Raw genomic sequence first — 461,373 nt, 5'->3', positions numbered from 1 at the left:
ATCGAGGAGCTGGGAGGCGAGGCGTTTCAGGGGCTCGACTTCGGCCTGGGCCTTGAGGGTTTCGATTTCGACGGCCCGCTGAGACTGGACGATCTTCTGGTCTGCACTGGCCTGGGCAAGGCTGATGTCCGAGGAGACTTGGTTGTAGGCGGTGTTGATGGCGGCGAGGGCGGACTCGACTTCATGCGGCGGGTCGATGCCGGTGATGAGGGAGGCATCGAGCTGAATGCCGTAGCGAGCGGAGGAGCTCTGGCATTCACGGTCCATGTGCTCGTTGAGGTCGCGCAGGTTTTTGCGGATGTCGTTGATGGAGATGCCGATGGTGGAGGCGGCACCGGAGCCGGAGTCTGCGGCAGCGGTGCCGGCAGGCGCCTCAAAGGTGGCGATGCGCTCGCGCAGGACGCTGACGAAGTAGCCCATGACATGGGCGTAGGCGTTCTTCACGCCAAAGATAAAGGCGTAGAGATTGCGCTCGGAGACGCGGAAGCGGAGCTGGCCGTTGAGGCCGACATTGAGCTGGTCCTTGGTGACGGCTTCAAGAATGCTGCCGGAGCTGTTGGCGGAGGGATCATCCGGATCCCAGGCCATGTTGACGGTGCTGGTGGCGATGTCCACCTTGTAGACCTTTTCCCAGGGCCATTTGAAATAGGGGCCGCCTGGGGGGATGACGCGCACCTGGGGGTAGTCGTAGCGGACTTTTTGCTCCGGGGTAAGGGCGTCGGAAATGGCGTCGTCATTGGTGCTAAGGTCATGCACGCGCTGAGCACGTCCGAAGCTGGTCTTCACGGCCCGCTCGTTTTGATTCACCGTGTAGAAGCCAGCGATGAGGTAACGCATCAGAAACCACACAAGGAACCCAACGAAACAGCCAAAGGCAGTGGACATAGGACAAGGATGTTGCTGCGGGGAGACTCAGGGGGAATGGCGCGGATGCCAACTACAAAGGCGGGGAGGGCTTTGGAATGGATGCCGGGGTGCGTGGGGCTCTTTCGTGCTTGACCCCGGCAGGGGTGAGCGGCTACTGCGGAGGCCTGCCATGAACAAAGCCTGCCTGACCCTCCTGCTTACCGGCGCCCTGTCCCTGATGAGCTGCGCCACGTCCTCGAAGCCGCAACGCCAGCCTGCGGCGGGTGGCGAGATGATCTCATTTCCGAGCCAGCGCATCTCGTTCTTCCTGCCGGACGGATGGAAGACGATGCCGAAAACCAAAGGGCCCGGCCGCCTGATGGGGGCTGCGCGTGAGAACGACGGAGGCCAGGCGGGAGGCATGGTCTTTGGCCTGATCTCGGTGCCTGAGACGAGCTTTCAGAGCGTGACGGACAAGCGGCTTTTCAAGACGCTGCAAAACTCGTGGAGCCGGAAGGGCTTTACCAAATTCGGCAAGCCGCAGGTGGTCAGGGTGGGCGGGCGCGAGGCGCTGCGGTTTGAGGCGCAGAAGCCTGAGGCCAGCCAATCGCTGCTGAACTACACCTTCATCCACCAGGGGCAGATGACCGGGCTGCTGTTTTCCTACTACGGCATGCCGGTGACGAAGGGGCCAGCGGTGCAGCGCATCGTGGACTCCTTTTCGATCGCTCAGTGAGGCTGAAATAGCCGCAGAGGCACCGGCGGGACATGTCATGCGTCATGCCTGGTGCCCGCCGACCCAATGCCGGGTGACGCGGCGAGCCTGATCTGCGGAAGTGAATTTTGCGACTGGCTGGAAACAAAAAGGCACTGAGATTTTGGTCTCAGTGCCGAATTTGTCAGGGCGATGTGCAGGAGGTCAGACGGTCCTGCGCTTGCGCTTGATATTGAGGTGGATGGTGGCGCGCTGGATGGCGGCCATGGCTGCAGCCACTTCTTCCTGATGCTCGCCGGGCTTGAGGTCTTCGAGGGTTTTCTTGGCGCGTGCGATGGCTTCTTCTGCCGCCTTTTCATCGATTTTTTCGGAATCGATGGCTGAGTCGGTGAGGATGCGGGTGACGGAGCCTGTGACTTCGACGAGACCGTCGCCGACGGCCAGTTCGGTGGTTTTGCCACCTTTGGTGATGCGCAGCTCACCGGGGACCAGGGTGGTCACGAGGTTGCTGTGCGCAGGGAGGACACCCATTTCACCCTCGTAACCCGGCAGCACGACGGTATCGACCTCATCAGAGAAGATGCGGGCTTCGGGGGTGACGATTTCCAATTTGAGAGGCATGGGCGAGTGCGGGGGAGATTTATGATTTACGATTTATGATTTACGATTTGCCAGTGGCACCGCGATTTATGGTTTGGAAATCATAAATCAAAAATCGTAAATCATAAATGAAGCGCAGCGATTAGTCCTTCTTCACGCTGTCGATGCCGCCCTTCATGTAGAAGTTGGCCTCGGGGACGCTGTCGTGCTTGCCGTCAAGAATTTCGGCGAAGCCCTTGATGGTGTCTGCGACCTTGACGTATTCGCCCTTGGTGCCGGTGAAGATTTCTGCGACGTGGAAGGGCTGGGAGAGGAAGCGCTGAAGCTTACGTGCACGGAACACGGTGAGCTTGTCTTCTTCGCTGAGCTCGTCCATGCCCAGGATGGCGATGATGTCCTGAAGGTCTTTGTAGCGCTGAAGGACGCGCTGCACGCCGCGGGCGACACGGTAGTGCTCTTCGCCGACGATTTCGGGGGCGAGGGCCTTGGAAACGGAGGCGAGAGGATCCACAGCGGGATAGATGCCCAGCTCGGCGAGTGAACGCTCAAGCACGACGGTGGAGTCAAGGTGGGCGAAGGTGTTGGCCGGGGCAGGGTCGGTCAAGTCGTCAGCAGGGACGTAAACGGCCTGGAAGGAGGTGATGGAACCGGTCTTGGTGGAGGTGATTCGCTCCTGCATCTGACCCATTTCAGCGGCGAGGGTGGGCTGATAACCCACGGCGGAAGGCGTACGTCCAAGGAGAGCGGACACTTCGGAACCGGCCTGGGAGAAACGGAAGACGTTGTCCACGAAGAAGAGCACGTCCTGGTTCTTTTCATCGCGGAAATACTCGGCCATGGAGAGGGCGGAGAGAGCGACGCGGAGACGGGCTCCTGGGGGCTCGTTCATCTGGCCGTAAACAAGGGCCACCTTGGAACCGGGCTCGCTGATGTAGCCGCCCTGGTCGTTCTTGACGATGTCGTGGCCGTTCTTCTTCACCTTGATAACGTCGGACTCGATCATTTCATGGTAAAGGTCGTTACCTTCACGGGTACGCTCACCCACGCCGGCGAACACGGAGTAACCACCGTGGCCTTTGGCGATGTTGTTGATGAGCTCCATGATGACGACGGTCTTGCCGACGCCAGCACCACCGAAGGCGCCGACTTTACCACCCTTGGTGAAGGGGCAGATAAGGTCGATGACCTTGATGCCTGTTTCGAGGATCTGAGCGGAAGGATTCTGGTCGACGAGGGCAGGGGCGGCGCGGTGAATGGCGTAGCGCTTTGCTGTCGCAGGGGAGGGCTGGTCATCGCAAGCGTCGCCGGTGACATTGAAGATACGGCCGAGAACTTCTTCGCCGACGGGGACGGTGATGGGGCCGCCGGTGTCGGTGACGTCCATGCCGCGCTTGAGGCCTTCGGTGGAAATCATCGCAATGGAGCGCACCCAGCCATCACCGAGATGCTGCTGCACTTCGCAGGTGAGGCGTGCGGCCTTGCCACCCTGCTCGAAGTTGATTTCGAGGGCGTTGTAGATGGCGGGCAGCTTGCCGGAGGCGGAGAAATCCACGTCCACCACGGGACCGATGACTTGAACGATTTTGCCGATGTTGCTCATATGAAGTGAAAAGGGGTAAGTAAAAAGTTAAAAGGGCCTGCTTTATTCAAGAGCCATCTTGGCGGTGGTGATTTCGAGGAGTTCGTTGGTGATCGCGGCCTGGCGGAGCTTGTTGTATTCAAGGCTGAGGTCCTTGATCATCTGCTTGGCGTTGTCGGTGGCGTTCTTCATGGCGACCATCCGGCTGGAGTGCTCGGAGGCGCGGGATTCGAGCACCATCTGGTAGATGGTGTCGTTGACATACTGCGGGAGAACGGTCTCAAAGACGACTGCGGCGCTGGGCTCAAACTTGTACTCAAGGGAGTCAGCGGCAGCCGGGGTGATCTCATGACCGAAGTCACGCTTGCCACCAAGAGTCACCGGATTGACGGGCAGAAGCTGCTCGACCGAGGGAAGAACGGTGACGGTGTTGATGAAGTTGTTGAAGACCACGAGCACTTTCTTGTACTCACCCGTGCGGTACTTTTCCTGGATGAAGCGGCTGACGGAGCGGACTTCGGCGAACTTGGCGGGGTCTTTGATGGGGAAGTCAGCGACGAGGGTGCGGCGCAGGCGGTTGATGGCCTGGACTGCCTTCTTGCCGACGGTGACGTATTCGACTTCGCCTTCGATCTGAGTGGTGACGAGCTTCTTGAACAGGTTGGTGTTCAAGGCGCCGCAGAGGCCTTTGTCCGAAGCGATGAGGAGGACGAGGGTCTTGTCTCCCTTGCCTTCGGAGAAGAAGGGGTGGATGCCCTCTTCAGCGTGCTCCTTGAGGTTCACCAGGATCTTGTTGAGCATCTCGGCGTAGGCACGGCCATGGCTGGCCTGGTCCTGCGCCTTTTTCATCTTCGCAGCCGCGACGAGCTGCATGGCCTTGGTGATCTGGGCCGTGTTTTTGACCGATTTGATTCGGCGTCTGATGTCGCGGGTGGAGGGCATCTTTTAAAGGATGAAGGATGAAAAACTAGAAACTAAAACAGCTTACTTCCAGGAGGCTTTGAAGTCGTCGAGGGCGGATTTGAGGCCGGCTTCGACATTGTCGAGGGTCTTCTCGTTGGCGAGCTGGTCCATGAGCTCGCTCTTGCGGGTGCTGAGGTACTCCTCGAGCTTGGCCTGGAATTCCTTCACGCGGTCCACGGCGACGGAGTCAAAGTAGCCCTTCTGCATGGCGTAGAGAGTGCTGACCATGATGGGCAGGCTCTTCGGCTGATACTGCTGCTGCTTGAAGAGTTCCACGATGCGAGCACCGCGATCGAGCTTGGCCTTGGTGCTGGCGTCGAGGTCGGAACCGAACTGGGCGAAAGCGGCGAGTTCGCGGAACTGGGCGAGGTCGAGCTTGGTGGTGCCGGAGACCTTCTTGATGGCCTTGGTCTGAGCGGCGGAACCCACGCGGGACACGGAGAGACCGACGGAGATGGCAGGACGGATGCCCTGGTAGAAGAGGTCGGTTTCGAGGAAGATCTGACCGTCGGTGATGGAGATCACGTTGGTCGGAATGTAAGCGGACACGTCGCCAGCCTGGGTCTCGATGATGGGCAGGGCGGTCATGGAACCACCGCCGTAGTTTTCGGACACGCGGCAGGAGCGCTCAAGCAGACGGGAGTGGAGATAGAACACGTCACCCGGATAAGCTTCACGGCCGGAAGGACGCTTCAGGATGAGGGAAACCTGACGGTAGGCGACGGCCTGCTTGGAAAGGTCATCATAGACGATGAGGACGTCCTGGCCCTGGTCCATGAACCACTCGCCGATGGCGGCGCCGGCGTAGGGGGCGAGGTACTGGTTCACCGCAGAGTCAGAAGCGGAAGCGCTGACGATGGTGGTGTATTCCATGGCACCGGCGTCTTCGAGGGTCTTGACGACGCGGGCAATGTTGGACTGCTTCTGGCCGATGGCGACGTAGATGCAGTAGAGGGGCTTGTGGCCCTTAAGCTTGCCCTGTTCGGCAGCCTTGTTCTGCTGAGCCTGGGAGATGATGGCGTCAACGGCGATGGTGGTCTTGCCGGTTGAGCGGTCACCGATGATCAGCTCGCGCTGACCGCGGCCGATGGGGATCATGGCGTCGATGCTCATGATGCCGGTCTGCACAGGGACGGACACGGACTTACGGGCAATGATGCCAGGAGCAAGCTTTTCGACGGGGTACTGGGTTTCGCCCTTGATGTCGCCTTTGCCGTCGATGGCCTGACCGAGGGCGTTCACGACGCGACCAAGGAGGCTCTTGCCGACCGGCACGGAGAGGAGACGGCCAGTGGTCTTGACTTCATCGCCAGCCTTGATGTTTTCGCCAGAGCCGAGAAGCACGCAACCGACTTCGGTTTCTTCGAGGTTGAGGGCCAGACCGTAAACGCCGCCGGGGAACTCGATCATTTCGTTGAGCATGACATCGCTCAAGCCTTCAATCTTGGCTGCGCCGTCACCGATTTCACGTACGATGCCCACATTGGACTTCGTGACGGCGGTCTTGAGGCCGGCGATTTGGGATTCGATCTCCTGGAGGATGTTGCTCATGGTATTGCGGGTTTGAAAAAGCTGAGAGAGGGGCGGGAAGAATTAGGCGGAAAGGGAGTCTGAGAGGGCTTTGAGACGGGCTTTGACACTGCCATCCCAAACGTCGGAACCGACTTTCACGCGGATGCCGCCGAGCAGTTCTGGATTGACACTGAACTCGAGGGTGAGCGGGCGGCCATACTTCTTGGAGAGGCTGGCCTGGAGCTCTGACTGAGTGGCAGGGGCGAGGGCGGTGGCGCTTTCCACTGCGGCGCGCTGACGGTCCACTTCGTTGGCCACGAGGCGGGCAAAGGCGTCGAGGATGCCGATGTAGCCACGGGGCTTGCTGCTGGCGACGGTGCTGACCACCTTGCGCACACTGGCGTCATCAAGCTTTCCGTTGGCGATGCAGGCGCGGAAAAGCTGGCGAGAGGTGCGGCGGGCTTCCTTGGTGATCTTCATGGTGGCGCGGCGGCGGGAAAATTAAGCGGAGACCTGGGCAGCGGTTTCCTGGTTGATGCGGGTCTGGTCGTCGGTGTTGAGGACCTTGCCGGTGACGCGGCTGGTGGCGTCGGAGACCATGCGGCCGAATTCGCGCTTCAGCTGGGACATGAGCTGCTCCTGCTCAAGCTGGGCGGCTTCACGGGCCTTGGCAATGATGGTGTTGGCGGAAGAGACGGCCTCCTGCTGGCGGCGCTCCTGGATGAGCTTGGCGGCGTCGTCGGCTTCTTTCACGAGGCGGGCTGCGTCAGCCTCCGCCTTGTCGAGAATGGCCTGGGAATTCTGCTTGGCCTCAGCGGCGTCGCGGGCGATTTTTTCGAGCTTGGCTTCACCGTCGGCGATGCGCTGGCGGCGCTGCTCAAGCATGGCCAGAATAGGACCGAAAGCGTACTTCTTCAGGATGCTATAGACCGCGATGAAAATGATGACTTGGGCGAAGAACTTGCCCCAGGCGAGTCCGAAGTCGCCTGCGATTTGATATGCGATGCCTTTGATCTGGTCCATAGCCGAGTTTGAAGAGAAAAGGAGAGGAAGAGTTGACTAGCTGCGGCGGGCTGGGACACAGCCCGCCGCGAAATTCAGGGCTTACTTGCCAAGAATGAAGGACAGAATGCCGAGACCTTCTGCGAGGGCCATGGCGATAATGCCGAGGGTCAGGATGTTGCCGAAAGCGCCGGGGTTGCGACCGACGGCTTCCACAGCCTTGGAGCCGATGAGGCCCACGCCGATGGCGGCGCTGCCTGCACCGATACCGGTGGCGATAGAGCCGGAGACGCCAGCGGCGACTGCGGGTCCGTGAGCGGCGGCCTGCTCGGCCATAGAGATGAGTTCCATTGTCATAGTGTTATGCGAGTATGTGGTTTGTTGTGTCGCCAGCGTCCACGCGTTGCGCATGGTCCCGCGGGCAAAGTCAGAGATTAGTGGTGCGCCTCCTCATGACCGTGTTCTTCGTCATGAGCGGTGGAGAGCTGGATGTAAACGGTGCTCAGGAGGGTGAACACGATGGCCTGAAGCAGGCCGACCAGCAGCTCCATGAAATAGAAGGGGAAGGGGGCGAGGACGCTGCCGATGAAGCCGCCCATGCCGCTCATGGTGTGAAGCACGTTTTCACCGGCGATGATGTTGCCGTAGAGACGGAAGGAGAGGGTGATGGGGCGGAAGACGATCGAGAAGATTTCGATGACGCCGACGAAGAGGAACACTGCAGCCACTGCCATGCCCATGATGCCTTTGAGGCCGCCCTTGGGGCCGAAGGTGTGGACGATGAAGCCCCAGACGCCGACTTCCTTGATGGTGATGTAGAGCCAGACGATGAACATGGCTGCTGCAAGGCCGAAGGCGGCATTGAGGTCAGTCGTTGGCGGACGAAGCAGTGCGAAATGGACTTCCTTGACGCTGAGGGTGCCGGTGCCTTCGCCCCAGCCGATGGTGCCGACGCCTGGAAGGAGGCCGAACCAGTTGGAGACCAAGATGTAGATGAAAACGGTGGCGAGGAGGGGGAAGACCTTGGGGGCAAGCTTTGCGCCTACGATGCCTTCGACCTGGCCGTAAAGAAACTCGACGATGAATTCGAAGAGGTTCTGAGTCTTGTGCGGGATCAGGGTCATGTTCGTGGTGGCCTTGCGGGCGAACCAGAGGAGCAGGACGGTGATGATGGCCGCTACAAAAAGAGAAGTGGTGATGAAGCTGAGGTTACTCTCTTGGAAGAACTCCGACGCATAGCTGGGCACATTCGCGAGCAGCGGCGAGAAGGAGGTTGAAGGGAGAAACGTGGGCAACATGGGGGTAGGGGCTACCGGGGAGGGTCGGTGTAGGGTCTCGCCGGGATGGCGGGCAGTTTTTTTAGCCACATGAAAGGTGGGTGGCAAGCCCTATTTGTGAAAAATTTCACAAAGTCGGCGTTTGAGGCCTTGGGATGCGGCTGGATTTGCTGCTTTGAAAGGGGGAGATCTTGAAATTTGCGGAGGAGAGAGTGTGTTTTTGCAGGGATTGCAGGTGCTGAAGGCGTGGCTGTGGGCCGATGGGGGCCCCAGGGCTGGAGTCGCAAAATCTGGTTTTCTTGCGGTGGGGGAGAATGGCTTATTTGCCTATGTGTAGCCTGGGGTGAGACGGTAGGGACCAATGCTGCGGTGCAGGGTGTTTTTTGCCCGCTCATGCGCTTCCGGGCCGAATATCTGAGGGCAAGATCTCGACAGCGCTTCTGGCTCGTGCAAGCTTTTCGCCGATGTCTTCCCACTCATTCGCTGTGTTGTTTGTCCTTTCGCTTTTGGCTGTGCCTGCAGGTGCGGCGGGGAAGTCCAGGCCCAAGATGATTTCAGCAGAGGGCAAGCCGAACGTCCTTTTCATCATTGCAGATGATCTGCGTGACTACGCAGCCTGGATGGGCGGGCACCCGCAGTCGGTGACTCCGAACATGGACCGGCTGGCGAAAATGGGCATGCGCTTTACGAATGCACACTGCAACTACGCGCTGTGCAATCCCTCGCGCACGGCATTGCTCACGGGCATGCTGCCGTCATCGAGCGGGGTGTACGGGAATGAGCAGGACTGGAGGCGCAGTGTGAAGATCTCTGGCAAGCCGACGCTGCCGGAGCATTTCAAGGCGCAGGGATACACGACGGCTGCGGCGGGGAAAATTTTCCATGCGAACCATGGCGGGCCGGAGGGGCGACTGGCTGGCTGGCACGGAGGGCGGCGCGGCTTTGAGCAGGACTCGGCGTGGGATTTGCGCTTTCCACAGCCGGGGGTGCAGATTCCGGACCTGCCGGTGCATACAGGGCAGAATTTCAACGGGCTGAACATCTGGCACTGGGACTGGGGTGGCATCTCAGTGCCTGAGGAGAAGACGGATGACGGTCAGGTGGCGGCGTTTGCGGCAGAGTTTCTGCTGCAGAAGCAGAAGAAGCCGTTTTTTCTGGCGCTGGGGCTCTACCGGCCGCACTCGCCCTGGTATGTGCCGCAGAAGTACTTTGATGCGCTGCCGCTGGAGTCGATCAAGCTGCCGGAGGTGAAGGCGGATGATCTGGATGATGTGCCTGCGAGTGCGAAAACGCAGCTCAAGGAGGGGTATCACCAGCGAATCCTGGAAAAGAACCTCTGGAAGGATGCGGTGCGTGCCTACCTGGCCAATGTGGCGTTTTGCGACGCCATGCTGGGGCGCATTCTGGAGGCGGTGGAACAAGGGCCGAATGCGAAGAACACGATCATCGTTTTCACGTCTGACCACGGCTGGTATCTCGGGGAAAAGCAGATGTGGCACAAGGGCAAGCTGTGGGAGGAGGCGACGCGAGTGCCGCTTTCAATTTATGCGCCGGGTGTGACGCAGGCGGACAGCCTTTCGGGGCAGCCGGCGTCGCTGACAGACCTCTATCCCACGCTGTGTGAACTGGCCGGGCTGCCACGGCCCGAGCACCTGGACGGCAGCAGCCTGAAACCTCTGCTGCTGGACCCGGCTGCCAAAAGCAAGGGGCCCGCCATCACCTGCATGGGCGGCGGCAAAAATGCCGGGTATGCCGCGCGTGACGAGCGGTGGCGCTACATCCGCTACGCGGACGGCAGCGAGGAGCTGTATGATCACGAGAGCGACCCGAAAGAGTGGACGAACCTGGCGGCGAGGCCGGAGCATGCGGCGGTGAAGACCCGGCTGGCGGAATTTTTCCCGCAGGACTTCAAGAGCGCGGTGCGGCCTGCTGCTGAAATGAGCGGTGCAGCGAGCCCCTCGGGCTCGGTCGATCTGAAGCTGAACATCGGGGATGAGCTGAGTGCTGGCGAGGCACCGAAGCTGAAGGGCAGGGGTGTTTTTATCGACGCTGTGGTGGAGTTTGATCCGCTGGCGGACCAGGACAGCACGCTGCTGGCGCAGGGGGATGAAGAGTCCGGGTATGTGCTGCATCTGGTGGCTTCGCAGCCGACATTGACTGTGTTTGCGAACGGCAAGAGCACTGCGATCAGCAGTGCGGCGCTGGAGAAAGGCCGTGTGAACATCCGGGCGCAGATCGACACTGGGGGCGTTATCACGCTGGCTGTGCCGGGACACAGCGAGGTGCTGGGGGTGGCGCCGTTTGAGCAGGGATTTCCGCAGGAACCGAAGACGGGCCTGTGCGCCGGGCAGAGTTTTGGGATTTTGAAGCCTGCGAAATACCCGAACAGCACGCCGTTTGACGGTGTGGTGCACCGTCTGAAGCTGACCGTGCTGCCGCCGCATGCGGTGCCAGCGCCCACGGCGGCGGCTGAGAAGAAGCCCTGAGCGGGCGAAGGGCCACATTCACAGATTCCGCGCATCTTTCGTGCTGGCCAGAGAGAATAAGTGGATTAAAGCTACCCATTCCTCCCAACCACCCCCTTCATGCGAGCACGCATCATCAAAGACTTCCGCTTCGAGGCCGCCCAGACGCTGCCTAACCTCCCTGGCGACCACAAGTGCACCAAGATGCACGGTCATTCCTTCAAGCTGGAAATCGCAATCGAGGGCGAGGTGGATCCGAAGATCGGCTGGGTGTATGACCATGCGGAAATCTCCAGAGCGATGAAGCCGCTCATGGACCAGCTGGACCACTCCTACCTCAACGAGATCGAAGGGCTGGAGAATCCCACGATTGAGTACATGGCGGCGTGGCTGTGGAAGAAGCTGGCTCCGCAGCTGCCGGGCCTGTGTGAGATCGTGATCCACGAAACACCCAACGCACGCTGCGTGTTTCGTGGCGAGTTTTGAGCCGGCCGGGCTCAGGCCGCCGCGTGGACACGGCGACGGCGGAGTGCCAGCAATGCGAGGCCGAGACCGCCCAGCAGGGTGCGTGAAGGCTCTGGCACGGCATCCACATGCAGCGAGAGAGAAGTGGCGCCGATGGTGAACTGCCCGGCAAAACCGAGCGGTGTGGAGCCGAAGGCGAGGTTTGAGAGCGAAAGACCGGAGACGGAGCTGTAGTTCATCAGGGTGTAGTCTGAGCCGCTGGCAAGGCTGCCGGTGTTCAGGATGTCAAAGATGGTGGTGCCGCCGCCGGTGAAGCTCAGGGCACCGCCGATGTTGAGGAGGTCTGAGGTGGTGCCGAGCTCGAAGGCGAAGCGGGAGCCGTCCACGATGCTGAGGTTTCCATCAATGTTCAAGGTGCCGGGACTGAGGCCGGGGGCGATGGTGCCGCCGCTGGCGACAGAGACATTGCCTGCGATGTCGCCGGTTCCTTTCAAGGTGCCGGTGGAGTTGACGATGACGTTGCCGGAGCCGGTGGCGCTGCCCGTGGTGTTGGTGACGCTGAGTGTGCCGCTGACAGTGGTGGTGCCGCTGTAGGTGCTGGCTCCTGAAAGGATGACGTTGCCGGTGGAGATGGAGACGCTGCTGAAATTGGAGAGGGAGCCTGCGTAGCTGAAAGTGTTGCCTGTGCCTGGATTGAATGTGGCGGTGTTGGTGCCGGTGCCGCCGTCGATGTCGCCTGTGATGGAGCCGCCGGTGACTGTGAGGGTGTCGTTGCCAGCGCCAAGATCGACCGCCTGACCGTTGTCTCCGATGACTGAACCTGCATTGTTGAGGGTGTCGTCGCCATCGCCGGTCTGGATGGCTGCGCCAGCGGTTGCTCCTGCTCCACGAATGGTTCCCGTGGCGTTGTTGGTGATGATGTCAGCAAAAGTGCCGATAAACTTGATGCCAAATCCCGCCTTGCCCTGAATGAGGCCGCTGTTGGTCACGGTGGTTGCCGCGATGGCATTGCCGCCATTGCTGTCATCGATCAGAATGCCGTTGCCACCTTTGGTGGGATCACCATTCGGCGCGTCGGCCGACAACGAGCTGCCGATGATCCTGCCGGTGACAGTGTTGGTAATGCTGCCACCGCCGGCAGCGACGCCCTCGGCATTGTTTGTGCCCCGTGCACCGAGGCCCAGAATGTCGCCTGAGTTATTCAGAGTGAGTGTGCCGTCCACATCCACACCGTCACCATCGCCATCCGTCGCGGTGGACAACACGCCGCCCTTGATGGTTGCGCCAAGGGCATTGGTCACGCTGGCTGAAGAGCCAAGATCATCGATGTTGACGCCGGAGCCGTTCACTGCGGAAATGGTGCCCGCATTGTTGTTCACGGTGATGGTGAATCCGGCAAAACCTCCGGTGATGCCATGCCGACCCGAGATGGAGCCGGTGTTGGTCACGGTGACACCCGTGCCGTTTGCCTGGATGCCATCGCTGCCGGAGGGCGTTGCGGTTCCGGTGGGAGTGGCAGAGATGGTTCCTGCATTGATCACCGTGCCATTGGTGCCGGGACGCACGGCATCTTCACCGACAGTGGAAATGATGCCGCCGAGCTGATTGGTCAAACTGTTGGCGGCAGTGGTGATTGCAGCCCAGTCAATCGCCTGACCGCCGGCGCTGACACTGATGGTGCCGCTGTTTGTCAATGTGACAGCGGTGTTGGCCGAATTAACGCGAACTGCATCGGTGCTTACTGAAGTGATGGTTCCCGTGTTTGAGATCGTGAGCACGGAATTGTTCACCGTACTGTCAATGGTGCGGCCAGATCCCGTCTGCTGAATCGTGCCATTGTTGGTCAGTGAGGTTGTGGCACTCATCGTCACCGCCACCGTGCTGCCCCCGAGGGTCAGGGATTTGCCGGAGTCCACTGTGCCGGTCTGCCCGTCAGCGTTCAGTGTTTGCGCGGTGGTGGTGTTTGTGCTGATGACAAAGGTGGCGGCCTGAAGCGCGGGTGCCGAAAAGATGGCGAGTGCTGCCAAGGCTGAGGCGGTGATGTGGCGATGCTGGGGAGTCATGTCTTGAAAGGGGGTAGGGCGGGCGCTTATGCGTGCGCCGGGGGCGGCTGTCGAAAGACGCGGCGTTACGATTTTGCCTTGTGGCAGTCCTGCCACATTTGGGTGGTGAACCCCTGGTGTTTGCCCTCTTCAATCTGGAAAAAATGTAACATGACTTGTCGCCTTGCGACCATGGCTATAGTCCGGGCATGCCTGTCCTCACCGAACGCAAAACGCAGCCGCAGTATGATGTCATTGTCGTGGGTTCCGGGGCCGGTGGGGGCATGGCGGCGATGATCCTGGCGCTCAGCGGAGTGAAGGTGCTCATGATTGAGGCCGGGCGGAATTATGAGCCGGTGAAAGAGACGCCGATGTTTAACACGCCGGAGATGGCACCGCTGCGCGGGACCGCCACGCCGGACCGGCCCTTCGGATTTTATGACGCCACGGTGAACGGTGGCTGGCAGGTGCCGGGAGAGCCCTACACCAACAAGCAGGGGACCGAGGGAGACTTCTGGTGGTGGCGTGCGCGCATGCTGGGCGGGCGCACGAACCACTGGGGGCGCATCTCGCTGCGGTTTGGTGAGTTTGATTTCAAGCCGAAGTCGCGCGACGGGCTGGGTGTGGACTGGCCCATGAGCTATGAGGACATGGCGCCGTGGTATGACCGAGTGGAGCAGCTCATCGGTGTGTATGGAGAGAATGACGGCATCGCGAATGCGCCGAACTCTTCCCCTGGCGTGCTGATGCCGCCGCCGAAACCGCGTGTGGGCGAGCTGCTGGCGAAGAAGGCGGGCAGGAAGCTCGGGGTGCCTGTGGTGGCTGCGCATCGTGCGGTGCTGAGCCAGCCGATGGACTGGAAGAACCTGCCGAAGGTGCTTTTCCCCAACAATCCGAAGGCGCAGGAAATCATCGGCAAGGACATGATGTCGCGCGCGGCGTGCTTCTGGGCGACGAACTGCATCCGTGGCTGCAGCATCCGCGCCAATTTCCAAAGCACGACGGTGCTGCTGCCGCCTGCGCTGGCGACGGGAAACCTGGACATCATCACGGATGCGATGGTTCGCGAAGTGGTGATGGGTGCGGATGGCAAGGCCACGGGGGTGCACTACATCGACAAGGTGACGCGGCGAGATGCGGTGGTGAAGGCGCGCGTGGTCATCCTGGCGGCGAGCACCTGCGAGACCTCGCGCATTTTGCTGAACTCAAAATCGCGCGACAAGGCGGGGCTGGCCAACTCGTCGGGGCAGGTGGGGCGCAATCTGATGGACAGCGTGGGTACGCGCCTGGGGGCGCACATTCCCGCGATGGAGGATCTGCCGCCGATGAACGAGGATGGCGCAGGCGGGCTGCACACCTACGTGCCGTGGTGGCTGGTGCATGAGCATGCCAAGCTGGGCTTTGCACGCGGCTACCACATCGAGATGGGCGGCGGCCGGCAGATGCCGGAGGTGAAGAGCTTTGGCTACCTGGACTCCACGTCGCCCGGAGTCTATGGTCGCAAGCTGAAGGAGGAGGCGCGGCGCTACTACGGGGCGCAGTTTGGCTTCTCGGGACGCGGCGAGATGATTCCGAACAAGGACTGCTACTGCGAGCTGGACCCGAAGGTGGTGGACCAGTGGGGCATCCCTGTGCTGCGCTTTCACTGGAAGTGGAGCGACCATGAGATCAAGCAGGCGGAGCACATGCAGCAGACTTTTGCGGAACTGCTGGAGGGCATGGGTGGGAAGGCGAAGCCGCAGAGCGGGGCTGATGCCATCCAGCGGCCCGGGGAGATCATCCACGAGGTGGGCACGGCCCGCATGGGGGCAAAGGGCGCTGAGAGCGTGACGAACCAGTACTGCCAGACGTGGGATGTGAAGAACCTCTTTCTCATGGACGGCGCCGTGCTGCCCAGCAATCCTGACAAAAACCCGACGCTCACCATCCTTGCCCTGGCCTGGCGCTCCTGCGAGTGGCTGATGGAGGAGATGAAGAGGGGGAACATTTAACCGATTTGCATTATGTCTGAAAGCTCCTCCATTTCCCGCCGCCATGCTCTCAAGGGCCTCCTCGGCGGCGCCGCCGGCGTGGCTGCGGCGCCTGCCATGGCCGCGCCCAACCATACGGAGGCGGCACCGCCCGTGCATGCCTCGCGCTTTGTCTTTCATGACCCGGACTTCATGGCGGGGGTGAAGTTTCCGTGGGAAAAGCTGCTGACTGCCGAGGAACTGGCCACCACGCAGGCGCTGGCGGATTTGATTTTGCCCAAGGACGAAACCTCGCCTGCGGCCTCGGAGGTGGGGGTGCCGGATTTCATCAACGAATGGGTCAGCGCGGAGTATCCGGCGCACCAGGAGGACCGCGAGACGATCCGGGGCGGTCTGAGCTGGCTGAACACGGAGAGCTTCAAGCGGTTTGAGAAAGGCTTTGAGGCGCTGGCTGAGGCGCAGCAGACCCAGATCGTGGATGACATCTGCGGGGCGGCGGAGGTGAAGCCGGAGCACCGGGTGGGGGCGGCCTTTTTCAAGCGGTTCCGGCAGCTGTGCGTGGGCGGGTACTACAGCCACAGCCAGACCTGGAAAAGCCTCGGATACGTGGGGAATATGAGCATCGGCGGCCCCTATCCCGGGGTGCTGCCGGAGGTCGTCGAGAAGCTGGGGCTGCAGGACGTGGTTTGACGGCGGGTTTTGACCCCGAAAAAGACTGCTTTTTGGAGCAAAAAACCCCTTGGCTAGCCCCCTCAGCTTGCTAGGCTTAAACCACCTTCATCGAGCACGTTTCCGGAGCGGTTTTTGAGGACGGACTCAGGCGATGGAACTCACCGCAAAGCAAAGCTATGTCTGACGACAACAACGACCTCCACAGCACCACCCACGTAGCCGCCACCCAAGCCTACGGCGCAGAGCAAATCCAGCATCTCGAAGGACTCAAGGCTGTCCGCCTCCGTCCGGGCATGTACATCGGCGATCCCGATGAGCGCGGCCTCCACCACTGCGTGTTTGAGGTGGTGGACAACTCCATCGACGAGCATCTGGCGGGCAACTGCAAAAACGTTAGCGTCACCATTCACAGCGACGGCTCTCTCAGTGTGGAGGATGACGGCCGCGGCATTCCTGTGGAAATGCATGCCAAAGGCATTCCCACCGTGGAGCTGGTGCTTACCAATCTGCACGCCGGTGGCAAATTTGGCGACGGTGCGTATGAGTTTTCCGGCGGTCTGCACGGCGTCGGTGCGAAGTGCGTGAACGCGCTTTCGGACTGGTTCAAGTGCGAGGTGTTCCGTGACGGCAAGATCTACGCCATCGGTTTTGAACGCGGCATCACGACCGAGCCGCTCACGGTCCTTGGCGAGCAGGAGGAGCCGAAGCGCACGGGCACGAAGATCACCTTCTTCCCGGATGCGACGATCTTCACCATCACCACCACGTTTAATTTTGACCGCCTTCTGGTGCGCCTGCGTGAGCTGGCCTTCCTGAATCCTGGAATCAACATCACTGTCACCGATGAGCGTGTGTCGCCACCGCGGCAGGAGGTGCTGCTCTACACGGAAGGTGTGAAGCAGTTTGTGCGGGAGATGGGTGCGGACAAGGACAAGGTGCATCCGGAGCCGATCGCGCTGGCCGGGCGGCGTGAGATCATGATCGATGACAAGCCGAAGTTCATCCTCGTGGATTGTGTGCTGCAATACAACAAGGGGCTCAGCGAGCAGACGCTGTGCTTTGCCAATGCGATCCCCAATCCGGACGGGGGAACGCATTACAGCGGCCTCAAGAGCGCGCTGACGAAGGCGGTGAAGCAGTACATCAATTCCAACCCCAAGTCCTTCAAAGACAAGCTGCCCGACATCGAGGGCGATGACTGCCGCGAAGGTTTGATCTGCGTGCTCAGTGTCAAGCTGCCGAATCCGCGGTTCAACTCGCAGACGAAAGTAAAGCTGGTGAACGGTGAGGTCGAAGGCGTGGTGAGCTCCGTCGTGTATGAGGGTCTGCTGCGTCACTTTGACGAGAACCCGGACACCGCTGTCGAGGTGATCAAGAACATCATCATCGCCGCGAAGTCCCGCGAGGCGGCGCGCAAGGCGCGTGAGGCCATACGCAAGGATGCGATGAGCAGCGGCGGTCTGCCGGGCAAGCTGGCGGACTGCTCTGAGCGTGATCCGGCGAAGACGGAGCTGTTCATTGTCGAGGGTGACTCCGCCGGCGGCTCCGCCAAGATGGGCCGCAACCGCCACAACCAGGCGATCCTCCCGCTGCGTGGAAAACTCATCAACACGGAGAAGGCGCGACTGGAGAAGGTGCTGCAGAACAAGGAAGTGCAGACCATGATCACCGCCATCGGCACCGGCATCGGTGGTGACAGCGAGGTGGAGGGCTCCTTCAACATCGACAAGCTGCGCTACCACAAAATCGTCATCATGACCGATGCTGACGTGGACGGCAGCCACATCCGCACGCTGCTGCTGACCTTCTTCTTCCGCCAGATGCCGGAGCTGGTGAAGCGAGGCCACATCTATGTGGCGCAGCCGCCGCTCTACCAGGTGACGCGTAAAAAGCGCGAGGAGTATGTGCAGAGCGACGCGGAGATGGACGCCATCCTTCTCGAGCTCGGCTCAGGTGAGATCAGCCTGCGCAACATCTCCGATGGCAGCAAGCTGGCCGCGGACAGGCTCAAGTCGATCCTGGACCTGCTGGTGCCGGTGGCCAAGTTTGCGGACATCATCCGCCGGCATGGAGCTGACTTTGAGCAGTACCTCCAGGCACGTGATGAAGCCACGGGCAACCTGCCGCACCACCTGGTGGTCATCCGTGAGGGCAACGAGGTGAACATCCACTACTTCCACAGCAACGAACAGCTGGCCGCGTTTGCGCGGGAGAACAACGACTTGCACCTGTTCAGCAATGCGGCCTCGGTGGAGGCAAACGGCGGCGGTGTGGCACCCAAGTCCCACCGGCGTGCGCGCCTGATTGAGATCCATGAGGCGCATGGCATGAAAAAACGCTTTCAGCAGCTCGATGAACTGGGCCTGCACGTGGACCACTTCAGCAGCCAGGACAAGCCGCTCTTCGAGGTCATCGAAGGCGAGGGTGAAAACGCCAGGGTGCACCCGGTTTTCAGCATTCCAGGCATCCTTGACAAGGTGATGGAGATCGGAAAGCGCGGGATGGAGATCAAGCGCTTCAAAGGTCTGGGCGAAATGAACGCCAAGCAGCTTTTTGAGACCACCATGGACCCGAACAAGCGCACGCTGCTGCAGGTGAAGCTGGACGAAACCAACTCCCACGAGGCCGAACGCATGTTCACCATCCTGATGGGAGACGTGGTGGAGCCGCGCAAGCACTTCATCGAGGAGAACGCACTCAACGTACGCAACCTCGACGTGTAGCCGAGAGGGCACGTCAAGGTGGCGGGCAACTGCCAAAAATCTGAATGGCCACGGCCGAAGTACATGATCTGAAAGTCTATCAGCTCGCGATGCGTGCTGGGGAGGCGGTATGGTCATTGACGGCAGGCTGGGACTGGCTGGCAAAACAGACGGTGGGACTGCAGTGGATCCGTTCTGCAGACTCCATCGCCACCAGCATTTCCGAAGGCCATGCGCGCTGCTCTGCCAAAGAGGGTGCCAGATTTTATGCGGATGCCCTGGGTCACCTGAGCCAGACGCAGACGTGGCTGGAGAAAGTGGTGGCTCGGAAGCTAGTACCCGATGCTGCGGCACGGGAGCTCTCCCAGAACCTCGACACCCTCCGCCGCCTGCTCAGCAACCACACCGAGACATTCGATCCCCCATCATTCAACAACCCTGCCAGCAAAACCTCCAGGGGCGGCTCCATCCACCTGCTGCCGCTTGAGGAGTTTTTCCACCCGCAATCCTCCGACTGGAACGCCTGAACCTAGGACGGCAACCCGCAATCAGCCCCGATTTTTTCAATCTCATGCAAGACCCCAACATCCGCCCCATCTCTGTCGCTGAAGAAGTGAAGAATTCCTTCCTCGACTACTCGATGTCCGTCATCATTGCCCGTGCGCTGCCGGATGTGCGCGACGGTCTGAAGCCCTCCCAGCGCCGCATTCTCTACGCGATGCATGAGCTCTCGCTCTACCCGCCGAAGAAGCACATGAAGTGTGCGAAGATCTGCGGTGACACCTCCGGTAACTACCATCCGCACGGCGAGGCGGTCATCTACCCGACGCTCGTCCACATGGGCCAGCCATGGGCCATCCGTGAGCCGCTGATCGACCCGCAGGGGAACTTTGGCTCTGTGGAAGGCGACCCTCCGGCAGCCATGCGTTATACGGAAGCGCGCATGACGCAGCTGGGAGGCACGCTGATGTCTGACATGGAGAAGGAGACGGTGGATTTCGTGCCGAACTACGATGAGCGTCTCACCGAGCCGACGGTGTTTCCGGCGGCGTTTCCCAACCTGATCGTCAATGGAGGCACGGGCATCGCCGTGGGCATGGCCACCAACATGCCGCCGCACAACCTCGGCGAGGTGGTGGACGCCGTGTGTGCGCAGATCGACAATCCGCAGATCACCTGCAGCGAGCTGCAGGCACACATCAAAGGGCCTGACTTCCCCACGGGCTGCGTGATCCTGGGCACCAACGGCATCCGTGAGTACATGGAAACGGGGCATGGGAGCGTGCGCATCCGCGGACAGGCGGAGATTGTCGAAAACGGCAACCGCGAGCAGATCGTCATCACCGAGATCCCGTTCAACGTGAACCGAGCCGAGCTGGTGAAACGCATCGCCGAGCTGGCGAATGAAAAGGTGATCACCGAGATCAGCGGGGTACGTGATGAGTCAGATGAAAACACCCGGGTCGTGATCGACCTCAAGCGCGATGCACGCGGCCAGGTGGTGCTGAACAACCTGTACAAGCACACGGCTCTGGAGTCGAGCTTCTCGATCCACATGCTGGCCATCGACGGCGGCAAGCCGCGGGTGCTGAGCATGAAGGACGCGATCGCGTGCTATGTGGAGCATCGCCGGGAGGTGATCATCCGCCGCACGCGCTTCCTGCTGAAGCAGGCGGAGTTCCGTGCGGAGAAGCTGGAGGCCCAGCTGCTCGCGCTCGGCCACCTGGATGACTTCATCAAGATCATCCGTGACAGCAAGAGCCGTGATGAAGCGCGTGAGCGCCTCAAGGCCTACAACTTTGCCGTCAGCACTGCGGAGCAGCTCGGCATCCTGATCCGCGGCCAGGCCAGCGTGATCGGAGACAGGTACATCTTTACCGACAAGCAGGTGGAGGACATTCTGGAACTCCGCCTGTACCAACTTGTCGGGCTTGAGCGTGACAAGATCAAGGCAGACTATGACGAGGTACTCGTCAGCATCCGCGACTTTATGGACATCCTGGCGCGTGAAGCCCGCGTGCTGCAGATCATCAAGGACGAGCTGCAGGCCATCCGCCTGAAGCACGCCACGCCGCGTCTGACACGGATCGAGGCCGCCGAAGGCGAGATCGAAAACATCGACCTGATCCCGAACGACCCGACGGTGGTCACGATGACGCATCTGGGCAGCATCAAGCGCACCGCCACCGCCGAGTACCGCGTGCAGGGGCGTGGAGGCAAGGGGCTCAAAGGCATGGAGACCCGGGAGGCGCAGGGCGAGGACGAGGCCAGCGACTTTGTGGAGCGTCTCTTCAGCGCGCACCTGCATGACTTCCTGCTCTTCTTTACCAACACGGGCCGCATGTATGTGGAGCGTGTGCACCAGATTCCGGAGGCATCCCGCACGGGCAAGGGGCGCAGCATCAAGAACATGCTGAATCTGCGTGCCGAAGAAAAGATCGCCGCGGTGCTGATCCTGGAAGCCCAGGGGCAGGAGGACGAGGCCATGTGGGCGGCGGACAAGTATGTCTTGTTTGCCACGAAGGACGGCACGGTGAAGAAAACCGCGCTCGAAGAATTCAAGAACTACCGCAAAGACGGCATCATCGCCATCAAGCTGGATGAAGGCAACGACTTGGTGGACGTGGTGCTCACCGACGGCAACAAGGAGGTGTGCCTCGTGACCCATGAGGGCATGTGTGCCCGCTTCCATGAGACGGGGGATGATCCTGAGACGCCGAATCTGCGCGCCATTGGCCGAAACACGGCCGGTGTGCGTGGCATCACGCTGGACGATGGCGACTTCATTGTAAGCTGCATCACCAACGAGCCTGACACGATGGTGCTGGTGGTTTCCGAGAACGGCCTTGGCAAGCGCACGGCCTTTGACGAGTACCGTCTGCTGGCCAACCGAGGCGGCAAAGGCGTGACGACGATGAACGTGACGGAGAAGACTGGCAAGGTGGTGGCCGCCAAGGCGGTGCACGACAAGGATGAACTCATGCTCATGACCACCAAAGGGCAGAGCGTGCGCATCCGCGTGTGTGACATCCGCGAAACCGGTCGCAACGCCCAGGGCGTGAAGCTCATGGGGCTCAACGAGGGTGAAACCATCCAGGACGTGGCCACCGTGGTGACGGATGAGGCAGACTCCGGCGAGGAGGCTGCCCCAGCTGCGGCGGAGGCTGGCGCCGAGCCGGCTCAGGAGAGCCCACCTGCGGAAGACGCGCCTGCAGCGGAATAAACGCCCGCCGCCGGCTGGAGGAATTTGAGGTAGGAAGTGAGCATGCCCATCGTTTGGATGGTGCATGATCCGCCTGCCTCTTTTCTTTCTGCTGCTGCTGCTGTGTGCCACGCTCGAAGCTGCGCCATCAAAGCCTAACTTCGTCATCTTCCTTGCCGATGATCTGGGCTACTCGGATCTGGGCTGCTATGGCAGTGAGATCGCGACGCCGAATCTGGACAAGCTGGCGGCGGGCGGGCTGAAGTTCACGCAGTTTTACAACACGGCGCGCTGCTGGCCAACGCGCAGCGTGCTGATGACGGGGCACTATGCGCAGCAGATCGGCATGGACCCTCCGTATGGCAAATTTCCGGCCTGGGTGCGCACGCTGCCGCAGCGACTGGCTCCGCTGGGGTACTGCAGCTACCATTCGGGCAAGTGGCATGTGAACAATGCGCCGCGCGTGGTGGCAGACGGGGGATTCACGCGCTCCTACCATGTGGCGAAGCAGGACAACCACTTTCATCCGCAAAGGCATGAACTGGATGACAAGCCGCTGCCGGAGCCGGAGGGGACCTGGTATTCGAGCATTGCGATAGCGGATCACGCGATCGACTTTCTGAAGGAGCATGCGCAGCAGCGTGCAGGGACGCCGTTCTTTGCGTATGTGGCTTTCACAGCGCCGCATTTCCCGATCCAGGCGCTGCCGGAGGACATTGCCAAATACCAGGACACCTACAAGCAGGGCTGGCCGACAACGCGCGCTGCGCGCTTTGAACGGCAGAAGAAACTGGGGCTGGTGGACACCCGCCTGTCCGACCCTGAGCCGCAGATCACGGCGCCGAGCGGCAAGGAGAGCGATCTGGAGATCCTGGGACCGGGCGAGACGCGCCATGCAGTGCCGTGGGAGAGTCTGAGCGGTGAGCAGAAGCAGTTTCAGGCCACGAAGGAGGCGATCCATGCGGCGATGGTCGACCGGCTGGACCAGGAGGTGGGACGTGTGCTGGAGCAGCTCAAGGCCATGAATGCGTTTGAGGACACGCTGATCCTTTTTCTCTCTGACAATGGCGCGAGCGCGGAGATCATGGTGAGGGGGCTGGGGCATGACAAAAACGCGCCGATGGGGGCGGCGGCCTCCTATCTGTGCCTCGGGCCGGGAGGCTCCACGGTTTCCAACACGCCGTTCAGGCGGCACAAGATCTGGGTGCATGAGGGCGGCATCAGCACGCCGTTCATTGCGCACTGGCCGCGGGGGATCAGTGCGAGGGGAGAACTGCGCCAGACGCCGGGGCATGTGATCGACATCGTGCCGACGATCCTCACGCTTGCCGGGGGGGATGTCACCGCCATGCCGGAAAAAGCGCCATCTTTTCCCGGGCGCAGCCTGGTGCCCGCGTTTGCCAAGGATGACGCGATCAGCCGCGATTTTCTTTTCTGGCACCACTCCGGCAACCGTGCGCTGCGTGAGGGCAACTGGAAGCTCGTCAGCGCTGCCGACAACGGCGATGCCTGGAAGCTCTATGATCTGGACACGGACCGCGCCGAGTCGAACGACCTCGCTGCCAAACAGCCGGAGCGCGTGAAGGCGATGTCCGAGCGATGGGAGAAGCTTGAGAGGGAGTACGTCGCACAGGCAGGGCCGAAGCCTGCAGGCAAGGCCAAGAAGGGCCGAGGTGTGAAAGAATAGAGAGAGCAGGGGGCGTGCTACCCTTTGAAGGGAACATTCTGCTCCACCTTGCCGGTGCGCGGGTCGGCCTCCAGGTGCTGAACGAACTTCACCTGATAGCTAACTTTGGAGCAGCCGCCTTCATTCAGGCACTGACGTATGGATGCCTCCAGGCCTGGCTGCACAGCGGAGGCCTCTGCGCCCGGCTGCAGGACGAAACGCCCCTCAAGGGTGCTGGGGCCTGTCTGGCAAAACTGGTAGAGGGCCACCAAGGGCTGGTATTCCATGACGCTGAGCAACTGGGTGCCGACAAAGACGAGCTTTTCCGGGACACTGAAAAGGTAGGTCATATTGCCGCGTCCGCTGAGCTCCAGTATGGCCTTGAAGGGCCAGCCCTCCTGAGGTGGCCCGAAGCGGACGCGGTCGTCGATGCGGTAGCGCAAAAGCGGCAGAGCTGTGTCCATTAGTGGTGTGGCCAGGGCGTGGTCTGAGAGCGTTCCGGAGGGGGACTCACTTTCGTCCCGCTCCACGGCTTCAAAGACCACCATGTCTTCAAACACAGCCATGTGCTCCATGCCCTGCCACTGGCGTGCGATGCCCAGTGTCTCTCCGCAGCCATAGCCGTTCAGAGGCTCGATGCCAAAAGCCTGCCGACAGAGCGAACGGATGCCGGGCGTGAGGCTGTCCCCGCCGGTGACGATGGCGCCGCCCTGAGCTGGCAGCTCCAGCCTGAGCGTGCCGTCGAGCTTTGCCTGGGCCAGACGTCCGACCAGTGACGCGTACCCGGCAATCACCGTGGGCCGGATCTGATGGAGGTGATCTATGATCTCATGCCAGGGGGAGGTGACGTTGATGGGACGGTAGTCGCACATGAGCGAACCGATCAACGGGCGGGTTGCCACCATGCTGGCTGACACGGTGGGCGCCGAAGAGCAGACGAGAGCGGCGACCACGGGACGCCTATTAAAAAAGAGCGAAGGGCTGGCAGCCTGCTTTCCGGCCTCGGGGTGCTGGCGCACAGCATAGACTGCGTTGTTCCAGTCCACGGCCGTGATTTCATGAGGGATGGGAATGGCGGCTCCGGAAGTGCCGGAGGTCATGCTGACCATCCAGCGGCCATGATAAAGACGGCCCCAGTTGCGGGGATCATGCAGATACTCGTGCAGTGCGTCCCATTTCAGCCGGGGATCAGAAACGATCTCATCCCAGTGCGCCAGGAGCTCTGCCTTGGTGAGGACGGGGATGTCTGAAAGGGCGCAACAGTCCAGATCCAGGCCTGCCAGCCTGCGGCGGTAAAACGGGCTGGTGGCAAAGACACGGTGAGCCAGTGCGCGCCATCGGCGCTCCTGCAGCGCGAGCATCTCCGGGCGGCTGAGACGCTGGGCATGGCGAACGGCCTTTGCGGCCCGGTAAAGATTCCATGTTCTAAACATGCGGTGTTGGTGCAACAGGAAGACGTGGGTGCAACAACAAACGAATGAAGAGAATGCTGGCGCCAACCGAACCAACGCATACGTATTCCTGCAAGAAAAACCATGGTCAAAGAAATTGATTTCCAATCCAACCGTGAACTCATTGAGTCTTTCCGCCGAGCCTCGTACGGAGCATCAATAACGCATGTGCTTGATGAGTTTGATGAGAAGGCGCACCACTTTGCGCTTTTTGACAAGAAGGGCAAGGCGCTGGGGGTGACGCGGGTTTTGCGCAGCGATGAGGTGGACAGGTTTGAAATGATGCATGAGTCGCAGCTGAAGGATCTCGTGCTGCCGCCGGCCAAGCTGAGCCTGGAGCTTTCTCGAGCATGCACCATCAAAGGCAGCGGCGGAATGCACCTGCTGAAGCTATGCATGGGCATCAACGAGTATGCCGTCAAAAACGAGGCTGAATACCTGATCACCAAAACAGGCAAGCACCTGCTGCCTCTCTACCAGCACTTTGGCTTTACGATGTTTGGGCCGCCGTTTGTTTCGGACTTCTTTGAGGACAAGCGTCCCATCTATCCCATCATGTACCGCTGGACGGTGGTGAAAAAGGAGGAGCCGGAGGAGGAAGAGGTGCTGGTCTGGTAGTGCTGAGCCTAGCTGTGCGCCAGACTACTTTATGCCGCCGATCTTGCAGCCCTGCGCGGGCTCCTGCGGAGAGGGGACGGTCTTTTGAGAAAGGATGGCGTCCAGCGCATCGCGCAGATCCTTGGTGGTCGCGGCGCGCTGGCGCTTGGTGGGGCCGAGATAGAGGTCGTTGATACGGCCTTGATATAGCGTCTTTCCATCCGTGCCGGTCACCACGGCCTCAGGTGTGATCTTTGCCTGCACTTGCTTTGCCAGCACCTGCTCCTTGTCGAGAAGCACAGTGGCCTTCACCTCGGAAAGGATGGCATGCTCCATGGCGACCTCGCGGGTGATCTCGGGATCAGAATGCACGAGGTAAACATTCACGCGGTCGCCGTAGTCGGCGGTGATCTGGTTGATCTCCTTGATGAAGGACTTCGTGGTGGAGCAGAAGGGGGAGACGAAGAAGAGGACGCATGCCTTCTTGGAGCCTGTCGCAGCAGGGTCGTAGTTCTTGCCATCCGTTGCGGGCAGCTCCAGCGCGGAGGCAGGACTGCACAGCAGCAGGAAAAGCAGGGCGAAGGAATGAAGAACGGAGCGCATCATGGTGAAACGTCTTGTCCAGAGACGACCCTTCAGTGCGGCCGATGTTTCAATGCGAAACATCGGCTGCGGCATCACGGGGCAAGCATTTTTCAGCCTGCCGTCAGCGCCGTCACCGCTGCATCCAGGGAGGCTGCGTCCTTGATGCTGATGACTTTCACGGACTTGTCGATCTTGCCCATGAGCCCGGCAAGGGTGGCATCAGGGCCCAGCTCGATGAAAGTGGTGTGGCCTGCGGCGATGAGGTGCTGCATGCTTTCCACCCAGCGGACGCTGCCGGTCACCTGACTGGTGAGGGTGGTGCGGATCTCCTCGGGAGTGGAGACGGTGCGGGCTTCAAAGTTGCAGACGACGGGAACGCGCGGGCTCTGGATGGGGGCGGAGGCGAGCACGGCGGCCAGCTTGTCCTGGGCGGACTTCATGAGGCGGCTGTGGTAGGCACCAGCGACGGGGAGGGGGATGGCGCGCTTGATGCCTTTGTCCTTGTCCTTGGCCTTGGCAGCGGCATCGGCGATGCCTTCGGCGCTGCCGCTGAGGACGATCTGGCCTGGGGCGTTCAGATTGGCCACGTCCACATCGCATTCCTTGGCGAGTTCGCGGATGGCGGATTCTTCCCCACCTAGCAGGGCGAGCATGGCGCCCTTGGTGTTTTCGCAGGCCTCCTCCATGAAGCTGCCGCGCTGGAAGACGAGGTTGAGGCCGGTGGCAAAGTCAAAGGTGCCGGCGGCGGCGTGCGCGGTGAATTCGCCGAGGGAAAGTCCTGCGGTGGCGGTGATGTTCAGTGCAGGGACTTTGCTTTTGAGCACTTCCAGAATGGCCAGGCCGTGGGCGTAGAGTGCGGGCTGGCAGCGGGAGGTCTTGGTCAGCTCCTCCATCGGGCCCTCGAACATGATGCTGGAAAGCGAATAGCCGAGGGTGGCATCTGCCTGGTCAAAGAGGGCGCGGACGGTGGGGTAGCTTTCGGCAAGATCTTTGCCCATGCCGACTTTCTGGGCGCCTTGACCGGCAAAGAGGAGGACTGCGTTCATTCGGGGATGCTGGATAGGTGGTAGGTGGTTCGAGACGAGTGGGAGGATGCACTGAGCACGGGCCAGGGGACCGGTCAAGGGGTGGTCAAAAGCCGCAGTAGCGCGTGGCTTTGATCGAGTACCGCCGTTGTCAGCAGCTCGGGGCCGCGCTGCATGGCCTCGGTCAGGGGCATTTCCCGGGGCTTGATGGCGCAGAGGAGGTCGAAGCGGGTGCGAAGCTGCTCCTCGGCCTCGATGGCTCCGGCAAAGGCGGCGATGGGTTTGCCGAGTTCGCGTGCCATTTCGGCGACGCCCATGGGGCCTTTGCCGTGGAGGGTCTGGGCATCCAGCCGCCCCTCTCCGGTGATGATGAGGTCGGCGGCGGCGATGCGTTCACGCAGATGCACAAGATCAGCGATGAGATCAAAACCGCTGGTGAGCCTGGCCTTGCAGAAGGTCATGAGCCCAAAGCCGAGGCCCCCGGCTGCGCCTGCGCCCGGAACATCGCGGTGGTCGACGCCGAGATCGCGGCTGGCGACAGAGGCCAGGTGCTGCAGACGGCTCTCGAAGAACTCGAAATCTGCCACGCCTTTCTGAGGCCCATAGACGCGGGTGCAGCCGTGGGGGCCGAGGAGGGGATTGTTCACGTCGCAGGCCACCAAAATTTCCGGGAAGGAGGTTTGCGGAGGCTCAATGGCGGCGAGGCGGTCCAAGCTGGCGATGACGGGCTCCAGAGGTGCACCGGAGGCATCCAGGAAGCGAAATCCGAGCGTGGCTGCCATGCCGATGCCTGCATCGTTGGTGGCGCTGCCGCCGATGCCGATGACGATGCGCTGCGCTCCGCGTGAGATGGCGTCCTGCAGCATCAGGCCTGTTCCGCACGTGGTGGCGGCTGCCGGGTCCAGGGGCAGATCGCTGACCATGGCGAGGCCGGAGGCGGCGCTCATTTCCATGACGGCCTCCAGGTGGCCGGCGGCCGTGCGCACGAGGCCGTAGCTGGCGGTGACCGGGCGTTTTTGGGCGTCCGATGTGGCTGCCTGGCACCACTCTCCGTGGAGAGCTGTGACGACGGCCTCGGCGGTGCCTTCCCCTCCGTCTGCGATGGGGCAGAGATCGCAGTCAGCCTCAGGCAAAACTTGATTCAAAGCCGAGGCGATGGCCTGTGCGGCTGTGGTGGCGGGGATGGAGCCTTTGAACTTGTCGATCGCGATAAGGATGCGCATGTGCCGCGCATGATGGCGAGGTGAGCCAGACTGCCAAGGGGAAGAGGCGCAAGGAGGTTTCGAAACGCGTCAGCAAAGGGGGGGCATGAGACTGGCGGGAATGAATGAGCGAAAAATTTCGCTCATTAAGCTTGTGTCCATGCGCCTTTTTTGCGTAGGCTTCGACAAATGAGCGAAAAATTTCGCTTTTGAAATCATGAGCTCTGAAAAACAACTCAGCCGCCGCGAGCGTGAAATCATGGATATTGTCTATGCGCAGGGGGAGGCTACAGCCGCTGCCATACGTGAGGCCATGCACGATGCACCAGGAGCCGCCACCGTGCGCAAGCTGGTGCAAATCCTCGAAAACAAAGGGCACCTCACCCATGCGAAAACGGGGCGTGAGCACGTGTATCGTCCCACCAAGCCCAAGCGCTCTGCCGCGCGCCGGGCGCTGCAGGGGCTGCTGGACACCTTTTTCGGCGGCAGCCTGCGTGAGGCCATCGCCTCCCACCTGACGGGGGCAGACGCGCGGCTGCCTGAGGAGGAGCTGAAACAGATAGCGCAAATGATACGCGAGGCCCAAAAGCAAACCCGCAACACGCCTGAAAAGTCATGAACACGGCCACCACACTGCTGTACTCCACATGCCTGCGGGGACTTCTCCTGGCCTTGATAGCGCTGCTGCTTTACCAGACGGTGCGGTCGCGGCTCTCTGCCGCCATGCGACACCGGTTTTTGATGTGCGCACTGGCGGCTCTGGGCTTGGCGCCTTTGCTGATCGGCCTGTGTGAAGGCTGGAAAGTGCTGCCCGCCATGCCGGTGAGGCAAACGTCTGCTTCAGTGCAGGCCATCCCACCTGTACGGCCGCTGAATCCAGTCCTGGCTCCAAAGCCGGTCAGCGCACCGTTCTCGGGCGCGGCCAGTTCCGCACCGTCGCCGATGGCACCGCGTGTGGAAGCGCCTCCGGCAGGAAAGGAAACCTGGATAAGCTGGAAAGATTTTGAGCCCAAGCTGTTCTGGATCTGGGCTGCCGGGGTGTGTGCAGGGCTGGCCGCGCTGCTGCGAGAGCTGAGACGACTCAGCAAGCTGTGGTCCGGCTCAAGTGCCTGGCGGGGCGCTGCCTCGACGGATCTCGCTGGTCGGTGTGCGGAACGGGCGGGATTGAAGCGTGTGCCTGCCATGCGTGTGGCAGCTGATGATTCGGGCCCGTTTGTTTTTGGTTTTGGCTCTGCCAAGGTGCTGCTGCCTGCCAGCTTTGACTCCTGGCCGGAGGGCCGCCAGCAGGCGGTGCTGATGCATGAGTTTGCCCATGCCCGGCGCAGAGATGCGCAGAGTCACTTTCTGGCGGCTTGCGTCTGTGTCATGCACTGGTTCAATCCGTTCGCATGGCTGCTTCTCAGGGCGGCGCTGCTGGAGGCCGAATGCGCCTGCGATGATGCCGTGCTGCGCTCCGACATGCGGGCAGACATTTATGCGGATCATTTGCTCACGGTGGCCTCCGGAGGTCGCAGTGTATCCGCCTTGGTACCTTCGATGTCCCGCCCCTCCAGCCTGCGTCAGCGCGTGAGGGCGGTGCTGGACGTTCATGCCAGACGCGGCGCGCTGCGGTGGTCTGCCGCTGTGGTCATCGCCGCTGTGATGGCTGTCATCGGCCTGCCTGTCATGCTGGCCCAGACGGCGGTGCCTGAAAAAGCGAAGCCTGTGCCTGCCAAAACTGCCTCTCCCAAAGTGGCGCTGGCGGTGAAATTTCGCGATGCGGCCGGCAAGCCTGTTCCGTCAGTTCAGTTTCGTCTGTTTCGAGTGACCAAGCCCGAACCCATGAGTCCCTTTGCTCCTGAGGTATCGGTGACGGGCGATGCCACGGGGGCCTGGCAGGGCGAGATCGAGCCTGGAGAGTACATAGCACTGGCCAGCCAAGGAAATCTTGTGGCAGGTGGTCCCGACAACCCAACTTACCTGGAGATTCTGAAGAAGGACAAAAAGCGCGATTTTGAATTCAAGCTCATTCCCGGTGGCACGCTGCATGTCTCGGCAGCGGATGCGGCGACAGGCAGACCGCTGGCCAATGCCCGGGTGGTTGTGGACACGGGGCACTGTGGCATCACCAATGCCCACGGGGAGCTGGCCCTGCAAGGCGTGCCCATGGGAGAGCGGGAGCTGGTGGTGATCTCGCCTCCGCTGGCGGACACGCGGGTGAACTTCAACTCGACCGAGCAGCCCGAGAGCAGGGTTGCGGTCAGGTTGGAGCCCGGATTTGAGATCCGCGGGCGCGTGACGGATGCGAGTGGAAAACCGGTCAAGGGAGCCGCGGTGCGCGATCATTACTCGGGGCCCTACCTCATCGTCTGGCTGCACAAAAGCGTCACCGATGCGGACGGAAACTATCAGCTGGGCTGGTACTCAAAAGCCAAGCCCATGTGGAGCATGGAGGTGGCTCACAAGGACTATGCCGAGCAGAACCGCTCTGAGATAGCCCCGCCAGTGGAAGGACTGACTGCGCGCTGTGACATTACCCTGGATGCAGGGCTCAAGATTGGCGGCACGGTGAAGGATACCGATGGCAAGGGAATCCAAGGGGCCACGGTGCGCTATGGCGGCTCATGGTCGCTGGTGGGCCTGCGGTGGGCGCGCACCGACGCGGAGGGAAAATTCACGATCACGAAGATCGGGCGCACGGAGCAGCGTGCCATCGTGGCTGAGGCAGAGGGATTTGCGCCGGCATGGCTGGAGGCGGCACCTTTGAAGGATCCTGCCCAAAGCTCTCTGAGCTTCGTCATGCAAAAAGGACTGGTGGTCAAAGGGCAGGTCGTGGACCGCAAGGGGAACCCTGTGCCCAAGGCTTCTGTATCCCCGCAAATGATCATTCGGGGACATTCCGAGTATGTCGGCAACAGTGTCTCAAGCGATCAAGACGGGCGCTTTGAGCTGCGGAATCTGGCTGCAAAGGATATGACCTATGACGTCTGGGGCAGGACGGTGTCATCCATCCGGCGCGCCGCGCTGGACCCCAGCCAGCCGCTGCTCATCACTGTGGACCGGCCGGGTGCCATCGTCGGAAGACTCATAGATGCAGAGACCAGGAAGCCGGTGACGTCTGCCAACATCCGGCTGGGCTTTCCCAAAGGAGAGAAAGCGGCTGACGAGCCATCGCCGAGCTACTCGGCGCACCTTAGCCGCCGTGGGCAGGACTGTCAGAGCGAAGACGGGAAGTTCATCATTGATGACCTCATCACCCGGGCCCGCCATGACCTCTGGATCACGGCGCCCGGGTATGCGATGAAACACGTGGAGCGACTGGCTGCGCTGCCGGCAGATGATCCCGCATGGCCGGTGGAGATCGCCCTGGAGCGTGGCCAGACGGTCACGGGAATGCTGCGGGACGCCCGGACCCAGAAACCCGTGTCCGGAGCACGCCTGTTCTGCGTGGGTAAGCCCGAATGGTATTCTGCACGGGTCAACAGCCAGCATCTGGCGGACATCCAGGGCTACGGCAGCTATGATGATGTCGAAATCCTGAAGAGCGACGATCAAGGGCGGGTCGAGATTCATTTTCCGTCTTCCGTTTCCGCCTATACCGCCGTCGTTCTAGCCAGCGGCTATGCGCCTGTTCTGCTAAAGAACCAGTCTGTGACCCATGTAGAACTCCAGCTGTCCGACCTGCAGCCTGAGGCGAAGGTGAGGGGTACGCTGGCGGGGCTGCCAGACTTTGATCCGGTGCGTGACCGGCTGAGCCTCAGCACCAAGGCTTTTGATTTTCAGGACATCCAGGTGCAGCCTGACGGCAGCTTTGAAGTGGGAGGGCTGTCTGCGGGACCTGCCAGCGTCTTGTGCACCGACAAAATCGACGGCAGCTTGGGCATGAGCCAGACGGTGACACTGACAGCGGGAGAGACCAGCCGAGTGGACTTTCAGCAGGCTCCAACGGTCACCATCCTCGTGGAGGTCACGCGCGACGGCAAGCCTGTGCCTGGCGCCCAGATTGCTATCAAAGATCAGGTGTCCGAACTCTTTTACCGCCACAAGAACACCGATCAAAGCGGGAAGGTGACGCTCTCCCGCCTGCCCGAGGGCAAGGCTGAAATCATGTGCATCATTGAGAGCAGGGCTGACACCAAGAATGTGGTTCTTACCCAGAAAGGCGCGCCAGCCACCGTGAAATTTGAACTTCAGACGTCAAAGCCTGCGAGATGACGTGCGGTGCGGGGTGAGCTTCTAGACCGCTTTTTATGGGAGTGGAGGGAAGGTGGGTTGGGGGCTGATTATCAATGGCTTAGGGATGCTCCTTCTGGATGTCAGGGAATTGTAAAAAACCTTGAATAAGCCTTGCTTTAATAACCTAATTATTATTAATTTTATAGTAATTATGTCAATAGCAGCCCTGGCAGAGATTGGTTCACCGCTGATCGCATCCAGCACAGATCATTCCCGAAGGAATGGTGCAGAAACGATTGTGCCCGCCCCCAACCGTTTTGAAAAGGAGCAGATGGAGCTCAATCTACGGAATGCCAAAATGGGCGCGTGGTTTGTGATGGTCCTTGTGCCACTTTGCAGCTTTCTTGACTGGATGGCTTATCCGACAGACTACTGGCAGTTTTTGGTGTTGCGCCTGGCCTGTGCGGCCAGCTGCGTGCCGCTGCTGCTGGCGCTGAATGGATCGCTGGGACGGAGGTACTGCCGCGCCTACCCGATCATCCTGCCGCTGCTGCCTGCGCTGATGATCTGCTTCATGATCTACCTGAGCGGGGACCCTGGCTCAGGCTACTACGCGGGGCTGCTGCTGTGCATCGTGGCCACAGCCTTTGTCTTTCACTGGACGTTTCGGGAGATCGGCATCACGCTCGGTCTGGTGGTTGCGGCCTACTTTGCCGCGACGCTGCCAAATCTTTTCACGACGGATGATCCCCGGGCGCTGGGCATCTTTGTGAACAACACCGGCTTTTTGCTGCTGCACTGCGTGGTGCTGTATGTGGGCAGCCGGCAGCATCATGCGATCCGAGTGCGCGAATTTGCCAACCGCTGCAAGGTGGAAGACCAGCGCGAGGAGCTGGCCGCGCGCAATGAAGAGCTCACAGCCACACTGAAGCGGCTGCGTGAGACGGAGGCACAGCTGGACCAGAGCGAAAAGCTGGCCTCCATCGGCCGACTGAGCGCGGGGATCGTGCATGAGATCAACAATCCGCTGAACTATGTTAAGTCGGCGATCTATCTGCTGAAGAAGAAGGGCAAGACGCTGCCTCCGGAGCTGGCGGAGACTTTCAACAGCATCGCGGAGGACATTGGCGAGGGCATCGACCGAGTGAGCGCTATCGTGTCTGACCTGCGCACCTTTGCGCACCCGGAAAACCGAGGGTCGAGGCCGGTGGATCTGCAGGAGGCCGCACGCAAGGCCCTGCGCCTGCTGGCAAAAGAGATCGGGGACCGTGGGGTGCTGCTGGTGGATGAGATGCCGGCGGGAGTCATCGCGCAGGGGGATGAAAACTACATCATCCAGATCTTGCTCAATCTGGTGCAGAACAGCCTGGATGCGCTGGCGGGCCGCCCGTCTCCGACGATCCTGCTGAAGGCCTGCGAAACAGCCAACGGGGTGGACCTGATCGTGCGTGACAACGGCGCGGGCATCCCGAAGGAGAACCTCTCGAAGATCTTTGACCCATTTTTCACCACCAAGCAGGTGGGGCAGGGTATGGGCCTGGGGCTGAGCATCTGCTTCCGCATGATCCAGAACATGGGCGGAGAAGTGAAGATAGATACCATGGCAGGCAGCCACACTCAGTTTACCTTGAGCCTGAAGAAACCTGAGCATACCTGAGTCAGCAATGCCCGCACCGCTGCTATCGCCCTACCACATCTTGTACGTCGATGACGAGGAGAAGGCGCTGCACTATTTCAAGGAGATCTTTGGCGACGAGTACACCATCCACATCGCGAACAACGCGATGGACGGCTACCGCATGCTGCAGCAGTACGGGGCGCAGATCGGGCTGCTGCTGACGGACCAGCGGATGCCGGGCCCGAGCGGGGTGGAACTGATGGAGCATGCACGGAAGCTGAACCCCAATCTCGTACGCATTCTCGTCACGGCGTACACGGACTACCAGGCGGCGGTGGACGCGGTGAACTCCGGGCGCTGCTTTCGCTACCTGCACAAGCCCTGGGACCCGGATGAACTGGGCATGATCATCAGGCATGCGCTGGACTACTACCACGCCCTGATCGAACGCGAGCGCCTGCTGGCGGAAAAGGCGGAGACAGTGCGTAACATGCTCTCTGCGGACAAGGTGTCCGGACTGGGCATCCTGGCGGAGGGCCTGAACCATCATCTGCGCAACGCGCTCACGGTCGTGCGTGCCTTCATCGACCTGGCGCCGATGAAGCTGATGGAGGAAATCGGGGGGGCGCATCCGCGAGATCCGTCCTTCTGGATCGATGTGCAGAACCAGGCGCAGTCGCAGCTCGAGCGCATCCAGTCCATGCTGGCCCGGCTGGCCGAAGCGTCGCATTCCAAGCGCCTGGACCGCACGGACCCGTGCCACCTCAGCAGCGTGATCAACGAGATGCTTGAGATGTTTTCAGCGCAGATGAAGGAGAAAAACCTGAAGGTGGAGGTCTCGGTGGATCCCGGGCTGCCGCCTGTCATGGTGAATGGGGCGCGCTTCCGCCAGATGTGGCGTTTGATTTTCATGGAGGAGCTCACGCACCTCAGCCCCGGCGACAGCATACACATCAGCGCCAAAGTGCGGCAGGACGGGAAAGGGCAGAACCACCTGGTGATGTATGTGCGCGACACCGGGATGTGGGAGAGCGCGGACAAGCCGGTGAATCTATTTGACCCGTTCTACACCCGGAGCCGCAAGCCGGATGATTTTGGTGTGAACATGATGGCCTGCTATGTCACGATGCATCTGCATGGCGGCACTGCAGAGGCCCGGCATCTGGAGCCGCGAGGTCTGGAGCTCGAGTTCAGCCTGCCGGTGGAAACAAACCCGGAGCCCAAGAAGGAGGAAGATTTTTTCCGTAGCCTGCTCAGCCACGAGCAGCGCTGGAAGATGCGAGATGAGATGGTGGCGGCCTAGCGGGTGCCTGAATGCCTCAAAGCGGTGTCAGGCCGCAGATCCACGACAGCGTTTTAGAAGCCAGACGAAGCGAGTCAAAGCTCTGGCGCGCGGCAACTCTGCTCATGGCGTGCTGCAACGCAAAGCGCCGGAGCAGCGATGCGTTGCGTGTGATGCCACCCAGAGATCTGGATGAGATTGAGCTTACTTGTCGAAGAAGGAGGCCTCTTCGCGGTCGCCGACTTTGAGGTAGCGGTAGTAAACTTCAAGCTGGAGGGTGCAGAGGCACTGGCGGTAGATGGGGTCTGCGGCATCACCTGCGGGCCAGTTGGGGCGGCCGGCCTTGAAGGAGCCGTCTGCCTGCTGGGCGCTGAGGATCTGGGGAAGGAACTGCTGGTTGTAGAACTTCCAGTCTTCACCGCCCTGCTGGAAGAAGGCCTGGGTGTAGTAGTACCAGCAGTAGAGGTTGCAGTTTTTGTTCCAGTCGAGGGGCTCGGCGGTGAGGAATTCGGTGAGGAACTTGATGCCTTTCTTGATCGCGGTGGTCTTGCCCTTGGCCATGGTCTGGAGGCCGAGGATGCCGACGCCGGAGAGGGACCACTGGTTGTAGTGGGCATCGCGGTTCGGGCCGCCGAAGCCGCCATCCTTGGTCTGCATGGTTTCGAGGTAGTCGGTCATCTTGCCGATACAGCTATGCAGGCCGTCGATCTTGAGGCCAGTGTTCTTGGCGGCCTTGAGGGCCTGGAACTGCCAGCCGACGACGGAGAGGTCAGCGCCGGCGTCTTTGTTGTAAACGATCTGGTCCTTGCCACCGTAGGCCCACGCACCTTTGGGGGTCTGGTTTTCGATTATGGTCTTCACGCCTTTTTCAAAGGCTTCACGCATGCCGGGGAGGGATTTGCTGCCGAGGCGGGCGAGGGTGTACATTTCACCGAGGGCGTAGGTGGCGATGCCGTGCTCGTAGGTGCCTGCGCCGCCTTTGCCACCATTGGCCTCGCCTTTCCAGCCAGTCTCGGAAAAGATGCCATAGGGGTTCTTTTTGCCGACTTCGATGAGGAACATGATGCCTTTCATGACGTTGTCGCCGTAGAAGGGGGATTCGGGGGTCTCGCAGCGGCCGAGGAAGCAGAGGAGGGCGAGGCCGGTCATGGCGCACTTGTTGCCACGACCCCAGGAGCCGTCTGCGTTTTGCTTGCCTTTGAGCCATTCGAGGGAGGCGGAGACTGCGGCCTCGCACTCGGGGGTGCCGCCGTTTTGACGGAGCTTTTCAAGGCGCTCCTGAGTGGAGCAGCGGCTGCGCATGGAGGGTGGCAGGGTGACGAAGCCGCCTGCGGCTCCCATGCCGCCCATGCCTTTGCCAAAGCCGCCGCCGGCTCCGGCCATGCCGAAGCCTCCGGCTCCGCCGAGGGCGCCACCGCCCATCATGGCGCTGACGTCTGGCATGTCGAGCGAGTCTGGCGGTGCCTCGGGCAGCGAGATGGCTGCGTTGACGCTGGTGCTCACCAGCTTCTTCATGGGCATGTTTTTGTTGATGGAGCTGCGCTTCTTCTGCTGCACTTTGTGCTGCAGGTCGGCGCTGGCCGCAGCGCCCTGGGCGGTGCCGCCACCGGGGAGGAAGTCGACCTGCTTGTCCATGACGCCGGACTGGAAGACGATGAAGAGGGCGAGGACGCCGAGGCCGGCGTGGATGAGGATGCTGAGCAGGAGGGAGCTGGCACCGGCTTTGCGCCAGAGCTGCACGAACTTGTTCGGCGGCTTGGCGATCTCGATGTGGGTGAGTGCGGGCGGGTGGTAGATCTCGCCGACGTGATGCTCGGCCACCACGGCTGCTGTCCCGGCGTCTTCGTCGTCCGTGGGGGCGACTGCCGAGACAACAGGAGCACTGGGCGCGGGCATGGCCGGGGCTGCGCTGGCCGAAGATGGAGGGGGCATGGCCGGAGCTACTGCAGCAGGCACTGGCATGGCTGCGACGGGCACGGCAGCGCTGACGGGCCTAGGGGCTGGAGCAGGGGCGGCAGTGGGCACAGCGCCAGTGGAAGGTGCCGGCGGGGGAGGCATGGCCGGCATGGGCATCTGCGGCATGTAGCCTGGAGGGTAGCCGGGCATCTGCGGCGGGTAGCCCTGGGGCATGGGGTAACCGGGAGGATAGCCCGGAGGCATCTGGGGCGGGTAGCCCTGGGGCATGGGGTAGCCCTGGGGATAGCCAGGCATCTGCGGCGGGTAGCCCTGGGGCATGGGGTAGCCGGGGGGATAGCCGGGCATCTGCGGAGGATAACCCTGTGGAGGCGGATAGCCCTGGGGATACCCCTGGGGCGGCAAGGGCTGCGTGGCTCCTGGATTTGGAGGCTGCGGCGGGTTTTGCGGTGCTCCTGGCTGCGATGGGTTCATTTCAGTAAAAGCTGTGGATCTGCATTTATATACACGGTGGCCTGCCCTTGCGACAAGATGAATTTACAGGCCCCCGAAGGATGGCCATGAGTCTGAGCGAAAACGGACAGGCTGACCGAACCTTAGAGGCGGGGGCTGATAGGGGCAGTCCGGACCCGTGAATGTAACGCTGCTGAGGCAGGTTTTTGAAGCAAATTTCTGCATGGCTTGCTTAAAAGCTGCGAGATCCCCATGAGCGGTGACGCTTTTTTCATGCTGAGGGCAGCAGGGGGGAAGGGGCCTCTACATCAGGCGCCGAAAGAGATGCATATGAGCTGAGAATTGTCATTTGCACGACAGGCTGCTCCCGATAGGATGGAGAACCCCAATCTCACATGAAAACCGCCTTGTTCCTTCTCTGCGCCACTGCCCTTGTCCTCACCTCCGCCTCCTGCGGGAAGCATTCCTGGGAGGAAACCCAGGTGCTGCATGAAGGCATGCACAAGGCGCACGCTGAAGGCCATGGCGACGCCCATGCCAAGCCTGCCGAACACGGCGAGAAGAAGGAGCACCACTAAGAGACTCCGCGCTCATGCGTCGCTACGCGGTCATCGGGCTGCTCGCGCTGGTGATTCTGGCGACCAGCTGCGTGATGCTGCGCACCTGCTGGGCGCGCATGGTCCCGGCCATTGCCTCCACCGGGGGCCGGGAGTTGCACATCCGCCTGCCGGATGAGGGGCGTACGCACCTGCAAAAGGACCAACGCTGGGCCGCGGACCAGCTGGGCCCCTCCACCGGGACGCTGGGCAGCCACGGCTGCCTCGTCTCCAGTGTGGCCATGGCCTGCTCCGACCTGGGCGTGAAGCTCACCCCGAAGGAGCTCAATGAGCGGCTCAAGAAAAACGACGGCTTCCTGCCGCAGGGCTGGGTGGTGTGGAACGCCATCCCTCGCGTGACGGACCAGAAGCTCACGGCGGAATATCACCCCGCTTCCAGCCACAAGGTGATGGACAAGGCGCTGGAACAGGGCGCCTACCCCGTGGTGAAATATTTCCTGATCGGCGGCATCCAGCACTGGTGCGTCATCGTCGGCAAAGACGGCCTGGAATACCTGGCGCGTGATCCGCTGCGGGATGACAAGGAGCCGGTGAAGCTGTCTGAGCTGACCGCGAAGATCTATGCGGTGCGGGTGATCCGGAGGGTGGAGTGAGGGGGCTGTCTCAGCGCGTGTGCCACGAGCACACGTTGTCCTGCCACGTCTTGGAATCGCGATCCGGGCCGGAGGAGTAGATGGCCGTCGTCAGTGGCAGCATTTTGGGTTGGGGATGTTTCAGGTCAAACTCAGCCTGCTTGGGATCTGAAGCTCTCGCTCCGAACTCGGGGTTGGCGATTTCGAGATCGTCGTTCGTGTCGAGAATGAGGTAATAGGGCTCACCCCAGGGATCGCTGAGCACCCACTCGTTACCTTCCTGCCAGAGGCCGTTTTTGTGGTCCCTTGCCATTGGGAGGTCGATGAATTTGATCTCCTTGGGATTGAGCGCCTTGGCTTCCTTTCTGCCGAGGAGGATTGGCAGAATGAGGCCGCGTGTGCGGAGCGAAACATCGGGACCATGCCAGTCGGACTCCGGCACGGGAAAGTGGGCGGAATCAATTTCATAGGCGGTGATCGCCGCCTGGAGGTGTTTGATGGCCGCTCTGGAGCGCAGTCTCGGTGCGTCAGGTATGCCCGGACAGACAATTACCATTGGCAGGTAAAGCAGGATGAGGACAATGATGACTCCCAAAAAGATCAGAAACCACAGGCAGCCCTTTTTCTTCCGAGAGCGCGGATCATGGCCGGGCGTGGTGGGTTCGCTCATGGGGTTGTTTTATCTGAAAGAAGTTTGGTTTGTCGAGCGCATCTTTGGCAGTCCTAAATCTCCCAGCCGAGCATGATGTGCGGCGTCAGCTGGCTTTCGCGGTCTGCTGCCTTCGGATAGGATGTGGTATGCGTGAACCTTTGGCCCTGCGGAAAGCGGTGGCTGCGTTCGTCCCTCACTCCGCAACCGCACTCCAAATTCGCTGCGCGTGCTGCGGCGTGAATTTGGAACCGGAGCGAAGCGGAGATAGACAGCCGTAGGCTGCCCCGAAGGGGTGAGCGATAGCGAATCAATGCGGCTGCGCAACGATGCACGAGTGAAGCTGCCGCTTTCGGGCGTCTCGTGGCGCAGATGGGCAGGGTGCCGGCAAACGTCCCATGGAGAGCGTCGCCGTTCTCTGTCGAGCCCCCGATGAATGCACTCACTCTGCGGAATCCTGGCCCACTGCCATCCCTCGAACCCCGGCGGCTGATTGTCCTCCCATGTCGCCGGGTCACTGTCAGGTTCGGCGGAGAAGAGGGCGATGCGCACATTGAGTGCTTTCTGCACGGCTCCGGGCTTGGGCGGCACGGTTATGAGTTCGGGATTGGGGACTTTGCCCTCGTTGTTGAAGCCGAAGATGATGTGCTGGCGCCTGCATCCTTGATTTCCAGTATGGCAAGCTGGCTCAAAGTTTCTCAAAAATCGTGGCCATTGAAAAAAGGCAGTATTTCCTCAAACCGAACTGTCACTCTCCCAAGTTCTTTTCCGCCTGAATCCAGTTCGAAACAGGTCAGGCTGGCTTGGCACTTGGTTAGATCGCGTATCTCTTGCACGATGAAATAAGTTCCAAGCATTGAAATCACTCCTTCACGGGTGATGGGCCTAGGGTCTCCTACGGCTGGTGAGGTCAACTCCAGGATGATTTCAGAAGTGAGCCCATTTCGATAGCACTTAATTTTTCCGTCCTTAGGGACGCCCTTCGGAATCGATTCGAAAAAACGAGTCACCTTTTCGATCGCTGCAGTTCGTTCAGCTTCGGCCTTCGGATCGGGGCGGTGGCAGCCACAGAGAGTCAGGCAAAGCATGCTCCACAGAATACATCTCAGGAGGTGTTTTACAGATGCTGGAGTCATGCTCGCGATGCTGCGCTCAACACTCATGCCAGCTTTCTACCCGACAGAGTCATTCTCTGTCGAGTTTGGATTTGCGATTAATTCGCCAGAGAATTCAACTCAGCCAACCAGTCCCGCAGCCGCCACCAGCGTCTCTTCATTGACGATCTTGCCGGTGAGGTCGGGTTTGCAGTCGGATTTGAGCTCGTCGCGGAACTTTTTGATGAAGCTCTGGGTGGGCCAGGAGGCGGCTTCGCCGAAGGCGCAGATGGTCTTGCCTTCGATCTGGTTGGCCACGGTCTCCAGGGTGTCCACGTCGTCGGGGCTGGCGTCGCCGCCTACGATGCGGTCGCTGATCTTCTTCATCCACAGGCTGCCTTCGCGGCAGGGGGTGCACTGGCCGCAGGACTCGTGCGCGTAGAAGGCGTTCAGGTTGTTGATGACCCAGGTCATGCTGCGGCTGTCGTCCATGATGATGACGCCGCCGGAGCCGGCCATGGTGCCGCACTGGGCCATGGTGTCGAAGTCCATCGGGATGTCCATGATGCCGATCTCGCGGCCGTCGCGGAGCTTGTACTTTTCATCCGCACGCAGCACCTTGGAGGAGCTGCCGCCGGGGATGATGGCTTTCAGTTTGCGCCCGGGCTTGAGCCCGCCGCAGAGATCGTTGATGACCTCGCCCATGGTGACCTTGCCGACTTCGACTTCGTAGTAGCCGGGCTTTTGCACATCGCCGCTGACGCAGAGGATGCGGGTGCCGGTGTTGTTCGGCGTGCCGAGCTTGGCGTATTCCGCGCCGCCCATTTCGATGATGTGCTTCACGTGGCAGAGTGACTCCACGTTGTTCACGATGGTGGGGCTCATGTAGAGGCCCAGCGCCGCTGGGAAGTAGGGGGGCTTGATGCGCGGGTAGGGGCGCTTGCCTTCGAGGGATTCGATGAGACCGGTCTCCTCGCCGCAGATGTAGGCGCCCGCACCGCGGTGCACGTAGATCTCGCAGTCAAAGCCGGAGCCGAGGATGTTCTTGCCGAGGAAGCCTTTTTCGTGCGCTTCAGCGATGGCCTTTTCGAGGATCTTGGCGGCGTAGGGGAACTCCTCGCGCACGTAGATGTAGGACAATTTGGCGCCCACGGCGAAGCAGGCGATGGTCATGCCCTCGATCAGCTGATGCGGATCCTGATGCATGATGTAGCGGTCCTTGAAGGTGCCGGGTTCGGATTCGTCGGCGTTGCAGATGAGGTACACCGGCTTGGTGTTCGTGGGCGGGATGAAGCCCCACTTCACGCCGGTGGGGAAGCCCGCACCGCCACGGCCGCGCAGGCCGCTGGCTTTGACCTCGTTGGTGATGGCGCTGCGCTCCATGGTGAACGCCTTTTTCAGCTGCTCGTAGCCGCCGTTTTCCAGGTAGCACTCGATGGACGGATTGTATCCGACGCGGTCGATGTTCTTGAAGATCAGGCGCTTTTCACGCGCGTGGGGTTCTTTTCCGGGAAGATACTGGACGGGGGAGGCCATGATGCGCAGTATCCGAGTGTGAATAAGGTGGGCAACTGGGATTTGTGAAAAATTTCACAAGGGGGCTCGGACTTGCCAAAGGGCGAACGCCAATTGGGTCATGAAAAAAGCGCCATGGAGCGGGCTAGGGGAAGAAATTGACTGCGAGCAGGAAGGGCTCAACATGTTGTGCTCAATGAAAGAAAAAGTCGCTTTGTTTTTGCTCCTGATCGGCGTGGCATGCAGTTCGCTGGCGCAGGATGCCCTGGTGGAGGAGATCACGGCCGTCAATGTGGGGAAGGCCCACATAGAAGAGGTGGAGGGGCTCGCCCGGCGCATTTTCAAGGAATCTGAACTGGTTTTAAAAGACAAGGCTGTGGCTCAGCGGTGGATGCTGCTTCTGGACGAAGCCCAAGTGGTCGAAGCTTTACGGTGCTTGTGTGAGACGAGTGCGCGAAAAGTTAAAATTTCCAGAGCGCTGGATGCCGTGGAACTGCAGGAAAGTTATCACGGAATCAAGGTTCAAACCGCCGTGGCAGAACTTGTCACCCGCACCTTGCGGCAGAATCCGCAGGAAATCGACCAAGCGAAGGTGGAGGGCAAGCTTCAAATGGTGCTGCCGATCTTGAAGAGTCTGGTGCAGCAGGGGGTGGAGCTTCGGGGCCTTCTCGGAGCTGGTTCGAGACCGGTGCTTTTCGACACTTCGCCTCCGCCGTCTGCTGCCGAGGTGGCCGCCAACAACGCCAGATCTCTACTCCCGCACATCCAAAAAGCGCAGGAGACACTCATGGATGCGGTCTGGCCTGTGTATGTGATGCGCCTGAGGTTGTCTCGTGAAGAGGCGATTGCCCGGCTCGTCCGTTCCGGACTGACCAGGGAATGTTTGGATGGCCTCCTCAAGACAACTTATCATGAATGAGCCCCTGACGCTGTGGTGAACCAGCGTGAATTTGGAAGAACTGGTTCTCGGTGAGGCTGTGAACAGGAAACTCCAAACGTCGGCTTTGCGCTAACGCACGACTACCACTTCTTTTTGAAGCCGCCGCCACCGCCGAAGCGGTTGCCGCCAAAGGGGCGCTTGGGACCGCCGCCGAAGCCGCCGCCTCCATAGCCACCACCGCTGCCGCCGCCTGCGTCTTCGCGGCGCGGGCCTTCATCGCCGCCACCGTAGCCGGGGCTGGGGCCTTCGCCTTCACGCTGCTGCCAGGGCTTGCTGCCAAAGCCGCCCTTCTTGAAGCCACCGCCGAAGCCGGGCTTTTTGAAGCCGCCGCCCTGGTGGCCGCCGCCGTAGCCTTTGAAGCCACCACCGCCGCCACCACCGAAACCGCCTTTGTTAAAGCCGCCGCCGAAGCCGGGCTTTTTGAAACCGCCACCTGCACCGCCGCCGAAGCGCTTGGGGCGGATGCCGCTGATGTTGTCCGGGCGGTCTGCATGGTCCATGCGGATGTCGCGACCGCGGATCTGGGCACCGCGCACGCCTTCGAGCACGGCTTCCACGGAGTCGCCAGGGACTTCCACAAAGCTACATTTCTCCAGCACGTCGATGGCGCCGATGCTGCCGGGGGTGAGGTCCTGAATGGTGTTGTAGAGCATGCCGGCGATGTCCTGCGGGCGCACCTGGTCCATACCGCCTACATTGATGAAGAGGCGAACCATGCCGGAGCGCGGGCCTTTCTGCACCCAGCTGCTCTGCTTCTTGGGCAGCGGGCGCTCTTCCTCTTCGGAGGAGTCATACTCGTTGTCAAATTTGGCCGGGGCCGGGCGCGGGGCTGCGGCTTGGTGATTTGTGGGGCCGGCGTCCTCTTCTTCAGCCGGGCGGGCCTCGGTTGCGGCTGCTGGAGCTTCTGCGGCTGGGGCGCCATCGGCTGCCGGGGCGGCCGCTTCGGCGGGGGCAGGGGATTCCGTGCTTTCAGCTGCTGCGGCAGCGGGTGCTGTTTCAGAGGCCGGTGCGGGTGCGGGTGCAGGCTTGGGAGCAGGGGCGGCGGCCTGCGGGCGCGGCTTGGGCTCGAATTTCTTGCCGGTGCGGTCTTCGACGATCTGCTCGGTCTCGCGCACCTGGTCTTTCATGAGCAGGTCCATCAGCGCGCTGGCGATCTCCGTGGGGGAGAAGCCGATGTCCAGCAGGCGCTGGATGCTGTGCTCGTGGTTGGTGTAGCTGGCGCCTTCCAGCACGGCCTTGACCTTCTCGAAGGTCTTGTCCACGCGGGTGGCTTCCAGCTCCTCCTGCGAGGGCACGCGGGCGCGCTCCACGCGGATGTTGATGAAGCGCTGGATGCGCTGCATGAGGTAGATTTCACGGCCTGCGACGAGGCTCACGGCCTTGCCGCTGCGCCCGGCACGGCCGGTGCGGCCAATGCGGTGCACGTAGTCTTCGGCGTCGTAGGGCAGCTCCAGATTGACGATGAGGTCGATGTCGTTCACGTCCAGGCCACGGGCGGCCACGTCGGTGGCCACGAGGACTTCCACGTTGCCGCTGCGGAAGTTGCGCATCACGCGCTCACGCATGGTCTGGTTGATGTCGCCGTGCAGGCGGTCGGCGGCATAGCCACGGGCCACGAGGGCGTCGGTGGCGTCGTCCACGGCGCGTTTGGTATTGGCGAAAACGATGGTCAGGCGCGGGGCCTCGATGTCGATCACGCGGCAGAGCACCTCCAGCTTGGAGCGGCCCTGCACTTCGTAGTAGCGCTGCTCGATGGTCGGGGTGGTGAGCGCCTTCTGCTGGATGGTGATGGTGGCGGCGTTGCGCGTGTAGTTTTCCACCAGACGGCGGATGCGCGGCTCAAAGGTGGCGGAGAAGAAAATCGTCTGGCGCTCCGCAGGCACGGCCGCCATGAGGCGGTCGATGTCGTCGCTGAAGCCCATGTCCAGCATCTCGTCAGCCTCGTCAAAAACGAGTGTTTTCAGACCGTCGAACTTGATGAGTCCGCGCTCCATGAAGTCCAAGATACGGCCCGGGGTGCCGACGACGATCTGGGAGCCGCTCTGCAGTGCACGGATCTGCCGGTCATAGGAGGCGCCGCCGTAAACCGGGGTGGCGCGCACGCCTTCCTTGAAGGAGGCCAGCTTGTGGATCTCCGCGCAGACCTGCATGGCCAGCTCGCGGGTGGGGCAGAGGATGAGGGCCTGCACGTGGCGCTGGGAGCCGTCCACGCCCTGCACCACGGGAATGCCAAAGGCCATGGTCTTGCCTGAACCGGTCTGGCTCTGGCCCACCACATCGCGGCCGGTCAGCGCCACGGGAATGGCCTGGGCCTGGATGGGGGAGGGCTGCTCAAAGCCAAGGGATTTAACGGCTTCAAGAAGCTCGGGGGCGATTCCCAGTTCAGGGAAGGTGTGTGTACTCATAAAACGAAACTAACGGACGGTCGAATTCGACAGATAACAATGCATGCCCTCAGAATTTGAGGGGTGTCATACTGTCACCGATGAGGGGAGATAGCAAGGGCTTTGATCTTGGGGCCCCAGGGAAGGGGAGGGGGCGAGCCATCCTGGCGCTTGTGCAATTGCCAAAGAGTCGCTGAAATCCCCCCCCCACCTCGGCTGACAATCGGCCTGTCGGCCGCCTGGGTGGAGACGTATGAGGGGTGAGTCAGCGCCGATATGTGTGAAACAAGCGAATCCCCCCAACTGTGGAGGGTGAATGAAAAGAATGCTGTGTGATGTTTGACCTAAATATCCGCTGATTTACTCAAGCCCAGCCTTTTCCCACCATGTACGGACTCGTTAACAAAGCCATAGAAGAACTCGTCACATCCAGCTACGGGGAGGATAAATGGCGAGCGATCAAAGAAAAGGCAGGGGTGGATGTGGAGGTTTTCATCAGCAATGAGGGCTACTCGGACGAGATCACCTACCAGCTCGTGGGTGCCGCCTCGGAGGTGCTGTGCATCACGGTACGGGAGGTGCTCATCGCCTTTGGCGAGCACTGGGTGCTCAAGACGGCGCTGCACGGCTACGGGGCGATGATGCGCTCCGGCGGTTCCTCGCTGAAGGAGTTTCTCATCAACCTGCCCAACCTGCACACGCGTGTGCAGATGATCTATCCGGCTCTGCAACCGCCGCGCTTTGAGTGTCAGGACTTGACGGACTCCTCCATGAGCCTGCACTACTTCACCCACCGTCCGGGGCTCACTGACTTTGTGGTGGGGCTGGTTCAGGGGCTGGGAAAGCTGTACAACACGCCTGTAATGATCACTGTGGCTGCGCTGAAGACGGAGGGGGCGGATCACGATGTTTTTGACATACACTGGACTCTTCCCACTGCATGAGCACCAGCATTATTGGAAGGATTCCCAATGAGGAGTTTCTCAGAGCATTTCCTTTCTACTTTGCGTGGGATGAGCGCGACTGCATCGTGGAAACCGGGCCGTCCCTGGTCAAGGTGTGCCCGTTGGCGGCGCCGGGCGTACGGGTGCAGGATCTCTTCCTAGCGGTGCGACCGGAGGGGGAATTCAGCGATGCGATGGCGAGATCCCTGCCGGACCACCTGATGCTGCTCATGAGCCGGCAGACGCAGTGCATGCTGCGCGGGCAGGTCATCTCGATGGATGAGCCGCGCTTGGGCATCATGCTGGCCACGCCGTGGATCACGGACCCGGACCAGGTGGAGACGCTGGGGCTTTCGATGCGAGACTTTGCGGTGCATGACCAGACGCTGGACCTGCTGCAGGTGCTGCAGGCGCAGCGCATGGCTTCCGAGGATTTGATCAAGCTGAACAGTCGGCTGACGGAGCAACGCACGCGGCTGCACAAGCAAGAGGCGGACGCGCGCAAGCTGGCGCTGGTGGCTGCGCGCACGGACAATGCTGTCATCGTCACAGATGCGCAGGGGCGCATCGAGTGGGCGAATGAGGGCTTCACACGCATGACGGGCTGGCGTGTTTCAGAGGTGATCGGGCGGAAGCCGGGCTCCTTTCTGCAGGGGCCGTGCACGGATGCCGCAACGGTGAAGAGCATCAGCAACGCGCTCAAGGATCAGCAGGGCATCCGCACGGAAATCCTGAATTACCACCGCTCTGGGCGCAGCTACTGGAGCGCGCTGGAGATCCAGCCCATTCTCAACGAGGACGGGGAGGTGGTGAACTACATGGCGATCGAGAGCGATGTGACGCAGCGCCGGCAGGATGAAAAGAGGCGCAGGCTGGAGTACTCCGCCAGCCGCATCCTCGCCGAATCGGGCTCCATGCGGCAGGTTTGCGCGAGGGTCATTCAGAAGATGTGCCAGCAGCTGGGCTGGCCGGCGGGATTTCTTTGGATGCTGGATGAGAATGAAAAAGCACTGCGCCTGGCGGAGCTGTGGCACTACCCCGGGCGGGACATCTCCACGCTGGTTGCGCTAAAGCAGCAGGCGGCCTTTGCCGCTGGGGAGGGTACACCGGGCCTGGTGCTGCAAACGGCGCAAAGCCAGTGGACGAGGGATCTGGCGCTGATCACAGACACACCGCGCGCCGTGTGCGCGCTGAGTTGCGGGCTGCGCGGATGCATCGGTTTTCCAATCATCTCCGGCGGTGAGGTGCTGGGCGTGGTGGAGCTCTTTGCCAGTGAGGTGGTGGACCCGGACGAGGCGCTGCTGCAGGCGCTCAGCAGCATCGGCAACCAGATGGGCCAGTTCATCGTGCGCAAGAGCTCGGAGGATCAGCTGGCGCGCTCCATTGCGATGATGAAGGCTGTGCTGGACGGCGCGGCGCACACCATCATCTCCACCACGCCGGAAGGCATCATCGTCACTTTCAATCAGGCGGCGGAAAGGCAGCTCGGGTATGCGGCGGAGGAGATCATCGGCTGCACCACGCCCTCCATCTTTCATCTGCCTGAAGAAGTGGCCGCGCGTGCGGCGGTGCTCACGAAGGAGCTGGGGCAGACCGTGGAGCCGGGCTTTGACGCCTTTGTGGCGAAGTCCCGCCTGGGCACGCCGGATGAGTGCGAGTGGACTTACGTGCGCAAGGACGGCACGCGCTACCCCGTGCTGCTGAGCGTCACCACCTTATTTGATCCGCATGGGAAGATCATCGGTTACCTGGGCATCGGCTCGGACATTACCGCCAAGAAGCGCGTCGCGCAGGAGCTGCTGGAGGCCAAGGAAAGCGCCGAGGCGGCGAACCAGGCGAAGAGCGACTTCCTCGCGACCATGAGTCACGAGATCCGCACGCCCATGAACGGCATCATCGGCATGTCATCGCTGCTGCTGGACACCGAGCTGTCGCCCAAGCAGCGGGAGATGGTGGACTCCGTGCGCCTCAGCGGAGATGCGCTGATGACCATCATCGAGGACATTCTGGACTTCTCCAAGATCGAGGCGCGGAAGCTGGATCTAGTGGAGGAAGCCTTCCGGCTGGACTCCGTGATCGCCGGCGTGGTGGACCTGCTGCAGCACAAAGCGGCGTCACGCTCCATCGAACTCATCGTGCGCGTGGCGCCGGACGTGCCGGAGTCTTTCCTGGGAGATCCGGGCCGCCTGCGGCAGATCCTCATGAATCTGGTGGGAAATGGCATCAAGTTCACGGACGAAGGCAGCATCCGCATCCAGGTGAGCCGCCTGGGCACCACGGCGGAGGGCGAGGCGGAGCTGGAGATCAGCGTCACGGACACGGGCATCGGCATGACAGAGGCGCAGCAGCGGCAGCTCTTCCAGGCCTTCACGCAGGTGGACAGCTCCAGCAAGCGGCGCTTTGGCGGCACGGGGCTGGGGCTGACGATCAGCAAGCGGCTGGTGGAGCTGATGGGCGGAAGCATCGGCGTGGAGAGCCGGCGCGGCGAAGGCTCGCGCTTCTGGGTGCGGCTGCCACTGCATGCCATTGAAGGACAGAAGCTGCCATCCCGCGAAATGCCGGAGGCTCCTGAAGACACCGTCCTGCAGCCCGCCGCAGACGGCAGCCGGCCGCACCTGCTGCTGGTGGAGGACAACGAGGTGAACGCCCGAATGGCCATGATGATGCTGGAGAAAAACGGCTGCCCCGCCGAGGTGGCGCGGGATGGAGAGGAGGCCGTGGAGCGCTTCGCCAGCGGGGTGTATGACGGCATTCTCATGGACTGCCACATGCCCGGCATGGACGGCTACGAGGCCACACGTGCCATCCGCGAGCTGGAGGCCAGCCCGGAGTGGCGGCGGCCGCGCTGCCGCATCATCGCCATGACGGCGAATGTGCAGGCCGGGGAGCGGGAGCGCTGCCTGGATGCCGGCATGGACGACTACCTCTCCAAACCGCTGCGCGCCAGGTCGCTGCAGGAGGCGCTGGGCCGCGTGCATGTGCTCTCTGAAAGCGGGGCATGCGCCCCGCCCACGCCGTGGTGCGCGGAGGACTCCGGCTCCGCGCGGGATGCGCTCCAGCAACTGGCGGCGGAGCTGAGTACGGAGGACGCTGTGGAGCTGATGGAGAACTGGTTTGCCGATGCGCCCAAGCGCATCCTGGAGCTGGAAAAACTCGACGGTGGCGAGGATCAGGCCGCGCTGCGCCGCACCGCACACGCACTGAAAGGAAGCAGTTCGCTCTTTGGCCTCACGGCCTTCCACTCCTTGTGCCGTGAGCTGGAGCTGAGCGCGGAGCAGAACCAACGTGCCGTGCAGACAGGGCTCATCACGCAACTGAAGCAGTGCTATGAAACTGCGAGGCCGGAGCTGCAAAAGCTTATGAGCGCGCTGAAGTAGGGGGGACCCCCCACAACTGCGGATGATGATGGATGGGCGTCTGCGAACAAGAATGAACGCGTGCTCCTTTGCGGGCAGTTCATTCCACGAAACCACAATCCTTAAACATCTCATTCCTATGCTGGACATCGAATCCACCGCCCTCATCCTTGTGGGCTACCAGAACGACTACTTCGCCCAGAACGGCATTCTTCGCGGCGTCATCGAGGAGGCGGACCGTGTGGACCGCACCCTGGCGCACACGATGGACCTGCTGGAACAATACGCCTTCTCCCGGCTGACGATCATCTCCACGCCCATCATCCTGAAACCGGACTACCGCGCGCTGGCCAACTCCGTGGGCATCCTGGACACGATCAAGCAGGTGGGTGCCTTCAAGGAGGGCTCCCCGGGTGCGGACACGATCCCCGAGCTGAAGGCCTATGGCGACCGCATCATCTATGTGTCCGGCAAGGTGGGGTTCAACGCCTTTGCCGGGACCAATCTGGACGACGTACTGCGGGAGAGGAAGATCAAAAACCTGCTGGTGGCCGGCATGGTGACGTCCCTCTGCATCGATTCCACCGGGCGCGCCGGCTATGAGCGCGGGTACAAGGTGACCATCCTCTCCGACTGCACCTCCGCACGCACGCCGGTAGAGCAGGACTTTTTCTGCAACCACGTCTTCCCGCTGTACGGCGAGGTGGCGAACAACACGAAGCTGAAGGCGCAGATGCCCATGGCCGGACTGATGGCTTCGGCTCTGGCCGCGTAGGATGCTTCATGGCATTCCGTGGTTTTCAAACCATGAATCCGCATGATCGGCGACACGCCCATGAACGAACATTCCACACTGCTGACGGACATCCACGTGGAGGCGACCTACCGCCTCACCGAGGCTCTGATCGAGTCTGAGAAGCGGATGCGCCGGCGTGTGGAGTGTCTTTCGGAGGTGGTGTTTGAGACGGATGCGGAGGGCAGGCTGGTCTTTCTGAACAAGGCCTGGGCGCACACCCTGGGCCATGATGTCTCCGTCTCGCTGGGGACGCTCCTTTGCGACTACGTGGTGCAGGAGGACTGCGCATTGCTGGCACGGATCGTGGAAGCTGGCGCCACTTCCGTGGCCGCGCGGCCAGCCATCCGCATGCGGCGTGCGGACGGCGGCATCCTGTGCATGGAGATCTCCATCTCCGCACCGGACGGGCCCGGGATCGTGGGGTCCATGCGCGATGTGACCACGCAACGGCGCAACCAGCAGGAACTGGAGAAGCTCTCCCTGGTGGCGAGCTTTACGGACAACCTGGTGGTGATCACCGACGGTGCGGGCCGCTTTGAGTGGGTGAACGACGCCTTCGTCAAACGCACGGGCTACACGCTGCAAGAGGTGCTGGGGCTGAAGCCGGGGAAGGTGCTGCAGGGGCCGGGCACGGACACGAAGGTGGTCGCCAGCATCGGGCAAAAGCTGCGGCTGGGGGAGTCCTTTCAGGCGGAACTGCTGAACTACACCAAGGCGGGCGTGGCGTACTGGGTGGAGATGCATGTGACGCCGATCAAGAACAAGACGGGCGTGATCGAGCGCTTCGTCGCCGTGCAGTCGGACATCACCGAACTCAAGCGCACGCAGCGCGAGCTGAAGGTGGCAAAGGAAAAGGCCGAGGCCGCCAGCCAGGCGAAGAGCGATTTCCTCGCGACGATGAGCCATGAGATACGCACGCCGATGAACGGCATCATAGGCATGTCATCGCTGCTGCTGGACACCGCGCTGGAGCCGAAGCAGCGGGAGATGGTGGACGCGGTGCGCCACAGCGGCGATGCGCTGATGACCATCATCGAGGATATCCTGGACTTCTCCAAGATCGAGGCGCGGAAGCTGGATCTGGTGGAGGAGGCCTTTCGGCTTGATTCCGTCATCGGCGGTGTGGTGGATGTGCTGCGGCACAAGGCGGCGTCACGCTCACTCGGTCTAAATGTGCGGATCTCTCCAGAGGTCCCGGACTCCTTTCTTGGAGATCCGGGGCGGCTGCGGCAGATCCTCATGAATCTGGTCGGAAATGGCATCAAGTTTACGGACGAGGGAAACATCTGCATCCAGGCGGCCTGTACCAAGGGCGTGACTCCGGGCATCGTGAATCTGGAGCTCAGCGTTGCTGATACAGGTATCGGCATGTCAGAGGAGCAGCAGGGACTGCTCTTCCAGCCCTTCATGCAGGTGGACAGCTCCACGAAGCGGCGCTTTGGCGGCACAGGGCTGGGACTGGCCATCTGCAAACGGCTGGTGGAGCTGATGGGTGGCAACATCGGCGTGGAGAGCCGGCGGGGCGCAGGCTCGCGCTTCTGGGTGCGGCTGCCACTGCATGTCATGGAAGGCCATAAACGATCAGCCGTTCCGGAGCCTGAAAAAGTTGTCTCCACTGTGCCGCTGATGAAGCCTGGCGGCATCAAGCCCCGCCTGCTGCTGGTGGAGGACAACGAGGTCAATGCGCGCATGGCCATGATGCTGCTGGAAAAGAATGGCTACCCCGGGGAAGTGGCGCGTGATGGTGAGGAGGCCGTGGAGCGCTTTGCCAGCGGGGTGTATGACGGCATCCTCATGGACTGCCACATGCCCAACATGGACGGCTACGAGGCCACCTGCGCCATCCGTCAGATGGAAGCCGGTGCCGGGTGGCGGCGGCCGCGCTGCCGCATCATCGCCATGACGGCGAACGTGCAGGCCGGGGAGCGAGAGCGCTGTCTTGCCGCCGGGATGGACGACTACGTCTCCAAACCGCTGCGCACCAAGCCTTTGCTGGAGGCGCTGGGCCAGATAGGCGTGCTGGCGCTGGAGGCGGAGCCTGCCCTAGTCGCTGCATGACCTGCAGTAATTTTCGCGGGTCCATGGCAAAAGATTGGATAAAAAGCCGTCTTGCCAGCCAGCCGTCTCGTGCTGTTAATTAAGTGCATGTCCGAGTCCGCCCCTGCGCCTTCCGAACTGAAAACGCTCCGAGTGGCCGTCGTGGAGGATGATGCCACGTTGCGGCTCTTCCTGAAAAAGCTCATCGAGAAGAATGGCCACGGCTTTGAACTGGCCGGAGCTTGGGAGACGGCGGAGGAGGCGGTGAAGCCGTTGGTGGAGAGCAGGCCGCACGTGGTGGTGGTGGATCTGGAGCTGCCGAAGACCTCGGGGATCGAGTTCATCCGTCAGCTCGCGCCGCGCATGATCGAGACGGCCTTTGTGGTGCTGACCATTCACGATGATCCGGACAAGGTCTTTGAGGCGCTGCGTGCCGGGGCGCATGGCTACCTGCTGAAATCCGCCAAGCCCGGGGAGATCGCCGCAGGCATACGGCAGGCGAGCGAAGGCGGCGCGCCGCTGAGCCAGGGCATCGCGCGGCTGCTCATCAAATCATTCCAGGCTCAGCCGGAGAGAAAGAAGTCGGGCATCCCCAGTCTGACGCCGCGGGAGAGCCAGATCATCGAGCGCCTGGCGCAGGGCATGGTGCCCAAGGAACTGGCGCATGATCTGGGTATCAGCTACGAGACGGTGCGCGAGTATATCAAGTCCGTTTACGCCAAGCTGCACGTGAGATCCCGCACCGAGGCGGTGATCAAATATCTCGGGCATCAGGGGTAGTGCTGTGGATGGATGTTTGTTAAGCTGCCTTTCCCAACGGTTTATGGACATGGAGGAGGATTGAAGAGGGCGGACGCTGAGAGCTCCAGTTCGAATCTCCACAGGACAGGGAACTGCGCGCCTCCGCCGCCATGCATCCTCAACGAACCTCCTCCTTTTTTAGAGGCTCCCATTTTAGCTCACCTTTTACCAAGCCGGATTTGGCCTTTATCTCGACGCACGCCGTTCCTTTGTAATATCCCCACACCTCTGGTGATGTCTCGACTTTTGGCACCACTTTCGGCACCAGATTGCCGCTGAACTCGATCTCCAGATGGTCGTCATCAATCCAACGCCGCAGGGAGATGTAGTAAAAGCGCCCCATCTTGAACGCGTTACCGTAGCGTTCCTCTATGGCCTTTTCTAATACGTGCAGGTCCAGTTTCACCTCCGCCGCAGGCTGTGTGGTCAGCGTGAAAACCACTATATCGCTCCCGCGTTTGTACCCTCGTAGCAGACAGACTTGCGCGCCGCTCGGCGACCAGTGCACGCCCTCCGCCAGCTCCTTCGCCTTCTCTGCCCAGCGCTCCTCTTCTACGTCATCTACAGGCGTGTCCAGCAGCTGAAGCGGTCCGTCTGGCCGTCGCTGGAGGGAGCTTCCCCGGGCCGTCACTAGCACTCGCGCCTGTCCGTCTGGTCCCAGCACCACCACCTGAGGCCCACCGCGCGTCTCGCCAGGAGGAGCCTCAAGGCGGGGCTCCTGCGTTGGTGCAGCTTCTGTGTCGGGTACAGGCTTCGTCGAACAGGCAGCCAACAGGCAGGCCCAGAGCATCAGCGTCCACTTCGCGGGTATCTTCATAGGCTGCCAACGAGGCGCAGACCTCAACCTGTCATTAACCGACTTTTGCGGCAGGAAAGAGCATAAAAAAGCCACTCTCCAGCATGGACGGCGGCAAAACATCCCCTAGAATGCGCGTTTTCACCCAGCCAACCAACCTGCGGGCGATACCTCGCCTGCGTACCCGTCATGTCTTCAGTCTCAGCTCCTTCGTCGTCCGCCCCCACCTCACTTCGCAACGCCGTCATCCGCTTTGCCGGAAACTCCCAGGACGGCATCCAGTCCATCGGCGGCTTCCTGGCCCGTCTGGCAGGCCGCACGGCCCAGGAGGTGATGACCTACATGACCATCCCGTCCACGATCTCCGGCGGTCCGTCCATTTTCCAGGTGCATCTGGGCTCCGGCGAGGTGCTGCATGAGGGCGACGAGGCAGACGTGCTGGTGGCTTTCTACAAGCACAGCTACCAAAACCACATCGGCTCCCTGCGCAAAGGCGGCATCTGCTTCTACGATACGGCGGACATGACCGCCGAGGACATCAAGCAGGACAGCGGCATCATCCACATCGGCGTGCCCTTCACCTCCGCCACTGTGGAGGCCGTGGGCGGCTCCACGCGTGATCGCGGCAAGAACATGTTCGTGCTGGGCATGGTCTGCGCCGTCTTCAATCTCGACAAAGAAAAGCTCGTGGGCATCGTCAGCCGCCAGTTTGGCCGCAAGGACGAAAGCGTGCTGCGCAATGCGCTGCTGGCCTTTGACGCCGGATTTGCCTACCAGGTGGGGGACGTGGAAAAGTTTGCCTTCGTCCCCGGCGAGGCCCCAGGAAGCCACCGCATCAGCGCGGACGGCAACCAGATGATGACGCTCGGCCTCATCGCCGCCGGTGTGCGTTATGGCTCCGCGTACCCCATCACTCCGTGGTCCTCCATCATGGAAACACTGCGCGTCGAGCTGCCCAAGTATGGCGGCATCTACGTGCAGGCCGAGGATGAGCTGGCCGCTGTGGCCATGACCATCGGTGCCGCTTTTGCGGGCCATCTCGCCATCACCGGCAGTGCAGGCCCCGGCCTGAGTCTGAAGATGGAAGCCCTCGGCTACGCCAGCATGGCGGAGATCCCGCTCATCGTGGTAAACGTGCAGCGCGGCGGCCCCTCCACCGGTCTGCCCACCAGCGTGGAGCAGTCTGACCTCATGCAGGCCATCTACGGCAGTCACGGTGACAGCCCGCGCATCGTGCTGGCACCGAAGGACGTGGAAGACTGCTTCTACATCGCTCTGGAAGCCGGCAAGCTGGCCAAGAAATACTCCTGCCCGGTCATCATTCTGAGCGATCAGGCCCTGAGCAGCCGCATTGAGGCCTTTGAAGAGCCTGATCTGGACAAGCACTGGGTCGAGCCCGAGCTCGATCTGGCCACCCGCCCGGCCGACTTCAAGCCCTATCCGCTGGACGCCATCACCCGCCACGCGCCTCCGGGAGCCAAGATGGCAGGCGGCAAGTACCCCATCGCTACCGGTCTGGAGCATGACGAAATGGGCCACCCCAGCGGCAGCCCCAAGATGCACACGCTCATGACTGCCAAGCGCCGCAACAAGCTGGTGCAGCTTTCCAAAGAGCTGCCGCTTCCGGAGATCCATGGCGACACCACCGGCGACGCTCTCGTGGTCGGCTGGGGCAGCACCTTTGGGCCTATTAAGGAAAGTGTGACCCGCATGCGCAGCGAAGGGCACAAGGTGGGCGCCATTCACCTGCGCCACCTGCACCCCATGCCCGCAGGTCTGGGAGACCTCTTCAAGCAGTACAAGCACGTCGTCTGCGTGGAGATGAACGACTCCGGCCTCTACGGCTACGGCCAGCTGGCCACCCTGCTGCGCGCCAGCCTGGCAGATCCGCGCATCCAGTCCGTGTGCAAGACCGACGGCCTGGCCTTCCGCATCCGCGAGATCGTCACCGGCGTGGAGAAAGTCATGAGCGCCCAGGCCTGATCCGAACCCGCAGCATTCACCAACCTTTCTCTTCTTTAAATCATCATGTCCACTGCCATCGACACTCCTGCAGCTCCCGCCACGGAAAAGCTCACGAAAAAAGCCCTCACCGCCGATCATCCCACGTGGTGCCCCGGCTGCGGCGACTTCGCCGTGCTGAACATCTTTTACCGCGTGCTGGAAAAGCTGCAGTACCCCCATGAAAACATCGTCTGCGTGGCCGGCATCGGCTGCTCCAGCCGCTTCCCGTATTTCATGAACACGCACGGCATCCACTTCATCCATGGCCGTGCGCTGCCCCTGGCCACCGGCATCTCCCTGAGCCGCCCTGACGTGCACGTCTTCGTCTTTGGCGGTGACGGCGACGGCTTCTCCATCGGCGGCAACCATCTCAACCACGCCGCGCGCAAAAACATCAAGCTGACCTACGTCATCATGGACAACTTCGTCTATGGACTGACCAAGAAGCAGACCAGCCCCACGAGCCCCATCGGCTTCAAGAGCAAGACCGACCCCACCGGCAGCATCGACCGCCCCATCAACCCCATGCGCCAGCTTCTGGCCAGCGGCGCCACCTTCATCGCCCGTACGCATGCCGCGCAGGTGAAGCACATGGAGGCCATGTTTGAGCGCGCCATCCTGCATGATGGCTTCAGCGTGGTGGAGTGCCTGAGCGAGTGCGTCATGTTCTACTCCGGTGCCTTTGACGACAGCACCCCGCGCAAAGGCGGCACCTACGACCTCATCGACGAAACGCAGCACGACGTCACCGACGAAACCGCCGCGTTCAAGCTGGCCGAAAACCTCGCCCCGGGGAAATTTGGCGTCTATTACCAGGTGAACCGCCCCACCAAGAACGCGCTGGAGCAGAAGTGGATCGACGAGACGCAGTCGAAGCTCGGCGGTGTGTCGCAGAAGGAGATCCTCAAGAAGCGCTTTGAGGCCATGAGGTAGTGAGCGGCTGCGCCATCAAGGCGTGGTCAAGACTTCAAGCCCCGCCATGACAGGCGGGGCTTTTTGCTGTAGGGGTGGCGATGAAGAAGGCTCTTCTGTCTTTGCTGCTGGCTGGTTCCATGGTGGGCTGCCAGTGCAATAACTCACCAATTCCTGTCTTTGAAGCGAGGCAGGACAGGCTCATTTCAGTCTCGCTCAAAGCCCGCGACAACGCGGATCAAAAGGCATGGGAAGGCTGTCACAGGCGGAACGTGTGGTTTGATGTCAAAGATTCCCGTGGGCAGTCGATGCCTCACATTCTTATCTGCATTTTGTGGGCTGACACACCTGAGCCGGCCCCAAAAAAACACGATGCCACTGAGATCAAGGTTCTGGTGCGAAAGGATAAAAACGCCTTTCTGATTGGGCAGCATGACGCGCTTATGCTGGGACGTCGAATTGAAAAGCCTGGAACATACCTGCTGGAGTATCACGTCGACTGCTATGACCAAAAGCATCGTCTGCTTTATTCCGGCAAGACAGATGGAATTTGCATACACATTGCAAACCGCACTTTTTTGGACAAGCGACCAAGAACGGATGCTTCGGAAATAACCTTGTGGGTTCGCCGGGAGAAGTAGCCGTGCCGAAGCGAATGACTGCGATGCCTTGACCTCCCGGCAGGCTCCGCCTACTTGACGTCTGTTACCCCCATGCGCATCCATACCCTCGATCTCCGCTTCATCGGCATCCCTGGCCTCATCGCTTCCTTTTTAGTCGAGAGCGCGGGCGAATATGCGCTGATCGAGACGGGGCCGGGCTCTTCGCTGGAGACGCTGCGTGCGGCCATCCGTGATGTGGGTGTGGATGAAGCGGCCATCAAGAAGGTCTTCGTCACTCACATCCATCTGGATCACGCGGGGGCGGCGGGCTGGTTTGCACAGCAGGGGGCGGTGATCTACTGCCACCCGAATGCGGCGCGGCATCTCGTCGATCCTTCCAAGCTTATCGAAAGTGCCCGCATGGTCTATGGCGCGAAGATGGATACCCTTTGGGGCGATATGCTGCCTGCGCCTGCAGACAAGGTCGTCGCGCTGCAGGACAACGAGCGTGTGCCGCTCGGGCAGGTTGAGGTGATCGCATGGGACACTCCGGGGCATGCGCGGCATCATCACGCCTTTGTCATCGGCGATGTGTGCTTTGCGGGAGACGTGGCTGGCATGCGCCTGGAGCACAGCCGCTACCTTTCCGTCACCTCCGCACCGCCGCAGTTTGATCCTGTGGCCTATGTGCAGTCCATTGACCGTCTGGCGGCTGCGGGTTTCACGACGCTCTACCTGACGCATTTTGGTGCGGTGAGTGATGTGGCATGGCATTTGAAAGCCTACCGTCAGCGCGTTCAGGAGGTGTACGAGCGCGTGGCTGCAGATTTCAAGGCGGGTTTGAGCGCCGAGGAGATCCGCCGTCACTACACCGCTGCCGAACATGCTGCCGCCAAGGAGGCAGGGGTCGATGGGGTGCTGTGGTGTAAAGGAGAAGACGCCAATGTCACCTCCATGTGCGCAGACGGGGTGCGCATGTACTGCGAGAAATGCTGCTGAGCAGGGGGGAGTGCGGCAGTTGAGGTCGCGTCACTTTTGGTAAAACCCTGTCAAATTCGAGCGTTTTCTTATCGCCGCTACGAAACAGGGGCGGGCAGTTTATTCTGGAGACTGTGTGTTTTTTTGTAAAATTGGACGTTCTTTATGAGGGATTTCAAAAAAACTGCTTAACCAAAGCAAAATATTGATGTAAATTGAGAAACTGCCGCAACGCACTCACCTATGAGCAACATCGCATTTGAAACAGATGGTGGTCGGGAGACCAGAGCCCCCAAGACTTCAGGCATGCCTGTCGGAAGGTTGGTCGATCTAAACGCCGCTGCTGCTGATGCCCAGGCAAGCTGCGAACGCTGGCACTCCGAGCTGCAGTCTGTCCAGGAACAACACCGTGCGCTGACGCATGAGCTGCGGCAGATGGCGCGGCTGCACGAGCAGAAAACCTCCGAGGTGAACCGGCTGCTCAGTCTCGAAGCGAGCCTGAATGAACAGCTTGGCAAGCTCAACGGCCACCGTGAGCTACTGCAAAGCCGCGTGCAGGAGATCAACGCCCGTTACCTGCAGGATCAGGGCCGTTTGGAGCAGACCCAGCAGCAGCTCAGCGAATGGCAGGGGCACAAACAGAATGTGGAGGCCCAGGTGGGCGCTGCGGCACGTCAGCTCGCCGGGCTGAAGGCGGAGTCTGCCCTGCTCGAAGAGCGCAGTTCCGAACTTTCCGACCTGCTGCAAAAAGCGATCGACGAAGTGACCCGCCAGCAGGCACGAATCGTCGAGGCGCGTGGACTCGTCGTCCGGCAGGAGACGCGGCAGCAGGAGCTTACCATCAACATTGCACGGCTGGAGGTGAGCTACCAGCAGGCGGAAGCCAACATCAAGCTCAAGCAGGAGAGGCTCAACTATCTGGAAGAAGCCGGAAGCCGGGCCACCGGCCATGTGGTGGACCTGACTTCGCGCTACCAGGCATTGGAGCAAAATTTCGCCCAGCTCACGGCGCAGTGCCGGGAGAGCGAGACCTCTCTCAAGATCACCCGCGGCGCCATCGCCGAAGAGCGGGCACGCCTGCAGGAGCAGCGGCAGGCCATTCAGGAGACCAGCCAGCACCATGCTGATTTGCAGAACAAGGTGAACGAGCTGGCCCAGCAGCGTGTGGCGGCGGCGGCGGCGCTCGGCGAGCTCAAGGCAGAAGCCGTGCAGCACGACCAGACGCTGATCATGCTGCGGCAGCAGCGTGAGGAGAGCCAGGCTGAAATGGATGAGCTGCGCGCCTGTGAGCAGACCATCGCACAGGCCCTGCTGAACCGACGCAGCGAACTTGCCCGCATGGAGGAAAAGCTGGGCACCACCTTGAACGAATGCACGGAGGCCACCACGCAGCTGGCAGATCTCGGCCGGGCAGTGGCCCAGCTGCAGACGCAAGAGGCGGCCTCAGTGCAGCACGCTCAGCAGCTTTCGCAGGAGATTGTGGATCTCGGTGTCAGACGCCAGCAAGTGAAGGACCAGATCGCGGACACAGAGGCTCAGATGCTGGCCTTGGGCACGCAGCATGCCGCACTGGGGGCGGAGATCGCTGCCCTCAGCAGCACGAAGCAGTCCACCGCCGACGCATTGCAGGAATGCCGGGCCGAACTCGCCAGTACGCAAGAGCGGCTGCAAGCCACCCAGGAGGACTGCCAGGCCGCTGAGGCGCGCCTGGCCACCGTCAACAAAACTCTTCAGGAGCGACACGAGCAGGAGGCCATTCTGAGAGACCAAATTCATGCCTTGGAGCTGCAATCCAAGCAGCTGGAGACTCAGACGCAGGAGCAGACCAGCAAGCTGGAAGCCGTGCGTCAGGAACGCATTGGGGCAGAGATCGCCCTGCAGCGTCTCAGCCAGCAGCATGAGGAGGCCGGTGTCCGGCTGGAAACCCGACATGCAGAGATCGACGCCGCCGCAGTGCGCCTGCAGCAGGGACTGCATGAATGCCAGCAGGCGGAAGAGCGCCGCATGGCCCTGACTCATGAGGTCGAAAACCTGGTGATGAAGCAGCGGAATCAGGAGATGATCCTGCACGAGATCGAAGCCCAGATCGCCCGGCGTGAGCAGGAGCGCGAAGCCTCCACCACAGGGGCCCGGCAGGCTCAGCAGGAACACGAGACCGCCGCCGCAGCCGTCCTGGCCGCCCGCAGGGAGCTGGCCGAGCAGCAGGCCGGCATCACCGCAGCCACCGCCAGGCTGTCAGAGCTTCAGTCGGCCGTGCAGGCTGCCGAGCAAAACCTCAACACCACCGGGGCGAGCCTGGCTGGGGAAGAGCAAAAGCTGGTGGAAACCCGCACCGCGCTCGATGCCCTGACGCAGGAGCTTTCCATCGCGCACGACCTGAAGGTCACGATCGAGGCGCTGACCTCCCGCCAGGCAAACGTGGCGGCCGCCGAGCAGCATCTGACAACCCTGGGCCGCCAGGTGGAGGAGGCCTCCCAGCGCCGTGCTCAGCTCGACACCTCACTCAAGGACATCACCGAACAGCTCGCCACCGCAACCGAGCGGTGCGATGCCGTCAGCCTGCAGGAAACCGAGACCCGTCAGCGGCTGGATCAGATGATCGCGGAGGAAAAAGAACTGCGGCAGGAAATCGCCACACTCACAAGCTCCGCCCAGCAGGAGCGCGTGATGTACGATGAACTGCGCTCTCTCACCAAGGACGCCCGCCAGCTGCATGAGCAGGAGAGCTCAGCGCTGGCAGTGCAGATCCGCGAAGCACGCCAGCAGCTCAGCGGCTGGGAGACGCAGATCGCGGCCCTGCTGGACTGGAAGGAGCGCATGGATCAGTCCCTCAACCGCGTGCAGCAGGCTGCTGCCGACTCTCCCGAAGCCCGCAGCGCCAACAATGAAATCCAAATGGCCCTTGGCGCGCTGCGCCACATCATGGAGCGGCTGCAGGCCAGCAAGTCGGAGACGCCATCCTTGCCCCTGAGGCCTGCCGCTGCCGAGGGAGCACCAGTCTCCAAGACGGTCAATTCATCGGACGACCAGTCCTCCGCCGACCAGAAAACCGGCGGCATGATCAGCGAGATCAGGCCCAACAGCCGGCTCAGCCGTCTGCGCGAAGAACTCCAGCGCGAGGAGACGCGCCTGCATTTCCTGCGTCAAAACTCCCGCTCTCTTGAGCTCCGCGCCCGCACCCGGTCGCATCTTCCAGCGATTCAGGAAAATCAGAACGGCGGCGCGCTGGACGGAGCCTCACACTGGGAGGAGCGCATCAAGCGTGCTGCGATTGATGAAAGCAATCTCCTGGAAAAAATCGCCAGCCTCAAAGGGCAGATTGCCGAACTTCGTGGGGAGTCGCAGAGTTCATCCGCCTCCGCCATGGAAACGTGTGGCTGAGCCACGTGGGCAAACATGCGGCGCTACCTGGGGCGGGAGCGCCTGCGGGGGCGGGCAGCCTGGTTGCGGGCGTTGAGCTGAATTTTCCTTCCGACAACGAGGAGAATAATGAGCACGACGGCCCGCACGAACCACCAGCGTTCCGTGCTTGAGGCTGCAGGTGCCACCTGGGGCGTGATGGGGGCCGCCAGTTTCACCGCCAAATTTCCAGCAGGAGCACCCGCAGCGACGCTCGCCACCGGCATGCCGCCTCCCAGCGTCGCCGCTGTGCCGGTGGGTGCAGCGGTCCCCGCCTCGGCATACGGAGACGCACCCGCCAGCATCGCCGCAGGGCGTGCGGGCGGCTCCTCGTCCGCCATGGCGGGCTTGCCGCCCTTCGCTTTCTTCTCCGCCTCCTGCACAAAGGGGTCCTCCCCAAAGCCTGTGTCGTAGAGATACTCCGGCTGCTGCACGCTGAAGGGCACCTCCTCGATCCGCCCGTCCTGCTCATACACCCCGCGGATCGTCTGCATGGGGCCGGTCTGCTCAAAGATCTCAAACCCCAGCCAGAAGTCCTCCAGCACCTGGCCGTCGATGGTTTGCACAAAGGTCACGTCCATGTTGCGCGCCGCGTATTCCGGCTCCGTCATCGGCGCCGTCTGCTCTGCATCCGGCCACAGCGGCTTGAACTGCACGCCCGTGCCCAGCAGCGCCTTCTTGCGGTTGATCTCCACATGGATGTGCTGGTTCAAATACGTCGCGATCCCCGCCTGCGCCGCCTTCAGCTCCTCCAGGCTGATCTTCATGTCCCCATCCGTGTCGATCCCCACAAACCGCGAGAGCGTGAGGATGTTGAACGTCAGCCGGATCTCCAGCTTGTGCGGCGTGGGCCGTACACGCATCTCGCTCTGGTCCGCAGGGTGGGCGGAGGCGGAGTGAGCCATGACGAAGGCCGCCAGAAAGCGGAGGCTTTTCATGCCTGAGGATGTGAAAGGCGACGGCATCGGGTGATGCCATAGACGAGCACACTCAGGGCGAGGGCAACAAAAAGTACCTCGTCCGAAGTATGCCCGTCGGGGCCGCCGCTTAGATTTTTGAATGCGGCCATCGCCGGCAATGAGAGGCCAAAGAGGACTGTCAGGACACATATGACGGCCCAACGAAACAAACGGCTGGTTGGTGCTTCGTTCGAGGTCAGACTGATCAGTGCAAAGCCGAAGCTGAACGCCAGGATGCCGGACACCATTGACCATGCTTCATCTGGTAAAATGAAATTCACCCAGATCGTCAGAGGAGGCTGCAGATTTTCAGGTCTTGAGGACCAGACCCACTCGGAAATCTGGATCAGATTCAAGGCCGCGTGCAAGGCAATGAACAAGAACCAGCCGAAGAAAGCGCCGTCCACGACAGCCAGCAGCCATCGTTTCCAGCCTATGTTTGTCTCATTCGTCATTCAAGAGTGATCCACATCGGCGACACCCACACCAGCTCCCCGTTCGTCTGCTCGCCGCGGAAGTAGTAGTAGCTCGTCTTGCCTTTCTCCGGCTTCGGATCGGTCCAGGTCAGATCAATGGTCTTCTCCTTGGCGATCGTCATCGGGATCTCCACGTTGTCCTTGATCAGCGTGACCTTTTCAAACGGCATCGTGCCGATGAGCTTCAGCGAGATCGTGGGCGCGCCCTTCACGCCGAATTCATCTCCCATCATGCGCTCCTTGCCATCAGCCGCCTTGCAGCGGCTTTCGGCGATGATGTTGTCCGTGGCGCCATACGTGTGGCGCTGGCGCATCGCCTTGATGATGCCCTCGCGGCTGTAATCCTCCGCATAGATCATCGCGTAGCTGATGTGCGTGCTGCCGTGGTCGCTGCTGCTTTGAAAGCTGAACTTGTAGCCTTTGGCAAAGGCATCGCACACCCAGCCGCCGGGCTCCCAGCCGCCGATGGCGTCGTTCTCCGTGGGGCAGCGCGGGCAGCCGGGGTACTCGTAGTTTTGGCGCGCGCCCTGGTAGATCTCCACCATCGGCTCGTACTCGCCGCCCCAGTTCCGCCAGTCGGTGCCCATGCTGCCCACGCTCGTGTGGCTGGCGCAGACGCCGTTGAAGAGCTTCAGGTACTTGTAGAGCATGTTTGTGTCCGGCGCGGGCTCATGCACGCGCACATCGCTCAGCGGCAGGCGGGGCAGGGTGCGCACACCGCGCTGGGCAAAGACCACATTCCTGTGCCCCTCGGGATACACCACGCTGCGCTCGTAGCTGAACATCGGCGTGAAGGCCTTCGGCAGGAAAAAGGCGTCCGTCGTCTTCTGCGTCAGCCACCAGGAGTACTCGCGGCCGTTGCCGTTGTCATGGTCCCCGTTGCCGATCCAGTCCATCGACGCCGCATCGATGGCATAGCGCCACATGTCCTCCAGCGGGCCGTCATTTGCGCCGTCTCCGCTGATCTCCGTGTGGCGGTGAAATTCACCACGCAGGATGCGCCGCTCCGTACCGGCGATGCTGCTGCGGAAGCCGCGTATCGCAGCCACTTCAGCGCGCTCCGCCTCCGTGCGCTTGCTCGGCGCGGGATTGTCCAGCGGCGGCTCCGCGCGGGGCTGGAGCACCGCAGGCTTCACCGGACCGCTGGCGATCAGCCGGCTGAAATACACATCGTTGTCAAAGGGGTCCTTGCTCGCATCCAGCGCCGCATTGCCACCCTTGCCACCGGGAGTTTTGGAGCGGTTAAACTCCGCCATGCGGTCCATCCGGTGGTCGCTGCTGTGCGCCACAAACAGCATCTTGGGCCCGGTGGCGATGGCGGGCAGGTTGTACATGAGGTTGTCGCTGTGCGGGATGCTGATGGGCCCCACCCACTCGCCGCCGTCCAGATAAGCCGCCACGCTGCCCCAGGTGCTGCCCAGCGGGCCACGAAAGCTGTTCAGCCGCGTGCGCGCGATCAGCCACACGCGCCCCTCCGAATCGCAGCAGATGCGGCCCAGGTTGTTGTAAGTCTGCGGGCCGCTCACCGCCACATGCGCTCCCGGCGCACCGCCGCGCACGGCGGGCTTTTCAAACGCCAGCCCATCCGGCACTTCCGGCGAAGCCGGCGGGGCAGGGGTGCTCACATCCGCGCCACGGCCTTTCCCTTTGCCCTTGCCTTTGCCGCCACGCGCCTGCGGCGTGATGGCTCCCGGCAGCGCGTCGGCGATGCTCCCCTGCGGCTCCGCCCAGGCCTTGCCATCCCACACGCTCACGCCGATCTCACGATTCCGATACAGCCCGATGCCATCGCCGCTGTCATACGCGCCCCAGTCCTTGCCCCAGGTGGCGCCGCTCTTTTCATAGGCCACCCACACGCGCCCCTCGCGATCGTGCGTCACCGCCGCACGCGCCTCATACTGCGGCGTGTTTGCCACCGGCATCGGCGCTCCCGCAGGCCTGCCGCTGGCATCCAGCACGCACATCCAGATGTCGTAATCACCCTTCTCATAGGTGTCCCACGCCAGCGCAAATTGCCCGCTGCCCTCCGCGCGTGCATCCGCGCTGAGGGCCGGGTTCCAGCAGTTCCCGCTGTTCTTGGAAACCGTCTGCGCCGCCGCCCAGGCGCCGCCTTCATGCGTGCGCGTGCGGATCTCAAACTTCCCCTCCTGCGCCGCCATCCACGCCAGCACCAGCGTGCCCTTCGCCGAGCGCGCGATCACCGGATTCAGATCATTCCCCGCCGACTTAGACAGGTTCTCCACCTCCCCGAGCTTCCCCTCGGCAAAGTGACGCGCCAGGATTTCAAAGTTGCCCTCCACGCGCTCGCTCCACACGATCCACGCGCCGCCCTTGCCATCCGCCGCCACCGCAGACTTGTAAATGTCGCGCCCCGTCTCAGTCACGGCCATGCGTTGCTCCTCCCACTGCTTCCCCGGGCGCACATGCAGCCAGAGCTGATCGCCGCCTGCGGGCTTGTTCAGAAAGGACAGATCCTCCGGCTCCGTGTCCCAGCGCTTCGCCCGCTCATCGCGGTCGATGCCCGGCGTGAAGCTCTGGTAAACGAGGAATCCATGCCCCTCCGCATCAAACGCCAGGGCAGGGAAGTCATCGTCCGTGCGTTCCTTGGTAAACACGCGCAGATTGAACGCTGTCTGCTGCACCGCCACGCGGCCCTCCATCAGGTCCAGCGCCTCGCCCGGCTTCACATCCGCCAGCTTGAAGCTCACCTTTCCCTGCGCCGTCGTCACCTCCACGCTGCTCTCCGGCGTCACATCGCGCAGCTTCACATACACCCCGTTTTCAAAGATGGGCCCCAGCTGCCTCGCCATCTGGCCGATCTTCTTCGGATTGTTTCCGCGAGCCTTCGCATTCGCGCCCACAGGCGTGCGGCTGCTCGCCTTCCACGAGTTCTTGCCCGTCATCGCGTCCTTCTGCTCAAAGCGGTAGCCGTTCACCTCCAGCACCTCCCCCGGCGTCACCGTCACCGACCCGTCCCACACCGTGGACTCCTTGTCATGAAGCCCTAACTGGATGAGCAGCGCGGAGTCTGCCGCGGAGGCGATGCCGGTGAGCAGGAGAAGAGGAAGAATGAATCTTTTCATGGGGTGGTCGCCTGAAACGTCGTCCAACGCCCGATCTCGCTTAGAGTTTTGCAGAAGTCTTCAGTGTGGTGGATTCCTGTATTGACGCAAAGCGCGTGGACGAATTAAAAACGTCTAATTGGAAATAATGCCTTCCATTCTTGGTAAAAGAACTGCTTGAAGTGCGTTTTTCCAAGGCCGTGCGCGCTGCGGCTCCTTACCTAAATAACATCACATCATAACACCTGTCCGTCACCCCATGAAGAAAATCGCACTCTCCCTCCTCTGCCTTGCCTTCGGCCTCAGCACCGCTTCTGCGGACGACGTCATCAAAGGTGCCATGAAGAAGAATTTCAAGCCTGAAGACGCCATCGCCAAGAAGGTTGGCAAAGGCGAGGCCACGGACGCCGAACTCGACACTCTGATCAAGTGCGTGCAGGCTATCTGCGCAGCCACCCCTCCGAAGGGTGACAAGGCCGCCTGGGTGGAAAAGTGCAAGGGCATGGTCGCTGCACTGCAGAAAGTGAAGGCCAAGGACGCCAGCGGCATCAGCGAATTCAAGAAGGCCAACAACTGCAAGGCCTGCCACGACGTCTTCAAGGGCGCCGCCAAGTAAGGCTGTCTCAGATGCGGCTTCATCGCCGAGACTTCCGGAGGGCTCCGCTCGCAAGAGCGGAGCCTTCTTTGTTTCTGCTTCTTGCGTGTCCGGGCAGATGCTCCAATATCCCGGGCAAACCATGCCCACCACCTACCACATCGTCCCCACCGAAGCCCACAACGCACTCGTCCGCGCCGCCTACCAGCACCGCGGCTACACCCAGGCCGAGGCCGAGGACGGAGCACGGTTTTGCGAGATGGCCTCCGCGCATGGCATCCGCACCCACAACGCCATCAAGGCCCTCCACCTCGACCACCTCTTTGGCAGCGCCACCGGCGGCTGCAAACCGGGTGCCGAGATCGAGGTCATCAAAAAACCCTTCGCCGCCAGCGAAGCCTGGGACGGCAAATTGAAGCTCGGCCAGAGCGTCGCCTTCCGCGCCATGGAGCGCTGCATGGAGCTGGCGGACAAATACGGCATCGGCCAGGTCAGCGTGGACAATGCCTTCCACTACCTCTGGGGCGGCGGCTACGTCATGGACGCCGCCAAGAAAGGCTACATCGCCTACACGAATTGCACCTCCACCCTCGGCGAGGTCGTCCCCTTCGGCGGCAAATTCCCCGTGCTGGGCACCAATCCCCACTCCTGGGGCCTCCCCACGCAGGATGCCTGCGGCTTCCCCATCGTCATCGACTGGGCCACCTCCACCGTCGCCATGGGCCGAGTCCAGCAGCTCAAGCGCGAAGGCAAGCCCCTCCCTCCCGGCGCCGCCGTGGACAAGGACGGCAAGCCCACCACCGACGCCAATGAAGCCGCCTGGCTCATGCCCTTCGGCGCGCACAAAGGCTACGGCCTCTCCCTCCTCATCGAGGTCATGGGCGGCATGATCGGCGGCGGCCTGCCCACCCTGCGCGGCGGCGGCGCCCACCCCGACATCAAGAGCAAGCCTTTCCCCGCCGGTGAAAAGCGCACCAGCAGCTTCTACTTCCAGGTCATCCACCCCGATGCCATCAGCACCGGCCTCTTCTCCAATGGCCGCAACTTCAATGAGAACATCAAAGCCGTGATCGACGACATCCTCGGACACGGCAACGAAAACTGCATGCTCCCCGGCCAGCCCGAAGCCCAAAACGCCGCCCACACCGCCAAAGCCGGCGGCCTCCTCTTCAGCACCGCCGAAGTCGAAGCCCTCAACGAGATCGCCGTCGAAGCTGGCGTGGCCCGCTTCGATGTCGCCGCGCTGGGCACCTACGACGTGCCGTGAGACAGCCCACTCGATCGATTAGGTCAGCTTTTGGTCAGCTTTTTTGGTTCACCGGCGGCGGTAGAGCCTATCAAGTTCGTAAACGCGATCCCTGAGCTTTTGCGCTTCGTCGTAGTGCTTCTGCTCAAACTCCCATAGCTGTGTCTGCTCCACGATCGCAATGATTTCCGGGGCCACCGCCAGGACTTCGTGCAAGTAGCGCCCGTACTCGGCTGAGTGGCCGAGCTGCTGCTCGAATTGGGCCAGGTTCATGAGCGGAACCGGGTAGTCTTTGGGACAGACGTCCAATGCCTGCTTGATCACGCTGACGGCCCCGGTGTAATCCTTGCCAGAATCGATGAGATCCCTGGCCCGTGCCACCGACTGCACGACCTTCTCAACGGCCGAAATTGGGGAGGCAGGGCTGGCCGCATCAGCCGTCTTTGCTGCAGCATCTGATGCCGGCGGTCGCTTCAGATGCTCGTGGGCCATTCTTTGAATCCGGGCGCTGTTCGGGTAGCGCTTCGCCAGTTCTTCCAGGTGGGCCATGGCCGCAGCGTTGTCCCCCATCGTATGCGCCATTTCATAGCGGCTGTAGTCTTCATCCAGCAGGGCAAGGTCTATGGGATTGCTGGCAGCGGGCAAGGGGTGAGGAATGCTCTGGCCGCTACGCGCCAGGCGGCTGATCTCCTCCCTCAGCGTGTTGATCGGCGAGAGCAGGATAAGCATCTGCCGGCCCATCATCTCGATGCCTTGTTTGATGGCCACGAGCTCTCCCTGTTTGTTGATCGCAAAACTGCCGGGGCCTAGGCATGGCTGCTGCTTGAACATCAGGCCTGATCCCAGACTGAGGACCCGCGTAAACTGTTGCTTGCTGAGATTGCTCGTCATGCTGGTGCGCTTGGCAAGGACCGGCCCCATGACGGGCGGGATGTCCGTTTTGAGAAAATCGAACGCCTTGAGTGCGATGAACGCAATCGTCTCCCCCATCTCAGGCTCCTGGGCGGCAATCGGCAGCCAGACCTTGGGGCTATAGTCAAACTTAATCAGCGCCACCTCCTGCTCCGGAAAGATCCCGAGGATGGTCCCAAACGGCAGTTCGCTGCCATCTTCGGCAAAGACCATCGGCCGCTGGGGCAGCGCGACCATGCTCAAGTCCACCAGCGCCAGGCCGTCTGCCGTGATGAAGACACCCCTGCCTTCCAATCTGCGGCCATTGATCGCGAACCCCAGTTCGATCGCCGCAGCCCTCTTGCTGGCCGCCATTTCCTTCAGCCCATCCGCATCTGAGGCCTGCACGGGCGGCATAAACAGTGCAAAAACGAAAAGCAGCACGATGTGTTTCATATGCATTTTGAATGGATTATTTAAGCATTTATCAGATTGCTCTATTTTAATCGATTCAAAACTGCTCCGCTGGCAACCGCTGCATTGCATCCAATGCCGCACTCTCACTGCTCAGCGCACCCCGCAGGCTATATCCGCCACATCGCACCCGCCTGTTCGCTAGGGTCCAGCTGCGTCGAGGCCGAAGCTCCGGGGCTATGGCCGCCGCAGGCATCCTAAAAAAGGTCCGCTGTCCTTAAGGCATGGAAAGCCGGGGCTGCAGGGTGACGAGTCTGCGGTGGGCCGAGGGCTTTTGAAAAGAAGGAAAACGATGAGACAACCGCCCAATCTGGGACGAGGGACACGCACAGCGCATCCCTGCCGTCTGGCGCGGCGGATGCCCGGCTTCAGTAAATCATCGCATTGTCCGGCGCGGTCGTCTCCTCCACCTTGGTGGCTTCGATGATGGGCACGGTCTGGGTTCCTTCTTTTTTGTAGCCCATTTTGCCGACGACTTTGACCCAGGTCATGTCTTTAAACTCGGGGGCCTTCTTGCCGAAGTCGATCGGCACGGAGTACGGGCGGGCGTCGGCGGCGCAGCACTGCACCAGCATGCGGAAAATGCGGAGGCGGTGGCCATCGGCATTGTTCACCTTCTCTGGCAGCACCTGCGCCACGGTCTCCACCATCTGGCCGGTCAGCACCTTCTGTACCTCCACATCGCCGCCGGTGTAGTAAAGTTCAGGCACTTCGAGGATGAAGTTCCCCTCCTTGCTCTGCGGCACCTGTTTTTTGAGGTCTTCCAGGGTGAAGGTGCCATAGCTCTTGGAGGTCTGCGCGGGCGGCGGCACGTTTTTCGGCGGCTCCTTGGTCTCCGCAGCAGCGGCGGCGGCGGCGGCGACTCCGGGCGGAGGCATGCTGGCGGGCTTTTCAGTCGTCACAGTGGCCTTGGTGGCCGGGGTTGATTCCACCACTTTCGCCGCGGCGGCTGCCTCTGCGGCAGGTTTGGCAGGGGCCTTGACCTTGTTTTGCAGAGAGAACTGCTCCGCGCGCGAGGTGTCATTGTAGTTCGGATCGTACAAGCCCTTGTTCACGATGGCGTTCGGGCTGTAGCGGTCTGGTGTGGAAATCGCTGCCCAGGAGAGGGGGGCGGCTAGAATGAGCAGCACGGCGATGCGGCCCGGCCAGGAGCTTTCTTCGAGAATGCCGTGCGCATGGCCTTCATGGCCGTGATCATGCCCGCAGCAGCCGTGTTCGTGCTTGTTCTCAGCTGCGTGATCATGGCCACAACAGCCATGTTCATGCTTGTGCTCATGCGCATGCCCGTGGTCGTGTCCGCAGCAGCCTACCTTGTGCGCGTGATCATGGGAGTGATCATGGCCGCATCCGGCATGCTCATGCTTGTGAGCGTGGTCATGCCCGCAGTCCTTGTGATCATGATCGTGCCCGTCGTGCGAGTGACCGTGGTCATGGCCTTCGCAGCCCGCGTCCTCGGCACCCATGGTCAGCAAGTTGAAGAGACCCAGCACAGCCAGGCCGATGCCGGACACCAGCACCATCGGGCGGAAGATGCCATCCGGCGGGAGGTAGTTTGTCAGACGGCCGCTGATGTAAAAATAAAGCAGCACGCCGCTCCAAAGCAGCAGCATGGAGACACTGAGAAGATGAACGAGGGTGCGGGTTCCACTCATGGTGATTTAAGGTTTGATGTAAAGATGTTGTACCAGGTTCATCCACGGCCCCGAGAGCAGGCCGACGAGAATGAAGAGGCCGACCAGAAGATATACGACCACCTTGCGCTGGAAGACACTGGAGTACATGAACAGAAGCTTGATGTCCATCATGGGGCCAAAGACCAGGAAGGCCAGCTTGGCCGCCATGGAGAAGGCCGTCATCGGTGCGGCGATGAAGGCGTCCGAGGTGCTGCACAGGGAAAGCACGACCGCCAGCCCCATCAGGGACGGCACGGCCAGCCAGTCATTGCCGGCCACGGTGTTCAGCAGCCCCTGGTTGATCTGCGTGTTGAAGACGGAAGTGATCACCACGCCGATGGCGAAGTACATCGCTGTGTCCAGAAAGTCGCGCATGGAGCTGCGCATGGCGTGCACCAGCTTGCCGTTGAAATTCGCCGCCGGGGCATGCACATGACCATGGTCATCTTCAGCCTCCGCCTCAGATGCGGCGATTTTGTTGGCGATGCTGGCCCGCAGCACCTGGCCCGGCTTGAACCGCAGCACGACCAGGCCGATGATCACCGCCACCAGGTAGCCCAGCGACAGGCGTGCGATCGTCATCGTCGCATTTCCCGCCGTGGCCCAGCTCAGGCCTTGGAATTCCTTAAACGCCGTCAGCGTGCTGATCGCCACGATGGGGTTCATGATGGGGGCGGAAAGCATGTACGTCACCGCGCAGGAGAGCGGCAGCCCCTTCTGCACCAGCCGGCGGATCACCGGCACCACAGCGCACTCGCACACCGGAAACACGAGGCCGAGGAAGCCCGCGATCAGCGTCGCCAGCACCTTGCTCTTCGGCAGCACCCGGTCCAGCAGCTTGGCCGGCAGAAAGGCGTCGATGATCCCTGAAAAGACCGTGCCGATGAGGATGTAGGGGGCGCCTTCGAAGACAATGCTCAGGAAAGCCATGAGGATGTCCCCCATGCGGCTGGGTGCGGGCAGATCGGCGAGAAAAATCATGTGGTTGAGTAGGAGAGTGTTAAACGCGCCGGGACGGCAGGTTCAAGCGGGAAAGAATGGGGGAAATGCGGAATGTTTAACGCCAAATGAGGAAAGGCGGGCAAGATAAGTCAAAAGGGCAAGATTCGCCGTCAGGCGAAATCGCCCTTGTCCGCGATCACCGCGTGTGGAATTCCACTCCGGAGACTCAGGTGGGATGCGCAAAGGCGATTGCGATTGCTTCGGAGTTGCTGTTTTGCTGGAATATGCCCATGAGCGAGTCTTCGATTCAGCGCTGGGGGTGCCTGCAAAGGGGGATTGTGCTGGTCGTTGTAATCCTTGGGGGCATGCTGACCTGGTCAGCAATGCCCTGGACTACTAAAAACATGTCGCAGATGAAAGGCGTGAACAACTGCAGACAGATCATTGTCGCTCTCAAGCTATATGCCGCGGACAACGGTTCTGTCTATCCAGACGCAGGACTGGAAACGAGCGGTGTGACATCAGCGAATCAGGTTTTTCGCAGGCTGTTTGAAGAGGCCATTGTAACGGATGAACGCATCTTTGGCTGCCCTCCCCGAAGCATGTACGTCCCTGATGGTGACATTGGGACGGCACCGGACTTTTCCCAAGCCCTGACTCCCGGTGAGTGCCACTGGATGCTGCTCAAATCGCAAACGGATTTTTCCCTCGGAGATATGCCCGTCGTCGTGGAAAATGCACTCAATGCCTCATGGCCGCCCAAATGGGATGTCTCGGACCAATCCGGCGGCAAGCGTGGCCGAGTGTGGAAAGGGAATAATATCATCGTGGGACGCAATGATGGCTCTGTCGCCGTGGAGAAATTAAATCCTGAGGGAACCATTGACTGGCGTCGCATGTACAATTCAAGATACGGCAAAAGCTGGATCGACACCCTGACTCCGGAGCAGCTTTCCAAGCTTTCCTACTGGGACATCGAGGAGAAATAACCCCGCCGATGTGCCTGCCTTGCGCATCCATGGGCGGGATTTGCGATGGCCTATGAGAACCGGCGGGCCGTGCGTTCATGGGGCATAACGCGCGCCAACTCCAACTCGACTCCTCCTCCATGAAATCGCTTCTTGCCCCTCTGCTGCTGACCCTGGCCATGACCGCCACCGTGTTTGCCGCCTGGCCCATCAATGACGAATGCCCGGTGGACCATAAGGCCTCCCGCCCCATCTACCGTGTGAAAACGGAGGAGGGCTTTGTCTCCTTCTGCTGCACAGAATGCATGCAAAAATTTGTCAAAAACCCCGGCGCCTATCCGGTGAAGAAGAAAGAAGTGGCCAAGTAACACTGCGGCTGAAGGGGTGACTCTGGCGCGCTGGTCTGGCATGGACAACAGACCAGCAATGCAGCCTTGAGCCAGGTGGCATGGGCTGCCCATGTTATGCCTTATGTCTCCTTCTCATCCGTTCGATCTCAATGAGCGTTCCATCTGGGTCTTCGGCGGCGCTGGCTATCTCGGCGCGGCGGTGGTGGCCCAGCTGGCGCAGCTGCGGGCACGCGTGCTCTGTGTGGACCTGCCTGGGCGGGCGGAGGAAATGGTGGCTGCCAAAAGCTTGCCGTCGGAGGTGGCAGCCGCATCTCTGAATGTGGCGGACACTGCCGCAGTGGAGGCTTTTGTGGATGCCCGCATCGCCGCCTGCGGCGTGCCGCAGGGCCTGGTGGTGATGACCTACGCCTCGACAGCCAAACGCTTTGACGATCTCACCGCCGAGGATTTTGACACGGCCAATCACGGCAACCTCACCGCCACCTTCACCCTCGCGCGGGCCGTGGGCCGGCGCATGGCGGAGCAGGGCAGGGGCAGCGTCGTCCTCTTTTCCAGCATGTATGGCAGCGTCTCGCCAGATCCCGCCGTCTATGCCGTGCCGATGAATCCCAACCCCGTGGAGTATGGTGTGGGAAAGGCCGGCGTGCAGCAGTTGGCGCGTTACCTGGCCGTGCACTGGGGGCGCCAGGGTGTCCGCTGCAACAGCATTTCTCCAGGTCCTTTCCCCAATCCTTCCATCCAGGTGCAGCAGCCGGACTTCGTGCAGCGCCTTGCCCAAAAAGTCCCGCTGGGCCGTGTGGGGCAGGCGGCGGAGATCGCCGGCGCCGTGACTTTTCTCCTTAGCGATGCCTCCTCATTCATCACGGGTCAGAATCTGGCCGTGGATGGCGGCTGGACCTCGTGGTGACCCATGTGCTGTGTCGTGCCCATTGCGCGCCGGTCATTCTGCATCGCCTTCTTTCTCACAGCGTCTCGCCGCGTATCAGCTTCGGCATCAGCCGCATGGCTTTCGGCGGCAGTGAGCCGGCTTCGGCAAGCTGGCGTGCGGCTTTGCACACACTGCGGGCAAACTGCCCGGTGTTTGAGGCATAGCGGGTGATGGGCGGCACGGTGTGCTGGAGGAAGGTTTCGTCATCGCGCGAGATCACCGCCACATCCTGCGGGATGCGCTTGCCGTGCTGCATGAGAAACATCAGCACCGTGAGCACATGCATCGCCCGTGCGACCACGTAGGCCGTGGGGGGGCGGGGTGAGCGCAGCGCCTTGTCCAGAAGGGAGCAGAGATGGGCTGCCGTGCCGTCATGGGATATCACCTGAAGCGTCGGCACATGGCTGCCGCCCAAGGCCTCTCGCAGCCCTTGCTCGCTTTGCACGTCACCGCCGTAGTCTCCCAGGGGGCGCACAAAGGCGATATGACGGTGGCCTTTGCCGCACAGCATGCCGCCTGCATGGCGGCACAGCGCACGGTAGTCGGTGTCTATGGACGGCAGCCGGATCTCCGGCGCGCATGAGCCCACCACGAGGCAGGGAAGCTGGCGGCGCATAAACCAGCTCTGCACCGGCTCCAGCGAGCCAAAGACCAGCCAAGCCGCCGCAGGGGACCGAGTGGTCAGGGACTCGAGCGCGCGCGCCGGTTTGGAGGTGAAGCACGCGGTGCTCACGTGAATCTCAAAGCTGAACCCCACCCGGGACAGCTGGTCTCGGAGATCATCCACCATCACCACGGTGGAGGGGGACATCTCCAGCAGCGGGCGCGGAGAGATGAGCGCGATCACGCGCGATGCCGTCTTCTTCTGCGGTTTTACGGCGGTCTTGATCCGCCGTCGTTGCCTGTCAGACACTTCAAGAAAGCCGTCGCGCTCCAGTTCATGCAGCGCTGCGCGCAGGGTGTGTCGGCTCACCTGCAGGCGTGCACAGAGCTCGCGCTCACCGGGCAGATATCCATGCCAGTGCCCGGCCTGCATGGATTCACGCAGGCTCTGCGCTGTCAGGCTGACCAGCGAGATGCGCTGCGGCAGTCGGGGGCTGGAGGAGGTCGTCGGCTTCATCTGGTTTGGACAACAGACCAGAAGCAAGCCGTTGTGACAAATCGTTTCAACAGCCTGTTTTATTCCCATGTCCTCAAGCTCGCGCCACCTTACACACAGCGACCTGCTTCAGCTCAAACGCTGGAACACGCCCACCATTTACAACGGGTGGGAGCAGATCACCCGGCATAATGCGGGCGCAGACGCCTTCAACATCGAGGAAACCCGTGACTTCATGCCGCAGATGGGGCCCATGGTGGGCTACGCCGTCACTTTGGTGATCGAGCCCTCCAATGCCGCGCATCGTCAGACGAACCCAAACGCCGGGGCGGAGTTTCGTCGCTACATCGCCAGTGTGCCGGGACCGAAAATCATCGTCGTGCAGGATCTCGACAAGCCCCGCGTGCTCGGCTCCGCCTGGGGGGAGGTGAGCGCCAACATGTTCCGCGCACTCGGCTGCGTGGGCACCATCACAGATGGTGCCATTCGTGATCTGGATGAAATGACCAATGCGGGATTCAAGGCCCTCGCCCGTCGTCTTTGTGTGGGGCATGCCTTTGTGCACCCCGTGCGCTGGGGCTGTGAAGTCGAGGTCTTTGGTCGCACGGTGAAGCCGGATGATCTGATCCATGCTGACAAGCACGGCTTCATGGCCATCCCGCCGGAGGATCAGCCAAAGCTGCTCGAAGCCGCCCGCTTCATGGATGCCAATGAATGCGCCACCGTCATCCCCGCAGCCCGCAATGGAGCAGGTCAAAGCACAGACGAACTCGTCGCCAATCTCGAAGCCAGCATCACCCAGTTCAGCGCCAATGTGAAAAGCCAGTTCTCCCGCCAGGGCGAGTGGTAAACCCAAGCACGCATCATGAAACTCATTGCCCTCTGCCTTCTCGTCATGGCCTGCATGGCGCATGCGGAAAGCACCATCACGCTCAATCTCGATCCCACCAAGGAGAACCCGCGCAACTCGGAAGGCTCCTTTGCCACGCTGGCCTCGGGCCGCATCATCTTCTGCTATTCGCACTTCTACGGCGGCGCTGGAGATGAGAGCCCCGCCCGCATCGTGCGCATTCATTCAGACGACCAGGGCCGCACCTGGAGCCAGCCTGTGACCGTGGTGGAAAACACCGGCGGCGACAACGTGATGAGCGTCTCCCTGCTGCGCCTCGCCAGCGGCAAGCTGGCCATGTTTTACTGCATCAAAAACAGCTGGATCGACTGCCGCCCGCACATGCGCATCTCCACCGATGAAGGCGAGACCTGGAGCGAGCCCAAGCTCGTGCTGCAGGCACCGGGTTATTTCGTGATGAACAACGACCGCGTCATCCAGACCAGCAAGGGCCGCATTGTCATTCCGCTGGCGTTTCACCGCTCACGCGGCACGGACCCGGAGAGCAGCAAGTCCTGGGACTCACGCGCCATCGCCATGTGGATCTATTCCGATGATGAAGGCAGCACCTGGACGGAGTCTTCAAGCTGGTGGGCCATGCCGGTGCGCAGCGGCAGCGGCCTGCAGGAGCCCGGTGTCGTGGAGCTGGCAGACGGCGGCCTCTTCTCATGGTGCCGCACGGATCAGGGCGCGCAGTACGGCTTCTACTCCACCGATGCGGGCAAGACCTTCTCCCCGCCCTTGCCCACCGAGATGAAATCTCCCAACGGCCCCGCCAGCATCAAGCGCCTGCCTGGCAGCAGCGATCTGCTCGCCATTTACAACGATCACTCCGGCATGTTCCCGTTCCCGCCCAAGAAGCGCAATCCCTACGTCGCGGCCATCTCAAGCGACGGCGGCAAGACCTGGCCCAAGCGCAAGCTCATCGAGAATGATCCCGACGGTCTCTACCACTACACCGCCATCCACTTCGTGGGCGATGCCATGCTTATCGGCTACTGCGCAGGCGACAGCAAGGTGGGTGCTCTGAATCGCCTGCGCATCCGCCGCATCACGCGCGACTGGCTCAAGCAACCCTGACACGCCCATGCGCACGCTTATTCTCCTCCTGTGCTTCTGCGCCAGTCTGCTGACGGCGGCACCGCTGAAAACGGCGGCGCTCCTCGCCGCAGGAGAGGAGCCCGTGCGTATCGTCTGCATCGGCGACAGCATCACCGGGGTCTATTATCACAGCGGTGGCCGCCGCGCGTATCCTGAAATGCTCCAGCTCGCGCTGCACCAGCTCTACCCGCAGGCAAAGCTCAGCGTGCACAATGCCGGCATCAGCGGAGACACCACCACCGGCGGCCTCAAGCGCCTTGACCGCGATGTCCTTTCCCGCAAGCCGCACCTCGTGACGATCATGTTTGGCATGAACGATCTGGTGGGCACGCCGGTGGACGTATTTAAAAAGAACCTGCGCGAGATGATCGCGCGCTGCCGAGCAGGCGGTGCCGAGGTGCTTCTTTGCACGCAGAACTCTGTCGTCGAGACTCCGCAGCGTCCGCGCGCCCGCCTCGCCGAGTTTACCCAGGCCATCCGCGATGTGGCCAAAGACGTGGCGCTGCCCGTGGCCGACTGCTTCGCCGCCTTTGAGTCGGTGCATGCAGCCGATGCCGCCGAATGGAATCTGCTCCTCAGCGACACGATTCATCCCAACATGGCCGGTCACAAGCTGTTTGCCGAAACTCTCGCGCAGGCCATCGTCGGAAAGACGGTTTCACTGCGTGAGGTTGGCCCGCCCACGCCTGTGCTCCCGCACATCTTCGCAAAGCTCAAGGCTGGACAGCCCGTGAATGTGTTCGCCATGCCGCCTTATTACGAGGTCATCGCACCGGCGTTGCAGCGCCTCTATTCCGCAGCCGTGGTCACAGTCACGCCCTGGCCCGTCGCAGGCCAGACGCTCGCGCAGCTTGAGGTCTCTGCGCGCAAGGTGCGCAGCATGAAGCCGGATCTGGTGCTCATCGCCCTGCCCGCTGAGCTTCCGCTGAAGGATCAGCAGCAGTTTCATCACGATTACTCCTGGGTCATGAACTGGTCGCTCAGCTTTGGCCCGCAGCAGTGGGACGTGATGGTGGCGCTGCCTTCGGCGGCAAAGCCGGTGCTCAGCAAGGAGGAAAGCCGCCACGAGGCATTCGCTCAGCGCCTCATCAAGGCGCAGGATCTTTCGATGATCACACGCTGCAGCGGTGATGCCTCGCCACTTCTCGACCTTCTCTCCACCTGGCTCGCACAGCAAAAACCCTGATTTCCCATTTTATGAGACGCTCCAAAGTCCTCGCCAAAATCCGCTCCGGCCAGGTGGCCCGCATCTGCTGCACCGGTTCGCCCATCGCCTTCTTTCCGGCCATCGCCGCCCATTTCAAATACGACGGCATCTGGCTGGACGCCGAGCACCGCGTCTGGGACCCGCGCGAGGCCGAAACCATGCTGGGCCGCCATCACGCGGCGGACATCGACTGCGTCTGGCGTGCGCAGACCAAGGAGAAAAACGGCCTCTACCGCCTGCTGGAAGACGGCGCCTCCGGCCTCATGATCCCCCACGTGGGCAGCGCGGCCGAGGCTCGCGCGCTCGTCACCGCCATGAAGTTTCCACCGCTGGGAGATCGCGGCTTCTGCGGCGGCGGTCGCGATGCCAGCTACTGGATCGGCAAGCCCGACGACTATACCGACGCCGCCAACCGCGAGACCTTCCTCGTCGCGCAGATCGAAACCCCCGATGCCCTCGCTCAGGTGGATGAGATCGCCGCCGTGCCCGGTGTCGAGGTCCTCTTCCTCGGCCCTGGCGACATGTCCCTGCGCCTCGGCTGCACGCCCGCCGTGAGCGATCCCGTGATGATGGACGTGCAGAGGAAAATCTCCGCCGCCTGCCGCAAGCATGGCAAAACCTGGGGCCGCCCCGTAGGCAGTGCGGCCGATGCCAAAACCATCATCGAGCTGGGCGCGCAGTTTGTCGTGCTGGGCAGCGAGTTCGGCGCACTGCATGCGCACCTGAGCGACTGCGCCGCACAATTTGACAGCGTGCTCAGCGAGATCTCCGGCCACTCCGCTATTCCCGCTGGAAAGACCTACTGATGCCATGAAAGGCCATCTTCTGCTCCTCGCCCTGGCCGCCCCGCTGCTCTTTGCCGCCGAGCCGCCCAGGCCACACCACGGCACCAAGCTACTCGTGGTGAATGACGATGGCTTCAGCGCCTTTCACAGCGGCCGCTACAAGACGGCGGAGGATCTGAAAAAAACCATGCTCGCCTACAAGGACACGCAGGTGGCCGTGATGGAGTGGTGCATCATCGCGGGCAGCCGCGCCAACTACCCCAGCAAGGTTACGGAGCTGATCGGCGCCGGCATGACGGACTTTCCACGCCGGGGCGACAAGCTGGCGCATGAAACCCTCAAGCGCATGGCCGATGGCGGCGAAAACACGCTCAAGATCGTGACAGACGCCTGCCACGAGGCCGGGCTGGCCTGCTATGCCTCGCTCCGCATGAATGGCGACTACCCCGAAAACATGTGGCAGGGCAGCTTTCCCAAATACGCCAACAGCACTTTCTGGTGGCAGCACCCCGAGCTGCGCATCATCGATGCCAAGGGCAAGACCGGCTACCGCTTCTCCTTTGCCTTTCCCGAGGTGCGCGAGTTCAAGCTGGGCATCCTCCACGAGGCCGTGCAGCAGGACATCGACGGCATCAATCTCGACTTCCAGCGCCATCCCGTTTTCTTCGGCTTTGAGAAGCCCATGGCCGATGCCTTCAAGGCCAGATACGGCGTCGAAGCCGCCACCGTGGGCCAGGATGATCCGCGCTGGGTGCCGCTGCGCTACGAGGTCATGACGCAGTTTGTGCGCGAGGTGCGCCGGATTCTCGATGAGGCAGGCAGGGCGAAGAATAAACACCTCGGCCTCTCCGTGCGCATCGACTGGCAGAAATACCCCACCTGGGGCTGCGACGTCAGCACCTGGCTCAAGGACGGGCTGCTCGACTACCTCGTGGTCGGTCAGTATGGCCTCGGTGGTTACGACTTTGACATCGCCCCCTTTGTGCAGATGGCGAAAGGCAGCGGCTGCGCGGTGCTGTTTGGAGAAGAGGCCATCACCAAAGGCCACGACCGCACAGCCGAGGAGGATCGCCTCATCGCCGCAGGCAAGCTCAAGCCGCCGCCCAGCGAGCACCTTACCCGCGAGCAGTACGAGTCCCGTGCCGCCAAAGTGTATGCTGCGGGTGCGGACGGCCTGCATCTTTTCAATGAGACACGGAAAGAAATGTTCACCGGTCTCGGTGATGTAAAGGCCGCCACGCCACGCTGAGCTCACATTTCACCTCTCATCTTCCGCTCATGAAAGCCCTGCTCCTTCTCGCATTGTTCCTTTCACCCCTCTGCCTGGGGCTGTCCGCACGCGCCGCCGAGACGGTGCGTGTGGCTACCTTTGACGTGGACGCCACGCCGCCGCTCGGCTCCGCCATGGCCTACGATCCGGTCAAGCGCGTGGACGAGCTCACGCTGCGCTGCCGTGGCATCGTCATCCTCGGCTCCGCGCAACCCGTCGTGCTCTGCGCGGTGGACTGGATCGGCATCGCCAATGAAGGGCACGATGCCTTTCGCACCGCGCTGGCCGAGGCTGCTGGCACCGTGCCGGGCCGCGTGGCCGTGCATGCCCTGCATCAGCACGATGCCCCCGGCTGCGACTTCACGGCGGAGAAGATCATCCAGGAACTCGGCGTGCAGGGCTACACTCGCTTTGACGGCGCCTTTCACCGTCAGGTCATCCAGCGCGCGGCAGATGCCATCCGCGCGGCATTGCCCAATGCCCAGCCCATCAGCCACTACGGCTACGGCGAGGCCGTGGTGAAGGAGGTCGCCTCCAACCGCCGCGTCGAGCGTCTTGCCGATGGACGCGTGGGTCGCATGCGTGGCAGCGCCTGCAAAATCGAAGGCCTCATCTCCCTGCCGGAAGGACTCATCGATCCCCTCGTCTCCGTGCTCAGCTTTTGGAATGGAGACAAACCCGTGGCGGTGCTCACCAGCTACGCCTGCCATCCGCAGAGCTACTACCGCCTCGGCATTCCCAGCCCGGATTTCCCCGGCATTGCACGCTTCATTCGCGGCCAGGATGTGAATGCCGCACTGCACGTTCACTTCAATGGCGCTGGTGGCAACGTGGCTGCGGGCAAGTACAACGACGGCGCTCAGGCTAATCGCGTCATCCTCGCCACACGCCTCGCAGCAGGCATGCGCGAGGCCTACGACAAGACTGTGAAGCAGCCGCTCACCAGCGCGGAAATCGGCTGGGGCAGTGTGCCGGTGAAACTGCCGCTCTCCCCACGCCTGAACGAGGAGGACCTCGTCACCCAGCTCAAATCCACCGCCGCCAAGGGCTACATCTCCTTTGCCGACCAGCTCGCCTTTGTGCGCCGCAGCAAGGCCGGTCATCAGATCGACATCACCTGCCTCCAGGTCGGAGACACGCGCATGCTTCATCTGCCCGGCGAGCTCTTTGTCGAATACCAGCTCGCCGCCAAGGCCATGCGCCCGGACCTCCACGTCATGATGGCCGCCTACGGCGACTACGGCCCCGGCTACATCGGCACTGCCGCCGCCTATCCCGAGGGTGGCTACGAAACCGGTCCCACTTCCTCCAATGTCGCCCCCGAGGTCGAGCAGGTGCTCACCGGCGCCATGCAGCAGCTGCTTGGCAAAAAACAGTAAGGCAGTGAAACAAGCGCACATCTTGATCACATGAACGTCAGCAGCAAAATCCTCGGCGACTACGAACGCGATGGCGTCGTGCTGATCCATGAGTTTCTCAATGCCGCTGAAGTCGCCGCCGTGCGTGCCGAGCTGGAGCGCTACCTCCGCGATGACCTCGCCTCGCTTCCGGTGGATGCACGCACCTTCGAGAAAGACGAAAAGACCGTGCGCAACCTCTGGCGTCTGGAAAAATACAACGATTGGTTCCGCCATCTCGGCGAGCGCGCAGACATCCTCGCGCTCGTAGGCCCTTTGCTGCATGGGCAGCCCGTGCTCGTCGGAGTGGAGACTTTCAACAAGCCTGCGCGCATCGGCTCCGGCGTGCCCTATCACCAGGACAACGCCTATTTCTGCCAGAGTCCGCCGGACATGCTCACCGTGTGGATCGCCATCGATGCGGTGACGGAGGCCAATGGCCCCGTCTTCTTTGTCAAAGGCTCGCATCACGGCGGCATGCAGCCCACCCGGCCCAGCGGTGTGCGTGGAAACAGCATCGGCATGGCGCAGCCATCCGAGGTGCCGCTCAGCGAGCAATTCTGCGGCCTCCTCGCTCCCGGAGACGCCACCATCCATCACTGCGAGACCATCCACCACTCCGCGCCAAACACGACCGACCACTCACGCCTCGGGCTCCTGCTCGTCTATCGCGGCAGCCACACGCAGACCGACCCCCATCTCAAAACAGCCTACGCAGCCGCTGTGGCCGCAACGCCTCCTGCATGAAGCACCTCCTCGCTCTTTTCTGCCTGCTCGCAGCGTTGGTGCCGCTCGGCGCTCAGGAAAGCTACGCACCCATGCACCGGCTCACCTGGGAGGAGTATGTCGGCACGCTGACCCACTGGCGGCAGAAGTTTCCCAAGATCATGTCGCTCGAATCACGCGGCATGAGCGGGCAGACCATGCCCGTGTATCTCCTCAAGATCACCGACACCACCGTGCCTGCCACCGACAAGCAGGTGTGCCTCATCACCACCCTGCACAGTGGGCCGGAGCGCACTGGCACCACCGGGGCCATGGCCTTCGCGGAGTGGTGCCTCGGCGATGATCCGCTCGCGGTCGAGACGCGAAAGAAGCAGATCATTCTCATTATGCCCTGCGTGAATCCGCTGGCCATGTTTTACACCGACCGCTTCCGCAATGAGCATGGCGTGGACCCCTACACAGGCGGCGGTCGTCTCCGCAAGCTGTGGGATGTGAAGACCCTCACACTCACCCAGCAGGAGGACGCACCGGAGCTCACCGCCGTGCTTTCCGTCATCGATGAATACCAGCCCGAGGTGCATGCCGATCTGCACGGCACCGGCCTTCAGGAATACGCGCCCTCCCAACTCGGCTCACGCCGCATGTATCACGGTCAGATCATGACGGAGGTCACCGGCGGCGCGTATTCCAATTATGCGCTGCGCCCCTGGGACTGGCGCGTGACAGAGGCGATGATCGATGCCGGGCGCGCAGCCGGTTTCCCCTCAGATCGCTTTGAGGCCGATGCCCAGCGCACCTTCTGGGGCCCGGAGCTCGCCCCGCTCGGGCGCAAGCTCTGGCACGGCATGCCCATGTTTTACTCCGCGCACTACGGCTACGCCAGATACCACACCATGCTGCTCACGCAGGAGGTGGCCTGGGAGCAGAGCCTCGTGGCCCGCATGCAGGGCCTCATGCGCATCGGCAATGGTGTATGGCTCGATGAGCGCACTCCCGGCTATCCCGTGAACCGCATGCGCCACTTCGTCGGCCACTACGTCACCGCTTATGGCAGCACCGCCGCAGAGCGCCGCGCCAGCCGCGTGGAGCTGTGGAATCAGCAAAGCGACTTCGCCCTCGGCTTTCTCTATCCGCAGACCGTGGGCCGCGAGACCCTCGTCGTCGCCACCACCGCAGCCGCCAAGCACGCCATCGCTCGCAATGACTTCCGCCCTCTGCTGGGAGATTCCGCCGCCGGGATCGAGCGCTTCATCAAAGCAGGCCCCGAGCTCAAGATCGCCATGGAGCAGACGCCCGAGCAACTGCTCGCCGCCACGACCGACGCCTCCTTCTCCCACGGCATCGGCTTCCGCCTGCGCCTGCCCTATCGCGAGCCCCGGCAGATCGAAGTCCGCCTCAATGGCAGCGTGTTAAAGACAGACGCCACTGACGGCTACGAGAGCTGGCATGCCGATGGCTTCACCCAGGTGCAGGTAAACGTGCCACCACAGAAGCTTCCCGCGCATGGTCTTTACTTCATCACCTGCGCCTACACTCCCGACGAGCAGCGCCCCACCGGCTGGATGCCGCCTGCGGAGGTGCGGGAAAAATACGCCACGGACAAGCTCGACGCCACACCCGCCACCTTCACCGATCTTCCCTACGGCACTCACTTTCGCCAGAGCATGGACGTGTGGCTAGCGCAGTCTCCCAAACCCACCCCGGTCGTGTTTTACATCCACGGCGGTGGCTGGAATGCGCAGGACAAGACCGACATCCACCAGCATCTCGACGTCCGCGCCTTTCTCGCTGCCGGCATCTCCGTCGCTTCCATCAATTACCGCTTCCTCGCCGATGCCAATGCCGCCAAGGTCAGCCCGCCTCTGCAATGGCCCTTGCAGGATGCCGCGCGTGCTTTGCAGTTTCTCCGCTCCAAGGCGGACGCATGGCACCTCGACAAAATACGCATCGCTGCCAGCGGTGTGAGCGCAGGCGGCTGCTCCTCTCTCTGGCTGGCTATGCACGATGACATGGCCGAGCCGCAGAGCGCCGACCCCGTCGCACGTGAATCCACCCGTCTCCTCTTCACCGCCACCAAAGCCCCGCAGGCCTCCTTCGATCCTCAGCAACTCGTCGAGTGGATCCCCAACAGCGAATACGGTGCGCACGCCTTTGGCTACCCGCTGTCAAAGTCACGCAAGGAAACCTTCCCGCTCTTCCTCGCCGATCGAGAAAAGCACCTCGCAGACATCCGCCGCTGGTCGCCCATCGCTCACGCCAGCGCGGATGACCCGCCTGCATACGTCATTTACACCAAGGACGACAAGCCACCCGTCAAAGGCCAGCCGCAGTCAGACCCCAGCCACAGCGTGCTGCATGCGCTCATGCTCCAGGCCACGCTGCAGACTCTCGGCGTGTCATGCGAGGTCCACCATTCGCAGGATGGCCGGCCCGCCACCACCATGCAGGAAGTCCTCTCTCACCATTTGAAACCAGCTCAACCATGAAACCACAGCTCCTTTTCACCCTCCTGCTGGCTAGTTCTCTGGCCGCTGCCGATGCCCCCACTCAGATCGGCGGCCGCCGCGAGCTCTTCGCAGACTCCTTTTTGATCGAGAGCTTCAGCGGCACGCACCTGCAGCTCCAGACTCCGCGCGATGAAGGCGTGGCCTTCAAGTTCGATCTTCCGTGGGAAGGCCTCTTCAGCGGCTACGCCACCCTCGTCACACTCGACGATGGCCGCCTCCGCGCCTACTACCGCGGCAAGGCCGTGGCCAACAAGGACGGCAGCGAGGAGGAGCTGACCTGCGTCGCGGAGTCAGCCGATGGCCGCACCTGGACAAAGCCCGAGCTCGGCATCTATGAGGTGATGGGCACTCGTAAAAACAACGTCGTGCTCATGAAGGCGCACACCGCCACGCACAACTTCAGCCCCTTCCGCGACCAGCGCCCCGGCGTGCCGGAAGGCGAGCGCTTCAAGGCCTTCGGCGGCACCATGGAGGGCGGCGGCCTCACCGCCTGGAAATCTCCCGACGGCCTGCGCTGGGAAAAGATCACCGCCGAGCCCGTGATCACCAAGGCCATGGTGCCCTACAAGTACATGTTCGATTCGCAGAACGTCCCTTTCTGGTCCGCAGCCGAGGGCAGATACGTCGCCTACTACCGCGTCTTTGAGGGCGGCATCCGCCGCATCGTCCGCAGCGAGAGCAGCGACTTCCGCACCTGGTCCGCGCCCGTGCTCATGGAGTATCGCCATCCCTCCATGCAGGCGCCCATCGAGCATCTCTACACCAATCAAACGCACCCCTATTTCCGCGCACCGCATCTGTATGTCTCCATCGCCGCGCGCTTCATGCCGGGCCGCCGCGTGCTCACAGACGAGCAGGCCGCCGCCATCAAGGTGAACCCCAATTACTTCAAAGACACCTCCGACGCCATCTTCATGACCACCCGTCCGGTGGAGGGCACCGCGCATGCCGGTATCTATGACCGCACCTTTTTGGAAGGCTTCATCCGTGGCGGCATCGGCGCGCAAAACTGGGTCTCACGCACCAATTATCCCGCCCTCAATGTGGTCCCCACCGGGCCGCATGAGATGTCCGTCTTTGTAAATCAGGACTACGCCCAGCCCACCGCGCACATGCGCCGCTACTCGCTGCGCACGGACGGCTTTGCCTCGCTGCATTGCGGCTACGCAGGCGGCCACGCCATCACCCGGCCCGTGGTCTTTGCCGGACGCGAGCTCTCCCTGAATTTCTCCACCTCTGCCGCTGGTGGTGTGAAGGTCGGCCTCGAAGATGTGGACGGCAAACCCGTGCCCGGTTTCGGCCTGGAGGACTGCGTCATGCAGATCGGCAATGAGCTCGACCGCAAAGTTGCGTGGAAATCCGGCGCCGATGTCAGCAAGCTCGCTGGAAAGCCGCTGCGCCTGCGCATCTCCATGAAGGACGCCGACGTCTTCTCCTTCCAGTTCACGCCGTGACACTCCGCATCCTCCTCCTCCTCGCACTCACCGGGCTTGCGGGCGCCGTGGATTCCACGCCCGCCATCTCCGGCATCTGGATGATGGGCCAGTCCTTGTGCGATGGCTCGGAGTCCCTTCCCATCGTCACCAGCGCAGACACCGGCTGGGGAAATCGAGCCTTTCAGCGCGGCGTGCGCACCTGGCTCGCGTCAGATCATCCTGCCGCTCCCGATCAGCGTGCGCCAGAGTCATTCCAGCTCGTGCCACTGCTCGCGCAGAAGAATGGCGGCCTCGGCGAAACCATCGCCAATGGCATGGCCGACCACTGGCAGTCGCTGCGATTTGAAAACAACAAGGCGCGTGCCGTGCAGTCAGCCTCACGCTTCCTCGTCGCCTGTGCAGGGCAGGGGGGCAGGCAGATTCAGGAACTATCCAGCACAGACCTTTCCACCGATGCCCGCACGCCTGAGTCCCGCCGTCACGGCGGTGGCTACTACCGCACCAGTTTGGACGACGCACGCCGCGCCGTCGCGCAGGCCAAAGCTGCGGGCGCAGACTTCCGCATCGCCGCACTCTACTGGATGCAGGGAGAGGGAAACGGCGGCCCCACCGGCGGCATCGTCCCCACCCGCTGGGATGCCGAACTGCCACGCGCGCAGGGCCTCGTCTGGTATCGCGATCAACTCATCGTCTACCGCAGGCAGTGGTCGGCTGATCTCTGCGCTATCACCGGACAGAAAACGGAACTCCCCCTCTTTACCTACCAGACCCTCGGCCCCGCAGGCGAGGCGCAGCTCATGGCCGCGGATGCCGATAAAAACATCATCATGGTCGGCCCCCACTACGCCGTGCCCAGCGCCATCAACAGCCGCACCAAACCCGGCCGCCATGGCGATCCCATCCATCTCTCCGCCGATGGCGAACGCTGGTGGGGCGAGCAGGTGGGCAAGGTCATGCACCGCGTGCTGGATCGCGGCGAGGACTGGCAGCCGCTGCGCCCGCGAAAGGCATTTCTCGAAGCCACGCGCGACACCATCCTCGTCAGCTTCACCGTACCCCGTCCTCCTCTGGTATTAGATACCACTTTCCTCCCACGGCAGGAGATCGCCGCAAACGGCACCTTCACCTCGCTGGCCGGCTTCCGTGCGCACGACAGCACCGGCGCCGCCCTTGCCCTCGCCTCAGTTGAGGTCGTTGCCCCCGCTCAGGTCCGCATCCGTCTGGCCGCACCCTTGTCCGAAGGTGAAACCGGCCGCCTCAGCTACGGCCACCCGTATGCCGGTTCGCTTGGCAAAGTAGCCTCAGTGCGTGCGGGCGAGCTCCTGATCTCCGTCGGTCTCACAGAGCCCATCAAGCAGCTCATGAACGAAGGCGCTTTCCTCGCCGTCACCACCACCGGTCCCGTCGCCCGCGTCCCGGTGCGCTCCGTGCGCGAAGAAAACGGCGCCGCCGTTCTCAGCTACGACCCCGCAGAACTCCGCGACGGCAGACCCTTCGAGCCCGGCCAGGACCTCGTGGCCATGCGCTCCTTCAGCTACGGCAACCTCCGCGACTCCGATGACGAACGCTCCGTCTTCACCTTTACCGACCCAGCCTACGGCACCCGCGCAGGCCAGCCCTACCCACTGTGGAACTGGTGCGTTCTCTTCTCCGATCTCAGCGTGGAATAAGACCAGTAGCACGGTCAATCCTGCCCGTGAGCAGCGCTCTCTTCACGGGCAGGATTGACCGTGCTGCTTTTCGCTTCGACGCGCTCCGGCGTTTTGCACTTATACCACCATCCTATCCCCCTCACTGGTCCGCTCACCGAACCAGCGATTACCGCTCGCAACACCATCGCTGGGATTCACAATTCGCCCATGAAACTCACCCTTTGCATCTTGGGCGTTCTCGCTTTCCAGCTCCATGCAGCCGAGCAGGTCTTCTTTGCTTTTGACGATCACAACATCGCCTGGCAGCACAATCTGAAGCTCACGCTGCAGGAGGCTCAGAAGCACCCCGGCAATCCCGTGCTGACCAACGGCCCCGAGGGCGCGCCGGACCACGGCCACGCCGTGCTCTACGGCACCGTCATCAAACAGGGCGACACCTTCCGCATGTGGTACCTCGGCATGCATGAGGCGGCCGTGCAGAAAGGCCAGGCCCCCGGCTGGTGGCGGCCCATGTGCTACGCCGAGAGCAAGGACGGCATCACCTGGACCAAGCCCGCGCTCGGCCTCGTTGAGTTCAACGGCAACACCCGGAACAACATCTGCCGCATCGAGGGCGAGCCCTATTCAATGACCCGCGTGAACGACTTCCTCTCCGTGCTCTACGAGCCGGACGAGCCCGATCCCTCAAAGCGCTACAAGTGCGCCTACATCGCCCACATGCCCTTCGAGGACGTCAAAGGCGGGCGCACCAAGATCGGACCGAATGAGAAACGCTGGGGTGCCTTTGTCACCGCCACCAGCGCGGACGGCCTGAGCTGGAAATGCGTGGGCGACCGCCCCGCCAATGCCGGCGGCGAGCGCTTTGAAGTCAGCAGCCTCTACCGCTTCGGAGATTTCTATTATGCCACCGGCCAGCTTCTCAGCCCCTGGTCCTGGCGCGCGGATGGCCGCGACATCGGCCGCGTCATGCTGGCCTACCGCTCTCCCGATTTCGTCACCTGGTCCCGCGCCAAAGCCTTCTCTTATGCACGCCCCGGCCAGCTCTCCGATCCTCCGGTCAAAGGCCAGCAGATGCACATGGGCGCAGGCCTGTGGAATCGTGGAAACGTCATGGTCGGCCTCCACGGCATGTGGCAGGACGCCGACCAGCCGCCCCCCAAGGGCAAAAGCTGGAACTACGGCGTGCGCGTGGACCTCGGCCTCATGATCAGCAATGACGGCGTGCACTACCGTGAGCCTGTGCCCGGCTTCAAAATCATCCCCCGTGGCAAAGAGGGCGAGTGGGACGACATCGCCATCCTCCAGGGGCATGCCTTTGTGAACGAGGGAGACAAGACCATGATCTGGTATTCCCACTGGAACACCGGCGGCGATCTCGAGCACATGGACATCGGCCTCGCCACCCTGCGCCGCGACGGCTTTGGCTCGCTCTCGACCAAGGTCGCCGAGGAGGAGGGCCACTTCATCACCAGCCCCTTCATCGCAAAAGACATCGCCCTCAATGTGGACGGCCTTACTGCGGAGGCCCCGCTCATCGTGCAGCTTCTCGATCACCTCGACCACCCGCTCGACGGCTACGAAATCAAGCTCAGCACCAGCGGCGTCCGCGTGCCCCTCCAGTGGTCCAAACCTCTGCCCGCAGGCCAGAAGACCGCCCTGCGTGTGAACTTCCCCTCTGGCAGCGCCGCAAAGGTGTATGCCATCTACCTCAACGACTGATCCCCATGTCCCTCTCCCTTGTCACGGAACTCAACGACACCGACCGCTGCCTGCTGCATCGCGCCATCGATGGCTTTGTGCCGGAGTGCGTCTTTGATGTGCACACCCATCTCTTCCACTCGCGCCATTTCGCCGAGGGAAAGCGGCCGGTGTTTCTGGATGAAAATCGCGGCTACGGCATGGCAGACTTTCAGGCCGCCATGCGCCTCTGGCTTCCAGGTCGTCAGGTTGAGGGCCTGTTCTTTGGCTACCCCAGCGCAGGAAACGACAGGGCAGGGGAGAATGCCTGGCTGCAGTCGCAGGTGGATGGCTCGGGAAACTCGCGCGCACTCGTCCTCGCTGCACCCACCGACGATCCCGCCGAAGTCCGCCGCCTCCTGGGCACCGGCGTCTTTGTCGGCATCAAGCCCTACCGCCTCTACGCCGATGTGCCGGACACCAAGGAGGCGGAGATCGAATCCTTCGCGCCCGGGTGGATGTGGGAGCTCTGCCACGAGCACGACGGTGTCCTGATGTTGCACATCATGCTGGCAGATGGCATCACCGATCCGCGCAATGTGGAGGCCATCCGCCGCCTGTGCCGCCGTTATCCACGCTGCAAGCTGGTGCTGGCCCATGTGGCCCGTTCGTTCAATTACCGCCACGCCCGCGAGGGGCTGCATCATCTCGTGGACCTCGACAATGTCGTCGTGGACACCTCCGCCGTCACCCAGGCCGGGGCCTTCCGCGCCGCGCTGGAGATCCTGGGTCCCCGCCGCGTCCTCTGGGGCAGCGACTACATGGTCAGCGAGCTGCGCGGCTCCTGCATCACGCAGGGCGATGGCTTCACCTGGATCCACCCCGAGATCACCGCGGACAAGCTCACCATCTTCGGCCAGTACACCACCGTCGGCATCGAGTCTCTCCTCTGCCTGCGCGAGGCCTGCGAAGACACCGGCATGACTCAGGGAGATCTGGAGGACATCTTCCGCGAGAACGCCCTGCGTCTCCTCAGGCCCAAGCCCGCCGCCCCCTCCGGCCCGCAGCTCTGGGAGCAGGCAAAAGAGAAAATCTCCTGCGGCACCGGCCTCCTCTCCAAGCGAGCCCACCTCTTCGATCCCCAGTCCTGGCCCTCCTATTTCTCCCGCGCCAAAGGGGCCTATGTGTGGGACCTCGATGACCGCCGCTACACCGACTTCACCGGCGGCGTCGGCGCCATCTTGCTCGGTCATGCCGATGATGAAGTGAATGCCGCTGTGAAGCGCCGCGTGAATCTCGGCAGCTACGCCACGCTAGCTTCTCCCGATGAAGTGAAGCTCGCCGAGGCGCTGCTCGCTCTCCACCCATGGGCTGGAAAGGTGCGCTACGCACGCGGCGGTGGCGAGGCCCTCGGTCTCGCCGTGCGCATCGCACGCGCAGCCACCGGAAAAAGCGGCGTCGCCTTCTGCGGCTACCATGGCTGGAGCGACTGGTATCTCGCGGCCAATTTGAGCGACGACGCCGCGCTCGACGGCCACCTCCTCCCCGGCCTGCAGCCCCTCGGCGTGCCGCGCGAGCTCGCAGGCACCGCCGTGCCCTTCCGCTACAATGACATCGCCTCCTTCCGCGCCGCCCTGCAAAAGCTGGAGGGAAAACTCGCCGCCGTCGTCATGGAGCCCATGCGCTCCGAGCTGCCGCGCGACTCCTTTCTCCAGCAGGTTATCTCTGAATGCCACGCCGCAGGCGCGGTCTATGTGCTCGATGAAGTCACCAGCGGCTGGCGCTTCGGCTTTCCCGGTGCAGCCCCCGGCCTCGGCATCCAGCCCGACATCGCCGTCTATGCCAAGGCCATCTCCAATGGCTACCCCGCAGGGGCCATCATCGGCACCGACTCCGTCATGGACGCGGCCAATAGCAGCTTCATCTCCAGCAGCTACTGGACCGATGGCGTGGGCACCGCCGCCTCGCTGGCCTGCATCGGCAAAATGCAGCGCGAGGGCGTGCAGCAGCAGCTGTGGAAAATGGGCGAGAGCCTCCAGTCCCGCCTGCGCGAGGTGGCAGCACGGCATCCGTCCCTTCAGCTCAAGATCGGCGGCATGCCTTGTGCTCCCTCGCTCGCCTTTGCCAATCCCGCCGCCAAGCCGCTCATGATCCGCCACATGCTTCAGCGCGGCTTCCTGATGTCCAGCCAGCTCTACGTCACCTGGTCCCATTCCGAGGAGCATCTCTCCTCCATGCTCTCAGCCTTGGACGACTCCCTCGCCATCGTCTCCCAGGCTCCGCTGGACGAGGCACCGGCACCGCAGCAGGGCTTTGCACGGCTGGTATGATCCACGGAATATTCACTGGCAATCGAGTGCCCGCGTCCGAGTGTCCTTGCGACCTCTCCTGCTTATGAACTGCCGTGTGATTCTCTGCACCATCACCTCACTGCTTGCAGCCAGTCTGGCGCACACGGCGGTGTATGAGGTCGGCCCCTCGCAGCCACTGCCGGACATCGGCTCCGTGCCTTGGGAAAAACTCGCCGCCGGAGACACCGTGCGCATCCACTGGCGCGAGCAGCCCTATCGTGAAAAGTGGGTCCTCAGTTGCCGTGGCACTGCGGAAAAGCCCGTCACCGTCAGCGGCGTTCCCGGGCCTGCCGGGCAGCTCCCCGTCATCGACGGTGAAGACGCCACCACGCGCCCGCAGCTCAAGTACTGGGGCCAGGAGCGCAGCGTGGTCAAAATCGGCGGCGCCAGCGTCCCCGACGAGTCTGCGCCCTCGCACATCGTGCTGGAAAATCTGGACATTCGCGGCGGACTCGATCCCCGCACCTTCATCGGCAGGCGCGGTGCCGTCCGCTATCGCAAGGACGCCGCCAGCCTGCACGTGGAGATCGTCGATCATCTGACCCTGCGAAACCTCGCGCTGCATGGCAGCGGCAACGGTCTTGTCATCAGCGCCTCTTCCAAAAGCGTGATCGTCGAGCGCTGCCACTTTTATGACAATGGCAATCCCGGCAGCGTCACTGAGCACAATGCCTACACCGAGTGCGACGGCCTCGTGTTTGAGGGCTGCCACTTCGGCCCCCTGCGCGCAGGCTGCAGCGGCAACAATCTCAAGGACCGCTCCGCAGGACTCGTGGTGCGCTATTGCTGGATCGAAGGCGGAAACCGCCAGCTCGATCTCGTGGACGCCACGGGCAATCCGGCCCTCAATGCCTCGCCCGCCTACCGCCAGACCCATGTGCATGGCAATGTGCTCATCGAGCGCGAAGGCGACGGCAACAACCAGTTTGTCCACTACGGCGGGGACAGCGGCAGCACCCCAGGCTACCGCAAAGGAACCTTGCATTTTTATCACAACACCGTCGTCTCCACCTCCCTGCATGCCGTTGTGCTGTTCCGCCTCTCCTCCCCGGAGGAGACCGTGGAATGCCATGGAAACATACTTCATACCACCGCTTCGGGAAAGAGGCTCTCGCTCATGAGCACCCAGGGCCTGCTCAGGCTCGGTAAAAACTGGCTCACCCAGGGCTGGGTGCCAAGTGTGGATGACTTCTCCGGAAAGATCGAAACCCTCGCGCCCTCGCTCGTCGGCACGGCTCCCGGCTTTGTTTCTTTGCAGGATCAGGATTTCAGCCTCGCCCCCGGTTCCCCATGCCTCGGTGCCGCCTCAGAGCTGCCCGCCGGTCTGACACCCATGTTACGCCGCTATGTGCGCCATCAGCAGGTGCAGGACCTGCCTGCGCAGGCCCCGCAAAACCTCGGCGCCCAGTGATAGAACTTTCCCCATTCAGCCTCACCCCACCATGATCATCGACTGCCACAACCACGTCGGCTCAGACCTTCTCTTCTACCTCCACGGCGACTTCCCCTACGCCCAGCATCTCGTCACCATGCATGACGAAGGACTCGCCCTCGGCGTGGACCGCTGGATCGTCTTTCCCTTTGTCAGCCATCTCGCGCTCGATGTCACCGCCTTCATGGACAACGAGATCAAGGACGAGAAAGGCCGCCTCCACGACATCCCCTACGCCTTTGAAAACCGCCGACTCATGAAGGAGTGCTACGAGCTCTTCCCCGAGGAGGGAAAGCGCATGCTCCCCTTTGTCATGGGCGACCCCATGCGCAACACCGCCGCTCAGGAGAAGGAACTGCGCAAGCTCCGTGCCGAGTACCGCTTTCACGGCATCAAGATGCAGACCACCATCCTCCAGGCCGACATCAAGCACCTGCGCGACCGCGGCAAGGTCTTCGTCGAACTCGCCGCCGAGTGGGATGTGCCCTTCCTCATTCACTCCAGCGTGGCCGAGAGCGATCTCTGGGCCCAGGCTCATGACATTCTCGACATCGCCGAGGAAAACCCCGGCGTGCGCTTCTGCCTCGCGCACTCCTGCCGCTTTGACAAAGAATGCCTCGACCGCGTGCGGGCGCTGCCAAACACCTGGTTCGACAACTCCGCCCACTGCATCCACTGCGTCGGCGCCGTGCAGGATCTCCCCTACGTCGCCCCCAGGGCCCGTCGCTTTGACTCAGACTACACCGACCCCGCGCGCGTCATCATGGACCTCGCCGCCGCCTACCCGAAAAAGTTCATGTGGGGCAGCGACTCCCCGTTCTACAGCTACGCCGCCGAGATCAACGGCCAAGTCGTGCGCCTCATCAGCACCTACAAAGCCGAAGTGGACGCCCTCACCGCAGGCGGCGCAGAGATAGTTGGCCGCATCGCCCACACCAACACCCTCGCCTATCTCGGCCACCCCATTTGATCCTGGCAATATCCGTGTATTGACCAGCCTCCTGCCGACGTTATAAGAAACCTAGGCATGATAAAAGCATTCTCTCTTGAAGGTCGGGCGGCATTGGTCACAGGATCATCCCAGGGCATTGGATTCGCGATGGCAGACGGCCTGCATGAGGCCGGGGCGCGCGTCGTCTGTCATGGGCTGAACGAGCGCCCCGCCGACTTTCCCGCCTGGGCCTCCTACGTGGCCTGCGATCTCTCGGCGGACGATGCTCCTGCAATGCTCGTGCAGCGCGCCTTTGAGGCGGAGCCCGGCCTCGACACCCTGCTGTGCAATGCGGGCAGCTTCTTTGACGTCGGATTTCTCGAAATGACCCGCGAGCGGTGGAACAAAACCGTGCAGCTCAACATGGCCTCCGCCTTTTTCACCGCGCAGGCCTTTGCCCGCCGTCTGGTCGCGGAAAAGCGCGGCGGCTGCATCCTCATCACCTCCTCCACCAACGGCTTCCAGGCCGAGGCCGACTCCGCCGCTTATGACGCCAGCAAGGGTGCTCTCGTCATGCTCACCAAATCCCTCGCCGTCTCTCTGGCAGACCATGGTATCCGCGTCAATGGCGTGGCCCCCGGCCTCATCAAGACCCCGCTCACCGCGGGCCTCGTGCATTCCAGCGACACCGCCATGGTGGAGCACTACGAAAAGAAAATCCTCCTCCGCCGCCTCGGCACCCCGGACGACGTGGCCGGTGCCGCCGTCTTCCTCTGCTCAGACGCCGCCCGCTACATCACCGGGGAGACCATCATCATTGATGGCGGCCTGACGACGGGCCAGATCGGCCGGAAGTGAGCAGCCCCACACCCAGCGTGATCAGCGTGCCCAGCAGGCTGAACCAGATGAAGGACACCAGCAGCGGCGGCTTCACGCTGGTAAGCATGCCGTTTTGATAAAGGTAGAGCGCCAGCAGACCGATGAAGCCCGCCAGGCAGCCCAGCAGCGCACCGCGTGTGGTCGCCCGCTTTGTAAACATGCCCAGAAAAAACAGCCCCAGCAGCGGTCCGCCCACCAGTCCAATCACGGTATTGACCGACTCCACCAGATTTCCTGGCATGAGTGACACCGCAAAGGCCAGCCCGATGACGATGAAGCCATAGACCACCGTGATCAGCCGCGCGCGGCCCACCTGCTGCTCCTGCGTGCCTGCAGCCTCTTTGGAGAGCCGCTGCTTGAAGTCCACAAAAGTGGCCGATGCCAGAGAATTGAGGCCCGCAGAGATGGTGGACATGCTGGCCGCATAGATCGCCGCGATCAGCAGCCCCGGCAGCCCGGCTGGCAACTGTGTGACCACAAAGTAGGGCAGGATCTGGTCCTCCTTCGCGATCAGCCCCGCCGCCATGGGATCGCCATGTGTTTTGTAAAAGGCGTAGAGCACCAGCCCCGTCCCGTAGAAAAGCACGAGCACCGGCAGGATCATCCAGAGCTTGATCCATAGGGAGCGCTGCGCCTCCTTCAGGCTGCCTGCCGTGAGGTAGCGCTGCACGGACACCTGGTCTGTGGCCATCTGCACCAGATGCAGAAACGCCGCCGCCAGCAGCACGGCCCAGAGGTTCACACGCTCGGACAGGCTGAAGGAAAGGCTCAGGTCCAGCCGGTGGTCCGCCACCGCTGTGTCCCACACACCGCCCAGCCCGCCAGGGATCTTGCCCACGGCCACCAGCACGATCACCAGCTGCCCGCCAAAGAGCACGATGAGCTGCATCACATCCGTCCAGATCACCGCGCGCATGCCACCCAGCGCCGTGTAGAGAGTGGTCAGAATACCGGACGCCAGGATGGTCAGCCACAGCGGCATGCCCGTCACTTTTTCCAGCGCCAGCGCAGGTGCATACGTGGCCGCCGCCAGCCACAGCGCCACGCGGAAGATGAAGAGCCCCGAGGCCAGCAGCCGCACGGAGAGCGAAAAACGCTCCTCCAGAAACTGATACGCCGTGAAGAAGCGCGACTGGTAAAATTTGGGCAGCATGTACATCGCCGTGAACGGCGTGGCGATGAAGAAGGCCAGGATCACGTAGGCAAAGGCGAAGCCGTTTTTGTACACATCCGCCGGACCCGCGAGATAGCTGATCCCGGAGAAGAGCGCCGCCAGGATGGACATCGCCACCAGGATGCTGTTCATGCCACGTCCTGCCAGAAAGTAGTCGCCTAGCGATCTGGACCCGCGCGCGGAGAACAGGCCCACGCCCACAGACGCCGTCAGGTAGCCGCCAAAGATGAGGTAGTCGATCCAGGAAAAGTGAGTCATGCTCGGTCTGCTTTTATACCCCATGAAAACGGACGCATGCCAGGCTGTTTTCTGGTCAGTTTTTTAGACCAGACAAATCTTCGGACAATACCCGGCACGGGTGCTATTCATGGAGTCAGCCGCCATGTCAGACGCCGCGCCCGCCACCACGTCTCTGCCTTACACCGACACCAAGCCGGCGGGCCATGCCGACTTTTACTTCGCCATCAATGCCACCTTCCGCTTCATCCTGCGCCATCGTGGCGAGCAGGCGCTGCGCAGCTACTGGCGCGATCTCGGCGGCAGCTACTACCGCCCAGTGTCGCAAAACTGGGCGCAGCACGGCCTGCCCGCCGTCGCGGACTACTGGCGCGCCTTTTTCAAAGCCGAGCCCGGTGCCGGGGTGGAGGTGGTCGAGTCCGCCGACGAAGTTCGCCTCGAGGTCACCCGCTGCCCCGCCATCCACCACCTGCGCGAGCATGCACGCGAGATCGTTCCGCAGTTCTGCCAGCACTGCCATTTTGTGAGCGAAGCCATCGCCGCGCCTGCGGGCCTGACCGCGCGCGTCTGCGGCGGCAATGGCGCCTGCACCCAGCGCTTTTTCAAACGCACGGCGCACACCGCCCCGCAAAACCTGGAGGACATCGCCACCGCCTCATGATCGGCTGCTACGACTTCTGCGGACACTACGAGTGGACCTTTGAATGGCTGCGCCAGCAGGGCGGCCATGAACTCGTGCGCGCCTACTGGGACGAGGCCATCCATCAGGACTCGCAGTCGCATGCGGTGGAGCTAATCGTCGGGAAGGGGATCGAAGGCATGAAGGAATACTGGGGCCCCACCCTCGCAGACGAGGGCGCGGTGTATGAGCGCACCGTCACGGAGGACGTCTTCCGCATCGACATGCACGAATGCCCCTCCAAAGGCTTCCTCATTCGCAACGACCTGCATCAATACGCCGACTACTGCGACCACTGCATGGGCTGGATCGGCCCGCTCATGCAACAGGCCGGCTTCGTCATCGACCACGAGCACAACCACTGCGGCCAGTGCTGGTGGGAGATGCGCCGCAAAGACGACCCTTCTCCGCCCAGCGCCCCCGGCGCCCTCAGCGGCACCGCCGACGTGCGCCTCCGTCCCGGCTGGAAATCACCCCACACCGACCACTATGCACGTGCCACGGACCCCGATGCCAAGACAAGCTCCTAGGCCCTGTCGCACACCCAGCGCCCCAGGAGCGCGGACTTCAGTCCGCAGCACTCCGCAGCATGCCACACTCCGCGCTGCTCGCTGGCTCCTCGTACTGGCAGTGGGTGTTCTCGCGGCTTCCACCCAAGCCGCCGACTGGCAGCCGCTCCCTCCGCTGCCGGAGCCGAATGGCGGCTTCATGTGTGGGACACAGGGCCAGTCCATTGTCATCATCGGCGGGACCAATTGGGAGGGTGGCCGTAAGAACTGGCTGAATTCGGTCCGATACTTCGACACACGCACCATGGCATGGAGATCCGACCTGGGAACCAAGCTGCCCGGCGGACCTCTAGCCTATGGACTCGCATGTCAGGGCAGCGATGTGAGCCTCTCGGTTCTCGGAGGCAGCGATGGCGAAAAGCCTCGTCCTGAGACGCTGGTCATCGACAGCGTCAAAACCTCCCATGGTATGGGAATCCGGGACTTGGGCGTAGCGGTCGTGCTGTCCGCCGGTGGAGAGGTCTTGAACCGCAGGCTGATCGTGGGCGGGACCAAAGACGCTGCCGACTTGTCCGGTCTGGTGAGGTCGGCTCATGAAATCGTTTTCATCGACAAGCCCGGGCAGGACCGCCACTACAAAGCCCTTCCGCTCGCCGACTACCCCGGCAAACCCTTCGCCGTCGCCGCCTCCGCCGTCCTGGGAGACGAGCTCTTCCTCTTCGGCGGCATGAACTACGACGCCGCAGCCAAGGCCCCCGTCAATTCCACCGAGGCCTACGCCTTTTCCCCAGCCAAAAACACCTGGCGCAAACTCCGGCCCCTCGCCGTGGCCGCTCGCGGTCTCTGTGCCGTCGCGCTCGACGACCACCGCATCTACATCGCCGGAGGCTACACCACCGACTTCACCGCAGACGCCGTCATCTACGACACCAAGACCGACACCTACACCCCAGCCAAGCCGCTCCCCTACGCCGCCATGGTCAGCCTCGTCCGCCTCGGCGACTACATCTACTGCCTTGGCGGCGAAGACAAAAAACAATCCCGCACCGACAAATGCTTCCGCATCCCCGTGGCAGACCTCAAGTAATTCGATAAGCCATTGAAAACAGCTCTGTTTTCTCGCTGAAAGGGTGTGGGCCGCTCTGGAACGTAGGTCGGTCGTGTTTGGCGTCGAACACACGCCCATTCACCACCGCCTCCCTCCGCCAAACCGCCCGAACACGAGCGCGTCCGCAAACCTCCACCGCTCGTGATTCTCTCACGACTTGCCAGAGCACTCGTACTCTCAAGCCCCTGCCACACGCTCATGGACGGACGGGCTGTCGCCACGTCCATCCTACGTTCCTGCATGAAGCGCCGGGCCATCATGCGACAGACCTGTCCGCTCGCAAAGCTCTCAGCTACTTCGCCGTATACCCTCCATCCACCGGCAGATTCACCCCCGTGATATACCGCGAGGCGTCACTCAGCAGAAAGATCACCGCACCGCCCAGGTCCGTCTCATCCGCCATGCGGCCCAGCATGGTGTGCTCGCAGTAGCGCTGCAAAAACGGCTCCGGTTGGTGATTGAAAAAGCCGCCCGGCGCGAGGTTGTTCACGCGCACCCCTTTCGGGCCGTAATACGCCGCGTAAAAGCGCGTGAGGTTTTCCATCCCGCCTTTGTGGAAGAAGTAATCCGGCGGCATGTCGCCCATGTTTGTGCCGGTGTAGAGTTCGTAGCTCGGGCCGATCATCCCCTGGATGCTCCCGATGTTCACAATGCTCCCGCGTCCGGCCTCCGCCATGGTCTTGCCAAAGTGCCGGTGCATCAGCATCAGGCCCGTGGCGTTCACACGCATGGATTCCGCAAACTGCTCCGTCGCTCCATTCGTGCCTTTCATGGGCCGCAGTACCGCGTTGTTCACCAGCCCGTGCAGCGCACCATGCTGTGCCGTGACTCGTTCATGCAGCGCCACCACCGAGCCTTCATCTCCCTGATCCAGCGACTCCGCAAACACGCGGTGCCCCTGGGCCGTCTCCTCCTCCGCCACCGCCTGCAGCTTCGCCACATCCCGCGAGGCCAGGATCAGCGTGGCGCCCGTCTCCGCCAGCATCGCCGCCAGCCCGCGGCCATACAGCCCCGCGCCTCCGGTGAGCAGGATCGTTTTGCCTTCGAGAGAGAATAAGTTTGAGGACATGGCGCTTACTTGGATTGGTAAATCGAATCACTTCCGCTGGCCGCCGCACCGCCGCCGAAATCCCCCACCAGCTTCTTGAAGGCATTCCCCAGCTCCAGTACATCCGCGCCCAGCGTAAAAACGCGCGTACCCTCCGCCAGCACCTCCTCCTTCTGCCCATACAGCGATGCCACCGCCGGGTATTTGCCATGTTTGAGCGCCGCTGTCGCCACACGCTTGCGCGCGGCCACCACTTCAGGATGCGTGGCCTGTCCCAGCTTGCCGATGCGGTGGCTGAAATCTCCCGCGCCAAACAGCAGCATGTCAAAGCCCGGCACCGCCGCGATCTCCTCCACCACCTCCAGCGCCTCTGGGCTTTCGATCTGCAGGATGATGAACTTCTCCGTGTTGCAGTGGTGGGCATACTCCGCCAGCGGCACCTGGCAGAAAAGCCCGTCCATGTTGCCAGCATCCAGCGCCTTGTGCCCCAGCGGCTGGCAGCGCACCATGTCCACCACGTTTCGCGCCTCGTCCGCGCTCGTCACATGCGGCACCATGATGCCCGTGGCATCGCACTCGAAAGGCTTCACATATTCGCTGTAGCCGCCCTTGTTCACGCGCACGATCGTGTCCATGTCATACAGCTTCGCCGCGCGCACCTGGTGCTCCAGATTCAGCCAGTCATTCGGCACATGCTCATTGCACAGCCACACAGCGCTGGCACCAGCAAGTCCTGCCAGCTCCACGATGCGGGGGTCTCCCATATTCAGCTTGAGCACAGTGCTGTTCTGGCCGGAGCGCAGCTCGCGGAGGATGCGTGAGGGACGGAGTTTCATGAATGGAAAATTAAAATCTTGAGGCGAGTTCTTCCCGCAAGAAGCTGAAGAGCTGCATCAGCAAAAGAACACTCATAAGCACCACGAGCAGGGCAATGCAGCATTTTCGGACTCTCGCGGATCTATAACAGACAAGGCCGATGGCGATGGAGCCGACCGCCAAAACGTACGGTTCAAACAGAACATGAAAGACCGCCGCATCACTTGCATCCTTGGTGATGACCATGCGTGCAACACAGGCCAAAGCCGATAATGCCAAAGTGGTGAGAAACCCCAGGGCAGCATTGTCCGCCATTCTTGGCACGCGTTGAAGGTGGTGCTCAGGATTCATCGTCATCTAAGCACGCACTTCTTGGATAATGTCTTCCACTTGAATCATGGCCCCATTCTGCTCACGACTGCGCCGGCCTGCAATGATCACCGCCATCAGTTCCACGGTTTCCGCAAAGGGCAGGGGACGCGCGCCCGTGCGCAGCATCTCGATGAAAGCCACCAGCTGCCCGCGAAACGCGCTGTAGGTGTCCGTCAGCCGCAGCGGCAGCTGCCCCTTGGTGCCATACAGATGCACCGCGCCAAAGCTGCCATACGCATCATGCAGCGCGCCAATGGTGACACGCACGCCGCCACGATGCGTCAGGTGCATCACATCGCCCCCGGCATCGCTGTGCGCCTGCACGGTAATAAAACCCGTGCCCAGCAGCGGCTCCACAGCCTCCAGCGCATGAATGCCATAGCGCTCCCACGTCTTGCAGGTGAAGCTCGTGATCCACCGCAGATCTCCCACCAGCGCCTGCTGCTCCTCATTCAGCCGCATCTCCGGCGCATAGCGCATCCCGCTCGTGGAGAGGATCGTGGCCCCCGCCTCGTGCCACTGCACAAACTGCCGCAGGTCCGCCATGTTCGTCGCCATCGGCTTGTCCACAAACACCGGCAGCCCCGCCTCGATGAACGGCCTCACCCGCCGGATGTGGTCGTCGCCATCATCCGTCGAAATGATCACCGCATCCACCTGGCCGATCACATCCTCAGGCTTTGAGACAAGGTTCGGGATCAGGCTCGCCGCCGCCACCTTGGTCGCATCGGCGGGATCATCCGTCCACAGGTGCGTCACCCGCGCGCCCGGCACGCGCACATCCTCCACGCGCTGCTTTCCCAGATAGCTCAAAATGGCAGAGTAGGGGCAGGCCGCCATCGCCTCCGGATTGAAGCCGTTGATGATCGCGCTCCACGAGTACGGGTGCCCGTTTCCCTCGATCATCCCCAGCATCGCCAGGCGCAGTTCTTTGCCTTCGGTGTTCATGAAATCGTGATCGGCATGCCGCTGGCGGCGGACTCCAGCGCGGCCCGGTTAAAGCGCAGCGTCTGCGCCGCCTCCTCAAAGGTGCTCAGCGCGCAGGCCTTGCCCTCCATCCCATCCAGAAAGGCGTTCGCTTGCGCGATGAAAAGGTCATCCCGCTCCAGCGGCTGCGTCTTGTGCCAGGTCCATTCTGTCTCGCCCAGTTTCATGCTTCCCCAGCGCTGCGCGTGAGATTCGATCTTCACGCTGCCATGCTCGCAGTGAATTTCAAAGACCGCCTCGTTCGCCGCCTGAAACTGCGTCATCGCGTAGCTCGCCAGCACAGCGCCATGCCGTGCGGAGACGTTCACCGTATCCTCCACGCTCACGCCCTCCAGTTGCTGATGCGCCGCATCGCAATACACCCGCGTCATCGGCCCGATCATCCACTCCATCGCGTTCACGATGTGCGTCAGCGCATCCTGGATCGCGCCTCCGCCCGTCTCATGCCGCGCATAATAAATGTCCCGGTAGGCCGGGCGAAAGGTTGGAAAATGCTGCCCCGCCACCACGCTGGCATGCAGCGGTCTGCCCAGCGTCCCGCTTTGCAGAAACTCACGCGCCGCCACGATCCACGGGAAGCAGTGGTACACATACGCCACCGCCACAAAGCGCCCGCTCGCAGCCAGCGCCGCGCGCGTCTCCTCCAGCCCCTCCAGCGTCACGGACAGCGGCTTCTCGATCAGCAGCGCCGCGCCCTGCGCCGCCCCTTCACGGGCTATGGCCAGATGCGTGTGCGCAGGCGTGCAGATCACCCACGCGTCAAAGCGCCGCGCCTTCGCCGCCTCCGCCAGCGTGCCGTAGGCCGTCACGCCATAGCGCCGGCTCACCGTCTCCAGCAGCGCGGCATTCGCATCGCACACGCTCACCTCGCAGCGCCCTGTCTGCTGAAAGCAGCGCAGATGCCGCTCGCCGATGCTGCCGCAGCCGATGATGAGAATGGAATGCATGACCTCTGAGTAAACCCGGGCCTGCGCCCCGTCCTAGAAAAATGATCTGGTCTGGTCAATGAACCACATGCCGAGCCTCTTCACTTCGTCCGCCCCGCACGCCGGGCCACGCGCTGCTCCTCCACCAGTTTTCGCGATCCCTCGGACAGCTTTTCCAGCGGCAGGTCAAAGCTCTCCCCATCCTCCCGGCGGATCACGATGCTCTCCTTAGTGAAGGCCGTGATGCGCGCCTTGATGGTCCTCCCATCCGTGCTTTCCAGAGACACCATCTCATTCACCACCTTCGGCGGCGCTGGCGGCGGGGGAACTGTTCCGGGCGACGCGGAGGCTTCAGGCACGGCACCCTTCTTGTTGGAATACGCCACATACTGGTCCATGGCATAAAACACCACCGCCACTCCCGCCAGCACCACCATGATCTTGGTAAAGAGGCTCGTCGGCTTTGGCTGCGGCAGCTTCTTGGCAGGCTCCGGGTACAGGTCCGGGTGCAGCTCATGCTTGGAGGCGTTCCACAGGTTCTGGTGCGCGTAGCCTCCCGGCCCTTCAAACACCGCCTTGATCAGGTTGCTCGCGCCCCCGCGTGTAGGCGGCACCGGCATTTTCAGAAACTCCAGCACCGCCTTCTGCTTGGGCTGGATCGGCTCGTCACGCCAGCTTTCGCCTGGCGGATCTTCGTGGTCGTTGATCTGCTTGCTCATGGATTGCGCTGGATGCTCGCTGCGTGCGGGTGCGCGGTAAACCCCGAAATCCCCCGCCGGTTACGGCGTTGCCCGCATCTTCTGAAACGGCACGCTCTCGCACACCGCCAGGATGATGTCCTGCATGCGGTTGCCGGAGGCCTTCGCCTTCTTCAGAATCTCCTCCGTTGTCGGCTTGTCGGAGTATTCCAGGCCGCGCCCCAGTGCAAAAATAAGCAGGTTGTCGGCGAGGTTTTTGACGAACTGGTCGCTCATGTCCCGCACCAGGATCGTTCGCAGTTCCGCCAGATTCGCAAAGGTCTGTCCACGCACCAGCGAGCCCGAGGCGTCGATGGGCTGCTTCTTCTCCTCGTCACGCCAGTGCCCGATGGCGTCGTAGTTCTCAAATGCAAAGCCCATCGGGTCCAGGAAGGCATGGCATCCTGCGCAGGAGGCATTGCTGCGGTGCTCGGCAAACTGCTGCCTCAGCGTCATCTTGCCAAACTGCTGCTTTCGCTCATCCAGCGGCGGCACGCCACCCGGTGCGGGCGGCGGCGGTGTGCCCAGGATGTTTTCCAGCAGGTACTTGCCACGCTTCACCGGAGACGTGCGCGTCGGCGTCGAAGTCAGCGTCAGGATGCTCCCCTGCGTCAGGATGCCCCCACGCGGAGTGCCCTGCAGCGACACCTTCTGGTACTTGTCCCCCTTCACTCCCTGGATGCCATAGAAGCGCGCCAGCTTCTCATTCATGAAGCTGTAATCGGCATTCAGGAATGTGATCACGTCCAGATTGTTCCGCAGAATGTTGTCAAAAAACATCTGGGATTCCTTCTTCATCGCGTAGGCCATGCCGCCCTTCCAGTCTGGGAAGCGCCTTTCATCCACATCCACAATGTCCATGTCGCGCAGTTGCAGCCACTGGCCGGCAAAATCCTCCGTCAGGCTCCACGCACGGTAGTCGCCGATCATCCTCTTCACCTCTGCCGCGAGGTTTTTGCGCAGCTCGCCTTTCGCCGCCAGCTGCAGCAGCCTCTCATCCGGCGGCGCAGACCACAGGAAATATGAAAGCCGCGAGGCAAGGCTGTATTCGTCGATCAATGCCACACCGTCCTTCACCTCGCCAACCGGTGTGGGCGACCCTCGGTAAAGAAATCCCGGAGACATGAGCATGCCGCGCAGCACGTAGCCCATGGCCTCCATCGGCGGCAGGTTCTCTTTGAGTCCGAGATCTGCGATGCCATGCCACTTCGTCTTTTCTGCCTCGCGCATCGGGCGGCGGAAAAGGCGCTGTCCCAGCTTGTCCACAAGGCTGTGCACATCAGCAGCAGAGATCCCCCCCGGCTGGTCCAGCGGCCCCTCCACCTTGAGCTGGTGCAGCCAGAAGTTCCGGTCCTCGTGCTTTTTCTCGTCGTAGTAGTCATTTAGAAACCACACCTGGATTTCATGCTTGCCCGCAGGGAGTTCCACTTCCGCGTCAAACTTCTGCGGCGTCTGGTCCTTGGCCGTGATGGCAAAGGAGCCGGCATTTTTACCGCCGATGCGCACGTCAAACTTCGCAGGCTCACCGCCTGCCTGCTGTGCTCCCGCCTTGATGGCGAGCCGGTACTTGCCAGCAATCGCGAGATCCAGGTGATGCTTCACATAGCCGTTCGAGGGCAGTTCGATGGTTCCCGTGTCGCGGCTCGCATTTCCCTGGCCGTTTTCAAAGTCTTCACCGCTCAGGTTGATGGCCGGCAGCCCCGCAGGCTTGCCATCCAGCAGCCATTGCACCAGTCGCGTGCCGCGTGGTGGCAGCAGTCCGTCTGGACCTTCGATCTCGATCTTCTCCAGCGCAAGGTTGCGGTCCCGCTTGCTCGCGTCCGGATTCTGCGGGTCCGCGAAATCATTGATGAAACGCACCACGATCTTATGCTCCCCGCCTTTGAGCTGCACCTGCTGCTGAATCATTTGCCAGGGGCCTTTGTCGCCGTTGTAGCGTGCCGTCACGTCAAAGGTGCCGAGCTCCTTGTCATCCACTCTCAGCGCCACCTTTGCCGCGTCCGGCCCTGCCTGCGTGGCGGAGAGGTGAAATTTCAGCAGGTAGTTGCCGCTGGCGGGCGCTGTGAATTTCGTCGCCGCATCCGCATTGCTGTGGAACCACCGCACGCCGTCCCACTCCTTCGTTTCGCCTTTCTGATTCCAGAACTTTTTGGCCCCCAGTTCCATGTCCAGCCGTTCCACATTGGAGGTGTCCAGCGCTTTGGCCGCCACTGCATTGGCCGCACGGATGTACTTCTCCATCAGCATCGGCGAAATGCTCAGCACATCCCCGATGTTGTCGAAGCCGTAGCCCGTGTCATCCGGCGGGAACTCATTGGCGGGCTTCATGTCCACCAGCAGCAGGTCACGGATGGTGTTGTTGTACTCGGTCCGGTTCAGACGGCGGTAAGTGATGTGTCCCGGGTCGATCTTCTTCGGGTCAAACCAGAACACCGTGTTGTCGATCCATGCCACGATCTCATCGCGCTCACTCAGCGGCGGCTTCTCCTTCTTCTCCGGCGGCATCACATGCGTCACCAACTGCTGCCGCGCGTGGTCCCACAACACCTTGTCCCCGATCAGCTTGGAGTACTCCGGGTACTCATCCAGCGCAAAGTCGCCCTTGTCCGTGCCGTCTCCATGGCAGTCATAGCAGTACTTTTGCAGCAGCGGCAGGATCCGCTGGTTATAGGCGTCCTGTCCACGTTCAGCAGCGGAAAGCAGTGATGGAATCGCGATGGATGCAAAGATGAGGCGGCGAAGCATGAAAGGAGGAATTTGGGGGTATCTAGGATACGCGTTTAGAATGGCAGGGATTTCGCCGAAACCAACGCCCAATGCACATCATTTGCGGTTGCATGCGCCCGGGCTTGCGCTGATGGAGCGCGCCCCTTTTACCCATGTCCACCTCCGCACTCGAAACCGGCCGCGCCTTCCTCGCCCAGAACGCCACCAAGCCAGGCATCACCACCACCGCCAGCGGCCTCCAGTATGAAGTCCTCACCCCCGGCACCGGGAAAAGCCCCAAGGCCAAGGACACCGTCGTGGTCAACTACCGCGGCACCCTCCTAAACGGCGTGGAGTTTGACAGCTCCTACCTCGCCGGGCGCGAACCGGCCGAGTTTCCCCTCAAGCGTGTCATCAAAGGCTGGACTGAAGGCCTCCAGCTCATGCAGGAGGGGGCAAAATACCGCTTCTTCATCCCTTCGGAGCTCGCCTACGGCAAACGTGGCGCAGGCATCGACATCGGCCCCAATGAAACCCTCATCTTTGAAGTGGAACTGCTGAAAGTCTGGGAGGACTGAGAGCGATTGCTCTGCCCATGAATCAAATCGACCTCAAAGACAGAGTTGCCATCGTCACCGGTGGCGCACGCGGAATCGGCCACGCCATCGCAGAACGCATGCTACGCTCCGGAGCAGGCGTCTGCCTCTGGGATATTGACGCAGCTGCGCTCGATGCGGCCAAGGCTGAACTCTCCGCCCTCGGCAAAGTGCACACCGCCACCGTGGATCTCACCAGCATCTCCTCCGTGGAAAGCGCCGCCGCATCCACCATCGGTGCCTTCGGCAAGATCGACATCCTCGTCAACAACGCCGGCATCGCCGGCACAAACGCCAAGACCTGGGAAACCGATCCCGCCGAATGGCAGCGCGTCATGGCCATCAATCTCAACGGCCCCTTCCACTGCTGCCACGCCGTCGTCCCGCACATGCTCAAAAACGGCTACGGCCGCATCGTCAATATCGCCTCCATCGCCGGCAAGGAGGGAAATCCCAATGCCGCCCACTACAGCGCCTCCAAGGCCGGGGTCGTTGCCTTGACCAAATCTCTCGGCAAGGAGCTTGCCACCAGCAACATCATCGTCAATGCAGTGACACCCGCCGTCATTGAGACCGACATCCTCAAGCAGCTCACCCAGCAGCACATCGACTACATGCTGTCCAAGATCCCGATGAACCGCTTCGGCAAAAAGGAGGAAGCCGCAGCTCTCGTTGCCTGGCTGTCCTCCGAAGACTGCTCCTTTACCACCGGCGCCGTATTCGATCTCTCCGGCGGCCGCGCGACGTATTGATCGCGGCTCAGTCAGTTCATGCCGTATTGGATCAATTGCAGCCGGGGAGCCTTTTCCCGGGCTGCAATGGCATGTTGACATTGGTCCTTGAAACCCGGTACGGTGCATGCCTTATGATTCAGGCATGCCAACAAATGACTTTGCGTTGAATGATCCATGAGTGCCGTTTCCTCACAGTATTCTGAACGGTCGGGCTCAAATCGAAAATGGCTTTGGGTCGCATTTCTGCTGCTGCCCGTGGTGGCTATGGTGGACTATCATGCAGGCTTTGAGCTTCAGTTCTCCATCTTCTATCTGGTCTCCGTTTATCTGGCCACCTGGTTTGGCGGCTGGCGCATGGGAGTGGTCGTCTCACTGATTAGTGTGGCCCTTTCCCTCACCGGCGATCTCGCTAGCGGAGCGGTGAACAAAAACAGGCTGGTCACAGGGTGGAACTGCGTGATCTCCATCAGCTTTTACATGGTGATGATCTCCGTGCTGTACCGCCTGCGCATGTTTCAGCGGCAGCTCGAAGTGCGTGTGCGCGAGCGCACCACCGCCCTGCTGGAAGAGATTCAGGAGCGCAAAAAACTTGAAGAAGCCGTCCTCGAGGTCAGCGAGCGCGAGCAGCGCCGCATCGGGCACGATCTTCACGACAGCCTCTGCCAGCATCTCACCAGCGCAGCGCTCGCAGGTCAGGTGCTGAGTGAAAAGTTGCAGCAAAAGTCGCTGCCAGAGGCTGCCGACAGCGAGCAGCTTGTGGGCCTCATCGAGTCCGGCATCGATCTCGCGCGCAGCCTCGCACGTGGTCTGGCTCCGGTGGAGCTCGACATGCTCGGCCTCACCGCCACACTGCGCGAGCTCGCGCGCACCACCACCATTCGCGCACGTTTGCACTGTACCCTGGAAATGCCGGAGGAGGTCCTCCTCGATGACTCCGAGGCCGTCGTGCACCTTTACCGCATTGCCCAGGAGGCGGTCAATAATGCCGTGCGCCACAGCGGTGCAGAGCGTATCACCATCTCCCTTCAAAACACCCCCAGGGGCGTGCAGATGCAGGTGGTGGACGACGGCATCGGCCTGCCGCCTGGTGCAGGTCGCAAGTCCGGCATGGGCCTGCACATCATGCGCCACCGTGCAGACATGATCGGGGCCGTGTGCGAAGTCTGCGCTCTTGCACATGGCACCTGTGTGAGTGTTCTTGTGCCCACCCGCTCCCGCGCCGAGGGCGCCGGGCCCACCTCTGTCTGATTTTTTGCATGAGTGAACACCAGAGCATCTTTATCGTCGATGATCACCCCCTGGTTCGTGAGTGGCTTGGTACACTCATCAATCAGCAGACAGACATGACCATCTGCGGCGAGGCCGAAGCAGCCCCTGAGGCGCTCTCCAAAATCGAGACCCTCAAGCCCGACGTCGTCGTCGTGGACATCATGCTCGCATCTGGCTCCGGTCTGGAACTCATCAAGGACATCCGCCGCGTCTCTCCGGAGAGTATCTCCCTGGTTCTCAGCATGCACGATGAGCTCACCTATGCCGACCGCGCCCTCCGTGCAGGTGCCCGTGGCTACGTCAGCAAACGGGACACCACCAAAAAAATCGTCAATGCCATTCGTGAGGTGTCCGCCGGGCGCGTGTTCGTCAGCCCGGAGGTTCAGGCCCAGATCACCGAGCGCTATCTGGGAAACCGCACCAGTTCCTCGGACATCAGCACCCTCAGCGATCGCGAGCTGGAGGTCTTTCGCATGCTTGGCCAGGGTGGCGACACGCGGCAGATTGCAGACTCCCTCAGCATCAGCATCAAGACCGTGCAGGTCTACTGCACCCGCGTGCGTGAAAAGCTCGGCCTGGCCGGTCACCATGAGCTCATGCGTGAGGCCTTCCGCTGGTGGGAGCAGCAGGCGGGCAAGCCGAAGTTCGAACGCTGATAAGGCCTCTGCTTGACCTGTGTGTAAGGCGCGGCCCTACATGGCTATGTAAGACGTGGATGACAAAACGCTGCGCATCGTGCTGACATGACCCCTCGAGCATCATGCTTGAATGTGGCGGGCACATGCACAAGATCGTTGCCAAACATCTCATCCTCCGGCTCCTATGGGCCTCGGCCTGCCTTATTTCGGGGGCATCCTCGGTATCTTGCTCCAAAGTCGCCAAAGCGGCCGCAGAGCCGACGTCTCCGGAGGTTTTTAGCGTCACCACCCCTGTCGTGATGGATGTCCCGGCAGACAGGCACTACGTGGCGTCCGTTCAGAATACCAGCCACATCGAGCTCTGCGCCCGTGTGGAGGGCTTCATCGAAAAAGTGGCCGTCGATGAGGGCCAGCACGTCTCCAAAGGCCAGCTCATTTTCGCTCTCGGCAGGCAGGCCTTTGAGATGAGCCTTCGCCGTGCCCATGCCAGGCTCAAAAGCGCCCGGGCAGACCTCCGCATGGCGGAGATCGAGCTGGCCAACACCCAAACCCTGCTGGAGAAAAAAATCATTGCAAAGGTGGACATGGATCTGGCTCAGGCAAAGGCGGATGCTGCTGCAGCGGCTGTGGAAGAGGCCGCCACGGATGTCGCGGAGGCAGAGCGCCTGCTCACTCTGACGGAAGTGCGCGCTCCCTTTGATGGCATCATCAATCGTCTTTCCAAAAAGGCAGGCAGCATGGTCAATGTCGGCGACGTTCTCACCACTCTCTCCAGCGACGGAGATGTGTTCGTCTATTTCAATGTGAGCGAGCAGGAGTATCTGGAGATCAGCTCTCGTCCGGACTATGCCGCAGCAGATGGCCTCTCACTGGAATTGGCAGACGGACGCGCCTACCCCTGCCGCGGCCGCATCGAGACCTTGGACGCCGTCATCGACAAAACCATGGGCACCATCGCCTTTCGCGGGCGCTTTCCCAATCCCGATCATGTCCTGCGGCATGGGGCCAGTTGCAAGGTTGCCGTGCACAATACTCTCAAGCACGTGGTCGTCATCCCTCAGAAGTGTACTTTTGAAGTCCAGCACAGGCTCTGCGTTTATCGCGTGGGGCAGGGGAACAAGCTGCAGATGGAAGAAGTGCAGCCCATCCTCCGCCTGCCCAATCATTTTGTGATCGGTCAAGGCCTCGGTGAGCAGGATCAAATCCTCTTTGAAGGCATCCAACTCGTGCATGAGGGCCAGGTCATCGAGCCGCAGAATCGCGCATGGGACGCTCCCGCCCCTTTGTGATCCGGCCTGCATCCCAGTCATTCACCTTGCATGACCTCCGTTTTCATAAATCGTCCCATCCTTTCAGTTGTATTGTCCGTCATCCTCACATTGCTGGGGTTGCTGTCGTTGACAAAGCTTCCCGTGTCGCAGTTTCCCGGCATCGCGCCGCCGGAGGTGAACGTCACCGTGGAGTACGCCGGGGCCAATGCCGAGACGCTCACCAAGGCCGCCATGGTCAAGCTGGAGCGCAGCATCAATGGCGTGCCCGGCATGAAATACATGTCCACCGATGTGGGCAACGATGGCGTCGGCGTGGTGCAGATCATCTTCGAAGTCGGAACCAATCCGGACACGGCCTCCGTGAACGTGCAAAACCGCGTGGCTGCCATCATGGGCCAGCTTCCCGCCGAGGTGGTGCGCAACGGCGTCAAGATCGCCAAGGAGGAAAACGCCATGTTGATGTACCTCAACATTTTCAGCACCAGGAGCGATGTTGACGAAAAGTTCCTCTACAACTTTGCCGATCTCAACATCCTCTCCGAGCTCAAGCGCATCAAAGGCGTGGGCTACGCCGACATCCTCGGCGCCAAGGAGTACGCCATGCGCGTCTGGCTCAAGCCGGACAAACTTCTCGCTCTCAATGTCTCCGCCAATGACGTGATGACCGCGCTCGAAGAGCAGAACGTGGAAGCCGCCCCCGGCAAGGTGGGAGAGAGTTCCGAAAAAGGCCGCCCGCAGCTCCAGTACGTGGTGCGCTACACCGGCAAGTTCACCACCGAGGAGGAGTACCGCAACATCCCCCTCCGCTCCACCTCAGAGGGGCAGATCCTCCGCCTGCGCGATGTGGCGGAAATCGAGTTTGGCACCACCTACTTTGATGTGGAGGCCAGGTTCAATGGCAGGCCCGCCGCCGCCATCATGCTCAAGCAAATTCCGGGCTCAAACGCCAGCGAGGTCATCGCTGCCGTTAAGCAGCGCATGGCGGAGATCCGCGAGTCCACCTTCCTCGAAGGCATGGACTACGAGATCAGCTATGACGTCTCACGCTTTCTGGATGCCTCATTGCATGAGGTCCTGCGCACCCTGCTGGAGGCCTTCGTGCTCGTCTCCCTCGTCACCTACGTTTTCTTGCAGGACTGGCGCAGCACCGTCGTGCCCGTGCTCGCTGTGCCTGTGTCCCTTGTCGGCACCTTCGTATTCATGCACATGATCGGCTTCTCGCTGAATCTCGTCACCCTCTTCGCCCTCGTGCTTGCCATCGGCATTGTGGTGGATGACGCCATCGTCGTCGTGGAGGCCGTGCATGCGCAGATGGAGCGCGGCAGCGGCGGCGCACGGCAGGCCACGGAGCGTGCCATGCATGAGATCAGCGGCGCTTTGATCGCCATCACCCTCGTCATGGCGGCCGTGTTTGTGCCCGTGGCCTTCATGTCCGGCCCCAGCGGCATCCTGTACCGAAACTTCGCCATCACCATCGCCATCGCCATCAGCCTCTCCGGCTTTGTCGCGCTCACTCTCACGCCGACTTTGTGTGCGCTTTTGCTGAAAAACTCGCATCATCAACCGCACGATTCTGCCCAAGCGCCCAAACGGCGTGGTCCGCTTGCCTGGTTCTTCCATGCGTTCAACAGCACCTATGAGCGTCTCGCTTCCAGTTACACCGCCATGATTCGCGGTATCGCCGGGCGTCGCGCCCTCACCTGCCTCATGCTGCTCGGCTTCTGCGCCGCCACCGGCTGGGTCAGCCGTCAGGTGCCCACCGGCTTCATCCCGAACGAGGATCAGGGCAGCTTCTACATCAGCATCACCACGCCATCCGGTGCCACGCTGGAGCGCACCAAGGACGTGGTGGACGAGATCGTCCGCTGCATAGGCGGCTTGCCGGGCATCTCCTCCGTCTCCAGCCTTTCAGGCACCAATATCCTCTCAGACGGCACCGGCGCCAGCTACGGTACCTGCCTTGTGAATTTAGTCCCATGGGATCAGCGCAGCGCCACGGTGGAGACGGTGATGAATGACGTGCGCCAAAAAATCTCCCATCTCAAAGACGCACGCATCGAGATCTTCCCCCCGCCTCCTGTGCCCGGCTATGGCAATGCGGGAGGCTTTGAGCTGCGCCTGCTGGACAAAACCGGCAGTGGCGACTTCCAGCGCATGGATGCCGTGCTCAAGCAGTTCATGGCAGACCTCCGGCAGCGGCCGGAAATCGGCAGCGTCTTCACCATCTTTGACGCCAGCTATCCGCAGTATCTTCTGCATGTGGACATGGACAAAGCCGCGCAGAAAGGCGTCACCGTCAGCCGCGCCATGGCAGAGCTGCAGACCCTGCTCGGTAGTGAATACGGTTCCAACTTCATCCGCTTCGGCCAGATGTACCGCGTCATGGTCCAGGCACTGCCGCAGTATCGTGCCCGCCCGGAGGATATCCTCAAGCTCAGTGTTAAAGCAAGCAACGATCAGATGGTCATGCTCTCCAGTTTCATCACTCTGGAGAAAGTTTACGGCGTCGATCAGGTCACCCGCTACAACATGTTTCCTTCAGCCGAGCTCAACGGCGAGCAGTCCCCCGGCTACAGCAGTGGCGACGCCATCCGCGCAATCCAGGAAACTGTGAAGGACAAGCTGCCCAAAGGCTACGGCATCGACTGGGCGGGCATGACGCGTGATGAAGTGAATGTCGGCAACGAGGCCACCTTCATTTTCATTATCTGCATCGTCTTCGTCTATCTGCTGCTCGCCGCGCAGTATGAAAGCCTGCTGCTCCCGCTTCCCGTCATCCTTTCTCTCCCCACCGGCCTCGTCGGAGCCTTTCTTTTCCTGCAATGGATGGGGCTGGAAAACAACATCTACGCCCAGGTCGCCATGATCATGCTCATCGGCCTCCTCGGAAAAAATGCCATCCTCATTGTCGAGTTCGCCGCATTGCGCCACCGCGAGGGCAAAACACCGCTCCTCGCAGCCGTGGAGGCCGTGCGAACACGCCTGCGCCCCATCCTCATGACTTCCATGGTCTTTGTCGCGGGGCTCATGCCTCTGTTGCTCGCCAGTGGTGTTGGAGCCGTGGGAAATCGCACCATCGGCGCCGCTGCCACGGGAGGCATGATCTTTGGCACCGTTTTTGGCGTCATTCTCACGCCGGGGCTCTACGTTATCTTCGCCACCCTGGCGGAAAAATTCAGCCGCAGGCGTGAAGAACTGCCGCTGAGCGAAACCCTCTGAGTCGCGCTCCGCATGAAACCACTCCCTCTCATCTCCGCCGCCCTCACTCTGCTCGCCTCAGGCTGTGCCGGCGTGCTGCTGCCCAAGCCCATCACCGCGCCCAAGACCATCCTTACTCAGGAAGAAGCCCGCGCTCAGACCGCGCTCTGGCGCAAACACTTCACCGATCCTCATCTCGGCCGGCTCATCGATCAGGCCATCGCTGGCAACAACGATCTCAAAATTGCCTTCCAGCGTGTGCAGGCGGCACGTGCGCAGATCACCGCCAGCCGTGGGGCGCTGGCCCCTGCCTTAGGCATCGCCAGCGGCGTGGGTCTGCGGAAGTTCGGCTACTACACCATGGATGATGCCGGAAATCGGACCACGACCATTTACAAAGATCAGATCATTCCCAACACGCTGCCGGACTTCAGTCTCGGCCTGCAGACCGCCTGGGAGGTGGATCTCTGGGGCAAGCTGCGCAGCCAGCGTGATGCCGCCATGCAGCGCACGCTGGCCAGCGTGGCCGGCCGCCGCCTCGTGCTTGTCAGCCTCATCAGCGACATCGCCACCCACTATTACGATCTCCTCGCTCTCGACACCACGCTGACTATTCTGGATGACAACCTCCGGCTCCAGGAGCGTGCCATTGAAACCGTGCAGGCGCAGAAAGCCGTCGGGGCTGCCAACTCGCTAGCCATTCAGCAGTTTGAGGCACGTGCCAGAAACCTGCGCAGCCTCAAGCTCGAAGCCCGGCAGGAGATCTTGGATCTTGAAGCGGCAATTCGTTTGTTGCTCGGAAACGCCGGTGCAAAAATCCAGCGCAGCCAGCAGCCTCTTACCAGCCTCAGCTTGCCGCACCTTTCCAAAAAGGTCCCTGCCAGCCTGCTCACCCAGCGTCCGGATGTGATCCAGGCCGAACATGAAGTGGCGGCCGCAAGGTCAGACGTAAAAGCCGCACGTGCCGCCTTTCTTCCCAGCCTCAACATCAACGGCGTGCTCGGCTTCCAGGCTTTTCGTGGCGATCTCCTGCTCAACTCCCACTCAGCCGCCTACAGCATTGCAGGCGGGCTCGTCGCCCCGCTGGTCAACCGGGCCGCCATCAGGGCCCAGTTTCAAAAAGCCAGTGCAGAACAGTTGGAGACTCTGGCTGCCTTTCAGCAGTCCATCGTCAACGCTTATGTGGAAGTTCACAATCGCCAGTCCAAAATCCGTCTGCTGGATGAACTGCACAAGGTCAAATCGGAGCAGGTCGGCCTGCTCGCCGAAAGTGTTGCCACCTCCAATGAACTTTTCGCCACCCGCCGCGCCACCTATCTTGAAGTGCTCAACGCACAGCAGACCACCCTCGAGGGCCGCCTGGAACTGGTGGACGTGAACAAGCGGCGCTTTCAGCTGCAGATCTCCCTCTACAAGGCGCTGGGCGGCGGCTGATTTAAACGGTCCCCGTTTTCTGTCCATTCCTGGCTGATCGTTTTTGCCGGTTCGCTGCGTAATCTGAGAATGTCCCTGATCACCGCCGAAAACTCCAAGCCTGGATCCTCCGACTGGCAGCTCACCCGCATGCGCCTCGACAAGAACGAGGGCTTTCGCTCGCCGGTGATCGAAGGCTACTGCTCCCGCCAGTCCGTAAAAGCTGGCGAGACTCTGGACATCTTCGTCAGCACCAAACCCACCGCTCGCTTCAAACTCGAAATCTTCCGCACCGGTTACTACGGTGGCTGCGGCGCACGCTTGATGACGGAGCTCGGCCCCTTTGAAGGCAAAGAACAGCCCGTGCCTCCAATCGGCGAAAAGCGCCTCCGCGAATGTCGCTGGGAAAAGACCACCTCCATCACCATTCCTCAAGACTGGCTCAGCGGTGTGTATCTCGGCAGGCTCACCACGCTGCCTGCCTCGAAGGACGAACCCTACTGGCAGAGTTACATTGTCTTCATCGTCACCGACGACCGGAAGGCGGACATTCTCTTCCAATGCAGTGACAACACCTGGCAGGCCTACAACAAGTGGCCGGACAACTACTCGCTATACACCGATCCCAAGGGCAATCAGGGGCCATGGTCCGATGTCAGCTTTGACCGCCCGTATGCCAAGTATGCGCAGATTTACGAAAATCCGCAGTCCGTCGGCAGCGGCGAGTGGCTGTGCTTTGAGTTTCCCGCCGCCTACTGGCTGGAGAAGGAAGGCTACGACGTGACCTACTGCTCCAATGCCGACATGATCACCCCGGATCACGGTTTGAAGTGCAAGGCCTTCATCAGCATCGGGCACGACGAGTACTGGGACATCCGCCAGCACGACAGCGTCGCAAAGATGCGCGATGCCGGCGTCAATCTGCTTTTCCTTTCCGGCAATTCTGTCTGCTGGGTCACGCCTTTTTCCCCCAATGCAGACGGCGCTCCCCTTCGCCGGATCTTCCGAGGCGGCCCCTACGGCGGTGACTACAAGTATGCGGTGGATCGCGAGAAGAACCATGGCCCCTATCCTCATCGTGGGCCAGACGAAGGCTATCTCATGGGCGTGCGCAACATCAGCCCCGTGAACGGTGGTGGCGACTGGATCTGTACCAAGCCCGCGCACTGGGTCTTTGAAGGCACCGGCATGAAGCAAGGAGATTCCATTCCCGGCATGATCGGCTGGGAGTATCATGGCGATGCACCCAAGGATCTGCCCGGCCTCGAAATCCTCGCCGCCGGCACAGCCTTCCAGGGCGGTACCAATCCGCAGCAGTGGCAGGCCGTGATCTTCGACGGCCCAAAAGGCAACTTCATCTTCAACGCCTCCACCATCTGGTGGGCCCAGGGCCTGAGCAAGCCCCCCGGCCACATGCCCGTCTGGAGCCACTATTCCCGCCCCCACGGCACCGACGCACGCGTCCAGTGCATCACCGCAAACCTCCTCAAACGCGCGCTTGCTTGAGCCGTCTGGCATACCAGGCATGGATCATTCCCGCCTGGAAAAACTGAACCGGTGGGCCAAAGCCGCCATTGCTGATGATGTCTCGTGTCTTCGCAGGCGATAGCACCGCTACGTCATGCCTGTAAGCCTCGCGCATTTTCTCCACCTCTTCCGGCACGGCGAGTGAGCCTCCATCCCGCATCGTCCGAAACCAAACATCAAGCAGCCCCATGGAGTCCGCACCTCCGGAAAGATCTCCAGACAGATCCGAGCTGACCAGCATGCCCTCAGGCTGCAGACGTTCTGCAATGCTTTTGAAAAACTCAGAGCGTGCCTGGGTGTCCAGGATGAATTGTGAAACAAGAAAGGCCGTCGCCGCATCGAAAGGGCTGTCAGGCGGTAGCGTGTCGAGATAGCCTGCATGAAAGGTGCATCGTGCCGAAATGCCATGCTCTTCCGCACGCTGCCGCAGGACGTTCAGCATGGCTATGGAAGGCTCCACAGCTGTAAAATGCCATCCGGGAAACTTTTGGGCCAGGTGGAGAATTTCGGCACCTGTTCCCGCGCCTACGCAGAGGATACGCGCTGTCTCAGGAAGCTCTGAAAGCACGGCGCTTGTGAGCAAATGCAAGGCGCTGTTGATGGGGGACAGCCGGCTCCACTTTTGGTCATACGTTGCGGCCTGCTGATCAAAGATGGCGGTAATCTGTTCTTTTTCCATTAGACTGATGAGAGGGGAAGGCACAGCTGCGGCATGGGAAACGCTCCGCATGCCGCCATGGGCGAAACTTTCTTGGCGCCGAGCAAAAAATCCCAAGCTGGCGACTCCTCCTCACGCCAAAATCACTTTCGCCACCTCGCCGCTCACATCCGTCAGCCGGAAATTTCTTCCCGCATACCGGTACGTCAGCCGCTCGTGGTTGATCCCCAGCAGATGCAGCACCGTGGCATGCAGATCATGCGTGCCGATGATGCCCGTCTCCGCCTTGTCCCCCATCTCATTTGTGCTGCCGTACGTGAAGCCTCCCTTCACACCACCGCCCGCCATCCACATCGTGTAACCGCCGCCATTGTGACCACGCCCATTGTACAGCTCGTTGTCATACCCGCTTCCACGCCCAAACTCCCCGCCCCACATAATGAGAGTGTCCTTCAGCATGTCCCGCTGCTTCAGGTCCGCGATCAATCCCGCAATTGGCTTGTCGATCGACGTGCACTGCCGCGCGAGGTTCTCGCGCAGCCCGTTGTGGTGGTCCCACCCCGGCGAAGTCAGCTGGATGAACCGCACGCCCTTTTCCGCCATGCGCCGCGCCATGAGGCACTGCGTACCAAACCGCTCCGTGGCCCCATCATCCAGACCATAAAGTTCCCGAATGTTTTGCGGCTCCTTGTCCAGATTCAGCACCTCCGGCACGCTCGTCTGCATCTTGTACGCCAGCTCATAGCTCTGAATGATCCCCTCGATCTCCGGATTTCCAGGATCCCCGCTCAGCAGCTTGCGATTCGCCTTCTGAATGAATTCAATCTGCTTCCTCTGCTGCGCATCGCTCAGCCTCCCGTTGCTCAGGTCCGGCACGCCGCCGCCCGCGCTGCTCAGCCGCGTGCCCTGAAACGTCGCCGGCAGAAACGCCGAGCCGTAGTTCATCGCCCCGCCGTTGTCCGCCGCCGGATTGATCGTCACAAACCCCGGCAGATCCTCCGCCTCCGTGCCCAGCCCATAAACAATCCACGCCCCCATCGACGGCCGCACAAACGTCTCACTCCCAATGTGCAGCGCCACCGTCGCCATCTGGTGCGCATTTGTTCGCGTCTGCATCCCATTCAGCAGGCACAGGTCATCCGCATGCTTCGCCAGTTCCGGAAACGCCTCCGAGATCATGATCCCGCTCTTCCCCCGCGGCTTGAACTCAAACACGCTCCCCATGTACTTCTGCACCTTGTTCGCCTCCGCCTTCGCCAGCTCCGGCTTGTAGTCAAACGTGTCCAGGTGGCTCGGCCCGCCCTGCATGAACATAAAGATCACCCGCTTCGCCCGCGCCGTAAAATGCGGCTCCTTCGGCGCCAGCGGATTGATCGTCTTTGGCGGCGCCGCAGCCCCCGCCCACTGCTGATGCAGCGCATTAAACGCCAGCCAGCCGAAGCCGGTGCTGGTGGATTGAAGAATGGAACGACGTGAGGTCATGGCTTCTTGGTGATGGGTTCTGATGCACTGGCTTCAACCGGGAATGGAATGGGGGTCAGCCTGTCCCCGTTTCGTTGGCCTTTCGGTTTCCAGTCGCCCTGAGGCGAGCGACGAATGATGGTCCAGCCGCGTGCTACATCGAAATCAAACAGCACTTTCTCCTTCGTATGTCCTTCATCGAAGTCCATTGCCACGAGAGAGTCTTCGAGAATGAGGAAGTGTGAGATTAACAACCGGTTGTTCTTCAACTCTGACAGCAAATAGGGATGCATGTCCATGGATTGAATCTTGCGCACCAATGTCTGAACTTGGGGCGGCATTTCAGCCAATCGGGCTTCCCAGTTTTCCTCACTTGAGTGGACGAGGGTTTCGGCTTTGAGCTGAGCAGCGAAACTCAGTGCGCAAATCATGAGAAGAGGCCGGTTAAACAGTGAATTCATAATGTTGGAGAGTTAAAACACATATCGAAATTCCGCCGTCCCCAGCAGCGCCTGCACCAGCGTCTGCAGATCCAGCTCAGATGCATCACGCAGCTCCTCACTGGACGGCTCCCGTCCCAGCACGGCACGATAGACCGCTTTCACATCCTTACCGGCTTTCTCCGCGATCTCACCCGCCAGCTCCTCCACCATCGGGTTGTTCATGAAAAACAGCGCCTGCGGAGCCACCGTTGTCACATCGCGCTGTCCCTTGATCTGCGTCGGTCCAGGAAAATCAAACGTGCTGAAAAGCTCCGGCACATTGTCCCGAACCACCGGCAGATAGATTGTGCGATACGGATCTTCAGGGCTCAGCAATCCACGCGTCACCCCATGCCGTCCTTTGCCGCCTGTGCCCGCCACCTGGATGCCTTCGGGCCGGTCAAACGTCAGCCTGCCCGCCAGTTGCAGCAGCGTGTCGCGTAGCGGCTCCAGTTCCAGGCGCTTCGGGTTCATCCGCCACCGCAGCTTGTTCCCCGCGTCCGGATGCTCAGGATTTCCCGTGCTCGCCAGCCGGTAGGTGCGGCTCAGCATCATCGCGCGGATCATTTTCTTCACCGACCACCCGCCTTCCACAAAACGAATCGCCAGATGATCCAGCAACTCCGGATGCGTCGGATCACTCCCCGTGATGCCAAAATCATCCACCGTGCGCACGATCCCTTCGCCAAACAAATGCTGCCATAGGCGGTTCACCGCCACACGCGAGGTCAGCGGATGCGTCGCCTGCGTCATCCACTGTGCCAGCTCCAGCCGCCCGGAGGACTTCGCCGGAACCTTCGGCAGCGGGGGCAGGGCAGGCATGCCCAGCCCGCCACGCTCCGGCGCAGCCTTGCGATCATGCGGATCACCACCCACCGCCAGCTCACAGTCTTTGACGTCACCCTCAATCACCCCCATGCAAAAGTGCGGATCCACATCGTAGCGGATCGTCGTCTTCGGATTCCCCAGCGCCCGGATGTCATCCATCGAGTGAATCCCCTCTGGCAGTTTCGCAGGCGGTCCCACGCGCTCGTCCAGCTTCGTCGGCAGGTCCACCAGCATCTCCGGGTCCACATAGCCCGATCCGTTCATGTCGCTGCGGTTCGCCTGGCCCGGCAGCGTGCGGCTGCTGTAAAAGATGCCTGCCAGCGCATAATAATCCTTCTGGCTCACCGGCTCCGTCTTGTGGTCATGACAGCGCGCGCAGCTCAGCGTCAGCCCCATGAACGCACGCGACACCACGTCAATCTGGTCATCCACCTGATCGAGCACAAACTGCTCATAGTCCCCCTCCTGCAAATTCACACTCCCCAGAGCCAGCATGCCCGTGCCCACAATCTGGTCACGCTTTTGCAGCACCGTCGTGGCAGGCAGCAGATCCCCCGCAATCTGCTCCGCCACAAACCGATTGTAAGCCTTGTCCGCATTCAGCGAATCAATCACCCAGTCGCGATACTTCCACGCATACGTAAACGGCGCATTCCACACCCGGCCCACACTGTCCGCATACCTCACCACATCCAGCCAGTGCCGCGCCCACCGTTCGCCAAAACGTTCGCTTTGCAAAAACGCATCCACCACCTTCGCAAACGCCACATCATCGGCCGCCGCATCCTTCACAAACCGCTCCACCTCCTCCTGCGTCGGCGGCAGTCCACGTAGATCAAACGACGCCCGCCGGATCAGCGTCAGCCGCGAAGCATCCCCAATCGGATGCAGGTTCTCTTTCTCCAGCCGCGCAAGAATAAAGCGGTCAATATCATCCTTCGCCCACGCCCCATCCTTCACCACCGGCACCACCGGACGCAGGATCCTCTGATACGACCACGGCGTGTCATTCTCATATTTCTCTGACGCAGGAAGCATTCCCCCAGAGATAAGAACACCGCAGAGCCAGAATGCTCTCGAAGATAAATGCTGTGTCATCATGGCCAATGGTTGATAATAATATTCCACCTCACCGCTTCGCCTTCAGCCACACGCTCAAGGCCTTCACATTCTGCACAAAGTCCAGGCTGTAGATCACACCACCCGCCGGCCGCGTTTTCTTTCCGCCCGCATCGCGCATCCATCCGCGCTCCTCATCCGTCACGGGCCACGAGCCATCCGCCTGCTGCTCCTTCAAAATCGTCACAATTTCCCCCTCCGTCGGCGGCGAAGACCACCGCTCCTTCTCCACCCGTGGAAAAACAATACTCTCACCGCGCCCGATCTTCCGCCCAATCGACTCAATCGCATCCAGTTCACTGTCCCATTTCCACCCATAGTTGGATGAAGCCTTCTGGTCCGAATAAGTCAGCACAAAACCCTTGCCGCCCTCACCACGCTCAAAGTACAACGGCTTGTTCGTCTGCAACTCATAGTAGCGCGCGATCCTCCCATCCGGCAGCAGCGACTTCCGCAAATACGCCAGCGCCCGCGGCAGCGGTGCCAGGTACTTCTTGTCACCCGTCGCCGCCAGCCTCAGCAGCGCCCACATCGCCGCTTGGCTTTCACGCCCGCAGATCGCACTCGGTTCAAACGCGCGGCTCCAGCTTGGTTGCATCTCCTTATCATACTGCTGCGCCCACGCCGGTTGTGGCTCAGGCATTTGCGCCGTGACAAGAAAATCCCCGCCGCGCTTCGCCGCCTCCAGATATTTGGCGTCCCCCCGCAGCTGCCACGCCAGAACGAGCGTGCTCATTAGCGTCGCATGCGTGTTGTCATTCAGCACATAGCATCCCGTGAAATCCTTCGGCCACTTGCGCGGCCATTCCGCCGGATAGCTTGCAGCCTTGATCGGATACATCCCCGCCGCCGGCGGCGCGCTCGGCCAAGCATCCCAGTTCGCGCTCCACCCATCCGCCGGATACTGCGTTGCCAGGATCGCGCTCAGCGCAAAATCCACCGCCTCCTTGATCTCCGAATCCTTGCCGCCCAGTGCATGATCCACCCGCACCAGCAGCCGCGTGGCCGCCTGCGACACATCATCATCAAAGGTCGAGTAGTTGTTCTTGTTCGCGTGCTTCTTCCACACATGCCACCCGCCTTCGTTCTCCGGCACCTTCCTGCGCTCGATCAGCCTGCCATTCACGTCACGCCGGTAAAGATGCTTCTCCCGATCCTTCTTGGCAAAGTCCCCCGAGTAATCCCATCCACCTGACACAAGCTGCGTGCGCGACACCGCATGCGCTGCCGCCACTGCCGCAGCCAGGCACTTCTCATCCTTCGTCGCCTCATACGCATCCAGCATCGCCATCCCCACCGCCGGAGTCCCCGGCGGCTGAATCCAAACCGTATCTGCCCCCGGAATCCCTTCCGCCTCCCTCAGCGTGAAGTCAGCGCTGTAGCGATACACATACCCCCCATGCGCCGCCGCCTTGGCATGATAAAAAGTAACAGCCTTCGTGATCGCCGCCGTGACCTCCTGCGAAGTCGCAGACATTGCGTGCGTCGAAAAGACGAAGGCCGAAACCAGCATGACCCAAGACTGACGAAGTCCCAATGAAGAACCGTGCATAAAGTGTTGGTTGGAATCTGGCTTCGACATCGGGAGTTATTCGTCATTTGAGGCCGCTGGTTCACCCACCGTGGGCATGACCCCACGAAAGGTGACTGCGCAGCTTCAGGCTACTCCGCCTTGATCCCCACATTCTTGTTCCCATTATCCCTCACGGCATCCACCGTGTTATGCAGCGCACCCAGTGGCACATCCTCATCCCCCGTCACCAGGACTTTGGCACTAGGATGCTCCGGCAAAAAGGTGCTCAGGTGCCCCCGCAGTCTTCCCATGGACACTTCCTCGTCACCCACCATCACCGCCTCGCCGTTCTTGATCACCTTGAGAGTGATCGTCTCGCCTGAAGAGGTGGCCTTGTCGCCATCACGCGCCCCTGTCTTCCGGCTGCCTTCACCCTCGCGTTCACCTCCTGTGCGTGGTTTCTCACCATCACGCATGCCGGTTTTATTTGCACCTTCACCATCGCGGGCTCCCGTTTTCTTGGCTCCGCCATCGCCATCGCGCTCTCCTCCTGTGCGTGGCTTCTCGCCATCACGCATGCCAGTCTTGGCAGAGCCCTCACCATCTCGTGCACCTGGCTTCCTGCTTCCGCCATCACCTTCGCGGGCACCAGGCTTGCGCGCACCTTCACCATCACCCGTGCCTGGCTTCCGGCTTCCACCGTCACCTTCACGCATGCCGGACTTCTTCGCACCGCCATCACCTTCACGTGTGCCTGCTTCACCGGTTTCAGTCTTCGTCTGCTCAGCAGCAGGTGCACGCGCACCCTCACGGCTGCGCTCTTTCGCCGGCACTTCCTTTTCCACCGCACGCGCGGTCGTGAATGAGTAGCAAACAAGCACGCTGAGCGTAAGAACGAGCAGCATTTGAATCACAGGCTGGCGGGTGGTTGGATGGGCGATCATATGGATGCGTTGGCGCAGGGTGGGGTGGTTGCGCACACATGGGGCCAACCCTGCCATGGCCGGTGGTGCGAAAAAGCTTTCTTGAATGCGTAGCAGCGTGTGCCCGTAGTCCAGCCGCTCCGTGGGGGAGAGCAGCTCCAGCGCCCCGGCATCGCAGCGCAGCTCGCGGTCCGCCTGAAAGCGCGACACCACAAACCACACCAGCGGATTAAACCAATGCAGCGCCTGCACCGCCGTCGCGGCCCAGTTCCATACCAGATCATGCTGCTTCACATGCAGCAGTTCATGCAGCAGCACATGGCGCAGGCTGTGCTCATCAAAGCGCGTCTCCCAGTCCTCTGGCAGCAGCACGCTCGGCCGCATGATGCCCACCACCGCCGGAGTCGTGCCCACCGGCATGAGAAGAATGCGCACACTCTTCTGAATCCCCGCCTTCTGGCAAAGACTCGCCACCAGCGCCCGCAGCAGCGCAGTCCTGGCATCCGGACGCTCACGCAGCTCAAGATCAAACCGCCGCTGCCGATACAACGCCGCCGTAAAGACCCACAGCGCCCCCAGCACCCACACCCCCAGCGCCAGCGTGTATCCAGAAATCATTCCCGCAGATTCAGCCCCACCACCGATCAACTCAGAAACAATCTGCGGCTTCCCTGAATCTGCGGGCATCATCAAATCCGCCGCCGACACGGCTGGTGCAGCCGATACCGCACTCATACGCGCCCCCTCATCCTGCTGAAACCAGGCCCCCAGCCCAAACCCCGCCGGAATAAAAGCCGGCAGCATCAGCTTCGTCCCCACCAGCAGCCACAAGCCAATGCGCCATGCCGGGCTCAGCCGCGTCCCCAGCATCAGCCGCAGCCCCAGCACGGCCAAAATCAAGAGGCTCGCTTCGAGCGAAGTGCGCAGCAGCCAGTGGAGGAGAGCGTCGGCATTCATGGTTGGATTACTTTTTAAGTTTCTTCTCGGCCTGATTCAGCACTTCACGCAGCGCAGCCAGGTCATCTTGCGTCACATCTTCACGTTCCATCAGCCCCGCCACAAAGGGCGTCAGCCGGCCGTTGAAGACGCGATCCAGAAAACTGCGGCTCTCCTCATGCTGGCATTGGTCCTGCGCCACGGCGGGCGAGTAGCGAAACTCCCGGCCCACCGCCTCCACCCCCAGCGCACCTTTGTCCGCTAGCCGGCGGATCAGGCTCTGCACCGTGCGCGGTTTCCAGTGCAGCCTGCCTTCCAGCTCCTTCACCACCTCCGCCAGAGTGCTCGTGCCCCGCTGCCAGAAGACATTCATCACCGTCCATTCGGCGTCAGAAATCTTCGGGGCGGGTGGATTGGGAGCGCGGCGTGACATGGTTGGATTACAAACGTGATCCACGGATTACGCATGTAATCCGAGTCGGCAAGAACTTTTTTCAAGCACTCTTTCTTGTGCGAGGATTTCGAAGAATGGCTTGCCACTGCCTCTTTCCGCAGCACAAAGCACTCACACATGGAAAAACTCATCGTTCACGGCGGCGCACCTCTGAAGGGCCGCATCAACATCAGCGGCTCAAAGAACTCCTCGCTGCCCATTCTCGCGGCCACCCTCCTCACCAAGGACACCTGCACCATCCGCCGTGTGCCCGATCTCAGCGACACCAATTACATGGTCCGCATCCTTGGCGAGCTCGGTGCCGAGGTCGAGCGCGCCAGCGGCGTCGTCGTCGTCAAGGCAGAGAAGATTAAATCCGTCGCACCCTACGATCTCGTCCGTAAAATGCGCGCCTCCATCTGCGTGCTCGGCCCCCTCACCGGTCGTTTGAAAAAATGCACCGTCTCACTCCCCGGCGGCTGCGTCATCGGGGATCGCCCCGTTGATCTCCATCTCAAAGGCCTCGAAGCCCTCGGCGCGCAGATCACCGTGGAAGGCGGCGACATCTTCGTGAACGCCAAGAAAGGCTTCAAAGGCGGCCCCATGAATCTCATGGGCAAGCACGGCTCCACCGTCCTCGGCACAGACAATGTCATGATGGCCGCCGTCCTCGCCAAAGGCACCACCATCATCGAAGGCGCTGCCGCTGAGCCCGAAGTCGAGGACCTTGCCAACTTCCTCATCAAAATGGGCGCCAAGATCGAAGGCGCAGGCACCAACCGCATCACCATCGAAGGCGTCAAAGAACTCCACGGCGCAGAGCACGTCGTCATCCCAGACCGCATCGAGGCCGGCACCTTCCTCGTCGCCGGTGCCATGCTTGGCGAGGGCGTCACCCTCAAGCGCGTCATGCCAGAGCACATGAAGGCCGTCACCGATGCCATGATCAAATGCGGCTTCCCCATCGACATCACCAAGGACAGCATCACCGTGAAGCCCAATCCAAACGCCAAAGGCTTTGATCTCACCACCCTCTGCTATCCCGGTTTCCCCACCGACATGCAGGCCCAGATGTGCGCCCTCGCCTGTGTCATCAATGACACCAGCACCATCACCGAGACCATCTTCCCGCAGCGCTTCATGCACTGCGCCGAAATGAAGCGCATGGGTGCCAATATCGATCTCCAGGGCGCCACCGCCCGCATTCGCGGCGGCAGCGTCATGAAAGGCGCCCCCGTCATGGCCTCCGATCTCCGCGCCTCCGCCGCCCTCGTCCTCGCCGGCCTCGTCGCCGAAGGCAAAACCGAGATCAACCGTCTCTACCATATCGACCGCGGCTACGAGCACCTTGACGACAAGCTCGCCGCCCTCGGCGCGCAGCTCGAACGCGTTCAGGATAAATAGGCGCTGCCGAAAGTAGCGCGGGCAATCCTGCCCGCAGCTCTGCACTCTCATCACGGGCAAGATTACCGCACGCCTGGAACTCCGTGTTCTCGTGTTAGGATTCTACACTCATCACCACTTCTTTCCGCCACACGCCAGCCCCGACGGGGCTGCGGATTTCAGCCCAGGGAGGCCGAGCTTTAGCGAGTGCTTCCCTGGGTAAGCAGCAAACAAGAGGGAAGCAAACCCACCGCCCCGCCACACAATGCGCCCACCAGCAGCGTCTGCAATCAGCTCCGCCTCGCAATGATTCCGCTATCCCACGGCGCTGACGCTGCCGGAAGTAGCGCGGACAATCCTGCCCGCAGCTGCGCGCCATTATCGCGGGTGGAATTTCACACCACTTGCCGCCTTCCCAACCCGCCGCAAAACCTGAAGACGCGAATTCAAAGTCTGAATGAAGAACCCGCGCTCCCCGCGTTTACTCCCCCATGACCAGCCGCCGTCGCTTCCTGCAATCCCTCTCCGCTCTCGTCGCCGCCGCTCCCGCGTTCGCCGCAGAGCCGCCGCCGTGGAAGCTGAATTACATGCTCGCCTCCTCCATGTATGGCAGCCTTCCTCTGGCCGAGATTCTTCCCGAAGTAAAAAAGACCGGAGCCACAAGCATCGAGCTCTGGCCCAAAAAACACGGCACTCAGCGCGAAGAGATCGACACCATCGGCCACGACAAATTCGCCGCCATGCTCAAGGACCACGGCCTCACCTTCGGCGGCACCACCCGCTATGATCTCGGGCCCTTCCGCCTCACCGAAGAGATCGGCATCGTGAAAAAACTCGGCGGCACCTTCATCGTCACCGGCGGGGCAGGGGACTACAAGGTCTCGCCTGAACAGCTCAAGCTGAATGTCAAAGCCTTCGTGGAAAAGATGAAACCTCAAGCCGCACTCGCCGCCGAAAACGGCCTCACCCTCGGCATCGAAAACCACGTCAACAACCTCATCGACACCCCCGACTCCCTTCGCTGGCTCGCCGATGAAGTCCGCGCCATCCCCGGCATCGGCATCGCCTTGGCTCCATACCACTTGCCGCAGGAGGAAAAGCTGCTGTCAGACCTCATCAGGCACATCGACCAAAAGATGACGCTCTTCTACGCCTGGGAGTTTGGCCAGGGCTGCTTCAAGGCCATGCCCAAGGAAGACGAACTCCAGCAGATGCCCGGTCGCGGCAAGCTCGACTGGAAACCCCTGCTGCAAGCCCTCAAAGCCATCAAGTTCACCGGCCCCACCGAAATCTTCATGCACCCCACCCCCCGCGGCATCCCCATCCTCCCCACGGCTGCAGAGACCACCGCCGAAATCGTTCGCGCCAAACAGCATCTCGACGGTCTTCTCAGCTGACGCCTCAGCATTTATGATTTGTGATTTACGATTTATGATTTGGCTTCGCCTCGATTGTGAACTGTGATTACAAATCGCCCAGCGTTTTTTAAGTCCTCACCACCCAAAATCATAAATCAAAAATCGTAAATCATAAATAATATGTCCCAAGCCAAAGTCCTCATCATCGTCGGCGACGCCACCGAAACCGTTGATACCCTCTATCCCTTCTACCGCCTCATCGAAGGCGGCTACACCCCCGTCGTAGCCGCGCCGGAAAAACGGAAATACCAGATGGTGCTGCATGAAATCAAGCCCGGCTGGACCATCACCAAGGAATGGGAAGGCTACAGCATCGACGCCGACATCGCCTTCAAGGACATCAATCCCGAAGAATACGTCGGCATCTTCTTCAGCGGCGGCCGCGCCCCCGAGTACATCCGCGAAGATGTCGATCTCCTCCGCATCACCAAATGGTTCTGGGAGCAGAAAAAGCCCTGCGCCAGCGTCTGCCACGGCGTCGAAATCCCCGCCCGTGCGGACATCGTCAAAGGCCTTCGCATGGCCACCGTCGCCAAGTGCAAGTTCGACCTCGAAATCTGCGGCGGCATCTACGTGAACGAACCCTGCGTCATCGACCAGCACATGTACTCCGGCCGCACCTACCACGACTCCGGCCACTTCATCGCCCCCTGGATCAAAGCCCTCGACACCGAGCGCGCCAAGATGGGCATCTAAATCGGATCTGAACGCCCGCAAAGCGACGCAAAGTAAACGCAAAAATGAATTCATCAAAACTCTGGACCCTTTTTGCGGCCTCTGCGTTTTTTTGCGGCCATCTCCAGGCGCATCCTCTCCAGGCCGAGCCCATCAACCACGCCTTCGTCTACACCTTCGATCAGTTCCACATTCCCGAAGACCCCGACGAATCACTGGTGAATGGCGGCCTGCTCCTCCTCGCAGAGCTGAACTGCACCACCTGCCATGCCGTGCCGAAGTCATGGGAAGAGCGCCTCAAGCCCAAGCCCGGCCCGGACCTCACTGCCGTGGGCTCTCGTCTCGATCCAGACACCCTCTGGCTCATGATCCGCAGTCCGCAAAACCGCAAGAAGGGCACGCAGATGCCCGGCTTGTTCGCAGGAGCAGAAGGCGATGACGAAAAAGTCGAGGCCCTCGTCGAATACCTCAGCAGCCTGAAACAGCCCCAGCCCAAAGTCCCCGCTGGCGATGTCGAGCGCGGCAAGGACCTATATCACAAAGTCGGCTGCGTCGCCTGCCACGAGCCGGCCAAAGACGTGCGGCCGCCAAAGGTCGCTGCAGATGCCGAAGTCGAAAAGCCCGGCAATGCCTCCGTGCCCATCGCCCTCGCAGACGCCTACGACTTCAACGCCCTCTCCCATTTCCTCCACGATCCGCTCTCCGTTCGTCCCTCGGGCCGCATGCCAGACATGCGCCTCTCCGCCCAGCAAGCCTCCGACATCGCCGCCTACCTCCACGTCGGCCGCGTCGCCGAAAAAGCTACCGCCCGCGCCGCGCTCAAGACTCCCAAGCAGGGCATTGAGAAAGGCCGTGAGCTTTTCCGAACGATGAACTGCGTGGCATGTCATAAGATGGGTTCAGGAGGTCAGGCGAATGTTCCTGTGCTGGGTGATATCCCAATAGTTTCGCCACTTTTCAGCACCAGTCGAAATCAGCTGGCTGAGATGAAAAAGCCCCTTAAAGACCTCGCCCAAGACCAAGGCTGCCTCGCCGAAAAACAACCCTCCGGCACCCCGCGCTTCGATCTCAACGCCCTCGAAAAGCGCGCCATCAAACTCGCACTGGCTCTCATCCAAAAAGAAGACGCCCCCAAACTCACCGCGCAGGAAAAAGTGGACTGGCAGCTCACCCGCCTCAACTGCTACGCCTGCCACGACCGCGATGGCAAGGGCGGCCCCGAAGATCCCCGTGCCCAATACTTCGGCGTCAACGACTCCACCGCAGAATCACTCGGCCAGCTCGGCAATCTCCCGCCCAATCTCGACAAGGTCGGCCGCAAGCTCACGCACGGCTGGTTTGGAAAAATCCTCTGGGGCCAGGATGGCAGCGTGCGCCCCTACATGGACACCCGCATGCCCAGCTTTGGCCGTGAGCAAACCGAGATGCTCATCTCTTGGCTCAATGAAGCCGATGCCCTGGAAAAACCATTCCAGATTGATGTCAGCGGCCTCGCCAAACACCACCGAGCCGAGCTCGGCCGCCAGCTTCTCGGAGCCAAAGGCCTCGCCTGCGTCTCATGCCATGGCCTGAAGGATCGCAAATCCCTCGGCCCGCCCGTCATCCGCCTCACACATACGGCGGAGCGCCTGCAGCCCGAGTACTTCAAAGAACTCCTCCTCAATCCCCAGGTCACCCAGCCTGGCACCGTCATGCCCCCCATGTTCATTGGCCGCAAAAACGCCGACAAGGACATCGAAAGCATCTGGACTTACCTCCGCGAGATCGAAGGCCAGCCGCTCCCCGAAGGCCTCATGTCCTCCGCCGATTTCGAATTGAAGCCCACTGCCGAAAAGCGCGTCATCATCTTCCGCAGCTTCATCGAAGGCGTCGGCACCCACGCCATCGGCGTCGGTTTCCCCGGCGGCCTCAATGCCGCCTTCGATGCCAAGACCAGCCGCTGGGCCATCCTCTGGAAAGGCCGCTTCCTCGATGCCATGAGCAACTATCAGGACCGCTCCATGCCCCCCATCAAACCCCTCGGCACCGACATAAAGCCAATGCCAGTATCTGCCAGCGAGCGCACCTTCAGCGGCTACACCCTCGGCAAAGACGGCATCCCCACCTTCCGCTATCTCGAAAACGGCCAGCAAATCGAAGACACCCTCCGCCCCGTCAAAGGCGGCTTCGAACACATCATCATCAGCAACGGCAAGGAAACGAAGGAGGTTTTGTCATGGTAAAACAATTCATGTTCATGCTGCTGGCGACGTCGTTGCTCGCCCAGGACCAGTCCGCCTACTACCGCACCGAGACCTACGAACTCCCCAAAAACGTCAATTTCGAAGCCAGCGGCATCGCCGTCCTCCCCGATGGCAAACTCGCCGTCGGCCTCCGCAAAGGCGAAGTCTGGATCGCCCAAAATTCCTCCGACACCGCCAGGCCCGGCTTCAAACTCTTCGCCACCGGCCTCCACGAAATCCTCGGCCTCGCATGGCATGATGGAGCACTTTATGCCACCCAGCGCGCCGAAGTCACCAAACTCCGCGATATCGATGGCGACGGCAAAGCCGACGAATACCTCTGCGCCTCCACCGGCTGGGGCGTCTCCGGCGCCTACCACGAGTACGCCTACGGCCCCGTCTTCGACAAGGAGGGAAACCTCTACACCTCGCTCAATTGCAGCATGGGCAAGGCCTGGAAAGGCGCGGGCGATGAAGAAAAGCACCCCCTCTGGCGCGGCTGGGTCGTGCGCACGACCAAGGACGGCAAGCTCGAACCCTTCTGCGCCGGATTCCGCAGCCCCTGCGGCATCGGCCAGAATGCCGAAGGCGACATCTTCATCACCGATCAGCAGGGCAACTGGATGCCCACCACGCCCCTGATGCATGCCCGCAAAGGCGCCTACTTCTCCCACGCAGACTCCATCCCCGACGCCATGCGTCCCGAGTCTCCCGTCAAGATCGCGCCCAAGCAGCCCGACGGCATCACCGTCGCCGAAGCCATCAAGACCGTCCAGGGCTACACCCCGCCCGCCGTCTGGCTCCCGTATGTCAAGATGGGCCAGAGCGGCACCGGCATCGCCTGCGATCTCAGCCCTGGCAAATTCGGCCCCTTCGAAAAGCAGCTCTTCCTCGGCGAATTCGTCCTCAGCGGTGTGAACCGCGTCTTCCTCGAAAAAGTCGGCGGCGAATACCAGGGCGCCTGCTTCCCCTTCATCGATGGCCTCCAGTGCGCCGCCCTAGCCCTCAATTTCCTCCAGGACGGCTCCCTCATCGTCGGTCAGTCAAACCGCGGCTGGAACAGCAAAGGCAACCGCCCCTTCGGCCTCCAGCGCATCGTCTGGACTCACAAGACCCCGCTCGAAGTGCAGAAGATGGAACTCACCAAAACCGGCTTCCGCTTCACCTTCACCCTCCCCGTGGACCCCGCCTCCCTCACCACCCTCACCGGCACCAGCTACACCTACCCCTTCCAGAGCAAATACGGCGGCGACGAGCTCGACACCCAGCCCCTCAAAATCGACTCCGCTCAGCTCAGCCCTGACGGCCTCACCCTCGAAGTCCAGTGCCCCACCACCCTTCGCCCCGGCTACGTCCACGAGTTCCAGCTCCCCCAGCTCAAATCCAAAGACGGCACCCCGCTCTGGCACCGCATGGCCTATTACACGCTTAACAAGCTCCTCGCGGATTAAAAAAAGCACTCCAGAGCTTCAGCTCAGGCTCGGCAGCCACGCCAGATCTTCCAGACACTCATTGAGACAGCAGCCGACTCGCCAGCATCCAGCGCTGGTAGGGCTGCTTGTCCTCAATCCGCCGACTCTGCTCCGCCATCACGCGCCGCTCCACATCTCTCACCGCTCTCCGGCAGTACGACAGACACTCATGTCTGTCGGCCAGCGCCCCCGCCATCACCACTGGCAATCCGCATCCACAAAACCCACTGGAGCGCGGAATTCATTCCGCAGCACTCCGTAAAAGCACGCACCTCCGCTCTCCTCACAGCGCCCCTCCACATCGAAGGATCAACCTGCCTGCGTCCGTCCAGCCCGCAGCCCCCGCGATCACCCATCACTCCGCGCATTACCATCTCTCCCGCCCCCCTCATTTCTCCTTCACCGTCACCGCATCCTCCGCCTCCAGCGCCTTGCCTCCGTCCTTTTCCAGGTCGATCATCACCCCCTGATTCCCCCGGCGAAGTTCCGCCCACTTCCCATCCGCGCGCTCACTCAGCCCCTGCGCTTGCTCCAGCAAATCCCGCACCGTCATGCCTTTTTTAAATAGATAACGCCCCTGCCGTTTCACCGGCCCAAAGACAGACACCGCAGGCTCCGGCTTGCTGCGTTCCATCGCAGCCTTCTCGGCCGCATCCACCACGCTCGCCTCGATGATGAAAAACACCAGGTCCTTCGTCTTCGGCATCCGGCTCGTCAGCGGCGTCGCATCCGGCCCTCCCAGCCCGCCAAACACCACGCTCTGCCCCGGCTTCATCACAAAGCTCGCCGTCGTCTTCATCGTGTGAAAAATCGGCTGCTGGATCTTGTTCTCAGACACCACCTTGTCCCCCTGCGTGATCGGCTTGCCGTACTCCAGGTACCCCTCAAAGCTCGTCGCCTCCGGCGTCGCTTCCAGCGCGATGTTCCCATCCTCCAGCAGCGTGGGCGTCACATCCATCCGCACCCCCACCGGTTTCATCTGAAAGACCGTCGGCGTCGTCGGGATCAGCGGCTTGCCCTCCGTCGCCGGCCTCGGCGGGTCAAACTCCGTCGGATAGATGAACTCCCGCATCACCTCCACCGTCGCCCTCGCACCGCTCTTCGTCGTCACGGAGGGCGTGCTCATCAGCTCCACCCCCTTCTGCTGGCTCACCTTGCGCAGCAGCTCCTGTGTCTGCTCCATCGTGCGGATCCCCAGGTTCTGCATCCCTTCGTTGCTCCCGTCCAGCGTCAGCCCCGCCTCCGCCAGCACCGGCGAATCCTTCGGGATGCTCACAAACCGGCTCCTCACCAGGATCTGCTTCGGCACCTCAGGCTCCGCCTTCCGGCACGCCGTCAGCCCCGCCAGCACAAACGCCCCCGCCATCGCCGGCAGCATCAGCACCAGCTTCTGCATCAAAGAATACCCGCCGCGCCCTCTGCCTGCCTGCACCAGACTCGCCAGCCGCCCACGCAGCGCCCTCGCGTTGGCAGACACAGACATCGCCAGCGCCAGCGGCAGCCACGGCCGCCCCGTGCACCCCAGTCCCGCCACCGCCTCCAGCAGTTCCTTCGCAAAATCATCCGCATTCCCGCCGCTGCGCTCCAGCGCCACATCATCGCACGCCTGCTCCCGCGCACGTCCGCACGCCCGCAGCACCGCCCACACCAGCGGGTGCGGCCACAGCAGCAGCGCACACACCGTCGTCAGCAGCGTGACCAGCACATCCCCCCGCGCGATGTGCGCCAGCTCATGCCGCAGCACCAGCCGCAGCCGCTTCTCCTCCCACCCCGCCGCCTCCACCGGCAGCAGCACCGTTTTCTGGGAAATCCCCCACGTCATCGGCACCGCACACGCAGCACTCATCCGCAGGCACGCCACCGGCAGCTCCAGGTTCAAAGCCCCCGCCTCCTCCGCAAAACAGCGCCGCATGCCAGCATCTACCACCATGTGGGATTCCCTCCTCAGCCGCCGCAGCGCCCAGGCCGATCCCCCCAGCACCACCGCGCCAGCCGCCACGCCCCCCAGCCACAGCACCGCCCACAGCGGCGATACTGCCACCTCATCCAGCACGCTCGCCTTCAGCGTCACGGTTGCCGCCAGCCTCGGCGCAAACGGATCCCGCCCTTCCGCGATCTCCTTCTTCGCCACCTCCTCCGCAGTCATCGCCTCACGCCCCGCCTCCCAAGAAATCCGCCACACCGGCGCGATAAAGCTGCACCCCATCACCACCGGGATCAGCATCAGTGCAGACGCCAGAATGAAATGCCGCTTCGCCGCCGCCATCCCCCGCACACACACCACCACCCCTCCCGCCAGCGCCAGCAGTGCCGTCATTTGCAGCCCCACATCCAGCAGCCAGCCAGGAGTGAAAGAAAGAAGAGTTTCCAAGTTCATAATCTGCGTGCGTGTGCGTTGTTGATGAAATCACTGAAAAAATTCAAACACCAAAGAACCTCGAATCTGAAGGCTCGGCTCTGCGGTCTTCCAATCTCTGCGGTGCCATAGGTTCGGTGCTCATGAGATGCCTGCGCTCCAGTTGGGAAGTTGAGAAAAAATCGACACACCGCAGAGATTGAAAACACGCAGAGATTTTGATTTCAGAGCCTCTGCGTTTTTCCAATCTCTGCGGTGTAAAATCAGGTCTTCTTGCCGCCGTTACCCGTCTTCGCCTGCTCAAGGAACCCCCTCAGCTCCATCACCTCCTCCTCGCTCAGCTTCGTCCCCGGCGCGCTCAGGTACGCCGACAGAGCCTGCGTCAGCGATCCCCCAAAAAACGTCCCGATCACCCGGCTCAGCGTGCTCTGCCCCACCTCCTCCCGCGAATGCACCGGCTGGTAGATGAACTCCCGCCCCTCCTGCCGGTGTTTGAGCTGTCCTTTCCCCTCCAGGATCGTCAGGATCGACCTCAGCGCCGCCCGCGTCGGCGCCTTCTCCATCCCCTCAAGAATTTGCGACAGCGTCGCCTCCCCCTGCGCAAACACCAGGTCCATCACCTCCCGCTCACGGCGGCTTAATTGGGTAATTTTCTTCATAGGTTGAAATTTCAACCCATCTTGGCCCAAGAGTCAATACCAAAGATTGGATTTTCAACCTTTGGATAAACTCTCCAAACAAGATTCACTGGAAGAATGCGGCTCCAAGTAGTCTAAAAATCCCAATCTTGATCAAAACCATCCGATTCCGGCTTTCCCTCTGAGCGACGTCTAAGAGCGGCATCAAACGCGTTTACTGCTATTCGTTCTCTTTCTGTTAGTTTTTCCAAATCTACATGCTCGAGCTGGCATTTCAGGGCATCAACTTCAACGAATTGTTCGATATTACTAAGTTTAATAAAATATCGGATAGTGACTTTTGATCCGTGAGAATGAATTTCAAGAAGTAGTACGCTTAGTAGCCAAAGCGCTCCTTTGCTGGATTGTGATTTTTGTTTGATCCAAGACTTTGCCTTCGATGTGTCCCAATCCTTCCAACATTGAAGCAGTAAGTTCGCTTGGGGGTGCGTTATTATTTGATCACTTGCTGCAGCCAGTGAGATTTTCTGAGCACAGATATCACGCAAAGTGCCGCAGTCACTCTCGCTGATTAAATATTCTTGACCCTGCTCGACATTTTTTTGTCGGCGTGTTTGCAGCAAAGTCACAAATGTAGGCAAAAGTGATCCTGTGGATTTTTTGAAAGCGCTGACCAAAATCCTGAGGCGCTCCTGCTCATTTTTTTCGCGGCGAAGGCCGCAATGAATGAGTCTCGCCGCCATCATCTTCGCTTCCGTCTCAAACATGCTGGTGCTTCTAGGTGGGAATAAATCACTTAGATCAGACAGCGCACGGGTCAGCGGTTCCATGTTCTCCAAAGGGATATCTTCTTTGCAGGCATCCAAATGCTCAAAGGCAAGATTAAGTAATCCTCTCGCATGCAATGCAGTAATTCGTTTCGAGAATTTTGCATGATCTCCCGATTCATCTATTAATTGGTCCAACTCAGTTTGGGCAAACTCACCCTCGCCAACTGCGAGAGTGAAATATCTATCAAACATATTTGGGTGACATGCTCTCGCCTCCCGCAGCCATTTCTGCGAATCTTCGCTGCTTACTCCGTCATTACCAGAATAGGTGCTGCTAGTTGATGGAAAAATGGATAGAATTATGCGTCGAAGTGAGTTTACATGGTTTTGTGAACTTAGTTTAATTAGTTCATTGATGGACGTTTCAATGTCGTCTTGTTTAATCTCCCCAAAAAGCGACTTTCCGGTGTCTCGTGTTAAGATTGTTTTTAGCGCGGCAAGTTTTTCAAAAACATTTGGTTCGAAGACTCTCAGTGTTTCGAGTGCAATAAGGTCGATAGGGTTTACTTCGAAATGATCACGATGTTGAAATTGGCGCACATGAAAATCGAACGAGGATAAGAAACGGTATATATGTCTAAGGTTGCGAAAAAAACCCTGTAGTGCATCAAGGTAAATTCGGGACCATCTGTCGGTGTTCCAGCGCCTAAGGACTCCTGGTCTGGCCAAAATTTCATCGAGTCCTTCAAAGAGAACTTTTTGAATTGATGCTCTAGAAGCCTTTGGAATGTGGTAACCAACCTGAATGATCTTTTCAAGGAATTCAACTCCACGACCGTCCGATACAGAGTCTAATGCTGTTGCAACAATATTCCTCTCGAACAGCATCAGGTATATAACTTTTGGGAAGTCTGCGTTAACTTTGACGAGCTGAAATATGTCGAGTATTTCACGGGTTGTCAGGCGGTCGATATCATCGATTACGACAAGCAAAGGACGCTTCATATTTCGCAATGATGCATCCAGTGACTTCTTCAATTCGAATAGGGATGAATCGTCCGCATTTTCGCGCTCATCCAATGTGTCTGCGCCAGCCTTTGTTACATCAGATGCATGGCTTAGCGCTTCGGCGGCGGCTGCCGACGCAACGGCTGCCTCAGGCTGCCCGAGAGCTATAAAAAGAGGGCTAAACATTCGTCCCACAACGCTTCCAAAAGAGAGTCGTTTAGAATATCTTGTGAGACGCTTTCTCACTTCGGCCGTTTCTTGTTCGCTCGAAACTGCCTTAGACGCTAATTTGATTTTGAGTTCATTGAGAAAAAACTCTGTGGTGCCGCCTGAACCTGATAGTTGCCACGGATTGAACTCCAGAATCGGTATTTTGCTCCGCCGCTTTTTCAGTGATGCGAGAACAAGATTTTTTAATGATGTTTTTCCAACTCCCCAATCGCCGTAGAGACCAATAACCAAAGAACTATCACCGCCCCAAGCAGCAATGTCATTTGCTAAACGTGTCGCAAACGAGCTTCGACCGAGTTTGTCTTCAGGTAATTTGGAAATCGGTTTGTCCGATGAATATCGAGGCTGCTTTTTTTGACTCATGGCGAAGCCCTGCTGAAGTCACTCAATCATACCACACATCACCAGCTCGCCACCACCTCATACGCATACCCTCTCAAATACTCCGTCTCCGGAATCGTCGCCAGAATCGGATGATCCGGCCGCTGCGTGTACGTCGTCACCCGCCTCAGCGTCTTCTTCGCGTCCACCGCCGCGTCCGTGATGCTGCTGTGAAATTCTTGGGCACTTACGTGGTGGGAGCAGGTGAAGGTGGCAAAGATCCCGCCCGGCTCCAGCATCTTCATCGCCCGCAGGTGGATCTCCTTGTAGCCCCGCAGCGCATCCCGCACCGAGCTCTTCGTCTTCGTGAACGACGGCGGATCCAGGATGATCAGATCATACTTCGCCCCCGCCGCCTCGCTCCGCTTCAGGAAATCAAAGCAGTTCTCCGCGATGCACTCGATCTTCGCACCCGCGATCGCCGCATTCTTCTTCGCCACCTCCGTCGCCGGTTCGCTGATGTCCACCGCCGTCACCTCGCTCGCACCCGCCAGCGCACAGGCCTGGGCAAACCCGCCCTGATTCGAAAAGCAGTCCAGCACCCGACGCCCCTTCGCCAGCCGCGACACCTGCTGGTAGTTGTCCAGTTGGTCCAGATACAGCCCTGTCTTCTGCCCCTCGATGAGGTCCGCATGAAATGCGCTGCCCTGATACCGCACCACAAACGGTTCCGGCGACTCCCCGCTAATGACACCCTTGATCAGTTCCATCCCCTCCGCCTTGCGCACCGCCACCTCATTGCGCTCCACGATGCCGCGCGGCTTCAGCACATCATTCAGCGCCTGCACGATCAGTTCCTTGCGCTGATCCATCGCCAGCGTCAGCGTCTGCAGCACCAGAAAGTCCCCGTAGCGATCCACGATCACCCCCGGCAGCCCGTCAGACTCGCTCCACACCATGCGGCACAGATTCAGGTCCACCCCCGACTCCTCGCGCACCTTCACCGCCCGCTGAATCCGCCGCGTGAAAAAGTCCAGGTCCAGGTCCTGCCGCCGGTACGAAAACAACCGCGCCGAAATCTGCGACTGCGGATTATAGATCGCACTCCCCAGCGGCTTCCCCCTCACATCCTGCAGATGCACCACATCCCCCGGCTTCGGATCCCCAAACCGCTTCTGAATCTCCGTCGCATAAACCCAAAGGTGACCGTGAAAAAGACGCGCGCGTGGCTGAACAGTAAGAGTAGGCATGGTTGGAGGGAAGGGAAGTTGGATTGATAAACAGGGCCGGACGAATGGTAGAGAGCTTGGAGCAAATGACGAATGAGTAAATCCGAATGACTAAATAAGCCCGAATGCCAAATGACGAACCAAGACATTCGATGGCGCACCCTTCGACATTCGAGCCTCGTCATTATTTCGACATTCGGATTTACTCATTCGTCATTCCGGAGTGAAACGACGGCCTTAATCACCCTCGCCTCCGGCTTCAGCCACTCCTCCATCTTCCCCGGCAGTTCCGCAAACACACACCGGTGGCTGATCCACGGCCTTGTATCAATCACCCCTTCCTGAATCATCCCCAGAATCCTCGGGAAATCCGCCGCCACCGCATTCCGGCTCGCCAGAAGCGTCAGCTCCCTCCGGTGAAACAGCGGATCATCAATCGCCACCGGCTCCTTCGTGATCCCCACATACACGATCCTCCCGGTAAACCGCGCGTACCTCAGCGCCCCCGCCATCGACCCCGCATGCCCCGTCGCATCAAACACCACCTGAAACGCCCCCTCATCCGCCAGCCCCTCCACCACCCGCACACCCGCGTAGTTCGTCATCACAAACTCCCGCCGCGCCGCATTCAGCTCCAGCACGGTGATCGCCGCGCCCGCCGCCCGTGCAAACTCCAGCACCGTCAGCCCGATCGGCCCCGCGCCAATGATCAGCACCTCATCACCCGCCGCCACCTGCGCCCGGTTCACCGCATGGCAGCCGATCGCCAGCGTCTCCACCAGCGCCAGTTGCTCAAAGCCCAGCGCGTTGCACGCATGCAGCTTGTGCGCCGGCAGCACCATCCGCTCCCGCATCCCGCCATCGCAATGCACCCCCAGCACCTGCAGCGTCTCGCAGCAGTTCGTGCAGCCACGCTTGCACGCATGACACGTCCCGCAGTTCAGATACGGCTCCACCGAGCACCGATCTCCCACCTTCAAGTGCGTCACCCCATCGCCCACCGCCAGCACCTCCACCCCCAGCTCATGTCCCAGGATGCGCGGAAACTCAATGAACGGCATCTTCCCCAGATACCCGCTGAAATCCGTCCCACAGATCCCAATCGCCCTTATCCCCACCAGCGCCTCTCCCGCCCCCGGCTCCGCAGCCTCCGGCAGAGTCGTCCATTCAAAAGTCCTGGCAGCAGTGAGAGTCAGTGAGTTCATGCAATCGTAGCACAGGCGTCCCGCCTGCAGTTCATCGGACCATAGACATCCGGCTCGTCCGGTCCACGTCAGAATTTCGCCCATGGCACCGCAGCAGCCGGAATTTGGCACTCCGGATCAAAGCATTGAGCCGTCACCATCAGCCTCCGGCATCCGTGTTAATTCGTGTAATCCGTGGTTGGAAATGCTGGTTCAAAGAATGTGGAACCACGGATTTCACGAGCAGCACGGATCAAAGCAAAAGTTTGCTCCCCATTATCCGTGTTAATCCGTGTGATCCGTGTGATCCGTGGTCCAAAACTCAGATAAACGAGAGATTCATGCTTCAATCAGGAGATGACACGCTTCCAGCGAAGGTCAGCGTATTTGAAGTTGATGAGTAGAGCAAGTCGAAAGCCTGTGATGGCAAGGTAACCCATCATCTGGGCGACGTGAGTGTCGTTGAAGTCGGTAACGACCTTTGGATCAACTGCGATGAGACCGTCCACTAGCAGGTCAGGAACGAGAGTGTCCACCCACTGGTCATCATAGAACACATCAAACCGTCGCTGCTGTTCAATGTGGTGGCCTCGTTTCTTCAGCTCGATGACCATCGCGTTTTCATAGGCTTTTTCGTTCAGGCCCGGTTTCAAGGTGTTCAGCACCTGCATCGCCGCTCCAATGATCGACTCCGACTGGGATCGGTAAAGCATCTTGTCGGTTTTCATGTGATAGGAAGGAATAACGTAAAGGATGTTGAACCACGGATTTCACGAGCAGCACGGATAAATGCAAGGGGTTGCTCTCTGTGATCCGTGTCAGTTCGTGTAATCCGTGGTCAAAGATTCTGGAGGAATGGGCCACGAATGGCACATGCCTGCATCACTATTCCACCTCCAGGCACCTCATTTCGCCCGGTATCTTCCACCCTCCACTGAGATTTTCGGCACCCTCCGCTCCTTCTCAAAAACCTCATACGCAGGCACCAGCTCCCGCCAGAAATCAAGGTGTGTCGGGTCTGCGCTCTGCACCCGCTCCGCCGTCATTCGAAACGGAAAGCTGTGCACCGCCACGCTCCCGCCGTCCTTCACCGCCGCCTCCACGATGAGGTAGATCTCCTCGATTACCGCGTCCGTCATCGCAAAGCATCCCACGCTGCACACATCCCCGTGCACCATGATCAGGTTCCCCGTCCGCTTGTGCGCCAGGTCGTAGTCGTTCGGGTACCCAATGTTGAATGCCAGATGGTATTTGCTGGCAGGATTCAGCATCTTCGCCGTCACGTTGTAAAAACCCTCCGGCGCCTGCATGTCGCCCTCCCGCGTCTTCGGCCCCAGCGTTCCTGAAAAGCACGCGATGGGGTATTTCCGGAACAGCGTCCATTCCTTCGGCCCGTTTTGCAGCCACAGCTCCAGCTCCCGGCTATCCTTGAAAAGGCGGAGGTACGCAGGCAGCCCCAGCTTGCACTGCTTCGCCGCCAGCTCCTCGCGCAGCTTCGGCAGCAGCCGTGCACGCGCATCCTTCAGCCTCTCCTCTGCCGCCATGCTCCGCCACGCCGCCGGCTCTGGCGGTGCAGGGTAGGGCAGGGAGAATGGGGGTGGCTCAGGCGGCATCTCAGGCACGTGCACAGACGGGCGGGAGTCTGGAGGAGTCGGCGCTGGAGGCATGGCAGTGATGGTGGGAAGGGGAGCAGGGGCGGGCACGGGCGCAGGCGTAGAGACCTTGGAAGAGGCTTCCTGCTCTTGGGAAGCAGGCTTCGGCTCATGCGGCATTTCATGCACAGGCACAGAACCCGTCAGCTCCTGGAAGGCGATTCTCACCGCTCGGGCGCACAAGGCCAGCACCACACCGGCAAAGATGGCCGCCGCGAAATTCAGCGCGCGCATCTTCATGGCACAGGCCTCAGACGACAGACGCGGGAGCCAGCGAAGGCGGCGGCTGCTTGCCACGCACGATGTTCATCGCACCGTTAAGCTCACCGCCCGGTTCGATGGACACCGACCGCGCCGTCACATCGCCATTCACAGAGCCAATGCTCGTAATGAGCACCGGACCCGTGCTGTAAATCGTTCCCGTCACCCGCGCCTGGATCTCCACCTCCGTGGCATGCACCGCATTCATGAAGGCCACATCCGCCCCTTTCTCCACCACAAAGCGCTGGCAGCGGATTTCACCGATGATGCTTCCCGTCGTGCGGAAGGACGCATCCCCGCTGCAGGTCACATTCGCCTCAATGATGCCATGGCAGTCCAGATCACGGCACTGCACACTGCTGGCTGAAAGACGACCGCGTTTGCGGATCAGCACATTCCCGCGCGTCTTGATCGGCTGGGTGGAGGTCATGTTGATCTCCACATCCTCCAGCGAAATATACGCGCCGCAGGTCGGGCAGTTGGCAGACTTGGCCGAGCGTCCCGTTTTAAATTTGTGCCCGCAGTCAAAGCACTCCGCGTCCTTGAAATACTGGTTCCGGTACATGCCCTGCTCCTTCATCTTTTGCAGAGAGGTCGCCGTCTGCGGGGCAGGGGACGGCGTCGGGGGCGGGGAGTTGGACTGCGGTCTGCGTATGCTGGCAGCAGCCGTTTCCGTAGAAACGGGCTCCTCAGCAGGCGCGTGGGGCGGGGGAAGCGCGGCGGCAGAGGGCGCATCCTTCACCGGTTCGGGAGCCGTGGCAGGTGCCACAGGCGCTGCCTCAGGTATAGGTGCCGCCTCGGGCGCAGGCAGGTTTTTGCTCTGCAAAAAGGCACCGAAACCATCAGCCGCAGACGGCGCAGGCTCAGGAGCGCGGGCCGGGGGAGGGGCAGACTGCGGTTTGGCGGGCTCGGCAGCCTTCGCCGTTGGCGCAGGTGCCGCAGCACTGGGCTCCGCCCAGTCGCTGTTCATCCCCATGCCAGAGCGTGTCACGTTGGAGGCCACCACACGGCGTTTCTCCACAGTCAGATGAACTCCACATTTTTTACAAAAGGTGGAAACAACGAGGCGCGGCTCATACTGAGCCGCGCCACAGGAAGGGCACACCACTTCGATTTGATTCTTCGGTGGTGTGGGAAGGATGCTGCTGGTCTTCGTGCCGAAGATCCGCCTGAACACTCAGGTAAAGGAGTTAAGGTTGTGGTTGTGGCTTGATTCCACCAAAGGCAGGCTTGGAATCTGCCTTTTTGCCGACTTGGGACTGGCCCATGAAGGTGGCGCCTTCTTCGATGGCAAGCGTGCCGGCGGAGATGTCACCTACGAGGATGGCATTGCTCTTCAGCTCGCAGCGCTCGGCAACGGTGATGTTGCCTTCGACTTTGCCGAAAATGATGACGGAGCGGGTTCTCACCTCGCCCTTGATCAGCGCGTTTTCACCCACGGTCAGGCTGCCGTCGGAAACCACTTCGCCTTCGATCTTGCCGTCGATGATCAGGTCGTGGGAAAATTTGATGGAACCTTTGATTTCGACGTCGTTGGCAAGAACGTTTTTGCTGGTGGTCATGACGGGAGCTGAGTGTGTGCGTTGGGGTTGTGCAGCGGGAGCGGATGTGGCGGAGAGAATGGGTGCGCGCTCGACTGCGGGAGCCGGTGCGGGAATCTCGGAGCGTCTGTCTTCCTTTTGCCCTTCGGATTGTCCTATGATTTGCCTTAACATGAGGAATAAAATATAGCTGGCTATTAAGTTGAGTGTCAATCTTTGGCTTGCTTATTTTTTGTCAGTTTGATGTGATGGAATTGCGGAGATGGGTTGCGCGGGGTGGGTTTTGGGGCTGTATCGTGTCATGATGGAAAATGTGTTCATCACAGCCGTGGAGTCGGCCTGTGTTCTTGGTATGCGGACGGAGGAATGCCTGGGCGCGCTGCGTGAGCGCCGCGGCGCTCTGGCCCTGCCCGGATGCACGCCCGTGCCGGGCTTTGAGTCACTCCCCATGGGGGCTCTGCCTTCACGCGGACTGCTGAAGGGCCGCCGCCACGGCGCAGCAAGCAATGCAGCGCTTCACGTAGCCGCTGCAGCCGTGGAGCGCGCTCGCTGGAGCCCGGAGGAAATCCGTTCCTGCTGGCTCTACGGGGCCAGCAGCCGTGGCAACGCGGGTGAAATAGTGGGGGTGAATGCATGGCGCAGACCTCTTCGCAAGTTCAGTGCCAGCAATACCATGCACTGTGAAATACCCGCTGCAGTCAGCATAGGGCTGGGCATCAAAGGCCCCTGGCAGATGGTCTCCAACGGCTGCTCCTCCGGTCTGGATGCCCTCGGCATGGCCTGGATGGCGGTCGCCTCCGGGGTGGCTCCGCGTGCACTCGTGGTCGCCGTGGACCTGCCGCTCATCCCCGCACTGCTCCAGGACTTCAGGGACACCGGCCTTCTTTCCACCAACGGTGTCAACGATCCCTTCTCCCTCCAAACCAGCGGCTTTTTCCCCGCCGAAGCCGCCGTGGCCCTCACCTTGGAACGCGATGCCACAGGCCGCCCCAAACTCTGCCGCCTGGACCATTATAGCGCCAACAGCGACGCCTACGACACCCTCATGATCCCCGAGGACGGCGGCGGCATCGAAGACTGCGTGCGCACGGCTCTCCTCTCCGCTGCCCCCACCCAAGTCGTCGCCCTCTGTCCTCACGCCACCGGCACCCTCAATCACGCCCGTGTCGAGCCCCCGGCCCTGCTGCGCGCCTTGGACGGCCGCAAGGTGCCCCTCCTCCCCCTCAAGCCGCAAACCGGCCACACCCTCGGCGCCAGCGGCCTGCTGGATGTGGCCCTCCTGGCCGCCTGCATGGCTCAGCACTGGCTGCCGGCCTCGCTGCCCGGCCTCACCCCACCCGCCTGCGGCCTCCCTTTGCTGGACGCACCGCTATCGCTCACCCCCGGAGACCGCGTCATTAAACTCGCCTCCGGCATGGGCGGCCACAACGCGGCAGTTTCCCTGCGCGTCGTTTGATTCCGTGCTTGGCACCGGCGGCGGATTCGCGAAAGTCGCCCACCACATGACCCGCCTGCCGCTCTCGATTTCCATCATCTCTCTCAACGAGGAGGCCAACCTGCGCCGCTGCCTGGCCAGCCTCGGAGATCTGGCCCAGGAAATCGTCATCGTTGACTCCGGGTCCACCGATCGCACCGCCGAAATCGCCGCCGAGTTTGATGCAAAGTTTGTGCATCAGGACTGGCTCGGCTACACCGCCCAAAAAAACCACTGCCTCTCCCTCTGCACCCAGCCATGGGTTCTGGCGCTCGACTGTGATGAAGAACTGACCCCCGAATTGCGGAATTCGATACAAAACTTCTTCACCAATGGCGACGAAAAGCGCTTTGACGGCGCCTGGATGTCACGCCTCGTCTGGTTCATGGGCCGCTGGATTCACCACGGCGACTGGTATCCTGACCGCAAAATACGCCTCTTTCGTCGCGAGAAAAGTCAATGGGCCGCAGATGGTGGCGGGCAGGTGCATGAACGGCTGGACGTGGCAGGCCCGTGCACCACGCTGCAGGGCGACCTGCTTCATTATTCCTTCAGGAACATCCAGCACTACCTGGTCAAGCACGTGCAGTACTCGGGTGTTTTTTTGCAGACCCAGGAAAGCAAAGGAAAGAAATGGTCGCTGCTGCACACTCTCTTCCGCCCGTGGTGGCGTTTCACCCGCGCCTACATCCTGAAACGCGGCTTCCTCGACGGCTTCCCCGGCCTCTGGATCGCCGCCGCCACGGCCTTTTTCACGTTCGATCGTTACAGCCGGATGTATGAAAGCGCAGTGGAGGGCGGGAAAAGGTAAACGGATGAAGCTTGCCCTGATCCATCCTCAGATCATCCGCGGCTCCGGCGTGGAGAACTACCTCATCGAGTTCGCCAAACACCTCGCCACCGCCGGACATGATCTGACTTACATCACCTCGCTGACCACTGCACAGATCGGCGCCGCATTGCCAGGCCGCTGGGAGCTGCAGCCACGCCTGCGCGGCTCCGCCGTCTTGCGCATGTGGCATTTCAACCGCCTCGCCCCGCGCGCGGCCTTGCAGGCCGGTGCAGATCTTAGCATCGGCTTTGGCCGCACCTGCGTACAGGACATCCACCGCAACGGCACCGGCTGCCACCGCATCTATGGCAACCTGCTGCCGCTCTGGCAGCGCTACAGCCTGAAGCATCTGTATGAGCTGCATCTGGAGCGCCGCCTCTATGCGGGCCGGGAAACGCCGAAATTTGTCTCCAGCTCCGCCCGCGTGGCTGCGCAGCTTCAGGGAGTTTATGGCGCCGACGGTGAGCGCTTTCGCATGCTTACGCCACCTGTGGAAACCCAGCTCTTCCAGCCGGCGGAAAATCGCGCCAACACGCGTGAAATCTACTGCCGCAAGCTGCAGACTGATGCCGCAAAGCCCGTGCTGATCTTTGTCTCGCTCAGCCATCGCCGCCGGGGGCTTGAGCCGCTGCTGGAGGCGATGAAGCAGATTGACGCCACGCTTTGGATTGTGGGCAAAAGTCCCGGCGCTGCGCTGAAAGAAAAGGTCAGGCGCCTGGGCATAGGCTCGCGGATACGCATTGTTCCGGTGACAAGCAATCTTGTGGAGCTCTACCAGTCTGCAGACTGGTTTGTGCATCCTACGCAATACGATGCCTTTTCCAACACCGTGCTGCAAAGCATGGCCTGCGGGCTGCCAGGTCTGGTTTCAGTGATGGACGGTGCTGTGGATCACGTCCGAAACGGGGAAAACGGATTCATGCTCTACCATCCGCAGCAGCCCCGGGAGCTGGCGGCACGCATTCAGGAGGCGCTGGCGTTTGATGCTCCGGCCTGGCGAAAGCTTTCCTCTGCAGCACGGGAGACGGTGCTGCAACTGACGTGGGAGCGCCACATGCAGGAGTGGAGCGAGCTTCTGGAGGAGTGAGCGGTTCAGTGCCCCGTCTGAGGACGGAGCACTGATGCTAGAGCCCGGTTATTTCTTCTTCAGGATGACGTCTCCGAGGCTGAACATGGGGCCGTAGATGGCGTAGATGAGGAAACCGACCATGACACCGAGGATAAGCATGGTGAGAGGCTCGATCATTTTGTCCAGGGTGGCGGCAAGGTTGTCGAGATCCTCCTCGTAGTCGTCGGCGATTTCGGAGAGCATTTCGGTGCCGGAGCCAGTTTCGGAAGCAAGTTCAATGAGGCCGCACAAGTTACGGGCATCAGGGCCAAGCCAGTGAGATTCCATGAGGAAGGCTTCATGCAGCGTTCGGCCGACGGCGATGTGCTCGCGCAGGCGGATGAACAGCTCCTTGTAATGGTAGTGCCAGCTTGCCTGTGAGGTGATGTCCAGCGCGCTGCTGAGGCGGACGTTGGACTCCGTGAGCATGGCCAGGGTGCGGAATCCGGTGGCTGCGGCAGATTTGCGCACGAGAACGCCAACGGCGGGAATTTTGAGGAAGAGATCCTGCATGGGGCGCAGGGAGCTGATCTTGCCCCAGTTTGAAAAGAAGATGTACAGGCCGATGAAGGGGAGGATGGCAAGATAAGGGCGGTGAAGGAAAAGATCGGAAAGGCCGATAAGCACCTTGGTGCCGAGAGGAAGCTCAGTCTTGAAGGAGGTGAAAAGCTTGGCCATGGCGGGCACAAGCGTGAAGCTCATGACGATGACGACGCCGACGCCGAGGACGATAACGACGGCGGGGTAGATGAGGCCGCCCTTGAGCTTCTTGATGACTTTGGATGATTTTTTCTGCGAGACGGCGATTCGTTTGCAGACTTTGGCGAGCTGGCCGGCCTCCTCACCCGCAAGGATGAGGGAGAGCATGTCATCGGGGAAGAGCTTGGGGAATTTTGCAATGGCATCGCTGAATTTGTCACCCACGGAGATGGCGTGGACGACTTCGGCGATCATGCCTTTGTAGGTGGCGGATTTGACGCGGTTGGTCTGAAGCAGCAGTGATTTGGTGAGGGAGATGTTGCGCTCCAAGCAGCGGCCAAGCCCAGCGAAGAAGGCGGCGCTGTCATCGGTGTTGGGCTTCGGGCTGGTGAGGCGGTGAAGCTTTTCGTCAACGCCGGTGATGGTCTGCACCGTAGTGGTCTCATTCTGTGCCACGCCAGCGCCGATCAGCGCTTTTTCGTCGGTGTCCGTGTCCACGAGAGATTCGGTGGACTTGCCGGAGTGAACGTTGGTGATTTTGACTTTTTTAAGCATGGTGCTGCAGGCTGAAGGATTTCGGCTGTGCGAATGCGCAGGTCATGGCGGCGGTGTGCGGAGGTCTGTGACAAGACGCGGGCGGTAGGCTGTGAGCGTGAAGGATGCTCCTGCGGCTTTTGCTGAGGGATTCTGGGATATGTTCACGATAGCCGTGCAAAGCGAGGTCTCCATGACGACGCCATTGACCGTGGTGAGGCCGTTTTCGACAATGACGGGATTGTTGAACATGGCCTGCTGGAGCAGGGGATTCTGCGCCATGGATGGCATGAGCGCGGTGATCTGAACGGTGGAAAGACCGAGCTGCCAGAGACGCACGGTGTTTTCCTGGTAATTGCGCGTGATGGCAACACGGCTGGCGAGCTCCTCCTGCAGCATGAGTGTTGAGGAAAGGCTGACCAAGGCGGTGGTGCCGATGGAAATGATGGAGGCGGCGGCCAGGACCTCGATGAGTGTGTAGCCGTTGCGCGTCCTGCGGGGTGCGGTGGTCTTTTGCGATGGTCTGGCAAACCACTGCAAACAACGGCCAACCGCCGTCAGCATGGGCAAGCGATGAAGCCGAGTGTTCTTCATGGTGGTGCGACAGGGAGGAAATAGGATTCAAGCCAGGCATCACGCGGCAGAAAGGTGGAGAAAGCCGGGCCGCCATTGACGGAGGCGGGAACGGAGGGGTCGCTGTCGCTGGTGAAAACAAGGCGGCTGGGGTTGACTCCTCCGGCGGCGCGACGTTTGACCGTCCAGTTGGTCATGACACCGCCGATCCAGCGCACGCTCTGGGTCAGAGTGGCGGGCATGTTGAACATGATGCTCTGGTATTCGTTGACCAGGACGCAGCGCCAGCGGAATTCGCTGCCGCTGATGGGGTTGTTGACCCATGAAAATTCGACGGGGCGGCCGTTGTCATCCTGAAACGCGAGGACGTGGCGGCGGTTGTTTTCGCGCTCAAAGCGGATGTCCCTGACCCAGCGGCCTTTGGAGCCGTTGGGCATGATGGTGATGATGACCGGCTTGAGTGCGGCGGCGTTGGCAAAGGCGGTGGCATTGCTCTGCCCGACGAAGATGATCTGATCCACGACGCCATAGATGCGCATGTTTTTGAGATACTGGCTGTCGAGCTTGATGAAGAGGACCTTCAGCTTGGTGTCATAGCCCGAAGGCCAGCCGGGCGGGGTGTAGGTGGGGGTGGCCTGTTCGGCGATCCAGTAGGCTTCGGTGGCGGAGTTGAAGACGCTTCCCACATCGATGGTGATGGTTTGAGTGCGGCCGGCCGCGGCTTCCCGGTCTTGGAAATGCCAGAGGGAATTGTCAGGGTTGTCGTTGTTGCGAACGACATCGAGGTATCCGAGATAGTTGCTGGAGCCGCTGCTGTCGATGGGGCCGGTGGTGCTGGGTACCACTGGCATGTTGGACGGAGCAAGAGCCTTGCCATTCATGTCGGTGCCATAAACGGGGTAAGGAATGGACGGGGGCTCGACAGTGGAGTGTGACTGGATGTAAAGTGATTTGGTGAGGAACGGCAGCTGGAGCGGGCTGGGCGTGGTGCGTACAAACAAAGATGGCGGGTGATGGAGGACGGTGCGCCCTTGCACGGTCCAGTTTGCGTTGTGGCCGGCACCGCCTGAGCCTGCGTTGGCGTAAATGTCCAGCTCTGTGGTGACATTGTCCGGTTTGCGGTAGATGCAGAAGACGTCACCATTGAGAACAGGCGGCATGGACTTGAGGAACTGCCATGCGTTGTAATCATCAATGTTGCCTGCGGCGGCCGCTGACGGGCGGGTCAGCTGCTCGATGCTGATGTAAGTGGCTCCGGGGCGAAGTCCCGTATGGTTGTAGGGGAAAACGGTGCTCATGCCTCCGGCGGTGCTGCTGGAGGTGTAAACATTGAGGTTGTCCCAACCTTTGAAGGTGTTGAGTCCTCCAATGCCATTGCCGAGGATGGTGTTCTGGCCGGCAGGCTGGGAGTTGTTGGGGTCAAAAGCCTTGCTGGTGATGCTTTGCCAGGCAAGGAGCCGGGAGCTTTCGATGCCGATGCGGCGTTTGCAGACGTCTTCCAAATAACTGACCTGCGATGCCCGCGTGCTCATGAGTGTGACCCAGGAGGTGACAAAGATGCCGCCGACGATCATGAGCATGAGCGCGGCTGCCATTAGGGCGCCGCGTGTGCTGCGATGATGTTGCCGGGAAATTCGCATGGGCAAGGGGGTCAGAGGGCAGGGAACATCGGAACGGTAAACATGAAGGAGGAGCGACCGGCCATCTGGTTGTAGGCCTGCCGCGGGTCGGTGGATGAAAGGGTGTTTGCCACCGGGCCGAGATGACGTGCGGCGGGATCTGGCCACCAGATGAAGTAGAAGGGGCGCTCGTAGGCACGCTTGAAGCGGTCGATTGTGGCGGGGGTCTCACGCAATGCGAGGCGGGAGGCGCGCTCTATCGTGACAAACAGCGGCGCGAAGCCATCCGTGGACCACTGTGAGGAGTTGGTGGCATTTGGGACGGAGGGAGGGAAAAAGACGTCATAACCTCCCATGTAGCTCAGTGTGGAAGGGGTGAGGCTGGTGGTGGCGTCCGTATAGCGTTTGACAGAGGCATGAAAGCCATTGGGCTCTGTGGCGCCTGTGAAACGGATGACGTCGATGTCGTAGATGGAGGTGACCTTGAGATAGCCGGCGTATTTGCTGTAGCCGAGGATGAAAATGCTGGCGTTCTGAGGAACCAGGGTCCCGTCATTGAGGGGATTGCGATAATCGCGATAGAGAGAGGCCGGGACGCTTGCGCGGGCGATGATGTGTGCGCGGAACTTCTGCGGGGTGTCGAGTTCGTCGTCCTTGGTGGGGTCGTAGGCGATGACGGAGGGTCTCCAGGTGTTGATGCCGTCGCGGGGCAGGCAGTAAACGGCGGTGGCACTGAGGGTGTCCGTCAAAAATTGTTCGCGGAGCTCTTCTGCCAAGGAAAGGGAGCCGTACTGAGGAGCCATGCCGACATCGACAGTGCTGCTGGTGGTGCCATAAAAGTTTTGCGAACGCGTGGCTCCGAGTGGCACGGCAACCATGGATGAGACACTGGGCTGGCTGCGAACGAGGGTGCCGTAGGAGACGACGGCCCCGCCAAGAATGACCGCTGAAAGCGAGAGCACCAGCAGGAGTTCCACGGAGGTGAAACCTCCTTTCTGATGGAAGCGGCGGATCATTTGGGGGCGGGCGTAGGATTGCCAAACAGCATGCGCACGACGGACTCAACCGCAGGTGAAGGGGGCGGCTGGGGCTGGGCTGGTGTGGGGGCGGTCGGTGAGGGTGGGGGCTGCGGCCTGGCTGGCGTGGCGGCCAGATCCCGTGCAGTAGATGGCGCAGAGGCTGGGGGCTCGACCAGACGGGGGGGCGAGAAGGGGACTGGATCATCCGCGACGACCAGTGCGCGTGGCGGGACTGGTTCAGCGCTGAGCATGGGGCCCGGAGCTGAGGGGGCTGTGGCAGGTGATGTGGCCGGCGGGGCGCTTTGCTGAGCGACCGGCTGATTGGCAGCAGGATCGCGCAAGGAGAGCTCCATCTTTGCATTGGCTCCCTTGCTTTCTTTGGCTTCCTCCTCGGTTTGCCCGAACATCTGGTAACGCACCTGCGGGGCGATGTTGATCGGGATGGTCATGATCTTGGGCGGGAGTCCGGTGAGGCGCTTTTCCTGCCAGGCGAGCTCGATGTAGAGAGGGGTGATGTTTTTGACCTTCAACTCGACGAGCTGGTCTGGAAGCACGGGGGGGACTGAGCGCCCTGTCTCCAAGATGATGTCTCCGAGCAATACACGCATGCGGCCGTCTGCCATGCGTTTGGTGCCGACCACCGGCAGCTTGAGGAGCTTGTCGCGCACGCGGTTTTCCTCCGTGTCTCCTGTGGCCTGGCGGCTGAGCGCCTCGTTTTCGGATTCAAAGGGGTTGTGCTCTTCAGGCTTCACGTTTTCCGGGGTCTTCTCCTCCGGGAGCACGAGCTGATATTGAACGCGCTTGTCGCCATCCTCTCCAGCGGCTTCCTGGGCATGACCGTGGAAAGCCGTCAAGGTGAGCAGCAGGCCCGGCAGCAGCAATCTGTAAGCTAAGTTCATGGGCTAGGATTTGGTGGCTTTTGGCTTGGGCTTGGGCGTGGCCGCGGCCTTTTTCTTGTCCGCATCTGCGGCGGCAAGATCAAAAATCGGCGTTTCAAATGAGACTTCCATCTTGAGCTGGGTGCCGGTGCTGCCGCCGGTGATCTGCACGACTTTCATGCGCGCGGTGGGCAGGCGGCGCTCGATGTCGCCAAGCCAGTTGAGAACTTTGGCAAACTCCTCCTCGATGGTGAGGGTGGTGATGACGGACTTGGGAATGAGCTTGTTGCCCGCGGACTGCTTTGACTCTGTCTTGCGCGAGCGCACCAGGTTGATGCCGCGCTCGCGCAGGCTGAGCTCGATGTTCTGCTCTGCCTCCTGCTGGGTCTGAACATGCTCGATGGCAGGCAGCCAGGACCGGAGGAAACGCCGCAGGTCCTCGGTGTTTGCCTTGAAGACGGCGGTTTCAATTTCAGCGGTGGAGCGCTCGTTTTCGGCGGTGACTGCGGCGGTTTCAGCATCCTCCGCCTCCGCACGTGTGGTGGCCACGGTTTTATGGATGATCTGCGCAGTGTAGGTCATCACGCCGATGACCATCAGCAGGATGACGCAGGCTAGTTGCTTGGGATTCATGCGGGGCGTTAGGAGCAGGGTTAGTCCGCCTGGCGGACGAGTGTGGAATGGTATTCGACGACATCGCCATTTTTGGTCTGCTGCGGCGAGTAGGAGCGGTAGAGCAGCTGGCCGAGCGCGGCCTCGATGGCGGCAAGCTCTGTGGAGACCTTGGAGCCGTTCAGATGGATGGTGAGGGCGATGTTGGCGGGCACCTGCTCACTGCGCTCCAAGGCGACCTGAGTGATGCGGGTGTCTGTCTGAACGGCGCGAGCGATCTTGACGGCGATGGGCTGGATGTTGCGGGCGCCTTCCATCCACTGGGCCACTTTTTCGGCCTTGGTGGCCTCGGATTCCAAATCGGCCTTTTCGCTTTTGAAAGAGTCGCGCTGGGATTCGCTGACTGCTTTGCGCTCTTCGGCCTCGACCTTCTGCCTCAAGGCCTTTTTGTAGTTGAAGTAGTCCATGGTCATCACGTAAGCGCTGCCGACGAGGGCCACGTAAAAGATGACGGGGATGGAGCGGAAGGTGGATGGGAGGCGCCGGGAGGTGTCTGTACGCGGCGTCTTGAAGTCATGGCAGAGGTATTCGTTCATACAAATGATGGCTTAGTGTTCCCCGATGATGGTCCAGAGCAGGTCGTCCTGGGTGAGATCCGCAGCGCCGACCTTTTCGAGGTGAAGCATGAGTTCGGTGCGGAACTTGCTGTCATGACCGTCTCCGACAAAGTAAACAGGACTGCCCTGGGGGACCTTGGCCAGCAAGGGGCTGATGATCTGGAGGGCGGTCTCCACGGCCTCAGGGCCCAGGCCGCTGCGGCAGCGGATGTCGCGCCACTGGCCTTCCTGCTGCACCAGGACTGCGAGCGAGCCCTCGCAGGCGGCGATGAGGACGAAGTCGGAGGGGGTTCCGCCAGAGCTTGCGCGAAAGATGCTGAGGATGGCGTGCTCCAGCATGGCAAACAATCCGCAGCATACCCGGCCGGGCCTGAGCTGGACTGTCTTGAGGACGTCCTCGGTCACTTTCACCAGCGACTCCTCGACTGCGAGCAGGAGGCTGGCGGTGGTCTCCGGATGGTGACAGATGGCGTAGCGCTTGCCGCGGTCATACTTGGGGCCGAGCACGGCGCGAGGATTGGTGCGCAGGAGGCTGACGCAGTTGTCCCCGCGCATGAGGTTGTTTTCGAGGCTGATGATGAAGCGGTGGTTGACCGAGACGGAGCACCAGCCGCCTTCGGTCATGCCGCGCCATTCCTCACCTTTCAGGGGGGCGGTGTCGGCGAGCTCCCCCTCCTGCGCCCCGCTTTCTTCAAAACGGCCGCGTTTGTTGACGGAGCGCCAGCTGACCGCGCTGCGGCTGACGTTGAGGAGAAGAGACTTGCGCGTTTCATAGCGCTTTCCCCAGGGGACTGCAGAGTCGTCGGGGTCGGCTTTGAAGGCTGCGAAGCTCAGGACAGATTTGATTTCATCCAACAGCATAAATGGAGGTCAGTTGTTCTTTTGAAAGGAAGTCGTACACCTCGTGTTCGGTGTAGCCGGTTTTGCGTGCGGTGGAGGGCTTCCAGCCGTCGGCCATACGCATGTTCAGGCAGCGCTCAAAGCTGACCATGCCACGGGTAAAGCCAGCCTCGAGCTCCTGGTCCAGGTTCTTGAACTCGCCGCGGCGGATCATGCCGCAGACGGAGTCATAGGGCAGGAGCAGTTCGTGAATGGGGAAGCGTTTGCCGCGGTTTTCGTCAAACAGCAGGCGCTGGCAGAGAATCCCGCGGATGGAGTCTGCGAAGGAGAGCATGGCGTTTTCCATGCGGTCGCTGGGGATGAGCTTGAGATAGCGCTGCACCGTCTGGGCTGCGGAGGAGGTGTGCAGGGTGGCGACGACGACGTGGCCGGTTTCGGCGGCCTGCAGGGCGATCTCTGCGGTCTCGCCGTCACGAATTTCTCCCACGAGGATCACGTCGGGTGCCTGACGGAGGGCGGCGCGCAGAGACTTGTTGAAGTCGAGTTCGTCGGTGCCGATCTCGCGCTGGGAGACCAGCGAGGGAATGCCGGAGGGATAGACGAATTCGATGGGGTCCTCAAAGGTGAGCACGTGTTCCTGGCGGCGTTTGGCGCGCTCCAGAATCATGGAGGCGATGGTCGTGGACTTACCGGAGCCCGTGGCGCCGCAGACGAGAAACAGGCCGTTTTTAGCCTCGAGGAAGGCCTTGATGGCGGGCGGTGGCACCATGAGTTTGCTGATGTCGGGAATGCTCTCCGGAAGCAGACGGAGCACCCAGCGGGGGCGGCCACGAGTGACCATGCGGTTGACACGGTAGCGGCGGGAGCCGAGCTGAAGCGCGTAGTCCACACAGCCGGGGGTGAACTCCAGCGGGCGCTCCGGCTGGTAGATGAAGGAGTCGTAAAACAGCTTGCCGTTGCGCTTGTAGGTCAGAGCCTCCCAGGGGGTGACATAAAAGTCGCTGACTCCCGAGTCCTTCGAGAGGTGAAGCATCCGATACCCGAGCTGACTGCGTTCATGAATGTCTTCCATGGTGTGTTAGAAATTGCTGGTGAAGCGGGCGCGGAGCTCCACGTTTGCCGTGGCTCCTTCATAGACGAGGAGGTTGTTGCCCTGGACGACGCTGCCCGAGGGGTCCTTTGACACCCACTGGAGCTCCAGCCGGTACTGCACTCCGTCGATGGTGATGATGAAGTCGGTGGTGGGATTGAGGAGCTGGACGATGTCTGCGCTTGCGAGGCGGTCGCTGGTGTTGCTGGTGCTGACGAGGCCGAGATTGATGTAGGTGGTGGCGCTGATGGAGGGCTGAGTCAGATTGAGATTCACCGTGAGGGTGACGCCTGTGGCTTCGCTGTTGTAGAAGGTGGTGCCGTTGACGATGACCATAGATCCGAAGTCGAACCACGTGTTTGGGGTGATGCCGCCGAAACTGGCGGGGGTGAAGCTCATTGAATTTTCAATCCCGGCATCGAGGTAGGTGCCGTTGCCGAGATCGAGCTTGGTGTTGCCGGATTTGAAGGTGGAGGTGGTGCCGCTGTTTTGAATGCTGGTGACCAGATTGGAACCACCCAGGGCATTGCCCCAGCTGCCTTCGGCCGAGCCGCTGAAACCGCTGGTGAGCCGGTAATAGGTCTGGGTGTTGGTGTAGCTGGTGGTGTATTCTGCGGGCCGGGTGCTTTCATTGCGCGCCTGCAGGCTCATGGCGGGCATCAATGGGATGCTGGTGCCGGTGTATTCCTGCCAGGCACCGCCATTGATGCTGTACATCAGGGTGGAGACATCTGATGGAGCGCCGCCATTGCTGATGGTGACAGACGTGGGGAAACTGGTGAACGGGTAGGTGCCGCCGAGAGGTGAAATGAGCGGGATGGGGAGGAGAGCCAAGGTGGGCTGGGCGGGGGCGCCGCCGCCACCACCACTGCCGCCGCCGCTACCACCGCCGGAGTCTGTCGGAGGATTGGAGGAGGGGCCTGCCTCTTCGGAGGGATCAAAGGGCATGCCTGGCTTGGTGGGCGAGAAGGGCTGCGGATCGAGATAGTCGGCAGAGGGATTTGAAACCGAGGCGCCCCAGACCCAGCCGCTGCTGCTGGAATTGAATGAAACAACGGATTTGGTCCGTTTTTCGGTGCCGAAGTCGGAACTGGCCAGAGAGTCATCAAGATAAAACTCGGCTGCGGCACTGCCTCCTGCCTTGCTGAGGAAGAAGCGTTGCTTGGTGCGGTCCCAGAAAGCGCGCGGGTTGTTGGAATTGTCCGGCTTGGACGTCATCTGGGCACGCAGACGGATGTCCACCAGTCTGCCGGAAGCGATTCCCACGTGCTGCTGCCATTCAGACTGGGGACGCGTGCGCTTCATTTTATCGAGCACCGACTGTGGGGTGGTGAGACCTGCAAGGCTGCCGCCGTCTGCGATGTAGAGAGCCACCATCTGATTCAGTGTGGCGACGTCTGACTGAAGCTTGGAAACCCGGGCGGAGTCTGAATCATCCGTGATGAGCGCGGCGCCGACGCCAGCGATGACTCCAATGATGGAGATCATGATGACCAGCTCGAGCAATGAAAAACCCGCACGACAGCAAGTGCTGTGTGCAGGTGAACGCAAAGTTGTGACTCTGGCGTCTATCATTGGTGAGGTACTAAATAGTTAAAAAGGCCTAAATTCAAGGAAAAGATATGGAAAATATAATAGATATGATTGTAAATGTTTGAGGGGCTGAATATTTGGGACAAAACATAAAATCAATAGGCTTCATTGTTAAATGGCAGTTGATTTGTTTTTCTATTTCAAGTATAATTACCATAATATGCGCCATTTTAATGCACTGTTCCAGTTCAAACTCCTGGTTTGCCTCGTCCTGATGGGCGTCCCGGGGACGACATTGCGCGCTCAGTTTAACCAAGGCACGCTGCATATGATGTCGCCTGAGAATGAGATCGAGGCGAGCAGGCTGCGCTCAGCAGCACCGCAGCAGTATGACTTTTCCAAGGCCATGCTGAGCGATGTGTTGCGCTTTCTGGCTACAGACGCGGGCATTTCATTTTTTTCACTGCCGGACGACAGTGCGGATGGTTCGCGGCTGATCACGTTTTCCATCAAGGCGAGTCCGTTCCAGGTCCTTGAGACACTGTGCAAGGCGAATGGCCTGGCCATCATTCCCGACAATGGCATCTGGTACATCCGACCAGCGGATGATCGCGAGCTCATCGGCAAGTCCTATGAGATTAAGAACAATGCGGTCGAGCTGGTGGAGCGTGTCACCTCAGGCACCACGTCGTCTTCGACGCGCTCCAGCAGCGGTGGCGGTGGTGTCAGCGGAGCGGCGGTGGGGATGGATTTGCAGGGGACGAGCCAGACATTTTCTGTGAAACGCAGCGAAGTGATCAATGACATCCGTACGCTGCTGGGCCTGCCACCCGAGGAAATGGAGGGAGCGCAGGCTGGTGCCGGCATCCCAGGAATGGGGTCTGGGACGGATGAGAACGCCGCGCGTGCGATGAACTCCAACGAGATGAGCTCTGTGCGGAAACCCAAGGTGATCTGGAAGTCTGACTCCAACACGCTCTACATTGTGGCCACCCGCCTACAGCACATGTGGGTGGAGGGCTACATCGCTGCTGCTGACAAACCGCAGACGCTGATCGCGGTGGAGGTGAAGTTTATCGAAACGTCGCGTGATCCTTCTCGTGAATTTGGCATCGACTGGACCGGAACGCTGGAGAACGGGAATTTCAGGCAGGTCAAAGACGTGACCACGTCAACGGACTCAACCACGGGCCTGCCCGTCACCACCGTGAACTATAACAACGTGCCGACCACGGGTGGCTACCGCACGGATCTGGCGAACCTGCTGAGCGCTGCGGACCTCAACCATGTGGGCAGCACGCTGGGCTTTCCGGCCACGAGCATTCTGAGCTCGCAGGATGTGAATGTGAAACTGCGGGCGATGATGCGCGACCAGGAGACAAACACGACCTCCTATCCCCGAATGGTGACACTGAGCAACCGTGAGGTGGCCATTCGAGCGGTGGTGAACCAGCCTGTGCTGGATGCGAGCTCCACGGCGAGCTCGGGGTCTATCGGCGCCACCACCACGACCAAGGTGGCCTATCTGCCCATTGGCACGGTGCTGAACATCCTGCCCAAGCGCATGCAGGCAGACAAGGTGCTGCTGAACATGGCGGTCACCGTGTCCAGCATCATTGGAACGCAGGTCATTTCCGGCAATCCGTATCCTATTGCTTCTTCACGCGTGTACAGCGCACCGGTGGAGATTGAGTCCGGCTATACGGTGGCGGTGGGCGGACTGGACGAGGCGACTGAAAAGGAGGCCCAGGCAGGGGTGCCCTTCCTGAGCAAGGTGCCAGGTCTCAAGTGGCTCTTTGACTACAAGAGCCGGAGCAAGAACCACAAGAGCCTGATGCTTTTCATCACGCCGACGATCATCGATGCACGCAACGGCGGCCTGCCTGAGGAGCCGCAGTCGGTGGTGCCTCAGAGGCCGCACCTGGCAGGCAAGCCCAAGGTCGACACGAACAGCGGGGCGCTGATTGGTGGCAGCGCCGCACTGCCGAAGACGGTGGACTATCTTTCACGTGAGGCGGAGGTGCTGGGCAACACGATCAAGGAGAGCCGGATCACACCCGAGGTGCGGCAGAAGCTGAAGGAGCTCAAAGTCGCCGTGGAGCGTGTCGAGGAACAGTGCGAAAGCATGAAGCTGTCAGAACCGGGGCGGTTTGCCATGATCGACCAGCATCAGCAAATGCTGAGGAATGTGCTCAAACGCCTGGAGTCATTCGCGAGCATCCTGTTCAAGAAGGAGCACTTCTGATCAGCGTGCGGCCACGCGCTGAAACACGCGGGGTGTTTCGATGCCTGCGTTTTTAGGCTTGGGCGCCGGTTTCGGGTCCAGGTTCTGAGTGAGCGCCTCGGGGGTGACGGTGGAAGTGACGCCGTCCGCAGGGACTTCGACTTTTGCGACCCAGAGCAGGGCATTGAGCACGGCCTTGCGCACGTTGTCGTTGCCCCAGTTGGCGTGGAAGTGGCCGCCGGTGAAGCCGAAGCCGCGTCCGCCGTCTGCGCGTTCAAGGGTCCACATCATGGTTTCAGGGCTGCCTTTTTCTGCCTGGATATGAGGGTAGGGGCCTTTGGGGGCCACGTAGGGGCCGTCGCGAGTGGCATCGCTCGGAGGGGCGACCAGGATGGGGACAAACTTGGCTGCTCCATCTTCTGCGGGCGTCACGCCGTGGCCGAAGGCCGGGCGGAAACGCATGTGGATGTACCATTCGTCTTTGGTGGTGAAGGGCTGCACGCCGCTGGTGACGGGGTGCTTGGGAAGCTGGGTGTAGCTGGCGTCCCAGATGGGATTGCAGGAGTAGGCGTGCTCATAGTGGCCGCCGAGCCATTCCTGAAACTCCTTGCCGGCCTGGCCTGCCACGACTTCCACGCCGTAGTGCATGCAGCCAAAGCCGACTCCTTTGGCGATGAGCTTGCGCAGAGTCTCCAGATGCCCGTCCACCACGGCGGGGTGCTTGCCGCCACCGTCTGCGTAGATGACCACGGCATCCGCGTCTTCAAAGGTTTTTTCATCCTTCACCCAGCCCATTTCATGGCGGTCCACCACGAGGTTGGGCACGTTTTTGAGGCATTGCTCCAGGAGCATTGTACCCGCGCGGAACTCATGCATGCCCGGAGGATGAGAGGGCTTGCCGGCGATGAGAACGAGCTTCTGTTTGCCATCAGGCGTGACGGCCTGAAGTGAAGCGGCGGCGGCAAGGAAAAGGGTGAGCAGTGAGAGTGGTTTCATGGTGGTGGTTAGACCGGCCATCATTCCCATGCTCTGGCCCAAATCAAGGACCGAAGCCTGTGCCGCTAGCGAACGACCTGAAATTCTGGCAGCATGCAAACCGCCCAGAGCAAGTCTTCGAGCGACTGCTGCGTGGGCTTTTCACCGACCATGCCGAGGGCTGTGGCGAGCTCGCCAGCAGCGGGCTCGCGGCAGAGTGCCTGACGGTAGAGGCTGGTGATCAGAGCGGTCGGAGAAGAGGGCGGCGTTTTGAGCAGATTTTGCGCCCCTCTGGCGATGGCTGAGGAGAGGGTGCTGCCGTTTGCGAGGTCGATGGCTTCCAGGGTGGTGAGGTCGTTTGGGCGGGCGGTGACGATCTGATCGCGGTTTGGCCGCCCGAGTGTGCGCATGAGGAAGTCTGATTTCATGAGCGAGGCGCGGACCATGCGGTCCGAGGCCGAGGCTCCCTGGGCCAGGAGGGAGGGGGCCTGAGCGTGGATGGCCTGCTGCCAGGCACCCAGGGCGTTGACCACTGTGACGGGCTGCCAGTCCTTGGGGTCAAAAGCGGCGAGGCGGCCTTCCTTGGCCGGCGGGGCCTTGGCGGACCACTCCCAGGTGGCATCGCTGCTGATCGCGGACTCCTTGCCTGCAGCATCACGGATGCGGGCATCGAAGAAAAATCCGGCGGGGTTCGGGCCTTTGCCAGCGTTGGTGGCGATGACAAGGATCGAGTTTGCGCCTTTGTGCAAGGCGGTCTGCAGAGGCACGGCGGCGAGTTTTGTCCAGTCTTCCCCGGCGCTGACCTTGCGGTTGTTGACAAAGAGCGTGTAGCCATTGTCGCAGGTGACGACGGCGCTGGCGCTGGCGGGATCGGCGTCGAGTTTGACCGTTTTACGAAGGGTGATGGTTTCGTCGGAAGGAGGTGTGCTGCCGGGTTTGGCGCTGTGGCCCCAGATCCACTGGCCCTGGATTTTGATCTGTCTGGCGAGCTCGGGATCGACTTTGCCGCGCAGCACGCCTGCGTCCATCTTGGTGGCGGCGGCACCTGTGAGCTGCCAGATGGCATCGACAAACTGCTCGGCCGTAAGGCGCTTGGTGCGTGGGCCGGCATAGGTGTAGCCGTGGTCATCGATGCCCTTGGACATGACCTGGGAGTGCGACTGATAAGCCTGCGAGGTGGCGATGAGGGCGAGCGTGTGTTTCAAGTCATAGCCGTGCTCGGCAAAATCAGCGGCCAGGTAGTCGAGAAGGTCTGCATTCCAGGGCTCTGTCTGCATGGCGTCCACAGGATGAACGATGCCGCGTCCCATGAGGCGCTGCCAGAGGCGGTTCACGATCGTGCGTGTGACGCGGCCGTTTTGCGGATGGGTCATCAGCGCAGCGAGCTGCTTCAGGCGCTCGGGCTGGGGTGCCTTGGGATCGACCTGGCCGATTTCGGGAAACAACCACGAGGCCACGGCCTGCTGACCGGTGGGCTTGTCACAGCGGTTGATTTCCAAAGGCCGGGTGGAGTAGATGGCGGCTAGACCGTAGGCTTCGGCGAGCTTCCAGCGGTCAATGAAGCTGTCGTGGCAGGAGGCGCACTTCATGTTGATGCCGAGGAAGCTCTGGGAGACGCTCTGGGCGAACTGGATTTCAACCGTCTGTCCGGCGCTGACATCGCCGCGCCATTTGATGCCGTCTATGAAGCCGCGGCTTTCGTCATTCGGCGGAGCGATGAGCTCGCGCACGAACTGGTCGAAGGGCATGTTGGTGATGAGCGCGTGATAGAGCCAGTTGCTGATCTGCTTTCTCCCGCCGGTGATGAAGCCGGTGCCGCCGTAGTCGTTGCGCAGCAGGTCATTCCAAAAGGTGAGCCAGTGCTCGGTGTAATCCATGTCGCGTTTGAGCAGCGACTGGACCAAACGCTCGCGTTTGCCGGCGGAGGCGTCCTTGGCAAAAGCGTCCATGTCCTGGAGTGAGGGCAGCAGGCCGACAAGATCCAGAAAAGCACGGCGGACAAAGGTGGCGTCGTCGATGGGGGCAGGGCGCGGGAGTTTCTTTTGTGCCAGGTAGTGGTCGAGAATACGATCAACCGGGTTGTTGCGTTCATCCACTGCGGCGGGCAACTCCGGCATTCTTGGTTTGAGCGGCGGCTCATAGGCCGCTTTCTTGAAGGCGAAGCCTTCCTCCCAGACCAGACCTTCATCGATCCACTGTTTCAGCAGCGCGATCTGCTCTGCCGGGACTCGTTTGCCCTTCGGGGGCATCTGTTCATCGGGGTCTGCGGAGAGCATGAGCTTGATCATGGCGCTCTGCATGCTTTTGCCGCTGACCACGGCAGGGCCGTCCTCGCCGCCCTCCAACAGGGACTTGCGGTCATTGATGGAAAAGCCGCCCTTCTTCTTGTCTCCCGCATGGCATTCGGAGCAATGCTCCCGCAGGATCGGCACAATCTGGTGGGAGAAATCAACCGCAGCAGACGCGGCGGCAGACCAGGAAAGCAAAACTAGGAAGGGGAGACGGCGAGACATGGGTACGCCTCAATGAACGGAGCGACAGGCTGAGTCCTCGCAGGTTTGCTCACGCGAAATGTGCGCTGGCTTTGCGGCTTTGATTCGCTGCAGTCTCTCAAGTGCCGGGGTCGATCTGGACGGAGCTGAGAATGCTTTCCGCGACGGGGCCTGCCCCTTTGGACTTGTTGGTGAAGACGATCTGAACCACCCACATTTTCTCACCGTTGTAGAGGATCAGGCTTTCGGCGGAAACTTCGCCGCCGAAACGGCGTGCGCTAAAGCTCAGGCGCTTGGCCGGATGGCTGGAGATTTTGATGTCCCGGGCCTGCTGCTGGGGATTTAGCATGCCTTCCATGGCGGACAGCGACTTCAGAGACCCGGCGGCTGCGTTATCGAGATCAATCGCTGTGCCCGCTACGTAGCGGAAGTATGCGACGCTTATTTCAAACTCGTCTGCTCTCTTGCCCTCGAAACGTTTCACTTCGGCCACGGCAGGCACGTTCATGGAGTAAGGAATCTCAGCCAAGGTGATGGGGCTTTTCAGGGTGATGCCTGCGGCACGAGTGATGCCGGTGAAGATGTCGTTTTCCGTGGTGGTGATTTCATTGACGAAGGAGTTTGCGCCGACGTCCAGCTGATCCAAAAGCGCATAAGGGAGCTGGTTGAAAGGCACTGAACCGATGCCGTCCGAGTGGGCGAATGAGATCTGGCCGATCTCGATCTTGCGGATTTTGGCATCCTTCAAGATTCTGCCATCCGTCAGTTTGATTTCAGGGATGGCTGTGTTGGCGGTGGACGTCCGCACTTTTTCCACGGCGTCGCGCGCGGCTCCGCTCATGTATTTGAATTCTCCTTCCGCTGCCCGGAACTTTTTCTCAAGCTCCTCCTTCTGCTTTTCGAGGTGCTCAGTTCTGGCAGCGGCCTGAGTGGCCTTGGTTTTCAGCGTGTCGTAGGCGGTCCAGTCCTTGCTTCTGCTGTCGCGCAGGACCTGGAAATCGATGAGCTGCTGCTTGATGTCACGCGCCTCTGTCCTGGCCTGCTCATACTTGAAGTAATATTGGATGCCGTAGAGCGCGCCGACAATGATCGTGAGGAAGAGGATGACTTTCATGAAAGGGCTTGATTCAACCGGGACGTAAGCTGCCAGCAAAGTTAGCGGAGGTATTTTGCCTTGTAGGCTTCAAACCGGGGGCGGAATTTTTTGAGCGCTGCGTCAAGCCGTTCTGATTTGCTGCTGAGAGTGGCAATCTCCTGCTCAAGCTGCTGATTCGTGGCTTCGGAGGTCTTGGCCTGATTCTGCAGGGCGATCCCGGCATAGTAAAGCCCCTGCGGGACGGAGTTGATCTGAGTCTCAAGAAATTCGGCCTCGCCCTTGGTCTTCTGAAGTTCGGTCTCCAGATCCGCCTTTTCCTTAAACACTGCCTGCTGCTCCTTGCAGGAACAAAGCGAGAGGGCCAGAAGCGTGGCGCAGATCGCGGCGCCTCGGGAACGGGATGATTTCATATTGGGCGCGGTTCTAATTCAACTCTTTATTTCTTGCAAGCTCTGTGTGGGAATGTGTGAGGGGTTTTACAAACGGTGGCTGGAGGGGATGAAAAAATGATGGACTGGGGGTGGTGGCTCTTTCTGAGCCTGGCAGCTGCATCATCTGCACATGTGGGACTGCAGCAGCGAAATCCGGCGGAGCCGTGGTGACAGCCATGCGTCAATCCCACCTTCTGCTACGAAATTCCGGAGGTGACGGGGGAGGAAGGCGGTCGGCGATTGGCAATGCTGCAAGATGTTTGGCACTGGCCCCGTTCGGATTCTCCCATGAAGTTTCTCCCCTTTGCAGTAGCCTCGTTCCTTTTTGTTTCACTCGCCCATGCTGCTCCGCAGGATGACCAGTATGTGCTCGGGCCTGATTCACAGGTGAAGGAAGGTGTGCCCCATGGCAAGGTGACGCAGATGCCAGCCTGGACAGAGTCGAAGATCTACCCTGGGACGACGCGTGACTGGTGGATCTATGTGCCGGCGCAGTACAAGCCGGAGACGCCTGCAAATGTGATGGTCTTTTGTGACGGCGGCGGCTTTGTAAAGGCGGACGGCCAGTTCCGCGTGCCGGTGGTGTTTGACAATCTCATCGCCAAGGGGGAGATGCCGGTAACGATCGGCATCTTCATCAATCCGGGGGTGTTTCCCACCAAGAATCCGAAGGAGAAGCCACGCAGCAACCGCAGCTTTGAATACGACTCCCTGGGCGATCTGCATGCGCGATTCCTGATTGAGGAAATCCTGCCGGAGGTGGCGAAGAGCTACAAGCTGACGGACGATCCTGAGGGCCGCGCGATCTGCGGCAACAGCAGCGGCGGCATCTGCGCCTTTACGGTGGCATGGGAGCGGCCGGACGCCTTCCGCAAGGTGGTCAGCCATATTGGCTCCTTCACAAACATCCGTGGCGGCTACGTGTATCCCGCGCTGATCCGCAAGACGGAGAAGAAGCCGATCAAGGTCTTCCTGCAGGATGGCAGCAACGACCTGGACAACCAGTTTGGCAACTGGCCGCTGGCGAACCAGGACATGGCGGCATCACTGAAGTTTGCAGGCTATGACTACCAATTTGTGCTCGGCGAAGGCACGCACAATGGCAAGCACGGCGGGGCACTGCTGCCGGACACGCTGCGCTGGCTGTGGAAGAAGTGAGAGTGAACTTCGAACATTGAACGCTCAACATTGAACATTGAATTCAGATCCACTCATGAAGCGCACGCTCTTGGCTCTTTGCCTCCTCTCCAGCACTCTTTTTGCCCAGGATACCTCGTTGCATGACTACCTCATTGAAGGTGAGCCATGGCGGGAGGTCGCGGGTGGTTATGTTTTTACGGACGGCCTGTGCTGCGATGCGGCGGGCAACCTGTTCTTCACCGATGTGAAGGGCGGCAAGGGGATCTACAAACTGGATGCCGCGACGGGGAAGGTGGATCTCTTTCTCGACAGCCTGCCCGGCATCAGCGGGCTGCAGATCGGGCCGGATGGGAAGTTCTACGCCTGCCACAACAAGGAGGGGCGCATCATCGCCATCTCGATGAAGGGCGAGGTGGAGGTGCTGCTCACAGGGGTGAAGTGCAACGACCTCGTGGTGAGCAAATCGGGGAACCTGTATTTCACGGAGACGCCGACACAGCGCATTCACCTGATCACGAAAGACAAGAAGCATGTGGTTGCGGATGAAGGCCATGTGGTGAAGCCGAATGGCATCACGATCTCTGCGGACGAGCGCACGCTGGCGGTGTCTGAATACGGTGGCAAGCATGTGTGGACGTGGCGCATCGAGGACGATGGCAGCCTGACCGGTGGTGCGCCCTACATGACGATGTGGCTGCCTGTGGGCAAGGAGTCCGCCGCAGGCGACGGCTCCACCACGGAGGCCAATGGTCGCTACTTTGTGACGACGGAACTCGGCGTGCAGATTTTTGATACTGCCGGGCGTTTGTCGGGAATCATCGCCAAGCCGGACCCGCTGGGCAAGGTGGTCAGTGTGGAGTTTGCAGGCAAAGACCACGACATTCTCTATGTGGCCGGTGGCGAGAAGGTCTATGGCCGCAAAGTGAAGGTGAAGGGGTATTTCGGGAAGCCGCAGTGAGGTTTGGCGCGTAGTTGGTTGAGTCGGAGTTCTCCAGAACGAGCTAAAGCTCTGGACTACTTTCTTGCTCCGACTCGGGCGTGCGCTAGCTTTTCGCGCATGTCCCTCGACACCATCCACTCTCTCATTCATTCCGAATCCGAACGTCCGGGCATCATCGCGCGGGGGTGGGTGCGGACGAAGCGTGACTCCAAAGCCTGCTCCTTTCTTGAAATTTCCGACGGCTCCTGCTTCAAGGGGCTGCAGGTGGTGGTGGATGCCGCGCTGCCCACGGCGGAGCTGCTGCCGCGTATTTTGACCGGTGCGTCCGTGGAGGTGGTGGGAGATCTGGTGGCCTCTCCGGCCGCCGGGCAGAAGTGGGAGATACAGGCGAAGGAACTGCGGCTGCTGGGCGAGGCGGATGCGACGTATCCTTTGCAGAAGAAGGGGCACACGCCGGAATTTCTCCGCACCATTGCGCATCTGCGGCCGCGCACGAATCTGTTTGGCAGCGTCTTCCGCGTACGGAGCAAGATGGCCTACGCGGTGCACCGCTTTTTCCAGGAGCGCGGGTTCTTCTACGTGCACACGCCCATCATCACCAGCAGCGACTGCGAAGGGGCTGGCGAGATGTTTCAGGTGACGACGTTGAAGCCGAACACGCCGACGAAGCCGGAGCAGGATTTCTTCGGTCGTCCGACCTACCTGACCGTGAGCGGCCAGCTGCAGGGCGAGGCCTTTGCCTGCGCGCTGGGAAACATTTATACTTTTGGCCCCACCTTCCGCGCGGAGAACAGCAACACGACGCGCCACGCGGCGGAGTTCTGGATGATCGAGCCGGAGATGGCGTTCTATGATCTGACCGCTGACATGACGCTGGCGGAGGAGCAGGTGCGCTACCTGGTGCAGGCGATGTTTGACGAATGCCCGGACGAGCTGGAGTTCTTCAACAAGTTCATCGACAAGGGGATCATCGACCGCCTGAAGCAGACGCTGGCCAAACCGTTTGAGCGCATCAGCTACACGGATGCGGTGGAGATTCTGTTGAAGAGCGGGCGCAGTTTTGAAAATCCCGTGGTGTGGGGCGAGTCGCTGCAGACGGAGCACGAGCGCTATCTGGCCGAGGAGCATGTGAAGGGGCCGGTGACGATCTTCAACTACCCGAAGGACATCAAGCCCTTCTACATGCGCCAGAACGACGACGGCAAAACGGCGGCGGCGATGGACCTGCTGGTGCCGGGCATCGGAGAGATCGTGGGTGGCAGCCAGCGTGAGGAGCGGCTGGACGTGCTGGAGGCGCTGATGGCGAAGCAGGGGCTCGATCCGGAGAACTACGCCTGGTACGCCGACCTGCGCCGCTACGGCAGCGTGCCGCACGCCGGGTATGGGCTGGGATTTGAGCGCCTCCTCATGTTTGTCACAGGCGTACCCAATATCCGCGATGTGATTCCCTTTGCGCGCACGCCGGGACATGCGGCTTATTGAGAAATGAAGTATGACAAACGCACCATGATAAAGAGGCTGAGCCGCCGCTGGCTGCTGCTGGCGGTTTGGATTTCATCATTTGCGGCGTTTCATTCGGCCTTTTCCCAGACCGGCCTCCGCATTCAACTCGTCTCCGAAGTCACCGCCATCGTCCCCGGCCAGCCCTTCACCGTGGGACTCTGGCTGCAGCATGATCGCGGCTGGCACACCTACTGGCGCTTTCCGGGCATCGTCGGCGTGCCCACGCAGATGAAGTGGAATCTGCCGCGCGGCTGGAAGGCGGGGGAGTTGGTGTATCCGGAGCCTGAGCGGACGCTGATGTTTCAGATCAAGGCGCAGGGCTTTGACCGCGATGTGATGCTGCGAACGGAGATCACGCCGCCAAAGGATTTGAAAGCGGGGGACTCCATCACGCTCAGCGGTCTCGCCTCATGGATGTGCTGTGGCAACACCTGCCACCCCGCTTCCATGGATCTCAGCCTGACGCTGCCTGTGGCTGCCACGGCTGAAGTGAATGCGAAGTGGCACAAGCTGCTGGATGCCGAACGCGCCCGCGCCGAGCGGACGAGCAATGCCTGGACCAGCAGCGTCAGTGAGAAGGGCGAGACGATCACCCTAATCCTCAAGCCCGCCAGCGCCGAGGCCCGGGTGTGCAAAAACCAGCGCGAGGCGGACAAGATCATCGTCTTCACCGAAGACGGCTGGTTCGACAGCGACAAGCCGCAGACCGTGCTGCTGCATTCCGACGGCACGCTCACGATCACGCTGATCAAGGCAGACACCTACATGGGCGGCAAGCCTCCGGCCACGCTGCGTGCCATCCTGAGGAATGAGGAGGGGTGGCTGCAGGGTGGGGCGCTGAGGTGCTTGCGGGTGGAGCCGAGGATTGTGCGGGGGTGATTGGTTTGGAGGTTAGGCGTCCCGCCTGACCATGGCCTGAGGCGTCTCGCCTCCAGCTTTTATCCTGCGCGTTCATTTGCTCGAAGGACAGGCCGGAGGCCTGTCTCCCATGGACAGCCGGGACGGCTATCCTCCTGGAGTTGCGGCATTGTATTGGCAGTCAGCTCGTAGAACATGTTTTTGCAGGAGGTTAGGCTTCCAGCCTGACCATGGTCTGAGGCGTCCCGCCTACAGCTTCTTTCGAGGGTGGGCATTTGGACTTAGGACAGGCTGGAAGCCTGTCTTCCGTTGACAGCCGGGACGGCTATCCTCCAAAGTAATGCATGAGTTTTCGTGATGGGCCGCCTGATTTTGAGCCGCTGGACCCGTCGCGTCCCATTGTCAAACTTCGGCGCAAGCTGCCGCACTGGACTCAGGATGGAGCTACCTATTTCATCACGTTTCGACTGGCCGATTCACTGCCTGCCGAAAAGCTCGATGAACTGGAGCGCTTTCGTGAAGAGTGGCTGCTCGCACATCCTGAACCGCGTAAAGATGAGTCTTGGCAGGAGCTTCATCGCGAGACCATGCGCCGTGTGGATGAATGGCTGGATGCTGGCAGTGGAGCCTGCTGGTTGAGCGATCCGGCCTGTGCCGGAATCGTCAGCCGTGCCTTGCATCATTTTCATGAACGGCGCTGCTTTCTTTCCAGCTACTGCATCATGCCCAACCATGCACACGTCCTGGTGCGTCCGTTTGTGGGCATGGACTTGGCAGACTTGCTGCACTCTTGGAAAAGCTTCACCGCCAAGGAGATTAACAAACGCCTGGAGCGATCCGGTGAGGTTTGGGAGGCTGAGAGCTACGACACGCTGATTCGGGACGTGGAGCATCTCTGGAAAGCGCTACGATATATCGGCAACAATCCGGCAAAGGCAGGTTTGCCTGAGTCGCACTGGGTACGGTACGTACATCCCACTTGGGAGAAAGCCGGGTGGGGTTTTGCCAAGTGAGCGGCATCGGAATTTGAGGTTAGGCTTCTAGCCTGACTGTGGCCTGAGTCGTCCCGCCTCCAGCTTTTATCCAGCGCGATCACTTGCAGTTAGGACAGGCTGGAAGCCTGTCTCCCGTTGACAGCCGGGACGGCTATCCTACTTTTTCTCGAGCCCCTTATACACCCCGAAGTCATTGAAGAAAAACTTCTTGGCGAGCCAGTACATCCAGTGTTTTTCGGGGATCTCTTCGCCTTCGCGCCACTGGCTGGTGCGTGGGGTCATGGATTCGATCTCGGCCATGGCGGTCTGGCGGATGGTGGAGTCTTTGGCGGTGTGTTTGGTGACGACGGCTTTCACGAGGTCGGGTCGCTCGAGGACGATGCAGCCGCGCGTGTTTTGGGAGGCGATGCTGCGGAAGTCGCGGAGGAATTCGGAGCCGGTGAAGACGTCGTAGAGGTCGCGCTCGGTGCGGACGCTTTCTTTGGCGAACTGGATAATGGGGCAGGGCTCGATGGCGCCGGTGGGGCTGATGTGGTGGCTGATGCCGTTGGCCATGGGGCAGAGGGCCTGGCCGTTGTGGTCGTAGTAGGCATCCACGATGGCGATGGGGAGCTTTGCCCGCATGTTGACGACGAACTTGCGCACCTGGGTGATCTGCTCAGGCGTGAGGGCGAGTTCGGCGCTGATCTTGGGGCCGACGGGGCGGTAGGTGTGATACCAGGCGTAGTGCACGCCCATGTCGATGAGGCGGCGCAGCCAGCGCTCGGTGAGGAGATCGTCGATGTTCGTTTTGCAGAGGCTGGTGGCCACGCCGGTGAGGACGCGGGCGTCGAGGCAGTTTTGCAGGCCGCGCAGGGTGCGGGTGAGGACGTCCTTGTTGCCACGGCGCTCGTTGCTGACGATCTCGGTGCCTTCGATGCTGACGAGCGGGGTGATGTTTCCCAGCTTGCGCATGTTCTCGGCGGCCTTGGCGGTGATCATCTGGCCGTTGGTGAAGACCTGGAAATAGGCGTCCGGGTGCATCGAGAGGAAGTCGAAAAGCTCCGGATGCATGAAGGGCTCGCCGCCGAGGATGCCGAAGAAGGCATTGCCGCGGCGCTTGGCATCGTTCACGATCTTGTTGAGCTCATCGAGATTGAGGGATTCGCGGGGCTTGTCCACGTCCACCCAGCAGCCCTGGCAGCGGAGATTGCAGGAGTTGAGGATGGAGATGTAGAAGAACGGCGGGAAAAACTGGCCCTGCTTCATGCGCTGCTTGTGCAGCATGACGGAGCGCGCACCTTTGAAGCCGAAATTCCACCCGATCTTGGCGAGGCAGAGGGGATCGACGGTTTGCAGGATGCGGGAGGTCAGCGAGAAGATCATGGAGGGAAAGGGGGGCGGCCTCGATTATGGTGTGAGCAAAGGAGGCGAGGGATGGAGGAACTGAAAACTGAAAAATGAAAATTGGGAGGGGGGCTTGGGGTGGATAGCCCGGGCAGGAGGATGGAGTTTATACGACCGAAAAGGGAACGCTGCCGGGATTTGATTTTTTGACGTGAAAGCGGAGGTTGGGCAGGAATTGTCGTGAATGAGATGTCAACCCTGCGTTGGTTTCGTCTTCAACAGGGTGATCCTAATGTTCGTGCAAACTTCCATTGGCTTCCACTCAGCGCTTCGTTAGTCTGAAAGGGTGAGTTACCAAGTTTTTGCCCGTAAATACCGACCCAAGACTTTTGCCGATGTGCTCGGCCAGGACCATGTGGTGCGCACGCTGCGCAACGCCATCGCCCAGCAGCGGCTGGCGCATGCCTATCTGTTCGTGGGGCCGCGTGGCACGGGCAAGACCTCCACGGCACGTATTTTTGCCAAGGCACTCTGCGCCAAGGGCGGGCCGACGATCGATTTTGATCCCGAGGACGAACTGAGCCTGGAGATCGCCGAAGGGCGCTGCATGGACGTGCTGGAGATCGACGGTGCGAGCAACAACGGCGTGGAGCAGGTGCGCGAGCTGCGTGACAACGTGAAGTACGCGCCCACGCGCTGCCGGTACAAAATCTACTACATTGACGAGGTGCACATGCTCACCACTGGGGCCTTCAATGCGCTGCTCAAGACGTTGGAAGAGCCGCCGGAGCATGTGAAATTCATCTTTGCCACGACGGAGGCGAACAAGATCCTGCCCACGATCATCAGCCGCTGCCAGCGCTTTGACCTGCGGCGCATCCCGAACGCGGTGATCGCGAAGCATCTGCTGCACATTGCGGAGCTGGAAGGGGTGAACCTGGACGAGAAAGCGGCCTACGCCATCGGCAAGGGCGCGGAGGGCGGCATGCGCGATGCGCAGTCCATGCTGGACCAGCTGGTGGCTTTCTGCGGGGAGAAGATCACCGAGCAGGATGTGCTGGACGTCTTTGGCTTTACCTCCGGCGAGTCCGTGGCGGCGCTGGCGCGGCATATACTGGAAAGCGACACCGTGAGCGCGCTGCGTGCCGTGTATGAGCAGAACGAGGCGGGCAAGGAGCTGGGCCGGTTCCTGGGCGATCTGATCCAGCATTTCCGCACGCTGCTGGTGCAGCAGGCAGACCCTGAGGCGGCGGCGGAAGACCTGAGCCCGGAAGTGGCGGAGGAAGTGGTGGCGCAGTCCCAGATGGCCAACACGGAGCAGCTGCTGCGTGTGGTGGACGGACTGGCCGATGTGGATGCGCGCATGCGCTGGGCCAGCAACAAGCGCCTGCACTTTGAGCTGGGCGTGATCGCCGCCGTGCAGAGCCTGAATGAAGTTTCGATCAGTGATGTGATTGAGGCGCTGGATTCCGGCAGTGCCGAAGGTCTGGCCAAACCTGCGCCGCGTGTGCAGGTGGCACCGCCGCCCGTGCGGCGTGCAACAGAGCCGCTCAAGCCTGCGCCGGTCGTGCGTGAGCCGGCACCCGCACCCGCACCCGCGCCTGCGGTGGCGAGGACGCCAGAGCCTGAGCCGCAGCAACCGCCCGTGGCGAAGGTGGCGGAACCTGAGCCCCGAGCTGTGGAGCAGGCTCCGCCGCCTGCTGTGCCCCGAGTGCCTGAGCCGAAGCCCGTGGCAGAGGTGAAAGTGCAAGAGGCCTCGCCTGTGCAGGAACCGGGGGAGCTTTTCAGTGAAGACGTTTTCTGGTCCAAATTTACCGGCTTGGTGCAGCAGCGCCGCCCTCTGGCGGTTTCCTGGCTGCAGGCTGCCACGCTGCTGGGCGTTACTCGCAATACCATCAAGGTGGGGTTTCCGCCGAGCGAGAGCTTTGCGCGTGACAGCCTGATGCGTCCTGCGCAGATCAACTTTCTGGAGGGGCTGGCCCAGGAGATGACCGGGCAGGCGATGAAGTTTGAGTTTGTGCTGGATGCGAATCTAAAAGCACCGGTGTTTGCCGAGATCGACCTGGGGCTGCTGAACGAGCCTGCCCCTGCTCCCAAGCCCGTGGCAGAAGCCAAGCCTGAGCCGAAGGTGGAGGCCAAGGCCGAGCCCGCCAAGGCGCCTGCGTCTGCTGAAGCTGCCGCCGCGCCCAAGCCGCCGGAGGACTTTTACAATGATCCGCTGATCCAGCAGGCGATGGTGAAGTTTAAGGCAAAACTGGTGACTGCGGAGTAAGGAAAAGCTGGCAAAGAGGAGCCGGATGTCTTTGGATGACGGACTCCTCACGCCATGACTCCCGAACCCACCGGACACCCGCGCGGCATCTACACGCTCTTTTTCACCGAGATGTGGGAGCGCTTCAGCTACTACGGCATGCGCGCGCTCCTGGTGCTGTACATGGTGGCGGAGGTAAAGCGTGGCGGCATGGGGCTGACGGATGAAATGGCGGCCGCCATCTACGGGCTCTACACGGCACTGGTTTATATGACGGCACTGCCGGGTGGCTGGGTGGGGGACCGGCTGCTGGGGGCACGCTCGGCTGTGTGGTGGGGGGGAGTCATCATCGCATGCGGGCATGTGGTGCTGGGCATCCATAGCACGCAGTCGTTTTTCATCGGCCTGATTCTGGTGGCCTTTGGGTCGGGGCTGCTGAAGTCGAACATGAGCGCCCTGGTGGGCCAGCTCTATCCGGAGGGCGGTGCGCGGCGGGACTCGGGCTTCACCTTGTTTTACATGGGCATCAATGTAGGGGCGCTCTTCGGACAGCTCATGTGCGGCTGGCTGGGCGAGCATGTGGGCTGGCGCTGGGGCTTCTCGGCTGCGGCTGTGGGCATGTTTCTGGGGTTGGTGCAGTTCCGTTTCACTGAGCGGCATGTGGCGCACATCGGCAGCCGCGTGGTGCATGCGGGGCAGAACGTGCGGCGGGAGTGGCGCATGCTCCTTGCGGGGCTGGCCGGGGTGGTCATTCTGGTGGTGCTCGGTGTGGCCGGGGTCCTGCGGATCAATGCGGTGGAGTTTGCCCACCACACCGCGTGGTTCATTGCTGGGGTGGCACTGCTGTACTTTCTCTGGGCGTTTTTCCTGGCCAGACTGGATGCGCCCGAGAAGAAGAGGATGGTGGTCATCCTGGTGCTGTTTCTGGCCTCAGCCATGTTCTGGGCGGGCTTTGAGCAGGTGGGCTCGTCTTTCAGCATTTTTGCCGAGCGCTTCACGATCCGGAAGTTCTGCGGCTGGGAGGTGCCGGCGAGCTGGATTCAGGCGCTGAATCCGCTGTGTGTCATCGCGCTGGCGCCGGTCGTGGCGCTGCTGTGGTCCAAGCTGGCGAGCCGTGAGATGTCGCCTTCACTGACGACGAAGATGTCCTGGGCGCTGCTCATGCTGGCGCTGGGTTTTGTGGTCGCTGGCTGGGCGGCGCATCGTGCGCTGAGCACCGGGCCTGTGTGGCCGACATGGCTCATGTCCGTGGTGCTGCTGCACACGCTGGGAGAGCTTTTCCTCAGCCCCGTGGGGCTCAGTGCGGTGACGAAGCTTTCGCCGCCGCGCCTCACTGGGCAGATGATGGGCATCTGGTTTCTCGGCAGTTCGTTGGGAGACATTCTGGCGGGCATCCTGGCAGGCGGTGTGACCGGCGATGCCACAGTGCAGATGCCGGAACGGTTTCACCACGTGGCGGTGACGGCAGGTGTTTCGGGTGTTGTGCTGCTGCTGCTGGCGCGCTGGATCACGAAGCTGATGCCGGGGATCAAATGAGGGGGCAGGCGCCTCGCCTGGCAGGATCTCACAAGCAGTCGGAAACGGGTTTGAAGAATGCCGTCTGTGAGCGTGCTGTACACAGTTTAGAGTGGGAAAGTCCTCGCGGTCGGGCGGTTTGGCGGAGATGGCGGAGGGCGATGGGAAACGTGTTCGGCGCCAAACACGACCAACCTACGGCATGCGCGCCAGCCTCGCTGCTGCTTGGAAAAGAGATGTTCGAACATTAACAAAAAAGGGCGTTGAGCAGAAACAGCTCAACGCCCGTTATGAAGAAGCAGATGACTAGTGGTTGAAGTAGAACTCCTTGGAGTTCAGCAGGGCCCAGAAAAGGTCTTCGAGGACGCTCTGACGGGCGCCGGGGTCTTCGGTGATGGCCTGCTGCACGTTGGTCCATTCCTTGTCATTGGGCATGCGGCCGAAGACGCGGAGGAAGAGGTCTTCCACGATTTCGCGGTCGCTCTTCTTTTCCTGGATCATCTTGGCGACGACGCGGCCCTGCTTGATGCGGTCATTGACGGCGTCACCGTTCATGAGGTGGAGGGCCTGGGAGAGGGTGGGCTCCATCTTCACTTCGCAGGAGCAGACGGACTCACGCTTGGCACGGCCAAAGGTGGTGAGGAAGTAGTTGGAGACAGCGCCGTCGGCGATCTGCACGGCACGGGCACCCAGAGGCAGGCCCTGGAACTTGTTCGGCGTTTCGGTGATCTGGGAGATGGCGTCCAGCAGCACTTCGGCGCGCACACGGCGGACCTGGGCGTGGGAGAAGTTGCGTTTGTCGCCGGCGTTGGTCTCGTTGACCTTGGTGCTGCGCTGGTAGGTCTGGGAGGTGCAGATGTCGCGGACAAACTTGCGCATGTCGTACTTGTACTCGGTCAGGTGCTCGGCCAGGGCGGCGATGAGCGCGGGGTTGGAGGGCGGGTTGGAGACGCGCACGTCATCCACAGGCTCGACAACACCGACGCCGTTGAAGTGGGACCAGATGATGTTGGCGATGTTGCGGGCAAAGAAGGGATTGCGAGGGGAGGCCATCCATTCGGCCAGCACCTTGCGGCGGTCTTCACCGGGTTTCATTTCGGGGATCTCGCCACCGAGGAACTTGGGCTTCATGACGGCCTGGGTCAGGAAGTGCCTCGATTCACCACCCTTGCTGTTGTAGATAATGACTTCAGCAGGGTCGTCCGTGGGCTTGCGGCCGATCTGGGAGAAGAAGGCCTTGAAGCCGTAGTAGTCGTCCATGGTCCAGCGGTCGAAGGGATGGTTGTGGCACTGGGCGCACTGGATGCGCATGCCCATGAAGACCTGGGCGACGTTTTCGGTCAGCTTGAGCTGGTCGAGCTCGGTCTGGTAAAAGTTCACCGCAGGATTGGAAACCGTGCCGCCGGAGGAGGAGAGCAGCTCCTGCACGATCTCATTGATGGGGATGTTCTTGCCGATGCGCTCGGAGAGCCAGTTGTAGTAGAGCAGCGCGTTTTTGTAGAAGGGCGGCTGGTTGTTGTTTCCAGCGATGCCGGAGCGGATCTGCAGCAGCTCGGCCCACTTCATGACCCAGAGTTCGGTGAACTCCTTGCGCTGCAGGAGGCTGTCCACAAGTGCGGCACGCTTGTCGGGGTTTTTGTCGGCCAGGAAGGCGCGCATGTCTTTGGCTTCAGGATAGACACCGGCGATGTCGATGAAGGCGCGGCGCACGAATTCCTCATCGGTGCAGATGCCGGAGGGCAGGATGCGGAGCTTGTGGAGGTTTTCATCCACCAGGGTGTCGATGTAGTTGGTCTCGGCGAGCTTAGGCCGCTCATACTGGAGCTGGGCAGGGATGACGAGCACCTGGGCGGTGACGGAGTAAACGTCAAAACGGGCGAGCATGAAGGCTGCACCACGGTCGCCGGAGGTGACGAGACCGCTTTTGTCGATGGTGGCGGTCGGGTCGTTGTTGGACATGAAGAGCGCGAGGTTGGTCACATCGCGGTCGGTGCCGTCGGAGTAGGTGGCGCGCACGGTGATCTGCTGGGTGGCGTTTTTGCCCTCCATGACGATCTGGCTGGGGAAGACTTCGATACCGGTGACCTTGGCCACATCGGCCTTGTCATCGGGGGCACCGGCGGAGATCCATTCGAGCAGCGCCTTGTTGTAGACGGAGTCGGGCTCAAAGCACTGGTTGCCAGAATGCGGCACGGCACCCACGGCTTTTTCGATGAGGGAGCTTTCCTCCGGGATGGCGAGATTGATGCGGCGGCCGGGCATCTCGCGGGTGATGCGGATGTAGTCGCCTGCGGGGTCCATGCCAAAGAGGGAGGTGCGGAAGCCGTCCTTGCCGCGGGCGGCACCGTGGCAGCCGCCCTGATTGCAGCCGCCGCGCATGAAGACGGGCATGCAGTCGAGACGGAAGGAGATGGCGCGGTCCTTGGTGCCGTCCTTGACTTCGACTGCGGCTTTCACGGTCTGGCCGCCGAGGGTGGCGATGACTTCCGTGCTGCCTGCGTCTGCGACGGGCTTGAGGGTCAGGCCATCCAGGGAGGCGACTTTGGGGTCGGCGACTTTGAGATCGCAGACATTGGTGACGTCCTTGGTGGTGGCGTCCTGGAAGGTGGCCAGCACGATGACGCGGTGGTAGTCGCGCTTGGTTTCCAAGGAGTACTTGTCAGGCAGGATCTGGATGTTTTTCAGCGTGGGCAGCTTCTTTTGCAGCTCTGCCAGCGCCTGGCGCTGCTCAGGGGTCTTGTACTGCAGGGTGAGGTTTTGCGGCCACTGGGCACCAGCGGCGATCCAGCGCTTGAGCACGTCGATTTCCTTGGCTGCAAGGGGGCCGCCTTTGGGGGGCATGATGTCATCGTGATCTTTGGGAAGGACGATGCGCTTGATCATCTCGCTCTCATCGGGCTTGCCGACGACGAGGGCTGGGCCGGCGGCACCGCCTTTGAGCAGGGCGGCGGAGGAGTCCATGAGCAGCTTGCCTTTGATCTTGTTGGGGTTGTGGCACTCCAGGCACTTGGTTTCCAAGATGGGCTGCACATCACGTGCGAAATCGACGCCAGAGTCGGCTGTAGGAGCTGCTGCTACAGGGGCAGTGGCTGCGGGCGCTGCGGGGGGGGCAGCAAAACCGAGTGGGGCGATGGCGAGTGCAAAGAGAGAAGCTCGCAAGGGGCTTTTCATAAAGGGTAGGATCAAGGGGTTAATCAAGCTACGGGCTTGAGGGGAGGCATTTATCACAGATGCGAAAAAACACTGTGAATAAGCCCTTCAGGCTTCCAGAGCTGCGAGCCGCTGACCGATGGGCGGGTGGGAGTAGTGCAGCCAGACGGTCAGTGCATGCGGATTGGGGTGCGTGAGGTGGTCGAGCGAGAGCTTTTTCAGCCCATCCATGAGCGGGGCGCTGCCGCAGGCGGTGCGGGCGTAGGCGTCTGCCTGAAACTCATGCCGGCGGCTCAGCGCGCTGCTGAGCAGCCCCAGCAGCAGGCTGGCGGGCTGGTAAATGATGCTGAAGAGCACCAGCCCCAGGCCCAGCGGCTGGCTGGACACGCCGAACGCGCGGAAAAACTCCGGCGACTGCAGGGCGGCATGCAGCAGGTAAAACATGAGCCCGCTCTCCAGCAGGCCCAGGATGAGCTGCTGCGGCACGTGGCGGCATTTGTGGTGGCCGATCTCATGCGCCAGGATGGCCTCCAGCTCTGCCTGCGAGTGTTTCTCGATGAGCGTGTCATAGAGCGCGATGCGCTTGTTTTTGCCAAAGCCGCTGAGGAAGGCATTGGCCTTGCTGGAGCGGCGGGAGCCGTCCACCACCGAGATGTCCACCACGGGAAACTGCAGCCGTGCGGCCAGGGCGAGCAGCCCCTCGCGCAGCGGGCCGTCATCCAACGGCTTGAACTTGAGAAACAGCGGCATCAGCAGCCGTGGAGAGAGCCAGGCCATCACGATGCTGAAGCCCGCCACCGTCAGCCAGGTGTAGAGCACAGCGTGGGCTTGTGTCTGGAAAAACCACAGGATCAGCCCCAGCAGCGGTCCGCCCAGAAGCGCGGTGAGCAGGAGTCCTTTGACCCGGTCTCCAATGAAGGTGCCCACGGTGGTGCGGTTGAAGCCGTATTCGGCCTCGATTTTAAAGGTGTCCCAGGCATCAAAGGGCAGGGAGAGGAGGTTCTGCGCCAGGAGCAGCACGCCGATGACGCCCATGCCCGTGTAAACCGCGCTCCAGCCCCACCCGGAGCTCCAGCGCTGCAGCCAGTCAAAGCCGCCGCTCCACCAGAAAAGGACCAGCGCACCCACGGAGAAGGTGCTGCGGAGCAGATCGAGCTGGGAGGACTTGCCGGCGTATTCGCCCGCCTTCTGCACCGTTTCTTCCGAGAAGATAGCCTTCAACCGGGCAGGCAACGCATGGCGGAACTGCGCGAGGTTCAGAAACGTGGCGATGATCTCAAGATGAAAGACGCCAAGAACGCCGACGACGGCGGCGATGAACCAGGGATTTGAAAAAGACATGTGATGGCGAGGACCGTGGTCCGGAGGGATGGGGTGGTGGGAAATGCGGCTGGGAAAGTGGCTGCAGAGGCTGCCGGCTTTCCCAAAATTTTGTGTAACCACTCGCCCTGCGCTGCATTTCAGTCAATGACCACCTCCCAAACTCACCACACGCACGTCATGATCCGCTCACTGCTGTTTCTCCTTGCCCTTGCCAGCGTCACTCCGGCCTCCGCACAGCTCGGCGGCAGGCTGCGCGATCTCATCGCCAACCGCAGGCAGCCGGGCACAGGCTCCGCACAGGCCCCCGGCAAGGAAGAGATGAGCTACGGCAGTGATTCGATGCAAAATCTCGACTACTGGCGTCCCACCACGCCGGGCTCCCCGCTGGTCATCTATGTGCACGGCGGCGGCTGGAAGCGCGGAGACAAAGGACTGGCAGCCGGTGAAAAAAGTGTGCACTACCTCCAGCAGGGCTACGCTTTTGCCTCGCTCAATTACCGCCTGGTGCCCTCCTGCACGGTGGAGGAGCAGGCGGCTGATGTGGCGCATGCTGTCGCTTTCCTCGTCAGGCGTGCTGAGCAGCTGGGCTTTGATGGGAAGCGTGTGGTCCTCATGGGCCACAGCGCCGGGGCGCACCTGGTGGCGCTGGTGGGCACGGACCTGAGCTATCTCAAGCAGGCAGAGCTAAGCCCGAAGGCCCTGCGCGGGGTGATCCCGCTGGATGGCGCGGCCTACGATGTGGCCAGGCAGATTACCGAAGGTGGCGACTTCATGCACGACACCTACCTGCAGGCCTTTGGCACCGATCCCGAAAGGCAGGCCAGGCTCTCGCCCACCAAGCAGGCCGCTGCGCCCAATGCCCCGGCCTTCCTCATCCTGCACGTGCAGCGCGTGGACGGCACGGCCCAGTCCATCGCACTTGGTGAAGCTTTGCGCAAAGCCGGTACCCCCGCCGAGGTGAAAGGCTTTGAAGGTCACGGCCTCCAGGGGCACGCGGAGATCAACCGCCGCATGGGAGATCCGGCGTATCCGGCGACGCCGGTGGTGGACGCGTGGCTGAAGAAGGTGTTTGAGAAGTAAAAAGGGAAAAGGGATGAGCTGAATCGCTTTCGATTCTTCAGCATCGCAGATCCCTGCGTCTCATTTGGAGTGCGGTCGCGGAGTGAGGCACGACCGCAGCTACCGCCTTCCGAAGGCAGGACGGCATATGAAGCACAGCTGCTAAACTCAGGCGGCCGATCTGAGGCTCTCGAAGGCCAGTCTGTCCATGCCTGCCACGAGACGCTCGAAAGCGGTGGCTGCGCTCATTCTTCGCTCCGCAACCGCACTCCAAATTCACACTGTGGCGGAATGAAACCGCTTCATTTTCACTCCACGTCGGTTTCCATGTTTGCATTGACCACATGCTCATGCCCGTGCGTGGCCTGGTGCTCCAGATAGCCGGCAAAGATGTCCTCCAGCTCCATCAGGCTGCCGATCTGGGAAAAGCGCTGGCGCAGCCATTTGCCGCCGGGGATGGACTTGGTGTAGTTCATGAGGCGGTTGCGCATGGAGCGCAGCGTGGGCAGCTCGCCCATGTGCGCATTGCGGGCGATGGCCATCTGGCAGTGGCGGCGCATGAAGCTGAAGCGCTCCTCCACCGTGGCATGGGGGACGTGGGTGCCGGTGGCGAGGTAGTGCTTGGCCTCTTTAAACACCCAGGGATTGGTCATGGCGGCGCGGCCGATCATGACGCCCTTCACATTGGTCTGCGCGCGGCGGATCTCCACATCGGCGCCGCTGGAGATGTCGCCATTGCCGATGACCGGCACCCGCACGGCATCCGCCACCTGGCCGATCACGTCCCAGTCGGCCAGTCCGGTGTAGCCCTGGGCGCGGGTGCGTCCGTGCACGGCGATGGCCTGCATGCCGCAGTCTTCCAAAATGCGGGCGACTTCGACGGCGTTCACATGCGTGGCGTCCCAGCCGATGCGCATCTTGGCCGTCACCGGAATGGACACCGCTTTGGCCACCTCCCGCGCGACGCTGGCGAGCAGGGGGCAGTCTTTGAGCAGGGAGGAGCCGCCGTTTTTGGAAACGACCTTGTTGACGGGGCAGCCGAAATTGATGTCGATGAAGTCGGGCTGCTTCCAGTCGATGATTTTACGGGCGGCTTCGCCCATGCGTACGCCGTCGGAACCAAAGAGCTGGACGCCGAGCGGACGCTGCGAGTCGTCAAAGTCGGTGTAGTGGCGGGTGCGGTCGTCGCGCTGCAGGATGCCCTCGGCGCTGACAAACTCCGTCACCATCACGTCCGCGCCCTGCTCCTTGCAGAGCTGGCGGAAAATCACGTCCGTCACTCCCGCCATGGGGGCCAGGTACAGAGGGAAGCGGTCGTTTTGGAACCAATGAAGCATCTTCCATGATAGCCGCACTGGCACAGAGCGGCAAGTCGTGTCACATTGAGCGATGGCAAGACGCCGCCGCTACCGCAAACCCCTCATTCCCGGTCTCTGGACCGTGCTGGCGGCGTGCGTGCTGCTGGGCAGCATCGGCGGGTTTTACTGGGTGCTGGGGAAGGCGACCAAGATCGTGCGGAATGAGCCGCCACCAGCGCCAGCGGTGGGAAAGGGGAAGTAGGAATGCGAAATGACGAATGAGTAAATCCGAATGAAGAATGAATGACAAAGCCCCAATGACGAACTAGCAGCTTTAGCTGGATGATGGCAGAGGCGGTATTCGGCCTTCGAACTTCGGCCTTATTTAGTCATTGATTCGCTTTGCTCACCCCAAGGGGCACCCTATGGCTGTCTGTCTCGCTCCGCTCGGCTCGGATTTACTCATTCGTCATTCTTTCTCCCCATCGCTCCTCACACCACAGGGCGTACAACAACGATCTCCCCAAGCAGCTGCTCCTGCTCCACCTGAAGGTGGTTGAGCTTGATGAGCTCCAGCATGGCCAGGAAGGTCACGATGACCTCGCCACGGCTGGCGGCGCTGCTGAAGAGGTCTTCAAACTTGATCTTGCTGCCCACGGGCACGATCTGGAGCAGGTGCTCGATCTTGTCCGCCACGGTGTAGCGGTCATTGACAATCTCGCGGAAGTCGCTGGCGTTTTCAAAGCGCTTGAGGATGCGCTGGAAGGCGCGGATGAGGTCGAAGATGCCCACCTGGCCGACACTGGCGACGGGTGCGTCGAGGTCCGGCAGCTCTGGCGTGGTGACGAAAAGCTCGTCTCCCTTGACCTCCTGAGAACCGAGGAACTGGGCGGCCTCCTTGAACTTCTTGTACTCGACGAGCTGGCGGATGAGCTCCCAGCGCGGATCGTTTTCCTCAGCGTCCTCCTCCGGCGGCTGCACGGCCTGGGGCAGGAGTTCGCGGCTCTTGATGTACATGAGGTTGGCCGCCATGACGATGAACTCGCTGGCGAGCTCGATGTTCAGCGCCTTGAAGGTGTCGATGTAGTCGAGGTACTGCCGCGTGATGCGCTCCAGGGAGACATTGTAGATGTCGATCTCCTCCTTTTTGATGAGGTAGAGCAGCAGGTCCAGCGGGCCTTCAAAAATTTCGAGTCTTACTTTGTAGTCGGTTTCTTCCACAGAGCGAGATAGAACGGGGAACGGGGGATGGCGAGAGGAAAATGGGGGATCCATTGGCCGCAAAGATGCGCAAAAAGCCGCAAGAAATCCGGATGGGAATGTTCCGCCTCAATCTTCAGTCTCTTGGAAGCTTTTTGCGTTTCTTTGCGGCCCGTCTTACTTCACCGCGCGTGCGCGTACAAAAATGATGCTTGTGGTGTTCATGCCGCCGTCGCGTGCGGGAAGGATGCCGAGGCAGTGATACTGGCCGGGGAGGGCGTCCAAGGTTTCGATCCATTCTTCGAATGCATGCTTCGCACCCGGATAGTCATCCTTTCCACTGGCGAAGATTTGGAGGGTTTCTTCCAGGCCGGGCTCTTTGGGGCGGGCGGTGGAGTGCTGAAGTTTGAAGCCCAGAATGACCGTGCCATTGGCTTTTTCCGTCAGGTGCGCTTCAAGTTGCAGCCCGACCGGGATCATTTGCAGTGCGGTGGGCCGCATGCGGTAGGGAGCCTGACGCGATGGGGGATCGAATTCAGTGGCCGTCCGGTACTCCTCCACGACAGACAATGCGGCGTTGGGGCCGGGCTGCATCCTCAGCAGCGTCTGTGACTGCAGTTTTGCATGACCACTCTTCATGCGTTCTTGGGTGAAGGTGGCAATGTCGGGGCTTTTTACCGCCTGCCACGCCGCAGCATCCTGTGCAGGAATCTCGAATGTCAGAGTTTCGATTTCGACATCGTGTGGCTTGTCCTCAGTCGCGGCAGCACTGGAGTCGAGGTGGCTGAAGAGGAAAATGGTTTCTTGCGCCGGGAAATCCGCGCTGGTCATCACCGCAGGAATCTGGACTGCTGCGAGCAGATGCGTGCCGGGCGTGGTCACGGCCGCCGTGGTGCTCGTCAGGGAGAACTTTCGGAAGCGCGGCTGCCACATGATCGCTTCAGGTACATCCCGGGTGAGCTTCCACTCCGTGCGTGCGGGCGGTGCCAGGTCCTGGATGAAGGCGAGGATTTGCCCGTCCTGCTCCAATCGGGTGCCGACGGGCACATCCTCCCAGGCGGAGGGTATGCTGGGCATTTCTGTGGGGCGGGCATGGAGGCGCGCACTGCTTTGTGCATAGCGGTTGGAATTGTGGGTCGAAAACGCGCTGGTTATGACCCGCCCTTCGCCACGTTTGACGCGGGCCAGCAGATCGCGCAGCAGGGCCTCATCCTGCTGCGGCTGGCGTGACTGGAGCAGGGCATGCGCCGTGCTGGTGTCGAGTGCGATGCCGAGGAAGAGCGAGCGCATCGTCGGTGAATTCGCTGACCAGCCTGTGGTGAAAGGATTGGGTGGCGAAGCAAAGGGATCAGCGGGTGTCGGTGTGGCAGGCTTCTCCACAGGCTTGGGGACGTCGCCTGAGAGCTGCGCCAGTGTGACATCCAGCCAGCGTCCCTTGCGATCGGCACCCCAAACCTGATCCGCAGGCTGCATCATCGCCACGAGTTGCGGGGAAGCGCTGGCGGACAAAGGCACTCCCACAATCTCCTGCTCAAAGCGGTCATACCAGTCCATCCAGCCATGGAGCGCCCTGGTGCCATTGCCTTGCTCATCCCTGGCGCGCAGCCATGAGGTGGGCCAGCGCACGGCCAGTGGTGCACGGGGAGCGCAGAAACTGTGAAAATCTCCCGTGGCATTCACCTTCAACCGCGTGCCCTCCAGCGCTTTTCCAAAGGCGATAGGGACGAGATAGAGCCGGTCCAAGACCTGATCCACTTCCGAGGGCAGCCGCCATTCGGTGCCGGTCTGCAATTCCGTGCTGGCATGGGGAGCCACGGAGAGGGCGGTGCTGGAGACGATGCTGGCGCGCCCGGCGGTCACCGCTTTTTGCAGATGGGCGGCCAGGGCTGTGTCGTCCGGCCTGCTCTGCAGCAGCCATTCGATCATCTCCAGCTCCGGTATGCGGTAAATCGTCTGCTGCATTTCCAGGCTCGAAGCGAGGGGGCTGCCGGCGCTGCCTTTGAAGAAGACGACGATCCGCGTGCTCGCATCGTTTGCGGGGACGAAGTTGGCGATCATGCGCTCCTTCACTCCGACCAGCACCTCTCCCTGCCAGCGCAGGCGTTCGAAACGCGGGGCGGTCACGCTGTGTTTCTCACGCTCGGCTCCCTCCGCCGCATTGGCATAGGAGAACGACTGCGACTGCGGAGGGCTGAGATCATGAATCAGGCTGAGGCTGATGCGGGTGGCATCGGTTTGGTTCTTCGGTGGCTCCTGCTGCAGCCGCACCTCGGTGCCGATGAGCTCCTGCGCGGTCTTGTTTGCCAGGGATTGATCCTTTATGCGGTCAAATTCCCACCGGGTGACAATGTCTCTTTTCTCACCGCTGAGCATGACGGTGGTGCCTTCTTCCTTCACCTCGCCGGTCAGCTCCGCGAGCGTGCGTGCGTGGAGGCGCTCGCGCAGTCCGTCTGGCGTGGTTCCTGCGGCCATCTCATGCTGCCAGTCGCTTTCCTTCACGGCGGTGACCTTGAGCGTGACCTGGACTCCGGGCTCCTGTGCTCTGCATGGGCATGAAGAGACGAACCCGGCCAAAATCAGCATCCGGATCTGCCAGCGTGCATGCATGGCCGCGTTTTACCCGATTCCATGGCGGAAGGGCAATTGAAATTTCCATGTCATTCGCTTTTTCAGGCTTCCGCATGCATCTATGTTTTCCCATCCCATGCCTCCCAAAAAGAACTTCCGCTCCAGGCCGCTCTCCGACTCTTTAGCCATCAAAAACCTGGGCCGTCACATCCGGCAGGCGCGAAGCTACTGGTATGCCCATGCGGAGGGCGCCTTCCGGAGCGAGCGAACGAAGGCGCTGGCGCTTGAACATTCTATGACCGAGGCGGAGCGGGCGAGGGTGCCGTTCATGCTACGGGAGTGGCTGCACTTTCGCAGCAGGAAGGCCTTTGGCCGTGGAAGCAGTCCGACGGGACGTGGACGGTGAGGATCCAATGGCAGCGAAAGGACGCCAAGTTATTCAAAAAATGGGAGATGTTTGTTCCGGTTATTTTTGCGGTTTCTGCGTTTCTTTGTGGCCAACCTCATGAGTGCTTCTGATATGGACAAGGTTCGCAAAGCAGGACTGCACCCGAGCAATCGCTTCAACACGCGCTACGACTTCCCGCAGCTCGTAGCGGGCAGCCCGGCGCTGGGGGCATTTGTGAAGCCGAATGCGCATGGGGATGACAGCATCGACTACGCAGACCCGCTGGCGGTGAAGGCGCTGAATTCGGCGTTGCTGAAGAGTGCCTACGGAGTGGATCATTGGGACATCCCGCCCGGGGCGCTGTGCCCGCCGATTCCTGGGCGCAGCGATTACATCCATCATCTGGCGGATCTGATTGCGCTGCGGCGTGGTGCTGAGGTGCGTGTACTGGACATCGGCATGGGGGCGTGCTGCATTTATCCGCTGATCGGCGCGAGTGAGTATGGCTGGAGCTTTGTGGGGGCGGAGATTGACCCTGCCTCGTGGCGCTGGGCGCGGAAGCTGGTGGCGGCGAATCCGGGTGTGGCGGGCTTGATCGAGTGCCGTTTGCAGAAGCAGGCGCAGCAGTGCTTTCGCGGGATCATCGGGAAAGGCGAGCGCTTTGATCTCACGATGTGCAATCCGCCGTTTCATGCTTCTGCGGCGGAAGCAGCGGCAGGCACGCAGAGGAAGCTGCGCAACCTGGGCGCGAAGAGGACGGGGCTGAACTTTGGCGGCAAGTCCAACGAGCTGTGGTGCGAGGGTGGCGAGCTGGGCTTCATCCGCCGGATGATCGCGGAGAGCGTGGAGTTTTCCGCGCAGTGCGGGTGGTTCACGACGCTGGTGTCGAAGAGCGAGAACCTGGGGCCGCTGGAGAAAACACTGCGCAAGGCGAAGGCTGCGGAGGTACGCATCATCGAGATGGCGCAGGGGCAGAAGAAGAGCCGCGTGCTGGCGTGGCGGTTTGCGGAGGTCAGGCATCCTGCCTGACGGATAGCCTGAGGCGTCCCGCCTCCAGTCTGGGAGGTGGTGGTGGGGATGTGGTCTCAGAACAGCCGGGACGGCTGTCTCCCGCTGACAGGCCGGAGGCCTATCCTCCGGGCGCGTGGCGCTTCTGAAGCGGAGGTCAGGCATCCTGCCTGACAATGGACTGAGGCGTCCCGCCTCCAGTCTGGAAGGTAACGGCGTGCTTTGATCTCAGAACAGCCGGGACGGCTGTCATCCGCTGACAGGCCGGAGGCCTATCCTCCATCCTGCATGCGGGCGCTAGATCGGAGGCTGCCGCTCGTATAGCCTTGTCACATGAAACGTTTCCACGCCTGCCTCTCCCTGCTTCTGTTTGCCTCCGCACTGCATGCCGAAGTGAAGCTCTCCAAGGTCTTCACGCCGCACATGGTGCTGCAGCGTGGCATGGCGGTGCCGGTGTGGGGCACGGCGGCGCCGGGAGAAAAGGTGACGGTCTCCTTTGCTGGTCAGAGCAAGACGGCCACGGCGGATGACAAGGGCGCATGGAGCGTGAAACTGGATGCACTGCAGGCCAGCACCGAGCCGCGCACGCTGACGATCGGAGACAAGAAGATCGAGGACGTGCTGGTGGGCGATGTGTGGGTGGGCTCCGGCCAGTCGAACATGGACATGACGGTGAGCAGCTACACCAAGGACGACCCCGTGCTGGATGCCGCCTCCAAGCAGAGCTACCCGCACCTGCGCCTGCTGCGCAAGGACGCGAACGCGGTGTGGGAGCAATCCACGCCGGAGACAAATGTGAAATTCAGCGCGCTGCTGTTCTCGTTTGGCTTTCCACTGCAAAAGGAGATCGGTGTGCCGGTGGGCCTCATGGTGGGCGCGGTGGGTGGCACGCCTTCCGGCTTCTGGCTGAGCGAGGAGATGTACCGCAGCGATGCCGCCTGCGCTGAGGCGGTGAAGAAGTTTGCCCCGACCTACAAGTATGACGAGCTGCTGGCCAAGTATGCCGTGGACAAGGCGAAGTGGGATGCCGAGTTCGCCGCCTGGAAACTCCAGGCCGAGGCCGACAAGAAGGCGGGCAAAGAGCCTGCCCGCGCACCACGCGCGCCGCAGCCGGTGGGCAAGGCAGGCGAGACGAACTTTGGCAAGGTGGGCGAACTCTTTGAGCGCTTCATCCGCCCGTATGTGGGCTATGGCATCAAGGGAGTGCTGTGGGACCAGGGCGAGAGCCGCACCAACATCGTGGGCGTTGATCAGGTGACGCTCATGGGCGCGCTGATCGGCGGCTGGCGCAAGGCCTGGGGGCAGGGTGACTTCCCCTGGCTGTATGTGGAAAAGCCCAGCGGTGGCGGCTGCGCCTTTGACTATTCACAGCCCATGAATCGTCTGGCCGAGAAGTTTGCGCCGCTGCCCAAGACCATTCCGAACAACCCGGACATGCAGTACTCGCACGTGGTCTTTGAGCAGATCATGAAGTATCCGAACACGCACATGGTCATCAGCAGTGATCTGGGCAATGGCATTCATCCGCCGAACAAGTCCGGCTACGGCGCGCGTGCCGTGCAGGTGGCGCTGGCGGTGGCTTATGAGAAGGGGAATGAATACCTGGGGCCTCAGCTGGCATCCCACTCCATTGCTGGCGGCAAGGTGACGCTGAAGTTCAAGCACAGCGGCAAAGGACTCGCCTTCAAAAACGGCGACAGGCTGCAGGGATTCTCCATCGCCGGAGCCGACAAGAAATTCGTGTGGGCCGATGCCGTGATCGAGGGCGACACCGTGATTGTTTCCAGCAAGGACGTGCCGCAGCCTGCCGCAGTGCGCTATGCATGGAGCAACGCCTTCCAATGGGCGAACCTCTTCAATCTGGACGGACTGCCCGCGCAGCCGTTCCGGACGGATGAGTGGTGAGCAGATCGTATGGCCGCAAAAAGGCGCAAGAAAAGGAATCAAAAAAACAGAGAGAAGAAGGCAGGCTGTCAGGTCAGGCTCATCCTTTTTGTGATTTTTTGCGCACTTTTGCGGCCATCTCTTCAGGGCTTCAATCCACTCGGCAGGCGCTCAGGCGCGGACTGGTCGTAATCATCGCTGTTGAGGGATTCGAGGAAGGCTTTGATCGGCTCATGGTCTTCCGGCAGCATGTTCATATGGCGGAGCAGGGGATCGAGCGGGGGCAGGCTGCTGGTGTCTCCTCCTTCCAGTGTTTCGGCGGCCTGGTCCATGAGGCGGTCGTAGAAGAGCAGGACTTCATCGAGCGTGGTGCTGCCGCCGTGGTGCATGTAGGGCGCGGTGTGCTTCAGATTGCGCAGGGAGGGCGTGCGGAATTCGGTGCGGCGGGTGGCGCTGTCGGTGAGGCCGATGGCGTGCAGCTTGAAGTCGGAGAGCATGGGGCCGTTGTGGCAGAGGGCGCATCCGGCTTTCTGAAAGGCCTGCATGCCCTGCTGCTGCGCGGGCGTGAGAGCGGATTTGTCGCCACGCATGAAGCGGTCAAAAGGGCTGTCGGGTGTGATGAGTGTGCGCTCATACGCGGCGATGGCCTGGGTGACTTTTGCTGCGGTGATCGCGTTTTCGAAAAGCTTCACGTATTCGGGAATGCTTTTGAGGCGTTCGACCATGGCGGGGACGGCCTCGGCTTCACGACAGGCCTCGCCACGCATCTCCTCGCGCTGACGGATGGGTGCGAGCGCCTGGGCTTCGAGACTGCGCACGCGGTTGTCCCAAAACATGGGCGACTGGGCGGGATCGAAAGGCTTGCCGGATTCGATGCCGTTGAAGGCGGCGTTGAGAATCGTGGGCGTGTTGCGCGTGAGCGGCTGAAAGGCCGCGCCTTGCACCAGCCTGCGTGCGGGACCGATGCCGCTGGCATGCACGCCGAGCGGTGTGGGGCGTGCATCCGCCCAGCCATGCTGCGGGCTGTGACAGGTGGCGCAGGCGACATCGCGCGTGGCGGAGAGGATGGGGTCAAAGAACAGCATGCGGCCGAGGGCGATCCTGGCAGGAGTGTCGCCGGGCAGCGCGGCCGAGCGTGGCAGCGCCTCGATCTTGGTGTCCGGCAGCGGTTCAGCCGCAGCCGTCGCAAGGATCACGAGCAGGGTGGAGAGCATGGGGAGGGAACGGGGACAACAAAAACGGTGCGCTGTGGAGATAGACGTTCCAAAGTGGCCTTTGTTATGTCTTGGGGCATCAATTCACAGAAAACACGCTTCGACAGCCTTCCCGAAGAAGTGCAGGAAAGGATTGTGAACGTACTCATGAAGAACCTTGTGCCTGACACTGCAGGCTATGATATCGACGAAGAAACCCTGCAGCACTGGGCGGCCAATCGATCTATTTTAGCCTTTTGGGTCCGCCATAAGCAGATGCGAAAAAAGAAGGATTAAGGTCATCATCCCTCTCTGGTGATCATCTCGCATTAACGTTCCTTGTCCGCAGCTTCATTCAGCGGACGATCCGCATGCCGCAGGAACTCCTGCAAATCGCGCTCGGCTTGCGGTGCGAGCGCATGGGATGCGGCGCGGTAGGTTTTGGCGCGAAACTCCAGGAACTGGCGCTGCCAGGGCGGGTTCGGTTCAAACTCGGAGAGCACTTCGATTTGCTGCGCCGGGGTGAGCAGGGGGATGATCTGGATCAGGGTGTTCAGGCGGCTGGGCTCGGCCAAGCCGCCGGGAAAGGGCTTGTTCAGCACGGCCATGAACTGCGGCACGAGATCACGGTTGTTGGCTGCTAGAGGTGGCACGAGCGAGAGGGCGGTCTGCACGGAGGAGAGCCGCACCCACACCTGCGGGCGCAGGGCTTTGAATCCATCGAGCAGGCGCGCGGCGGCATCGTCGTAGGCTTCGTTTCGGAAGGATAACAACGCGGTGGCAAAGTGGGCATCGGCGGGCCAGTCCTGACGCAGAGTGGCGATGTGGGGCTGCAGTTGTTCCGAAGTGCCGGCCTGTGCAGCGGACTGCAGCAGCATGAGCTGCTCTCCGGGGCTGGAGGGAGTGCCGGTCCAGGCGGAGAGCACGGTGGCGTAGTCGCCTTTGGCAAAGGCGTCGGCGGCTTCGGCCCGGCGCTGGTCGTCGCCGCTGAGAAGGTCCAGCATGTCAAAGCTGGCGCCGTCCGCCGCGAGCATGCGCAGGCGCTCGTAGGTGAGGCGGGTGCGGTCGATCTGAGAGGCGAGGTGCGCGGGCACATCGAGGTCCTGCTCGATCGCCATGGCAAGCACCTGAGTGGTTTCAAAGGTGTTGTCCTTGGAGAGGGCTCGGGCAAAGCCGTACTCCAGCAGGTTGCGGTCGTCGGTGTTGATGGCGGTCGGGCTGGCCTGCAGCAGAGTGCGGGCAAACTCCGGCGTGGCAAGGTGATGGGCCAGCACGCCCTCGACGGAATTCGTGAGCCACACGCGTTTCAGCGCCTCGGCAAAGAGCGGCTGGGCGATGCGTGCGCGAAGCTGCTCCATGGTATATCCGGGTGCTTTCTGGTGCCCGATGAAGAGCAGGTCGTTCGGGCCGGAGATCCAGGTCTCCACATGGGGGAAAACGGAGGTGAGCGTGGCATACACCTGCCGGATGGCCTGGGCGTCCACCTCATACCCCTGCACCCACTGGGCAAAGAGGCCGTGCTCAGTGAGGCGGTTTTTTGCTGCGGTGTAGAACTCCTGAGTGAAGAGGGTTGAAACCCCGGCGCGGTAGGGATTGGACGGCTCGGAGATGACGAGATCGTAGCGGCTTCCTGCGGCCAGCAGGGCCTCGCGGGCGTCTCCGGGAATGAGGCGGACGTTGGCCTTTCCCAGCACATCGCGGTTCACCGGGGCGAAGTGATCGCGGGCGAGGGCGGCCATGCCGGGCTCGAGTTCCACCACATCGACCTGTTTCATACCGGGCACGTCGGCCACCCATCCAGCGGTGGTGCCGGTGCCGAGGCCGACGATGAAGGCGGTGTGCGGCGCGGGGTGCAGCATGGCGGGCACGAGACCCTGCATCACCTGCGTGTCGGCATCGCCAAAGGCGGAGCCGTCGGACTTGCCGTTCACGTAGAGGCAGTAGCCGTCGTCGCTGTCCACGGCGGCCACGCTGGCCTCGCGGCCTTCAAATTCATGCGCTATCTTCCAGCGGCTGGCATGCAGCCAGCCGCGCAGACCGTTGATGGAGGTCGGCAGCGCCTCCACACGGCCATAGCCGATGGGCCTGTGCCGCCAGGCGGCGGTGGGGCCTGTGGGGACAAACATGAGCCAGCCTGCGCTGAGCCAGAGGGCGGCGGTGACAGGCCACGCCCGCTTTGAAATGGAGCGTGCGCCCAGAAGCGCGGCCCCCAGGCTGAGAACCAGCGTCAGCACAAACACCCAGCGCCAGGCCCCGAGCGCGCTGAGCCAGGGCAGCAGGATGAAACCTCCCGCGAGGGAGCCGAGGATGGCGCCGAGGGTGTTCGCCGCATAGGCGTAGCCTGCATGACGGCCCGCATCGCGGCTGCCGCTGCCCAGCAGGCCCACCAGCAGCGGGAACTGCACACCTGCGAGGATGGACGGCCCGAGCACGAGCAGGCTGGCGATCAAAGCCCAGCCCGCGATCTGTCCGGAGAGGCCATGTGAGCGAAGCTGGTTTGCCTCAATGGCGAAGACGGCGATGCGGTCTCCCAGCGCCCAGGGGAGCGCCAGAAACAGCGCCTGCCATGCCGCCACACGAGAGAGCGCCGTCAGCGTGACCGCGCCCGCGCGCGATGCCCACAGCGTGCGGTACATCAGGCCGCCCAGGCCGATACCAGCAAGTGCCAGGGCGAGGATCAGGCCAAAGCCATAGACCGAGCTTCCCAGCAGCGGGGCCAGGATGCGGAACCAGACGAGCTCGCTGAGGAAGAAGGTGAAGCCGGTGATGCCTGCGGCGGCATAGAGGAAGCGACGCGTGAGCGCGCCCGGAGAGCCCTGTTTTCCATCCGCCTTCCAGTCTTTCTCCTTTTCCGCCGCCTCCTGAACACCACGGGCGGCATACCACGCCATGCCACCAATGAGCAGGTTCACACCTGCCGCCACCATGACGGTGGTACGGATGCCCCAGAGCTCCAGCAGCCAGAAGGTGCTGAGCAGCACACCCGCGAGCGCGCCGAGGGTGTTCACGCCATACAGCACGCCCAGGCTGCCACGCTGCGCATCCTGGTCTGTCTCCACCCACTTGAAGGCCGCAGGCAGGCTCCCGCCCATGAGCAGGCAGGGCGGGGCGAGCACCACGGTGGCGAGAATCAATTGCAGCAGCGTGGCCGGCACCACGCCCAGCGCGGCGATGCCGCCGGTGCTCAGGTACAGCCAGCGCACCAGCGCAAGCAGCAGCGGCGTGAGCAGCGCGGCGACGCCGACACCCAGCTCGATCAACGCATACAGCCGCAGCGGATTCGCGGAGGCCTCCGCCCTGCGGCCAAACAGCGCACTGCCCGCGCCCATGGCCCCCATGAAGATCGCCAGCACCGCCGCTGTGGCCGGTGTGGCCCCGCCAAACACCAGCCGAAACTCCCGCAGCCACGCCATCTGGTAGATGAGCGCGCAGGCCCCGGAAAGCGCCAGCAGGCAGGCGAGGAAGGGGAGGCGGGGGGAGGTTGGGAAGGGCATCGGCATGCTATCAAGACGCACGAAGTCTCAGGTGTCCAGTCTCTCTCTACCGAGCAGCTTATGAGTTCGCACAGGTTGGCAGGGGCTGTGATTGTCGGGAGACGCTCGAAAACAGCAGCTTCGCTATCGTGCTCCAAATGAACTCCGCAGGGGGCGGGGGAACGCCCCGGGCTCTGAGACGCAGGATCAACTTCTGCGCTGCAGTTCAGCCCTTAGTTGATCGACTTCCTTTTTCAGCGCGGAGATTTGCGTGGAGGCTGTCATGCTAAAAATGAAGCCCATCATACCGAACATGAAACCCATCATTCCGAATACATCCATGGCTATGTTTTTCCTTTCAAGGGGCTGGCAGTAAAGTAAGCCAGCACGAAAGTACGGGCTGATCCACTTTAGGCCCAAATGGGGCGATCATGCCAAGAAAAAACGGCTCATTTCATCAGAGTGGCCCGCTGATCGCGTCACTCGCGCCGGAGCTTCTTGGAAGCATTCGTATTGCTGATCAACTGCTCTTTGGCGGGATCAAAGACCAGAGCGCTGCGGGTGCGGGCGGTGATGTTGACGAGGTGGCAGCGGAAGGTGTTTCGGCAGTTTCGGCAGTTTCGGCAGTTTCGGCAGTTTTGGCGGTGCTTTTTAAAAGAGGGAGCTTTTCTCGAGAAGGGAGGTTTTGAGGGTTTAGCTGGTTTTGCTGGTTCGTTTTAAAAGGGGGAGCTTTTCTCGTGGGGAGGTTTCGGGGGTTTTGCTGGTCCTTTTTGAAAGGGGGAGATATTCAGGAGCATCGAGAGAAAGGTGGCCCGAAAGGGGAAGGGGAATGTCATGGCAGGAGGAGGCAAAACGTCGGCCCAAGGTTTTGGCTCCAGGGAGGTCTGTCAGTTTTGTCAGTGCATTCTTGGAGGGGTGAGTGTTGTAAAAGGGGGGGCAGGAAAGGGGTGGTGTTAAATGTAACGATATAGTTTCTACTGGTATTATGATGCTGTGACTGCTTTGAAAGCAGGTCTGCGTTACCTTCATGGATGACGCTCCGGCCGTAGGTCGGTCGTGTTTGGCGTCCAAAGGGTGCCATCCACCCGTGCCCCCTCCGCCAAACCGCCCGACTTCGAGGACGCTCGCACGCCTTGGTGTTTGCCGTACGCTGATGGACGGGCGGGCTTCGCCACACCCATCCTACGACATCTGCTTTCATGGCAGCCAGTGGCGGGAGGAGGAAGGAATGCGCAGAGGATTTCACCTGTCCTGCACATTCTGAGATGGAGCTTCCTGGCTGGCCAGCAGCAGCAGCCTTCTCAAGGCTGACTCATGATGGGATGGCGGGTCAGGGGGATTATCCTGTCTTTCAGGAGTACTTCCTGAGGATACGAGAGAGATCTTCCTTTCATCTTTCCATGGCATCCTACCACAAAACAATATCCTGGTCCCTTAGGCATCCAAATTCTCTCTGCCCGCCCCTTCTCCATCTGTCTGAGTGTCTGCGAAAACAACGACCCCCTTTTAAAATCCACTGCCAAAACTGACAAAACCCCTGCCGCTGGGTTCCTCCTGGGAGATGGAAAAGAGCCTCCCCCTTTCAAAAAGGACCAGCAAAACCAGCAAAACCCCCGAAACCTCCCCACGAGAAAAGCTCCCCCTTTTAAAACGAACCAGCAAAACCAGCAAAACCCTCAAAACATCCGGCTTCACCTGCTTTACAGAGAAAGGCCTCCTTTTAAAAGGAACTGCCAAAACCGCCGAAACCGCCAATACCCCCATGGGGTGGCGCGCGGTCGTCATAGGCAACCTTTCAAAACGAACCGCCAAAACCTCCGAAACTCGGTCGATGGAGAGGATGAGCGCTCAGCCTCGGAAAGCACCGCCAGGGAAACGAAGATCAAAAAAAAGGGGCAGGCTCATCGGCCAAAATTGTCGTAGTGCTTGGCCCCGTAGCGTTTCAATGCCCGCAGAGGAACACGCATACTTGCGGCATGAAGGGGGCGCTCCGCAGTTCCACAGGAACTGCGCTACCTGGCGCTCCCGCGCTAGGCGGAGCCAGCGTAGCCTTGTTCCTGCGGAACAAGGAAAGCCTCCGCCGTGTCCAAGATCGCCAAAGCAGGCATGCGTTTGCCGTTGCGCGAGTGCCAACTGCCGTCCTGGCCCAGGGAGGCCTATCCTTCGACGGGAGTAGGGGCATGGAGGTTAGGCCTCCGGCCTGACCGGGGCCTGAGGCGTCCCGCCTCCAGCTTCCACCCAGCGGGATCGATCACCATGGGCTGGAAGGACAGGCCGGAGGCACTGTCTCCCATGGACAGCCGGGACGGCTATCCTCCGTCAGAAGATAAGATGCCAGTCAGGCCACAACGTCCAACATGCTTGGGCCGGGGACAATTCAGTCAGATACAGCCCTCAATCTACCGGATCGGATCTCCCGCCCCCTACTTCTGATAAATCGGCAGGAAGTGATGATGCACACTCAGGCTCAGCAATGCGAGGGATGTGGCATACACCGCGCCGGCGCTCTTTTCGTTGCCATTGCGCGGGTACCAGCTGCCGTCCTGGCCCTGGGCGGCGATGAGGGTCTGCTCGGTCTTCTGGCGCGCGGTGGCGGCGTGGTCGCCGCCGCGCTGGTACATGCCCTGGGCGTAGTAGTAGCAGCCGTAGAAGAACCAGGGCTCATTGATCTCGGGGGGGGACTTCATGAGCCAGTTGGCAGAGCCCACCACCTCCAGCGCGTCGTACTGGCCGCATACCTGGAGGGAGAGCAGTCCGGCGGCGGTGGTGGAGAAGGTCTGGCGGCCGCCGTAGGGCTCGTAGCTGAAGGCGGCGCTGTCGCTCTTCGGGTTGCCATTGGAGTCGCGCTCCACGCGGTAACTGCGCTTGATGTAGGAGACGGCGCTGTCGATCGCGCCCTTGGGCACGTCAAATCCGGCGTTCTTGGCGGCACGCAGGGCCATCACCTGCCACACGCTCACGGAGATGTCGCTGTCGCTGGAGCTGGGCTCATAGCGCCAGCCGCCGCGGTTGGCCTCGCTCTTGGGCACCTGCTGGGAGCGGATGATGAGCTGGATGGCGCCCTCCAGCTGCTTGTGCAGGCGTTTGTCCGTGGCCTCGTCCGGCGCGTGGCCGATCATCTCGGCCATCATCAGAGACATGATGCCGTGGCCGTACATGCGCGAGCGGTCGCTGCGGCCGAGGTAGCCGTTTTCATCGGGCTCCACGCCTTCCACCACGTAACGCAGGGCGCGGCCGCAGGCCTGGCCCTCGGGGGTGGGATCGTCCGGCATGTGGCCCACGGAGGCCAGCCCCATGAGGGCGAGCGAGGTCATGGCCGCGCTGTGGGAGGGGAGGTCGCCGCGCTTGGGCCTGGCGTCGGATTTTTCGTCCACGATCAAGCCCGCCGACTTCTGCTGCCGGATCAGCCAGGCCACGGCCTTGTCCACGGCGGCCTTCACCTGGGGGGAGATGAGCTCGGGCTTGGGAGACTGGGCGGCGGCGAGGGTGGCCGCCGCGAAAAGGATCAAAAGTGTTCGGGAGAGGAGCATCAGGGGACAAAAACAGTCCAATGCACTCTCAACGCGCGTTCATCCAAGGAATTTGCGGCTCATTCTGCAACTCCTTCCAATTATTCCAGGCCAGCATGCCAAAGAGCAGCAGGGTGAAAAGGCCGCTGCCCACGCGGATGCCGGCATCGATGTCCAGCAAGCTGAGGACGGTATTCTGCAGACGCAGCCAGAGATCGCCGATGACGGAGAGCAGTGCCAGGCACACGGCGCAGACGATGCTGATGGTCAGGGCCTGCCGCTTCTTGCGAGGGCCGAGCCAGGCCTGGCAGAGGTGGCCGCCATCGAGAGGCAGCACGGGCATCAGATTGAGCAATGCCCAGAAAATGCTGACGACGGTGAAGGCATCCAGCATCTGGTGCAGCCAGGGCGAGGGCGGCGGCCAGAGGGTGATGGACCAGCCCACGGCCAGACCGGCAAGGATCTCCAGCCCCGGACCGGCGGCGCTGACGAGGAAATCCTCCTGCCGTGTGCGCGGCCTGCTGCCGATGGCCAGCCCGCCAAAGGCGTAGAGGACGATGCCCACGCGCCTGTCGCCGTAGTTTCGCATGGCCATGGCATGACCCAGCTCATGGATCAGCACAGAGAGCAGCACGGCCACCACCCAGGCGAGCACTGAACGAAAGCCCTCAGGTGTGTCGGCGCTGAAGGCTCCGCCCATGAGCGCGGTGTTGAGCCAGAACATCCAGTGGATCTGGACGGGGAAGCCGAAGAGGGTGAAGCGGAGCATGAGGGGGAAAAAGAACCCGCATCATGCCGGGACGGCATGTGCGGTGTCAATGAGGCTTTTTGGAATATGGCTCAAGTGAGGGTAAGCCGACACTGAGTCGAAAAGAGCACCCGTCGCATGCGCGTGCCACGCAGCCCCGGAGCGCGGACTTTAGTCCGCAGCAGGTCGCAAACACGAAGCAGGAGATGCGTGTCTGCGTGGCGCAAGCACGTTGGTTCCCGGTGTGGAGAGCGCCGCTGTTAAATAAGAGTTCTGCGGGCGGCGGAGAGCTGCGGAATGAATTCCGCGCTCCTGTCCTGAAAAACACCGGAAACATCCGCCTTGCGGGCATCGTTACGCGCTGTCACTCAACCGCATGAAACGCTTTTTCACCTGCCTCCTGCTTTCCTCCCCACTCCTGGCTGATGATGCCGCCGACCTGCTCTCCCAATCGGGCGTGAAGGGCGGGATCATCGTCCATGTGGGCTGCGGGGATGGCAAAACCACGCAGGCGCTGCGGGCCAGCGAGCGCTACCAAGTGCAGGGCCTCACGCAGGATGCAGCGGCGCTGCCGGGGATTCGCGAGTCGATTCATCAGACGGGCAAGTACGGCCCCGTGGCGGTGGATTCCTGGGATGGGAAGCACCTCCCTTACATCGAGAATTACGTGAACCTGCTGGTGGTGGAAGACGCCGCTGCGGTGGACAAGGCGGAGATCGACCGCGTGCTCACGCCGCTGGGCGTGGCGATGGTGCGCAAGGCGGGCGGCGGCTGGGAGAAGATCGTGAAGCCCTGGCCGAAGGGCATGGATGAGTGGACGCACTATGCGTATGACTCGAAGGGCAATCCCACCTCCAAGGACATGCTCACCGGGCCGCCCAGCCGCATGCAGTGGGTGGGAAATCCACGCTGGAGCCGCCACCATGACCGCATGTCGTCCGTGAGCGCGGAGGTCAGCGCGGGCGGGCGTCTGTATTACATCATGGACGAGGGCAGCCGCATCTCCATCCTGATGCCGGCCAAGTTTGCGCTGATCGCGCGCGATGCCTTCAACGGCACCATTCTGTGGAAAAAGTCGATCCCGCAGTGGAGCACGCATCTGTGGCCGCTGAAGTCCGGCCCCACGCAGCTCACGAGGCGTCTCGCAGCGATTGGGGACAAGGTGTATGTGACGCTCGGTATCTCCGATCCCATCACCTGCCTCGATGGCGCGACGGGCGAGGTGATCCGCGAGTATCCGCAGACCAAGGGCGCGGAAGAGCTGCTGTATCGGAATGGAACTCTCTATGCCTTGGTGAATCCCGAGGCGTGGCGGCTGAACGAAGAGTTTGCCGTGAAGCAGCAGAGCGACCAGAAGCGCGTGGAGACGGAGTTCAACTGGGATGGCAAGACGCGGCACCTCATGGCGCTGGACGCCGAGAGCGGCAAGACGCTGTGGAAAGTGGACGACAAGGTGGGGCCCATCACCCTGGCGTTGGATGACAAGCGCATGGTGTACTACAACGGCGATGGCCTCACCAGCCGCGATGTGAAGACGGGCGCGGTGCTCTTTGCCGATGTGCCGGAGGCGCGCCGCAAGCTCTATGAGTTCAACTTTGCCCCTCGTGTGGTGCTCAACAATGACGTGATCCTGTATGCCGGTGGCGATGGATTGATGAAGGGCATCAACGCGGACACGGGCAAGGAGCTGTGGTCTTCCTCGCACGAGAAGAGCGGCTACCGCAGCATGGAAGATGTCATTGTGGCCCAGGGGCTGGTGTGGAATGCGGGCACCACGCAGGGAAACCAGACCGGTGAGTACACGGGTCGCGATCCGCTGACGGGCGAGGTGAAGAAGAAGTTCTACCCCGACGTGCCGCAGGGCACCTACTGGTTCCACCATCGCTGCTACATGGCGAAGGCCACGGAGAAGTTCATCATCCCGTCCCGCACCGGAATCGAGTATGTGGACATGGAGAAGCAGCACTGGGACCTGAACCACTGGGTGCGCGGCGCCTGCCTCTATGGCGTGCTGCCCTGCAACGGCCTCACGTATGCCGGTCCGCACAACTGCGCCTGCTACCCCGAGGCCAAGCTGGACGGCATGGCCGCCATGGCCTCCGCGCCGCGCTATCCCATGCCGCCGCACACGGCGGACAGCGCGCGTTTGACCAAAGGCCCCGCCTACGCCGAGCCCATCGAGGAAAAGCCCGCCGATGCCAAGGACTGGCCGACGTATCGCTCTGACAATGCGCGTAGCGGCTACTCCAATCAGGATCTGAAGAAGGACCTCGGCATGGCCTGGGAGGTGAAGCTCACGCCACCGCTGAGCACGACGACCAGCGCCGCCGGGCTGACCTTTGTCTCCGAAGTGGACAAGCACACGCTGCACGCCTTTGACTCCGCCACAGGCAAGGAGGCCTGGCATTTCATCGCCGGTGGTCGCATGGACTCACCGCCCACCTACTGGCAGGGCCGCGTGTATGTCGGTGGCAACGACGGCAACGTTTACTGCCTGCGTGCCAAGGACGGCGCGCTGGTGTGGAAGTTCCAAGGCGCACCCGTCATGCTGAGCCACGGCGCGTGGGAGATGATGGAGAGCGTGTGGCCCGTGCACGGCAGCGTGCTGGTGGAAAACGGCCTCGTCAGCTTCGTCTCCGGCCACTCCTGTTTCCTGGATGGCGGCCTGTGGTTCTACCGTGTGGACGCCAAGACCGGCGAGATGAAGGTGAAGGTGAACTACGATGACCGCGATCCTGACACCGGCGGCGATTTGAACGACCGCCACAAGACCCTGCAGATGCCGGTCGCTTTGAACGACATCCTCAGCAGCGACGGCAAGTGGACCTTCCTGCGCACGCAGAAGATCGGGGCCGATGGCAAGCGTGTGGAAGTGGGCCCTGTGAGCGGAGATTTCGACAAGCAGGGCGGCGCGCACAAAGGCGAAGGGCAGCACCTCTTTGCACCGATGGGCTTCCTCGACGACTCGAACTTCCACCGCAGCTACTGGGTCTATGGCAAGAGCTTCGCCGGTGGTCACGGTGGTTACTTCCAGGCAGGCAAGTATGCGCCTGCGGGCCGCATTCTGGTGCACGATGACAAGAACGTGTACTCCTACGGCCGCGAGGCGCAGTACTACAAGTGGACGACCACGATGGAGTACACCCTCTTTGCCACCCCCAAAGCGCCACCGGAGGAGGCCTACGACACCGAGTCCGCCACCACCGAGCGCAAAGGCAACAGCGTCGTGCTGGATGAGAAGGGCGTGCCGCTGGCCGTGCAGCCCAAAGGTGAAACGCAGGTGGGCCACAGCGAGACTCTGAAGGCGCAGGCCGAGGCCAAAAAGAAAGGCAAGGGCAAAGGCGGCGAGGCCAAGGGCAATGCCAAAGGCGGAGCCAAGGCCAAGAACGCACCCATCCCCGGCAGCGTGCAGTTCCCCGATACGCCGGTGCTTGATCCCAAGGAGACCGCCATCACCGTGGAGGCCTGGGTACTGCCAGACAAGCCCAGCGGCACGATCATCAATCACGGCGGCCCGCGCCTCGGTGTGGGGCTCGACTTCCATGATCGCAAGCCGCAGTTCCACATCCGCGATGACAGCAAGGTCAGCACCATTGTCTCCGCCGAGGCCTTTGGCGACGGCTGGCACCACATCGCAGGCGTGCTGGCGGCAGACAAGAAGATGACCCTCTATATAGACGGCAAGCTGGTGGCCGAAGGCACCGCCGGAAACCTCATCTCCGCCAAGCCCGCCAATCCTCTGATCGTGGGCAATGGCAACGGCGTGGCTGAGGAGAGCGCCGGAGCCTACAGCGGCCTGCTGGACCAGCTGGCCATCTACCACAAGGCCCTCACCGCCGCCGAGGTGCAGCGCCGCTTTGAAGAGCCGGACGCCAAACCCGCCGACGCCGTCCTGGTGTGCAACTTTGACAACGGCGACTCCCGCGACAGCTCCGGCAATGAAGCCCACGGCGTGGGCGCAGGCGTGGAGTCAGGGAAAGGAAAGGTGGGCGGCGCGCTTTGGTTCAAGGGCGATGCCGCAGGCGGTGGCAAAGGGGGCAAAAACAGCGGCAGCTTTGTGAAGCACACCTGGGATCGCTTTGTGCCCATCGTGGCCCGCAGCATGGCGCTGGCCGGCAAGACCGTGCTGGTGAGCGGCGCACCGGACACCATTGATGAAGAGTACGCCTTTGAACGCCTCGCCGCCAAAGACCCCGCCATCCTGCAGGAGCTCAAAGAGCAGGACGAAGCGCTGGAAGGCAAGCGCGGTGCCAAGATGTGGGCCGTGAACACCGAGACCGGCGAGCAAAGCGCCGGACTGGAGCTGACCAGCCCCGCCGTGTGGGATGGCATCACTGTGGCGCAGGGCCGTGTGTATGTGAGCACGATGGATGGGCGGCTGCAGTGCTTTGGGAAGTGAGTGTGTGATGGAAATGCCTAATGAGTAAATCCGAATGCCGAAATAATGCCGAATGCCGAAGCGCTCTCCGGAACGTAGGTTGGGTGTGTTTGGCGCATTCCGATTCCTGAGCCTCATGCAAACCTCTCCGCCAAACCGCCCGACCCCCAGGACGTTCGTACGCCATGGTGTTAGCAGCGCGCTGATGGACGGGCGGGCTGTCGCCACACCCATCCTACGAGTCATGCAGCACGCCAGCCGTAGGTTGGGTGTGTTTGGCGCGCAGGATGTTCTTCATCACACAAACACCTCTCCGCCAAACCGCCCGACCACCAGGACGCACGTACGCCGTGGTGCTTGCAGCACGCTGATGGACGGGCGGGCTGTCGCCACACCCATCCTACGACCACGCGCCACGCGCCGGGCCACTGGTCTCGATTCGACCATAGACGCCATCATTCGCCATTCGATCCTCGTCATTATTTAGTCATTCGGATTTACTCATTAGTCATTTGCCCAGAGCACTTCCACGAACACATGCGTCTTGCTACTTTCCTCATCGCCCTCGGCACCAGCGCCGCCTGCGCCTGCACCATCCCGGTGTTCCGCTTTGCGCTGGACCGCTGGGAGGCGGACAAGTTTCATCTCGTCATGCCTGCGGCGGTTTCGCAGACACCGGAGGTGCAGGACCTGCTGCGCCCGTTGAGGGCCAATGGCAAGGCGAACCTCGACTTCGCCACCGCCAAGGACCCCGCACTGAAAGACACCGTGCTGCGCTACTCCCGGGGCGATGACGAAAAGCAGGTGTGGTCCGGCAAGCTGGACGCCTCCAGCCTCGCCGCCGTGCTGGACTCTCCCGCGCGCCAGAAGATCGTGCAGCAGCTCCTGGCGGGCGACTCCGTCATCTGGGTCATCGCCGACAGCGGCTCGCCGCTGGACACCGCCGAAGCCGAGCGCGTGGAGAAGCGGCTCAAATTCCTCGAACAGGTCGCCTCACTGCCCATCCAGGACCCCAACGACCCAGACAGCCAGCTCGGCCCCGGCCCGCCCCTGCGGCTGAAGTTTGCCAGCCTCCGCCTGCGACGAGACGACCCCGCCGAGGCCCTGCTGCTGCGCATGATCGCCGGGCCCAAGGCCACCTTTGATCCCGCCACCACCAGCTTTGCCGGTGCGGTGTTTGGCCGTGGCCGGGTGCTCGGTGCCTGGCCGCTGGAGATTCTGGATGATGCCTCGCTGGAGGACGCCTGCATGTTTCTCGTGGGCCGCTGCGGCTGCCGTCTCAAAAACGAAAGCCCCGGCTGGGACATCCTGCTCAATGTGGACTGGGAGAAGGCTTTGCCTGCTGCTGCAACGAGCGATCCCAAATCAGCACCAACGGTTGCGGCCATCCCCGCGCAGCCGCCAGAGCTCCGCTCAATGATCGTCCCTGCGGCCGTTCCTGAATTGCTGACTATCAATCCAGAAGAGCCAGTCAAAGGCTCCAAAGGAGTGCTGATTGCTGGCTTGGCGGCGGGACTGGCGCTGCTGGTCTTGATACCGCGTTGGCTGAGGAAATAAAGACCGGGCAGGAGGCAGCGTCGGAGGTCCATTTGGCAGGTCCTCATGCCGGGATGTGGCCAGTCTTAGGTCGCGCTTTTCCATTCAGTGAGGAAATCCAAGTTCTCTCTAGTGACTGGAAATCTCAAAACTGAAAAAAAGATTTGCCGAATCCATTGGTTTGAGAGATTATTTAACTTATCTAAATAATCAATAGATGCCCCACTTCTCATGAAAAGGATCTCAGTTTACGCTTTCTGTGTCGGCGTGGCCCTTTGCCAAACTGCTGTGGGTCAACCCTCTGGATATGGAGTCATGGGGATTCCACCGCCTCCTCCAGGCTATGGGACGACGCCTGCGGGCTACAGCCCGCCACCGCCGAGTGTCCCTGCTTATCCTAATTCACTGCCGCCATCTTCCATCTCGTCCAATGTGACGGCACCACCGCCCTACGTGGACCCTTATGCCTCTGCCCCCCCGCCTGGGCAGGTGTCTTCCTACACGCCGCAGGGAGTGAGCAATTACAGTTCTCCGCCTGCCAGCGCAGCCAACTATGGGGCGCGCCCAGGGTCTAACATGGTGAATTTCAACAATTTGGAAGCCTACTACCGCTACGTGGCTCCCAAGGCCAACAACCTTTCCGGAGCCAACACCATTGGAGGCACCTTGACGGTGGCCCTGTTCAATCCGCTGTACCTCAAGTTTGGTGCCTCCTGGGGCAGTGGCGGCGGTGGCAGTGTCACGGGGGTGACAAAGGGAAACTATGACTTTGCCAGCATTCAGGCCGGCGTCGGGTTTCATACCTCTTTGATCAATGAAAAGCTGACGTTTGTGGCTGAGGCCGGTCTGGTGTATGCCAGCCTGAAGGCCCAGGATACCACCGTGAGCTTCAGCGACGGCTCCATCTATGTCCGTCCTGCCTTGCGCTTTACCCCGATGGACTGGCTCGAACTGCAGGCTGGCGTGACGGTGAGCAGCGCGGACAAGTATGACAGCAAGATGGTGGATTTGTCCTCCTACTTCCGCGTGCTGCCGATGTTTGACGTCGGTGTCGGCGGAGATTTTGGCAATACCACCCGCGCCTTCCGCACCAGCCTGCGTCTGCGCTGGTAGTCTGACGGGGAATGAACTGTTCATTCCCCGGGAAGATGTCACAGAGCCACGAAACAAGCTCTCGACCTGCAAGCGACTGGCTCAGGCCTTCTTGGTGCTGACTGGATTCCGGCGCTTGGCGTAGCAGGTGCGGCAAATCTCGCAGACGGTGCCGTCACAGCCGCGGGCGGTGCAAAACTCCCTGCCGTAAAAGATGATCTGCAGGTGCAGCTTGTTCCAGGATTCTTCGGGAAACAGGCGCTTCAGATCGCGCTCTGTCTGAATCACGGACCTCCCATCGGTCAGGCCCCAGCGCTGGGCCAGCCGGTGGATGTGAGTGTCCACCGGAAAGGAGGGGATGCCAAAGGCCTGCGCCATCACGACCTGGGCGGTTTTGTGCCCCACACCGGGGAGCCTCTCCAGCGCCTCCAGGGAGGCGGGCACCTGGCTTTGATGCTCATCCACGAGAATTCGGGAGAGCTCTTTGATGGCCTTGGCTTTCTGGGGGCCCAGGCCGCAGGGGCGGACGATGGCTTCGATCTGATCGAGCGGGGCGGCGGCCAGTGCGGCTGGCGTGCTGCCGAGGCGAAACAGGGCGGGCGTCACCTGATTGACCCTGATGTCCGTGCACTGGGCGGAAAGCAGGACGGCCACCAGAAGGGTGAAGGCATCCGTATGGTCCAGCGGGACTGGAGGGGCGGGGTACAGCTGCCCCAGACGATTCCGGACGTAGTCCGCACGCTCCTGTTTGGTCACTGAAGTAGATCGGTGAGGGGAGGATGGGGCCTATGAACTGCTTTCGATACGAGCAACCATGCGGCGGATGTGTTCGTAGCCGGTGCGCTGTTTCATGATGGACAGGCTCTTGGAGAAGGAACCCCATTTCAGAACACGGATGTTTACATTGCGGACGCCCCAGGCGTTCATGGTGGCCTTGTCTGGCTTGTATAGGTCGATGGTGTTGGTGCCTACCAAGGCGGAACCGTAATCGTCCACCTGATACACGTACGGCAGCCCCTCGATCTGGAAAATGGTGCCCACGGGATACACGGACCAGTCGGCGGCGGCACTGCGGACGTTGCCATAGCGAAGCTGGGTTCCCACTGCTGTCTTTGCGCCGTAAACAATGTGGTCCGACTCGCCATGGGTGTAGGCGGTTGTACGGACTGAGGTGATGCGGGTGCTGTGCTTAAAGATGCCTGAGGAAGAGCATGAGGCCAAAAGACAGGCGCAAAGGATGGGGAGCAGGCGGATGTAGTGGCGCATTGTTATTAGCAATATGCTGATTATTAACTTTCCTTTTACACCTCTTATTGTGGGGTAAATCGAGTTTGAAATCAATCTTTGATTTTCACGTCACTTTTGACGATGCGCCGCCCCCTCTCTGAGGGAGGTGGCCAGGGGGCGCTGGAGATGGCTGCCAGTGCGGGGGAATCTTGCCGGGCTGGAGGTCAGGTGCCGCTCTGCGTATGTGCTCACTCGGTCTTCTTCAGGACTCTTTGGAGCTTTTTGGCAAAGTCCTTGGGCGGAGTGACGTCCTTGAGGTCATCCAGCGTGGTCTTGCCCGCAGCATCGAGGAAAAAGAGGTGGGGAATGGTGTCCACCTTGAAGCCTTCTGCGAGTTTGCCGTTCGTTTCGTCGTCGATGTCCAGATAGGCCCAGTTAAACTTGTCCTGCAGAGGCTGGACCTCGCTGCTGGGATAGACGTTTTTGACCATTTGCTGGCAGGGGCCGCACCAGGAGGCGGAAAAGACCAGGATGATGGGCTTGCCGTTTTCTTTGGCGGCTTTGAGCACGCCCGCATAGGTGGTGGAAAACTTCGGGCTGCCTTTGGGGAAGTCTGCGGCGTGGAGGCTGAGTGAAAAGAGGGCGGCTAGCAGGAGGAAGGCATGTTTCATGGGGCAGGGAAGGGACGCACGAGGTGGAGGAAATATTTCAACGGCCGAAAGCCGGGCACCTCAGACGGAGGGCTTTTCCCCGGCCCTGAGCGCCTGGGCCAGCAGGGCTAGCCGCTGCCAGCAGGTCCAGAGCCCGCCAAAGAAGATCAGGGACAGCGCCGTTAGGATGCCCCAGCGCTCCCAGCCCATGAGGTGCTGGGTCAGCTCGATCAGGGTGCCGCCGCACAGCACGGCCATGCGGTGCTGCTTGGCCATGGGGCCTTGGAAGTCGTGTTTGCCCGTCAGGGAGGCTCCGAGTACGCGGATGTAGGCTGTCCAGACAGACACCACCGCACAGCACCAGCCCATGGGTATGACGTGGAAGAGCTTTACCACCCCTGGATCTCCCGCGCCACTGTAGCCCGCCCCCACCATGATGAGCACATCCGCCACGCGGTCCGGGGCGTCATTGAAAATCGCGCCCACAGCCGAGCCCTTGCCACCCTCCACGGCCACCATGCCGTCCATGAGATTGCACAGCAGCCGGAGCTGGATGCAGGCCAGGGCTCCCAGCCAGACGCCAAGAATGCCCGCCGTGCTGCTCTGGTCTCCGGCCACCATGAAGCAGGCCATGGCACCGCCGGCAAAGAGCACGCTCAGCACCGAGATGGCATTGGGGCTCACCCCGGAGCGCACCAGCCATCCGGCCAGCGCATGCGCCCAGCGCGTGTCGCGGGATTTCAGGCTGCGGCGCGAGGCCAGATGTTCTTCAGGCACACTCATCGGCAGGCGCGGTGCGCAGGCTCAGCGTGCGGTTGACTTCCAACTCACCACCCGACCGTTGACGAAGTCGGCTGTGCCAGCGGTGTAGGGAATGTAGGTCACTGAAGTGCCGCTGCCCCACATGGGGTAGCCGCCATAGCCATAGGGGCCGAAACCACCAAAGCCGGGGTATCCGAAGCCGCCATAACCAAAGCCACCGTAGCCAAAGCCCATGCCCATGTTCATGGAGCGAACAGGGCGCTGGCCTTCATAGGTCCAGTTTTCGCTTTCCTTGCCACGATTGATCCCGACGGAGACACTGTCCGGCCGGCCCCAGGCGAGAAACACCGCATCCCGCGTCATGCCTTCACGGATCAGTCCATGGCTCACAAGTTCGCGGTCTTTGCTGCTCAATTTGGAAAACATTTGCGGGTTTTTCTCGATGCGAGTCCTGGGGGTTGAGGAGCATTGCACGAAAAAGGTGGTGACGATCACAGCCAGACAGAGGCGGATGAAAAAGGACGTTTTCATGGTTGGAGAAGTGTGCTGCCAGTGAAGAGATTTGTCGAATATTCTTAATGACGTTGAATGCTGGCTAATTGTTCAATACGATTCTTTTGGCTGGCTGAAAAACACGCAGCAGCATCCAGCCACCCGCCAAGATCAGTGTCCCTGCAAACCACCAGGGCCAGAGCTTGAGAGACTCCGCAAAGACGCGCGGGTCGTCCGCGCTGAGGTGCAGCCGTCCGCCCACCCAGGCCGTCTGCCAGCCAAAGAGCAGCGTCAGGGTGCCGTAGGCCAGATTGATCGTCAGTCCGCGGAAGCTCAGCGCCGTGGCGCGCTGCTCGGAGTCCACAATCTCATTGAGATAATGGGAGAGGAAGAACTGCAGGAAGCGCATGCTCAGGAAGAGCGGCATGACCATGGCGATGCCCGCCCAGCCTGCCATGGGGTGAGCCGCCGCCATCAGGCCGCCAAACACCGCGAGCCCCAGCCAGAGGAAGTTCTGCCGCACATTCATGACGCGGGTGCTTTTTTCCATCAGGCCGGCCGTCACGAGTCCGAGCAGGGACACTGCGGTGCCGATCACGCCATACCAGCCTTCCTCGATCCCGACAAGACGGTAGAAATTGCTCGCCACGGTCAGAAACAGACGGATCACGCTGTCGAAGACCAGTCCGAAAACGATCAGGGCAAAGGCCGCCTTGGTGCGCCAGATCCAGCCGCCGGTGTGCAAGATGGAGGCCCACGCCTCCCGCATGCTCTGGAGCATCGGGGCCTTGGGCGCAGGCGTGCGCGCCTCCGTCATCCTGAGCGTCACCATCAGGCAGATCACGGCAGTGCCCAGGCAGAGCAGCAGCGGCAGCTTCATCGTCGTGGTCTTGGCCACCGCCACATCCAGGCCCAGGAACTGCAGCGCGCCTGCCACGCTGTGCGCATCATACAGCACCGATCCCACAATGGATGACACCACAAAGCCCAGCGCCATGCCGCGGGAAAGCCGCGCCATGATCTGCGGCCACAGCGTGCTGCGCTCCGCCTCCGGCAGGGAGTCGTAGGCCAGAGCCTCGTCCGCACCGCTGGCGCAGGCCTCGGCCGCGCCGCTGAGCACTCGATTGATGACAAAAAGCCAAAGCACGAGGTCATGGTGCCCCGGCTGCATCAGGCAGAGCATCGTCATCTCCAGAACCATCAGCACGCCTGCCGCCACCACCAGCGGCCTGCGGCCAAAGCGGTCTGCCAGCGCGCCGGACGGCACCTCCAGCACCACGCTGGTGAGCGCCCAGACCACATTCAGCGCCGCGAATTCGCCGATGCTCAGCCCCAGGTCGAGAAACAGGATGGTGAAGACCGGGTAGTAAAAGCGACAGTTGAAGAGGATGCGAAACCAGACAAAGAGGCGCGCGTTGGAATGCAGGGGCATGTCTCTCCCTACGCTTCAGACAGGCACAGGGGCAACGCAAAGCCTCAGGTTCTGATACACCCAATGCGGAGTGGTCAGCACACCCCGGGTGAGACATGCGCGTCTGCTGATTCCCAAACGCACCTCGCGAGTGCTGGCAGTAGCTCGGGCAATCCTGCCCGAATCCGCGCGCTCTTCGCGGGCAGCATTGCCCGCAGTACCCCAGACACCGCTGCTCTCAAAACCGCACCCGCAGATACGTTCCCAGCACGGATTCGCTTTTCCAGGTCGTCTTGGTGCGCTTGGAGTCGATCATGTAAAAGAGGTCGAGGTCCATCGAGTCGGTGAGCTTGAAGGTGATTCCCAGCGGGATGAAGCGGTTCTCTGTGGGGCGGCGAAGGTGCAGGTCCATCAGGCACTCATCGCTGGCAAAGAGGCGTGTCAGCGGGCCCAGCGGCTGAGGCAGCGTCCAGGCGAGCTGCATGCGGTGCCGGGTGCGGTTTGCCGTTGAGGCGGCACCCTGGTTTTCGCGCCACTCCATGCGGTTGCGCCAGTCCACGCGCACCTGCTTGAACTCGTAATGTGGATTGATTTCCAGCTCAGTGCGGAGCTGGTCATAGTGGTCGTGCGTGGCGAGGTTTTCGAGCCTGAACATTGAAAGCCCCAGCCCAAGATCCAGCCATTTGGCAGCGGCAAACTTCACGCGCGGGCTCACCATCTGCGCGTAGGAGCCGTCCACTTCATCGGCAAAGTTGCCCATGAACACGCTGCCGGTCCAGGGGGGGCTGCGGTAATAGTCCACGTTCGACCACGCCCACCACTCGTCGGCTTGTGCCGGCAGGGTTGAAAGAAGGCCGAGGAATAGCAGCAGCAGGCGCATCGGCCGAATCAGTAGGAAGCGCCGGTGATCTCGTTGGTCATGGCGTTGATGCGGTCGATGACTTCGTCCGCCTCCTCGCGGGTCACATTCATGTCCAGCAGCGTCTCCACCAGATGGCCGGTGAAACGTGCAAAATGCTGCCGGGTGATGCCGCGGCCATGGTGGGTGTGGGCCAGCGGACGGCCGCTGTACTGGATCGGTCCGCCGGTGGCCATGACAAAAAACTCGCGCTGCATGGCGTGAAGCTTTTCGAGCTCGGTATTTTTGAAGAAGTGCCCGAGCTCCGGATCTGCCAGTACACGGACATAGAAGGCAGGAATGAGTGCGGTGATCATTTCTTCACCGCCGAGACGTTCATAGAGGGAGGGCGTGTTGGGGTTCATGCCAGACGATAAAGCACGAACCGCACCGCGATGCCGGGACAAAACGGCGCCGGGCAAATCTGGCACAGCGAATGCCAGCAGGTGCATGATGCGAACGCAAAAATGACGCACAAAGCGATTGCACCTCTGGCATCAAACATGCCTATGAAGAAAGACATGTCATTTCTTCAGCAACTGCATCAGGACAATCCCGTGGCCGGAGACCTGCTCGTTTTCAGCATGGTCATTCTCGGCGGCATCGGTCTGGGAAATATCCGTTTCCGTGGGGTCAAGCTGGGGACGGCGGGGGTGCTTTTTGCGGGGCTGGCCGCAGCGCATTGTGGATTGCGGCCGCAGGCGGAAGTGGCGCATTTTTTGAAGGAGTTTGGTCTCGTGCTGTTTGTGTTTGCGCTGGGCATGCAGATGGGGCCGGGCTTCTTTGCCTCGCTGCGGCGTCAGGGCCGCCTGCTCAATGCCTATGCTCTCATCCTGGTGCTGCTGGGGGGCGCGGTGGCAATGGTGGGCGGCTGGTTCCTTGGGATGCCGCTGCCTGCCGTGGCGGGTCTCTTTGCAGGCGCCACCACCAACACTCCGGCGCTCGGTGCTGCGCAGCAGGCGCTCGCGTCTGCGCATGCCGCGCCAGACATGATCACCCTTCCGGCGCTCTCCTACGCGGCGGCTTATCCACTGGCGATCGTGGGCATCATTTTTTCACTCATTGTGCTGCGCGTTTTCTTCAAGGTGGACGTGGCGCAGGAGGCGGAGCTCTTCCGGCAGGAGCAGGGCGCAGGCATCGAGCCCCTGCAACGCATGAACCTGCGGGTGGAGAATCCGAATCTCGAAGGCGTTCGCATCGCCAGTGTGCCGGGAATTCAGGAAACCAGCGTGGTGATCTCACGGCACAGGCCAGCAGCAGCCGTGGAGGTGGCAGCCGCGACACCGGAGACGAAGCTGCATGTCGGGGATGTGATCATGGCCGTCGGTACGCAGCCGCACCTGGACCAGTTTCGCCTGGTGATTGGCAGCGTAAGCCCTGAAAACCTCATGAAAGCGCCGGGGCGCATCACCTACCGCCGTGTGGTGCTGACGCGCAAGAAGCTGCTGGGCAAAACAGTGCGCGAACTGGGGCTCGACCACTTTCACGGCGTCACCGTCACCCGCGTGAGCCGTGGCGATCTCATCTTCACCGCTCTGCCGGATCTGAGGCTGCAGTTTGGTGATGTGCTCCAGCTCGTGGGAGATGAGGACGCGCTCAACGCCGCCACCTGCACCCTGGGCAATGAGGTGCATGTGCTGCAGGAGACGAAGTTTGCCTCCATTTTTGCCGGCATCCTTCTCGGTGTGCTGCTCGGCCTCTTTCCGCTGCACATTGAGGGGCTGCCCGCCCCGGTGCGGCTTGGGCTGGCCGGGGGGCCTCTGGTGGTGGCCATCCTCATGAGCCATCTGGGACGCCTGGGGCCCATGGTGATGCACATGCCGCTGAATGCGAACCGCGCCCTGCGGGAGCTCGGCATCATCCTCTTTCTGGCCAGTGTGGGACTGCTCTCCGGCGAGCGTTTTGCAGCCACCGTCTTTTCGATGCAGGGCCTGCAGTGGGTGCTGCTGGGCGTGCTGGTCACCATGCTGCCGCTGCTGCTGGTGGGCTTCTTTGCGCGCAAAGTTCATCGTGTGAACTTCATGACACTGTGCGGCCTGCTTTCAGGCGGCATGACGGACCCTCCTGCTCTCGCCTTTGCCACCACCATGGCCAGGTGCGACTCACCGGCGGTGGCCTATGCCACGGTGTATCCCCTGACCATGCTGCTGCGCATTGTGGTGGCGCAGGTGATTGCCCAGTTTGCCTGAGGTGCGGTGGCGTTTCGTGTGGCGGTGTGCTGAAAACACAAGACATCCGGCGCACTTGGCGTTTTCTTGCGGCCTGCCATGAAGTCAACCATCATCGTCTTCCTCTTAGCTGCACTCCTTTCGGCCTCAGTTCCCCAGGCCTCCGCGCAGACGCCGCCGGCCGAACCGAAGCTGCCCGAAAAGCTGCCGCCTGAGCTCAAGCAGAAAGCGGAGGAGTTCAAGAAGCAGCAGGCCGCAGTGCGTGAGCACATGCAGGCGGGCAAATACGAGGAGGCGGAGAAAGTGCTGCGCACGCTCATTGAGGAGTTCAAGAGCTACTTTGGGCCTGGCAATGCACTGCTGCCGGAGTGCCAGGGGGCGCTGGGAACCTGCCTGCGCGCGCAGGGAAAGCTGGCCGAGGCGGAGCCGGAGTTTAGGGCTTCATGGGAGGGGCATGTGAAGTACTCAGGCGCTGAAAAGCCGGAGACTCTGCGCATGCACAACGCGCTGGCCGAGACCCTGCACCAGCTGCGCAAATACAAGGAGGCGGAGCAGGAGACCCGGGCTGTGGTGAAGGAAATGCAAAAGGTGTACGGCGCCGAGCACCCGGCCACCCTGCTGAACCGCACCAATCTGGCCGTGGTGCTGGGAGACGAACAAAAATACGCCGAGGCCGAAAAGGAGCTGAAGGAGGTGCTGGAGATCGACATGCGGATACTCGGTGTGGACAAGCAGCCGACTCTCATGGCCCGGGGTGCCCTGGCCATGACCCTGCGTGAGGAGGGCAAGCTGGCGGAGGCGGAGCAGGAATTCCGCAAAGTGCTGCTCTTCATGGACGGCAATCCCGGGGAGGACCACCCGGACACGCTGACTTTCCGCTATCACTTTGCCATCTGCCTGACGATGCAGAAAAAATACGCCGAGGCCAAAAAGGAGGCCGAGCAGGGGCTGGCTGCTGCGAAGAACAAGCTGGGGGAAGACCACCCCAACACCAAAGAGCTGCAGCAGCTCGTCACGAGCATGCAAAACACCCCCAAATAGGAAGCATCAGACATGCAGCAGCGACACGGACACTCTGCCGCTGAAGCAGGCCTCCACGTCTGAACCCGGATCGCGCGGGCGTGAGGCATAGGACGCGGAGTAGGCGTAGCCCTGCGCCTCCTTGCGATAGCTGACATTGAGCGGCGAGCGTGCCGGGTGGCAGAGCGTGCGTGGGGGCAGCTCGCGCTGGTCTTCCGCGAGGTGTGGCAGGTTGATGTTCCAAAACGTTTTTTGCGGGTGCTCCTGCGCGTGCGTCTCCCGCACGATCTCAGCCATCCACGCAGCGGTGCGCTGCCAGTCCACTTTGAGCTCCCGTATCATGTAGTGGGACAGCGCCATGGAGCGGATGCCGTGGTAGGCAGCCTCACGCGCGGCCGCCACGGTGCCGGAGATGACGATGTCCTGCCCCATGTTGCCGCCGGCATTCACGCCGGAAAGCACGAGATCCGGCTTCACGTCCAGTGCAAACAAGGCCAGCCGCACACAGTCGGCGGGCGTGCCGTGCACGGCATGGCGGTTCTCGCCGCGTGACTCCACCTGCAGCGGCTGGTGTGTCGTCACCCGGTGCCCGCACTGGCTCTGCTCCGTGGCCGGAGCCACGATGGTATAGTTCCAGCCAAGCTGCTGCATCGCATTTTCCAAAGCCTGCAGTCCGGGGGCGGAGATGCCGTCGTCGTTGGTGAGGAGGACGTTCATCGTGTTATGCGAGATCGAGGATGACCTTGCCGCCGCGCGCACCTTCCTGGGCGCGTTTGATGGCGCGACCGAACTCTGCCAGAGGCACGATTTCATCGATGGCGGTGACGAGTTCGCCGGACTGGATGAGAGTGGCGAGAGGTTCGAGCACCTCATAGAGCTCCGGCGTGCTCGCCTTCTCAAACCATTTGGTGATCCACAGCCCGTGAAGCTGGAGGTTTTTGAAGATGAGGAATTTGTTTGGCACCTTCATGCTGCGGCGGCTCATGGCCCCGTAGGTGACGAGGATGCCCTCGGGACTCAGAAGATCCATCAGATGAATCGCGCTGTCGCCGCCCACGGCATTGGTGGCCAGCATCACGGGTTCGGAGCCCACGATCTTCTTTGCCTCCGCCACTCCCTCGTCGGTGTCCAGCAGCACGGCATCTGCGCCCAGCGATTTCAATTCATCGAAAAGCTCGGCACGGCGGACGAAGTTGATAGTGCGCAGGCCGAAGTGCTTCGCGAGCTGGATGAAGGCGCGGCCGACGCCTGAATTGGCCGCGTTTTGTGCCACCCATGCGCCCTTGGGCAGGTCGGTGTAGTGCTTGAGCAGTGCCCAGGCGGTGACCGGATTGATGCGCAGCATGCTGGCCTGCACCTGGTCGATCTGCGGCGGCAGCTTGGCAAAGTGGTGCTCCGGCGCGGTGAGATGCTGCGTCCAGCAGCCCGTGCCTAGCAGCGGAATGACGACATCTCCTTTTTCCAGCGAGGTGACTTTGTCTCCCACCGCCTCCACCTCGCCACAGCCCTCGTGCCCCGGAATGCTGGGCGGATGCGCCGGGCGGCCATAGGTGCCCTCGATGAAATTCAGGTCCGCCGGATTCACCGGCGCATACCTCATCCGCACCCGCACCTCATGCCCCGTCGGCGGCGTGAGCTCACGTTCCTGAAGCTGCAAAACCTCGGCAGGATTTCCGGTGCGGTCGAATTGGAGGAAGTGGGACATGGTATGCGAGATTACGTGGGGGAAGAGGATTGGGGCGTTTGCTTCTTCACAGTGAAGCGGAGTGGAGATGTGGCAAATACAGGAGCGAGGAAGAATAAGCCCAAAGGCACAGGACTGGACATTTTGATGTCAAGAATTAGCATCTTGAGATTCATCCAACGCTGCGGGGTAATATGTAGATAAGTAGCCGTTTATCTGGTTGTTGTCGGCTTTCCAATTAGGTCCACGAGTTTGTCTCATTAAACACAGGCCTAGGAGTTCCAATGGAGATGGAGCAGAGAATAAGAAGGCGTCGCTTGTGGCGACCCACATTTCAGTGCCGTTTTCTAGAAAGCGTCGATCAATGGCGAACCCCAATTCCTGCAAGGCGAGATATGCAGGCACCTCGACATTTCCTGCCGCTGTTATGCTTTCCAGGCTCATTGGTTTACTTCGCTCGAATCCCAATCTCCTCCACCGGGATCTTCTTGAAGCCGAGCTTGAACGCTGGTGACTCAGGCTTCAGACGGAAGTCATCCTTCTCCCAGTCCTCAAACAGCGGGTCTGCCACGAGGCTGTGTTTGTCCCATCCGGCGTTCTGCCAGGCGGACCATTCGTCCAGGGGCTCGGCTTCGAAGATGCGGACGTCGTCGATGAAGACCTGGCCTTGGGGCTCGTGGCAATCCACGCGCAGCCAGAAGGCGGTCATCCAGGGTTTCCAGCCGGTTTCGTTTTCGCGCAGCATGCGGCCGGTGGCTTCGACTTCCTTCCATTCATTCGTGGCGGTGATGCTGGTGCTGCTGGTCTGCCAGTAGCCCTCTCCGTTTTTGAAGGAGGCGAGGGCGAGGCCGATCTTGGCGGTGGGCTCGGTGCTCTTCACGCGCAGCCGCACGCGGTAGGCTGCGCCGGGCTTGATGGGCACATCAGGGCCGTGAAAGACGCTCTTGGGATTGGGCGGTGTGCCGAGGGCGCAGTCCACGCGTAGCGCACCATCGGCCACGACGAGTTGCACGTCCTTGTTTGGTTTGTGATTGAAGCCCCAGCCCTTGGGTGTTTTGCCGGGCTCGGTGCTGTCAAAGGTCTCCGTGACCAGCGGCGCGCCTTTGTCCGGCCCCACCTGGTTGATGCCGGTGACGATGGGGTTTCCACCATTCCACGCGAGGTTGTAGTCGAGAGTGTTGTACTTCGGCGAGGCATTGCGGATGTCGCCATACTTCACGCCGGGGGTGTTGCTGAACATGATGTTATGCTGAAAGCTGTTGCCGCTCATCATGGTGCCGTCTTCGCGGATGGCGTCCTTCGGGTGCAGGTCCATGTTGCGCATGTGCTTCCAGGCGGGCTGGCCGATCACGGATTCGTAGCCCTTGATCATCGTTTCGATGTGGCCGGTGTAGAAGCGCTGGTCCTTGGTCCAGCCGTGGAGGTCAAACTGGAACTTGCCGCCGAGGGCGAAGATGTTGTTTTCCACGATGCAGTCGCGCGAGTTGTGCATGTGGATGGGCGTGTGGGCCACGCGATAGACGATGTTGCCGATGATGTCGATGCCGCCGCTGTTGTCGTCCGGGTAGAGGCCAAAGGTGAACCACGGGTGCTTGAGCCCGCCGGACTCCTGGCCGCAGCCGATGACGTCGTGGATCAAATTGTAGCGCCATTTGCTGCCGCGGCTGCTGATCCAATCCCGCCCGCCGGTGTAGATGGCGCCGCCGTCCTGGGTTTCGAGGCAGAGGTGGTGCAGGTGGTTGTACTCCACCACGAGATTGTTGCCGCTCATCTGCACGCCCATGCGCGGGCCGTCGTGGATGTGGTTGTGCGTGGCGGTGTTGTCCACGCCGTAGAGGGAAATGCCGCAGGCGTTTTTATTGAAGACGCCCATGTGGTGGATGTGATTGTCCGCCGCCACGTGGCCGGGGCCGGTGAGTGTCTTGCGGTCGCCGCCGCTCAGGCTGATGCCGTTGCTGCCGGTGTGGCTGATCTCACAGTGCGACACGCGCACGTTTTTGCCATCGCTCACGCCCACGCCGCTGCCGTTGAAAGCGCCCACCTGCGTGATCACGCAGCGCTCCACCACGCAGTCCTCCGCGCGCTCAAAGATGATGGCGCTGCCGTGGCAGCCGGTGAGTGTGAGGCCTCGGATGGCGATGTTTTTCGCCCCGGCCTTCACTTTGAAAAAGCTCTCCAGCACCGGCAGGCGTACATCGGAAACATCCTTGCCTGCGGGCGGCATGAAGTAGAGGCTGCCTTCGCGCTTATCGTAGTACCACTCGCCGGGCGCATCCAGTTCTTCGAGGGCGTTTTGGAAGTGGTAGCGGTTGTGTGGGTGCAGGTCGTAGCTGCAGTCCTTTTTCAGCGTGAGCTTGCGTGTCTGCGGATCCAGCGAGGCCACCGGCTCGACGAAATTCCACCAGCCGTATTGCGCGAAGATGTCGAGCTCCACGTCCTCAGGGTGCGCCCACTTGCGCACGTCCTCGGGCTTCACATACAGGGTGCGTTTCCACAGGTGCCCCTCTGGTGCGCCTGCGGGGGGAAACTCCGCCACAAAGGCCCAGCCGCCGTAGAGAGGGTCCGCAGCATCGAAGTTCGGGTGGCGCGCCAGGATCTGCCGCTCGCCGTTGCAGAGGAGCTGCTTTGGGATGAAGCCTTTCGGCACCAGCTTGGAGACATCTGCCTTGAAAATATTGCCTGCGGCGGGCCCCCAGGTGGTGACGAGCGGCGCGCCGATGAGCGTGCTCTTGCTGCCCGTGATGGTCAGGTTGGAATCCTGCGCCTCCAACTGCACCGGCTGCGTCAGCTCCGTCGTGCCCGCAGGCAGCAGGATCGTCGCGGGTGAGCTGTCACCTGCTTTGCGCGCGGCGCGAACCTGCTCCAGCGCCTGGGAAAGCGAGAGGGCAGGGGACACGCGCACCTCCAGGGCCTGGGCGGTGGTCAGTGTGGCGGCGGCAGCGAGAAGCAGGAAACGGGTCGGAAACATGGTGGTGCCAAGCGATACGCCGCATGCGCACGAGGGCAAATGGCCGTTGAACCGTTTCCCGGGTTCAACTTGAAACTTTAAACCTGAAACTTGCAACCTTTGTGTCCCCCCTTGCCACGCGCCCCCATCTCGCTAGGCTCCGCGCTCCTTTTCCCTGACCATGAGCGCCCCTGACACTGCCAAGAACTACAAAGACACCGTCCTCCTGCCGAAGACCGACTTCCCTATGAAGGCGGATCTCGTCACGCGGGAGCCGCAGCGCCTGGCCAAATGGCAGGAAGGAAAGCTCTACCAGCGCATCGTGGCGCAGTCCAAAGGCCGCCCCACCTACATCCTGCACGACGGCCCCCCCTTTGCGAATGGCGACGTGCACATGGGCACCGCGCTGAACAAAATCCTCAAGGACCTCATCGTGAAGTCCAAGAACATGGCCGGGTTCCACGTGCCCTTTGTGCCCGGCTGGGACTGCCACGGCCTGCCCATCGAGTTCAAAGTGGTGAAATCCGCCGCCGGTCTCACTCCCGTGGAGGTGCGCCAGCGCTCCGAGGCCGAGGCCCGCAAGTACATCGACATCCAGCGCAACAGCTTCAAGCGCCTCGGCGTTTTTGGCGACTGGGACAATCCCTACCTCACGCTCAATCCGGACTATGAGGCCGGCATCCTGCGCACCTTTGGCAAGGCCGTGGAGCAGGGCCTTGTGTACCGCATGAAGCGCCCTGTGCTCTGGAGCTACGGCGCACAAACCGCCTTGGCCGAAGCCGAGGTGGAGTACAAGGAAAAGACCTCTCCGGCGGTGTATGTGAAGTTTGCCCTCGTCAATCCGCCTCCTGGCTGCGACGGTGCATCCCTCGTCATCTGGACCACCACACCCTGGACGCTCCCGGCCAACCTCGCCATCGCGCTGCATCCCACCTTTGACTACGTCAGCGGCACCTTCGCGCATGCGGATGGCCGTGTGGAAAAGCTCGTCATCGCCAAGTCGCGCGTGGAGGCCTTCGGTGCTGCCACCGGCTTCAAGCTGAACACCGAGCACGCCAATGAAGAGCTCAAAGGCACCGCGCTCAATGGCTGCGAGGCCCAGCACCCCTTCCTGCCGCGCACGTCGAAGGTCATCAACACCCTCTTCGTCACCGACGACACCGGCACCGGTGCCGTGCACATCGCCCCCGGCCATGGTGCGGACGACTACCACGCCGGACGCGAGCACGGGCTGGAGATCCTTTCTCCTGTGGACGGCGACGGCAAATACACAGCCGAGTGCGGCCTGCCCGACTTTGTGGGCAAGCACGTCTTCCAGAGCAATGAGGGAATTATCGAAATCCTCACCGCCAAGGGCGCGATCCTCGGCAACGAAAAATACGTGCATCAGTACCCGCACTGCTGGCGCTCCAAGACCCCCATCATCTTCCGCGCGGTGGAGCAGTTCTTCATCAAGGTGGACGACATTCGCGCCAAGGCTCTTTACGAGATCGACAAAGTCCACTGGCTGCCCGCCTGGGGACGCAACCGCATCTACGGCACGGTGGAGAGCCGCCCGGACTGGTGCATCAGCCGCCAGCGCACCTGGGGCGTGCCGCTTCCCGTCTTCTACTCCGCCAGTGGCGAGATCATCATGGACCCCGAGATCATCAACAAGGTGTCCGTCATCATCGCCCTGCACGGCAGCAATCTCTGGTTTGAAAAAGACGACGCCTGGTGGGCGGAGGAGGTGGGCCTGCCCGCAGGCACCAAGCGTGGTAACGACACGCTCGACGTCTGGATCGACTCCGGCTGCTCCCACGTCTCCGTGCTGGACCAGCACCCCGAACTGCACGCCCCTGCAGACATGTACATCGAGGCCACCGACCAGCATCGCGGCTGGTTCCAGAGCAGCCTCATGATGAGCATCATCGCCCGTGGTCACGCGCCGTACAAGGCGGTGATCACCCACGGCTTCGTCGTGGACACCAGCGGCAAGAAGATCAGCAAGAGCGACCAGGGTAACGCTGGTAAAAACGCCAAGCCCATGACCGCCGACCACTACTACAACACCTACGGCGCCGACATGGTGCGCCTCTGGGTGGCCAGTGTGGACTACCAAAATGAGGTGCCTTTCTCCGAAGACCTCTTCAAGCAGAACGGCGAAAACTACCGCCGCATCCGCAACACCCTGCGCGTGCTGCTGGGCAACCTCAGCGGCGAAAACACCGCCGCCACAGCCGCTGCGCCCGCCTACACCCTCGTGGACAAATGGATCCTTGAGCGCCTGCACGCCGTGACCAAGGAATGCGTGGACGCCTACGCGCACTACGACTTCCGCAAAGTCTTCAGCACCATCAACAACTTCATCACCGGAGACCTCAGCTCCCTCTACATCGACATCACCAAGGACCGCATGTACTGCGACGCCGCCAGCAGCCCGCGCCGCATCGCCACGCAGGCCGCCATCCGCGAGATCACCGAGACCCTCTGCCGCCTGCTGGCCCCCATCCTGGCCTTTACCGCAGACGAAGCCTGGGAGCACCTCGGCCATACCGACAGCGTGCACCTGCAGTCCTTCCCGCAGCCCAATCCCGCCTTCCCCGGCAGCGATGCCACCCTCGCGGTGAACGAGCTGCTCAAAGTCCGTGGCGTCATTCAGCAGGCCATCGAAAAAGCCCGCCAGGAAAAGAAGATCGGCTCCAACCTTGAAGCCACCGTCGCCCTCACCCTGCCAGCCGAAGGCTTCGACCACCCCGTCTTCAATGACCCCGCCACCCTCCACGAATTCCTCATCCTCAGCGAACTCAAGATCACCCGCGGCGGCGATCTCGCAGCCGCTGTGCAGGAATCCTCCCACTGCAAATGCGGCCGCTGCTGGAAGTATCTCCCTGACGTGGGAGCGAATGCCGAACACCCGACGCTGTGCGGAAGGTGTGTGGAAGCGGTGGGGTGATATATTAATATTTTAGCATTATACGTCTAATTTTTTTCAGAGGCCGAATGCTAACTTAACTATATCATAGACGAACCCACCGAGCACTGGAAGAACAATCATGGCTGATATTAGCTCCCACTTTTTTCGTTCGTAAATATGCTTGAGTAAGTGACGTGGTCCGAGATTCAGCTCTACACTGGGCCATAAGCTTTTGAGTTGATCCAACAATATGGCGGCAGGCACTATGCCTGTTATCCAGATGGTCGCGATCAGCATCGTGATTCTCCCCGGGGTCCAAGAAGCATCTGCTACTTTAGCTGCTGAAACAGTCGCTCCTTCGAGGGATTTTGTGAGCCAATAAAATTTCGTGAAAATTATGTAGCCAAACGGCGGGGCTAATACTTGAATAAGCCAAAACCTCTTCTTGCTAATCCAAGTAAACTGCGAAGGTGTGTGTTTGAGCCAGTCAGAAAGTTGGGTGTATGTGCTGTTCACCCAATTTTCATCTTCACCAGTGATGCTAATAGCTGTTGTTTTGTAGCCGGCTTCGCCGTGATTTAAGGCTAGAGAAATGAAACGGGAACCTGACTTGAGCTGCGATTGGATTGTAAGGCTCAATCCCTGCACAGGTTTATCAAAGTAATCTGTGAATTTTCGAGGGCTTTCATCAAAACGAACTTCTGAGCCGCCATAATAGCTTATTTCGCAACTAAAGCGATGTTCCCATTTGTTTTCACGGCGGGTGGGGCGCTGTTCGAGGCAAATCTCGATAAGGTCTACGACAGACTTTTCGTCGATAACGACATCTGTAATAACAATTCGGCGTGAAAACTCCATTTTTTATGCTTTTCGTTAGGGACGTAATGTCAAGTAAGGGTAGCGACGTTAGAGAAAATGTGCCGATATTTAACCCGTTTTCAACGAGCCTGCTAACCTTCACAAATTTCTCATTCCCAGTGACTTCAAAATCACACTCGCGACCGCGACCTTTCCATCGCCGTCCATGAGGCATCTTGCTGCAAATGGGACCGGTGCTGGAAATATCTGCCGGATGTGGGAGTCAGCGTCGAGTGCCCGGCGATCTGGGGCGGTGTGTGAAGGCGGTAGATTGAGATATTTGGATCAACCTTATGCATCTAAGAGGCGGCCTGATTATACAATGTATATCTATATGAAATGTGGCAAAAGTAAGTTTTAAAAACCTTCTTTATCATCGTCTTCTTCGGATGCTATGATATGTACATCGGTTGCCTGTAACTCATGGACTTTTTGCGATTTAGCTCCCAATGGAAAAATTGGCCTCCCGATAAATTCCAAAATGTCTGACCGTGATTTATCAAATCTTACCTTTTCGAAAATTTCCGTGTCGACGTGAACTTTAACAACGCCTCCTCCAGCTCGCCGAATTTCTATCACCCCAGAGGCTGGTATCATCTTGAGGAGTTTCCCTCGAATTATTTCTTTCGGTCCCAAGAAATGCTCTTTCGATAGCTTGTTAACGTAATTTTTCGTCGTTTCAGAAAATTGAACCCTCATATTTGGATCAATTCCGGGCGCTCCTATTTCAACGGTGCCAATGCCTCCAGCGGCATCTATCCTTCCGACGAAATTCACGACTTCAGCATGTATTGAGCCAATGTAATATCTCTTGTCATCGTCTGGTTCCTTCTTTAAACGCTGCATGATATCCTGAACATAATATCCCATTAGTCCTGACATTAATTGCTCTCCCACGAACTTTAGGATCTGTACAGTAGACGGGTCGGATAAAATGGGAATTAAGCCATAACCATCAGAAGCTTTTTTCCGTTGTCCTATTTGCAGTGCAAGCATTTGACGCTCATCCCAATTGGGAAAAGCTCCCTTGTCCAAGCGACTTCGGGTTAAAAGAAAGGTTTTATTAACTATTCTTTGAAAAGCTACGAACGTTAATCCCAAATCATAAATACTAACACCTCGGACATCCATTTCTCGTCCCATAAAACGAAGGGTGAAGAGGCTGTCTTCAAAAGTGTTTTTGCTGGGATGGTTGCGCATAAACGTAGGGGGGTGGATTTGTACGTCTCAATTTATTAATTTGCAGGAAAACCTGAGTCTCTTACAAGGGAAATCGCATTTTGTCTCATCAAAGTGCTCGCTCGTGTGAACTGGCAATGCTGCCTATTGTTTGAATGCCGCAATCCTAGTGCTGACTGTCATTCAAATAAACGTCAGTCGCTTTTACTTCGTTTTGAAGCGCGCAGAGGTAAAAGTGGAGCTCCAGGCTTAACCAATTCTTTCCCTATCCATTTACCAACTCATCGACGCGCATTCTGCTCGACCACCTGCCATTCGCTCTCCACATTCGCGGCCCTGATATGCCTACTGTTACCCGCGACATCTATCTCGGCACCGACTCCGGGGCCACCACTTCCAAGACCGGCGGCGTGTTCGCCAATGGCGAGCCTGTCTCCACGCATCTGCGCCAGAGCTCGACGAATTCCCAGGCGGGCACCGCTGCCGTGGTGGCGGGTTGGGTGGAGGGAGCTGAAGGCTTTCTGAAGGACAACGGCCTCTCCTGGGACCGCGTGGCGGCTGCGGGGCTGGCGCTGCCAGGGCCTTATCAGCGCTACGGTGTGCTGGAGAAATCCTCCAACCTGCCGGACAGCTTCATCGGCTGGAATTTCCACGCGGACTACTCCGCCGCCATCGCCAAGGCCGCAGGCCGCGAGATCCCGCTGTATGTGGGCAATGACGGTGACTTTGGCGGCGTGGGCGAGGCCGCCCGCGTGCGTGGCGCCACCAAATCCACCGTGCTCCTGCTGGCCCCCGGCTCCGGTCTGGGCGCGGCTTACATCGATGCCAATGGCCTGCCGCTGAGCGGCGATCATCTCGCAGGCATGGAGGGCGGACACATGCCCATCCCGCGTCACCTGCTGGGCCATGGTCTGGATGAGGTGCCTGCCTTCCGCTGCGGCTGCGGTCGTGACTGGGGCTGCATCGAGGCCTACTCCACCATCTCCGGCCTGTCGCAGTTCCTGGAGTTCTTTCTGCCCAAGTATCCTGATCACGAACTCGCCAAAAGCGACGAGACGCTGAGGAGCAAAGGCTTTTCCCTGCGCGGACGTGCGCAGAAGGGCGATGAGCTTGCGCTGAAGATCTTTGACATCCAGGCACGTGCCCTTGGCATCCATGTGGCCAATCTTTCGATGGCGCTGGACCCCGGCATCGTGGTGATCGGCGGTGGATTGGTGGACCCTGAGAGCACCACACCGGAATTCCGCGAGCGCTACCTCGGTGGCATCCGTGCCGCTGCTCTGCCCTACCTTTTCCCGAAACAGCGCGAAGAACTCCAGATCGTGCCCGCCACTTTGGGCGAGCTTTCCCAGTCCATCGGAGCCGCGCTCGTGGCGCTGTATTCCTCCAAGGAGGCCTGAGAGCACGGATGGCCACGGAGATTGAACGTAAATTCCTGCTCAAGCCCGGCCTGTGGCAGCCCACCGGTCCGGGCCGCCGCATGGCGCAGGGCTACCTCTCCCGCGATCCTGACCGCACCGTCCGCGTGCGTGTGGTGGGCGACGACGCCTTCATGACCGTGAAGAGCCGCCGCCGCGGCATCTCACGCACGGAGATCGAATTTGCCATCCCGTTGGAGCATGCGCGGGATCTGCTGCTGCTCTGCCACCAGCCGCTGATCGACAAAACGCGGTATGAAGTGCTGCATGATGGCATGCTGTGGGAGGTGGATGTTTTCCATGGAGCCAATGACGGGCTCATCGTGGCAGAGATCGAGCTGCCCAGTGAAGACACCGCCTTCGCGTTGCCTGAATGGATTGGCGAGGAAGTCAGCCACGACATGCGCTACACCAACTCCAATCTTTGCGCGGTGCCGTTTAGTGAGTGGTAAAGGAGCGCGGAATTTATTCCGCAGCAGGTCGTTCGCGCATGGCGGCTGTTGTTTCACCTGAAACGCCGCAGGCACGCTGATGCTCGGTTTTAAGGGAGCTGGTGTGAGGTTAAGAACGTGGGGCTCCGGCGGAGTGCTGCGGAAGAAATTCCGCGCTCCTGAGGGCTTATGTTTCTTCGCACACGTAGGTCCATGGCCATGCTTTCCAATCGGATACCAAACCTGCCTTCACGGGATTGTTGCGGATGTAACGGATCGTCCGGTCCTGATGATCGGGATCTCGCATGTAGGTGTCCCAGTAGTCTTTCTGCCAGAACGGTGAATGAAGCCCCCGTGAGGCATTGGCTGCGCGAGCCGTCGCTCCTTTCCATTGGTGCAGGATCTTTCGCATGGGGATGTCACTGACTTCAAACAGCACATGCACATGGTTTGGCATGATGGTCCATGCGAGGAGATGATAGCGGGTCCCATCGAACCGGTGCAGGGCATCTGCAACCATTTGTGCCAGGCGTTCGTCTCTCAGATGACATGAGCCATGGCCAAGGTCGAGCCAGTCCTCAAGCTGAATGCGACGTTCTCGGTCGTCTTCGATTTTCAGAAGCTTTTCCCACTCGTCTTGCAATGCAGCAGGAAAGCTGTCAGCCAGACGGAAAGTGACAAATTGAGTCAGTCCCGGCTCATCGCGATGGGGAAGGTAGCCACGCTCATGCCAGCCGTAGAACCCCTGGATCTTCTCCTCGCGCGTAAGTTTGGGTGATGTTTCACGCTGTTGCTCGATCACCCGCCTCATCTCAGGTCGAAACGGTACACCTGTGCGACGAGAGTGAGGTGCTTCGCTCATGGCACAAACAAACGAAAGCCACAGTGACGCGCAAATGGAATCGGAGCGCGGAATTCATTCCGCAGCAGGTTGTTCGGCATGGCGGGTGTTATTTCACATGAAACGCCGCAGGCACGCTGATGCTCGGTTTTAAGGGAGCTGGTGTGAGGTTAAGAACTTGGGGGTTCGGCGGAGTGCTGCGGACTAAAGTCCGCGCTCCAGTTGAGGCTTCGCCAGCAGCCCCTCGCGCCATGCGGTGGGGATCGCTTCAATGCCATGGGCGGCGCCGAGGAGCATGCCGAGTGCGAGGGCGCGGGCGCAGTTGTCGCCGCCGGCCATGGCGTTTTCGATGGTGGCCTGTGCAAAATCGTTGCCATGATGGCGCAGCAGCCAGAGCACGGCGGGCAGGGCCTGCGGGATGGGGCAGGCGCGGCCGAGCTGGCCGATGGCGTCGGCGCCCGTGGCTGAGTCTGCGGCTTTCAGCGCCCATGCGGGAGCTGTTTCAGAAATGACGTCCTGCAGCTCACCACCATGCAGCAGGCGGTGCGTGGCACGGGCGAGAAACTCAGCGCATTCGATCGTCTCCGGCGGGCGGTGCGTGATCACCGTCTGCTCGATGGCGGCGGCCACGGCATCAGACTCGGGCTTGTCGGCGAAGAAGGCCATCAGGGGTGCGATGCGCGCCGGGCCGGCAAGTTCATCGGATGCCGCACCACTCGTGGCCGCCGTGGCTCCGGCCTGGAGATTGGCCAGCGTGGCTTTGGTGGCCTTGTCCACGTAGTCGTTGTAGCTCGGCCACATGGCCTGCCAGTCGGTGAGGAAGGCGGCGGCATCCCAGTGCTTTTCGCGTTGGAGGAAAGTCAGCAGCCGCAGCGCCTGATCTCCCGCATGGCCCTGCTCACCGGCCTGCTTGTGCGGATGGTAGGAGCTGGCACCCGGAGCCATGTAACCCGTCACCCGGCCATGCCGTTGCACGATGAGGCTTGGGTCATAAATCCAGTGCACTCCGAGCGAGACGGATTCCGCGATGAAGCTGCCCTGCAGCATGCCGGCGAGACGGGAGGAAAAGTCAGGAGTCATGATGAGCCCACTAGCGTTTGAAACGCGGGCTGGCAAGAGCCGGTCCCGCTCCCGATCCTCCATGCAGGCAAAACCCTGTTGGAAAGTGTCTTTACATTGGCTAGAACTGCATCGCATGAAGGCGCTCCTCTTTCCCCTTGGTCTGCTAGGCCTTATCGCCCTGGGCAGGCTTCTCAGCCTGGCCGAGGCCGAACCTCCTGCCGCATCCACATCTCCCTTCGCAGGCGGCAGATGGATCGATCTCACGCATGAGTTTGCCGCAGACACGCTCTACTGGCCCACGGCGCAACGCTTTCAGCTGGAGGTGGAGTCACGCGCCATGACGCCGAAGGGCTATTTCTACGCCGCCAACCGCTACCGTGCCTCCGAGCATGGCGGCACGCACATCGACGCGCCCATCCATTTTGCAGAGAAAGGAAAGACCGTGGATCAACTGCCGGTCGATCAACTCATGGGTCCGGCGGTGGTGGTGGATGTCTCGGCGCAGGCCGCTGCTGATGCGGATTATCAGGTGAACGTGGCAGATTTTGAGGCCTGGGAAAAAGCTCATGGCCTGCTGCCCCAAGGCATCATCGTCCTGCTGCGCACCGGCTATGCAAAACGCTGGCCAGACCCGAAGACCTACCTGGGCACCGAGCAGCGCGGCGCAGAGGCCGTGCCGCAGCTTCATTTCCCCGGCCTGCATCCAGATGCTGCACGCTGGCTGGTGGCGCAGCGCAGCATCAAGGCCATCGGCCTCGACACCGCCAGCATTGATCGCGGTCAGTCCTCGCTGTTTGAAAGTCACCGTATCCTGCTGGAGCAAAACATCCCCGCCTTTGAAAACGTGGGAGACATGAGCCTGCTCCCCGCCACAGGTGCTCACATCATCGCGCTGCCCATGAAGATCAAAGAAGGCAGCGGCGGCCCCCTGCGCATTGTCGCGTGGGTGCCGGGCGCTCTGTAATCCATATATCAATCCCCCATGACTCTCCGCGAACCCGAAACCATCGAGCTCTCCACCCCCACCGGCCCCATGCGTGCGCTGGTGCTGCGTCCCGCAGGCGAGGGCCGCTTTCCTGGGCTGCTGTTCCATTCTGAAATTTTCCAAAACACCGGCCCCATCTGCCGCACCGCCGCCTTCCTGGCCGGGCATGGCTTCATCGTGGTGCTGCCGGAGATCTACCACGAGTACCTGCCTGCGGGCACTGTGCTGGTCTACGATCAGGCGGGCTCCGACGTGGGCAACAAGCTCAAGATTGAAAAGCCGGTGGCGGCGTATGATTCGGACAATCGTGCGGTGCTGGACTACCTGAAAGAGCACCCAGATTGCACGGGCAGGCTGGGCTCCTTTGGTCCCTGCATCGGCGGGCATCTGACCTACCGTGCAGCTTTGCAGCCGGATGTGTCGGCATCCGTGTGCTTTTACCCCACCGATCTTCACAAACGCAGCCTCGGCGCTGGCATGAACGACGACTCTCTGGCCCGTGCCGCCGACATCAAGGGGGAGATGATGCTCGTCTTTGGCCGCCAGGATCCGCATGTGCCCGCCGAAGGCCGTGCCATGATCTACCAGACGCTCACAGCGGCAGGCGTGAAATTCACCTGGCATGAATTCAATGCCGCCCATGCCTTCCTGCGCGATGAAGGGCTGCGCTACGACCCCGAGCTGGCCCGTCAGGCGCTGGGCATGACGGTGGACTTCCTCCGCCGCTGCCTGGTCTCGTAGCTTGCACCGGGCCTGTGCTAGGGGTTGGCGGCCTTCGCTTTTGCCCCCTGCATTTCCAGGTGATGCAGGCTCGTGTTTTTGCGCAGCTTTTGCACAAAGGTTTCGCCGGTGGTGTTGATGTAGCGCTTCCACACGTAGCAGAGGTCATACAGCAGCACTCCGAGCCACCAGACATACATGAAGGTCACGGAGCCGAGCACGGCGGTGAGCAGCGAGGCATTGGGATCTTTGACCTGAAACAGGGAGGCTATGCCCACGGCTGCTCCTCCTATGATCATCTGCCAGCGCAGCGCCCACAGCGGAGAGCGCCCGGTGCTGCGGTTCCAGCAATCAATGATCAGGCCAAGGGCCACCAGCAGGAAGGAAGGCAGCGCGATGTGGAGCGCCAGCATCAGCAAAGACGGGGGCTTTTCTGCAGCCTTGGCAAGCCAGAAGAGAAGATCCACCGTGCCAAAGTAGTAGAGCATGGGCCAGAAAGTCTTGCTCATACGCCAGCCGCCGATGACTCCCGCCCGGCTCCAGAAGGTGGTGCCGGAAAGCACGAGGCCGCAGGCTGCCATGCCCTGCCAGCTCCGCAGCCAGGTGACCATGTGGGACACGTTTTCGGGGGTGTCTGTCAGCAGATCCAGCACTTTCTGCATCTGCTCTTTCTCCATGGAATGATGCAAAACAACGATGGCCGCCACATGGATGGCCACCACGATGACAAAGGGAATGACGGGGCTCAGCTTGCCCCACTTGGTGTCGCCTGGCTTTGTGATGTCTGCCACGGGATCAATTGCATGATCGTAGATGTGCCGGAACAGGTTGGGGTCATTGAAGTATGCAATGTGCGCCATGCCTGCGAGCGGATAGCGGCGGAAGCCGTAGTCGTCTTCGCTTTTGAACGCAAAATTTTCGCATCCCCACAGCGCCAGCTTCTCCCGCACCGTATCGAGGTCATAGCCCACCGGGTCCGCGTAGTCGTAGTAGTTCCGCCAGCGGATTTTCTCCTGCACGCAGTACCAGTGGGAGCGGCGCTCCACGAGCAGTCTCTCCCGCTCTTCACCCGTCACGCTGCTCACCTCCTCCTCACCCTCTGCCAGCCAGCCCCACATCTCAGGCCAGAGAAAGAGATGCTTGTCGATGGGCGAGCCGAGCGTGGTCAGGCTGCGCACACGGTCCAGCCATTGGGGGGTCTCGGGGCTTTCTTTCACACGCGTGTTCATCGCCCGCAGCAGCGCGCGCAGCGTCAGCACAGTGCCCTCGCTATGGGCTACGAAATGGATCTCCTTGGCTTCGCTTATCCGCGCGAGGTAGTCGATGCGCTCACGGAACCTGCGGAGAATGCTCTCACGCACATGCACATAGTCCGCCACCTGCTGGACATCTCCCAGGTATTGGTTCAGCACACGGCCGAGGTCAAAGGTGAATGAGCCGGCTTTCTCCAGGGGAATGAGGACGCGATTGAGAATGTTGATCGTCTCAGCGACTTCCTCCACCACCGTTGCGCCCGTGGTTACATCACTGCCGGAATAGCTGCGCAGCAGGTCGTTTCTCTGCCGCAGTCGATCCACCACGCTGCATGCCCACTGGGGGGATGGCTCCAGCCTGTGGGCATATTCGATCTCGCGCGGGATGTCCGCCCAGTAGATCTCCGCAAAGGCCATGTCCGACAGATCCTTGAGTTTTTCCGCATGCTCTGCGGCTGGCGCAAAGCTGATCATGTCATCCTCGACAGGGTTCTTCGTATCCTTTCCCTCCCACAGTCCCTGCGGCAGGTGGATGGCCTGGGTGCCGATTTTGGTTTTGTCCGCAAAGACCTGCGCAAACAAGCCCGCCACACAGCGCACCATGTCGTTGCGGCTTTGGTCTCCCATCCCGTGCACCGCGATCACGAGCTTTTTGCACTGCCGCGCTCCGGTGCGTTGATAAACTTTGGGAAAAGAGGATGCAACGCTCATGGCGTGCTTTTATGTAATCTGCGGCCGGGTTTCCAGTTCTTTTGTATTTAGTTTAAGTTTTTTGCTTGGGAGATGTGCGGAGGGGTTCATTCCTCAGCCGCAGTCTCCGCCGCGATCAATGACGTCCGGCACAGCTTGGCATACATCCCATCCTGCGCGATCAGCTCATCGTGCGTGCCTTTCTCGATGATGCGGCCGTGCTCCAGCACGTAGATGCAGTCGGCGTTGCGGACGGTGCTCAGACGGTGGGCGATCACAAAGCTGGTACGGTTTGCCATGAGGTGCTCCAGCGCCTCCTGGATCTGCCGCTCCGTCTCCGTGTCCACGCTGGCGGTGGCCTCGTCCAGCAGGAGGATGGGCGGATTGCGCAGCAGGGCGCGGGCGATGCTGATGCGCTGCTTTTCCCCCACGCTGAGCTTCACGCCGCGCTCGCCCACATGGGTGTCCAGCAGGTCGGGCAGGCGTTTGACAAAGCCATCTGCATTCGCGCTCTGCAGCGCCTGCCAGAGCTGCTCGTCGGTGGCATCGCGGCGGCCGATGACGAGGTTCTCACGCACCGTTCCGTTAAAGAGAAAGCTTTCCTGGGTCACGTAGCCGATGTTTCGGCGCAGCCAGGCCTTGTTGAGTTCATGCACCGGTACACCGTCGATGGTGATCATGCCCTCATCGTATTCATAGAAGCGCGTCAGAAGGTTGATCAGCGTGGATTTACCCGCGCCCGTGGGGCCCACCAGCGCGATGGTCTGCCCCGGCAGCGCCTCCAGCGAGACGCCGTGCACTGTGGGCGTCTTGCCTGCATAGCTGAAGCCCACGTTTTCATAGCGCACCTGCCCCTTGATGCCCGCCATCTCGCGTCCGCCTACGGTGTCGGCCTCGGGCTCCGCATCCAGGATGTCAAACACACGCTCACCCGCAGCGCGGCCAGACTGAAGAATCTGGTTGAGCTGGTGCAGGCTCTCGATCGGGTCGTAGAAAAATTTCAGCAGCAGCAGGAAGGCAGTCAGGTCACCCGCCTGAATCTTGCCGCCCATCAGCTCCCGTGCGCCTACCCACAGTACAATGACCATGCCGATGCTGGTCAGAAAGTGCATGCCGGGGCGGTAGATGGCCCAGATCCGCATCACATGCAGCGTGGCGCTGCGCAGAGCGTCGCTGGCGCGGTTAAAGCGGTCGTGCTCCTCGCGCTCCATCGCGTAGGCCTTGATCTGGCGCATGCCTGACACGTTGTCCTGAAGCAGGCTGTTCATCGCGCTGCTGGCCTTGCGCACCTTGCGGTGGCGGTCGCGGGAAGTGCGTGTGTAGGTCAGCGCACCGGCCACCAGAAAGGGCAGGGGGATCAGCGCATACAGCGTCAGTTTCACATCTGCCTGCAGCATGAAGGCCCCCACCACGATGATCTGCAGCACCGACACGAGCCCCTGCTCGATGCCGTCGATCAGCACGCGCTCCACGCTGGGGATGTCCTCGGAGACCGTGGTCATGATGTCCCCGGAGGGGCGGTTGTCGAACCACCGCAGAGGCAGCGTCTGCAGACGCTGGTAGATGTCGCTGCGCAGGTCGTAGATCACCTTCTGCTCAAAGGTGTTGTTGAGCTGGATGCGCAGGGAGTTGAAGAGATGCTGGGCAAAGTAGGCCGCGAGAGCCCACAGAGCCAGCGGGGTGATGCGGTCCCACTGTTTTCCGGGCACCACCACATCCAGCACCTCCCGCGTGATGTGTGGAAAGACGATGACCATGAGCGTGCCTGTGATGGCGCAGGCGATCTGGGCAGAGCCCAGCCAGGGGTAACGACGCAGGTAGGAAAAGACGCGGAGGATGGTTTTCAATCGGGAGAGGATGGGAGCTTGATGCGGGCTGCTTAGCAGCTATCTAGCATACGACACACAGCAACAGTCATCTCCATGAAATACCATCTGGCACGCGGCGAAGAACAGCTAGGCACATTCAGCGATCTGGATGTGAGCGCCGGCCTGCGGGACGGCCGGTTCAAACGCACGGACCTTTGCTGGACGGAGGGCATGAAGGAATGGGAGACTCTGGGGGCTCACCTGCAGGAATTAAACCCTGAGGAAGCGGAGCCGCCTGGAACCGCCGAAACGCCCTCCATGACCGCCCTGCGTGCCGAAGTCAGGCACGATAAGGCAAGGCGTCTGGAGCTGGCGTCGCGTGGGCAGCGGTTCGTGGCCAAAATGATCGATTTCACCCTCATTTTTGTGCCTCTGTGGGTCGTTCTGACTCTGTTCTTTGATCCTGCCTTTGTGGAGGAGACCCAAAAACTGCAGAATGATCCGACGGCGATGATGAATGCCATGCAGCAACGTGCGGAAAAACTTCAGCAATCCGGCGGCATGAAGCTGCCGCTGGCCAGTCTGGTGTTTGATGCGGCGCTGATCATCAACGCTGTGCTGTTAACCCTGCGGGGGCAGACCATCGGCAAGCTATGCCTGGGCATTCAGGTGGTGCGCTGGCCTGAGGGAAGCAAGGCCGGTTTCATCAAGGCCCTGATGCTAAGGTCCGTCATCTTTTTTATTCTGATCTTTACCAGCTTTGCCTACTTTGGGGCCATGGGGCTGATGCTTCTGTTTGCGGACTCATTCATGATCTTCCGCAAGGATCAGCGCTGCCTGCATGATCTGGTGGCTGACACTCTGGTGGTCAAGCTGAACAGGTGATTACTGAACCAGGCCACCCGGCTTGCCGCTGTTCTGGTATTTGTTGATCTCCTGCATGCGTTCGCGCTGTGCAGGGGTCAGATCACGCATTTTGTCCCGGTAGCGATCCGTCACCCCGAGCACAAAGCAGGAAACGTCCACCACCAGAATGGCCATGGCCACAACGATGCCGTAGCGTTTGAGGGCTTCGTCGATGACCTTGTTCTTGTTGACTGAGAAGTGCTCCGATTTGGAGAACATGGACTGAAACAGCCGCCGCCAACCGCGTGGCTCGCGTGCAATGCTGAACGACCAGATGAAAAGGGCGGTCAGAATGACGCAGGCGATTTGGTAGTGGATGGGGATGTCACGCATGTCGTTATCGCCGGAAGATGGCTGGCTTCTCTGGGCTGCGATTTATAGGTGGCCCACGATATGTGTGCAAACGGCGATTTGTCACGGAGCAGCGAATTGATCCAAAGCCGGGCTGTCACCAGTCAAAACCATTTTCGCCTGGGCATTGGCCGCCAGGTGGTTCAGCATGTGATAGGCGTCTTCGGGGTCGATGCCCAGTTTTGCAGCCACTTCATCCGCCGTGCGTCCCGTGACAGTGAGCTCTGCGCGCACCTTGGCCAGCTGAGCAAGGAAATCTGTGGCGGCCTTCTTGCCGGCCTCGACACCGGGCTGGTGGTAGGCATTGATGTTCACCAAGCTGGCGTAGAAGCTGACGGCGCGCTCAAACAGGGCGATCAGCATGCCAAGATTGAAGGCATTGAGCTCTGAAATGTTCAGGGTGATGGACTCACGGCCCTTTTCCGCCAGGGCCTTGCGGGTACCACGCAGGAAGCCCTGGAGGTAGTCGCCCGTGGTGAAGCCCGGATCGACCTCAATGGAAGCGGTGTCGCGCGCTTTGCCCACCTCGATAAAGGTGACGAAGAAATTGTTCACGCCGTCACGGAGCTGCTGCACATAGGCATGCTGGTCGGTGCTGCCTTTGTTGCCATACACGGCGATGCCCTGATTCACCACCTTGCCATCCAGATCATGCTCCTTGCCCAGGCTTTCCATGACAAGCTGCTGGAGGTATTTGCTGAAAAGAACCAGCCTGTCCTTGTAGGGAAGAACGACCATGTCCTTGAGGCCCTGGCCTTTGCCTGCGTGGTGCCACATCAGCGCCAGCAGCATCGCGGCATTTTCGCTGGCGGGACGCTGGCGTGTTTCCACGTCCATGGCCGCTGCACCGGCCAGAAATTGCAGGACATCCACTCCCTGGAGAGCGGCGGCCAGCGTGCCCACGGCGCTCATCAGGCTCGTGCGTCCGCCCACCCAGTCCCACATGGGGAAGCGGGCCAGCCAGCCCTGTGCGGTGGAGTGCTTGTCCAGCTCACTGCCCGCACCTGTCACTGCGACGGCATGCTTGGCAAAATCCAGCCCTGCCGCTTTGTACGCTGCCTCGGCTTCCAGCATGCCGTTGCGTGTTTCCTTGGTGCCGCCGGATTTTGAGATCACGAGAGTGATGGTCGTGGCCAGCTCATCGCCGATCTGGGCCACCACGCGATCGATGCCGTCCGGGTCTGTGTTGTCGAGGAAGGAAATGCTCAGCGGCGGGTTGGCCGGGGTGATCGCATTTGCGACAAGCTGAGGACCAAGTGCCGAGCCGCCGATGCCGACGACGAGCACGCGGGTGAACTTTTTGCCATTCGCGGCGGTCACGGTGCCGGCATGAATGTCTGCGGCGAATTTCAGGGTGGCAGCCAGCGTTTCGCTGATCTCCTGCTGCAGCGCATCGTTCGGGGCCAGACGGGCGTTGCGCAGCCAGTAGTGGCCGACCATGCGCTGCTCGTCAGGATTGGCAATCGCTCCTGCCTCCAGCTCGGTCATCGCCTTGTAAGCGGACTCGATGCGACCTGCCATCTTGCTGAACAGATCATCCTCGAAAGCCATGCGGCTGATGTCGATGGAAAATCCAAGGTTCGAGTAGCGGACAAAGTATTTCTGAAAGCGGTCCCAGTGGCTCATAAGTGGTGTTAAGGAGCATGCGCGATGCCACGGTGCAACCTCTTTGCGCCATTGACGCAAAGAGCACCCTGCGGCATCCTCACGCACCATGAAAGCCGCCCTTTTTGCGCTCGCCATTCTTCTCTCCGCCATGACCACCCTCGCCACTGCTGCAGACGCCCCCTACCGCCACGTCGTGTTCTTCAAGTTCAAGGACAGCGCCACACCTGCAGAGGTTCAGGGGATTGAAAATGCCTTCATCGAGCTGGCCAAGAAAGTGAACACCGTGACTGCCTTTGAATGGGGCACCAACGTGAGCCCCGAAGGCCTCAATGATGGCTTCACCCACTGCTTCCTCGTCACCTTCAAGGACAAGGCCGGCCTGGACGTCTATCTTCCCCACCCGGAGCATGCAGCCTTTGTCTCCAAGCTCAAGCCGCTGCTGGACAAAGTCTGTGTGGTGGACTTTGTGGCGAAGTGAAGCTTGCTAGCCGCACACTGCGCAGTCGCCCCGTTTTGGAAGACGAACTTTGCGGAACTGAAGCGTGGAGAGATCCATGGACAGCAGTTCACCGCAAAGTGTCGTACCGATGCCGGTGATGAGTTTGATCACCTCCATCGCCCCAATGCAGGCTGCTGTGCCTGAGACGGCGCCGAAGACGGGAAACTGGCGTTTCCAGCTGGGCGGCACTTCGGGTACATAGCAGGCGAGGCACCCGGATTTGCCGGGAACAAATGTCGTCACGCTGGCCTCCAGCGTGTGCATGGCGCACTCGACCATGGGTTTGCCTGCACGCATGGCGGCGGCGTTCAGCGCCAGCCGCTCCTGGAACAGCGGAGCTGCGTCCACCACAATGTCAGCCTGGGCCACCAGCGCCTCCGCGTTGCCCTCGGAGACGTTTTCCGCCTTGCCCACGATTTCACAGCGGGGATTGAGCTCCTGCAGCCGGCGCACGATGGAGTCCATGCGTGGTTTGCCGATGTGGTCGTGGGTTTGCAGAAGCTGGCGGTTCAAATCCGAAGGCTGCAAGTCACCCCCATGGGCGAGCACCAGCCTGCCCACGCCTGCAGCCGCGAGTTCCAGGGCCACCAGGCCTCCCAGACCACCAACACGGGAGATCAGCACCGAGGCTGCCTTGAGCTTTTGCTGGCCTTCCTCGCCGACTCCGGGCACCCACATCTGCCATTCGTAGATGGCACGTTCAGAGTCGGTTAGCATGGGGAGTTCAGGCATAGGAGCATGTGAGAACGAAGCGGCTGGATGTGTCGCGCAAAAATAATTTCATCTTTTTTCAAACACTCCGCGGCCACCCCATACTAACACGATTAACAGGATATGCGGGGTTTCAGCCCTCCATAGACTGGGTCTTGAGAGTGATTGGTTGTTGACTTAAACCCCCTGCCTAACCGCAGGTCCAAGTTGAGGTTGATCAAACCAGAGGCCGGGCGGAATCGGGAGCCGCCCGGCCTCAATTTTTTCGGCGCCGAGGCGGCTCACCTCAAATGGCGGCGGTCTGTGTGTGCTGAATCCAGGATGTTTCACCGCACCATTCGCGGGCTTTTGCCGCCAGTTCCGCAGCCTGGGTGGGGCTTTCCGTGATGGCAAACATGGTGCTGCCGGAGCCGGACATCAGAGCTACACGGACCTCGCTTTGCTCCAGCAGCCAGGTTTTCAGCGTGGGCAGCAGCAGGTGTTTCTCAAACACGGGCCGCTCCAGATCATTGGACATGGCTCCCCAGGGGCAGATCTGCGGGGCGTAGAGGATGCCGGGCATTTCCTTGGAGTCTGCCCAGCGCTTGTAGGCCCAGGGGGTGGGGATGGGGAAGGGGGGCTTGATCAGGACCAGCGGCAGCTGCCAGGGGAAATCCACTTCGGTGACCAGCTCTCCACGCCCTGCTCCGTCGGCGGCGGGACTGTCGAGAATGAAGCACGGGATGTCTGAACCGATCTGGGCCCCCAGCTCGATCAGCTGTTGCTGAGTCAGGGGCGAGCCCGCCAGTTCGTTGGCTCCCATGAGCACCGTGGCGGCATTGCTGCTGCCTCCGCCAAGGCCAGCGCCTGCAGGAATTTTTTTCTCCAGGTGAATGCGCCAGGATGACTTTGTGCCAGTGCTGTTTTCAAAGGCCCGCAGAGCCTTCATGGCCAGGTTGCTTTCATCCAGCGGCACTGTGGGGTCGGAGCAGGAGAGGGTCACATCCGAGCCCTTGCCCAGCAGCTCAATCTCGACCGTGTCTCCCAGGGCCAGACGGCACAGGCGGGTTTGAACCTCGTGAAAACCATCCGGCCGTTTGCCGAGAATGCGCAGCCAGAGGTTGATTTTGGCGGGTGAAAGAAATGTCATGGTCGTCAAACAGTGCGCCCGAGCAGCGCCAGCATGCGCCCTGTGCGGCCTTTCTCCATGCGGTAGGAATAAAAGCGGTGCAAATCCAAAGAGGTGCAGAGGCCGGTGTCGTGAATCTGCTCCGGCGGAACGCCTGCTTGCAGAGCCTGCTGGCGGATCTGCGCTGCGAAATCCACCTCATAGGCCGGAGGGCGTATGCAGGGGCTCAGCTGAATGCAGAGGTCCTCCGGACGCGTGCCGAAGTGCTGCTGCATTTTGTCGATTGCATGCGCAGTGATGCCCATTTCCGAGCCTTTTTTTCCTGAATGGACCACGCCAAAGGCTCCGCTGCGAGGATCGGCGAGATACACCGCGCAGCAGTCCGCCACGTAGATGCCGATCAGCAGGCCTGGGACATTGGAGATGAGGCCGTCGGTGCCGGGAATGGCTTCACTTGCAGGAGAGGTCAGCACCGCCACCTCACGGCCATGCACCTGCTCGGCGATGCACAGGGCCGTGCTGCTGAAGCCGATTTCCTCAGCCTGGGAGCGGTGCCAGTCCCAGAGCCGGCTCACCACCACAGCGCGCTCTTCGTCCACATCGATGCTTGGATGGCGGAGTGTGAAGCGATGCTCAAAACCCGGCAGGGCTTCGAGGGCTGGAAAGGTCATCCACGGCGGGTCTTGATTCATCGTGAAGCTTTCTTGCCATGAAAAAAACAAAGGCGCACGGAGAAACCGGGCGCCTTTGCAAATTGTGGTGGGCGGGAACGCTTAGCGGGCCGTTGCGGTCGTGTCCAGCGCACGGTAGGAATTCATGAAGCTGTCGGCATCTGCGGAGGAGGTTTCGCTCATCGCGTCGGCGATCTGATTTTGCAGTTCGTCACGCAGGCGGCTGACCAGCTCGATGCCACGGGAGGTGATGCGGACGAGCACCTTGCGGCGGTCATCCACAGCGTGGGTGCGCTCCATGAGACCGAGCTTTTCCAGACGGTCCACGAGGCCGGTGGCGGCAGCTGTGGAGTGCCCCATTTTGCGGGCGATGTCCGTCATGGTCAGCTCCTTCGAGGTCGCGAGGTAGCCGAGCAGGAAGAACTGAGCAAAAGAGATGTTATCTCGGTTCAGCTCTCGGGAGAGATTAAGCAAAAACTCGCGCTGACTGAACAGGATGAAATCTGCCAGTTTGGCGTGGTCTTTGGCTGGGTTTTTGGTTCCGTTAATCATGGAGGGTGTCCTTAGAGCTATGGTTTCCGAGAAAATCTTGAATTATGACTAATGTAACAAGTTCTATTGGTAGGATCAAGGTAAAATCATAGAATCCATAAGTTTTTACTCAGTGGGGATAATAACTTCTTATTTGTGAGAGGTTAATGTACGCTTATTATTATCTATGAAAGGAAGTTTGGCAAACACTCTTTCAGTCTGCCATGCAGGTCAATGTCCTCAATTGGGGGCTATTGTAGAGAGCGCCCCTTGGTTTCCGGGGCAAACCAGACCAGCACCATGCCCAGCAGGTAAATGCAGGACAGTACGGAGAACGCGTGGGCTTCGGCGTGCAGACCTCCTGCATCGCCACCGAAGTACTTGGTGAGATTTCCCAGCTGCAGAGCTCCCACGGCGGCGATGAGGCGACCGAAGTTGAAACAGAAGCCCTGGCCCGTGGCACGTACGCTGGTGGGGAAGAGCTCGGGGAAGTAGAGCGGGAAGAAGCCGTAGAACGAGGCCGTGATGCCGCCCAGCAGGAAGGCGGTGATGATGAGGGACAGCGGTGTGGTGTCTCCGGTGAAGGGCTTGTTGAACTGGAAAAACGCCAGGGCCGAGGCGAGCGCTGTGGCGCAGAGCAAGGTGTAGGTGATGCGACGGCCGAGCTTGTCCGCGATGAAAGGCGTGATCAGGGTGACAAGAATGGCGCCCAGCGCGGTGGAGATGACGATGTAGTCGATGATTGGCAGCTTGGAGCCTTGAGGGGCCAGGCCTGACGCCCAGCGGGCAGCCTGCTGGGCGGAGCCCCAGGTGCCCAGGAGTGCCACGGCTGCCAGTCCGGCTCCGAGCAGCAGGTTGCTCATGATGGTGCTGCGCTCAGCAATCTGGGTGCTGCCTGCCGCGACGGAGCGCGCCATGTACTGGCGCATGGGGTGCAGGTACCCCCAGAGGGCGATGCCGAGCCCGACCAAGGTCACGCAGCCGGCGGCGAGGTTGCCCATGTCCGTCATGGGAGACCACACATAGATGATGCCGATGGCCGCCAGGCAGGCGATGAGAACTCCGATGAGATCCATGGTAGCCCAGTGCGAGGTGCTGCCGGACTTCTTTTCCTCCTCCCACTTGTGGGACTCAGGGACGAAGACGAGGATGAAGAAATTGATCAGCGCAGGCAGCGCGCTGCTCACGGCGATGAAGCGCCAGGCGCGGTTGTGCAGCAGGTATTCGGTGTTTTCAGGAGAAAGGCCCATCGCATGAATCCAGCCGGTGACGATTTCGAGGCTGGCATTGAGCTGCCAGCTGATGAGGCCGGTGAGGAGGAAGCCGATGTTGGAAGCTGCGCCGATCATTCCGGCGATCCAAGCGCGGTTTTTGCCGCCCCAGATTTCATTGACCAGCGCCACCCCAAGCGCCCACTCGCCGCCCATGCCAAGGGAGGCGATGAAGCGCAGGCCGGCGAAGTGCCAGGCCTCGGTCACGAAAGCGCACAGGCCGCTGAAGATGGCATAGGTGAAAATGGCCAGCGTCATGGCCTTCACTCGGCCCAGCTTGTCGCCCAGCCAGCCGAACAGCACGCCGCCGGTGGCAGCACCGACCAGGAAGACGGAAATGATGACGGTGAACCACTGCCCCTGCACAACGGCATTTGCCTTTGGCAGCAGGTCTTGCAGCGCCGGTTTGCCGATCAGCGGGAACAGACCCATTTCAAAACCGTCGAAGAGCCAGCCGAGAAAGGCTGCGATCAGGGCGGCCATGGCGCCATTGTTGGAAGATTTGGGCTGGGTCATGAGATAAGCGGATAAGGGAGTGAAAGGGGAGAGCTTGAACGTAGCGGGAAGCGAAGGGCAATCAAAAAAAACAGGCCGCTGGGTGGCAGCGGCCTGTTGAAGGGCAAGGTCAGGTCGGGGGTTATTCTTTGGCGACCCCATTGTTCCAGGCGGCGAACATCTCCTCCACCGTGGGGATTTCCAGCGGGCGCACGATGCGGAAGCCCAGCCAGGTGGCGTCGGTGAGGTACCAGATGCTCTTTGGCAGCTGTGGATCCTGTTGCTTCCAGAGCGGATCGGAGGCCTTGCGGGCGGCGCTGCGGAGCGCATCGGGATCGTCGTCATAGGTGCCGCCGCGGGCGACCTGCGGGTAGGGGGTCTTGGAGCGCACCCAGTCATTGCCCAGGATGGCGGTGCCCGGTGTCGTGGGGGTGTACTGGTCAAGGCACCATTCGCAGACGTTGCCGTAGATGTCGTGGAGGCCCCAGGGGTTGGGCTTTTTGAGGCCCACCTTGGCGTATTGGAAGTTCGGGGCGTTGTCGAAATACCAGGCGTAGTCTTTGAGCTGTGCCTTGTCGTCACCAAAGAAGTAGGCGGTCTTGGTGCCGGCACGGGCGGCGTACTCCCATTCGGCCTCGGTCGGCAGGCGGTAGAACTGCCCGGTCTGGGCGCTGAGCCACTGGCAGTACTTGTTGGCGGCGTGCTGAGTCATGCAGATGGCCGGGTAGCGGTCACGGCCCATGCCGAAGTCCATCGGCTGGTAGGGCGGCGTGGGCTGGGAGATGAGGTCTTCAGGCTTGTCGGTAGGCTTCCACACCTGGCGGGAGCCATCCTTGTTGCGACCGATGCTGGTGAGCTGGAAGGGCTCATACTCATCCCAGGTCACTTCATACTTGCCCATCCAGAAAGGCTTCATGGTCTTCTTCACCTGCGGGCCTTCGTCTTCGCCGCGGTCAGCCTCGCTCTCTGGGCTGCCCATGATGAATTCGCCGCTCTTGATCACGACCATGCTGAAGGGAACTCCGGTCTTCGGCACCTTGGAGTCGTAGGGCTTCATTTCGGCCTCTTTCTTCTCCTTGGAGGTCTGCACGATGAATGCGTGGATCTTCTTCACCAGCTCCATGTTGTCCGGGTTGGAGGTGGCCGGGCCTTTCTTCTCCTTGGCGGTCAGCTTGAGGTCGTCCGGCCAGGGGGCGCCTTGTTCGATCCAGAGCTTGAGGTAGTTGATGTCCTCCTTGCTCAACGGGCCGCCGCTTTTCTTCGGTGGCATGAGATCATCTTCGTCCGCCGCGAGGGTGGTGAGGTGGTAAATGGGGCTCTTCAGATCAAAGGGGGTGATGTTTGGCGCATTTTCACCTGTGCTGAAGGCTTCCTTCTTGGTGGTGATGATCCAGTCTCCCTTGGCCTTGTCGGCATTGTGGCAGGAGACGCAGTTCTGCTCCAGGATGGGCTGGATGTGCTTTTCAAACTTGATGCGCGGCGTCTGCTCCAGCACCACGCCGGCGGGCCATTCGGCACCTTGCTCGATCCAGGTCTTGATCACTTCGATCTGGGACTTCTCCAGCGAGCCTTCCTTCTTCGGCGGCATGGCCATGTCTTCATCGGCGGCAAGGAGCAGCGTGGTGTAGATGGCGCTCTTCTTCGGGTCTCCGGGGGTCAGGCCGGGGCCGTTTTCGTTGCCTTTCTTGATATCTTCCAGCGTGTGCATGCGGAAGTCGCCCTTGTCCTCTTTTTCACCGTGGCAGTGAGTGCAGGCACCTTCGAGAAGGGGCTTGATCTGCTTGTTGAAATCTACCTTCTCCGCAGCGCCAAGAAGCGCGGGAGTCAGGACCAGGGCAGAAAGGAGAGGTCGGGATAAAAACATGGGGCGGGGCGATAGCATAGGCTTGGGGGGTTGTCCAATACGAGCAAAAGCTGTGAAAATTGCGGGGGAGTCAGGCCGCGAAGGCCCTGCGACAAACCTCCATGATGCCCGCGCGGGTGGTGCAGCGGCGCATGGTGTTGAGAAAGCCTTCGGCGTCTGGCAGGCCCCAGGCGAAGAAATTGAGGTGCTTTTTGATGCGGTTTACCATGTCCAGCTCACGGGTGTTGGGTGTCGTCACACACTCGTAGAGCTCCTCCACATAGCGCATCCGGTCTTCCGGGGTGGGCTCAAAGACGGGCTGGCCTCGCACGTGCTGGCGGATCTGGTCAAACATCCATGGATTGCGGATGGCGCCGCGCCCGAGCATGAGGCCGCGCACGCCGGTCTGCTGTGTCACCTCGGCGGCATCCACATGGGAGTTGATGTTGCCATTGGCCAGCACGGGGCAGGGGAGATTGGCGGTGGCGGCGCCGATGAGATCATACCGGACCCCGTCGCGGTACATTTGCAGCACCGTGCGGCCATGGATGGTGAGAAGGTCCACGCCATGCTTGGCAAACAGCGGCACCAGGGCGTCGATAGTTTCGGTGTCATCAAAGCCCAGGCGCGTCTTCACCGTGAACTTGATGGATACCGCCTCGCGCAAGGCCCCGAGGATGCCCTCGATGCGCGGCACATCGCGCAGCAGCCCGCCGCCCGCGCACTTCTTATAAACCACCGGCGCAGGGCAGCCGAGGTTCAGGTCCACCGCCGCGATGTTGTAATGCTGCAGCTCCTTGGCGCTGCGCACCAGCGCCGGGATGTCGTTGCCGATCATCTGCGCGATGGCCGGCCTGCCCGTGGGATTATGAATGAGGGAGGCGAGGATCGGCTTGTCCAGGTGCGAGTCCGGGTGCACACGGAAGTACTCGGTATAATACACGTCCGCGCCGCCATAGCGCGCCATGAGCCGCCAAAACTCCAGGTCCGTGACATCCTGCATCGGGGCCAGTGCCAGCAAAGGCTCAGGCCGTGCCAGCAGGGTTTCCAGATGTTGGGTGGGAGTCACAGCAGCCTCTTAAACACGGATGCGCTGATGTTCACGGAAAAACAGCGACGGCGGCGGTCTTGCTCAAGCGCTGAAAAGCAGCAGTTGCGGACCGGGATCTTCATCGGCTTTCACCGGTTCATCTCCAGCCTGCGGCACAGGCGGTGCGATGGGGCGCAGGGTCTCGTCGCTTTTATTGCGCGCCTGATTCGCTGTGGTGGAGACGCGGTAGGCTTCCAGCAGCTCGCTCTCGTAGGGGCTGAAAAAACTGCGGAGATCATCGGGCTTCAGGCCAAGCTGGAGCCAGGAGAGTGCGGCCTCCTCTTCAAGGATCAGCGGACTGCGGTCGTGGAACTTCGCCATGTAACGCCCCGGCGGTGTGGTGACCACGCTCATGGAGGTGATGATGCGCCCGCTCTCAAAGTCTTCCGGGCAGGTGCTTTTCCAGACGTCCCAGACAGCGGCCAGCAGCACGGGCTCATCGTCTTTGCGGTGGATGAAGTAAGGGGTGGTACGGTCCGGCCACTCATGCCAGCCACGCACAGGGACGAGGCAGCGCTGGCTCAGGACTGGCCTACGGTAGGAGGCCAGGTCAAAGATGCTTTCACAGCGGGCGTTGAAGGTGTGGCCGAACTTCTTTGCGACCTCCTTCTTGCTCCCCTTGGCCCAGGACGGCACCAGGCCGAACCGCATGCGCTCCATCTCCACGCTGCCGCCCTGCATCGTGAGCACATCGGCGTAGTCCGTCGGGCAGATGTTGTTGACCGTTTCCGTTTCGGACTTCCGGTCTTCGTCCTTCTTTGGCTTTCGCCGCTCGATGCGCAGCTTCTTGCCGGCCAGGGAAAGCCCGCGCAGTTTGGCAAATTGATTGAGACGGCCGCACATGAGCCGACAGAAAAGCGCGCCGGGGCGGAGAGGCAAATCAGATTCGCCGTGTCACATGGCTGCGCGGTACAGCTCCACAAAGTCCGCCACGCTGGGCAGGCGTGGATTGAACTGCGCGGTCCACTGTTTGGCGGCCATTTCGGCGAGGTCCTGCAGGTGCTCCTCCTTCACGCCGTATTCGGCGATGTTGCGAGGCATTTTGGCCTCCCAGAGGAGTTCGCTCACACGGTCGGCGAGGTCGCCATCAAAGTAGCTTTTGTAGATGGCGGCGATCTCCGGGTCCTGGGAATTGAAGCGGATGACGTGCGGCATCATCACGCCCACGGCTTCGCCATGGACGACGTGAAACTTGGCGGTGAGGGGATTGGCGCAGGAGTGCGCGGCGCCGAGCATGCTGTTTTCAATGGCGATGCCTGCATAGGCTGCACCCAGTTGCATCATGCCGCGGGCTTCCAGGTCTTTCGGATCGCGCAGCACCCGGCTGAAGCCGCTGTGGCATAGGCGGAAGCCTTCACGGGAGTAGAGGGAGGAAAACGCATTCCGCTTGTTCGTGACGGCGGTTTCCAGCGTGTGCGTCAGCGCATCGATGCCGGTGCAAACGGTCACGCGATGCGGTTGGGAAATGGTGAGTTCGGAATCGAGAATGGCCACCTTGGCGGCAGCCTTGGGATCGCCGCACGCCATCTTCACATGCGTCTCGGCATCGGAGATGAGCGCAAAGCTCTGGCACTCGCTGCCCGTGCCTGAGGTGGTGGGGATGGCGATGAGCGGCAGCATGGGCTTGGTGGCCTTGCCCACGCCCCAGTAGTCGTGAATACGCCCACCGTTGGTGAGGATGAAGTTGCAGCCCTTGGCGGTGTCCATGCTGCTGCCGCCGCCGAGGCCGATGATGAGGTCGGCCTTGAACTCACGGGCAATCTCCACGCAGGCGTCCACATCTTCCGTGCTGGGGTTTTCCCGCACGTCGCCAAACACACGCGCCTGCAGGCCTGCCTCCACCAGAAAGCTGACGGCACGGGTGACGTAGCCCGCTTTGACAATCCCGGGATCGCTCACCACCAGTGCGCGCGTGCCGCCGAGAGCCTGCGCGAGTTCACCCACACGCGCGAGCGTGCCGTTGCCGTAGATGAGGCGCGTGCGCGGCTGGTAGTCGAAGGGGGCGAGGGACATTTCTAGTTATTGCTCACTACTGTTGGAGGCCCATTGAAAAGGGAAATCACGATATGTATTGGGCGTAAATAGTCGTAAAGTTGCTGCTCGCTTTCCAATTACTAAAGACGGATTAAAGCTGAAGCCGATCTTTATAGCTTGCACCTCACCAGGCATAAGACTCTTCCTGCTGGGCAAAATATATTGAACAAGCCCATTCTCGAGGACTGCAGATGAGACGTTTTCACGAAATCCAGTTCCGACATTATCGACTGCTTTTTCTAAAATCACCCCCAATTTGAATGCATCTGATCCAAAGTGATGTGAACTACGATTGTGAATTGTCACAGGAATATCGATCCAATACCTTGATTCATCGCAACACAAAACAATCTCGCTCCGCAATGGAGATATTCCATTTATAAGCAAATCCAACGGGAATGACGTGTCCTGTGGGGTGGCGGTTGGATGCTCGATATGCCACAACACGCGAGCGGTTAATTTTTCTTGAAGAACTTTCAGCTTCTTTTCATAAACGATATGAAGGAACTGCGTCAGGTCGAATGGTATATCGGCCGCGTTCTGAGTAAGCAACACCGTTGGTTTTCCAAGAGCGTGCGCGTAGCCAACCTCGTAAAATACGTTCGCATTTTTCCCGGTCATGTCAGCTATAATCAGATCTGCTTTGGCAATCTGATTATAAATTCGATCCAGCATTCTTTCGTTGTAGTGCTGTTCATCAACACGTTCACAGTAAGCGCCAGCAGCTTGACACGCATCTTTGATTCCGAATTGATAAATATCATCAAAATCAGATGAAAACGGCATGAGAACGAAGCAAAATAGCTTCGGCTTGGTTTGCGGAGAAGGTTGAGGGACCGATTCCATGAGGATGGCTTCGGAACTCAAGCACAGTCAATCGACCGGCGTTTGTACAGGAACTCGAACATGTTGCCTTCGTGCGGCTGGTCCCAGCTGATCTTCATGGTGCTGATCGGCCCGATGTTGAGGCGGTCGATGTCGCCGCACTCAAGGAGGTCGTTGATGAACGCCGGGTCCTGTGTGATGGCGGTGACGATGAGGGAGTAGCCGATGCGGCCGAGCACTTCGCCCTGCGGCACTTCAAGCACGCTGGCGTAAGGACAGAGGAACTCGCGGTTGGCGAGTGGGTGCTTGTTGTCCGAGCACCAGATGATGGTGGGGCGCAGGAATGTGCCGCCTTCAAACTCCACCTTGCGCGGGCCGTCGCGGAACTGCGCGGTCACGTCTTCAGCGCCCGGGGTCTGCAGGTCGCTGTCGATGGCGCTGTCGATGTAGTCGGCCATCTTCACATTGGCAAAGCCGGAGAGGCGGGCATTGTCGTCATCTGCGGCCGTGGGCTTCACGGGGCCCAGACGCTCGGCGATGGCCGTAGCGATTTCCTTGCCATACTTCGGCACGATGACGGCGGAGGCATTGATGCAGGAGCGGCCGCCGTTGTCGCTGATGGAGCTGACGATGACGTCGATGTATTCCTTCCAGTTTTCGATCTTGTCCTCGCCGATGATGATCTTGCTCCAGCCGGGGCCGTGGACCTGCACGGCGGGGTTGTTTTCGTACATCTTGGCGATGTTCACGTCGCCAAAGACGAGGTTGCGGCCGCTGAGCTTGACGACTTCGCCGCTGCCTTCGTGGTCGGTGGGGTAGAAGCCAAAGGCTTCCGCAGGAGCACCGGCGGCAATGAAGGCCTGGATGAGGCGGAAGGGGGTCCATGGCTCCTCACGGCCGGGCTTGATGACCACGGGGATTTTGAGCGCGATGGAGGGCAGCCAGAGGGAGTTCACCGCCGGGGAGTTGCTCGGCATGACGAGGCCGAGGGATTTGGTGGTGGGGAAGTAGGACACGGGGCAGCCGGACTGGGTGCCAAAGCCACGGTCGATCACGCTCAGGTCCAGCCCGCGGGTGAGGCCGTTGAGGATCATCTTCATGTTCGTCATGGCGAAGTGGATCTTCGTCATGTTGCGCTTCACCATGATGTGCGGCAGGCCGCTGGTGCGGGAAAGGGTGGCAATGTACTCCTGCGGTGTCTGCGTGTGGCCTTTGTCTCCCAGGGGCAGGGTGCCGTTGAGAAAGAGTTCGCCGGCCTTGGCGGTGATCTCGATGAGCTGCTCGACCGTGAATTTTTTCAAAGCAGCGCGCGCTTCGCCGATTTTGGCGAGGTCTTTGCGCACGATGCCGGCATTCACCTGGCTGACTTCGGCGCAGACTTCGCCGGTTTTGTGGTCTTTGACCTGAACCTTGTCGAGCGACTCATAAGGGCGGCCTTTGCGGAGAGCAGGAAGATGGGGGATGGACATTGGCGGTTGTTTTTTTGGAAGACGTGAGGATTACGAGCACCGATCACGCAGGGCAATGGAAAAAACTGGCGCGCAGGGCCAAGTCTTTCAGCCGACTGCGTGTGTGGTGGCAGGCGCTGCTTTCTGTCCCAGTAGCTCCGGGGGGATCATGCTGACCAGGGCCTCGGAAAAATTGGAGTAGAAAGGGTAGTCCGGGTGTGGCACGCCATGCTCGCCTACCGGCCGGTAGCGCCACTGCTTGTACATCCACAGCCAGCATTCCGGATGTTTGCGGATTTCCTCCTCAAAGCGGTTCCAGATGCGCTGCGTCAGCTCCCGGGTGTCATCTTCGGGCTTTGGCTCAAGGGCTTCACAGAGGCGTGCCTCGTAGCGGCCGTCTGGCAGCGGGCGGCACACGCCGGTGATGATGGGAAGGCCGAGCCGTTTGGCGAGTTCCACGTGCAGTGTGGGCACCGAAGTCCACATGCCGTAGCACTGGATCGCCGCGGCGGCCCTGCCGGGAGGGATGCTCAGGTCCGTGAGCAGCCCCGCGTGGCCCTGGCGCTTGAGAGCCTTGATCAGCTTGATCATGGCATTTTCCTGCGAGATGAAGGTGTGGCCGGACTGCTCGCGCAGTCTTTTAAACAGGTGCGTGATGGCCGGATTTTTAAAGTCCTGTGCCACGACGGTGAAGGGGAATCCGCGAAAGCCCCAGACCTGGCTGACGAGCTCAAAGTTGCCGTAGTGCGGCGTGACCCAGACGCCGCCGGTCTTGCGCGCCTTTAATTCGGAGGCCGTGTCGGTGATGATGTCGAAATGCTTCTGCCAGTTGCCTGCTGTGAGCTGCGGGGACCAGAACAGGTCCACAAACGTGCGTGCAAAGATCTGGTAGGAGCCACAGGCGATGCGCCACCTCTCGACCGGGGTGTACTGAGCGCCAAAGGCGCAGCGCAGATTGTCCAGCGCTGTGGCACGCCCTCGCTGGTCCAGCCAGAAGGCCAGCGTGCCGAGCACGCGGGAGAGCACCATGAGCACGTGGCGCGGCACCTGGGGCAGCAGCCAGACGGCGAGGTCCAGCAGCTTGATCTCAAGGGAATATCGAAGTTTCTTCACCATGAATTTAAAAGGAGGCCCTCCGTGTTACGACGGTGCATCGCCGCGTTCAACCTGAATAGCTGCTCTGTCGCGGCTGCAGCTACACGGCCAGGGTGGGTGATGGCGGCGGATTTGAATAAATATCAAAGCATCGTCACGTGGCATTTGGTGTTTGCGTATTTTCGCGTTACGATGGCTCATGCCATCCAACAGCCTCAACAACATTCTCAAGCGACTCCTCAAGCAGCCGACGGCTCCGTTTCACGAATACCATGTGCGTGCGGAAATCGAAGCCCTGCTCAAAGACTGCCCGAATGTGAAGCTGAAGCACGACAAGTTTGGCAACCTGCTGGCCACCTACAAAAACGGCAAATCCAAGAGCAAGCCCACCTGGGTGCTCGGTGCGCACATGGATCATCCTGCCTTCATCAAGCCCCCGGGCAGCAAGAAGCGTGACGAGTGGGATTTCCTCGGCGGTGTGGGCAAGCTCGAAGTCGAGGCCGGCGTGAAGCGCGGCCTGCGCAAGGTCAAAGGCCAGATCGCCACATGGAACTTTCCGGTGAACATCACCAACACCCGCATTGAAGCCACCGCCTGTGATGACATCATCGGCTGTGCGGCCATCGTGATGACCTTTCTCGAACTGGCGCGCCTGAACATCCAGACCACGGTGCATGCGGCATTCACCCGTGCGGAGGAGGTGGGCTGGCTCGGAGCCTGGCATCTCGCCCAGAACTGGCCCTTTGGCGAAGACAGCGTCTTCCTTTCCCTGGAAACCAGCCGCCCTGTCAACGGCGCGGTGATGGGCGGCGGCCCGATCCTGCGTGTGGGAGACCGTGTTTCCATTTTTGACAGCGAGGCCGTGGCCGTGCTGATGACCACCGCCAAGGAGCAGGGCATCCGCGTGCAGCGCTGCCTGCTGGATGCCGGTGCCTGCGAAGCCACTGCCACCCAGGCGGCAGGCGTCCGCAGCGCGGGCATCTCCATCCCGCTGGGCAACTACCACAACCTGAACGACTCCCGCCAGATCGCGCCGGAGTATGTGATGATGGACGATTTGAAGTCGCTGATCGACCTCCTCAAAGCCCTCGTCGCCACCAAGCACGACGGCATCGGCGAGCGCACCATCCGCGAACGCGTGGAACTGCGCCTGCAGGAGCATGCGGAGCATCTGAAGGCGGGATCGAAGCTTTTTAAGTAAGAGGGAAGACAGTACTCGTGAGCTTCAGCTCACTCGGGACTCGGGGGGGGAGCGTTCCCAGAATGAGCTAAAGCTCATAAGTACTTTATTTGACCGCTCACCGCTCCTCGCCTTCTTTCGCGCCCCCTATGAGCAGCGAACAGCGCAAAGCGTTTCCATTTTCCGAGTTTGAACCGAAGTGGCAGGACGTGTGGGAGGCCAAGAAGGCCTTCCGCACGCCGAACCCCGGCGATGCCGATTTCGACGCCTCGAAGCCGAAGTACTTCGTGCTCGACATGTTCCCGTATCCCAGCGGCGCGGGCCTGCATGTGGGGCACCCGGAGGGCTACACCGCCACGGACATCATCGGCCGTTTCAAGAAGATGTCCGGCTACAACGTGCTGCACCCCATGGGCTGGGACGCTTTTGGCCTGCCCGCCGAGCAGTATGCCATCAAGACCGGCACGCACCCGCGTGTGACCACCGAGAAGAACGTGGCCAACTTCACCAAGCAGCTCAAGAGCCTGGGCTTTGCCTATGACTGGGACCGCGAGGTGAACACCACCGACCCCGGCTACTTCAAGTGGACACAGTGGATCTTCCTGAAGCTGTACAATTCCTATGTGGGTGATGACGGCAAAGCGCGTCCGATTTCCGAACTGGAAGCCAAGGGGCTGAGCCGCGAGGAGATTGACTCCCGTCGTCTGGCTTATGTGTCCTCCGCCCCCGTGAACTGGTGCCCGGAGCTGGGCACGGTGCTGGCCAATGAAGAAGTGGTGGACGGCAAGAGCGAGGTCGGCGGCTTCCCCGTGGAGCGCCGCCCCATGCGCCAGTGGATGCTGCGCATCACCGCGTATGCCCAGCGCCTGATCGATGAACTGGACGGCCTGGACTGGCCGGAGAGCATCAAGCTGCTGCAGCGAAACTGGATCGGCCGCAGCGAAGGAGCCGAAGTGAAATTCAAAGTGGCGGGCAGCGAAGAGACGATCACCGTTTTCACCACCCGCCCGGACACCCTGTTTGGAGCCACCTACATGGTGCTGGCACCGGAGCATCGTCTGGTGGATCAACTGGTCTCAGAAGAGCAGGGGACGGCTGTCGAGCAGTACCGTGAGAAGGCCAGCCGCAAGAGCGACCTGGAGCGCACGGAACTGGCCAAGGAAAAGAGCGGCGTCTTCACTGGCGCGTATGCCATCAATCCCGTCAATGGCGAGCAGATCCCCATCTGGATCGCCGACTACGTGCTCATGGGCTACGGCACCGGAGCCATCATGGCCGTGCCCGCGCATGACGAGCGCGACTTTGAGTTCGCGCAGAAGTTTGAACTGCCGATCAAGCAGGTGGTGCAGCCGCCGGAAGGCAAGGACTGGCAGGGCTTCACTGAGCATGGAACTGCCGTGAACAGCGGCTTTCTCGATGGCCTGACCACCCCCGAAGCGAAAAAGAAAATAGCCGCCTGGCTGGAAGAAAAGGGCCTGGGCAAAGGCACGGTGAACTTCAAGCTGCGCGACTGGCTTTTCAGCCGCCAGCGTTACTGGGGCGAGCCCTTCCCGATCGTTTGGGAAGATGGCAACCACCGCAGCATTCCAGAAAGCGAACTCCCGCTGATGCCGCCGGATCTGGAAGACTTCAAGCCCACTGGCACACCCGAGCCGCCTCTCTCCAAAGCCAAGGAATGGGTGCAGTACTCCGCCACCGCCACGCGCGAGCTGAACACCATGCCGCAGTGGGCGGGCTCCTGCTGGTACTACCTGCGCTACTGCGATGCCAAAAACAGCGAGCGCTTTGTCGGCGAAGCCGCCGAGAAGTACTGGATGGGCGGCGGCAAGCCCGGCGGCGTGGATCTCTATGTGGGTGGCACCGAGCACGCCGTGCTGCACCTGCTGTATGCGCGCTTCTGGCACAAGGTGCTGTTTGATCTGGGCTATGTCAGCACGCCGGAACCCTTCCAGCGTCTGGTGAACCAGGGACTCATTCTGGGCGAAGACGGGCAGAAGATGTCCAAGTCCCGCGGCAACGTGGTGAATCCCGATGACGTTGTACGCGATTACGGCGCCGATGCGCTGCGCCTGTATGAGATGTTCATGGGCCCTCTGGAGCAGGTGAAGCCCTGGAGCATGAAGGGCGTGGAGGGCGTGTACCGCTTCCTGGCCCGCGTGTGGCGTCTGGTCATGGAAGTGGATGACGAGGGCGTGTGGAGCATGTCTGCCGCGCTGCAGGATGTGCCAGCCAACAAGCAACTCACCAAAGCGCTGCATGAGACCATCAAGAAGTGCGGCGAGGACATCGAGAAGCTCAGCTTCAACACCGCCATCAGCCAGATGATGGTGTGCACCAATGCCTTCACCGGCGCAGAAGTGAAACCTGCCGCTGCCATCGTGACCTTCCTCAAGGTGCTGAGCCCCTTCGCGCCGCATCTGGCGGAGGAGCTGAATGCGCGCATCGCCAGCAAGTTCCCGGCTTTGGCCGTGGACGGCCTGCTCAGCGATGCCGAATGGCCGAAGTACGATCCCGCCGCCCTCATTGAGGACGAGGTGGAGATCGTCTTCCAGGTGAATGGCAAACTGCGCGACAAAGCCCGCGTGCTCGTTCAGGCCACCAAGGAGGAGATCGAAAAGATCGCCCTGGCCAGCGCCCGCGTGCAGGAGTTCATGGAAGGCAAGCCGCCGAAGAAGATCATCGTCGTGCCCGGCAAGCTGGTGAACATCGTGGTGTGAGCCACAACTTCTTGCGTCAGCCGGGGCTGATTTACTTTTTCAGCCTCGGCTCGCCGATGCCCAGTTCCTTGAGCTGGGCACGCACGGCTTCCAGGTCGGGGGGCGAGACAAACAGCATGGTGAAGCCGCCGCTGGTGTTGCGGACAACGAATGCGGGCTGCAGGCCGTTTTTGACCTCGCTGTTGAGCTTGTCCTCCATGGCCTGCTCGGTAACCATGTACCAGCGGGAGTAGGGGCCGTTCAGCTTGAACTTGGTCAGAAAGATGGCGCGCGCCTGTGAGGCGGCTCCGTTGTACTCAAAGTAAATGATCTGCTCCCCTTTGCCGCGTCGCTCATCGACCTGGTCCCGCAGGGCGTCGTAGGACATCCACGGGGTGAAAAGTTTCTCGCGTTCCTTGCCCTTCGAGGACTCGACCTTGGAGGGGTAGGAGAGGCGAACCTCGTCCTTGGCGTTTGCCAGCATGAAATTTCCCCAGACAGTGAAAAGCACAATCCAAAAAGCGCGGTTAGTCATTTTCATAGCGGTGGATTTATAGGCTTTAATGCTGAAATTCGTCAAGTGTTATGCATGTAATATTTTAGGTATGCCATTGTGTTTGGTGGGATTTTCATCTTATGATCAGGGCGAATTATGGAGCCCAAGCAGAGCCGTCTTAACCCGATTCGGAGATGCATGACACATTGCGAGCCAATGGTTCGCATCAGCGATATTAAGCGCGGCGGCTTCTTTGGTCCGAGACTCTTGCTTAGAAACGCCTTAGTGTGAGGTTTTGTTTTATTTCGCAAGAGTTGATGGAGTGCTTTGACTGGGTTTGTCACAACCAAACCCATCAAAGCTGAAATAATGCTCGTCTATTAAGCGGGCTATAATATCCATGGCTCGTCCGCCTGCTTCCTCTTCATGCTGATCGCCATTCTTCACTACTCAAAACCTCCTGTCATCGGTGGAGTGGAACGCGTCATTGGCGAACAAGCTGCCGCTTTACGCCAGCTAGGCCATGAGGTGGAAATCCTGACGCGGGCGGAATGGCACATGGCCCCGTGGGACGCCGTCATCGTCCACAATGTCTTCACCATGCCCTTTGATCTCGCGTGGACGAAGCAGCTCATCGCGCTGACACGTTCACGCCCCGACATCCGCTGGATCAACTGGGTGCATGATGTCCGCTGGTGGGCCGAAGTCCCGCAGGCCATCCATGTGGCCGTTTCCGAGTTCAGGCGTCAGGATTATGCGACGGTGACACAGGAGCCCGTTCATGTCATCCCCAACGGCTGTGATTCGGCGGCTGTTCTGGGGCTCACTGATCGCGTGCGTGAACTGAATCTGGAGCACGAGTCGCTCGTGCTGCTGCAGCCCACACGCTTTGTGCGGCGGAAGAACATCGAGCTGGGCCTGCAGGTGCTGGCGGAGCTGCCCGGGGCTTTGTACATCGTCACCGCAGCTCCGGATCCGCACCAGTCCGACGGTGCAAAGTATTTCCGTGAGCTGAAGAAGCTGGCCAAAGACCTCGGTGTGATCAAACGGGTGTGCTTCATGGGTGAAAAAGCCCCGCTGACAGACAATGACGTGCGGAGTTTGTACCAAATGGCAGATCTGCTGTTTTTGCCGAGTACTCAGGAGGGCTATGGTCTTCCTTTGATCGAAGGTGCGCTGCATGGCGTGCCCGTGTTTTGCTCCTCCATTCCGGCTCATCGTGAAGTGGCGGTGGCTGCTGCTTTCTTTAAGCTTACCACCTCTCCCAAAACCCTGGCACGCAAGATCAAGTCAAACGCCGCTATGCAGGCGCGGCAGGCACGGCGCAGCATGATGGTGAGGCTCGCCTGGACACGAATTGTGAAGGAGATGCTAGAGCCGTTGCTTTCTGGGCGAAAGGCTCCATGAGTGGCATTGATGAGCCAATACTCCCCCAAAGCCGAGATCGAAGCCGTGCTGGCTGCCAGACATCCAAATGTGTTCGCCTTTCTCGGCGCGCATGAAGCAGGGGAGGGCCGGCAGGTGGTGCGCACCATGCAGCCTTACGCCAGGGAGGTGGCTGTCATCGTCGGGACGGAGCGTGTGGTGGCGGAAAAAGTGCACAAGGACGGCTACTTTGAAGCCATGACGCCACGGGGACTCTACGAACTGGAGATCACCTCCTCTGAGGGTGAGACCACGCGCCTGAGCGATCCCTATTCCTTCGGCCTTCTGCTCGGAGACCAGGACATGTACTATTTCCGTGAGGGGACGCACCAGCGCCTGTGGGATGTGCTTGGCGCAAGCCTGAAAACACTGCACGGGGTCGCCGGCTGCCAGTTTGCCGTGTGGGCGCCGAATGCGCAGCGCGTTTCCGTGGTTGGCGACTGGAACCGCTGGGATGGCCGCATGCACGTCATGCGCAAGCGCATCGAGGCCGGCATCTGGGAAATTTTCATCCCGGGCGTCACCGAGCTCACGCACTACAAGTTTGAGGTGGTGGATACCCACGGCCACATGTGCCTCAAGAGCGATCCCTTTGCTGTCTTTGCCCAGCATGGCACCCAGACCTCCAGCCTGGTCTTTGACATGGACCGCTACCGCTGGTCTGACAGCGAGTGGATGCAGGTGCGGGCGAAGCGCGATCTGTATCACTCACCCATGAGCGCCTATGAGGTGCATCTCGGCTCATGGAAGCGCAAGGCGGAGCAGGGGAACCGCTGGCTGTCCTACAAGGAGCTGGCGGACGATCTTATCCCCTATGTCAAAAACCTCGGCTTCACGCACCTGGAGATCATGGGCATCGCGGAGCATCCGTTTGACGGCTCCTGGGGCTACCAGGTCACCGGCTACTTCGCGCCGACCAGCCGCTTTGGGAATCCGGATGAGTTCCGTGAATTCGTGGACCGCTGCCATCAGGCCGGCATTGGGGTCATTCTCGACTGGGTGCCGGGGCACTTCCCCAAGGACTCGCACGGCCTGGCCAGGTTTGACGGCACCGCCTTGTATGAGCATGCAGATCCGCGCCTCGGCGAGCATCAGGACTGGGGCACGCTGATCTTCAATTACGGCCGCCACGAGGTGAAAAACTTCCTCATCTCAAACGCCCTCTACTGGCTGGAGCAGTTCCACATCGATGGACTGCGCGTGGATGCCGTGGCATCGATGCTTTACCTGGACTACTCACGCAATGCGGGTGAGTGGATCCCCAACCACCTGGGCGGGCGTGAAAACCTGGAGGCCATCGCCTTCATGCGCGAGCTGAACAGCGTGTGCTATGCCAAGCATCCTGGCACCACCATCATCGCCGAGGAGAGCACCGCATGGCCCGGAGTCTCCAAGCCCGTCAGCGGCGGCGGCCTCGGCTTTGGCTTCAAGTGGAACATGGGCTGGATGAACGACAGCCTGCGCTACATGGCCGAGGATCCCGTGCACCGGAAGTACCACCATGGCGAGGCCACCTTTGCCATGATCTACGCCTTTGATGAAAACTTCATCCTCGTGCTCAGCCACGATGAGGTGGTGCATGGCAAGGGCTCCCTGATCAACAAGATGCCCGGAGACCGCTGGCAGAAGTTTGCCAATCTGCGCATGTTCTTCTCCTGGATGTGGGCGCACCCCGGCAAAAAGCTGCTCTTCATGGGCGGCGAATTTGGCCAGTGGAACGAGTGGCGGCATGACGGCAGCCTGGACTGGCACCTCTTCCTTGGCGAGGAGCACAGCGGTCTGCAGCAGCTCGTCAAGGACCTCAACCACCTCTACACCAGCCGTCCTGCGCTGCATGAAAAAGACCACGAGCCCGGCGGCTTCCACTGGCTGGATGCCAATGATGCGGACAACAGCATTTTTGCCTTTGTGCGCTCAGCAGCCGATGGCGACAGGGTGACCGTCCTGGTGAATGCCACCCCCGTGTGCCGCAAAGACTACCGCGTGGGCGTCTCCGAAGCGGGCAGCTACCGCGAGCTCCTCAACAGCGACGCCCCCGCCTATGCCGGCTCCGGCGTCAGCGCTGGCGCAGGCTTCCAGGCGCAGCAGGTGCCCTGGCAGGGGCAGCCGTGGAGCATCGTCGTCGATCTCCCCCCGCTCGCCACGCTCGTGCTGGGCAGGTAAGGGCGCGGCAGCCGGTCGGTGGGAAGCGATTGTTGCAAAGAGGTGCGCGGGTTGGCGCGTTGGTTGTCGTCCCATGAAACTGCTCACGCTTGCCTCCTCCCTTCTTTTCGCTGCCGCACTCTGTGCTGCTGACGCCCCGAAATCCGTCTATGATGTGCCGCTGAAGGACATCGACGGCAAAGACACCTCCCTGAAAACCTACCAGGGCAAGGTGATGCTGATCGTCAACGTCGCATCCAAGTGCGGCAACACACCGCAGTATAAGCAGCTCGAGGCCCTGAACCAGGAGTTCAAGAAGGACGGCCTGGCCGTGCTTGGTTTCCCCTGCAATGACTTCGGCGGGCAGGAGCCCGGCACCAATGAGGACATCAAGCAGTTCTGCTCGCTCAAGTACAAGGTGACCTTCCCGATGTTTGACAAGGTGGCCGTTAAGGGTCCCAACAAGTGCGAGCTCTACCAGGTGCTCAGCGGACCGGCCTCTCCTTTCCCAGGCGATGTGAAATGGAACTTCGGCAAATTCCTCGTCGGCAAGGATGGCAAGATCCTCAAGCGCTTCGAGCCCAAGGTGCAGCCGGACTCCCCGGAGGTCATGACGGCGATCAAGGAAGCTCTGGCTGCGAAGTAATTCGTCGAGACATCCCTGCTCAAACAAAAACGGCGCTGGCTTCATCAGCCGGCGCCGCTTTCGTTTTCAGGCAAGGTTTGAAAGACTCCCGGGCCCTAAGCCTCCTATTTGTAGGAGACGGGCAGGAGCTGCCGCTGGCTGGGGATCTCCATGGTCAGCTGCGTGCCGTAGCGGGGATCGACCCACGTGCCGAGCTCGCGGGAGACGACGAGGGCGTGTTTCTCGGACGCACGGTCATGGTCAGCGCGTGAGGCACCGGCTGCGGAGTCATCCCATTCACGGATGGTGGTGCCGGTGAGCACGACGGGCTTGGTGGGAGTGACAGCGGCCAGCGCCTGGGCGCCCGGCTGCTGGGGCAGGTGGCTCATCACGGCGATGGCGGCCGCGGCCCCCATGGCGGCCCAGCCGGCAGACATGATCCAGCGTGGCAGGGCCTGCGGTTTGCGGCGGCTGGTGCTGAGCCAGCTCATGTCCAGTTTCAGTTCTTCATCGACCCGCTGCGCCAGGGAGCGGGAGGCGGGTGCCGGGGCAAGGCCGCGCAGCAGGTTTTCGAGTTGGGTGTCGTTTGGGTCGTTGTTCATGACATAGCCTCTCTGGTTGATGGGAAGGGTAGGATGTTGATGGCGGGAGATGCGGATTCGCCGAGGAGGTCGGCACGCAGGTGGCCGAGCTTCTTGTGCAGCGCCTGCAGCGCGTAGCGGTAACGGCCTGCGATGGTGTTGATCGAGCCGCCGGTCAGCGCGGCGATTTCATTGAAGGTGAGATCGCCCCAGAGCTTGAGCGTGACGACTTCGCGCTGGTCTTCGGGCAGGGACTGCAGGGCTTTTTCGACGATGGCCGCCGTCTCCTTCTGCTCGGGGCGGGGGTCAAAGACGGGGGCGTTTTCACCGGCCACGGCGAGGTCTGACTTGGCTTCACGGTTGACCCTGCGGTGGTCGGAGCGGCGCTGGTCCAGCGCGATGGTGCGCACGGCTGCGTAAAGCAGCGGAATGTGGGCGGCATCTCCCTCTGGAAACCGCCGCCACCAGCGCACAAACGCCTGCTGGACGACGTCTTCAGCGTCGGCCTTGGCGTCCACGAGCTGACGTGCGTACATCACCAGCTGCGGGGCCAGTTGGTCAAAGGTTTGTTTCCAGTCAAAAGAGGCTTCCATGCGGGGGCAGGGGGGTATATCACACAATATACACCCTGCCTAACGCCTCAAGGCCCGGCTTTTGTATGCAGAACCCGCGAAAAAATCAGGCCTTGGCCTCGGCACGCCCGGGCGGGCTTTTGCCCCAGATCAGGCCGTAGCCGATGAACAGCCCGCCGACGATGAACATGAAGGTGGAGTAAAACTGCCCCTTGGTCAGCCCCATGATCATGTCGGAGCCGCTGTCCGGCTGCCGCACATACTCCAGCGCGATGCGGGCGATGGCATACAGGATGAAGAACAGCCCGGCAATGATGCCCTGGCGCAGCCGTGGAAAGCGCAGACGCAGGAAGATCAGGATGGCGCTGAGCAGCAGGCCTTCGCCCAGCGCCTCATAGAGCTGGGAGGGATGGCGCGGGTGCAGGATGTCCTCCAGGGGGGGGAGGCGGTCGCTGTGCTGCTTGAAGTAGGCGATGATGTCCGGGCTGTGCTGCAGGCCGTTCTGCCAGACCTCGTCCCTCAAGGCCGGATCTCCGCCCTGCTTGACGAAATCCTCATGCAGCAGCTCCGTGGGAAACTTCATCGCCCATTTGTGCGTGGTCACGCGGCCAAAGAGCTCGCCATTGATGAAATTGGCGATGCGTCCCAAAAACACCCCCAGCGGCGCACCGCAGACGATGGAGTCGCCGATGCCCGCCCACGAGATCTTGTGCTTCCAGGCATACCAGCCGCAGAAGAGGGTGACGCCCGCGATGCCTCCGTGGCTGGCCATGCCGCCCTGCCAGAGCATGAAGAGCGTCCACGGGGCATGGATGAACTCGTCGAAATTATACAGCAGCATGAAGCCCAGCCGGCCACCCAGGACGAGCCCGAAGACCGCCACCAGGGTGATGAAATCGGCCACCGCCTCCGGCTTGATCTCAGAAAGCCCGCGCCTGCCGAGGTAGTGCATCACGCGATAGGTCAGGTAAAAGCCCAGCACATACGCAAGGCCATACCAGCGTATGGGCGTGTGAAACACAAACGGGCCGAGGTCGTGCATGTAGTAGCCTAGAAGCATGCGCTAGGCATTGAGCGGGAGTGGCGTGGACTCAAGAGGCAAATGGGGAAGAAAATGGCGGTCTCCCCCCCCGGTGCGCGTCTCTTTCCTCATCCGAATGGGGAAAGCTGCGGCCGACGCTTTCAGGAGACCCGTCACAAAAGAAAAGGCTGCTGATTGTCAGGAAATCCTAACGATCAACAGCCGTTAACATGCAGAGCCTGAGGGCTCTAACACCTCATTTCACGCGCAGCTCTTAGTGCAGGAAGTGGCGCACACCGGTGAAGCACATGGCCATTTTGCGCTCGTCCGCAGCGGCGATGACCTCGGCGTCCTTGACGGAGCCGCCGGGCTGGATAGCGGCGGTGGCACCGGCATCCGCAGCAGCGATCAGGCCGTCAGGGAAGGGGAACATGGCGTCTGAGGCGACGATGCTGCCTTTGAGGCTCAGGCCGGCCTCGCCTGCCTTCCACACCGCGATGCGGCAGGAGTCCACACGGCTCATCTGGCCCGCGCCGATGGCGAGTGTGCGGTCGTGGGAGGCGAAGACGATGGCGTTGGACTTCACGTGCTTCACCACACGCCAGCCGAAGCGCATGGCCTCCAGCTCGTCGCGGGTCGGTGGGCGCACGGTTTTCACCTTCGTTTCCAGGTCGTCCAGACCCAAGGCGCGGGAGTCGCTGTCCATCACCATCACGCCGCCAGGGGCGGAGCGGATGATGGGCTCTGCCAGAGCCTCGGCCACGCCGGGCAGCATCTGGATGAGGCGCAGGTTCTTTTTCTTCTGCAGCAGCGCGCGGGCGTCGGCATCGAAGTCCGGGGCGATGATGACATCGGTGAAGATCTCCGAGATGATGCGGGCCAGACCGAGCGTCATGCTGCGGTTCACCACGATCACGCCACCAAAGGGTGCCTGCTTGTCGGTTTCAAAGGCCTTCTGCCAGGCCTCGCGCAGATCTTCATCCGCGCAGCCCACGCCGCAGGGGTTGGTGTGCTTGAGGATGGCCACGGTGGGGCGGCGGAACTCCAGGGCGATCTCGGCGGCGGCCTGGATGTCGAGCACGTTGGTGTAGCTGAGGTCCTTGCCGTGCAGCTTCACAAAGTAGTCGCCAAAGTTGCCGTAGAGCGAGGTCTTCTGGTGCGGGTTGTCACCGTAGCGCAGCTCCGAGTAGAGGGGCAGGCTGAGGTTGAAGGTCTTCTGCGTGGTCTGCTCCTTGTTCAGGTAGGCGGCGATGGCGGTGTCATACGCGCCCGTGCGCTGGAAGACCTTGCAGGCCAGGCGCTCGCGGGTGCCCAGGGTGGTGTCTCCGTCGTGCTCCTTCATTTCAGCCAGCACCACGGCGTAGTCGGCGGGGTCGGTGATCACCGTGACCCAGCGGTGGTTTTTGGCGGCGGAGCGCAGCATGGACGGGCCGCCGATGTCGATGTTTTCGATGGCCTCCTCCAGTGTCACGTCCTTCTTGGCGATGGTCTGCTCAAAGGGGTAGAGATTGACCACGACGAGGTCGATGCAGGGGATGTCGTGCTTCTGGGCGTTCTTCTTGTCCTCCTCGTTGTCGCGGCGCTGCAGCAGGCCGCCGTGGACCTTGGGGTGCAGGGTCTTCACGCGGCCGTCAAACATTTCGGGAAAGCCGGTGTGGTCAGACACATCCGTGACCGTGAGGCCGCCGTCCTTCAGATGCTTCGAGGTGCCGCCGGTGGAGAGCAGCTCCACCCCGAGCGCCGCCAGTCCTTTGGCGAAGTCGAGAAGGCCGGTTTTGTCGGAAACAGAGAGCAGAGCGCGTGCGATGGGCATGTGTTTGTGTCTTGGGAAGTAAGTTCGGGGCCAAGGAGTAAAGGGAGAAATCCGGGGGTGCCAAGCGCAATTCACGAGCCGTTCTTGTGCCGTGTTCATGGGTTTTTTCTCGTAGCGGAAATTGCTTGTGGTTTTAGCTGCCTCCTGAAAAGATCTAATCCATTGATTTAAACCATGAGCGAAAAGCCGCTGCCGCCACCGATCATTCCCCCTGCCGCTCCCAGAGTCAGACCCCAATCTCCTCCGGCACCGTATCAGATGGCGGTCGTGTCTGATGATGCATCAGCAAAGCCTCGGCCGACCTCCTGTGCCCAGTGTGGCTCCGCTCATCTCAGCACCCTGACGCAGCTGCCCGTCTGCGAGTCCTGCCGCCTGGCGCTGGTGCGGTTTCCATTCCCGATGTGGGTCAAGCTGGCCGCCGCCTTTGTGACGCTGATGGTCGTGGTGTCGCTGGCAGTCTCACAGGAGCGTTTCACCGACGCCTACGACACTGTGCGGGCGGAGAAAATGGTGGCACTGCAGCGCTGGGAGGATGCCTTTCAGAGTTATGGCAGGCTTTTCAAGACCCACCAAGACGCTGAAACCACGGTCCTCTATGCGGAGTCCGCCATGGGCAGCCATCACTACCAGGAAGCCGCCGAGGCCGTAAGCAGCCTCACCGGCAAATACATCCCCGAGTACCTGCATCACCGTGCCACTGTCGTGGTGGACGATCTCGACCGTCTGGCGCAGGAGCATGAGCGGCGCATGACGCCGGATGGCAAACCCAAAATTCCTTACCGGCCAGAGTAGCTCCGTGCCGCCCAGCTCCTATGATCATCATTCCCGGATTCATCATCTCGCTGCTCACCTTTCCTGGTGTCATCGTGCACGAGGCGGCGCATCAGCTCATGTGCCGCCTGACCAACACACCGGTGCTGAACGTGTGCTACTTCCAGACGGGCACCCCGGCTGGGTTTGTGGTACATGACAAACCCTCCTCGGGATGGCGGCATTTCTTCATCGCCGTCGCGCCGTTTCTCATCAACTCGGTCATCGGCTGTCTCATCTGCCTGCCTGTGGCGCTGGCACTGGCCGCCGGGGCCAGCTTGGAGCCGGTGGATTTTCTGCTCGGGTGGCTGGGTGTCTCCGTGGGAATGCATGCCTTTCCCAGCACCGGGGACGCCTCCAGCCTCTGGGCGGCCATGAAAGAAGATCGCACCCCTTGGCATCTTAAGCTCGTGGGCTTTCCCGTTGTGCTCATCATCTATGTCGGTGCCGGACTCTCCGTAGTATGGTTTGACGCCATCTATGCGTGGCTGATCTGCTTTGCCCTGCCGCACAGCTTTATTGAGCTGCTGGTCTAGCCGTGCCAACCACGGACCTTCCTTTGAGCTCGCTCCCTCACTGCGGCCCCGCCTTCGGCACAAACGGCGGGTAAAACTTCCGCGCTCCAAACTCCATGTAACGGTTTTCGCCGGACTTCAGATAGACGGGCAGGGGACCCTTGTCCGCAGCCCCCTCGGGCTGGTAGATGAAGTGCTGGCCCGTCGCATCCAGACCCAGTTTCATCATCGTCGCATCATCCCGTTCCACGGCCTCCTCGCTGCGGCGGTACAGCCCCTCTTCCTGACCGGCGTAGCGCAGATTGGGCTCGTAGCGGTCGTCCTTGCCCAGCGGGCGGGTGTAGTACTTCGTGTCTCCCAGTGCGGTCGGGTACTCCGTCCACTCATAAGCCGCCGGGTGCAGGTGGATGCGCCAGCTCAGCACCACCAGCGACGCCAGCAGCACCGCCCAGCCGAGCAGCATTCGCCCGGGGGTGTCGCGGATTTCATTGGCGGCCATGGGCAGGCATCAAAGCCGGAAAAGCCCCCGGTGAAAAGGGATAAATCTGTGCTGCAACCGCCTCAATCCCAACGCGAATATCCACGAATGACCACCCATGGCACCGGGCGGATTCTGATTCGCGGCTATTCGCGAATATTCCTCTTCAGTCGCGTTTAAAGAAGACTCTCTTTTGAGATAAAAATCATTGGTTTTGAATGTTTTCTCTGCGTTTTTCCAATCTCTGCGGTGTTAAACTCCGACCCTGACGCCGCCATGCACCGCCCGGCCCGCTGCATGAATCCCACGCCGCCGGCCGTACTCTCGGGCTTGTCATCGGCGCCCCTCTCGGCTTCGATGGCCCGTTCCTTTTCCCGACCCCTCCTATGAGCAAAAAATGGCGCATCGCCGGCATCAATTTCGATCACTTCCACATGGGCGACCTCCTGCGCCAGACCTCCGAGCATCCGAACGCCGAGATCGTGGGCATCTGCGATGAAAAGCCCGAGCGCCTCGTCGATGCCACGCGCAATTTCAGCCTCACGCCCGCGCAGGTCTTCACCGACCACCGCGCCTGCATGGAGCAGACCAAGCCGGACATCGTCGTGCTGTGTCCCGCCGCCTCCTGCCATGGCGACTGGGTTGCCAAGATCGCGCCCTACGGCACCCACATCATCATGGAGAAACCCTTTGCCGGATCGCTGGCCGAGGCCGATGCCATGATCGCCGCCATGCAGCCGCACGGCAAGCTGCTCGCCGTGAACTGGCCGCTGGTGTGGGATGCAGGGCAGCAGACCGCGCACCGGCTCATTCAGGAAGGCCTCATCGGTGAAGTGCGCGAATTCCACCACCACGGCGGCAATCGCGGCCCGCTGTACCACGGCGCCGACAAGATCGAAAAAGAGCCCAGCGCCGCCGAAAAAGCCGCGAGCTGGTTTTACAGCCAGGCGCAGGGAGGGGGCTCGCTGCTCGACTACATGGGCTACGGCACCACGCTCGGCACCTGGCACCTGGGCGGGCAGGTCCCACTGGAAGTCACCTGCGCCTGGAACCAGCCCGAGGGCCTGGAGGTGGACGAGCACGCCGTGGCCATCATCCGTTACAGCCTCGGCCTCAGCAAAAGCGAAACCCGCTGGGGCACCTTTACCGATCCCTGGACCCACCAGCCCCAGCCCAAGTGCGGCTTCGTCCTCAAAGGCACCGACGGCACGATTTCTTGCTACGACTACGAACCCACCGTCCGCGTGCAGACCCGCGCCCGGCCCGAGGGCTACGAAATCCCGGTCGATCCCGTCCAGTCGCCGAACCGCAACCCCATCGAAAACGTCATCCACCACCTGGAAACCGGCGCCCCCTTGATCGGCCCGCTCCGCCTCGACATCTCCCGCATCGGCCAGCAGATCGTCGATACCGCGTTCCGGAGCGCCCAGGAGAAACGGACGCTGAAGCTGGTGGGGTAGGAGCGGAGCAGGGAGCGCCCACCACAGGGCTTTTGCCTGGCTGGGAGCCAGTTCGGAAGCCCTCCAGAGACTCAATTATTAACTACCAACAATCAATGTAATGTAAAATATATAGGTGTCGGGTCCGGTTCATTGGTGTGTTAGAGTCCCCGGCACATGGACGCCGACGAACTACGAGAGCAAATCAAGGCTTCGAACCGCAGAGTCGGACTGAGCTTCGACGAAGCAGCCGAGACGACGGTCTTCTCTTCCGAATTGCTGGATCAATATCTCTCATTGGAGTACGGAGACCATGGAGTGGCGGCTTTCCGGATCGAGGCGTTTCTGACCGCAGCCAAGAACCGCCCTATCAAGGCCTCCGTCCTGACCTCAATCGCCGATGCGCTGCGCCAAAGAATCGCGGAAGGTTTGAAGCTGAGCAGCAGTGATCTTCAAATGGGATTGGCTCTGGCGGCAGCCGGCCATTTCAAACGAGACGACATGGCTTCGCTCGTTCAGGCAATGAAAGGTGTGAATGACTTTGCGGTCGCTTCTGCCGCCGCAGCCCTTTTGCCAATCATCGGGCCAGATTTCATCCAGGACTACCTCGTCTCGACTGAACTCTTTGAGACCGGTGGGATGGGTGGTCCCCAGCGGCCGCTGATCCAAGAAATGGCCTCGGAGGCCATGCGCGATTTCAAGCACCAAAAGGCATTGAAGAGTGATTGCGGGAGTTTTGGGTGGTTGCGCCGGATCTGTCGTGCATTCTTCCCTCCCGGAGGCTGAGGAAGTCTGAAAGCTCACTAAAGGATGCCTGATATTGAGTGCGCATCCACTTCTCGAAAAAGATGCCAGGCATGAATGGCACTTGATTAAGCCGCCTTTCGATACTTGTCGCGGTGGGGGATTTCCTGAAACTCGCGGCGCGGCTGCGTCAGCAGCTGATGGGTTTTGGGGCGTCGTTTCTTGGCCCTGGGTTCGCGTCGTCCGGTACGTTGGGGGTTCATCACTGAGGCGATGGCTTTGAGCAATTCATCCCGCCACTGTTCCAGTTTGCGAGGCTTGTCAGCATAGAGTGCGGCACGCGGCAGCCATTCGCGCAGCACGTCAAGCGCGCCTTTGAAGCTGACCCGCCCAAGCTCACGGCCGTGCGCGCTGGCGCTGTGCAGGATGAGCAGCCGGATGGCGTTGTAGGCGCAGGCATGCATGAGGATCTCCTTCTCGATCATGTCGGGAGTCTTGCAGCGCAGCACATCCATTTTCATCGTCGTTTTGATGTCCCGAAAAAACAGCTCGATGCTCCAGCGGCGGTGGTAGAGTTCGGCGATCTGCTCCACGCCATACCCTTTGGCATCGACCAGCGTGGTGGCGATCCACACGCAATGGGTACGGAAGCCTTTGCGCTCAATGGGCACCTTGATGATGCGCACTTCGAGCTGCTCCGGCAGCGCCTCCCACTGCCGGGCATCCCACGGGCACTTGCCAGGTCGATGTTTGGGCTTGTGCCAGCTCTGCAGGCATTGATGGCCGCCCAAAGAGCGGCCTTTTCCCAGGTCCTTGGGGCGTGCCTGATGCAGGCGCAGGACGGTGTCAACGCCACGCGCCTTGAGCTCGGCCATGAGCGCCCAGGCGCAGAAGCCGGCGTCGCCGAGGAGCACATCGCCCTGTTTGAGCAGATGGCTCACCTGCTGCCAGAGGCCCAGGTCATGACGGCACCACCTGCCCAGCGCGTGGCCCAGCCAGGCACCCGTCGAGAGGCAGAAGACACCCAGCATGGAGGCAACCGGAAAGCCGCAACCCGGCTTCTGAGCAGGGGGCTGCGGCCAGCGCTCCTGGTTCCTGGTGGTGTCAGGCATCGAGCAACTCGTGCCATCAAGCACTTTGACCTCACGTCCGCACCACAGCCAGGCTGAGGGTGCCTGTGCGGTGAGTTTGGAGCGCAGAGCCTCGCAGGCAGCCTGGACAAACGGAAGGCTCAGAGCGCAACGCGCCTGGCAAAAAGCCCCGGTTCTCAGGGAAGGACGCTTGGGATCGAGCGGACGGTTGATGAGCCAGGCACGGACTTTGGCGACGACGCCCTGGCAGGCCATGCCCGGGTTGAGCACTTGGAAAAGAAAGGCCCAGAAGAGGGTGGTGGGGGTGTAAATGGACTCTCGAAGTGGTTTGGAATCAGGAGCACTGGAGAAGAAATCCTGAGGGAAGAAGGGACCGATCAGGGCGGAAAGATCGGGCAAGGAGAGGTGGCGGAAGTGCTCGATGCCCCGGGCAAGCAGGCTGGCCAGGGAAGGCTTGGCCCTGCCCTGAAGCAGGTGAGGGAAATGAGGGAGGAAAGAAGTTTGAACAGCCATGTGAAGTGGAGTTCAAGCATCGTTGGAATGTTCAAATAATGTTACACAAAAATTTTAATACATATGCCTGTAAATGAACCTGCCAAAAAACGAATCCTGCCCTTAATCAAGTGCCATTCATGCCTGGCATTTAGCACGCAGCGCAGCCCCCTTGCAGATTGAAACCCAAAGTGCACCTGGGCTGTTTTTTGGAATTAGATGGGTTTGAGCAGGAAAGGCAAGAGGGAATGAGGTGATTGAAAGCCGAGTGTTTTGCGTGGTCGGAAGTTAAGTTGGTTTTGAGTTTTTCGGTGTTCGGTGATGCGGTTGCTGACAGGCTCTCCCTTGGGGCAGTACTCGCGAATAAGGCCGATGGTGTTTTCCACGGTGCCCTTTTCCCAGGCGTGGTAGGGATGGCAGAAAAAGGGCTCGCCACCTGTAGCTTGAGCTACCGACTTATAACTGGCAAACTCACAGCCGTTGTCATAGGTGATGGAAAGTGTCTGGAAGCGGCGCAAAGCATGGATGATGGCTTTGGAGACAGACGCAGCCTTTTTGTTGGAGACATGGCGTATGAGCGTATAACGCGATTTGCGCTCAACCAAAACCAGCAGTGAGCCGGCCTGTTTACGAGCACCCTCCATCAGGTCCGCCTCCCAGTGTCCGAAGGTGCTGCGGTCACTGAATGCCGTTGGCCTGCAATCGATGGAAGGACGATTGCGCACAGCGGCCCGGCGTGATGAAGAAGCGAAGTAGCGTTTGCCTTTGCGGCGCAGCAGCGTCCTGAGGCCAAGGGTGTGACCTTCGTAAGATCGTATGTGTCGGTAGATGGACTGGGCCGTAAAAGTGTGACCGAATTGATTCGAAAACAAAGAAGCGATCTGTTCCGGACTAAGTTTCAAGATCAGCTTGGCACGAATGAAACGCTTAACATCCAAGGTCAGTTTGGACCGCTTGTGGTTGGCCATTAAACGCCGGTGTTGTGTCATATCATTGGCGATAAAGCAGCAGTACCCAAATCCTGATCGGTTACGCCTGAACTCCCGGTAAATGGTTGTGCGGTGAACCCCCAGAATGGTGGCGATTTTTGTTTTAGAGACTCCCTGCTTGAGCAGTTGTCCAATTGCTCTTCGATGGAAGACGGTGAGATGATGGTAGCGTTTCATACGAGTGAGTAGTTATCAAACGCCCAGGGAGTGATGCACTTCGGTAGTTAATCCGCATGTAAACACCTGAAAATCTGCAAGTTACAGCATGCTTTACGCACGTCTCACATGGCGCGTGAACTAGGGGCAGGGCTTTGACCGATGGCTCCTGCCCTCCCAGCGAGGCCCCCTTCCCGGCTCACCGGCCATGGCGACCGGGACACTGGCTGGAGAAGTTGCCGAGTTGCCATCCCTAGAGGTGGAAACTCGGAAACTTGGGGGTTCCGGCCAGCCGGGTGGTAGCGGAGCGTCTGGAGGTGCGCGGAGGGGGCCGGAGCCGGTGTTTTGGGATCGGGAGAAAGAGACAGGGCATTGGGTGCCCTGCGGGGTGCGAGGCGATGAAGCGGTGGTCTCAGCGCCTGCCTGCTGCCGGCTCATCCCTGTTTCGTGAGGCAGCCCCCCCTTCCCTGATGGCGGAGAAACAGGCACAACTTCCACATTTTCAACGGGGGTGTGTACCCACGCGCAGCCCGTCCAAGGCGGCCATTTCAATCAAATCAACCTTTTCAAAGCCCGGGTATTCGCGCAGGTCATTCATGGGAGTCTTGTGCCCCCTGTCTCACCGGGGGATGTGTGCATACCGGGTGTTAACCTGAGTGCGAGCGAACCGTTGAAGCGAGCGCTGAAAGGCGGGCGCTCCAGGAAAGGTGGGAACGCTTTGAGCCAGCTGCCCATGCTGGCGCGAAGGATTCTTCGGACGCAGCGCAGCGCATCCCTGCCAGTGCTGCGGCAGGCATGGGCGGGCGAGGAGGTGCGGGGATCAGGGGTGGCGTGCTGGATTAGCCGATCGAGAGCCAGCGAAAGCTCGGGCGGGCTATGCCACAGATACGCAGGGTGACTGCATTGAGACTTTGTGGCCTATGCCCGAGATTCATTGACCTGACAATAAACAATAAACTATTGTGACTTGAAAAATATTCCCTGCACTTCTGGTTAAAAGACTTGTCTCAATCCCGTTCCCCTCACGCATGACTTTCTTCCAGCTTTTCGACCCACGGCAACGTCTGGCAAACGCCTTCATCCGCAGCGCCCGGCCTTGCATTCAAGCCGCGCTGGCTTTGATGGCCACGGTCATTTCAGCCCAGCAGCCCGCCTTGCCGCCTGAGCTCGGGGCGCTGAATCAGCAGTTCATCAAGCTGCAGAAAGAGCAGGTCACAGCGCCCTTTGAATCGGATCTTGTCGTACTCAACACCGGTTACCTAGGGGCCATCGACAAAGCCGTGACAGCGGAAAAAGCAGCCGCGAATTTGGACGGCATCCTTGCGCTGGAGGCGGAAAAGAAGCTCATCACTGAGAAGGCTTTAGCCGCCGAAAGGCCGCCCCTGCCGCAAAGCGATGATGAAAAGACTCCGGCGGTGGTGAAAAATCTCCGCAACATCTACCGCACCTCGTATGCGAAGCTCGAAGCGCAACGCCTGAAGAATCTGCAAAAGCTCGTGGCTCCGCTGAACGTGCGCTTGAAACAGATGGAGGCGGACTTCGTCAAAGCGGACCGCATCGCCGATGCGAAGACGGTGCACAGCTACCGGGAAGCGCTGGCGGAGGAGGCGCCCGCCGCAGGAGAGCCGAAGCCCGCCGCGACTCTCAACCCCGCTGTGATGATCACGGCGAAAGATGGCTTTACCAACACGCTCGGCATGAAGTTCCTGCCGGTGAAAGGCACCGCTGTGCTGTTCTGCATCCATGAGGTGCGTTACAAAGACTATGCCGCGTATGCAGCGGAGAATCCGAACGTGGATGTTGCCTGGAAAGATCAAACCGTCGAAGGCCATGCCATCACTGATCGCAAGGAAGACCACCCGGTGATCAAGGTCAGCTGGGATGACGCGCAGAAGTTCTGCGCCTGGCTGAGCCAGAAAGAAGGGAAACTTTACCGCCTGCCCACGGATGAGGAATGGAGCTACGCTGCGGGCATTGGGGAGAAGGAGAAGCGGAAGACTGGGGCGCTGCCCTTCCAAATGCCGACGGTGCCAGACGTGTTTCCGTGGGGTGACGACTTCCCGCTGACGAAGAAGAACAAACCCGGAAACTTCAGAGATGCCAGCCTTACAGGCAAAGCGCCGGGCGCAGATGGCAAGGAAGACAGCCTCGAAACCTACGATGACGGTTTCCCGACCACTGCACCGGTGATGAGCTTCAAGCCAAACAAACTCGGTCTCTATGATCTGGGCGGCAACGTGTGGGAATGGTGCGAAGACTGGTATGACAACGCGCAGCAAGACCGTGAGTTGCGCGGGGCCTCCTGGCATGACAACAACCGCGGCTTTCTGCTGTCGTCCTACCGCCTTCACGGCCCCCCCGGCGGCCGTCACGGCGACCACGGCTTCCGCTGTGTGGTGGTGCCGCCCCGTGGCCTGAAGGACTGATGTTCTTTGGTCTTTTAAGAACGACACGGTGCCACACACGCTGCACATGACTTTTCCCCGGGCCTCTCGCAAAGCTCGGCGGTCAAAATCCCCGGTGCGCCGCGTCTGCGCTGGGACGCTGCTGCAGAGTTCCTGAGAAGGAAACGGCGGAGCAGGCGAGGGCGGGGTGTCCCAATCAGCCGCGAGAGCTCATGGGGCGTCTAGGAAGCCCAAGACCAGGCGAACGACGGCGCTTGGGGGACCAAGCGCCCTGCCCGCGCTGGGCCTGCGCCCACCGGACCGGAGCCATGGACTACTTGATCAGCTTGTGAACGGATTCGCTGAAGGCCTGGCCGAGGATCTCGTTTCCACTGATCACCTGCACATGAAAGCCGTGGTACTTCTTCCCAGACTCTTCGACGAGCTTGTAACTCCTACGGCCGGAGCGCTCGCTGTGGGTGCGGACGAAATCAAAGGCCACCTTGGGGGTCTCGATGTCCAAGTAGCGGCCGTTGGAGTCCACGGTGATTTTCATTTCGCCGGATTTCTCCACAGCAATGGTGTCCGAGCCGCGCCGGAGGTTGGCGGCGTAGAGGGCCCATTTCAGCGTGACTCCTTCGAGTTTGACGGAGGTGTAGTTGGTGATGCGCACTCGGAGCCAGTGCGAGGAGACGTATTCTTCCTTGGCGATGTCGGCGGACTTTTTCTGAACCTCGGGTTTGACGGCGATATCGACCGAACCGGCGGAGGCGGCACTGACAAAAAGAAGGCTGCAAAGGATGGCGAGACGTGTGTGCATGGCGTGAGGGTGTGTGGTGTGGATGACCTCAACAGGCGGACTGAAACGGCGGCATGACATGACGAGGTCGGGATCACCTCAGCCGCGCTGCATTGGGAGACGGAAGCTGGCCGCCCCTCTTCAGCAGCGCTCCATGCACAGCCAGCGGTGCCGGCGCACCCCGGTGTGGACTGCCCAGTTTTCAGCTCCTCTGAGCGGTGCCACCAGGTCGGCATGCGCCACACGGATCGCCTCATGCCAGTCCGGCATGGCAGGCGCGTCGCAGTCTGAGAAAGCATTCTCGTGCAGCAGGCTCTGCTTGAGCTCCGCTTCATCGTCATCCAGCACGCAGACCAGATGCGAAGCATCCTTCGCCACTGCGGCAGCGTCCCAGAAGCACTGCTCCGTGCTGAGCGTGAGCAGGACGAGGAGGTTCAGGATGAACGGGCACCAGCGCATGGGATGGGCGGATGTCTGAGTAAACGAAAGGATGTGGCGGCAGCTATCACAAGCCATGTAAACTTTTCTCCGGGGAGAATGGATTTGATCGCGGCCATCGGCTGCAGGGCTGGTGGGAGTGAGTCGGGTCAATGGTCCCGCTAGGCCGCGGAGTTTGGCCGGGAGGGGGCCACGGATCGCTGCTGCTGCGCGGGCAGCGCGTGGTGAGCATGCCGCCGGAGGTTAGGCCTCTGGCCTGACCAAGGCCTGAGGCGTCCCGCCTCCAGCTTGCCACCCAGCGGGAGCGCTCACCATGGACTGGGAAGGACAGGCTGGAAGCCCGTCTCCCCTGGACAGCCGGGACGGCTATCCTCCAAGCAGCTGCGGAGCGCAGGCTCCAGGCACGAGTGCTTCTCATGCCCCTCCGGAGTAGCGCAGCCGGCTGTAGCAGGCGGCCACGGCGCTGAGCACCAGGCCGGCTCCCAGCAGGGGCAGGACCTGCTTGAGCTGGATGGTCGGCGGTAGCAGGACGATGATCAGGAAACCCAGCAGGCAGATCCCACGGGTGAGGCCGTAGAGCAGGTGGCTGCTGGGCCTGCGGTCCTGCGCGGCAAAGACATAGCTGCCCAGCAGCATGCCCCAGACCGCGAGGCTGAAGCCCACGCTCCACTTCGGCCAGCCGTACTCCAGCAGGGCAAACTCAGGATGGCATGGGTCGTAGCGGACGGTGACCTGGCTGCCGGCACTCAGGGACTGCGCGAGGGCTCCGGCACCGGCCTCGTAGGCTTTGTTGCTGATCCACCCTGCCCGCACCCGGTCACTCTCGTACCTGCGCCCATCCACCTTGTAACTGTAGCGGATGAGAGAGCGTGTGTTGCCGCGATGGCTAGCGGGCTGGGAGGAGATGACGCGGCCCTGGGTGGTCGCTTCGGCCCGCCACAGATGCCAGGAGGACACGCAAAACTCCACGGGCATGAGGAAGAGCAGCGCCAGAAACAGGGGCAGAAAGATGAGGGCTGCGGCGAGTCCGAGGATGTAGCGCATGGAGAGGGCGGTTCTTGAACCGATAGGCCGGATCTTGCCAAGGCGACGGCTTGCATGCAATGGGGCACTGGTTGCAGAGCGGGGTGTTGTTTGGAATCAGGGCCGCTCCAACGCTTTGCCGCTGGCGGAGGCCGATGTGACGATGTAGAGGCCCCGGCAGCCTTCCACCCCGATGAACCACCCTGCCCTCCCATACGATGCCAAGACATGGAAGCTGGCGGGCGTGGTCGCCCTGGTGCTGCTGGGTGTCGCGATCTCCCTGGCCCTCATGGAGCGGTGCCTGCAGCCGGAGCGCGGGCCGCAAGAAAGAAGCCACGAGCACCGGGAGCGCCCCAACCGCCACCGCAGCTCCCTGCCGCCGGAGGTTCAGCGGCAGTTTGAGGAATTCCGGAAGGAGAAATGAGCCTGGCCTGAGGCTCGCCCCTGACCCTGCGGGCCGTCTTGGGGTGTTGGAGCGGTGAGAGCGAGAGAATGGTGACGAAACGTCTCTTTTTGGAAGCTGTTTTGAAGACATGGTTAACATGTGTTAATAATATACATCAGTTTGATAATGTGGTGATTAACAAGCATGGAAGGTGCTGGCATTGTCTGCGATAGCCGGATTTAACCTACGCTCTGCCGCCTTGCTGGAGGAGGGCGTAGGAACCGGAGCGCGGACAGGGAGATGCTGCAGGGGCTGTCTGTCCTCGTTTCACGCCTTTGCAGCAGGCTCTCGACGGAGCTGGAGCCCCATTTTTCGAGCTCTCCGAGGAGCGCTTGATGGATGTATGACTGGCGCGTTCAAATACATGGCAATTCATTGAATATAAGCCATATAAACAATGTGTAATGATCATGTGATCCGGCGCGCGGGCACACCTCTCCCTGGTTGGGGCATGGGGTGCCTTTGGCTGAGTTTCCAGAATGCTGGACGGCCCCTTTACGCGATCTTCCAGGCCTCGCGCATGGGGCGGAGGAGCATCTGGTTTGCCTGCTCGTCGCCTTCAAAGCGCTCGGCCTTCGGGTCGAACTTCAGCGGGCGGCCGAGGACGGCGGAGATGGCTCCGATGTGGCAGGTGGTGGCGGCACGTTGGGCGATCTCCGCCGTGGCGGCGGTGCGGCCACGGGAATAGACGGCGTCGATGAAGTTGCGGTGGTGGTTCTTGGACTCGTAGAGCTTCACGTCGCTGTCCTTGAGCTTGGCGCGCAGGATGGCGTCGTCGCTGGCCTTGAGGACCTCCGATTCGGTGTAGATCCAGCCCTCGCTGCCGATGAAGCGGGTGCCCCACTTGGTCTTGTCGTCCGTGCTTGTCATGACGACGCGTACACCATTGTTGTACTGATACTCGATGCGGAAGCTCTCGGCGGCGTCATAAATGCCGGTGGTGCGGCGCTTCACCTCGGTGGCGCTGACTTCGGTGGGGGTGGTTTCGTCCATGCCGGCTCCCCACTGCGCCACGTCCAGGAAGTGCGCACCCCAGTCGGTGATGTAGCCGGGGGCGTACTCCTCGATCCAGCGGAAATTGAAATGGCAGCGTGCGGCCGTGTAGGGCTTCTCCGCCGCAGGGCCCAGCCACATGGCGTAGTCCAGGTGGGCGGGCACGGGCTCGGTGGCCTCCAGGCCGGTGTAGCCGCCGCGGATGGCAAACTTGCCCGGCACGCCGATCTCGATCTCCTTGAGCTGGCCAATGTAGCCGTTGCGCACGCGCTCGCAGGCCATGCGCACCTTGAGGCCGGAGCGCCGCCAGGTGCCGCACTGCAGCACGCGCTTGTTTTCCGCCACCGCACGGCAGATGGCACGGCCCTCCGCGATGCTGGCACCGAGGGGCTTTTCTGAGTACAGATCCTTCCCGGCCTTGGCGGCGGCGACGGCCACGTTGGAGTGCCAGTGGTCGGGCGTGGCATTCATGATGGCGTCCACATCGCTGCGGGCCAGCACCTCGCGGAAGTCTTTGAAGATCGCCGTCTCCGGCAGTCCGGCCAGCTTGGCGGCAGCGGCGGCGTGCTGGGAGTCCACATCGCAGATGGCGACGACCTGCACGCGCTCATCGGCCATCAGTGCGCGGAGGTTGCTGGTGCCCTGCCCGCCCACGCCGATGCAGGCGAGACGGACTTTTTCATTGGGCGACACGGCCCCAGCACGGCCCAGAGTGGCGGCGGAGACGATGAAAGGGACGGCGGTGCTGAGAAATTGACGACGGGTGGGAGATGCAGAGTCGGGCATGGGAAAGAAACGCAGTTCGTTTCCGATATTCATCATTCACCCGATTTCTTCATTCACTCATGGACTCCCCCGCCCTGCCCCGCCGTCGTGACTTTCTGCAAACCACCGGCCTGGGCCTCATGGGCTGGCCGCTGGTGCAGTCTTTCTTTGGCAGCACGGGCAGCGCCTTGGCGCAGACTGCGGCCAAGACGCCAGCTGCTGCCGCGACTGCGATCCCTCAGCTCAACCGTTTTCCCCGCATGATGCAGGACTGGCTGGTGGCCGAGGTGCGCGCCGCCGAGCAGCGGGGCAATGCACGGCGCGAGGCTTTGAAAACGAAGGCGGACGCCGAGGCCTACGTGAAGTCCGTGCAGCAGCGCATCCGCGACTGCTTTGGCCCGCTGCCGGAAAAGACGCCGCTGAATGCGAAGGTGACGAAGACGCTGGAGCGCGACGGCTACCGCATCGAGAACATCACCTTTGAAAGCCGCCCGGGCTACCTCGTGACCGGAAACCTCTACCTGCCAAGCAGCAAGGGCAAGGTGCCGGGGGTGATCGGCGTGTGCGGGCACTCGCTCAATGGCAAGGCAGCGGAGGCTTATCAGAGCTTTGCCCAGGGCCTCGCACGGCAGGGGCAGGCCTGCTTCCTGATCGATCCCGTGGGCCAGGGCGAGCGGTTTCAATACCTGAACGAAAAGCTCGGCTCCCGCCTCGGTGGTGGCACCACGGAGCACAACCAGATGGGCGTGCCGCAGGCGCTGGTGGGCGAATTCCTCGGCACCTGGTTTGTGTGGGATGGCATTCGCGCGCTGGACTACCTGATCACGCGCCCGGAGATCGACACCACGCATCTCGGCATCACCGGCAACTCCGGCGGCGGCACGCAGACGACCTGGCTCTGCGGCCTGGAGCCACGCTTCACCATGGGCGCGCCCTCCTGCTTTGTGACCACCTTCCGCCGCGATGCGGAGAACGAGCTGCCGCAGGACATGGAGCAGTGCCCGCCCCGTGTGCTGGCGCAGGATCTGGACCACTGCGATTTCCTCGCCGCCATGGCACCGAAGCCGGTGATCATCCTCGCGCAGGAGAAGGACTTCTTTGACAACCGCGGCTCCACCGAGAGCTACGAGCGTCTCAAGAAACTCTACACGCTGCTCGGCAAGCCGGAGAACATCCAGCTCCACATCGGGCCGGATCCGCACGGCTACACGCAGTCGAACCGCGAGGCGATGTACCAGTTCTTTGGCAAGGCCACCGGCATCCCCGCCGCAGCGGCGGAACCGGTGATGACCATCGAGAAAGACGAGGTGCTGCTCTGCACGCCGAAGGGCCAGGTGGCGGAGTCGGGCTCGCGCACGCTGATGAGTTTCACGCGGGAAAAGGCGGACGATCTGGCAGCGAAGCGCAAGCCGCTCTCTGGCGCAGCGTTGCAAAAAGCCGTGCGCCAGGTGCTGAAGCTGCCCGCGCTGGCGGACACCGCGCCGGACTACCGCATCCTGCGCAGCGTGGGCGCACGCAAGTACCCCACCAAGGGCTACTGCACCTACGCCGTGGAGACGGAGCCGCTGATTCACGCACTGGTCACACGCCTGAGCGACGAGGCGCTGACCTCGCGTCTGCCGCGCGGGCAGAGCAAGGCCATCCTGTACATCTCCCACCGCTCCGCCGATGCCGAGCTGCGCAGCGATCCGTTTGTGAAAGAGCTGATCGCCGCCTCGCCGGACGCCGCCTTCTTTGCCTGCGATGTGCGCGGCATGGGCGACTCCCAGCCCGACACCTGCGGTGCGAACCAGTTCACCGGCATCTACGGCAGCCACTACTTCTACGCCGCCTTCAGCCAGATGCTCGACCGCCCGCTGTCCGGTCAGCGCGCCTACGATGTGCTGCGCGTGCTGCAGCTTCTCGCCTCAGCAGGACATACGGAGATTCACCTGGCCGCGCAGGGCTGGGGTGCCCTGCCAGCCGCCCTGGCCGCCGTGCTCAGCCCGCAGGTCAAACAGGTGACGCTCAAGCATGCGCTCAGCTCCTTCCATGAGCTGGCCGTGCATGAAGACCAGCAGTGGCCCGCCGCCATCATGGTGCCGCAGGTGCTCCAGCACTTTGACCTGCCGGACTGCTATGAGGCGCTCAAGCCGCAGAAGCTCCAGCTCATCGAGCCCTGGGGTGCCGCCGACGGCATGAAATAAGCTCCCACTCCACACTCACCATGCAATCCACCCTCAAGATCAAGCTCTCCCTCTTCATGTTTCTCCAGTACTTCATCTGGAGCAGCTGGTACATGACGCTGGGCAGCTACCTCGGCACCCTGAACTTCAGCGGCACCGAGATCGGGGCCTCCTATGGCGCGTTTGCGTGGGGTGCCATCCTTTCGCCCTTCATCGTGGGATTGATCGCCGACCGCTTCTTTGCCTCGGAGAAAATCATCGCCGTGCTCGGCATCGCGGGCGGGCTGGTGATGTTTTACATCCCGCAGCTGAAGACCTTCGGCAGCGTCTATCCCACGCTCATCCTCTACTGCACGCTCTACGCGCCCACGCTGGCTTTGGGGAATTCCATCTCCATGACGCATCTCGCAGACGCGAAGAAGGACTTCCCTTTTGTGAAGATCTTCTCCGCCGTGGGCTGGATCGCGGGTGGCGTGGTGCTCAGCCAGTTGAAGGGGGAGCAGTCAGCGCTGCAATACTACCTGGCAGGCGGCACCTCGATGGTGTTTGGCCTGTTTGCCCTGACGCTGCCGCACACGCCGCCGAGAAAGAAAGGCCAGGACGTGCCGCTGGGCGAAGTCCTCGGGCTGGATGCGCTGGCGCTGCTCAAGAAGCCCACCTTTGCCATCTTCATCCTGTGCATGTTCCTCATCTGCATCCCGCTGTACTTCTACTTTGTGAACATGGGCACCTACCTCACGCAGCTCAAGTGGGCGGACATGGCGCAGAAGATGACGCTGGCGCAGGTCTCCGACATCGTCTTCCTCCTGCTGCTGCCGCTGATGCTCAAGAAGCTCGGCTATAAGAAGACCACCTTCCTCGGCATCCTGTCCTGGGCCGTGCGCTACTTCATGCTCAGCGCCAGCGCTGCCAGCAGCGGCACCGTGCTCATTTTTGCCGCCATCCTGCTGCATGGCGTCTGCTATGATTTCCTCTTCATCGCCGGGCAGCTCTACGTGGACAGCGAGGCCAGCGAACGCACACGCGGCGCCGCACAGGGCCTCATCGCCATCATCCTCTGGGGCTTCGGCTCACTGGTCGGCACCTACCTGGCTGGATATTTCATGGATCAGCACAAACTCGCCACGCCGAAAGGTGCCGTCACCCACGACTGGTCCGCCATCTGGGCCACGCCTGCGTGGATCGCTGTCACCGTGCTGGTGGTGTTTGTGATCTTCTTCCGCGAACCGCAGAAAGCGCCTGCGGGTGCATGAGGCGCACAGGAGCGCGGAATTTATTCCGCAGCATTCCGACAACACGCATACCTCCGCTTCAGATTGAGTTCTTCAGCAATCGCAGCGCTACGGAGTGCTGGCCACAGGGTCTGCAGCAGATAAGCGGGTCATCGGCTTGACGGGAAGGTTCGCCGTTAAGAGCCTTGGCGCTTCGGCGGAGAGCTGCGGAATAAATTCCGCGCTCCAAAGCGCCATTCGTGGCGCTGAAACGTTAAACCGTGGTCGGGCTGGCGAGATTCGAACTCACGACCTCTTGCACCCCATGCAAGCGTTCTACCAGGCTGAACTACAGCCCGACCTAGGTTTTAACAGTGCCACCAGTCGAGGCCGCTTTTGGGGTGGCTCCGGTTGGTGGGACGCGCATTTTGGAGAGTCCCGCAGGCTTTGCAACTGCGATGTTGAGTTCTTGTGAGAATGTCTGTGAAACTTGCCATCACCCTGCCGCTCAGGTAGAACCACATCCGCATGGTCACGATCACGATTCAGGAACTCACCAAACGCTTCAGCGGCAGTGTCGTGCTGAGCAGCGTGGACCTGCAGATCGCCGCCGGGGAGCTGTTCTTTCTGCTGGGGCCCAGCGGCTGCGGCAAGACGACGCTGCTGCGGCACATCGCGGGCTTCTACAAGCCGGACGCCGGGAAGATCTGGTTTGACGAGGAGGAGGTGACCCGCCTGCCGGCGCACAAGCGCGGCACGGGCATGATGTTTCAGAGCTACGCCCTGTGGCCGCACCTGAACGTGGCGCAAAACGTAGCCTTTGGCCTGGAGGAGCGCGGGCGCCCGCGGCGGGAGATCGAGCATCGTGTCGCGGAAATCCTGGAGCAGGTGAAGCTGGACGGCCTGGGCTCGCGCAAGATCCAGCAGCTCTCCGGCGGGCAGCAGCAGCGCGTGGCGCTGGCCCGCGCGCTGGTGATCCGCCCCAAGTGCCTGCTGCTGGACGAGCCGCTGTCCAACCTGGATGCCAAGCTGAGGCTGGAGATGCGCGCGGAGATCCGCCACATCGTGAAGCAGCACGGTCTGACCGCCATCTACGTGACGCATGACCGCGACGAGGCGCTGAGCATGGCAGACCGCATGGCCATCATGGACGCGGGCAGGCTGGTGCAGGTGGGTACCCCGGAGGACATCTACCGCCACCCAGCCACGCGCATGGTCGCGGAGTTCATCGGCGAGACCAATTTCATCGAAGGCCGCGCGCTGCGCGCCAGCAGTCGCGAAGGATACTTTGATGTGGAGACGTCCTCCGGCACGCTGCGCGCCCGCACCGACGGCACCTGGCAGCCCGCCAGCGGCCAGCCCGTGGTGCTGAGCATCCGCCCCGAGTCGCTGACCTTTGGGAATGTGCTGGATTCACCGAACCGCTTCCCCGGCCAAATCGTGGACACCACCTACCTCGGCGCGACGGTGCAATATCTGCTGCAACTCCCCGGCGGTCCGCTCATCAAGGTGTGCGAGACCAACCCCCAGGAAATCCGCCTGCCCAGCGAAGACGAAGTGCGGGTGATGGCAGCGATGAATGACGTGGTGATTTTGCGGAAATGAAGACTCCAGGCTTCAACTCCCTGCGGCTGATTCCAGGCTCGTCCTCGTTCTTAGCGCACCGCCACGCCCAGCGCATGCGTGCTACCCCAGGCACGTACTGCAGTAATGCCTTCAGTCGCTCCGGCCGTAGGTCGGGTGTGTTTGGCGTCGAGCGCGTTTCCATTTGTCACAGCCCGCTCCGCCAAACCGCCCGACTGCGAGGACGTCCGTACGCCTTGGTGTTTGCCGTACGCTCATGGACGGGCGGGCTTCGCCACACCCATCCTACGACCCTGCAGCCGCCCTCTTCGCCAAACCGCCCGACAGCGAGGGTGTGCGTACGCCATGGCGTTTGCAGCACGCTCATGGACGGGCGGGCTGTCGCCACACCCATCCTACGGGCGGACGCCCTGCGGACGTTTGACGAGCTTGAGCTGAGGGCGCGGGTGAATCGAGGACGAACACGATTCAGAGTTCGCGCGAGCGCCCGTTTGAAAGGGGGCACCTCATTGCAATGAGTGGTATCTTCCACCATCCGCGTGTGCAGGCCCTGCTCTCCTGGGCGCAGGGCTGGCGCAAGGAGCTGGCGGTCTTCCTTCTCATGCTGGCCACCCTGGCGGGGCCGTTTCTGCTCAAACCAACGCAGAGCACGGCACCGGCGCGTTACGACCGTCGGCTGGTCATCATCACGCCGCACCATGACCGCATCCGCGAGGAGTTTGGGCATGCGTTTGCTGCGCATTGGAAGCAGACCACCGGGCAGACGGTCTTTCTCGACTGGCGCGTGCCGGGCGGCACCTCGGAGATCGCCATGCTGATCAAGTCGGAGGCGCTGGCGGCCTTTCAGCTGCTCTGGGAGACGAAGCTGCACCAGCCCTGGAGCCCCGCCGTGGCGCAGGCCTGCCTGAACCCCAAGGCCGCGCCGGATGATCCTGCGCGCAAGGCCTACCTGGCCTCCACGGTGGGCACGGGCATCGATCTCTTCTTTGGCGGTGGTGCGTATGACTTCGAGCAGCAGGCGCGCATGGGCACGCTGGTGGCGGGCGATGGCGAAAAGACGGGCCTCAGCGCGCTGGCAAAGCAACACCCCGCGTGGTTCAGCGACGCCGGCATCCCTGAAAAACTCAGCGGCGAGCCCTTTCGCGATCCGCAGCATCGCTGGTGCGGCGCGTGCCTTTCGAGCAGCGGCATCGTTTTCAATCGCGATGTGCTGCGCCGCCTCGGCATCGCCGAAGATCCGGCCACCTGGGCGGATCTCGCCGACCCGAGTTACTACGGGCAGATCGCATTGAGCGATCCGGGCAAGAGCGGCTCCGTGACCAAGGCGCTGGAAATGATCATCCAGCAGGAGATGCAGAAGGCGCACGCCCGGCTGCTGGCGCTGCCAAAGTCCAAGCTCACGCCCGAGCAGATTGAGGCCCAGGCCGTGGCGGAAGGGTGGAACGAGGGGCTGAGGCTCATCCTGCGCATCAGTGCGAATGCACGCTACTTCACCGATTTCTCCACCAAGATCCCGCTGGAGGTCGCGAAGGGAGATGCCGCTGCGGGCATGTGCATCGACTTCTACGGCCGCTCGGCGGAGGAGGACGTGCGCCGCGCAGACGGCACCTCGCGCGTGGGCTTCATCGCCCCGCTCGGCGGCACCTCGGTGAGTGTCGATCCCATCGGCCTGCTGCGCGGCGCGCCGGATGCGGAGCTGGCCACCGCCTTCATGGAGTTTGTGCTGGGGGATGCCGGGCAGAAGCTGTGGAGCTACCGCGTGGGCGAGCCCGGCGGCCCGCGCGAGCACGCCCTGCGCCGCCTGCCCGTGCGGCACGATCTCTACACGCCGGAAAACATCGCCCGCATGAGCGACGGCAAGGAGGCCCCCTTTGAAAAAGCCCAGGCCTTCACCTACCACCCGGAGCGCACCGCTGCGCTCTTCAACACCATCCGCTTCCTCGTGCGCGTCATCTGCGTGGACTCGCACGCCGAGCTGCACGCCGCCTGGAAGACCCTCATCGACCACGGCATGCCCGAGCGCGCCGTGCAGGTGCTGGAAGACCTCGCCCGCGTGAAGCACGAAGCCGCCGCCGGCAACATCTCAAAAATCCTCTCCGCTCGCGACAAAGTCCAGGAAACCCGCCTCGCCCGCGAACTGGGGGATGCCTTTAGAAACCAGTTCATCAAGGCCGCACGGATCGCAGAGAGCGGGCGGTGAAATTCCAACTTGGAAACAAAGCCATGTCGAAACTCCTCTCACTGCTGATCTTCCTGGGGATGACCGCGTTTTTCGCGTGCTTCTTTGCCTGGCCCATCTGGGCGGCGCTGGAGGCGGCGTTTCGCGGGCCGGACCATCGGTTCACGCTGGATTATGTGTCGGAGGTTTTTCTCAATGCGCTCTACCGCGAGGGGCTGTGGAATTCCTTTATCATCGCTGTGTGGACGACGCTGGGCTCTCTCTGCGTGGCGCTGCCGCTGGCGGTGTGCTACGTGCGCTTTGCCTTCCCCGGACGGGCGCTGCTCAATTCCCTGGTGCTCATGCCCATGATCCTGCCGCCGTTTGTCGGGGCCATCGGCATCAAGGCCATGCTGGGGCAGGCGGGCGCGCTGAACAGCCTGCTCATCAGCCTGGGCCTGATGGACGCCATGCATCCCACGGACTGGCTGGGGCAGCACCGCATGCTGGGCATCATCGTCATGGAGGTGCTGCACCTCTACCCGATCATCTACCTGAATGCGGCGGCGGCTTTGTCCAATCTGGACCCGGCGCTGGAGGAGGCGGCGGCAAACTTGGGCTGCCATGCGTGGAGCCGCTTCTGGCGCGTGACGCTGCCGCTCATCATGCCCGGCGTGTTTGCGGGCGGCACCATCGTGTTTGTGTGGGCCTTTACCGAGATGGGCGTGCCGCTGCTGTTTGACTACGATCGCGTGACGGCGGTGCAGATCTTCCGCAGCATCAATGACCTCAGCGGCAACCCCTTCCCCTACGCGCTGGTGGCGGTGATGCTGGGCTTCAGCACGCTCTTTTACCTGGCCAGCCGCCTGCTCTTTGGCAGGGCGGACTCCGCTGGCGGCGGCGGCCGCGCCACGACGGCGCGCGAGACGATCGCGCTGCCCGCCGGTGCCGGATGGGTGTGCACCGCCTTCTTTGCAGGCGTGACCTTTCTGGCAGTGCTGCCGCACCTGGGCGTGGTGCTGCTGTCGTTTTCGCAGGACTGGTACGGCACGGTGCTGCCGCACTCGCTCACGCTCCAGCATTATCGCGATGCCCTGGGGCATGAGCTCACGCTCTCGTCCATCGCCAACAGCCTGAAGTACTCCACGCTGGCCATGCTGCTGGCGCTCATCCTTGGCATCGGCGTGGCCTACGTGTCCGTGCGCACGCGGCTGTGGGGCCGCCAGCTTCTGGATGCCATGGCGATGCTGCCGCTGGCAGTTCCTGGTATCGTGATGGCCTTTGGCTATCTGGCCATGACGCGGGAGGGCCGCCCCTTCCACTGGCTCATGCTTGGCGAAGACCCGCTGATGCTGCTGGTGATCGCCTACGCGGTGCGCAGGCTGCCCTACGTGGTGCGCTCTGCCGCCGCCGGATTCCAGCAGGTGAGCCCCGCGCTGGAGGAGGCCGCGCAAAACCTCGGTGCACGCCCGGAGCGCGCGCTGTGGCGCATCACCCTGCCGCTGGTCACGCCCAACCTCGTCGCGGGCGCGCTGCTGGCCTTTTCCTTTGCCATGCTGGAGGTGAGCGACAGCATGATCCTCGCACAGCAGTCCAGCTACTTCCCCATCACCAAGGCCATCTACTCACTCGTGCTCGCGCTCGGCAGCGGGCCCAATCTCGCCTCCGCCCTGGGCGTGTGGGCCATGATCTTCCTCGCCGTGACCATCCTCGGGGCGGGAGTGATTTTGGGCAAAAAATTGGGGACGTTGTTCCGGGGATGAGCGACATGCTGCTGCTCTTTGCATGAAGCCCAAGCACCCCGCCAAAATCAAAACCTTCGAGCAAGCGTACCAGTTCGTCTTGCAGGCAAAGACCTGCCTCATCTTTGGCTCCAAGTGCTCTGATCTCCCCAGCCTTTGGGACGTGGTGGACCTGCCCGGCAGGCAGCCAGGCCAGAAGGGCTGGGGCCGGAAAGTGGAGGCCGTCTGGGCGTGGAAAAACGAGCTGCCCGCGCAGTTTCCCGACGAGATCTTTTACGGCAAGCTTCCCGGTGGGCTGGCGGCACTCATGTGCCTGGAGCACCTGCGGCGCGTGCACTACCCGGCGCATCATCGCCCGGTCTCGCAGTGCAGCCCGCTGGCGCGGCGTGCGTATGAGCTGATCCGCAGCGAGCCGCACACCACGGCGGAGCTGCGCAGGGCGCTCTCGCCTTCGGGGGCTGTGAGCAAGAGCAAGGTGGACAGCGCGCTGGTGGAGCTGCAGGTGACGCTGAACATCACGCGCTCCAACGCCCCCAATCTGAAACGCGACACATGGCTGCCCTTTGCGGAGCAGTACCCGGACATCGGAGGTGGCGAATGAACCGCACGGACCGCCTCGTCTCCATGGTCATGCTGCTGCAGTCGCGCCGGGTCATCACCGCCGCACAGCTGGCCGAGCATTTTGAGATCACCGAGCGCACGGTGTACCGCGATCTTGCCGCACTGGGAGAGGGCGGAGTGCCCATCGTGGGAGAGCCCGGCGTGGGCTACAGCCTCATGAGCGGCTACACCCTGCCTCCCGTCATGTTTTCTCCGGAGGAGGCCTTTGCCTTTGTCACCGGCGGGCTGCTGGTGGAGCGCATGACGGACGCCTCCATGCGCGATGCCATCCGCTCCGCCATGGGCAAAGTCACCGCCGTGCTGCCCTCCGGCCTGCAGGGCCGTGTGGACCGCCTGCGCAAGACGACGGTCATCGGTACCCGCCCGCCCACCAAAGGCAGCGTGCCCCTCACCACCGTGCAGCGGGCCATGGCCGAAGGCCGCGTGCTGCGGCTGAACTACCTGGGCGCTGCACGCGGAGAGCCCACCGAGCGTCTGGTGGAGCCGCGCGGGCTGGTCTTTTACATGGACCACTGGCACCTCATCGCCTGGTGCCGTCTGCGCGAGGACATGCGGGACTTTCGTGTGGACCGCATCGTCCGCTGCGAGACGCTGCCGGAGCCCATCCCGCCGTGTCCGGAGTTCAATCTCAACGAGCACCTCGCCCGCTGCATCGTGCCAGAGCGCAGCGAGTTTGCCGTCATCGAAATCCCTGATTACCTCCTCGAAGGTGTCCGCCGCTTCTGGGGGCCGACGATTGTGGAGGAGGAGCCGCTCGCCTGCAGGCGTGCCAGCGTGCGCTTCGCCTTTCGGGCCGAAGGAATACCCTACGTCTCCCGCTGGCTGCTGAGCCTGGGCACGGATGCGGAGATCGTCTCGCCAGAGGTGCTGCGGGAAAAGGTGGCCGAGATGGCGCAGGCCACTGCGGAGCATCATCGGCGCGGCGTGAAATAGGTACGCGAATGGCTGGGCACAGCGCAGGGCTTTGGATGGATAATAGCACCCGCAGTTGAAAAGCGGTCTTTGCTCGCAGCGGAAAGCAGAAGCTCGGCTGGAGCTGAGGTGCCGGGGCTTGGCGCGAAGCTCTGGAGGAGGGGGACCATCCTGGTCCCTCAGCGCTCCGCAAGGTCTGCCCTTCTTATCAACGGTTCATGGCATAAGAGCCGGGGGTGTAGCGGAGCGTTCCCTTGTTCCGCAGGAACAAGGCTACTTGGCTGCGCCTAGCGTGGGAGCGGCACCGCAAAGCCGCAGCGGGTGCGTCTTTTTGAAAGCATTCCGGATCATTCCGCCGCAAAAAACACCTCCCCTCAAAAACACCCCTGACATAACGCTGTCAGGGGCAGGCGCGAATGCTGGCGGGTGATCGCAACTGAATGCGGTCCATCTCAACAAACCACAAGACAAGACCACCCATGAGCCAGACCACCCCACCCACCGTCTCCTTTTCCCTCACCTGCAAAAGCGCCGCCGATGCGCTCGATTTCTACACTCGGGCCTTCGGTGCCGTGGAGCTGTTCCGTCTCTCCCCGGCCCCTGGCGTGGTGCCGCATGCGGAGTTCATGATCGGCAACACCCACATCTACATCTCGGACGAGGCCCCCTGCTCCAACGCCCACGCCATCCCGGAAGGTGGCATGGCTCCCTGCGGGTTTACGATCCAGGTCGAGGACTGCGACAAAGCCTTTGAGCGCGCCCTGGCCGCAGGCGGCTCTCCGCTGAGCCCCTCGCGGGATCAGTTCTGGGGCAGCCGCACGGCCATGCTGAAGGATCCCTTTGGCTACCGCTGGAGTTTCAGCCAGCACCTCGAAGACGTAGCTCCGGAGGAGTTGCTCAAGCGCGCCCAGGCTTTCATGAGCGGAAACTGAGCGGCAACGCCGGGGGAGCGTAACGCGGACTAACAGACAACGGTGGAACGTATCCACCGTTGTCAATTCGCATGCGAGGTTCCATTCTGGAAAAAATGAGTGAACCACGTCCATTCACGCCCGCGCACAAGTTTGTCGGGGCTTCCTTAATCATTGGGGTGGTCCTCTTGTTCGCGCTGGCCGGAGTCTTGGTTTATCGTCTCTTTTATGAAGACGACTACCCAGCTCCTCCCATCCGGCCAAGGCCAAAGGCAGTTCAACTGACGCAGCAGCAGGAGGCCAGTCTTTCCGACTGGGGGCGCAAAATCGCCAGCCTTGCCAGTGAGGACCTGGGACAGGAACTTTCACCCATGCATGACCGCGATGCCATTGCCGCGCTCGTATTGGACGGCATCGATGGCAAAGAAGTACGGCAAACGCTGGATGAGGCGATCAGGTTTGCGGTGAGCTACAAAGCCGGCGGCTTTCTTGCTCAGGCCTGCGGCCATCCGGTGCATTTTCTGCGGGTCTGCACCCGTGCGGGCTTTCCGGCGGTCACCCTCCGCGTTGACTATGAAAACGGGCTCATTGGCTACATGGATGTGCTTTTGCAGCCAGCAGGCGGGCAGTTCAAAATCATCGACGTTTACAATTACCTCAGCGGAGAATGCCGGACAGAGGATTTCCGCTGCAACATGGTTGCCTTTTTCGTCGCCCGACATTCGGAGATTATTTCGAAGTGGCTGGACAGCTGGAATCTAAAGAAAGAAGATGCCGAATACCTGCTCTTGCTGATCAAGGCCCGACGCAAAGGAGATGAAGAGGAGATCCTTGCCGTGTGCGATCAGGCACCCGGGCATCTTCGGAACAACAGACTTGTGTTTTTCACCCGCACCCAGGTGCTGCAGCGGCTCTCCATCTCAAATCCCCGCTACGAGCGGCTCTCTTTTGAAGCCATGCAAAACCCGCCGCGCATGCCAGAAACCCCGCATGTCCTCGAACTCATGCTCATCCCGAAGTTGCTGGCCTCTTTCGACTACCAGACGGCGGACGATGCCGTGGGAAAAGTCATGGCCGTGATCGGGGACGATGCCTACCTGATGTGCCTGCGGGCGGAGATCAAATTTAACCTGATGGACATGGAGGCGGCCAGAGCCCTGTTGCGTAGAGCCGCTGAACTGGAGCCTGATCTGCCGCTGCTGGAGGAGAAGAAGCGCGAGCTGAAATTTCCGCAGAAAAGTGAGTGCTGAGTGTTCCAAAACGCATGAAGCCGCGCACAGGTCAGGTGCTGAGTTATTCACAATAGCTTTAATGTAACGTTAATAAGGTTTCCTTGACCTCAGCTCGCTCTACCGCTGAAATAGTGCGTTATGAGACGCCCGTGGATCAAAATCGAAACCAGCACGCCGGACAAGCCGGAGATTTGCAGCATCGCCACCTACCTGAAGGTGGATGAAGACACGGTGGTGGGAAAGCTGGTCAGGCTGTGGTCCTGGGCAGAACTGAACCGCATTGAACCTAACGATCTTGGAGTTACCAAGGAGTTTCTGGACAAGGTAGTGGGACGCAAAGGATTCGCAGCGGCGCTAATGCAGGCTGGGTGGCTGATCGAGACCGAGGGCAAACTGAGCTTTCCTAACTTCAAACGTCACAACAGCCCTGTGGCGCAGAACAAAGCCCTCACCGCCAAGCGTGTGGCCCGCCATCGTTTGCGGAAGGCCAAAAGTAACGAAAAGATAGCGGACAAAGCGTTGCCTAAACAGCCGCTGGAAGAGGCACAGGCTGAGCCGGAAGTCATAGAGACACCCACTGAAGAACTCAATGTTCCACAAGTAATTACTGAGGAAAAGCCATTGGTAATCAGTGAAAAAATCGTTATTGAGACTGCCCCTGAGGGTAACTTTGAGGTAACGCCTGAGCCCGCTCCGGCTGCTACCCCAGCTCCTGAACCGGAGCCTGAGATCTCCCCCGCTGTGGTGGCGGAAATCTTGGCAGAGACGGTGTCCACTGAAGAGCCTGCTCCACGCAAGCGACGCTCTAAAGCGGTGACTGCTGAAACGGATCAACCGCTACTGTTCTGAACTTTGAGCAAACCTTTGTAACGGCTGATGGTTACTTAAAGGATGGCAAAGAGAGTTATGCTCCGGGTTATGGCCTGATTAATAGTTAACTTATCCGAAGTAATAAACCACGGTAACTGTCTAAAATTTGGACACTAAGAACTGAGCTCTTTGCATGTGTTAGCGGAGCTTCCAAACATGGCTGCGACTAGGGGGCGCAGGGAACTGAAACTTTTACACCGTTACTCGGCAGCCCGTGCGCCATCTGAACTGACCGCCGTCTTTTCACGCCAAGCGTAACGCTGCGTCCATGGATTCGGCCGATGCTCCACAACGTCTGCAATGATCTCTCCCATGACCGGGGTGAACTTGAAGGCATGGCCAGAATCCCCAGCCGCGACAACGAGGCCGGGGTGCGCAGGGTCGTGGCCGATCCAGAAGGCCCCGTCAAAGGTGTCGCAATACTGGCAGACGCGGGTGGAGTGCAGTGGGGCTGTCGCCAGGGCCGGGAAGGTCTCCCGCAGAAAGGCGCGGTAACGCTCCTCCTCACCGGCAGGCAGGCTGCGCGGCTCATTGGCGTTCACCCGGCGGCCGGGGCCATGGTTCGCCACTTTGACGAGTCCCGCCGCATTGGCCGGAAAGCCGTACCAGCCGGTCCTGCCAATGTCGGCTCCCCAGACGGGAAACTGCGGCGGGGTGAAGGGGCGCGGGTCCTCCGGGCGGAAATGGAAGACGGTTTGAGCGGTGGCCCACATGACGTCCTGCAGGTGGGGCAGCAGCGCAGGCGTCCAGGCTCCGGCGGCCACCAGGACGGCATCGGCGCGCCAAGTCTGCCCGCTGGCGGAGGTGATGCCGGCGCAGCGTCCGTCTTCAAAAAGCGGGCGCGGCTGCGGGATGTTTTCGTGGATTTCCACCCCGGCCTGCCGTGCCTCCTCAGCCAGCCGGGCGATGACACGACCGCTTTCCACCCAACCGCCGACGGGGTTGAGGTAGCCATCCGGGTAAAGAGAGGAATTCCAGGCAGGATGCAGCTCCCGCAGCATTTCGGCGGAGGTGCGGCGTAGCTCATGACCGCGCGCGGTGAGAAACTGGCGGCTGTCATGCTCAAAACCGCCGGGCTGCATCCGCCCCCGGGACATCACGAGAAAGCCCACCTCATGATACAGCGCCTCCTCCCAGCGCGCGTTCCAGTCCCGCCAGCGCCGCAGGCTCAGCTCTCCCATGGCGGTGTGCTGCTCGTCGTCGGCGTAATCCATGCGCACGACCTTGCTGATGTCTGTGGAAGCGGCATCGGGGTGTGGGAGCGGGCCTTGATCGATCAAAGTGACCTGCCAGCCACGGGCACGAAGCTCCAAGGCGGCGGTAAGGCCAAAGCAGCCGCCCCCCAAAATGAGGATGGTTGAAGATTCAGAAAGATTCATCTCGATTTAGCTGATTCAGGAACGTAGGCTGACGGCTTACTTGTTTGTCCCGCATGTGTTTTTGGAAAAAATCGGAAGCCAAACTCTGGCTGATCCTGCCTCAGGCCTTTCTGCTGGTGGGTGCCGGTGCAGCGGAACTCAAGGGACCGCCCTTCCAGCTGGTACTGTCCGGCCTGTCAGGTGAAAAAACGCCGCCCAAGGCCTCTGCTTTCACCCTGGGGCTCGAAGCGCTTGAGGCGAAGGATTACCCGACGGCGCTGACCCATTTTGAGTCCGCGGCGGCATGTGCGCGGCTCGACACCCTGCCCCTCGTCTGGCTGACCTCCCAGTTTCAGGTCTGCCAGACGCTGAATCTGCAGGGCAAGCAAGCCGAGTCGGTGGACCGCGCACGCAAGATCGTCGATACCTGCGAGAGGACCCTCGGGGCAGAAGACCCCATCACCAGCGAGGCCCTCTACCACCTGGCCTTTCTGCTGAAAAACAATGGTCGCCTTGCCGAGGCGGAGCCGGTGTATGTCCGGCATCTGGCCTGCCTGGTGGAAAAGCACGGGCCGGAGAGTTTCTTTGCCGCCTGCGCCCGCACACGGCTGGCAGATCTGCTGATGCTCATGGGCCGGATGGAGGAGGCAGAGCGCCACCACCGCCAGGCGCTCGCCGCAGCTCAGGCCGCCCTGGGGGAGGTGCATGCAGACAACTGCTTTTTCCTCACGCATCTGGCCTACTGCCTGCATGTAGGGCAGAAAAAGCCGGAGGCAGCCGAGCTGATGGACAAAGCCTTCAGCATCGTCAAGACGAGCAATGCGCGCGACCTTTCCCACCAAGTTTCTCTCCTGCGTCGGCAGGCGGAGTTTTTCCGTGACAACCACCAGCTCGACAAGGCCCGCATGACCGGGCGTCTCTGCCTGGAGCTGCTGGTCGCCCGCACTGAAGCCCACCGCAGCCACTTCTTTTATTATGGCCGGGTGAAGGATCTTTATCAGTCCATCCTGGTGGCTGACGGGCTCAAGCCGCATGAGATCAAGTCCCACCTAGCTGAAGTGGAAAATCCGCTGCGCGACGACCGCTGAGCCGCCCACTGCGCCTGCCTCGAATGCCCTGAGGAAGCGCCAGCTCGGCTAGGCGTGCTGGATGGTCTCAAACACCGCGCCACCCAGCAGGCGCTCGCCATCGTAGAGCGCGCAGATCTGGCCTGGAGTGAGCGCACGCTGCGGCTCCTTGTACTCCAGCTCCGCGCGACCATCGCCCAGCGGGCGGAAGGTGGCATCCCCGGCCGGGCAGCGGTAGCGCGGCTGGGCCTGCAGCAGGCGCTTCTCATTCAAAGGCAGTCCGGTGCTGGAGATGGAGTGCAGCGTGGCCTTGCGCGCCCAGAGAAGCGGGGTGTCCGCATTTTCGATGGCAACGACGAGTTCGTTCGTCTGCGGGCGCTTGGCCACCACCACGTAGGCCTGCTTGTGGATGGGGCTGGCCACGCCGTGCCCTTTGCGCTGGCCCAGGGTGTAGAGGTGCAGGCCGCGATGCTCGCCAAGCACCTTGCCTTCCAGGTTCACGATGGGACCGGGCTGGTCCGGCACAAAGGTGCGGAGGAAGTCCTCCATCTTCACCTGCCCGATGAAGCAGATGCCCTGGCTGTCCTTTTTCTCCGCCGTTTTCAGGCCCAACTCGCGCGCACGCTCCCGGAGCTCCGGCTTGAGCAGATGGCCGATGGGAAACTGCGCGATGCGCACCTGCTGCGGCTGCATCATCGCCAGGAAGTAGGTCTGGTCCTTGTTCGGGTCCGCGCCGCGATAGATTGCGTGTTCGCTGTCCTCGGTTCCCGGTTCGCTGTTGAAAACCGGGAACTGAGAACCGGGAACTGAGAACGCCTTGCGCGCATAGTGCCCGGTGGCGATGGCCTCAAAGCCCTGCTCCTGCGCCCAGTCCCAGAGCACGCCAAACTTCATCTCACGGTTGCACATCACATCCGGGTTTGGGGTGATGCCGGCCTGGTAGCCTTCGAGGAGGTACTTCACCACCTTTTCGCGATATTCGGTCATGAGATTGACCACCCGAAACGGGATGCCGAGCTGCTGCGCCACGGCCTCGGCATCGGTGATGTCCTCCTCCCAGGGGCAGTGGCCGATGATGTTCTCCTCGTTAATCCAGTTCTTCATGTACACGCCGGACACGTCGTGCCCTGCGCGGACGAGCTCGGCCGCGGCCACGCTGCTATCCACGCCTCCGGACATGGCTGCGAGAATCTTCATAGGAGGTGGAGAATCGGCGGCTGCGGCGTGGCGTCAATCAGGAGGCGCGACTGCATGAAGGATGGCATGGAGGAAATACGGCCAAGGTGCGAAACAAGGCGGTGGGAAACTGAAGCCCTTTACTCCCGCAGCAGCGGGCTAAGATGAGTGGCATGAGATCCCTCCCGTCCTCCCTCCTGCTGTTGCTGACCCTGCTCATGACCGCTTGCAGCGGCTTGGGTGGCTCGCGCCATTCCCTGCCCGCGCTGATGGTGAAGCGGCTGGACTGGATGGATGACGTGGCGGAGGCCAAGCGCGCCAAAGGGCTGCCCATCACCGACCCAAAGCGTGAAGCGGAACTGCTGCGCAGCATGATGCAGCGAGGCGACGCCGCCGGATTGAATTACGAGAGCGTAAGGCTCTTTTTCAGCGGTCAGATGCAGGCTGCCAAGGTGCGGCAGGAGGAGTGGCTGCACCAGCACCCCGCGGCCACCACGGCTCAGCCCCCCGACCTCGCCACCACCATCCGCCCGGCGCTGGACGAGATCGGGACCCAGATGATCGAGCAACTGGCCGAGGAGACGCGGCACCTGCATCCCATCCAAGCAGCGGCCCTGGTGACTCAGGCGCGAAAACGGCTCATGCAGGCCGGGTATTCAGAGGCCGTGGTCAAGCCCGCCGTGAAGGGGCTGAAAGATGCCATGGACATTTATTTCGCCACCTGGCCGTAAGATAGGAGCAGGCGGGACAAACCCCCGGCTTGATCTTTGGCCGCGCCGCATTCAGATGAGGGATGTCAAAGATCCAAAAGGTCCCCACGGGCGAGTTCCACTCCGGCTACGGCTGCATCATCATGAGCGCGGTGATCGGCATCTTCGGTTTCATCATCTGGTGGAGCTACTACACGTTCAAGACCATGGACGCAGCCATCGCCGAGATCACGCAGCAGGCTCCGGCCAAGCTCCCGGACATCGCCCCGGTGCCCGACCTGCAGCAGCGCCTGACCGATTTCGCCGCCGCCGCGACCGCCGGCAAGCCCGCCACGCTCAAGCTCACCGTGGCAGATCTCAATGCCCTGCTGCTGCTGGCGCCTGAAGGCAGCAACGGCAGCTACAAGGACATGCTGCGTGTGAAGTCACTCGACGCGGCCAAACAGACGATCACCACCGATGCCAGCCTGCCGATGAACACCGCCAGCTTTACCGACGGCACCAAGCGCTACCTCGTGGGCGAGGTGGACTTCATTTTGGAAAAGACCGAACTGGGACCGGACGCCAAGCCAAGCGGCGTACGCGTGCCGGGCAAGACGGTGCCGGAAGAAATGGTCAAAGGCATGGCGATGTACGGCTACATGGGCCCCTACCAGAAAGATCCCAAGCTCGAGCCAGTGCTCAAGGCGATCCAGAAATACCAGGTGGAGGCGGACGGCGTGGTGCTGAGCACCGTGAAGTAATCCTGTATTCCTGGACCATGACCACCCTGCCCCAGCACCCCAATCCCTGGAAAACCGTCTCCACCCGTGAGACCTACGCCAATCCGTGGATCCGCGTGCGCGAAGATCAGGTGATCAAGCCCAGCGGAGGCCCCGGCATCTACGGCGTGGTGGAGTACAAGAACACCGCCGTGGGCGTGATCCCTGTGGATGACGAAGGCCACACCTGGCTCGTCGGCCAGTGGCGCTACTGCCATGGCCGCTACGAATGGGAGATCCCCGAAGGCGGCTGCCCGGCGGGCGAATCCCCTGCCGAGGCGGCCAGACGTGAGCTGCAGGAGGAGACCGGCATCGTCGCCGCCACCATCGAGCCCCTGCTCTCCGGCATCCAGCTTTCCAATTCCACCAGCAACGAGGTGTGCGACATCTTTGTGGCCACCGGCCTTTCCCATGGCGAGGCGCAGCCCGAGGACACCGAGGAGCTCACGGTGCTTCGACTGCCCCTCAGCGAGGCCGTCCAGATGGCCCGTGATGGCCGCATACGCGACAGCGTCAGCGTGCTGGCCCTGCTGGCGGTGGCAGCACGCGGTGATGTGACCGCATGAATGGCGCATCGTTACGCCATCAAAAATCTTGTCTGCATGGCCACCGAGTGACAGATTGGAGAATCTCATGAACACAGAGCAACTCGAACAACTCAAGACGATGGTGGCAAACGCAGGCGACCTGCCGGAAGCCGCAAAGACCAAGCTGATTGAGCTGCTGGAGCAAACCGAGGCTGAGGCCCCCACGGCGGAGCCTGGGCAGGCACGCGGCCAGTGGCTTTCCTCTGTGGAGGAGCTGGAGGCTGCGCACCCTGAGGCCACGGGCTTCATGAACCGGCTGGCCACAGCGCTGGCAAACATGGGCATCTGAGCGGCTGAGCTTTACGGGAAAAATCCCCTTCCCCTAAAAGAACTGTAATCCGCCTTTGACAGAACTTAGGAGGCGTGTAGTTTCGCGCCCCTTTTTCCCCGAGGGAATGTCGCCATGCCAAACACACAAGTTATTCTCAAAGAACAAATCAAAGGCCTCGGAGCCGAAGCTGACGTCGTCAGCGTGAAGCGCGGTTTTGCGCGTAATTTCCTGCTTCCCCAGGGCAAAGCCTACGAGGCCACCAAGGGCAACCTGCGCCACACCGAGCGCCTCAAGGCCGTGCGCGCCGAGCGTGAAGCCAAGGAAGTGGCCGAAGCTGAAAAGATCGCTTCCAAGCTCAAGAAGGTGAAGCTCAAGCTCACGCTGGCCACCGGTCAGGGCGGCAAGGCCTTCGGTTCCATCACCACCATCGACATCGCCAAGGCTCTCTCCGAAGAGTCCAAGATCGAGATCGACCGCCACATGATCGTGCTGGAGAAGCCGATCAAGAACACCGGCAGCTTCGAAATCCAGGTCAAGCTCGGCCACGAGATCAACGCTACCGTCAAGCTGACCGTCACCGCCGCTGGCGACACGACTGCGGCCGAAGAAGCCGAGGCTGAATAAGCCGCGCATCTCTTTTAAAACCCTTCTGCAAAGCCGCGCGATGAGCGCGGCTTTGTTATTTTCAGGAAAGCAGTCCGCAGCTTCAGTGCCTGCTGAGCGCGGAAAGAGCGCAGTTCCAGCACGAGCTGCTGCGCAGCCGCGAAGCGAACCTCATCACCACTTTTCGTTAGGCTCTGCCTAACACATCGGCTCTGGCGCAAAAAGACTCGAAAGAGACACTTCTGTACCGGGTATTGATATTGACAATCATGCCTCCGGTTTGGAGCATGCCACACTACGCCATGAAGAAATACAACGTCGGAATCATCGGATACGGCTGGGCCGCCAGCGCACACATCGAAGCCATCAACAAAACCAAGCAGGGGCAGGTCACCGCGATCTATTCCTCCCGCAAGCTGGATGACGCCGAGCTGAGCGCCAAGCATGGCACGCCGATCAAGAGCTACCAAAACCTTGATGAGATGCTGGCAAATCCAGACATCCATGTGGTGGACATCTCCAGCTACCCGAGCCAGCACCGGGACCAGGCCATCAAGGCCGCAAATGCGAAAAAGCACATCATTCTGGAAAAGCCGATGGCGAATTCCCTTCAGGAAGTGCGCGAGATCGTGGCTGCCGCAAAGGCGAACGGCGTGAAAGGCTGCGTGTGCTTCGAGTGCCGTTTCTCCAACCAGTTTCAGGTGACCAAGGCCCTCATCGACGAAGGCCTGCTGGGCAGCCTGCACTACGGTGAAGTGGACTACTACCACGGCATCGGGCCTTGGTATGGCCAGTTCCGCTGGAACACCGGCAAGAAGGACGGCGGCAGCGCCCTGCTCACCGCCGGCTGCCACGCGCTGGACGCCCTGCTCATGGTCATGGGCGGCGAGATCGAGAGCGTCACCAGCTTCTCCACCAAGACGAAGAGCGAGATCTTCAAGCCCTACGAGTACGACACCACCAGCGTCACGCTGATCCATTTCAAGAACGGCGCCGTGGGCAAGGCGGCCGCCGTGGTGGACTGCCTGCAGCCCTACTACTTCCACACCCACCTGTGCGGCAGCCAGGGCAGCCTGCTGGACGACAAATTCCACTCCATGAAGCTGCACACCGACAAGCACGCATGGAGCAAGCTCTCCATGAAGATGCTCGACTCCGGTGATGTGAGCGACCACCCGTACGAAAGCCAGTTCCAGGCTTTCTTCGATGCCTTGGATGAAGGCAAGGACATGCCGCTGACCAGCTTCCCCGAAGCCATGCGCACCTTTGAAGTGATCTTTGCCTCCGACAAGAGCGCCGAACAGGGCGGCAAGCCGGTGCGCATCGCAGATCTGGACTGAGCCAGGTCTGTGAAGCATCAATCTCGCCCGCAAAAAGCGGGGCCGGAATCTGTGCCTATCAGGGTTTCCCTGGTAGGCATTAAGCTCAACCAGAGTCGATTGCATAATGCGCCACCTGTGGTGGATTTGAGCGCATGAGCACGATCAAACTGCTGTCGTCTGGCAAAGCCGGACTCCTTCTCGCCGTGGCATTGTTCACCCTCACGGGCTGTGATCCGTATTATGGTGTGGGATATGGGGGCGGCTACGGGTACGGCGGGTTTGCGAACTACGGCTACCCGGTGGGACTCATGCCGTATGTGCCGCGCACGGTGAACTCCTACAACTACTCGTACTATCCGCGCTACGGAGCCTACTACCACCACCCCTCCCAGCAGTATCACTACATCAGCGGCAACCGCTGGATGTCCGGCCCCTCTCTGCCAGGGTATTCGCCACGGGTGATCCAGGCGGCACACTCCGTGCCGTTCAATTTCAACAGCCATCCGTCCAACTTCCACAGCCAGGTCAGCCAGGCATTCCCTCACAACTGGTCACCACCCGGCGGTGGCGGTGGCTCGATGTACAGGGGCGGCAACCATGGAGGAAATGGAGGCTGGGGTGGCAGCTACGGCGGCCACAGGCACTAGCAAAAGCCGCAACAGGCATTCCCGCCGCCGGTTCACCAGGACTGGCGGCGTTTTCTTTTCACCCAGGGGAGAGAGCCCTCACCAAACCAGCACTTCTTCCTCTTCATCCTTCTGCAGGGGCTGAGTAGCGGCGGTCGAGGAGACGCGGGCAGTCTTGACGAAATCGTAGATGATCGGGATGCTCATCAGGCCGGTGCGGCGGTCATCAAACCAGTCGGAGTAAAAGGGGCGGCCAAAGACGCGAAAGCCCATGGACTGGTACAAGGGCAGCAACTTCCTGCCGGTCTTGGTCACTACGTGCGCAGCCTTTTGCTCCTTGGCGTATTTCTGCATGGCCATGGCCAGCTGAATCATCGGCATGCCGGTGAGGTTTTTCAGGGCGCAGCCGCGTGACACCTCGATGATGAGGCCGTCCTGGGGAAAAACGAGATCGGTGGCATCGGATTCGCTCTGAAGCTCCAGCTTCGGCACCTCGTCGCTGCGCAGCACCCTGATCACACCGGTGATCTCTCGGGCTGGGTTGAAGAGCGCAAAATGGTGCGCATGCTCGTCAAATTCATCAATCTCATGAAGCAATCCAGTCGTGAAAACTTCACGCCGAATCCTCGCGATGGTGTCGCGGTGTTCGTGAAAAGAAATCTCCTGAATCATGTCCTGACGAGCGTGCAGTTTGCGGCCATACCTTACCTCTGAATATCAGCGGCTTACAGTTAAAATAAAGGTTAAATCACTTGGATGGCTAAGAGATTCCTTATGGACGAGGCTGCTCAAATGCGGTGATTTCCCCTGCCCTGATTTTTTCCGCCGTATCTCCTTCGATCAGGCAAATCCCGAGCGGACAGATGAAGCCCTCGGGCACAGCTCCTGGCAACAGGATGACGAAGCGGCGCAGCCCCGGAGCCTTGAGCTGCTGGCAGTGCCGTCCCAAGGTCGCTGCTGTGAGCGGTTGATCATGCGGAAACGCCCACAGAGCCGAAAAGCCTTCGCCGTCGTGATGGATGAGCGAGGTCTGGCTCAGAAACTCGGCCACGGCACCGTTCAAGCAGTTCCAGTCCAGCAGCGTGAGGGTGTTGACGGCCACAAATGCTTCGCCAAGGCAGAGCCGCTCCGTCCATTTGCTCTTGTAGCGAAACACCCCGTCGTGCAACGAAGGCCGGCTGCCTCCCATGTTGAATTCTGTGCAGCCTTGCCGCCGCGCCTCCAGCAGCGAATGCACGTACAGCGCGCTGAGTGCCCCGTCTTTCAGCAGGTCCATGCGCCCGTCCTTCAGACCGTTCACGTAGCTGGCAAGCTGGCCGTTTTGAAACGTGACCAGAGAGCCTGACAGACGCTCTCCTCCACGGGTCACCCACAGGATGGCGCCTTGTCTGTACACAAACCGCAGCATCCAGCGTGGTGCCACCTGCGCCAGACTGCCGTGCCGGGCTGTGGTGTAGGGCAGGTAAAACTTTTCATAAAAAAGGTCCAGATCACCAGGCACGTGGCTGAGGTGGCTTTCAAAGTTCCTGGTGCGGATGCGGTGAAAGTCCGACCGGGTGCTGGGATGCTCGCGCCCATATTTTTGTAGATCCTCCGGCACTTTCATCCAGTTGGAAATCCACTGCGGAACCGCGAGGTAGTGAGGGCTGAGAAACCGGCGCGCAGAAACACGGTCCAGACGCACCGCCTGGAGATCCGCAGCGCTGCGCCATTCATCCAGCAGGCGCTGCAGCCGCCAGACGGGCACCCGCGTGCGGCGCACCACCACCGGCTCCTGGGCAAAGATGCGTGAGGTCATGAACGCGGCGACATGCCCTGCGCTGAGCAGCACCACCTCCCGGCCGGTGCCTCGCGCTGGCCCGCGCAGCAGCGTGACCGTGACACGCCAGCCCAGGACTGGCAGGATATAGCGCATCCACCAGGACAACCAGTCGAGCAGCTTCATCGAAAACCGCGCCTCATGCGTATTCCAACAGGGCCTTGATCACCTTCCGCTGCGCCACAGCCTGGAAGGCGTCGCTGATCTGGCCCAATGGGAAGCGGTGTGTGATGAAGTCGGCGGAGGTGAGTTTTCCCTCGCGGATCCACTGGCAGAGGGCGGCCTGGGATTCCTTCTCATAGCGGCGTGTGGGCCACTGATGGACGAAGAGGTTGAAGTTGAAGTCCGCCTTTGCTTTGTCGATATGCAGCACGCCGTGCGTGAGCACGCCATAGATGCAATGAGAACCGCCCCGGCGCAGCAACGGCAGGCTCTGCTGCAGGATGTCAGGATGCCCCACGGCATCGATCACGGCATCGAGCTTCCTGCCCCGGATTTTGGCCAGTTCGCCGATCTCGATGTCTCCAGGGGCAAAGGCGGCGTCTGCACCAAAGGCCAGCGCCTTGGCCTGCTTGTCCGCATGGCGGTCCACAATCCCGATCCACCCGAGGCCAAAGAGGCGGCCAAGCTTGACAAAGCTGAGGCCCACGGGCCCTGCGCCGTAGATGAGCACATCATCCCCAGGCTGAAGGTGGAAATCGCGGAAGGCTCCGAGCACCTCGCGCCAAGTGCAGAGCAGCACCGCCTGCTCCGGCGGGATGTCGGCGTCCACACGGGTCTGGATTTCGAAGACCTCCACCCAGCCGTGCGCTTCATCGGCTACGCCATCCGCCACCATGGCGTCGTGGTCATTGGCCAGGGTGTACTCCCCAAAGCCGCCCCAGCCGGAGTCCACGCCTTCGCTTTGAAGATCGAAAACGAGGCCGCCCACGGCGCGGTCTCCCGCCTTGAAGTTTTTCACCTTTTCCCCCACCTCCACCACGATGCCCACGCTCTCATGCCCGAGGGCAAAGGGAAACTTGTCCTCCATGCCGGGAAATTTGCCTGAGAGCAGCTCGGAGTCCGTGCGGTTGCAGAGGCAGGCGCATTCCGTGCGCACCAGCGCCTGGTAGGGGCCGGGCCTGGGCTGCGGTGTGTCGAGGATGGCGAGTTCTCCCGGTGAGATGGCAATGACAGACTTCATGAGCCGCGCATCGAACACGCGGCGCGTGGGAGTGCAAATGAAGAAGTACACATGCGGAAGTGAAAAAGGGTAAGTCAAAAGGGCCGGAGCATGAGAACGCGAAGGCGTGAGAGATCAGATCAATCTCCGCTCCTTTTCACTTCCCCCCCTTCCACGCCTCACGCCGTTTCATCCGGCAGCGGGACATTTTGCTCCACCTTGCCGGTGCGTGGATCGGGTGCGAGCTGCTTTACCAGACGCACGGTACACACCACGCCAGCGCAGCCGCCCTCGGCCAGGCAGAGGGGCAGCGAGACCTCCAGCTCCCGCTGCAGCAGGGCTTCGTCGGCACCCGGGCGCGGCACCACCTGGCATTCGACCGAGGCAGGGCCGGTCTGACGGGTCTGGTAGGTGGCGATGTCCTGCCGCGCATCCAGCACGATCATAAACTGCACGCCGATGAACACCTTCCTCTCCGGAGTTTTGAAGACATAGGCCATGGTGCTGCGACCCTGGATCTGGTCGATGCGTCTGAAGGGCCAGTGCTCATCCACAGGCCCGATCTTGAGGCGGTCGTTCACTCGGTAGCGCAGCAGCGGCATGGCCTTGTTGAGCAGCGGCGTCACCAGCGCATGGTCTGAGAGCACGCCCTCGGGCACGGGCTGGTCTGCGGCATCCACGGCCTCCAGCGCCACCATGTCATCGTGAATGAGCATGTGCTGCAGACCGCGCCACTGACGCGCAATGCCCAGCACTTCACCGCTGCCGTAGGTGTTGAAAGGCTCGATGCCAAAGGCCTTGCGGCAGAGCTCGCGGATGCCAGGGGTCAGCGTGTCCCCACCGGCCAAAATGTAGCCCCTGTCCTGAGGCATCTGGATGTTCAGCTCTCCATGGAGCTGAGACTGCGCCAGCCTGCCAAAGAGCGAACCGTAGCCCATCATCACATCCGGCTGGATGCGCTGCACCTCGGCCAGGATTTCGCTCCAGGGCGCAGCCACGTTGACTCGGTGGTAGCGGCAGAGCAGATCTCCCACCCAGGGACGTGTGGAATACAAAGCCGCCGATGTGGCGGGCGAGGCTGCAGGGATCACAGCGAGCACCTTGGTGGGCCTGCGAAACAAAGGCAGCGAAGGCGGGCGCGAGGTGTGAGGGGAGGCGGAATTGCGCAAGTTTTGGCAGGCATGCCCCCAGTCCACCACGGAGATGTCATGCGGTATGGCCATGGCCAGCCCCGTGGTGCCGGAGGTCTTGCTTACCATCCAGCGCCCATGGTAGAGCTTGCCCCAGTTTTCCGGTTCCTTGAGAAAGGCCTGCAGCGCAGCACGGTGCAGCCGCTTGTCCGGGACGATCTCGTCCCAGTTGGCCAGCAGGATCTCCTTGGTGATCGGCGGGATGTCCGTGAGCTGGCAGCGCTCCACGTCAATGCCCGCGAGGTGCCGGCGGTAAAAGGGGCTGACCTCTAGCGCGTAGCGTGCCATGGCCCGCCAGCGGCGCTCCTGCAGTTTGAGCACGTCGGCACGGCTCATGAAGTGGGCTTTTTTGACCTCACGAGAGGCACGCAGCAGGTTGAGGAATCGGCTCATGATGGAGAAAGCATCCCCTGCCTTGGAGCAGCCCCGCAGTCAAGCAGAGGTCAGTCCACCGCGACCATGCTGCGCCGGGGGATCTCTCGCCACTGGCCGTCGTTGATCGACCACTCCAGCGGGCCAAACTCCCACTCGTTCGCGGCAATGGAGTCGCCTAGTCGCAGGCGCAGCTTGTCCGAGCCAGGCTGCGGCGTGACGATGACGTAGCGGTGATTGCTTCCTTCTTTATGAAAATCGCACACCTTGCCGTCCACGGTGAATCTGAGGCGCTCGCTGCCGTTGGCCTTGGCTGTGCGCAGCTTCACAGTGCGGACTTTCCCGGTCAGCAGCAGCACCCCTGTCAGAGTGACGGTGGTCTTTTTCTCAGGCAGCGTGATGGGCTTGTTGTCCCACACGCTGCGCTTGCCTCCGATGGTCAGCAGCAGGCCGTTTTCGATCTTGCCGGTCACTTTCCCGTCGGCCAGTTCGCTTTCCAAGGCTTTGCGCTCGGCATCGATGGCGTTGGCCTCGGGGAGGTCTCCCGCCTTTGTGGCCTCCCGCAGGGCGGGCTCCAGGTCACGGAAATACTGGCCCTTGGCATGGGCTATGGCGTCGCTGTACATGTTCCGCGCGGTCACCAGATTCTGCCGCTTGAAGTCAATGATGACCGCTCCTCCGGCGGCAACTTGCTTTTTCGCCTCGGTGATCTGATTGGCCTCCTCCAGCGCGCCCGCCTTCACCGCGTATGCCAGAGTCCGGTCCAACTCGTCCGTCAGTCGTTTCGCGGCGGCCACGCTGCTTTGCTGGTAGCGCGTTTGAGCCCTGAGCGCCGCAGGAGACTTGAAGGCCGCAGCCTCTGGGTCAGCACCCCGCCCCACACAGGACAACACGAGCGACAAAACACAGGAAAGTGACAGAAACCGATGGGCGATGGGTGATTTCATGGCGAGGTCCAAGTATTCGTGTTTAAGCCGTGATCTTAACGTCTTGGGCAGCCTCGTGGCAAATCAAAATGGGCTCTCTGCCCCCGTCCTCCTGCCATCAGGCGCACCGAATGGCAGAGCCTCCCTCCAGCCGGCAGGCCCAGACCGTGTGTTCATTCCGCTCAAAGACAAGCCCAGCACACCATCTCACCACATCCGCACTGGAAACGCGCCCGTTTCTTGCTTTGAAAAAGAAAACCCATGCTCCGCACCCTGCTCGACTACCTGCTCTGGCCCCTCATTCTGATCGCCGCCGTCATCCCCACAGGGATCGGCATCGCCGCTGGTCATGAAACGCTGGCCTTCAACTGCGTGTACTTCAGCCTGGCAGCGCTGCTGTATGTGCTGGAGCGCGTGCACCCGCATGAGAAGGACTGGCTGCACTCAGACGGCCAGGCTGTGCAGGATTTTGCCCACACGGCCTTCACCAAATCCTTTGTGCAGCTTCTCATCGTCTCTGCGACATGGCTCGGTCTGGCGAGCGTGGTCGGAGGCACTCAAGGCACCGGCTACTGGCCGAACCACTGGCCCATGTGGTGCCAGGTGGTGCTGGGACTGGTGGTGGCGGAGTTCGGTTTGTATTGGGCACACCGCATCGCGCATGAGTGGATGCCGCTGTGGTGGTTCCACGCCGTGCACCACAGCTCCAAAAAACTGTGGTTCTTCAACACCGGCCGCTTTCACATCATCGACACGCTCAAGAGCATGATCTTTTCCGCTCCGCTGCTGGCCCTGGCCGGTGCGCCGAAGGACGTTGTGCTGTGGTTTGGGGCCATCACGGCCTACATCGGCTTCCTTACGCACGCGAACATCCAGATGCGATTTGGCTGGCTGAACTACATCTTCAACACCCCAGCCCTGCACCGCTGGCACCACTCCATGGACCTGCGCGAGGGAAACAAAAACTACGGCGAGAACCTCATGATCTGGGACATCATCTTCGGCACCTATTACGACGACACCAGACGTCGCCCGCCGGTGAAGATCGGCATCAAGTCCGCCATGCCCAAGACCTTCTGGGGGCAGATCATCGAGCCCTTCCGCTGGAACAAATTTCAGGCTTCTGCCAAAGCTGGCACCACGAAGCACGAGCTGATGTAGTCGCGCGCCGCAGTCGCTGAGGCGCGCTGAAAAAAGAGCGCCCTGCAGCGCCAAAACGACTTGCTGCTGCTTGGAGCCCATGCGAAGCATCCAGCTCTCTGGATACACAGCGCGCCCGTAGTTCAACGGATAGAATGGTGGTCTCCGAAGCCGCAGATTCAGGTTCGATTCCTGACGGGCGCACCAGAGGAAAAGCGGCACAGTAACGACAGGCTTGCCTTCCCACGTCATTTCCGGCATGCTGTCGGGCGTGAACCCTGGGCCAGCAGACTCACCCGGCCCGGTGGATGGCACTTTAACACCCGCACCGTCTCCTGCTGCCACACAGCCCGAACCGGCCGCCCCCACCGTGCCCCAAGTGCAGCCAGCCGCTCGTCCTGCGCACTGCCCGCAGCGGTTCCCTTGCAGGCCGCCAAGTCTGGGGCTGCTCCACCCTTCCCACGTTGCAAAGGCACGCCGCGGCTGAAATGAGCGTGAGGCACCGGGCTGAGGCAGTCTAAAAAAGAGGAAGAGTGAGAGATCCCAAATCACAAATCTCTTACACCCCCCTATTTGCGGTATATCTTTTATAGCAAATATTAGGATTGGCGCAATTTAGCAACTCAATCCTGCAAATTTACGCTCTAAACTTTTGACTCGAGCATGAAGAATCACACCTTAATGACAATGAAATTCCTCGCTGCCATTGTGGTACTAGCCCTAGGCGTCCAAAGCATGGCAGCAGAGTCCAGTGGCACCGTATCGGTGGCTGTTGGAAAAGTGTCCCTCATACCGATGGGCGGCAATGCGGAAACGCCGCTGAAGGTGGGAGACGCGGTGCCGGTAGGCTCCACGGTGAAGACGGGGGCCGCCTCCCGCGCAGTGATCAAAACCACAAAGCAGTCGGCGGTGCGCATCGCTGAAAACTCGCAGGCGGTGTTTATGGATCTGGTGGACTCCGACACTGCGCCCAAAGTGCTGGTGGATCTCAAGTCTGGGAGCCTCGGGGCGCTGATCCAGCCGCAGGCGCAATCGACGATGGACTTCAAGGTGAAGACCCCCAGCGGCATCGCTGCCGCACGCGGCACCATGTTTGCGGTAGCCGTGGAAGATGGGAAAGGCTTTGTGAAAGTGGAGCATGGCAAGGTGGACGTGACTCCTGCCAACGTGAAGAAGCAGCTGCCACAGATGGGCAGGGTGACCGCCGTGACCGGCAGTGCTACCGAGACGCCCTCAGGCCAGGCTGCGCATGCCCTGCATGAAGGAGACATCATCGCCGTGGGCAGCACGATCAAGACGGGGGCGGACTCCAGCGCCACCATCACCATGACGACCACCAGTGCCATCCGCCTGGGAGCCAACGCCGAGGCTGTGGTGGCCGAGATTGTGGAGTCCAAGGATGAGCCCAAGGTGCTGCTGGATTTGAAAAACGGCACGATCGGTGCGCTGGTGAAGCCGGAAGCCTCTGGCAAGATGGACTTCAAAATCAAAACGCCCAGCGGCACTGCTGTGGCCAAGGGGGCGTTTTACTCTGTTTCGGTGGAGAATGGCAAAGGCTACGTGCAGACGAAAGACGGCGAAGTCGTCATCGTCCCACAGGAAAACGCCGCCAGCAGCAAGCCTCAGCAATAACCCCTGAATGGCTCCCGGATGTCCAGCTTTGAGGACTGCACGCGCCCTCGTTTTGGGAGCTGTGTTATGGATTTTCCTTTTCACGCCAGTGATTCAGATTTTCGCGAATCCGACCGGTGGTGTGGTGGTGCTGGGGGATGCCCAGATCCAGAGCACCTTCCCCGGGCTGACGACGATCCATCAACAGACGGACCGCGCCATCATTGACTGGAGCAGTTTCAACATCGCCAGCGGCGAGCACACCCAGTTCATTGTGCCGGATGCCAGCTCGGCCACTCTGAACCGCGTACTCGACGGCGGGCCTTCGCTGCTGAACGGCACCCTGACATCGAACGGCCAGATATTCCTCATCAATGCCAGCGGCATCATTTTTGGCCAGGGCTCCGTGGTGGACGTGGCCGGGCTCACAGCCTCAACGCTGAATCTGAGCAACAGCGACTTCATGGCCGGTGGCGCGATGGTGTACCAGGGCACCAGCACCGCAGGCGTGAGCAATGCGGGCGAGATCCGCGCATCCTCCGGGGATGTGTTTCTCATCGGTCTTCAGGTGAACAACAGCGGCAGCATCCGTGCGCCAAACGGCACCGTGGGGCTGGCCGCAGGCACGGATGTGCTCATCATGCCTGCAGGCGATGAGCGTGTGGTGGTGCGCAATGCGGCGGGTCCGCAGCGTGGCACGGGCGTGACCAACAGCGGACTCATCCAGGCGAATGTGGCGGAGCTGAAGGCGCATGGAGGCAATGTGTATGCGCTGGCCATCCGAAACACGGGCCGCATCGCCGCCACAGCCGCCACAAGGCAGGGCGGGCGCATCATCCTGAGCGCCAATGGTGGAAACATCGAAAACACCGGCAGTCTGGTGGCGCGCGGCAGCGCAGGGAGCGGCGGGCAGATCAAGATCAACGCAGGCAGCAGAGGCAGAGTCTCGCTGGGAGGGCGAGTGGATGCCGATGGCCCCACGGGGCGCGGCGGCAGCATCGACGTTAGTGCAGGAGAGGTCACGGTGCGCCGGGCGATCGTCGTTTCCGCTGATGGCAAAACCGCAGGCGGAGAGATCGAGATCAATGCTCGGCCTGCGGATGAGGGGGCAGTCGCCCCGCCTGCAACGACAACCTTCATCGATGGCACCATCCGTGCGGACTCCGCCAGCGGCATGGGCGGCGTCATCCGGCTGGGCGGTAATACACTCACGCTCGGAGGAGAGGCTCTCATCAGCGCCAGCGGTGCCACGGGTGGCGGCAGCATCTTCGCAGGCGGCGGCATGCAGGGGCTGGATGCCCGCATGACCAACTCCACACAGGTGGAGATCCAGCAGGGCGCCATTCTGACGGCCAATGCCGGGAGCAGCGGCGATGGCGGCACGGTGGTGGTGTTTGCCAGCGGGCAGCTGAGCTTTGCAGGCAGCGTGCAGGCTCGTGGAGGACTGCTGGGCGGGGATGGCGGGCAGGCGGAGCTTTCCGGCAAGCAGGCGCTGGTGCTGGAGTCGCTGACGGGACGTGTCGATCTCAGTGCGCCTCAGGGCATGGCTGGCACCCTGCTGCTGGACCCGAACGATATCCTTATCTCTGACTGTGTGGTGGGAAATACCATCACCAATCCCGCTCAGGCAAACGCCCTCCGCGCCTCGGACATTTCCGCGTGGCTGGACGCCAACTGCGGAAATCTCATCATCCAGACCGATGTGAACGCCGCAGGCGGCAGCGGAGACATCACGCTGGCAGGGCTCATCCAGTGGAGCTCCCATGCCTCACTCACCATTCAGGCTCAGCGGGATTTCATCATGACGGCGCAGGGGTCCATCCAGGCCATGGGCGCGGGAAATGTGACGGTCAATGCCGGGCGCAGCGTGCAGATCCAGTCCGGTGCGGAGATCCTCACGCACTGCGGAAACGTCACGCTGAATGCGAACCAGGGCACCACCTCCTTTGAGGGCGACTTCCAGTCCATCATCATTGGCGGGCATGTCATCTCGGATTCCGGAAACATCACGCTGGCAGGACGCAGCGGCGGCACGGAGACGGTCGCCATCCTGCTGGACAACGGCGGCGCTGTCACGGCCGGGGGCTTTGGCGTGGTCACGCTCCAGACGCTGGACGGCAGCGTGGCGGGGCATGGTGCCATCACCACCTGGGGGCTGAAGTTGCAGGGAGCGGGCGACTTCTTCCTCTCCAGCACGGACAATGCGGTGCAGACCATCACCAGCATCGGCACCATCGGCTCCGTGCAGATCATCAACACGCTGGGACTCACGGTGGGCAGCATCGGCGAAGACAGCGGACTCAGCACCCTGCGCGGCGTCAGCATCATCACCACCAACACGGACCACATCCGCGTGAACGAAAACATCACCTCCCAGGGCGGCGTGATCACGCTCACCGGCTTTGGCATCGAGGTGAACGGCAGCCGGATCTCCAACGCGGGGGAGGGCTCCATCTACCTAAATGCACAGCGCGAAATCAATGCAAACTCCGGTGCCACGATCTCCGTGGTGGATGGCCTCATGAAGCTCGATGCCAATCAGCAGACGACGCCCACGGGGGGAAACTTTGCGGGCATCCTGCTCAGCAACGCCACGCTCACCACCACCGGCAAGGGAGCCATCGTGCTCAACGGCCGCGGAGGTGACAGCGGAGATGGCAACACGGGCATCCTCTTGCTGAATGGCGCCACGATTCACTCCACCTCCACCGCGCCGAATGCAGGAAGCATCACACTGCTGGGCACCACCGGAGGCGGCGGCAGCGGGAACCACGGCGTGGCCTTGCAGGACGCCGGCACGGCCATCATCAGCGCAGGTGGCCGGGTGCAAATGAGCGGCAGCGGCGCAGGCGCAGGCACGGGCACGGAAAACACAGGCGTGAGTCTCGGTGAAAACACTGCCGTGACAAACAGCGGCGAGATTCTCGTGCTGACAGACACGGTCGCCCTGTCTGGCGCGGCCTTTGTGGGCGGAGGAGGCACGCTGGAGGTGCGCACTGTCTCTGCGGGCACGACCATCGGTCTGGGAGACGGCGCAGCGGGCACGCTGCTGCTCGACAATGCCGCGATCGGCGCACTCTCCGGCCTCAGCCACATCACCATCGGCTCCCTCACGCCTGCTTATGTGGATGTGCGCGCCACGACCTGGCATGCCCCGTTGACGATTCAGACGCTCGGAGAGATCGTAGTGAGCGGGCAGATCCTGGACTTGGGCGGCATGGTCACGCTCAGCGCTTCCAGCACCCTGCTCTGTGCGGACATTGCCACCGCAGGCGGCGACATCCTCATCAGCTCACCTCTGACTCTCGGTGCCAGCGCCACACTGGACACCACCAACCACGGCGCTGTGCCAGCCGGTGCCGCGATCACCCTTGGTGGCGTGGTCTATGGCTCGTTCAATCCCACGGCAGATCTCACGCTGAATGCCGGCACGCTGGGAGTCGTGACTGTGCAGGGAGACGCCGGACAGAATGGTGCGCCGTTGCATGCGCTGAGCCTCACCGGAGGCACGCTGGCAGGAGCGCCGCAGATTTACGCCCAGACTTTCAGCGCCACATTTAACGGCGTGACCGATCTATCCCATCTGAACGCCACCACGGCGACGGTGAACGGCCGCACGGGAGATGACACCTTCATCTTTATTCAGGTGCCAGCCAGCCTCATGGTCAACGGAGCTGCTGGCAGTGACACGCTCACCTTTGCCGCTGCCATGGGCCCCGTAACCGTCAGTGCAGACAGCCTGACCAGCATCGAAAACGTCATCGGCTCCGCCAGCCATGCAGGCACGCTCATCGGCCACGCGGCAGGTGGCAACGTGTTTCAGATCACCGCGCCAAATGCGGGCACACTGGGCACGCTGCATTTCAGCTCATTTGAAAACCTCACCGGAAGTGTCAGCGGTACGAGCCAGTTTGTGTTCCTCAACCAGGCCACCGTCAGCGGCAGGGTGGATGGTCTGGGAAATCCGCAGGCCGTGATCATCGTGAATGACAGCGGCCTGCAGTCCGGGCAGACCTACACCATCACATCCTCACAAATCAGCGTGGCGGGGCGGACGTACGCCTTCCAAGGCATCACTACCCTGGGGCTGAACCTCGGGGCGGGAAATGACACCACAGCAACGAGCTTCTACACCTTTGCGCAGAATTTCAACGGAGGAGGCGGAAACAACCAGCTCCTGGTGGATGGCACGACGGTGGTGACCACGCCGCTCACACGGCCCGGTTTTGGAACCATCTCCACCACAGGCTTTGCCACCAGCACAACGGGAGCGCCACCGAAGATCACGAATGTCTTTCTGCAAAACTTCGTCTTCATCGCCTCCACGCTGCTCACGGACTCCACGCAGACGAACAACTACAACACCACCTCCATTGCGGGTGCCTTCTGGGCAGGCAGTGTGGGGAGCGTGGGTGCGCAGATAGCCGCCAGTGTGCTGGGAGGCGGTGCTGGCGGCACAGGCGGCATCTCATCGTTTTTCAATGGGGCGGGAGCCCTGGGCTCAGTCGGCGGCGGGGGGCCGGTCAGCCAGTCCTTGCAGTCACAGATGGATGCCAGCACCTCTGCCACCACAGAGCGGGAGCTGAACCTGAGCCTGGGCGGGGACGGCACGGTGCGCCTGCAAAATGGAGGCGGACTCCTGAGCATAGCTCCCGGCATCGGCGCAGCCAGCAGAAACTCACTGGCACAGCTGGAGGCCAGCATGAGTCTGCTCGCGCAGAGCGAGCTCTCACTCGGAGCCATCGGCCGGGCAGAGGCACCGCTCACGCCGCAGGGAGGGGCGCAGCCCATCACGCTCGGGGATCCCCTGCCCTCTCCCGGCATGCGGCAGTTCCTTTCCCGTGCGGCCAATCCGAGCGCCTTCAGCACGCTCTACCTCGCCCTGGGTGGCGATGGCACCGCACGTCTCGAGTATGGCTACGGCAGCATCACCATGGAGGTAAACGACCGCCCCGTGCCGGCTGTGATCGAGAGCAGCCTCAGCTCCAGCATCTCTCCCGGCTCGTTTGGCGAACTGGCCCATGCCCTCGGCGCAGAGGGGGAATACCATCTGCTGCCCGAGCAGGGGCTGGCGCTCATGGATGCAGCAGGCAGCCCTGCGCCTGCGGACGTGAAGATCTTCCTCCGAGTGCAGCTGGCACCTGCGACAGAGGCGCAGCTTTCCCGCACGCTGGGCGGAGATGGCTCGGCCCTCGTTCAGCCTGCGGATGGCATGGAACACATGTCCCTGGACGGGACGCCTGCCGGTCCCTTTGTCATGCTCAAACTGCAAAACGCCACCGCACCTGAAAGTGTGATGGAACTCGACAGTGCACTTCGCTGATGCGTCATTTCTTTACTTCCATGCCGTCGCTCTCATCCAAGCCGATCTTTTTTCTGGTTGCCCTGGCCGTGTGCAGCTACGCGCCCGCGGGTCTGGCGCAGGAGTTTCCCTCCACCTCGACGGGGGCAGGTACGCTGGTGGACAGGCTGCCCATTCCGCGTGCGAGGCCCGCTGCAGATGCCGAGACGGATGCAGCGGCCGCGGACCCCCGGAACGAGGCCGCTAAACGTGCCGCCACTGACACCAAGCCCCTGGGAGTGCGCCTGCGCGGACTGCTGCTGGTGCCGAAGAAACTGAAGACTGTCTCCAAAAACCAGCGCCAGGCCTTTGCCGTGGACCCGGCGTTGCATCTGCCAGCCGGTCTCGCGGAGTCTCTGCAGCGCGAGTTCATCGACCAGCAGCTCAGCATGGCCGTGCTCAACAGCATCGTGCAGAAGATCAACAAAAGCTACCAAGGCACCGACTTCCCGCTGGTGGACGCCTACCTGCCCGAGCAGGACATCACACACGGCTATGTGCAGATCGTGGTGCGGGAAGCCGTGCTCGGCCAGGTGAAGGTGGAGGGGGCGACCCAGCGCTCCCACCCGGCCTACATGCAGAGCCAGGTGAGCGTCAAGTCTGGTGAGCGCATCGACACGCGCAAAATCTCCAGCGACGTGCGCTGGCTCAATGAAAACCCCATCCGCAACGTCAACGTGATCTATGAGCGCGGCACGAAGGACGGCACCAGCGATGTCGTCTTGAAGACGCAGGAAAACAACCCTGTGAAGGTAAATGTGGGGTATGCCAACTCCGGCCTGAGAGCCACCGGGCTGAACCAGATCTCCGGCGGCATCAGCATGCTGCAGCTGTTTGGCACCGAGCAGTCACTCACTTACAACTTCACCGGAAACCAGGAACTGGACCGCCTCAAGGCCCACGCCCTCATCTGGGACATCCCCTTCCCCTGGCGTCACCGGCTGCAGCTGCTCGGCGTTTACGTGGACTCCGCCACCCAGGCGGGCGGAGCGCTGGGAGTCAACGGCCGCAACCGCCAGCTCACCGCAGCGTACTCCGTGCCGCTGGCCAGCGCCTGGAGCCGAGTGCAGCACAAGGCGACTGCTGCTGTGGACTACAAAAGCACCACCTCGGACCTGCTCTTTGGCGGCAGCAGTTTCTCCAAAAACACCGCCGAGGTGCTGCAGTTCCGCCTGGGGTACAACATCACCGTGAATGACAGGCTGGGCTTCACCCGCCTGGGCCTCTCGGCCATCTACAGCCCGGGCAACACCCTCGGGCACAACAACTATGCGGCCTTTGACAGCCTGCGCGCGGCCTCCCAGGTCAAATACTGGTACGCCAAAGGAGAGCTGGACCGGCTGCTGCGCCTGCCGGAGGGGTTTTCCCTGCTGATGCACACGGCCGGGCAATACTCTAACGCACGCCTGCTGCCCACGGAGCAGATGCTGGCAGGCGGCTACCAGACGGTGCGCGGCTTCAATGAAAGCTCCGCACGCGGGGACCGCGGCATCGTGGCCAACATTGAGCTGAACATGCCCATGCTGCACCTCATGGGCGCGACAGGAAAAACAGCTGACAACCTGAACACCTTTGCCTTTTACGACTTCGCCTATCTTGAAAGCGTGGGCACCTATGCCTCCGAGCCCAATCTCAATCTGCAGAGCGCCGGCATCGGCCTGCGGTACAACCTCGGCAACAACATGGACCTGCGTCTCGCCTACGGCTGGGCCCTTCGCAGCAGCGGCCTGGTCAGCGCCCCGCCGGGCCGCCTGCACTTTGGCATGAACGTGCGCTACTAGGCGGCAGCCCTCTTTCCTGATTTCCCATGCAGCCCACGCCAACGGAAATGAACAGACCTGTCTGGCCCCAAGGAGACAAGGCTTTCACAATGCACCCCGCAGTATGAGCCGCAGGAAAAAAATAGGCAGCCTGAGCTTTGAGCTGCTGCTGCTGCCGCTGGTGCTGGTGCTCGCGCTGGCCTTCAGCCGCACACCGCTGGGGCATGACCTGGAAAACCTCACGCTGGACTGGCGCTTTCAACTCCGTGCGTGGTCAGACCCGCCCGCCGCGCCGCAGGTGCTGGTGGTCGGCATAGATGAGGACGCACTGGAAAAACTCGGCCGCTGGCCCTGGCAGCGCAGCGTACACGCGCAGCTCATGAAGCTGCTGGACTCCCGCCCTCCCTCAGCCGTGGCCTTTGACCTCCTCTTCACCGAAGCCAGCCCTGATGCGGAGCAGGACCGCCTGTTTGGAGATGCCCTCGCACTCTCCCCTGCCTCCATCACTGCTGCCATGGCGCAGAAACTGGAGAACGCCAAAAAGTATGAGGGAGAACTCGCCGGCAATACGAAAGCCATCACCAGCATCCAGGGAGACCAGAGCCTGATCATCGGAGAAGACACCGGCCTGCTGCCTGTGGGCATTCTCGGAGAGAGCTCACATGCCGGCTTTGTCAATTCACCGCCAGGCCCTGATGGCATCCGGCGGCAGATCCCGCTCATCGTGCGCTGCGGCACGCACATTTTCCCCAGCCTTGTGCTGCAGGCTCTTCTCAGCCATGAAGGCGTGGAGTCAGACGCCGTCAGCGTCGTTCTCGGGCGCAGCATCCGCATCCAGGGGGCTAAAAAGCGGTGGAGCATCCCCATTGATGCCACAGGCCAGATGACCTTGAACTACCGCCATCCGCGCACTTTCAGCGTCTTCCCCTATGCCGCATTGCTGGGGCACCTGGCCGCCCACCAAGGCCAGGAGTGGCCAGCCAAATTTCCGCCGGTCAAAGACCAGATCCTCTTCATCGGCCAGACGGCGGCAGGCCTTTCAGACCTCGGCCCCACTCCGCACGGGCCGCAGACGCCGCTGGTGCTCACGCATGCCAATGCCCTGAGCAACATCCTCAGCGGAGACTACATCCGGCAGCCAGATCACCGCATCCTCATCGGCATCTGGGTCCTGCTCGCGTTCTTCACCATCATCCCCGTGCGCTTTGGCCCCATCTGGCTGGCGGTGCTCGTGCCCGCGCTGTTTGTGGGGGCCTATGTGTACTTTGCCTTTCACCTCTTCCGCCTGGAGAGCCTGCACCTGCCGCTGGCGTGGCCGGTGCTAGGCTTCCTCCTGGTGGAGGGCGGCTCCATCCTGCACCGCCTCGTCATCGAGCTTCGAGCCAAGAGCCGCATCACCAACATGTTTGGCACCTTCCTCGCGCCGCAGGTGGTCAAGCAGCTGATCGCCTCCGGTGAGGAGCCCCGGCTCGGCGGCGAGCAGGTGGAGATCACGGCCTTCTTCAGCGACATTGCCGGCTTTTCCTCCTTCTCTGAAAAGCTCACCCCCGAGCGCCTCGTCACGCTGATGAACGACTACCTCACCGAGATGACCGACATCCTGCACGACAACGGCGGCACGCTCGACAAGTTCATCGGCGACGCCATTGTGGGCATGTTCGGCGCACCGCTCTACTTTGCAGGACATGCGCACAGTGCCTGCACTGCCGCGCTGCAGATGCAAAAGCGCCAGCTCGAGCTGCGCCGTAAATGGAAGCACGAGGGCGGCTGGCCGGACATCGTGCATCAGATGCAGACCCGCATCGGCCTGAACTCCGGCCTGGCCGTCATCGGCAACATGGGCTCACGGCGCCGCTTCAATTACACCATGATGGGGGACACGGTGAACCTGGCTGCCCGCAGCGAGAGCGGGGCCAAGAGCTACGGCGTGTACACCATGATCACCGGAGAGACAAAGGCGCTCGCGCAGAAGCACCGCGACGACATCACCTACCGCTTCCTGGACCGCATCGTGGTCAAAGGCCGCAGCCAGCCGGCGGAGGTTTATGAACTCGTCGGCTTCACAAATGAAATTTCCCCCGAGACCGAGGAGTGCCTGCATCTCTTTGAGAAAGGAGTCGCCGCCTATCAGTCCCAGAGGTGGGATGCGGCCATAGCCTTTTTTGAACGCTCAGCCAGGCGTGAGATCCACCAGGACTCCAATCCTTCACTGGTCATGAAGGAACGCTGCGAGGTGATGAAGATCCACCCGCCGCCCGCAGACTGGGATGGCGTGTATGTGATGAAGACGAAGTGAAGCGGAGAGCGCCTCAGTACACCGTGCCGCCAAAACCCGTGCCGTAACCGGAATACCCGGAGGTCGGCGTGGTCTGCATGAGCGCGGAATTCATGCGGAAGGAAGACCCCTGGGCGTTCATCATGGCAGACTGCTCCAGGTCGGCTGCTGCCTCCTGCTGTTCGGCCAGTTTTGCCTCGGCGATTCTTTCTTCCTGACCACGCAGCACATTCACGAGGATGACACGCTCCTTCTCACTGATCTTTCCCAGCGTGGCCGCTTTGTTGATCTCCATCAGGCGCGGATGCTCCGCGGCATAACGGTAGAGGAAATCGTCCATCTTTTGCTGGCTCCATTTGCCATTGAGCGGTCTGCCGACGGACTTCTCCGCGACCAGCGCCGCCTCGCCGCCCTGATGGATGTAACCCACCTCCACCGCCCTCCTCGCAAACACCTTGGCCTCGTCAACGCTTCCCACGTGGTACTCGTCGCTAGTGGTCTGGCAGGACGAAAGCAGCAGGGCGCCCAGAAGCAAAAGGAGGGATTTCATGCGCCGGAATGTGGAGAATGTTTTCCGCGCCACAAGCCAAAGTCGTTGCGCGCCGGGCAAAGTGGTCCAGAACTGCGGTTTCCGCCCGTATTTTACCTCCCAGCCATGACGTCCCGCCCTTTGATCCTCCTCGCACTGCTTGGCTCCGCCTCCTGTGCCCTGGCCGCCAGCCCTGTCTTTGAAAGTCCCAAGCTCACCACCGCCGCGAATTCGCCGCGTCTGGTCAAGGTGGACGCCTCTCTCAAAGGGGCGAAGGAGCTCTACCTCGTGGTCTCGGATGAGGATGGCATCAGCTGCGACTGGGCGGACTGGATCGAGCCAAAGCTCGTCATGGCGGACGGCAGCACGCAAGATCTGACTAAACTGAAGTGGAAAGCCGCCAGCCAGGGCTCCGGCGGCACGCGTGTGGGAAAATCGGCCATGGGAGCCGCGCTGCTGGTGGGTGGCAAGACGTATGACAATGGCATAGGCACGCATGCGCGCTCGGTGATCGCCTACGATCTGCCGAAGGGCGTGGTCGGCTTCACCGCGCAGGCGGCCATTGATGACGGCGGCATGGAGCGTGGCGGCAAGGCCAGCAATGCCTCGGTGAAATTTCAGGTCTATACCGAGACTCCGCCGAACGCCCCCAAGCCCACGCCCCCCATCGTCGATGACGGCAAGACTACCGTGCCCGCCGATCTCTTCAGCGTGCCTGAAGGCCTGGAAGTCACCGTCTGGGCCACCTCGCCCGATTTGTACAATCCCACCAACATCGACTTCGACGCGCAGGGCCGCCTGTGGGTGGCGGAAGGGGTGAACTACCGCAGCAAAGGCAGCCGCAGGCCGGAGGGAGATCGCATCGTGGTGCTCGAAGACACCACCGGCTCTGGTCGTGCGAACAAGAGCACCGTGTTTGTGCAGGAGCCCGCGCTGGCCGCTCCGCTGGGGGTGGCGGTGCTGGGCGGCAGGGTCGTCGTCTCACAGCCGCCCGACCTGCTCGTTTACACCGACGTGAATGGCGATGGCAAATTTGACCCGGCCGTGGACAAGCGCGATGTGCTGCTCACCGGCTTCGGCGGACGTCAGCATGACCACAGCCTGCACAGCGTCACCGCCGGACCCGACGGCCAGTGGTACTGGAATCAGGGCAACACGGGCGCAAAATTCACGGATCACTCCGGCAAGACCTTCCGCATGGGCAGCCCCTACATGATGCAGGAAATCGCTGGGCAGAAGAGCGACGACGGCCATGTGTGGATCGGCGGCTTTGGCGCGCGCATGAATCCTGATGGCACGGGTGTGACGATCATCGGTCACAACTACCGCAACAGCTACGAACAGACGATCACCTCCTTTGGCGATGTGTTTCAGAGCGACAACGACGACCCGCCTGCCTGCCGCGTGACCCCTGTGATGGAGGGCGGCAACGCGGGCTTTGCCTCCGCCGACGGCCTGCGCTCCTGGGGGGCGGACAAGCGTCCCGGCCAGGACACGCCCACCGCTGAGTGGCGTCAGGAAGACCCCGGCACCATGCCTGCCGGAGATGTGTATGGCGGCGGCTCGCCCACCGGCGTGGGTTTCTATGAGAACGGCGCGCTCGATAAAAAGTGGAACGGCCTCCTTCTCGCCTGCGAGGCGGGCAAGAACGTGGTCTTTGGCTACCTGCCAAAACCCGACGGTGCAGGCTGGAAGCTGGAGCGCTTTGACTTTATGACCTCCAACAAGGAGAAGGAATTTGCCGGCTCCGACTTCCTCGGCGGCAAGCCCACAGGCGAACTGAAGACCCGCTTCCGCCCCAGCGATGTGACCGTGGGACCCGACGGCGCGATCTATGTGGCTGACTGGTTCGACGCCCGCGTGGGCGGCCACGGCACGCTGGATGAACGCTACACGGGTACGATCTACCGCATCGCCCCGAAGGGTTTTGATTCCAAAGTGCCTGCGCTGAAGCTGGACACCACCGAGGGGCAGATCGCCGCACTGAAAAGCCCGGCACCCAATGTGCGCTACAACGGCTTCACCGCGCTGAAAGCCCAGGGCGCAAAGGCCGTGCCAGCCGTGGCCGCCTTGCTGAAAGATGACAATGCCTACATCGCCGCGCGCGCCGCATGGCTGCTCGCACAGATGGGAGAAGAAGGCGTGGCGCAGGTGAAGACCTGGCTCGATTCCAAAGACGAGGAGCAGCGCATGGTGGCCTACCGCGCCCTGCGTCGTGCGGGTGTGAATGTGCTCGGCATGGCCGCGAAGATGGTCGGCGATCCCTCCACCGCTGTGCGCCGTGAAGTGGCGCTGACACTGCGCGAAGTGCCTGCAAAGGAAAGCCTGCCGCTGCTGGTGAAGCTGGCGCAGCAGTTTGACGGCAAGGACCGCGCCTACCTCGAAGCCCTCGGTCTTGGCGCTGAAGGCAAGGAGGCTGAACTCTACGCTGCTGTTTGCAAGGACAAGCCCGCAGCATGGACCGATGCGCAGGCGTGGATTGCCTGGCGTCTGCACCCAACGAGTGCTGCGGAGGCCTTCAAGTCCCGCGCGCAGGATGGCGCACTCAGCGAAGAGCAGCGCAAGCTCATGCTCACCGGCCTGGCCTTTGTGAAAAGCCGCGAGGCCGCAGGCTCGATGATCGAACTGGCAAACACCAAGGACTTCCCGCTCAAGGAACTGGCCAAATGGTGGCTGCTCAACCGCAAGGGGAATGACTGGCAGGGCTACGATGTGGAGGGCGGCATGAAAGCGCTGGGTCTGTATGATCCTGCCAAAGTGAAACTCGTCGCTGTAGAGATGCCTCCTGAGATCAAGGACGCTACCAAGCTGCCCACCGGTGCGGAGATCGCCCAGCTGCCGGGAGATGCCAAGCGCGGCCAGACCGCCATCGCCGTGTGCTTCACCTGCCACAAGGTGGGTCAGGCGGGTGTGGAGTTCGGCCCTGACCTCAGCACCTTTGGCAAACAGCAGCCGAGCGAGGTCATCGCCCAGGCCATCGCGCATCCTTCTTCCGACATCTCCCACGGCTATGAAGGCAGCGAGATCAAGACGAAGGACGGCCTCACCATCACCGGCATGATCCTTTCCAGCGGAGATCCCGTCATGATCAAGTGCATGGGCGGCATGGTGCAGACAGTGCCCAAAGAGCGCATCGCCAGCGTGAAGAAGATGGATCGCTCCCTCATGTATCAGCCCCAGCAGCTCGGCCTCACTCCGCAGGCCATCAGCGACATCGTGGCATATTTGAAGAGCCTCTAAAGTGCTCGCGGGGCTTCAGTCCTCTCTGAAAGCCCCGCCTCTTTGCATGATTCGCTGGAATTGGGAAGTAAATCACAGAACCATGCGCCGACAGGGCACGTATCCGGTGTAAGCTTTCCCCATGGACATCTCGTCAAAATCATTCTCAGCCAAGGGTTTTGTGCTGCCGCAAGCGCTTCCCATGATTGTGCTCGACGATTGCTATCACTTCCCCGGCTGTCATCTTCCGTTGTTTATTTTTGAGGATCGCTACCGCCGCATGCTGGACCATGCGCTGCACACGGACCGCATGTTCTGCGTGGGGGTTTCCAACGGTGCAGATGAGGTGCTGCCCGTGACCACCGCCGGCCTGATCCGTGCCTCGGTGAAAAACCCGGACGGCACCTCGCAGGTCATGCTTTACGGCATCTGCCGCGTGCGCATCACCGGCTGGGAGCAGAAGACGCCCTTTCGCATCGCGCATGTGGAGCCCGTGCTCACCCAGCATGCCCCCCTCAAGGTCCTTCGAGAGCTGAAATCCCGCGCCCTGGACCTCCTGCCGCCGCCCACGGACGACAGCTGCGAAAACATGTGCCAGATGCGTCACGAGCTGGAGGAAATGGACGAGGCGGAGGCTGTCTGCGACATCATCGCTTTCCACTTCGTGCGCAAAAAAAACGTCCTGCGGGCGCTGCTGGAAGAATGCTGTCCCAAACGCCGCTACGAATTGCTCATTCGTGAACTCGAAAAGGCGCAGGGCTGAAGCACTCCTGAGCTTGAGTTCGCTTTCTGGATTTGATCAGCGTGCCGTAAAAAACTGCGCCATGCGCTGCAGCTCTTCATCCAGCGCGCTGCGGAACTCCGCACCGCCCGGTGCCTTTCCTGCCGCGTAGCCAAAGACCGGCTCCAACCGGCCTTCCCGTACGGACACGTTGGCCCAGCCGATGACATGCCCGCGCCAGAGCATCGGCAGCGCGTAGTAGCCGAACTGGCGCTGTGCTGGCGGCGTGTAGGCTTCGAACTTGTACCTCCACCCCCACAGCAGCTCGAAGCGGCGACGGTCCCAGACCACGGGATCAAAGGGGGAGAGCAAGCGTAATCGTTCGTCCACGGTGTAGCGGTGCGAGCGCGGGTTCTCATCGGCGGGCCAGTACCAAGTGGTTCCGTTGATGCAGCAGCTCGCCAGTTGCCCACGATCCACCCGAAGCGCCTCCCGTATCTGGGACGACAGATGCGGCGCGCCGTAGCGGAGCAGCCGCACCAGGTAGGTCAGGCTGGCAGCAGGCAGGGGCGCATACTTGCGCACCACCAGATCGATCAATGCGGCCGCACGCTGTGTGCCCCCCTCAGGGCTGTCATCGGAGGGTGGATGCGACACCGCCTCATAGACCCGGATGCCGCTATCGCGCCGCCTCACTCGCAGCAGTCCGCGATAGTGCATGCCGTCGAGCAGATGCGTGCTGGCGTTGCTCGAACCACCCCAGTAATTCTTGACGCGCCCGTGGGCAAAGTGCTCTTCGACCTCGCGCGGATGGACTGCGCCGCGCTCGTGCACGAAGGCTAGAATGTCGGCGGCCTTGCGCGCATTCTCGGCGTCCCAAGGCCGGGCAGCTTGGCGCGGATGCATTAGCGCCAGGTGCTCGCGTGGCAGGAACCCATAGTTGATCAGGCAGTCTTCCTCGATCGCAAGACTCTCATACCGGCGCTCCAGGTCGCCCACGCGGTAGTCCTTGACGCGGTGGCGTAGAGTCAGGTCCTGCGCCCGTGCCGGGGCGCGGATCGGATCCGCCTGCACAAAACCCAGGCGCTGAATGGCTCCCAGCAGCGTGGTCGGCGTGAACAGGCTGCGTGCCACAGCGTAGCGCCGCAGGTCGTCGAGGCTCGGTTCAGCAGGCATGGGAAACTTGAAACATGGGGAACAGTCGTTTGAGCAGCAGTTGAGGTGATATTGGGCCCAAGCAGAAAGGCTCGTTCCCTCTGTCATCCGTCATTCTGATTTCATCATTCACTCTTAACCGGATTCGTCAGCGTGCCGATCTTGTCGATTTCCACGCTCACTGTATCGCCATCCTTCATGAAAACCGGCGGCGTGCGGGCCATGCCCACACCGTGCGGCGTGCCGGTCAGGATCACGGTGCCCGGCATCAGTGTGGTGCTGCCGCTAAGGAATTCGATCAGCGTCGGCACGTCAAAGATCATGTCATTGGTGTTCCAGTCCTGCATCGTCTGACCATTGAGCACAGTTTTGATGCCCAGACTGTTCGGATTGGAAATCTCGTCTGCCGTCACCAGCACAGGGCCCAGCGGGCAGAAGGTGTCAAAGGACTTGCCCCGGCACCACTGGCCACCGCCGCCGTGTTTCTGCCAGTCACGGGCGCTCACGTCATTGCCGCAGGTGTAGCCCAGGACGTAGTTGAGCGCGTCGGCCTTGCTCACATTCTTTGCCTTCTTGCCAATAACCACGGCCAGCTCTGCCTCGTAGTCCACCTTGTCGCTCTTGAGCTTCGTCGGCAGCAGGATCGGCTCGCCGGGGTGCTGCACCACATTGGGCAGCTTCATGAAGACCACGGGATGTTTTGGCAGCTCCGCCTTCGTCTCCTCCGCGTGCTTCTTGTAATTAAGCCCGATGCAGATGATCGCAAACGGCTGCACCGGTGCGAGCAGCTTTGCCACCTCTGCCTTGCGGTCTGTCACTTGATGCTCGCCGAAGATGTCCCCCTCAATCACCAGCGCCGAGCCATCGGCCTGCTGTGCTGCGTGAGCGATGTTTCCCTGCGAGTCGGAGTAGCGGATGATTTTCATGGGGGAATAGTGCGCGCAATCCTGCCCGCGAACAGAGCTTTCTCAACGGGCAAGATTGCCGGTGCTACCCCTGTCTTCGATTCCACGCCACCAGCTCCTCATACTTCGCCCCCGTGCCGCCAAACAAATCCAGCGCACTGCCCACGGTGCCGTCCACTCGGCCATGGCTCAGCTCGTCGATGCGCTTCAAATCATCCAAGTGCCGGATGCCGCCTGCGTAGGTCATGGGGATGGGCGAGTGCTCGCCGAGAAAACGCACCAGAGCCTCATCAATGCCCTCACACTTACCCTCCACATCCACAGCGTGGATCAAAAACTCCGCGCACTGTCCTGCCAGAAAACGCAACGACTCCGGCGTGACCTCCAGCGTGGTGAGCGTCTGCCAGCGGTTCATCGCCACCGTCCAGCCCGTGGACGTCGTCTTGCAGCTCAGGTCGATGACCAGCCGGTCCTTGCCCGCGGCTGCCACCATGGCATCCAGCTTCGCCTGGTTAAAAGTGCCTTCCGCTTCAAACAGGTAGCTCGTCACGATCACATGGCTGGCTCCCGCCTCCAGGTACTCTGCCGCATTCTCCGGGCGAATGCCACCGCCGACTTGCAAGCCGCCGGGATAGGCCCCCGTCGCCGCCTTGGCCGCCGCCTCATTCCCCTTCCCCAGCAGGATCACATGCCCGCCCTTGAGATCGTCACGTTTGTAAAGCTCGCCATACCAGGCTGCATCGCGATCGCTGACAAAATTCGTCTTCAGCCCCGAGCCATCATCCCGCAAGGATGAGCCGACGATCTGTTTGACGCGGCCATCGTGGAGATCAATGCAGGGGCGGAACTGGGTCATGAGGTGGATGGTAGATTTTCCTCATCCTCCTACTCCGAGTCTTCGTTCCTTCAAGGCAGGATCTCACCATTAGCCCCTGTTGTCCGACCGCTCCCTCTTGACTACTCTCCCTTCCCTGCTTTGATACTCAAACCATGACCATGCCCGCCAAGGCTCTCCTTCTTCTCTCCCTGCGACTTACGCTAGGGTAGGCGGCCCGTGTTTCCTCGTCATGCCCTCTTTGCCGTCACGTCGCGGCTGTTACCCCTCAGGTCAGGAAAATCCATCCTGCGCAAGCCTGAAATCTCGCTAATCCTTTCTATTCTGTTTTTGTCATGTTGAAGAATCCGTCCTCCAAGTACCAGCCCTTTCCGCTGGTCTCCATCCCAAACCGTCAGTGGCCCAGCCGCCATCTGACCCACGCGCCCATCTGGTGCAGCGTTGATCTGCGCGATGGCAACCAGGCGCTCGCCGTGCCGATGAATGTCTCGCAGAAACTCGACATGTTTGATGCGCTGGTGCAATGCGGCTTCAAGGAAATCGAAGTCGGCTTTCCCTCCGCCTCCAACACGGAGTTTCAGTTCAACCGCCGCCTCATCGAGGAAAAGCGCATCCCTGAGGATGTGACCATTCAGTGCTTGGTGCAGGCGCGCGAGGATTTGATCGAGAAGACCGTGGAGAGCCTGATCGGTGCCAAGCAGGTCGTCATCCACATGTACAACTCCACCTCGCCTGCGCAGCGCAAATATGTGTTTGGCAAGAGCAAGGAGGAGATCATCGCCGTGGCCGTCAAAGGTGCGCAGATGATCAAGGACCGTCTGCACCGCCTGACTGCTGGTGGCACGAAGGTGACGCTGCAGTACTCCCCCGAGAGCTTCAGCGCCACGGAAGTGGAGTTTGCCAAGGAGATCAGCGAGGCCGTGATGGACGTGTGGCAGCCCACGCCGGAGAACAAGATGATTCTGAACCTGCCGGACACCGTGGAAGTCGCCATGCCCAACGTGTATGCCGACCAGATCGAATGGATCTGCACCAACATCAAAAACCGCGAGAGCCTCATCATCAGCCTGCACACGCACAATGACCGTGGCACCGGCACCGCCGCCACAGAGCTGGGCCTGCTGGCCGGGGCCGACCGCGTGGAAGGCACCCTGTTTGGCAATGGCGAGCGCACCGGCAATCTGGACATCGTGCAGGTGGCCATGAACCTCTACATGCACGGCATCTCACCCGGCCTGGACTTCAGCGACATGAACGGGCTGATCCGCATGTATGAGCGCACTACCGGCATGACCGTGCCTCCCCGCCAGCCCTACGCAGGCGAGCTGGTTTTCACCGCCTTCAGCGGGAGCCATCAGGATGCGATCAAGAAGGGGCTGGCTGGCTATGAGCAGCACAAGTCCATCTGGGACGTGCCTTACCTCACAATCGACCCCGAGGACATCGGTCGCGAGTACCGCGAGGTCATCCGCGTTAATTCGCAGAGCGGCAAGGGTGGTGTGGCCTACCTGCTGGAGAGCGAATTCGGCATCGAACTGCCCAAGGACATGCAGCGCGAATTTGGTCCCCTGGCCAACGACATCGTGGACAAGCTGGGCCGCGAAGTCACCGCCGCCGAGCTCAAGGACATGTTCTGGAAGGAATACATCGAGCGCGAGACCCCCTACTCCCTGCACCATTTCCATGCCGATGGAGTGGACGGTGTCTTCACCTGCCGCTGCAGCCTTGTCATCAACGGCCAGGAGCGCGGCATTGCCGGCAAAGGCAACGGCCCCATCGCGGCCTTTGCCCAGGCGTTGATCCAAGACGCCGGAGCGCCAGCCTTCGAAGTGGCCACCTACCGCGAGCAGAGCCTCAGCTCCGGCACAGAGGCCAGCGCCCTCGCCTTCATCCAGATCAAAACCGCCAATGGCAAGACCATCTGGGGTGCGGGTGTGGATACCAATATCGAGCTCGCCTCCATCAAGGCGGTGCTGAGTGCGGTGAACCGTGCGGCGTAAAAGGTAGTCGAGAGCTTTAGCTCGTGTCTGGATTCTGGGAGCTCGCGGAGCTACCTCCCAAACGAGCTAAAGCTCAGCACTACTTTTGGTTGCCCCAGGCTCTTGGGTGCGGTTTATGAAGACACGCGCTCCCATGTCCCTGCAAATCCCCGACTACCCCTTTCAAGCTTACATCTTCGACTGCGACGGCACCCTCGTTGATTCGATGCCGCTGCACTACATCGCGTGGGTGGAGGCGCTGAAGCAGCATGATGCGCCGTATGAGTTCACCGAGGAAGAATTCTATGCGCACGCGGGCATGAAGGAGCAGGATGTGGTGAAGCTGCTGAACGCGAAGCATGGTGCCAATGTCGACCCAGTGAGCGTGGATGAGCTGAAGATGGAGATCTTCGCCCGACGCATCCCCGAAGTGCAGGCGGTGCGTCCGGTCGCGGAGTTTGCGCGCTCCCTCGAAGGACGCTTCCCCATGGCCGTGGCCTCCGGCAGCGAGGAATCCACCGTGCGTGGCTGCCTGACCGCCACCGGTCTCATCGACCTCTTTCCCATCATCATCACCCCAAAAAAGGTGAAGCACGGCAAACCCGCGCCCGACATGTTTCTCCTGGCCGCCGAGCAGATGGGCATCGCCCCCAGCGAGTGTCTTGTTCTAGAGGATGGCAACAGCGGCATCCGCGCCGCCGAGGCAGCGGGCATGCAGTGGGTGTTTGTGCCGCCGACGTTGAGGTAATGCGGACAATCCTGTCCGCATCCAGAGCCCTCTCACTCGGTCTGGATTGCCCGAGCTACTTACGCCACGCCTTCCAGCACGTCACAAACCCTTTGGCAAAATCCTGCGGCCGGGCTGCCACCCATGCGTCGATGTCTTCGGGCTTGAACCATTCGCCGGTGGCGATCTCCTCGGGGAGACAGCGCACGGGGCCGTCGTGATGGGCGAGGCGGAGCTCGACGAATTCGTGGTCGGTATTGTCTCCTGCGGGGATCTGGGCGGCCAGTTCGGTGGACGGCACATGAATGCCGATCTCCTCGCCAAGCTCGCGCACCGCGGCGGTGGCATAGTCTTCTCCGGCGTCCAGATGACCTGCGGCGCTGCTGTCCCACTTCAACGGAGACACATCCTTCAGATGTGAGCGCTGCTGCAGGTAGATATGCCCGCGCTTATTGATGACGAAGATGTGAACGGCACGATGCAGCAGCTTGCGCTTGTGCACCTCACCACGGGTGAGCTGGCCGACCACTTCGTCGCGCTCATTCACCACATCAAACATCTCGCTGGCCTTCTGGCCTGCATCGGCCTCATGGCGGTTCTCGTAGTGGCGGGCGATTTGAATCCACTGCGCCAGAGACAGCGCCTCGGCACGCACGGTGGTAGAGACGTTGAGCGTCTGCACCAGCGCCTCCCAGCCGCCGGGAGCCTCGGGCAGCAGGTTTTTGAGCTGCTTGCGCCGCTGGGAGAAGCCCATGCGCACCAGGCGGTCGAAAAGCACGTGGTCAAACACCGGGAGCGTGGCGGGATCTCGCGGTGTCAGGCGGATGATGGCGCTATCCACCTTTGGCTTCGGATTGAAGACCTCCGGCGGCACCACGCGCAGCATCTCCACATTCCAGTCCTTTTGCACCAGCAGGCTCAGAGCACCATAGGCATCGTCCTCGCAGGTGGCGGCCAGGCGGTCGCACACTTCCTTTTGCAGCATGAAGACAGCGCAACTCACGGGAGTGGGCGGCGTGAGCCAGTGCTTCAGAATTTCTCCGCCGACGGAATAAGGCAGATTCCCGACGAGCTTCAGAGGCCCATGCCGGAACCAAGGACGAAGATCGATGCGGGTGGCATCGTTGTGAATGACCTCCACATCGCCGCGCCCTTCAAACTGGCCTTGGAGTTCCGGGCCGAGCTGGGCGTCTTTTTCGATGAGGATGAGCTTCTTGGGACGGCCCACGAGGTGCTTGGTCAGCGCCCCCATGCCGGGGCCGATCTCCACCACGAGGTCCGCGCCGTCCGGCTGCACCTGATCGCCGATCCAGCGGGAGATCTCCTCATCCTGGAGGAAGTTCTGCCCCATGCTCTTGCGCGGGGTGAAGTTCTGGCGTGCGGGGGCGGATTCGGAGCGGCGTTGGTCGCGGTATCTCATCGCCGCATCATCCACCGTTCTGGCGATCCATCAAACCAATCCATATCGCGGCAGCCAATACTTGACCCCCGGCGTGAATGACGCAATCTGGAGAGTGCTCAGAACCCTCCTCAAATCCAAGCTTCACCGCGCCGCCATCACCGATGCCAACATCGCCTATGAAGGCAGCATCACCATTCCCACAGACCTCATGGAAAAAGCCGACCTGTGGAACGGCGAGAAAGTGCTGGTGACCTCGATCACCAACGGCGCCCGCTTGGAAACGTATGTCATTCCCGGACCCAGCGGCTCAGGCCAGATCATCGTCAACGGTGCCGCCGCCCATCTCATCAACACCGGCCACCGCGTCACCATCATGGCCTGGGGCGAAAGCGAGAATCCCATCATCCCCAAGCGTCTGCTGCTCAATGAGCGCAACGAGGTGGTGAATGACACGGTGCTTTGATGCGTGAGACGGGCTTGCCTGTCACAAGAATACCACCATGGGCGACTTTCGGCTTTTGATGTCGCCGGAGGGACCCGTATGATCTGGGCATGACCCAGACCGCCGCCTGCTCTCTCACGCTGCTGCTAGCCTTCAGTGCCTCGCTTTTCGCCCAGGCAGACGGCATCAAGACCAAGACCACCTATGCCAAGGCCTACGGTGAAACCAAGAATGCCGTGGCCGTGGACCCTGCCAAGGATCTGCCGCGCTACCCCGCCGTGGAGCCCAAAGATGCCATCGGCACGTGGCAGGTGAAAAAGGGCTTCAAGCTCCAATTGACCGCCAATGAGCCGCAGGTGCGCAGCCCCATCGCCGTTTGCTATGACGAAAACGGTCGCATGTTTGTGTGCGAAATGATCGACTACAGCGAGATGCGCGATGTGACTCCGCACCTGGGCCGCATCTCCATGCTGGAGGACAAGGACGGCGACGGCCACTTTGAAACAAGCACCGTCTTTGCCGATGACCTCCCCTGGCCTACCGGCCTAGTATGGGCCAATGGCGGCCTGTTTGTGGGGGCCACGCCTGACATCTGGCGCTTTGAGGACAAAGACGGAGATGGCAAGGCCGAGGTACGCGAAAAGGTCTTCACCGGCTTTGGCACCGGCTTAAAAATCCTCAACGTCCAGGGCCTCATGAACAGCTTTCAGTGGGGGCAGGACAACCGCATCCACATCCTCGCAGGTGGTGGAAATCGTGGTGTCATCACCTGCCTCAAGCGGCCCGATGACAAAGGCATCGAGCTCGGCGGCAAGGACTTCTGGTTTGATCCCATCACGCTGGAGTTTGGTCTGGAAGGCGGCGGCGCGCAGTATGGCATGAGCTTTGACAACTACGGCCGCAAGTTTGGCTGCTCCAACAGCGACCACCTCCAATACTGGGTTTATGATGACAAATACGCCGGCCGCAATCCCTACTACCCCATGCCGCCAGCCAAGCAGAGCATCGCAGCGGATGGAGGTGCGGCGGAAGTGTTTCGTCTCAGCCCCGACGAGCCCTGGCGCATCATCCGCACGCGCTGGCGCATCGCCGGGGTGGTGAAGGGCGCGGTGGAAGGCGGCGGCCGAGTGAGCGGCTACTTCACCGGAGCCACCGGCACCACCATCTATCGCGGCGATGCGTATGGGGCTGACTTCGTGAACAACAGCTTCAGTGGCGACGCAGGCGGCCAGCTCGTGCACCGCAAGCTTATCAAGCCCAGCGCAGACGGCATCAGCCTCGTCGGCGAGCGCCCTGCCGACGAGCACGGCTTTGAGTTTGCCGCCAGCAAAGACACCTGGGTGCGCGTGGTGAATTTTGCCAACGCGCCCGACGGCTGCCTGCACATCTGCGACATGTATCGCGAAGTCATCGAGCACCCTTGGAGCATCCCGGACGAGATCAAGAAATACATCGACCTCAACAGTGGCAACGACCGCGGTCGCATCTACCGCATCGTGCCGGAGAAAGGTGCCGAACGCATCGGCCAAAAAGTGGGGCTGGGAAAAGCCGGCATCGAAGAGCTGGTGAAGACGCTGGGCCACCCCAACGGCTGGCACCGCGACACCGCTCAGCGACTGCTCTACGAGCGTAAGGACAAGGCGGCAGTGCCTATGCTGGAGAAGGTGCTAAGTGGAGACAATGCACTGGCGAAGCTGCATGCGCTGGGGTCGCTGAAAGGCTTGGGAGCTTTGAATGAAGGGCACATCCTTTCAGCTTTGAAGGATGCCAACCTTGCTGTGGCGGAACGCGCCTGCATACTCGCGGAATCGGAGCTTGGCCTACATTCCAAGGCTGCCGACGAAATCGTGCCTCTCATGCTCAAACTGACCGGGAAGGAGACAGCTCCGCGCACACGTTATCAGGCAATGCTCAGCCTTGGCAGCGTGGGGCACCAAAGCTACGGCACGAATCCGGATGCTCTGGATGCCAGCATTGAGACCGCTTTTGCAGAAACAATGCAGGATGATGCGCTAAGGAGCTCCAAGAGCTGGGTTTCGACTGTCGCGGGGGCGCGTCCGCTCATCGCACAGCATACATTGATGCTGATGCTGAAAAAGGACGCCTCCAAAGCGCCACCTGCCCTGATCGAAGCAGTGGCCTCTATGAAACTTGATCCCGCCGATCTCAGCACGCTGATCACCGCCGTCAGCAGCCTGCCTTCCAAAGCCCTTGCAGGCGCGATCCAGCCTCTCGCCAGCGGTTTGAAGCGTGCCGGCACCAGCCTTGAGAAAGTGGATGCAGAGCACAAACTCTCCGCCGTCTTTACCAAAGCGGCTGTGACTGCAGGCGATGCCAGCGCTTCTGAATCAGCACGTCTGGAAGCTATTGAGCTTCTAGGTCTCACCTCCTCCAAGGAAGCCGCCGATGCTTTGATTCAGTGCCTGGCCAAAGGACAGCCGGACGTCGTGCAGGCGGCTGCGGTGCGCACGCTGGCGCAGAGCGGTTCGTCCGCCGTGACTCAGTCTTTGCTCTCAGCATGGTCCGCCTATGGCCCGAAGGCCAAAGAAGCGGCTCTCGATTCCCTTCTCTCCCGCGAAGACCGTGCATTGGCACTGCTGGAATCCGGCGTGGTGAAGCCGCAGGAATACTCCGCCTCGCAGGTGCAGGCGCTGCTCAAGCACAAGTCCGCCAAGGTGGCAGCAGCGGCCAAAACGGCGCTGGCTGAGGTGATCCCGCCTTCTCGCGAGGAGGTCACGGCCAAGTTCAAGCCCGCCATCGCGGCCAAGGGGGATGTAACCAAAGGACAGGCGCAATACATGGCACGCTGCATGGCCTGCCACCGTGCCGGAACACTCGGTTTGCAGGTTGGCCCGGATTTGATTACGGTAAAAACTAAGGGTCGCGAGGCTCTTCTTACGGCAATCCTTGAACCTCATAAGGAGGTTGCATCTCAGTTTATTGCTTATACCTTCAACACCAGGGATGGCCAGACCATGGTCGGTATTATTACAAATGACACAGCGTCGAGTGTGACCATCAAGATGATGGGCGGCATGGAAAAGACCCTCCAGCGTTCGGAAATCAAGGGCAGCAGCTCCAGCGGGCAGAGCCTGATGCCCGAAGGCCTGGAGACCGGCATGAGTGTGAATGACATGGCCGATTTACTTAGCTTCATCGAGGGACAATAAACATCCCTTAAAACTGATCCTGTTTTACTTTGCAGCCGCCGTTGTCTGCGCTCCTTTGGTGTCTGCATGAAGACCACCCCTGTCACCTTTGAAGATCTCCAATCCTCCGTCATCGCCGTGCCACCGCTGTGCCGGAACAAAGATCTGTCCCTGGCCAAATCGCAGAACAGCCGCCTGATCAAGCACATGTACAAAGGCGGCATCCGCACGCTGCTTTATGGGGGAAACGCCAACCTCTACAACATCGCCCCGAGTGAGTACCATGCGCTGCTGAAGATGCTGGTGGACATTTCCCCGGACGACATGTGGGTCGTGCCTTCGGTGGGCCCGATGTATGGCACAGCAATGGATCAGGCCAAGATTCTCCGTGAATTCGCCTTCCCCACGGCGATGCTTCTGCCCACGCTCTTCCCTTCCAAGCCCGCAGGGGTGGCCACGGCCATCCGCCATTTTGTGGAAAAGTCCGGCATCAAGGCCGTGCTCTACATCAAGGACGGCGCCTACATCACCCCTGAACTCGCCGCCGAACTCGTGAACGACGGCCTCATCTCCTGGATCAAGTACGCCATTGTGGAGCCTGACCCGAAGAAGGACCCCTACCTCAAGAAGCTGATCAAGCTGGTGGACCCCAAGATGATCGTCAGCGGCATCGGCGAGCAGCCGGCCATCATTCACCTGCGTGACTTCGGCGTCACCGGCTTCACCGCTGGCTGCGTGTGCATCGCCCCAAGCCGCTCCACAGCCATGCTGCAGGCCATCCTCAGGAAAGACTGGGACACTGCTGAGAAGATCCGCGCTGAGTTCGTCGCGCTGGAAGATCTGCGCAATGCCCACAGCCCGATCCTGGTGCTGCATCACGCCGTCGAACTGGCCGGTGTGGCGCAGACCGGCCCCGTTCTGCCGCTGCTCACCGAGCTTCCGTCCAATCTTCTCACGAAGATCGAGAAGGCTGCAAAGGCGCTGCTGGCCAAGAACGACTGATGTGGGTCTCGCCTCACAGCGCCGCCACGATTGTGCCGACAGCTGTGCGCCACCTGACAACAGCGAACTGAAATTTCAGCAGGCTGGAAGCGGTCATGCCTTTGGCCGTTTTCAGCCTGGATTTCTTTCATCTGCAGACGACTCAGGAGTGCGCATTAGTCCCTGACAAACGCCGCAACGTTTGTATTGACGGTTTGTGACAGCACAGGTCATACACATGCGTATTCTCACGCCATGACCTCACGCCGTCGCTTCATCAAATCTCTCTCCACCACCGCTCTTTTCGCCGCCTCGGGTAGCATCTCTGCCCAGGAAGCCGCCAAGCCAGCCCGCAAGCTGCGCAAGGCCATCATGGGCGGCACTCTGGGTTTCAAAGGCACGCTGGTGGAAAAATACAAGGCGGCCAAAGAGGCTGGATACGAGGGGGTCGAGCCCGCCGGAGGCATGAACCAGCAGGAGGTGATCGACGCCCTTGGCCAGTCCGGCCTGCAGGCGGCCAGCGTGTGCTGCCACACGCACTGGAAGCAGACGCTCACCCATGATGATCCCAAGGTTCGTGAAGAAGGACTGCAGGGCGTGCTGACCACGCTGCGTGACGCCAAGGCCTACGGCACCGACTCCATCCTCGTGGTGCCGGGCGTGGTGAGCGAAACCGTGCCCTACGATGTGGCGTGGGAGCGCTCCATCACCGAAATCAAGAAGGCTGTGCCACTGGCCAAGGAACTGGGCGTCAAGATTTCCATCGAGAACGTCTGGAACAATTTCATCCTCAGCCCGCTGGAAGCCGTGCGCTACCTCGACGAGGTGGGAGATCCCATCGTGGGCTGGCACTTCGACATCGGCAATGTGCTGCGCTACGGCTGGCCGGAGCAGTGGATCAAGGTGCTGGGCAAACGAATCAACCGCATCCATGTCAAAGAGTACAGCACCAAGAAGATGAAGGAAGAGGGCGTGTGGAAGGGCTTTGATTGCGACCTCACCGAAGGCGACAACAACTGGCCCGCCATCATGAAAGCCCTCGACACCGCAGGCTACACCGGCTGGGCCATCAGCGAGCAGCGCGGCGGCATCAATTCCGGAGGCCTCAAAATGCTGACGGAGCGCATGGACAAGATTTTCGCGATGTAAGTCCGATCATCATTCACTCACGCGACACCCTGCGTTTCCAGAACGAGCTAAAGCTCTCAACTACTTTTTCATGCCTTCCGCCCTCGCCATCTTCGCCCATCCTGACGACATTGAATTCGTCGCTGCCGGAACCCTGCTGCAACTGCAGGCCCGCGGCTGGGACATTCATTACATCAATCTCTGCACCGGCAACGGCGGCTCGGTGCAGATGGATGGTCCCACCACCACCCAGAAGCGCCTCGCAGAAGCCCAGGAGGCGGCGCGCATCCTGGGGGCCACGTTTTATCCGCCCATCTGCGACGATCTGGAGCTGACGTATTCCGTCCCCTACCTGCGCAAAGTCGCCGCCGTGGTGCGCATGGCCAGACCGAGCATCGTGCTCACACACGCGCCCGCAGACTACATGGAGGACCACATGCAAGCCTGCCGTCTGGCGGTCACAGCGGCATTTTCCCACTGCATCCCCAATTTTCAGACAGATCCCCATCTGCCCTCCTATGCCCACGATGTGACGGTTTACCACGCCATGCCGCATGGCCTGTGCGATCCCCTGCGCCAGAAGCTCATGGCAGGCCAGTATGTGGACACCACCAGCGTGCATGCCCGCAAGCGTGAATCCCTCGCCGCCCACGAAAGCCAGAAGCACTGGCTGGACGTGAGCCAGGGCATGGACTCCTATCTCATCAGCATGGACGAGGCCTCCCGTGCCGTCGGCAGGCTCTCCGGCAAATTTGAATACGCTGAAGGCTGGCGCAGACACCTGCACCTGGGCTTCAGCGCCAAGGAGATCGACCCTCTCAAGGAAGCCCTTGGCGACCTCTGCCTCATCAATGAGGAGTATGAGAAGGCGAAAGCCGTGCCGGTTTGATGTGGGAGTTCAAGTTCAAGGTTTAAAGCTTCAAGTTGCCGGAGGCTCGCTCCCAGCTTGAAACTTTGAGCTTTGGCCCTTTAACTTCAGCATCATGCCCGCCCCGCTGACGTATCTGCTTGTGGACGGCCACAGCGTCATTCACGCGTGGCCCGAGCTCAGGCGTGAGCACCGGGTGGCCTCCCGGCGACATCTTGCCCGCACGGAGCTGCTCAAGCGCCTGAGAAATCTCCAGGACATGAGCGGGATGCAGGTGGTGGTGGTCTTTGACGGCGCCAGGCAGGGCACCAATGAGGAGCGCGAGCCTCAGGGGCTGCAGATCATTTATGCAGACCCCGGCACCACGGCGGACACCATCATCGAACGGCTAGTGGCCAGATATGGCAAGGAGCGCCCTATGAGGGTGGTTTCCGCCGACGGCATGGTTCGTGAAACAATTCTGTCACTTGGAGCCGAGTGGATCAGCCCCGAAATCCTGCGTGGCATGTGTGACAGCGCTGAAACCAACATGCGTGCCCGCCTTGCCTGAATCCGAATCACACTCTAACATCCCCTCCTTCATGAGACTGCTTCACACCTTCCTGTTTTTGACGCTCGGCATCGCTTCAGCCATGGCACAGGCGGCGAAGGCCGCAGCCCAGCCGCAGGCCTCCGAGGAGGTCAAGAAACTGCTGCTGGAGGCCCGTGAAATGCGCGTAAAGCAGCGCTACACCGATGCCCTGGAAAAACTGGACGCTGCGGAAAAGCTAAATCCCAATGTGGCCGACATCTACGCACTGCGTGGAGACATCTATCTGGCACCACGGCGCCGGGATTTTGACCTCGCACTGCCCCAGTTTGAAAAAGCGGCGCAGCTCCAGCCAGACAGTCCGCTGCCCAAGTTCAATCTGGCTGAATACCACTTTGTGAAGCATGAATTTGGTACGGCGCTGCAATCATTTACCAAACTGATCGCCGACTACCCCAAGCTGCCCATGGTCATCCGCCATCTCGTTCATTACAAGCGAGTGCTGTGTGAGATCAAGCTGGGACATCGCCAGGCCGCCGACCAGATCATCGCGGAGAATTTTACCTTCATGGACGACACGCCTGCCTACTATTTCTGCAAGGCGGCCATCGCCTTTGACGCAGGAGATCCCAACAAGGGCAACGAATGGGTGAAACGTGGCGTGGCCGCTTTCAAAGCACCCAATTGCGAACCCTACTACGACGCCTTTAAAGAGCTGCGCTGGGTGCCTGACCTTGATTTCGCAGCGCCCAAGGATGCCCCCAAACAGCCGTGAAATGGCGCATCGCAGCAGACACCGGCGGAACGTTCACCGATTGCCACGCACTCGATCCTCAAGGGCATGAGTCGCGCTGCAAGGTGCTTTCCACCGGACATCTGCGCGCCGTTGCAGAACGTGGGGTAAACACTCAGCTCCATCTTTCCGGCCTGCCTGCCCTTCCGCCGGGACTGCTCGTTGGCTTCAGCATCCTCGATGCAGGTGGCTTGGCTACGCGAATCATCACTGCTTTCGACCACAGCACCGGCGAGGTAACGCTGGATGCCCCGTCCCCCTGGCCGGCGGGCACACTGCTGGAGCTTTCCACGGGTGAAGAGGCGCCGGTGCTCGGTGCCCGTATTCTGACCAACACGCCGCCGGGCCAGCAGTTTCCACCGCTGGATCTCCGCATCGCCACCACACGAGCCACCAATGCGCTGCTGGAGCACAAAGGCGGACGCATCGCCCTCTTCATCACGCAAGGCTTCGGAGACCTCCTGCAGATCGGCGACCAACGCCGTGGCGATCTTTTCGCGCTGAGACACGTGCCTCGCGTGCTATTCCACGAAGCTGTCTGTGAGGTGCCGGAGAGGGTCAGCATTGCTGGTGAGGTGATTCTGCCGCTCGATGAAAGCTGTGTGCGTGCCGCCGCACAGGATTGCCTTGCCAGAGGCATCTCCACGGCCTCCATTTCGCTGCTGCATGGGCATGCACATCCACAGCATGAGCTGCGTGTGGCCTCCATTTTGCGTGAGTGTGGGTTCACCCATCTGACGCTTTCTCATCAGACCGCCGCCTTTGCCAAGCTGCTGCCCCGTACGCAGAGCACTGTGGCGGACGCCTATCTGCATGCTCCGGTGCAGTCCTTCCTCAATGGCATCCGCAGGGTCTCGCCAGACATGCAGGTGATGACGAGCGCAGGCGGGCTCAAGACCGCCGAGGACATCCGGCCCAAGGACATGCTGCTCAGCGGGCCTGCGGGTGGCGCCATCGGTGCGGCGAATGCCGCACGACGCGTGGGCATCTCCAAGATCATCACGCTCGACATGGGCGGCACCAGCACGGACGTGGCGCGCATCGACTCCCGGCCGGGCTACCGCTTTTCTCAAAACGTGGCGGGCATGCAGCTCCTGGCCCCCTGTGTGGCCATTGAGACGGTGGCCGCTGGCGGGGGCTCGATCTGCCACCTAACACACCATGGTCTGGCAGTGGGGCCGCAAAGCGCTGGCTCAACCCCAGGCCCCGCCTGCTATGGCAAGGGCGGCCCGCTGACCATCACGGACGTGAACCTGCTGCTCGGCCGCTTTGACCCGGCGCGCGCTCCCATCCCTCTGGATATGGATGCGGCACGGCGTCGCCTCAGCGAACTGCATGCACAAATCGGCAGCACGGGTACCGAGACCGAGCTGCTGCACTCGCTGCTGCGCCTGGCCGTGGAGCACATGACCGATGCCATCCGCCGCATTTCCATAGGCGAAGGCTACGCCCCCGCCGAGCACGCGCTGCTTGCCTTTGGCGGCGCGGGCCCGCAGCATGCCTGTGCCGTGGCCGAGGCGCTGGGCATCCAGACAATCCTCGTCCCAGAACATGCCGGCATCCTCAGCGCCGTCGGTTTGCAGGAAGCGGTGCAGGAGCGGATCCTTGAAAAGGAAATCCGCCAGCCACTGGAGGCCGCGCTGACAGTCCTGACTGCCGAGCTTGCAGCCATGCCTCCGGGTGAGCGCACTCAGATCGCCGAGCTGCGGCTCAAAGGCCAGGACACGCCGCTGCAGGTGGAGTTCAACGATCCCGCCGATCTGCCGCAGCTTTACGCATGCGTGTATGAGCGCCTGTTTGGCTACCCGCCGCCGGCCGGTCGCATGATTGAGGTGGTGAGCCTCCGCATTATCGTGAGAGAGCCTCAGGCGACGGCATCTGCGGCTGCTCTGAACGCCGAGACGCTCGATCCCACGCCCGCGCTGATTCAGGATGCCTTCAGCACCATCGTCATCGCGCCGGGATGGACGGCGGAAAAGGTCGCCGGCTTTGGCCATGTGCTGCGCTCTGCCCGTGTGGTGGGTGCAGCCCCCGCGCTCGAGCGCGACCTGCTGCGCCACCGCTTCCACTCCATCGTCAGCGACATGGGTGCCCTGCTCTGCCGCACCGCCATCTCCACCAACATCCGCGAGCGGCTGGATTTCTCCTGCGCCCTGCTGGATCCCCACGGCCGTCTGCTTTCCAGCGCCCCGCACATCCCCGTGCATCTAGGGGCGCTGGGCGTGTGCGTGCGTGAGGTGACCAAGGCCGTGCCCATGCTGCCAGGAGATACCATCATCACCAATCATCCTGCGTATGGCGGCTCACATCTGCCGGATGTGACGCTCATCACCCCCGTGCACGATACGCGGCACCGGCTGATCGGTTACATTGCCAATCGGGCGCATCATGCCGAGATCGGCGGCATCACACCCGGCTCCATGCCTGCCACAGCCACACGGCTGATCGAGGAGGGCGTGGTCATCGCACCGCAGCACCTGATCCGTGGTGGAGCCTCCTGTTTTGATGACATCAGCACCCTGCTGACCACCGCAGCATATCCTACCCGCAATCTGGCCGACAACATCGCCGACCTGCACGCCCAGCTGGCCGCCAACCTGCATGGAGCAGAGCGGCTGCGTGCTCTGGCAGATGATTCACTGCAAGGCCTCATGCAGGGCATCCTGAATCACTCCGCCGCGGTCATGCGCACCCAGATTGCCCGGCTGCCTGACTCGATCTCCGCACAGGAGAGTCTGGACGATGGCTCGGTCATCGCCGTGACGATGCGCAAGGGCTCCGGCAAACTCATGCTTGATTTCACCGGCACCTCGGGAGTGCATCCGCGAAATCTGAACGCCACCACCGCCATCGTGCGCAGCGCCGTGCTGTATGTGATGCGCCTCATGCTGCAGGAGGACCTGCCGCTGAACGAGGGCCTGACAGAGCCGGTGGAAATCCGCTGCTCCGAATCGCTTCTCAATCCCACCTTCACCGGCGTTGCCGCGCTCGATCCCGCCGTGGTGGGCGGCAATGTGGAGGTAAGCCAGCGACTGGTCGATACGCTCATCAAGGCGCTGGGCCTGCAGGCATGCAGCCAGGGCACGATGAACAACTTCCTCTTTGGCGGAGCCGGCTTTGGCTACTACGAAACGATCGCCGGGGGTGCTGGTGCGGGCCATGGTTACCACGGTGCCCATGCGCTGCACACGCACATGACAAACACCGCCATCACCGACCCCGAAATCATCGAGCAGCGCTATCCTGTACGCCTGCGCCAGTTTGCCATCCGGCGTGGTTCCGGGGGTGCTGGAGAATGGCGCGGAGGAGATGGAGTGATCCGCGAGTTTGAGTTTCTGCAGCCGCTCACCGTCAGCCTGCTGACCCAGCACCGCGTGGAGGCTCCCTTTGGTCTGCATGGCGGCTCTGCCGGAAAATGCGGGCGTCAGACTCTGGTGCGTGGCGGCACCTCCACATCGCTGGAGGGTTGCACGTCGTTTGATGTGGAGGCTGGAGATCGCGTGATCATGGAAACGCCGGGCGGTGGTGGATGGGGCAAACGTTCTGGGGTTTGAGGTGCGACAGGCACTCTCGTCGGTCAGCGTTCACGACACGCCCAACGCCTTAAACGCGATGAATACTCGTGTTCCCTGGATGTGGCGAAAGCGCTGATCGACGGACAGGAGTGTCCATCGTACTTAAGGCTTCTTGGCCACCAGCGTCAGCCAGGGATGGTCATCGGTCATGATGAGCAGATCTCCGCGAGGCTCGGTGAATGGGATGGCGTAGGTGGCCTTGAGTGTTTCCACGGCATCCCGTGCGCTGGTGGTGATCTCCACCGCAAAGGGGGCCTGGCTGGCGACGGCTTCGGGAGTGGCTTTGAGGGTGAGCTTCACCTCTCCGCCTTTTGCTGGAATATCCACACTCTCTGCGGTGACACCCGCAGGCAGATTGACCGCCTGGGCCTTGATCTTGCCTGTGTAGATGCCGCTGGGTTTCACAGTGAGCTTCACCTCCACGGACTTGCCCGCTTCGAGGCGGTAGGCATGGGTGTCGAGCGTGGCGGTGAGACTGGGCTTGAAGGGGGCGACGGTCAGCTCATAGCCATGCTCTGCGCTGCCGTGATGGAAGCGGTCGGCGACGACCAGCTTGTACTCGCCATCGCCTGGGGCTTTCCAGCGCAGCGTCGGGTCAAGAACTTCCTTGTCGCTGTCATCCGCCTGCTGCAGCACCTTGCCGGCAGAGTCTTCAATCCGCAGTGCGGCATCCAGCTCACTGTTGTGCAGGCTTTGGGCGCGTACGCGCAGCTGAAGGTCATCGCCTTTCTTGGCATTGAAAGTGTAAGTGTCTTCCTCTCCATTCTTGCTGATGCAGCCATTGACCGTGGCGGGCAATGTCAGGGTCTTGAGCTCGTTCGCTGCGACGGCAGGCTTGGGCTCGTCGGTGACCGTGAGGCGATACACGTGATTGGCGCTGCCTTTGAAGCTCACATCCGCCGCAGGAGGATGGGCAAAAGAAAAAAGCTGCACATACAGCGTGGCGTCGGCTGCAGGGGTGTATTCGATGCGTGGATCGAGATTGTGCGTGTCATGCCCTGCGGCGATCTCCACGCCCTTGTCGTTCAGCAGGCGCATGGCGGGGTCCATGGGAGAGCCAAGTGCGTAGCCATGCAGCTCCAGACGCATGTTTTTTCCCTGCTTTGCCTGGATGGCATAGGTGTCCACATCTCCGGCCTTTTCCAGCACGCCGTTGAAGGTCACGTTCATCTTTGCTGCAGACTGCCGGGCGTCGGCCAGTGTGTCGTTGGGTTCCTTTTCTGTGAGCTCTTCGTACTTGCCCACCTCCACGATGCGCGGCGGCGAGGCGTCGCTCTCATTGTAAAGCCGAACCAGGCAGGGGCCCGGCACAGCCTCCTTGGCAATGCTGAGGAAGAACTTCATCGGCTTGTCGCCACCCAGTACCACCACATGCGGACTGCTGCTCCAGGCAAGAACCCCTTCCTTTTCCAACCCTTTGCCGACAGCTTTCGCCTCCACGCGTGTGCCGATCATGCCGCCCGCAGGAAAGATGCTGTCAAAGGCAGGCGGTGCAGCCGCCAAAGGTGAGGAGCAAAGAGTGACGAATGCCAGAACATGCCAGCCATTCGTCACCCGATGTTTTTCGTTCTTCGTTTTCCGCCGCATCACGCAAAAAGCTCACGGATGGGGCGGCCGCCATTGATCAGCTGCACTGGGCGACCACTGCCAGCGTGAAGCACCTGATGCGGATCAATTCCGAGCTTGGTGTAAAGCGTGACAGCAAAATCTTCCGGCGAGTAGATGTTATCACTGGCGTAGTAGCCCTTGGGGTCGGTGGCACCTACGATGCCGCCGCGCGGGACTCCTGCACCAGCGAAGAGGATGTTCATGGCGCCAGGCCAATGATCGCGACCGGAGTCCTTGTTGATCTTGGGCGTGCGACCAAATTCCCCCAGAGCAACGACCAGCGTGCTTTCCAGCAGGCCACGACGGTCAAGATCGGTAATGAGCCCGGCGAGTCCCTGGTCAAACTTTTGCATGAACTCACCTTTGCAGGTCTTGAAAACGTCGCGGTGGTGGTCCCAGCCGCCGTAGTTCACGGTGACGAAAGGCACGCCAACTTCCACGAGACGCCGTGCCAGGAGCATGCGCTGCCCCAGATCGTTACGGCCGTAGAGATCACGCGTTTTATCGTCCTCCATAGAGATGTCAAACGCCTCCTGGGCCGGCTTCGAGGCGATCAGATCGACTGCCTGACCGTAGAAGGTGTCAAAACTCACCGCCGGATCTTCCGCAAGGGCGCTGTTCAGGCGCTTCATTCGGTCCAGGGAGTGGCGCAGCTCACGACGAGCCAGGCCGCGTGCATCACTGATGTCAGAGGGCAGCACCACATCACGCACCTTGAAGCCCTTCGCGTTGGGATCGCCACCGGCGACGAAAGGCGCATGCTCCGCACCGAGGAAATTGGGGCCACCGCTGCGGGTGATGCTGGGCAGGGTCATGTAGGCAGGCAGGCCGTTTTTCACGCCGCGCTTGTAGCTGACCACACTGCCGAAGGAAGGATGAAAGGTGACAAACGCACCACAGCCCACGGGCACAGGCGTGGGGGCGCCCGTCATCATGTAGTGATTTCCGCCGCCGTGGTTCGGGTCTTTGTGCGTCACACTGCGCAGCACGGTGAATTTGTCAGCCGCTTTGGCCAGATGCGGGACGCTCTCGGAGAAATGCACGCCCGGCACGCTGGTGCGGATGGTGCCCAGTTCACCACGGATCTCGCTCGGTGCGTTCGGCTTGGGGTCAAACATCTCGTAATGCGAAGGGCCGCCATCCAGCCACACCAGAATGCAGTTTACAGGGCGCGACAGCGACGGCTGCGGAGCCTGCGCCGCCATGGCACGTGCACGCAGCATATCTGTAAATCCCAGCCCACCACCTGCGGCGGTGAGGCCAAGTTTCAGAAAGTCACGCCGCATGTGACCGGCGCAGTTGTGTGTGAATCGAGACATTCGTGTTGGGTGTCAGATGTGGAAATTACGCCACTCCCAAACAGTTCTTGCGAAAGCGAACAAAAGTATCGGCTTCAGTGATTAAAAACGAACTCCGCCGAGTTCAGCAGGCTCCACATCACGTCCTCGATGGCGGCCTGGCGGCTGGCGGTTCCGACATCCACGGCCTTGCCAGCAATGGCGGCCTCTTCAGGGGTGGGCAGGCGTGAGTAGCTGGCGAGGTAGAGCTCCTCCACGATCTGCGCGGGCTTGAGATCACTCTTGGCCAGGCGCGCAGCGCGGCCTTTGGCGCTGACGAGCATGTCCTGAAGCTTGGTGGAGTTCATAAGATGCAGGGCCTGCACCACGCTGGGCTTGGCGTCGCGCTCACAAGGGCATTCAGAGCTCGCGTTTGGGCGGCCAAAGGCATCCATGAACTGGCTTTCAAGCTTGTGATTCCAAGTTTGCTTGGCCAGGGTGTCCGAAGGCATGCCGGAGAAAGTCTCGCGCACCTCGGTGACGGTGCACACGGCATCGAGTAGAGTCTCAGCGGGCAGGCGACGGCGGTAGCTGCGGCTGTAGTTTTTCAGATCAGCAACATTCGTCTCGTTCGGCATGCTGCTGAGACGGTAAACCTGGGATAGCATGATGGTGCGCATCAGGTGCTTCAAATCGTAGCCATGCTTTACAAAATCCTGCGCCAGCCAGTCCAGCAGCGCCGCATTGGTGGGCGGGTTGGAGGCGCGGAAGTCGTCCACGGGATCAACGATGCCGCGCCCCATGAAGCTGGACCACACGCGGTTCACGATGGCAGGCGCAAAGTAGGGGTTATGCGGATTGGTCATCCAGTCGGCCAGCGCGGCGCGTGGATCCGTGGTCTCGGGAATGGCGATCTCCTTGTCCGCAGGCGGGCGCGGCTTCAGCGTGGCTTTGGTGACGGGATGCTCGATGCCCGCACTGCCAGGTGCGAACCACATCTGCTCGGGCTCACCGCTGATCGGCGCGGAGATCCCCTGCCCCTTGCGCTTCATCTGAGTGAAGAACGCAGCCATCTGATAATAATCGGTCATGTCCCACTTCTCCGTCGGGTGGTGGTGGCATTTGGCGCACTCAAGGCGTACACCGAGGAATATCTGCCCCACAAAGGTGGCGGCGTCCACGGGCTCGCGTTTGTCGCGCCAGACGGCCACGGGGCCGTTGTGATGCGTGTTGCCCTGCGCGGTGAGCAGTTCGCGCACCAGCTGGTTCCAGGGCTTGTTTTCGCGGAAGCTCTGGCGCAGCCATTGGTCCAGCAGATACACGGGCTTCACACCCACGCGGGAGGGATTGGGACGGATGAGGTCTCCCCATTTGATGGCCCAGTGGTCTGCCCACTCCGGGCGCTGCAAAAGTGCATCCACCCACTGCTCGTGCTTTTTCGGGTCCTTGTTCGCGGCAAAGGCGCGCGACTCCTCCACCGTGGGCAGCATGCCGATGGCATCCAGCGTGCTGCGGCGCAGGAACTCCGCATCGCTGCAGGTGTCGCTGGGCAGGTGGCCGAGCTTTTGCAGGCGTGCATACACGAGCTTGTCGATCTCGTTGCGCACGGTCAGCCCGGCGTAGCGCTCCGGAGGCAGCAGCTTGTCCGCAGGCACCGCCACGCGGGAGATGGCCACCTGCCCCATATAGCGCGCCACAATGACGGTCTCGCCGCTTTCATTTGTGGTCTTCATGTGACCCTCCTCATCCACCGTGGCGATGGACTTTTCTGAGGAGATGTAATCTGTCAGACCAGTGACATCACGCGTGGTGCCGTTGCTGTATTTCGCAGTAACCTTCAGGCTGCCAGCTTCGTTTTTGCGGTAAGTCTTCTCCGCCGGTGAAACGTCAATGCCCGTCAGCGCGGGCTGGTTGGGGGTCTCGTACGGCATGCCCTGCCGTATCCATTCTGCGATGGTCTTTGCGGAGTCGGAGTCCGGCTCAAAACGCTGACCGCCCTCGTGCTGCACACGCACCACGGCCTTTTGCAGCAGCAGGCTGTCCTCCGGCTGTGCGGGAAATACCCGGCGTCCGCGGGAGTCCTTCACCAGCTCCATGTAGTCCCCCTTGGGATCAAAGGCAAAGATGGAGAGCTTGAACCCTGCCTGCCCTGAAGATTTGGCATGGCAGCTGCCGAGATTGCACCCGGCCTTGCTGAGCACGGGCAGGATGTCCTGCGTAAACGAGAGCGCTTGGGGATTGGGCGCGGCGGGCACGGCTGCAGGACCATCCAGCTTGATGATCTTCTGCTTTTCATCGATCTGGTAAACCTCTCCACCATCCGTGGCGGCATACACATTCTTGCCGTCAGCGGCGCTCACGGCGGCATTCGGCACGCCATCGAGAGCGCCGAGGCGTTTGTCTGTGCCGGAGTTGAAGGCAAGACGCACACCGTCATGTGCCTTCAGCTCGGTCACACCATGCACATGGCCATTGTCATTGAAGTAGGTCAGGCTGGTGGAGTCAGGCGACCACAGCAGCGCATTCACCGGCGTGGTTTTGTCCCCCAGCAGCATGATCATCTCCTTGCTGGCGATGTCCCAGACTTTCAGGTCTTTGTCCGCGCTGCCGGTGGCCAGCCACTTGCCGTCCGCATTGAAAGCGACCGCCACAATGTGACCCACATGCCCCTCGATCTTGGCCGTCTCCTTCAGAGTGGCGGCATCCCACACCTTGGCCAGATTGTCCGCGCCGCCTGTGGCGACCTGCTTGCCATCTCGGCTCAGCGCAAGGCTCAGAATGTTGTCTGAATGCGCCTCCACCGTCTGTGCAGGCTTGGACTCGCCAAGCTTCCAGCGGTGCAGGATGCCCTTCTGGCTCATGGCCCCGTCTGCCAAAATGAGCGTGGTCTTGTCCGGCACGAAGACGAGTCCCGTCACACGCCCCTCCAGCGGAGCGGCCAGTGTGTGAGCCACCTTCCAGTCCGCCGCATTCCAAACCAGCACGCTGCGATACCCGCCCGCTGCCAGCAGGCTGCCGTCTGCATTCCAAGCCAGCGACTGCACCACGTCCTTGTGCCCTGCCAAAGTAGTGACCACCGGAGCAGCCTGCGCCGAGACATCACGGATCAGCACCTGATTGCCACGGCCCACGGCCAGCCGTTTGCCATCAGGACTAAGGGCGATGGCCGCCGAGGGCGTGTGCCCGGCAGGCAGCGCGGCCAGCTTGTCCGCAGGCGTGAGTTCGCCAAACTGCTTCAGCGCCGCATCATCCCACGGTGCGCCTGCATTCACCCAGGCCTTGAGCAGGTTGATCTGCTTTTCCGGAAGCTGCTTCTTCGGCGGCATGTGGGCATCGCCGGGGTCGCTGAGCGCTTTGATCAGCGCGCTGTGGTCGGCATCCCCTGAGATCATGGAGGCCCCGTTTTCGCCGCCCTTCAGAGCCAGGTCGCGCGTCTCCAGAGAGAGACCGCCCTTCTTTTTGTCGGCATTGTGGCAGCCCAGGCACTGCGTCTTTAAAAGTCCCATTGCCTGCGCCGGATGCACCTTCGCCACCTCGGCGGCGAGCGGGGTGGTGAGCAGAAACAATGAGATGACGTAGCGGCTTTGAATCATGGGGAATGATTCATCTACGGCTGAAACCGCACGGCTCTTGCCGAGCTCGTGGCGGGTGCTGTCAGGCGCGGCTGCTTTTTGCACGCATCTTACGCCGCTCATTCCCCCACCCTGCCGCCAGCGAGAGCACAAAGAGCAGGACGAAGATGCCAAACACCACCGACATAGGCTGCGTGGGCCCAATCAAAAACTGCAGCGGCTGCCTGGGCAGCGGCACGGCATGAATGAGCAGCAGATGCACCACGTAGAGAGTCAGGGATTCCCGTCCCGCGAGGTGCAGCCACCCGGTGGCCGGACCGACGCACTCTGCCACGCAGGCCACCACCACGGCGGCCATCAGCACCCAGCCCAGGCGCTCCAGAAAGAACTCCGGTGCTCCGCCCGGCCAGGGAGACCATGGCTGCGCAAAAGCCAGCAGCGCCCCCATAGCAAACACAAGCACCGCATGGCGGTCCGGCCTGCCACTCCAGAGGCTGCGCGTCAGAAACCCTGCCAGCCCAAAGCCCACCCAGGGAAACAGCGCGAAGAGCGAGCCCTGGCTGCGGTTGAGGTATTGGTCTATGACCAGCAGCCCCGTGTGCCAGTGCTCGGCGGATGTTTGCAGGCCGACAAAGAAGAGCAGCAAGAAAGCCGCTGCCACCGGCCTCCAACGGCCAAAGCGCTCGGCCAGCAGCATGAGCATGCCGCTGATGGCCAGACAGTGCAGCACATTGACCGTGCAGGCGGCGCGCCATGCCTGCGCATGAAAAAGATCATTCCACGGCACATACATCAGATACCCGATGAGCAGCACCATCAGCAGACGCCTGAGGGCAGGCAGCGCTGGCTTGGGGGCTCCGGCAGTGATGTGCGCCCGCACATAGCCCGCGATCCAGAAGAAGGCGGGCGCGATGAGCCCGTGGTAGTAGCTCATCTCCCGATACCACGCCGTTTTCTGCAGGCCTGCCTCGAGAAAGGTGTTGGCCGAGTGCGTCCACACCATGCCCAGCACGGCCAGACCACGGAAAAGATCGAGCCAGAGGAGACGTTTTGAAGAGCCGGGCACGCACGAGAATAACTAATTTGTTTCCATTCACAAGATGTGACTCCGTGCGGCGTTGGTTACAGCTCTCATTTTCCAACTCATGAAGTCAGCCCTTCTGCTCTCCCTCCTCATGGCAGGCTCATCACTGCCTGCCGCTGAAGTCTTTGAAGCCGCGCTCGGCCGCGAAACCGAACTGCCCAAGGGCAAGGAGGCAGACGGCATCCTGGGCGACTTCGTGCTGCGCAGCGACAAGGTGGAGGCGGTGATTTCGCAAAATTCGCCGAATCGCCGGGCCAACATGAGCACCTTTTACGGCGAGGACGGCGTCACTCCCGGCTGCCTGTATGATCTGACCCTGCGCGGCGCGAACAACGACCAGCTCGTCGTCTATGGCCCCTGCGGCCACGGCCATGTGAGCTATGTAAAGATAGCCAGCTCCAAAGAAAAAAGCGAGGCCGCCGTGGAGTCTGTGACCACCGCAGCAAAAAATGGCGGCGTGTACAAGCGTCATGAATACCGCGTGAAGGACGGCGTGCAGGGCATCTACATCACCACCACCCTGCGCAACGAAACCGACAAGCCTCAGGTCGTTTTCACCAAGTCTGACTTCACCCGCTTTGACTCCACCGGAAAGACCACGGACGGCATCTCCTGGGCAGACGCCATCAATCCGGCCCACAAATGCGGCTACGCTGTCGGCAACCTCGAAATAAAGGGCGCTGACAAAGTGGAGGACAACCTGAGCCTGGCCCCAAAGCAGGAAGTGGTCATCTCACGCTTCTTCGCCATCGGCACCTCGCCAGCGCAAGCGGTGGGCGAGTTTCGCTCCGTCAAAGGTGACAAACTTGGCACGGTGAGCGGCACGATCGCCGACGGCAGCGGCAAAGGCGTGAGCACAGCCAAGATCGTCGTGCCCGAAGGTGACAAAGGCATTCCCGCCTATCCGGATGCCGATGGCAAATACAGCCTCAAACTCCCGCAGGGACCGGCCGAGCTGCAGGTCGTGGACCTGGGCCGCACGGACGCCAAAATCTCCCTGACCGTGGCCGAAGGAACGACCGCCGCGCCCAAGGTGACCATGTCCGGCGCCTCGCGCATTCGATTTGAGATCACCGATGAAGCCGGCAAGCCCATTCCCTGCAAGGCCCACTTTGCCCCGCTGGACGAGGGCGCGCCAAAGCTCGATCTCGGCCCCAAGTGGCGCGCACACGGCTGTGTGGACCAATACATGAGCGAGAACGGCCATTTCACCCAGCAGCTGCCCCCGGGCAAATATCACGTCGTGGTAGTCCGCGGCCCTGAGTACGCCCACCTGAAAAAGGAGATCACACTCGAAGCCGGAAAGGAAGCCGTCTTCAAAGGCACGCTCAATCGTATCGTGGACACCAAGGGCTGGATCAGCGCCGACTTCCACAACCACAGCACCCCCAGCGGTGACAACGTGTGCGACACCGACGGACGCCTGATCAACATCGCGGCGGAGAATCTGGAATTCACCCCCACCACCGAGCACAACCGCTTCTATGACTGGGAGCCAACGATCAAGGCACTGGGGCTGGAGAACCACGTCAAGACAGTCAAGGGCATCGAGCTGACCGGCAGCCGGCAGCACGTCAATGCCTTCCCGTTTGAGCCCGAGCCGCTCAAGCAGAACGGTGGCGCTCCCGAATGGAATGACGATCCGCGCATCACCGTGCTGACCCTGCGCCGCTGGCAGACGGAGCGTGCGGACCGCTGGATCCAGTTCAACCATCCAGACCTCTCCAACATGTTCATCGACCGCGACAGCGACGGCATTCAGGACGGCGGTTTTGTGGGCGTGGGCAGCATGATCGACGGTGCCGAATCTCAGAACGGCGCAGGCACCGAAATCCTGGCCGAGTCCCCTTTCACTCTGAGCCGGCCCAAAGGTTCGCTGGCCATGAAGGTCTCAGCAGTGCGTGAGTTTGTGTGGCGCCAGCTGCTGAACCAGGGCCTTCGCGTCACCGCCGTGGGCGTGGCAGATGCGCACTCGGTCTATGGCAATGGCGTCGGCTGCTGGCGCTGCTACCTGCCCAGCAGCTCTGATGAGCCCGCCAAGATCGACTGGTCGGAACTCTCCCCGCATGCCAAGGCCGGACACCTGGTGCTCAGCACCGGTCCCTTTCTGGAAGTGACCACGCAGAACGGCAAGATCGCCGGAGACGATGACCGTTCCACCGGCGGCATCGACCTCAAGGTGCGCGTGCAGTGCACCGACTGGATGGACATCGACCGCGTGCAGGTGCTGGTGAACAGCCGCCCGGACCCCAAGCTCAATTTCACCCGCGCCACCCACCCCCAGATGTTCAAGAACGGCGTGGTGAAGTTTGATGAAAAAATCCATGTGCCTCTGCAGCACGATGCGCATCTCATTGTCGTAGCCATCGATGAAGACGGCGACCAAAAAACCTGCTACGGCACCAGCGACTACGCCAAGGTGCGCCCCTGCGCTTACAACAACCCCATCTATGTCGATGCCGACGGCAACGGGTTCACCCCAAACGGCGACACCCTCGGTTTTGACCTGCCCACGGGCGGGCTCAAGGCGGACGCGGCCAAGGAAAAGCTCAGCCGCGCAGGTCTGATCAAAGATGGGCCGCAATCTGCTGCACCGGCACCTGCCGCAGAGCCGAATAAGAACAAGAAGAAATGATGACTGTAGCCTCCGCACTCCTGGAATCAGCCACCGCCGCTGCCGCGAAAGCTTACGCCCCCTATTCGCACTTCCAGGTCGGCTGTGCGCTGCTGACTGCGAAAGGAAACCTGTTCACAGGCTGCAACGTGGAGAATGCAAGCTACGGCCTGACCATTTGTGCGGAGCGCAGCACCATCTTTCATGCCGTGGCTGAGGAGGGCCCGGGCATGAAGATCGCTCAGCTGGCGGTGGTCGCGCTGGGACAGGAGTTCCCTCCCTGCGGGGCCTGCCGGCAGGTGATCGCTGAGTTTTCAGGGGCGGAGACGCCCATCTGGTTCATGAGAGATGGAAAACCGGTGATGCTTACAACGGCGGAGTTGCTGCCAGCGAGCTTCAAGTTATGAGTGGGTCTCCATGACTCTCCCACCCTCCGTCACCCTTGCCGAAGACCCCGCAGGCTACCCCATCCTCATCATTGAACATGCTTCGGCGACGGGCCGCATCGCACTCAACGGAGCGCATGTGACGGACTGGATTCCCGAGGGGCATGATCCAGTGCTTTACATGAGCGCCGAGGCGGTGATGGAAGTGGGAAAGCCCATCCGCGGCGGCATCCCGGTCTGCTGGCCCTGGTTCGGCCCGCACCCGGCAGACAGCAGCAAGCCGGCGCATGGCTTTGTGCGTCAGATGCTGTGGGAGGTTGATGCAGCCCGCGAGACTGAAACGGCAGTGGAGATTGTGCTCAAGCTTTCAGACTCTGCCGCTACAAAAGCTTTCTGGCCGCAGGCCTTCTCCACACGGCTGCACGTCCACATGGGCGCCACTCTGCAGGTCACTCTGCAGGCTGCCAACACCGGCACCACTGCCTGGAGCATGACCGGAGCCCTGCATACCTACCTGAATGTGGAGGATGTACGCAAAGTCAGCATCCACGGCCTGCACGGCACCCAGTATGTGGAAGGCCGCCTGTCCCCTGACAAACGTCCGCAGCACGGCACCATCGCCATCGATCAGGAAGTGGACCGCATGTATGTCTCTGATGCCACCGTCATCGTGCATGATCCGCTGTGGAAGCGTGAACTGGTCATCGAAAAAGCCGGCAGCCTGGCCACCGTGGTGTGGAATCCATGGATCGAAAAATCCAAGCGCCTCGCAGATCTCCCAGATGAGGCCTACCCGGAGTTTCTCTGCATCGAAGCCGCCAATGCGGGAGAGGATGTGGTGACCGTGCAGCCCGGCCAGGAGCACCTGCTGATGCAGCGCATCGAGGTGCGAAAACTTTAGCCCTCTCTGTGGTGCTGACACCCACACTTTGAATCCATTGCGTATGGGTGGCGAAACCCGAATGTGCGAATTCAGCTGGACATTCGGATTTTTCCACCCTGCGTTATTTTGGATCCGTCATTTTCTCAATCCACCCCACTGCTTGACCCCGTCCCATGCCTCGCCATGTCTGGGGTCATGTCCGATGGCCCACCATTGATTGACCGGGTTCGTTTGCGTTCCAACCAGTGGCGCAAGCTGCGCTCCATCGTGCTCAACCTCGCCACGACGGACAGCTTTTACGGCAAAAAAATCCGTGAATGGGAGCTGAAGGTGAGCCGGCTCAACCGGGTGGACGATTTCATCGCACAAGTGCCCTTCACGACGAAGGCTGACATCCAGGCAGACCGCGTTGCTCACCCGCCATTTGGCACCAACCTGACGCGGGCCATCAGCCAGTACACACGGTTTTGCCAGACCAGCGGCACCAGCACCGGAGTACCGATGGCCTGGGTGGACACACCTGAGAGCTGGGATGCCATGCTCAAATGCTGGCAACGCGTGTTTGATGCGGCAGGTCTGGTCAAAGGGCGCGACCGCATTTTCTTCGCCTTTTCATTTGGTCCCTTTCTTGGCTTTTGGACGGCCTATGAGGCGGCGGCCAAGGATTACCTCATCATCCCTACGGGTGGCATGTCCAGCCAGGCCCGGCTGGAGGCCATGGCGCGCTATGGCGCCACCGTACTATGCTGCACGCCCACCTATGCACTGCGTCTGGGGGAGCTGATCGGCTCGCTTTCCGGGGTGGACCGCACGAGCCTGCGGATCAACAAAATCATCGTCGCAGGTGAAACAGGTGGCAGCGTGCCCGAGGTGCGCAAGCGGCTTGAGGAGCTATGGCAGGCCCGGGTGTTTGATCATCATGGCATGACCGAAGTCGGACCGGTCAGCTATGAGACAGAAGACATGCCACGGGACCTCGTGGTGATGGAGGAATCCTATCTGGCTGAAATCGTCGATCCGAAAACCGGCGTGGAAGTGGAGGACGGCCAGCACGGCGAGCTGATCCTTTCCACACTGGACCGCACCGCCTGCCCCCTGCTGCGCTACCGCACGGGAGACTGGGTGAAGAAGAAAACCCATCGCGGCCGGCTGATGCTCGAAGGCGGCATCCTCAGCCGCGTGGACGACATGGTCGTGGTGCGTGGCGTGAACATTTACCCCAGCGCAGTCGAGGCCGTCGTGCGGCAGTTTCCCGAAGTGGTCGAGTACATGGTCGAGCAGCGCAAAGTGGACGCCATGGACGAGATCGAGCTCGTGGTCGAAATTTCCGGCAATGCGGCCAAACCGTTGATCAAACGCCTGGAGGCCAAGCTCAAGGACACTTTTTCACTGCGCATTTCGGTACGGCTCGCCGAGCCCGACAGCCTGCCGCGGCATGAGTTCAAGGCGAAGCGCTGGCGAATTATTCCTGCAGAGTGAACGGTCTGCAGCGTTTCAAATGATGAAACTCGAATGACAATCCCGGCGTCGTTGACGCCACATTTTCCTGCTGTTCAACCGCCACCTGTTTGTTTACGCTCACACCATGCCACTCATCCAGCTAACCAACGTTTCCAAATCCTACACCGACCCAGGCAGCGGAGCACAGGTGCCGGTGCTGCGCGGCATCAATCTCAGCATAGATGCTGGCGAGTCTGTGGCAATTGTAGGCCCCTCGGGGTGCGGCAAAAGCACCCTGCTGAACATTCTCGGCACACTCGACCTGCCAGACTCGGGTGACATCCTGTTTGACGGTGATTCATTGGCCAGCCTGACGGCGCAGCAGCTTGCCGCAGTGCGCAGCCAGAACATCGGCTTCATCTTCCAGCTGCATCACCTAATGCCGCAGTGCTCCGTGGTGGAAAACGTTCTTCTGCCCACGCTCGCACTGAAGTCGGCTCCGGCAGACGCCCTGCAGCGTGCTGAGTCACTTCTGGAGCAGGTGGGCCTCAAGGACCGCATGAACTGGAAGCCGGCACAGCTTTCGGGTGGCGAGCGCCAGCGCGTGGCCTTTGTGCGTGCCTTGATCAACCAGCCGCGGCTCATCCTGGCCGATGAACCGACCGGCGCCCTGGATGAAAACAGCGCCGAGGCTCTGACCGACCTGCTGCTCCAGCTGCAGAAGAGCAGCGGGGTCACCCTGATCATGGTCACACACCATCGTGCACAGGCAGACCGAATGGGCCGTGTGCTGACGATTCACGAAGGCACCCTGCAATGAAACTCACGGATTACGTCCTCCAGTCTGCGCGCCACTACTGGCGTGGTCATCTGGGCCTGCTCTTTGGCACCTTCCTTGCCGGCACGATCCTGACCGGCTCCATGCTGGTGGGAGACTCTGTGCGCGCCAGCTTGGAGCGTGTGGCGGCCATGCGCCTGGGCAAGGTGGAGGGCGGCGTCCTGGGCGGCGACCACTGGTTCACTGAAAACCTGGCGCGCAAAACCCACTCGGCCCCTGTAATTATCGCCACAGGTGCGGCAAGCGCCGCAGGCGGAAAGGTGCGTGTAAACGGCGCCCAGGTGCTGGGCGTGGATGCTGCTTTCTGGAAGCTCAGCACGAGCTCAAAAAGCATCGCCTTTGACAAATCATCCGTGGCCGTCAACGAGCCGCTGGCACGCAAGCTGGGCGTGAAAGTGGGTGACACCATCCTCGTGCGGCTGGAGCGCCCCAGCGCCATCTCGCGCGACGCACCGCTCTCCGGCAGCACCAATCAGGACATCTCCCTGAGGCGCACCGTCGCCGCGGTGGTCAGCGCCGAAGACTTTGGCACCTTTCAGCTCATTGCCTCCCAAGTGGCCCCGGATTCAGTGTTTGTGAATCTTGCCGATCTGCAGAACCAGCTTGAAATGGACGGGCGGATCAATGCGCTGCTGCACCCGGAGTTCACCTCATTGCGGGCGCATCTGGAGCAAAACCGCACGCTCGAAGATTTCTCCCTGCGTCTCAAACGCATCGAAGGCGCAAAGAAGGAATGGGAGATCAGCACCAGCCGCGTCTTCATGGAGCGAAGCCTTGCCGAGAAGCTCATCGACTTCAAAGGTGCCTACGGTGTGCTGACCTACCTGGTGAATGGCATCACTTCGAAGCAGGGCGCCACCCCCTACTCCATGGTGACGGCCACAGGACAGGGCAAGGATGATGAAATCACCATCACCCAATGGCTTGCGGATGACCAGAAACTGGCGGTCGGCGACGAGCTGGAACTCAAATATTTCGCGGTAGGCCTGGGGAGGGATCTCAAGCAGCAGTCGGCAAAATTCAAAGTGGCCGCGATCCTGCCCATGGATGCCCCCAAGGTCACCAAGGCATGGACACCGGAATTCCCCGGGGTCTCAGATGTGGACAACTGCCGCGACTGGGAGCCCGGCATCCCGATGGACATGAAAGCGATCCGCGACAAGGACGAAGCCTACTGGGATGAGTTTAAAGGCACACCGAAAGGGTTCATCTCGCTGGCGGCAGGCCAGAAGCTTTGGGCCAACCGGTTTGGCAATCTCACCGCGATCCGCCTGCCGAATGAAGGCCAGACCATGGAGGCCAAAAGCAATGCGCTCGCGCTGCGCCTGAAGCTTGCGGACGTCGGTCTGGTGCCGCAAAATTTCAAACAGGCGGCAGGCAGCGCCGCCAAGGGCAGTGTGGACTTCGGCGGCCTCTTCATCGGTCTGAGCATGTTTTTGATCGCGGCTGCCCTCGTCTTTGCAGCCTTGCTCTTTCTCTTCACGCTGGAGCGTCGATCCTCGCAGATCGGCCTGCTGCTGGCCGTCGGCTGGACACGCGGCATGGTGCGGCGTGCGTGGCTGCTGGAGGCTGGAGTCGTCGCCACGGCGGGCATCGGCCTGGGCGTGTTTGGCGGCATGCTGTACACGCAAACGGCGCTGCATGGCCTTTCGGCTATCTGGACCGGAGCTACTCAGGGGCTGCCTCTGGTGTTCAGCGCCAGCCTGGGCACCGTATGCAGTGCGGCGCTGGGCACGCTGGCCGTGGTGCTGCTCACCCTGGGGTGGGCCAGCCGTAGGCTCTTCAAAGTCCAGGCGCGTGATCTGCTGACCGGTTCCTGGAGCGATGACCTGGCTCCTTTGCAAAAGAAGCATGGCGGCAAAATGACGCTGATTTTTGCGGTTGTGGCCATGGCTCTGCTGCCTGCCGGATTTGTGATGAAGAACCCGGAAGCTGTCGCTGGCATGTTCTTCGGCTCCGGCATGCTGATGATGATCTCAGGTCTTCTTTTGCTGCGTGGCTGGATGCGCCGGGACAGCGGCACCATGGCACGCTCGCTCCGGCAGATCGGCCTGCGCAATATTTCGCGCCGACCTTCTCGCAGCCTTTCGGTGATCGGCATGATGGCAGGCGGCATCTTTCTGGTGGTGGCGGTCAATGCTTTCCGCATGAGCGCGGGAGACCCCACCGAGCGTCACTCAGGCACTGGTGGCTTTGCGCTTGTCGGAGAATCATCGCTGCCGGTGTATGAAGACCTGAACGCGAAAGCGGGCTGGGATGCCTTTGGTCTGGATGAAAAGCTCATGCCGCAGGCACGGGTGGTGCCCTTCCGTGTACGTGAAGGAGATGACGCCAGCTGCCTGAACCTCAACCGTGCCCAGAAGCCCGTGCTCGTGGCCGCAGACCCAGCCAAACTCGCCGGAACCTTCGCGTTTACCGCAGGTGCATGGGACATGCTCAATGAACAAGCCTGCATTCCTGCCATCGTGGACCAGGCTACCGCCATGTGGGGCCTCGGCAAAGGTCTGGGAGACATGATGGACTATCAGGACAGCTCTGGAAACACCTTCCAGGTGAAGATCGTCGGCTTGCTGGCCGGCTCGATCCTGCAGGGCAAAATGGTCATCAGCGAGAAGGACTATCTGTCGAAATATCCGGATGCCGCAGGCTACCGCTTCTTTTTGATCGACGCCAAGCCAGAGCGGTCTGCCGAGCTCGCCGAGCATCTCACACGCCAGCTTGAGCAGCGCGGCCTCGCTCTGGAGCCCACTCAGCAGCGGCTGGAGCTGTTTCTGAGCGTGCAAAACACCTACATCGGCATCTTCACCGTGCTGGGTGGCCTAGGCGTGCTGCTGGGCACAGCCGGCATCGGCGTGCTCATTGCCCGGCATGTGCTGGAGCGGCGCGGTGAGCTGGGCCTCATGCAGGCGCTGGGCTTCCGAGCCGGAGTGCTGCGGAGCATGATCATGGGAGAGCACAGCGTGCTTCTGGTGCTGGGCGTCTTCCTCGGAGTGCTCACCGCAGCACTGGCCGTGCTGCCACAGTTGATTGAGCGTGGAAGCGGGCTGCCTCTGGGCTTCCTCGTTGAGCTCATCGTCGCCGTCCTCGCCTTCGGCCTCGTGGTCTGCGCCATCGCCGTCGCCACCGCCGTTCGCGGCCGCCTCACCGATTCCATCCGGCGGGAGTGAATGGTCTTTACCCCGCTGCCAAGATTTGCGCACATCTGCACGAAGAGCCGTGCGCCTCATCTTGCACTCTGCGCCGCGCACGCTCCTATGTAGGCAGTGAATCCCGCGCTCAACGACCCCGACTCCCCCTTTGATCTCGCCCTGCGCCCGGCGGATTTCTCCGAGTTCCACGGCCAGACCAAGGTTAAAGAACAACTGCTGGTCATGGTTGAGGCTGCCAGAATGCGTGGCGAGTCTCTTGATCATGTGCTGCTCTGCGGCCCTCCTGGGCTTGGAAAAACCACGCTGGCCAATCTCATCGCCAACGCCGTGGGCACCAAGCTGCACACCACCAGCGGTCCGCAGATTGACCGCGCGGGAGATCTCGCCGGCATTCTCACCAATCTGCAGGAAAGGGACATCCTCTTCATCGACGAAATCCACCGCCTGCATCCCAGCATCGAGGAATACCTCTACCCCGCCATCGAGGACTACAGGCTGGACATCATCATCGACCAGGGGCCGAAGGCACGCACCATCCGCATCGACCTGCCACCTTTCACCCTGGTGGGGGCAACCACCCGTGCGGGCATGCTCACCGCCCCCATGCGCTCTCGCTTTGGCATTCCGAACCGGCTGGACTATTACACGCCGGAGGAGATCCAGCACATCCTCATCCGTTCCGCGCGTTTGATGAACGTGTCCATCGAGCCTGCGGGCGCGATGGAAATTGCGCGACGCTCGCGTGGCACACCGCGTATCGCCAACCACCTCCTCCGCTGGGTGCGCGACTTCGCCCAGGTGAAGGCGCAAAACATCGTCACTGAGGATGTGGCACAGCAGGCCCTGACGATGCGTGACATCGATGAGTCCGGCCTGGATGAGATGGACACCCGCATTCTGGAGGCCATCATCGGCAAATTTGACGGCGGCCCCGTGGGCATGGGCAGCGTTGCTGTCGCCGTTGGTGAAGACACCAGCACGCTGGAAGACGTGCACGAGCCCTACCTCGTGATGCAGGGCTATCTCAAACGCACCCCTCGCGGCCGTGTCGCCATGCCTGCCGCCTACCGCAAGCTGGGACTCATCCCGCCGAATACCGGTCAGTCGGAGCTGTTTTAAAAAGCACTCGCGAGCTTTAGCTCGCTCTGGAAGACATGGCTCGCAACAGGCAGGAACGAGCCGCAGTTCCCGCTTACTTGGCCTTCAGCAGCACCACACCAGCCTCCCTGCGCACCCAGCGGCCGTTCACCTGATGCCAGGTATGGGTTTCTTTGCGGACGGTCTGGCTGAGCGTGCTGCGCATGAAGGTGTCGAGGTCTGCAGTCGGATGCTGAGCGACTTTTTCATACTGGGTCACCAGCCAGGATCTGGCCTCTTTGGAGAGGCTGCGGAGATGCACCTCCACACGTATGACCTTTTCGTCCCGATACGTAGCTGCCACTTCGGTCAGTTCTTCCGTCGGGCAGAGGTCATCATTCGCCGCAGGCCGCACTACCATGGCTTCATCGACAGACACCGAGGCTTTGCGTACGGACTGCACCGTCAGCGCCACAGTCTGAAGACGCTTGGGCAGATGATCCACCGCGCGCGTGCGGATCATGTAGCCGACCAGCTTGCGCTCCTCCGGAGTGCTGAAGCATGAGATGAAGTTCACGTTGTTGTAATACTGCAAAACCTCTGCCGGAGCACTAGCCAGAGGGGACACCGCAGGCCGCACAGGCTCAGCGGCTGAAAGCAATGAGCCCAGGCTCAGGGTCAAAAACAGTGATCGGATCTCCATAGTTTAACTGTTTATTTTAGAAATAATTTTGCAAAAAAGGCAAAGCCCAGTCAATCCCCCAGATCAAATCAGTGCTTAATACCGCCTTGCCCAGAGGGCCTACAGCATTCAGCATGCCGCATCAATGTGGCGCGAACTCACCACTCTCTGGCAGAGCATCTGCGACCCCGAGTACCTGCACCTGCTGCTGGAGCCCCTGCCCTTGTACGGGCTGGGGATCGGGCTGACATTCTTGATCGTGTCTTTCATGTTCGGAGAGGCAAAGTGCCGCATGCTGGCGCTGGCGTTCATCTGCATTTCCTGCACCAGTGTGTGGCCGTACAATGACCTGCGCGCCAAAGCAACGCCGCGCATCCTTGCCACACGCTCACCAGACTTTGCGCCACTGATCCAGGAGCAGACCCAGCGGCGCAAGGACTGGTCCTGGCCGTACTATATGATGTCACTGGCCAGCCTGGCGGCCTTGGCAGCGACACGCACCCCCAAAGGCCGTCTGCTGCTTTTCTTTGTGCTGGCTTTCGGCATGCTGCTCTTCTGGTTCAGCATCTGGATGCACAAGAAGGAGTGCGAGGTGTATCACCGCAACATCGTTCGGTTTGTGCCAGTCAGATGATAAAGACAAGCGTGTCACTGATCGATGTAGGAATCGCCCTCAGTGGGAATGACAAGCTTCTCCCTGATCGTGTCAAAGGACCCGCCTTTGCCTGAGGCATGAATGTAAAGACGCTGTTTCCGGCGTTTCAGGTTGTCGAGCACAACGGAGATCTGCCCAGGGTCCACGGCGTCCTGAAAATCGGAGAACCAATAGAGACCGTCGGCGTTGCGCACCTCGTCGCTCAACAGAGCCAGCCACGTGTAGCCCACGCCCACATTGTGGATGAAATAGGTCTGTGGCCGGCGGGAAAGCTTAAGGAAAAGCTCCTTGAGCGGAATGGGCTTCCGGGTGTCGATCTTGTACTGCGCCGTCTCCATGAAGGTGGCCCCGCCCATGCGCCAGAACTTCTCAAACTCGACTGCCGAGGTTCGGAAAATCTTCGTTCCCACCAGCGGCTTTAGCGGCGGCTCCAGCCCACAGCCAAAGTACAGCATGACAACGCTGCCTTTTGCCACCTTGTCCACCTCCGTGACGACGCGCTCCAGATGTGGCATCATGGATGAGGAAACATCGAGAACCACGGCCAGTTTTTGCGCTTTGATGGTCAGACCAAAAAGGGGTGCGAAGACTGTGCCTCCCCGCGCTCCCAACCCCTTCCCGCTGCCGAAGCCGCCAGTGGCTCCTGCAAGGCCCAATCCCCCGCTCATAGCCCCGCCGCTCATCGGCTTGGCTGCCGGGGAAAAGTCGAGCATGTCCGGGGGCTCCGTCATCACCATGACGTCCTTGATTCTGTCCGCCACCGCCAGCCTGCGGTTCGGCATCGCTTGTTTTAGCCAGGGGTTTTTCTTTTGTTGGATCTTGTACTGCAGTGCCTCTGCTGCCTGAGCGCCCTGCACCGAGCCGCCGCCGGGGATGAAGTCCATCTGCCTGTCGGTGACATGATGCACCACGACCAGTGCCGCAGAGCCGAGGATCAGTCCATGGATGAAAAGGCTCAGAGCCAGCGAGCGTCCGCCCCACTTGTCCCAGCGCACCCGCCAGCTATCCGCAGGAGTTCCCATTTCAGGCACAGGGACAGTGCGCTGGATTTTGGGCAGAGGCTTCACCGCAGGAAGCGCAGGAAGCCGCAGTTTTCCAGAGAGTTGCACGTCCTGCCCCACTGCTAGGGCGACTCTTTGAGCTGCCTTGTTGTTTGCCGATGCCCCCACTGGCGTCTGCCCCAAATCTTCAGCATCCTTTTGAAGGCGATGTTTGAAGTCATCAGAAGCAGGGCACATGAGAGGTAACCAATAAACCCCGCCAGGATTCCCCAGTTTTCATCCAACTGCGAGACCGCTTTGCAAAATCTGCCTGAACACCGGGAACCCTGGCCTCGAACTGACCTCAGTTCATCTGGCGCAGTTTGCTGTGCTTGACGCCATAGAAGCAGTAGATGACCAGGCCAATGGCCATCCAGATGAAGAGGCGAAGCCAGGTGTCTCCGGGCAGTGCAAAAGCCTGCCCCAGGCAAATGAGCGTGCCGAGAACAGGCACCACCGGGACCCACGGCGTGCGGTAGGGGCGCGGCATGTCGGGCTTGGTCTTGCGCAGCACAATGATGCCCACGCACACCACGGCAAAGGCCATGAGCGTGCCGATGGCCACCAGTTCCCCAAGCAGATTCAACGGCAGAAAACCCGCGAGGACCGAGCACACCAGCCCGGAGACGATGGTGGTGACGTGCGGAGTTCCGTATTTGGGATGCACCTTGGCAAACATGGGCGGCAGCAGGCCATCCTTGGCCATGCTGAAAAACACGCGTGGCTGGCCCATGAGCAGCACCAGGATCACAGAACTCAGCCCCGCGAGCACGGCGATCTCCACCGCCATGCGCAGCCACTTCAGGCTGTCTCCGGCAGCTTTTTCCAGCGCATAAACCACGGGGGCGTCCACGTGCAGCTCCTTGTAGTTCACCATGCCGCAGAGTACGATGGACACGAGCACAAACAGCACCGCGCAGATGGCCAGCGAACCAATCATGCCCCAGAACATGTCCTTCTGCGGATTTTTGGTCTCCTGGGCTGCGGTGGAGACGGCATCAAAACCGATGTAGGCAAAGAAGATCTTGGCCGCGCCCGCGAGAACACCGCTCCAGCCAAACTTGCCAAACTCCCCGGTGTTTTCAGGAACGAACGGCGTGAGGTTGGAGGACTGGATGTAGCCCCAGCCGAGGCCGATGATCATGAGAATGATCACCACCTTGGTTCCCACCATCACATTGTTAAAGCTGGCGGACTCCTTGATGCCGACGACCAGCAGCCAGGAGATGACCCAGACCAGGAGCATGGCGGGAATGTTCACATAACTGGAGGTGTGCACGATGTGACCGTCGATGTAGTCCAGCGGCGCGCGGCACCACTGCTCTGGCAGGTTCACATGAAAGAAATCCCGCATGAATGGGAGGAAGTACTTGGACCAGCCTACGGCCACAGTGGCGGCGGCAAACATGTATTCGAGAATGAGATCCCAGCCAATGAGCCAGGCCACCAGCTCCCCAAGCGTCGCGTATGAGTAGGTGTAGGCGCTGCCCGCGATAGGAATGGCCGCCGCATATTCCGCGTAGCACAGACCGGCAAAGAGACAGCCTATCCCCGAAAAGATGTAGGACAGGGCCACCGCAGGCCCGGCGTGGTCGGCAGCTGCATGTCCGGTGAGGACAAAGATGCCCGTGCCGATCACCGCTCCAATGCCCAGGGAAACCAGCGCCCAGCGCGAAAGCACTCTTTTCAGGCCATGGGAATCGTCGTTGGACTCGGCGATGAGCTGAGTGGTGGATTTGGTGATGAACAGGCCTTTTTTCATATGAATGAGGGAAAGGAAAAATGATGCAAAGGACGTGCCGCGATGAGCAAAAAGATCAAAGAAACGAGGAATAAGCCGGAGACTGGCATGATCATACGGTAGCCGCCCAGACAATCATGCCGCACGCGCAGACCGTACCGGTCAGCCCAAACAGGAACACAATGTCCGCCGCTGATTCCACCCGATGCATGCGCCGCGTGCTGCGTGTGCGCAGCGCCCAGTAGGAGAGCAGGCATGCGCATAGAAAGACCAGGGCATTGACCGCAAGAACGTCATCCACCAGAGTCTGCACCTCCTTTGAACGCGTGAAGGTCTGCACGATGCTGATCACCGTGAGACAAACGCCGATCATCGCAGCCGAGGCGCTGAAAATGTGGATGGCGATATCACGCTCTAGCGGGGCGTCGCTTTTGATGGGAGATCCGGGTCTCATGAGGGTGGCAAAGGGATCATTTCGAAGCCGTGCTTTTGCCCAAGCCAGAGCTGAAGATGATGGTGCCGGCCACGAGCATTGAGCAGCAGAGGTAGTACAAGCCGCCCACAAACGAGCCGGTCATTTTTTCGACGGTCCCAAGCACATTGGGGCCGAGGAAGCCGCCAAGATTTCCGATGGAATTGATCAGACCGATGCTGCCTGCGGCTGCGGACTCGGTGAGAAACATGCTGGGCAGCGCCCAAAAAGCGGGCATGTAGCTTTTGAAGCCGGCAAAGGCAGTCATCAGGCAGACCATGGTCAGGACCAGATTTCCCTGCGTATGAGGCATGAGCCCCAGCGCGGCAGAGCCCATGACAATAGGCAGGACGGCATGCCAGCGGCGCTCCTTGAAGTGATCCGAACTCCACCCCATGAAAAGCTGCCCGCACATGGCCACGGCCGGCGGCAGCATGATGAGCCAGGTGAGCTTGTTCATGTCCATCGCATACCAGGATTTCAGAATGCTGGGCATGAAGAACTCAATCCCATAGCTGCCGGTGACCGTGCAGAAATACACCAGCGCCAGCAGCAGCACCTTGGGATGGCGGAGAGCCTCGGTCACCGTCATGCGTTTGCCCTTGCGCGTCTCCGCGCGTTCCCGCTCCAGCTCCGTTTCGAGGGCGGTGCTTTCCTCCTCCGTAAGCCACCGTGCCTGCTTTGGGCGGTCCACCAGCCAAAAGAAGACCAGGGTGCCAAGCACAACGGCAGGAAGCGCCCAGAAGACATACACCCATTGCCAGCCCACCATGCCAAGCACGGGCGGGTGCGCAGCGTCTGATCCGATCTCCAGCAGCGCATTGGAAATCTTCGGGCTCACAATCTGCGCCATCGGTGTGGCCACGAGAAATGTGGCCAGCGCACGTGCGCGGTCGCGGCTGGGAAACCAGTGGGTGAGATACACCACCACACCTGGGAAAAACCCGGCTTCGGCCAGCCCAAGAAAGAACCGGACTGTGTAAAACTGCCAGGGGGTCGTCACCGCAGCGGTCAGCCCGGCCATGGCGCCCCAGGTGATCATGATTCGGCAGATCCACTTGCGCGCGCTCCAGCGCTCCACCATCAATGTGCCGGGGATTTCCAGAAGGAAGTAACCCAGGAAGAAAATACCCGCCCCCAGACCGATGACGGCATTGTCAAAGCCGGGCAGGTCCCGCGTCATGGTCAGCTTCGCCACCGCCACGTTCTGCCGGTCAACATAGGCGATCATGTAGCTGACAAAAAGCAGCGGCAGCAGATGCCAGTAGGCTTTGCGGCGTGCGCGGTCGAGCGCAGCTGTATGGCTGGGTGTGTCCGGATGGGGGGAGGTCATGAGATGAACCTCCAGTCTATCCGCGGCTCTTTCTGCGGCTCAAGAAAGAATCATGCAAAGCCCAGGAGTGCTGGGCACAAAGCCCCACCCTAGCTAATCAGATGCCATGCCACAGATCAGGACTTGGGCTTCACCGTGTATTTGGCAGGAGTCTTGTCGAACTTGTCCTTGCACTCCGCCGTGGCGAAGATGACGCGCTTGCCGTCCTTGGTCGTGCTGCGGAAAATCAGACGGGCATCCTTGTGGCAGACCGGGCATTCGGTGTTCACCGGCGGCTCGGCGGCCATACCGTTGAGGGACAGCAATGAAAAGAGCACGGAGAGAGACAGCAGTGTTTTCATGGTCAGATCAGGTTGGGTGAAAGCAGACTGGACCCATATTCAATGACATGAGAGATCGTCTGTCACGCATGATTTTTCAGCGTGACAGCGCATCCCCTGGCTGTCCTATTGCATGCCCACCTCATGGAAACCCCAGCACCCACCAAGTCAGCCTCCATTCTCCAGATCATCGGCGGCTTGTACATTCTCTTTGGCAGCTTCACACTCGTCAGCATGCTCTCAAACGGCAAGCTGTGCTTCGCACCGCTCGAAGGGCAGACCGGGCTCATGGCAGACATGCTCCGCAGCAATCCCAGCTACGCATCCATCATGCGTGCGCTGTTTCTACCTGGCCTTGTCTTCGCTGTGGTGCAGTTTGGCTCGGGAGTGGGGCTCCTGCGTCTCAGTGCCCTTGCCCGCAAGGTGGCCATCGGCTGTGCCCTCTATGGCTTCGCGGCGGCGCTTTTCACCACCTGGCTGACCATCACCTACACCCTGCCCTTCACGCTTTCGCACACGCTTCAGCAAGTCAAAAACCCGGCCATGATGGAGACGACCCGGAACATCACTTTAGCCGCGGGCTACGTCGGCATTGTCCTCGGTCTGCTTTATCCTCTGGCCGCATTCATCCTTCTCAAACGCATCAAAATTCCCCGCTACAGCCTTCCCCCTTCATGCTGACCTCCCTCAACGACCTCCCTCAACGCAAGACCGGCGGCCCGCAGCTGGCCGTCTTGACTGCCTATGACTACCCAACCGCCCGTCTGCTGGACGACGCCGGGGTGGACCTTATACTCGTTGGGGACTCACTCGGCATGGTGGTGCTGGGCATGCCCGACACCACCGGCGTGACCATGGAAATGATGGTGCACCACACCACCGCCGTTTGCCGTGGAGTGAAGCGGGCACCCGTCATCGCGGACCTACCCTTTGACAGCTACAGCACCCCGGAGCTGGCGCTGGCAAACGCCCGGCGTCTCATGGACTGCGGGGCGGCCTGCGTGAAGCTGGAAGGCGGCGTGAGCATGCTGCCGCAGGTACGCGCGATCACTGACGCGGGCATTCCCTTTGTCGGTCACATCGGCATGCTGCCGCAGAGTGTGAAGCTGGAAGGCGGCTACAAAAAGAAGGGCAAGACCGCTGAATCCGTCGACCAGCTCATCGCGGATGCGCAGGCTCTGGATGAAGCTGGAGCCGTCGCCATCGTGCTGGAAAGCATGGTGCCCGCCGTCGCCACGCAGATCACCGGTCTCATCAAGGCGAGCACCATCGGCATCGGCGCGGGCAGCGGCACAGACGGCCAGGTGCTCGTCACGCCGGACCTCATCGGCAGCTTCCCGTGGTTCCGCCCGCCCTTTGCCAAGGCTCGGGCAGACGTGGCTGGCGAGACGCTGCGTGCCGTGCGCGAATACATCGCCGAGGTGCAGTCATGACCCCCAGCCGGCTGCCATCCTGAGGCCAACTTTGCGCTGGTCTTTTTCAGCAGCTTCTGAGAGGATCGCAGCATGAACACGTTCCACGTCCCCTTTGAGAGGAAGGTCCTCAGCCGCCGCGACATCCTGCGCTCGCTGGGCGCCACCGCTGCATTCTCCGTCTTTCCCTCCTTGCGGGCCGCCACCGCGGGCAAGGACTCCCTGCCCATGCAGTTTTACAAAAGCCTCACCGAGGAGCAGCGCACCAAGATTGTGCTGCCACGCGACCACCCGCAACGCGGCTACGTAAGCAACTGGTGGTACATCTGTCCCGAGCAGCGCCTGCATACCTTTTACACCCAGGACCAGCAGGACCTCGTGCGGCAGATTTTCGAGTCGCTGCATCATCCCGACCACCGCGAAAAGATGAACTGGCAGGTGCAGAAGGACCTGATGGGCAAAATCAGCAACACGCCCTCCGTCGGCTTTTTCGGCACGCCTGCGGATGAGGACTTTGAGTTCATCTACACCGGGCACCACGTCACGCGGCGCTGCCATGCCCACACGGACCGGGGCCTCGGCTTTGGCGGCAGGCCCATCTTTTACGGCAACTTTGCCAAGGCCTTCAACGAGTCCAAGGACCACGAGGGCAATCCCTTCTGGTATCAGGGGCTGGTATTCAACGAGTTCGTTCAGTCCCTCGACGGCAAACAGCAGGAGAAGATTCTCGTGGGTCGTGAGCCGCGCTCAGAAAAGCCCTCCCTCGTCATCGAGAAGCGCAAGACCGACCTGCCCGGGCTCAGCGGTGCGGATCTCAGCAAGGACCAGCAGGCCAAGCTGCTCGAAACCATGCGCCGCATGCTGGTGTGCTTCCGTGCTGATGACGTGGCCTCCACCATGAAGATCATCGAAGACAAGAAACTCGTCGAGCGCCTCTTTGTCTCCTGCTACGGCGGAAAATACGACATCGGCGCAGACAGGGTCTGGGACACCTGGCAGATCGAAGGACCGGAATTCGTTTGGTATTTCCGCGGTCAGCCCCACATCCATGGGTACTTTCATCTGCCGGTGTAGGCGGGCGAAAGTTGCTGACGCTAGCTTTCCGCGTCCATGTCCGGCGTGTGCAGGTCCACGCCGTGAACTTTTTCCGTTTCATTCGGGGTGGTGAGCACCTTGTAGATGCACCAGCCAAAGAGACTGGTGACGGTGCCAACAGAAAGAAGCATGACGATGAGACCGGAGGTGGTCATGGTGGTGGGGGGCGGTTAATCGTGTTTGTTCAGGCCCTGCTCGGCGCGCTGGTAGGATCTGGAACGGGAGGAGAGAAGCGCAAAAAAGGCGGCGACGATGACCACCAGCGCCACGCTGAGCTGCGCGGCCAGATTTGTCGTGACCGGCTTTCCGTCCTTCATCCCGCCCATGAGATCGAGCACGTAGGATGAGGCGCTGCCGAAGGTCTTGGTGTTGAGATCAAAGCCAAACACGCTCGTCAAAACCGTCAGGGCGAAGATTGTCAGGAGAAACACCGGACAGATCCATTTCATGATGACGCCAAAGAAGCGTGGAATGCGAATGGACGCGCCCTGATGCGCCTCCCGCAGGCCGCGCTCGATGCCCCAGTGCCAGCCGAAGACGATGATCTGAATGGTGGCCAGGATAAAAATGAGGAAGGTGCCCACCCAGAAGTCCAGGGTGTCGAGCGCCTTCAGTTCCTTGGTGAAATAGACCACGAAGCCGGTGCCGAGCGTGGTGAGCATGCTAAGGATGGTCACGCTCACCTTGCGGCCCACATTCATCGCCTCTTCAAGAAAGGCAATGCCAGGCTGGAGCATGGAGATCGAACTGGTGATCGCTGCCAGGAAGAGCATGAAGAAGAAAGCACCACCAAAAAATGCACCCAGGGGCATCTTGGCAAACACCAGAGGCAGCACAGTGAAGCCCAGGCCAAAAGTGCCCTGCCCCGCCACGGATGCGAGCCCCAGAAACGCCACCGCCGCCGGCACGGTGATGAGCCCTCCAAGCGCCACCTCGCAGAACTCGTTGGCGCTGCTAGCCGTCAGGCCGCTGAGCACCACGTCGTCGCTTTTCCGCAGGTAGCTTGCATAGACAATGATGACCCCGAACCCCACGGAGAGACTGAAGAAGATCTGCGCCGCCGCTGCCATCCACATCAGCGGGTTTTGAAGCTGCTGCCATGGGGTGATGGTGACCAGCTTCAAGACACCATTGCTGGCGGCCACTTTCTTCTCCGCAGCCGTGATGGCCGCCGCTCCCACAAGCTCCTCCACCACCTTGCTTTCACCCGGCGCAGGGTGCGTGCGCTCGATCTGCACCTTGCTGGGGTTCCACATGTAGCCCAGACCATTGACGACATTGTCGTGGGGCTTGGCGGGATCTGGAGCGCCGAGGGTCATGACGCGCGCCAGCACCACCAGCGCGAGCACGATGAGCATCGGCATGCCGTAGTTGCACATCTTTTCGATGCCGCCTGAGATGCCTCGGTAAATGAGCCAGAAATTGAAGGCAAACACGAGCAGCAGCCATGGCAGCGCCGAATTCCACGAGAATGACAGCGCGGATCCGTCGCCAATCTGCCCGCTCATGCCTTTAAACATCTCCACCGCCTGCGCGGTGGTCTTCAAGTCCACGCTGCCCGTCCAGAACTTCACCGCGTAGCCGAGACACCAGGACTCAATGAAGACATAGTACATGTAGATCATCACCGGAACGATGACGCCGATGATGCCCACATATTTGGCCCAGGGCTTGTTCAGGATGGCGGCAAAGGCTCCGGGCGCGGAGTTGTAGCCCTTCCCGCCCGCATAGCGCCCCATGGCCCACTCCGCCCAGCCGATGGGCAGGCCGATGATGAGGAAGGAAATGGCGTAGGCGATCATGAAAGCGCCGCCGCCGTATTGCGCGGCGAGGCCGGGAAAGCGGAGAAAGTTCCCCAGGCCCACCGCGCTGCCCGCGACGGCCATGATGACTCCAAGACGTGATCCCCAGGCTTCTTTCTTTTGCGACATGGCGGCGAGATTAGGCAGTGCGTTTCATGGCGACAAGGTTGGAATTCGGGAAAGTGCCATGCGCTTCACGAAAAGCAGAACTCGCGCCATGGCGGCAATGTGCGAAATTTTGCGCACTGCCATGCGCACCAGCCGCCTGCCCGTCATGCTTTTCGCCTCCGCCTTGCTGATCATGGTGGCGGCGGTGCTGTGGTTTTTGTGGGAGTCGCATGCGGCACCCTCCATCCAGGAGGAATTCCCCCAGGCAAAGCGCAGCCAGAGCACCGGCGGCACGCTGGCACTCATTGCAATGCCGCAAGCGCCCGCTCCGCCTGCTGCCGAACAGGCTCAGGCAAAACCGGCGGCCTCTCCCGTCATCGCCACGCTCAATGTGCCGGGCTCCATGCCAAACGAGGCGCTGCTGACCTTTCGTACGCCAGAGGCGCTTGCTGCGTTTCGTGAACGTGCGGCCGCGCTCGGGCTGGAGGTGCTGGGCTATGATGTGAAGCTGCGCACCGCCCGTGTGCGCTTTCGTGACACGAGGGCACTGGAGCGCGACCTGAGCGCCCATGCCGAGGATTACACGCATGTAGGCCCCAATCTCATCACGCGCATTCCCGGCCTGCCACCTCCTCCGGCCCAAACTGACACGGCCAATGCCGGTGGCAGCGTCCCATTTCGCAGCCAGGGGCTGGACGCCATCGGCGCCACGGGCGACCGCTCGGGCTGGGGCCGGGGCATCACGGTAGCCGTCATCGATTCCGGCATTGGCAGCCACCCATCGCTGGCGGGAGTGAAGATCACCCACTACGACCTCGTCAATGACGGCAGCGCCTTCAACGGCCACGGCACCGCGATGGCATCGCTGATCGCCGGCAATGATCCCAATGTGGGCGGTGTGTCACCTGCGGCCAGCCTGCTGGACATCCGCGTGGCGAACGCGAATGGCGAGAGCAACACCGCGCTGGTCTCCTCCGCCATCATCAAGGCCACGGACCTCGGCGCGCGAGTGATCAACATCAGCCTGGGGGCAAACGCGGACTCTCCGGTGCTCGATGAAGCGGTGCGCTACGCGCAAAGCCGCAATGTCGTGGTCGTGGCCGCCGCAGGCAATGAGCAGCAGACCGCGCTCTCCATGCCGGCAGGGATTTCCGGCGTGCTCAGTGTGGGGGCGGTGGATGCCAATGGCACGCAGGCGTACTTCTCCAACTCAGGCGCGGGACTAACCCTGGTGGCACCGGGGGTGGGCATTGTCTCAGGCTATGCCGACAACCGGCTCGTCATCGGCAGCGGGACCTCCCAGGCCACGGCAATCACCAGCGGTGTCGTCGCCTACCTGCTGGGGCGCGGGTACTACGGGCCCAACATCATCCCGCTGCTGACGCGGACGGCCGAGCCGCTGCAAGCCCCGGCCACGGCGGTGGGCGCGGGATTGATCCAGGTACCGAAGTGAGGGGAGGCGTTGCGCAGCCTTGACGCACCGCGTCGCCCCCACTACTTCCACCATGGCCCGCAACTACACGCTGCACACCGCGCACGAACCCAGCAACCGCATCGACTACAAGGCGGAGCTCAATGAGCAGCAGCATGCGGCGGTCACGAGCCCACCCGGGCAGGCGCTGGTCATCGCCGGTGCAGGCAGCGGCAAGACGCGCACGCTGACGTACCGTGTAGCATGGCTGCTGGACAACGGCATCCAGCCCGAGTCCATCCTGCTGCTCACTTTCACCAACAAGGCCGCCCGTGAAATGCAGGAGCGTGTGCAGGCGCTCGTCACCCATGATGCCAGCCGCATCTGGGGTGGCACCTTCCACAGCATCGGCAACCGCATCCTGCGCTACAACGCCGAGCGCCTGGGCTACCGCAAAGGCTTTTCCATCATGGACCGCGAGGATCAGAAAGACCTCATGGAAACCGTGCTCGGCAGCAGCGGCATCGACACCACGACCTACCGCTTTCCCAAAGCGGAGGTGCTGGGAGATATTTTTTCCCTCGCAGACAACACCCTCTGCTCCCTCAAGGAGATCATCCACACGCGCTATCCCTACTTTGAGGAAGTGGCCAGCGGCATCCTCAAGATGCGCACACTTTACCAGGAGAAAAAGCGCGAGACCAACTGCATGGACTTCGACGACCTGCTGGCCCTGACCGTGCAGCTGCTGGAGGAAAACGAAGACCTGCTGGAGCGCTACCGCAGGCAGTTTGAGTTTGTGCTCGTCGATGAGTATCAGGACACCAACAGCCTCCAGTGCCGCATGGTCGAGCTGCTCACCGGGCCGCAAGGAAACCTCATGGTCGTGGGAGATGACGCGCAGTCCATCTACTCCTGGCGCGGGGCGGATGTCTCCAACATCCTCGAATTCGACCAGCACTGGCCCCGCGCCCGTGTGCACAAGATCGAGGTGAACTACCGCAGCGTGCCGGAGGTGCTGAATCTGGCGAATGCCGCCATCGCCATGAACCGCGGGCAGATTCCGAAGAACCTCCTGCCCGCACGTGAGTCCAAAGGCATGCTGCCCGCGCTCGTCTCGCTGGACAGCTCCTCGGCGCAGGCGGCTTTTGTGGCTCAGCGCATCCTGGAGCTGCAGGACGAGGGCGTGCAGCTCAACGACATCGCCGTGCTCTACCGCGCGCACTTCCACAGCATGGAAATCCAGATGGAGCTGACACAGCGCGGCATCCCCTTCCAGATCACCAGCGGGCTGCGCTTCTTTGAGCAGGCGCATGTGAAGGATGTGGCTGCGTTCATGAAGTTTGCGGTGAACCGCCAGGATGAGGTCAGCTTCATGCGCATGGTGCGGCTGTGCGAAGGCATCGGCAATGTCAGCGCCGCCAAGCTCTGGCAGGAGTGGCTGAAGTCTGACGCCGCCAAGGCCGAGACAATGCCCACCAGCTTCTCAGAAGTGCTCATCCCGATGAAGGTTCCCAAGAAGGCCAAGACCACCTGGGAGCAGTTTGCGTACACGCTTGACGAACTCATCGACAAGGACGGCAAGTCCGTCGCACCGGCGCAGATGATCCGCAGCATCACCGAAGGCGTGTATGAGGACTACATGAAGTCCAAGTTTAAAAACTACGAGCAGCGCCAGCAGGACCTGGAGCAGCTCAGCAACTTCAGCGACCGCTTCACCGACCCGCTGGAGTTTCTCAGCCAGCTCTCCCTGCTCAGCGGCGTGGACACGGACAACAACCCTGCCCAGCAGGCGCAGCAGGACCGCGATGCCGTGACGCTGACCACCGGGCATCAGGCCAAGGGCCTGGAGTGGAACGTCGTCTTCGCCGTGTGGCTGGCCGATGGCATGTTCCCGCACAAACGCGCCATCGACGAAGGAGGAGACAGCGCGCTGGAGGAGGAGCGCCGTCTTTTCTACGTCACGGTCACACGGGCCAAAGACGAGCTGTACCTGACCTATCCCGTGATCAACCACCAAGCCCGCGATGGCGACATCATGATGCGCCCCTCACGGTTCATCACCGACCTGCCCAAAGACCTGGTGGAAGTGTGGAATGTAAAGAGTGGGTGGTGAGTCCCTATGCCACGGCAGCAGCAGGCCAGGAGCCCCTGCCCTGCCCCGCTTTTATTCTCCCAGAATCTCAATCAGCTCCACGACGAAGTGCAGCGTCGCGTTCGGCGGAATGCCCGCCCCTGGCTGGCCCTGCAGGCCGTAGCCGAGGTAGCCAGGAATTTCGAGTTCGATCATCCCGCCTGTGCCCACCAGTTGCAGGCCCTCTGTCCAGCCTTTGACGAGCTGGTTGAGGCCAAACGTGATCGGCATGCCGCGCAGGTAGGAGCTGTCAAAGACACGACCGTTAAACAGCCATCCATGGTAATTCACAACCACACGCTGCTGGGCAGTGGGTTTGTTCGCCGTGCCAGGACGCAGAATGCGATATTTCAGGCCTGACTCGGTTGCGGTGAAGCTTTTGGGGGCCTTGGCACTGATCGCACCCGCTCCTTCTGGAAGCTTGGGGAAAGGCACGACTTCATCCGCCATCGCCCACCCAGAGACCATCAGCAGCCCCCCCAGCAGGGCGGCACCCAACATGCGGCGAGGAATATAGGCAGGAGACAGGCTGGTGGATGAGGCGTTCATTGGCCAGAACTGGCGTCATGACCGACTTTCGTCAAGCTTTTAGCCACGGGGAGGCTTAATGGGGGGAGATCATCTGCATCCAGCGAGCCGTGTGCCTATGGCTCACACCAGGAGGTCATCTGGTCCAGGACGGCTGGAAAGAGCCGCACCAGGGCTCAATGAAAAGCCATGGCACAGGCAGTCGGAGAGGGATTTTGAAAAGAGTTGAAACTTGCACCCGCCCCCTTCGTTTAACCCGCCATCGACCCGGAACACCGGACGATCACATCATGAAAACGCGCCTCTGCCTCCCCCTTGCCTGTGCTTTCCTTGTCACCGGTCTTCAGGCTGACAATGAAGTTTACCGTACCTGGACTGACTCCCAGGGACGAAAGCTTGAGGCGACTTTCCGTGGCATTGAAAATGGCAACGTCTTCCTGCAGGTCCGCAACGGCTACGTTTATCGCCTCTCGCTGGACAAGCTTTCAGCCGCCGATCAGCAGGCCGCCAAAACGCTCAAGCCGGAAGGCCTCGGCATTCCCGCCGACCCAAATCTAGCCCAGGCCGCCGCGCAGATCGACATGCTCGTCGAAGCCGGGCTGAAGAAAGCAGGCCAGCAGCCCAACCCGCTGGCGTCTGACGAACAGTTCATCAGACGCGTTTTCCTGGACCTGGCAGGGCGCATCCCCACGCGGGAGGAGGCACTGGAATTCATCAACGACCCCAGTCTCTCGAAGCGGGCCAAGGCGATCGACCGGCTGCTGAATTCCGAGGGCTACACCAGCCATCTCTTCAACTACTTCGCTGACATGCTGCGCATGGCCGATGTGGCCCAAAAGGCGCGCTTCTACACCTACCAGGACTGGCTGAAGGAGCAGATCTCGCAGAATGTGCCGTGGAACAAGGTCGTGCACACCATGATGACGGCGGAAGGCAAGCTGCTCGAAAACGGCGCCACAGGCTACCTCCTGCGGGATGCCGGCATGAGGCTGGACAACCTCAGCCTGACGCTCAGCACCTTCCTCGGCGCCAATGTTTCCTGTGCGCAGTGTCATGACCACCCTTTTGCCGACTGGACGCAGCGCCAGTTCTACGAAATGGCGGCCTTCTTTGGCGCCACGGAAACCTACGGAGCCAAGGGCAACGCAGGCGCGGGCATGCAGGGCATCCGCAAAGTGCTGGCGTCGCTGGACAACAAAAAGCTTCAGCAGCAGGCAAAGAACCTCCTGCGGGTCAATGCCCTGGCCGTCGAAGACACCAGTGAGAACGACTTGAAGCTGCCGGATGACTACAAATACTCAGATGCCAAGCCCGGAGATCTCGTCACCCCCAAGCTCATCACCTGGGGTGATGACAAGGCCAAGAAAGCCTACCAGGGCGTGCAGACCACCAAGCATGACGAGCAACTGCGTGCCCAGTTTTCCAAATGGATGACCTCGCCGGACAATCCGCGCTTTGCCATGACCATCGCCAACCGCATGTGGAAGCACATCTTCGGCGTCGGCGTCAAGGAACCGGTCACAGACCTGGACGACCCCAATGCCGCTGCAAACCCGCCTTTGCTGCATCATCTGGCCAATGAAATGGTGCGCCTGAAATTCGACCTCAAGCAGTTCCTGCGTGTGCTCTGCAACACCGACACCTACCAGCGCGAAGCCACCAGCCACGAACTGGCGGACAACACCCCCTACCTCTTTCCAGGTCCGATCCTCCGCCGCATGACCGCAGAGCAGGCCTGGGACTCATGCGCCGCGCTCGTGGTCGGAACGGACGTGGACAAATTCAAGGGCCACCGCGGTGCCACCTATGCCAAGGCCATGAGCATCGATCTCAGCGGCGGAGCTTCTCCTGATGTCCTCAAAGAGCAGATCGAAACGGCCGTGGCCAGCATGCGCCAGTTCGGCGGAGGCAAAGCGGAGGGCAATCCGAAGAACAGGAAGAAACGCATGATGAACCAGGGCGGCGAGGAAGACCTCACGCTCGCGCCGCCGGTGCGCAACGGGCTCGTGCTGGCCCGTGCCTCCGAGCTGCCCCAGCCGGAGAAGGACCAGCATTTCCTGCGCATGTTTGGCCAGAGCGACCGCCAGATAGCCGACAGCGAGAGCGAGGAGGGCAGCATTCCCCAGGTGCTCATGCTCATGAATGGCGAGGCCCAGCGCGTCATCGGCCAGAATGACTCGCTCGTGATCAAAACGGCCGCTGCACAGGCTACGCCCGAGCAGCAGGTCGAGAGCCTCTACCTCAGCTTTTTCAGCCGCAAGCCCCGTGCCAACGAACTGGCCACAGCCGTGGCCGGACTGGGCAGCGGCATGACCATGCGTGACCTGACCTGGGTGCTCTTCAACACCCGTGAATTCATCTTCGTGGAATAACCCTCCGACCTTCTGCCGCCATGAACCTTCACAACCAGCTTGATCCTCTTTCCCGCCGTGCCTTCTGCGAGCGCTGGGCCAGCGCCGCCCTGGGCGTCACCGTCCTCCATGGCCTGGGAGGACGGGCGTTTACCGCCGAGGAAGCCAAGACCGCAGCCCCATCCGGCCCCGGCTTTGGCAAAGCCAAGAAAGTCATCTTTCTCCAGATGGTCGGGGGTATGACGCACATCGACACGCTGGACCCCAAGGACGGCCCGACGCAGGGACCGAAAGCCCCCATCAAAACCAAGGCGGACTTTCAGCTTGGCGGCACGATGGAGAACCTGGCCAAACAGGCGGACAAGATCAGCATCATCCGCAGCATGACCTCCAAGACCGGCGTGCATGCCGCCGGTCAGTATGTCATCCGCACCGGCTATGAACAGCGCGGCACGATCAAGCATCCAAACATCGGCGCTTGGGCGCAGCACTTCCTGGGCTCCAGCCACAAGACACTGCCCTCCAGCGTGTGCGTTAACCGCCAGCCGCAGAACGGCAACGGCTTCTTCCCCTCCAGTTTCTCCCCCCTGCCCATCCTCGACCCGGATGTGGGGCTGCAATACTCCAAGAGCGAGGCCACACCGGAGCAGATGTCCAAACGCCTCTCCATGCTGGACCAGCTGGATGCCGGATTCCGCGAGCGCTTCAAAACCTCCGAGGTGAAGAGCTACACACAGTTTTACGACAAAACTGTCAGCATCATGTCCAGCACGGACCTGGAGGCCTTCCAGCTCGATGACGAACCCGAGGCGCTGAAGGAAAAGTACGGCAAGAACAAATTCGGCCAAGGCTGCCTTCTGGCTCGCCGCCTCGTTGAGAAAGGCATCCGCTACATCGAAGTGGCCAAAGGCGGCTGGGACATGCACAACAACATCGACGACGGCCTCGAAGAACACGGGGCTGAGCTCGACGTGGCGCTCTCCGCGCTGCTGGAAGACCTCAAGGAGCGCGGCCTGCTGGAAAGCACGCTGGTGGTGCTCTGCTCTGAGTTTGGGCGCGGGCCCAAGATCAACGGCAACGCCGGACGCGACCACCACCCCAAGGTCTTCTCCACCCTGCTCGCAGGTGGCGGCATCAAAGGCGGCTTCATCTACGGCTCCAGCGACAAGGAAGGCATGGCCGTGGCCGACAAGCAGGCCAGCCCGCAGGATTTCCTCTCCACCATCGGCTGGAGCCTTGGCCTGCCCATCGACGAAGTCGTCATGTCCCCCAGCAACCGCCCCTTCACTGTGGGCGACAAGGGCAAGGCCATCATGGAGCTGTTTGCATAAAGCTGCCCAGTTGCGCCGCAACTGGGGCCAATATCAAAGCACTCGCGAGCTTTAGCTCGCTCTGGATGACGTACCGCTTTGTCCAAAACGGGCTGAAGCCCGTGAGTGCTTTTTATTCCCCGCAAAGCCTCCCGTATGGCTGGCGTATTCTGAGGCCGCATGCTTTCATCGCCCCCATCCATGACATCCCGCCGCCATTTCATCTCCGCCACTTCCGCTGCGTTTGCCGCCTCCTCGTTTCACATCTTCGGGGCAGATCCGGCCAAAAAGTACCGCACGGCGCTGATCGGCTGCGGCTGGTGGGGGATGAACATCCTCAAGGAGGCCATCGCCTCCGGGCGCGTGAAGGTCTGCGCCCTGTGCGACGTGCATGAGGACGTGGCCTCGAATTCCAGCGATGAAGTCAACGGCCTGAACGGTGACGAGCCCAAGCTCTACAAGGACTACCGCGAGCTGCTGGACAAGGAGAAGCCGGAGATCGTCATCATCTCCACCCCGGACCACTGGCATGCGCTGCAGAGCATCGCTGCGTGCAAGGCCGGGGCGCATGTGTTTGTGGAAAAGCCCACCGGGCACACCATCAATGAAAGCAAGGCCATGGTGAAGGCTGCGCGCGAGGCGGGCGTGGTCGTGCAGGTGGGGCTGCACCGGCGCATCGGCCCGCATCATGTGGAGGCCATGAAGTTTCTCAAATCCGGTGCCGTGGGCAAGGTGGGCATGGTCCGCGCCTTTGCCGACAGCAAGGGCGGCCCCGAGCAGGCCAAACCCAACAGCCAGATCCCCGAAGGCATGGACTGGGAGATGTGGTGCGGCCCGGCACCGCTGCGCCCCTTCAACACCAAGCTGCACCCCGGCGGCTGGCGCAACTTCCTGGACTATGCCAATGGCACCATGGGCGACTGGGGCGTGCACTGGCTGGACCAGATCATGCTCTGGAGCGGTGAAAAGGGGCCCAAGAAAGTCTTCTGCACCGGCGGCCGTCCCGTGGCCGGACCTGCCGTGCTCAATGACAAGGAGCAGACCACCGACGCCCCCGACCATCAGGTGGCCACGTTTGAGTTTGAGCAGTTCACCGCCGTGTGGGAGCACCGCAAATTTGCCGACAACAACAACGAAAAGCACAAGATCGGCTGTTACTTCTACGGCGAGAAAGGCGTGCTGCACATCGGCTGGCGCGACGGCTGGACATTCTACCCCGTGGACCCCAAGAGCCCCGAACAGCACGGCAACCACCAGCTTCAGGAGCCGCACGGCCACAACATTGCCCTGCTTTGGAACGACTTCATCGACGCCATCGAAAAGAAAAAGCAGCCCGTGGCGGACATCGAAAGCGCCCACCGCTCCTCCTGCCTGCCTCTGCTGGGTATGATCAGCTACAAGGCCGGCCGCAGCATCCAGTGGGACGCCGACAAGGAGCTGATCATCGGGGACGCCGAGGCCAGCAAGCTCATGAGCCGCGAGTACCGCAAGCCCTGGGCCTATCCAGTCTAAAAGCCGACATTCAGGCGATTGCCGCTTGATCTTGGCTTTTCCTTCGGCTTTCGGCATGGCTTCATGAATCAGGCATCCTTCCTGCTTAGATGCCCGTTACCCCCCAGCCATGTCCGAATCTCCCCCGCAAAACCTCCGCACCCACGGCTTTCAGCTTCTCGAAGACGATCTGCGCTACCTCATGGAGGCCTTCTCCGCCGTGCTGAAAAAGCTGGGAGAGCCGGAGCTGGCCGCCTGCCTGCCGTGGATCGGCACCGGAGCGCCGCAGAAAACCAACCGCTCCCTCGGCCAGGCCTACTCCATCGCCTTTCAGATGCTCAATGTGGTGGAGGAGCGCGCCGCCTCCCAGATCCGCCGCCTGCGTGAGAAAAAAAGCGGGCCCGAGGCCGAAAAGGGCCTGTGGGCGGACAATCTGAAGCAGCTGCGCAGCCTGGGCCTGAATGAGGCGGACATCCTCGCCGCGCTGAAGGACGTCTGCGTGGAGCCCGTGCTCACCGCGCACCCCACCGAGGCCAAGCGCGAGACCGTGCGCGAACTGCACCGCGAGATCTACAGCCTGATGAACCGGCATGAAAACGCGGCCTACACACCGCGTGAGCAGGCCCGGCTGCAAAGCCAGCTCCAGACCCAGCTCGAAAACCTCTGGCGCACGGGGGAGATCCACGTCACGCGCCCGAGCATCGAGGCTGAGCTGCAAAACGCGCTGCACTACCTGCGCGATGTTTTTCCCGAGGCCCTGACACGTGCCCACGTACACCTGCGCGAAGCCTGGCAGACCGCCGGATACAATGTGGCCCAGATCGACAGCCTGCCGCCGCTGATTCGTTTCGGCTCCTGGATCGGCGGGGACCGCGACGGGCACCCCTTTGTGACTGCGGATGTGACGCGCCATGCGCTGAAGGTCATGCGCAAAAACGCCCTGCGGGTGCAGCGCCGGGCGCTTGAGGCGCTGGCCTTTCACCTGCCTCTCAGCTCGCTTTTCCAGGTCACGCCGCCGCAGCTTGCAGCCCTGATCGAAACCCTCAGCACCCAGCTCAAGACCGAGCCTGGAGTGGATCTGGCCTACATCCTGGAGCGCAACAAAGAGGAGCCGTGGCGTGCCGCCGTTTACCTCATGCGGGCCAAGGTCGTGCTGGCCATAGAGCATCCCGGCTCCCCCGCCGCCTACGTGCAGCCGGAGGAGCTGCGTGCAGACATCGAGATCCTGGCGCAAACGCTTCTGGAGGTCGGCGCAAAGGCTGTGGTCGAGGAGCAGATCGTGCCCCTCCGCCGTAATCTCACGGCCTTCGGCTTTCACTCCGCCGTGCTCGATGTGCGTCAAAACTCCGCCTTTCATGAGAAGGCGCTCGATCAGCTCCTGCGTGCCGCGGGCCTGCTGGACGGCGGCTCCTTCATCAGCTGGCCGCTGGAAAAGAAACGCGAGCTGCTGGAGCGCGAACTCGCCTCCCCGCGCCCCTTCCTCGCTCCTGGCATCTCCGCCGGGCCTGAGGCTGACACCGTGCTGGACTGCTACCGCGTGCTGGCGGATCACCGTGCCCAGTTTGGAAATGCCGGCCTGGGCTCGCTCATCATCTCCATGACTCGCAACGTCGAGGACATGCTGGTGGTCTTCCTCCTGGCCCGCGAAGCCGGGCTCATGACCTGGAGCGCTGAAGGCCTAGTGTGCCCGCTGCCGGTGGTGCCGTTGTTCGAAACCATGGGCGATCTGGAGTCCGGCCCTGGCATCGTCGAGGCCTTCCTCTCCCACCCCATCGCCAAGCGCAGCCTGCTCGCACAGAGCAAGGGCGGCACACCGGTCTTCCAGATGATGGTGGGCTACTCCGACTCCAACAAGGACTGCGGCATCGTGGCCAGCCAGTGCGCCCTGCACCGGGCACAGCGCGAGCTTTCCAGCACGATCCAGCGCCATGGCGTGCGCCCGATCTTTTTCCATGGACGTGGCGGCACCGTGGGACGCGGTGCAGGCCCCACGCATTGGTTCATGGAGGCGCTGCCGCACGGCTCACTGAGCGGCGGCATGCGCATGACTGAGCAGGGCGAGACCATCGCGCAGAAATACGCGCACATCGGCTCTGCCGTGTACAATGCCGAACTCCTCATGGCCTCCGCCACGGCGGCCACCGCACGCCATCGCTGCACCGAATCCAGCGCCCCGCCGGAGCTTGAGCCGCTCTTTGACAAACTCGCTGCCGACAGCCGCGATGCGTATCGCGCCTTCCTGCACGCGCCGGACTTCATGAAGTTCTACCGGCAGGCCACGCCCATCGATGCACTGGAAAACTCTCGCATCGGCTCCCGCCCCGCCCGCCGCACCGGCCAGGCTTCGCTCGACGATCTGCGCGCCATCCCCTGGGTGTTTTCATGGACACAGTCGCGCTTCTACCTGCCCGGCTGGTTTGGTGCCGGCAGCGCCCTGACCAAGCTCAAAACCGACGACCCCAAAAGCTACGCTAAGCTGGCAGCGTCCCTTCCCGGCTCTGCTTTCCTGCGCTACGTCCTCACCAACATCGAGAGCTCGCTCGTCAGCGCCAATACCGACCTCATGCGCGCCTACGCCGCGTTGGTAGAAGACAGCGCTGTGCGTGACCGCTTCCTCGGCACCATCCTCAGCGAATACGAAGCCACGCGCGCCATCATCGACGACCTCTTCCAGGGCACCTTTGAAGCGCGCCGCCCACGCCTGGCCTACACGCTGAACATCCGTGAAGAACCGCTGAAGGTGCTGCACCACCAGCAGATCGCCCTGCTGCGCGAATGGCGTGGGCTTGTCGCCGCTGAGAAGACAGAAGCCGCAGACGCCATGGTCACGGACCTGCTCATCTCGATCAATGCGATTGCGTCGGGCCTGAGGACAACGGGCTAAAGTCGAGTCAAGACTGCATCAACGCCTCCCAAGCCGCGACTTGCCAAGTCCCGCTCCTTGAAACGGGTATCTCACAGATGCTTCCATGAGGAGCCGACGATCCTTTTTCCAAGCAGGGAGGAGTAGGCAAGCGCGAACGGAAGCAGCAGCCAGCCCAGCCACCAGAACTCCACATCGCGGTGGATCAGGCCCAGAAGCAGGGAGCAGATGACCGGTGCCAGCAGACCCGCCCAGTAGGGAGGCTGCACAAAGAAAACCTCCGCCTGGGCCACCACATGATGCCACCAACCGGGCAGCACCGTCCCGCCCACCGGACGCAGAATGAGCAGACTGCTGCCCTCTTCCGCACCCTCTCCGGCCTGGGCCACACGGCACTGGTAGGAGGCATGCGCGCTCAGTGCCGTGGACACCAGCGCCAGCGCGGCCAGCGCAAGGCTGGCGGAGAGCTTCACATTCACCATGGGGATGGTGATCTGCTCGTTTTCGTAGGCATAGCGGCAGGCAGCGTAGAGGCTGTCCACCGAATCCGTGGCCTGGGTCCATGCCTGGGCTTTGAGGCGGATGCGGTTTTCAATGTCCGTGGCGCTGAAAGGCTCGTCATGGTGGTCAGCCACCGCACGCACCGCCATGAGCTCCCATGCGGTTTTGCCAGAGGCCGGGTGCCTGCTTTTCTCTGCATTTGTCAGCTTGATGGCGTAGGGAGTCCTGCGGTGCAGGTCCGAGTTTTCCCCCACCAGGATGGTGATTTCATACAGAGGGACATCACTCCCGGCAGGCGGCGGAGCCAGCTCTTTGAACGAATGATGACTGGCGCGAAACCTGAGCCACCCACCGCTGGGAAGTGCCAGACGATGCACGGGCGGATCATAATCCGCCTTCGTCTTCGACAGAAACACCGCCAGGGAGTCCACCTCCAGAGCCGTGGTGCCCATGGTAAATCCACGCTCCATGTCCGCCGCCAGCTTGTCAGAAACCGACTCGTCGAAATCGCTGTCGTCATGCCGCACATCGCCCGCCGTGGCGGTCAGCAGCCGGTGCGTCACATACAGCTTTTCCAGCTCCACCATGTCATTTGTCTGCAGATGACGGCTGCTGGAAAAGGAGACACAGAGCACCACGATGAGAGCCTGGGTGAGGAGATTGCTGCGGATGCTTTCTGCGAGATCGTGTTGCATATCAAAGCCATCAGACTAGGAGCCAAATGTAAAAATGGCAAGCGTCGGAATGCATCACACGCCGCCCCGGTACTCACCCGGCGCCACGCCGACCCAGCGCCTGAACACGCGGGAAAAGATGGCCGCATTGGCATAGCCCACGTTGGCGGCCACGACTTCGAGCTTGTCGTTCCCAGCCTCAAGCAGTCGGCGCGCATGTTCCATGCGCAGGCAGGTCAGGTGCTGCATCGGGCTGCGTCCCAGCTCCTTCATGCACAGGCGGCGCAGGTGCTCCGGGCTGCAATGGCTACGGTGCGCCAGCTCCGCCAGTGTCCAGTCACGCATCAGGTCGCGCCCCACATCCGCCCAAAGTTTCGCCACACGCGGCTCCCGGCTGCGCCAAGGCTGCGCGATACGGCGGATGGTGCCATGCAGCAGCTCCAGCCAGTGATGCAGCAGGCGCGGCTCGCGCTCCCCTTCCCACTCCGCACGCAGTCCGGAAATGATGCGCACGATTTCATCCGCACGCGCCGTGGGCATGACAGGCGATGCGGCACCCACGACGGGCGTGACAAAGCTGGGCTCATCATACCGCACCCACGCAAAGCACCAGCGCTCGCGCCCTTTGGCCTCAAAGGCATTCAGTACACGAGGCGGCGCCAGGCACACCATGCCGGGACGCACCCGCTGCCAGCGGCCATCGAGCAGGATGGAGCCCTCACCGCTCACGCAGGCCAGCACAAAGCTTCCCGTCGGGCTCATACGCACCCGGCGGTAGGGCGGCAGCGCCTCATCCATGCCAAAGCGTGCGATGCGGTGCGTCGTCATCTCCACACACTCCCGCGACTCCACCACCCAGCGACGCGTGCGTGGACCGTCGAGCGTGGTTTCAGCGAGGTTGGTCGTCATGGGGGGAAATTACAGCGTGCCGCGCAGCCTTGGCAAGTTCCGCTGCTTGACGCGCAGACCAGGTGCATTTCAGGCATGACACCGTGCATGCGGTCCTGCTAGCCTGCGTTTATCCCACCCGTTATTCCAACCATGAAGCAATTCCTCTCCCTGCTCCTTCTCACCACCGCGCTGCATGCGGAGCCAGTCTCCCTCTTTGACGGCAAAACGCTCGACGGCTGGGACTACGACCCGAAAATCTGGCGTGTGGAGGACGGCATGATCACCGGCGGCTCCACCACGGAGAAGATCAAGGAGAACCACTTCATCTGCACCAAGAAGAGCTACCAGAACTTTGAGCTGAAGCTCAAGATCAAGGTCAGTGGCGATCCAACAACCGGCATGCTCAACAGCGGCATCCAGATTCGCAGCCTACGCGTGCCCGGTGGTGCGCACATGACGGGGTATCAGGTGGATTGCGGCGCGGGCTGGTTTGGCAAAATTTACGATGAGTTCCGTCGCAACAAAGTGATCTGGGCACCCACGCCCGACCAGCAGGCAGCGCTGGACAAGGCCGTCGATGTCCTCGGCTGGAATGAGTACCGCATCCGTGCCGAAGGGCCGCGCATCCAGACGTGGATCAACGGTGTGCAGTGCATGGACTACACCGAGACGGACAAGAACATTGCGCTGGACGGCCTCCTCGGCCCGCAGGTGCACAGCGGCGGTGTGTGCCTCGTGCAGGTGAAGGATGTGACGATTGAAGAACTGCCGCCCACGCCCGGTGCGCCGACATGGGAGTCACTTGGCGGAGTGGACGCCGCGCGCAAACTCGTCGCCCCGCCGCCGAAGCCGCAGGCTGATGCTAGCGAGGCACCGAAGCGTGACATCAGCTACAACAACGTCCAAGGCACCGCTTTGACCGCCGAGGAGCAGTTGAAAAAGTTCCGTGTGCCCGAAGGCTATGAGATCGAGCTCGTCGTCAAAGAAAGCGAAGGGCTCGGCAAATTCGTCAGCGTTTACTTTGATCAACGAGGGCGAATGTGGACGCAGACGGCGCTGGAGTACCCGGTGGATGCGAATGAAAACCCCGCAGCCGCAGAGGCGGTGTATGCGGCCCATGGCAAGGACAAGGTGATCGTCTATCCGCGGGAGTCGGTGAATGGGCCGATTCCCGCGGGTGGACTCACCAACCCAACCGTCTTTGCCGACGGTCTCGCCATCCCGACGGGGATGCTGCCCTGGGGCAATGGTGATACGTGCTACGTTCAGCACGGCCATGACCTGAAGCTGTACAAAGACACCAATGGTGATGGAAAAGCGGACAAGTTCGAAGTCATTCTCACCGGCTTCGGCGTGCAGGATTCGCACCTGTTCCCGCATCAGTTCACGCGTGCCCCCGGCGGCTGGATCTGGATGGCGCAGGGCCTCTTCAACAACAGCAAGGTGAGCAAGCCCGGCAGCGATGTGGTCATTGATTACCCCAAGTGCGGGATGGCACGTTTCCGGCCCGATGGCAACGAGTTTGAAATGACCAGCGTCGGCCCCAACAACATCTGGGGACTCGTCATCACCGGCGAAGGTGAAACCTTCATTCAGGAGGCCAATGATTATGGCTACCCCATCATGCCCTTCCATGAGTATGCGTACTATCCCGGCGGCATGGAGGCGCTCAAAAAGAGCTATCAGCCCGACTTCCCTCCGCAGGCCGAGTTCCGCATGGGTGGCACGGGATTGAGCGGCCTTGCTTTGATTGAGAGCGGCTCTCTCCGCGACCCCAAAGCCGCATACACCATGGCCGTCGCCAATCCCATCACCTCCAAGATCCAAACCATCGGCATGCACCGTGACGGCGCGTATTGGAAACTTGAACAACTTCCCGACCTCATCACCTGCGATGATCCTTTCTTCCGTCCTGTGGGCCTTACCAACGGGCCTGATGGCTGCATCTACATCGTGGATTGGTACAACAAGATCATCTCCCACAATGAGGTGCCGCGCACGCATCCGGATCGTGACAAGACGAGGGGGCGTATCTGGCGTGTGAAGCCGAAGGGTGCGAAAACGGAAGTGGCTGACTTTATGAAGCTGAGCAGCGATAAACTCATCGCAATGCTTGGCACGGAGCCCGTCGCAAAAGCGCATCTGGCATGGCAGACACTAGCGGACCGCAGCGGTGAATCCGACGATACCCTAGTCAGCCTCAGCCACACAGCCAGCCAAGCCGTGAAAACGACGGCGATGACAGTCCAGGCTTTGTGGGCTTTTCAAGAGCACGGCACAAGGTCGTTCCAAACAGAAAACTTGAACATGCTGCCCCTCAAACACGCCGCCCCACTGCTTCGGCGGACCGCAGCCGAGTTCCTCGGGGGAAGGCTTTATTCCTTTGATGCCCACGGTGTCAGCACTTCTCGTTCGACCGCCCAGCTGCGCGGCCTGGCGAAAGATGCAGATCCTGCGGTACGAGCTGCAGGCATTCGTTCGCTCGGATCATTGCTGGCCTTCGTTGAGGGGCCAAACCATGGTGAAGAAGAAACGGAGGCCATTGATGCATTGCTGGCCTTCGCGAAACCCAGCCTCCCCGGTCCAACCATTCAATCCTCCCGTGGGCCGAAACAAATCCCTGTGCGTGAGGCTTATGACCGCGAGTTCGAACGCTTCCTAGTGCGCATGTTCCTTGAACGTCACCCTGTCGTCGTCGCAAAGTTCCTCGACTCCGAGGCTGCGGTGAAGCTTCCAGTGGAAGCCCGCGTGCTGGCATCGCTGGCCTTGGAGCCGAAGGCCAGCGCCTCACGTGTCGCCAAGCTGCTGCCTCAACTGGACCGCGCACCGAATGATGAGGAGCTTCTGCGTCTGGCTCAGTTTCCCGAAGAGCCCGGTGTGGGCGATGCTCTGAAGACGCTGCTGACGAATGAAAAATCCCGAGTGGCTGTCGCAGAGAAGCTGCTGGCGCAGCGCACCAAGCTGGACGCCGCCAAGATCGCGCCACTGCTGACAGAAGCTGCGAAGGAGATGCTCCACAGGGATGCGGGTACTCCTGCCCGCAATGAGGGCGCCGATGCAGGCATGAGTGCCCGCATCACTTTAGCCCTGCAGCTTATCGGCGGTTTTCAGCTCACTGCACTCGAGGGGGATCTCGTCGCGATGGTGGAGCAGCGGCGATCTGTCGCTCTTCTTAACACACTGCGCGATCTTCATAGCAGCGCTTCCAGCCTGCTTGCCTTGATTGCTCAATCCGATGGCAATCTGCTCATTCGCGATGCCGCGCTGCAAGCTCTGGCAGCTTCACGTGCACCTGATGCCGCCGGAAAGTTCCTCGCTCTCTACCCCAGCCTCCAGCCTGCTCAGAGACACGACGCGCTCAGCAGCATCGCCAGCACCAAGGCAGGAGCGCAGACCATTGTGGCTGCGTTGCTCGACAAATCTCTGCCGCAGTCCGATCTCGACGGCCTCACCATCGAAAAGCTCGCCACCGTGCTCGGTGGTGATCCTGCATTGGAGAAACTTCAGCAGCAGCTTGGCGGCATCTTCCATGAGGTGCTGCTTTTGGATGGCGAAGACACCGCCTGGGTGGACTCCAAGATCACGCTCAACGGCCCCTTCACGGTCGAGGCCTGGGTGCGCCTCTCGGAAGGCATCAACAATGCGGACAGCCTGCTCGGCACGCCGGGTGGTGTCGACATGAACTTCTTTGCCTCCAAATTCCGCGTGTATGCCGGCTCCGAATTAAAGGACGTCTGTGTGGCCTCCAAACCTATGACACCGGATCTCTGGACTCACATCGCCGTCACACGCGACGACAAGAACATCATCCGCATCTACCAAAATGGCGAGCTGGATGCCACCGGCACCAAGCCCGCGCCCGCGAAGTGGGAAAACTGCAAAATCGGCTGGAGTGGTCCCAACAAAGGGACTGAAGGAGCGATCACGGAATTCCGTGTGTGGAACCGCGCCCGCACTGCAGTGGAGATTCGCGCCCATTTTGACCGAAGCCTTGCTTCACACCCCGCCATCATCACGGCGGCCTCCAAATTTGGCAAAGGCGCTCGCATCGCCAAAACCATCGATACTCCACCGCTGCTCACGGAGGAACAGGCCAAGGCGCTGGACACCAAGTTCGCCCAATTCACCGCTCTGGCTCCCAAAGGCAACGCAGCCAATGGCAAGGCCCTCAGCGCCCTCTGCATGGCCTGTCACCAGATCGGCAATGCAGGGGGGCAGATCGGGCCAAACCTCAGCGGCGTGGGTGCCATGGGTCTGGAGGCCATCCTGCGCAACATCCTCACGCCAAACGCCGCCATGGAGCCCGGCTATCGCATCTACCGGGTGGAAATGAAAAACGGAGATCTCATCGACGCCTTCTTTGTCAGCGAGGACAAGCAGGCCACCATCATCCGCCAGCCCGGCCTGCCCGATCGCCGCCTGGACAAAAAAGACATCCGCAGCACCAAATTCATCCGCCGCTCGCTGATGCCAGAGGGGCTGCTGGATGCGCTGCAGGAGCAGCAAGTGGCTGATTTGCTCGCGTATTTGATGACGCTGAAGGGCTAGCAGCAAGTGCCGACACCTGACGTGTCGCACTGCCCCATGAGGCGTAAACCACGTCAAACCTCAACCCGGGACTTGGCAAGTCACGCTCCTTGGGATAAGCGCTGCCATGCCTACCGCCTCCACCGAAAGCCCAGCCAAGCCCGCCGCCCCGGCAGACCTGGAAATCAAAGATGCCCAGCTTATCTTCAATCATGTCTGGAAACAGCTCGAAGAGGAGTATGGCCGCGACAAGCTGCGCTTCCCGAAGGAGCTGATCCTGCTCGGGGGCGCACCGGGCGCTGGCAAGGGCACCAACACCGACTTCATCCGCGAGGTGCGCGGCATCACCGCGCAGCCCATTGTGGTCAGCGCATTGCTGGACAGCCCGGAGGCGCAAAAGCTCAAAGCCCAGGGTGGCATGGTGGGCGACCGCGAGGTGGTGGGCATCCTCATCCGCAAGCTCCTGGAGCCCGAGCAGCAAAACGGGGCCATTCTCGACGGCTTCCCACGCACCAAGGTGCAGGTGGAATGTCTCAAGATGCTCTTTGATGAAATGATCCGCCTGCGTCGCGACTTTTCGGAAACACCCGATGCCGCGCATTTCAAGCAACCCATCTTCCACATCATGGTGCTGTTTGTCGATGAGGCGGAAAGCATCGCCCGTCAGCTCAAGCGCGGCCAGGAGGTGCTGGCGCACAATGCCGAGGTCCGCAGCTCGGGGCTGGGTGAACTGTGGGAGGAACGCGCCACGGATTTTGATCCTGCGCTGGCGCGCAATCGCTACAAGGTCTTCAAAGAGAAGACCTATGATGCGCTGGTCTCACTGAAGGAGATCTTCCATTACCATTTCATCAATGCGCAGGCGCCTCTGGAGCTGGTGCAGGACAACATCATCCGCGAGCTGGAGTACCAAAGCTCGCTGGAGCTGGACCCGCGCACCTTTGACCAGCTCCGCGACCTGCCGCTGGCCAGCGAGATCGTGCGGCATGCACGCCAGGATCTCGTACGCCGTCTTGATGGCTACAAGGTGCAGAAGCCGGAGCTGATGCAGGCGGTTGTCACCTTCATTCAGGACAAGATGATGCCGATCATCGTGCGGCATGCCATCTCCGGCCGCGCGGACATCAACACCGAGGACAAGCTTTTCCACGATCCCGAAGCGCTGGCGATGCTCATCGACATCTTCTCCGAGCGCGGCTACCACGCCACGGCAGACCTGCACCGCATCGAGATCCCCGAACGCTTTGATCTGCAAACAGGGCAGATTCAGTGCCGCAAGAAAAAGGTCTTCCGTTTCCGCATCATCTTCAAAGGCTCCGAGATCCGTCGCGGCCAGTACCAGTCTTGATGCGTGCTGTTTGAGGGTTGCGGGAGCCCCCGGTACTCTCTAAACATGCGCCCTCATGTCCACCATCGTAGTTACTCAGAAAAACGGCGTCGCCTGCATCGGTGCCGACACGCTCAGCTGTCTCGGCTCCCTGCGGCAGAAGGCTCAGCATGTCGTCAACAAGACCAAGATCACCAAGATCGACGACACCTTCATCGGGCTCACCGGCACCTCGGCCAGCCTGGTGGTGATGAACAGCTACTTTGCCAACCCGGAGCGCCCGCGCAATTTTTCCTCCTGCGAGGCCATCTTTGAAACCTTCCGTCATTCGCACGCCTGGCTCAAAGCCGAGTATTTCATGGCCGCCATGCCGGACAAGGGGGAGGAGTACGAGACGACGCAGTTTTACGGCCTCATGGCCAATCCCTACGGCATCTTTGCCATCTACTCCTACCGCTCCGCGCAGCAGTTTCACAAGTTCTGGGCCGCAGGCTCCGGCCGTGACTACGCGCTGGGAGCCATGCAGACCGCCTACGACAAGGGCAAGACTGCCGAGGAGATCGCCCGCGCCGGGCTGAAAGCCGCCGCTGAGTTTGACAGTGCCACCAGCGCACCGTTTGAGATTCACAACGTGCCCCTGATCTCCGCCGAGAAACCCAAACGTTCACGCAAGAAGTAGCCCCTTTTGCCTTTCTTCTCTCTTCTCCCAACCATGAAGCGACTCCTCCTCCCCTTCCTCGCACTTAGCGCCGCCCTGGCCGACGGCCCCAAGGACAACTCCGCCGAAAATGTGCGTCCGGTGCCGCCTCCCGGCGTGGCCGTACCCGATGCAGACCGCGCTCGGCTCACGGAAGGTTTGAAGAAACTTCGCGCCGCCATCGACGACGCCGCCAAGGCGCAGGCGAAAAACCCACAGCTCGCCGATCTGCTGCCGGACATCGAGATCTACCACAAGGCAGTGGACTGGGCACTGCGCTACAATGAGGTACACAAGCTCGGCGAACTGAAGAGCGCCGATGAAATCCTCGCTGAAGGTCTGCAGCGTGCCGAGCAGTTCAAAGGCGGACAGGCCCCGTGGACCAAGCAGAAGGGACTCGTGGTTCGCGCTTACCGCTCCAAGATCGACGGCTCGGTGCAGCCGTATGGCATGATCATCCCGGAGAGCTACGTGGGAGCTCCGGTCCGCATGGACATCTGGTGCCATGGACGTGGCGAGACGCTGAGCGAACTCTCCTTCGTGGATCAGCGCCGCAAACAGGTGGGCCAGATCGCGCCCAAGGGCGCGCTGGTGCTGCACCCCTACGGCCGCTATTGCTGCGCCAACAAGTTTGCCGGTGAGATCGACCTGCTCGAAGCCATCGACCACGCGTCCAAATTTTACGCGATTGATGAAGACCGCATCATCGTGCGCGGCTTCAGCATGGGCGGCGCGGCAGCATGGCAGTTTGCCGTGAACTACGCGGACAAATGGTGCGGTGCCAATCCCGGCGCCGGATTCTCCGAGACACCGGAATTCCTCGGTGGCTTTCAGAACGAAGACGTGAGCGGCGCACCCTGGTACCAGAAAAAGCTCTGGCACTGGTACAATGCCACGGACAACGCCCTGAACCTGGAAAACTGCCCCACTGTGGCCTACAGCGGCGAGATCGACAAACAGAAGCAGGCCGCCGACATGATGGAGAAAGCGCTGCGCGGAGAGAACGTGGACCTGCTGCACATCATCGGCCCGCAGACCGCGCACAAGATTCATCCCGACTCGCTCATCGAAATCGAGAAGCGCCTCGCGAGCATCGCCGCCGTGGGCCGCAATCGTACGCCAAAGGAGGTGCATCTCTCCACCTGGTTCCTGCGCTACAACCGCATGTTCTGGGTCACGGTGGACGCCTTGGAGCAGCACTGGGAGCGCGGCCGCATCCATGCACGCATCACCGGTCCGTCGGAGATCACCATCAAGCTGCAGAACATCAGCGCCTTCACGCTGGACATGGCCTCCGGCACCTGCCCCATGCCTCTGCTGTTCAAGCCCGTGGTCAGCATCGACGGCCAGCTCCTGGAAGTCACCCGCCCAAAGGTGGACCGCTCCTGGCTGGTGCATTTCCAGCTGAAGAACGGCAAGTGGGCGCAGACGCTGGACAATGACGGCGACGGCAAGCTCATCAAAAAGCACGGGCTTGAAGGCCCTATCGACGACGCCTTCATGGACAAGTTCCTGTTTGTGAAGCCCACCAAGCCCGGCATTGGAGAGAAAGTGGACACCTGGGCCAAGGCCGAACTGGAGCGCGCGCAGTTTGAATGGCGCCGCCAGTTCCGTGGCGATGCCCCGACCAAAGACGACACCGCTATCAACGATGCCGACATCGCCGCCAACAACCTCGTTCTGTGGGGCGATCCGCAGAGCAACGCCGTTCTTGCCAAGATCGCCGACAAGCTGCCCATCCAGTGGTCCAAGGACAAGCTGGTGGCCAATGGCAAGACCTACGATGCCGCGACCAGCGCGCCCGTGCTGATCTACCCGAACCCGCTGAATCCCACGAAGTATGTCGTGCTCAACAGCAGCTTCACCTACCGCGAGTACGACTACCTCAACAACGCACGCCAGGTGGCCAAGCTGCCGGACTGGGCGGTGATCGACATCACCAAGCCCAGGACCAGCCAGGCCCCAGGCGGCATCAGCGACGCTGGATTCTTCGGCGAGAGCTGGGAATGGAAGCCCGCCCCCACCGCCAAGAAGTAAGCCGCCGGTTATGCAGCGCGCTCTCACTGTCCTTGTCCTCCTGCTGCTGACGCACTGCGCCAGCGGCCAGGGGGCCAAGGTTGAAACCGCATTCACGAACAGCCTGGAGATGCCGTTCGTCCGCGTCGCGAGCCTCGGTGTGCTCGTCTGCCGCTATGAGACGCGGGTGCGCGACTACCAGCCCTTTGCCACCGCGACAAACGTCGAGTGGAAAAAGCCCGACTTTCCACAGACGCCGGATCATCCCGCTCTCAATGTCAGCTACACCGAGGCTCTGGCCTTCTGCGAATGGCTCGGCAAGAAGGAAGGCCGCAAGTACCGCCTGCTGACCGATCAGGAATGGAGCCTGCTCGCCGGTCTAAAAGAAGACCCGAAGATCGCCCCCAATCAGCAGCCACCCAGCCCCAGCGTGCACCACTGGGGCACTGGGCCGCTCACCAAGGATTCCGGCAACTTCTGCGACGAGGCCTTCGGCAAAAAGTACCGTAACAGCTACGACGCCAAATGGCTGGAGGTGGACGACGGCCACGCCGACACTGCTCCCGTGGGCAGCTACCCCGCCGATGCAAACGGCCTCCACGACTTCGCCGGCAATGTGTGGGAATGGGTGGACGGCTGGTATGACCCACCAGGGAATACCCTCCGCATCGTCCGCGGCGGCTCCTTCCGTGCCGGCAGCGAAAAACGCCTCCTCGCCTCCTTCCGCGGCCCCGACCCGCACAACGTGCATCTGGACAGCGTGGGGTTTCGGATTGTATGTGAGAAGGAGTGAGACTCAGAAACAAGCCACGTCCAGTCAATCAAGCGTCTCGTCTGAAATCTGCTCCTGATTCTCTTTGTATGTCCGGCCGTGGGAATCGATCCACACTATAGGCCCTGGAGATTGCCTACCTAGCACCACTGAGGAAGCGGCGCTGGGAGACGAAAAAACCGCATCCTCAGCAAAACTTAATCGATCATTTTTCACAACAAGGATTCCAGCGTCGGACAACTTGGTTCGAAGTCTGATCCAACCTTCACTGATGGAGTCAGAAACGGTTTTACTGGCTTCCGATATGCGCGGAAGGCTCGGTTTGTTTGTGTTTTCGAGCTTTGATGTATTCGCGGCTTTGGCTAGCGAGATAAGTTTGGACTCCAAAAATTTAATATGCGCCTTGGTCAGGAGTTCATCCTTGCTGATAAAGCAAATCACGGATTCAAAATCTCGGTTTGCTATATGGCTTTTGAGTCGTGCTCGCAAAACTTCTGCTTCGCCGATATAAATCGAATCATCAAAGTCAGAAGATTCAGATGCACTCTTTAAAAAATAGACGCCAGGGCCATCAAACTCTGCCCGTTCAACAATTTTCTTCAGCTTACTCAGGGGTGAAAAGATTGCCTTCCCGGACCAGTTGCCAATTTCAACTGTCATCGCCCCGGTCGGGATACCATCAAGCATGTAAATTGTTAGCTTCTTACCCATGGCAAACACGCATCGACAGCATAACAACTTCCAACCTCACACCATCAGCGGCGGATGCATCTCAATCGGCGGGATCTTCGTGCACACCCGTCGTCCATCCGGCGTCGTGCCAAAGAACGACCCGGTGGCCGTGCTCTCCGTCTTGATCACGTGGTAGGAGTTGTAGCTGAAAGTCTCCCCCGGCGAGAGATTGGGGAACTGGCCGACGACGCCGTCGCCTTCGACGACCATCGTGTCTCCATCGGAGTCTCTCACGATCCATTTGCGGCCGAAGATGCGCACGATGTCCGGTGAGGCATTGTGGATCGAGAGGTGATACACAAACGGATGGGGCCGGTCCGGCGGAGCAGGTCGCGTCGGATCATAGGCGATGCTGTCCACCGTGACCGTGAGTCCTGGCAGAGGTTCGAAATTCATGGGCGGCAGTTTAATTCATAGACAGGATGCCACAAGCCGGGGTTTGCAAAAAGCAGCCGGACTCCTACCATCCCTGCCACCACCACTCTCATGCCTTCCCCACCTGTCGTACTCACCATCGCCGGCTCAGATTCTTCCTGCGGGGCGGGTGTTCAGGCGGACCTGAAGGCCATCTCCGCCCTCGGCGGCTACGGCCTGAATGCGCTGACCAGCGTGGTCTCAGAGACCCCCGGCATTGTGTCCCAGGTGCGGCTGCTGGATGCCGATTTCATTTCGGATCAAATGCGTGTGCTGTTTGGCGGGTTCCCGATTGCCGCTGCCAAAACCGGCATGCTCGGCGGGCAGGCCCAGGTGCATGCTGTGGCCGAGACCTGGCATCAGCTCGGTCACGGACGTCTGCCGCTGGTCGTTGATCCGGTCATGATCGCCACCAGCGGCGGCAAACTGCTCGAAGACGCCGCCGTGCGCACTTTGATCGACGAACTGCTCCCTCTCGCCACACTCATCACCCCCAATCTGGACGAGGCCCGCGTGCTGTGGGACCGCCCAGTTAATGACCCAGCCAGCATGGAAGCCTGCGCCCGTGAGCTGGGCGGGCGCTTTGATGCCGCCGTGCTCGTCAAAGGCGGACACCTGCAGGGAGACGCCGCCGACGTGCTCTATCTGGACGGCGAATTTTTCTGGCACAGCGCCCCGCGCACACCGGGGGTGCGCACGCACGGCACGGGCTGCACCTTCAGCGCCTCCATCGCCACCGGGCTGGCGCAGGGCCTGGGGCTGAACGAGGCCGTGGCTCAGGCCAAGGCGTTCGTCAGCCGGGCGATCTCCCAGCATTTCCTGTGGCAAAGTGCTGGCGCAGGCCCCGTACATGCTCTCAATCATCTCCAGCAGACCGCCGCATGAGACGACTCGCCCTCATTTTCAGCCTCACCACCTCCGCCTTTGCCGCCAGCAGCACAGAGCCGAAGGACATCACCCAGGCGGGCATCCAGACGGCGTTTCGCATTCTGCAGAAGGAATACATCCGCAGCAGTGATCTCACCTTTGACGTGCTGAACCGCGCCGCACTCTCCGGCCTGCTGCAGCGCCTGGACTTTGGCGCAGAGCTGGTGGCCCGCACCACCACGGCCAAATCCGGCGCTCTCACCGGTGTGCAGGCCGAGCTGCTCAGCCCGCAGACCGGCTACCTGCGCCCCCGCGAATTCACCGCACGGGAGACTGAGGAACTGGAAAAAAACCTCGCCGGATTCGTCGAAAAGAAGGTGGAGCATCTCATCCTAGACCTGCGCAGTCCGGCACCGCCGGGAAACTTCAACGATGCCGCAGACATGCTGAGCCTCTTCATTCCCAAAGGGGAAGTGCTTTTCAAAATGAAGCAGATGGGCCAGACCGCCTCCGAGGTGGAGACCAACACCCGCGAGCCTGTTTGGTCCCGGCAGCTTCTCGTCCTCGTGGATGACGAGACCAACAACCTCGGCGAAACCATGGCCGCCGTGCTGCGTCAGCGGAAGCAGGCGCTCCTGATCGGTGCGCCCACACGTGGCGGCGCGGTGCGCTATGAGACAGTTCCTGTGGATGCCGAATGGTCACTGCGCTTTGCCCGTGCCGAGGTGCTGCTGGCAGACGACAGCTCGGTCTTCAAAAAAGGCCTGCAGCCAGATTTCCCCGTCTCCATGCCGGTCTCCCTCAAGCGCCAGGTCTACCACGCCACGGATGCCAAGGACGTCAAAACCTCCATCACAGACAGGCCGCGCCCGCGTTTCAACGAGGCCGCACTCGTTGCCAATACCAACCCCGAGCTTGATTCCTATCTCAAGCGCTCTGCAGGTGAGGCCCTGCCCGAGGACACACCACACCCCTCCGACACCGTGCTGCAGCGTGCAGTGGACCTCATCACCACGCGCACCCTGTTTCAATCGGCCAAGATCGACTGGAACCCAAAAACACCCGCCAGACAGGAACCACCGGCACGCCGTGCCATACCCGTGACGAAGTGATGGAGATTATCACCCGAGTTGAAACCACCGCCACGATCCTTCGTGTGCTCAGTCCGCGCACCTGCCATGCCGTGCTGCCGAATGGCAAAGAGATCTTTGGCACCACCCAGAAGCACCAGCCCGATTTCCCGCTGCAGGAGGGTGCGACCGTGCGCGTGAGCATGCACGTGTGCGACTTCTCATACGGCGAGATGCTGGGAGCAGCCTGAGCACGACGCTCCCTCACCACACCGCCACCCAAGCACCCGCCTGACGTGCAGAATGCTTCCGCACGCAAGCCACAGGTGATCAGGAGCTGCTGCCGCTGAGCGCCAGCCCAGAGTGCGTGGGGTGCCTCACACCTCGTCCGGTACGACGAACGGCGCGCGATACTTGTCCTTGAGCATCGCGTTGGCGGCATCGTGATCGATGAAGCGCTCCGTCTTGCCGTCCATCTTCAGCACGGGACCGAGCGTGAGCATGTCCTTCGCGAGATCCACTTCGTTTTTGCCCAGGTGTTCCTTCATCCGCGCAAAGCTTTCCTCCGCAAACTTGTCGCCTTTGATCTTCTCCAGAATGGCCGCAGGGTTTTCCTTCTGGCCGAGGCGATGGCTGATGTTGGCCGTATGGCACAGGGCGCTGGAGAGATGTCCTTCGAGAATGTCAGCATTGAGATCTTCCACACGTCGGCTGCGGCAGGCGTTGATGAAGTTTTTGAAGTGGTCTTCGCTGCCTTCAAATTTGGTCATCTCCTTCCCTTCCTTGTCAAAGATGACAGCGCCGGAGTAGTTTGGCACGACGACGCTGCCGCCCTCGCATTCGACGATGACACCCACACCGGCACCGGCTACCCCCTCCTTGCCGTCCTTGCCCGGCAGAGGCTGGAACTTCACGCCCTTGCTGGTCTGCATCAGCTTGTCCATGTTCTTGCCGTCCTTCGCATCCGGCAGGCCGCGCACCTCAAAGATAAGCGGTGCCTTTTCATAGCCGTGGTAGATGATCTGCGTGTTGGCGGTCTCGCCGTCGTCCTCATAGCCCAGGCGTCCGCCCACGCTCCACACACTGGGGGAGAGCTCCATCTCTCCCAGGAACCAGCGCGCAATGTCCATCTGGTGGATGCCCTGGTTGCCGAGGTCGCCGTTGCCGTAGGCCCAGGTCCAGTGCCAGTCATAGTGCAGCTTTTTGCGTGTCAGGGGGCCTTTCGGGGCAGGCCCGCACCAGAGATCGTAGTCGATGGTTTCAGGCACTGGCTGCTCGCCTTCAGCCTTGCCGATGCTGTTGCGACGTTTGTAGCACAGACCGCGTGAGAGCAGGATCTTCCCAAGATTCCCCGCCTGCACATACTTCACCGCTTCACCGATGCCCTTGCGGCTGGAGCGCGACTGCGTGCCTGTCTGGACAATCTTGCCGTACTTGCGCGCGGCCTTGACCATCTGCCGCCCCTCCCACACGCAGTGGGACACGGGCTTCTCCACATACACGTCCTTGCCCGCCTGCACGGCCCAGATGGTGGCCAGCGCGTGCCAGTGGTTGGGCGTGGCGATGCTCACGGCGTCGATGTCCTTGTTCTCCAGCAGCTTCCGTAGATCGCTGTAGCCCTGCACCTTGATCTTTTCCTTGTCATAGGACTGCAGTCCTTTGTCGAGCACCTTGCTGTCCACATCACACAGCGCGGCGACGCGCACGCCCTCGCCGTCCTTGTTGAGCTTGTTGTACCCGCTGATGTGAGAGCCCCCACGTCCTCCAAAGCCGATGACGGCCACGTTGACAGTGTCTCCGGGACTCTTCTGCGCCCAGGAGGTTTTGGCGATGTAGAACACGCCGGTGGAGGCGGCGGCAGACTGTTTGAGGAAGGAGCGGCGGTTGGTCATGGCGTGAAGAAAAACGCCACACAAGCCGGGGCCTTTCCTTTTTGACAAAGGCAGCCCCATCCCTTCGTTGACGCATAAGACCATGACCCGCCTTCTCTCCCTGCTGCTTTCCGCTCTCGCTCTTCTGCATGCCACGTCATCCTTCGCGGCAAAGCCGAACGTCCTTTTCATCCTCTGCGATGACCTCCGCCCCAATGCGCTCGGCTGCTATGGCTCCCCTCATGTAAAGACGCCAAACATCGACCGCCTCGCCAATGAAGGCGTGCGCTTTGCCAACACCTTCTGCACCACCTCGCTGTGCTCTCCGAGCCGCGGCTCCATCCTCAGCGGCCTGTATGCCCATGCGCATGGCGTGACGGACAACTTCACCGAATACCCCGCCACACTCCGCAGCTTTCCCTCCGTGCTGCATGACGCCGGCTACGCCACCGCCTACTTTGGCAAATACCACATGGGCGAAAACAACGACGACCCGCGCGCCGGCTATGACACGTTTGTGACCCACAAGGGCCAGGGCAAATACTTCGACACCGAGTGGAACCTCAACGGCAAAAAGCGCGAGGTCATCAAAGGCTACTACACCACCGTCGTCACCGACCTCGCGCTGGACTGGCTCAAGCAGCAGCAGGACGGCAAGCCTTGGTGCGCCTGCATCGGCCACAAAGCCCCGCACAGCTTTTACACCCCCGAGGCAAAGTACGAGCATGCTTTTGACGACGTGCGCGTTCCCTACCCCGCCACCGCCTTCATGCTGGATGACAAGCCAGCCTGGATCAAGCAGCGCCTCTACACCTGGCACGGCATCTACGGCCCGTTGTTTGAGTGGCGGAAAAAATTCCCCGACGACAGCCCCGCCGCCGTGAAGGACTTTGAAAACATGGTGCACGGCTACTGGGGCACCATCCTCAGCGTGGACGACAGCATCGCCCGCGTGCGCGCCTGGCTGGAGCAGACCGGGCAGCTCGAAAACACCATCATCGTCTTCATGGGAGATAACGGCCTGCTGGAGGGCGAGGACGGCATGGTGGACAAACGCACCGCTCATGAGGCCAGCCTGCGCATTCCGCTCATCGTGCGCGCGCCCCAGCTGAGCAAAGTGCAGAAGGTCATCCAGCAGCAGGTGCTTACCGTCGATGTGGCCCCCAGCCTGCTCGCGCTGTGCGGGGCTCCCGCGCTGCCAAACATTCACGGCAAATCCTTCGTGAAGCTGGTGCAGGGCGGCGATCCCGACTGGCGCACAAGCTGGTTCTACCACTACAACTACGAAAAGCAGTTCCCCTACACGCCCAACGTCCGCGCCGTGCGCACTGACGACTGGAAGTACATCCACTACCCGCATGGCGACGGCTCACCAGACAAGCACATGGCCGAGCTCTACGATCTGAAAAACGACCCCGGCGAAACCAAAAACCTCATCGGCAAACCCGAACTCGCCGACAAGGTGAAGGAGCTTCAGGCCGAGCTCGCCAAACTCATGCTCGCCACCGGCCTCGACGCACAGACCGACAAGATGCCGCTGGATGAAGGCGTGAAGAGCGAGCTGCCGGATGCGAAGATCCGGTGAGAGCCCAGACCTGAGCCTGGCCCTCAGTAAAGAAGAAGCCCGGGCTCGCTTCCAGCGCCCCGTGAGTCTTCCGATTTTGCGAAATTCCGAGCCATGAGCGCATCTGCCCTTGTCAAATCCCAAGAAATGAGACAGCGTCTCATTTAAATAACTACCACCTACCTTTCATGCCTCGATTCCTTGTCGCCTTTCTTTGCAGTGCCAGTCTTTTGACCGCCCAGACACCAGATCCCGCGCCTGTGCCTGCGGCCAGTGGGGGGCAGCCTCAGACCGTTCCGGCAGCCTCCCCACCAGCAACTCCCCCGGCACCAGCCCCTCCGCCACCGCAGGCACCTGCGGCAAATGGTGCGCCCAGCCCCTCAGGAGCCGCCGCTCCCGGAGCTGTAGCTCCTCCTGCAGAAGCACCCTCTCCCGCTCCCCTGCCCCCCATCGCTCCACCGCCGGTCAAGGTGCCCGTGGTGCCTCAGCTTCCGGCTGGTTCACCGCCCAATATCATCGTCATGCTCATCGATGACATGGGCTGGACGGACCTCGGCTGCTATGGCTCGAAGTATTACGAGACACCCCATATCGACAAGCTCGCGCAGGACGGCATGCGCTTCACCCAGGCCTACTCGGCCTGCACCGTCTGCTCCCCCACACGTGCGGCCATGATGACTGGCAAATCACCCGCCCGTCTGCACCTCACCGACTGGATTGCAGGCCATGTGCCGGACAACGGGCGCCTGTTAGTCCCCAAGTGGACCATGCAGCTCCCGCTGGAGGAGGAGACCATCGCGGAGCGGCTCAAGACACGCGGCTACGCCACCGCCAGCATCGGCAAATGGCACCTGGGCGAAGAAGAGTTTTACCCCACCAAGCAGGGCTTTGACGTAAACATCGGCGGCATGCACATCGGCTCCCCGCCGAGCTATTTCTCGCCCTACAAGATTTCCACACTGCCAGATGGCCCCAAAGATGAATTCCTGAGCGACCGCCTCACCGATGAAGCGGTGAAGTTCATCGAAAAAAACAAGGAGAAGCCGTTCTTCATCTACCTGCCGCACTACGGCGTCCACACACCGATCATGGGCAAGCCCGAAGTCGTCGCCAAGTATCAGGCCAAAAAAGCAGCCGGAGGTCACTCCAATCCCGTCTACGCCGCACTCGTCGAAAGCATCGACGACAGCGTGGGCAAACTGCGCGCCAAGCTGGATGAGCTCAAGCTCAGCGAAAACACTCTCTTCATCTTCACCAGCGACAACGGCGGTCTCAGCCATCTCGTCAAACCCCAGGGCTGGTCCCGTGGCCCCACGGACAACAGCCCGGCCCGCCTGGGCAAGGGCAGCGCCTATGAGGGCGGCGTGCACATCCCACTCATCGTCTCATGGCCCGGTCTGGTGAAGCCCGGCAGCACCTGCGATGTGCCCGTGATCACCTACGACCACGTACCCACGCTACTTGCCGCCACTCAGACCCCGCTCAAAAAAGACCAGATCGTCGATGGCGAGTCGCTGCTGCCCTTGCTCGGTGGCACAGACACTCTCGCACGGCAGGCCATTTATTGGCATTACCCGCACTACCACCCCGGCAGCGCACGGCCTTACAGCGCCATTCGTGAAGGCGACTGGAAACTCATCCTCTTCCACGAGGACAATCATGTGGAGCTCTACAACCTCAAGCTGGATGCCGGCGAAGAGGACAACCGCGCGCCCTTTGACTCCGTGCGCGCCATGCAGCTGCGCGACAAACTCCTGGCCTGGCTCAAAGACACCGGAGCCCAGCTCCCGGAACACAATCCAAAGTACGATCCCGACAAGCCGCTCAACGAGCCCAAGAAGCCAGGCGAAGGAAAAAAGAAAAAGCAGACCGAGTAGCACCCCGCCATTTTCCCGGGAAACATCGTCTCTGAAGAGCGTTGTAATGGCACAACCATGAGCACACGCCAGCCCGCTTCGTCCCGTCGTCAGTTCCTCACCCGCAGCGCCACCGCTGCTGCGGCCCTGGGATTCCCCGCCATTGTCAGCTCAAAGTCGCCCAACGAAAAGCTGAACCTCGTGTTCATCGGTGTGGGCGGTCGCGGGGCCGCCAACATCAAGGAGCTCACCGGCATGGCGCTCTACACGCCACCACGCGGCAAGAACGCCGCCAAGCCCGACGCCGGTGCACAGCCACCGGCTCCCATCGAGCCACGTGAAAATGTTGTCGCTCTTTGCGATGTGAACGGCGAAAACCTCGACCGCGCAGGTGCCGCCTTTCCCAAGGCGCAGAAGTTCCGCGACTTCCGCAAGCTCTACGATTCCCTCAGCGCCGGTGAGATCGATGCCGTGGTCGTCAGCACCACCGAGCACACGCATGCCTACGCCACCCTGCCCGCGCTCCTGATGAAGAAGCCGGTGTACTGTGAGAAGCCGCTCTCTCACAACGTCGCCGAAGCCCGCCTTATCACCGAGGCGGCGGCCAGAGCCGGGGTCGTCACTCAGATGGGCACCCAGATTCACGGCATGCCAAACTACCGCCGCGTGGTGGAGCTGATCCAAAGCGGCGCAATCGGCAAAGTGACCGAAGCCCACGTGTGCGTCTCACGCGCCTGGGGGCTGCAGAGCAAGGAGGACGCAGAGAAAAACGGTGACATCATCCACGTCACCGAGCGCCCCACCGTGGCGGAAACACCGCCGCCCTATCTGGACTGGGACCTGTGGATCGGGCCTGCCCCCATGCGCCCCTACAGCAGCGTCTATTTCCCGGGCCCCAAATGGTACCGCTGGTGGGACTTTGGCAACGGCACCATGTCCGACCTCGGCAGCCATTGGAACGACCTCCCCTTCTGGGCGCTAAAGCTCGACGCACCGCTGAGCGTGGAGGCCTTTGGCCCGCCACCGCACCCGGAGATCGCCCCGGCATCCATGCATGCGGTGTATGAGTATGGCCCGCGTGGCGACATGCCCGCATGCAAGGTCCACTGGCACCAGGGCGCGGACAAGCCCGACGTGTGGAAGAACGATCCCTTCATCAGCAAGTGGAGCAGCGGCGTTCTTTTTGTGGGAGACAAAGGCATGCTGCTCTCCGACTACGGCAAGCACGTCCTGCTGCCCGAGGCCACCTTCAAAGACTTCCAGGCGCCCAAGCCCTTTATCGCCGATTCCCCCGGCCAGCACGCCGAATTCCTCGCCGCCATCCGCAATGGCACGCCCACCGGCAGCCCCTTCAGCTATGCCGGCCCGCTCACCGAAGCCAACCACCTTGGCAATGTGGCCCATCGGGCCGGAGGCAAAATCATCTGGGATGCCAAATCCATGCGCATCACCAACAATGAAGACGCGAATCGCTTCCTCAGCCGGGTGCCCCGCCAAGGATGGACGCTGGGATAATGCAGCCCCCGCCTCGCCTTTGACCATTCGCTAAAAACTCAGTCTGGCAGGCTTTGCCAGCTTGGGAGCCCATGCCACCTGTCTGCAGGCACCCGATATTTTGCAGACAGCGTGCCTGGGCAGCTCATGCGCCGACCTGCCGCAGCCACTCCTGGAGATTGTAGTAGTTAGTCACACGGCTGACCTTGCCGTCCTTCAGATCGAAAAACGCCCCGACTCGCAGCCGGTAGCGCTGCCCCTGGGCGGGTGGCAGCCCCTCGTCCGTCGCCAGGTATTCCCCCTCGATGAAAAACTCAGCCGCACCGCGTGCACCGTCCTCGGAGGCGAAGACGACGAGGTCGCACACCTGCTCACGGTAGCAGCGGTCCATTCGTTCGAGGAAGGCCTGAAAGGCCGCACGCCCCGTCTCGGCACCGCCTTGATTGATGTCATGCACCACATCATCCGTCAGCAGCGCCAGAAAGGCTTCCCGGTCGCCTGCATTGAAGGTGGTGTAGTAGGTGTGAATGAGTGCGAGAGCCTGCTGCTGAAGAGTTGCCATGGAGGCGCTGAGCATGAATTCGCCAGCGCCAGCGTCAAATTAGAAAATCATGTTGGGAAATCCACGGTTGCGGTACCGCCTCCGAAGGCTAAACATCAGCCGTCTATGTTCTCCCCCAGCATGGCGTGGTTAAACTCCCGCGCATTGATCCTCGGCATCAGTTTGACGCTCTTCACCGGTGGCGCAGCCCTCAGGGCGCAGTCCGCCGTGATGGTCGTCGATTCCTTCAACAAAAAAGTCCATGTCGCCGCAGACGCGCAGGCAAAGCGCCCCGTGGGCGGCATTGCCAAGATCGCCACCGCCATGGTCACCCTGGACTGGGCCGCAGCCTCGAAAGTCGGTGTCGGCGTGCTGGCCACCGTCCCCGCCTACGCCTTCCAGATCTCCGACGCGGGCACCATCGGCCTTCAGCCAGGAGACCAGGTCACCCTGCGGGACCTCCTCTACGCCACCATGATGAGCACGGACAACATCGCCGCCATCACGCTGGGCGACTTTGTCGGCAAAGACCATCTGGCCCGCCTTGGCCGTGGTGGCCACCCCATGGAGGAGTTCGTCAAGCAGATGAATCAGCTTGCCAAACGCGAAGGCGCACGTGCCACCCGTTTCACCAATCCTCACGGCCTCGAAAACTCACGCCCCCTGCCTTACTCCACCGCCGCGGACATCGCACGGCTCGCGATCTACGCAGTGTCACGCCCCGCCCTGCGGTTCTACACCAACCAGTCCAGCCGCAGCATCACCATCTACCGCGCCGGGCAGCAGCTCAGCGTCACGCTGAACAACACCAACCAGCTCCTCGGAGTGGACCGGATTGACGGCATCAAGGCCAGCAGCACCCCACGGTCCGGAGGCTGTGTCGTCCTTTCTGCTGAAAAGCCCTCCAGCGTCCAGGTGCAGGCAGACAATTCCAGCCTCATCTACCGCCACCGCATGGTCGTCGTCATTCTCGGCTCACCCAACCCCTTTGGCGAGGCTCGTGCCCTGCTTCACCAGGGCTGGGCAGCTTATGACCGCTGGCTCGCGGCCGGCCGCCCCATCACGGACAAGCGCCAGATGCTTGATCAGTTTTAAAAGACACGGACGCTCCTGTTTTCAGGACGCCGCCCCCCAACCTCAACTTTTCACACACACACTTTCATGCGAATCGGGATCTTAAACAGCGGCGGGGACTGCCCCGGGCTCAATGCAGTCATTCATGGCGTCGTCGGCGCCGCACACACCCTCGGCTGGGAAGTCGTCGGTTTCCGCGACGGCTTCGAGGGCCTCCTCCCTCCAGGCGACTACATGATGCTCACTCCTGAAAGAACCATCGGGATCATGAAGCTGGGCGGCACCATTCTCGGCACCACCAACAAGGGGCACTTCGTTGCCAAAGTGGGCGAAGGCAATGTCTCCCAGGTACCTGCGGAGATCGTGGAAAAAGCCAAGGCCACCCTCCGCCACCTCGAAGTCGGCGCACTGATCGTCGTAGGCGGAGACGGCAGCCTCACCACCGGCCTGCAGCTCTCCCAGATGGGCATCAACATCATCGGCGTGCCCAAGACCATCGACAACGACATCCAGGCCACCGCCACCTCCTTCGGCTTTGACTCCGCCGTCGCGGCTGTCGTGGACGCACTGGACCGCCTGCACACCACCGCAGAAAGCCACAAGCGCGTCATCGTGCTGGAGGTGATGGGACGCCACGCAGGCTGGATCGCCCTGTATGGCGGCATGGCTGGCGGTGCAGACGTGATCCTCCTCCCCGAAATCCCCTTTAACTTCCAGCACGTGGCCAAGGCCATTCGCAAACGCGATGCCGCAGGCCACCACAGCACCCTCGTCGTCGTGGCCGAGGGCGCCCGCATTGAGTCTGGCGAGCTGCTCACCAAGGAACGTGTCGGCACCAAGGGCGAGGACCGCCTCGGCGGCATCGGCGACTACGTGGCCAAGCAGATTGAAAAGGACACTGGCAAGGAGACCCGCGCCTGCACGCTCGGCCACCTTCAGCGCGGCGGCGCCCCCACCGCCCTCGACCGCATCCTCGGCGTGCGCTTTGGAGCCAAGGCCGTCGAGCTCATCTCCCAGGGCAGCTTTGGCCGCATGGTCAGCTACCAGCAGTATCAGGTGGGAGACGTGCCCATCGAAGAAGCCGTGCACCAGCTCCGCCTGGTCAGCAAGGACAGCGAGATCGTCCGCGCCTCCCGCGCCATCGGCATCTCCTTCGGCGACGAGTAAACCCGGCCGGAAGTGTTTAACAAGAAAGCCGCCCTGTTCTCACGGGGCGGCTTTTTTAATGCTGCTGTCTTGCAAAGACAGACTGGAATATCAGCCCAGCGCGGCAAGCCGCTTGGTCAGGGCGTCCTTCGACTGCACACCGACGACGGTGTCCACCGCTTTGCCGTCCTTGAAGAACACTAGCATCGGGATGGAGCGCACGCTGAACTGGGTGGCCAGACCGGGAGCCTCGTCCACGTTCACTTTGCCAATCTTCACTTTGCCTTCCTGGGAAGTGGCCAGATCATCGAGGATCGGCCCCAGCATGCGGCAAGGCCCGCACCACTCAGCCCAGAAATCCACGATCACCGGCACGGTGGAGGAGGAGATTTCGGATTCAAAATTTGCTTCGGTGAGGGTGATGACTGCTTCGCTGGCCATGGTGTGAGACTGTGAGGGTTGAAAATGGGCTACGAGCCCACGCTGGCATCGGAGGCACACGAATCAACGAAAGTTTTCAGCAACTCCGCCTCACACCACGGAAAAAACGTGAAAAATCGAATGTGACGACAATCCCAGCGGCTCCAGCCCATGGAGGCAGTCACAGAAACCGGCCAACCTGCGGAGTTATTACCACCCCCAGGCTGACGAATGTGAAAAACTCTTTCTTGATGTCCGTCGCAATACCCGGCTCAATGCTGCCCCATGAAGCAAAGCCGTGACACTGCGGGCCTTTCGGGCCGGAAGTTGAAACGTTTGCTGCATCAGCTCTGCGAGCGCGCGCAGGAGGATGTGCAAAGGCTCTCCGCCCACGAGGAGACGGCCACACACCAGCTGCGCCTGCGGATCAAAAAGATGATGGCCCTTCTGAGGCTTGCCCATGCGGGCATCGAAAAACAAACGCTGCAGGCCATGCGCAAACACCTGCGCACCGTCAAAAATGCCTGCGCAGGCAATCGCGAGCATGTGGTGCAAACCCGGCTCATCGACAAGCTCACACGCCGGTTTCATCTCGCCCCGAAACACCGCCCGCAGCTCATGGGCCGCGCACTGCAGGCCCCGCCCGCATCCGCGCTGCATCACCAGCTTTATGCCGTGGGCCAGCTGATTGACAGCACCTGCATCCAGACCCTCTCCGAAGAGCAGGTGCTGGAGGCGCACGCCCGCTGCTACCGCAAAGGCCGACAGCTCATGAAGCAGGCCTTCGAGACCAAGGACAAGCGCACCCTGCACCGCTGGCGCCATCGCGTCAAAGACCTCTACTTTCAGACCCTGGTGCTATCGCATCTGCGTGGCTCCAGACGGCGGATCAAGCGCGCCAGACGCCTCGGCCATCTCCTCGGGCGTGATCAGGATCTCGCCAACCTCGCCGCCGAGCCCGCCTTCGCAGTGCGGCGAAATCCCTGGCTGCCGGTGATCAACGAACACCGCGATGAATTGCGAGAGCGCTACCTCTCGCTGGGCCACAAGCTCTACGCACCGGCCGGAGCGCTCTTCAACGACAAGATCATGCACTGCGCATGACCCGTCAACGGCTGCACAGACGCAGCCATGCACGGACAACACGGCACGCTGGTTGTCTTCTTACAGCCCCGCCGCCTGCCGCGCGTCCTGCACTAGGCGGATGAAGCGCGCACGCTCGCCGCTGCTGTCAGCCCCCTTGGACTGTGTGGCGAGACTCAGCACCAGATCATGGTTCAGGCTGCCCAGCTGCTCCGCCCCTCGTAGCAGCAGGCCAAAGCCCACCACCGACGTCTCAAACACAAAGTCCTCACGCGCATTATGCAGCGAATATCCACGGTCCATGACCTGCAGCTTGCTGCTGTCAAAAGGACCGACCGCCTGCGAGGTAAAGCGCGCGTTTGGCAGCATCACGGTGGCCACCAGCCGGCTGCTGTCCCGCGGGATCTCACCGCTGCCATTCGGCTGAAATTCATACCACAGCACATGTGTGCCCGCACTGCGCAGCTCAGCAGCCGCCAGATGGCGCTCACAAAGCATGCGGAACTGCTTCACATTTGCCTGGTCAAAGGTCACTTGGAGCGGAAAGCTGCTGTCCGCACCGATCACCGCCGCCTGATCTGCCGGCAGCTGAATGACCAGCCGCAGCAGACGGTTCGCCGGATTCCACGGGCAGGCCGCCACCTCAGCCTTCCATGAGTGAATGTACAAGTCCCCGGCCCGCTCCGGTTTCGGCTCAGGCTTGACGGGTGCCATCTGCGGTGAGGCAAAGACCTGCCCCTTTGCCTTCGGCGGCTGCGGCTTGATCTGCGCCGGGTGCAGGCTGAACTGATCAGTCGCCTGTTTCGTCGTGCTCACAAAGGTGCCGTGTCCCGCCGGCAGCGTAAAGCCCAGCGCAGCACTTGGTGCAGCAGCAGGCTGCTCCTTCACTGGCGAGGCCTTGACCACCAGCGTGTCCTTGGGAGCAGGTGCTGGCGCAGGCTTGACCTCGGCCACGAGTTTTTTCTCCGCCGCAGGCTGCTTCACAGGTGCAGGCTCAGGCTTGGCGGGCACCACGGCCACCGCTGCTGCAGGCAGGGCCTTTTCAGGCGCGGCTGGCGTCTTCAGGCCGGTCTCAGGCTTGGCAGGTGTCTCGCCTTTGGGCGTCTCCTCGGCCATCTGCGCCGCAGATTGCACGGCGGGGCCATACATCCACCCGGCCATGAAAGCAGCACCGCTCAGAGTGACCACCGCAGCCACCTTCACCACCGCACCCATCACCGGCCAGAAGGCCCCTTGCGTACGCTTCGAGGGCTGACGCGGCAGCATGGGCTGAATCCTCCTCGGCAGATTGGAGGGGTGCAGCACCGCGTGGCGCTGCTCGTGGGTCAGTCGGGACAGAGGGATCGGTGCCCCCTGGCGCAGGGCGTCTGTCACCGCCTCGATCTGCTCCAGCTCATGCGCGGCGGAAGGCGTGGTGGCCAGTACCTCGTGCAGTTCTCGTGCCTCCTCGGCGCTCAGTTCCCCGAGTGCGTAGGCGGTGAAATGGGGGTTGTCCTGCGGATTCATAAATGGGTGGGTGTTTTGTATTCCTCGCTTACGTCCGTGCTCATCAGCTCTCGGAGTTTTTTGATCGCATGGTGCATGATGAAGCCCACGTTTCCGACGCTGAGCCCTGTGATCCCGGAGATCTCCTGGTACGAGCAGTCGTGAAGGAACTTGAGCCGGACGACTTCACGCTGGTTGGGCCGGAGCCGGTCCACACAGCTCCAGATGTGCTCGTAGAGCTCGTGCATGCCTGCGCTCTGCGACGGGTCCGGCTCGTGGTCGGCAGCCGCATCAATGACCTCATCGTTGCCAAGATCCAGCCTCTGCTCCTTGCGCAAAATGTCAAAGGCGCGGTTTCGGCAGACGGTGAACAGCCACGATTTAAGATTTTCGCGGACACGCTCCGGCTCCGTGAGGTAGAGCCGCAGCATCGAGTCCTGCACGACATCGCGCGCGCGCTCGATGTCTCCACCGAGGATGCTTGCTGTGTATGCGATGAGCGTGCTTTCATGCTGGTCCAACGCCCGCCTGACCAGCACGGCGGCTTCATCCTGTACGTGTTGGGCGGGCATGCGAGAGTTCATGGTGCGAACGGTCAGTCACAGGCAGAAATTAGACAGGAATGAAATTTACGCCATTTTTCACCTTGGAAACCGCAATCTTTGCACATTCCGCCTCCATTCACAGCTATATGCCGAGCGCTTCCAGTTCCTCCTCCAATGCCCCGCTCATACTCGTACTGCTGGTCCTGGGTGGTGTGGGCTGGATGGCCAGCGACATGCTGGCCCCGGCGCACAGACCAGCTCCAGAGGCCCCGGAGGAGGCCACCTCCCTTCCCAGCCGGGCGCTAGACGCCTCCCAGACCAACGGTGAATCGCTGAACAGCGCCATGAGCGACCAGCTCAAGTCCGTTCAAAACATGGTCGGCGGCAGCTACGACGGAAAAACCTACGTGCCGCCCACCGCCAAAAAATAGCCAGTCACCACAATAACAGTGGAGGGCAATCGAGCGCAAACATGCCTGAGCGTAAGCCTAGGCTTTAGCCTAACCGAAGCTAAGCATTTATTTTTTTGGCGAAATAATTAAAACTCAACTATGGTAATTACATGCACCCAACCATTCGTACTCTACTGTGTGTCAGTTCTTTTGCCCTGACTTCGGCTGGATTTTCGGTTGAAAATCACAAGAACTTTCACAAGGTGGATCAAGACGAAGGACCGCCAGAGCGGCTGGACAGATCGGCTCCTGAGACGGACCGCATTCATGCTCGTGCACCGCTCTGGGCACACGGCCCCTCCAGCGCCGCACCGCTGGTGACGACGAGCCCGACCGGCTGCACTCCGGCCCAAATACGCCACGCCTACGGCTTTGACAAAATCACCGGCAACGGCGCCGGTCAGACCATAGCCATTGTCGATGCCTACGGCAGCCCCAGCCTGGCCAACGATCTCAAGGTCTTCTGCACCGCCTTTGGACTGCCGCAGGCCACGCTGGCCGTGTATTACCCGCAGGGCAAGCCCTCCAGCAACAGCGGCTGGGCGCTGGAAACCACGCTGGATGTGCAGTGGGCGCACGCCATCGCCCCCGGGGCACGCATCGTCGTCGTCGTGGCAAAGAGTGCCAGCATCAGCAATCTCCTCGGGGCGGTGGACTACGCCGTGAAAAACCTCGGAGCCCGGCAGGTCTCCATGAGCTGGGGCGCTCTGGAGTTTGCCTCGGAGGTCAATTATGACTCCCATTTCAACAAGGCCGGAGTCAGCTTCTTTGCCTCCTCCGGAGACAGCGGTGCTGGCGTCATCTGGCCGGCGGCCTCTCCCTACGTCGTCGCGGTGGGTGGCACCACCCTGCAGCTGGACAGCGTCGGCACTGCCATCACCGAAACCGGCTGGTCCGGCAGCGGCGGCGGCATCAGCGCCTACTGCAAAAAGCCCTCCTGGCAGGCAGCATTCTCAGCCTCTGCTGGACGTGCCGTGCCAGACGTGAGCTATGACGCGGACCCGGCCACCGGCTTCCCCGTTTATATCTCCAACTACAACGGCACCACAGGCTGGATCCAGGTGGGCGGCACCAGCGCCGGAGCTCCCCAGTGGGCCGCGCAGCAGGCGCTCATCAATGCCGCGCGCAGCACCAGCATGAGCAGCACCGGCAGCTGCATCTACTCGCTGGCCACCAGCTCGTACACAGACTTCTTCGACATCAGTTCCGGCAACAACGGAGCCTACAACTGCACCCCCGGCTTTGATCTCGTCACCGGCCTCGGTTCACCCAATGCCCCGGCGCTGGTGCCTGCCATGTCAGCAGCCAAATGACGCACGCCGTTGCTGCGGTCATCACTCAAGCAGGACTGCAGGATCACACCTGCTTGTGTGACGCCTCGTCGCTCGGCACCACCAGCACCGGGCAGTGCGCGTGCTTCAGCACGTCAGCGGCCACGCTCCCCACGAGCATGTGGTAGATCGTGCTATGGTGGTGGGAGCCCAGGATGATCAGGTCCGCCTTCAGCTGCCTGGCTTCCGCCAGCACCGCCGCCACACGGGCGTCTTCCAGCTGCTCCACCCGGGCTTTCACCCCGTATTTGATCAACGAGTCGCGTATCTCCAGCAGCTGCTCCGCCTGTTCCTTGGCCACCGTCGGCATGGGGTCCTGCATCACCACAGGCGAGATGATGCCCACATCCATGACCACTGGCTGCTTGCCCAGCACATGCAGGATGATCACCTCGCTGTGAAAGGCAGTGGCAAGCGCGTGCGCCTGCTTGAGAACTTTGAAGGTCAGATCAGAAAGATCCACGAGGGCGACGATGGTTTTCATAGGAATGGTGGTTGCTGCGCGTTGCGCGAACCTCTCGCGTCAGCCGTTGCCGGCTTGGCTGGAAAAAGGAGGCACATGGCATGATGACGGTTTGTTTTCCCATCCGCAGTTTAACCGCAGCCCTGCGGAATGTGAAATGGGATGTTCTCCCCATATGTTTTCGCAGACAGCGCGTATTTTGGTCTGGCAGACCTCACGGCTGGGTCCCCAGCAGACGGCGGGTCTTGCCCAGCTGCGCCTCCAGCACAGGCCGCAGCGCCTGGGAGCGCGCCGTCCATGCCGCACCGGACTTGGAGGTGCTGCGCTCCTCCAGGGCGGAAATCAGGGACAGGCATAGGGCGTGTGCAGCGCGGTAGGCGTCCAGGCTGGCCTCAGGCTGCGCCCTGCCTTCGGTGATGAGATCATCCCGCATCTTCACCAGGCTCGGAGGCAGCTCGGCATCCGGCTCCTGGCTCAGCGGCGCAAACACATGGTTCAACGCTTCCTCAGCACGGTCGGCAAAGAGCCTGATTTTGAGCCTGTCCGCCATCATGGCAGAGCCTCCAGGCGCAGTCTCTGCCATGATGGAATGCAGTTCGGTGAGCTTCAGGTCTTTGAACTGCAGCGTCATTACCGAGCTGTAGAAATTCCCCAGAGCCAGCAGGCCGGACTTTGACGCTTCCGCCGTTTCATCTTTCACATCCATCGTGGGCAGACCGTTGACAAAAATCTGGATGTGACTGCCTGCGGCAACGACACGGTAGTCGCACCAGTCGTCGCGCTTGATGCGCCTGCCGATGTCATCCGGCGTGCCAAAGGTATCCATGACTTCGGCTGCCGGCTTCCGTGGATTACCGCTGTTTTTCAGGATCAGCTTCTCGCCACGCTTGATGGGCAGCTCACGTCCGATCTTCTCCACCAGTCCGCCTGTGTAGCGCCAGTCATAGTCCAGCTCCGCGCTGTAGCCTGCCACGCTGTACTTCATGGGGTCTTGCATATGCCCCCGGAACTGGATTCCCGCAATCCGCCATGCCTTGCTGTAAGCGCTGAGAAACCTGAACTTGCAGGAAAAATCAAAGTCCTTCACCTCTCCATTCCAGACCAGGGCGGTGAAGACCTGGGGGTGGTTTTCAGGCGTCGTTTTCATCGTCAGAGACCCGTCCTGCACGGTCCAGAATTCCTTCAGCCCGCTCCAACCCGTCAGATTCCTGCCATTGAAGAGGCTGATCGTCTCGCCTCGTCTGTACCCCTGCGGCACGGACAGGCTGGGGGCTTCAGTCACCACCGCCGGCGATGGAACTGGCGTAGCCTTGGCCGGAGAAGTAGATGCAGGTGAAGAAACCGCAGCCCGCGCCGCTGAAGCCCCGTCAGTGCTCAGCATGGGATAAGCCCAGTGGGACTGGTCATTGTTGGAGTCACCGGCATTGTCAACGATCAGCGTGAGCCGTCTGGACCCCGCTGGAAAAGCCAGATCCATGGGCAGCTCTTTACCGGGGTAGTCCTTGAGCGGCTGGGAGGTGAATATCCTCTGGCCGTCCACCTCCACCGCATAGGTCCAGGTGCCTGGGCTGATGTGCTTCATGTTTGGCCTGTCATTGCGAAAGCCGATGCCCGTGGCCGTGAAATGCGTGTACCCCTCCGGAATGGCAAACTCCAGCCGGCTGTTTGCATGCGCCCACAGATACTCCACGCAGGGCTTGCCAGCCACGCTGACGTAATTGCCATCCCTGCTCTCCACCGGGCTCAGCACGTTCGCATGGTAGATGCCCCACCCCACCTGCGAGTGCAGCGGCGAGAGATCGCTCAGGGACAGATCCGGGCGCTCTCGCTTCCCGGCATCCGTCGCCGTGCCCGCCGCCGCCAGGGCCTTCCAGTGGCACACACCGGCGGACCAGCCCGGCTGGCACTGCACGGAAAGGCGCAGCGCCGTCGTCTTCACTGCAGGAAAGCTCACGATGTTCCACTCATCTGCCACCGCATCAGGTATCGTGGCATCCACCGGCACCCACGCGCCCGAGGATTCCCGGTACAACAGCCGCCAGAAGGCGGGGAGCTTGCACCCGCCGCGTGCAGCGCTGTCATCAAACCAGAACACTTGGCATTCATCGATCACCTGCGGCGTCTCCCATTCATACTGCGCCCACTCCATACCCCCCTTGCGCGGGTGCCAGGAATGGTGCGGGTGGGAGACATCCTGCGATTTCTGCCCCGGCGTCTCCTCACTGCTGTTGAGGTGCTTCACATGATCTGTCCGCTCGCACGCCGAGGCGCTCGGCCTGGCCGTGAGCGCCACATCCGTCCCCGGAGCAGCGCCTGCAGCCTTCACCTCCGGCGGCTCCAGCTGCACGTAGTCCAGGCCAAACACATACGGCCCGCGCCCACGCACCACCTCCCTGCCATGCGAGCCCGCCAGCCGGATCTCCAGCTGATGCTCCCCCTCTTTGAGATCATGCACGCCCCAGTCCAAAATATCCGAGACCACAACCTCCTCCGCCTGCTGGTCAAAGGGAGATCCCGGTACGGGCCTGCCATCCAGAGACACCTCCGCCACGGCAAAGTCCGCTGCGCTCGTGAGCACTGCCTTCACCCGCTGCCTGCCCGCCTCCGCCACCGGTAGCTGCAGAGTGAGCTTGTCCCCCTCCCTGCCTTCGCTCCACAGCATCTGCGAGTCTGCGCTCCAGACACCGGCATGGTACTGGGTCATGCCCTGAGGCTCCGCCTTGCCCCGCGTCACCTCCACCACCTTCAGCGACTCTCCCTCGAGGCGCACGGTGGTCTTCCGCGTCTTCGGCCCCAGCCACACATACACCCCTGCCAGCGCGGCCACCACGCCCAGCACCGGCATCCAGAAGCCCAGGTTCAGACTCCGTCTCGGGGGCGGCGGCGCCTGCCTCTGTGGCGGCGGACCCGCGGGGCGCTGAGGCCGCGCCATTGTGTTCAGCGCAGCGGGTGCCTTGCCCGCGGCCGCATCCACCTTCACCACCGGCTGCGTCAGTATCGCGTCCAGCTCCCGCCTCAGCTCCACCACTGTCTGGTGGCGCAGCTCCCGGTCATTGAGCAGCGCGCGGCTGATGATGCCGTCATATCTTGGGTCCAAACCCGGCACCAGCACGGAGGGCAGCTTGAACATCCCCTGCGGCAGCGCGCCCGTGAGCATCTGGTAAAGCATCACCCCCATGGCGTAAATGTCCGCGCGGTGATCCACCGAAACGCCCAGTGTGAGCGCCTCCGGGGCGATGTAGTGCATCGTCCCCATCGCAACACCGCTTTGGGTCAGTCCTGTGTTCTGCCCGCCCTGCCCCATCTTGGCCAGACCGAAGTCCGCCACCTTCACCACACCGTCAAACCCCACCATGATGTTCGCAGGTTTGATGTCCCGGTGCACGATCCCGCGCTCATGCGCGTACTTCAGCGCATCGCAAACATGCGCCGTGATCGCCATCGCATGCGCTGAAGGCAGGCGCCCCTGCTTTGCCAGCATCTTCGCCACATCCGTGCCGTCCACAAACTCCATCACAATGTAGAGCATTCCGTTGCTCGTGCAGCCAAAGTCATACACCCCGACGATGCCCGGGTGGTTCAGCTTGGCCAGGGCCAGGGCCTCATTGCGAAACCGCTCACTGTAAGTCGCGTCCGCATCATCAAGTCCCGGAGGCAGGATCTTGATCGCCACCGGCCGGTCCAGATGCACCTGCATGCCACGGTAAACCGCCCCCATGCCACCACGCCCCAGCAGCGAGTTGATCTCATACTGCGGCAGCAGTTTCTGCAACTCCTCAGGCGACGGCGGCTCCCACCTGAGCCTACCACCAGCGGAGCTGGATCTCGGAAGCGGGTCAGGAGAAGAAGAATAGGACATGCGGCAGGGGTGGATACTGGTGTATTCTTACAAAGACATGTCAGAAAGGGCATGCCATTGCACGAAAAAAAGCACGTCGCAGCTTCAATGAAGCCGGGCCGGCTTCAGCCCTCCACACTGTACATCTGCACCCGGCCCATCGCCCCCCAGGGCTGTCCGGGCTTTACCTTTCCTGCGCCGGTAATCACCGAAGCCACAAGGCTCTTTCCATCCGCCGTGAAGCGCCCATGCGTCAGGCGGGATTTCGAGTCCCAGGAGGTGATCAGGCTGCCGTCCGTGGCGCTGAAGACGGCGGCGTTCCACGTGCCCTGGGCCTGGCGCCCGGCCATGAGAAAGTGTTTGCCGTCCGGATGAAAAGCCAGCGTCTCCATGAGCCCGGAGCCATGCTGGCCGTCCTTGATCTGGTCGATCTTCTTGCCGCTGCGCCAGTCCCAGCGCTGCCATGTCATCTTGCCGTTTCCGGCCATGGGATCTCCCATGGGCCCCATACCACAGCCTAACAGCGCATTGCCATCCGGTGAAAAGACGAGGCCGTAGATGCCGCCGGAGTAATGATGCGACTTCGTAGTGCCCCACGAAGTGAAATCGGGAGAGGTCCACTGCGAGACAGGCTTGTCACCTTTCGCCTGCACATCCCACACTCGCACCTCGCCCATCATGTTTGCGGCAGCCAGATGTTTGCTGTCCGGGCTGAAGGCACAGCTCAGCACGGGCGGCGTATGGCTGTAGCTCGCCACCAGCGCACCGCTGGCAGTGTCATAAACACGCACACTCGGCTCGCTCTCCGCAGCAGGCTCATACTTCCAGCCCCCCGCAATGTACTGCCCCGTCACACTCGCCACCCTCCTGCCGTCGGGCGAGAGCGCCATCTGCCAGCTCCAGAAGCTGTGCGCCTTCACCTCGCGGATGCACTTGCGAGTTGCCACATCATGCCACAGCAGCGTGCCGTCGTAGCCGGCGGAGATGAGCGTTTTGCCATCTGGCAGCAGCACGCAGCCGCTGGCGTAGGAGCTGTGCTTCTTCTCAAAAACCTCCTTCTTGCCGGTGGCCATCTCCACGGCATGCACACTGCCGTCCATGCAGGCGGCGTACGCATTCGCGCCATCCGGCGTGGTGGCCAGTCCGAGGACGGCAAAGGGCAGTTCGTATTGCTTGGTACGAGTGAGTTTCATGGGCGGTCTCAGGCCAGGATGTCGCGGATGGGCTCCGCCTTGTTTTCCACGCGGTGGAAGGTGGGCATGCCGGGCAGGTCATACTCCGCATACGGATCAATGCCCAGCGCCGTGAAGATGGTGGCGAAGAGGTTTTGCTCGCTGTACGGTTTTTCGATGACGTCCACGCCGTCCACATCGGTCGCGCCCGTCACCACGCCGCGCTTCAGGCCGCAGCCGGTCATCATCATGCTCCAGGCATTCGGGTAATGCTCGCGTCCGCGTGCCGCGTTCATCCACGGGCTGCGCCCAAATTCGCCCATCGCGATCACCAGCGTGGAGTCCAGCAGCCCGCGCTCCTCCAGGTCGGTGATGAGATTGTAGATCACATGGTCCAGCTCCGGCACCAGCATCTGATGGATCTCATGATTGAACACATGGTTGTCCCAGTTCATGCCGTTGGCCACCATCACAAACGGGGCGCCGTTCTCTACCAGATGGCGGGACATCAGCGCATGCTGCGCAAAACTCCCCGGACCGTAGCGCTCGCGGTCCTTCGCAGGCAGCTTGTTCACGTCAAACAGCTCCGCGCTGGCGGCAAGGCCCTTCATGCGCTCAAAGGCTGCGTTCTGGCTGCGCGCCACCGCGCTGCTGCGGTCGCGCTCATACTTCGCCGTCAGAAACTTGCGCAACGTCTCGCGGGATTCCTTGTCATGCTGCGGGATGCTCGCACCTTCGCTGTTGAGAAACTGCGTGTAGTCCCCGCCCAGGCGCACCGGCGCATGTTCCGCGCCCAGCCAGCCAGACCAGTTGCCCGCCTTGAAGGCCTCGAATTCATTGCCACCGGGCACGGGATCCAGAAAGATGAAATTCGGCAGCTTCGAGTCCAGCTGCCCCATCGCCTGCGCTAGGCTGCTGCCCAGTGTGGGGCGTACAAACCCGGCGCGCTCCGGTGCACCACGCTGCAGCAGGTTGATCGCCTGCAGGTGCTCCGGCTGCGTGGTCTTCATGCTGCGCACCAGGTTCAGCTTGTCCGCGATGCTGGCGCACTTCGGCATCAGCGTGGAGTAGTGAATGCCTGGGATCTTGGTCGGCATGCTGCCAAATGGCCCGTTTCCCGGGCTTCCCGGCTTCGGATACCATGTCTCAAACTGGCTCGGCGCACCACTGAGCCAAAGCAGGATGCAGTGCTTCTGCCTCTTCTTTGTCTCCTCCGCAAACACCGGATTGTGAAACAGTCCCGTAAAGCTCGCCGTGCTCGCCAGCGCGCCGCCGGTGAGCCCTTTCAAAAACAAACGCCGGTGCAGACCATGCTCATGCGTGGGGCATCGTGGGTGGGGATCGCGGAGGTTCATTCAGGAGAGATCGGGAATTTTTAGCAGTGTTTCTACGGCATCGCCAGAAACTCCGCGCTGGTGAGCAGTGCCCAGAGAAGATCGCGGGTGGCTTCGGCGGGGTGGGCGGCATTTGCATTCAGAAAGGCCGCGGCCTGTGCGATTTCATCTGCATCCGGGGTGCGGCCATACACGGCCTGAAACGCCTCGCGGATGCGGCTGGCAGCATCTGGCAGCGCTGCAAGGCGGGTGATGACACCACCCTGCGCGGCCTGCAGCAGCGCGGTCATCGTCGGTGAGCCGGAGAGGAACTGCGCCTGCTGGAAGGTGGCGTTGTACTCCTTGGGCAGCACGTCGGGCATGGCGGTGATGACCTGGCGGCGGAACTCATCGTCCGCAGGCGGCAGGCCCAGGGCGATGCGCCAGGAGCGGGCGAGCTGTTCGGCGCTCAGGGGGCGCTCGACCATGCCCGTAAACAACTCCGGCGCGGCATCTGAAGCGCCCAGGGCATACACGCGGCTGCGAACGATCTCCCTTACCACGCGGCGCGTGTCGTAGCGGTGTGATGCAAAATCCTGCGCCAGCCAGTCCAGCAGTTCGGGGTGGCTGGGGGTGTTGCGCTCGTTGATTTCGTCCGGCGGATTGACGATGCCGCGGCCGGTGAGGGCGGCCCACATGCGGTTTACAAAGGCACGTGCGAGCAAGGGATTGTCCTGTGTGGCAGCTTCAGCAAAGGCTTCGCGCCGGGAGTATTTGGGGACGCGCACAGGGGCCTTGGGGTCCTCGTAGAGGTCGGGATTGTCCTTTTCTTGTGTGTCGGATCCGGCATTGGGCCAGACTTCGGGCAGGGTGCGGCCGGTGAGGAGCGTGACCACCGCCGGCTGCGATTCCTTTTTCAGGTTCGTGAAATTCATGAAGCCGCCCACCGCGCTCTCCGCCACGGCGGTGCTGGCATCCACGTTTTTGCTGCGGTTGAAGGCGGAGACGAGACCCCAGTAGTGCGCCTGCTTGATCTCACGCGCCAGCGGGTGATCATGGCACTGGGCGCAGTCGATCTTGGTGCCATAGACCACAGGGGCGACGGCTTCGGCGATTTTTTGGAAGTCGTTTTTACGCTCAAAGAGGAACCAGGAGGCCCCTTTGCGATCCGGGGCATTTTCAGGCCGCGCGCAGAGCACGTCATAGACCACCTCGTTCCAGGGGCGGTTGTCCTTGAAGGCCTTTTCGAGAAAGGTCCACCAGCCGGAGCCTTTGCGCCGCCCGTCGGGATTTCCACGCGGGAGGCGGCCCATCAGAAAGGTGTCCCAAAGCTCGCGCATGCGCACCGCATACTCTGGGGAGGAAAGCAGCTTGTCGATCAAGGCATCTCGCTGCGGCGCAGCCAAAAAGGCCGCCAGCTCTGCCTGTGTGGGGATGCGACCTGCGAGATCCAGATACACGCGCCTGCACCATGCAGCCTCGCCCAGCGGAGCCGCAGGCTTCACGCCCGCGCGTGCCCAGCCCTCTGCGATCAGGGTATTGATCGCCTCCTCGCCCGAGGCGAACTGACGGGCCTGCTTCGGCTTTGGCGCTGCCGCCGCCACGGGTGCCGCAGGCAGCGCGGCGATCCATTCCTTTACCGCCGCACGATCCGCGTCCGAAAGCTGCTTTTTGGGCGGCATGTGCGTTTCCGCCCCCTTGTCCAGACTGGTGAAAAGCGCGCTCTGTTCCGGCTTTCCTGGCGTCACGACCGCACCTTCCTCACCACCTTTGAGGACCATCTCCGGGGTGTCCAGTTCCAGCCCGGCCTTCTGCTCCAGCACCCCGTGGCACTTCACGCAGTTCTCATCGAGGATGCGCCTTACTTTGCCAGACCACAGGGCCGGGGCATCCGCAGCGACGGCAGAGAGGGTGAAAAGCAAAAGCGAGGAGACAAAGACACGGCGTAGCATGCAAGGACAAGAAGGAGGGGGCGAGCAGAACTACACCACCCGGCCGAGTTTCTTGCGCCGAATTTCTTTCCTACCGGGTCTCCTTTAGCCCGCGTGCCTTGTCAACGAGCTGCAGAAACTCGCCACGATAGCCCAGCTTGTCCGTGCCTTTGCCATCCAAGGCGAGGCGGCGCACGGTTTCCCAGCTCAGGGAGCCCTTGTAGCTGGAGTCACGCAACAGCAGGCCAAAACCCGCCACGGCGGCGCTGAATTTGAACTCCTCGGTGCTAGCCGTGAGAGTTTTGCCTTCATCTTTGACGGGGGCTTCAATGAGCTTGCTCAGGTCGCTGTCAGGCTCCTTGTAGCGCAGCTTCACCGTCATCGTCTCACCGCTCTTCGCGGCTTCGGCGAGCTGCGCAGGTGAGATGGCCGGGGCCTGATACTTCAAGCTGTCCACGGAAGGGCGGCCCTCCGCACCGGCTGGCAGACTGGCTGGAACGACCTCATACAGCGCCACCACGCTGTGACCTGCGCCGATCTCCCCGGCGTCCTTGGTGTCGTCATTGAAATCCTCCTTGGCCAGCAGGCGGTTTTCATAACCGATGAGGCGGTAGCTGCGCACAGCGGCGGGGTTGAACTCGATCTGGATTTTCACATCCTTGGCGATGGTGTCCAGCGTGCCGCTCATCTGCTCCACCAGGACTTTGCGTGCCTCGCTCAGGCTGTCGATGTAGGCGTAGTTGCCGTTTCCTTTGTCCGCCAGGGTTTCCATGGTGCGGTCCTGCAGGTTGCCGCTGCCAAAGCCCAGCACGCTGAGAAAGACGCCCGTCTTCGCCTTGTGCTTGATGAGTTTTTCCAGCTCCTCCGGCGAGCTCACGCCGACATTGAAGTCGCCGTCTGTGCAGAGGATGACGCGGTTCACGCCGCCCTTGATGAAGCCCGCCACGGCCTGCTCATACGCCAGCTGGATGCCCGCACTGCCATGGGTGCTGCCACCTGCGCTCAGCCGGTCGATAGCCGCCAGGATCTCCGCCTTCTTCTCTCCGCTGGTCGGCGGCAAAACGACACCGCTGCTGCCGGCATACACCACCATCGTCACGCGGTCCCCTTCTCCGAGCTGCTCCGTGAGCATGCGCAGAGACTGCTGCACCAGCGGCAGCTTGGTGGGCTCGCTCATGGAGCCCGAGACATCCACCAGGAAGACGAGGTTGCTGGCCTTGCGGTTCTTGTCCATCTCACGGCCTTTGATGGCGATGCGTGCCAGCCGGTGCACCGGCTGCCAGGGGCATGGTGCCATTTCGATGCGCACACCGAAGGGTTCCTTGGCATCATGCGCGGGGCCTTCTTCGGCAGTGGGGAAATAGTTCACCAGTTCCTCAATGCGCACCGCATCCGGCGGTGGCAGCATGTTCTGGTTCAGGAAGCGCCGCACGTTCGCATACGACGCCGTGTCCACATCGATGGAGAGTGTGGACAGCGGCTCGCGCGCCACCTCCTTCATCTGGTTTTCGATGATGCGTGTGTAGCTTTCCCCCGTGCCCGGCTGGCTGCCCGGCACGGGCTTGCCCTCTTCAGGCTGCGCAATCTTCCCAAAGTAGAAGTAGAAGGCATCCGTCTTCACGTCTTTGCCCAGTGTGACATCACCCGTGGACGCCAACATCGGCGCTTTCTCTTCCCATGATTCGGTCACCTGGGCCAGCATTTTGGCCCGCTGATGATCATAAGCTGCCTTGAAATACCCCTGCCTCTTCTTCTCGGCGGTTTCCATCCCGCGACGAGCCGCCGCATTGTACGGGTCCGTGCGCAGCACATCTTGGTATTGCGCGATGGCTGCGTCGTAGTTTCCAGTCTCGGCCGCACCATTGGCCAGCACCAGCCCCGATTGCACCTTGGCCACGTCACCCGCCTGTGATCCAGCCATGGGAGCGCTCACATTGCCGCCCGCCGCTCCTGCCTGGGGATTCTGCACGCCCGCTGCGCTTGTGGTGAAGGTTGCGAAGTCTTGACGGGCCGTCGTCGCCCATCCGCCGACGATTCCCGCAGGTGGCGAAGCCGGTGCAGCAGCAGGCGCTGCGGTTGCCAGAGTAACGCCGTTATTATTGAATACCGCGCCCGCAGTGCGGCTCACGGGAGCAGGAGCGCCAAGCGAGACAACCGCAGCGCTATTCGGCATCGCCGCTCCATTGGAAACGCTCAGCGTACCGGCATTGATGGTGGTGCCGCCGGTGTAGGTGATGGCACCTGCCAGGACCAGCGCACCCGCGCCCGCTTTGGTCATTCCTCCTGATCCGGAAACCGTAGAGCCAAGCGTCTCGCCCTCCCTCGGGGAGGAAGCAGCAGTGTCCGCAAAGGTAAGCGCCACCGCCTTGGCAGGTGCCGGGCTCAAAGATCCACTCAACATCGTGCCACTGCCAGCACTCACCGTGACACCGCCAGTGCTCGTCGCATACCCGCTGTAGCTTGCTGCACCATTCAGATCCAGCGTGGCGAAATGGTCTGCGTTCATGCGAGAGGCAGGGGCCACACTCCCCACCGTCAGCGAGTTCTTCCCCGCCACATCATAGGCCGGAGCCGGCGCTGCGCTGCTAACGCCCGATGCCGCCGCCAAGGTCAAAGTTCCACTTTGGGCGCTGACCGCCGGGGCCGACAGCAGCGTCCTGTTTCCATTGGCGATCAAAGCCCCCGCATCCGCAAGCATGCCAGCCCGCGCGGCAGGCTCAGCAGATGCATTCGCCAAGGCTGCAGCCGAAGACCCGTCAAAGGTGAAGGAAGTTCTGTTGGGGACAACGATCGTGCCTGCAAAGTAAAGCCCACCCGTCACCTCAGTCGCAGCCATGATCCCCGACTTGACCGTGACCACCGGGAGCCCCGTCAGATCCAGAGGCTTCGGATTGCCAGAGGAATTCAGCACCCCACCCTTCACCACCACACTACCCGAGCCCAGCACGGTGCTCGCTTCGCTGGAGGACTTGCTCAACGCAGGCACATTAAAAACCGCCGCCTGCAGGTCACTCACCCAGGAGGCATCCGTGAGCTGCGAGTTTGTGGCGGTGGCGAAAGAGATCACACCCGGTGATTTCTGATTTGTATAAAGATCCAACGGCACATGCCTATAAAACACTGAACCAATGCTTCGGGGCATGAAGACATCGCTCCCAAGAAAAATCGAGCCCAAGCCACGATAATCAGGCATCAGGGGTTGATTCAAAAAGGCACTCATCATGAAAGGACTTCCCACCTCAATGGTGATGCCGCCGGTGCTTGCATTGGCAGCAGTCAACATTAGCCATGCTTCGCCGATGTTGTTGAACCATGCTTTGTGCAGATAGAGATTCCCAAAAGCCAGGCTTGGCTGATACTCCGCGAGCGATGCATACAGTTCGGCTTCACCTTCCGTGGCAATCAGTTCCAGCGGAGCTGTTCTCATCCATGCGTATCCACTCGCATGCGCTAACGGCTGCCCCCCCGGCAGGAGGCCACTGACAAACCCCAGCATGCTGGAACGAACCCCATGATAGGTGCTGGTCCAGGATGCTGAACTGAGCGTGCTATATGAGTTCCCTAAATTGGCGTAGCTCAAAGAGGATGCACTGCGAACGAACAGCCCCCCGTCAAACGGCGGGTAACCTCTGTCACCAACCTTTAAGCTCAGGTTCGCAGCTTTCCGCCCCTGAGTCTGCTTCAGCAGATCCTTTGCGTCTGGAACCATCTTCAATTTTCCGCCCGTTGAGCCAGAAACCACGCCACCCACCGTGAATGCAGTACCGCCATTCACGGTCAGACTGCCCGCATCCAGCGGCATGCCGCTGCTGCCACCAGCAAGCTGAACACTGCCATTCGCGCTCCCCAGCACAGCGCCCGCCAAGGCAGGCTCCACTTTCTGAGTCGTCACGCCCGTTCCCGCCACCACAATCTCAGGCATCTTCAAGCCTCCTCCAAAGTTCAGGCCATACGCATTCTCATCCTGCACACGCTTCAGCCGCTCCACATCGGCGGGGCTCAGCGCACGCTGATCTTTGTTCACGGCCAGTGCATTCACCGTGGCAGCAGGTTCGGATTTCGGCATGGGCGAAAGCGGTTTCGCCGCAGGCTGCTCCGCCACGATCACGGGCGCCGCTGGCGTGGCCGCCAGCAGCCGTGCCTCAGGCCCCTGCCCTGCTTTCTTCTTTGACTCCGGCTTCGGCGCGAGCTGCACCTTCACGGCCGGCTTCTCCGCCACGACGGCGACAGCACGCGTTTCGCTTTTTCTGGAGGAATAGGCCTGCCACGTCCAAAACCCGCCCAGCACCGCGCAGGCGGCCACGGCCAGCCGCACGATGGAGACCATGTTCCAGCGTGTCTCCCCCTTGCGAGGTGGGCGCAGTGCGGGCGCGCCGCGCTCCGGCCGTGGTGCAGGCGTGACGCCTGCTGCGGGCGGTTGGGACGCGTGCTCGACGAGCCGCTGGCGCTGCTTGTCTGTCAGGGCCAGAGAGTCGTCGCGCAGTTCGCTCAGCAGGAAGTCGCAGAAAGCTTTCGTTTCATCCGCCTTTGCTTTGTCCTGCGGATTTTCCAGCAGCGCCGCCTCCAGCTGCTGGCGTTCTTCGGCGCTGGCTTCATCCAGCGCCCAGGCGGTGATTTTTTCCGGTTTCATGGTCTGAAAATGGGGTGGGTTTTTAGGCGATGGCGTGTTTCAGTTTGACCGCCTGCACGGGCTGGTCATGGGCCTGCCATTTGGTCTTCAGCGCGGCCACGCCGTGGTGGATGAGGTAGCCCACGTTGCCGATGCTGGTCTGCATGGCGGCGCTGATCTGCTGGTAGTCCAGCCCGGCGATGAACTTGAGCCGCACGGCCTCCCTCTGGCGCACGGGGAGAGTTTCGATGAGCTCGCGCAGCGCGGTGGCTGTCTCGCGCTGCTCCATGGCGTCATTCGGCGCGGGATCGGCGGAGGTTTCGAGGTCGAGAGTTTCGGTTTCCATAACGACGAGGCGTTGATGTTTGCGTTGATGGTCCAGGGCACGGTTGCGGCAGACGGTGAAAAGCCATGGGGCCAGCCGCTCGTGGTCGAGGGTGGCGAGGTGCTGGCTGAGCTTCACAAACACGTCCTGCACGATGTCCCGCGCGTCCTCCAGATCCCCCGTGTAACCATGCGCATAGCGGATGAGGGGCCGCTCGTAGCGCTGCAGAGTTTCGAGGAAGAGATCGTGCGAATCGCTCATGTGGGTGTGTTCGGCGGGCATCACGGCAGAGTCTCCCGTATCTTGGGAGAAATTTTTGCGAATGGCGAGAATGATCGTAGGAAGCCTGCGCAGGGCTCAAAAACAAGACGCACAGGCCCCACGGGACCGCTGGGTCCTGCAAGGACTGTGAGACAGGGGAGCGCTGCCTTTCCTCGCCGCATTCACGCACGCACGAACGTGCCAGCGGTAGCTGGGGCAATCGTGTGCGTGTCGGGCGTTTTCTCGGCGGGCAGGATGGCCCGCACTACTTCACCTTTGCGGCGATCTCGCGGAAAGCTTTGGAGGAGGCGGACTTTGCTGGGTCCTCGAGGGCGATGGGGTGGCCTTCGTCTCCGCATTCGCGCACGTGCATCTCGATGGGGATCTGCCCGAGGAGCGGCACGCCGAGGCGCTTGGCCTCGTGCTCACCGCCGCCTTTGCCAAAGATGTGGTACACCTGGCCGTCGCTGGGGCAGAGGAAGTAGCTCATGTTTTCGATGATGCCCATGATCGGCACATTCACCTTCTGGAACATGCCGACGGCCTTGCGGGCGTCGATGAGAGCCACCTCCTGAGGGGTGGTGACGATGACTGCGCCATCCAGCGAGACGGTCTGCACGATGGTGAGCTGAATGTCTCCGGTGCCCGGTGGCAGGTCCAGCACGAGCACGTCGAGGTTGTCCCAAGCCACCTGCCGCAGGAACTGCTGCGTGTAGCGTGTGGCGATGGGGCCGCGCACGATGACGGGCGAGTTGTCGTCCAGCAGGAAGCCCATGGAGATGAGTTGCACGCCGTATTTCTCAATGGGGACGATCTGCTGCTCGTCATTCTGGTAGGGGCGCTCGTCGGTGCCAAACATGTGGGCGATGCTGGGGCCGTAGAGGTCGCAGTCGCAGAGGCCCACGCGCAGGCCGCTCTGGGCGAGGGCGATGGCGAGATTGGAGGCGACGGTGCTCTTGCCGACGCCGCCTTTGCCGGAGGCGACGGCGATGATCTTTTTCACGCCGGGGATGCTGGATTTGCCCAGCTTGTCGGAAGCGGTGGCGCCTGCGCCGGGCGGGTCCTTGATGTCGAAGTTGAGCTTGACCTCGCCGATGCCGGCCACCTTGCCGAGCGCCTCCGTGGCCTGCTCATGGATGAGGCGCGGGATATTGGGGTCTCGTGTGGCCACGGAGATGTCAATGGTCACATTTTTGCCCTCGATCTGGATGCCTTTCACCAGGCCAAAAGAGATGATGTCGCGGCTGAAGCCGGGGTAGCGGACGTTGCCAAGGGCGGTGCGGATGTCTTGTTCGGTGGGCATGGTCGGTTTTGAGATACGCCTCACGTAGCGCGAAAAGTGAAAAGGGATAAGCGAAAAGTAAAAAGTGTCCGGAGGAGCCCCCCAAAATCCATTCCCCCTCCCCTTCCACCACCACCTTCCGGCTTGCGCCCTTTTCACTTTTGACTCGCTTCGCCCGGCTCACTTACCCCTCTTCACCTCCACAAAAAAACGCCGCCTGTTTCCAGGCGGCGTTCGTGGATAGTTCAGAACTCTGAAACCGATCAGGGCTTCGGCACTTCGGAGATCGTCTTGAGCACGCGGGAGGCGATCTGGTAAGGATTGCCCTGGCTGTTTGGACGGCGGTCTTCCAGGTAGCCCTTCCAGCCGTTTTTCTTGAAGCTGTGCGGGACGCGGATGGACGCGCCACGGTCAGCGATGCCCCAGGAGAACTGGTCGATGGACTGAGTCTCATGCAGACCGGTCAGGCGCATGTGATTGTCGGGGCCATAAACAGCGATGTGCTCTGCGCAGTTCTTCTCAAACTGGGCCATGAGGGCGAGGAAGTAGGGCTCACCGCCGACTTCGCGCATGTACTTGGTGGAGAAGTTGCAGTGCATGCCGGAGCCGTTCCAGTCTGTGGGCCCGAGGGGCTTGCAGTGGTACTCGACCTGAACGCAGTATTTTTCGCAAAGACGCTCCAGGATGTAGCGGGCGACCCAGATTTCGTCAGCGGCTTTCTTGGAGCCTTTGCCGAAGATCTGGAACTCCCACTGACCCTTTGCCACTTCGGCGTTGATGCCTTCGTGGTTGATGCCAGCGTCAAGGCAGATGTCGAGGTGCTCTTCGACGATCTGACGGGCGATGTCGCCCACGTTGTTGTAGCCCACGCCCGTGTAGTAGGGGCCCTGCGGGGATGGATAGCCGTGCTCTGGGAAACCGAGAGGGCGGCCGTCCTGATAGAGGAAGTACTCCTGCTCAAAGCCAAACCAGGTGTCGGAATCGTCAAGGATGGTGGCACGATCATTGGAATCATGGGGAGTGCCATCAGCGTTGTAAACTTCGCACATGACGAGAGCACCGTTCTTGCGGGTGCTGTCAGGATACACAGCCACGGGCTTCAACACGCAGTCAGAGCTGCCACCAGGCGCCTGACGGGTTGAGGAGCCGTCAAAGCCCCAGTCTGGCAGCTCTTCCAGCTTTGGAAAGCTGGCGAACTCCTTGATCTGAGTTTTGCCACGGATGTTGCGGACGGGCTGATAACCGTCCAGCCAGAGGTATTCGAGTTTGTATTTGGCCATGGTTGAATGAGTGGATTGAGTCTTGCTCCAGCCTTCGGAAACGTTTCCAATGGCAGCAGCATCTTGGCTAAGTGAGCATGTTCTGTGCCACGCGCGAGATGTTTTTTGACATTTTTTACCTTCCGGCAAAGGCTTAGAAGTGCCTGAAGATCAGGATGAGCTTAGCACTGCCCGGCGGCCTTATTTCAGGCAGCACCGCGCCCGCCAATGCGGCCCTGTGTCAGACACATCTTGCGCTTGCAGCTGAGAGGCAGGATGATGCGGCCTTCCAAAAAAGCCATGAGAGAAGCCAAGAACACCGCCCGCGCCATTGTGCACATAGGCTATGACGGCAAGGTGTACAAGCAGTTCAAGGGACACCATGCCCGTGAGCGCTTTGAGAACGAGGTCCGTGTGCTCAAGCTGCTCGAAGAACGCGGCTGCAACTACGTGCCCCGCCTGCTGGAGTCCGACCCCGAGGAGCTCAAAATCGTCACGACCAACTGCGGCTCCATCGTCACCCACATCAGCGAAAAGCGCATCAAGGAGCTCTTTGGAGAGCTGGAGCGCGACTACGGCGTGCGCCATGAGGACGCCTTCGCACGCAACATCACCTACCGTGCTTCTGACGGCAGGTTTTGCCTGATCGATTTCGAGCTCGCAACCATCCTAGACGAGCCCCCGAAGCCTGCCGCATGAGCGACCCAGCCCTGAACCAACCAACCCCAAGCCAGCTGCGCTGGTCCGGCATGACGCACCCCGGCCGTGTGCGTCAAAACAACGAGGACACCTTCCTGTGCCTGAACTTTGACGCCCATGAGGTGCGCTATCTCGGCAAAGTGGGCGAGTCGGGCCTGGACCGTGGCGACTTCGTCTTTGCCGTGAGCGACGGCATGGGCGGCGCGAAGTCCGGCGAGTTTGCGAGCAAGATCGCGGCGGAAAAGATCACCCAGCTGCTGCCGCGCAGCTTCAAGCAGTCCGCGCAGCACATCTCCATCGGCCATGGAGACGTGCTGCAGGAACTGGTGAGCCGCATCCACGCCGAGCTGCTCAAGCTGGGGCGATACTATGAGGAATGCCGTGGCATGGGGGCGACTCTGAGCCTGGGGTGGTTCACCCCGGGGTGGCTGCACTTTGCCCACGTGGGCGACAGCCGCATCTATTACCTGCCCAAGGACGGGCCGATGAAGCAGCTGACGCATGATCACAGCTACGTGGGCTGGCTCCGCCGCAAAGGTGAGCTCAATGAACGCCAGGCACGCACGCACCCGAGGAGAAGCATCCTCATGCAGGTGCTGGGCGCAGGCCGCCAGTTCATCGATCCGCAGATCGGCTCGGTGAGCTGTGAAAGCGGCGACCGGTTTCTGTTTTGCACCGACGGTGTCATCGACGGCATCTGGGACCACCGCCTGGCGGATATGCTGGCCAAAGACGACGCCAAAGCCATCGTGGAATACGCCGTGGCGGAGTCCGGCAAGGACAATGCCAGCGCGGTCGTCGTGGAGATACTCTGAGCACTCCCACCACCGGACAGCCAGAGGGCTGCGTGGAGCACAACATCCGCCCACGCATGCCCAAGCAGAGCGGAGCAGGCCACTCACAGTGCGGCATGGTTCATCACCAACCATGAAACATCACGAACCCCTCTCCCGCATCATGTCCCGCAGTGTTGTCACCGCACACCATGGCGACCCCATTTCCAAAGTGCGGGCGCTTTTCCGCACGCACGGTGTGCATCACATCCCGGTCGTGAATGCCGACCAGCTCATCGGCATCGTCTCTTGGAGCGACATCCTGCGAGTCAGCTTTGGCGACGCCTTTCAGACTGACGAGCGCGCCGTTGACGCGACACTGGACCACACCCTGACGCTGGAGCAGGTGATGCAGAAGAATCCTGTCACGCTCACCGAAACCAGCAGCGTGCGCGAAGCGGCAGAGATCCTCGCGGGCGGCACCTTCCACGCCCTGCCCATCGTGTCCGGCACGAAGCTCGTCGGCATCGTGACCACGACTGACCTGCTCAAGTACCTGCTGGACCAGTTTTAGGCCGGAAACGTCGGAGCAGGAATGCGCCCCGGATTTTTTTGAGAGTCCGCGCTGTGAGGCAGGTGCATTCCTCTTTGCCCAGCGCCAAATGCTGAGATAGGCTGCCTCACCGCATGCCCAAAACCCGGAGCCTTTTTTTCGCCACAGCCCTTCTCGCCCTCCCCGCCGCCATGCCCGCAGCAGGGCTGGAGGAGGCGGCAGAGTTTGTCACGGCGCGACAGGCACTCTCAGACGGGCTCCCAGGCGTGGCCGCCGTCAAGGCGGAGCGCCTGCTAAAGAACAAAGGCTGGACGCGAGTCGAGACGCGCACTCTGGCCACATTTGCGGCCGAAGCGTGGACGCGCGCAGGCGAGGGCGGACGCATCCTCACCCTGGCAGACGCCTACGATCTGGATGACGAGCCCTTCTGGCGCGGCCAGGCTCTGGCACTCACCGGAGACCTCAACGGGGCGCGCCAGGTGCTCACGGAGGAAAGCACGGCCCCCCGGCACCCGCGTGCGCCTTTGCTGCTCGCACAGATCCTGGCCACGCTGGGAGAAAACGCAGCCGCGCGGGATGCCCTGGACCCGCTGCTGACCAGCACGGACCCCGCGTTGCAGAACCATGCACGGCTTTTGCAGAGCGAGATCGCCATCAATGAAGGGAAAACCGCCAGCGTGCTGCCAGCCACGGCGGGAAAGGACGACGCCCCCACACGCTACCTGCGTGCACGAGCCCTGCTGAAAAGCGGGCAGCTCGCAGACGCAAAAGAGATGCTGCAGTCCCTGCTGGCCACCCCAAAGGGAGGGGAGCGCCTGCACCAGGCCGCGCAGCTGCTGCAGGTGGAGGCCCTGCTGCTGCAGCGCCAGGCCATCGAAGCGCAGGAGCAGCTCACCAAATTCCTCGATGCCACGCCAGACAGCCCACTGTGGACCGAGGCCTTTGACCTGCTCAACCGAGCGCACCAGGAAATCCCTGCCAGCAGCACCATTCCGGAAGGCATCCTGCGCTGGGTCTCCGTCGGAAACACCGCCCAGCAGCAGCCCGACCCCTCCCCTGTGCTGGCCGAAGCCACGGCGGAATTTCGCGGCCATGCCATCTACCTGACCGCCCAGTGGCTGGCGCTGCAAAAGCGCGATGACGAGGCCGTGAGCCTGCTGGAGGCGCTCATCCAGCTGCAACCCCGCCACCCGCGCATCAGCGATGCCATGAAGCTCGCGATGGAGATCTACTCCAGCCGCCACAGCGACGAGCGCGTCCGGACGCTCGCAGACGCCTGGCACAAGGAGTTTCACACCGCCTCCGTGCCGGTGGATTTCGCGATGGGCGCCCTGCTCTACCGGAGCGGCCAGCCCGGCGATGCGCTGAAGCTTTTTCAAAATGCTGCCAACGTCGCCACCACACTGACCGAGCGCCGACGTGCGCTTTTCAATGCCGCCGTGGCCGCCATCTCTGCTAGCGACTTCACGTTGTACCAGAGCCTGCTCGGGCAGCTGGAGCAGATCTCGAATGCTGCCACAGGCCCGGCAGGCGCAGACGCGGCCGCCATGCTGGAGCTGGAAAAAGCACTGTTCCTTGCCGCCCAGCGCAAGCCGGAGGCCGAGGCTGCCCTGCGCAGCTTCATTCGCAGCCACCCCAAGCACCCACGCTTTGCAGACGCCTGCATCGCCCTTGCAGAATGGTGCCTGCTCGCCTCTCCGCCACGCATCGGGGACGCCCTCAAGGCGCTGGACAGCGCCACCGCCGCCCCGGGCGAGCTCCCGCCTCAGCAGCAGCAGCGAGTCCTCTACACCCGCCTGTGGCTGAGCGACGCCGCCGGTGATCTCAAGACCCTCATCACCCAAGGGGCCGAATTCATCAAGCTCTGGCCACAAAGCTCGCTTATCCCCGAAGTCCGCATGAAGATCGCCGGGGCGTACTACCGCCTCGAAGACTTTGCCAATGCACGCACCGAATTCGAGATCATCGCGCGCGATTACCCCGACACCGAGCTGGCAGACACCGCGCTGTACTTTGCCGCCATGTCGGCGACCTCGGTCATGAGTGATGACGGCCGTGAGCGAGCCATCGAAATCTGGGAGGAACTGGCCTTGAAAAACGGCCCGCTCGCCATCGCCTCACGGCGGCAGCAGGCCCTCTCAGAACGCCTGCATGGAAACCATGCCGCCGCGCTGGCCGTACTGGACAAAGTCCTGGCCATGAAAGGCCTGCCGGCTGAGCAGCGGCTGATGACGCTGTGTGAAAAATCCGAGCTCCTGCTCCTGCTCGGCAAAACAGACCCCGCCCAGCTCGATGCCGCAGCAGACCTCCTGGACGCCATGCTCAGCGACGCCTCCCTGCCCTTCATGTGGAAAGCCCGTGCGGGCTTCACCCTGGCCACGGTGCACCACGATGCCAAACGCGACACGGAAGCCCTGGAAGCGTGCTACAACGTCCTAAGGGCAGCGGACATGACCCCGCCCGCCAGCCCGGCTGACTACGGCTGGTTTTCCAAAGCGGGTTTTTTTGGCATTGACCTGCTGGAAGCCTCACGCCAGTGGGAGGCCGCTGCGCGTCTGGCTGAGCAGATCGCCAAACGTCCCGGAGACCGCGCCAGTGAGGCGCGCGACCGTGCCACCAAGATACGGCTCGAACACTTCCTCTGGGAAGGCCCCGCACCCAAGCCGCCGGTGATCCTCAAGCCGGATGAAACACCGGCGGAAAAACCCGACGCCGACAAAACCCCGGCCAAAGGCACCAAGAAAAAGGCCAAGTAGAGGGCCGCGTGCGATCCGCTGGAACAGCACCTGGCGGAGCTGCGCCGGCATGTTACGCCCAGGCTTTCAAAACCGGGGATGCGCACCCCAAAAAAAACAAGGGGCCTGTGAGCCCCTTGTCTGCGAGTGGTGCTGAGCAGGCGCTCTGGATCAAATGGCGACGCAGTGCACTTTGCTGATGCCCTGGATCTTTTCGAGCTCGGCGATGACTTCGGCGCCGGGGGTGGAGTCGAGCGTGAGCAGTGTCAGGGCCTTGCCAGACTCCTTGTCGCGGCTGAGGCTCATGTCGGCAATGTTGACCTGATTCTTGCCGAGGGTGGTGCTGTACGCGGCGATCATGCCGGGGCGGTCGATGTTCTCGATGAAGAGCAGCGTGCCTTCCGGACGGGCCTCGATGCGGTGGCTGTTGACGCGCACGATGCGGGGCTCGCCTGCAAAGAAGGTGCCTGCGATGCTGGCGGCATCACCGCTGTCGTTTTTGGCGACAACTTCGATGAGGTCGGTGAATTCGCTCGGCTCGGTGAGGCGGCTTTCGGTGAAGCGGATGCCAAGGTTTTCAGCGACGCCGTTGGCGTTGATGTAGTTCACCTGCTCGGCACCGACGGCGCGCTCGAGGAAGCCCTTGAGCACGGCGCGGGAGATGAGGGTGGTGTCGCCGCTGCCGACCTTGCCGCTGTAGTTGATACGGACGACGTTGGCACGTGCCGGGGCAAACTGGGAGACGAGGCGGCCGAGGAGCTCGCCAAACTTGAGGAAGGGGCCGATCTCGGCGAGCACCTTGGGGTCGACGTTGGGCATGTTCACCGCGTTGACGACGGTACCCTGGAGGAGGTGGGCCTTGATGACTTCGGCGATTTCGATGCCGACGTTTTCCTGGGCCTCTTCGGTGGAGGCACCGAGGTGGGGGGTGAAGACGGTGTTCGGGGCGCTGAGCAGCGGGTAGTCGGCGGGCGGGGGCTCGACTTCAAAGACGTCGAGCGCGGCACCGGCGATGGTGCCGTCTGTGAGGGCCTGGGCGAGAGCGGCGTCGTCGATGAGACCGCCGCGGGCGCAGTTGATGATGCGGCAGGTCTTCTTGAGGGTGCCGAGACGCTTGGCGTTGATCATGTGCTTCGTGTCAGGCGTCAGCGGCATGTGCATGGTGATGTAGTCCGCCTGCACGATGGCGGCATCGAGGTCCTCGCAGAGGGTGACGCCGAGGCTTTCAGCGCGGTTCTTGGAGAGATAGGGGTCGTAGGCGATGACGGTCATGCCGAAGGCCTTGGCGCGCTTGGCGAACTCCGCACCGATGCGGCCCATGCCGAGCACGACGAGGGTTTTGCCATAGACTTCGGTGCCCTTGAACTTGGCGCGGTCCCACTTGCCGCCGACGATGGTGGCGTGTGCCTGGGGGGTCTTGCGGGAAAGGGCCATCATGAGGGTGAAGGCCTGCTCCGCGGTGGAGATGGTGTTGCCGCCGGGGGTGTTCATCACCACGACGCCGCGCTTGGAGGCGACGGGGACGTCGATGTTGTCCACGCCGACGCCGGCGCGGCCCACGACTTTGAGATTGGGGGCGGCTTCAAGCACCTTGGCGGTCACCTTGGCACCGCTGCGAACGATGATGGCGTGGGCATTGCGCGAGGCCTCGATCATCGCGTCTTCGGCCTTGAGATTCATGTTCACCTCGACGGAGAAGGACGGCTCCGCCTTGAGCAGGTCGATGCCCTTGCTCGAAATGGGGTCGTTATTGCCGGCGATGAGGATGTTGAACTTGGACATGGGTTGGATTGGGGGGAAAAGGGGGCGCAGAGTAGCCACCTTTGCCCCGCACTCAAGGAGCAATGCGTGCTGGACAGAAGACGGGAGGCGCATGCATATAGGAGATATGTTTGCAGAAATCCTGCCTGCCCATGCCGCTCTGACCATGACCGGCCCCATGGCCCCCGAGGCGCTGACGGCCTAAAATTCACCCTTCCCCTCCGAGCCCGGGATGTCCCGGCAATTTTTCCCCCACCATCTGCGTTCTATCCGCCCGCATGAAACTCACCCTCGCACTTTTCACCCTCTGCACTGTTTCCGCTTTTTCCGCCACGGACTGGTCACGCTTTCGCGGCCCGAACGGCTCCGGTGTGGCTGAAACCACCGGCCTGCCTGCCGTGGTGGACGACAGCACCACCCTCTGGAAAGTGCCCGCCGGAAAGGGATGGTCCTCCCCGGTGCTGTGGCAGGACATGGTGATCTTCACGGCTGAAACCGGCGCCACAAAGCGGGCGGTGATCGCGCTGTCCGCCAAGGACGGCAAGGAGCTGTGGAGGCACGAGGAGGAATTCGTCCCGCACCCCATCCACAAAACGTACAACACCTATGCCAGCAGCTCCGCCTTTGCAGACGCCGAGCGCATCTACATCAACTGGAGCAGCGGCACCAACATCCAGGCCCTGGCGCTGGACCACACAGGCAAGCTGGTGTGGCGCAACGACCATGTGGCCGACTACATCCACGAGCACGGCACCGGCATCTCGCCTGTCGTTGTGGACGGGCTCATGATCGTGCGCAGCGAATTTGACTGGCAGCGCGACGGCAAAGTGTACACCGAAGATCCTGAACAGCAGAAGTGGAAGAGCTGCATCGTGGCGCTGGACGCCAAGACGGGCAAGCAGGCCTGGAAGCTCGACATCCCCAACTGCCTCAACACTTTCTCCACCCCGGTGGTGCATGAACTGAAAGACGGGAGCAAGGAGCTGATCTGCGCCGACAATGGCAGCGGTGTGATGGGAATCGCGCTCAAGACCGGCAAGATCAACTGGCAGCACAATCCGGGCTACAAGCAGCGCAGCCTGGGCTCCGGGGTGCTGAGTGATGAATTCTACTTCTGCACCTTCGGCACGGGCGGCGGTGTGAAAGAGATCGCGGCTCTGGATCTCAAGAGCGGCAAGCCCACGCCGGTGGCCTTCGACATCCCCAAAGGGCTGCCCTACGTACCCTCCCCCCTCGTGATTGGCGACAAGATGTACCTCCTCGGCGATGGCGGCATCATGCGCTGCGTGGAGTTTAAGACCGGAAAAGTGATCTATGAGGAGCGCGTGGAAGGAAGCCAGGGCAGCGCCAAGTTTTTCAGCAGCCCGGTGGCAGGCGATGGCAAAATTTTCTGCGCCAGCCAGCAGGGGGACCTGATCGTGATCAAAGCGGGGCCAAAGTTTGAAAAAATCGCGGCAAGCAAGCTGGACGGCCCGGTGAACTCGGTGCCTGCCATCGGCGACAAGCGCCTTTTTGTGAGAACGGCGAATTCGCTGTACTGCATCGGAGCCAAGGGGCAGCCAGTGCCCTGAGGACTCTCTTTTTGGCGTGTCAAAGGGGCTTGGGGCCCCCTCCATCGATCCGGCTCATGCCAGCCATGAGGAAAATCTCCTTTGCCAAGACGGAGGGGGCGGCTATGTCTGCGGCCCCAAAATATGAGCAAAAAAAGTGATTTCGGACTGATCGGCCTCGCAGTGATGGGCCAGAACCTTGTTCTCAACGTGGAGAGCCGCGGCTTCCAGGTGAGCGTCTTTAACCGCACCACGAGCGTGACGGATGAATTCGTGGCCAAGCACCCCGGCAAGGCCCTGGTGGGCTGCCACACGCTGGAAGACTTCGTGCAGAGCCTGGCCACGCCGCGCAAGATTCACATCATGGTGAAATCCACTGCGGTGAAGGACAGCGACCGTGACGCCGTGGACGCGGTGATCGAGCAGCTCATTCCGCTGCTGGACAAGGACGACATCGTGATCGACGGCGGCAACAGCTTCTACCAGACGACGGAGCGCCGTGACGCCTACCTCGCCGGCAAGGGACTGCGCTTCATCGGCGCGGGTGTTTCCGGTGGTGAAGAAGGCGCCCGCAAAGGCCCCTCCATCATGCCCGGCGGCCCTGCCAGCACCTGGGAGGTGATGAAGCCGATCTTTGAAAGCATCGCCGCAAAAGTGGACGGCGAGCCCTGCGTCATCCACATCGGCCCCGGCGGTGCGGGCCACTACGTGAAGATGATCCACAACGGCATCGAGTACGGCGACATGCAGCTCATCTGCGAAGCCTACAACATCTTCAAGAACGCGGGATTCACCACCGACGAGATGGCTGCCATCTTCAATGAGTGGAACGAAGGCGACCTGCTGAGCTATCTCATCCAGATCTCCGGCAAAGCGCTGGAGCAGAAGGATCCTGAGACCGGCAAGCCCATCGTGGAACTGATTGTGGACAAGGCCGGCCAGAAAGGCACGGGCCAGTGGACGCTGCTCAACGCCGCTGAAAACGCCGTGGTGATCAGCACCATCAATGCTGCTGTGGAGGCGCGCATTCTTTCCAGCCAGAAGAAGCAGCGCGTGGCTGCCAGCACGCAGCTCACCGGCCCGACGGTGAACATCACCACGGACAAGAAGGAGCTCGTCAAAAAGGTGCACGATGCCCTCTACGCCTCCAAAATCATCTCCTACGCGCAGGGTCTGGACCTCATCAAGACCATGGGCGAGAAGAAGCAGTGGGGCCTCGACCTGGGTCGCATCGCCGCCATCTGGCGCGGGGGCTGCATCATCCGCGCGAAGTTCCTCAACCGCATCACGGACGCCTACCGCACCAATTCCAACCTGGCCAACCTCATGCTCGACCCGTTCTTTAAGGACGTGCTGAGCAAGACCCAGCAGAACTGGCGCGAAGTGGTGAGCATCGCGACGCTGAACGGCATCCCCGTCCCCGCCTTCTCCGCCTCCCTCGGCTACTACGACAGCTACCGCGCCGCCCGCCTGCCAGCGAACCTGCTGCAGGCCCAGCGTGACTTCTTCGGTGCTCATACCTATGAGCGCACGGACAAGCCTGAAGGCCAGATGTTCCATACGGAATGGCCTGAGGTGATCGGCTAAAGTTGTAAATCCAAATATCTCGCATTGCGCTATGAGCAGCATCTCTTGTCCAGAATGCACACAGCCAATGCGAGATGATATGGAAAGATGTCCGCACTGCTATCGCCCTTGTCTTTATCCAAACGTCACTGCAACGCGACGCCAGGAAGAAGTTGAAGCATTAAACAGACGATATGACGAAGCTATAGCGCTAGCTGTGGCTGACGGCTGTGAGCCAATGCTTCGCGATTTTGAGAAAGCCGTTAGTAGCAGTGAGGCTGTGATTTGTCGTTCATTTGGTGAGTTACAGCGGTTGTCCTACTCGGAAGATGAGATCTACGCCACCTTCTACCAGCGAGTGGATGCTGGGTTACGGCTCGCCGGAGGAGACGCATATGACACTCTTCGTTCCATGGCCGACACGGCCTTGTTTGGGGAACAAAACAAGCGTCACGTCCGCTTTGCATCTCTGACTTTAAATGGCCGAGGCATGCCGCACTACGGCGACTGCTCCCTGCTTTTGCGCGAAGAGATGATTGCCCATAGAACATCTGTTTTAGAAGAAAACTCAGTTATGTTTATGCATCGGCACAATATCGGCGCAGGAAACGACTATAAAATTCCATCCGGGTATCGTGCAACTTGGCTTGAACGTGGTCGCCTCGCTGTTGCAAAAACGCGACATCCCAAAACGCTACATCCCAGCACTTTTCCAACGGACTTGCAGCGATCTGGAGCTGACGAAAGGAAAGATGTATTCATTGAGGCCCACGTTTGGGGCTCCCTAACGATCCGATCAATCCAACAGGTGAGGGTCACCGCTTGGCGGGGAGCTCCTCCGTCTCAAGCCGAATTGGAAGTTGTGGAACAGAAACTCAATCAGTATGGTGTCATATTTGAAGCACCAAGAGTCCCATGAAAGCCGTGATGTCAGCCCTCCGTGGTGAGGCCGTGAGAATCGAAGATACTGGTCCAGTGTCTCTGATCACACTTGCTGGTGATTCATCGGTGGATTTGGATCGGGCAGCCATGTTGGCCGATGCTGATGATCTTGTCTGCATTGAAGAGTCGTCTGCGCAAGAAATTCAGAATCGATTAGCGACAGACATGGCAGCAGAGCGGGTATTCACCTTATTTTTGCCACTTTTCGACGCGAGTCTCACGCGCTCTTGTCGTATGTCCATTGCGGAAGAGATTGAAGAAGCTCTCGAAATTCGTCAGGACTCCATCCAAGTTGCGAAAAACCGGTTCTATTCATCCCCCTTTCCGTTTTCACAACGCCTTGAGGAAGCACTTTCGATTGCTTCGGAAGCCAAGACAGTTGCTCTAACAAGCTTTCTTCGAGTTCTCAGCCGGTGCCAACCTTTGATAGCTGAAGTGGCTGAAGCGTGGTCGTCGGTACCGTTATCGGCTTTTCCATCTGGCCTAGATCCTGAAGCCGCACGTAGCACACTAATTCAAGCAGGCTCTTTTGCCCGTTTAGTGGAGCATAGGGCCAATCATTGGTCGTTAGGCTTTTTTTTGAGCGTTGAAAAGGGAAGGCATCCCATTTGTGGAATGCCTATGCTCGACACATGGTTCTCCAAATGGACTTTGCAGCTTTACTTCAAGGACCAAGCTACCAGAATTACGCCAGAGGCACTGGACGCTTATAGGAAGGAGTTGGATGGCTGGAAGGACTCGATAATGGAACTAGCGCGCACTCGTCCTGAGGGTGCGCGTCAAGCAGCGCTGTTGCTGAAAAAACAACAACTTGATCGGGGTCATCCAAGATTTGCCGCCATGTCCTTGTGCGATCTTGCAATTCGCTCGAAGGCTCGTGGAATGCATCAAATGCAGTTGATTTTCGCCGAACTTGCCGTTCGCGCCAATCCACACGATCCACAGTGTTACAACCAGTTTGCGGATGCACTCAAGCAGCTTCGCCAATTTGAGCGTGCCTTTTCAGTTTACGAAACTACAGCCGTTGATCATCCCGACAATGCCGTTGCCAAAAACGGCAAGGCGGAAGTGCTGCGCGATCTCAATAGGCCCACCGAAGCGCTGGAATGTTACGAGGCGACCATCCTGGCCCATCCTGACAATTCCGTTGCCAAATGCGGCAAGGCGGAGGTGCTGCGCGATCTCAACAGGCTCTCTGACGCGCTGGAATGCTACGAGATGACTCTCCTAACCCATCCTGAAAACGCCTTTGCCAAATGTGGCAAGGCAGAGGTGCTGCGCGACCTCAACAGGCTCTCTGACGCGCTGGAATGCTACGAGGCGACCATCCTGGAACACCCGAGCGACACCGTTGCCAAATGCGGCAAAGCGGAAGTGCTGCGCGATCTCAACAGACTCTCTGACGCGCTGGAATGCTACGAGGCGATCATCCTGGAACACGCAGACAATGCCGTTGCCAAAAACGGCAAGGCAGAGGTGTTTCGCGATCTCAACAAGCTCACCGATGCGCTGGAATGTTACGAGATGACCATCCAGGAACACCCTGACAATGCCTTTGCCAAATGTGGCAAAGCGGAGGTGCTTCGCGATCTCAACAGGCTCTCTGACGCGCTGGAATGCTACGAGGAGACCATCTTGGAACACCCGAAACACACCGTTGCCAAATGCGGCAAAGCGGAAGTGCTGCGCGATCTCAACAGGCTCTCTGACGCGCTGGAATGCTACGAGATGACCATCCAGGAACACCCTGACAATGCTGTCGCCAAAAACGGAAAGGCAGAGGTACTTCGCGATCTCAACAGACTCTCTGACGCACTAGAATGTTACGAGGAGGCCATCCTGGCACACCCTGACAATTCCTTTGCCAAATGTGGCAAGGCGGAGGTGTTGCGCGACCTCAACAGGCTCTCTGACGCACTAGAATGCTACGAGGCGACCATCCTTGCACACCCGAACGAGGCCGTTGCCAAAAACGGCAAGGCAGAGGTGTTACGCGATCTCAACAGGCTCTCTGACGCACTGGAATGCTACGAGGCAACCATCCTGGCACACCCGAACGACGCAGTTGCCAAATGTGGTAAGGCGGAGGTGCTTCGCGATCTCAACAGGCTCTCTGACGCGCTGGAATGCTACGAGGAGACCATCTTGGCACACCCGAACGTCGCCGTTGCCAAGACCGGCAAGGCAGAGGTGCTGCGCGATCTCAACAGGCTCTCTGACGCGCTGGAATGCTACGAGGCGACCATCCTGCAACACCCTGACAACTCCTTCGCTAAAAGAGGAAGAGCGAATATTCTTGCGTTGCTCAAGCGCTTCTCTGAAGCACTTGAGGACCTCCCTGCTTTCCCAGTCTCTGCGCAAGATTGGATTGGCTATCACATGCGGGGAATGATTCTATTGAGATCAGGGCTTCGAGCTGAATCCGAGGAAATATTTAATCATGGATTGAACTCCACGATGCCTCGGCGCTTCATGCAATATTTCAAATCTGCTGCTGCTCTTTGCAAACTGCGCAAGGGAATGGCATCAGAGGCATTGAGCTTGCTCCCTCAGGCTGGAAGGGGTGATTTGCGCTGTATTGTCCCACTGCTACGTGCGCATGCATTCGGGATTCTGGGGCAAACTGAATCTTGCCGACCCACAATGGAATTACTACTCCAATCTAGGCAGCCTTTTTTTCTCGACGTAGCCAAAGAAGTTGAAGCACGCTATCTGCATAACTCTGCGCGCCATAGCATGGATTGGCTGGTTGCGCGCGAGGAGGAACTGGTGATGGCAGCATGAAGCAGCTGCTTTAACAACTCTCAGTACTTATATTGTTCAGAGAACATCCTGCTCAGCGAGCAAGACCAACAACTTTTCGAACGAGGGTTCCTTCGTCTGGGGGTGGTGACCATTTTCCGCCGCGCAGCATGAGTGCATTGCGTCGGAGCATCTCCAGCCGCTGCAATGGCGGCAGACGCGACAGACTGCCGCCCACGCGCTTTTTTTAGAGGCTCCGTCAGGTCATTTACCATGCGGGAGTTTACGTTCTACGGTCTGGATGGCAAGATCGGAGAAAGTAAGATGAGTGCATGGAGAAAAGGTGCAAGGTGAAGCGGTGCGAAAGGATCGAGGACGAGGACGATTTTGCTTCGGCGGCACGCTTTGATTGTTTGGCCATTCCCTGACCTCTTGACGGTGTACAAAACGGAGCCCGCCTCTTCCGAGACGGGCTCCGCGTGGTTGAGCTTATTTATGCTTTGAGCATGCGTGGCAGCACGGAGGCCGGGACGACTTCATAACTCGTAGGAACCATGGAGTAGCTGGCGCGGCCGCGTGAGAGGCTCCTTATGGCTCCGGCGTAGCCGAACATTTCGGCGAGGGGGACCTCGGCGAGGATGCCGGCTTCGGTGCCGTGGTGGTCGATGCTGGTGATGCGGGCGCGGCGGCGATTGAGATCGCCGAGGATGTCGCCCTGGTGCTCGTCGCTGACGGTGCATTCGACCTGCATGACGGGCTCCAGCAGCACGGGGGCGGCGAGGCGCAGGGCTTCGCGCAGGGCGTCTCCTGCGGCCATACGGAAGGCCTGGTCGTTGGAGTCCTTGGCGTGGTAAGCGCCATCAATGATGCGGACGCGGACATCGACGAGCGGGCTGCCTGAGAGCGGACCCGACACGGCGGCCTCGGTGATGCCACGGCGCACCGCGCCCATGAACTGGGAGGGGATGCTGCCGCCGACGATGGCGTCTTCGATGACGATGCCTGCACCGCGTTCCAGAGGCTCCACGGAGAGCTTCACCCGCGCATACATGCCTGAGCCGCCGTTCTGCTTTTTGAGCAGATGGTCGGCCTCGGCCTGCTGCGTGATGGTTTCACGGCACGCGATCTCCGGTGCGCCAGCGATGGTTTCGACGCCATGCTCGCGCAGGAGTTTTTCGCGGATCACTTCGAGGTGGAGCTCGCCCATGCCGGAGATGAGGCACTGGCCGGTCTCCTCATGGGTGCGGACGCGGAAGGTGGGGTCTTCATCGCTCAGGCGTGAGAGGGCCGTAGCCAGACGTGACTGGTCAGCGGACTTCGCGGGCTCGATGGCCATGCTGACGACGGGTTCGGGGAACACGGGCGGCTCAAGCATGATGGCATGATCTACCAGACACAGGGTATCGCCTGTGCTGAAGTTGTTCAGTCCGGTGACGGCGCAGATGTCGCCTGCCTGGACGGTTTCGAGTTCATCGCGTCGGTTTGCGAAGACACGGAGCAGCCTGCCGCAGCGCTCGGTTTTGCCGAGGCGCGGATTGAGGAGCGGCGTGCCTTTTTGCAGGGTGCCGGAATAAACGCGGACATAGACGAGGCGGCCTGCCTGCGGATGGCGCACGATTTTGAAGGCGAGCGCGGCAAGGGGGGCATCGATGGCCTGCGTGCGCTGTACTTCTTCGGGTGCAGGCAGGAAGTCCACGATGGCATCGACCAACGCGGAGACGCCGATGTGTTTATAGGCGCTGCCGCCGATCACGGGCACGAAGCGGCCTGCGAGGGTCTGACGACGTATCGCGGTGCGAAGTGCCTGCGCGGGCACGGGGAGGTTTTCGATCCAGAGCTCGGCGATTTCGTCGTCGAGGCTGGCGAGAGCCTGGATGAGATCGCGGCGTGCGGATTCCACGGCGGAGAGCCATTCGGAGGGAATGGATTCGACGGTGAAGCCGGTGGGCGAGTCTGCATGGGTGCGCAGGGCGCGCGCTTCGACGACATCGAGCTGGCCGAGCAATGCGGATTCGGCACCCCAAGGCAGGAGGATGGGCCAGGCGCAAGCGTTGAGCTTGGTCTGCAATTCGCCCACAACGCGGGGGAAGTCCGCGCCGAGGCGGTCCATCTTGTTGATGAAGACCACGCGGGGTACGCGGTAGCGATCCATCTGACGCCAGACGGTTTCGCTTTGAGGCTGCACGCCACCGACGCCACAGAAGACGGCGACAGCGCCGTCGAGCACGCGGAGGGAGCGCTCGACTTCGGCGGTGAAATCGACGTGGCCGGGGGTGTCGATGATGTTGAGGCGGTGGGGCTGCCCGGCGAAGAGGCGGGTGAGGCCTGCGACGGGCTGCTGAGTCCACGAGCATGGAGCCGCGGCGGAGGAGATGGTGATCCCCTTCTCGCGTTCGATGTCCGAGAAATCGGTGGTGGTGTTGCCTTCGTGCACGTCTCCGCAGGCATGGATGGCGCCTGCGTAGAAGAGAATGCGTTCGGTGAGCGTGGTTTTGCCAGCGTCAATGTGGGCGGCGATGCCAATGTTGCGGATGCGGCCCGAGTCAGTCGTGTTGAGTTTCATAAGAGTCAGATGTTCGAATTTGGAACGGCTGCTCCCCGGAAATGAAAAGGCCCTGATGCAGACTGGCGGCATTCAGGGCTCCCGGGGATAGCAGCGATATCTGACTTCTGTCCTCTATGACATAATCATCCCGAGCCCTGGCCGCAGCCGGGCGGAATGAAATATGATGATGGAGAGGCGTGGTGTCATAAGACGCTGTGGTTACATAACATACGGCTTGAAAAAGTCAATGGGTGCACCAGGCAGAAGGACACGAGGAATGCGGGCCGCATCAGAAGGAGGAAAAGGAAGTGGGCCTCATCGCCCCGGCTAGCATCTGAAATCTGCTGACATGCCAACGTTTGATGTGTCATGATTAGGAGTTCAGATTTCACCGGTCATGAGCACGCAATCTTTTCAAATCCGCTCCTTTGATGCCGCTGATGAAGCGGCGGTGATCGCGCTGTGGGAAGTCTGCGGGCTGGTGGTGCCGCAGAATGCTCCTGCGGCGGACATTGCGCGAAAGCTGCAGGTGAATCCGGAGTGGTTTCTGGTGGGAGAAGTTGAGGGCAGCGTCGTTGCCACTTGCATGGCGGGATATGAGGGCCATCGAGGCTGGATCAACTACCTGGCGGTGCATCCAGACCTGCGGCGGCAGGGGCTGGCGCGGCAGATGATGGAGCATGCGGAGAAGCTGCTACGAGAGGCAGGCTGCCCGAAGATCAACCTGCAGGTGCGGAAGAGCAATTCGGCGGTGATCGCCTTCTATGAGTCGCTGGGTTTTGGTGTCGATGACGTGGTGAGCCTGGGCAAGCGGCTGGTGAAGGATTCGCCCAGGCATGAAACACCCGTTGATTGATCAGATCCTGCATTTGGCCCTTGGCGGCGAGCTGCGGAATACATTCCGTGCTCCATCTCATGTTCACGGCTGGATGATCCGCGCGCCGCGCTGCCAGGTGATGTAGGACCAGACCCAGTGGAGGAAGACGATGGCGCGATTGCGCATGCCCATGAGGAAGAGGAGATGAACGAAGAGCCACATGAGCCAGGCGAGCATGCCGCGAAGATGCATGCCGGCAAAGCTGACGACGGCGGCGCTGCGGCCGATGGTGGCCATGGTGCCTTTGTCGAGATAGGTGAAGGAGGAGCGAGGCACGGACATGCCTTCATTGAGGATGGTCCTGGCGATGAAGCGGCCCATCTGGATGGCGGCGGGGCTGACACCGGGCACGCGGACGCCTTTGGCATCGGTCAGCGCCACGAGATCGCCTGCGGCAAAGACTTCGGGATGGCCGGGGAGACTGAGGTCTGGCTGGACCTGGATGCGGCCTGCGCGATCCAGCGGGATGCCGGCCAGCGTGCGTGTGATCCCGCTGGCCTCCACACCTGCGGCCCAGATGACGGTATCGGTCTCGATGCGCTGATCGCCGGTGATGACATAGCCTGCACCGACTTCTTTGACGGAGGTATTCAGGTGCACGGTGACGCCGAGGTACTCCAGATGCTTGCTGGCGTAGTCTGGCAGGCCGCCGGGGAAAGTGGCGAGGAGCTTGGGCCCGGCCTCGATGAGGTGGATTTTCGCCTGGCAGGGATCGATGCGGCGGAAGTCCTCCTTCAGCACCTGCTGCGCGAGTTCGGCGAGTGAGCCCGCCATCTCAACGCCGGTGGGACCGCCCCCCACAATGACCATCGTCAGCAGGCGTGCCGTTGTCTGAGGATCATTCGAGCACTCGGCCTGCTCAAAGGCGAGCAGCACCTGCTTGCGGATTTTCATGGCATCATCCAGGCTCTTGAGCCCGAGCGTGTGCGCGGCCCATTCGTTGTGGCCGAAGTAGCCGGTCTTCGCACCGAGGGCGATGACGAGGTAGTCGTATTCCAGCACCTGCTCCTTCAGGTGAACCTGCCTGGCATCGAGATCAATGCGTTGCACCTCGTCCATCAAGGTGGTGACGTTTTTATAATCGGAGAGAATGGAGCGAAGCGGCTGCGCGATGTCGGTCATGGCGAGGCCTCCGGTGGCCACCTGGTAGAGCAGCGGCTGAAAGAGGTGGTGATTCCAGCGGTCCACCAAGGTGACGGAGAAGCGTTCTTCGGGAAATCCTTTGGCACATTCCAGCCCGGCAAAGCCGCCTCCGAGTATCAAGACACGCTGCTGTTTCATGCTTTTAATAGAGCATTCGAACGAGACAGCGCAATGGCGGTGGAAAAATTGAAACAAATATCGAAATTCAAATTCATAGAGAGCTTGCATCAGCCCCTATGCTCAAAAGAGTTAACGAGCGAACTCGGGCTCCTCACGATGACTGTCAAACACCGCCAGGACCGTGGATGAGATGCCTGACCGCAGCCTTATGATTTCCATTTGCTCCTTGGATAGCCGATAATCCCCGACGCTGGGCATCTGTTTGTAATAGGGTTCAGTGGTTGGATTCAACAAAACCCAAATGCGCGGAGATGACCTGACACCCACCATTTCAACATCACGAAGACTCTTAAAGATCAATGCTTCATCCGAGTGATTCGATCTCTCCTGGGCCTCCATCTGCTGCAAGCACGCCCACTCAAACCTGCTTTTTTCCTCCGTGCAGGAAACAGCCAGGCAGGCGAAACAAAGAGCCATTGAGGCCATCACAATCGGCAATGTCATAATGGACGAATCTAACATTTAAACTGCTTGCTGCCAAAAACCATCTGTCCAACAGCTTGCAAAGCTGAACCGATTGGTCCGTTGTATCGACCATGAAACCGCTTCTGCTCTTCAGCTTCTTCGCCATCTCCGCCCTACCCGCCGCCGACAAACCCTTCACCCTGCCGGGATTGAAGCAGGACATTGAATTCGCGAAGGCCGGGGATGTCTCGCTGACGCTGGATGCGTTTGTGCCGGAGGGCGAGGGGCCGTTTCTGACGTGCATCCTCGTGCATGGCGGCGGCTTCACCAAGGGGGACAAGCATTCGTTCATCAAGCCGCTGTTTGAGCCGCTCTCCAAGGCGGGCTTCACGTGGTTCACCATCAATTACCGCCTCGCACCACAGCATCAGTGGCCGGCCTGCGCGGATGATGTGGCGAGCGCGATCAAGTGGGTGAAGGCGCATGCGGCGGAGTACAAGGTGGATGTGAGCCGCATCGCGCTCATCGGAGAGTCTGCTGGGGGGCATCTCGTGTCATGGGCGGGAGTCACGGGCAAAGGCGACACGCGCGTGGCGGCGGTGGTGCCGTTTTACGCGCCGCATGATCTGGCTGTGCAGGTGCAAAGGCGCAAAGCGCTGGGCGGCCTCGGCGGGCTCATCGGCACGGAGGAACTCAATGACGCGGCGTGGAAGAAGCTGGCGGACATTTCGCCGCTGAACCACATCCAGGGCGGGCTGCCGCCTTTTCTGCAACTCCATGGCGACAAGGACGAGACGGTGCCTCTGTCGCAGAGCGTGAACTTTGAGGCAAAGATGAAAGCGGCGGGGAACAGCTGTGAGACCATCGTCGTGCCTGGAGGCATCCATGGCATGGGCGGCTGGGAGAAGCTGGGGTCGGATTATCAGAAGCAGATGATTGAGTGGCTGCGGAAGACGCTGAAGTGATAAGGATGAAAGGGTGAAACGGCCAGGCGGTGAAGCGGGCTCTGCACCTTTTAGAAACACTGCAAAAAGAGGTGCGCGCGGGCGTTCCTTTTTAACTTTCCCAACTATGATCCGCCCCCTCATCTGCCTGCTGGCTTTCTTTTTCTCTGTCTTCGCCTCTGCGGCTGACGCTCCACTTCCCGCCAAGGACAAGTTTTACCTTTTCCTGCTCGTGGGCCAGTCCAACATGGCCGGGCGTGGGGTGGTGGAGGAGCAGGACAAGGTGGTCAATCCACGTGTGCTCATGCTGAGCAAGGAGGGCCAGTGGGTGCCTGCGATGGACCCGATGCATTTTGACAAACCCGCAGCGGGCGTGGGCCTGGGCAAGACGTTTGGCCAGATCGTCGCCGAGGCGAATCCGGGCGTGACGATCGGGCTGATCCCCTGCGCGGTGGGTGGATCGCCGATTGATGCATGGAAGCCCGGTGTCTTTTACCCGCCGACGAAGAGCCACCCATGGGATGACATGGTGAAGCGTGTGGAGACGGCGCTGCCTGCGGGCACGCTGAAGGGCATCCTGTGGCATCAGGGTGAGAGCGACTCCACGGCGGAGCTGGCGACGGCGTACGGCGAAAAGCTGCACGACCTGATCAACCGCCTGCGCGAGCTGGTCAAGGCACCGGAGGTGCCCTTCATCGCCGGACAGATGGGCAAGTTTGACGGTGTGCCGTGGTCGCCAGAGAAAGTGCTGGTGGACAAGGCCCACCAAGACCTGCCGAAGTCAGCCCCCCGCACGGCCTTTGTGACGGCGGAGGGCCTGAACCACAAGGGTGACAAGGTGCACTTTGACTCAGCGGCCTACCGTGAACTGGGCAAACGCTACGCGGCGGCTTATCTGCAGATGACGAAGTGAGGTGCCCGCAGATGGAGGCGGGAGATCACAAAAGGCGGCGAAGTGGGCACAATAAGCACCGCTTCCGGCGCCGTACTCACACGCACCATGACGCGCCTACTTCTCCCCCTCGCCGCCCTGCTGCTCGCCGGACCTCTCCATGCTGAATTCAAAGCGGGAGCGGCTGTCATCGACATCACTCCGCCGAAGCTTCCGGTGCTGGTCAATGGCGGCATGCTGAGCCGCTACGTGGACAAGATCAACACGCGGGTGAATGCACGGGCCATCGTGGCCAGCGATGGCAAGACGGAGATCGCCATCGTGGTGGCGGACAGCTGCATGATGAGCCGCGAGGTGTTGGATGATGCGAAGAAAATGGCCGCCGCCAAGACGGGCATCCCGGCGGAGCGCATGCTCATCTCCGCCACGCACGCGCACTCAGCGCCGGCTTCCATGGGCTGCCTGGGCACGGAGGCGGACCCGAGCTACACGCCCTTTCTGAAGGAGAAGCTGGTGGAGGCCATCGCGGCGGCGCAGGCGGCGATGGTGCCTGCGCGCATCGGCTTTGCCAAAGCGAATGCGGCGGAGTTCACGGCGCTACGGCAGTGGATTCGCCGGCCGGACCGCGTGGTGGAAGATCCCTTTGGAAACAAGTCCGTGCGGGCCAACATGCATGCCGGGAGCAACTGGGATAATGTGACGGGCGAGTCGGGACCGGAGGATCCGGACCTTTCCCTGATCTCGATCCAGACGAAGGAGGGCAAACCGCTGGCGGTGCTGGCGAATTTTTCGATGCACTACTTTGGCGACAAGGACATCAGCGCAGATTACTTCGGCCTGTTTTCAGACGGCCTGAAGCAGCGCATCGACCCGCAGGGAAAAATGGTGGGCATCATGTCTCACGGCTGCAGCGGGGACATCTACCGCGTCGATTACACCGTGCCTGAAAAGGACCGGCCCAAGCCCACCATCGATGAATACACGAACGGGCTGCTCGACATCGCGATGAAGGCGTATGACGGCATCAAGTATGAGGAGCCTGCCAGCATCGCCATGACAGAGACGCGCATGACGCTGCAATACCGCACCCCGGACAAGCAGCGGCTCGAATGGGCGCAGCGTGTGGTGGCTGAGATGGGGGACCGGCTGGCAAAAACGCAGACGGAGGTCTATGCACGGGAGCAGATCCTCCTGCATGAGCGGCAGCAGACGGAGATCGTGGTGCAGGCGCTGCGGCTCGGAGACATCGGCATCGCCACCACACCGAATGAGACCTACGCCATCACAGGGCTGAAGATCAAGGCGGCGAGTCCCCTGCCCCGCACGATGGTGATCGAGCTGGCGAATGGCGGGGACGGCTACATCCCGCCGCCGGAAATGCATGCCTGGGGCGGCTACAACACCTGGGCGGCGCGCTCCGCCGGGCTGGAGGTGAATGCAGAGCCCAAGATCGCAGGTGCAGCCATCGCGGCACTGGAAAAAGTCACAGGCCAGCAGCGCAGGCTGTGGAGGCTGCCCGCTGGAAAGGCCACCCAGGCGGTGCTGGCGCTGAAACCGGCGGCCTACTGGCGGCTGAATGAGTTCACCGGCCCGGTGGCTGCAGACGCGAGCCCCCACGGCAAAGACGCGGTGTATGAGCGGGACGTAGCCTACTATCTTGAAGGGCCGAAGTCCGCAGGCTTCTGCGCGGAAGGAGCCACCAACCGCGCTCCGCATCTGGTGGGTGCGCGCATCCGCTCGCACTTGGCAGAGCTGGGCAGCCGGTATTCCGTCTCCCTGTGGTTTTGGAACGGCATGCCGAACGAGGGCCGTGACACCAGCGGCTGGCTGTTTTCCCGTGGGGATGACCACGGGCTGGGCGTCTCGGGAGAGCACCTGGGCATCGGCGGAAAAAGCGGCAGCACGGGCAGGCTGATCTACTTCACCGGCACCGACCCCAAAAACCTGACCGCTGGCAAAACGGAGATCCCACGCTGGCAGTGGCAGCACCTGGTGCTGGTGCGAGACGGGGGCAAGGTGCGTGCCTACCTCAATGGCGCGCTCGAGTTTGAGACAGAGGCACACCTCGCAAGCACACAGCCCGCTGCGGACTGCTTCTTTGGCGGGCGCAGTGACAGTGACTCGAACTGGGAGGGGAGGCTGGATGAAATCGCGGTGTTTGACCGGGCGCTGACGGCCGAGGAGATCGGCAAACTGAAGGTTCCCTAAGCCCCAAGGCCTGTTCATATGCGCAGGATTCTGCGCGGAAGTGTCCCTTGCATACGGCCTGCCGCTGGGTATCAGCAGCAGTCCCTGATTCAAACAGGGCTTCGGGAGTGTCCTGAAGATTCCTCATGTCAGAACACAAAAACTCAAACAGTTGGACCCTGGCCCTTGTCGCTTTGGGTGTGGTATTCGGGGACATCGGTACCAGTCCTCTTTATGCGCTGAGGGAATGCCTCACGCATGCGGGTTACGTGCCAGGTCGGGACGGGGTGGACATGATCTATGGGCCGATCTCGCTCATGTTCTGGTCGCTCACGCTCATGGTCTCGGTCAAATACCTGGGCCTGCTCAGCCATGCCACGGCCCAGGGAGAAGGGGGGATGTTTGCCCTGCTGTCCCTGCTGCGCTCCCAAAAAGAGGCGCTCACACCCAAGTCCACGGCCTTTGTGGTGCTGGTGGTGCTCTTTGGTGCCGCGCTGCTGTACGGGGACGGCATGATCACACCGGCCATTTCGGTGCTTTCAGCCGTGGAGGGGATCAAGCAGATCAGCGCCGGGCTGCCGCAGCACGTGATCGTGTACATCTCCGTGGCGATCATTTTTGGACTGTTCATGGTGCAGAAGCATGGCACGGCGCGGATTGGCGTGGCGTTTGGCCCGATCATGATCCTGTGGTTCAGCGCGCTGGCCGGGATGGGGTTTTACCGTTACATCCAGCATCCGGAGGTCATTGCGGCCTTGTCTCCGCACTGGGGCCTGTACTACCTCATGCACCATGGCAGCCACGGCATCGTCATCATGGGCATGGTGCTGCTGGCGGTGACAGGCTGTGAGGCGCTGTATGCCGACATCGGCCACTTTGGCGCCAAACCGCTGAAGCGCGCCTGGTTCATCCTGGTCTATCCGTCCCTCATTCTCAACTACCTCGGCCAGGGGGCTTTGGTCATCAGCGATCCCGCCGCGCTGGAGCATCCCTTCTTCAGGCTGGTGCCGCAGCCGCTGCTGGTGCCCATGATCATCCTGGCCACGGCAGCCACCATCATCGCCTCTCAGGCCATGATCACCGGCGTTTACTCGCTCACGCAGCAGGCGGTGCAGCTGGGCTACCTGCCGCGCCTGAAGATCATCCACACCAATCCGGATGTGCGTGGGCAGATCTACATGCCGCAGGTGAATTTCCTCCTCATGGTGGCCTGCATCGCGCTGGTGATCGGCTTTGAGACCTCCAGCAATCTGGCCTCCGCGTACGGACTCTCGGTGTCCATGGAGATGTTTCTCACCAGCGTCCTGTTCTACTTTGTGGCCCGCCGCATCTGGGGCTGGTCGTTCTGGAAGGCCTTTCTGCCGGTGCTGGTCTTTACCTGCATCGAGCTGGGGTACGTCTCCGGCAGCCTGATCAAATTCATGCAGGGCGCGTGGTTCCCGCTGGCCGTCGCAGCATGCATCTGGGTCATCATGAAGACCTGGACGGACGGGCGCGCCATCCTCTTCCAGGCCATGCAGCGCGGCCGCCTGCCGGTGGTGCATCTGGTCGATGAAATCAAACGAGACCGCATCATCCGCGTGCCCGGCACCGCCGTCTTCATGTCTGCCAGCGCAGATGGCCTGCCGCTGGCGCTGCTGCACCACCTGAAGCACAACAAGGCGCTGCACAAGCAGGTGGTGCTGCTGAGCGTGAAGTTTGCGGACGTGCCATACGTCTGCAAAGAATCGCGCCACGAGATCAGCGAATACCACGAAGAGTTTTACCGCGTGGTGCTGCTGTACGGCTTTGCCGAGCCGCCGGATGTGTTCAACGACCTCTGCGCTGCGCTGAGCGAAAAGACCAAGGTGAAGCGCAACGGCATCACCTTCTACCAGAGCCGCGAGGTGCTGCTGACCAACGGCCCCGGCAAGATGGCGGCGTGGCGGAAGAAGCTCTTCGTCACCCTCTCCCGCATGAGCCGCCCAGCCACCGGATATTTCGACCTGCCGCCGCGGCAGGTCATTGAGCTGGGGATTCAGCTGGAGGTGTAGCTGGGCGGATCCCCACTTCTGAAAGAAACAATCCCTGTTCGGCAATCGTCAATCGGGCAGGCACTTGATGCGCACCAGCGCATGGATTGACGGATTGCCGAGCCATCGATTGTTGAGGTTCCAAAACCTCACATACGCGAGGCCGGGCATTGAGTCCCATGCGTTGAAGTGATACCCTTGTTTTCCTATGGTCTCCCCCCTCCCCATCGTTGCCACGCTCTGCCTGCTGGCAGGTGCCACTGCCTTTGCCCAGACGCCGGCTCCCACCCACGCGAATGTGCCCTATGGGAAGCATGCGAAGCAGGTGCTGGACTTTTACCAGGCGAAGGCGGCGGACGGTGGTGCTACTCCCCTGCTCTTCTTTGTGCATGGCGGCGGGTGGATGACGGGCGACAAGGCGAACCCGGACTTTCTCAAGCAGTGTCTGGATGACGGCATCTCGGTGGCGTCGATCAACTACCGCTTCATCCCGGATGCGCAGGCGCAGGGCATCACGCCGCCGGTGAAGGCCTGCCTGGACGACTGCGCGCGGGCGCTGCAGTTTGTGCGCAGCAAGGCGGCGGAGTGGCACTTTGACAAGAAGCGGGTGGGCGGCTGCGGCGGCTCGGCGGGCGGCTTCACGGTGCTGTGGCTGGGCTTCTCGCCAGATATGGCGGACGCGAAGAGCGCCGATCCCATCGCGCATGAGTCCACGCGGCTGAGCTGTGTACTGGCCTTTGTACCACAGACGTCGCTGGACCCGAAGCAGATGCTGGCGTGGATCCCCAATCTCCAATACGGCAATCACGCATTTGGACTGGGGAGCATGCAGGAGTTTCTGGAGAAGCGGGACAGCCTGATGCCGTGGATCGAGCGCTTCTCACCCTACGCGCTGGCGAGTGTGGATGACCCGCCGGTGCTGCTGTTTTACGACAGCGCTCCAGACCTGGGCAAACCGCCGGCCAAAGACCCGGTGCATTCCGGCAACTTCGGTGCGGGGATCGCGGACAAGCTGAAGGCGGTGGGGATCGAGCACGAGATCAACTACAACAACGACTACGGGCACATGAAGTACCCGAACCTGTTTTCGTTTTTGAAGGAGAAGCTGGGGAGGTAAAGCGAACCTCCAACTTCATGCTGGAAACAGGCTGAGATGAACGAATTTGGACATTCGTTTTAATGGCCGATCAGTTCTTCGAGATCGCCCTCGGTCAGCCCCTCCATCATCGGCGTCTGATCATTGAGGGCGGCCTCCACGAGGCCGCGTTTTTGGGCCTGGAGTTTGAGGATTCGCTCCTCCACGGTGCCACGGATGGCGAGGCGGTAGGCATTCACGACTTTCTGCTGGCCGATGCGGTGGGCGCGGTCGATGGCCTGGGATTCCACGGCAGGGTTCCACCAGGGATCGGCGAGGATGACGTTGTCGGCGGCGGTGAGGTTGAGGCCGTAGCCGCCGGCCTTGAGGCTGATGAGGAAGATGCGGCAGGCGGAGTCTTTCTGGAAGCGGGCCACCTGCTCGGGGCGGTCCTGGCTGCTGCCGTCGAGATAAGCGTGGTCGAGCTTTTCGGCCCGCAGGTGTTCGCGCATGAGGCGCAGGAACTGCACGAACTGGCTGAAGACGAGGAGCTTGCCGCCGGACTCGAGCACGGACTGGATCTGGCCCAGAAGGGCGGGCCATTTGCCGGAGAGGTCATCCTGGTCGAGGCCTTTGAGCACGTCCGACTGCACGCCGGTGAGGCGGAGGTCGCAGCAGACCTGGCGGAGGCGCAGGAGGACGGTGAACATGGTCATCTTGGCCCCGCCCTGGCCGGAGCGGCGGCGGGCAGCCTTGATCTCCTCCCGGCCTTCTTCGAGGATCTTGCGGTAAAACTCGCTCTGCACGGAGCTGGGGGTGCACCAGAGGATCTGCTCGATCTTTTCCGGCAGGTCCTTGAGCACCTGGCGCTTGGTGCGGCGGAGGAAGAAGGGTTGTGTGAGCTTTTGCAGGCGGAGGGCGGCGGCGCGCCCGGCGGGGAGGTCCAGCCCGGACTGGATGGGGGTCTCGAAGCGCTCTTTGAAGGAGCTCTGATTGCCGAGGTAGCCGGGGAGGGTGAACTGGAAGATGGACCAGAGATCGCGCACGCCGTTTTCCAAGGGGGTGCCGGTGAGGGCGATCCGCCCGGTGGATCGGAGGCTGCGGAGGGTCTTGGCGGCATCGGTGTCGGGGTTTTTGATGAAACTCGCCTCATCCAAAAGAACCAAACCAAACTGAATAGTTTGGTAATGTTTAATATCTCTGATGATCAATTGATAAGAGGTCAATATCACGTCAAAATCAGAGATGGAATTCAGGGCCTTTTCGCGCCCGGAACCCTGCACAAGTAGCACTTTGAGGGAGGGGGCAAAGCGCTCGAATTCGGACTGCCAGTTGGCGAGCAGGGACTTGGGGCAGACGACCATGACGGGGCCGCCCTGGGGGCCTTTGCGCTGTTTGAAAAAGAGAGCGACGGCGATGCTCTGCACGGTCTTGCCGAGACCCATCTCGTCTGCAAGGATGCCGCCCCGGCCACGGAGCACGCGGGAGGTCATCCAGCAGACGCCTTCCATCTGGTAGGGGCGGAGCATGGCCGCGAGCGGACCGATCTCGGAACCAATTTCGTCCGTGGTAACTTTTATGTCGTTACTTTGATCCACGTCTGCATGGCCGAAGTACGAGGCGTGGGCTCCGTGAACCCGTGCCCCATGGGGGGTGAGTTCTAGCGGGACATCACGCAGGGATTCCTCCAGATCATCCACCGCAGCGACATCGAGGATGTAGCGCTTCCCATTGGCCCCTTGGACCGATTTCTGGCCGGAGCGGACGAGTCGGAGGACCTCGGCGCGGGGGAGGCGGAAGCCATCGGCAGACTCGTAGGCGAGCTCCATGCTGAGCCAGTCGCCGCCACCTGCGCGCCCGCCTTCTGCCTGAGCGGGGGGAGGGACAAAGCGGGTCTTGGGGGCGATGCGCTGGATGCCGCGCGTGGCGGAGCGCCAGCGCTCCCCCTCGGCAAGGGTGGCGACTTGGCGGAGCAGAGCAAGCTCTGAGGCGTAAAAGCGGAGGACGTTTTCGCTGCCCTGGAGACGCCAGAGGGAGCCCTCAGGCTTGAAGCCAAGGCTTTCCAGACGGCGGAGAAGACGGATTTCGCCATCCACGTTCTGCGCGTAAAAAACAAAAATGTTGGATTCGTCCTGAATGGGAAAGAGAGAAGCAGGAGGCTCGCCGAGGCGCACGGGCCATCGGTGGGTGGCGTAGCGGGCGGTGACCTTGGCATCGACGACTTGGAGGGAGCCGTCGAGCTGGATTTCGAACTCGCAGGGGACCGGGGCGACGTGGAATTTCTCGAGCCCGGCACCGCGCAGCTCCATCTGGAAGCACTCGCCGAGAGCCTCCCCCTGCTCTGCCAGCCAGCGCAGCGGGCGGGTGACAGGGCCACGGCTGAGGTCTGAGGCGAGGGTGGTGAGGGCGGGGCTGTCTGCCAGATGGCGGAAAAGGGAGGCGGTCTCCAGACAGAGCCACCAAGCACCGAGCACGTGGCGCTGCTGACCGCCCTCGAGGCGGAGACGGACGTTTTGGGAGTCGGCCATCTCGACGACAAGGGGCAGGCGGACGAGCTCCGGAGCCACATGGAGGGGGCGCTCTTTGCCATTCGGCCTGCCGATGAACACGCGGGGGTGCTCGGCCAGGGTCTGCAGGAAGGTGTTCACGCTGTCCCCCCTCAGCGATATGGGCAGGGTCTGGGGCTGCTTGATCCCCTGGGAGAAGAGCCAGGCGGCGAGGCGGGAGGTTTCGCTTTCGCCTCCAGCCTCAAATTTGATGAAGACGCCCACGGGTTCGCGGAGCTGGCTCTGGAGGAGGGTGTCCGGGAGGTAGATGGCGTAGCGGCCGGAGACCTGGAGGGGCTGGAGAATGGGAGCACTGGCTTTGGCAGGTGCGGGGGGGCCGCCAGCAGTCGTAGCGCCGCGCGCCCCGGTGCTGGCTAAAGCCGTTGCTGCACTGCCTGGTCCGCCGGAACGTGGCCTGCCGCCCCCGCTTTGCTCGCGGACGTGGGCGAGTGCCACAGCGAGGGCGTGCTCGCACATCATGCCGCTGCGGCGGGCGTGGGGGCAGGTGCAGAGATTTTCCACATCGGAGGAGGTGCGGATGCGCAGGCCGGTGGTGAATTTCATTTTTCCTGAGCCTGCCGTGCCCCGGATCAGGCCGTCGCTGCTGCTGGTCACGGCGGCCAGACCTGCGTCCACCAAGGAGCGGGCGGCCTTCATCACCTGCCAGCCGCCAATTTCTCCGAGCCATTTCTCTGTGATTTCCATTTCGTGCTGGCGTCTCCCATGGTTTATCTGCAAAGTCCAGCGCCAAGTAACTATGAGGATTGTCGCCATTTCCAACCAGAAAGGCGGTGTCGGTAAAACGACGACCGCTTTGAACCTCGCCGCATGCCTTACCCAAAAAGGAGTAAGGGTGCTGCTGGTGGACCTCGATCCCCAGGCAAACGCCACCAGCGGGCTGGGACTGGCCCAGGAAGACGGCGGCAGCCTGTACTCCGCCCTGGTGGAGGGCACCGACCCACGCCAGGCCATCCGCAGCACGCGTCTGCCCAATCTTTCCATCATCCGCTCCCACCAGGAGCTGGCCGGGTGTGAAATCGAGCTGGCGCAGGCGGGCAACCACATGGCGCGCCTGCGCGACGTGCTGGCTCCGCTGCGCGATTCCGGGCATTTCGACTACGCGATTCTGGACACCCCGCCCTCCCTCGGGGTGCTCATGACCGGTGCCTTGGCGGCGGCGGATGAGCTGCTGGTGCCCATCCAGTGCGAGTACTTCGGGCTGGAAGGCCTTTCCAAGATCGTGAACGTGGTGCAGCAGATCCGCGAGTGCGGGGCGAACCCGAACCTGCTGCTGGAGGGCATCGTCATGACGATGTATGACAGCCGCGCCAATCTGGCAAACCAGGTGGTCAATGACGTGCGCAACTACTTTGCCGAAACCTGCTACCAGACGCTGATCCCGCGCACCGTGCGCCTCGGCGAGGCGCCCAGCTTTGGCAAAAGCATCATCGAGTACGAGCCTTCCGGTCGCGGAGCGCAGGCCTACCGGGCGCTGGCAGAGGAGTTTCTGGCGCGGCGCTCCGGCGCCCCGATCCAGGCGCCCGGCCCGCTTCCCACCGAGGTGGCCGCCTAACCCCCACGAGGGACTTGGTGTCATGCAGACGCCCGCACCTGGACCCGGCATTCATGGACGCGGCGCGGCGCTGAATCCGGACCAGCGTTTCGCGGAGCTGCATGTGGACTATGATCCGGGCGAGGCACCGGAGAAAGTCGCCACCAAGTTTCTGCGCGATCATTCCTCCAGCATCATCGCGCGGCACAGCAGCCCCGACCTGCCCTTTGAGGCCAGCCTGAACCCCTACCGCGGCTGCGAGCACGGCTGCGCCTACTGCTACGCACGGCCCACGCATGAGTACCTGGGCTTCTCCGCCGGGGTCGATTTCGAGTCCCGCATCATGGTCAAGGAGAACGCCCCTGCCCTGCTGCGCGCCGAGCTGCTGAAGCCCTCCTACAAACCGGTGACCCTCTCGCTCAGCGGCGTCACGGACTGCTACCAGCCTATCGAGAAAAAGCTGCGCATCACCCGCGGCTGCCTGGAGGTGCTGGCCGAGTGCCGCCACCCCGTGGTGCTCATCACCAAGAACCACCTCATCACGCGGGATGTGGACTTGCTGGCCGAGCTGGCGCAGCACAAGGCAACGGCGGTTTACATATCGATCACCACGCTCAAACCGGAGCTCGCACACAAGCTGGAGCCGCGCGCGTCAGCGCCGAAGATGCGGCTGGAGGCCATACGCACTCTGCACGAGGCCGGGGTGCCCGTGGGAGTGGCGACCGCGCCGATCATCCCCGGACTGAATGACTCGGAGATCCCCGCGCTCATCGAGGCCGCGCATGCAGCGGGGGCACAGTTTGCAGGCTACACCGTGGTGCGCCTGCCCTTTGCCGTGAAGGATGTCTTTCGCACCTGGCTGGAGCAGAACTTTCCCGGCATGAAGGACAAGATCCTCAGCCGCATCGAGGAGACGCAGGGCGGCACCCTGTCGCACGGCGAGTTTGGCAAACGGCTCAAAGGCGTGGGCGTGTGGTCGGAGCAAACGGCGGCGCTTTTCAAGGTCTCGCTCAGGCGCGCTGGCATGCTGCAACGAAGGCCGGAGGTGAGTGCGGAGGCGTTTCGCCGGCCGCGTGATCCGGGCGGGCAGATGGAGCTGTTTTGAGGATCGGCAAAGTGCTTCCGAACTTCAGTTCGTTCTGGATTCTGGAATAGGTCTCAGGCTTCCAGAATGAGCTAAAGCTCATGAGTACTTTATTTTGCCAATTTTGCCAAGGACGCTTAATAAGTAATCAATGCCTGACGTCGCCCAGCCAGCCCATGCACCGGCGGACAGAGCCACTGCGGCTGTCTGTGCGCCGAGTTTGTCGAGCATTGAAGAGCACTACAAGCTGCTGAGCTGCCTGCTGGATTACATTCCCGACCGCATTTACTTCAAGGACAGGCAGGGGGCGTTTGTGCTGGTGAGCCGCTCTGAGGCCGAGTATCTGGGGGCCGCTGATCCGGCAGAAGTGATCGGCAAGACGGACTTCGACTACTTTGAGCACTCGCTGGCGCAGGCGGCCATGGAGGATGAGCTGGAGCTGATGCGGCGGGGCAGATCCATCACCGGCAAGGAGGAGAAAAAGCGGCTGCTGGACGGACGCACCGGCTGGGCGCTGGTGACGAAGATCCCGCTGCGCGATGCGGATGGCGGCATCATCGGCACCTGCGGCATTTCGAAGGACATCACAGCGCTGAAGGAAACTGAGGAGGCTCTTTACAAGGCCAACGCTGCACTGGCATCGCAGAAGGCGCTGCTGGAGCAGTCCATGGCCGAACTGCAGCAGACGAAGCAGGAGCTGGTGCAGCAGCTGGCTATGCGCGAGCGTGTGGAAGACGAACTCGTACGGGCAAAACGCGAGGCGGAGGAGGCCAGCAGCGGGCTGGGCCCCTTCTTTCAGGTGGCGCTGGACATGCTCTGCATCGCGGGCATGGACGGGTACTTCAAGCGCATCAACCCCGCCTTTTACAACACGCTGGGCTACACGGTGAAGGAGATGCTCAGCAGGCCCTTCCTCCATTTTGTACACCCGGAGGACCGGCCCAAGACGGTGGACGCCATGGGCCAGCTGGAGGCCGGGCTGAATCTCGTCAATTTCGTCAACCGCTACCTGCACAAGGACGGCTGCTATCTCTGGATCGAGTGGACAGCCGCGCCGAATGCCGACAAGACGGCGATCTACGCGGCGGCGCGCAACATCACCCTGCGCATCCAGGCCGAGGACGACCTGCGCATGGCGCGCGCGGCAGCCGAGGCCGCCAACCAGGCCAAGAGCACCTTCCTGGCCAACATGAGCCACGAGATCCGCACCCCCATGAACGGCGTGCTGGGCATGACCGAGCTGCTGCTGAACACCCGCATGACCCCAGACCAGCGCGGGTACCTGAACCTCGTGCGGCAGTCTGCGGACTCGCTGATGACGGTGCTCAATGACATCCTGGATTTCTCCAAGATCGAAGCGGGCAAGATGGACCTGGAAAAGCATGAGTTTGACCTGCGCGACTCCATTGGCGACACCCTGCAGACACTGGCGATCCGCTCTGCGGAAAAGGAGATCGAGCTGGCCTACCTGGTGAAGCCCGACGTGCCGGACTGCCTGATCGGCGACATCGGCCGCCTGAGACAGATCATTTTAAATCTGGTAGGAAATGCCATCAAGTTCACCCCCCGGGGAGAGGTGGTGGTGGAGCTGCGCTTGGAGAGCCGGACGGAGACGCAGGTGACCCTGCATGTGAAGGTGTCTGACACGGGCATCGGCATCGCCAAGGAGAAGCAGGCCCATGTGTTTGAATCCTTCACGCAGGCGGAGAGCAGCACGACGCGCCGCTTTGGCGGCACGGGGCTGGGCCTCAGCATCTCCAGGCAGCTCGCAGAGCTGATGGAGGGACGCATGTGGCTGGAAAGCGAGCCTGGCAGGGGCAGCACCTTTCATTTCACGGCGCAGTTTGAGCTGGCCCCGCAAAAACCGCACGCCACACGACTGCTACCCGAAAAGCTGCGCGACCACCAGGTGCTAGTGGTGGATGACAACGCGACGAACCGCACGATCCTCGAAGAGATGCTCAGGAGCTGGGAGCTGCAGCCGGTGCTGGCCACCAGCGGAGCGGAGGCTCTGGACATCCTGGAAAAAGCGCAGGCGGATGGCAGGCCCGTGCCGCTGATGCTGCTGGACCTCATGATGCCGGAGATGGACGGCGCGGAGGTCTGCCGCCAGGCGAGGCAACGGCTCGGCGACACCGCACCGAAGATCCTGATCCTCTCCTCCGGCGGCAATCTGACCGCGCAGATCGGCGACAAAGACCTGGTGTATGAGCGCTGCTTGACCAAGCCTGTGAAGCACTCGGATCTGCTCGACACCATCAGCCGTGTGATGGGCTGCCTGGTGGCCGATGAGAAAACCGGCCTCGTGCATGACACGGCAGGACAGCAAAGCGCGGCGCCGATGAAGCTGCTGCTAGCCGAAGACGGGCGGGTGAACCAGATCATCGCCATCAAGATGCTGGAGGACCGCGGCCACCACGTCACACTGGCCGGCAACGGGCGCGAGGCTTTGGAGCTGCTGGCCAGCCAGACCTTTGACGCCATCCTCATGGACATCCAGATGCCCGAGATGAACGGGCTGGAGGCCACGCAGGCCATCCGCGAGAACGAAGCGCGCACCGGAGGTCACATCCCGATCATCGCGATGACGGCGAATGCCATGAAAGGCGACCGCGAGCAGTGCCTGGCCGCCGGCATGGACGACTACATCGCCAAGCCCATCCACTCCGCGCAGCTCTACCCGCTGCTGGAAAAATACGCCAGCCGCAGCCATGACGAAACAGCCGATCCCCTGCCCAGCAGCTGCGGTCGCGAGGCTCCGGTGTTTGACGCGGAGGCGTTTGCCGACAACATCGGCGACGGCCCGCTGATGCTGGAGCTGATCCGGCTGTTTTTCGAAGAGTCGCAGCCCATGCTCGGCAACGCCTGCCTGGCGCTGCATGAGCTGGACGCCGAGGCGCTGCACCACGCCGCGCATTCCCTCCAGGGTCTGGTGGGCAACTACGCCGCCACCCCGGCCTACAACGCCGTGTGCGCCCTCACCCAGTGCGCACGCAGGGGCAACCTCCTGCAGGCGGGCAGGCTGCTCGCGGAAGTGACGGAAGAGATCGCCAAGCTGCGGGAGGCGCTTCTGGCGTTTGAGAAGGAGATTGAGTGAGGGATCAGCCTGCCGCCAGCGCATTCAGCGCGTCCGCGATCCAGCCGCCGTCCGGCAGGGCGAAGGGGCGGAAGGTTTCGAGGCGTGACTCGTGTTCGCTGTAGAAGAGAGCGCGGTGGAGGCCGAGGGTACTGGCCTTGGGTGAGTCGATGAGGCTGGCGGAGTCGTTGGCACTCATCTGGAAGAGCACGCGCATGCCGAGCTCGCTGACGGCTTTGCGGCTGAGGGAGCGGTTGACGTTGTTGAGGGTGTCGAGGCTGGTGATGAGGTGGATGCCGAGCGGCGGGCCTTCGGAGATGATCTCGTTGAGCTGGTTGCCGGGCTTGGGCGTGTCGTCTCCGCCAAAGGAGAAGTCCTCCTCGTAGCGCAGCTTGCGGAACTTTTGCAGGCCATGGATGAAGAGGTAGATGGGCGGATCCCCTGCACTGCCTTCATCGCTGCGGCGCTTCATTTCGGCGTGGATCTCCGCGATAAATTCGGGAGCCTCATGCCCCTGCGAAATCTGCGCACGGCCCTGGGCGATGCTTTCGAGGAACACGCAGTCGGGGGTGCCGGCGAGCGCGCCGTGAATGAGGTAGAACTTCGGCTGAGCGGAGCGCGGATGCTGCGCGGCGAGCGCGAGCATGCCGAGGCCGATGATGGCGGCGACGGCTTCGTCGTTCTGGCCGACGAGCAGCAGGTGGCGGCCGCTCTGACGCGGGAACATGGCTTCGGTGGGGCCTTTGATGGCATTGGGCATGCCAAGCCAGCATTTGGGGTCCGCAGGCGCCTTGGCGGGTGGATTTTCCAAAGCGGCGGAGAGCAGGGCGTTGTCGCGCACGTCGGCGGGCATGTTGCCTTCGAAGATGATGGGGCGCTTGCGGCTGAAGCCACGCTCCTGGGAAATCTGGGTGACTTTGACGAGGCTGGCATCCCGCTCTTCGTCGGTGAGCCAGACAACCTGAAAGGGGCTGTTCCCTTCCACGGCACCGGCGGCGTCATTGTAGATGCCTTCACCAGGGCGCGAGAGCAGACGCGGCGCGGTGTTGCTGTCGTCCATGATGAGGGCGGCGTCGGCCTCGTTGCACTGAAGGGCGATTCGGATGACCATCTGCCCGAGCGTGGTGCGGGCCAGCGTGTAGGCACCGCCGAGCGTCTGGGAGCCAAGGAAGACGTGGATGCCGAAGGCGCGGCCCTGACGCACGATGCGGTCCAGCAGCAACGCAGCGCCTTGGGCGACGGCGTCATCTTCGGTGAAGTATTCCTGAAACTCATCAATGATGAGCATGGTGCGCGGCATGGGCTCGGTGCCTGGGACACGCTTGTACCCGGCGAGATCCTGCGCGCCGGCTTTGCGGAAGAGCTCGCCACGGCGGCGAAGTTCTTCATCGATGCGCTGGAGAACGCTGAGGGCGAATTCGCGGTCGCTCTCAATGGCGATGACCTTGGCGTGCGGCAGCTTGGCGTCGGCGTAGCATTTAAACTCCACGCCCTTCTTGAAATCGATGAGGTAGAACTCGACCTCGTCCGGGCTGCAGGTCAGCGCGAGATTGGTGATGATGATGTGCAGCAGCGTGGACTTGCCGGAACCCGTTTTACCTGCGAGCAAGGCGTGCTGGCGCGTGCCTTTGCCGATGGCAAGGTACTGCAGCTTGGTCGCACCGGTGCGGCCGATGGCGATGCGGAGTTCATTGGTGGTGCTTTCCGACCAGAGCTCCTTGGGAGTGACGACGCTGAAGGGCACCTGCACACGGTTGGAGTCGATGCTGGCCTGGCCGATCTGATGCGCGAGCTCTGCTGCGACGGCGTCTGGCGGCGGCGCATCCAGCTCCAGGGTGCGGATGCCATTGAAGCTGACAACACCCCGCTCCCGCACAATGCGCAGGCAGTTTTTGCGCAGGTCCTCAGGGCTGAGCCCCTCTGGCAGCGGCTGGCGGCGGTCCCAGTGGATGAGCACAAACACGCCGCAGCGCGCACCGCTCATGACGATGCTCTTGAGCCGCGCCATGGACGCCTCGCTGAAAGCGGCGGGCAGTCCGGCGATGACCAGGAAATGGTATTTCTCAGCCACGCTGCCGGCCTGCTCGTTGTACTCGGTGATGGTCGCGTACTCATTGCGCAGGTACATCTGGATGACCTTCTCCACGTGCTCATTGAGCTCGGCGAGGCGCTCTTCGATCTGGTCGCGCTGCGTCCAGATGCGGCGGTTGATGAGGGCGGGCTCGTAGTCTGCCAGATGCATGAGTCCGGCAAAGTTCTGCCCGAGGCCGACGGCGTCGATGATGGTGAAGTGCACCTTGCCCGGAGGTGCCTGGGAGAACAGACGGAATATGGCGTTGTTCATCACATCAGCCACCCATTTGCCGCCATCGTCATCGGTTTCGATGAGCAGGGAGCCCTCCTGCGGGAAGGCAAGGGCGAGCGGCAGGGAGATGCGCTCGTGGCTGCGCAGGTCAAAGGGCGTCTCCTTGGCGAAGAAGGCGGCCTGAGGGCTGAGATCGAGCGTGAGCTCCCCGAGGCGAACGGCGGAGGGAAAGGCCTCGTGCGGCTGATATGTGGCGCTCCAAGGCTGCAGCTGCGCGGTGGGGGCCTGCGTGACCTCATCCACGGTGGCGAGCAGCGGGGGGATTTTTTCGTTCCACTCGGCCTGCAGTTTGTACCAGCGCTGCTGGGCGGTGGCCTGCATGCTGTGCATGGTGGCCTCGTGCTGTTCGCAAATCTGCTGGCGCTCATGCAGC

The 461,373-nt window shown here is 61.3% G+C and carries 357 protein-coding genes and 2 tRNA genes (2 of these 359 cut by a window edge); 190 read left to right on the top strand and 169 right to left on the bottom strand.

What is annotated here, in order from left to right; all coding sequences use genetic code 11:
- Positions 1-885, bottom strand: the 5' portion of a protein-coding gene (locus tag ACZ5WW_RS03595) for an SPFH domain-containing protein (protein WP_377170171.1). 105 nt of this gene lie to the left of the window's left edge; 885 of the gene's 990 nt are visible here — the first part of the coding sequence; the start codon lies at positions 883-885; its stop codon lies beyond the left edge, outside the window.
- 151 nt (positions 886-1,036) lie between these two features.
- Here ACZ5WW_RS03595 and ACZ5WW_RS03590 point away from each other — a divergent pair, with 151 nt between their 5' ends.
- On the top strand, positions 1,037-1,582 hold the full coding sequence (locus tag ACZ5WW_RS03590) for a hypothetical protein (protein WP_377170169.1): 546 nt from the start codon (positions 1,037-1,039) through the stop codon (positions 1,580-1,582).
- 183 nt (positions 1,583-1,765) lie between these two features.
- Here the strand turns inward: ACZ5WW_RS03590 and atpC are convergent, their stop codons facing one another.
- The 8 genes from atpC to atpB all read right to left on the bottom strand — a co-directional run bounded on the left by atpC (position 1,766) and on the right by atpB (position 8,515).
- A complete protein-coding gene (gene atpC / locus ACZ5WW_RS03585) occupies positions 1,766-2,182 on the bottom strand; it encodes an ATP synthase F1 subunit epsilon (RefSeq protein ID WP_377170167.1) in 417 nt (138 codons plus the stop codon).
- Between the two features lie 121 nt (positions 2,183-2,303).
- Positions 2,304-3,761, bottom strand: coding sequence for a F0F1 ATP synthase subunit beta (gene atpD, locus ACZ5WW_RS03580; protein WP_377170165.1), 1,458 nt, complete (start codon positions 3,759-3,761; stop codon positions 2,304-2,306).
- A gap of 42 nt (positions 3,762-3,803) precedes the next feature.
- Positions 3,804-4,682, bottom strand: a complete 879-nt coding sequence (gene atpG, locus ACZ5WW_RS03575) for an ATP synthase F1 subunit gamma (RefSeq protein WP_377170163.1) — start codon at positions 4,680-4,682, stop codon at positions 3,804-3,806.
- A gap of 42 nt (positions 4,683-4,724) precedes the next feature.
- The gene (atpA, locus tag ACZ5WW_RS03570) at positions 4,725-6,254 is read right to left on the bottom strand and encodes a F0F1 ATP synthase subunit alpha (protein ID WP_377170161.1); all 1,530 of its coding nucleotides are present in this window, start codon (positions 6,252-6,254) and stop codon (positions 4,725-4,727) included.
- A gap of 42 nt (positions 6,255-6,296) precedes the next feature.
- Positions 6,297-6,695 (bottom strand): ATP synthase F1 subunit delta, encoded by a 399-nt coding sequence (gene atpH, locus ACZ5WW_RS03565; protein ID WP_377170159.1) that lies wholly within the window; start codon positions 6,693-6,695, stop codon positions 6,297-6,299.
- 21 nt (positions 6,696-6,716) lie between these two features.
- Positions 6,717-7,238: a F0F1 ATP synthase subunit B family protein gene (locus ACZ5WW_RS03560; protein ID WP_377170157.1), complete on the bottom strand. Its 522-nt coding sequence runs from the start codon at positions 7,236-7,238 to the stop codon at positions 6,717-6,719.
- Between the two features lie 81 nt (positions 7,239-7,319).
- Positions 7,320-7,568 (bottom strand): ATP synthase F0 subunit C, encoded by a 249-nt coding sequence (locus ACZ5WW_RS03555; RefSeq protein ID WP_377170155.1) that lies wholly within the window; start codon positions 7,566-7,568, stop codon positions 7,320-7,322.
- Positions 7,569-7,651: 83 nt separating this feature from the next.
- Complete coding sequence (atpB, locus tag ACZ5WW_RS03550) at positions 7,652-8,515, bottom strand: F0F1 ATP synthase subunit A (RefSeq protein ID WP_377170153.1); 864 nt, start codon at positions 8,513-8,515, stop codon at positions 7,652-7,654.
- A gap of 443 nt (positions 8,516-8,958) precedes the next feature.
- On the opposite strand from atpB, the gene ACZ5WW_RS03545 reads away from it, so the two are divergent.
- Positions 8,959-10,980: a sulfatase gene (locus ACZ5WW_RS03545; protein ID WP_377170151.1), complete on the top strand. Its 2,022-nt coding sequence runs from the start codon at positions 8,959-8,961 to the stop codon at positions 10,978-10,980.
- 99 nt (positions 10,981-11,079) lie between these two features.
- Entirely contained in the window at positions 11,080-11,445 is a 366-nt protein-coding gene (queD, locus tag ACZ5WW_RS03540; protein WP_377170149.1) for a 6-carboxytetrahydropterin synthase QueD, read from the top strand.
- 11 nt (positions 11,446-11,456) lie between these two features.
- Here the strand turns inward: queD and ACZ5WW_RS03535 are convergent, their stop codons facing one another.
- On the bottom strand, positions 11,457-13,487 hold the full coding sequence (locus ACZ5WW_RS03535) for a beta strand repeat-containing protein (RefSeq protein ID WP_377170147.1): 2,031 nt from the start codon (positions 13,485-13,487) through the stop codon (positions 11,457-11,459).
- Between the two features lie 188 nt (positions 13,488-13,675).
- Between ACZ5WW_RS03535 and ACZ5WW_RS03530 the strand changes: the two genes are divergently transcribed.
- The 6 genes from ACZ5WW_RS03530 to ACZ5WW_RS03505 all read left to right on the top strand — a co-directional run bounded on the left by ACZ5WW_RS03530 (position 13,676) and on the right by ACZ5WW_RS03505 (position 23,699).
- Positions 13,676-15,457 carry a GMC family oxidoreductase gene (locus tag ACZ5WW_RS03530; RefSeq protein ID WP_377170144.1) on the top strand — a complete coding sequence of 594 codons (1,782 nt, stop codon included), beginning with the start codon at positions 13,676-13,678 and terminating at the stop codon, positions 15,455-15,457.
- A 12-nt stretch (positions 15,458-15,469) separates the two neighbouring features.
- Positions 15,470-16,126 (top strand): gluconate 2-dehydrogenase subunit 3 family protein, encoded by a 657-nt coding sequence (locus ACZ5WW_RS03525; RefSeq protein ID WP_377170142.1) that lies wholly within the window; start codon positions 15,470-15,472, stop codon positions 16,124-16,126.
- Between the two features lie 158 nt (positions 16,127-16,284).
- Positions 16,285-18,831: a DNA gyrase subunit B gene (locus ACZ5WW_RS03520; protein WP_377170140.1), complete on the top strand. Its 2,547-nt coding sequence runs from the start codon at positions 16,285-16,287 to the stop codon at positions 18,829-18,831.
- 44 nt (positions 18,832-18,875) lie between these two features.
- Positions 18,876-19,337: a four helix bundle protein gene (locus ACZ5WW_RS03515; RefSeq protein ID WP_377170138.1), complete on the top strand. Its 462-nt coding sequence runs from the start codon at positions 18,876-18,878 to the stop codon at positions 19,335-19,337.
- A 44-nt stretch (positions 19,338-19,381) separates the two neighbouring features.
- Positions 19,382-22,033 carry a DNA gyrase subunit A gene (gyrA, locus tag ACZ5WW_RS03510; RefSeq protein WP_377170136.1) on the top strand — a complete coding sequence of 884 codons (2,652 nt, stop codon included), beginning with the start codon at positions 19,382-19,384 and terminating at the stop codon, positions 22,031-22,033.
- A 64-nt stretch (positions 22,034-22,097) separates the two neighbouring features.
- Complete coding sequence (locus tag ACZ5WW_RS03505; protein WP_377170134.1) at positions 22,098-23,699, top strand: arylsulfatase; 1,602 nt, start codon at positions 22,098-22,100, stop codon at positions 23,697-23,699.
- A 17-nt stretch (positions 23,700-23,716) separates the two neighbouring features.
- On the opposite strand, the gene ACZ5WW_RS03500 is transcribed toward ACZ5WW_RS03505, so the two are convergent.
- A complete protein-coding gene (locus ACZ5WW_RS03500) occupies positions 23,717-25,111 on the bottom strand; it encodes a phenylacetate--CoA ligase family protein (RefSeq protein ID WP_377170132.1) in 1,395 nt (464 codons plus the stop codon).
- Positions 25,112-25,213: 102 nt separating this feature from the next.
- On the opposite strand from ACZ5WW_RS03500, the gene ACZ5WW_RS03495 reads away from it, so the two are divergent.
- Positions 25,214-25,747, top strand: coding sequence for a GNAT family N-acyltransferase (locus ACZ5WW_RS03495; RefSeq protein WP_377170130.1), 534 nt, complete (start codon positions 25,214-25,216; stop codon positions 25,745-25,747).
- Positions 25,748-25,771: 24 nt separating this feature from the next.
- Here ACZ5WW_RS03495 and ACZ5WW_RS03490 read toward each other — a convergent pair whose 3' ends face one another.
- The 3 genes from ACZ5WW_RS03490 to ACZ5WW_RS03480 form a co-directional block, all read right to left on the bottom strand.
- The gene (locus ACZ5WW_RS03490) at positions 25,772-26,332 is read right to left on the bottom strand and encodes a redoxin domain-containing protein (protein WP_377170128.1); all 561 of its coding nucleotides are present in this window, start codon (positions 26,330-26,332) and stop codon (positions 25,772-25,774) included.
- Positions 26,333-26,421: 89 nt separating this feature from the next.
- Positions 26,422-27,357: an ACP S-malonyltransferase gene (gene fabD, locus ACZ5WW_RS03485; RefSeq protein WP_377170126.1), complete on the bottom strand. Its 936-nt coding sequence runs from the start codon at positions 27,355-27,357 to the stop codon at positions 26,422-26,424.
- 74 nt (positions 27,358-27,431) lie between these two features.
- Positions 27,432-28,559: a glycerate kinase gene (locus ACZ5WW_RS03480; protein WP_377170124.1), complete on the bottom strand. Its 1,128-nt coding sequence runs from the start codon at positions 28,557-28,559 to the stop codon at positions 27,432-27,434.
- 196 nt (positions 28,560-28,755) lie between these two features.
- Here ACZ5WW_RS03480 and ACZ5WW_RS03475 point away from each other — a divergent pair, with 196 nt between their 5' ends.
- The 4 genes from ACZ5WW_RS03475 to ACZ5WW_RS03460 all read left to right on the top strand — a co-directional run bounded on the left by ACZ5WW_RS03475 (position 28,756) and on the right by ACZ5WW_RS03460 (position 35,614).
- Entirely contained in the window at positions 28,756-29,157 is a 402-nt protein-coding gene (locus ACZ5WW_RS03475; RefSeq protein WP_377170122.1) for a BlaI/MecI/CopY family transcriptional regulator, read from the top strand.
- Positions 29,154-32,732: a carboxypeptidase regulatory-like domain-containing protein gene (locus ACZ5WW_RS03470; protein WP_377170120.1), complete on the top strand. Its 3,579-nt coding sequence runs from the start codon at positions 29,154-29,156 to the stop codon at positions 32,730-32,732. Before ACZ5WW_RS03475 ends, ACZ5WW_RS03470 begins: the two co-directional genes overlap by 4 nt.
- Positions 32,733-32,904: 172 nt before the next feature.
- Entirely contained in the window at positions 32,905-34,350 is a 1,446-nt protein-coding gene (locus ACZ5WW_RS03465) for an ATP-binding protein (protein WP_377170118.1), read from the top strand.
- Positions 34,351-34,357: 7 nt separating this feature from the next.
- Positions 34,358-35,614, top strand: a complete 1,257-nt coding sequence (locus ACZ5WW_RS03460; protein ID WP_377170116.1) for a hybrid sensor histidine kinase/response regulator — start codon at positions 34,358-34,360, stop codon at positions 35,612-35,614.
- A 183-nt stretch (positions 35,615-35,797) separates the two neighbouring features.
- On the opposite strand, the gene ACZ5WW_RS03455 is transcribed toward ACZ5WW_RS03460, so the two are convergent.
- A complete protein-coding gene (locus tag ACZ5WW_RS03455) occupies positions 35,798-37,981 on the bottom strand; it encodes a prenyltransferase/squalene oxidase repeat-containing protein (protein WP_377170114.1) in 2,184 nt (727 codons plus the stop codon).
- Between the two features lie 374 nt (positions 37,982-38,355).
- Here ACZ5WW_RS03455 and ACZ5WW_RS03450 point away from each other — a divergent pair, with 374 nt between their 5' ends.
- Positions 38,356-38,538, top strand: a complete 183-nt coding sequence (locus ACZ5WW_RS03450; RefSeq protein WP_377170112.1) for a hypothetical protein — start codon at positions 38,356-38,358, stop codon at positions 38,536-38,538.
- A 14-nt stretch (positions 38,539-38,552) separates the two neighbouring features.
- Positions 38,553-39,170, top strand: a complete 618-nt coding sequence (locus ACZ5WW_RS03445) for a cysteine peptidase family C39 domain-containing protein (protein WP_377170110.1) — start codon at positions 38,553-38,555, stop codon at positions 39,168-39,170.
- Positions 39,171-39,180: 10 nt separating this feature from the next.
- Here the strand turns inward: ACZ5WW_RS03445 and ACZ5WW_RS03440 are convergent, their stop codons facing one another.
- The 3 genes from ACZ5WW_RS03440 to nuoF form a co-directional block, all read right to left on the bottom strand.
- A complete protein-coding gene (locus tag ACZ5WW_RS03440; protein ID WP_377170108.1) occupies positions 39,181-39,819 on the bottom strand; it encodes a hypothetical protein in 639 nt (212 codons plus the stop codon).
- A 677-nt stretch (positions 39,820-40,496) separates the two neighbouring features.
- Positions 40,497-40,886, bottom strand: a complete 390-nt coding sequence (locus tag ACZ5WW_RS03435; RefSeq protein ID WP_464694211.1) for a hypothetical protein — start codon at positions 40,884-40,886, stop codon at positions 40,497-40,499.
- Positions 40,887-41,033: 147 nt separating this feature from the next.
- Positions 41,034-42,428: an NADH-quinone oxidoreductase subunit NuoF gene (nuoF, locus tag ACZ5WW_RS03430; RefSeq protein ID WP_377170104.1), complete on the bottom strand. Its 1,395-nt coding sequence runs from the start codon at positions 42,426-42,428 to the stop codon at positions 41,034-41,036.
- Between the two features lie 100 nt (positions 42,429-42,528).
- On the opposite strand from nuoF, the gene ACZ5WW_RS03425 reads away from it, so the two are divergent.
- Positions 42,529-43,326, top strand: coding sequence for a hypothetical protein (locus tag ACZ5WW_RS03425; RefSeq protein WP_377170102.1), 798 nt, complete (start codon positions 42,529-42,531; stop codon positions 43,324-43,326).
- A gap of 101 nt (positions 43,327-43,427) precedes the next feature.
- On the opposite strand, the gene ACZ5WW_RS03420 is transcribed toward ACZ5WW_RS03425, so the two are convergent.
- The gene (locus ACZ5WW_RS03420; RefSeq protein ID WP_377170100.1) at positions 43,428-45,752 is read right to left on the bottom strand and encodes a DEAD/DEAH box helicase; all 2,325 of its coding nucleotides are present in this window, start codon (positions 45,750-45,752) and stop codon (positions 43,428-43,430) included.
- A 365-nt stretch (positions 45,753-46,117) separates the two neighbouring features.
- Between ACZ5WW_RS03420 and ACZ5WW_RS03415 the strand changes: the two genes are divergently transcribed.
- From ACZ5WW_RS03415 to ACZ5WW_RS03395, 5 genes are all read left to right on the top strand, one after another.
- Positions 46,118-46,675 (top strand): heme NO-binding domain-containing protein, encoded by a 558-nt coding sequence (locus ACZ5WW_RS03415; RefSeq protein ID WP_377170098.1) that lies wholly within the window; start codon positions 46,118-46,120, stop codon positions 46,673-46,675.
- Positions 46,672-50,052: a PAS domain S-box protein gene (locus tag ACZ5WW_RS03410; protein WP_377170096.1), complete on the top strand. Its 3,381-nt coding sequence runs from the start codon at positions 46,672-46,674 to the stop codon at positions 50,050-50,052. The genes ACZ5WW_RS03415 and ACZ5WW_RS03410 overlap by 4 nt, the downstream gene beginning before the upstream one ends.
- A gap of 118 nt (positions 50,053-50,170) precedes the next feature.
- The gene (locus ACZ5WW_RS03405; RefSeq protein WP_377170094.1) at positions 50,171-50,806 is read left to right on the top strand and encodes a cysteine hydrolase family protein; all 636 of its coding nucleotides are present in this window, start codon (positions 50,171-50,173) and stop codon (positions 50,804-50,806) included.
- A gap of 60 nt (positions 50,807-50,866) precedes the next feature.
- The gene (locus ACZ5WW_RS03400) at positions 50,867-52,885 is read left to right on the top strand and encodes an ATP-binding protein (protein WP_377170092.1); all 2,019 of its coding nucleotides are present in this window, start codon (positions 50,867-50,869) and stop codon (positions 52,883-52,885) included.
- Positions 52,886-52,972: 87 nt separating this feature from the next.
- Complete coding sequence (locus ACZ5WW_RS03395; protein ID WP_377170090.1) at positions 52,973-53,644, top strand: response regulator; 672 nt, start codon at positions 52,973-52,975, stop codon at positions 53,642-53,644.
- A 139-nt stretch (positions 53,645-53,783) separates the two neighbouring features.
- Here ACZ5WW_RS03395 and ACZ5WW_RS03390 read toward each other — a convergent pair whose 3' ends face one another.
- Positions 53,784-54,482: a hypothetical protein gene (locus ACZ5WW_RS03390; protein WP_377170088.1), complete on the bottom strand. Its 699-nt coding sequence runs from the start codon at positions 54,480-54,482 to the stop codon at positions 53,784-53,786.
- A gap of 168 nt (positions 54,483-54,650) precedes the next feature.
- Between ACZ5WW_RS03390 and ACZ5WW_RS03385 the strand changes: the two genes are divergently transcribed.
- From ACZ5WW_RS03385 to ACZ5WW_RS03365, 5 genes are all read left to right on the top strand, one after another.
- A complete protein-coding gene (locus tag ACZ5WW_RS03385) occupies positions 54,651-56,444 on the top strand; it encodes a 2-oxoacid:acceptor oxidoreductase subunit alpha (RefSeq protein ID WP_377170086.1) in 1,794 nt (597 codons plus the stop codon).
- 45 nt (positions 56,445-56,489) lie between these two features.
- Complete coding sequence (locus tag ACZ5WW_RS03380) at positions 56,490-57,398, top strand: thiamine pyrophosphate-dependent enzyme (protein ID WP_377170085.1); 909 nt, start codon at positions 56,490-56,492, stop codon at positions 57,396-57,398.
- 80 nt (positions 57,399-57,478) lie between these two features.
- The gene (locus tag ACZ5WW_RS03375; protein WP_377170084.1) at positions 57,479-58,018 is read left to right on the top strand and encodes a hypothetical protein; all 540 of its coding nucleotides are present in this window, start codon (positions 57,479-57,481) and stop codon (positions 58,016-58,018) included.
- Positions 58,019-58,090: 72 nt separating this feature from the next.
- A complete protein-coding gene (locus tag ACZ5WW_RS03370; protein ID WP_377170083.1) occupies positions 58,091-58,978 on the top strand; it encodes an MBL fold metallo-hydrolase in 888 nt (295 codons plus the stop codon).
- Positions 58,979-59,200: 222 nt separating this feature from the next.
- A complete protein-coding gene (locus tag ACZ5WW_RS03365) occupies positions 59,201-62,338 on the top strand; it encodes a coiled-coil domain-containing protein (protein WP_377170082.1) in 3,138 nt (1,045 codons plus the stop codon).
- Between the two features lie 23 nt (positions 62,339-62,361).
- On the opposite strand, the gene ACZ5WW_RS03360 is transcribed toward ACZ5WW_RS03365, so the two are convergent.
- Genes ACZ5WW_RS03360 through ACZ5WW_RS03350 form a run of 3 tightly spaced genes read right to left on the bottom strand, consistent with a single transcriptional unit; the run spans position 62,362 to position 66,874 of the window.
- The gene (locus tag ACZ5WW_RS03360; RefSeq protein WP_377170081.1) at positions 62,362-63,294 is read right to left on the bottom strand and encodes a hypothetical protein; all 933 of its coding nucleotides are present in this window, start codon (positions 63,292-63,294) and stop codon (positions 62,362-62,364) included.
- Positions 63,291-63,770, bottom strand: a complete 480-nt coding sequence (locus ACZ5WW_RS03355; RefSeq protein WP_377170080.1) for a hypothetical protein — start codon at positions 63,768-63,770, stop codon at positions 63,291-63,293. Before ACZ5WW_RS03355 ends, ACZ5WW_RS03360 begins: the two co-directional genes overlap by 4 nt.
- Positions 63,767-66,874 carry a hypothetical protein gene (locus tag ACZ5WW_RS03350; RefSeq protein WP_377170079.1) on the bottom strand — a complete coding sequence of 1,036 codons (3,108 nt, stop codon included), beginning with the start codon at positions 66,872-66,874 and terminating at the stop codon, positions 63,767-63,769. Before ACZ5WW_RS03350 ends, ACZ5WW_RS03355 begins: the two co-directional genes overlap by 4 nt.
- A gap of 238 nt (positions 66,875-67,112) precedes the next feature.
- Here ACZ5WW_RS03350 and ACZ5WW_RS03345 point away from each other — a divergent pair, with 238 nt between their 5' ends.
- Together ACZ5WW_RS03345 and ACZ5WW_RS03340 are read left to right on the top strand one after the other, a co-directional pair.
- Positions 67,113-67,469: a hypothetical protein gene (locus ACZ5WW_RS03345; RefSeq protein ID WP_377170078.1), complete on the top strand. Its 357-nt coding sequence runs from the start codon at positions 67,113-67,115 to the stop codon at positions 67,467-67,469.
- A 121-nt stretch (positions 67,470-67,590) separates the two neighbouring features.
- On the top strand, positions 67,591-68,715 hold the full coding sequence (locus ACZ5WW_RS03340) for an Ldh family oxidoreductase (RefSeq protein WP_377170076.1): 1,125 nt from the start codon (positions 67,591-67,593) through the stop codon (positions 68,713-68,715).
- A gap of 48 nt (positions 68,716-68,763) precedes the next feature.
- Here the strand turns inward: ACZ5WW_RS03340 and ACZ5WW_RS03335 are convergent, their stop codons facing one another.
- The 3 genes from ACZ5WW_RS03335 to ACZ5WW_RS03325 all read right to left on the bottom strand — a co-directional run bounded on the left by ACZ5WW_RS03335 (position 68,764) and on the right by ACZ5WW_RS03325 (position 72,713).
- The gene (locus tag ACZ5WW_RS03335) at positions 68,764-70,131 is read right to left on the bottom strand and encodes a tetratricopeptide repeat protein (protein ID WP_377170074.1); all 1,368 of its coding nucleotides are present in this window, start codon (positions 70,129-70,131) and stop codon (positions 68,764-68,766) included.
- 296 nt (positions 70,132-70,427) lie between these two features.
- Positions 70,428-71,711: a TIGR03943 family putative permease subunit gene (locus ACZ5WW_RS03330; protein ID WP_377170072.1), complete on the bottom strand. Its 1,284-nt coding sequence runs from the start codon at positions 71,709-71,711 to the stop codon at positions 70,428-70,430.
- Positions 71,712-71,717: 6 nt separating this feature from the next.
- Complete coding sequence (locus ACZ5WW_RS03325; RefSeq protein WP_377170070.1) at positions 71,718-72,713, bottom strand: permease; 996 nt, start codon at positions 72,711-72,713, stop codon at positions 71,718-71,720.
- Positions 72,714-72,799: 86 nt separating this feature from the next.
- On the opposite strand from ACZ5WW_RS03325, the gene ACZ5WW_RS03320 reads away from it, so the two are divergent.
- From ACZ5WW_RS03320 to ACZ5WW_RS03310, 3 genes are all read left to right on the top strand, one after another.
- Positions 72,800-73,663: a hypothetical protein gene (locus tag ACZ5WW_RS03320; protein ID WP_377170068.1), complete on the top strand. Its 864-nt coding sequence runs from the start codon at positions 72,800-72,802 to the stop codon at positions 73,661-73,663.
- Positions 73,664-73,782: 119 nt separating this feature from the next.
- Positions 73,783-74,010: a hypothetical protein gene (locus tag ACZ5WW_RS03315; RefSeq protein ID WP_377170066.1), complete on the top strand. Its 228-nt coding sequence runs from the start codon at positions 73,783-73,785 to the stop codon at positions 74,008-74,010.
- A 103-nt stretch (positions 74,011-74,113) separates the two neighbouring features.
- Complete coding sequence (locus tag ACZ5WW_RS03310) at positions 74,114-74,899, top strand: SDR family oxidoreductase (RefSeq protein WP_377170064.1); 786 nt, start codon at positions 74,114-74,116, stop codon at positions 74,897-74,899.
- Positions 74,900-74,954: 55 nt separating this feature from the next.
- Here the strand turns inward: ACZ5WW_RS03310 and ACZ5WW_RS03305 are convergent, their stop codons facing one another.
- Positions 74,955-76,040: a substrate-binding domain-containing protein gene (locus tag ACZ5WW_RS03305; protein ID WP_377170062.1), complete on the bottom strand. Its 1,086-nt coding sequence runs from the start codon at positions 76,038-76,040 to the stop codon at positions 74,955-74,957.
- A 67-nt stretch (positions 76,041-76,107) separates the two neighbouring features.
- Here ACZ5WW_RS03305 and ACZ5WW_RS03300 point away from each other — a divergent pair, with 67 nt between their 5' ends.
- The 15 genes from ACZ5WW_RS03300 (at position 76,108) to ACZ5WW_RS03230 (ending at position 96,238) form a co-directional block, all read left to right on the top strand.
- A complete protein-coding gene (locus ACZ5WW_RS03300) occupies positions 76,108-76,869 on the top strand; it encodes an RraA family protein (protein ID WP_377170060.1) in 762 nt (253 codons plus the stop codon).
- A gap of 15 nt (positions 76,870-76,884) precedes the next feature.
- Positions 76,885-77,988, top strand: a complete 1,104-nt coding sequence (locus ACZ5WW_RS03295; RefSeq protein ID WP_377170058.1) for a sialidase family protein — start codon at positions 76,885-76,887, stop codon at positions 77,986-77,988.
- A 7-nt stretch (positions 77,989-77,995) separates the two neighbouring features.
- Entirely contained in the window at positions 77,996-79,195 is a 1,200-nt protein-coding gene (locus ACZ5WW_RS03290) for an SGNH/GDSL hydrolase family protein (RefSeq protein WP_377170056.1), read from the top strand.
- A gap of 11 nt (positions 79,196-79,206) precedes the next feature.
- Positions 79,207-80,022 carry an HpcH/HpaI aldolase family protein gene (locus ACZ5WW_RS03285; protein WP_377170054.1) on the top strand — a complete coding sequence of 272 codons (816 nt, stop codon included), beginning with the start codon at positions 79,207-79,209 and terminating at the stop codon, positions 80,020-80,022.
- Positions 80,023-80,026: 4 nt separating this feature from the next.
- A complete protein-coding gene (locus ACZ5WW_RS03280; protein WP_377170052.1) occupies positions 80,027-81,250 on the top strand; it encodes a family 10 glycosylhydrolase in 1,224 nt (407 codons plus the stop codon).
- 29 nt (positions 81,251-81,279) lie between these two features.
- The gene (locus ACZ5WW_RS03275; protein ID WP_377170050.1) at positions 81,280-82,650 is read left to right on the top strand and encodes a hypothetical protein; all 1,371 of its coding nucleotides are present in this window, start codon (positions 81,280-81,282) and stop codon (positions 82,648-82,650) included.
- 30 nt (positions 82,651-82,680) lie between these two features.
- Entirely contained in the window at positions 82,681-83,415 is a 735-nt protein-coding gene (locus ACZ5WW_RS03270; protein ID WP_377170048.1) for a phytanoyl-CoA dioxygenase family protein, read from the top strand.
- Positions 83,412-85,880: an alpha/beta hydrolase fold domain-containing protein gene (locus ACZ5WW_RS03265; RefSeq protein ID WP_377170046.1), complete on the top strand. Its 2,469-nt coding sequence runs from the start codon at positions 83,412-83,414 to the stop codon at positions 85,878-85,880. Before ACZ5WW_RS03270 ends, ACZ5WW_RS03265 begins: the two co-directional genes overlap by 4 nt.
- Positions 85,877-87,355, top strand: a complete 1,479-nt coding sequence (locus tag ACZ5WW_RS03260; RefSeq protein WP_377170043.1) for a glycoside hydrolase family 32 protein — start codon at positions 85,877-85,879, stop codon at positions 87,353-87,355. The genes ACZ5WW_RS03265 and ACZ5WW_RS03260 overlap by 4 nt, the downstream gene beginning before the upstream one ends.
- On the top strand, positions 87,352-89,007 hold the full coding sequence (locus tag ACZ5WW_RS03255) for a phosphate ABC transporter substrate-binding protein (RefSeq protein ID WP_377170041.1): 1,656 nt from the start codon (positions 87,352-87,354) through the stop codon (positions 89,005-89,007). Before ACZ5WW_RS03260 ends, ACZ5WW_RS03255 begins: the two co-directional genes overlap by 4 nt.
- A gap of 189 nt (positions 89,008-89,196) precedes the next feature.
- Positions 89,197-90,708: a glycoside hydrolase family protein gene (locus tag ACZ5WW_RS03250; protein WP_377170039.1), complete on the top strand. Its 1,512-nt coding sequence runs from the start codon at positions 89,197-89,199 to the stop codon at positions 90,706-90,708.
- Positions 90,709-90,713: 5 nt separating this feature from the next.
- A complete protein-coding gene (locus tag ACZ5WW_RS03245; RefSeq protein WP_377170037.1) occupies positions 90,714-92,996 on the top strand; it encodes an aminotransferase class III-fold pyridoxal phosphate-dependent enzyme in 2,283 nt (760 codons plus the stop codon).
- 64 nt (positions 92,997-93,060) lie between these two features.
- Complete coding sequence (locus tag ACZ5WW_RS03240) at positions 93,061-94,428, top strand: right-handed parallel beta-helix repeat-containing protein (protein ID WP_377170035.1); 1,368 nt, start codon at positions 93,061-93,063, stop codon at positions 94,426-94,428.
- A 31-nt stretch (positions 94,429-94,459) separates the two neighbouring features.
- A complete protein-coding gene (locus ACZ5WW_RS03235) occupies positions 94,460-95,419 on the top strand; it encodes an amidohydrolase family protein (protein WP_377170033.1) in 960 nt (319 codons plus the stop codon).
- Between the two features lie 57 nt (positions 95,420-95,476).
- Positions 95,477-96,238 (top strand): SDR family NAD(P)-dependent oxidoreductase, encoded by a 762-nt coding sequence (locus ACZ5WW_RS03230; protein WP_377170031.1) that lies wholly within the window; start codon positions 95,477-95,479, stop codon positions 96,236-96,238.
- Here ACZ5WW_RS03230 and ACZ5WW_RS03225 read toward each other — a convergent pair.
- Positions 96,195-97,691 (bottom strand): sodium:solute symporter family transporter, encoded by a 1,497-nt coding sequence (locus ACZ5WW_RS03225; protein ID WP_377170028.1) that lies wholly within the window; start codon positions 97,689-97,691, stop codon positions 96,195-96,197. The two genes, ACZ5WW_RS03230 and ACZ5WW_RS03225, sit on opposite strands and share 44 nt — an antisense overlap.
- Positions 97,692-97,815: 124 nt before the next feature.
- Here ACZ5WW_RS03225 and ACZ5WW_RS03220 point away from each other — a divergent pair, with 124 nt between their 5' ends.
- The 3 genes from ACZ5WW_RS03220 (at position 97,816) to ACZ5WW_RS03210 (ending at position 99,945) form a co-directional block, all read left to right on the top strand.
- The gene (locus tag ACZ5WW_RS03220) at positions 97,816-98,331 is read left to right on the top strand and encodes a hypothetical protein (RefSeq protein WP_377170026.1); all 516 of its coding nucleotides are present in this window, start codon (positions 97,816-97,818) and stop codon (positions 98,329-98,331) included.
- On the top strand, positions 98,328-98,879 hold the full coding sequence (locus tag ACZ5WW_RS03215) for a hypothetical protein (protein WP_377170024.1): 552 nt from the start codon (positions 98,328-98,330) through the stop codon (positions 98,877-98,879). Before ACZ5WW_RS03220 ends, ACZ5WW_RS03215 begins: the two co-directional genes overlap by 4 nt.
- Positions 98,880-99,162: 283 nt before the next feature.
- A complete protein-coding gene (locus ACZ5WW_RS03210) occupies positions 99,163-99,945 on the top strand; it encodes a Kelch repeat-containing protein (RefSeq protein WP_377170022.1) in 783 nt (260 codons plus the stop codon).
- Positions 99,946-100,258: 313 nt separating this feature from the next.
- Here the strand turns inward: ACZ5WW_RS03210 and ACZ5WW_RS03205 are convergent, their stop codons facing one another.
- The 7 genes from ACZ5WW_RS03205 to ACZ5WW_RS03175 all read right to left on the bottom strand — a co-directional run bounded on the left by ACZ5WW_RS03205 (position 100,259) and on the right by ACZ5WW_RS03175 (position 107,597).
- Entirely contained in the window at positions 100,259-101,035 is a 777-nt protein-coding gene (locus ACZ5WW_RS03205) for an SDR family oxidoreductase (RefSeq protein ID WP_377170020.1), read from the bottom strand.
- 5 nt (positions 101,036-101,040) lie between these two features.
- Positions 101,041-101,850: an HpcH/HpaI aldolase family protein gene (locus ACZ5WW_RS03200; RefSeq protein ID WP_377170018.1), complete on the bottom strand. Its 810-nt coding sequence runs from the start codon at positions 101,848-101,850 to the stop codon at positions 101,041-101,043.
- A 10-nt stretch (positions 101,851-101,860) separates the two neighbouring features.
- Complete coding sequence (locus ACZ5WW_RS03195) at positions 101,861-102,181, bottom strand: hypothetical protein (RefSeq protein WP_377170016.1); 321 nt, start codon at positions 102,179-102,181, stop codon at positions 101,861-101,863.
- A 6-nt stretch (positions 102,182-102,187) separates the two neighbouring features.
- On the bottom strand, positions 102,188-103,150 hold the full coding sequence (locus tag ACZ5WW_RS03190) for a Gfo/Idh/MocA family protein (RefSeq protein ID WP_377170014.1): 963 nt from the start codon (positions 103,148-103,150) through the stop codon (positions 102,188-102,190).
- Complete coding sequence (locus tag ACZ5WW_RS03185; RefSeq protein ID WP_377170012.1) at positions 103,147-104,136, bottom strand: Gfo/Idh/MocA family protein; 990 nt, start codon at positions 104,134-104,136, stop codon at positions 103,147-103,149. Before ACZ5WW_RS03185 ends, ACZ5WW_RS03190 begins: the two co-directional genes overlap by 4 nt.
- A gap of 80 nt (positions 104,137-104,216) precedes the next feature.
- Positions 104,217-104,834, bottom strand: coding sequence for a hypothetical protein (locus ACZ5WW_RS03180; RefSeq protein WP_377170010.1), 618 nt, complete (start codon positions 104,832-104,834; stop codon positions 104,217-104,219).
- 60 nt (positions 104,835-104,894) lie between these two features.
- A complete protein-coding gene (locus ACZ5WW_RS03175; protein WP_377170008.1) occupies positions 104,895-107,597 on the bottom strand; it encodes a DUF1592 domain-containing protein in 2,703 nt (900 codons plus the stop codon).
- A 134-nt stretch (positions 107,598-107,731) separates the two neighbouring features.
- On the opposite strand from ACZ5WW_RS03175, the gene ACZ5WW_RS03170 reads away from it, so the two are divergent.
- From ACZ5WW_RS03170 to ACZ5WW_RS03135, 8 genes are all read left to right on the top strand, one after another.
- Positions 107,732-108,136 (top strand): FKBP-type peptidyl-prolyl cis-trans isomerase, encoded by a 405-nt coding sequence (locus tag ACZ5WW_RS03170; RefSeq protein ID WP_377170006.1) that lies wholly within the window; start codon positions 107,732-107,734, stop codon positions 108,134-108,136.
- A 17-nt stretch (positions 108,137-108,153) separates the two neighbouring features.
- Positions 108,154-108,906 (top strand): SDR family NAD(P)-dependent oxidoreductase, encoded by a 753-nt coding sequence (locus ACZ5WW_RS03165; RefSeq protein WP_377170004.1) that lies wholly within the window; start codon positions 108,154-108,156, stop codon positions 108,904-108,906.
- 156 nt (positions 108,907-109,062) lie between these two features.
- Positions 109,063-110,136, top strand: a complete 1,074-nt coding sequence (locus tag ACZ5WW_RS03160) for a sensor histidine kinase (RefSeq protein WP_377170002.1) — start codon at positions 109,063-109,065, stop codon at positions 110,134-110,136.
- An 8-nt stretch (positions 110,137-110,144) separates the two neighbouring features.
- Positions 110,145-110,813 carry a response regulator gene (locus ACZ5WW_RS03155; RefSeq protein ID WP_377170000.1) on the top strand — a complete coding sequence of 223 codons (669 nt, stop codon included), beginning with the start codon at positions 110,145-110,147 and terminating at the stop codon, positions 110,811-110,813.
- A gap of 104 nt (positions 110,814-110,917) precedes the next feature.
- Positions 110,918-112,084, top strand: a complete 1,167-nt coding sequence (locus ACZ5WW_RS03150) for an efflux RND transporter periplasmic adaptor subunit (RefSeq protein ID WP_464694210.1) — start codon at positions 110,918-110,920, stop codon at positions 112,082-112,084.
- Between the two features lie 30 nt (positions 112,085-112,114).
- Positions 112,115-115,285, top strand: coding sequence for an efflux RND transporter permease subunit (locus ACZ5WW_RS03145; protein ID WP_377169996.1), 3,171 nt, complete (start codon positions 112,115-112,117; stop codon positions 115,283-115,285).
- A gap of 12 nt (positions 115,286-115,297) precedes the next feature.
- A complete protein-coding gene (locus ACZ5WW_RS03140) occupies positions 115,298-116,698 on the top strand; it encodes an efflux transporter outer membrane subunit (protein WP_377169993.1) in 1,401 nt (466 codons plus the stop codon).
- A 69-nt stretch (positions 116,699-116,767) separates the two neighbouring features.
- A complete protein-coding gene (locus tag ACZ5WW_RS03135; RefSeq protein ID WP_377169991.1) occupies positions 116,768-118,183 on the top strand; it encodes a N,N-dimethylformamidase beta subunit family domain-containing protein in 1,416 nt (471 codons plus the stop codon).
- On the opposite strand, the gene ACZ5WW_RS03130 is transcribed toward ACZ5WW_RS03135, so the two are convergent.
- The 7 genes from ACZ5WW_RS03130 to ACZ5WW_RS03100 all read right to left on the bottom strand — a co-directional run bounded on the left by ACZ5WW_RS03130 (position 118,164) and on the right by ACZ5WW_RS03100 (position 126,557).
- The gene (locus ACZ5WW_RS03130; RefSeq protein WP_377169989.1) at positions 118,164-118,883 is read right to left on the bottom strand and encodes a class I SAM-dependent methyltransferase; all 720 of its coding nucleotides are present in this window, start codon (positions 118,881-118,883) and stop codon (positions 118,164-118,166) included. The genes ACZ5WW_RS03135 and ACZ5WW_RS03130 overlap by 20 nt on opposite strands.
- 111 nt (positions 118,884-118,994) lie before the next feature.
- Entirely contained in the window at positions 118,995-120,344 is a 1,350-nt protein-coding gene (locus ACZ5WW_RS03125) for a DUF1501 domain-containing protein (protein WP_377169987.1), read from the bottom strand.
- Positions 120,341-120,784 (bottom strand): hypothetical protein, encoded by a 444-nt coding sequence (locus ACZ5WW_RS03120; RefSeq protein ID WP_377169985.1) that lies wholly within the window; start codon positions 120,782-120,784, stop codon positions 120,341-120,343. Before ACZ5WW_RS03120 ends, ACZ5WW_RS03125 begins: the two co-directional genes overlap by 4 nt.
- A 12-nt stretch (positions 120,785-120,796) precedes the next feature.
- Positions 120,797-122,671, bottom strand: coding sequence for a DUF1549 and DUF1553 domain-containing protein (locus tag ACZ5WW_RS03115; RefSeq protein ID WP_377169983.1), 1,875 nt, complete (start codon positions 122,669-122,671; stop codon positions 120,797-120,799).
- Between the two features lie 91 nt (positions 122,672-122,762).
- Positions 122,763-124,229, bottom strand: coding sequence for a polysaccharide lyase (locus ACZ5WW_RS03110; RefSeq protein ID WP_377169981.1), 1,467 nt, complete (start codon positions 124,227-124,229; stop codon positions 122,763-122,765).
- A gap of 185 nt (positions 124,230-124,414) precedes the next feature.
- Complete coding sequence (locus ACZ5WW_RS03105) at positions 124,415-126,145, bottom strand: M56 family metallopeptidase (protein ID WP_377169979.1); 1,731 nt, start codon at positions 126,143-126,145, stop codon at positions 124,415-124,417.
- A 7-nt stretch (positions 126,146-126,152) separates the two neighbouring features.
- Entirely contained in the window at positions 126,153-126,557 is a 405-nt protein-coding gene (locus ACZ5WW_RS03100; RefSeq protein WP_377169977.1) for a BlaI/MecI/CopY family transcriptional regulator, read from the bottom strand.
- Positions 126,558-126,695: 138 nt separating this feature from the next.
- Here ACZ5WW_RS03100 and murA point away from each other — a divergent pair, with 138 nt between their 5' ends.
- The 5 genes from murA (at position 126,696) to ACZ5WW_RS03075 (ending at position 133,706) form a co-directional block, all read left to right on the top strand.
- On the top strand, positions 126,696-127,961 hold the full coding sequence (gene murA / locus ACZ5WW_RS03095; protein ID WP_377169975.1) for a UDP-N-acetylglucosamine 1-carboxyvinyltransferase: 1,266 nt from the start codon (positions 126,696-126,698) through the stop codon (positions 127,959-127,961).
- A 470-nt stretch (positions 127,962-128,431) separates the two neighbouring features.
- Positions 128,432-129,337: a sugar phosphate isomerase/epimerase family protein gene (locus tag ACZ5WW_RS03090; RefSeq protein ID WP_377169973.1), complete on the top strand. Its 906-nt coding sequence runs from the start codon at positions 128,432-128,434 to the stop codon at positions 129,335-129,337.
- 141 nt (positions 129,338-129,478) lie between these two features.
- Positions 129,479-130,054 carry a DJ-1/PfpI family protein gene (locus ACZ5WW_RS03085; RefSeq protein ID WP_377169971.1) on the top strand — a complete coding sequence of 192 codons (576 nt, stop codon included), beginning with the start codon at positions 129,479-129,481 and terminating at the stop codon, positions 130,052-130,054.
- 44 nt (positions 130,055-130,098) lie between these two features.
- Entirely contained in the window at positions 130,099-132,255 is a 2,157-nt protein-coding gene (locus ACZ5WW_RS03080) for a c-type cytochrome (protein ID WP_377169969.1), read from the top strand.
- Positions 132,249-133,706 (top strand): DUF7133 domain-containing protein, encoded by a 1,458-nt coding sequence (locus tag ACZ5WW_RS03075; RefSeq protein ID WP_377169967.1) that lies wholly within the window; start codon positions 132,249-132,251, stop codon positions 133,704-133,706. Before ACZ5WW_RS03080 ends, ACZ5WW_RS03075 begins: the two co-directional genes overlap by 7 nt.
- 409 nt (positions 133,707-134,115) lie before the next feature.
- Here ACZ5WW_RS03075 and ACZ5WW_RS03070 read toward each other — a convergent pair whose 3' ends face one another.
- The 9 genes from ACZ5WW_RS03070 to ACZ5WW_RS03030 all read right to left on the bottom strand — a co-directional run bounded on the left by ACZ5WW_RS03070 (position 134,116) and on the right by ACZ5WW_RS03030 (position 144,939).
- Positions 134,116-136,104, bottom strand: a complete 1,989-nt coding sequence (locus tag ACZ5WW_RS03070) for a M56 family metallopeptidase (RefSeq protein ID WP_377169965.1) — start codon at positions 136,102-136,104, stop codon at positions 134,116-134,118.
- A 242-nt stretch (positions 136,105-136,346) separates the two neighbouring features.
- A complete protein-coding gene (locus ACZ5WW_RS03065; protein WP_377169963.1) occupies positions 136,347-136,742 on the bottom strand; it encodes a BlaI/MecI/CopY family transcriptional regulator in 396 nt (131 codons plus the stop codon).
- 113 nt (positions 136,743-136,855) lie between these two features.
- Complete coding sequence (locus ACZ5WW_RS03060; RefSeq protein ID WP_377169961.1) at positions 136,856-139,093, bottom strand: KAP family P-loop NTPase fold protein; 2,238 nt, start codon at positions 139,091-139,093, stop codon at positions 136,856-136,858.
- 38 nt (positions 139,094-139,131) lie between these two features.
- On the bottom strand, positions 139,132-140,301 hold the full coding sequence (locus ACZ5WW_RS03055) for a class I SAM-dependent rRNA methyltransferase (RefSeq protein WP_377169959.1): 1,170 nt from the start codon (positions 140,299-140,301) through the stop codon (positions 139,132-139,134).
- A gap of 185 nt (positions 140,302-140,486) precedes the next feature.
- Positions 140,487-141,485, bottom strand: coding sequence for a zinc-binding alcohol dehydrogenase family protein (locus ACZ5WW_RS03050; protein WP_377169956.1), 999 nt, complete (start codon positions 141,483-141,485; stop codon positions 140,487-140,489).
- A gap of 329 nt (positions 141,486-141,814) precedes the next feature.
- Positions 141,815-142,192 carry a GxxExxY protein gene (locus ACZ5WW_RS03045; protein WP_464694209.1) on the bottom strand — a complete coding sequence of 126 codons (378 nt, stop codon included), beginning with the start codon at positions 142,190-142,192 and terminating at the stop codon, positions 141,815-141,817.
- Positions 142,193-142,369: 177 nt separating this feature from the next.
- Positions 142,370-143,356 carry a L,D-transpeptidase family protein gene (locus ACZ5WW_RS03040; RefSeq protein WP_377169952.1) on the bottom strand — a complete coding sequence of 329 codons (987 nt, stop codon included), beginning with the start codon at positions 143,354-143,356 and terminating at the stop codon, positions 142,370-142,372.
- Between the two features lie 10 nt (positions 143,357-143,366).
- A complete protein-coding gene (locus tag ACZ5WW_RS03035) occupies positions 143,367-144,398 on the bottom strand; it encodes a polymer-forming cytoskeletal protein (RefSeq protein WP_377169950.1) in 1,032 nt (343 codons plus the stop codon).
- 169 nt (positions 144,399-144,567) lie between these two features.
- On the bottom strand, positions 144,568-144,939 hold the full coding sequence (locus ACZ5WW_RS03030; protein ID WP_377169948.1) for a bactofilin family protein: 372 nt from the start codon (positions 144,937-144,939) through the stop codon (positions 144,568-144,570).
- A gap of 280 nt (positions 144,940-145,219) precedes the next feature.
- Between ACZ5WW_RS03030 and ACZ5WW_RS03025 the strand changes: the two genes are divergently transcribed.
- Genes ACZ5WW_RS03025 through ACZ5WW_RS03015 form a run of 3 tightly spaced genes read left to right on the top strand, consistent with a single transcriptional unit; the run spans position 145,220 to position 148,311 of the window.
- Positions 145,220-146,374 (top strand): beta-ketoacyl synthase N-terminal-like domain-containing protein, encoded by a 1,155-nt coding sequence (locus ACZ5WW_RS03025; protein ID WP_377169946.1) that lies wholly within the window; start codon positions 145,220-145,222, stop codon positions 146,372-146,374.
- A gap of 46 nt (positions 146,375-146,420) precedes the next feature.
- Entirely contained in the window at positions 146,421-147,203 is a 783-nt protein-coding gene (locus tag ACZ5WW_RS03020) for a glycosyltransferase family 2 protein (protein WP_377169944.1), read from the top strand.
- 4 nt (positions 147,204-147,207) lie between these two features.
- Positions 147,208-148,311, top strand: a complete 1,104-nt coding sequence (locus tag ACZ5WW_RS03015; RefSeq protein WP_377169942.1) for a glycosyltransferase family 4 protein — start codon at positions 147,208-147,210, stop codon at positions 148,309-148,311.
- A gap of 48 nt (positions 148,312-148,359) precedes the next feature.
- On the opposite strand, the gene ACZ5WW_RS03010 is transcribed toward ACZ5WW_RS03015, so the two are convergent.
- Genes ACZ5WW_RS03010 through ACZ5WW_RS02965 form a run of 10 tightly spaced genes read right to left on the bottom strand, consistent with a single transcriptional unit; the run spans position 148,360 to position 158,301 of the window.
- Positions 148,360-149,586, bottom strand: a complete 1,227-nt coding sequence (locus tag ACZ5WW_RS03010; protein ID WP_377169940.1) for a type II secretion system F family protein — start codon at positions 149,584-149,586, stop codon at positions 148,360-148,362.
- A 42-nt stretch (positions 149,587-149,628) separates the two neighbouring features.
- A complete protein-coding gene (locus tag ACZ5WW_RS03005; RefSeq protein WP_377169938.1) occupies positions 149,629-150,159 on the bottom strand; it encodes a type IV pilus modification PilV family protein in 531 nt (176 codons plus the stop codon).
- Positions 150,156-151,733, bottom strand: coding sequence for a hypothetical protein (locus ACZ5WW_RS03000; protein ID WP_377169936.1), 1,578 nt, complete (start codon positions 151,731-151,733; stop codon positions 150,156-150,158). Before ACZ5WW_RS03000 ends, ACZ5WW_RS03005 begins: the two co-directional genes overlap by 4 nt.
- A gap of 56 nt (positions 151,734-151,789) precedes the next feature.
- Positions 151,790-152,773 (bottom strand): hypothetical protein, encoded by a 984-nt coding sequence (locus ACZ5WW_RS02995; protein WP_377169934.1) that lies wholly within the window; start codon positions 152,771-152,773, stop codon positions 151,790-151,792.
- A complete protein-coding gene (locus ACZ5WW_RS02990) occupies positions 152,770-153,675 on the bottom strand; it encodes a hypothetical protein (RefSeq protein WP_377169932.1) in 906 nt (301 codons plus the stop codon). The genes ACZ5WW_RS02995 and ACZ5WW_RS02990 overlap by 4 nt, the downstream gene beginning before the upstream one ends.
- A gap of 3 nt (positions 153,676-153,678) precedes the next feature.
- On the bottom strand, positions 153,679-154,287 hold the full coding sequence (locus tag ACZ5WW_RS02985) for a hypothetical protein (RefSeq protein ID WP_377169930.1): 609 nt from the start codon (positions 154,285-154,287) through the stop codon (positions 153,679-153,681).
- 20 nt (positions 154,288-154,307) lie between these two features.
- The gene (locus ACZ5WW_RS02980; protein WP_377169928.1) at positions 154,308-154,862 is read right to left on the bottom strand and encodes a hypothetical protein; all 555 of its coding nucleotides are present in this window, start codon (positions 154,860-154,862) and stop codon (positions 154,308-154,310) included.
- Between the two features lie 12 nt (positions 154,863-154,874).
- Positions 154,875-155,744 carry a hypothetical protein gene (locus ACZ5WW_RS02975; RefSeq protein ID WP_377169926.1) on the bottom strand — a complete coding sequence of 290 codons (870 nt, stop codon included), beginning with the start codon at positions 155,742-155,744 and terminating at the stop codon, positions 154,875-154,877.
- The gene (locus ACZ5WW_RS02970) at positions 155,731-156,795 is read right to left on the bottom strand and encodes a type IV pilus twitching motility protein PilT (RefSeq protein ID WP_377169924.1); all 1,065 of its coding nucleotides are present in this window, start codon (positions 156,793-156,795) and stop codon (positions 155,731-155,733) included. The genes ACZ5WW_RS02975 and ACZ5WW_RS02970 overlap by 14 nt, the downstream gene beginning before the upstream one ends.
- Positions 156,796-156,801: 6 nt before the next feature.
- A complete protein-coding gene (locus ACZ5WW_RS02965) occupies positions 156,802-158,301 on the bottom strand; it encodes a choice-of-anchor K domain-containing protein (protein ID WP_377169921.1) in 1,500 nt (499 codons plus the stop codon).
- A gap of 373 nt (positions 158,302-158,674) precedes the next feature.
- Here ACZ5WW_RS02965 and ACZ5WW_RS02960 point away from each other — a divergent pair, with 373 nt between their 5' ends.
- Positions 158,675-160,591 carry a type II secretion system protein GspD gene (locus ACZ5WW_RS02960; RefSeq protein WP_464694208.1) on the top strand — a complete coding sequence of 639 codons (1,917 nt, stop codon included), beginning with the start codon at positions 158,675-158,677 and terminating at the stop codon, positions 160,589-160,591.
- Here the strand turns inward: ACZ5WW_RS02960 and ACZ5WW_RS02955 are convergent, their stop codons facing one another.
- The 4 genes from ACZ5WW_RS02955 to ACZ5WW_RS02940 all read right to left on the bottom strand — a co-directional run bounded on the left by ACZ5WW_RS02955 (position 160,592) and on the right by ACZ5WW_RS02940 (position 165,543).
- Complete coding sequence (locus ACZ5WW_RS02955) at positions 160,592-161,566, bottom strand: ThuA domain-containing protein (RefSeq protein WP_377169917.1); 975 nt, start codon at positions 161,564-161,566, stop codon at positions 160,592-160,594.
- 65 nt (positions 161,567-161,631) lie between these two features.
- Positions 161,632-164,058, bottom strand: a complete 2,427-nt coding sequence (locus ACZ5WW_RS02950; RefSeq protein WP_377169915.1) for a DUF1549 domain-containing protein — start codon at positions 164,056-164,058, stop codon at positions 161,632-161,634.
- Between the two features lie 97 nt (positions 164,059-164,155).
- Entirely contained in the window at positions 164,156-165,151 is a 996-nt protein-coding gene (locus tag ACZ5WW_RS02945) for a hypothetical protein (RefSeq protein ID WP_377169913.1), read from the bottom strand.
- 41 nt (positions 165,152-165,192) lie between these two features.
- Positions 165,193-165,543 (bottom strand): hypothetical protein, encoded by a 351-nt coding sequence (locus ACZ5WW_RS02940; protein WP_377169911.1) that lies wholly within the window; start codon positions 165,541-165,543, stop codon positions 165,193-165,195.
- A gap of 309 nt (positions 165,544-165,852) precedes the next feature.
- Between ACZ5WW_RS02940 and ACZ5WW_RS02935 the strand changes: the two genes are divergently transcribed.
- The 5 genes from ACZ5WW_RS02935 (at position 165,853) to ACZ5WW_RS02915 (ending at position 171,018) form a co-directional block, all read left to right on the top strand.
- Complete coding sequence (locus ACZ5WW_RS02935; RefSeq protein WP_377169909.1) at positions 165,853-166,722, top strand: alpha/beta hydrolase; 870 nt, start codon at positions 165,853-165,855, stop codon at positions 166,720-166,722.
- Positions 166,723-166,777: 55 nt separating this feature from the next.
- On the top strand, positions 166,778-167,662 hold the full coding sequence (locus ACZ5WW_RS02930) for an SMP-30/gluconolactonase/LRE family protein (protein WP_377169907.1): 885 nt from the start codon (positions 166,778-166,780) through the stop codon (positions 167,660-167,662).
- Positions 167,663-167,761: 99 nt separating this feature from the next.
- On the top strand, positions 167,762-169,126 hold the full coding sequence (asnS, locus tag ACZ5WW_RS02925) for an asparagine--tRNA ligase (protein ID WP_377169905.1): 1,365 nt from the start codon (positions 167,762-167,764) through the stop codon (positions 169,124-169,126).
- A 24-nt stretch (positions 169,127-169,150) separates the two neighbouring features.
- Positions 169,151-170,026 (top strand): protein-disulfide reductase DsbD domain-containing protein, encoded by an 876-nt coding sequence (locus ACZ5WW_RS02920; RefSeq protein WP_377169903.1) that lies wholly within the window; start codon positions 169,151-169,153, stop codon positions 170,024-170,026.
- A 323-nt stretch (positions 170,027-170,349) separates the two neighbouring features.
- Positions 170,350-171,018 (top strand): transposase, encoded by a 669-nt coding sequence (locus tag ACZ5WW_RS02915; protein WP_377169901.1) that lies wholly within the window; start codon positions 170,350-170,352, stop codon positions 171,016-171,018.
- A 138-nt stretch (positions 171,019-171,156) separates the two neighbouring features.
- On the opposite strand, the gene ACZ5WW_RS02910 is transcribed toward ACZ5WW_RS02915, so the two are convergent.
- Positions 171,157-172,365, bottom strand: a complete 1,209-nt coding sequence (locus ACZ5WW_RS02910) for a radical SAM/SPASM domain-containing protein (protein WP_377169899.1) — start codon at positions 172,363-172,365, stop codon at positions 171,157-171,159.
- A 307-nt stretch (positions 172,366-172,672) separates the two neighbouring features.
- Between ACZ5WW_RS02910 and dnaX the strand changes: the two genes are divergently transcribed.
- Both dnaX and ACZ5WW_RS02900 read left to right on the top strand, forming a co-directional pair.
- Complete coding sequence (dnaX, locus tag ACZ5WW_RS02905; protein ID WP_377169897.1) at positions 172,673-174,598, top strand: DNA polymerase III subunit gamma/tau; 1,926 nt, start codon at positions 172,673-172,675, stop codon at positions 174,596-174,598.
- Between the two features lie 54 nt (positions 174,599-174,652).
- A complete protein-coding gene (locus ACZ5WW_RS02900; RefSeq protein ID WP_377169895.1) occupies positions 174,653-176,113 on the top strand; it encodes a peptide MFS transporter in 1,461 nt (486 codons plus the stop codon).
- Between the two features lie 285 nt (positions 176,114-176,398).
- Here ACZ5WW_RS02900 and ACZ5WW_RS02895 read toward each other — a convergent pair whose 3' ends face one another.
- Together ACZ5WW_RS02895 and ACZ5WW_RS02890 are read right to left on the bottom strand one after the other, a co-directional pair.
- Positions 176,399-179,263 (bottom strand): DUF1549 domain-containing protein, encoded by a 2,865-nt coding sequence (locus tag ACZ5WW_RS02895; RefSeq protein ID WP_377169893.1) that lies wholly within the window; start codon positions 179,261-179,263, stop codon positions 176,399-176,401.
- Between the two features lie 87 nt (positions 179,264-179,350).
- Entirely contained in the window at positions 179,351-180,583 is a 1,233-nt protein-coding gene (locus tag ACZ5WW_RS02890) for a M48 family metallopeptidase (protein ID WP_377169891.1), read from the bottom strand.
- A 159-nt stretch (positions 180,584-180,742) separates the two neighbouring features.
- On the opposite strand from ACZ5WW_RS02890, the gene ACZ5WW_RS02885 reads away from it, so the two are divergent.
- The gene (locus ACZ5WW_RS02885; protein ID WP_377169889.1) at positions 180,743-181,645 is read left to right on the top strand and encodes an alpha/beta hydrolase; all 903 of its coding nucleotides are present in this window, start codon (positions 180,743-180,745) and stop codon (positions 181,643-181,645) included.
- Positions 181,646-181,932: 287 nt separating this feature from the next.
- Here ACZ5WW_RS02885 and dusB read toward each other — a convergent pair whose 3' ends face one another.
- Positions 181,933-182,961 carry a tRNA dihydrouridine synthase DusB gene (gene dusB / locus ACZ5WW_RS02880; RefSeq protein WP_377169887.1) on the bottom strand — a complete coding sequence of 343 codons (1,029 nt, stop codon included), beginning with the start codon at positions 182,959-182,961 and terminating at the stop codon, positions 181,933-181,935.
- A 52-nt stretch (positions 182,962-183,013) separates the two neighbouring features.
- Between dusB and ACZ5WW_RS02875 the strand changes: the two genes are divergently transcribed.
- A complete protein-coding gene (locus tag ACZ5WW_RS02875) occupies positions 183,014-183,184 on the top strand; it encodes a hypothetical protein (protein WP_377169885.1) in 171 nt (56 codons plus the stop codon).
- 230 nt (positions 183,185-183,414) lie between these two features.
- Here the strand turns inward: ACZ5WW_RS02875 and ACZ5WW_RS02870 are convergent, their stop codons facing one another.
- Together ACZ5WW_RS02870 and ACZ5WW_RS02865 are read right to left on the bottom strand one after the other, a co-directional pair.
- Positions 183,415-184,143 carry a segregation and condensation protein A gene (locus ACZ5WW_RS02870; protein ID WP_377169883.1) on the bottom strand — a complete coding sequence of 243 codons (729 nt, stop codon included), beginning with the start codon at positions 184,141-184,143 and terminating at the stop codon, positions 183,415-183,417.
- A gap of 156 nt (positions 184,144-184,299) precedes the next feature.
- A complete protein-coding gene (locus ACZ5WW_RS02865) occupies positions 184,300-186,729 on the bottom strand; it encodes a hypothetical protein (protein WP_377169881.1) in 2,430 nt (809 codons plus the stop codon).
- Between the two features lie 97 nt (positions 186,730-186,826).
- Here ACZ5WW_RS02865 and ACZ5WW_RS02860 point away from each other — a divergent pair, with 97 nt between their 5' ends.
- The 3 genes from ACZ5WW_RS02860 to ACZ5WW_RS02850 all read left to right on the top strand — a co-directional run bounded on the left by ACZ5WW_RS02860 (position 186,827) and on the right by ACZ5WW_RS02850 (position 189,991).
- Positions 186,827-187,096, top strand: coding sequence for a Precorrin-3B methylase (locus ACZ5WW_RS02860; RefSeq protein ID WP_377169879.1), 270 nt, complete (start codon positions 186,827-186,829; stop codon positions 187,094-187,096).
- 99 nt (positions 187,097-187,195) lie between these two features.
- On the top strand, positions 187,196-188,107 hold the full coding sequence (gene rlmF / locus ACZ5WW_RS02855; protein ID WP_377169877.1) for a 23S rRNA (adenine(1618)-N(6))-methyltransferase RlmF: 912 nt from the start codon (positions 187,196-187,198) through the stop codon (positions 188,105-188,107).
- A 312-nt stretch (positions 188,108-188,419) separates the two neighbouring features.
- Positions 188,420-189,991 carry a hypothetical protein gene (locus ACZ5WW_RS02850; protein ID WP_377169875.1) on the top strand — a complete coding sequence of 524 codons (1,572 nt, stop codon included), beginning with the start codon at positions 188,420-188,422 and terminating at the stop codon, positions 189,989-189,991.
- A gap of 122 nt (positions 189,992-190,113) precedes the next feature.
- Here ACZ5WW_RS02850 and ACZ5WW_RS02845 read toward each other — a convergent pair whose 3' ends face one another.
- On the bottom strand, positions 190,114-191,184 hold the full coding sequence (locus ACZ5WW_RS02845) for a cytochrome-c peroxidase (protein WP_377169873.1): 1,071 nt from the start codon (positions 191,182-191,184) through the stop codon (positions 190,114-190,116).
- Between the two features lie 66 nt (positions 191,185-191,250).
- Here ACZ5WW_RS02845 and ACZ5WW_RS02840 point away from each other — a divergent pair, with 66 nt between their 5' ends.
- Positions 191,251-191,460, top strand: coding sequence for a hypothetical protein (locus ACZ5WW_RS02840; protein WP_377169871.1), 210 nt, complete (start codon positions 191,251-191,253; stop codon positions 191,458-191,460).
- A gap of 32 nt (positions 191,461-191,492) precedes the next feature.
- Here ACZ5WW_RS02840 and ACZ5WW_RS02835 read toward each other — a convergent pair whose 3' ends face one another.
- Positions 191,493-194,657 (bottom strand): fused MFS/spermidine synthase, encoded by a 3,165-nt coding sequence (locus ACZ5WW_RS02835; RefSeq protein WP_377169869.1) that lies wholly within the window; start codon positions 194,655-194,657, stop codon positions 191,493-191,495.
- A gap of 410 nt (positions 194,658-195,067) precedes the next feature.
- Here ACZ5WW_RS02835 and ACZ5WW_RS02830 point away from each other — a divergent pair, with 410 nt between their 5' ends.
- Positions 195,068-195,325: a hypothetical protein gene (locus ACZ5WW_RS02830; RefSeq protein ID WP_377169867.1), complete on the top strand. Its 258-nt coding sequence runs from the start codon at positions 195,068-195,070 to the stop codon at positions 195,323-195,325.
- 817 nt (positions 195,326-196,142) lie between these two features.
- Here ACZ5WW_RS02830 and ACZ5WW_RS02825 read toward each other — a convergent pair.
- The 3 genes from ACZ5WW_RS02825 to ACZ5WW_RS02815 all read right to left on the bottom strand — a co-directional run bounded on the left by ACZ5WW_RS02825 (position 196,143) and on the right by ACZ5WW_RS02815 (position 198,914).
- The gene (locus tag ACZ5WW_RS02825) at positions 196,143-196,421 is read right to left on the bottom strand and encodes a hypothetical protein (protein WP_377169865.1); all 279 of its coding nucleotides are present in this window, start codon (positions 196,419-196,421) and stop codon (positions 196,143-196,145) included.
- Between the two features lie 638 nt (positions 196,422-197,059).
- Positions 197,060-198,166 (bottom strand): hypothetical protein, encoded by a 1,107-nt coding sequence (locus ACZ5WW_RS02820; RefSeq protein WP_377169863.1) that lies wholly within the window; start codon positions 198,164-198,166, stop codon positions 197,060-197,062.
- Between the two features lie 28 nt (positions 198,167-198,194).
- Positions 198,195-198,914: a metalloprotease gene (locus tag ACZ5WW_RS02815; protein ID WP_377169862.1), complete on the bottom strand. Its 720-nt coding sequence runs from the start codon at positions 198,912-198,914 to the stop codon at positions 198,195-198,197.
- 355 nt (positions 198,915-199,269) lie between these two features.
- On the opposite strand from ACZ5WW_RS02815, the gene ACZ5WW_RS02810 reads away from it, so the two are divergent.
- From ACZ5WW_RS02810 to ACZ5WW_RS02800, 3 genes are all read left to right on the top strand, one after another.
- The gene (locus tag ACZ5WW_RS02810) at positions 199,270-203,292 is read left to right on the top strand and encodes an outer membrane protein assembly factor BamB family protein (RefSeq protein ID WP_377169860.1); all 4,023 of its coding nucleotides are present in this window, start codon (positions 199,270-199,272) and stop codon (positions 203,290-203,292) included.
- A 516-nt stretch (positions 203,293-203,808) separates the two neighbouring features.
- Entirely contained in the window at positions 203,809-204,828 is a 1,020-nt protein-coding gene (locus tag ACZ5WW_RS02805) for a hypothetical protein (protein ID WP_377169858.1), read from the top strand.
- 294 nt (positions 204,829-205,122) lie between these two features.
- On the top strand, positions 205,123-205,920 hold the full coding sequence (locus ACZ5WW_RS02800; protein WP_377169856.1) for a superantigen-like protein SSL4: 798 nt from the start codon (positions 205,123-205,125) through the stop codon (positions 205,918-205,920).
- Positions 205,921-206,001: 81 nt separating this feature from the next.
- On the opposite strand, the gene nth is transcribed toward ACZ5WW_RS02800, so the two are convergent.
- From nth to ACZ5WW_RS02760, 8 genes are all read right to left on the bottom strand, one after another.
- Positions 206,002-206,655, bottom strand: a complete 654-nt coding sequence (gene nth, locus ACZ5WW_RS02795; RefSeq protein WP_377169854.1) for an endonuclease III — start codon at positions 206,653-206,655, stop codon at positions 206,002-206,004.
- Positions 206,656-206,685: 30 nt separating this feature from the next.
- Complete coding sequence (locus ACZ5WW_RS02790) at positions 206,686-207,165, bottom strand: 3D domain-containing protein (RefSeq protein WP_377169852.1); 480 nt, start codon at positions 207,163-207,165, stop codon at positions 206,686-206,688.
- A 209-nt stretch (positions 207,166-207,374) separates the two neighbouring features.
- Complete coding sequence (locus tag ACZ5WW_RS02785) at positions 207,375-207,797, bottom strand: thioredoxin family protein (RefSeq protein ID WP_377169850.1); 423 nt, start codon at positions 207,795-207,797, stop codon at positions 207,375-207,377.
- Between the two features lie 60 nt (positions 207,798-207,857).
- Positions 207,858-208,559, bottom strand: coding sequence for a CDP-alcohol phosphatidyltransferase family protein (locus tag ACZ5WW_RS02780; protein ID WP_377169848.1), 702 nt, complete (start codon positions 208,557-208,559; stop codon positions 207,858-207,860).
- 21 nt (positions 208,560-208,580) lie between these two features.
- Entirely contained in the window at positions 208,581-209,069 is a 489-nt protein-coding gene (locus ACZ5WW_RS02775) for a hypothetical protein (protein ID WP_377169845.1), read from the bottom strand.
- A 64-nt stretch (positions 209,070-209,133) separates the two neighbouring features.
- A complete protein-coding gene (locus ACZ5WW_RS02770; RefSeq protein WP_377169843.1) occupies positions 209,134-210,462 on the bottom strand; it encodes an MFS transporter in 1,329 nt (442 codons plus the stop codon).
- Positions 210,463-210,679: 217 nt separating this feature from the next.
- Positions 210,680-211,321: a DUF2490 domain-containing protein gene (locus ACZ5WW_RS02765; RefSeq protein WP_377169841.1), complete on the bottom strand. Its 642-nt coding sequence runs from the start codon at positions 211,319-211,321 to the stop codon at positions 210,680-210,682.
- A gap of 8 nt (positions 211,322-211,329) precedes the next feature.
- Positions 211,330-211,704 (bottom strand): group I truncated hemoglobin, encoded by a 375-nt coding sequence (locus tag ACZ5WW_RS02760; protein WP_377169839.1) that lies wholly within the window; start codon positions 211,702-211,704, stop codon positions 211,330-211,332.
- 156 nt (positions 211,705-211,860) lie between these two features.
- On the opposite strand from ACZ5WW_RS02760, the gene ACZ5WW_RS02755 reads away from it, so the two are divergent.
- Together ACZ5WW_RS02755 and ACZ5WW_RS02750 are read left to right on the top strand one after the other, a co-directional pair.
- The gene (locus tag ACZ5WW_RS02755) at positions 211,861-213,528 is read left to right on the top strand and encodes a putative transporter (protein ID WP_377169837.1); all 1,668 of its coding nucleotides are present in this window, start codon (positions 211,861-211,863) and stop codon (positions 213,526-213,528) included.
- Positions 213,529-213,606: 78 nt separating this feature from the next.
- Positions 213,607-214,548, top strand: a complete 942-nt coding sequence (locus tag ACZ5WW_RS02750; protein WP_377169835.1) for a tetratricopeptide repeat protein — start codon at positions 213,607-213,609, stop codon at positions 214,546-214,548.
- A gap of 6 nt (positions 214,549-214,554) precedes the next feature.
- Here the strand turns inward: ACZ5WW_RS02750 and surE are convergent, their stop codons facing one another.
- The 4 genes from surE to ACZ5WW_RS02730 form a co-directional block, all read right to left on the bottom strand.
- On the bottom strand, positions 214,555-215,244 hold the full coding sequence (gene surE, locus ACZ5WW_RS02745; protein WP_377169833.1) for a 5'/3'-nucleotidase SurE: 690 nt from the start codon (positions 215,242-215,244) through the stop codon (positions 214,555-214,557).
- Positions 215,245-215,248: 4 nt separating this feature from the next.
- Positions 215,249-216,232 (bottom strand): MDR family NADPH-dependent oxidoreductase, encoded by a 984-nt coding sequence (locus tag ACZ5WW_RS02740; RefSeq protein ID WP_377169831.1) that lies wholly within the window; start codon positions 216,230-216,232, stop codon positions 215,249-215,251.
- A gap of 129 nt (positions 216,233-216,361) precedes the next feature.
- The gene (locus tag ACZ5WW_RS02735) at positions 216,362-216,655 is read right to left on the bottom strand and encodes a hypothetical protein (protein ID WP_377169828.1); all 294 of its coding nucleotides are present in this window, start codon (positions 216,653-216,655) and stop codon (positions 216,362-216,364) included.
- A 4-nt stretch (positions 216,656-216,659) separates the two neighbouring features.
- Positions 216,660-219,179 carry a right-handed parallel beta-helix repeat-containing protein gene (locus ACZ5WW_RS02730; protein WP_377169826.1) on the bottom strand — a complete coding sequence of 840 codons (2,520 nt, stop codon included), beginning with the start codon at positions 219,177-219,179 and terminating at the stop codon, positions 216,660-216,662.
- A 160-nt stretch (positions 219,180-219,339) separates the two neighbouring features.
- On the opposite strand from ACZ5WW_RS02730, the gene ileS reads away from it, so the two are divergent.
- Entirely contained in the window at positions 219,340-222,093 is a 2,754-nt protein-coding gene (gene ileS / locus ACZ5WW_RS02725; RefSeq protein ID WP_377169824.1) for an isoleucine--tRNA ligase, read from the top strand.
- A 36-nt stretch (positions 222,094-222,129) separates the two neighbouring features.
- Here the strand turns inward: ileS and ACZ5WW_RS02720 are convergent, their stop codons facing one another.
- On the bottom strand, positions 222,130-222,912 hold the full coding sequence (locus ACZ5WW_RS02720) for a hypothetical protein (protein WP_377169822.1): 783 nt from the start codon (positions 222,910-222,912) through the stop codon (positions 222,130-222,132).
- 357 nt (positions 222,913-223,269) lie between these two features.
- Complete coding sequence (locus tag ACZ5WW_RS02715; protein WP_377169820.1) at positions 223,270-224,112, bottom strand: hypothetical protein; 843 nt, start codon at positions 224,110-224,112, stop codon at positions 223,270-223,272.
- A gap of 320 nt (positions 224,113-224,432) precedes the next feature.
- On the opposite strand from ACZ5WW_RS02715, the gene ACZ5WW_RS02710 reads away from it, so the two are divergent.
- Together ACZ5WW_RS02710 and ACZ5WW_RS02705 are read left to right on the top strand one after the other, a co-directional pair.
- Positions 224,433-225,491 carry an ROK family protein gene (locus tag ACZ5WW_RS02710; RefSeq protein WP_377169818.1) on the top strand — a complete coding sequence of 353 codons (1,059 nt, stop codon included), beginning with the start codon at positions 224,433-224,435 and terminating at the stop codon, positions 225,489-225,491.
- Between the two features lie 8 nt (positions 225,492-225,499).
- Positions 225,500-225,961, top strand: a complete 462-nt coding sequence (locus ACZ5WW_RS02705; protein WP_377169816.1) for a CYTH domain-containing protein — start codon at positions 225,500-225,502, stop codon at positions 225,959-225,961.
- 166 nt (positions 225,962-226,127) lie between these two features.
- On the opposite strand, the gene ACZ5WW_RS02700 is transcribed toward ACZ5WW_RS02705, so the two are convergent.
- Together ACZ5WW_RS02700 and ACZ5WW_RS02695 are read right to left on the bottom strand one after the other, a co-directional pair.
- A complete protein-coding gene (locus ACZ5WW_RS02700) occupies positions 226,128-226,802 on the bottom strand; it encodes an REP-associated tyrosine transposase (RefSeq protein WP_377169813.1) in 675 nt (224 codons plus the stop codon).
- 183 nt (positions 226,803-226,985) lie between these two features.
- Entirely contained in the window at positions 226,986-227,861 is an 876-nt protein-coding gene (locus ACZ5WW_RS02695; RefSeq protein WP_377169811.1) for an ADP-ribosylglycohydrolase family protein, read from the bottom strand.
- Positions 227,862-227,976: 115 nt separating this feature from the next.
- On the opposite strand from ACZ5WW_RS02695, the gene ACZ5WW_RS02690 reads away from it, so the two are divergent.
- Positions 227,977-228,807: a cyclase family protein gene (locus tag ACZ5WW_RS02690; protein WP_377169809.1), complete on the top strand. Its 831-nt coding sequence runs from the start codon at positions 227,977-227,979 to the stop codon at positions 228,805-228,807.
- A gap of 18 nt (positions 228,808-228,825) precedes the next feature.
- Positions 228,826-229,569 carry a dienelactone hydrolase family protein gene (locus ACZ5WW_RS02685; RefSeq protein ID WP_377169807.1) on the top strand — a complete coding sequence of 248 codons (744 nt, stop codon included), beginning with the start codon at positions 228,826-228,828 and terminating at the stop codon, positions 229,567-229,569.
- 17 nt (positions 229,570-229,586) lie between these two features.
- On the opposite strand, the gene ACZ5WW_RS02680 is transcribed toward ACZ5WW_RS02685, so the two are convergent.
- Entirely contained in the window at positions 229,587-231,512 is a 1,926-nt protein-coding gene (locus ACZ5WW_RS02680; RefSeq protein WP_377169805.1) for a lipase family protein, read from the bottom strand.
- A gap of 86 nt (positions 231,513-231,598) precedes the next feature.
- Entirely contained in the window at positions 231,599-233,338 is a 1,740-nt protein-coding gene (locus tag ACZ5WW_RS02675; protein WP_377169802.1) for an ABC transporter ATP-binding protein, read from the bottom strand.
- 75 nt (positions 233,339-233,413) lie between these two features.
- Between ACZ5WW_RS02675 and ACZ5WW_RS02670 the strand changes: the two genes are divergently transcribed.
- Entirely contained in the window at positions 233,414-234,184 is a 771-nt protein-coding gene (locus tag ACZ5WW_RS02670) for an RDD family protein (protein ID WP_377169799.1), read from the top strand.
- On the opposite strand, the gene ACZ5WW_RS02665 is transcribed toward ACZ5WW_RS02670, so the two are convergent.
- Both ACZ5WW_RS02665 and ACZ5WW_RS02660 read right to left on the bottom strand, forming a co-directional pair.
- Positions 234,185-234,538, bottom strand: coding sequence for a hypothetical protein (locus ACZ5WW_RS02665; protein WP_377169797.1), 354 nt, complete (start codon positions 234,536-234,538; stop codon positions 234,185-234,187). It lies immediately after the preceding gene.
- Between the two features lie 81 nt (positions 234,539-234,619).
- Positions 234,620-236,182 carry a glucose-6-phosphate isomerase gene (locus tag ACZ5WW_RS02660; protein WP_377169795.1) on the bottom strand — a complete coding sequence of 521 codons (1,563 nt, stop codon included), beginning with the start codon at positions 236,180-236,182 and terminating at the stop codon, positions 234,620-234,622.
- An 88-nt stretch (positions 236,183-236,270) separates the two neighbouring features.
- Between ACZ5WW_RS02660 and ACZ5WW_RS02655 the strand changes: the two genes are divergently transcribed.
- Complete coding sequence (locus ACZ5WW_RS02655; RefSeq protein ID WP_377169793.1) at positions 236,271-236,642, top strand: Dabb family protein; 372 nt, start codon at positions 236,271-236,273, stop codon at positions 236,640-236,642.
- A gap of 6 nt (positions 236,643-236,648) precedes the next feature.
- Here ACZ5WW_RS02655 and ACZ5WW_RS02650 read toward each other — a convergent pair whose 3' ends face one another.
- From ACZ5WW_RS02650 to ACZ5WW_RS02595, 12 genes are all read right to left on the bottom strand, one after another.
- On the bottom strand, positions 236,649-237,380 hold the full coding sequence (locus ACZ5WW_RS02650) for a HesA/MoeB/ThiF family protein (RefSeq protein WP_377169791.1): 732 nt from the start codon (positions 237,378-237,380) through the stop codon (positions 236,649-236,651).
- Between the two features lie 280 nt (positions 237,381-237,660).
- Positions 237,661-238,503 carry a 4-(cytidine 5'-diphospho)-2-C-methyl-D-erythritol kinase gene (ispE, locus tag ACZ5WW_RS02645; protein ID WP_377169789.1) on the bottom strand — a complete coding sequence of 281 codons (843 nt, stop codon included), beginning with the start codon at positions 238,501-238,503 and terminating at the stop codon, positions 237,661-237,663.
- Positions 238,504-238,508: 5 nt separating this feature from the next.
- A complete protein-coding gene (locus ACZ5WW_RS02640; RefSeq protein WP_377169787.1) occupies positions 238,509-239,153 on the bottom strand; it encodes a purine nucleoside phosphorylase YfiH/LACC1 family protein in 645 nt (214 codons plus the stop codon).
- 102 nt (positions 239,154-239,255) lie between these two features.
- Positions 239,256-239,705, bottom strand: a complete 450-nt coding sequence (locus ACZ5WW_RS02635; RefSeq protein ID WP_377169785.1) for a MarR family transcriptional regulator — start codon at positions 239,703-239,705, stop codon at positions 239,256-239,258.
- 230 nt (positions 239,706-239,935) lie between these two features.
- Positions 239,936-241,471: an MFS transporter gene (locus ACZ5WW_RS02630; protein WP_377169783.1), complete on the bottom strand. Its 1,536-nt coding sequence runs from the start codon at positions 241,469-241,471 to the stop codon at positions 239,936-239,938.
- Positions 241,472-241,592: 121 nt separating this feature from the next.
- Entirely contained in the window at positions 241,593-243,314 is a 1,722-nt protein-coding gene (locus tag ACZ5WW_RS02625) for an SUMF1/EgtB/PvdO family nonheme iron enzyme (protein WP_377169781.1), read from the bottom strand.
- 70 nt (positions 243,315-243,384) lie between these two features.
- Complete coding sequence (locus ACZ5WW_RS02620; protein WP_377169779.1) at positions 243,385-244,362, bottom strand: tRNA dihydrouridine synthase; 978 nt, start codon at positions 244,360-244,362, stop codon at positions 243,385-243,387.
- 63 nt (positions 244,363-244,425) lie between these two features.
- Positions 244,426-245,226 (bottom strand): SOS response-associated peptidase, encoded by an 801-nt coding sequence (locus ACZ5WW_RS02615; protein WP_377169777.1) that lies wholly within the window; start codon positions 245,224-245,226, stop codon positions 244,426-244,428.
- Between the two features lie 51 nt (positions 245,227-245,277).
- Entirely contained in the window at positions 245,278-246,396 is a 1,119-nt protein-coding gene (locus ACZ5WW_RS02610; RefSeq protein WP_377169775.1) for an iron-containing alcohol dehydrogenase, read from the bottom strand.
- Positions 246,397-246,402: 6 nt separating this feature from the next.
- A complete protein-coding gene (locus ACZ5WW_RS02605; protein WP_377169773.1) occupies positions 246,403-247,263 on the bottom strand; it encodes a nucleoside 2-deoxyribosyltransferase in 861 nt (286 codons plus the stop codon).
- Positions 247,264-247,280: 17 nt separating this feature from the next.
- A complete protein-coding gene (locus ACZ5WW_RS02600; RefSeq protein WP_377169771.1) occupies positions 247,281-248,711 on the bottom strand; it encodes an aldehyde dehydrogenase family protein in 1,431 nt (476 codons plus the stop codon).
- 87 nt (positions 248,712-248,798) lie between these two features.
- Positions 248,799-249,806, bottom strand: coding sequence for a lysophospholipid acyltransferase family protein (locus ACZ5WW_RS02595; protein ID WP_377169769.1), 1,008 nt, complete (start codon positions 249,804-249,806; stop codon positions 248,799-248,801).
- Between the two features lie 178 nt (positions 249,807-249,984).
- On the opposite strand from ACZ5WW_RS02595, the gene ACZ5WW_RS02590 reads away from it, so the two are divergent.
- Positions 249,985-250,986, top strand: a complete 1,002-nt coding sequence (locus ACZ5WW_RS02590; RefSeq protein WP_377169767.1) for a M20/M25/M40 family metallo-hydrolase — start codon at positions 249,985-249,987, stop codon at positions 250,984-250,986.
- 128 nt (positions 250,987-251,114) lie between these two features.
- Complete coding sequence (leuS, locus tag ACZ5WW_RS02585; protein ID WP_377169765.1) at positions 251,115-253,682, top strand: leucine--tRNA ligase; 2,568 nt, start codon at positions 251,115-251,117, stop codon at positions 253,680-253,682.
- 31 nt (positions 253,683-253,713) lie between these two features.
- Here the strand turns inward: leuS and ACZ5WW_RS02580 are convergent, their stop codons facing one another.
- Positions 253,714-254,202, bottom strand: coding sequence for a hypothetical protein (locus ACZ5WW_RS02580; RefSeq protein ID WP_377169762.1), 489 nt, complete (start codon positions 254,200-254,202; stop codon positions 253,714-253,716).
- A 381-nt stretch (positions 254,203-254,583) separates the two neighbouring features.
- Between ACZ5WW_RS02580 and ACZ5WW_RS02575 the strand changes: the two genes are divergently transcribed.
- From ACZ5WW_RS02575 to ACZ5WW_RS02565, 3 genes are all read left to right on the top strand, one after another.
- Positions 254,584-255,564 carry a glycosyltransferase family 4 protein gene (locus ACZ5WW_RS02575; RefSeq protein ID WP_377169760.1) on the top strand — a complete coding sequence of 327 codons (981 nt, stop codon included), beginning with the start codon at positions 254,584-254,586 and terminating at the stop codon, positions 255,562-255,564.
- Between the two features lie 9 nt (positions 255,565-255,573).
- Entirely contained in the window at positions 255,574-257,745 is a 2,172-nt protein-coding gene (gene glgB / locus ACZ5WW_RS02570; RefSeq protein WP_377169758.1) for a 1,4-alpha-glucan branching protein GlgB, read from the top strand.
- Positions 257,746-257,818: 73 nt separating this feature from the next.
- Positions 257,819-258,370: a glutathione peroxidase gene (locus tag ACZ5WW_RS02565; RefSeq protein ID WP_377169756.1), complete on the top strand. Its 552-nt coding sequence runs from the start codon at positions 257,819-257,821 to the stop codon at positions 258,368-258,370.
- Between the two features lie 104 nt (positions 258,371-258,474).
- Here the strand turns inward: ACZ5WW_RS02565 and ACZ5WW_RS02560 are convergent, their stop codons facing one another.
- The 4 genes from ACZ5WW_RS02560 to purH all read right to left on the bottom strand — a co-directional run bounded on the left by ACZ5WW_RS02560 (position 258,475) and on the right by purH (position 262,336).
- Positions 258,475-258,951, bottom strand: a complete 477-nt coding sequence (locus tag ACZ5WW_RS02560; RefSeq protein WP_377169754.1) for a hypothetical protein — start codon at positions 258,949-258,951, stop codon at positions 258,475-258,477.
- Positions 258,948-259,523 carry an RNA polymerase sigma factor gene (locus ACZ5WW_RS02555; RefSeq protein ID WP_377169752.1) on the bottom strand — a complete coding sequence of 192 codons (576 nt, stop codon included), beginning with the start codon at positions 259,521-259,523 and terminating at the stop codon, positions 258,948-258,950. The genes ACZ5WW_RS02560 and ACZ5WW_RS02555 overlap by 4 nt, the downstream gene beginning before the upstream one ends.
- Positions 259,524-259,608: 85 nt before the next feature.
- Positions 259,609-260,562, bottom strand: coding sequence for a prolipoprotein diacylglyceryl transferase (gene lgt / locus ACZ5WW_RS02550; protein ID WP_377169750.1), 954 nt, complete (start codon positions 260,560-260,562; stop codon positions 259,609-259,611).
- A 235-nt stretch (positions 260,563-260,797) separates the two neighbouring features.
- A complete protein-coding gene (gene purH, locus ACZ5WW_RS02545; protein WP_377169748.1) occupies positions 260,798-262,336 on the bottom strand; it encodes a bifunctional phosphoribosylaminoimidazolecarboxamide formyltransferase/IMP cyclohydrolase in 1,539 nt (512 codons plus the stop codon).
- Between the two features lie 174 nt (positions 262,337-262,510).
- Between purH and ACZ5WW_RS02540 the strand changes: the two genes are divergently transcribed.
- Together ACZ5WW_RS02540 and ACZ5WW_RS02535 are read left to right on the top strand one after the other, a co-directional pair.
- Positions 262,511-263,128, top strand: coding sequence for a hypothetical protein (locus ACZ5WW_RS02540; RefSeq protein WP_377169746.1), 618 nt, complete (start codon positions 262,511-262,513; stop codon positions 263,126-263,128).
- A 20-nt stretch (positions 263,129-263,148) separates the two neighbouring features.
- Positions 263,149-263,682 carry a DUF3267 domain-containing protein gene (locus ACZ5WW_RS02535; protein WP_377169744.1) on the top strand — a complete coding sequence of 178 codons (534 nt, stop codon included), beginning with the start codon at positions 263,149-263,151 and terminating at the stop codon, positions 263,680-263,682.
- 37 nt (positions 263,683-263,719) lie between these two features.
- Here ACZ5WW_RS02535 and ACZ5WW_RS02530 read toward each other — a convergent pair whose 3' ends face one another.
- A complete protein-coding gene (locus ACZ5WW_RS02530) occupies positions 263,720-264,160 on the bottom strand; it encodes a hypothetical protein (RefSeq protein WP_377169741.1) in 441 nt (146 codons plus the stop codon).
- 365 nt (positions 264,161-264,525) lie between these two features.
- Between ACZ5WW_RS02530 and ACZ5WW_RS02525 the strand changes: the two genes are divergently transcribed.
- Positions 264,526-265,599, top strand: coding sequence for a Gfo/Idh/MocA family protein (locus ACZ5WW_RS02525; protein ID WP_377169739.1), 1,074 nt, complete (start codon positions 264,526-264,528; stop codon positions 265,597-265,599).
- Between the two features lie 156 nt (positions 265,600-265,755).
- Positions 265,756-266,364, top strand: a complete 609-nt coding sequence (locus ACZ5WW_RS02520) for a hypothetical protein (RefSeq protein ID WP_377169737.1) — start codon at positions 265,756-265,758, stop codon at positions 266,362-266,364.
- A gap of 86 nt (positions 266,365-266,450) precedes the next feature.
- Here ACZ5WW_RS02520 and ACZ5WW_RS02515 read toward each other — a convergent pair whose 3' ends face one another.
- On the bottom strand, positions 266,451-267,926 hold the full coding sequence (locus tag ACZ5WW_RS02515; protein WP_377172269.1) for an IS4 family transposase: 1,476 nt from the start codon (positions 267,924-267,926) through the stop codon (positions 266,451-266,453).
- 194 nt (positions 267,927-268,120) lie between these two features.
- Positions 268,121-269,071 (bottom strand): IS30 family transposase, encoded by a 951-nt coding sequence (locus tag ACZ5WW_RS02510; RefSeq protein ID WP_377172273.1) that lies wholly within the window; start codon positions 269,069-269,071, stop codon positions 268,121-268,123.
- Positions 269,072-270,078: 1,007 nt separating this feature from the next.
- Here ACZ5WW_RS02510 and ACZ5WW_RS02505 point away from each other — a divergent pair.
- Positions 270,079-271,476, top strand: coding sequence for a formylglycine-generating enzyme family protein (locus ACZ5WW_RS02505; RefSeq protein ID WP_377169734.1), 1,398 nt, complete (start codon positions 270,079-270,081; stop codon positions 271,474-271,476).
- 292 nt (positions 271,477-271,768) lie between these two features.
- Here ACZ5WW_RS02505 and ACZ5WW_RS02500 read toward each other — a convergent pair whose 3' ends face one another.
- The 3 genes from ACZ5WW_RS02500 to ACZ5WW_RS02490 all read right to left on the bottom strand — a co-directional run bounded on the left by ACZ5WW_RS02500 (position 271,769) and on the right by ACZ5WW_RS02490 (position 273,715).
- Positions 271,769-272,254 carry a hypothetical protein gene (locus ACZ5WW_RS02500; RefSeq protein WP_377169732.1) on the bottom strand — a complete coding sequence of 162 codons (486 nt, stop codon included), beginning with the start codon at positions 272,252-272,254 and terminating at the stop codon, positions 271,769-271,771.
- A 120-nt stretch (positions 272,255-272,374) separates the two neighbouring features.
- Entirely contained in the window at positions 272,375-272,692 is a 318-nt protein-coding gene (locus tag ACZ5WW_RS02495) for a hypothetical protein (protein WP_377169730.1), read from the bottom strand.
- A 393-nt stretch (positions 272,693-273,085) separates the two neighbouring features.
- On the bottom strand, positions 273,086-273,715 hold the full coding sequence (locus ACZ5WW_RS02490; protein WP_377169728.1) for a DUF3592 domain-containing protein: 630 nt from the start codon (positions 273,713-273,715) through the stop codon (positions 273,086-273,088).
- Positions 273,716-273,887: 172 nt separating this feature from the next.
- On the opposite strand from ACZ5WW_RS02490, the gene ACZ5WW_RS02485 reads away from it, so the two are divergent.
- Positions 273,888-274,118, top strand: coding sequence for a hypothetical protein (locus ACZ5WW_RS02485; RefSeq protein ID WP_377169726.1), 231 nt, complete (start codon positions 273,888-273,890; stop codon positions 274,116-274,118).
- Between the two features lie 516 nt (positions 274,119-274,634).
- Here ACZ5WW_RS02485 and ACZ5WW_RS02480 read toward each other — a convergent pair.
- On the bottom strand, positions 274,635-275,918 hold the full coding sequence (locus ACZ5WW_RS02480) for a Gfo/Idh/MocA family protein (RefSeq protein ID WP_377169724.1): 1,284 nt from the start codon (positions 275,916-275,918) through the stop codon (positions 274,635-274,637).
- A gap of 59 nt (positions 275,919-275,977) precedes the next feature.
- On the opposite strand from ACZ5WW_RS02480, the gene ACZ5WW_RS02475 reads away from it, so the two are divergent.
- Together ACZ5WW_RS02475 and ACZ5WW_RS02470 are read left to right on the top strand one after the other, a co-directional pair.
- Positions 275,978-278,083, top strand: coding sequence for an alpha/beta hydrolase family protein (locus ACZ5WW_RS02475; protein WP_377169722.1), 2,106 nt, complete (start codon positions 275,978-275,980; stop codon positions 278,081-278,083).
- Positions 278,084-278,103: 20 nt separating this feature from the next.
- Positions 278,104-279,315 (top strand): MFS transporter, encoded by a 1,212-nt coding sequence (locus ACZ5WW_RS02470; protein ID WP_377169720.1) that lies wholly within the window; start codon positions 278,104-278,106, stop codon positions 279,313-279,315.
- Between the two features lie 240 nt (positions 279,316-279,555).
- On the opposite strand, the gene ACZ5WW_RS02465 is transcribed toward ACZ5WW_RS02470, so the two are convergent.
- A tRNA-Pro gene (locus ACZ5WW_RS02465) sits at positions 279,556-279,632 on the bottom strand.
- Between the two features lie 169 nt (positions 279,633-279,801).
- On the opposite strand from ACZ5WW_RS02465, the gene ACZ5WW_RS02460 reads away from it, so the two are divergent.
- The 8 genes from ACZ5WW_RS02460 to ACZ5WW_RS02425 all read left to right on the top strand — a co-directional run bounded on the left by ACZ5WW_RS02460 (position 279,802) and on the right by ACZ5WW_RS02425 (position 289,282).
- Positions 279,802-280,878 carry an ABC transporter ATP-binding protein gene (locus tag ACZ5WW_RS02460; RefSeq protein ID WP_377169718.1) on the top strand — a complete coding sequence of 359 codons (1,077 nt, stop codon included), beginning with the start codon at positions 279,802-279,804 and terminating at the stop codon, positions 280,876-280,878.
- 493 nt (positions 280,879-281,371) lie between these two features.
- Positions 281,372-283,057: an ABC transporter substrate-binding protein gene (locus tag ACZ5WW_RS02455; protein ID WP_377169716.1), complete on the top strand. Its 1,686-nt coding sequence runs from the start codon at positions 281,372-281,374 to the stop codon at positions 283,055-283,057.
- Positions 283,058-283,080: 23 nt separating this feature from the next.
- Positions 283,081-284,778 carry an ABC transporter permease gene (locus ACZ5WW_RS02450; protein ID WP_377169714.1) on the top strand — a complete coding sequence of 566 codons (1,698 nt, stop codon included), beginning with the start codon at positions 283,081-283,083 and terminating at the stop codon, positions 284,776-284,778.
- Between the two features lie 22 nt (positions 284,779-284,800).
- Complete coding sequence (locus tag ACZ5WW_RS02445; protein ID WP_377169711.1) at positions 284,801-285,358, top strand: AlkZ-related protein; 558 nt, start codon at positions 284,801-284,803, stop codon at positions 285,356-285,358.
- Complete coding sequence (locus ACZ5WW_RS02440; RefSeq protein ID WP_377169710.1) at positions 285,355-286,311, top strand: helix-turn-helix transcriptional regulator; 957 nt, start codon at positions 285,355-285,357, stop codon at positions 286,309-286,311. The genes ACZ5WW_RS02445 and ACZ5WW_RS02440 overlap by 4 nt, the downstream gene beginning before the upstream one ends.
- A 458-nt stretch (positions 286,312-286,769) precedes the next feature.
- A complete protein-coding gene (locus ACZ5WW_RS02435) occupies positions 286,770-287,222 on the top strand; it encodes a VOC family protein (protein WP_377169708.1) in 453 nt (150 codons plus the stop codon).
- A gap of 158 nt (positions 287,223-287,380) precedes the next feature.
- Positions 287,381-288,451, top strand: coding sequence for a hypothetical protein (locus tag ACZ5WW_RS02430; RefSeq protein WP_377169706.1), 1,071 nt, complete (start codon positions 287,381-287,383; stop codon positions 288,449-288,451).
- A 120-nt stretch (positions 288,452-288,571) separates the two neighbouring features.
- Positions 288,572-289,282 carry a hypothetical protein gene (locus tag ACZ5WW_RS02425; protein WP_377169704.1) on the top strand — a complete coding sequence of 237 codons (711 nt, stop codon included), beginning with the start codon at positions 288,572-288,574 and terminating at the stop codon, positions 289,280-289,282.
- Between the two features lie 221 nt (positions 289,283-289,503).
- On the opposite strand, the gene ACZ5WW_RS02420 is transcribed toward ACZ5WW_RS02425, so the two are convergent.
- Positions 289,504-290,682, bottom strand: coding sequence for an NAD(P)/FAD-dependent oxidoreductase (locus ACZ5WW_RS02420; RefSeq protein ID WP_377169702.1), 1,179 nt, complete (start codon positions 290,680-290,682; stop codon positions 289,504-289,506).
- A gap of 53 nt (positions 290,683-290,735) precedes the next feature.
- Between ACZ5WW_RS02420 and ACZ5WW_RS02415 the strand changes: the two genes are divergently transcribed.
- Positions 290,736-291,749, top strand: coding sequence for a tetratricopeptide repeat protein (locus ACZ5WW_RS02415; protein WP_377169700.1), 1,014 nt, complete (start codon positions 290,736-290,738; stop codon positions 291,747-291,749).
- Positions 291,750-291,797: 48 nt separating this feature from the next.
- Here the strand turns inward: ACZ5WW_RS02415 and mnmA are convergent, their stop codons facing one another.
- On the bottom strand, positions 291,798-292,925 hold the full coding sequence (gene mnmA, locus ACZ5WW_RS02410) for a tRNA 2-thiouridine(34) synthase MnmA (protein WP_377169698.1): 1,128 nt from the start codon (positions 292,923-292,925) through the stop codon (positions 291,798-291,800).
- Positions 292,926-293,077: 152 nt separating this feature from the next.
- Between mnmA and aroQ the strand changes: the two genes are divergently transcribed.
- From aroQ to ACZ5WW_RS02375, 7 genes are all read left to right on the top strand, one after another.
- A complete protein-coding gene (aroQ, locus tag ACZ5WW_RS02405; RefSeq protein ID WP_377169696.1) occupies positions 293,078-293,635 on the top strand; it encodes a gamma subclass chorismate mutase AroQ in 558 nt (185 codons plus the stop codon).
- Positions 293,636-293,697: 62 nt separating this feature from the next.
- Positions 293,698-294,357 (top strand): hypothetical protein, encoded by a 660-nt coding sequence (locus ACZ5WW_RS02400; RefSeq protein ID WP_377169694.1) that lies wholly within the window; start codon positions 293,698-293,700, stop codon positions 294,355-294,357.
- 17 nt (positions 294,358-294,374) lie between these two features.
- Positions 294,375-294,941, top strand: a complete 567-nt coding sequence (locus ACZ5WW_RS02395) for an NUDIX domain-containing protein (protein ID WP_377169692.1) — start codon at positions 294,375-294,377, stop codon at positions 294,939-294,941.
- 67 nt (positions 294,942-295,008) lie between these two features.
- Complete coding sequence (locus tag ACZ5WW_RS02390; protein ID WP_377169690.1) at positions 295,009-295,251, top strand: DUF4404 family protein; 243 nt, start codon at positions 295,009-295,011, stop codon at positions 295,249-295,251.
- Between the two features lie 114 nt (positions 295,252-295,365).
- A complete protein-coding gene (gene rplI / locus ACZ5WW_RS02385) occupies positions 295,366-295,857 on the top strand; it encodes a 50S ribosomal protein L9 (protein ID WP_377169689.1) in 492 nt (163 codons plus the stop codon).
- A 266-nt stretch (positions 295,858-296,123) separates the two neighbouring features.
- A complete protein-coding gene (locus tag ACZ5WW_RS02380) occupies positions 296,124-297,176 on the top strand; it encodes a Gfo/Idh/MocA family protein (protein ID WP_464694207.1) in 1,053 nt (350 codons plus the stop codon).
- 134 nt (positions 297,177-297,310) lie between these two features.
- Positions 297,311-297,805, top strand: coding sequence for a hypothetical protein (locus tag ACZ5WW_RS02375; RefSeq protein ID WP_377169685.1), 495 nt, complete (start codon positions 297,311-297,313; stop codon positions 297,803-297,805).
- A 78-nt stretch (positions 297,806-297,883) separates the two neighbouring features.
- Here the strand turns inward: ACZ5WW_RS02375 and ACZ5WW_RS02370 are convergent, their stop codons facing one another.
- The 5 genes from ACZ5WW_RS02370 to ACZ5WW_RS02350 form a co-directional block, all read right to left on the bottom strand.
- Entirely contained in the window at positions 297,884-298,456 is a 573-nt protein-coding gene (locus tag ACZ5WW_RS02370) for a GNAT family N-acyltransferase (protein WP_377169683.1), read from the bottom strand.
- Between the two features lie 100 nt (positions 298,457-298,556).
- Positions 298,557-299,729, bottom strand: coding sequence for a hypothetical protein (locus tag ACZ5WW_RS02365; protein ID WP_377169681.1), 1,173 nt, complete (start codon positions 299,727-299,729; stop codon positions 298,557-298,559).
- A gap of 13 nt (positions 299,730-299,742) precedes the next feature.
- A complete protein-coding gene (locus ACZ5WW_RS02360) occupies positions 299,743-300,786 on the bottom strand; it encodes a zinc-dependent alcohol dehydrogenase (protein WP_377169679.1) in 1,044 nt (347 codons plus the stop codon).
- A gap of 158 nt (positions 300,787-300,944) precedes the next feature.
- Positions 300,945-302,348, bottom strand: a complete 1,404-nt coding sequence (locus ACZ5WW_RS02355; RefSeq protein ID WP_377169677.1) for a phenylacetate--CoA ligase family protein — start codon at positions 302,346-302,348, stop codon at positions 300,945-300,947.
- 50 nt (positions 302,349-302,398) lie between these two features.
- Positions 302,399-303,274, bottom strand: coding sequence for a hypothetical protein (locus ACZ5WW_RS02350; RefSeq protein ID WP_377169675.1), 876 nt, complete (start codon positions 303,272-303,274; stop codon positions 302,399-302,401).
- Positions 303,275-303,514: 240 nt separating this feature from the next.
- Between ACZ5WW_RS02350 and ACZ5WW_RS02345 the strand changes: the two genes are divergently transcribed.
- The 6 genes from ACZ5WW_RS02345 to ACZ5WW_RS02320 all read left to right on the top strand — a co-directional run bounded on the left by ACZ5WW_RS02345 (position 303,515) and on the right by ACZ5WW_RS02320 (position 315,401).
- Positions 303,515-304,414 (top strand): sterol desaturase family protein, encoded by a 900-nt coding sequence (locus ACZ5WW_RS02345; RefSeq protein WP_377169673.1) that lies wholly within the window; start codon positions 303,515-303,517, stop codon positions 304,412-304,414.
- 111 nt (positions 304,415-304,525) lie between these two features.
- A tRNA-Arg gene (locus tag ACZ5WW_RS02340) sits at positions 304,526-304,600 on the top strand.
- Between the two features lie 480 nt (positions 304,601-305,080).
- Positions 305,081-306,025 (top strand): FecR family protein, encoded by a 945-nt coding sequence (locus ACZ5WW_RS02335; RefSeq protein ID WP_377169671.1) that lies wholly within the window; start codon positions 305,081-305,083, stop codon positions 306,023-306,025.
- 88 nt (positions 306,026-306,113) lie between these two features.
- Positions 306,114-311,327 (top strand): beta strand repeat-containing protein, encoded by a 5,214-nt coding sequence (locus ACZ5WW_RS02330; protein WP_377169669.1) that lies wholly within the window; start codon positions 306,114-306,116, stop codon positions 311,325-311,327.
- Positions 311,328-311,347: 20 nt separating this feature from the next.
- On the top strand, positions 311,348-313,126 hold the full coding sequence (locus tag ACZ5WW_RS02325; protein WP_377169667.1) for a ShlB/FhaC/HecB family hemolysin secretion/activation protein: 1,779 nt from the start codon (positions 311,348-311,350) through the stop codon (positions 313,124-313,126).
- 103 nt (positions 313,127-313,229) lie between these two features.
- Complete coding sequence (locus tag ACZ5WW_RS02320; RefSeq protein WP_377169665.1) at positions 313,230-315,401, top strand: CHASE2 domain-containing protein; 2,172 nt, start codon at positions 313,230-313,232, stop codon at positions 315,399-315,401.
- A 13-nt stretch (positions 315,402-315,414) separates the two neighbouring features.
- On the opposite strand, the gene ACZ5WW_RS02315 is transcribed toward ACZ5WW_RS02320, so the two are convergent.
- Entirely contained in the window at positions 315,415-315,930 is a 516-nt protein-coding gene (locus tag ACZ5WW_RS02315; protein ID WP_377169663.1) for a hypothetical protein, read from the bottom strand.
- Positions 315,931-316,035: 105 nt separating this feature from the next.
- On the opposite strand from ACZ5WW_RS02315, the gene ACZ5WW_RS02310 reads away from it, so the two are divergent.
- Positions 316,036-319,149, top strand: a complete 3,114-nt coding sequence (locus ACZ5WW_RS02310) for a PVC-type heme-binding CxxCH protein (RefSeq protein ID WP_377169661.1) — start codon at positions 316,036-316,038, stop codon at positions 319,147-319,149.
- A gap of 121 nt (positions 319,150-319,270) precedes the next feature.
- Positions 319,271-319,891: an LON peptidase substrate-binding domain-containing protein gene (locus tag ACZ5WW_RS02305; RefSeq protein WP_377169659.1), complete on the top strand. Its 621-nt coding sequence runs from the start codon at positions 319,271-319,273 to the stop codon at positions 319,889-319,891.
- Between the two features lie 36 nt (positions 319,892-319,927).
- Here ACZ5WW_RS02305 and ACZ5WW_RS02300 read toward each other — a convergent pair whose 3' ends face one another.
- The 3 genes from ACZ5WW_RS02300 to hisA all read right to left on the bottom strand — a co-directional run bounded on the left by ACZ5WW_RS02300 (position 319,928) and on the right by hisA (position 322,765).
- On the bottom strand, positions 319,928-321,025 hold the full coding sequence (locus tag ACZ5WW_RS02300; protein WP_377169657.1) for a DNA glycosylase AlkZ-like family protein: 1,098 nt from the start codon (positions 321,023-321,025) through the stop codon (positions 319,928-319,930).
- 104 nt (positions 321,026-321,129) lie between these two features.
- Entirely contained in the window at positions 321,130-321,930 is an 801-nt protein-coding gene (locus tag ACZ5WW_RS02295; RefSeq protein ID WP_377169655.1) for a fumarylacetoacetate hydrolase family protein, read from the bottom strand.
- A 64-nt stretch (positions 321,931-321,994) separates the two neighbouring features.
- Positions 321,995-322,765 carry a phosphoribosylformimino-5-aminoimidazole carboxamide ribotide isomerase gene (gene hisA / locus ACZ5WW_RS02290; protein ID WP_377169652.1) on the bottom strand — a complete coding sequence of 257 codons (771 nt, stop codon included), beginning with the start codon at positions 322,763-322,765 and terminating at the stop codon, positions 321,995-321,997.
- Between the two features lie 314 nt (positions 322,766-323,079).
- Here hisA and leuA point away from each other — a divergent pair, with 314 nt between their 5' ends.
- Together leuA and ACZ5WW_RS02280 are read left to right on the top strand one after the other, a co-directional pair.
- Positions 323,080-324,744, top strand: a complete 1,665-nt coding sequence (leuA, locus tag ACZ5WW_RS02285) for a 2-isopropylmalate synthase (RefSeq protein ID WP_377169649.1) — start codon at positions 323,080-323,082, stop codon at positions 324,742-324,744.
- 133 nt (positions 324,745-324,877) lie between these two features.
- The gene (locus ACZ5WW_RS02280; RefSeq protein ID WP_377169647.1) at positions 324,878-325,471 is read left to right on the top strand and encodes an HAD family hydrolase; all 594 of its coding nucleotides are present in this window, start codon (positions 324,878-324,880) and stop codon (positions 325,469-325,471) included.
- Between the two features lie 55 nt (positions 325,472-325,526).
- On the opposite strand, the gene rsmA is transcribed toward ACZ5WW_RS02280, so the two are convergent.
- Positions 325,527-326,870 carry a 16S rRNA (adenine(1518)-N(6)/adenine(1519)-N(6))-dimethyltransferase RsmA gene (gene rsmA / locus ACZ5WW_RS02275; protein ID WP_377169645.1) on the bottom strand — a complete coding sequence of 448 codons (1,344 nt, stop codon included), beginning with the start codon at positions 326,868-326,870 and terminating at the stop codon, positions 325,527-325,529.
- A 73-nt stretch (positions 326,871-326,943) separates the two neighbouring features.
- Here rsmA and panD point away from each other — a divergent pair, with 73 nt between their 5' ends.
- From panD to ACZ5WW_RS02235, 8 genes are all read left to right on the top strand, one after another.
- On the top strand, positions 326,944-327,315 hold the full coding sequence (panD, locus tag ACZ5WW_RS02270) for an aspartate 1-decarboxylase (protein ID WP_377169643.1): 372 nt from the start codon (positions 326,944-326,946) through the stop codon (positions 327,313-327,315).
- Between the two features lie 89 nt (positions 327,316-327,404).
- Entirely contained in the window at positions 327,405-330,464 is a 3,060-nt protein-coding gene (locus tag ACZ5WW_RS02265; protein ID WP_377169641.1) for a PVC-type heme-binding CxxCH protein, read from the top strand.
- Positions 330,465-330,530: 66 nt separating this feature from the next.
- Complete coding sequence (locus ACZ5WW_RS02260; protein ID WP_377169639.1) at positions 330,531-331,445, top strand: dihydrodipicolinate synthase family protein; 915 nt, start codon at positions 330,531-330,533, stop codon at positions 331,443-331,445.
- 234 nt (positions 331,446-331,679) lie between these two features.
- Positions 331,680-332,573: a sugar phosphate isomerase/epimerase family protein gene (locus ACZ5WW_RS02255; protein ID WP_377169637.1), complete on the top strand. Its 894-nt coding sequence runs from the start codon at positions 331,680-331,682 to the stop codon at positions 332,571-332,573.
- 70 nt (positions 332,574-332,643) lie between these two features.
- The gene (locus ACZ5WW_RS02250; protein WP_377169635.1) at positions 332,644-333,441 is read left to right on the top strand and encodes a PIG-L deacetylase family protein; all 798 of its coding nucleotides are present in this window, start codon (positions 332,644-332,646) and stop codon (positions 333,439-333,441) included.
- Between the two features lie 94 nt (positions 333,442-333,535).
- Positions 333,536-333,970 carry an NYN domain-containing protein gene (locus ACZ5WW_RS02245; RefSeq protein ID WP_377169633.1) on the top strand — a complete coding sequence of 145 codons (435 nt, stop codon included), beginning with the start codon at positions 333,536-333,538 and terminating at the stop codon, positions 333,968-333,970.
- Between the two features lie 31 nt (positions 333,971-334,001).
- Positions 334,002-334,724, top strand: a complete 723-nt coding sequence (locus ACZ5WW_RS02240) for a tetratricopeptide repeat protein (RefSeq protein ID WP_377169631.1) — start codon at positions 334,002-334,004, stop codon at positions 334,722-334,724.
- Positions 334,721-338,296: a hydantoinase B/oxoprolinase family protein gene (locus ACZ5WW_RS02235; RefSeq protein ID WP_377169629.1), complete on the top strand. Its 3,576-nt coding sequence runs from the start codon at positions 334,721-334,723 to the stop codon at positions 338,294-338,296. The genes ACZ5WW_RS02240 and ACZ5WW_RS02235 overlap by 4 nt, the downstream gene beginning before the upstream one ends.
- Positions 338,297-338,419: 123 nt before the next feature.
- Here ACZ5WW_RS02235 and ACZ5WW_RS02230 read toward each other — a convergent pair whose 3' ends face one another.
- The 4 genes from ACZ5WW_RS02230 to ACZ5WW_RS02215 form a co-directional block, all read right to left on the bottom strand.
- Positions 338,420-339,772, bottom strand: coding sequence for a pre-peptidase C-terminal domain-containing protein (locus tag ACZ5WW_RS02230; RefSeq protein ID WP_377169627.1), 1,353 nt, complete (start codon positions 339,770-339,772; stop codon positions 338,420-338,422).
- 131 nt (positions 339,773-339,903) lie between these two features.
- Positions 339,904-341,244, bottom strand: a complete 1,341-nt coding sequence (locus tag ACZ5WW_RS02225; RefSeq protein WP_377169625.1) for a DUF1501 domain-containing protein — start codon at positions 341,242-341,244, stop codon at positions 339,904-339,906.
- 74 nt (positions 341,245-341,318) lie between these two features.
- On the bottom strand, positions 341,319-344,795 hold the full coding sequence (locus tag ACZ5WW_RS02220) for a DUF1553 domain-containing protein (RefSeq protein ID WP_377169623.1): 3,477 nt from the start codon (positions 344,793-344,795) through the stop codon (positions 341,319-341,321).
- Between the two features lie 61 nt (positions 344,796-344,856).
- Positions 344,857-345,840 (bottom strand): heparan-alpha-glucosaminide N-acetyltransferase domain-containing protein, encoded by a 984-nt coding sequence (locus ACZ5WW_RS02215; RefSeq protein WP_377169621.1) that lies wholly within the window; start codon positions 345,838-345,840, stop codon positions 344,857-344,859.
- 79 nt (positions 345,841-345,919) lie between these two features.
- On the opposite strand from ACZ5WW_RS02215, the gene ACZ5WW_RS02210 reads away from it, so the two are divergent.
- The 7 genes from ACZ5WW_RS02210 (at position 345,920) to ruvB (ending at position 356,287) form a co-directional block, all read left to right on the top strand.
- The gene (locus ACZ5WW_RS02210) at positions 345,920-348,493 is read left to right on the top strand and encodes a CehA/McbA family metallohydrolase (protein ID WP_377169619.1); all 2,574 of its coding nucleotides are present in this window, start codon (positions 345,920-345,922) and stop codon (positions 348,491-348,493) included.
- Positions 348,490-348,879 carry a cytidine deaminase gene (gene cdd, locus ACZ5WW_RS02205; RefSeq protein ID WP_377169617.1) on the top strand — a complete coding sequence of 130 codons (390 nt, stop codon included), beginning with the start codon at positions 348,490-348,492 and terminating at the stop codon, positions 348,877-348,879. The genes ACZ5WW_RS02210 and cdd overlap by 4 nt, the downstream gene beginning before the upstream one ends.
- A 10-nt stretch (positions 348,880-348,889) precedes the next feature.
- Positions 348,890-349,759: a D-hexose-6-phosphate mutarotase gene (locus tag ACZ5WW_RS02200; protein ID WP_377169615.1), complete on the top strand. Its 870-nt coding sequence runs from the start codon at positions 348,890-348,892 to the stop codon at positions 349,757-349,759.
- 177 nt (positions 349,760-349,936) lie between these two features.
- The gene (locus tag ACZ5WW_RS02195) at positions 349,937-351,220 is read left to right on the top strand and encodes a phenylacetate--CoA ligase family protein (RefSeq protein ID WP_377169613.1); all 1,284 of its coding nucleotides are present in this window, start codon (positions 349,937-349,939) and stop codon (positions 351,218-351,220) included.
- Between the two features lie 106 nt (positions 351,221-351,326).
- Complete coding sequence (locus ACZ5WW_RS02190; RefSeq protein ID WP_377169611.1) at positions 351,327-352,001, top strand: ABC transporter ATP-binding protein; 675 nt, start codon at positions 351,327-351,329, stop codon at positions 351,999-352,001.
- Positions 351,998-355,186 (top strand): FtsX-like permease family protein, encoded by a 3,189-nt coding sequence (locus ACZ5WW_RS02185; RefSeq protein WP_377169609.1) that lies wholly within the window; start codon positions 351,998-352,000, stop codon positions 355,184-355,186. Before ACZ5WW_RS02190 ends, ACZ5WW_RS02185 begins: the two co-directional genes overlap by 4 nt.
- Before the next feature lie 96 nt (positions 355,187-355,282).
- A complete protein-coding gene (gene ruvB, locus ACZ5WW_RS02180) occupies positions 355,283-356,287 on the top strand; it encodes a Holliday junction branch migration DNA helicase RuvB (RefSeq protein WP_377169607.1) in 1,005 nt (334 codons plus the stop codon).
- Between the two features lie 73 nt (positions 356,288-356,360).
- On the opposite strand, the gene ACZ5WW_RS02175 is transcribed toward ruvB, so the two are convergent.
- Entirely contained in the window at positions 356,361-356,948 is a 588-nt protein-coding gene (locus ACZ5WW_RS02175) for a hypothetical protein (RefSeq protein ID WP_377169605.1), read from the bottom strand.
- A 124-nt stretch (positions 356,949-357,072) separates the two neighbouring features.
- On the opposite strand from ACZ5WW_RS02175, the gene ACZ5WW_RS02170 reads away from it, so the two are divergent.
- On the top strand, positions 357,073-357,561 hold the full coding sequence (locus ACZ5WW_RS02170; protein WP_377169602.1) for a hypothetical protein: 489 nt from the start codon (positions 357,073-357,075) through the stop codon (positions 357,559-357,561).
- A gap of 14 nt (positions 357,562-357,575) precedes the next feature.
- Here the strand turns inward: ACZ5WW_RS02170 and ACZ5WW_RS02165 are convergent, their stop codons facing one another.
- The 5 genes from ACZ5WW_RS02165 to ACZ5WW_RS02145 form a co-directional block, all read right to left on the bottom strand.
- Positions 357,576-358,649, bottom strand: coding sequence for a hypothetical protein (locus tag ACZ5WW_RS02165; protein ID WP_377169600.1), 1,074 nt, complete (start codon positions 358,647-358,649; stop codon positions 357,576-357,578).
- 277 nt (positions 358,650-358,926) lie between these two features.
- Positions 358,927-360,384, bottom strand: a complete 1,458-nt coding sequence (locus ACZ5WW_RS02160; protein ID WP_377169598.1) for an APC family permease — start codon at positions 360,382-360,384, stop codon at positions 358,927-358,929.
- 91 nt (positions 360,385-360,475) lie between these two features.
- Entirely contained in the window at positions 360,476-360,817 is a 342-nt protein-coding gene (locus tag ACZ5WW_RS02155; protein WP_377169596.1) for a hypothetical protein, read from the bottom strand.
- Positions 360,818-360,833: 16 nt separating this feature from the next.
- Positions 360,834-362,168 (bottom strand): MFS transporter, encoded by a 1,335-nt coding sequence (locus ACZ5WW_RS02150; protein ID WP_377169594.1) that lies wholly within the window; start codon positions 362,166-362,168, stop codon positions 360,834-360,836.
- A gap of 116 nt (positions 362,169-362,284) precedes the next feature.
- On the bottom strand, positions 362,285-362,509 hold the full coding sequence (locus ACZ5WW_RS02145) for a hypothetical protein (RefSeq protein ID WP_377169592.1): 225 nt from the start codon (positions 362,507-362,509) through the stop codon (positions 362,285-362,287).
- A gap of 123 nt (positions 362,510-362,632) precedes the next feature.
- On the opposite strand from ACZ5WW_RS02145, the gene ACZ5WW_RS02140 reads away from it, so the two are divergent.
- The 3 genes from ACZ5WW_RS02140 to ACZ5WW_RS02130 all read left to right on the top strand — a co-directional run bounded on the left by ACZ5WW_RS02140 (position 362,633) and on the right by ACZ5WW_RS02130 (position 364,974).
- On the top strand, positions 362,633-363,169 hold the full coding sequence (locus ACZ5WW_RS02140) for a hypothetical protein (RefSeq protein ID WP_377169590.1): 537 nt from the start codon (positions 362,633-362,635) through the stop codon (positions 363,167-363,169).
- Complete coding sequence (panB, locus tag ACZ5WW_RS02135) at positions 363,163-363,921, top strand: 3-methyl-2-oxobutanoate hydroxymethyltransferase (RefSeq protein WP_377169588.1); 759 nt, start codon at positions 363,163-363,165, stop codon at positions 363,919-363,921. The genes ACZ5WW_RS02140 and panB overlap by 7 nt, the downstream gene beginning before the upstream one ends.
- A 72-nt stretch (positions 363,922-363,993) precedes the next feature.
- Entirely contained in the window at positions 363,994-364,974 is a 981-nt protein-coding gene (locus ACZ5WW_RS02130; protein ID WP_377169586.1) for a DUF3500 domain-containing protein, read from the top strand.
- A gap of 20 nt (positions 364,975-364,994) precedes the next feature.
- On the opposite strand, the gene ACZ5WW_RS02125 is transcribed toward ACZ5WW_RS02130, so the two are convergent.
- On the bottom strand, positions 364,995-365,150 hold the full coding sequence (locus ACZ5WW_RS02125) for a hypothetical protein (RefSeq protein WP_377169584.1): 156 nt from the start codon (positions 365,148-365,150) through the stop codon (positions 364,995-364,997).
- Between the two features lie 15 nt (positions 365,151-365,165).
- Positions 365,166-366,926, bottom strand: a complete 1,761-nt coding sequence (locus ACZ5WW_RS02120; RefSeq protein ID WP_377169582.1) for an SLC5/6 family protein — start codon at positions 366,924-366,926, stop codon at positions 365,166-365,168.
- Between the two features lie 121 nt (positions 366,927-367,047).
- Here ACZ5WW_RS02120 and ACZ5WW_RS02115 point away from each other — a divergent pair, with 121 nt between their 5' ends.
- On the top strand, positions 367,048-368,358 hold the full coding sequence (locus tag ACZ5WW_RS02115) for a S8 family peptidase (RefSeq protein WP_377169580.1): 1,311 nt from the start codon (positions 367,048-367,050) through the stop codon (positions 368,356-368,358).
- 52 nt (positions 368,359-368,410) lie between these two features.
- The gene (locus ACZ5WW_RS02110; protein ID WP_377169578.1) at positions 368,411-370,432 is read left to right on the top strand and encodes an ATP-dependent helicase; all 2,022 of its coding nucleotides are present in this window, start codon (positions 368,411-368,413) and stop codon (positions 370,430-370,432) included.
- A gap of 51 nt (positions 370,433-370,483) precedes the next feature.
- Here ACZ5WW_RS02110 and ACZ5WW_RS02105 read toward each other — a convergent pair whose 3' ends face one another.
- Positions 370,484-370,951 carry an FKBP-type peptidyl-prolyl cis-trans isomerase gene (locus ACZ5WW_RS02105; protein ID WP_377169576.1) on the bottom strand — a complete coding sequence of 156 codons (468 nt, stop codon included), beginning with the start codon at positions 370,949-370,951 and terminating at the stop codon, positions 370,484-370,486.
- A gap of 317 nt (positions 370,952-371,268) precedes the next feature.
- On the opposite strand from ACZ5WW_RS02105, the gene ACZ5WW_RS02100 reads away from it, so the two are divergent.
- From ACZ5WW_RS02100 to ACZ5WW_RS02085, 4 genes are all read left to right on the top strand, one after another.
- Complete coding sequence (locus tag ACZ5WW_RS02100) at positions 371,269-373,350, top strand: DUF1549 domain-containing protein (RefSeq protein ID WP_377169574.1); 2,082 nt, start codon at positions 371,269-371,271, stop codon at positions 373,348-373,350.
- Positions 373,351-373,370: 20 nt separating this feature from the next.
- Positions 373,371-374,660: a DUF1501 domain-containing protein gene (locus tag ACZ5WW_RS02095; RefSeq protein ID WP_377169572.1), complete on the top strand. Its 1,290-nt coding sequence runs from the start codon at positions 373,371-373,373 to the stop codon at positions 374,658-374,660.
- A 180-nt stretch (positions 374,661-374,840) separates the two neighbouring features.
- A complete protein-coding gene (locus ACZ5WW_RS02090) occupies positions 374,841-376,151 on the top strand; it encodes a Gfo/Idh/MocA family protein (RefSeq protein ID WP_377169570.1) in 1,311 nt (436 codons plus the stop codon).
- Positions 376,152-376,260: 109 nt separating this feature from the next.
- The gene (locus ACZ5WW_RS02085) at positions 376,261-379,014 is read left to right on the top strand and encodes a phosphoenolpyruvate carboxylase (RefSeq protein ID WP_377169568.1); all 2,754 of its coding nucleotides are present in this window, start codon (positions 376,261-376,263) and stop codon (positions 379,012-379,014) included.
- 71 nt (positions 379,015-379,085) lie between these two features.
- On the opposite strand, the gene ACZ5WW_RS02080 is transcribed toward ACZ5WW_RS02085, so the two are convergent.
- Together ACZ5WW_RS02080 and ACZ5WW_RS02075 are read right to left on the bottom strand one after the other, a co-directional pair.
- Complete coding sequence (locus tag ACZ5WW_RS02080; RefSeq protein WP_377169566.1) at positions 379,086-380,189, bottom strand: hypothetical protein; 1,104 nt, start codon at positions 380,187-380,189, stop codon at positions 379,086-379,088.
- A gap of 54 nt (positions 380,190-380,243) precedes the next feature.
- Positions 380,244-381,077: an AraC family transcriptional regulator gene (locus tag ACZ5WW_RS02075; RefSeq protein ID WP_377169564.1), complete on the bottom strand. Its 834-nt coding sequence runs from the start codon at positions 381,075-381,077 to the stop codon at positions 380,244-380,246.
- A gap of 132 nt (positions 381,078-381,209) precedes the next feature.
- On the opposite strand from ACZ5WW_RS02075, the gene ACZ5WW_RS02070 reads away from it, so the two are divergent.
- The 5 genes from ACZ5WW_RS02070 (at position 381,210) to ACZ5WW_RS02050 (ending at position 390,419) form a co-directional block, all read left to right on the top strand.
- The gene (locus ACZ5WW_RS02070; protein WP_377169562.1) at positions 381,210-385,607 is read left to right on the top strand and encodes a PVC-type heme-binding CxxCH protein; all 4,398 of its coding nucleotides are present in this window, start codon (positions 381,210-381,212) and stop codon (positions 385,605-385,607) included.
- A gap of 106 nt (positions 385,608-385,713) precedes the next feature.
- The gene (locus ACZ5WW_RS02065; protein ID WP_377169560.1) at positions 385,714-386,934 is read left to right on the top strand and encodes a nucleoside monophosphate kinase; all 1,221 of its coding nucleotides are present in this window, start codon (positions 385,714-385,716) and stop codon (positions 386,932-386,934) included.
- Positions 386,935-386,989: 55 nt separating this feature from the next.
- A complete protein-coding gene (locus ACZ5WW_RS02060; protein WP_377169558.1) occupies positions 386,990-387,592 on the top strand; it encodes an Ntn hydrolase family protein in 603 nt (200 codons plus the stop codon).
- Between the two features lie 33 nt (positions 387,593-387,625).
- Positions 387,626-389,647, top strand: a complete 2,022-nt coding sequence (locus tag ACZ5WW_RS02055; protein WP_377169556.1) for a prolyl oligopeptidase family serine peptidase — start codon at positions 387,626-387,628, stop codon at positions 389,645-389,647.
- 10 nt (positions 389,648-389,657) lie between these two features.
- Positions 389,658-390,419, top strand: a complete 762-nt coding sequence (locus ACZ5WW_RS02050; protein WP_377169554.1) for a formylglycine-generating enzyme family protein — start codon at positions 389,658-389,660, stop codon at positions 390,417-390,419.
- Between the two features lie 24 nt (positions 390,420-390,443).
- Here ACZ5WW_RS02050 and ACZ5WW_RS02045 read toward each other — a convergent pair whose 3' ends face one another.
- Entirely contained in the window at positions 390,444-391,109 is a 666-nt protein-coding gene (locus ACZ5WW_RS02045) for a GIY-YIG nuclease family protein (RefSeq protein WP_377169552.1), read from the bottom strand.
- Between the two features lie 36 nt (positions 391,110-391,145).
- Positions 391,146-391,526, bottom strand: coding sequence for an ApaG domain-containing protein (locus ACZ5WW_RS02040; protein WP_377169550.1), 381 nt, complete (start codon positions 391,524-391,526; stop codon positions 391,146-391,148).
- A 90-nt stretch (positions 391,527-391,616) separates the two neighbouring features.
- Here ACZ5WW_RS02040 and thiD point away from each other — a divergent pair, with 90 nt between their 5' ends.
- Genes thiD through ACZ5WW_RS02025 form a run of 3 tightly spaced genes read left to right on the top strand, consistent with a single transcriptional unit; the run spans position 391,617 to position 393,732 of the window.
- Positions 391,617-392,429: a bifunctional hydroxymethylpyrimidine kinase/phosphomethylpyrimidine kinase gene (gene thiD, locus ACZ5WW_RS02035; RefSeq protein WP_377169548.1), complete on the top strand. Its 813-nt coding sequence runs from the start codon at positions 391,617-391,619 to the stop codon at positions 392,427-392,429.
- Positions 392,426-393,523: a S41 family peptidase gene (locus tag ACZ5WW_RS02030; RefSeq protein ID WP_377169546.1), complete on the top strand. Its 1,098-nt coding sequence runs from the start codon at positions 392,426-392,428 to the stop codon at positions 393,521-393,523. The genes thiD and ACZ5WW_RS02030 overlap by 4 nt, the downstream gene beginning before the upstream one ends.
- Positions 393,523-393,732 (top strand): hypothetical protein, encoded by a 210-nt coding sequence (locus tag ACZ5WW_RS02025; RefSeq protein WP_377169544.1) that lies wholly within the window; start codon positions 393,523-393,525, stop codon positions 393,730-393,732. Before ACZ5WW_RS02030 ends, ACZ5WW_RS02025 begins: the two co-directional genes overlap by 1 nt.
- A gap of 126 nt (positions 393,733-393,858) precedes the next feature.
- Here ACZ5WW_RS02025 and ACZ5WW_RS02020 read toward each other — a convergent pair whose 3' ends face one another.
- Entirely contained in the window at positions 393,859-395,373 is a 1,515-nt protein-coding gene (locus ACZ5WW_RS02020) for a Gfo/Idh/MocA family protein (RefSeq protein ID WP_377169542.1), read from the bottom strand.
- Positions 395,374-395,455: 82 nt separating this feature from the next.
- On the opposite strand from ACZ5WW_RS02020, the gene ACZ5WW_RS02015 reads away from it, so the two are divergent.
- The 3 genes from ACZ5WW_RS02015 to ACZ5WW_RS02005 all read left to right on the top strand — a co-directional run bounded on the left by ACZ5WW_RS02015 (position 395,456) and on the right by ACZ5WW_RS02005 (position 400,287).
- Complete coding sequence (locus ACZ5WW_RS02015) at positions 395,456-396,937, top strand: sulfatase family protein (protein ID WP_377169540.1); 1,482 nt, start codon at positions 395,456-395,458, stop codon at positions 396,935-396,937.
- A gap of 167 nt (positions 396,938-397,104) precedes the next feature.
- A complete protein-coding gene (locus tag ACZ5WW_RS02010; protein ID WP_377169538.1) occupies positions 397,105-398,793 on the top strand; it encodes a sulfatase in 1,689 nt (562 codons plus the stop codon).
- A 57-nt stretch (positions 398,794-398,850) separates the two neighbouring features.
- A complete protein-coding gene (locus ACZ5WW_RS02005) occupies positions 398,851-400,287 on the top strand; it encodes a Gfo/Idh/MocA family protein (protein ID WP_377169536.1) in 1,437 nt (478 codons plus the stop codon).
- Positions 400,288-400,411: 124 nt separating this feature from the next.
- Here ACZ5WW_RS02005 and ACZ5WW_RS02000 read toward each other — a convergent pair whose 3' ends face one another.
- Positions 400,412-400,828: a ketosteroid isomerase-related protein gene (locus tag ACZ5WW_RS02000; protein WP_377169534.1), complete on the bottom strand. Its 417-nt coding sequence runs from the start codon at positions 400,826-400,828 to the stop codon at positions 400,412-400,414.
- A gap of 105 nt (positions 400,829-400,933) precedes the next feature.
- Between ACZ5WW_RS02000 and ACZ5WW_RS01995 the strand changes: the two genes are divergently transcribed.
- Positions 400,934-401,902, top strand: coding sequence for a D-alanyl-D-alanine carboxypeptidase family protein (locus ACZ5WW_RS01995; protein ID WP_377169532.1), 969 nt, complete (start codon positions 400,934-400,936; stop codon positions 401,900-401,902).
- Positions 401,903-401,968: 66 nt separating this feature from the next.
- Positions 401,969-403,048 (top strand): 6-phosphofructokinase, encoded by a 1,080-nt coding sequence (locus tag ACZ5WW_RS01990; protein WP_377169530.1) that lies wholly within the window; start codon positions 401,969-401,971, stop codon positions 403,046-403,048.
- Positions 403,049-403,138: 90 nt separating this feature from the next.
- Here ACZ5WW_RS01990 and trxA read toward each other — a convergent pair whose 3' ends face one another.
- Positions 403,139-403,468, bottom strand: a complete 330-nt coding sequence (trxA, locus tag ACZ5WW_RS01985) for a thioredoxin (RefSeq protein ID WP_377169528.1) — start codon at positions 403,466-403,468, stop codon at positions 403,139-403,141.
- Positions 403,469-403,732: 264 nt separating this feature from the next.
- Between trxA and ACZ5WW_RS01980 the strand changes: the two genes are divergently transcribed.
- A complete protein-coding gene (locus ACZ5WW_RS01980; RefSeq protein ID WP_377169526.1) occupies positions 403,733-404,551 on the top strand; it encodes a CHAD domain-containing protein in 819 nt (272 codons plus the stop codon).
- A 60-nt stretch (positions 404,552-404,611) separates the two neighbouring features.
- On the opposite strand, the gene ACZ5WW_RS01975 is transcribed toward ACZ5WW_RS01980, so the two are convergent.
- Both ACZ5WW_RS01975 and ACZ5WW_RS01970 read right to left on the bottom strand, forming a co-directional pair.
- On the bottom strand, positions 404,612-406,036 hold the full coding sequence (locus ACZ5WW_RS01975; RefSeq protein ID WP_377169524.1) for a YfbK domain-containing protein: 1,425 nt from the start codon (positions 406,034-406,036) through the stop codon (positions 404,612-404,614).
- Positions 406,033-406,587 carry an RNA polymerase sigma factor gene (locus tag ACZ5WW_RS01970; protein WP_377169522.1) on the bottom strand — a complete coding sequence of 185 codons (555 nt, stop codon included), beginning with the start codon at positions 406,585-406,587 and terminating at the stop codon, positions 406,033-406,035. Before ACZ5WW_RS01970 ends, ACZ5WW_RS01975 begins: the two co-directional genes overlap by 4 nt.
- 119 nt (positions 406,588-406,706) lie before the next feature.
- Between ACZ5WW_RS01970 and ACZ5WW_RS01965 the strand changes: the two genes are divergently transcribed.
- On the top strand, positions 406,707-406,991 hold the full coding sequence (locus tag ACZ5WW_RS01965; RefSeq protein ID WP_377169520.1) for a hypothetical protein: 285 nt from the start codon (positions 406,707-406,709) through the stop codon (positions 406,989-406,991).
- Between the two features lie 224 nt (positions 406,992-407,215).
- Complete coding sequence (locus ACZ5WW_RS01960) at positions 407,216-408,325, top strand: S53 family peptidase (protein WP_464694206.1); 1,110 nt, start codon at positions 407,216-407,218, stop codon at positions 408,323-408,325.
- 43 nt (positions 408,326-408,368) lie between these two features.
- Here ACZ5WW_RS01960 and ACZ5WW_RS01955 read toward each other — a convergent pair whose 3' ends face one another.
- The 9 genes from ACZ5WW_RS01955 to ACZ5WW_RS01915 all read right to left on the bottom strand — a co-directional run bounded on the left by ACZ5WW_RS01955 (position 408,369) and on the right by ACZ5WW_RS01915 (position 424,817).
- Positions 408,369-408,827, bottom strand: a complete 459-nt coding sequence (locus ACZ5WW_RS01955; RefSeq protein WP_377169516.1) for a universal stress protein — start codon at positions 408,825-408,827, stop codon at positions 408,369-408,371.
- 193 nt (positions 408,828-409,020) lie between these two features.
- A complete protein-coding gene (locus ACZ5WW_RS01950; RefSeq protein ID WP_377169514.1) occupies positions 409,021-412,665 on the bottom strand; it encodes a protein kinase domain-containing protein in 3,645 nt (1,214 codons plus the stop codon).
- Positions 412,666-412,769: 104 nt separating this feature from the next.
- Entirely contained in the window at positions 412,770-413,837 is a 1,068-nt protein-coding gene (locus tag ACZ5WW_RS01945) for a WD40 repeat domain-containing protein (RefSeq protein WP_377169511.1), read from the bottom strand.
- An 8-nt stretch (positions 413,838-413,845) separates the two neighbouring features.
- On the bottom strand, positions 413,846-415,171 hold the full coding sequence (locus ACZ5WW_RS01940) for a DUF1501 domain-containing protein (protein ID WP_377169509.1): 1,326 nt from the start codon (positions 415,169-415,171) through the stop codon (positions 413,846-413,848).
- A gap of 32 nt (positions 415,172-415,203) precedes the next feature.
- Positions 415,204-417,081: a DUF1549 domain-containing protein gene (locus ACZ5WW_RS01935; RefSeq protein WP_377169507.1), complete on the bottom strand. Its 1,878-nt coding sequence runs from the start codon at positions 417,079-417,081 to the stop codon at positions 415,204-415,206.
- 70 nt (positions 417,082-417,151) lie between these two features.
- Entirely contained in the window at positions 417,152-421,690 is a 4,539-nt protein-coding gene (locus ACZ5WW_RS01930) for a YfbK domain-containing protein (protein ID WP_377169505.1), read from the bottom strand.
- Between the two features lie 22 nt (positions 421,691-421,712).
- Positions 421,713-422,255, bottom strand: coding sequence for an RNA polymerase sigma factor (locus ACZ5WW_RS01925; RefSeq protein WP_377169503.1), 543 nt, complete (start codon positions 422,253-422,255; stop codon positions 421,713-421,715).
- 265 nt (positions 422,256-422,520) lie between these two features.
- Positions 422,521-423,558 carry an Mrp/NBP35 family ATP-binding protein gene (locus tag ACZ5WW_RS01920; RefSeq protein ID WP_377169501.1) on the bottom strand — a complete coding sequence of 346 codons (1,038 nt, stop codon included), beginning with the start codon at positions 423,556-423,558 and terminating at the stop codon, positions 422,521-422,523.
- A gap of 242 nt (positions 423,559-423,800) precedes the next feature.
- Complete coding sequence (locus ACZ5WW_RS01915) at positions 423,801-424,817, bottom strand: glutamine synthetase beta-grasp domain-containing protein (RefSeq protein ID WP_377169499.1); 1,017 nt, start codon at positions 424,815-424,817, stop codon at positions 423,801-423,803.
- Positions 424,818-425,096: 279 nt separating this feature from the next.
- Here ACZ5WW_RS01915 and ACZ5WW_RS01910 point away from each other — a divergent pair, with 279 nt between their 5' ends.
- From ACZ5WW_RS01910 to ACZ5WW_RS01895, 4 genes are all read left to right on the top strand, one after another.
- Positions 425,097-425,495 carry a BUD32 family EKC/KEOPS complex subunit gene (locus tag ACZ5WW_RS01910; RefSeq protein WP_377169497.1) on the top strand — a complete coding sequence of 133 codons (399 nt, stop codon included), beginning with the start codon at positions 425,097-425,099 and terminating at the stop codon, positions 425,493-425,495.
- On the top strand, positions 425,492-426,310 hold the full coding sequence (locus tag ACZ5WW_RS01905; protein WP_377169495.1) for a PP2C family protein-serine/threonine phosphatase: 819 nt from the start codon (positions 425,492-425,494) through the stop codon (positions 426,308-426,310). The genes ACZ5WW_RS01910 and ACZ5WW_RS01905 overlap by 4 nt, the downstream gene beginning before the upstream one ends.
- Positions 426,311-426,422: 112 nt before the next feature.
- Positions 426,423-426,842, top strand: a complete 420-nt coding sequence (locus ACZ5WW_RS01900; protein ID WP_377169492.1) for a CBS domain-containing protein — start codon at positions 426,423-426,425, stop codon at positions 426,840-426,842.
- Between the two features lie 113 nt (positions 426,843-426,955).
- Positions 426,956-429,577 carry a tetratricopeptide repeat protein gene (locus tag ACZ5WW_RS01895; RefSeq protein ID WP_377169490.1) on the top strand — a complete coding sequence of 874 codons (2,622 nt, stop codon included), beginning with the start codon at positions 426,956-426,958 and terminating at the stop codon, positions 429,575-429,577.
- Between the two features lie 150 nt (positions 429,578-429,727).
- Here the strand turns inward: ACZ5WW_RS01895 and serA are convergent, their stop codons facing one another.
- A complete protein-coding gene (gene serA / locus ACZ5WW_RS01890; RefSeq protein ID WP_377169488.1) occupies positions 429,728-431,338 on the bottom strand; it encodes a phosphoglycerate dehydrogenase in 1,611 nt (536 codons plus the stop codon).
- A gap of 257 nt (positions 431,339-431,595) precedes the next feature.
- Between serA and ACZ5WW_RS01885 the strand changes: the two genes are divergently transcribed.
- The 4 genes from ACZ5WW_RS01885 (at position 431,596) to ACZ5WW_RS01870 (ending at position 438,159) form a co-directional block, all read left to right on the top strand.
- Positions 431,596-432,888 carry an outer membrane protein assembly factor BamB family protein gene (locus ACZ5WW_RS01885; RefSeq protein ID WP_377169486.1) on the top strand — a complete coding sequence of 431 codons (1,293 nt, stop codon included), beginning with the start codon at positions 431,596-431,598 and terminating at the stop codon, positions 432,886-432,888.
- A gap of 123 nt (positions 432,889-433,011) precedes the next feature.
- Positions 433,012-434,454: a decarboxylating NADP(+)-dependent phosphogluconate dehydrogenase gene (gene gnd, locus ACZ5WW_RS01880; protein ID WP_377169484.1), complete on the top strand. Its 1,443-nt coding sequence runs from the start codon at positions 433,012-433,014 to the stop codon at positions 434,452-434,454.
- Between the two features lie 31 nt (positions 434,455-434,485).
- Positions 434,486-435,352 carry a hypothetical protein gene (locus ACZ5WW_RS01875; RefSeq protein ID WP_377169481.1) on the top strand — a complete coding sequence of 289 codons (867 nt, stop codon included), beginning with the start codon at positions 434,486-434,488 and terminating at the stop codon, positions 435,350-435,352.
- The gene (locus ACZ5WW_RS01870; RefSeq protein WP_377169479.1) at positions 435,349-438,159 is read left to right on the top strand and encodes a tetratricopeptide repeat protein; all 2,811 of its coding nucleotides are present in this window, start codon (positions 435,349-435,351) and stop codon (positions 438,157-438,159) included. Before ACZ5WW_RS01875 ends, ACZ5WW_RS01870 begins: the two co-directional genes overlap by 4 nt.
- Positions 438,160-438,610: 451 nt before the next feature.
- On the opposite strand, the gene fusA is transcribed toward ACZ5WW_RS01870, so the two are convergent.
- The gene (fusA, locus tag ACZ5WW_RS01865) at positions 438,611-440,680 is read right to left on the bottom strand and encodes an elongation factor G (RefSeq protein ID WP_377169477.1); all 2,070 of its coding nucleotides are present in this window, start codon (positions 440,678-440,680) and stop codon (positions 438,611-438,613) included.
- Positions 440,681-441,059: 379 nt separating this feature from the next.
- On the opposite strand from fusA, the gene ACZ5WW_RS01860 reads away from it, so the two are divergent.
- Complete coding sequence (locus ACZ5WW_RS01860) at positions 441,060-441,518, top strand: GNAT family acetyltransferase (protein WP_377169474.1); 459 nt, start codon at positions 441,060-441,062, stop codon at positions 441,516-441,518.
- Between the two features lie 63 nt (positions 441,519-441,581).
- On the opposite strand, the gene ACZ5WW_RS01855 is transcribed toward ACZ5WW_RS01860, so the two are convergent.
- Complete coding sequence (locus ACZ5WW_RS01855) at positions 441,582-442,820, bottom strand: NAD(P)/FAD-dependent oxidoreductase (RefSeq protein ID WP_377169472.1); 1,239 nt, start codon at positions 442,818-442,820, stop codon at positions 441,582-441,584.
- Between the two features lie 578 nt (positions 442,821-443,398).
- Here ACZ5WW_RS01855 and ACZ5WW_RS01850 point away from each other — a divergent pair.
- From ACZ5WW_RS01850 to ACZ5WW_RS01830, 5 genes are all read left to right on the top strand, one after another.
- Positions 443,399-444,232, top strand: coding sequence for an alpha/beta hydrolase (locus ACZ5WW_RS01850; RefSeq protein WP_377169470.1), 834 nt, complete (start codon positions 443,399-443,401; stop codon positions 444,230-444,232).
- Positions 444,233-444,338: 106 nt separating this feature from the next.
- Positions 444,339-445,124, top strand: a complete 786-nt coding sequence (locus ACZ5WW_RS01845) for a sialate O-acetylesterase (protein ID WP_377169468.1) — start codon at positions 444,339-444,341, stop codon at positions 445,122-445,124.
- An 87-nt stretch (positions 445,125-445,211) separates the two neighbouring features.
- Complete coding sequence (locus ACZ5WW_RS01840) at positions 445,212-447,311, top strand: LamG domain-containing protein (RefSeq protein WP_377169466.1); 2,100 nt, start codon at positions 445,212-445,214, stop codon at positions 447,309-447,311.
- 125 nt (positions 447,312-447,436) lie between these two features.
- Positions 447,437-449,323 carry a potassium transporter Kup gene (locus ACZ5WW_RS01835; RefSeq protein ID WP_377169464.1) on the top strand — a complete coding sequence of 629 codons (1,887 nt, stop codon included), beginning with the start codon at positions 447,437-447,439 and terminating at the stop codon, positions 449,321-449,323.
- 187 nt (positions 449,324-449,510) lie between these two features.
- Positions 449,511-450,419, top strand: a complete 909-nt coding sequence (locus ACZ5WW_RS01830) for an alpha/beta hydrolase fold domain-containing protein (RefSeq protein ID WP_377169462.1) — start codon at positions 449,511-449,513, stop codon at positions 450,417-450,419.
- A gap of 59 nt (positions 450,420-450,478) precedes the next feature.
- On the opposite strand, the gene ACZ5WW_RS01825 is transcribed toward ACZ5WW_RS01830, so the two are convergent.
- The gene (locus ACZ5WW_RS01825; protein ID WP_377169460.1) at positions 450,479-453,628 is read right to left on the bottom strand and encodes an SNF2-related protein; all 3,150 of its coding nucleotides are present in this window, start codon (positions 453,626-453,628) and stop codon (positions 450,479-450,481) included.
- A gap of 52 nt (positions 453,629-453,680) precedes the next feature.
- Between ACZ5WW_RS01825 and ACZ5WW_RS01820 the strand changes: the two genes are divergently transcribed.
- The 3 genes from ACZ5WW_RS01820 (at position 453,681) to ACZ5WW_RS01810 (ending at position 458,656) form a co-directional block, all read left to right on the top strand.
- The gene (locus ACZ5WW_RS01820) at positions 453,681-454,496 is read left to right on the top strand and encodes a ParA family protein (protein WP_377169458.1); all 816 of its coding nucleotides are present in this window, start codon (positions 453,681-453,683) and stop codon (positions 454,494-454,496) included.
- A gap of 22 nt (positions 454,497-454,518) precedes the next feature.
- A complete protein-coding gene (locus ACZ5WW_RS01815) occupies positions 454,519-455,580 on the top strand; it encodes a PA0069 family radical SAM protein (RefSeq protein WP_377169456.1) in 1,062 nt (353 codons plus the stop codon).
- A gap of 130 nt (positions 455,581-455,710) precedes the next feature.
- Positions 455,711-458,656 (top strand): hybrid sensor histidine kinase/response regulator, encoded by a 2,946-nt coding sequence (locus ACZ5WW_RS01810; RefSeq protein WP_377169454.1) that lies wholly within the window; start codon positions 455,711-455,713, stop codon positions 458,654-458,656.
- A 4-nt stretch (positions 458,657-458,660) separates the two neighbouring features.
- Here ACZ5WW_RS01810 and ACZ5WW_RS01805 read toward each other — a convergent pair whose 3' ends face one another.
- On the bottom strand, positions 458,661-461,373 hold the 3' portion of the coding sequence (locus tag ACZ5WW_RS01805) for an FtsK/SpoIIIE domain-containing protein (protein ID WP_377169452.1). 938 nt of this gene lie beyond the right edge of the window; 2,713 of the gene's 3,651 nt are visible here — the last part of the coding sequence; its start codon lies off the right edge, out of view; its stop codon occupies positions 458,661-458,663.

It is taken from the genome of Prosthecobacter fluviatilis (genome assembly GCF_055388355.1).
Note: the sequence above shows the minus strand (reverse complement) of the source record. Positions and strands in the feature narration are given on the sequence as shown.

Coding starts and splice junctions, on each gene's coding strand:
- ACZ5WW_RS03590 (WP_377170169.1), top strand. CDS start 1,037: ATGAACAAAGCCTGCCTGACCCTCCTGCTTACCGGCGCCCTGTCCCTG.
- atpC (WP_377170167.1), bottom strand. CDS start 2,182: ATGCCTCTCAAATTGGAAATCGTCACCCCCGAAGCCCGCATCTTCTCT.
- atpD (WP_377170165.1), bottom strand. CDS start 3,761: ATGAGCAACATCGGCAAAATCGTTCAAGTCATCGGTCCCGTGGTGGAC.
- atpG (WP_377170163.1), bottom strand. CDS start 4,682: ATGCCCTCCACCCGCGACATCAGACGCCGAATCAAATCGGTCAAAAAC.
- atpA (WP_377170161.1), bottom strand. CDS start 6,254: ATGAGCAACATCCTCCAGGAGATCGAATCCCAAATCGCCGGCCTCAAG.
- atpH (WP_377170159.1), bottom strand. CDS start 6,695: ATGAAGATCACCAAGGAAGCCCGCCGCACCTCTCGCCAGCTTTTCCGC.
- ACZ5WW_RS03560 (WP_377170157.1), bottom strand. CDS start 7,238: ATGGACCAGATCAAAGGCATCGCATATCAAATCGCAGGCGACTTCGGA.
- ACZ5WW_RS03555 (WP_377170155.1), bottom strand. CDS start 7,568: ATGGAACTCATCTCTATGGCCGAGCAGGCCGCCGCTCACGGACCCGCA.
- atpB (WP_377170153.1), bottom strand. CDS start 8,515: ATGTTGCCCACGTTTCTCCCTTCAACCTCCTTCTCGCCGCTGCTCGCG.
- ACZ5WW_RS03545 (WP_377170151.1), top strand. CDS start 8,959: ATGTCTTCCCACTCATTCGCTGTGTTGTTTGTCCTTTCGCTTTTGGCT.
- queD (WP_377170149.1), top strand. CDS start 11,080: ATGCGAGCACGCATCATCAAAGACTTCCGCTTCGAGGCCGCCCAGACG.
- ACZ5WW_RS03535 (WP_377170147.1), bottom strand. CDS start 13,487: ATGACTCCCCAGCATCGCCACATCACCGCCTCAGCCTTGGCAGCACTC.
- ACZ5WW_RS03530 (WP_377170144.1), top strand. CDS start 13,676: ATGCCTGTCCTCACCGAACGCAAAACGCAGCCGCAGTATGATGTCATT.
- ACZ5WW_RS03525 (WP_377170142.1), top strand. CDS start 15,470: ATGTCTGAAAGCTCCTCCATTTCCCGCCGCCATGCTCTCAAGGGCCTC.
- ACZ5WW_RS03520 (WP_377170140.1), top strand. CDS start 16,285: ATGTCTGACGACAACAACGACCTCCACAGCACCACCCACGTAGCCGCC.
- ACZ5WW_RS03515 (WP_377170138.1), top strand. CDS start 18,876: ATGGCCACGGCCGAAGTACATGATCTGAAAGTCTATCAGCTCGCGATG.
- gyrA (WP_377170136.1), top strand. CDS start 19,382: ATGCAAGACCCCAACATCCGCCCCATCTCTGTCGCTGAAGAAGTGAAG.
- ACZ5WW_RS03505 (WP_377170134.1), top strand. CDS start 22,098: ATGATCCGCCTGCCTCTTTTCTTTCTGCTGCTGCTGCTGTGTGCCACG.
- ACZ5WW_RS03500 (WP_377170132.1), bottom strand. CDS start 25,111: ATGTTTAGAACATGGAATCTTTACCGGGCCGCAAAGGCCGTTCGCCAT.
- ACZ5WW_RS03495 (WP_377170130.1), top strand. CDS start 25,214: ATGGTCAAAGAAATTGATTTCCAATCCAACCGTGAACTCATTGAGTCT.
- ACZ5WW_RS03490 (WP_377170128.1), bottom strand. CDS start 26,332: ATGATGCGCTCCGTTCTTCATTCCTTCGCCCTGCTTTTCCTGCTGCTG.
- fabD (WP_377170126.1), bottom strand. CDS start 27,357: ATGAACGCAGTCCTCCTCTTTGCCGGTCAAGGCGCCCAGAAAGTCGGC.
- ACZ5WW_RS03480 (WP_377170124.1), bottom strand. CDS start 28,559: ATGCGCATCCTTATCGCGATCGACAAGTTCAAAGGCTCCATCCCCGCC.
- ACZ5WW_RS03475 (WP_377170122.1), top strand. CDS start 28,756: ATGAGCTCTGAAAAACAACTCAGCCGCCGCGAGCGTGAAATCATGGAT.
- ACZ5WW_RS03470 (WP_377170120.1), top strand. CDS start 29,154: ATGAACACGGCCACCACACTGCTGTACTCCACATGCCTGCGGGGACTT.
- ACZ5WW_RS03465 (WP_377170118.1), top strand. CDS start 32,905: ATGTCAATAGCAGCCCTGGCAGAGATTGGTTCACCGCTGATCGCATCC.
- ACZ5WW_RS03460 (WP_377170116.1), top strand. CDS start 34,358: ATGCCCGCACCGCTGCTATCGCCCTACCACATCTTGTACGTCGATGAC.
- ACZ5WW_RS03455 (WP_377170114.1), bottom strand. CDS start 37,981: ATGAACCCATCGCAGCCAGGAGCACCGCAAAACCCGCCGCAGCCTCCA.
- ACZ5WW_RS03450 (WP_377170112.1), top strand. CDS start 38,356: ATGAAAACCGCCTTGTTCCTTCTCTGCGCCACTGCCCTTGTCCTCACC.
- ACZ5WW_RS03445 (WP_377170110.1), top strand. CDS start 38,553: ATGCGTCGCTACGCGGTCATCGGGCTGCTCGCGCTGGTGATTCTGGCG.
- ACZ5WW_RS03440 (WP_377170108.1), bottom strand. CDS start 39,819: ATGAGCGAACCCACCACGCCCGGCCATGATCCGCGCTCTCGGAAGAAA.
- ACZ5WW_RS03435 (WP_464694211.1), bottom strand. CDS start 40,886: ATGCTTTGCCTGACTCTCTGTGGCTGCCACCGCCCCGATCCGAAGGCC.
- nuoF (WP_377170104.1), bottom strand. CDS start 42,428: ATGGCCTCCCCCGTCCAGTATCTTCCCGGAAAAGAACCCCACGCGCGT.
- ACZ5WW_RS03425 (WP_377170102.1), top strand. CDS start 42,529: ATGAAAAAAGCGCCATGGAGCGGGCTAGGGGAAGAAATTGACTGCGAG.
- ACZ5WW_RS03420 (WP_377170100.1), bottom strand. CDS start 45,752: ATGAGTACACACACCTTCCCTGAACTGGGAATCGCCCCCGAGCTTCTT.
- ACZ5WW_RS03415 (WP_377170098.1), top strand. CDS start 46,118: ATGTACGGACTCGTTAACAAAGCCATAGAAGAACTCGTCACATCCAGC.
- ACZ5WW_RS03410 (WP_377170096.1), top strand. CDS start 46,672: ATGAGCACCAGCATTATTGGAAGGATTCCCAATGAGGAGTTTCTCAGA.
- ACZ5WW_RS03405 (WP_377170094.1), top strand. CDS start 50,171: ATGCTGGACATCGAATCCACCGCCCTCATCCTTGTGGGCTACCAGAAC.
- ACZ5WW_RS03400 (WP_377170092.1), top strand. CDS start 50,867: ATGAACGAACATTCCACACTGCTGACGGACATCCACGTGGAGGCGACC.
- ACZ5WW_RS03395 (WP_377170090.1), top strand. CDS start 52,973: ATGTCCGAGTCCGCCCCTGCGCCTTCCGAACTGAAAACGCTCCGAGTG.
- ACZ5WW_RS03390 (WP_377170088.1), bottom strand. CDS start 54,482: ATGAAGATACCCGCGAAGTGGACGCTGATGCTCTGGGCCTGCCTGTTG.
- ACZ5WW_RS03385 (WP_377170086.1), top strand. CDS start 54,651: ATGTCTTCAGTCTCAGCTCCTTCGTCGTCCGCCCCCACCTCACTTCGC.
- ACZ5WW_RS03380 (WP_377170085.1), top strand. CDS start 56,490: ATGTCCACTGCCATCGACACTCCTGCAGCTCCCGCCACGGAAAAGCTC.
- ACZ5WW_RS03375 (WP_377170084.1), top strand. CDS start 57,479: ATGAAGAAGGCTCTTCTGTCTTTGCTGCTGGCTGGTTCCATGGTGGGC.
- ACZ5WW_RS03370 (WP_377170083.1), top strand. CDS start 58,091: ATGCGCATCCATACCCTCGATCTCCGCTTCATCGGCATCCCTGGCCTC.
- ACZ5WW_RS03365 (WP_377170082.1), top strand. CDS start 59,201: ATGAGCAACATCGCATTTGAAACAGATGGTGGTCGGGAGACCAGAGCC.
- ACZ5WW_RS03360 (WP_377170081.1), bottom strand. CDS start 63,294: ATGAAAAGCCTCCGCTTTCTGGCGGCCTTCGTCATGGCTCACTCCGCC.
- ACZ5WW_RS03355 (WP_377170080.1), bottom strand. CDS start 63,770: ATGACGAATGAGACAAACATAGGCTGGAAACGATGGCTGCTGGCTGTC.
- ACZ5WW_RS03350 (WP_377170079.1), bottom strand. CDS start 66,874: ATGAAAAGATTCATTCTTCCTCTTCTCCTGCTCACCGGCATCGCCTCC.
- ACZ5WW_RS03345 (WP_377170078.1), top strand. CDS start 67,113: ATGAAGAAAATCGCACTCTCCCTCCTCTGCCTTGCCTTCGGCCTCAGC.
- ACZ5WW_RS03340 (WP_377170076.1), top strand. CDS start 67,591: ATGCCCACCACCTACCACATCGTCCCCACCGAAGCCCACAACGCACTC.
- ACZ5WW_RS03335 (WP_377170074.1), bottom strand. CDS start 70,131: ATGCAATGCAGCGGTTGCCAGCGGAGCAGTTTTGAATCGATTAAAATA.
- ACZ5WW_RS03330 (WP_377170072.1), bottom strand. CDS start 71,711: ATGAGTGGAACCCGCACCCTCGTTCATCTTCTCAGTGTCTCCATGCTG.
- ACZ5WW_RS03325 (WP_377170070.1), bottom strand. CDS start 72,713: ATGATTTTTCTCGCCGATCTGCCCGCACCCAGCCGCATGGGGGACATC.
- ACZ5WW_RS03320 (WP_377170068.1), top strand. CDS start 72,800: ATGAGGAAAGGCGGGCAAGATAAGTCAAAAGGGCAAGATTCGCCGTCA.
- ACZ5WW_RS03315 (WP_377170066.1), top strand. CDS start 73,783: ATGAAATCGCTTCTTGCCCCTCTGCTGCTGACCCTGGCCATGACCGCC.
- ACZ5WW_RS03310 (WP_377170064.1), top strand. CDS start 74,114: ATGTCTCCTTCTCATCCGTTCGATCTCAATGAGCGTTCCATCTGGGTC.
- ACZ5WW_RS03305 (WP_377170062.1), bottom strand. CDS start 76,040: ATGAAGCCGACGACCTCCTCCAGCCCCCGACTGCCGCAGCGCATCTCG.
- ACZ5WW_RS03300 (WP_377170060.1), top strand. CDS start 76,108: ATGTCCTCAAGCTCGCGCCACCTTACACACAGCGACCTGCTTCAGCTC.
- ACZ5WW_RS03295 (WP_377170058.1), top strand. CDS start 76,885: ATGAAACTCATTGCCCTCTGCCTTCTCGTCATGGCCTGCATGGCGCAT.
- ACZ5WW_RS03290 (WP_377170056.1), top strand. CDS start 77,996: ATGCGCACGCTTATTCTCCTCCTGTGCTTCTGCGCCAGTCTGCTGACG.
- ACZ5WW_RS03285 (WP_377170054.1), top strand. CDS start 79,207: ATGAGACGCTCCAAAGTCCTCGCCAAAATCCGCTCCGGCCAGGTGGCC.
- ACZ5WW_RS03280 (WP_377170052.1), top strand. CDS start 80,027: ATGAAAGGCCATCTTCTGCTCCTCGCCCTGGCCGCCCCGCTGCTCTTT.
- ACZ5WW_RS03275 (WP_377170050.1), top strand. CDS start 81,280: ATGAAAGCCCTGCTCCTTCTCGCATTGTTCCTTTCACCCCTCTGCCTG.
- ACZ5WW_RS03270 (WP_377170048.1), top strand. CDS start 82,681: ATGAACGTCAGCAGCAAAATCCTCGGCGACTACGAACGCGATGGCGTC.
- ACZ5WW_RS03265 (WP_377170046.1), top strand. CDS start 83,412: ATGAAGCACCTCCTCGCTCTTTTCTGCCTGCTCGCAGCGTTGGTGCCG.
- ACZ5WW_RS03260 (WP_377170043.1), top strand. CDS start 85,877: ATGAAACCACAGCTCCTTTTCACCCTCCTGCTGGCTAGTTCTCTGGCC.
- ACZ5WW_RS03250 (WP_377170039.1), top strand. CDS start 89,197: ATGAAACTCACCCTTTGCATCTTGGGCGTTCTCGCTTTCCAGCTCCAT.
- ACZ5WW_RS03245 (WP_377170037.1), top strand. CDS start 90,714: ATGTCCCTCTCCCTTGTCACGGAACTCAACGACACCGACCGCTGCCTG.
- ACZ5WW_RS03240 (WP_377170035.1), top strand. CDS start 93,061: ATGAACTGCCGTGTGATTCTCTGCACCATCACCTCACTGCTTGCAGCC.
- ACZ5WW_RS03235 (WP_377170033.1), top strand. CDS start 94,460: ATGATCATCGACTGCCACAACCACGTCGGCTCAGACCTTCTCTTCTAC.
- ACZ5WW_RS03230 (WP_377170031.1), top strand. CDS start 95,477: ATGATAAAAGCATTCTCTCTTGAAGGTCGGGCGGCATTGGTCACAGGA.
- ACZ5WW_RS03225 (WP_377170028.1), bottom strand. CDS start 97,691: ATGACTCACTTTTCCTGGATCGACTACCTCATCTTTGGCGGCTACCTG.
- ACZ5WW_RS03220 (WP_377170026.1), top strand. CDS start 97,816: ATGTCAGACGCCGCGCCCGCCACCACGTCTCTGCCTTACACCGACACC.
- ACZ5WW_RS03215 (WP_377170024.1), top strand. CDS start 98,328: ATGATCGGCTGCTACGACTTCTGCGGACACTACGAGTGGACCTTTGAA.
- ACZ5WW_RS03210 (WP_377170022.1), top strand. CDS start 99,163: ATGGCATGGAGATCCGACCTGGGAACCAAGCTGCCCGGCGGACCTCTA.
- ACZ5WW_RS03205 (WP_377170020.1), bottom strand. CDS start 101,035: ATGTCCTCAAACTTATTCTCTCTCGAAGGCAAAACGATCCTGCTCACC.
- ACZ5WW_RS03200 (WP_377170018.1), bottom strand. CDS start 101,850: ATGAAACTCCGTCCCTCACGCATCCTCCGCGAGCTGCGCTCCGGCCAG.
- ACZ5WW_RS03195 (WP_377170016.1), bottom strand. CDS start 102,181: ATGAATCCTGAGCACCACCTTCAACGCGTGCCAAGAATGGCGGACAAT.
- ACZ5WW_RS03190 (WP_377170014.1), bottom strand. CDS start 103,150: ATGAACACCGAAGGCAAAGAACTGCGCCTGGCGATGCTGGGGATGATC.
- ACZ5WW_RS03185 (WP_377170012.1), bottom strand. CDS start 104,136: ATGCATTCCATTCTCATCATCGGCTGCGGCAGCATCGGCGAGCGGCAT.
- ACZ5WW_RS03180 (WP_377170010.1), bottom strand. CDS start 104,834: ATGAGCAAGCAGATCAACGACCACGAAGATCCGCCAGGCGAAAGCTGG.
- ACZ5WW_RS03175 (WP_377170008.1), bottom strand. CDS start 107,597: ATGCTTCGCCGCCTCATCTTTGCATCCATCGCGATTCCATCACTGCTT.
- ACZ5WW_RS03170 (WP_377170006.1), top strand. CDS start 107,732: ATGTCCACCTCCGCACTCGAAACCGGCCGCGCCTTCCTCGCCCAGAAC.
- ACZ5WW_RS03165 (WP_377170004.1), top strand. CDS start 108,154: ATGAATCAAATCGACCTCAAAGACAGAGTTGCCATCGTCACCGGTGGC.
- ACZ5WW_RS03160 (WP_377170002.1), top strand. CDS start 109,063: ATGAGTGCCGTTTCCTCACAGTATTCTGAACGGTCGGGCTCAAATCGA.
- ACZ5WW_RS03155 (WP_377170000.1), top strand. CDS start 110,145: ATGAGTGAACACCAGAGCATCTTTATCGTCGATGATCACCCCCTGGTT.
- ACZ5WW_RS03150 (WP_464694210.1), top strand. CDS start 110,918: ATGCTTGAATGTGGCGGGCACATGCACAAGATCGTTGCCAAACATCTC.
- ACZ5WW_RS03145 (WP_377169996.1), top strand. CDS start 112,115: ATGACCTCCGTTTTCATAAATCGTCCCATCCTTTCAGTTGTATTGTCC.
- ACZ5WW_RS03140 (WP_377169993.1), top strand. CDS start 115,298: ATGAAACCACTCCCTCTCATCTCCGCCGCCCTCACTCTGCTCGCCTCA.
- ACZ5WW_RS03135 (WP_377169991.1), top strand. CDS start 116,768: ATGTCCCTGATCACCGCCGAAAACTCCAAGCCTGGATCCTCCGACTGG.
- ACZ5WW_RS03130 (WP_377169989.1), bottom strand. CDS start 118,883: ATGGAAAAAGAACAGATTACCGCCATCTTTGATCAGCAGGCCGCAACG.
- ACZ5WW_RS03125 (WP_377169987.1), bottom strand. CDS start 120,344: ATGACCTCACGTCGTTCCATTCTTCAATCCACCAGCACCGGCTTCGGC.
- ACZ5WW_RS03120 (WP_377169985.1), bottom strand. CDS start 120,784: ATGAATTCACTGTTTAACCGGCCTCTTCTCATGATTTGCGCACTGAGT.
- ACZ5WW_RS03115 (WP_377169983.1), bottom strand. CDS start 122,671: ATGCTTCCTGCGTCAGAGAAATATGAGAATGACACGCCGTGGTCGTAT.
- ACZ5WW_RS03110 (WP_377169981.1), bottom strand. CDS start 124,229: ATGTCTGCGACTTCGCAGGAGGTCACGGCGGCGATCACGAAGGCTGTT.
- ACZ5WW_RS03105 (WP_377169979.1), bottom strand. CDS start 126,145: ATGAATGCCGACGCTCTCCTCCACTGGCTGCTGCGCACTTCGCTCGAA.
- ACZ5WW_RS03100 (WP_377169977.1), bottom strand. CDS start 126,557: ATGTCACGCCGCGCTCCCAATCCACCCGCCCCGAAGATTTCTGACGCC.
- murA (WP_377169975.1), top strand. CDS start 126,696: ATGGAAAAACTCATCGTTCACGGCGGCGCACCTCTGAAGGGCCGCATC.
- ACZ5WW_RS03090 (WP_377169973.1), top strand. CDS start 128,432: ATGACCAGCCGCCGTCGCTTCCTGCAATCCCTCTCCGCTCTCGTCGCC.
- ACZ5WW_RS03085 (WP_377169971.1), top strand. CDS start 129,479: ATGTCCCAAGCCAAAGTCCTCATCATCGTCGGCGACGCCACCGAAACC.
- ACZ5WW_RS03080 (WP_377169969.1), top strand. CDS start 130,099: ATGAATTCATCAAAACTCTGGACCCTTTTTGCGGCCTCTGCGTTTTTT.
- ACZ5WW_RS03075 (WP_377169967.1), top strand. CDS start 132,249: ATGGTAAAACAATTCATGTTCATGCTGCTGGCGACGTCGTTGCTCGCC.
- ACZ5WW_RS03070 (WP_377169965.1), bottom strand. CDS start 136,104: ATGAACTTGGAAACTCTTCTTTCTTTCACTCCTGGCTGGCTGCTGGAT.
- ACZ5WW_RS03065 (WP_377169963.1), bottom strand. CDS start 136,742: ATGAAGAAAATTACCCAATTAAGCCGCCGTGAGCGGGAGGTGATGGAC.
- ACZ5WW_RS03060 (WP_377169961.1), bottom strand. CDS start 139,093: ATGAGTCAAAAAAAGCAGCCTCGATATTCATCGGACAAACCGATTTCC.
- ACZ5WW_RS03055 (WP_377169959.1), bottom strand. CDS start 140,301: ATGCCTACTCTTACTGTTCAGCCACGCGCGCGTCTTTTTCACGGTCAC.
- ACZ5WW_RS03050 (WP_377169956.1), bottom strand. CDS start 141,485: ATGAACTCACTGACTCTCACTGCTGCCAGGACTTTTGAATGGACGACT.
- ACZ5WW_RS03045 (WP_464694209.1), bottom strand. CDS start 142,192: ATGAAAACCGACAAGATGCTTTACCGATCCCAGTCGGAGTCGATCATT.
- ACZ5WW_RS03040 (WP_377169952.1), bottom strand. CDS start 143,356: ATGAAGATGCGCGCGCTGAATTTCGCGGCGGCCATCTTTGCCGGTGTG.
- ACZ5WW_RS03030 (WP_377169948.1), bottom strand. CDS start 144,939: ATGACCACCAGCAAAAACGTTCTTGCCAACGACGTCGAAATCAAAGGT.
- ACZ5WW_RS03025 (WP_377169946.1), top strand. CDS start 145,220: ATGATGGAAAATGTGTTCATCACAGCCGTGGAGTCGGCCTGTGTTCTT.
- ACZ5WW_RS03020 (WP_377169944.1), top strand. CDS start 146,421: ATGACCCGCCTGCCGCTCTCGATTTCCATCATCTCTCTCAACGAGGAG.
- ACZ5WW_RS03015 (WP_377169942.1), top strand. CDS start 147,208: ATGAAGCTTGCCCTGATCCATCCTCAGATCATCCGCGGCTCCGGCGTG.
- ACZ5WW_RS03010 (WP_377169940.1), bottom strand. CDS start 149,586: ATGCTTAAAAAAGTCAAAATCACCAACGTTCACTCCGGCAAGTCCACC.
- ACZ5WW_RS03005 (WP_377169938.1), bottom strand. CDS start 150,159: ATGAAGAACACTCGGCTTCATCGCTTGCCCATGCTGACGGCGGTTGGC.
- ACZ5WW_RS03000 (WP_377169936.1), bottom strand. CDS start 151,733: ATGGCAGCCGCGCTCATGCTCATGATCGTCGGCGGCATCTTTGTCACC.
- ACZ5WW_RS02995 (WP_377169934.1), bottom strand. CDS start 152,773: ATGATCCGCCGCTTCCATCAGAAAGGAGGTTTCACCTCCGTGGAACTC.
- ACZ5WW_RS02990 (WP_377169932.1), bottom strand. CDS start 153,675: ATGAACTTAGCTTACAGATTGCTGCTGCCGGGCCTGCTGCTCACCTTG.
- ACZ5WW_RS02985 (WP_377169930.1), bottom strand. CDS start 154,287: ATGAATCCCAAGCAACTAGCCTGCGTCATCCTGCTGATGGTCATCGGC.
- ACZ5WW_RS02980 (WP_377169928.1), bottom strand. CDS start 154,862: ATGAACGAATACCTCTGCCATGACTTCAAGACGCCGCGTACAGACACC.
- ACZ5WW_RS02975 (WP_377169926.1), bottom strand. CDS start 155,744: ATGCTGTTGGATGAAATCAAATCTGTCCTGAGCTTCGCAGCCTTCAAA.
- ACZ5WW_RS02970 (WP_377169924.1), bottom strand. CDS start 156,795: ATGGAAGACATTCATGAACGCAGTCAGCTCGGGTATCGGATGCTTCAC.
- ACZ5WW_RS02965 (WP_377169921.1), bottom strand. CDS start 158,301: ATGATCTCCATCATTGGAGTCATCGCTGGCGTCGGCGCCGCGCTCATC.
- ACZ5WW_RS02960 (WP_464694208.1), top strand. CDS start 158,675: ATGATGTCGCCTGAGAATGAGATCGAGGCGAGCAGGCTGCGCTCAGCA.
- ACZ5WW_RS02955 (WP_377169917.1), bottom strand. CDS start 161,566: ATGAAACCACTCTCACTGCTCACCCTTTTCCTTGCCGCCGCCGCTTCA.
- ACZ5WW_RS02950 (WP_377169915.1), bottom strand. CDS start 164,058: ATGTCTCGCCGTCTCCCCTTCCTAGTTTTGCTTTCCTGGTCTGCCGCC.
- ACZ5WW_RS02945 (WP_377169913.1), bottom strand. CDS start 165,151: ATGAAAGTCATCCTCTTCCTCACGATCATTGTCGGCGCGCTCTACGGC.
- ACZ5WW_RS02940 (WP_377169911.1), bottom strand. CDS start 165,543: ATGAAATCATCCCGTTCCCGAGGCGCCGCGATCTGCGCCACGCTTCTG.
- ACZ5WW_RS02935 (WP_377169909.1), top strand. CDS start 165,853: ATGAAGTTTCTCCCCTTTGCAGTAGCCTCGTTCCTTTTTGTTTCACTC.
- ACZ5WW_RS02930 (WP_377169907.1), top strand. CDS start 166,778: ATGAAGCGCACGCTCTTGGCTCTTTGCCTCCTCTCCAGCACTCTTTTT.
- asnS (WP_377169905.1), top strand. CDS start 167,762: ATGTCCCTCGACACCATCCACTCTCTCATTCATTCCGAATCCGAACGT.
- ACZ5WW_RS02920 (WP_377169903.1), top strand. CDS start 169,151: ATGATAAAGAGGCTGAGCCGCCGCTGGCTGCTGCTGGCGGTTTGGATT.
- ACZ5WW_RS02915 (WP_377169901.1), top strand. CDS start 170,350: ATGAGTTTTCGTGATGGGCCGCCTGATTTTGAGCCGCTGGACCCGTCG.
- ACZ5WW_RS02910 (WP_377169899.1), bottom strand. CDS start 172,365: ATGATCTTCTCGCTGACCTCCCGCATCCTGCAAACCGTCGATCCCCTC.
- ACZ5WW_RS02900 (WP_377169895.1), top strand. CDS start 174,653: ATGACTCCCGAACCCACCGGACACCCGCGCGGCATCTACACGCTCTTT.
- ACZ5WW_RS02895 (WP_377169893.1), bottom strand. CDS start 179,263: ATGAAAAGCCCCTTGCGAGCTTCTCTCTTTGCACTCGCCATCGCCCCA.
- ACZ5WW_RS02890 (WP_377169891.1), bottom strand. CDS start 180,583: ATGTCTTTTTCAAATCCCTGGTTCATCGCCGCCGTCGTCGGCGTTCTT.
- ACZ5WW_RS02885 (WP_377169889.1), top strand. CDS start 180,743: ATGATCCGCTCACTGCTGTTTCTCCTTGCCCTTGCCAGCGTCACTCCG.
- dusB (WP_377169887.1), bottom strand. CDS start 182,961: ATGCTTCATTGGTTCCAAAACGACCGCTTCCCTCTGTACCTGGCCCCC.
- ACZ5WW_RS02875 (WP_377169885.1), top strand. CDS start 183,014: ATGGCAAGACGCCGCCGCTACCGCAAACCCCTCATTCCCGGTCTCTGG.
- ACZ5WW_RS02865 (WP_377169881.1), bottom strand. CDS start 186,729: ATGCATGCACGCTGGCAGATCCGGATGCTGATTTTGGCCGGGTTCGTC.
- ACZ5WW_RS02860 (WP_377169879.1), top strand. CDS start 186,827: ATGCCTCCCAAAAAGAACTTCCGCTCCAGGCCGCTCTCCGACTCTTTA.
- rlmF (WP_377169877.1), top strand. CDS start 187,196: ATGAGTGCTTCTGATATGGACAAGGTTCGCAAAGCAGGACTGCACCCG.
- ACZ5WW_RS02850 (WP_377169875.1), top strand. CDS start 188,420: ATGAAACGTTTCCACGCCTGCCTCTCCCTGCTTCTGTTTGCCTCCGCA.
- ACZ5WW_RS02845 (WP_377169873.1), bottom strand. CDS start 191,184: ATGCTCTCCACCCTGCTCGTGATCCTTGCGACGGCTGCGGCTGAACCG.
- ACZ5WW_RS02840 (WP_377169871.1), top strand. CDS start 191,251: ATGTCTTGGGGCATCAATTCACAGAAAACACGCTTCGACAGCCTTCCC.
- ACZ5WW_RS02835 (WP_377169869.1), bottom strand. CDS start 194,657: ATGCCCTTCCCAACCTCCCCCCGCCTCCCCTTCCTCGCCTGCCTGCTG.
- ACZ5WW_RS02830 (WP_377169867.1), top strand. CDS start 195,068: ATGCCAAGAAAAAACGGCTCATTTCATCAGAGTGGCCCGCTGATCGCG.
- ACZ5WW_RS02825 (WP_377169865.1), bottom strand. CDS start 196,421: ATGACGACCGCGCGCCACCCCATGGGGGTATTGGCGGTTTCGGCGGTT.
- ACZ5WW_RS02820 (WP_377169863.1), bottom strand. CDS start 198,166: ATGCTCCTCTCCCGAACACTTTTGATCCTTTTCGCGGCGGCCACCCTC.
- ACZ5WW_RS02815 (WP_377169862.1), bottom strand. CDS start 198,914: ATGCTCCGCTTCACCCTCTTCGGCTTCCCCGTCCAGATCCACTGGATG.
- ACZ5WW_RS02810 (WP_377169860.1), top strand. CDS start 199,270: ATGAAACGCTTTTTCACCTGCCTCCTGCTTTCCTCCCCACTCCTGGCT.
- ACZ5WW_RS02805 (WP_377169858.1), top strand. CDS start 203,809: ATGCGTCTTGCTACTTTCCTCATCGCCCTCGGCACCAGCGCCGCCTGC.
- ACZ5WW_RS02800 (WP_377169856.1), top strand. CDS start 205,123: ATGGGGATTCCACCGCCTCCTCCAGGCTATGGGACGACGCCTGCGGGC.
- ACZ5WW_RS02790 (WP_377169852.1), bottom strand. CDS start 207,165: ATGCGCCACTACATCCGCCTGCTCCCCATCCTTTGCGCCTGTCTTTTG.
- ACZ5WW_RS02785 (WP_377169850.1), bottom strand. CDS start 207,797: ATGAAACATGCCTTCCTCCTGCTAGCCGCCCTCTTTTCACTCAGCCTC.
- ACZ5WW_RS02780 (WP_377169848.1), bottom strand. CDS start 208,559: ATGAGTGTGCCTGAAGAACATCTGGCCTCGCGCCGCAGCCTGAAATCC.
- ACZ5WW_RS02775 (WP_377169845.1), bottom strand. CDS start 209,069: ATGAAAACGTCCTTTTTCATCCGCCTCTGTCTGGCTGTGATCGTCACC.
- ACZ5WW_RS02770 (WP_377169843.1), bottom strand. CDS start 210,462: ATGCCCCTGCATTCCAACGCGCGCCTCTTTGTCTGGTTTCGCATCCTC.
- ACZ5WW_RS02765 (WP_377169841.1), bottom strand. CDS start 211,321: ATGCGCCTGCTGCTGCTATTCCTCGGCCTTCTTTCAACCCTGCCGGCA.
- ACZ5WW_RS02760 (WP_377169839.1), bottom strand. CDS start 211,704: ATGAACCCCAACACGCCCTCCCTCTATGAACGTCTCGGCGGTGAAGAA.
- ACZ5WW_RS02755 (WP_377169837.1), top strand. CDS start 211,861: ATGTCATTTCTTCAGCAACTGCATCAGGACAATCCCGTGGCCGGAGAC.
- ACZ5WW_RS02750 (WP_377169835.1), top strand. CDS start 213,607: ATGAAGTCAACCATCATCGTCTTCCTCTTAGCTGCACTCCTTTCGGCC.
- surE (WP_377169833.1), bottom strand. CDS start 215,244: ATGAACGTCCTCCTCACCAACGACGACGGCATCTCCGCCCCCGGACTG.
- ACZ5WW_RS02740 (WP_377169831.1), bottom strand. CDS start 216,232: ATGTCCCACTTCCTCCAATTCGACCGCACCGGAAATCCTGCCGAGGTT.
- ACZ5WW_RS02735 (WP_377169828.1), bottom strand. CDS start 216,655: ATGAGCCTGGAAAGCATAACAGCGGCAGGAAATGTCGAGGTGCCTGCA.
- ACZ5WW_RS02730 (WP_377169826.1), bottom strand. CDS start 219,179: ATGTTTCCGACCCGTTTCCTGCTTCTCGCTGCCGCCGCCACACTGACC.
- ileS (WP_377169824.1), top strand. CDS start 219,340: ATGAGCGCCCCTGACACTGCCAAGAACTACAAAGACACCGTCCTCCTG.
- ACZ5WW_RS02720 (WP_377169822.1), bottom strand. CDS start 222,912: ATGGAGTTTTCACGCCGAATTGTTATTACAGATGTCGTTATCGACGAA.
- ACZ5WW_RS02715 (WP_377169820.1), bottom strand. CDS start 224,112: ATGCGCAACCATCCCAGCAAAAACACTTTTGAAGACAGCCTCTTCACC.
- ACZ5WW_RS02710 (WP_377169818.1), top strand. CDS start 224,433: ATGCCTACTGTTACCCGCGACATCTATCTCGGCACCGACTCCGGGGCC.
- ACZ5WW_RS02705 (WP_377169816.1), top strand. CDS start 225,500: ATGGCCACGGAGATTGAACGTAAATTCCTGCTCAAGCCCGGCCTGTGG.
- ACZ5WW_RS02700 (WP_377169813.1), bottom strand. CDS start 226,802: ATGAGCGAAGCACCTCACTCTCGTCGCACAGGTGTACCGTTTCGACCT.
- ACZ5WW_RS02695 (WP_377169811.1), bottom strand. CDS start 227,861: ATGACTCCTGACTTTTCCTCCCGTCTCGCCGGCATGCTGCAGGGCAGC.
- ACZ5WW_RS02690 (WP_377169809.1), top strand. CDS start 227,977: ATGAAGGCGCTCCTCTTTCCCCTTGGTCTGCTAGGCCTTATCGCCCTG.
- ACZ5WW_RS02685 (WP_377169807.1), top strand. CDS start 228,826: ATGACTCTCCGCGAACCCGAAACCATCGAGCTCTCCACCCCCACCGGC.
- ACZ5WW_RS02680 (WP_377169805.1), bottom strand. CDS start 231,512: ATGAGCGTTGCATCCTCTTTTCCCAAAGTTTATCAACGCACCGGAGCG.
- ACZ5WW_RS02670 (WP_377169799.1), top strand. CDS start 233,414: ATGAAATACCATCTGGCACGCGGCGAAGAACAGCTAGGCACATTCAGC.
- ACZ5WW_RS02665 (WP_377169797.1), bottom strand. CDS start 234,538: ATGCGTGACATCCCCATCCACTACCAAATCGCCTGCGTCATTCTGACC.
- ACZ5WW_RS02660 (WP_377169795.1), bottom strand. CDS start 236,182: ATGAGCCACTGGGACCGCTTTCAGAAATACTTTGTCCGCTACTCGAAC.
- ACZ5WW_RS02655 (WP_377169793.1), top strand. CDS start 236,271: ATGAAAGCCGCCCTTTTTGCGCTCGCCATTCTTCTCTCCGCCATGACC.
- ACZ5WW_RS02650 (WP_377169791.1), bottom strand. CDS start 237,380: ATGCTAACCGACTCTGAACGTGCCATCTACGAATGGCAGATGTGGGTG.
- ispE (WP_377169789.1), bottom strand. CDS start 238,503: ATGACATTTCTTTCACCCGCCAAAATCAACCTCTGGCTGCGCATTCTC.
- ACZ5WW_RS02640 (WP_377169787.1), bottom strand. CDS start 239,153: ATGACCTTTCCAGCCCTCGAAGCCCTGCCGGGTTTTGAGCATCGCTTC.
- ACZ5WW_RS02635 (WP_377169785.1), bottom strand. CDS start 239,705: ATGATTAACGGAACCAAAAACCCAGCCAAAGACCACGCCAAACTGGCA.
- ACZ5WW_RS02630 (WP_377169783.1), bottom strand. CDS start 241,471: ATGACCCAGCCCAAATCTTCCAACAATGGCGCCATGGCCGCCCTGATC.
- ACZ5WW_RS02625 (WP_377169781.1), bottom strand. CDS start 243,314: ATGTTTTTATCCCGACCTCTCCTTTCTGCCCTGGTCCTGACTCCCGCG.
- ACZ5WW_RS02615 (WP_377169777.1), bottom strand. CDS start 245,226: ATGTGCGGCCGTCTCAATCAATTTGCCAAACTGCGCGGGCTTTCCCTG.
- ACZ5WW_RS02610 (WP_377169775.1), bottom strand. CDS start 246,396: ATGTCCCTCGCCCCCTTCGACTACCAGCCGCGCACGCGCCTCATCTAC.
- ACZ5WW_RS02605 (WP_377169773.1), bottom strand. CDS start 247,263: ATGGAATCGGTCCCTCAACCTTCTCCGCAAACCAAGCCGAAGCTATTT.
- ACZ5WW_RS02600 (WP_377169771.1), bottom strand. CDS start 248,711: ATGTCCATCCCCCATCTTCCTGCTCTCCGCAAAGGCCGCCCTTATGAG.
- ACZ5WW_RS02595 (WP_377169769.1), bottom strand. CDS start 249,806: ATGGTGAAGAAACTTCGATATTCCCTTGAGATCAAGCTGCTGGACCTC.
- ACZ5WW_RS02590 (WP_377169767.1), top strand. CDS start 249,985: ATGCCATCCAACAGCCTCAACAACATTCTCAAGCGACTCCTCAAGCAG.
- leuS (WP_377169765.1), top strand. CDS start 251,115: ATGAGCAGCGAACAGCGCAAAGCGTTTCCATTTTCCGAGTTTGAACCG.
- ACZ5WW_RS02580 (WP_377169762.1), bottom strand. CDS start 254,202: ATGAAAATGACTAACCGCGCTTTTTGGATTGTGCTTTTCACTGTCTGG.
- ACZ5WW_RS02575 (WP_377169760.1), top strand. CDS start 254,584: ATGCTGATCGCCATTCTTCACTACTCAAAACCTCCTGTCATCGGTGGA.
- glgB (WP_377169758.1), top strand. CDS start 255,574: ATGAGCCAATACTCCCCCAAAGCCGAGATCGAAGCCGTGCTGGCTGCC.
- ACZ5WW_RS02565 (WP_377169756.1), top strand. CDS start 257,819: ATGAAACTGCTCACGCTTGCCTCCTCCCTTCTTTTCGCTGCCGCACTC.
- ACZ5WW_RS02560 (WP_377169754.1), bottom strand. CDS start 258,951: ATGAACAACGACCCAAACGACACCCAACTCGAAAACCTGCTGCGCGGC.
- ACZ5WW_RS02555 (WP_377169752.1), bottom strand. CDS start 259,523: ATGGAAGCCTCTTTTGACTGGAAACAAACCTTTGACCAACTGGCCCCG.
- lgt (WP_377169750.1), bottom strand. CDS start 260,562: ATGCTTCTAGGCTACTACATGCACGACCTCGGCCCGTTTGTGTTTCAC.
- purH (WP_377169748.1), bottom strand. CDS start 262,336: ATGCCCATCGCACGCGCTCTGCTCTCTGTTTCCGACAAAACCGGCCTT.
- ACZ5WW_RS02540 (WP_377169746.1), top strand. CDS start 262,511: ATGAGCGAAAAGCCGCTGCCGCCACCGATCATTCCCCCTGCCGCTCCC.
- ACZ5WW_RS02535 (WP_377169744.1), top strand. CDS start 263,149: ATGATCATCATTCCCGGATTCATCATCTCGCTGCTCACCTTTCCTGGT.
- ACZ5WW_RS02530 (WP_377169741.1), bottom strand. CDS start 264,160: ATGGCCGCCAATGAAATCCGCGACACCCCCGGGCGAATGCTGCTCGGC.
- ACZ5WW_RS02525 (WP_377169739.1), top strand. CDS start 264,526: ATGAGCAAAAAATGGCGCATCGCCGGCATCAATTTCGATCACTTCCAC.
- ACZ5WW_RS02520 (WP_377169737.1), top strand. CDS start 265,756: ATGGACGCCGACGAACTACGAGAGCAAATCAAGGCTTCGAACCGCAGA.
- ACZ5WW_RS02515 (WP_377172269.1), bottom strand. CDS start 267,926: ATGGCTGTTCAAACTTCTTTCCTCCCTCATTTCCCTCACCTGCTTCAG.
- ACZ5WW_RS02510 (WP_377172273.1), bottom strand. CDS start 269,071: ATGAAACGCTACCATCATCTCACCGTCTTCCATCGAAGAGCAATTGGA.
- ACZ5WW_RS02505 (WP_377169734.1), top strand. CDS start 270,079: ATGACTTTCTTCCAGCTTTTCGACCCACGGCAACGTCTGGCAAACGCC.
- ACZ5WW_RS02500 (WP_377169732.1), bottom strand. CDS start 272,254: ATGCACACACGTCTCGCCATCCTTTGCAGCCTTCTTTTTGTCAGTGCC.
- ACZ5WW_RS02495 (WP_377169730.1), bottom strand. CDS start 272,692: ATGCGCTGGTGCCCGTTCATCCTGAACCTCCTCGTCCTGCTCACGCTC.
- ACZ5WW_RS02490 (WP_377169728.1), bottom strand. CDS start 273,715: ATGCGCTACATCCTCGGACTCGCCGCAGCCCTCATCTTTCTGCCCCTG.
- ACZ5WW_RS02485 (WP_377169726.1), top strand. CDS start 273,888: ATGAACCACCCTGCCCTCCCATACGATGCCAAGACATGGAAGCTGGCG.
- ACZ5WW_RS02480 (WP_377169724.1), bottom strand. CDS start 275,918: ATGCCCGACTCTGCATCTCCCACCCGTCGTCAATTTCTCAGCACCGCC.
- ACZ5WW_RS02475 (WP_377169722.1), top strand. CDS start 275,978: ATGGACTCCCCCGCCCTGCCCCGCCGTCGTGACTTTCTGCAAACCACC.
- ACZ5WW_RS02470 (WP_377169720.1), top strand. CDS start 278,104: ATGCAATCCACCCTCAAGATCAAGCTCTCCCTCTTCATGTTTCTCCAG.
- ACZ5WW_RS02460 (WP_377169718.1), top strand. CDS start 279,802: ATGGTCACGATCACGATTCAGGAACTCACCAAACGCTTCAGCGGCAGT.
- ACZ5WW_RS02455 (WP_377169716.1), top strand. CDS start 281,372: ATGAGTGGTATCTTCCACCATCCGCGTGTGCAGGCCCTGCTCTCCTGG.
- ACZ5WW_RS02450 (WP_377169714.1), top strand. CDS start 283,081: ATGTCGAAACTCCTCTCACTGCTGATCTTCCTGGGGATGACCGCGTTT.
- ACZ5WW_RS02445 (WP_377169711.1), top strand. CDS start 284,801: ATGAAGCCCAAGCACCCCGCCAAAATCAAAACCTTCGAGCAAGCGTAC.
- ACZ5WW_RS02440 (WP_377169710.1), top strand. CDS start 285,355: ATGAACCGCACGGACCGCCTCGTCTCCATGGTCATGCTGCTGCAGTCG.
- ACZ5WW_RS02435 (WP_377169708.1), top strand. CDS start 286,770: ATGAGCCAGACCACCCCACCCACCGTCTCCTTTTCCCTCACCTGCAAA.
- ACZ5WW_RS02425 (WP_377169704.1), top strand. CDS start 288,572: ATGAGACGCCCGTGGATCAAAATCGAAACCAGCACGCCGGACAAGCCG.
- ACZ5WW_RS02420 (WP_377169702.1), bottom strand. CDS start 290,682: ATGAATCTTTCTGAATCTTCAACCATCCTCATTTTGGGGGGCGGCTGC.
- ACZ5WW_RS02415 (WP_377169700.1), top strand. CDS start 290,736: ATGTGTTTTTGGAAAAAATCGGAAGCCAAACTCTGGCTGATCCTGCCT.
- mnmA (WP_377169698.1), bottom strand. CDS start 292,925: ATGAAGATTCTCGCAGCCATGTCCGGAGGCGTGGATAGCAGCGTGGCC.
- aroQ (WP_377169696.1), top strand. CDS start 293,078: ATGAGATCCCTCCCGTCCTCCCTCCTGCTGTTGCTGACCCTGCTCATG.
- ACZ5WW_RS02400 (WP_377169694.1), top strand. CDS start 293,698: ATGTCAAAGATCCAAAAGGTCCCCACGGGCGAGTTCCACTCCGGCTAC.
- ACZ5WW_RS02395 (WP_377169692.1), top strand. CDS start 294,375: ATGACCACCCTGCCCCAGCACCCCAATCCCTGGAAAACCGTCTCCACC.
- ACZ5WW_RS02390 (WP_377169690.1), top strand. CDS start 295,009: ATGAACACAGAGCAACTCGAACAACTCAAGACGATGGTGGCAAACGCA.
- rplI (WP_377169689.1), top strand. CDS start 295,366: ATGCCAAACACACAAGTTATTCTCAAAGAACAAATCAAAGGCCTCGGA.
- ACZ5WW_RS02380 (WP_464694207.1), top strand. CDS start 296,124: ATGCCACACTACGCCATGAAGAAATACAACGTCGGAATCATCGGATAC.
- ACZ5WW_RS02375 (WP_377169685.1), top strand. CDS start 297,311: ATGAGCACGATCAAACTGCTGTCGTCTGGCAAAGCCGGACTCCTTCTC.
- ACZ5WW_RS02370 (WP_377169683.1), bottom strand. CDS start 298,456: ATGATTCAGGAGATTTCTTTTCACGAACACCGCGACACCATCGCGAGG.
- ACZ5WW_RS02365 (WP_377169681.1), bottom strand. CDS start 299,729: ATGAAGCTGCTCGACTGGTTGTCCTGGTGGATGCGCTATATCCTGCCA.
- ACZ5WW_RS02360 (WP_377169679.1), bottom strand. CDS start 300,786: ATGAAGTCTGTCATTGCCATCTCACCGGGAGAACTCGCCATCCTCGAC.
- ACZ5WW_RS02355 (WP_377169677.1), bottom strand. CDS start 302,348: ATGAGCCGATTCCTCAACCTGCTGCGTGCCTCTCGTGAGGTCAAAAAA.
- ACZ5WW_RS02350 (WP_377169675.1), bottom strand. CDS start 303,274: ATGAAATCACCCATCGCCCATCGGTTTCTGTCACTTTCCTGTGTTTTG.
- ACZ5WW_RS02345 (WP_377169673.1), top strand. CDS start 303,515: ATGCTCCGCACCCTGCTCGACTACCTGCTCTGGCCCCTCATTCTGATC.
- ACZ5WW_RS02335 (WP_377169671.1), top strand. CDS start 305,081: ATGAAATTCCTCGCTGCCATTGTGGTACTAGCCCTAGGCGTCCAAAGC.
- ACZ5WW_RS02325 (WP_377169667.1), top strand. CDS start 311,348: ATGCCGTCGCTCTCATCCAAGCCGATCTTTTTTCTGGTTGCCCTGGCC.
- ACZ5WW_RS02320 (WP_377169665.1), top strand. CDS start 313,230: ATGAGCCGCAGGAAAAAAATAGGCAGCCTGAGCTTTGAGCTGCTGCTG.
- ACZ5WW_RS02315 (WP_377169663.1), bottom strand. CDS start 315,930: ATGAAATCCCTCCTTTTGCTTCTGGGCGCCCTGCTGCTTTCGTCCTGC.
- ACZ5WW_RS02310 (WP_377169661.1), top strand. CDS start 316,036: ATGACGTCCCGCCCTTTGATCCTCCTCGCACTGCTTGGCTCCGCCTCC.
- ACZ5WW_RS02305 (WP_377169659.1), top strand. CDS start 319,271: ATGGACATCTCGTCAAAATCATTCTCAGCCAAGGGTTTTGTGCTGCCG.
- ACZ5WW_RS02300 (WP_377169657.1), bottom strand. CDS start 321,025: ATGCCTGCTGAACCGAGCCTCGACGACCTGCGGCGCTACGCTGTGGCA.
- ACZ5WW_RS02295 (WP_377169655.1), bottom strand. CDS start 321,930: ATGAAAATCATCCGCTACTCCGACTCGCAGGGAAACATCGCTCACGCA.
- hisA (WP_377169652.1), bottom strand. CDS start 322,765: ATGACCCAGTTCCGCCCCTGCATTGATCTCCACGATGGCCGCGTCAAA.
- leuA (WP_377169649.1), top strand. CDS start 323,080: ATGTTGAAGAATCCGTCCTCCAAGTACCAGCCCTTTCCGCTGGTCTCC.
- ACZ5WW_RS02280 (WP_377169647.1), top strand. CDS start 324,878: ATGTCCCTGCAAATCCCCGACTACCCCTTTCAAGCTTACATCTTCGAC.
- rsmA (WP_377169645.1), bottom strand. CDS start 326,870: ATGAGATACCGCGACCAACGCCGCTCCGAATCCGCCCCCGCACGCCAG.
- ACZ5WW_RS02265 (WP_377169641.1), top strand. CDS start 327,405: ATGACCCAGACCGCCGCCTGCTCTCTCACGCTGCTGCTAGCCTTCAGT.
- ACZ5WW_RS02260 (WP_377169639.1), top strand. CDS start 330,531: ATGAAGACCACCCCTGTCACCTTTGAAGATCTCCAATCCTCCGTCATC.
- ACZ5WW_RS02255 (WP_377169637.1), top strand. CDS start 331,680: ATGACCTCACGCCGTCGCTTCATCAAATCTCTCTCCACCACCGCTCTT.
- ACZ5WW_RS02250 (WP_377169635.1), top strand. CDS start 332,644: ATGCCTTCCGCCCTCGCCATCTTCGCCCATCCTGACGACATTGAATTC.
- ACZ5WW_RS02245 (WP_377169633.1), top strand. CDS start 333,536: ATGCCCGCCCCGCTGACGTATCTGCTTGTGGACGGCCACAGCGTCATT.
- ACZ5WW_RS02240 (WP_377169631.1), top strand. CDS start 334,002: ATGAGACTGCTTCACACCTTCCTGTTTTTGACGCTCGGCATCGCTTCA.
- ACZ5WW_RS02230 (WP_377169627.1), bottom strand. CDS start 339,772: ATGATCGGCACACGCGTGGAGGCGAAAGCTGTCGGCAAAGGGTTGGAA.
- ACZ5WW_RS02225 (WP_377169625.1), bottom strand. CDS start 341,244: ATGTCTCGATTCACACACAACTGCGCCGGTCACATGCGGCGTGACTTT.
- ACZ5WW_RS02220 (WP_377169623.1), bottom strand. CDS start 344,795: ATGATTCAAAGCCGCTACGTCATCTCATTGTTTCTGCTCACCACCCCG.
- ACZ5WW_RS02210 (WP_377169619.1), top strand. CDS start 345,920: ATGAAGTCAGCCCTTCTGCTCTCCCTCCTCATGGCAGGCTCATCACTG.
- cdd (WP_377169617.1), top strand. CDS start 348,490: ATGATGACTGTAGCCTCCGCACTCCTGGAATCAGCCACCGCCGCTGCC.
- ACZ5WW_RS02200 (WP_377169615.1), top strand. CDS start 348,890: ATGACTCTCCCACCCTCCGTCACCCTTGCCGAAGACCCCGCAGGCTAC.
- ACZ5WW_RS02195 (WP_377169613.1), top strand. CDS start 349,937: ATGTCCGATGGCCCACCATTGATTGACCGGGTTCGTTTGCGTTCCAAC.
- ACZ5WW_RS02190 (WP_377169611.1), top strand. CDS start 351,327: ATGCCACTCATCCAGCTAACCAACGTTTCCAAATCCTACACCGACCCA.
- ACZ5WW_RS02185 (WP_377169609.1), top strand. CDS start 351,998: ATGAAACTCACGGATTACGTCCTCCAGTCTGCGCGCCACTACTGGCGT.
- ACZ5WW_RS02175 (WP_377169605.1), bottom strand. CDS start 356,948: ATGGAGATCCGATCACTGTTTTTGACCCTGAGCCTGGGCTCATTGCTT.
- ACZ5WW_RS02170 (WP_377169602.1), top strand. CDS start 357,073: ATGTGGCGCGAACTCACCACTCTCTGGCAGAGCATCTGCGACCCCGAG.
- ACZ5WW_RS02160 (WP_377169598.1), bottom strand. CDS start 360,384: ATGAAAAAAGGCCTGTTCATCACCAAATCCACCACTCAGCTCATCGCC.
- ACZ5WW_RS02155 (WP_377169596.1), bottom strand. CDS start 360,817: ATGAGACCCGGATCTCCCATCAAAAGCGACGCCCCGCTAGAGCGTGAT.
- ACZ5WW_RS02150 (WP_377169594.1), bottom strand. CDS start 362,168: ATGACCTCCCCCCATCCGGACACACCCAGCCATACAGCTGCGCTCGAC.
- ACZ5WW_RS02145 (WP_377169592.1), bottom strand. CDS start 362,509: ATGAAAACACTGCTGTCTCTCTCCGTGCTCTTTTCATTGCTGTCCCTC.
- ACZ5WW_RS02140 (WP_377169590.1), top strand. CDS start 362,633: ATGGAAACCCCAGCACCCACCAAGTCAGCCTCCATTCTCCAGATCATC.
- panB (WP_377169588.1), top strand. CDS start 363,163: ATGCTGACCTCCCTCAACGACCTCCCTCAACGCAAGACCGGCGGCCCG.
- ACZ5WW_RS02130 (WP_377169586.1), top strand. CDS start 363,994: ATGAACACGTTCCACGTCCCCTTTGAGAGGAAGGTCCTCAGCCGCCGC.
- ACZ5WW_RS02125 (WP_377169584.1), bottom strand. CDS start 365,150: ATGACCACCTCCGGTCTCATCGTCATGCTTCTTTCTGTTGGCACCGTC.
- ACZ5WW_RS02120 (WP_377169582.1), bottom strand. CDS start 366,926: ATGTCGCAAAAGAAAGAAGCCTGGGGATCACGTCTTGGAGTCATCATG.
- ACZ5WW_RS02115 (WP_377169580.1), top strand. CDS start 367,048: ATGCGCACCAGCCGCCTGCCCGTCATGCTTTTCGCCTCCGCCTTGCTG.
- ACZ5WW_RS02110 (WP_377169578.1), top strand. CDS start 368,411: ATGGCCCGCAACTACACGCTGCACACCGCGCACGAACCCAGCAACCGC.
- ACZ5WW_RS02105 (WP_377169576.1), bottom strand. CDS start 370,951: ATGTTGGGTGCCGCCCTGCTGGGGGGGCTGCTGATGGTCTCTGGGTGG.
- ACZ5WW_RS02100 (WP_377169574.1), top strand. CDS start 371,269: ATGAAAACGCGCCTCTGCCTCCCCCTTGCCTGTGCTTTCCTTGTCACC.
- ACZ5WW_RS02095 (WP_377169572.1), top strand. CDS start 373,371: ATGAACCTTCACAACCAGCTTGATCCTCTTTCCCGCCGTGCCTTCTGC.
- ACZ5WW_RS02090 (WP_377169570.1), top strand. CDS start 374,841: ATGACATCCCGCCGCCATTTCATCTCCGCCACTTCCGCTGCGTTTGCC.
- ACZ5WW_RS02085 (WP_377169568.1), top strand. CDS start 376,261: ATGTCCGAATCTCCCCCGCAAAACCTCCGCACCCACGGCTTTCAGCTT.
- ACZ5WW_RS02080 (WP_377169566.1), bottom strand. CDS start 380,189: ATGCAACACGATCTCGCAGAAAGCATCCGCAGCAATCTCCTCACCCAG.
- ACZ5WW_RS02075 (WP_377169564.1), bottom strand. CDS start 381,077: ATGACGACCAACCTCGCTGAAACCACGCTCGACGGTCCACGCACGCGT.
- ACZ5WW_RS02070 (WP_377169562.1), top strand. CDS start 381,210: ATGAAGCAATTCCTCTCCCTGCTCCTTCTCACCACCGCGCTGCATGCG.
- ACZ5WW_RS02065 (WP_377169560.1), top strand. CDS start 385,714: ATGCCTACCGCCTCCACCGAAAGCCCAGCCAAGCCCGCCGCCCCGGCA.
- ACZ5WW_RS02060 (WP_377169558.1), top strand. CDS start 386,990: ATGTCCACCATCGTAGTTACTCAGAAAAACGGCGTCGCCTGCATCGGT.
- ACZ5WW_RS02055 (WP_377169556.1), top strand. CDS start 387,626: ATGAAGCGACTCCTCCTCCCCTTCCTCGCACTTAGCGCCGCCCTGGCC.
- ACZ5WW_RS02050 (WP_377169554.1), top strand. CDS start 389,658: ATGCAGCGCGCTCTCACTGTCCTTGTCCTCCTGCTGCTGACGCACTGC.
- ACZ5WW_RS02045 (WP_377169552.1), bottom strand. CDS start 391,109: ATGGGTAAGAAGCTAACAATTTACATGCTTGATGGTATCCCGACCGGG.
- ACZ5WW_RS02040 (WP_377169550.1), bottom strand. CDS start 391,526: ATGAATTTCGAACCTCTGCCAGGACTCACGGTCACGGTGGACAGCATC.
- thiD (WP_377169548.1), top strand. CDS start 391,617: ATGCCTTCCCCACCTGTCGTACTCACCATCGCCGGCTCAGATTCTTCC.
- ACZ5WW_RS02030 (WP_377169546.1), top strand. CDS start 392,426: ATGAGACGACTCGCCCTCATTTTCAGCCTCACCACCTCCGCCTTTGCC.
- ACZ5WW_RS02025 (WP_377169544.1), top strand. CDS start 393,523: ATGGAGATTATCACCCGAGTTGAAACCACCGCCACGATCCTTCGTGTG.
- ACZ5WW_RS02020 (WP_377169542.1), bottom strand. CDS start 395,373: ATGACCAACCGCCGCTCCTTCCTCAAACAGTCTGCCGCCGCCTCCACC.
- ACZ5WW_RS02015 (WP_377169540.1), top strand. CDS start 395,456: ATGACCCGCCTTCTCTCCCTGCTGCTTTCCGCTCTCGCTCTTCTGCAT.
- ACZ5WW_RS02010 (WP_377169538.1), top strand. CDS start 397,105: ATGCCTCGATTCCTTGTCGCCTTTCTTTGCAGTGCCAGTCTTTTGACC.
- ACZ5WW_RS02005 (WP_377169536.1), top strand. CDS start 398,851: ATGAGCACACGCCAGCCCGCTTCGTCCCGTCGTCAGTTCCTCACCCGC.
- ACZ5WW_RS02000 (WP_377169534.1), bottom strand. CDS start 400,828: ATGGCAACTCTTCAGCAGCAGGCTCTCGCACTCATTCACACCTACTAC.
- ACZ5WW_RS01995 (WP_377169532.1), top strand. CDS start 400,934: ATGTTCTCCCCCAGCATGGCGTGGTTAAACTCCCGCGCATTGATCCTC.
- ACZ5WW_RS01990 (WP_377169530.1), top strand. CDS start 401,969: ATGCGAATCGGGATCTTAAACAGCGGCGGGGACTGCCCCGGGCTCAAT.
- trxA (WP_377169528.1), bottom strand. CDS start 403,468: ATGGCCAGCGAAGCAGTCATCACCCTCACCGAAGCAAATTTTGAATCC.
- ACZ5WW_RS01980 (WP_377169526.1), top strand. CDS start 403,733: ATGAAGCAAAGCCGTGACACTGCGGGCCTTTCGGGCCGGAAGTTGAAA.
- ACZ5WW_RS01975 (WP_377169524.1), bottom strand. CDS start 406,036: ATGAATCCGCAGGACAACCCCCATTTCACCGCCTACGCACTCGGGGAA.
- ACZ5WW_RS01970 (WP_377169522.1), bottom strand. CDS start 406,587: ATGCCCGCCCAACACGTACAGGATGAAGCCGCCGTGCTGGTCAGGCGG.
- ACZ5WW_RS01965 (WP_377169520.1), top strand. CDS start 406,707: ATGCCGAGCGCTTCCAGTTCCTCCTCCAATGCCCCGCTCATACTCGTA.
- ACZ5WW_RS01955 (WP_377169516.1), bottom strand. CDS start 408,827: ATGAAAACCATCGTCGCCCTCGTGGATCTTTCTGATCTGACCTTCAAA.
- ACZ5WW_RS01950 (WP_377169514.1), bottom strand. CDS start 412,665: ATGTCCTATTCTTCTTCTCCTGACCCGCTTCCGAGATCCAGCTCCGCT.
- ACZ5WW_RS01945 (WP_377169511.1), bottom strand. CDS start 413,837: ATGAAACTCACTCGTACCAAGCAATACGAACTGCCCTTTGCCGTCCTC.
- ACZ5WW_RS01940 (WP_377169509.1), bottom strand. CDS start 415,171: ATGAACCTCCGCGATCCCCACCCACGATGCCCCACGCATGAGCATGGT.
- ACZ5WW_RS01935 (WP_377169507.1), bottom strand. CDS start 417,081: ATGCTACGCCGTGTCTTTGTCTCCTCGCTTTTGCTTTTCACCCTCTCT.
- ACZ5WW_RS01930 (WP_377169505.1), bottom strand. CDS start 421,690: ATGAAACCGGAAAAAATCACCGCCTGGGCGCTGGATGAAGCCAGCGCC.
- ACZ5WW_RS01925 (WP_377169503.1), bottom strand. CDS start 422,255: ATGAGCGATTCGCACGATCTCTTCCTCGAAACTCTGCAGCGCTACGAG.
- ACZ5WW_RS01920 (WP_377169501.1), bottom strand. CDS start 423,558: ATGCCCACCGAACAAGACATCCGCACCGCCCTTGGCAACGTCCGCTAC.
- ACZ5WW_RS01915 (WP_377169499.1), bottom strand. CDS start 424,817: ATGGCCAAATACAAACTCGAATACCTCTGGCTGGACGGTTATCAGCCC.
- ACZ5WW_RS01910 (WP_377169497.1), top strand. CDS start 425,097: ATGAGAGAAGCCAAGAACACCGCCCGCGCCATTGTGCACATAGGCTAT.
- ACZ5WW_RS01905 (WP_377169495.1), top strand. CDS start 425,492: ATGAGCGACCCAGCCCTGAACCAACCAACCCCAAGCCAGCTGCGCTGG.
- ACZ5WW_RS01900 (WP_377169492.1), top strand. CDS start 426,423: ATGAAACATCACGAACCCCTCTCCCGCATCATGTCCCGCAGTGTTGTC.
- ACZ5WW_RS01895 (WP_377169490.1), top strand. CDS start 426,956: ATGCCCAAAACCCGGAGCCTTTTTTTCGCCACAGCCCTTCTCGCCCTC.
- serA (WP_377169488.1), bottom strand. CDS start 431,338: ATGTCCAAGTTCAACATCCTCATCGCCGGCAATAACGACCCCATTTCG.
- ACZ5WW_RS01885 (WP_377169486.1), top strand. CDS start 431,596: ATGAAACTCACCCTCGCACTTTTCACCCTCTGCACTGTTTCCGCTTTT.
- gnd (WP_377169484.1), top strand. CDS start 433,012: ATGAGCAAAAAAAGTGATTTCGGACTGATCGGCCTCGCAGTGATGGGC.
- ACZ5WW_RS01875 (WP_377169481.1), top strand. CDS start 434,486: ATGAGCAGCATCTCTTGTCCAGAATGCACACAGCCAATGCGAGATGAT.
- ACZ5WW_RS01870 (WP_377169479.1), top strand. CDS start 435,349: ATGAAAGCCGTGATGTCAGCCCTCCGTGGTGAGGCCGTGAGAATCGAA.
- fusA (WP_377169477.1), bottom strand. CDS start 440,680: ATGAAACTCAACACGACTGACTCGGGCCGCATCCGCAACATTGGCATC.
- ACZ5WW_RS01860 (WP_377169474.1), top strand. CDS start 441,060: ATGAGCACGCAATCTTTTCAAATCCGCTCCTTTGATGCCGCTGATGAA.
- ACZ5WW_RS01855 (WP_377169472.1), bottom strand. CDS start 442,820: ATGAAACAGCAGCGTGTCTTGATACTCGGAGGCGGCTTTGCCGGGCTG.
- ACZ5WW_RS01850 (WP_377169470.1), top strand. CDS start 443,399: ATGAAACCGCTTCTGCTCTTCAGCTTCTTCGCCATCTCCGCCCTACCC.
- ACZ5WW_RS01845 (WP_377169468.1), top strand. CDS start 444,339: ATGATCCGCCCCCTCATCTGCCTGCTGGCTTTCTTTTTCTCTGTCTTC.
- ACZ5WW_RS01840 (WP_377169466.1), top strand. CDS start 445,212: ATGACGCGCCTACTTCTCCCCCTCGCCGCCCTGCTGCTCGCCGGACCT.
- ACZ5WW_RS01835 (WP_377169464.1), top strand. CDS start 447,437: ATGTCAGAACACAAAAACTCAAACAGTTGGACCCTGGCCCTTGTCGCT.
- ACZ5WW_RS01830 (WP_377169462.1), top strand. CDS start 449,511: ATGGTCTCCCCCCTCCCCATCGTTGCCACGCTCTGCCTGCTGGCAGGT.
- ACZ5WW_RS01825 (WP_377169460.1), bottom strand. CDS start 453,628: ATGGAAATCACAGAGAAATGGCTCGGAGAAATTGGCGGCTGGCAGGTG.
- ACZ5WW_RS01820 (WP_377169458.1), top strand. CDS start 453,681: ATGAGGATTGTCGCCATTTCCAACCAGAAAGGCGGTGTCGGTAAAACG.
- ACZ5WW_RS01815 (WP_377169456.1), top strand. CDS start 454,519: ATGCAGACGCCCGCACCTGGACCCGGCATTCATGGACGCGGCGCGGCG.
- ACZ5WW_RS01810 (WP_377169454.1), top strand. CDS start 455,711: ATGCCTGACGTCGCCCAGCCAGCCCATGCACCGGCGGACAGAGCCACT.